Source organism: Streptomyces sp. 12E (genome assembly GCF_055633275.1).
Genome location: NZ_JBVNCJ010000001.1, coordinates 1630001 through 2084127, shown reverse-complemented (window position 1 = coordinate 2084127; position 454127 = coordinate 1630001). Strand labels below are relative to the sequence as shown.

Here is a 454127-nt window from a genome sequence, read left to right as displayed (position 1 = left end):
CCCGCCCCGTCCCCTTCCTGCCGTATTCCTGCCGTATTCCTGCCGTATTCCTTCCGTACGCGGCCACCCGTCGTCGCCCCCGCCCTCCGCGAACAGCCGCGGGCAAGTCGTGCCTCCCCCAGTGCCTCAAGGCCCTGGGAGGCACCCCCAGGGCGATTGGGGGTCCCCCGCCCATGGGGGAGCCGAGAGCGGGGGAGGGGGCGCGGCGGCGCCCCGCAGGCGCCGGGATGCGCGAACACCCCCCGGCCCGCACCGACGGCGGGGAACGCCGGGCCGCGCGACAGCGTCCACGTGGGGCGCCCCGTGAAGCACCGGGCGCGCCCCACCCCGGCTCACGCGGCCCGGGCCGTCGCCAGCGGATCCGCCGTGTGCATGGACCGGTTCGCCCCCAGGTCCGTCAGGATCGCCGCCGCCGCCCGGTGCGCCGAGTGCAACGCCCCCTGCACCGTCCCGGTGTCCCGGTGGTCACCGCACACGTACAGCCCCGCCAGCAGCCGCACCGGCCGCCGCAGATCGTGCGGCGGCCGCATCGCCGGCACCGCCTCCGCGGTGTGGTGCACCCCCAGCGTCTCCCAGCGCGCCGTCGACACGCCGTACAACCGGGCCAGATGCATGCGCACGGCCGTGTCGATCCCCGGCGCGGGCGGACCCAGGACCGTCGAGCTGACCAGCGTGCGTCCGGCCGGGGCCCGGGACGGGTCGACCCGGCTGACGACCGCCGTGTGCGCGACCGGCCCGCCCCGCTCGGCGTCGAGCAGCAGCGAGGCACCGGTCCCCGGGGCCTCGTCGGTGCTGTGGTGCACCACCGTCACGGGGTGGAAGCCGGGCACCCGCAGTCCGGGCAGCAGCTCGGCGGCGGCCCGCGCCCCGGTCGCGACCAGCACCGCGCCGCACCGGAACTCCCCGTGTTCCGCGGTGGTCACCGAGGTCGTCGACACGGAGGTCACCCGGACCCCCGTGTGCACCGTGCCCGGCGGCAGCGTCCGCGCCAGCTGCTGCGGCAGCGCCTCGGCGCCGCCCTCCGGCACGCACAGCCGCCCGCTCGCGAACGCCCGCAGCGCCAGATCCGCGCACCGGCTGGAGGTGGTGAGATCCGGATCGCACAGCAGGGCGGCGAGCAGGGGACGCAGAAAGCCGTCGATGGTCCGGGCGGGCAGACCCCGGGCCGGCAGCGCCTCGGCCGCCGTCGTCTCGGGCCGGGCCAGCAGCCGTTCCACCGGCGTGCCCGCGAGCTTGCTGAACGCGGCGCCCAGACGGGCCTGGTCGACCGCCGTGCCCAGCGGGGCGCCGGTGCGGCTGCGGGGCACGGACACCTGCCGTCCGGGCACGGCCACCGGCCTCCTGGGCCCGCTCCCGGGCCTCGGGGCACTCGCCAGGGCGCGCACGGCGTGGAGTGCGCCCCTCGCGCCCGGCCGTACGCCCGCACGGTGGTGCCGCCCGTCGCTGTGCAGCAGGACGCCGGGCGCGAAGGGCCGCAGCACCAGCCCGTCGAGGCCCGAGGTCGGCCGCAGTTCGGAATACGCCGTGGACAGCAGCCGTCCGATCCGGTCGAGGCGGAAGCCGTCGACCTTCTCGGTCGCCATCCGGCCGCCCACCTCGTGGGCGGCCTCCAGGACCACGGTGGTGACTCCTGCGCTGGTCAGTCGTCGTGCCGCGGAGAGTCCGGCGACCCCGGCCCCCACGACGACGACGTCCGCCTGGTACGTGGGCTCAAGCACGTGCCCCTCCTCGAGGTTGCGCGGGCGCTGGAGACGTCATGCCCTCAACAGGCCCCAGGGATACCCGAGTTCGGATCGAGGTTAGGGCCGCGGTCGAGCACCCGGTCAGTCGCGCATGGACAGAGCACGGGCGCACGACGGTCGCATACGCACCTCGGATGGGTGTCATGTGGTCGCAGAGGGCTCAGAGTCGGGCCGGCTCCGGTCGGACCGTGGTCACCCGGGCGTGTTCACAACGCCGCCCGGACCGCCCCCTCGATCCGGGGGAACGCGAACCGGAAGCCGGACTCCAGCAGCCGTGCCGGCAGCACCCGGGCGCTGCCGAGGACGTCCCCGGCCATCTCCCCGAGCACCGTCCGCAGCACCGGGGCCGGCACCGCGAACACCGCCGGCCGGCGCAGCACGCGCGCCATCGCCCCGGTGATCTCACGGTTGGTCGCCGGATGCGGCGCGGTCAGGTTGAACGGCCCGGACAGCCCGTCGGTGTCCAGGAGATGGCGCAGCGCGGCCACCTCGTCGTGCAGCGCGACGAACGACCAGTACTGGCGCCCGTCGCCCAGCCGGCCGCCGAGACCGGCCCGGAACAGCGGGAAGAGCCTGCCCCACGCCCCGCCCCCGCGCGCCACCACCAGACCGGTGCGGGCGAACACCGTCCGCACACCCGCCTCCCGCGCCGGCGCCGCGGCGGCCTCCCACTCGACGCACAGCTCCGGCAGGAAACCCTCGCCCGGTGACGCGCTCTCGTCCACCGCCCGGTCGCCGGTCTCGCCGTAATAGCCGATCGCGCTGCCGTTGAGGAACACCCGGGGCCGTACGTCCTCGGGCAGCCCGGCGACGGCCTCGGCGAGCGCGGTCGTGCCCCCGACCCGACTGGCCCTGATCCGCGCCTTGTAGGCCGCCGTCCAGCGCCGGTCGCCGACCCCGGCGCCCGCCAGATTGACCACCGCGTCGCACCCGGCGAGGCCGGCCGCGTCCACCGACCCGCGCTCCGGGTCCCAGCGGACCTCGCCCGCCGCCCGGGGCGCTCCCCGCACCAGCCGGACCACCTCGTGCCCGTCCGCCGTCAGGGACCGCGCCAGTGCGCCACCGATGAGCCCGGACGCACCGGCCACCGCGATTCGGGAACGTTCCATGGCGTCCATCCTGCCCCTCCCGACACGGAAATCACGGCCGGGGCGTCAGGACGCGGCCGTACAGTTGCGCTCATGTCCGAGCTGTCCATACGCATCGCCCGCCCCGGCGACGAGGGGGAGCTGGCCCGCCTCGACCGGGAGACCTGGTCCACGGTGCACGCCGTGGTCCCGCGGCCGGCGCACGACTCCTTCTTCGGCGAGCGGTCCGGGCCCCGGGAGCATCTCGTCGCCGAGCAGGGGGGCCGGATCGTGGGGTACGTCCGCCTCGGCTTCGCCACCGAACTCGCCACCAACGCCCACGTACGGCAGATCCGCGGTCTCGCCGTCGCCGAGGAGGCGCGCGGTCTGGGCGTGGGCCGGGCCCTGGTGCGGGCCGCCGTCGCGGAGGCCCGAAAGCGCGGCGCCCGCCGGATCACCCTGCGCGTGCTCGGCCACAACACCGCCGCCCGCACGCTCTACGAGTCCGAGGGCTTCGCCGTGGAGGGCGTGCAGCCGGGGGAGTTCTTCGTCGGGGGCGAGTACGTGGACGACGTCATGATGGGACGGCCGCTGGTCTGACGGGGTGTACGGGGCGTACGGGGCCAGGAGAACTACGACGTCACCGGCTCCCCGGTGTCCACCGGCGCCGTCGCCTCCGCCGCGCGCCCGGCGTCGTCGGCCACCTCGTCCGCCGTCAGCACGTAGCCGGTCTCCGCGTCCGAGGTGGAGCGCGCGAACACCACGCCGTACACCCGGCCGTCCGTGGTCAGCAGCGGGCCGCCGGAGTTGCCGGGGCGGACGGTCGAACGGATCGAGTAGATCTCCCGGGTGACCGCCGCGTCGTTGTAGATGTTCTGCCCCCGGGCCTGGAGCCGGCCGGCGACCGTCGCCGCCTGCAGGTTGAGGTCGCCGTCCTGCGGGTAGCCCGCGACCACCGCCGAGTCGCCCCGCCCGGCGTCGTCGTCGAACGCCAGGACGGGCGCCCGCAGATCCGGCACGTACAGCACGGCCACGTCCTTCTGCGGGTCGAAGAGCACCACCCGCGCCTCGTACGTCCGTCCCGTACCGCCCACGCGCACCGTCGGCTCGTCGATGCCGGCCACCACGTGGGCGTTGGTCATCACGCGCTCCGTCGCGTACACGAAGCCGCTGCCCTCACGGCCCTGGGCGCCCGTGACGCCCTCGACCTTCACCGTGCTGCGCTGCGCGGCCCGGGTGGCGGCCGCGGTGACGCTGTCGCCGGTGGGCGCGGCGACCTCGGCGGTCGACTCGTTCTCGAACGGGTTGAAGACCTGCGGGAAACCCGCCTCGGTCAGCGCCGACGTGGCCCGGGAGAACCAGCCCGGGGTGGTGTCCGGCATCACGTCCTGCACCGCGCCCAGCAGCCGCGAGTCCCGGATCGCCGACGTCACCAGCGACGAGGAGGACGCGCCCAGCACGCTCGCCGCCACCCACGCCACGATCAGCACGGCCACCGAGTTGGCCACCGCCCCGCCGACCCCGTCCGCCACCCGCAGCGGGCCCCGGTCCAGCTCCCGCCGCAGCCGGAGCGCCAGCCGCCCCGCCAGCTCGTGGCCCAGCACGGCCGGCAGCAGCACCGTGAGCACCGCCGTCACCGTCGCCCGGGTGGTCCCCGGCGCCACCAGGTCCATCATCCACGGCAGGATCCACACGCCCACGACCGCGCCGCCCACGAAACCGGCCAGCGAGACACAGCCGGCCAGCAGCCCGCGCCGGTAACCGGACGCCGCGTAGGCCAGGACGACCAGCAACAGCAGGATGTCGAGCAGGTCCACGCACGCCGCCTTTCTCTCGGGACCACCGGCCCGTCGGTACGTGGGGGGAGGGGCCGGGTGATCAGCCACGCGCGCGCGGCCGCCGGGAAGCGGCCGCACGCGCGTGTACCCGGAAGAACGCCGAGGACCCGGACGATGGTTCCGCCGCGGACCGGACGGCGGGTCCACCGGTTGGCACGGCCACGTCGCGGGCCCGCCCGGCCGGACCCACAGTGAAGACATGCGTGTCCTCACGAGACCAAGGGGAGCGCGGCTGCGCCATGCTTCCCGAATACCCCGCATGAACGGCCGCGCGGGCCTGCCCAGGACCGCCAAGGTGCTCCTGGGGTGCGTCCCGGGCATCGCCGCGGCGGTCGCCCTGGTGCTGTGCGCGTACGGCGTCGAGCGGGCCGCGGAGACACCGGCCGCCGCCCCCGCACGCAAGACGGCCGCCCACACGGCGCCCCGGCCGCCCATCGTGCCGAGAGCGGTCTGGGTGGGCGACTCCAGCCGCGCGCAGCCGCCCCCGCGCTACGACGACAAGGTCGTCGCCGTCTTCGTCCACCACACCGACTCGCCCAACGACTACGACTGCGCCGAGGCCCCCGCCCACATACGCAACCTCTACGAGGGCCAGACCAGCGCCCGGGACTGGGACGACATCGGCTACAACTTCCTCGTCGACCGCTGCGGCACCATCTACGAAGGCCGCGCGGGCGGCCCGGGACGCCCCGTCACCGGCGCCCACACCCTGGGCTTCAACCACCGCAGCACCGGCGTGGCCGCGCTCGGCACCTTCAGCGCCGGGGTGCCCGTGCCGCCCGCGATGGAACGCGCGATCGCCGCGCTGGCTGCCTGGAAGCTCGGTCTGTCCGGCACCGACCCGCGATCCGCCGTGCAGCTGGTCTCCAGCAACGGCGGCAGCCGGTACGCGAGCGGCACCACCGCGACGCTGCCCGCCCTCGCGGGCCACAGCGACGGCTTCATGACCAGCTGTCCGGGCGCCGCCCTGCAGGCCCGACTGCCGAGGATCAGGGAGATGGCGGCGGAGCTGCAGGGCCGGACGCCGGACGCCGGACACCGGCGGGAGCGGCAGGAGAAGGCGCAGCAGGAGGACAGCCGGATCGCGGGGGCCCCGAGGTGAGCGGCCCTCCGGCTCAGGACCGGAACCGGTCCCAGAGCCGGGGCAGGCCTTCGGCGAGCAGGGCCTCGTTCTCGAAGTCGAACGGCGTGCCCTCCGGCTCCGCGGGGGCCGGGGGCAGGTCCAGGTCGGGCGCCACCGTACCGGTGAGCTGCTCGTACGCCTCGTCCGCCGCGTAACCGAGCTCCTCGCCGTCGCCGTCGGTCTCCTCGTCGAAGTCGTCCAGCAGGTCGGCCAGCGCGTCCGGGTCGTGCAGCGCGTCCTCGAACACCTCCCGGCCCTGGCCGATCAGCCAGCACCGGAAGTAGTCGAAGGCGTCGTCGCTCGCGCCGCCCAGCAGCAGCCACGCGGCGCCCCACAGGTCCCAGCGGTAGGCGCGGTGGTAGCGGGACTCGAAGTGACGGGCGAAGTCCAGGACCGCCTCCGGGTCCAGCCGTGCGAGCCGCTCCACCAGCAGGTCGGCCTGCTCCTCGGGATCGCCTCCGGCGTCCTCGCGGGCGGTGTCCACCAGCTCCCAGAACTCCGTCTCGTCCATCACGAGGTCCAGCATCGACCCTGCGGCGCCAGGACGCACCCCAGGGCGCGGGAACGGCACACGGGGGCGCGGGGCCGTGTCGACACGCGGCTCCGCCGCGCGGGCGCGGAGGGGGGTCCGGGGGCGAAGCCCCCCGGGGACGGGAGGGGAGGGGGCGCGGGGGCGAAGAACCCGGGGGCCGGAGGGGGCACCCCCCTTTCACCGCCCGTACAGCTCCGCCAGCCGCGCCGCCTCCGCCGCGAACCGCTCCCGCAGGGACGCCGGCGCCAGCACCTCCGCCTCCGCCCCCAACGCGGTCAGCTGGGCGTGGGCGACCTCCTCCGACTCCACCGGCAGGGTCACCGTCACCCACCCGTCGCCTTCCGGCTCGCCCGCCCGCGCCAGCGCCTCCCGCGCGGACAGCGGGTCCACGGCGTGCGGCAGCCGGCGCACCCCCTCCGCCGACAGCCGCACCACGACCTCCGCCCGCAGGAGCGAGCGCGCGAACTGCTCCGCCCGCTCCTCCCAGAACGCCGGCAGATCGAAGTCCGGCTCCCGCTCGAAACGCTCCTCACCCGCCTCCACGGCCGTGAACCGGTCGATCCGGTACACCCGGAAGGACCCGTGCCCGGAGACCCGCGCGCACAGGTACCAGACGCCCGCCTTGAGCACGAGCCCGTACGGCTCCAGCTCCCGCTCCGCGTCGTGCGCGCCGCGCCGGTAGCGGGCGGTGATCCGCCGGTCGTCCCACACCGCGTCCGCGACCGCCGGCAGCAGCGCGGGCGTCCTCGGCTCGCGGAACCAGTTCGGCGCGTCCAGGTGGAACCGCTGCGCCGCCGTCCGCGACGCGTCCCGCAGGGAGGGCAGCAGCGCCGCCGACACCTTCAGCCGGGCCGCCGAGGCCGCGTCCTCCAGACCCATCTCGCGCAGCGCCCCCGGCACCCCGGACAGGAACAGCGCCTCCGCCTCACCGCGCGCCAGCCCGGTCAGCCGCGTCCGGTACCCGCCGATCAGCCGGTACCCGCCGATCCGCCCCCGGTCCGCGTACACCGGCACCCCGGCCTCCGACAGCGCCTGCGCGTCCCGGGTGACCGTGCGCTCCGACACCTCCAGCTCCCGCGCCAGTTCGGCGGCGGTCATGGAGGGCCGGGACTGGAGCAGCAGCACCATCTTGATCAGCCGGGCAGCGCGCATGGGACCCATCATGCAGGAGGCCCCCGCCGTGACGGCGGGGGCCTCCTGCACGACCGGGCCTTACAGGCCGTACTTCTCGCGCGCTTCCTTCACGGCCGCGGCCTGGACCTCACCGCGCCGGGCGAGCTGGGCCAGGGCCGCGACGACGATGGACTCGGCGTCCACGCCGAAGTGGCGGCGGGCCGCGTCACGGGTGTCCGACAGACCGAAGCCGTCGGCGCCCAGCGACGAGTAGTCCTGCTCCACCCACTGCGCGATCTGGTCCGGGACCTGGCGCATGTAGTCGGAGACCGCGAGCACCGGACCCTCGGCGCCCTGGAGCGCCTGCCGGACGAACGGCACCCGCTCCTCGCCCCGCAGCAGCGCCTCGTCCGCCTCCATGGCGTCCCGGCGCAGCTCGGTCCACGAGGTGGCCGACCACACGTCGGCGGCCACGCCCCACTCCTCGGCGAGCATCCGCTGGGCCTTCAGCGCCCAGTGGATCGCCGTGCCGGAGCCGAGCAGCTGGATGCGCGGCGCGTTCGCGGCCGGGGACAGACCCGCGGACTCCGCCGTGTTGAAGCGGTACAGGCCCTTGACGATGCCCTCGTCGACACCGGCCGCCTGCGGCTTGGCGGGCTGCGGCAGCGGCTCGTTGTAGACCGTCAGGTAGTAGAAGACGTTCTGGTCCTCGTCCGGCCCGGCCTCGCCGAACATCCGGCGCAGACCCTCCTTGACGATGACGCCGATCTCGTACGCGAACGCCGGGTCGTACGTCAGGGCCGCCGGGTTGGTCGCCGCGATGACCGGGGAGTGGCCGTCGGCGTGCTGGAGGCCCTCGCCCGTGAGCGTGGTGCGGCCCGCCGTGGCGCCGACCAGGAAGCCGCGGCCGAGCTGGTCGCCGAGCTGCCACATCTGGTCGCCGGTGCGCTGCCAGCCGAACATCGAGTAGTAGATGTAGAACGGGATCATCGTCTCGCCGTGCGTCGCGTACGACGTCGAGGCGGCGACGAACTCGGCCATGGCGCCGGCCTCGGTGATCCCCTCGTTGAAGATCTGGCCGTTCTTGGCTTCCTTGTAGTACATCAGCTGGTCGCGGTCGACCGGCTCGTACGTCTGGCCCATCGGCGAGTAGATGCCGAGGGACGGGAAGAGGCTCTCCATGCCGAAGGTGCGCGCCTCGTCGGGGACGATCGGCACCCAGCGCCTGCCGGTCTCCTTGTCGCGGACCAGGTCCTTGACCAGGCGGACGAAGGCCATGGTGGTGGCCACGTTCTGCGAGCCGGAGCCCTTGTCGAAGGCGGTGAACGCCTTGTCGGCGGGGAGCGGCAGCGGCGCGACCGGGTGGACGCGGCGGGCCGGGGCCGGACCGCCGAGGGCGGCGCGGCGCTCCTGGAGGTAGCGGACCTCGGGGGAGTCGGCGCCCGGGTGGACGTAGGGGACCTGGCCGTCGACGAACAGGGAGTCCGGGATCGGCAGCTCCAGCCGGTCGCGCATCGCCTTGAACTCGTCCACCGTCAGCTTCTTCATCTGGTGGTTGGCGTTCTTGGAGGCGAAGCCCTCACCGAGGGTGTGGCCCTTGACCGTCTGCGCCAGGATCACGGTCGGCGCGCCCTTGTGGGCGAGCGCGGCCTTGTACGCGGCGTACACCTTGCGGGACTCGTGGCCGCCGCGGGAGAGGTGGAAGCACTCGAGGATCTTGTCGTCGCTCAGCAGCTTCGCCATCTCGACGAGCGCCGGGTCCTTGCCGAAGAAGTCCTCGCGGATGTAGGCGGCGTCGCGCGTCTGGTACGTCTGCACCTGCGCGTCCGGCACCTCACGGAGGCGGCGGACGAGGGCGCCGGTGGTGTCGAGCCGGAACAGCTCGTCCCAGGCCGTGCCCCACAGGGTCTTGATGACGTTCCAGCCGGCGCCGCGGAACTGCGCCTCCAGCTCCTGCACGATCTTGAAGTTGGCGCGGACCGGACCGTCGAGGCGCTGCAGGTTGCAGTTGACGACGAAGGTCAGGTTGTCCAGCTGCTCGCGGGAGGCGAGGGTGAGCGCGGTCGTCGACTCGGGCTCGTCCATCTCGCCGTCGCCGAGGAAGGCCCAGACGTGGGAGTCGGAGACGTCCTTGATGCCGCGGCTGGTCAGATAGCGGTTGAACCGCGCCTGGTAGATCGCGGAGATCGGGCCGAGGCCCATGGAGACGGTGGGGAACTCCCACAGCCAGGGCAGCCGGCGCGGGTGCGGGTACGAGGGCAGGCCGTTGCCGCCCGCCTCACGGCGGAAGTTGTCGAGCTGCTGCTCGCTGATCCGGCCGTCGAGGAAGGCACGGGCGTAGATGCCGGGGGAGGCGTGGCCCTGGATGTAGAGCTGGTCGCCGGAGCCGTCACCCTCCTTGCCGCGGAAGAAGTGGTTGAAGCCGGTCTCGTAGAGCCAGGCCGCGGAGGCGAAGGTGGCGATGTGGCCGCCGACGCCGTACTTGCTGCCGCGGGTCACCATGGCCGCCGCGTTCCAGCGGTTCCAGGCGGTGATCCGCTGCTCCAGCGCCTCGTCGCCGTCCACGGCGGGCTCGGCGGAGGTGGGGATGGTGTTGACGTAGTCCGTCTCGAGGAGCTTCGGCAGCGCGAGGCCGGCTCCCTCGGCACGCTCCAGCGTGCGGCGCATCAGGTACGCGGCACGGTGCGGCCCGGCCGCCTTGGTGACGGCGTCCAGGGAGGCCTGCCACTCGGCGGTCTCCTCGGGGTCGCGGTCCGGGAGCTGGTCGAGCTCGCTCGGCTGGATGGCGTTGGGGTCGGTCATGTCGCCGCCTTCCTCAGTCGAAGGGGGGTGCCCTTGTGTCTTTGGCAGGACAGGGCGGAGGGCTCGGGTGAAGCCCATCGGCGACAATAACCCGCTGATCGATGATCGATCAAAGGGTTGAGGGGTAAAACCTCTCGATCCCGAGAAAGTCGGCACGGGGTGCCTCCGGCGGTGGCACCGGGTGACCGCCCCTCCAGGGGTTTGCGCAGGTGAGACGGGGTGGGCGCGAATGAGCCCGGGCGGGTCGGCCGTGCGGCGGCCGGGGGCACGCCGTGGTCGCTCGCGCCCGCGCGGCGGAGCCGCATGCCGACACGGCCCCGCGCCCTTGTGGGGCGTGGGGAACCGCGCACGGGGGTCTGGGGGGGCGAAGCCCCCGGGGACGGGACGGGAAGGGACGGGAAGGGACGGCGGGGGTGGAAAACTCCCGGCACTACGCCCGGGGCGCGCACCCCAGCACATGCGCCTTGACCAGATCCGCGATCGACGGATCCCGCCGCCGGAACGCGGCCACCAGCTCCTCGTGCTCCTCCGCGTACGACTGCTGCACCGTCCCCAGCCACCGTATCGACAACGCCGTGAACACCTCGATCCCCAGCCCCTCCCAGGTGTGCAGCAGCACCGAGTTGCCGGCGGCCCGCACCAGCTCCCGGTGGAACGCCACGGTGTGCCGCACCTGCCCCGTCCCGTCCGCCCGCCGGTCGGCTTCGTACAGCGCGGCGACGTGCGGCTCCAGCGCCGAGCAGTCCTCCGCCAGCCGCGCCGCCGCAAGCTCCGCCGCGATCGCCTCCAGACCGGCCCGGACGGGGTAGCTCTCCTCCAGGTCGGCGGCCGTCAGATTCCGCACCCGCACGCCCTTGTTCGGCGCCGACTCGATCAGCCGCAGCGACTCCAGCTCGCGCAGCGCCTCCCGTACGGGGGTCTGGCTGACCTCCAGCTCGGTGGCGATCCGCCGCTCCACGATCCGCTCGCCCGGCTGCCAGCGTCCGCTGATGATCCCTTCCAGGATGTGCTCGCGGATCTGTTCGCGCAGCGAGTGGACGACGGGCGCGGTCATGAGGGGCTCCTTAGCGGGGCCCACGGGCCCCCGGGGGGCTTTGACGCTTAGACAATACGGCGGTGAGCCCGCCCGGGAGGGGCGCACGGAGGCGCTTTCGCCCAGGTGAGACGAGACTTACACGCTCCATACGCCGGTGCCCCCGCCCGGGAAGCCTCGAGGGCTTCCCCGACGGGGGCACCGTAGGACCGTGTCAGCGACCGCGGACCACGCCGGTCACAGACCGAGCTCGACCTCGAACTCGCCCGCCTCCAGGATCGCCTTGACCGCCGTCAGGTAACGGGCCGCGTCGGCGCCGTCCACCAGGCGGTGGTCGTAGGAGAGGGTCAGGTAGGTCATGTCGCGGACGCCGATGACCGTGCCCTCCTCGGTCTCGATGACGGCCGGACGCTTGACCGTGGCACCGATGCCGAGGATCGCGACCTGGCCCGGGGGCACGATGATCGTGTCGAACAGCGCGCCGCGCGAACCGGTGTTGGAGATGGTGAAGGTCGCGCCGGCCAGCTCGTCCGGGCTGATCTTGCCGGCCCGCACCTTGCCCGCCAGGTCGGCGGTCGCCTTGGCGATGCCGGCCAGGTTGAGGTCGCCGGCGTTCTTGATGACCGGGGTCATCAGGCCCTTCTCGGAGTCCACCGCGATACCGATGTTCTCGGTGTCGAAGTAGGTGATGGTCCCCTCGGCCTCGTTGATCTTGGCGTTGATCGGCGCGTGGGCCTTCAGCGCCTGGGCCGCGGCCTTGACGAAGAACGGCATCGGGGAGAGCTTGACGCCCTCACGTGCCGCGAACGCGTCCTTGGCGCGGGCGCGCAGCTTCATCAGACGGGTGACGTCGACCTCGACCACCGAGGACAGCTGGGCCTGCTCGTGCAGGGCCTTGACCATGTTGTCGCCGATGACCTTGCGGATCCGCGGCATCTTCACGGTCTGGCCGCGCAGCGGGGAGGCCTCGAGGGACGGGGCCTTCTTCGCGGCGGGCGCCGCCGCGGCGGCCGGGGCCGGGGCGGGGGCCTTCGCGGCCTCGGCGGCGGCGATGACGTCCTGCTTGCGGATGCGGCCGCCGACGCCGGTGCCCTTGACGGTGGACAGGTCGACGCCGTTCTCGGCGGCGAGCTTGCGCACCAGCGGGGTCACGTAGGCGCCCTCGTCCGTGGCCTGGGCGGCGGCGGGAGCGGCGGCCGGGGCCGCGGGCGCCTGCGGGGCCGGGGCGGCAGGGGCCGGAGCCGGAGCGGGCGCCGGGGCGGCAGGCGCCGGAGCGGCCTGCTGCGGAGCCGGTGCCGGCGCCGGGGCGGCCTGCTGCGGAGCCGGTGCCGGGGCGGCCGGCGCCGGAGCCGGGGCTGCGGCCGGGGCCGGGGCGGGCTGCGCCGGGGCCTCGGGGGCGGCCGGGGCGGGGGCGGCCGCCGGAGCGGCGCCCGCCTCACCGATGACGGCGAGCTTGGCGCCGACCTCGGCGGTCTCGTCCTCGCCGACCACGATCTCCAGCAGCGTGCCGGAGGCGGGGGCGGGGATCTCGGTGTCGACCTTGTCCGTCGACACCTCCAGCAGCGGCTCGTCGGCCTCGACGGTGTCACCGACCGACTTCAGCCAGCGGGTGACGGTGCCCTCGGTGACGGACTCGCCGAGCGCGGGCAGGACCACGTCCGTGCCCTGCGCGGATCCGCCGCCGGCCGCGGCCTCGGCGGTGGGCGCCGGGGCCGGGGCGGGCTGCTCGGTGGAGGGCTGGGCCTGCGGCTGAGGGGCGGGGGCCGGCGGGGCGGCCTGCTCGGCGGCCGGGGCCTGCTCGGCCGCGGGGGCCTGCTCGGCCGCGGGGGCGCCGGAGCCGTCGTCGATCAGCGCCAGCTCGGCGCCGACCTCGACGGTCTCGTCCTCGGCGACCTTGATGGAGGACAGCACGCCGGAGGCGGGAGCGGGGATCTCGGTGTCGACCTTGTCGGTGGAGACCTCGAGCAGCGGCTCGTCGGCCTCGACGCGCTCGCCCTCGGCCTTCAGCCAGCGGGTGACAGTGCCCTCGGTGACGCTCTCGCCGAGCGCCGGAAGGGTTACGGAAACCGCCATGGTTTCGGTTGCTCCTTTAAAAGTGCGGAAGTCTGTGTCGTCGCGCCCGGTGACGGAAGGCGTCAGTCGTGCATGTGGAGGGGCTTGCCGGCCAGGGCCAGGTGGGCCTCGCCGAGCGCCTCGTTCTGCGTCGGGTGGGCGTGGATGAGCTGGGCCACCTCGGCCGGCAGCGCCTCCCAGTTGTAGATCAGCTGGGCCTCGCCGACCTGCTCGCCCATACGGTCGCCGACCATGTGGACGCCGACCACCGCACCGTCCTTGACCTGGACGAGCTTGATCTCGCCCGCGGTCTTCAGGATCCGGCTCTTGCCGTTGCCCCCGAGGGGGAACTTGATGGAGACGACCTTGTCCGCGCCGTAGATCTCCTTGGCCTTGGCCTCGGTGACGCCGACGGAGGCGACCTCCGGGTGGCAGTACGTCACCCGCGGGACACCGTCGTAGTCGATCGGGACGGTCTTCAGACCGGCCAGGCGCTCCGCCACCAGGATGCCCTCGGCGAAGCCGACGTGCGCGAGCTGGAGCGTCGGGACCAGGTCACCGACGGCGGAGACGGTCGGGACGTTGGTGCGCATGTACTCGTCGACCAGGACGTAGCCGCGGTCCATGGCGACGCCCTGCTCCTCGTAGCCCAGGCCCTGCGAGACCGGGCCGCGGCCGATGGCGACGAGCAGGATCTCGGCCTCGAACTCCTTGCCGTCGGCGAGGGTGACCTTGACGCCGTCCTGGGTGTACTCGGCCTTCTGGAAGAAGGTGCCCAGGTTGAACTTGATCCCGCGCTTGCGGAAGGCGCGCTCCAGCAGCTTGGAGGAGTTCTCGTCCTCGACCGGCACGAGGTGCTTGAGGCCCTCGACGATGGTGACGTCGGCGCCGAAGGACTTCCACGCGGAGGCGAACTCGACGCCGATGACGCCGCCGCCCAGGATGATCGCGGACTTCGGCACGCGGTCCAGGACGAGGGCGTGGTCGGAGGAGATGATCCGGTCGCCGTCGATCTCCAGACCCGGCAGCGACTTCGGCACGGAGCCGGTCGCCAGCAGGATGTGGCGGCCCTGGACGCGCTGGCCGCCCACGTCGACGGAGGTGGGGGAGGACAGCCGGCCCTCACCCTCGATGTAGGTGATCTTGCGGGAGGCGACCAGGCCCTGCAGGCCCTTGTACAGGCCGGCGATCACGTCGTCCTTGTACTTGTGCACGCCCGCCATGTCGACGCCCTCGAGGGACGCCTTGATGCCGAACTGCTCGCTCTCGCGGGCCTGGTCGGCGATCTCGCCCGCGTGCAGCAGGGCCTTGGTGGGGATGCAGCCGTTGTGCAGGCAGGTGCCGCCGAGCTTGTTCTTCTCGATCAGGGCGACGTCCAGGCCCAGCTGTGCCCCGCGCAGGGCCGCGGCGTAGCCACCGCTGCCACCGCCGAGGATCACTAGGTCGAAAACGGTGCTGGCGTCGTTCGCCACGTCACGTCCTCCATGCATGTGCGCCACGCCGGTCTCCAGTGACCGGTCGGCGGCTGGTGTCCGGCCGCTCAATGTTCTCGGCCCTTAGGTGGGGCCCTGTCCTGCCGAGCCCATCTTCGCACTTGCGGGAGCCGAACGAGACGCCGGGCCGTGGTGTGAGACACCCCACTTCCCCGTACGACGGCCACCGGGACGGCCCTCCGGGACGCGGAGCACCGTCTGATCTGCTGCCGGGCGCCCGCACCGGAGGACGACGCCCCGCACGTGATCCACGCCCCCGCCGCGCGGGCGCGACCGCAGCCGGCCCGAGAGGGGTGCGGGGGCGGTGTCCGGTCCGGAGGGGCGCGGGGAACCGCGCGACCGGCCACGGGACACCCGCAGTCGTACGACTCCCCGCACCCCCGGGCCTCTGGGCGCCCCTAGCCGAGATCCCCGGAAGCCGCCAGCTCGGCGACCCGCACCAGGGTGCGGACGGCCGATCCCGTCCCGCCCTTCGGCGTGTACCCGAACGGCCCGCCCTCGTTGAACGCCGGCCCGGCGATGTCCAGGTGCGCCCAGGTGATCCCCTCGCCCACGAACTCGCGCAGGAACAGCCCGGCGACCAGCCCGCCGCCCATCCGCTCGCCCATGTTGGCGATGTCGGCGGTCGCCGAGTCCATCCCCTTGCGCAGGTGCTCCGGCAGCGGCATCGGCCAGGCCGGCTCGCCGACCTCCTCCGCCGCCTCGTGCACCGCGGAGCGGAACGCGTCGTCGTTCGCCATGATCCCGAACGTGCGGCTGCCCAGCGCCAGCATCATCGCGCCGGTCAGCGTGGCGACGTCCACGATCGCGTCCGGCTTCTCCTGCGAGGCCGCCCACAGCGCGTCGGCGAGGACCAGGCGGCCCTCGGCGTCGGTGTTGAGCACCTCCACGGTCTTGCCGCTGTACATGCGCAGCACGTCGCCCGGGCGCGTCGCCGAGCCGGACGGCATGTTCTCGGCCAGCGCCAGCCAGCCGGTGATGTTGACCTCCAGGCCGAGGCGCGCGGCGGCGACGACCGCGGCGAACACGGCGGCGGCGCCGCTCATGTCGCACTTCATCGTCTCGTTGTGACCGGCGGGCTTCAGCGAGATGCCGCCCGAGTCGTAGGTGATGCCCTTGCCGACCAGCGCGAGGTGCTTCTTCGCCTTGGACGAGGTGTACGACAGCTTCACCAGCCGCGGACCCGACGCCGAACCGGCGCCCACGCCCAGGATGCCGCCGTAACCGCCCTTGGCCAGCGCCTTCTCGTCGAGCACCTGCACCTTGACGCCGTGCTCCTTGGCCGCGGTCTGGGCGACGGCCGCGAACGCCTCGGGGTTGAGGTCGTTCGGCGGGGTGTTGATCAGGTCGCGGGCGCGGTTGAGCTCCTCGGAGACGGCGACGGCGCGCTCGACCGCGGCCTTGTACGCCTTGTCGCGGGGCTTGCCGCCGAGCAGCGCGGCCTCGGCGAGCGGGGCCTTGCCGTTCTTCTCGTCCCTGCCGTTGTCCTTGTAGGCGTCGAAGGAGTACGCGCCGAGCAGCACGCCCTCGGCGACCGCGCCGGCGGCGGCGGCGTCCGTCAGCGGCAGGGCGAACGCGGCCTTCTTGACGCCGGCGAGGGCGCGGGCGGCCACACCGGCCGCCTTGCGCAGCGCCTCGGTGTCGTAACCGGCGTCCTTCTCGGGCCGGGCGCCGAGGCCCACCGCCACCACGAGCGGCGCCTTGAAGCCGGCCGGCGCGGGGAGCTTCGTCACCTCGCCCTCGGCGCCGGACGCGCCGAGGGTTTCCAGGACACCGGCGAGCCTGCCGTCGTACGCCTGGTCCACGGCCTCGGCGCCCGGTGCGACGACGGGCCCCCCGGACTTTGACGCGGAGCCCTTGGCGACACCGATCACGATCGCGTCGGCCCGCAGGCCGGGGACCGCGGCGGTGCTGAGAGTGAGAGCAGTCACGGTGGTGAAATCTCGCTTCCGATGTGAAGTTGCTGTGGCCGAAGGGTGTGGGTCGACCGGGCCCGGCAGCCGACCCTAGTTGCGACGAGCGGGTGCGGTCCCGTCGGGGTCGTCCCCGGTGCGGCGAACACTCGGGACGAGACTACGCGCGTGTGTGCGTTCGCTCATTCCCGCGGTGTTCACCCTCTGGTGACGCCGCGGCCGTGCTCCGGGCCCCGCCGCCGCATCCGGCTTCGACCGCGCGGTCGACGAGCGGTGCGCCCGGTACGACCAGTGCGCGGAGCCGGCTCCGCTCGTCGCGGCGGACGAGGCCGTCCTCCACGTCGAGCACGGGCCGGCCGCCGACCGCTTCCGCGCCGACTCCCGGCGGCTGGAGCCGAGTTCCCCGCTCAAGGGGTACGAACCGGACGCACGGGGCCGGGCCGGCCGAGGCCCGGTCCCGTCACCGGCGTGCCCGCCGCCCGGTCGGCGAGGGAGCGGCGGCCGGGGCCCGGCACGGGCAGCGCGTTGCACAGGAACAGGGCCACCGCGACCGCCCGCACCAGCACGGACGGCGCGAACCGCCCCTCGACCAGCAGGACGCAGGCCACGGCGTACACGGCGTACACGGCGACGTCCGCGGCCGTGGTCACCGCCGCCCGGCGCGCCGCCGCGCCGGGCCCGCGCGGGGTGATCCGCAGCCCGGCCGGCCCCTTGCCGACGGTGCGCCCGAGCAGGGCCGGGCCCACCCACCGGTAGCGGAACGTGGCGACGACCAGCGGTCCGAAGGCCTGCTCGACGTACGGCACGGACCCGTCCCACGGCGACGGGCCGAGACCCTCGGAGGCGTCGACCACGTCACCGCGCGCGGTCAGCAGGTCGAAGCCGCCGCGGGCGGCGAGTTCGGGCACGTCGGTGACGAGGGCGGACACGCGGTCGAAGGCGAGCACCGTGAGCACCGACGCCGGCGCCGCCACCAGCGCGAAGTCGATGCACCAGGCCACGGCGCGACGGAATGCCGGCATCGACGTCCCCCCGTTGTTCCGTCGGTCCGGCGGCTCAGGCCGGCGGTGCGGCCCGCGGGGCCACAGGGGGACGGGGGTCGGTCCGGTCCGGTGACACGGCGGCGGGAGAACCGGCGTCACCCGATTGCCGAGTGGAAAGCGCGCCACGACGTCCCGTTTCGGGCGAAGCCGGGAATCCTCCCGGCATGCTGCCTTCGGAACTCTCCCCGGGCCCATAGGAGGACTTGGACAGTGGCGGACAAGAGCACGGTGGGCTCGCTCCACGAGGAGTCCTACGAGGACGAGCTGCCGGTCAGGCGGCAGAGACGCGGCAACGTCGTGGTGAAGTGGCTGACGAGCACGGACCACAAGACGATCGGCACGCTGTACCTGACGACGTCGTTCGGGTTCTTCGTGCTGGGCGGGATCCTGGCGCTGGCGATCCGCGCCGAGCTGGCCCGGCCGGGTCTGCAGGTCCTCTCCAACGAGCAGTACAACCAGTCGTTCACGATGCACGGCGCGATCATGCTGCTGATGTTCGCGACGCCGCTGTTCGCCGGTTTCGCCAACTGGATCATGCCGCTGCAGATCGGCGCGCCCGACGTGGCGTTCCCGCGGCTGAACATGTTCGCCTACTGGCTGTACCTGTTCGGCTCGCTGATCGCGGTCTCCGGCTTCGGCACCCCCAACGGAGCGGCCGACTTCGGCTGGTTCGCCTACACCCCGCTGTCGACCTCGCACTACTCGTCGAACATCGGCGACGACCTGTGGATCATGGGTCTGGCGTTCTCCGGCTTCGGCACCATCCTGGGCGCGGTCAACTTCATCACCACGATCATCTGCATGCGCGCCCCCGGCATGACCATGTTCCGCATGCCGATCTTCACCTGGAACGTGCTGCTGACCAGTGTGCTGGTCCTGCTCGCCTTCCCCGTCCTCGCCGCCGCGCTGTTCGCGCTGGAGGCGGACCGCAAGTTCGGCGCGCACATCTTCGACGCGGCCAACGGCGGGCCGATCCTGTGGCAGCACCTGTTCTGGTTCTTCGGGCACCCCGAGGTGTACATCATCGCGCTGCCGTTCTTCGGCATCATCACCGAGATCATCCCGGTCTTCTCCCGCACACCGATCTTCGGCTACATGGGCCTGGTCGGCGCGACCATCGCGATCGCGGGCCTGTCGGCGACGGTGTGGGCGCACCACATGTTCCCCACCGGTGCGGTGCTGCTGCCGTTCTTCTCCTTCATGACGTTCCTGATCGCGGTGCCGACCGGGGTGAAGTTCTTCAACTGGATCGGCACCATGTGGAAGGGCAGTCTCTCCTTCGAGACGCCGATGCTGTGGGCGCTGGGTTTCCTGGTCACCTTCCTCTTCGGTGGTCTGACCGGCGTCCTGCTGGCCTCGCCGCCGCTGGACTTCCACGTCACGGACTCGTACTTCGTCGTCGCGCACTTCCACTACGTGGTGTTCGGCACCGTGGTGTTCGCGATGTTCGCCGGCTTCCACTTCTGGTGGCCGAAGTTCACCGGCAAGCTGCTCGACGAGCGCCTCGGCAAGATCACCTTCTGGACGCTGTTCGTCGGCTTCCACGGCACCTTCCTGGTCCAGCACTGGCTGGGCGCCGAGGGCATGCCGCGCCGCTACGTCGACTACCTCGCGGCCGACGGCTTCACCGGGCTGCACGGGGTCTCCACGATCGCCTCGTTCCTGCTCGGCGCGTCGATGCTGCCGTTCTTCTACAACGTCTGGAGGACGGCCAAGTACGGCGAGCCGGTCGGCGTGGACGACCCGTGGGGCTACGGCCGCTCGCTGGAGTGGGCGACCTCCTGCCCGCCGCCGCGGCACAACTTCCTCACCCTGCCGAAGGTCCGCAGCGAGTCCCCGGCGTTCGACCTGCACCACCCGGACATCGCCGCACTGGACGACAGCGAGAACCATCCCGGGGCCTCCGCGACCATCGCCCCCGGCGACAAGCAGCGATGAGAGCGCGGCCCGGGACGTGGAGGAGCGTGTGAACCCCTGTCAGGACAGCGCCCTCGGCTGGAACAGGCTCGAGGGCCACCTCCTGTGGGCCGCCGAGGTCGAGGAGGCCCGGCGGCAGGCCGCCCGGTTCGCCGGGGAGCTGCCGTGGCTGACGACCGCGCAGCGCGAAGAGGTGGAACGCGTGTACCGGGCCGACCGGATCGCCGTCTCCCGGGCCACACTGGAGCGGATCTGCGACCGGGCGGCCGAGCTGCGCACCGAGTACGAGGCCCGCTACCGGGGGCTGAGGGCGCGCTGCATCGCCCTGGCGGTCGCGGGGGTGGCGAGCGGCGCGGGCACGGCGATCGCCGCGCTGCTCACCCGGGGGTGACGTCCCGGCTCCGGGGTGCTCCCTCAGCCCAGCGCGGACACGACGAGCGCGGTCGTCGCCGCCGTCTCCGCCAGCCCGCCGAACACGTCGCCCGTGACCCCGCCGAAACGGCGGACACAGTGCCGCAGCAGCAGCTCGGCCACGGCGACGGACAGCACCACCGCGAGCACGGCGCGCAGGACGTCGTACGCCCCCAGGAACGCGGCCCCGGCCGCCGCGAGCCCGGCGACCGCGAGCGCGGCGCCCACCGCGCCCGGCACCGGGACCACCCCCGCGACCGCCGCGCCCAGCCCTTCCGGCCGGGCCGGCGGCACACCGGTGCGGGCGGCCAGGGTGAGCGCCAGCCGCGCCACGACCGCCGAGACGACGGCGGCGGACGCGCCCCGCGCCCAGCCGTGGCCGTAGGCCTGTGCCAGCGCGGCCACCTGGGCCAGCAGGACCAGGACGAGCGTGAGCACACCGAACGGGCCGATGTCCGACTGCTTCATGATCCGCAGCGCGTCCTCGGCGGGCTTGGCGCTGCCGAGCCCGTCCGCGGTGTCGGCGAGCCCGTCGAGGTGCAGACCCCGGGTCAGGGCGGCCGGTACGGCGACGGTGGCGACGGCGGCGAGCGGCGCGCCCGCGCCGAGCAGCAGCAGGAGGAGCCCCGCGGCGGCGGCGAGGGCGCCGACCGCCAGCCCGGCCGCCGGGGCGCACAGCATGCCCGCGCGCGCGGCCGGCCGGTCCCAGCGGGCGACCCGGACCGGGAGCGCGGTGAGGGTGCCGAAGGCGAAGCGGAGGCCGTCGGCGGGGGAGGCGGAGGACTCGGAGGAGGGCGCGGGCACCGGCGCAGATTACCCGGCGGTCACCGGGGCGCCCACGGCCACCGTGGATAAAGTGCCCATATGGGACATTGGCTGGACCGGAACATCATCGAGCCGGGCAAGCTTCCGCTGCTCCTCGCACTCGCCGCCTTCGTCCTCACCTTCGCGATCACCCGGACCATCACCCGTCTGATCCGGGCCGGGAAGGGGCCCTTCGGCAACGTCACGGCGGGCGAACTGCACATCCACCACGTCGTGCCCGGCGTCGTCCTCACGGTCGTCGGCGGCTTCGGCTCGGTGGCGAGCGGCGGGGAGGGGCTGGGCCCGGCCTTCGCCGCGGTGCTCTTCGGCACCGGCGCGGGGCTGGTCCTGGACGAGTTCGCGCTCATCCTGCACCTCGACGACGTGTACTGGACCGAGGCCGGCCGCAAGAGCGTCGAGGCGGTCGTGCTCACCGCCGCGCTGGTCGGCCTGCTGCTGGCGGGGTTCGCGCCGTTCGGCGTCAACGACCTGACCCAGGAGGAACTCCAGAACCGCGCGGGCGCCGCCGCGAGCGTGGGGGCGAACTTCCTGTTCGCGCTGATCGCCCTGAGCAAGGGCAAGGTGCGGGTCGCCGTCTTCGGCGTGATCATTCCGGTCGTCGCCGTGATCGGCTCGCTGCGGCTGGCCCGGCCGGGGTCGCTGTGGGACCGGCGCTTCTACCGTCGCCGTCCCCGCGCCCGGGCCCGCGCGATCCTGCGCGCCTACCACCACGACCGCCGCTGGTCCGGCCCCCGCCGGGCCCTCGAGAACTGGCTCGGCGGCACACCGGACCCGCCCCGCGCCCCTTGAGAGGGATGCGGGGAACCGCGCGAGCGACCACCCGCCCGTACGCCCGGGCCGAAGGGGCAGCGCCCCCGAGGGCGGACGGGACGGGGAGGGAAGGAGCGGCGGGGCGAGGGACCCGTCCCCGCCGCCGGGGCTCACGCCTCTTCCGCGTCCGCTTCCGTGTCCGTGTCCGCTTCCGTGTCCGCTTCCGCGTGGAGGCTCATCGGGCCGTAGATCTCCGTGGTGTCCTCCAGCAGCCGCACCTGGTCGGCGCCGCCCTCCGCGAGGGCCTTCCAGTGCTCCCCGATCCAGGACTCGGCGTCCCCCTGCGTGGAGAACTCCTCCGGCGGCACCGCGGGTTCGACCTGCGTCCCGTCGGCCTTCTCGAACCGCCACGTCCATGCCGCCATGTACGCCTCCCAAGAGTGTGATCACACCGGACTCAAAGCCTAGTCGGACGGGCAGTCACCGTGGGGGCGGGTGAGAATCGGGGCGTGGAACTGACTCTGCTCGGCACCGGCGCCCCGGCGGGCCTGCCCCGCCCCGACTGTCCCTGCGCCGCGTGCGCGTCCGCGCTCGGCGCGGACGCGCGGGCGGCCACCTCGCTGCTCGTGGACGGGGCGCTGCTGCTGGACCTCACGCCGGGCACCGTGTTCGCGGCCGCCCGCGCGGGCCGTTCGCTGGGCGATGTGCGCCAGGTGCTGCTGTCGCACCCGCACGACGGCCCCCCGGTCGAGGTGCCGGCCGGGCTGCCGCAGCCGGGACGGGTGCCGGACGGGCGGGAGTTGGCGCTGCTGACGGGGCATCGGGTGCGGGCGGTGGCGCTGGACGCGCCCGGCACCGGGTACGCGGTGACCGGACCGGACGGGCAGCGGCTGCTGTACCTGCCGCCGGGCGGGGCGCCGGCCGGTCTCGAGGGGCGGGCCGATCCGTACGCCCTGGTGCTGCTGGACGTCGTGGGGCGGCCGGACGCGCTGGCGCGGCTGCGGGAGGCGGGGGCGGTGGGCCCGGCCACGGACGTCGTCGCCGTCCACCTGGACCACGACGTGCCGCCGGGCGCGGAGGCGCGACGCCGGCTCGCGGCGGCCGGGGCCCGCGCCGTGCCGGACGGGACCACGCTGGAGGTGGGCGCCCGTGAGGACGCGCCCGACGTGCCGCGCCGGACGCTGGTGCTGGGCGGGGCGCGCTCGGGCAAGTCGGTGGAGGCCGAGCGGCGGCTGGAGTCGTTCCCGGAGGTGCTGTACGTGGCGACCGGCGGGACGCGGGGCGGGGACACCGAGTGGGCGGCGCGGGTGTCGGCGCACCAGGAGCGGCGGCCGGGGTCGTGGCGGACCGTCGAGACGTGCGATCTGGTGCCGCTGCTGAGGGACGACGGGCCGCCGCTGCTGGTCGACTGCCTGTCGCTGTGGCTGACGGACGCGATGGACGCCGTGGGGGCGTGGGACGACGCGGAGTGGGCGGACGGCGGGGAACGGGCGCTGCGCGACCGGATGCGGGAGCTGACGGACGCGGTGCGCGGGACACGGCGGACGGTGGTCGCCGTGTCCAACGAGGTCGGCTCGGGCATCGTGCCCGCGACCGCGTCCGGCCGCCGGTACCGGGACGAACTCGGGCGGCTGAACGCGGCGTTCGCGCGGGAGTGCGAGCAGGTGCTGCTGGTGGTGGCGGGGCAGGCGGTCGTGCTGCGGGGGTGACCCGGGGCCGGGTCAGCGTTCCGGCTTGCGCGCGATGATCCGGTAGGCGTTGGCGAACGGGGTGCGGCGCACCACGGGGGCGAGGGCCAGGTCCGTGACCGCCGCGGCGACCACCAGCGGAGTGCCCGCGCGGAGCAGCGCCGTGCGCAGGTGCTGCTGGAACGGGGTCGGCGGGACGGCGCGCCAGGGGGCGTCCGGGGCGGGCAGCGCGTGGGAGAGGGCGAGGGCGGTCAGGCCGGCCAGGTCGTGCGGTACGTGCGCGGCGCGGTGCCCGGCGGTGACGAGGGCGCAGCCGCGCTCCTCCAGCTCCGCGCGGAGATTGCGCGGGGGCAGCAGGTGCAGTCGGCGGGGCTGGTCGTAGGGCAGCCACCAGCGGCCGAACAGGGCGGCGAAGGCGCAGCGCGGGTCCAGGCTCTCGATGAGCAGGTGGCCGCCGGGGCGCAGGGCGTCGAGGGCCGCGTGGAGTTCGGCGCGGGGGTCGGTGGTGTGTTCCAGGTGGTGCAGCAGGCTGACGACGTCGTAGCGGCCGGCCAGCCGGGCCATGACCCGCGGATCGGTCAGCGGCCCGACGTGGGCCTCCTCGACACGACCGAGGTCGCGGGCCCGCTCGACGCGCGCGGTGAGGTCGGTGCCGTCGAAGGCGGTGTACGGGAAGAACTCCCGCGCGGTCAGCGGGAAGCGGCCGAGTCCGGTGCCGACGTCCAGCCAGCTCTCCGGTTCGCCGAAGGGCAGCATCGCGCGGGCCGCGCCCCGGCGGCGGTGCCGGACGGCGTGCAGGGCGAGGACGCGTTCGGTGGCGGGATCGCGGGGGGCGCCGCGCACGGTCCGCCGGTAGAAGGCGAGGCCCTCGGCGGTGAGGCGGGGGTTCTGGAAGGTGTGGCCGCAGTCCCGGCACTCGTCGACGGTGAACAGGCCCGGTCGGTGCCGGCGCAGGTCGCCCGTTCTCAGCCGGTTGCGCAGCCGCGCGGAGCCGCACCAGGGGCAGTCCGCGCGACGCGGCTCGTGCGCCCGGGCGGAGCCGTGGGGGGCGGGGATCGCACGGGCTGGGTCGGTTGCGGACATGGGCGGCTCCCGGCGTGAGGGCGTACGGCACTCGGGCGGCGCGACGTACGGGACGAGTGGTGGCGAACGGACGGATGTCCGGCGATCCACGCAAAACGTTACGGACGGAAGGGCGTCACGGGGTGGAGCGGCACCGGGGTGGCGTGGTGGGAGTGAGGCCCCGTACGCCTGGCTGACCGGTGCGCCGTCGTGTTCCACCGGGGCCGGTACTGTTCGGCGAATGAGCTCGCTTAATCTCGACGACTTCACCGATCTGATCGAGCGTCCGGACGGCGGGGTGCGCCGCGACGCGGAGGCGCACCGGGAGCGCCGGATCGTGCCGCCCGGATCGCTGGGCCGCCTGGACGACCTGGGTGAGTGGCTGGCGGCGGCGCAGTCCGCGGTGCCGGTGCGGCCGGTCGAACGGCCGCGGGTCGTGCTGTTCGCCGGCGATCACGGGATCGCCGGACTGGGCGTCTCCGCGCGGGCCGCGGGCAGCGCCGCGGAGCTGGTGCGGGACGTCCTGGAGGGCGGCCGTCCGGTGTCCGTGCTCGCCCGGCGGCAGGGGGTGCCGGTGCGGGTGGTCGACATGTCCCTGGACTGCGATCCCGGGACGCTGCCCGAGGACGTCGTGCGGCACCGGGTGCGGCGGGGCAGCGGGCGCATCGACATCGAGGACGCGCTGACCGCTCAGGAGGCGGAGGCGGCGTTCCGCGCGGGGATGGCCGTGGCCGACGAGGAGGCCGACTCCGGTACGGATCTGGTGGTGCTCGGCGATGTGAGCGTGGGCGGGACCACGGTGGCGGGCGTGCTGGTGGCCGCGCTGTGCGGGACGGACGCGTCGGTGGTGACCGGGCGCGGAGGGCTGGCGATCGACGACCTGGCGTGGATGCGCAAGTGCGCGGCGATCCGTGACGCGCTGCGGCGGGCGCGGCCGGTGCTGGGCGACCAGCTGCGGTTGCTGGGGACGGTCGGCGGGGCCGACCTCACCGCGATGACGGGTTTCCTGCTGCAGGCTGCGGTGCGGAAGATGCCGGTCGTGCTGGACGGGGTGGTGACGGCGGCGTGTGCGCTGGTGGCGCAGCGGGTGGCGTTCCGGGCGCCGGACTGGTGGGTGGCGGCGCACGACAGCGGGGAGCCGGGACAGGCGAAGGCGCTGGACCGGATGGCGCTGGATCCCGTGCTGTCGCACGGTGTCACGGTCGGGGAGGGGGTGGGCGGTCTGCTGGCGCTGCCCCTGGTCCAGGCGGCGGCTGCCCTGGCGGCGGAGCTCCCGGAGGCCCCGGCGAAGCCGGAGTGACGCAGACGCGTCTCGCCGCGGTCCCGCGCTCCGCTCAGGGGGCGCGGGCCGTGCCGGCGTGCGGCTCCGCAGCGTGGGCGCGGACGGGGGGCCGGGAGCGGGAAGGGACGGCGGGGCCGAGCCCTCAGCCCCGGACCCCGCACAGGTGCAGCAGCGCCGCCACTCCCCGGTAGGGGTCCGTACGGCCGGCCCGGTCCTCGACCGCGAGCAGGGCGTCCAGGTCGTCCGGAAGCACCGCGTCCTGCGCCGCCGTGTCCGTGAAGACCCGCACCCCGTACCAGGTGTGCAGCGGCGCCCCGATCCCCGCGAGCGTCGACGTCAGCCTCTTCAGTCCGTACGCCGTCGTGCAGAAGCCCGCCAGCGCACCGGCCCAGTCGCCGGACAGACCGGCCCGCATCGCCGGCGCGTCCCCGTTGCGCACCAGCAGGGACAGCAGGCCCCCGGGCGCGAGCATCCGTGCCATCCCCGCCAGCAGCGCGTCCGGCTCCTCGACGTCCATGAGCACGCCATGACACAGCACGACGTCGAAGCTGCCCGGCAGGAAGTGCACACCGGTGTCCCCGGCATGGCCCTCGATGATCCGCATCCGCTCCCGGATGCCCTCCGGCTCCCCGGCGAACGCCTCCCGCGCGGCGGAGATCATCGCCGCGTCCTGCTCGAGGCCGGTCACCTGGTGACCGGCCCGGGCCAGCCGCAGCGCCTGCGTCCCTCGGCCCATGCCCACGTCGAGCACCCGCAGGCGCCGCCCGACCGGGAAGCGCCCGACTATCTGCTCCTCCAGCTGGCGGGCCACCAGCTCCTCCCGGACGACGTCGCGCAGACCGCCGGGCCCGCTCGGCAGGCCCGGGGCCGCGGCGTCCGTGAACGGCGTGGCGCTCAGGGCCGCTCCCCGCGCTTGACCTGGGGCTTGGGCAGCCGCAGCCGGCGCATCTGGAGCGAGCGCATCAGCGCGTAGGCCACCGCGCCGCGCCGGTTGTCGTCGGGGAAGCGCTCCGCCAGCCGCTTCTTCAGCCGGAAGCCGGTCACGATCGAGTCGAGGACGATCATCACGATCACCACGAGCCACAGCAGCAGCGCGGCGTTCTGCAGCTGAGGCACCTGGATCATGCTCAGCACCAGGATGATCACGGCCATCGGCAGGAAGTACTCGGCGATGTTGAACCGCGAGTCCACGAAGTCACGCGCGAACCGGCGCACCGGACCCTTGTCCCGGACGGGCAGATAGCGCTCGTCGCCGCTGGCCAGCGCCTGGCGCTGACGCTCCAGCGCGGCACGACGCTCCTCACGCTGCCGCTTGGCGGCCTCCTTGCGCGTCATCGTCGTGTTGGCGACGCTGCGGCGCTGCGACTGGGCCACGCTCCGCTTGGGCGTGGGGCGGCCCTTGGGGGCCTCCGGATGACGGGTCTGCTTGGAGTCGGTCACCGTCGCCTTGTCGGCGACCGGTGCCTTCTCTTCCTTGGCGCGGCTACGGAACACAAAACCCAAGGGTACGGGGTCCCCGGGGTTGGACCCCAGCCCCCCGGGGAACGATCCGGCAACACCGGACGTCTTCAGAAGGACGGAGGGGACGTCGTACGGGTCTCCGGGTGGTCCGGCCTCGGGGATCACTCTCCTCCCTACGCCGGATCGGGAGGACGCCCAGTCGTCCTTGGGGATGAGCGCATCCGTCCCCGGACAGTGCGGTAATGGATGCGGGGCCCGTACTGTGGGTTCTGTCGCAGGTGCTGGAGCTGGAGTCGGTCAGAAGGGGGCGCGCGAAGCCCATGAGCGGTGTCATGAAGCGTATGGGGATGATCTTCCGCGCGAAGGCGAACAAGGCCCTGGACAGGGCCGAGGACCCGCGCGAGACCCTCGATTACTCGTACCAGAAGCAGCTGGAGCTGCTCCAGAAGGTCCGCCGCGGCGTCGCCGACGTGGCCACCTCGCGCAAGCGTCTGGAGCTCCAGCTGAACCAGCTGCAGTCCCAGTCGGGCAAGCTGGAGGACCAGGGCCGCAAGGCGCTCGCGCTGGGCCGTGAGGACCTGGCGCGCGAGGCCCTCTCCCGCCGCGCCGCGCTCCAGCAGCAGGTGACGGACCTGGAGACGCAGCACGCCACGCTGCAGGGCGAGGAGGAGAAGCTTACCCTCGCGGCCCAGCGCCTCCAGGCCAAGGTGGACGCCTTCCGCACCAAGAAGGAGACCATCAAGGCCACCTACACCGCGGCCCAGGCGCAGACCCGGATCGGCGAGGCGTTCTCCGGCATCTCCGAGGAGATGGGCGACGTCGGACTGGCCATCCAGCGGGCCGAGGACAAGACGGCCCAGCTCCAGGCGCGGGCCGGCGCGATCGACGAACTGCTCGCCTCCGGCGCCCTGGACGACCCCTCCGGCATGCACAAGGACGACATCCAGGCCGAGCTGGACCGGCTCTCCGGTGGTACGGATGTGGAGCTGGAACTGCAGCGCATGAAGGCCGAGCTGGCCGGAGGCCCGTCCGGCGGGCAGCAGCAGGCCATCGAAGGCGGCGGCGGTCAGCAGCAGGACCGGCAGCAGCCGCAGGACACCCCGCGCTTCGACAAGCAGTAGCCCACGCCGAGGAGGGCGACATGATCGTACGGATCATGGGGGAGGGGCAGGTGAGGCTGGCCGAGAGCCGGCTCGCCGAGCTGGACGAGCTGGACGAGGAACTGCTCGCCGAGATGGAGAACGGCGACGGGCCGGGCTTCCGCGCCACCCTGAAGGCGCTGCTGGCCAAGGTCCACGAACTCGGCGAGCCCCTGCCGGACGACTCCCTGGAGCCCTCCGACCTGATCCTCCCGTCCCCCGACGCGTCGCTCGAGGAGGTCCAGGACCTCCTGAGCGACGACGGCCTGATCCCAGGAACGACATAACCGCCGGGCAGCCGCGGGCAATCGTGCCGCAGGGCGGCACGGGCGGGCGCGGCGGCACCCCGCGAACGCCGGGCTGCGCAACCCCTTCCGGGCCGCAGCACCTCCGGTCACCACCCGTCCGGACGCCCGACCCCGGCTACCGTGAACAGCCGTGAGCACCCTGACCCGCGCCCGGTGCCGAGCACGGGCACACCCCTTCGCGCTGGACGCCGCCCTGGCCGCGGGCGTCCTGGTGTGCATGGTGGCCGGCTCCCTCGTCGAGCCGCACGGCCCCGAGGGCGTCAGCTGGGGGCTGCGCACGCCCGACCCGCTCAGCCTCGTCCTCATGACCCTGGGCGCCACCGCGCTGGTCCTCCGCCGTCGCGCCCCCCGCACCGTGCTCGCCCTCGCCGGCGGCGCCTCCATCGCGGAGTCCGTCACCGGGGACCCCCGCGCCCCCGTCGCCATGTGCGCCGTGGTCGCGCTCTACACGGTCGCCTCCACCACCGACCGCCCCACCACCTGGCGGATCGGCCTGCTCACCATGACCGTCCTCACCGGCGCCGCGATGGCGGTCGGACCGCTGCCCTGGTACGCCCAGGAGAACCTGGCGATCTTCGCCTGGACCGGCATCGGCGCCACCGCGGGGGACGCCGTCCGCAGCCGCCGGGCCTTCGTCCGGGCCATCCGGGAGCGCGCCGAACGGGCCGAGCGCACCCGCGAGGAGGAGGCCCGCCGCCGCGTCGCCGAGGAGCGCCTGCGCATCGCCCGGGATCTGCACGACGTGGTCGCCCACCACATCGCCCTGGTCAACGTCCAGGCCGGAGTCGCAGCCCACGTCATGGACAAGCGGCCCGACCAGGCCAAGGAGGCCCTCGCCCACGTCCGCGAGGCCAGCCGCTCCGCGCTGGGCGAGCTGCGGGCCACCGTCGGCCTGCTGCGCCAGTCCGGCGACCCGGAGGCCCCCACCGAACCCGCGCCCGGCCTCGACCGCCTCGACGAACTCGCCGGCACCTTCCGCAGCGCCGGACTGCGCGTCGAGGTCGCCCGCGGCGACGAGGGCGCCGACCTCCCCGCCGCCGTCGACCTGGCCGCGTACCGGATCATCCAGGAGGCCCTGACCAACGTGCGGAAGCACGCCGGAGCCGACGCGCGGGCCGAGGTCAGCGTCGTACGCGTCGGACCCCACATCGAGATCACCGTCCTCGACGACGGCGCCGGCGAGGACCTCGACCACACCCCCGGCGGCGGGCACGGACTGCTCGGCATGCGCGAGCGCGTCACCGCGCTGCGCGGCACCCTCACCACCGGCCCCCGCTACGGCGGCGGTTTCCGCGTCCATGCGATCCTGCCCGTCAAGCCCCGCACGTCCGCAGTTCAGGACAACAGCCCGTGACCGCCGCCCCGTTGGAGTCCGTATGACGATCCGTGTCCTGCTCGCCGACGACCAGGCGCTGCTGCGCAGCGCCTTCCGGGTGCTCGTCGACTCCGAGCCGGACATGGAGGTGGTGGGCGAGGCGTCGGACGGCGCGGAGGCGGTCCGGCTGGCCCGGGAGGAGCGCGCCGACGTCGTCCTCATGGACATCCGGATGCCCGGCACCGACGGACTCGCCGCCACCCGCATGATCAGCGCGGACCCGCAGCTCGCGGGGGTCCGGGTGGTGATACTGACGACCTTCGAGGTCGACGACTACGTGGTGCAGTCGCTGCGGGCCGGCGCCTCCGGCTTCCTCGGCAAGGGCTCCGAGCCGGACGAGATGCTGAACGCCGTCCGGATCGCCGCCGGGGGGGAGGCGCTGCTGTCCCCGGCGGCCACCAAGGGCCTGATCGCCCGTTTCCTCGCCCAGGAGGGCCCGTCCGGAGGGGACCAGGACCCGGCCCGCGCCGAGCGACTGGACTCGCTGACCGTGCGCGAGCGCGAGGTGCTGGTCCAGGTGGCCGGCGGGCACTCCAACGACGAGATCGCCGAACGTCTGGAGGTCAGCCCGCTGACCGTGAAGACCCACGTCAACCGGGCCATGGCCAAGCTGGGCGCCCGCGACCGGGCCCAGCTGGTGGTCATCGCCTACGAGTCGGGGCTGGTCCGTCCAAGGGTGGAGTGAGCCCCCGCGGGGTGTACTGCGGTGGGAGTAGGCGCCGCACGAGGGATGCGACCTCGGGGCTACGGATCGGCCCCCACCGATGCCCCAGGGTGTAGAGCGGGCGCCCACTTGCGCGCGCCCGTTCTCCGGACTTCCGCCGATCCACGGAAAAGAGACCCTGACCATGTCCTGGCTGTCCAGATTCAGCCTCGCGCAACGGGCGCTGATCGGACTGATGTCGATCATCGCGCTCGTCTTCGGGGCGATCGCGATACCCCAGCTCAAGCAGCAGCTGCTGCCGACCATCGAACTGCCCATGGTGTCCGTGATCGCCCCCTACCAGGGCGCCTCCCCGGACGTGGTGGAGAAGCAGGTCGTCGAACCCGTCGAGGACGCTCTGGAGGCCGTCGACGGCATCTCCGGCGTCACCTCGACGGCGAGCGAGGGCAACGCCGTGATCATGGCGTCCTTCGACTACGGCAACAACACCCAGCAGCTCGTCGCCGACGTCCAGCAGGCCGTCAACCGGGCCGGCGCCTTCCTCCCGGACGACGTCGACCCGCAGGTCGTCGCCGGCTCCACGGACGACATCCCGGCCGTGGTGCTCGCCGTCACCTCCGGCAAGGACCAGCAGGCGCTCGCCGACCAGCTCGACCGGACCGTGGTGCCCGCGCTGGAGGGCATCGACGGCGTCGGCCAGGTCACCGTGGACGGCGTGCGCGACGTCCAGGTCACCGTCATCCCCGACTCCGCGAAGCTGACGAAGGCCGGTCTCACCGCCCAGTCGCTCTCCGAGGCTCTCCAGGCCGGCGGGGCGACCGTCCCGGCGGGCTCCTTCGACGAGGACGGCGCCAACCGCACCGTCCAGGTCGGCGACGGCTTCACCTCGATCGAGCAGATCGAGGACCTGAGGGTCACCGGCGAGCCCGGCAAGGGGAAGCCGGTCCGCCTCGGGGACGTCGCCACGGTGAAGGAGGAGGAGGCCAGGGCCGACTCCCTCACCCGCACCAACGGCCAGCCCAGCCTCGCCGTGATGGCGACCATGGACCACGACGGCAGCGCGGTCGCCATCTCGGAGGCGGTCCAGGAGAAGCTGCCGGAGCTGCGCGAGGACCTCGGTGAGGGCGCCACCCTCACCGTCGTCAGCGACCAGGGCCCGGCGGTCTCCAAGGCCATCGAGGGCCTGACCACCGAGGGCGCGCTCGGACTGATCTTCGCCGTCCTGGTGATCCTGGTCTTCCTGGCGTCGGTCCGCTCCACCCTCGTCACGGCGGTCTCCATCCCGCTGTCCGTGGTGCTCGCCCTGATCGTGCTGTGGACGCGCGACCTGTCGCTGAACATGCTGACGCTGGGCGCGCTGACCATCGCCATCGGCCGGGTCGTGGACGACTCGATCGTGGTCCTGGAGAACATCAAGCGGCACCTCGGCTACGGCGAGGAGCGCCAGTCGGCGATCATGAACGCGGTGCGCGAGGTGGCGGGCGCGGTGACGTCCTCGACGCTCACCACGGTCGCCGTGTTCCTGCCGATCGGCCTGGTCGGCGGCATGGTGGGCGAGCTGTTCGGCTCCTTCAGCCTCACCGTCACGGCGGCGCTGCTGGCGTCCCTGCTGGTGTCGCTGACGGTCGTGCCCGTCCTGTCGTACTGGTTCCTGCGAGCCCCGAAGGGCACCCCGGAGGACGCCGAGGAGGCGCGCAGGATCGCCGAGGAGAAGGAGGCCAGGAGCCGCCTCCAGCGCCTCTACGTCCCCGTGCTGCGCTTCGCCACCCGACGCAGGCTGACCAGCGTGGCCATCGCGGCCGTCGTGCTGATCGCCACCCTCGCCATGGCGCCGCTGCTGAAGACCAACTTCTTCGACGCGGGCGAACAGCAGGTCCTCACCGTCCGGCAGGAGCTGAAGCCCGGCACCAGCCTGGCCGCGACCGACGCGCAGGCGCAGAAGGTCGAGAAGCTGCTCGACGGCACCGAGGGCGTCAAGGACTACCAGGTGACCGTCGGCTCGTCCGGCTGGATGGCGGCCTTCGGCGGCGGTACGGACACCAACCAGGCGACGTACCAGGTGATGCTGGAGGACGACGCGTCCTCCGAGGACGTGACGGACAGCCTGGAGAAGGGCCTCGGCGGGCTCGACGGCATCGGCACCACCACCATCGCGGCCGGTGACGGCTTCGGCAGCCAGGACCTGAGCGTCGTCGTCAAGGCGGCCGACGCGCAGGCGCTGCGCAAGGCGGCGGACCAGGTCCGGGACGCGGTGGCCTCCCTGGACGACGTCACGGACGTCACCAGCGACCTGGCGCAGAGCGTGCCCCGTATCTCGGTGAAGGCCAACGACAAGGCCGCCGAGGCCGGTTTCAACGACCAGACCCTCGGCGGGGCCGTCGCCCAGGCGGTGCGGGGCACCCCGGCCGCCAAGGCGGTCCTCGACGACACCGAGCGCGACGTCGTCATCCGCTCGGCCGAGCCGGCCACCACCGTGGACGAGCTGAGGAACCTGCGCCTGGGCCCGGTGAAGCTGGGCGACGTCGCCACCGTCGAGGTGGTGGACGGACCCGTCTCCATGACCCGGATCGACGGCCAGCGCTCGGCGACCGTCACCGCGAAGCCGACCGGTGACAACACGGGCGCCGTGGGCACGGACCTCCAGAAGAAGATCGACGGACTGACGCTGCCCGCGGGCGCGACGGCGGAGATCGGCGGCGTGACCGAGGACCAGGACGAGGCGTTCGTCAACCTGGCCCTGGCGATGCTGGCCGCGATCGCGATCGTCTTCATGCTGCTGGTCGGCACCTTCCGGTCGCTCGCCCAGCCGCTGATCCTGCTGGTCTCCGTCCCGTTCGCGGCGACCGGCGCCATCGGCCTGCTGCTGGTCACGGGCACCCCGATGGGTGTCCCGGCGATGATCGGCATGCTGATGCTGATCGGCATCGTGGTCACCAACGCGATCGTGCTGATCGACCTGATCAACCAGTACCGCGAACGGGGCTACGGCGTGGTCGAGGCCGTGCTGGAGGGTGGCCGCCACCGTCTGCGGCCGATCCTGATGACGGCCCTGGCGACCATCTTCGCCCTGCTCCCGATGGCGCTGGGCGTCACCGGCGAGGGCGGCTTCATCGCCCAGCCGCTGGCCGTGGTGGTGATCGGCGGTCTGATCACGTCGACCCTGCTCACCCTGCTGCTGGTCCCGACGCTCTACGCGATGCTGGAGCTCGGCAAGGAGCGCCGCGCGAAGAAGCGGGCGGCGAAGAAGGGCGCGGCGGCGCAGGCGGAGGCTTCGAAGGAGGCCGCCCCGGCGCAGGCCTGACGCCCCGGGACGACGGAGGCCCCCGCCCGGCACCGGAAGGTGACCGGGCGGGGGCCTCCGCCATGCCGTGCCCCCGCGGGGACGGCCCGTCTACGGAAGGGCCAGCATCCGCTCCAGCGCCAGCTTCGCGAACGCCTCCGTCTCCTTGTCCACCTCGATGCGGTTGACCAGGTTGCCCTCGGCGAGCGACTCCAGGGCCCAGACCAGGTGGGGGAGGTCGATGCGGTTCATCGTCGAGCAGAAGCAGACCGTCTTGTCGAGGAAGACGATCTCCTTGCCCTCGGGCGCGAAACGGTTCGCCAGACGCCGTACGAGGTTGAGCTCGGTGCCGATGGCCCACTTGGAGCCGGCCGGGGCCGCCTCCAGCGTCTTGATGATGTACTCCGTCGAGCCGACGTGGTCCGCGGCGGCCACGACCTCGTGCCGGCACTCGGGGTGCACCAGCACGTTCACCCCGGGTATGCGCTCGCGCACGTCATCGACCGAGTCCAGGCTGAACCGGCCGTGCACCGAGCAGTGGCCGCGCCACAGGATCATCTTCGCGGCGCGCAGCTCGTCCGCCGTCAGCCCGCCGTTCGGCTTGTGCGGGTTGTAGACGACGCAGTCCTCCAGGGACATCCCCATGTCCCGCACCGCCGTGTTGCGGCCCAGGTGCTGGTCGGGGAGGAAGAGCACCTTTGTCGCCGAGGGCTCCCCCTGCTCGAAGGCCCAGTCCAGGGCCCGCCTGGCGTTGGAGGAGGTGCAGATGGTGCCGCCGTGCTTGCCCGTGAAGGCCTTGATGTCGGCGGAGGAGTTCATGTACGCGACGGGGACGACCTGCTCGGCCACCCCGGCCTCGGTCAGCACGTCCCAGCACTCGGCCACCTGCTCGGCGGTGGCCATGTCGGCCATGGAGCAGCCGGCCGCGAGGTCGGGCAGGACCACCTTCTGGTCGTCGCCGGTGAGGATGTCCGCGGACTCGGCCATGAAGTGCACACCGCAGAAGACGATGTACTCGGCCTGCGGGCGCGCGGCGGCGTCGCGGGCCAGCTTGAAGGAGTCGCCCGTGACGTCGGCGAACTGGATGACCTCGTCGCGCTGGTAGTGGTGGCCGAGCACGAAGACCTTGTCCCCGAGCTTCTCCTTGGCGGCGCGGGCGCGCTCCACCAGGTCCGGGTCGGACGGCGACGGGAGGTCACCGGGACACTCCACACCGCGCTCGCTCCTCGGGTCGGCCCCACGGCCGAGCAGCAGCAGGGCGAGGGGCGTCGGCTGGACGTCGAGCTCCTGGGTCTGGGCGGTGGTCACGACACGCACCCTTTCTGTTCTGGCGACTTCTCGTCGAAATGACGCTATCTATCATAACCGGTTCACGTCACTTTGACGACGGCCATAGCGTCCGTGTGACGTGAATCCCGACGGACGCCGATCCATTCCCGGCAAGGCCCCGCAGGAGCCGGTTCCCGCTCCGCACGGCGTGTGCGAGCATGAGGAGGGAGGCGAGGAAGACACGCGCCCGGCCCGGAATGAATCCGCGGTCCCGCCGGTTGCAACCGTCGGCAAGCAGTCTCCGTACAACCCGGGAGAGATGTAGATGTCCGTATCGGACGAGACCACCACCGTCACCGACGGCATCGTCCTGACCGACGCCGCCGCGTCCAAGGTCAAGGCCCTGCTCGACCAGGAAGGCCGTGACGACCTCGCCCTGCGTGTCGCCGTCCAGCCCGGCGGCTGCTCCGGCCTGCGCTACCAGCTCTTCTTCGACGAGCGCTCGCTCGACGGCGACGTGGAGAAGGACTTCGACGGTGTGAAGGTCGTCACCGACCGCATGAGCGCCCCGTACCTGGGCGGCGCCACCATCGACTTCGTCGACACCATCGAGAAGCAGGGCTTCACCATCGACAACCCCAACGCCACCGGCTCCTGCGCCTGCGGCGACTCCTTCAGCTGAGCCGGGGTCCGTCCCGGGCGGCACATGACGAAGGCGGCGGTCCCCTCCGAGGGGGCCGCCGCCTTCGGGCTTCTCCGCGCCCGGACTACCGGGTGGGCGGCGCCGGCAGCCGGGCCCCGTCCTTGTGCAGCGGGACCGGCTCGCCGTCCGTGCCCACGACCTCGCGGTCGCCGAGCGGCGCGTCCAGCCGCACCGTCCGCTGGTACCGCTTGGCGATCAGGATGCACACCTCGTCCGGCCGGGACGTCTCGGTCACCCGCACCGTCACCCGGCCGCCGTCCGCGCGCGCCGTCGCCTCGTAGTCGGCGCACACGCCGCCCGTGAAGGTCACGGTCAGCTCGGCGCCCTCGGCGGTGTAGCCCTCGACGTCGACCTCGCGGACGGACGGCGCCGCGGTCGGTTCGCCGCCGGGCTTCGTGGGCCGCGGGCTCGCCTCCCCGGCCCCCGTCCGCGGAGCGAGGAACTCCGGGGCGACCGCCGGGTACGCCACCGTGAAGGTCTCCTCCGCTCCCCGGGGGCGTACCTCGAACAGCCAGGACGGTACGAGGGCCGGCCGCCCGTCCACGGAGTGCGAGGCCAGCCCGAACACCGCCTCGCCGACCGTGACGGTGTCGCCCTTCGGCCCCGTCGCCGCGGCGCACGACTCCCGCTGCCCGCCCTCTCGCGGCACGGGGCCGGCGCAGTCGCCGGTTCCCGCGCCCGGGCCGGCGTCCGGCGCCGCGTTCATCAGCTCCAGCGCGTCGGCCGCGCTCACCACGGGGTAGGCGTCCCCCTTCACGGGCTCCGCGAGCCGGCCGTTGCCGCCGACCACCTCGCCCCCGGCGCCGACGACCACACCGGTCGTCCAGCCGTACGTCGGCAGCCCGCCGACCTCGGGGTCGGCGTTCACCACGCGCCTGCCGCCCATGACCTGGCTCGCGTCGAGCTTCGCGTCGTCCTGGCCCACCGCCTTCAGCACGGGCGCGGCGGCCTTCCGCGCGGCGGACTCGTCCACGACCGGACCGCCCGCGGCCGGAGCCGAACACGTCGCGCCCTTGCAGTTGTCGGTGCCCGGGGTGTTCCGGCTGAACGTCCAGGCGCCGGGGGCCTCCCGGTCCACCCGCAGCGTGGGCCCGGAACCGTCCTTGCCGCCGATCCGCCAGGACCCGCCCTCCGCGACCGGTTCGCCCTCCAGCCCCAGGGCCTTCGCCAGCGTGACCACCCGGCCCTCGGCGACCTGCCCCCGCACGCGGTACACCGGCGCCGAACCGGGGCCGTCCGGAAGCGGGCCGTCGGCGCGGTAGACGGTGCCGTAGGGGTTGGGCTCGCCGGGGGCGATCCCGTTCACGGCGCCCTCGGAGCGACCGTCCAGGGCGAGCGGCGGGGGAGAGGCGTCACCGTTCGCCCCCGGAGCCGCACCGTCCCCGGAGCCTCCGGAGGCGCCGGCGGCGAGGTAGGCCCCGCCGCCCCCGACCAGCAGCACGGCGGCGGCGACGGAGGCGATCAGCAGGGGCGGACGCCGCCGCCCCGCAGCCGGCCCGTCGGCGCGCTCCTCCCCGACGGCCGTCTCACCCGCGCCGGACCCCGGCCCGTCCTGCGGGGCCCGCTCGGCTCCGGTCCCCCCGGTGCGGGGACCGGCGTCCGCCTCCCCGGCACCGTCGTCGGACGCGCCGGCGACCGGCCGTGCCGTCCCCGGCGCGGCGGGCTCCCGCCGCTCCGGGGCGCCCGTCGCCCCGTCGTGGTCCGAAGCGCCCCCGGTGTCGGGCGTGCCGCCGGGAGCGGGGCGCGCCTCGGCGTCGTCGTTGTCGGGTCGCTCGGTGTTCACCGCATCGCTCCTTCGGCTGCGCAGCTGTCCCGGAAAGACCCTTCCCGGCCGCACCGGGACTGCTCGTGGGTCGTATCCCGCGTCCCCTTTACGGGGGACAGCGATGGGACGCACCGGGGGAGCGCGCGGTTCCCGCGAGCGCCGGACCGGCCGGCGCCGGCTCAGTCGCCGTACTCCGACATCGCGTCCAGCAGCCGCGCCGACCCGGGCGGCACGGTCACGCCGTGGATCGAGGACGGGGGGACCGGCCGGGCGGCCACCCGGTCGGGGGCCGCCCAGTGGGGGGCCATCCGGGCGCAGTCGCCGCGCAGCGACGCCAGGCCGCCTTCGAGGTCTGCCGGGGCGGGAGCGTGGACCCTGAGGTTCGTCATACCGGCACCGTACGCACGTCGAAGGCCACGAAGAAAGATCTGCTATCGGGTATTTTCGCCTGCTTCTGCGTGCTCTCCCCAACGGGTAGCGTGAAGTGTCAATCCGCCTCCCTCAGGAGAATCCACGCCGTGCGCATCGCAGTCACCGGCTCCATCGCCACCGACCACCTCATGACCTTCCCCGGGCGCTTCGCCGACCAGTTCGTCGCGGACCAGCTGCACACGGTCTCGTTGTCCTTCCTGGTCGACAACCTCGACGTGCGCAGGGGCGGCGTGGGCGCGAACATCGCCTTCGGGATGGGCCAGCTCGGCACCCGCCCGATCCTCGTCGGAGCCGCCGGCTTCGACTTCGACGAGTACCGGGCCTGGCTGGACCGGCACGGCGTCGACACCGAGTCCGTCCGCATCTCCGACACCCTGCACACCGCCCGCTTCGTGTGCACCACGGACGCCGACCACAACCAGATCGGCTCCTTCTACACGGGTGCGATGAGCGAGGCCCGCCTCATCGAGCTGAAGACCGTCGCCGACCGCGTGGGCGGCCTCGACCTGGTCTCCATCGGCGCCGACGACCCGGAGGGCATGCTCCGGCACACCGAGGAGTGCCGCTCCCGGGGCATCCCGTTCGCCGCCGACTTCTCCCAGCAGATCGCCCGGATGAACGGCGAGGAGATCCGGATACTGCTGGACGGGGCGACCTACCTCTTCTCCAACGAGTACGAGAAGGGGCTCATCGAGACGAAGACCGGCTGGAGCGACGCGGAGATCCTCGGCCGGGTCGGCCACCGCGTCACCACCCTCGGCGCGCGCGGCGTCCGCATCGAACGGGCCGGCGGGGAGACGATCGAGGTCGGGTGCCCCGACGAGGAGCTCAAGGCCGATCCGACGGGCGTCGGCGACGCCTTCCGCGCGGGGTTCCTGTCGGGGCTGGTGTGGGGGGTCTCGCTGGAGCGGGCGGCGCAGGTGGGCTGCATGCTGGCGACGCTCGTCATCGAGACGGTCGGCACCCAGGAGTACCAGCTGCGCCGGGGGCACTTCATGGAGCGCTTCACGAAGGCGTACGGGGACGAGGCGGCGGAGGAGGTCCGGGAGCACCTGGGCTGAGCCCGCCGGACGCGCGGGCGGGGAGCCGGCCGCGCCCGTGCGGCGGAGCCGCACAGGTGCACGGCCCCGCCCCCGGGGCGGGTCAGCCGGCCCGGCGGACCACGTAGGCCGTTCCCCGGTCCGCCGGTTCCTCCCCCACGTACTCCTGGCCGCGCATCTCGCACCAGGCCGGGATGTCCAGGCGGGCGGCCTCGTCGTCGGCCAGGACGCGCACCGTGCCGCCCACCGGGACGTCCCCGATGACCTTGGCCAGCTCGATGACCGGGATCGGGCAGCGGCGGCCCAGGGCGTCCACCACCAGGGCCTCGTCCCTCTCCTCCGCCGGGCCGGGGCCGGCGGCCACCGGCGCGCCCAGCCTCTCCCGCACCCCCGACACCACCTCCGGCAGGACGGACAGGAAGCGCTCGACCTCCTCCTCGCGCGTCCCGGACGGCAGCGAGAGCCGGATGTTGCCCTCGCTGAGCACGCCCATCGCCCTCAGCACGTGACTCGGCGTCAGCGTGCTGCTCGTGCAGGAGGACCCGGACGACACGGAGAAACCGGCCCGGTCCAGCTCGTGCAGCAGCGTCTCCCCGTCGACGTAGAGACAGGAGAAGGTGACGATCCCGGGCAGCCGCCGCTCCGGGTCCCCGACCACCTCCACGTCCGGCACCAGCCGTGGCACCCGCGCCCGGATCCGCTCCGTCAGTTCCCGCAGCCGTACCGCCTCCTCGGCGGCCTCCGCCCGCACCGCCCGCAGCGAAGCCGCCGCCGCCACGATCGCCGGCAGGTTCTCGAACCCGGCCGCCCGCCCCGACTCCCGTTCGTCCCGCGGCCCCCGGGGCGCGAACCGCACCCCTTTGCGTACGACGAGCAGCCCGGTCCCCGGCGGACCGCCCCACTTGTGGGCGCTCGCCGCGAGCAGCGACCAGTCGCCCTCCACCGGCCCCCACCCCAGCGACTGGGCCGCGTCCACCAGCAGCGGCACCCCCGCCGCCCGGCACGCCTCGGCGACCCCGGCCACCGGCTGCACGGTCCCCACCTCGTGGTTGGCCGACTGCAGACAGGCCAGCGCGGTGTCCGGCCGCAGGGCGTCCGCGTACCCGGACGGACTCACCGCACCCGTACGGTCCACCGCGACCTCGGTGACCGTCCCTCCGCCGGCCCGGTGAACTTCCGCCGCATGGAGTACAGAAGAGTGTTCGACGGCTGACACGATCAGGTGACGGCCCGCGCGTCGCCGCCCGGCCAGCGCCCCCGCGATCCCCGAGTGCACCGCCGAGGTCCCGGACGAGGTGAACACCAGCTCGTCCGTCCGGCACCCCACCGCCTCCGCGGCCGCCTCCCGCGCCGCGTCCAGCAGCAGCCGCGCCCGCCGGCCCTCCCGGTGCAACCGCGCCGGATCCGCCCACCCCTCGTCGAGGGAGGCCGTCAGGGCCTGCCGGGCAACGGGGTGGAGGGGGGCGGCGGAAGCGGCATCGAAGTAGGACACACAGCCACGCTAAACCCCGGCCGGGGCGGCGCGCCCAGGGGCGCGGGGAACCGCGCGACAAGCCGCACGCGGCCCGCGGCCGCCAAATCGGCGAACCACCCCGCCCACTAGGCACCCCTCCTCGCGACCCCCTGGAGAGGGTCGGCTAGGGTTTGGTCCGCATAAACATCCAAACCCCTGCCCGACGCAGGGCGGCGACCGACCAGCGAGAAGGCAGGCCGCAGCCAATCCGCGCGGGCGAGACTCTCGGGAAGGCGCTACGTGAGTCCCAACGGCTCCGACCGCTCGCCGCGGCGCCCGATGCGGCGGAAGCTGCTGCAGGCACTGACCGCGGGCCTGGTCCTGGCGACCGCCACCGGTTGCACATGGGAGGACTTCCCCCGCCTTGGCATGCCCACCCCCACCACGGAAGAGGCTCCGCGGATCCTCTCGCTGTGGCAGGGGTCCTGGGCTGCCGCGCTCGCTATCGGCGTGCTGGTGTGGGGCCTGATCCTGTGGAGTGCTTTCTTCCACCGGCGCAGCCGCACCAAGGTGGAGGTTCCTCCGCAGACCCGGTACAACATGCCCATCGAGGCGCTGTACACGGTGGTTCCGCTCATCATCGTCTCGGTGTTCTTCTACTTCACCGCGCGCGACGAATCCGAACTGCTGAAGCTCGAGAAGAAGCCCGACGTCACCGTCAACGTGGTCGGCTTCCAGTGGAGCTGGTGCTTCAACTACGTCGAGAACGTCGAGGGTTCCACGGGCGACGCCAAGACGTCCAAGGAACTCGAGTCGGTCCCGGAACGCTACAAGAACGCCTTCCCGGCCGACGCCGGCGGTGTCTACGACTGCGGTGTCCCCGGCACCCGGAACCCGCAGACCAACAACCCGGGCCCCACCCTGTGGCTGCCCGAGGGCAAGCGGGTCCGCTTCGTGCTGACCTCGCGCGACGTCATCCACTCCTTCTGGGTGGTGCCGTTCCTGATGAAGCAGGACGTCATCCCGGGCCACCCCAACGCCTTCGAGGTGACCCCCAACCGTGAGGGCACCTTCCTGGGCAAGTGCGCCGAGCTCTGCGGCGTCGACCACTCCCGGATGCTGTTCAACGTGAAGGTCGTCTCCCCCGAGCGTTACGAGCAGCACCTGAAGGACCTCGTGAAGAAGGGGCAGACCGGTTACGTGCCCGCTGGCATCGACCAGACGAAGCACGAGAAGAACCGGGAGGCGAACATCCTGTGAGCATCCTCAACGAATCCCAGGGTGCCGCGGCCGCAGGCTCCCACTACGAGGACGAGCTGCCGGCCAGGCGCCAGAGCCGCGGCAGCCTCGTCGTCAAGTGGCTGACGACCACGGACCACAAGACGATCGGCACGCTGTACCTGGCGACGTCGTTCGTGTTCTTCATCATCGGTGGCGTGATGGCCCTGGTGATGCGCGCGGAGCTGGCCCGGCCGGGTCTGCAGCTCGTGTCGAACGAGCAGTTCAACCAGGCGTTCACGATGCACGGCACGGTCATGCTGCTGATGTTCGCGACGCCGCTGTTCGCCGGTTTCGCCAACTGGATCATGCCGCTGCAGATCGGCGCGCCCGACGTGGCGTTCCCGCGGCTGAACATGTTCGCCTACTGGCTGTTCCTGTTCGGCTCGCTGATCGCGCTGGGTGGTTTCCTCACCCCGGACGGCGCGGCCGACTTCGGCTGGTTCGCCTACTCGCCGCTGTCGGACGCGGTCCGCTCGCCGGGCATCGGCGCCGACATGTGGATCATGGGTCTGGCCTTCTCCGGCTTCGGCACCATCCTCGGCTCGGTCAACTTCATCACCACGATCATCTGCATGCGCGCGCCCGGCATGACGATGTTCCGGATGCCGATCTTCACCTGGAACGTGCTGCTGACCGGTGTGCTGGTCCTGCTCGCCTTCCCGGTGCTGGCGGCGGCGCTGTTCGCCCTGGAGACGGACCGCAAGTTCGGCAGTCACATCTTCGACTCGGCCAACGGCGGGGCGCTGCTGTGGCAGCACCTGTTCTGGTTCTTCGGCCACCCCGAGGTGTACATCATCGCGCTGCCGTTCTTCGGCATCGTCTCCGAGATCATCCCGGTCTTCTCCCGCAAGCCGATGTTCGGCTACATGGGCCTGATCGGCGCGACGATCGCGATCGCGGGTCTGTCGGTGACGGTGTGGGCGCACCACATGTACGTCACCGGCGGTGTCCTGCTGCCGTTCTTCTCCTTCATGACGTTCCTGATCGCGGTCCCGACCGGTGTGAAGTTCTTCAACTGGATCGGCACCATGTGGAAGGGCTCGCTCAGCTTCGAGACCCCGATGCTGTGGACGCTGGGCTTCCTGATCACCTTCACCTTCGGTGGTCTGACCGGTGTCATCCTGGCCTCGCCGCCGCTGGACTTCCACGTCTCCGACAGCTACTTCGTGGTGGCCCACTTCCACTACGTGGTCTTCGGCACGGTCGTCTTCGCGATGTTCGCCGGCTTCCACTTCTGGTGGCCGAAGTTCACCGGCAAGATGCTCGACGAGCGCCTCGGCAAGATCACCTTCTGGACGCTGTTCGTCGGCTTCCACGGCACCTTCCTCGTCCAGCACTGGCTGGGTGTCGAGGGCATGCCGCGCCGGTACGCGGACTACCTCGCGGCCGACGGCTTCACCGCGCTGAACACGGTCTCCACGATCGCCTCGTTCCTGCTCGGCATGTCGATGCTGCCGTTCTTCTACAACATCTGGAAGACGGCCAAGTACGGCAAGCCGGTCGGCGTCGACGACCCGTGGGGCTACGGCCGCTCGCTGGAGTGGGCGACCTCCTGCCCGCCGCCGCGGCACAACTTCCTCACCCTGCCGAAGATCCGCAGCGAATCCCCGGCGTTCGACCTGCACCACCCGGAGATCGCCGCGCTCGACGAGCTCGAGAACGCCGGTCACGGTGAGAAGGCCCTCTCCGGCAGCAAGGAGGCCGGCAAGTGAAGATCCAGGGCAAGATGTTCATCTGGCTGAGCTTCTTCTTCCTCATCATCGCCGTGGTCTACGGCGTGTGGTCGAGGGAGCCGGTCGGCACCACCGCCCTCTTCCTGGCCTTCGGCCTGAGCATCATGATCGGCTTCTACCTGGGCTTCACGGCCCGGCGGGTCGACGTGGGCGCGCAGGACAACAAGGAGGCGGACGTCGCCGACGACGCCGGCGAGGTCGGGTTCTTCAGCCCGCACAGCTGGCAGCCGCTCGCCCTGGCCGCGGGCGGTGCCCTGGCCTTCATGGGCGTCGCGATCGGCTGGTGGCTGATGTACTTCTCGGCGCCGCTGCTCCTGCTCGGCATCTGGGGCTGGGTCTTCGAGTACTACCGCGGTGAGAACCGCACCCAGTAACGAGGGCGTGCTTCCCGAGGGGCCCGGACACTCCACCAGGAGGGTCCGGGCCCCTCGGCGTCGTCTCACCCGTTCGGGCCGTCCAGTGAGCCGGGAAGGGCGCGGGTTCCTAGCGTGAGGCCATGAGACGCATCGAGCCCCCTCGTGGCGCGGGCGCCGGGCGGAGCCGCGTCGCAGGCCGCGCGCTGCTGGTGGTCGCCCTCGTCGCGGGCGTCGCGGGCTGTTCCTCCGACGGCGACCCGCTGTCCGCGGAGCCCTACGACGCGGCGGACCGGGTCTCCTTCGGCGGCTCCGTGGAGGAGGGCGGGAAGGCCGACCCCGACAAGCCCCTGGAGGTCGTCGCCGAGGACCCCGACGGGCGCATCACGGACGTCACCGCCGTGGACGCCTCGGGCCGCCACGTGGCGGGCGAACTGGCCGCCGACGGAAGCCGCTGGCACAGCACCTCCCCGCTGGACGCCCATACCCGGTACACGGTCCGGGTGAGCACCGAGGACGAGGACGGGGCGCCCGGCCGCAGGGTCCTCGCCTTCACCACCGGCAGCCCCACCACCACCAAGCGCCTGGCCGTCGCCTTCGGCCCCGGGGCGGGCACGTACGGCGTCGGCCAGCCCCTCACCGCCGAGCTGAGCGCGCCCGTCAAGGACCGCGCCCAGCGGGCCGTCGTGGAGCGCGCCCTGACGGTCGAGTCCACCCCCGCCGTGTCCGGCAGCTGGCACTGGGTGGACGACAAGAAGCTGCACTACCGCCCCCGGGACTACTGGCCCGCCCACGCCACCGTCAGCGTGCGCAGCGCCCTGGAGGGCGTCAAGGTCAACGACCGGCTGCGGGGCGGCAGGTCCGAGCCCCTGACGATCCGCACCGGCGACCGGGTGATAGCCGTCGCCGACGCGGCCGAGCACCGGCTGACGGTCTACAAGAACGACGAGGAGATCAAGCGGATCCCCGTCACCACCGGCAAGCCCGGCTTCGAGACCCGCAACGGCGTCAAGGTCGTGCTCGCCAAGGAACGCCTCGTACGTATGCGCAGCACCACCGTCGGCATCGCCGAGGGTTCGACGGAGTCGTACGACCTGGACGTCGAGTTCGCCACCCGGGTGACCTGGAGCGGCGAGTACGTGCACGCCGCCCCCTGGTCCGTCGACTTCCAGGGCTACGACAACGTCAGCCACGGCTGCGTCGGCATGAGCACCGAGGACGCGGAGTGGTTCTTCGACACCGTCCGCCAGGGCGACGTCGTCGAGGTCGAGAACTCGGCCGGCGACACGATGGAACCCTTCGGCAACGGCTACGGCGACTGGAACCTCGACTGGGCCGAGTGGCGGGCGGGCAGCGCCCTGGCCTCCGGCACGGCCCAGAACCGCGACGAGGCCGCACGCCTCCGGCCGACGGCCGTGTAGTGCCCCGAAAGGGGTGCGGGGCCGTCGCATGCGCGGCCCCGCCGCGTGGGCGCGACCGGCCGCGACGGCCCCGCAGCCGCCGTGTCACGGGAGGGAGCGGGCCCCTAGGCGCTCTGCAGGTGCTTCCGCCGCAGCAGCGAGGCCAGCGCCGAGGCGAACTCCACCGGTTCCACCGGCAGGGCGACCGCCGCCTCCGCCCGGCTCCAGGTGGCGAGCCACGCGTCCTGCGGCCGCCCGATCAGCAGCAGCACCGGCGGGCAGTCGAACACCTCGTCCTTGATCTGCCGGCACATCCCCATGCCCCCCATCGGCACGGCCTCGCCGTCCAGCACGCACACGTCGATGCCGCCCCGGTCGAGCTCCGCCAGCACGGCCGCCGGGGTGGCGCACTCCACGAACTCCACGACGGGCGCGTCCGGCGCAGGCCGCCGCCCGGTGGCGAGTCGCACCTGCTCCCGGGTGTTGGCGTCGTCGCTGTAGACCAGCACCGTGGCGGTCGCCTGCATTGTTCCTCCACGCGTAAGAGAGAGGGCACGGCTCTGTCGGGCACTTCGGGTACCGATGGCGCGGATGCTACCCCCTCCGACCGCTTGTCAACACTGGTTCGGACACGCCTTCGAGACGGCCCCGGCGCGGTCCACGGATGGGCCATCCGGGCAGTCCAGGACGGTTGAACACACCGAACGGCACCCCCGGGAGTGAGGGCGGGATAAGCGACCGACATAATGTCGGCGTGGCGACAGCAACGACAGTAGATACCGGGCACGCGCACCCGTCGGTCAACCGACCGAACCTCACCAGCGTCGGAACCATCATCTGGCTGAGTTCCGAGCTGATGTTCTTCGCGGCCCTCTTCGCGATGTACTTCACCCTGCGATCGGTGACCGGACCCGACTTCTGGTCGGAGAAGGCCGACTACCTGAACTTCCCGTTCTCGGCGGCGAACACCACGATCCTGGTGCTTTCCTCCCTCACCTGCCAGCTCGGCGTCTTCGCCGCCGAGCGCGGTGACGTGAAGAAGCTCCGGATGTGGTTCATCGTCACCTTCATCATGGGCGCGATCTTCATCGGCGGTCAGGTCCTCGAGTACACCGAGCTGGTCAAGCACTACGGCCTGTCCCTCTCCTCGGACGCGTACGGCTCGGCCTTCTACCTGACCACCGGCTTCCACGGCCTGCACGTGACGGGCGGTCTCATCGCCTTCCTGCTGGTCCTGGGCCGGACCTACGCGGCCAAGAGGTTCACTCATGAGCAGGCGACCGCGGCCATCGTCGTGTCCTACTACTGGCACTTCGTCGATGTCGTCTGGATCGGCCTCTTCGCCACGATCTACATGATCAAGTAGCCGGACCCGCATCCCCGCGCTCTTCGGGAGCGCACCAACCAGAAGCATCGACGCAGAAGATCCTGACACCGGGGTAATCCGTGAAAAAGCTCTCCGCACGACGACGCCATCCGCTGGCGGCGCTCGTCGTCCTACTCCTCGCGCTGGCATGCACCGGGGGGCTCTACGCCGTGTTCGCACCCGCGGACAAGGCGCAGGCCGACGAAACCGCCCAGTCCCTCACCATCGAGGAGGGCAAGAAGCTCTACGCGGTCGGCTGCGCCAGCTGCCACGGCACCGGCGGTCAGGGCACCTCAGATGGTCCGACCCTGGTGGGCGTGGGCGCCGCCGCCGTCGACTTCCAGGTGAGCACCGGCCGTATGCCGGCCGCCACCTCGCAGGCCGCGCAGATCCCGGACAAGCCGGCCGTCTACACGCAGGCCGAGATCGACCAGCTGGCGGCGTACATCGCCTCCCTGGGCGCCGGCCCGGCCGTGCCCACCGAGGAGCAGTACGGCCCCGAGGGCGCCGACATCGCCAAGGGCGGCGAACTGTTCCGCAACAACTGCGCGCAGTGCCACAACTTCACCGGCAAGGGCGGTGCGCTCACGCACGGCAAGTACGCCCCCAGCCTGGAGGACGTCGCCCCCAAGCACATCTACGAGGCCATGCTCACCGGCCCGCAGAACATGCCCTCCTTCCCCGACAGCACGCTGTCGGAGCAGAACAAGAAGGACATCATCGCGTACCTGGGCGAGGTCAACACCGATCAGTCCGAGAGCCCGGGCGGCATGCAGCTGGGCGGGCTGGGCCCGGTCAGTGAGGGCCTGTTCGGCTGGATCTTCGGTCTCGGCGGACTGATCGCCGTCGCCGTGTGGGTCGCCGCTCGGACCGCAAAGGCCAAGAAGTCATGAGTAGCCAAGACATTCCCGAAGAGAACCTGCCCGCAGGGCAGGACACCGCCCACGGCGCCGTGAAGGTCGCGGACGAGAAGAACCCGTTCGCCGACCCGGGCATGCCGCCCCACGAGCACCGGATCCAGGACATCGACGAGCGGGCCGCCAAGCGGTCCGAGCGCACGGTCGCCCTGCTGTTCACGCTGTCGATGCTGGCCACCATCGGCTTCATCGCCTCGTTCGTGGCGATCCCGGTCGAGAAGATCGTCTACATCTTCCCGCTGGGTCACATCAGTGCCCTGAACTTCGCGCTCGGTGTGACGCTCGGCGTCGCGCTGTTCGCCATCGGCGCGGGCGCGGTCCACTGGGCCCGCACCCTGATGTCCGACGAGGAGCTGACCGACGAGCGGCACCCGATCGAGGCGCCGCGGGACCTCCGGGCCAAGGTCATGGACGACTTCCGGCAGGGTGCCAAGGAGTCGCAGCTGGGTCGCCGCAAGCTGATCCGCAACACCATGTTCGGCGCGCTCACCCTGGTGCCGCTGTCCGGCGTCGTGCTGCTGCGCGAGCTCGGCCCGCTGCCCGAGGAGAAGCTGCGCCACACCCTGTGGGCCAAGGGCAAGCTGCTCGTCAACATGAACACCAACGAGCCGCTGCGGCCGTCCGACCTGATCACCGGTTCGCTGACCTTCGCCAAGCCCGAGGGCCTGGACGAGCACGACCACGGTTTCCAGAACGAGATCGCCAAGGCCGCTCTGATGCTGGTCCGCATCAAGCCGGACGACATCAAGGACAAGCAGTCGCTCGAGTGGTCGCACGAGGGCATCCTCGCGTACTCGAAGATCTGCACCCACGTCGGTTGTCCGATCTCCCTGTACGAGCAGCAGACGCACCACGTGCTGTGCCCCTGCCACCAGTCCACCTTCGACCTCTCCGACGGCGCCAAGGTGATCTTCGGTCCCGCCGGTCACCCGCTGCCGCAGCTGCGCATCGGCGTGAACGACGAGGGTTACCTCGAAGCGCTCGGCGACTTCGAAGAGCCCGTCGGTCCTGCCTTCTGGGAGCGCGGATGAGTACCAACACCAGCACAGAGTCCCGCTCTCGTGGGAAGGCTCCGGCCGGCGAACGCGTCGCCGACTGGGCCGACGGCCGGCTGGGGATCTACTCCCTGGCCAAGGCCAACATGCGCAAGATCTTCCCGGACCACTGGTCCTTCATGCTGGGCGAGATCTGCCTCTACAGCTTCCTCATCATCATCCTCACGGGTGTGTACCTGACGCTGTTCTTCCACCCGTCGATGAACGAGGTGGAGTACCACGGCTCGTACGTCCCGCTGCAGGGCCAGCTGATGAGCGAGGCCTACAAGTCGACGCTGGACATCAGCTTCGACGTCCGCGGCGGTCTGCTGATCCGGCAGATCCACCACTGGGCCGCGGTCATCTTCCTGGCCGGCATGTTCGTGCACATGATGCGCGTCTTCTTCACCGGCGCGTTCCGCAAGCCGCGTGAGATCAACTGGCTGTTCGGCTTCCTGCTGTTCGTCCTCGGCATGTTCACCGGTTTCACCGGTTACTCGCTGCCGGACGACCTGCTCTCCGGAACCGGTGTCCGCTTCACCCAGGGCGCGATCCTGTCCGTGCCGATCGTCGGCACGTACATCTCGATGTTCCTGTTCGGCGGGGAGTTCCCCGGCACCGACTTCGTCGCGCGGTTCTACTCGATCCACATCCTGCTGCTGCCGGGCATCATGCTCGGCCTGGTGGTCGCCCACCTGATCCTGGTCTTCTACCACAAGCACACGCAGTTCGCCGGGCCCGGCCGCACCAACAAGAACGTCGTCGGCATGCCGCTGCTGCCGGTCTACATGGCCAAGGCGGGAGGCTTCTTCTTCCTGGTCTTCGGCTTCACCGCCCTGATCGCCGGCATCGCGACCATCAACCCGATCTGGAACATCGGCCCGTACCGTCCGGACATGGTCTCCACGGGCGCCCAGCCCGACTGGTACATGGGCTTCGCCGAGGGCCTGATCCGCGCCATGCCCGGCTGGGAGATCAACTTCTGGGGCCACACCCTGGTCCTGGGCGTCTTCATCCCGCTGACGATCTTCGGTCTCTTCCTGGCGGTCATCGCGCTCTACCCGTTCATCGAGTCCTGGATCACCGGGGACAAGCGCGAGCACCACATCCTGGACCGGCCGCGCAACGCCCCGACCCGTACGGCCTTCGGCGTCGCCTGGGTCACGGCGTACATGATCATGCTGATCGGTGGTGGCAACGACATCTTCGCCACCCACTTCAACCTCTCGATCAACGCGGTCACCTGGTTCGTCCGCATCGGCTTCTTCGTGGGCCCGGTCATCGCGTTCGTCGTCACCAAGCGGATCTGCCTCGGCCTCCAGCGCCGGGACAAGGACAAGGTGCTGCACGGCCGCGAGTCGGGCATCATCAAGCGCCTGCCGCACGGTGAGTTCATCGAGGTGCACGAGCCGCTCAGCCAGGAGCAGATGTACACCCTCACGGCGCACGAGCAGTACAAGCCGTTCGAGATCGGCCCGACGGTCGACGAGAACGGCGTCCGGCGCAAGGTGAAGGCGACCGAGAAGCTGCGCGCCAAGCTGAGCAAGGGCTACTACGGCGAGGAGTCCCAGATTCCGAAGCCGACCGTCGAGGAGTACAAGGAGATCACGAGCGGCCACGGCCACCACTGATCACCTTCCGCGCCTCACCCCAGTCGCCACACGACGGCGAAGGGCCCCCGTCCGTTCTGCGGACGGGGGCCCTTCGCCGTCCCCGGAGCTGGATAGGGTGGGGTCCGGGACCCCGCCGGGTTCCCGGACCCTTCTTCCACGACCATCAGGAGCGGCCATGAGCGCTGTGACCCCCGCTGGAGGCGACACCGCGGCGGGCCGCTCCTGGCCCGCCCTGCTGAACGGCCTGCTGGACGGCCGGGACCTGTCCGCCGACGACACCGCCTGGGCGATGGACCTGATCATGCGCGGCGAGGCGACCGACGCGCAGATCGCCGGGTTCGCGGTGTCCCTGCGGGCCAAGGGCGAGACCGTCGAGGAGATCACCGGCTGCGTGCGGGCGATGTACGACCACGCCAACGTGATCGAGGTGCCGGGCGCCACCGTCGACATCGTCGGCACCGGCGGGGACGGCGCCAGGACGGTGAACATCTCCACGATGTCCTCGATCGTCGTGGCCGGCACCGGCGCGAAGGTCGTCAAGCACGGCAACCGGGCCGCCTCCTCCGCGTCCGGCGCCTCCGACGTCCTGGAGAAGCTCGGCGTCAACCTGGAGCTGACCCCGCGACGGGTCGCCGAGGTCGCCGAGGAGGCCGGGATCACCTTCTGCTTCGCGGTGAAGTTCCACCCGGCGCTGCGCCACGTCGCGGCGGCGCGCGGCCAGCTCGGGGTGCGGACCGTCTTCAACTTCCTCGGCCCGCTGACCAACCCGGCCAGGGTGCGGTCGCAGGCCATCGGTGTGGCCGACGCCCGGATGGCCCCGATCATCGCCGGCGTCTTCGCCGGGCGCGGCCATTCCTCCCTGGTGTTCCGCGGCGACGACGGCCTGGACGAGCTGACGACCACCGCCACCTCCCGGGTGTGGGTGGTCCGCGACGGCAAGGTCGAGGAGGAGACCTTCGACCCGCGTGACGTCGGCATCGAACTGGTGCCCGTGGAGGCGCTGCGCGGCGCCGACGCCTCCTACAACGCCGAGGTCGCCCGCCGGCTCCTCGACGGCGAAGGCGGCCCCGTGCGGGACGCGGTGCTGCTGAACTCGGCGGCGGCGCTGGTGGCCCTGGAGCCGGGCGACGGCACCCTGACGGAGCGGATCCGCGCCGGGATGGCGAAGGCGGCCGAGTCGATCGACTCGGGGGCCGCCAAGCGGGTCCTGGAGCGCTGGGTGGCCGTCAGCAACGCGTAGCCGCAGGGCTGGTACGACGTCCCGCGATCCGGACACGGGTTGCGGGACGTCGATCGTTTCCCGTACTTTCCTGTCCAGGTCATGAGTGACAGCCATCAGGCCCCGGCCGGCTGTCCGGCAACCCTCCGTCCGTGGCGGGGTGCCCCGGGTGAAGACCAGGCCGTGAGCAGCAGGGCGCACGGCAAGCGCGGACCCCTCGCACACCAGGGGTCCTGGTCGTCGAGGAGTCTTCCGTGAGCAAGCGAATGCGCTAGGGCTGCCGAGCCCCGCCTCCGCACACCCCTTCCCCTTTCCCTCCGTTTTCCCTCCGTTTTCCCTCCGTGCTCGAGCGACGCGTGCTCGCGCGGGGGTTCCGCCCGCCTCACCGGGAGCTCCGTCATGTCCGTCTCCACCGCTGCCGCCCCGTCCGTCCGCGCCCCGCTGCCCGTCCTCGGCCAGGACGTCACCGTCCCCCTCGTCACCGGCGGCGAGGTCGTCTACGCCGCCCTCGACTACGCCGCCAGCGCCCCCGCCCTCCAGCGGGTGTGGGACGACGTGGCCGCCTACGCGCCGTACTACGGCAGCGTCCACCGGGGCGCCGGGTACCTCTCCCAGCTCTCCACCGACCTGTTCGAGAACGCCCGCCGGACCGTCGCCGAGTTCCTCGACTGCCGTACCGGGGACCAGGTGGTGTTCACCCGGTCCACCACCGACTCCCTCAACCTGCTCGCCGGCGCGCTCCCCGACGGCTGCGAGGTCTTCGTCTTCGAGACCGAGCACCACGCCTCCCTGCTGCCCTGGAGGGACGCGCGGGTCACTTGCCTGGACGCCCCGCGCAGCCCCCGCCAGGCCGTGGAGAACCTGGAGCGCGCCCTCGCCGACCGCGCCCCCCACGGCCCCGCCCTGGTCTGCGTCACCGGCGCCTCCAACGTCACCGGCGAGCTGTGGCCGGTACGGGAACTGGCCGCCGCCGCGCACGCGCACGGCGCCCGGATCGTGCTGGACGCCGCCCAGCTCGCCCCGCACCATCCGGTGAGCGTGCGGGACCTGGACGTCGACTGGGTCGCCTTCTCCGGGCACAAGCTGTACGCGCCCTTCGGCTCCGGGGTGCTGGCCGGCCGCGCCGACTGGCTCCGGGAGGCCGATCCCTACCTCGCGGGCGGCGGCGCCAGCCGCACGGTCACCCGGCGCGCGGACGGGGGAGTGGACGTGGAGTGGCACGAGGGCGCAGCCCGCCACGAGGCCGGCTCGCCCAACGTCATCGGCGCCCACGCCGTCGCCTCCGCCTGCAAGGCGCTCACCGAGGCCGGGTTCGACACCCTGGTCGCCCGCGAGGAGGAGCTGATCCGCGCGGTGCGCGAAGGGCTCGCGGACGTGCCCGAGGTGCGGTTCCTGTCCCTGTTCGGGGACGACGCCCCGCGCGTGGGCGTGCTCTCCTTCGTCGTGGAGGGCTGGAACAGTTCCCACTTCGCCGCCGCGCTCTCCGCCGAGTACGGCATCGGCGTGCGCGACGGACTGTTCTGCGCGCACCCGCTGGTGCGCACGCTGCTCGGCGGCGACCCGGGGGCCCAGGGCGAGTGCGGCGCCCCCGGGGCGGCGCCCGGCGAGAAGTCCTTCAACGCCGTCCGGGTGAGCTTCGGCGCGGGGACGCCGGACGAGCACGTGGAGCGCTTCGTGCGCGCGGTGCGCGAACTCGTGCGGGACGGCGCCCGCTGGACCTACCGCACGGTGGACGGCCGCTGCGTCCCGGACACGTCCGCCTGATTCCTCCTCGAACGCCGAAGGGGCTGGAAACCAGCCCCTTCGGCGTTCGAGGAGCGGGGGTCCGGGGGCGGCGCCCCCGGGGGACGGGAACGGGAAGGGGGCGGGGCGGAACCTAGTGGTGGGCGGGCACGGGCAGCCGCGCGCCCAGCACGATCATGCGCAGCGCGCGCTCCGTCGCGTCGGTGAGGAGCTCCGCACCGCGCACCAGCGCCTCCGCCAGGGCCATCGGCGCGGGCAGGATGCCGTGGCAGGCGTCCACGCCCGGCACCTCCCCCGCCCCCTCCCCGAGCGTGCCCGCCAGCGCCAGCACCGGCCGTCCGGACAGCTTGGCGCGGCGGGCCACCTCCGCCGGTACCTTGCCGCGCGGTGTCTGGTGGTCCAGGGCGCCCTCGGCGGTGACGACCAGATCGGCGCGGGCCAGCCGGGCGTCCAGGTCGAGGTGGTCCAGCAGGACGTGGAAGCGGGGCAGCAGGGACCCGCCCAGGGCGGCGAGCCCGGCGCCGAGCCCGCCGGAGGCGCCCGTACCGCGGCCGAGGCGCAGGTCCGTGCCGGTGACGGCGAGATCACGGGTCAGGACCCGCGCCCAGTTCTCCAGCGCCGCCGACAGCTCCTCGACCTGCTCCGGGGTCGCCCCCTTCTGCGGTCCGAACACCCGGGCCACGCCCCGCTCCCCGCACAGCACGTTGAAGGGGTTGCAGGCGACGAGGAGCTCCACGTCGGCGAGACGGGGGTCGAGGCCGGCCGGGTCGATGCGGGCCAGACGCGTCAACGCGCTCCCGCCGGGCGGCAGTTCGAGACCGTCCGCGTCCAGCAGCCGGGCGCCCAGCGCCTGGAGCGCGCCCGCGCCGCCGTCGGAGGTGCCCGAGTCGCCGCAGCCCACCAGGACGCGCCGTACGCCCCGGTCGAGGGCGGCGCGGATCAGTTCCCCGACGCCGTACGTGGTGGTGGCGCCCGGGTCGCGCCGGGTGCGGGGGACGAGGGAGAGGCCGGCGACCGCCGCCATCTCCACCACCGCCGTGTCCCGGGAGCCGAGCAGCGCGAAGTGGGTGCCGACCGGTTCCCCGACCGGACCGGTGGCGGTCAGGGCGATCAGCCGGCCGCCGGTCGCCGAGGCCAGCGCCGAGGCCGTGCCCTCACCGCCGTCCACCAGCGGGATACGGTCGATCTCGGCGTCCGGCAGCACCCGGCGGACGCCCGCCGCGATGGCGTCGGCGGCGGCCTGGGCGGACAGCGACTCCTTGAAGCCGCTGGGGGCTACGACGACACGGTTCAGCATGAGGGGAACTCCTTAACGGGTCACGGGGACGCCGAGCAGCGGCCACACCGCGACGGCGAACAGCAGGACCAGGGCGGCGGTGAGCGGGGCCAGCACGGCGGACAGCCGCAGCAGGTCGCGCGGGGTGTAGGTGGGGGTGCCGGGAATCTCCGCGAAGAGCGTGACCGGTTTCGCGGAGGCCGGGAGCGTGTGGCAGAAGCCCGCGGCGGCGGTGGAGGCGAGTGCCGCCGCGACCGGGTTCACCCCGGCGCCCACGGCCGCCGCGACCACCAGCGGGACCAGTACGGAGGAACGGGCGGAACGGGACTGCAGGATCAGGTGGGCGGCCGTGCTGACCGCGACGACGACCGCCAGGAACATCACCGGCGTGATCCCCGCGGGCAACCCGCCGACCAGCCACTTCGCCGCGCCCGACTCGGCGAGCGCCACGCCCATCGCCATCGTCGCCGCCATGAACAGCAGCAGCGACCAGGGCACCGTCTTCAGCGCGTCCTTCAGCCGTACGGTGCCGAGGGCCGGCGAGGCGGCGACGACCGCGCCGATCAGCGCGACCACCGCGGGGGACACCCGGTGCAGCGGCTCGCTGCACCACAGGGCGACGACCGTGGCCAGCAGCAGGGCGCAGCGCTTCTCGGCCTGGCTCCAGGGGCCGGTGACCGGGCGGTCGCTGTGCCGCTGGATCTCCTCGGCGGTGATGTGCACCGGGCCCGCGCGGTCCGCGCGCCGGGTGGTGGTGAGCAGGACGGCCTCGGCGGCGAGGTGGGAGGAGGCCACGGCCAGCGGCAGCCCGAGCAGCAGCCACTCGGTGAAGCCGACCCGCTCCCCGGCGGTCTCCCACAGCACCGACACGGTGATCAGATGTGCTCCCGCGCCGATCAGGGTCGCCACCGCCGACAGGAGGATCACGGTCGGGAACAGCAGCGCCAGCATCACGACCAGTCGCTTCCGGTCGGCGAGTGCCTTGGCGAGGGCGAGGAACACCGGCAGGGCGAGCGCCGCCCGGCCGGAGGTGGCCGGTACCGCGAACGCCGTGACGACCAGCGCGGCCGTCGTCAGGTGCGTCAGCTGCCGTACCGTACGCGCCCCGCCGACCAGGAAGGCCGCCGCCCGCCCCGCGAGCCCGGTCCGCGTCACCGCGGCCGCCAGGACGAACGCGCAGATCAGCAGCCACACGGTCGAGTCGCCCAGGGTGCCGAACAGGGTGTCGCTGCTGATCACCCCGGTCACCGTCAGGGCGAGTCCGGCGCCCAGCGCGATGTACGTGTCGTCGATCGGGGTGCCGACCCACGCGCAGGTGGCCAGCGCGAACACGGCGAGGGTGAGGCGCGCGTCCGGGCCGAGGCCGGGGAAGGCGCCGGGGACCGCGAGCAGCGCGCACAGCGACAGCGCCGCGCACAGGGCCGCGGTCGAGCGGGGAGTCAGTGTCACGCCATCGACGATCCGCCCGGGCGGTGAGCCGTCGATGAGCCGAAGATGAAGGGAACTTCACCCGGCCCCGTCACGCGGGGAGCCGGTAGCCCATCCCGCGGACCGTCTCCACCTTCTCCGCGCCGAGCTTCTTGCGCAGCGCGCGGACGTACACGTCCACGATGTTGGAGCCCGGGTCGAAGTCGTAGCCCCACACGTGGGAGAGGATCTGCTCGCGGGAGAGTACCTGCCCCGGGTGCCTCAGGAACAGTTCGAGGAGCACGAACTCACGGGCCGTCAGGTCGACGGTGCGGTCCCCCGCCCGGGCGCGGCGGGTGCGCAGGTCGAGGCTCAGCGAACCCGCCCTCAGCACCGTCACCTCCGGCGCCCGGGCCGCCGTGCGCAGCCGCAGCCGTACCCGGGCGAGCAGTTCCTCGAAGCGGAACGGCTTGGTCATCCAGTCGTCGGCGCCGCCCTCCAGACCGGCCACCGTGTCCCGGACCGAGTCCCGCGCGGTCAGCACGATCACCGGGGTCGTCACCCGGGACTCGCGCAGTTCGCGCAGCACGGTGAAGCCGTCCCGGCCGGGCAGCCCGATGTCGAGGACGACCAGGTCGAAACCGCCGGTCAGGGCGTACTCGTAGCCGGCCTCGCCGTCGGGGACGACGGTGGTGGTGAAGCCGTTGGCGCGCAGGCCCTTCTGCACGAAGGAGGCGATGCGCTCCTCGTCCTCGACGATCAGGATCCGGTTCACTGACGTGCCTCTTCCAGGGTGAGTACGAAGGTGGCGCCGCCGCCCTCGGTGTCGTCCAGACGGACCCGGCCGCCGTGGCCCTCGGCGATCGCCTTGACGATCGACAGGCCGAGTCCGGCGCCCGAACCGCGCGCCCCGCGCCGGGAGGTGCCGCGCCGGAAGCGCTCGAAGATCAGCTCCCGGTCCTGCGGCCGGACGCCGGGGCCGGAGTCGGCGACGTACAGCTCGATCCGGGAACCCTGCGTGCGGGAGCCGATGCGGATGGTCTGGCCGGTGGTGGTGTGCTGCACCGCGTTCTGCGCGAGCTGCACCATGGCCTGGGTGATCCGCTGGGGGTCCAGCCGTGCCTCCCGGTCGGCTATGTCCGTGAGCTGCCAGTCGCGTTCGCCGAGGGTGCGGGCCTTGACGTAGACGTCGGCGGTGAGTTCGGCGAGCTGGACCGGCTCCGGGGTGACGAAGTCGGGGCGTTCGGCCTTGGCGAGCAGCAGCAGGTCCTCCACGATGCGGCTCATCCGGTCGAGTTCGTCGGTGACGAGGCGGACGGTCTCCTCGCGTTCGGCCGGGTCGTCGCCCATCAGCTCCAGGTGGCCGCGCACGATGGTGATCGGGGTGCGCAGTTCGTGGCCGGCGTCGTCGACGAACTGGCGCTGGGCGGCGAAGGCCCGCTCCAGCCGGTCGAGCATCGCGTTGAACGTCTCGGCGAGGGCCGCGATGTCGTCGTGGCCGCGCACCGCGATACGACGGGTGAGGTCCTGCTCGGTGAGCTGCGCGGCGGCGGTGCGCACCAGCCGTACGGGCTGCAGGATCCGCCCGGCGACCGCCCAGCCGATACCGGTGGTCAGCAGCAGGGCGACCCCGGAGATGGCGAGCAGCACCCGGAACACCTCGTCCACCCGGGCCACTTCGCGCTCGGGGTGGAAGGCGACGACGAACGCCGCCTCCGGGGCGCCGCCGCCGTGCCGGGCCACGGCCACCTTGGCCCAGCGGATCTCGCCCTCGGGTCGGTGCAGCACACCGGAGGCGTCGGGCGAGTCGAAGATGCGGCGCCGGGCGTCGCCGTCCCGGTGCAGGGGCAGGGCGACGGGCAGCTCGCGCGGCTGGGTGAGCTTCGCGGGACCGCCGCTGCCGCGGGCCACCAGGCCGATCAGTTCCTCGTCCGGGTCGGCGTACTGCCGTTCCAGGAAGACCCGCAGCAGCCGGTCCGGGTCGGTGAAGGGCCGGCCCGTCTCCGGGTCGAAGCCGCGCTCCTCGAAGTTGGCGAACTCACCGGCCTCCTGGGCGAGCAGCCCGCTGATCCGGTGGTCGACGTCCCGCAGCAGGAAGGAGCGGGTGGTCATGGCGACCGAGGCGAGCGCGACCGCCATGACGAACAGCAGCCACAGCAGGATGCGGACCCGGGCGGAGATCCGGCGGCGGACCCGGTCAGCCGTCGTCGTCCGGTCCGTCGTCCCCGCCGGGGGCGTCGTCCGGGGAGTCCTGGCCTCGGTCGTCGTCATCGTCGTCATCCGCTGGGCTGTCGGTCACCGGGGGCCGGGAGACGACCTCGTCGCTCGGTGTGGGCTCGGGCCGCGCGGACGGGGCCGTGGGCGCCGGAGTGGGGGGGCCGCTGTCCAGTTCGACCTGGGGCGGCACCTTGGGCGGTGCGGGGCTGTCGGCGAGCGCGAAGCTGGTCGCCGCGACGCCCAGCGGGATCAGGACGACGGCGGCCAGGGCCGCCATCCGGCGAGTGAAGACCATGCCCCGATCCTGCGCGCCGCACCGCGGCCCCCGGATGAGCGCCGGATGAAGAACTCTTCATCCACCCGCCGGATGTCGGCCCCTCCGGCGTCGAGTCGGCCCCTCCGGCGTCGAGTCGGCCCCTCCGGCGTCCGAGGAGCGGGGTCTGGGGCGGAGGGGGCGAAAGGACGGCCGAGGGGTCCGGCACCGGCACCGGCCGGGCATCCCGCCCCCCGGCGGACCGCTAGCTGTCCAGGCCGATGGCGAACGCCGCCTCCAGGTCGTGCTGCGAGTACGTGCGGAACGCCACGTGCGTGTCGGTGCCCTCGACGCCCGGGATCTTGCTGATCCGGCCGGGGATGACCTCCGCCAGGTCCTCGTGCTCGCGGACCCGCACCATGGCGATCAGGTCGTAGGTGCCGGTGACGGAGAAGACCTCGCTGACGCTGTCCAGCGCGGCGATCCGCTCCGCGATCTCGGGGATCCGGTCCACGCTGGTCTTGATGAGGACGATCGCGGTGATCACGGCTGGTTCTCTCCCTCGGGGGCCGGAGCAGGGGCGGTGCTCACTGTAGTCGCCCCGCGGAAACGCCCCCACGCGTAGCCGAAGCCCAGCCCGAACCCGATCAGGTGCGCCAGGTACGCCACCCCCGGCCCCTCGCCGGCCCGTCCCGCCGCCGCCCACTGCAGCGCCGCCCAGAACGGCAGCACCACCCACGCCGGCAGGCGCACCGGCAGGAAGAACAGGAACGGCAGGAGACTGGTCACCCGGGCCCGGGGGAACAGGAAGAGGAACGCGCCGAGCACCGCCGAGATCGCTCCGGAGGCGCCGACCAGGGACCGCTCGGAGTCCGCGTTGGCGGCGGCGTACCCCAGCAGCGCGAGGTAGCCGCAGCCGGCGTAGCACAGGATGAACCGCACCCGGCCCATCCGTGCCTCCGCCATCGCTCCGAAGACGTGGAGGAACAGCATGTTGCCGAGCAGGTGCACCCAGCTGCCGTGCACGAACAGCGCCGTGGCGGGGGTGAGGACGGTGCCGGGGGGTCCCTCGAACAGGTCTGCGGGGATGACGCCCCAGCGCCGGAAGTAGGCCCGCTGCGCGTCCAGCAGCTCCTCCCCGGTGCCGTGGGCCGGATGCAGGCCGGAGGCCGGCCCGATCAGGAAGACCAGGCAGCACAGCACGATGAGGGTGTGGGTCACCGGCGCGGAGGTGCCCCGGATCGCCCCGGCGGCCGACGTGCTCCAGTTGCGGATCATGAATACAGAGCATGACGTAACCGGACGCAACCGCACAGACCGCCTCGCCGCCGTGGGCGGGCGGGCGGCGGGCGCCCGCCAGGCCGTAGGGTTACGAGCCAGGCGCACCGGGGAGCCGGTGCGTCACGGACACTGGAAGGAAGGCGAACAGCCACGATGACGGTTCCTCTGCCGACCGCCTCGACGCGGTGGCGCTGCACCCTCTGCGGCAACCTCACCCGCTTCGACGTGACCCGCTCGTCGAAGGTCGTCGAGTACGTGCACCTCGATCTGGCCGGAGAGCCCAGGGTCGAGGAGCGCGAGGTGCTCGATGAGACCATCGAGTCGGTGCGGTGCCGCTGGTGCAACGCCGTGGATCAGGTGGAACTCGTGGACAGGCCGGGCGCCGGCTCCTGAACGAAGGGGGTCCCTCCCGCTCGAGCGAAGTCGAGAGTGGGGGAGGGTCCCGCTGACGGCGACCCCGCACGGGGTCGCACACAGGCATTGGGGTGTGACGGATGGTGGAGACCACGGACGGGGGGCCGCAGGACGGCGCCGCCGAGGTGCTCGACCGTCCGCTGCCCGACGGGGTGCGCCGCAAGGTCGTCCAGATCGTCGCCGACGGCTTCGGCGGACTCACGGTCGCCGAGCTGCCCGCCCAGCTGCGGCAGTACGCCCGCTTCGCCCCGAACCGCCGCGCCAAGTTCGCCGGCAACGCCATGGCCGCGGCCCTGGAGACCGATCCGCTGTTCCGGCAGCGCATCGGGGAGAAACTCAGAGAGGCCCAGCCGGAACTGACCGGCGCCCTCGACTCCGGCTCCCCGCCCCCGGCCGCGGAACCGCTCGACGTGGCGGCCGCGGCCTATGTGCTCCGCCCGCCCGGCTGGGTCAAGCTGGTGACCGCCGCCGGCGAGGAGGTCCAGCGCGCCGACGCCGAGCGCGCCGACGAGGAGACGCGGACCGAGCTGGAGCGGCTGCGCGCCGAACTCGACCGGGCCCGTGAGCACACCAGGTCCGAGACCGAGCGGCTGCGCGCCGAGCTTGAGGCGGCGAAGAGGGAAGCCGATTCGCTGCACCGCAAACTGCGCTCCGCCCTCAGCGACGTCAAGCGCGGCGAGGCCGCCGTGCGCAAGCTGCGGGGCGAGATGGAGACCGTGCGCGCCGAGGGCCAGGCCCAGGTGTCGGCCGCCGAGAGCGAGAGCCGGCGCCTCAAGGCCCGGCTGGGGGAGACCGAGGCCGCGCTCGAGGCCGCCCGCCGGGCCGCCCGGGAGGGCCGCAGTGTGGAGGACATGCGGGTCCGGCTGCTGCTCGACACCGTGCTGGACGCCGCCCAGGGGCTCCGCCGGGAGCTGGCGCTGCCCCCCGTGTCGGTCCGGCCCGCCGAGACCGTGGACGCCGTCGAGCCCGGCCGCATGACTCCGAAGGACATCGCCGCCCGCGCGCTGTCCGAGCACGACCCGGCCATCCTCGACCAGCTGCTGGCGCTGCCGCAGGCGCATCTGGTCGTCGACGGCTACAACGTGACCAAGACCGGCTACCCCCAGATGCCCCTGGAGAAGCAGCGCCTGCGCCTGCTGGGCCAGCTCGCCCAGCTCGCCGCCCAGACCGGCGCCGAGGTGACCTGCGTCTTCGACGGCGCCGAACTGGCCGCGCCGGTGCTGCTCGCGCCGCCGCGCGGCGTGCGGGTGCTGTTCTCCAAGCCGGGTGTCACCGCCGACGAGCTGATCCGCCAGCTGGTGCGCGCCGAGCCGCCGGGGCGGCCCGTCATCGTCGCCTCCACCGACCGTGAGGTCGCCGACGGAGTGGCCCGCGCGGGCGCCCGTCCGGTCGCCTCGGCGGTGCTCCTCAAGCGGCTCGTGTAGCACTTCCGGAGCGGCGCGCGCACGACCTCCCACAAAAGGCTTACCTCACACCTCATTCACATCTGTACCCCGTGCAACGTAAGCGATCCATGCCCGAATTGACGGAACCGTCACGCAACGTAGCGTCAAGGGTGCGTCACCGCAGGTGAGTTCGGAGCGGATAAACCCGCTGTGACGGAGATTTCCCGTCCAGGGATTTGAACTGATCACAAGAGAATCACTAGGGTCTCCCTTCGAACCCTCGCTCGCGCGATCACTCTCGAGAAGGAGCTCGTCTCCGTGGCGTCCCACCGTCGTCCCAAGCAGCCGAGCCGCGCACGCGTCACCGTGCTCACCACCGCTGCCGCAGCTGCCGTCGTCATGAGCTCGCAGGCCGCCAACGCCGCCCCGAGCGAGAAGCCGAGCAAGGACGAGGTCAAGGCCAAGGTCGACAAGCTCTACGAGCAGGCGGAGCAGGCCACCGAGAAGTACAACGGGGCCAAGGAGAAGCAGGAGAAGCTCCAGAAGGAGATCTCCACCATCCAGGACAACGTCGCCAAGGGCCAGCAGGAGCTCAACGAGCTGCGCGACGGCCTCGGTTCAATGGCCAGCGCCCAGTACCGCAGCGGCGGCATCGACCCCTCCGTCCAGCTCTTCCTCTCCGCCGACCCGGACGACTACCTCGACAAGGCGTCCACCCTCGACCAGTTGAGCACCCAGCAGGTCGACGCGCTGAAGGAGATCCAGGAGAAGCAGCGCGAACTCGCCCAGCAGCGCTCCGAGGCGTCGGAGAAGCTCAAGGACCTCTCCGCCACCCGCACCGAACTGGGCAAGAAGAAGAAGGAAGTCCAGGGCAAGCTCTCCTCCGCGCAGAAGCTGCTCAACAGCCTCACGGCCGCGGAGAAGGCCCAGCTCGCCCAGGAGGAGACCCGCGCCACCCGCGCCAGCGAGCGTGAGGCGCTCTCCGTCAACGTCCCGGCCGGCTCCGGCCGCGCCGCCGCCGCCTTCGCCGCCGCCCAGAGCAAGCTCGGCACCCCCTACGTCTACGGCGCCACCGGCCCGTCCTCCTTCGACTGCTCCGGCCTGACCTCCTGGGCCTACGCGCAGGCCGGCGTCGGCATCCCGCGCACCTCCGAGGCGCAGACCGGCGCGGGCACCAAGATCTACTCGATGAGCCAGCTCAAGGTCGGCGACCTCGTCTTCTTCTTCAACGACCTGCACCACGTGGGTCTCTACGCGGGCAACGGCCAGGTGCTGCACGCCCCGCGCACCGGCACCGTCGTGCGCTACGAGTCGATGAACACCATCGGCGGCCCGTTCATGTTCGGCGTCCGCGTCTAGCCGCCTCCGTTCGGGGGATTCGCACTCCCGTCGGTCTTCCCCACGCCCCGCCTCTGACGCAGGTCACAGGCGGGGCGTCACTGTGTGCGGTCGCCTCGGCCATGGGTCCGTCCGCGCCGTGACGGCTACTGTCTGCCGCGTTTCCCGTCCGCCAGTGGAAGGAGCGCGGCTTCCCGTGGGGTCCCACCGCCGTACCGCACCCTCGTCCGGATCCGACCGGAGCGCCGCCGTCGCCCTCGGTCTGCTCTCCGCGGCGGCCACCGCCCTCGCCGCCGTACCGGCCGCGGCCACACCGCACGACGTCACCCGGGCCGAGGTGGACCGCCTGTACCGGGAGGCCGAGAAGGCGACCGAGGCGTACAACGAGGCCGACGAGCGCGCCGGCGGACTGCGCCGGCAGATCGCCGCCGCACAGGACGGCATCGCCCGGCAACAGCAGCGCGTCAACACCATGCGGGAGTCGCTGGGTTCGCTCGCCGGCGCCCAGTACCGCTCCGGCGGCCTCGACCCCGCCCTCGTCCTGCTGCTCTCCGACGACCCGGAGGACTACCTCGAGAAGGCCTCCGTACTGGACCGGATCACCGTCCACCAGGCCGGTGAGCTGAGGAGACTGAGGAGCGCCCTGCGCTCCCTCGCCCAGGACCGGGCGGAGGCGGCCGGGAAACTCGGCGCGCTGGAGAAGAGCCGCAAGGCCGTCGCCGCGCACAAGCGGACCGTCGAACGCAAGCTCACCGAGGCCCGACGGCTGCTCGACTCCCTCCCGGCCGGCGAACGCGCCGCCTGGGACCGCGCCACCCGTTCCGCACGCCCGGACCCGCTCGGTCCGGGACCGGCGCCCGCATCGGGCCGCGCGGCGGCCGCCGTCGCGGCGGCCCGCTCCGCCCTCGGCAAGCCCTACGTCTGGGGCGCCGACGGCCCGTCCTCCTTCGACTGCTCGGGACTGACCCAGTGGTCGTACGCCCAGGCCGGGGTCGCGCTGCCGCGCACCTCGCAGGCCCAGCGGTACGCCGGCCGTCGGGTCCCGCTGTCCGAGGCGCGCCCCGGCGACCTGGTCGTCTACCGCTCCGACGCCTCCCACGTCGGGATGTACATGGGCAACGGCCAGGTGATCCACGCGCCCCACCCCGGCGCCCCGGTGCGCTACGACCCGGTCGGGATGATGCCGGTCTCGTCGGTCACCAGGGTCTGACCGCACCGGCCCGGCACCCGTACCCTCGGAAAGATGGCCGGTCGAAGGCGGGTGTCGGGTGCGTCGGCGACGGCGCTGTGTCTGCTGCTCGTCTCCCTGGTGGGGTGCGGCGGGGGACCGGCCGGCGACGCCGCACGCGCGCAGGTGCAGTCCCTCCTCGACCGCCGTGCGGAGGCCGTCCTCGCCCACGACGCCGCCGCGTACGCCCGTACCGGCACCCGGGAGGGGTTCGACAACCTGCGCGCGGTGCCGCTCGCGGACTGGTCCTACCGCGTCACCGCCCTCGACCGCACCGGTGACACCGCCACCGCCTCCGCCGACCTGAGCTACCGCGTCGAGGGCCACGACAGGGCCCCGGTCACCACCGCCCGCTCCCTGAGCCTGAGCAGGGACCGCGACGGCCGCTGGTCCGTCGACTCCGACCGGCCCGCGCGGAAGTCCGGCCAGCAGCTGTGGGACCAGGGCCCCGCACGCGCCGTCCGGGGCGAGCGGAGCCTCGTCCTCGGCGTCGGGCACTCCCGGGAGAAGCTGCGGGACTACGCCGAACTGGCCGACCGCGCGGTGCCCGCGGTGTCCGACGCGTGGGGCCCGGAGTGGAGCCGGCGCGTGGTCGTCCTGGTTCCGGGGAGCCTGGAGGGCATGGCGGGCCTGCTGGGCTCGCCCGCCTCCTCCTACCGGGGGATCGCGGCGGTCACCACCGGCGTCACCGGCGGGGAGGGGCGGGCGCCGGCGGACCGGGTCATCGTCAACCCGGACGCCTTCGGACTGCTCGGCGACTCGGGCCGGCAGGTCGTCCTCACCCACGAGACCACCCATGTCGCCACCCGCGCCCACACCTCCGCCGCGACCCCGCTGTGGCTGTCCGAGGGGTTCGCCGACTGGGTCGGCTACCGCGGCGGCGACCACGTGCCCGCGGAGGTCGCACCGGAGCTCGCCCACGCGGTGGGCCGGGGCGAGGTGCCCGAGGGACTGCCGGACGACGAGGACTTCGGCTTCTCCGGCGACGCGGACCACCTCGCCCGCGCCTACGAGAGCGGCTGGCTGGCCTGCCGTCTCATCGCCGAGCACTGGGGCGAGGAACGCCTCGGCGAGTTCTACCGCGCCGTGGGCGCCCACGAGCGCCGCGACGGCGCGGTGGAGGACGCGATGCACCGGGTCCTCGGCACCACCCGAGAGGACTTCACCGCCCGGTGGCAGGACTACGTGAGGGACGCACTGACCTGAGCAACCGCGGCCTGCCGCCTGCCGCCTGCCGCCGCTGTCGCGGGCAGTCGTGCCTCCCCCGGTGCCTCAAGGGCCTGGGAGGCACCCCGGGTGGAGGGCGGGCGCGACGGCACCCCGCCGGCGCCGGGCTGCGCGATTCCCCGGACCGCACCGACGCGGCGCACCCGCGAGCACCGGGCCGCGCGTATCCGCGCATCGCCCGGATCAGGAAGAGACCGGCGCCCCGGCGACCCGGGCCGGCTCGGACGCCTCGGGCGCCTCGGGAACAGGACGCCTTCGGGGAACCGTCGTACACCACAGCACACGCGCCGCCAGCAGCGTCGCCGCCACCAGCAGCCCGTTGCGCAGCACCAGCAGCGCGATCCCGAGCGCGTCACTGGCCACGACATGGGCGAACCACACCGGGAACTCCAGCACCGTCACCGACGAAGCGGCCAGCACCAACCCCACCGGCACCCCCATCCGGCTCCCGCGGAAGCACAGGCACACCGCCCCGAGCCCGACCAGCCACACCATGTACTGCGGACTGATCACCCGACTCGTCGCGGTGAACATCAGCACCGCCACGAACGCCGCGTCGGCCACGGTCCGCGCCTCGAAGCGGACGGCCCTCATCCGCCACAGCACCAGCCAGGCCAGCGCAACTCCGCTGAGGAACAGCGCCCCCGTGCTCACCCAGCTCACGTACGGGCCGAGGAACTCGACCGAGCCGTAGTTGAGCAGCACCTCGCCGTCCCAGCCGTGGTGCCGGGCCACATGGAAGACGAGCGCCCCCAGCGACTCCACCTCCGTCCCCCGGTCCCGCTGGAAGGTCAGGAACGCGAACGCGCCCGGCATCAGCACGGCGAACAGGACGGCCACACCGACACCGGTCCCCACGGCCCACACCCACGCACCACGCCGCCGCACCGCGAGCAGCAGCAGCGCCGGCCACACCTTCACCAGCGCCCCGAAACCGGCGAGCGCCCCCGCCAGCCGGGGGTGCCGGCCGGCCGCCAGCAGCGCGGCCACGGCGACCGCGGTCACCATCACGTCGTAGCGCGCGTACACCGTCGGCCCGAGCAGCGGCACCCCCGCCACCCACACCCAGGCGCCGCGCGTCGACCGCCCGGGACGGCGGCCGGCGTACCGCAGCAGACCCAGTGTGGCCAGGTCGGCGAGACAGGCCAGGACGAAGAACGCCGTCGCGTACTCCAGGAACGGCAGCAGGCCGGGGGAGAGGATCGCCAGGGCCGCGGCGGGCGGATACTGCCAGGTGACGTCGTCCAGCGGGAACGTCCCCGTGCGCAGGACGTCGTACCAGCCCCGGTAGATGACCGACACGTCGCTGGTGACGTCCGGCCCGGGGAAGACGATCACCTTCAGGACGCACAGCAGCAGCGCGGCCCGCGTCAGTGTCCACAGGAGCAGCAGTCCGGCGAGGGACCCCCGTGCGGCCGTCGTCTTCATCTGCTCCCTGCCCGTCCGGTGTGCGGTCGTGAGGGGCCATGATGTCCCGGACACCTGTGCACGTGCCACAGAGCACCGCCGCGGCGGACGGCGCACCCTCCGTTCGGTAGGGTCTGCGGCGATGCACAAGACCTTGATCGTGACCAACGACTTCCCGCCCCGCCCCGGCGGCATCCAGGCGTTCCTGCACAACATGGCGCTGCGGCTCGACCCGGAGCGGCTCGTCGTCTACGCCTCGACCTGGAAGCGCTCCCGGGAGGGCGTCGAGGCGACCGCCGCCTTCGACGCCGAGCAGCCCTTCACCGTCGTACGCGACCGTACGACCATGCTGCTGCCCACCCCGGCCGCCACCCGGCGGGCCGTCGGGCTGCTGCGCGAGCACGGGTGCACCTCGGTGTGGTTCGGGGCGGCGGCGCCGCTCGGCCTGATGGCGCCGGCGCTGCGCCGGGCGGGCGCCGAGCGGATCGTGGCCACCACCCACGGCCACGAGGCCGGCTGGGCCCAGTTGCCCGCCGCGCGGCAACTCCTGCGCCGCATCGGGGACTCCACGGACACGATCACCTACCTCGGCGAGTACACGCGCTCCCGGATCGCCTCGGCGCTCACCCCCGAGGCCGCCTCGCGGATGGTGCAACTGCCGCCCGGGGTCGACGAGAAGACCTTCCACCCCGGTTCGGGCGGTGACGAGGTCCGTGCCCGGCTCGGGCTGACCGGCCGGCCGGTGGTCGTGTGCGTCTCCCGGCTGGTGCCGCGCAAGGGGCAGGACACGCTGATCCGGGCGATGCCCGCGATCCTGGCCGCCGAACCGGACGCCGTCCTGCTGATCGTCGGCGGCGGCCCCTACGAGAACGACCTGCGCCGGCTCGCCCGGGACACGGGCGTCGCCGCCTCCGTCCGCTTCACCGGCTCCGTCCCCTGGTCCGAACTGCCCGCCCACTACGGCGCCGGGGACGTCTTCGCGATGCCGTGCCGCACCCGGCGCGGGGGCCTGGACGTCGAGGGCCTCGGCATCGTCTACCTGGAGGCCTCCGCGACCGGCCTCCCGGTGGTCGCCGGCGACTCCGGCGGCGCCCCCGACGCGGTCCTCGACGGCGAGACCGGCTGGGTCGTCCCGGGCGATGCGGCCGACCAGACCGCGGACCGCGTCGTCACCCTCCTGGGAGACGAGGAACTGCGCCGCAGGATGGGCGAGCGAGGCCGGGAATGGGTCGAACAGAAGTGGCGCTGGGACCTCCTGGCGGAGGAACTGAAAACCCTGCTGTAGAGCGATGCCGGAAAGGGGCGCGGGGCCGTGCCACGGTGCGGCTTCGCCGCGTGGGCGCGACCGGCCACGGAAGAACCGCACCCGCCGACGGCGCTCGAGCGGTACCCCGAACCGCGCTCACCCGCGCCCTACTTGGCGTAAATCGCCTCGATCTCGTGGGCGTAATCCTTCGCCACGACATTCCGCTTCAGCTTCAGCGAAGGCGTCAGGTGCCCCGACTCCTCGGTGAACTGCGCGGGCAGGACCCGGAACTTCCGCACCGACTCCGCCTTGGACACCGCCGAGTTGCCGTCGTCGACGGCCCTCTGGATCGCCGCGAGCAGATCGGGATCCTCGCTCAGCGACTTCGCGGTCGACCCCGCCGGCTTCCCGTGCTCGGCGCACCACCGGCCGAGGAACTCCTCGTCGAGGGTGACCAGCGCACCCACGAACGGCCGGCCGTCGCCCACGACCATGCACTCCGCGACCAGCGCGTGCGCCCTGATCCGGTCCTCGATGACCGCCGGGGCGACGTTCTTGCCGCCCGCCGTGACCAGTATCTCCTTCTTGCGGCCGGTGATCCGCAGATAGCCGTCCTCGTCCAGGGTGCCGATGTCCCCGGTGTGGAACCACCCGTCGGCGAGCGCCTCGGCGGTCGCCGACGGGTTGTTCCAGTACTCCTTGAACAGGTGCTCGCCGTGCAGCAGCACCTCGCCGTCGTCCGCTATCCGGACCACCGAGCCGGGCAGCGGCTGGCCGACCGTGCCGATCTTCTGCCGGTCCCACGGGTTGAACGCGGTGGCCGCGCAGGACTCGGTCAGCCCGTAGCCCTCCAGCACGCTGAAGCCGATGCCGCGGAAGAAGTGACCCAGGCGCTCGCCCAGCGGGGCGCCGCCCGAGATGGCGTGCTCGCCGCGCCCGCCCAGCACCGCGCGCAGCTTGCCGTAGACGAGCTTGTCGAACACCTTGTGCTTGATCCTCAGGCCGAGCGACGGCCCGGACGGCGTGTCCAGCGCCCGGCTGTAGGCGATCGCCGTGTCCGTCGCCCTGTCGAAGATCTTGCCCTTGCCGTCGGCCTGCGCCTTGGCCCGCGCCGAGTTGTAGACCTTCTCGAAGACCCGCGGCACCCCGAGGATCAGCGTCGGCCGGAACGAGGCGAGCTCGTCGGTGAGATTCTTGATGTCGGGCACACAGCCCAGCTTGATCGGGGCCACCATCGGCGCGATCTGCACCATCCGCCCGAAGACGTGCGCGAGCGGGAGGAACAGCAGCACCGAGCACTCCCCGGTGCGGAACAGCGGGCGCAGCCGCTCCACGACGTTGCCGCACTCGGCGAAGAAGCTGCGGTGGGTCAGCACACAGCCCTTGGGCCGGCCGGTGGTGCCGGAGGTGTAGACGATGGTCGCCGGGTCGTCCGCCTTCGCGACCGAGCTGCGCTCCTCGACCGTCTCGTCGGTGACGTCCTGCCCGAGCCGGCCCAGCTCCTCGAGGCCGCCGGCCTCGATCTGCCACAGGTTCTCCAGCGCGGGCAGCCGGTCGCGCACCGACTCCACGGTCGCCGCGTGGTCGTCGAGCTCCACGAAGCAGGCGGTGGCGCCGGAGTCACTGAGGATCCACGCCACCTGCTCGGGCGAGCTGGTCTCGTACACCGGCACGGTGACCCCGCCGGCGCTCCAGATCGCGAAGTCCAGCAGCGTCCACTCGTAGCGGGTACGGGACATCAGGCCGACCCGGTCGCCGGGCCGCACACCGGCGGCGATCATGCCCTTGGCGGCCGCCCGCACCTCCGCGAGGAAAGTGGTCGCCGTCACGTCCTGCCACGTCCCGCCCACCTTGCGGGCGATGACGGCGACGTCGGGGTGCTGCGCGGCGTTTCTGCGGACGATGTCGGTGAGATTTCCGTCCGCGGGGACCTCGTACAAAGCCGGAAGGCTGAACTCGCGCAAGACTGCTGCTCCTCTTAGGGCGCCGGCGCCACGACGTTGTGCGATGCGACGGTGCGGTCCAAGGCTCGGGCGGGTGCTCGCGAATTCGCATGTCGAAATCCCGAGCACGACTGGACTGCCCGGACGTTACCCGCCGGTATGGCATTGACGACAGGGGGTCCCGGCGAGTTGTTCGCTGCGTCACACAGGTTGGTGTTTCATCGCGCACAGTAGTCCACCCCGGAGCCGACGAGCCAGTAACCGCAGGTAGGCCCGACATTGTCCCCGTGTGCCCCACACGCTTACCCTTGATCGCCATGGCATCGACACCCGGCGGCACCCCGCGCACACGCGTCCACGTGGTCAGCGACGTGCACGGCAACGCCCGCGACCTGGCCCGGGCCGGCGAGGGCGCCGACGCCCTGATCTGCCTGGGCGACCTGGTGCTCTTCCTCGACTACGCCGACCATTCGCGCGGCATCTTCCCCGATCTGTTCGGCGAGGAGAACGCCGACCGCATCGTGGAGCTGCGCACCGCTCGCCGCTTCGAGGAGGCGCGCGAGTTCCAGCGCCGGCTGTGGGCGGGCATCGGCGCGGACAAGGCCGCCGCGATCGAGAAGGGGGTGCGCAAGCAGTACGCCGAACTGTTCGCCGCGTTCCCCACGCCGACGTACGCGACGTACGGCAACGTCGACATGCCGCCCCTGTGGCCGGAGTACGCGGGCCCCGGCACGACCGTGCTGGACGGGCAGCGGGTGGAGATCGGCGGCTGGACCTTCGGCTTCGTCGGCGGCGGCCTGCGCACGCCGATGCGCACGCCGTACGAGATCGACGACGAGGAGTACGCGGCGAAGATCGAGGCCGTGGGCGAGGTCGACGTGCTGTGCACGCACATCCCGCCGGAGGTGCCCGAGCTGGTCTACGACACCGTCGCGCGCCGCTTCGAACGCGGCAGCCGGGCCCTGCTGGACGCCATCCGCCGCACCCGGCCCCGCTACTCCCTGTTCGGACACGTCCACCAGCCGCTGGTGCGGCGGATGCGGATCGGCGCCACCGAGTGCGTGAACGTGGGGCACTTCGCGAGCAGCGGGCGGCCCTGGCGGCTGGAATGGTGACGATGTCCCAGGTCGGGTGAGTTGTACGGGCCGGACGCGCGGTAGCCTTCCGCTGCACGCGCGTGCGCTGTGCGCACGGCGACGACGACTACCGGCCCGCATCTGGAGGAGCCACGGCGATGGCGGAACACACCAGCTCGAGCATCACGATCGAGGCGGCTGCGGCCGACGTCATGGGGGTGATCGCCGACTTCGCCCGCTACCCGGACTGGACCGGTGAGGTGAAGGAGGCGGAGGTCCTCGCGACCGACGGTCAGGGCCGCGCCGAGCAGGTGCGCCTGGTCATGGACGCTGGCGCGATCAAGGACGACCAGACCCTGGCGTACACCTGGACCGGGCAGCACGAGGTCTCGTGGACCCTGGTGAAGTCCCAGATGCTCCGCTCCCTGGACGGCTCCTACATCCTCACCCCGGCCGGCCCCGGCACCACCGAGGTCACCTACCGCCTGACCGTCGACGTCAAGATCCCCATGCTCGGCATGATCAAGCGCAAGGCCGAGAAGGTCATCATCGACCGCGCCCTGGCCGGCCTGAAGAAGCGAGTGGAGTCGGCCCCGAAGTAGCCGTCCCGCGGCTGCGGTCGGTCGTACGCGGCGGCACCCCGCGGACGCCGGGCCGCGCAGCGCACCCCCGCCCGGCGTCCGTTACGGTTCACACCCATGCGCACCCTCCTGATCACGGGCCCCGGCGGCGGCGGCCGCACCACCACCGCCGCCGCCACCGCGCTCACGGCAGCCCGCGGGGGTGCCCGCACCCTGCTCCTCGGCACCGACCGCACGGACACCCCGGGCCCCGTGCTGGGCGCCGGGGCCGCCCCACGCCTCACCGTGAAGCGCGTCGACCCCGACGCCGGTTTCCGCGCCGACCTCGCCGCCCTCCAGAACCGGGCCGCCCCCGCCCTGGACCTCCTCGGCGCCTCCCGCCTCGAACCCGAGGAGATCGTCCCGCTCCCCGGCGCCGAGGAACTCGCCACCCTGCGCGCCCTGCGCGACGCCGCGCTGGCGGAGGACGCGTACGACCTCGTCGTCGTGGACCTCCCGCCCACCCCGCGCGCGCTCTCCCTCCTCGCCCTGCCCGAGGAACTCCGCCGCTACCTGCGCCGCCTGCTGCCGCCCGAACGGCAGGCCGCCCGTGCCCTGCGCCCCCTGCTCGGCCGCCTCGCCGGCGTCCCCATGCCCGCGGAGTGGCTGTACGAGACGGCGGCCCGCCTGGACCTCCAGCTGGCCGCCGTGGAGGCCGTGCTCGCCGACCGCGCCACCGTCGTACGCCTGGTCGCCGAACCGGGACCCGCCGGCGCCGACGCCGTAAGGACCGCGGCCCTCGGACTCGCCCTGCGCGGACTGCGCGCCGAATCGCTGATCGCGACCCGTGTCCTGCCGGAGAGCGAGGCGGGCGGCTGGCTGGCCGGGCCCGTGGCTCAGCAGCGCAAGACCCTGGACGAGTGGCGGGAGTCGTACGCCGTCCACCCGGTCGCCCACCTGGGCCGCGACCCGCGCGGCGCCGACGACCTCACCGCGCTCGCCGTACCCGGTGCCGGGACGGAACCGGGCGGCGCCACCCGGTGGCCGGTGGAGGACCGGCTCGCCGACGACGGCGTCCTCGTCTGGCACATCCCCCTGCCGGGCGCCCGCCGCGACGAACTCGACCTGATCCGGCGCGGCGACGAGATCGTCGTCACCGCCGGACCGTTCCGCCGCATCGTCCCGCTGCCCTCCGCGCTGCGCCGCTGCACCGTCGCCGGCGCCGCCCTGCGCGAGGGCGAGCTGCGCATCCGCTTCCGGCCGGATCCGGGGCTGTGGCCGCGCACCCGCTGAAGCGCCGGCGGCCGTTCGGGTAACGTCGAAGGTGCCATCCGCAGTCAGGAGCCCGTCATGAGCGAACAGCTCCCCCCGTCCGACGACACCGGGGACGAGACCGTCGGCAAGCCGGTGGACGACGTACGGGCGGCCGAGACCCACACCGACGCCTGGGCGACCGCCGCCGCCGAGGACCTCGAGGCGGAGCAGGCCCGCCGCCGCGCCCGGTACGGACCGCCCCCCGGTTCCGCCGCCGAGGAGCTGAAGAAGCTCGTCGACGCGGTCGCCGACAAGCTCTCCGGTCTGCGGTCCCCGCTGTTCGGCGCGGTCGCCGGACCGGCCGCGCAGCAGGTGGTGCGGCAGGTCGTCCAGCAGGCCAAGGCAGCCGTCGAGCCCGTCATCGAACGCAACCCCGACGTCTTCGACCACCTCGCCGCCGCCGGCAACGAACTCCTCGCCGCCTACCGCTCCGCCGTGCAGGACCAGGAGCGCCGCTGGACGGCCCGCGAGTCCGACCCCCGCGACCTCGACGAGCGCCGGGGCCGGGGCGACGACCCCGGCACCGGTCCCGGCGAGCACATCGACCTGGACTGACGCGGGAGCCCGGCGGGGCGCCCATGATCCACGCCGGACCGCTCACGGTGCGGACGCCGGGCCCTCGGGGGCAGCGCCTCGGGTACCGTTGGCGGTAGCGGGGCTCGACCGGAACTGAGGGATTCATGGGACTCACCATCGGCGTCGACATCGGCGGCACGAAGATCGCGGCCGGCGTGGTCGACGAGGAAGGCAACATCCTCTCGACCCACAAGGTGCCGACCCCGGGCACGCCCGAGGAGATCGTGGACGCCATCGCCTCCGCGGTGGAGGGAGCGCGCACCGGACACGACATCGTCGGCGTGGGCATCGGTGCGGCCGGATACGTCAACCGCCAGCGCTCGACGGTGTACTTCGCGCCCAACATCGACTGGCGCAACGAGCCGCTCAAGGAGAAGGTCGAGGCCCGCACGGGTCTCCCGGTCGTCGTGGAGAACGACGCCAACGCCGCCGCCTGGGGCGAGTACAAGTTCGGCGCGGGCGCCGGCCACCGCAACGTCATCTGCATCACGCTCGGCACCGGCCTCGGCGGCGGTGTGATCATCGGCAACAAGCTGCGCCGCGGCCACTTCGGCGTGGCCGCCGAGTTCGGCCACATCCGCATGGTGCCGGACGGCCTGCTGTGCGGCTGCGGCTCCCAGGGCTGCTGGGAGCAGTACGCCTCCGGCCGCGCGCTGGTCCGCTACGCCAAGCAGCGCGCCAACGCCACCCCGGAGAACGCCGAGACCCTGCTCTCCCTCGGCGACGGCACCCCCGAGGGCATCGAGGGAAAGCACGTCTCCATGGCCGCCCGCCAGGGCGACCGGGTGGCCGTCGACTCCTACCGCGAGCTGGCCCGCTGGGTCGGCGCCGGCCTCGCCGACCTGGCCTCCCTCTTCGACCCCTCCGCGTTCATCGTCGGCGGCGGCCTCTCCGACGAGGGCGAACTGGTCCTCGGCCCGATCCGCAAGTCCTACAAGCGCTGGCTGGTCGGCGGCAACTGGCGCCCGGTCGCCGAGGTCCTCGGCGCCCAGCTCGGGAACAAGGCGGGCCTGGTCGGCGCGGCCGACCTGGCCCGGGAGCCCGACCCGGTCATGTGACACCCCTGCCCACACGCACGGCCGCGCCCGCCGGACCCCTTCCGGGGACGGCGGGCGCGGCCGTGTCCGGCGCAGGGCGTGCCCGCCACGGAGCCGAGAACCGAAGGGCATCCTCCGTGAGCAGCATCGTCCGTCTCCTCGTGGCGGCGCCGTCGCAGGCGGCCGGTTCGCCGGAGCGGGGGCCGAGCTCGTCGCTCCGGTCGGTCGCGTCCGGGAACTTCGACGCCGGGGAAGGGCCCACCGTGTTCCGGCTGCCGGACGCGCTGCCGGGGGAACGCGCCTCCCTGTCGAGCGTTCGGCTCGGTGACATGGCGGCCTGGTGGACGGAGAAGAAGGCACGGGACGGGTTCCCGACCGACCTGCCCCTCGCTCCGCTGGTCTCCGGGACGTCGTCCGGCCGATCCGCGAGGAGAGGCCGGCCGGGGAGGACGTCCGCTGCCGGACGGGCTGACGGCAGGCGCGGCGGAAGCCGCGGTTCCTCGGGTCCGTGCGGCGCCGAGCCGCACCGCGTCGTGCCGGTCGGCGTATCTTGATCCGCATGGCGACGACTCCGCTGCTGCCCGACTCCCGGACCGAGTCCGACGGTTCGGCCGTCATCCGGGTGCTCAGCTACAACATCCGTTCGATGCAGGACGACACCGGCGCCCTCGCGCGGGTGATCACCGCCTGCGCCCCCGACCTCGTCCTGCTCCAGGAGGCGCCGCGGTTCTTCCGCTGGCGCAAGAAGCTGGCCCGGCTCGCCTCGGAGACGGGCCTCGTCATCCTCTCCGGGGGCGCCACCGCCGCCGGGCCCGCGATGCTGTGCTCCCTGCGGGCGACCGTGGAGCGCACCGAGGACGTGCTGCTGCCGCTCACGCCCGGGCAGCACCGGCGCGGGTTCGCCACCGCCGTCGTACGGTTCGGCGGCGCCCGGATCGGGGTGCTGAGCTGTCACCTGTCGCTGGAGGAGAACGAGCGGTACGAGCAGGGCGGCATGCTCCTCGACCGGCTCGCCGGGATGGGTGTCGAGCATGTCGTCGCGGGTGGCGATCTGAACGAGCGGCCGGGCGGGCGCACCTTCCGGCGGCTGGCCGAGTCACTGACCGACTGCTGGGCCGCGGCCCCGTGGGGCGGTGAGCACACCTGGACCCGGAACGAACCGCACCGGCGGATCGACGCCCTCTTCGTCACCAAGGGTGTCGAGGTGCTGGGCTGCGGGGTGCCGCTCGAGCAGCCCGGGGTGAGCGGGCGTGACCTGGCGGCGGCCACGGACCACCTTCCGGTCCTGGCCGCCCTCCGGATCCCGGCCGCGTAGCGGCGGGGTCAGACCACCGCGCCCCGCCCCGGGTCGTCGTCGTCCTCGTCGTCCGTGCGCATGCGCATCACCAGCGTGGCGAAACCGCCCAGGAAGCCGCCGATGCACAGGGTGGTCAGCCACCAGGTCATCTCCCAGCCGAGCATGATCGCCAGCAGGAGGAGGACCGGTCCGCCCAGCACGCCGAGCCAGGCGAACTTCGACGTGACGTCGGCGTCCGGCAGCGGGGGCGGCTCCGGGGGGACGAAGTGGCCCTCGTCGGTCTCGTCGAGGTCCTCCTGCGACGGCTCGGCCACGCTGTAGTCGCGCGGACCGCCGACGCCGGGGGCGAAGGAGACGGAGCCGCCCAGCGGCTTGGCCGGCTTGTCCTCAGCCCTCCGGGGAGCCTCCGCCTCCACCTCGCCCTCGTTCGTCTCGGCCTCCAGCAGCGCCAGGTCCTCGACCGACTTGAACGGCTTGGCGCCCGGCGGGTCCGGCGGCTCCTCGCCGTACCCGGCGACGATCGCCTCCCACGCGGCGGCCTCGTCGAAGGGGGCCCCCTTCTCCTCCGGCTCGTGGTCCTCGCGGTCCTCGCGGTCCGAGTCGTGCTCAGCCACCTGCGGTCGTCCCTTCCTTGCCGAGACCGGGCTCCTTGACGGCGCCGGGCGCGAGCCGGCCGATGAACGCGGTGCTCTCCTGGAGGATCCGCTCCGCGTCATGGTCCAACGTCGCCACGTGGTAGCTCTGTTCCAGCAGGATCTCCGTGACGTCCCTCGACGACACCCGGCCGAGGATCCGCGCCGAGTCCGCGGGCGGCACCACGTGGTCCTGCGGGCTGCGCATCAGCAGCAGGGGCTGGGTGACCTGGGGCAGCTCGCCGTCCACGAGCCGGAAGAAGTCCCGCAGCGAGTGCGCCGCGTGCAGCGGCACCCGGTCGTAGCCGAGCTCCCTGCTCAGCGGCTTCGCGATGTCGCTCGCGATGCCCTTCGTCGCGGGGACGAGGTGGCGGAGCACCGGAAGGGCGTGCGCGGCCACCCCGTGCACCTTGTTCGCGGGGTTGACGACCATCACCCCGCTCACCGCATCCCCGTGCCGCGCGGCCAGCCGCAGCGCCAGGGCGCCGCCCATCGACAGCCCGGCGACGAAGACCCGCTCGCGGCGGTCCAGCAGCAGCCGCAGCTCGCGCTCGACCTCCGCGTACCAGTCCTGCCAGCCGGTGACCGAGAGGTCCTGCCAGCGGGTGCCGTGCCCGGGCAGCAGCGGCAGTGAGACGGTCAGGTCGCGTGCGGCGAGGTGCTCCGCCCAGGGGCGCAGCGACTGCGGTGAACCGGTGAAGCCGTGGCAGAGAAGGACGGCGGTCTCCCCGCCCTCGTGGCGGAACGGCTCGGCTCCGGTCAGGAGCGGCACCTTCGGCCTCCTGTTCGTAGGAAGGTCACGATGATCGCGGCAGGCGCCGCACACGGGTTGCAGGACCTTCACCGTACGCGACCGCACTGACACCGACCAGGGCCGTCGGGTCCATCGACGGTGCTCCGGGATATGGTCTGACCAACACGCACAGGAGGCACTCGGTTGTTGTACGGCACGATGAAGGTCGCCATCGGAGGGCCGCTGAAGCTCGCCTTCAGGCCCTGGGTGGAAGGCCTGGAGAACATCCCCGCCGAGGGCCCGGCCGTCCTGGCCAGCAACCACCTGTCGTTCTCCGACTCCTTCTTCCTGCCGGCCGTGCTGGACCGCAAGGTCACCTTCATCGCCAAGGCCGAGTACTTCACCACTCCGGGCGTGAAGGGCCGGCTGACGGCGGCCTTCTTCAAGGGCGTGGGCCAGCTCCCGGTGGACCGCTCCGGCGCGCGCGGCGCGGGCGAGGCGGCGATCAGGAGCGGCATCGAGGTGCTGGAGCGCGGCGAGCTGTTCGGCATCTACCCGGAAGGCACCCGCTCGCCCGACGGCCGCCTCTACCGGGGCAAGCCCGGCGGCCTCGCGCGCGTGGCGCTGGCCACCGGGGCGCCCGTCATCCCGGTCGCCATGATCGACACGGAGAAGATCCAGCCGCCCGGACAGGTGATGCCGAAGCTGATGCGGCCCGGCATCCGGATAGGCAGGCCGCTGGACTTCAGCCGCTACCAGGGCATGGAGCACGACCGCTTCGTGCTCCGCGCGGTGACCGACGAGGTCATGTACGAGATCATGAAGCTGTCCGGCCAGGAGTACGTCGACATGTACGCCACCGCCATGAAGCGGCAGCTCTCGGATGCGGCCAAGGCCGAGAAGGAGGCGGAGAGGGCGGCGAAGGCCGCGCTCGCCCGCGCGGAGAAGGAACAGGCCGAGAAGCTGAAGGCCGCGATGGAGCAGGCCGACCGGCGGCAGCGGAACGGACGGCGGTCCGCCCTCTAGACGGGGGCCCGGGGGGAGTGGGGGACATGGCCAGGCGCGAGCGAGTCATGCGCATGTCGGTCGAACAGCCGCTGTGGCGCGCGCTCACCGGCTACCGGGTCCTCGCCCTGGTGTACGCCGTCGGTCTGTTCGCGACCGCCCACGAGGAGTTCCCCCGCCCCTGGCTCGCCGTCGGCTACTTCGCCGTCCTCGCGGTGTGGACCCTGGCCACCCTGCCCAGGACCGCGGGCGAGGCCGCCTGCACCAGGCGCTTCCTCACCGCCGACCTGACCGTCGCGATCGCCGGCATCCTGCTCACGCCCCTCGCCGACGCGCCCGAGCGCATCCACGAGGGCGGCCCGACCCTGCCGTCCATCTGGACCGCCGGATCGGTGCTCGCGTTCGCCGTCAAGGGCGGCTGGCGCTGGGCGGCCCTCGCCTCCACCCTCGTCGCCGTCGCCAACCTGATCGAACGCGGCGCCCCCGCCCGCGACACCGTGCACAACGTGATCCTCGTGTGGGTCGCCTCCATCGCCATCGGCTACGTCGTCGAGGTCGCCCGCGCCTCCGAGCGCACCCTCGCCCGCGCCCTGGAGATCGAGGCCGCGACCAGGGAGCGGGAGCGGCTCGCGCGGGACATCCACGACAGCGTGCTCCAGGTGCTGGCCATGGTGCAGCGCCGGGGCGCGGTGATCGGCGGCGAGGCCGCCGAACTGGGCCGGCTGGCCGGGGAGCAGGAGATCGCCCTGCGCACCCTGGTCTCCGGCGGACTCGTCCCCGTCTCCCGGGTTTCAAAGGACGCCGCCGAGGGTGCGGTCGTACGGACCGTGGACGAGGACGACACCGAGGACGACGACCCGGTCGACCTGCGCACCCTGCTCGCCCCCTACGCCGGATCCCTGGTCAGCCTCGCCGAGCCGGGAGCGCCGGTGCGGCTGGCTCCGGCCGCCGCGCGGGAGGTGGCCGCCGCCGTCGGGGCCGCCCTGGACAATGTCCGCAGGCACGCCGGACCGGAGGCGCGCGCCTGGATCCTGGTCGAGGACGAACCGGACGAGGTGATCGTCACCGTCCGCGACGACGGCCCCGGCATCCCCGAGGGCCGGCTCGCCCAGGCCGAGGGCGAGGGCCGGCTCGGCGTGGCCCTGTCCATCCGGGGCCGGCTGCGCGACCTCGGCGGCAGCGCGGAACTGATCTCGGTGCCGGGGCAGGGCACGGAGGTCGAACTGAAGGTGCCCAAGGGCGCGAAGCAAGCGGATCACCCGCGGGGGAAGGCGGAACGGCGATGACGGACAGCACCGGCGACCACGAGGACCCGATCAAGGTCATGGTGGTCGACGACCACCCCATGTGGCGCGACGCCGTCGCCCGCGACCTCTCCGAGTCCGGCTTCGAGGTCGTCGCCACCGCCGGCGACGGCGACCAGGCGGTACGCCGCGCCAAGGCCGTCGCACCCGACGTCCTCGTCCTCGACCTGAACCTGCCCGGCAAGCCGGGCGTCCAGGTCTGCAAGGAGGCCGTCGCCGCGAACCCCGCGGTCCGGGTGCTCGTGCTCTCGGCGAGCGGCGAGCACGCCGACGTCCTGGAGGCGGTGAAGTCCGGCGCCACCGGCTACCTGCTGAAGTCCGCCTCCACCGAGGAGCTGCGGGACGCGGTGCGCCGTACGGCCGTCGGCGACCCGGTGTTCACCCCCGGCCTGGCCGGACTGGTCCTCGGCGAGTACCGCCGCCTCGCCTCCGAGCCGGCGGGGCCCGCCCCCGCCGGCGGCGAACCGGGGACGCCCCGGCTGACCGACCGCGAGACCGAGGTGCTGCGCCTGGTCGCCAAGGGCCTCAGCTACAAGCAGATCGCCGAGCGGCTCGTCATCTCCCACCGCACGGTGCAGAACCACGTGCAGAACACCCTCGGCAAGCTCCAGTTGCACAACCGCGTCGAACTCGTCCGCTACGCCATAGAGCGCGGCCTCGACGACGTGTAGGGCGCCCCCGTGCCTGCCCCGAGCGGCTCAGGGGCACCCGTACATTCGCGCATACGGCGACACAACCCCGGAGGGAACCGTGGAGATCCTGGCGTTCGGAGTGCAGGCCGACGAGAAGCCCCTGGTCGAGCGGGCCTTCGCGGGCCACCACGAGGTGCGCGGCCTCGACGTCTTCCTCAACGCGGACACCGCCCCCATCGCCGCGGGCCACGAGATCATCTCCACCAGCGTCAACTGCGACCTCGGCGCCGAGGTGCTCTCCGGCCTCGCGGCCGGCGGCACCCGGATGGTCGCCCAGCGCTCCACCGGCTTCAACAACATCGACCTGGAGGTCGCCGAACGGCTCGGCATGACGATCGCCCGGGTGTCGTACTACTCGCCCCACTCGGTCGCCGAGTTCGCCTGGACGCTCGCCATGGCCGTCAACCGCCGGGTCGTCCGCGCCTCCACCCGCACCCGCGACTTCGACTTCCGGCTCGACGGGCTGATGGGCCGCGACCTGCACGGCCGCACCGCCGGGATCCTCGGCACCGGGAAGATCGGCGAGGCGTTCGCCCGGATCGCCCACGGCTTCGGCATGCGGCTGCTCGGCTGGGACGTCGCCGAGAACCCCGCCTGCCTGGACCTCGGCATGACCTACGTCCCCAAGGAGCAGCTCCTCGCCGAGTCCGACCTGATCAGCCTGCACGTCCCGCTGCTGCCCGCGACCCGGCACCTCATCGACGCCGACGCCCTGAAGGCGATGCGGGACGACGCGATCCTGGTGAACTCCAGCAGGGGCGGCCTCATCGACACCGCGGCCCTCGTCGCCGAGCTGCGCGAGGGCCGCTTCACGGGCGTCGGCCTGGACGTGTACGAGGCGGAGGCGGGACTGTTCTTCCTCGACAAGTCCCTGCAGGCCGTCGACGACGACACCCTGGCCCGCCTCGTCACGTTCCCGAACGTCCTCGTCACGTCCCACCAGGCGTACTACACCGTGGACGCCGTCGGGCAGATCGTCGAGACCACGGTGAACAACGTCCTCGACTACACCGCCGGCCGCCGCTCGGAGAACGTCCTGGTGCCCCGCAGCTGACCCACCAGCTCCCGGACGACCGCCGCGCCGTTCAGGGTCAGCACCGACTCGGGGTGGAACTGCACCCCGGCGAAGCCCTCCCCGCGCAGCGCGTGCACCTCGCCGTCCGCGGCGCGGCTCACCTCGACGCCGCGCGCGGCCAGCTCCCGCGCGGCGTCCTCGTCGCAGCGCGCCGTGAAGCTGTTGTAGAAGCCGACGGTCTCCGGCCGCCCGAACAGGTCGATCTCCGTCTGCGCCCCCTGGCAGGGCACCTCCTTGCGGACGATCTCCAGGCCCAGCTCGGCCGCGATCAGCTCGTGGCCGAGACAGACCCCGAGGACGCCGTGCCGGTCGACGGTGGTCCCCCCGCGCGAGCGGAGCCGAGCGCGGGGGAGGATCACCTCGGCGGTCAGCGCGCGCAGGAACCGCATCTTCGGGTCGGCCGTGTCGGACGGGTCGCCCGGACCGGGGCCCAGCACCAGCGGCCCCTCGTGCCCGAGCACCGCCTCCCGCAGTCCGGGCTCGTCGTACCGCCGGACGGTCACGTCCAGCCCGGCTGCGCGCAGCACATGGGCGAGCATCGCGGTGAAGGTGTCCTCCCCGTCGACGACCAGGGCGTGCCCGGTCAGCGCGTCCGACCGCTCCTGCATCCGCAGCCAGAACGGCGCCAGACAGGCCCGCCGCCCGTCCAGCGCCGCCCGCACCCGGGGGTCGTCGGCCAGCTTCGGCCCTGCGGACTCCTCGCGCGGGCGCCCGGGACGCACCCCCAGCGCGGCCAGCACCCCGGCCGCCTTGGCGTGGGTCTCCGCGACCTCGCCCGCCGGGTCCGAGCCGCGCACCAGCGTGGCCCCGACCGGCACCCGCAGCCCTCCGGCCGCGTCGATGTCGGCGGTGCGGATGAGGATGGGGGAGTCCAGCGTCTGGGCCCCGCCCTCGTCGCGGCCGACGAGGGCCAGCGCGCCCGCGTAGTAGCGGCGCCCGCCCACCTCGTGCCGTTCGATCACCCGGCAGGCGTTCTGCACCGGCGATCCGGTGACGGTCGCCGCGAACATGGTCTCCTTCAGCACCTCGCGCACGTCCAGCGAGGACCGGCCGCGCAGCTCGTACTCGGTGTGCGCGAGGTGCGCCATCTCCTTGAGCCGGGGTCCGACCACGACCCCGCCCATGTCGCCGACGGTGCACATCATCTTGAGCTCCTCGTCGACGACCATCGACAGCTCCTCGATCTCCTTGCCGTCGGCGAGGAACTCCAACAGGTGCTCCGGGGTCGGCCCCCCGTCCGGATAGCGGTAGGTGCCGCTGATGGGGTTCATCACGACCGTCCCGCCGGACGCCCGGACGTGCACCTCGGGGCTGGCTCCGACCAGCGTCCGGTCCCCGGTGTGGACGACGAACGTCCAGTACGCGCCCCGCTCGCCCTCGAGCAGTCGCCGGAACAGCGCGAGCGCGTCGGCCCGCCCGAACCCGGGGATCTCGCCCTCGTACGTCCTGCGGATCACGAAGTTGGCGCCCTCGCCCCGCCCGATCTCCTCGTCGAGGACCCGCCCGACGATCCGCGCGTACTCCTCGTCGCCGACGTCGAAGCCGCCGCCCTCCACCCGGACGTCGTGCGCGGGGAGCCGGTCGAGGGCCTCGGCGAGCGGGATCTCGTACCGCTCCTCGGGCGTCAGCACCAGCAGCGGGGTGCCGTCGTCGCGGACGTCGAAGCCGCGCTCGCGGATCTGCCGGAAGGGGACCACCGCCAGGCACTCGTCGGGCAGGTCGGCCAGGCGGTCACGGGTGCCGACCGGGCCGACCAGCAGTTCGACCACGTCGTGGGCGTGGCCCGGCGTGCGGCGGCGCAGCAGGGCGAAGGGGCGGTCGTCGTGCGGAAGCTGTGCCAGGTCCATGGTGGGTGTCCCTCGTCTCGTCGCTGTCGTGAGCGTGAGGAACGACCCCGGGAAACACCGAAGGCCGCCCCTCGGGCGGCCTTCGCGAAGTCTGTGCGTACGCGCAGTCAGTGGGCCGCCGGAGAAGCGGGCCACCACCGGTTCTGGGTCGAGTGCGCGAACATGCGACGCACCCTACCCCATGTCCACGGAACGTATTACGTGTCTCACTTTCTGGGCACGGCCCGGGGGCCGCGGAAGCACCCCGTAGGGTTGAGGGCGTGACCGTGAACGCTAAGTCCAGCGCGAACGCTGGCAACACCTGGCGAGACCTTCCCGCGGCGCAGCAGCCCGAGTACCCCGATGCCGAGGCTCTGCGCGATGTGATCGCGGACCTCGAGTCGTATCCGCCGCTCGTCTTCGCGGGCGAGTGCGACCAGCTGCGCGCCCGGATGGCGTCCGTCGCCAAGGGAGAGGCGTTCCTCCTCCAGGGCGGCGACTGCGCCGAGGCCTTCGACGCCGTGTCCGCCGACCACATCCGCAACAAGCTGAAGACGCTGCTCCAGATGGGCGCCGTGCTGACGTACGCCGCGTCCGTGCCGGTGGTGAAGGTCGGGCGGATCGCCGGCCAGTACTCCAAGCCGCGCTCCAAGCCCACCGAGACCCGCGACGGCGTGACGCTGCCCACCTACCGGGGCGACTCCGTCAACGGGTTCGACTTCACCGAAGAGGCCCGGATCCCGGATCCCGAGCGGCTGAAGCGCATGTACCACGCGTCGGCGTCCACGCTGAACCTGGTGCGCGCCTTCACCACCGGCGGTTACGCCGACCTGCGCCAGGTGCACGCCTGGAACCAGGACTTCGTGAAGTCGTCGCCGTCCGGCCAGCGCTACGAGCAGCTCGCCCGGGAGATCGACAACGCGCTGAACTTCATGCGGGCCTGCGGCACCGACCCGGAGGAGTTCAAGACCGTCGAGTTCTTCTCCTCGCACGAGGCGCTGCTGCTCGACTACGAGTCCGCGCTCACCCGCGTCGACTCGCGCACCGGACAGCTCTACGACGTCTCCGCGCACATGGTGTGGATCGGCGAGCGCACCCGGCAGCTGGACCACGCGCACATCGAGTTCGCCTCGAGGATCCGCAACCCGATCGGCATCAAGCTCGGCCCCGCCACCACGGCCGAGGAGGCGCTGCAGTACATCGAGCGCCTCGACCCCGAGCGCGAGCCCGGCCGGCTGACCTTCATCGTCCGGATGGGCGCGGACAAGATCCGCGACAAGCTGCCCGAGCTGGTCGAGAAGGTCACCGCGTCCGGCGCCACCGTGGCCTGGGTGACCGACCCGATGCACGGCAACACCTTCGAGGCGGCCTCCGGCCACAAGACCCGCCGCTTCGACGACGTGCTCGACGAGGTCAAGGGATTCTTCGAGGTCCACAAGGGTCTCGGCACGCACCCGGGCGGCATCCACGTGGAGCTCACCGGCGACGACGTCACCGAGTGCGTGGGCGGCGGCGACGAGATCTTCGTCGACGATCTGCACCAGCGCTACGAGACGGCCTGCGACCCGCGGCTCAACCGCAGCCAGTCGCTCGACCTGGCGTTCCTCGTCGCGGAGATGTACCGCGACCAGTAGCAGGTGGGACCGGACGAGGGGTGGGGCGTGCATCACAGGGGATCGCGCCCCGCCCCTCTTCTGTGCGTTTCGGGCGGCAGGTAAGGTTAGGTTAGCCTCACCGATCAGGGGTCGGGACGGCTCGGCCCAGTACCTTCCCGGGAGGTGAACCGCGTGTTCGTCTGCAGTTGCTTCGGTGTGACCGAGGAACAGGTGAGGAGTCACGCGGACGCCGGAGCGTGCACGCCCCGGCAGATCGCCTCCGCCTGCAAGGCCGGCACCGACTGCGGCGGCTGCGTACGGCGCATCCAGGCGCTGCTCGGCCGCGGTTCCCGTCCGCGCCGGCAGCTCGTCGACCAGGGTGAGCCGCCGTTCACGGCGCAGGTCCCGGAAGCCGCCTAGTCCCGTCCTGCGGGGTCGTCCTAGTGCGTTGAGAAACCGCTCGTCCCCGGACCCGACGAGTCGGGCTGGGACTGCTCGATGACCGTCGACAGGTACAGCGACTCGCCCAGCTTCTCGATCAGGTCCAGCTGGGTGTCCAGGTAGTCGACGTGGTGCTCCTCGTCGGCGAGGATCGCCTCGAAGACGTTGGCCGACGTGATGTCGCCCTTGGTGCGCATGACCTCCACCCCGCGGCGCAGCCGGTCGATCGCCTCGAGCTCGATCTCCCGGTCGGCCTGGAACATCTCGGTCACGGTCTGCCCGACCCGGACGTGGAACAGCCGCTGGTAGTTCGGCAGGCCGTCGAGCAGCAGGATGCGGTCGGTGAGCACCTCGGCGTGCCGCATCTCGTCGAAGGACTCGGCACGCGTGTACGCGGCGAGTCTCGTCCAGCCCTTGTGGTCCTGCAGCTTCGAGTGCAGGAAGTACTGGTTGATCGCCGTGAGCTCGGCGGTCAGCTGTTCGTTCAGGAATTCGATGACCTCGGGGTCGCCCTGCATCGCGTGGGCTCCTTCCGCGCGGGGGGAACTGGCGGGTTGGAGCGCATGATTCCACCGGCCGGGAGGATCGTCCAGTAAGTCTTCACTTAGTAAGTAAGTGAGTATTTATTAGCGTATGTACTTCTTTGACCGAATCTGACGGGCCCGGTTCAGGGGCATCGCCACCGGTCTGTCAGGATGGAGACATGGGTCAGCCGGCGGAACGCGAATCGGGGGAGCGCGCATCAGCAGGAGCGGCGCGGTTCGAGCTCCCGCCGGGGCAGCGACTGCAGAAGGGGTGGCCGGTCACGCACTACGGACCGGTCCCCAAGTTCCGGCCCGAGCGCTGGGAGTTCCGGGTCTTCGGCGCCACCGCCGACGGTGAGAAGCACCGCTGGAACCACGAGGAGTTCACGGCCCTGCCGTACACCACCGTCGAGGCCGACCTGCACTGCGTCACCAAGTTCAGCATGGTCGGCGCCGAGTGGGGCGGGATCCCGGCACGCACCGTCGTGGACCTCGCCCCGCCCGCGCCGGACGTCACCCATGTGATGGTCTGGGCGGAGTACGGATTCAGTTCCAACCTTCGGCTGGCCGACTTCACCTCCGAGCGCGCCCTCTTCGCCACCCACAAGGACGGCGAGCTGCTCACCGCCGAGCACGGCTTCCCGCTGCGGCTGATCGTCCCCCACCTCTACGCCTGGAAGGGCCCCAAATGGGTGCGCGGCGTGGAGTACATGACCGCCGACCGCCGGGGCTTCTGGGAGGAGCGCGGCTACCACAACGTCGGCGACCCCTGGAAGGAGCAGCGCTACTCCTACCAGGAGGAGCCCGGGGAGGGCCCCGAGCTCTGACCGCCCCGCGGTGTCACGAGCCCCGCAGCTTCTTCAGCCGCTCCACGTCCGCGGCGTGCCCCTCCCTGCCGCCGGGCGTCTCGAGGACCAGCGGTACGCCCTCGGTCGCCGGGTGCGTCATCAGCGCCCGGAACGGCTCCTCGCCGATGTGCCCCGCGCCGATGTTCGCGTGCCGGTCCTTGTGGGCGCCTACCACGTCCATGGAGTCATTGGCGTGGATCAGCTTCAGCCGGCCCTCGCCCACCGTGTCCACCAGCAGGTCCAGCGTCTGGTGCATACCGTCGGGCCCGGTCAGGTCGTGGCCGGCCGCGAAGATGTGGCAGGTGTCCAGGCAGACGCCCAGCTTCGGATGGGCGTCCAGCGCCTCGAAGTACGGCCCGAAGTCCCAGGTCCGTGAGCACAGCGAGGAACCCTGTCCCGCCGTCGACTCCAGCAGCAGGAACGGGTCGTCGTCACGGGTGAGCTCGTCGAGCAGCGGCAGCATGTGCTCCCGCACCTGCTTCAGCGCCACCGGCCGCTCCCGCCCGCCGGTCGCGCTGCCCGTGTGCACCACCACGCCCAGCGCGCCGATCTCCCGGCCGCGCCGCAGCGAGTGCCGCAGCGACTCCACGGACCGTTCGACGGTCGCCTCGGTGTGGGAGCCGAAGTTGATCAGGTACGGGGCGTGTACGTACGCCGGGATCGACCGGTCCGCGCAGGCCGCGCGGAACGCCTCGTCCTGCTTCGGATTGCCGGCCGGAGTGGCCCAGCCGCGCGGATTGGCGACGAAGACCTGCACGGTCTCGGCGCCCAGCTCACGGGCGTAGGACAGACCGACGGAGTGCAGGCCGCCGGCCACGGGCACATGGCCGCCGACCGGGTTGCGGGCGGGGCCGGACAGGTGACTCTTCACCCGTCAAGGGTGCCACGCGCGCCGGCCCCGTCCGTCAGCGGATCTCAAGGGTGATCGTCGAGCCCTTGGGCGCGGTGTCCCCGCCCTCCACGGACTGGCCCCTGACGGTGTCGCCGAACAGTCCGAGCAGTCCGCGGTCCTCGTCCACGTCGAACCCGGCGTCCTTCAGCTTCTCCTCGGCCTCGTCCACGCTGTCACCGGTCACGTCCGGCACCTCGACCATCTCCGGGCCCTTGGACAGGGTCAGCGTCACGGTGTCGCCCTCGGTGGCCTGCCGTCCCGCGCCCGGGGTCTGCCGGGCCACCCGGCCGGCGTCGTGCCCGGAGTTGACCCGCCCGGCGGCGATCCTCACCTTGAGACCGGCCTCCTCCAGCTCCGCGCGGGCGTCCTCCGCGTCGTCACCGGTCACGTCCGGCACGTCCACCGGGCTGCCCTTGCTCACGGTCAGCGCCACGGCGGAGCCCGCGCGGACCTCGGTGCCCTTGCCCGGCTTCGTGGAGATCACCGAGCCCCGGGCCACGGTCCCGCTGAACTCCCGGGTCACCATGCCCGGCTCCAGGCCGTCGTCCTCGAGCAGGTCCCGCGCCTTGTCCAGCGGGTAGCCGTCGAGGTCGGGCACCCGCACGGTCTGCGGGCCCTTGGAGAGGGTCAGCGACACCGAGTCGTCGCCGCGGATGCGGGTGCCCGTCCGCGGGTCGGTGCTGATCACCGTGCCCCGCTCCACGGTGTCGCTGTACGCCTCCTCCACCCGGCCGGTGTCCAGCCCGGCGTCCGCCAGCCGCTCCCGGGCCTCCTGCTCGGTCTTCCCCAGCAGCGGAGGGACCTTGGTGAACTGGCCGGAGTTGATGTACCAGACGCCCGCGCCGGTCCCGAGGACCAGCAGCACGGCCACGACGATCGCCATCGGCCCGCGCCGCAGCGTCGTCCGGCGCCGGGGCGGCGGCGGGGACCGGAACCGGCTGGTGCGGTGCACGGGGTCCGCGGCCCGGTCCTCGTCGACGGGCAGCGGGCGGGGGACGGCCAGGGAGCGCGGGATGACGCTCGTACGGTCCTCGGCGTTGTCGTGCTCCGACGCCAGCGCCTGCGGCGGCACCGCGTCGAACTGCTCGTCGGTGAGCCGGCCGCGCCCCGCGCGGACCTGCGCGAGCAGCGCCACCGCGTCGTGCGGACGGACCTCGGGGTTGCGCGCGGTCGCCGACGCGACCAGCTCGTCCAGCTCGTACGCCAGGCCGGGCACGGCGGCCGACGGGGCCGGCACGTCGTCGTGCAGGTGCTTGTAGAGCACGATCGCGGGGGAGTCGCCGTCGTACGGCTTCTCGCCGGTCAACATCTCGTACAGCAGGATGCCGCAGGCGTAGACGTCCACACGGGGGTCGGCGGTGCCGTTCTCGATCTGCTCCGGGGCCAGGTACGAGACCGTGCCCAGGACGGTGCCCGTGGTGTTCGTCACCGAGTCCACGGCGCGGACCAGCCCGAAGTCGGCGACCTTGACCCGGCCGTCGTCCCCTATCAGCACGTTCTCGGGCTTCATGTCACGGTGCACGAACCCGGCCCGGTGCGCGGCGCCGAGCGCGGCCAGCACCGGCTCCAGGATGTCCAGCGCGGCGCGCGGCTGGAGCGCCCCGCGTTCGCGCAGCACGTCGCGCAGGGTGCAGCCGGCGATGTACTCCATCGCCAGATAGACGTACGCCCCGTCGGTGCCCTGGTCGAAGACCTGCACCACGTTCGGGTGGGCCAGCCGGGCGACCGACTTCGCCTCGCGGATGAACCGCTCGACGAACGAGCCGTCGGCCGCGAGGGAGGGGTGCATCACCTTGAGCGCGAGGACGCGGTCCAGGCGGGTGTCCACGGCCCGGTAGACCGTGGCCATCCCGCCGACCGCGATCCGCGCCTCGACGCGATACCGGCCGTCGAGCACCTGCCCGACCAGAGGGTCCTGAAGGGTCGTGTCCACGCCCCGAGTCTACGAGTCCCCACCGACACCCCCGCCCCGATCACCGTCCGTTGCAGCGGACCTGTGACGTGCGCACCGCGTGACCGCGCACAGTCATGCCTCCCCCGGCGCCCCGCGGGCGCCGGGCGGCGTGACCCGCCCGGTCCGGCCCACGCCTCCTCACCGTCAGAACGCGGGCCGCTCGGGATCCAGCACGGCCATGCCCTCCGTGGGGGACGACGCCTCGGCGAACCACCGCCGGGGAATCCGCCCCGCCAGCCGCGCCAGCCGCCCCGCCTCCACCGCGCGCCGCATCGCGGAAGCCATGAGCACCGGCTCCTGCGCCCGGGTGACCGCCGACGCCAGCATCACCCCCGCGCACCCCAGCTCCATCGCCAGCGCCGCGTCCGACGCGGTACCCGCCCCGGCGTCCAGGATCACCGGCACACCGGCCCGCTCCACGATCAACTCGAAGTTGTGCGGATTGCGGATCCCCAGCCCCGACCCGATCGGCGACCCCAGCGGCATGATCGCCGCACACCCGGCCTCCTCCAGTTTCCGCGCCAGCACCGGGTCGTCGTTCGTGTACGGAAGCACCGTGAACCCGTCGTCGACCAGCGTCTCCGCCGCGTCCAGCAGCTCGACCGGGTCCGGCAGCAGCGTCCGCTCGTCGGCGATGACCTCCAGCTTGACCAGGTCCGTGCCGAGCGCCTCCCGCGCGAGACGTGCGGTGAGCACGGCCTCCCCGGCGGTGAAGCACCCCGCCGTGTTCGGCAGCACCCGGATGCCCAGCTTCTCCAGCACCGACAGCACGGACCCGTGCACCGAGGGGTCCACCCGCCGCATCGCGACGGTCGTCAGCTCCGTCCCGGACGCCACCAGCGCCCGCTCCAGCACATCGAGGCTCGGCGCCCCGCCGGTGCCCATGATCAGGCGGGACGTGAAGGACGTACCGCCGAGGAGGAACGGATCGTCGGCCATGGGTCAGCCTCCCTGGACGGCGGTCAGGACTTCCACGCGGTCCCCCTCGCTGAGGGGCGTGGCGGGCCACTGCGCGCGCGGGACGACGGTTTCGTTGAGGGCGGCGGCCACCCCCGAGGGCGCCTCGGTGAGCGACTTCACGACGAGGTCGAGAGCCGTGCCGGGCGCGAACTCCCGGCGCTCCCCGTTGACCGAGATGTTCATGCGGGCTGCTCCGTGCGGACGGCGGCGCCGAAGCGCCGCGGGGTGAAGGGGCGGGCCACCTCCGGCAGGGCGCCGGTGGTCAGGACCTCCGCCATGGCGTCGCCGGTGACCGGCGTCAGCAGGACACCGTTGCGGTAGTGGCCGGTGGCGAGCAGCAGCCCTTCGAGCTCCGTCGGGCCGAGCAGCGGCGCGTTGTCGGGGGAGCCGGGGCGCAGTCCCGCCAGGGTCTCGGTCAGCGGCAGCTCGGTGATGCCGGGGACCAGCTCATGGGCGTCGCGCAGCAGCTCGTACACGCCGCCCGCGGTCACGGTGGTGTCCCAGCCCATCTCCTCGCTGGTCGCCCCGATCACCAGCTCGCCGTTCTCGCGCGGCACCAGGTAGACGTGGCTGCCGCGCACCACGGCCCGCACGGTCCGGCTCAGGAAGGGACCGTGGCGCGCGGGCATGGTCAGCCGCACCACCTGCCCCTTCACGGGACGCACGGGCGGCAGCACGTCCGCCGGGACGCCCGCGAGCCGCCCGCTGAGGCTGCCCGCGGCGAGCACCACCTGCCCGGCGCCGAGTCCGTCGCCGTCGGCCGTGACGACGCCCGTCGCGCGGCCTCCCGCGACGACGAGCCGCTCGGCCCGCGCGCGGTGGACGGTCACGCCCGCGCGCTCACAGGCGGTGACCAGCGCGGCCGCCAGCCGCCGCGGGTCGATCTGGTGGTCGCCGTCCACCCGCAGGCCGCCGCGCACGCCCGGCGCGAGCATCGGCTCCAGGCGCCGGCAGTCCCGCCCGGACAGCCACTGCGAGTCCAGCCCCGACCGCTGCTGCAGGGCGTGCAGCTCCCGCAGGTGGGCGCGGTCGTCGGCGTCCAGCGCCACGGCGAGCGTGCCGCACGCGCGGTAGCCGAGGTCGTGGCCGGTCAGCTCGGTCAGCTCGGCCGCGAAGTCGGGGTAGCGCCGCGCGGAGGCGAGGTTCAGACCGAGCAGGGTCTCCTCGCCGTAGTGCAGTTCCGTGACGGCGGCCAGCATCCCGGCGGCCACCCGCGCGGCGCCGCCGCCCGGCTCGGGGTCCACCACGGCCGTGCCGAGACCGCGCTGCGCGGCCCGCCAGGCCGTCACCAGTCCGATGAGCCCGCCCCCGACGACGAGGACGTCCGAGGTGCGCGTGGGTGACATGGGCGTCCTGCCCCTCCCTTCGCCGGCATGACCCGGATCAGGTTCGTACGGTCGGAGGCCGCCAGCCTCCCTCTCAGCCCGGTGCGTCCGGGCTCCCGCGAGTGCTTGTACGTTGGCCACCCTAGCCCCCGGCGCATCGCACTCGTAAGGGAGCCCCACCGTGGCCCGCTCGCTCGACGGACTCGTCCTCGCCCCCGTGGCCGACCAGGCCCCCGGCCAGGTCGGCACCCGCACCCGCTTCGTCTACCACGAGCGGGCCGGCGAGATCTGGGCCGAGTACGAGGGCGGCGACGTGGTGCGCGGGCACCTGGTGGGCACCCGCGCGGGGGACCGGCTGGACTTCCGGTACGTGCAGCTGAAGCGGGACGGCACCACCTCCTCGGGGCACTGCGTGTCGACGGTCGTGGAGCTGCCCGACGGACGGGTGCGGCTGGAGGAGAGCTGGGAGTGGGAGTCGCAGCCGGGCGGCGGGACGAGCGTGGTGGAGCAGCTGGACCGGTGATGCCGGGCCAGGTGTCTAAGGTGATCGGGTGAGCGAGCAGACGCAGGGACCGGGACGGTCCGAGCCGCGGCGGGTGGTGGTGGCGGGCGCGGGCATGGCCGGCGTGCAGACCGCCCTCGCCCTGCGGGAGCAGGGTTTCACCGGCACCGTGATCCTGATCGGTGCGGAACCCCACCAGCCGTACGACAGGCCGCCGTTGTCCAAGGCGGTGCTGCTCGGCAAGGCCGAGGGCTCCGCCTTCGACGTCGACTTCGAGGACGCCGGCGTCGAGCTGCGGCTCGGCTGCGAGGTGCTCGGCCTGCGCCCCGCCGACCACGAACTGGACACGGAGGCCGGGCCCGTCCCGTACGACGTCCTGGTGGTCGCCACCGGTGCGGAACCGGTCCGGCTGCCGGGCGCGGAGGGCGTCCCGGGCGTCCACCTGCTGCGCACCCTGGACGACGCCGCGCGACTGCGGCCGGTGCTCGCGCGGCGGCACGACGTCGTGGTGGTCGGCGCCGGCTGGATCGGCGCGGAGTTCGCCACGGCGGCCCGCGAGGCGGGCTGCGCGGTCACCGTGGTGGAGGCCGAGGAGCGGCCGCTCGTCGGGGTGCTGCCGGCCGAGGTGGCCGCCCCGATGGCGGCCTGGTACGCCGAGGCGGGCGTCACGCTGCGCACGCGTACGCGCGTGGAGCGCGTCGAACCCGGCGCCGTGGTCCTGGACGACGGCGCGCGGCTGCCCGCGGGCGCCGTGGTCGTCGGCATCGGGGCCCGGCCCGCCACCGCCTGGCTGGCGGGCTCCGGGATCGAGCTCGGGGCGCACGGGGAGGTCGTCGCCGACCGCCGTCTGGCGACCTCCCTGCCGGACGTGTACGCGGTCGGCGACTGCGCGTCCTTCCCGTCCGGGCGCTACGGCGAGCGTCTGCTGGTCCACCACTGGGACAACGCCCTCCAGGGGCCGCGCACGGTCGCCGAGAACATCCTCGGCGCGTCCACCGGCCGGAAACCGGCGGTCTACGACCCGGTGCCGTACTTCTGGTCCGAGCAGTTCGGGCGCTTCGTGCAGTACGCGGGGCATCACGCGGACGCCGACCGGATGGTGTGGCGCGGGGACCCCGCCGAGGCGGCGTGGAGCGTCTGCTGGCTGCGGGGGTCCCGCCCGGTCGCGCTGCTCGCGGTGGGGCGGCCCCGGGACCTGGCGCAGGGGCGCAGGCTGATCGAGGCGGGCACGGCGATGGACGCGGAGCTGCTGGCGGACCCGGCGCGGCCCCTGAAGTCGGCGACGGCGTGACGTTCCCGGTCCGGCGCGTCCGCCCGGGCGGGCGGGGCTGACTTCCGACTGTCAGTGGCAGATGGCACGCTTGTCCCGTGACCGAGATTGACGCAAAGATCGATGCTCTCGTCCCCGCCTGGCTCACCCTCCCCGACATCGCCGAGATGCTCGGTGTCGAGGTGACGCGCGTCCGGCAGCTGGTCAAGGAGGGCCAGCTCATCGCCGTACGCCGGGGGGAGAACCGCGCGCTGCACGTGCCCGCCGCCTTCATCGACGGGGACAAGGTCGTCAAGGGGCTGACCGGGACCCTGACGCTCCTGCGGGACGACGGCTTCACGGTCGAGGAGATGCTGGAATGGCTCTTCACCCCTGACCCCACCCTGCCGGGCACGCCCGCGCAGGCGCTCAGCGAGAACCGCGGCACGGAGGTGAAGCGCCGGGCCCAGGCACTCGCGGTCTGACCGGACCCGACCGTCCACCCACCCGAACACCACCGGCCGGGGCACGGGCCCCGGCCCGGGGGCACCCGAGCCGGCGGCATAGGGTCCCCTGCGGCGGGCCCGCCGGGCCCGTACGCCGCCGACACCCCGGGGGGACCCTCGCATGACCGTCACCGCTCGCGCCCGGCTCGCCGACGCCCTGCTCTACCTGTGCACCGACGCCCGCACGCGGCAGGGCGATCTCCCGGAGTTCCTGGACGCGGTCCTGGCCGGCGGGGTCGACGTCGTGCAGCTGCGGGACAAGGGCATGGAGGCCGGCGAGGAGCTGGAGCACCTGGCGGTCCTCGCCGACGCCTGCGCCCGGCACGGCAAGCTGCTCGCGGTCAACGACCGCGCGGACGTCGCCCACGCCGCCGGCGCCGACGTCCTCCACCTCGGCCAGGGCGACCTCCCCGTCCCCGCCGCCCGCGCCATCCTCGGCGACGACATCCTGATCGGCCGCTCCACCCACGCCGGGTCCGAGGCCGCCGCGGCGGCCGTCCAGCCCGGCGTGGACTACTTCTGCACCGGCCCCTGCTGGCCCACCCCCACCAAGCCCGGCCGCCCCGCGCCCGGCCTCGACCTGGTCCGTCACACGGCCGCCCTCGGCACCGACCGACCCTGGTTCGCCATCGGCGGCATCGACCTCGGCAACCTCGACGAGGTGCTGGACGCCGGCGCCCGCCGGGTCGTCGTCGTACGGGCCCTCACCGAGGCGGACGACCCGGGCGCGGCGGCGGCCGAGTTCGCGAAGCGGCTGCGGCAGGCGGCGCTCGCGGACGCCGGATGACCCCCGCCCGTCTCAGGTTTGTCCAAGGGGTGGACAACAAGTCGGCATTCCAGACAAATATCCCCCATCCGGTTGGGGGAGCGCCTCCCCCTGGCTAACCTGCCGGTATGGCCCTCGGAACCGCATCCACCAGGACTGATCGCGCGCGCACCGTGCGTGACATGCTCGCCACCGGCAAGACGACGTTCTCGTTCGAGTTCTCGGCGCCGAAGACCCCCAAGGGCGAGCGGAACCTGTGGAGCGCGCTGCGCAGGGTCGAGGCGGTCGCGCCGGACTTCGTCTCCGTGACCTACGGCGCGGGCGGCTCCACGCGCGCCGGCACGGTCAAGGAGACCCAGCAGATCGTCGCCGACACCACCCTCACCCCGGTCGCCCACCTCACCGCGGTCGACCACTCCGTCGCCGAGCTGCGCAACATCATCGGCCAGTACGCCGACGCCGGGATCCGCAACATGCTCGCCGTGCGCGGCGACCCGCCCGGCGACCCGATGGGCGACTGGGTGCCGCACCCGCAAGGGCTGACCTACGCCGCCGAACTCGTCCGGCTCATCAAGGAGTCGGGCGACTTCTGCGTCGGCGTCGCCGCCTTCCCGGAGATGCACCCGCGGTCAGCCGACTGGGACACCGACGTCGCCCGCTTCGTCGACAAGTGCCGGGCCGGCGCGGACTACGCGATCACCCAGATGTTCTTCCGGCCCGAGTCCTATCTGCGGCTGCGTGACCGAGTCCACGCGGCGGGCTGCGCGACCCCGGTGATCCCCGAGGTCATGCCGGTGACCAGCGTGAAGATGCTGGAGAGGTTGCCGAGGCTCAGTAACGCCGTGTTCCCGGAGGCCCTCAAAGAGCGGATCCTCGCAGCGAAGGACGATCCGGCGGCGGTACGCTCCATCGGTATCGAGTTCGCCACGGAGTTCTGTGCCCGGCTGCTGGCCGAGGGAGTGCCCGGACTGCACTTCATCACGCTCAACAACTCCACGGCGACTCTGGAAATCTACGAGAACCTGGGCCTGCACCACCCGCCGCGGGCCTAGACCGGTCGCACTGATATACGACACACTGAGTAGCGACCACTGGGAGAGGGGCGTACATGGGCTGGACGGTCCTCTACATCGCGTTCGGCGGCGTCGCGCTGTGGTTGCTCGGTGAGGTGCTGCTGCAGTACAAGGCGCGCCTGCGCTGGCGGCTGCTCGCCTTCACCGGCTTCCTCGGGGTCGTGCTCGGTGTGCTGATCCCGTCGGTGATCGTCATCGGGCTGGGCGCCGCCGCCTTCGCGGTCGGCCAGACCTACGTGACGCTGTCCTTCCGCCGCGGCTTCGCGGCCGGCTGGGCGGTCAACGCGCCGGTGCTGGCAGCCGCCAAGGGCCGCCGCGGCGACCGCGAACGCCGGGAGCCGACCCCGGAGGTCCCCGACCCGGAGGCGTCCGGCGCCGGTCACGGCGACGAGGGCGACGACCACCGCGACCACCGCGACCACCGCGACCGGACCGACCGGACCGACCGGACCGACCGGACCGACCAGCACACGGACGACGACTACGACCGCGACGACGTGTTCACCCCCGCCGCCCGTTCCGGCCAGCCGGCGGCAGCCGAGACCACCGCCGTCTACGAGCCGCAGCCCATGCCCGACGACACCGGCTCCTACGGGGTCTACGGCGACACCGGGTACGCGGCCCCGTCCCAGGACCAGTACGCGGCGGCCGCCCAGAGCGCCGACCCGAACCACGCCTACGACTACTCCGGTTACGGCCAGCAGCAGGGCTACGACACCACGGGCCAGCAGTACGCGGCCTATTCCGACCCGTACATCGGCAACTCGGCCTACGGGAACACCTCGTACGACACCGGTTACGCCGACCCCCAGCAGTACCCCCAGCAGGGTTACGGCCAGGAGCCGTACGCCCAGCAGGGCTACGGCGGCGAGACCCCGGCCGGCGGCCTGTGGGTCCCGCAGCAGCGCAGCACCGACGACGCGTACGGCGGTGAACTCCCGCCCGAGCAGCCGCAGTACCCGTACCAGGGCGACGGACAGACGCACGGCGGCGGCACCGGCTACGACGAGCAGTACCGCTACTGAGCGCGCTCACTGCGACCCGCGGAACTCCGGCCCCTCCACGATCAGTCCGGCCGCCAGCGCCCCCGACATCCCGGCGTGCGGGAGTCCGCCGCCGGGATGGGACCAGCCCCCGGCCGTGAACAGCCCCGTCAGGCCGGTGGTGTTGGCCGGGTGCAGCAGCCGCCCGCCCGCCGCGGCCAGCGCCGGCGCCGGCACCGCGCCGCCCTCCGCGCCGGTCTCCGCGGCGACGTCGGCCGGGGTGCGCACCTCGTGCCACAGCAACCGGTCGCGCAGGCCGGGTACCGCGCGCTCGGCGACGGCGATCAGATTCCCGGCGTGCGCCTCCCGCGCCCCCTCGGCCCCGGCGGGCACCACCGACGTCACCGTGACCGCCTCGTGGCCGGCGTCCGGCACCAGCGCCGGGTCGTCCGGCCGCAGCACCGTGACCGTGGGCCGCGCGGGCAGGCCCCCGGGCGCACCGGACAGCGACTCCAGTTCGGCCTCCCGGTCCTCCGCGTGCACGACCGTACGGTGCGCGGTCCCCTCCGGACGCCCGCCCCGCAGCGCCAGCGCCACCGTCACCCGGCTCGCCGTCCCCCGCCGGCCCGGGACCTCGTCGTCACCGCGCACCCGCGTCCCCCGGCTCAGCCGCTCCAGCACCCCGGGGGCCACCCCGGCGACCACGAGGTCCGCCTCCACCACCGAGCCGCCGGCGAGTTCCAGCCCCGCCGCCCGGCCGCCCTCCTGCCTCACCCCGGCCACCTCCGCGCCGAAGTGGAACTCCACCCGGCGGGCCACGCACCGCTCGTACACCGCCCGCGCCAGCTCCCGCAGACCGCCCCGCACGTACCACATGCCGAAGGCGTGCTCCATGTACGGCAGCACCGCCGCGCTCGCGGGGGTGGCGCGGGGATCGAGGCCGTACGCCAGCGCATGGCCCTCCAGCAGTGCGATCAGCCGGGGGTCGCGCAGCTCCCACGCGCCGACCTCCGCGAGCGTGCCCGCCGTACGCGTGCGCAGGAACTTCCTGTGGGGGACCGCCGGATACGGCTCGCGTTCGGCCAGGACCTGCCAGTTGGGCCACAGCGGCTCCTCCAGCAGCGGCCGGCGCGACCGGTCCCAGGCCTCCCGCGCCCGCACCAGGAAGTCCCCCCAGCGCCTGGCCGCGTCCGCTCCGAGGCTCTCCTCCAGTGCGGAGACGACGCCCGCGCGGGAGGCGTTCGGCAGCGACACGCGCGTGCCGTCCGCGAACACGTGGTGCGAGGACGGGTCGACCTGGACCAGCTCGACACACGCCTCCAGCGGCTCCTTGCCGGTCTTCACGAACAGATCCCGGTAGACCGCCGGCAACGGGAGCAGCCCGGGGCCGGTGTCGAAGGCGAACCCGTCCCGCTCGAGACGGCGCAGCGCACCGCCGTACGTCTCCGTCCGCTCGTACACCGCCACCCGGTGGCCCGCGACGGCCAGCCGGGCGGCGGCCGCCATCGCGCCCATCCCGGCGCCGATCACCGCAATCCGTGCCATGCCAGGGACTTTATCCGCCGCCGGCGGCCCGTCCCCGGGCACCCGCGCCCCGGCCGGCGGTACCGGGCCGCGGGGGCGCGTGCGCGGCCCTGAGTACCCGTACCTAGCCGCCGAGTTGAGTACGCGCGCGGATGGGGGCCGGCCCGCGGGAACGAGAGAGTGGAGACCACGGAGAGGGGCCCGGTCCCGGAACCGGCGGCACGGGGCGCCGGAACGGTGCCGGCCCGCGATCCGCTCCTTCCGCCGGCGCCGCCGGTGGGAGCGAGGCACGGGGGAACCCGGGGGACGACCGCACGGGGGTTCCACGGGGGGACGTACGGGGGAGCGAGGAAGGCGCCGGTCCGACGGTGGCCCGCGGGGGACGCGGCCACCCCGGGCCGGCGCCTTCGTCCGTCGGGGACTCAGCGGCGGCCGCTGACCCGCCCCTGCAGCAGCCGCGACAGGGCGGAGTGCACGTCGTCCAGGGAGCGCTCCGGCTGAAAGGACTTCCAGTCCAGCGCGGCCACCAGCACCATGCCGACCAGCGCCGCCGCCGTCAGCGGGACGTCGATCTCCTCGCTGAACTCGCCGTTCGCCACGCCCTCGCGCAGCACGCCCTCGACCACCGCCACCGCCTGCTGCCGTACCACCATCAGCGTGGACTGCCAGGCCCGGTTGGTGCGCCACAGTTCGGCCACGTACAGCTGGGTGAAGGCCGGGTAGCGGTCGATGAAGACGAGCCCCGCGCGGACCATCGCGTCCAGGGCGTCGACCTTGCCGCCGCCCTCCCCGGCCGTCCGCTCGGCCGCCTCCCGCAGCGAGGCGGTCAGCAGACCGACCCCGTGCCGCAGCAACTCCTCGAAGAGGACCGACTTGCTCGCGAAGTTGTAGTAGACCGTGCCCTTCGCGACTCCCGCCCGCTCGGCGATCTCGTCCACGGTGGTGGCGGAGAAGCCTTGTTCGGCGATGAGGGTGACGGCCGCCTCGTAGAGCTTCTGCCGGGTGGCCTCGCGGCGGGCACTGCCGCCCGGCGTGGTGCTGCGTTCCATGGCCCTGATTGTCACAGGAACGCCGGTCCGTCCGTTCACGGGTCGGCTCACGGACTCGGCTCGGGGCGCAGCCGGCCCGGGGCCGCCCGTGACGAGCCGCCGCAGCGCCTCGACGGGAGCCCTCCCGGACGGTGACGGCGAGTCCGGGCGGGCCGTCCGCCACGTCCTCCTGCTGTGAACCGACCGGTCGGCACAGAAACTGGCGCGAACGGCCGAGCGCAGCAAAAACCCAGGTCAGAACGGATTGTCAGTGCCATACCTCACGATGTGCACATACGGCACCTCTCCGTAGGGGTGGCGTCACCAAGACGACAGGAGGTTCGTCATGGCCCACTCGTCCGCAGCCGCCGCCCGTCGGCGCCGCGCCACCGGCCCTGCCCCCTCACTGAACGGCCCGGCGGGCGACATCCACCCCGTGCTGCGCCGCGCCACGGCCCCGCCCGCCGCCCTCGACCTGCTCGCCCAGGCCCGCGCCGGTCTCGACGAGGCCACCGTCCTCGACACCCCCAACGAGCGCTACGCGACGGCTCACCTCGCCGCCCTGCGCACCGCCGCCGCCGTGCTCGCCGCCCGCGGTCGACCCGAGGCCTCGCCCCGGGCCCGGGCCCGGATACGGAGCGCCTGGGACGTGCTCCCCGAGGTCGCGCCCGAGCTCACCGAGTGGAGCGCTCTGTTCGCCTCCGGGGCCCGGCGCCGCGCACGGGCCGAAGCCGGCATCCGGGGCGCGGCGAGCGACCGGGACGCCGACGACCTGATACGCGACGTGGCGATGTTCCTCCGTCTGGTCGAACGCATGCTGGCCCTCCAGCCGGTCCTGCCCCACCAGGGCCGCGGGGAACCGCGCGGACGGGGGCCCGGGGGCGAAACCCCCGGGGACGACGGGACGAGAAGGGGCGACGGGGGCGGAACACCTCGCCCGGCACCGTGAGAGCGCGGACAGGTGCCCGGCCACCACGGCACAGGCCATAGGGTGGACAGCGCCTGAAGCCCTGCCCGCCAGGGGAGGGAGCCCGATTGCTCCGCCGAGGAAGAGGCGGTGCCGCGCCGAGGAGTCAACTACCGTGTCGGACCCGATGCGGCCCCGTGCCGCCCTCCGTACCGCCGTGGTCTGGGAGGTCCTCCAGGACGCCCTGGAACGCAGGGTCAAGGCGACCGGGCGGCAGGCGCTGGACATCCTCGACACCGGCGGCGGCAGCGGCAACTTCGCGGTGCCCCTGGCCCGGCTCGGTCACCGGGTGACCGTCGTCGACCCCAGCCCCAACGCGCTCTTCGCCCTGGAGCGCCGCGCCGCCGAGGCCGACGTCGCCGACCGGGTCCGGGGCGTCCAGGGCGACGCCCTGGGCCTCTTCGACGTGGCCGAGCGCGGCGGCTACGACGTCGTGCTGTGCCACGGCGTCCTGGAGTACGTCGACGACCCCGCCGAGGGCGTCCGCAACGCGGTGGCTGCCCTGCGCCCCGACGGCGTCCTCAGCCTGCTCGCCGCGGGCCTCGGCGGCGCCGTGCTCGCCCGCGCCCTCGCCGGTCACTTCACGGAGGCCAGGCAGGCGCTCGACGACCCGGACGGCCGATGGGGCGCCGGCGACCCCGTGCCGCGCCGTTTCACCGCCGACCGGCTCACCGCGCTCGTGGAGGACGCGGGCCTGACGGTCGGCGCCGTGCACGGTGTGCGGGTCTTCGCCGACCTCGTCCCCGGTGTGCTCGTCGACACCGAGTCCGGGGCCCTGGACGCGCTGCTGAGGCTGGAGGCCGCGGCGGCCGAACTCGCCGCCTTCCACTCCGTGGCCACGCAACTCCATGTGCTCGGTGAGACGCGGGGGGCCCCGGGGGCCTGAGCGGCTGCGGGGGCGCGTCGCTGATCAGCGACGCGCCCGGTGGCCCCGCTCCGCATGGAGTGCGCCACAGGCCCCCCGAATGGCGGCTTGGCACCGTATGATCGAGGGAGACCGCTCGGCATGACGGGCCGGACGCCGGGGAATGAGAAGCCTCAGCGGGCCGGGACGTGATGGCGGGCACCGGTTGGCCAATTGGCGCAGAGGGGCGGGTTTCACGGGGGCGATTCCCTGCCTATCCTGAAGGGACCCCCCCGGGTCGCCCCGGCGACTGCACGATGAGGAGGACTCCGTGCCGCTCTCGGAGCACGAGCAGCGCATGCTCGAGCAAATGGAGCGAGCGCTGTACGCCGAAGATCCCAAGTTCGCGACGGCGCTCGAGGGAAGCGGGCTGCGTACGTACACCCGGCGACGGGTCTACCAGGCGGTCGCGGGCTTCCTCGTGGGTATTGCGCTCCTCATGGCCGGTATGGTCGCCCAGCAGGTCTGGCTCAGTGTCGTCGGGTTCCTCGTGATGCTGGGCTGCGCGGTCCTCGCGGTGACCGGCTGGCGCAAGGCGCCCAAGCCGGGGGAGCAGGCCGCCGGTGCGACGGGCATGCCGCAGGCGGGACGCCAGGGCAGACAGCGCCGCTCCGTGATGGACCGCATCGAGGAACGCTGGCAGCGCCGCCGCGACGAGCAGGGCGGACACTAGCCTTCCCCGAAGACAAGCCCAGGGGGCGGCCACCGACACGGTGGCCGCCCCCTCATGCATTCCCGCGGACAGCCGCGTCCCCCTCTTCCCGCGGACAGCCGCGCGCCGTCGTTCCGGCGGGCGGCCGCATGCCTCCACTCGCGCGGAGACCCGATGCCCCCGTTCTCACGGAGACCGGCTGCCCTCGTTCCGGCGGTCAGCCGCGCCCCCGTCCCTGCGGACGGCCGCACGCTTTCGTTCCCGCGGGCAAGTCATGCCTCCCCCGTGCCTGAAGGGCCTGGGAGGTACCCCAGGGCGGCACGGGCGGGCGAGGGGGGCCCCGCTCGAGCGAAGCCGAGAACGGGGGAAGGCACCCCACGAGCGCAGGGCCGCACGAGCCCGCTCCCGGCCGACCCCCCCGGCGGGCCGGCCCCGTCCCGCAAGGCCGGCCCTCACCCCGCGCAACCGGTGAGGCTCAGCCCCGCTGCCGTGACGGCCGACGCCAGTCCGGCCGCAGCGCGGACAGACGCCCGCGCACCCCGGCCCACCACGCCGACACCGCCCACACCACCCGCACGCTCGACCGCGGCGCGAACACCGCCCGCACCCGCGCCCGCCGGTTGACCGAGGACCGCAGCCCCGCCGCGACGCCCCGCACCTCGTCCGTCAGACCCGCCGTCGCCCGCGGCCGAGGCGCGTACAGGGCCTGCTCCACCGCATCGGCCACCCGGTGCACCGACGCCGCCGCACCCGGGCCGAGCCGGCCCAGTCGCACGATCCGGTCCGCCGCCCCGCGCGGGGTCAGCGACTCGTCCGGCGCGATGCCGTAGTCCCACGCCGTGTCGGTCAGCTCGTCCCAGACGGCCAGGACGTACGGCACCGTCTCCGCCTCCGAGCGGCCGTGCCCGCCCAGCCGCACCGCCCGGGTCCTCGCCCGCCACAGCATCGGCGCCAGCGGCAGCACCAGCACCACGAGACCGGCCAGCACCCATCCCAGCAGCGCGTACCACTTCGGTCCGTCGTCGCCGGTGGGCAGGGCCGCCTGCGGCGACTCGCTCTCGCACGCCCCCAGCTTCCTCCGCTCCGCCGTGCAGCTCTCGCTCGCCGAGGGCTCCGCCGACGGTTCCGTGGGCGCGGCCTGTGAGGGCCGTGCGGGATCGGGCACCGTGTTCTCCGCGGTGTCCTGCACGGTGTACGACGGCGTCGAACCGCGGGTCGGGGTCGGCTCGAACCGGGTCCAGCCCACACCCTCGAAGTACAGCTCCGGCCAGGCGTGCGCGTCCCGCAGCCCGACCGCGACCGTGCCGTCCGCCTGCGGGGTGCCGGGCGCGAAGCCCACCGCGACCCGCGCCGGTATGCCCAGCGAACGGGCCATCGACGCCATCGCGAACGAGAAGTGCACGCAGAAGCCCTGCCTGTCCCGCAGGAAACGGGCGATCGCCTGCGAGTCGCTGCCGACGTCGACCTCGGTGTCGTACTCGAAGCCGCCGGTCAGCGTGAAGTACTCCTGGAGCTTGACCGCCCGGTCGTAGGCGTTGGCCGCGCCCTCGGTGACCTCGCGGGCGGTGCGGGACACCACGGTCGGCAGCGAGTCCGGCAGCTCGGTGTACTCGCGCCGCAGCGAGGGCGCCGGCTCCGGCGCGTCGGCCAGCTGCTCCGCCGTGGGCCGCACGTGGAGGCTGCGTACCTCGTAGGTCAGACCGCGTGTGTTCTGCCCGTGGTCGCCGACCAGCGTCATGCCGACGGGTTCGTAGCGCCAGTTGCCCCGGATGCTCACCCCGCTCGGCGGGTACGGCATGGGCAGCCAGTCCTGGGCGTACCAGTCGGCGGTCGAGACCGTCGTGCCGATCTCCGTGCGCTCGGTGTCGGCGCCGAGGCCCGGCGGCGTCGGGAACGCGCCGTCGGGGACGGTGGTGATGGACCGCTTCGACGGCTTCCACGTGGTGCCGTCGAAGTCGTCCAGGGACACGATCCTCAGATACAGGTCCGACACGTCCGTCAGCTCGGAACGCACCGACATGACCTGGCGGTCCTCGTCCCTGTTCAGCGAGTCGCGCAGCGACACCAGCGGGTTCACCGCCGAGATGGTGCCGCCCCCGCCGGCGCCCGCTCCGGCCCCCGCACCGGCGGGGTCCAGCAGGCCGCCGTTCATCGCGGGCAGGCCGAGCGGCGCCACCAGGGCGATGCCCAGCGCGACCGCGCCGATCCGCCGCCCGGTGCGCACCGGTGCGACGGCGCCGGGCGAGTCCCCGCCCGGGCCCGGCGCCCCGCCGAACACACGCCCCCACTGGGAGAGCCGGTCCCGGCCCTCGGCGAGCAGCAGCATCAGGTAGCCGGCCGCCGCCAGCAGGAACCACAGCCAGTCGATGCCGTTGTCGGACAGCCCCGCGGCCACCGAATAGAGGGCGAGCAACGGCAGCCCGGCCGGGGCCGCGCTGCGGAAGGTCACCGCGAGGATGTCCACCAGCAGCCCGATCACCAGGACGCCGCCGACCAGCATCAGCCGGATGCCGTCGGACAGCGGCGCCGGGATCGCGTACCGGCCGACGTCGTCCCCGCCCTGCTCCAGCAGCCCGGCGAAGAAACGCAGGGCGTCCGGCCCGGGTATCAGCCCGGCGAGGGCGTGCTCACGCGCGAACACCAGGGTCAGCAGCGCCAGCGTCACCAGGACCTGCGCCGCCACCGTCAGCGGACGCGCCAGCGGCACCCGCCGGGCCGCAGCGCCCACGCCCGACTGCACCGCCAGCAGGAACGCCGCCTGGAGGATCCAGGTCGCCGGGTCGACCAACGGCAACAGGGCGCACGCCGTCATCAGTGTGGCCGCCCACGCGCACAGTGCCAGCCTCGCCCGCCCGCTGATCACGGTCCCTCCCCACCGCTCGCCGCGGCCAGGCCCGAACGCTCCCGGTCCGCCTGCCGCCACAGCTCGTCCAGCGAGGCGCCCCGCGGCACGCCCAGCGCCGTCCAGCCCGCCTCGCGCAGCATCCTCAGCCACTCCCCGCGCCGGTCCGACGCACCGGGTACGTCGGACGGTTCCCGCAGCCAGGCCCCACTGTCCAGCAGGAAGGCGAGTGCGCCTCCGCTGCGCTGCCGCATCCGGGCGAGCACCGCGGCCTGCTCCTCGTCCAGATCGCCGAGGAAGGCGACCAGCAGCCCCTCGCTCCCGCCGCGCAGCACGTCGTAGGCGCGGGACAGGCCCTCCTCGTCGGAGTGGTCCACCACGGCGAGGGCGTCCATCATCAGCCCGGCCGCGTCCGCCGACTCCTGGTTCACCCCCGCGAACCCGTCGGAACCCTCGCCCGGCACCGAGGTGCCGGTGTCGGTCAGCAGCCGCACCGAGAAACCGCGCTCCAGCATGTGCACCAGCACGGACGCAGCGCCCGACACCGCCCACTCGAACGCCGAGTCCGGCCCGGCGCCCGCGTAGGCGACGGTCCGGGTGTCCAGCAGGACCGTGCACCGGGCGCGCTGCGGCTGTTCCTCGCGGCGCACCATCAGCTCGCCGTAGCGGGCGGTGGAGCGCCAGTGCACCCGGCGCAGGTCGTCGCCGTAGCGGTAGCCGCGCGGGATCACGTCGTCCTCGCCGGCCAGCGCCAGCGCGCGCTGCCGCCCGTCGCCGTGGCCCTTCGCCTCGCCGCTCAGCCGCACCGGCGGCAGCGGCTCCACGCGCGGGATCACCGTCAGCGTGTCGTACGTGGAGAAGGACCGGGCCAGCTCGCACATCCCGAACGGGTCGGACAGCCGCAGCTGCAGCGGCCCCAGCGGATAACGGCCGCGCAGGTCGGAGCGGACCCGGTAGGACACCTCCCGGCGCCCGCCCGCCTCCACCCGGTCCAGGACGAACCGCGGGCGCGGGCCGAGCACGTAGGGCACTCGGTCCTGGAGCATCAGCAGGCCCGTGGGCAGCCGCGAGACGTTCTCCATCCGCAGGTGCACCCGCGCCTCGGAGCCGGCGGGCACCCGCCCGGGGGAGAGCCGGCGGCTGCCGGCGACCCGGTAGCGGGTGCGGTAGAGCACGGCCGCGCACACCAGCGGAAGCACCGCCAGCAGCAGCCCGACCCGCAGCAGGTCGCTCTGTCCGAGCACGTACGCGCAGATCGCGGCGGCCACGCCGGCGGCCAGGAAGGAACGCCCCCGGGTGGTGAGCCCCGCCAGGGCCGTCCTGACCCCGCTCCGGCCGCCCCTGTCGCCGTCCGCGTGGACGGCGCCGGCGGTGGTCATCACAGCCTCCGGGGCGGCTGCTGGCCGAACTCCGGACGGCCGGGACCGCTCCGCCGCGCGGCGTCCGCGGGCGTTCGGGGGCGGTCCGCGGGCACCGGGGTGCGCTGGAGGATGTCCTGCACCACCTGCTCGGCGGTGCGGCGGTTGAGCTGGGCCTGGGCGGTGGGCAGCAGCCGGTGGGCGAGGACGGCCACGGCGAGTGCCTGCACGTCGTCCGGCAGCGCGTAGTCCCGGCCGCCGAGGGCCGCCGCCGCCTTCGCCGCGCGCAGCAGGTGCAGCGTCGCGCGCGGCGAGGCGCCGAGTCTGAGGTCGGGGTGCGTGCGGGTGGCGGCGACCAGGTCCACCGCGTACCGGCGGATCGGCTCGGCCACGTACACGTCGCGCACCGCCTCGATGAGCTTGAGGATCTCGTGCGCGTGCGCCACCGGCTGGAGGTCCTCCAGCGGGGAGACGCCGCCGTGCACGTCCAGCATCTGCAGCTCGGCCTCCGCACTCGGGTAGCCGACCGAGACGCGCGCCATGAAACGGTCGCGCTGGGCCTCCGGCAGCGGGTAGGTGCCCTCCATCTCGACCGGGTTCTGCGTCGCCACGACCATGAACGGGCTGGGCAGTTCGTAGGTCTTGCCGTCGATGGTGACCTGGCGCTCCTCCATCGACTCCAGCAGCGCGGACTGCGTCTTCGGCGACGCGCGGTTGATCTCGTCGCCGATCACCACCTGCGCGAAGATGGCGCCCGGCTTGAACTCGAAGTCGCGGCGCTGCTGGTCCCAGATGGACACACCGGTGATGTCCGAGGGCAGCAGGTCCGGCGTGAACTGGATCCGCCGCACCGAGCAGTCGATGGACCGCGCCAGCGCCTTGGCCAGCATCGTCTTGCCGACTCCCGGGACATCCTCGATGAGCAGATGTCCCTCGGCGAGCAGCACGGTCAGCGAGAGCCGTACGACCTCGGGCTTTCCCTCGATCACGCCTTCCACCGAACTCCGCACGCGCTCCACCACGGCGGTCAGATCAGTGAGGCTCGCTCGATCGTCATAGGTCGTCACCCGGCCCTCCTCGGCCCTTCCCCGCGCTCCACAAGGAGCGGGGGACCCCAAATGTCCCGGGCCGACGCCTTACTGTGCGGCCCGGCCCACCCCGAATCACGGACACCACGCGGGAAAAGTTCCGCGTGACACCACTCCCGCATTCTTGCCGCCGTTACCGATTCGTGTCACTCGCCTGTGGACAACTGACAGCGGGACGTCAGGTCCCACGACGTCGAACGGCGTCCGGAGTCCGGGCTCCCTCCGGGGTGGGCGGCCAGGTCAGGCGGGGTCGATCTCGCGCAGCAGACCCGTCCTCACGTCGAAGACGAAGCCGCGCACGTCGTCGGTGTGCAGCAGGAACGGCGAGGTGCGCACGCGCTGCATCGACTGCCGTACGTCCTGGTCCACGTCGCGGAAGGCCTCCACGGCCCAGCCGGGCCGCTGGCCCACCTCCATCTCCAGGTCGTGCCGGAACTCCTCGGTGATGGACTCCAGACCGCAGCCGGTGTGGTGGATGAGGACCACGCTGCGGGTGCCCAGCGCCCGCTGGCTGATGGTCAGCGAGCGGATCACGTCGTCGGTGACGACACCGCCCGCGTTGCGGATGGTGTGGCAGTCGCCGAGCGACAGGCCCAGCGCGTCGTGCAGGTCGAGGCGGGCGTCCATGCAGGCCACCACGGCGACCTGGAGCACCGGGCGGGCGTCCATCCCGGGGTCGGTGAAGGCGGCCGCGTACTGCTGGTTGGCCTCGACCAGACGGTCGGTGACCGTGCCGTGGCCGGTGGTGGCGTCCTGAGGGCCGGTGGGAACCGATGCGGAAGTCGTCATACCCATGACGGTACTGGTCACGAGGGCGTCAGGCCCGTTGTGAGAGGCGACAAAGAACGTCAGTGAGTCTTGGTGTGAGGTAACCCACAGGGGTGGTGTGAGCCCCTCCCTACGGGTGATGCGACCGATCCGCCCCTTGACCCGCCCCGCGGACCGCGACGCGCAGGCCGGTTGATTGACCGGGCGGGACCGTGGACTAAAGTGGCGCGAAGCGGGAGGCGAGAGCGCCCGCTGCACTGATTTCCCCGGATCCCCCGGCGACGACCGGGGGATCTCCCCGCGTGCGCGGCGCGCACGTACGGCTCGGCCTCCTCCCGCCGCCGCCCGTCCGACGCCCGAGGGCGCCGGCCGCCCCTCACCGGGGGAGGGCGGGGACCCGGCGGTGCGTGAGCGCCGTGCCGGATTTGAGAGGGCCACTTGAGCCAGAGTCGACACGTCCCGGTGATGCTCCAGCGGTGCCTTGACCTGTTGGCGCCCGCCCTGGAGCGGCCCGGAGCGGTGGTGGTCGACTGCACGCTCGGGCTCGGCGGCCACAGCGAAGCCCTGCTCCGGCGGTTCCCCGAGGCCCGGCTCGTCGCCCTGGACCGCGACAAGGAGGCCCTGCGCCTGTCCGGCGAGCGGCTCGCGCCCTACGGCGAGCGGGCCACCCTGGTGCACGCCGTCTACGACGAGCTCCCCGACGTCCTCGACCGGCTCGGCGTCCCCCGCGTGCGGGGCGTCCTGTTCGACCTCGGGGTGTCCTCCATGCAGCTCGACGAGGCCGGCCGCGGCTTCGCCTACGCCCAGGACGCCCCCCTCGACATGCGCATGGACCAGACGACCGGCGTCAGCGCCGCCGAGGTCCTCAACACCTACCCGCCCGGCGAACTCGTCCGGATCCTGCGCGCCTACGGCGAGGAGAAGCAGGCCAAGCGGATCGTGGCCGCCGTCGTGCGCGAGCGCGAGAAGGAGCCGTTCACGAACAGCGCGCGCCTGGTCGAGCTGATCCGCGACGCGCTGCCGCAGGCCGCCAAGCGCACCGGCGGCAACCCGGCCAAGCGCACCTTCCAGGCCCTGCGGATCGAGGTCAACGGCGAGCTGTCGGTGCTGGAGCGGGCGATCCCGGCGGCCGTGAAGGCCCTCGACGTCGGCGGACGGATCGCCGTGCTCTCGTACCACTCCCTGGAGGACCGGCTCGTCAAGCAGGTGTTCGCGGCGGGCGCCGCCACCACGGCTCCGCCCGGACTCCCGGTCGTCCCCGAGCGGTACCAGCCCCGGCTCAAGCTGCTCACGCGCGGTGCCGAACTTCCCACCGAGGAGGAGATCGCCGAGAACCGGCGCGCGGCCCCCGCGCGGCTGCGCGGCGCCGAGCGGATCCGGGAGGACGTCGATTGAGGAACGGACGGCGTGCGAGGCGGGTGACGGACGGCCGGGCGCACGGGTGGGAAGAGCGAACCCAGGGGAGCGTGAGTGAGTAGGAAACCCGAACCGAAGGGGCGGCCCGAGCTGAAGGGGAGGGCGGCCCGGCTCGCCCGGCTCCTGCCCACCGGGCGTGCCCAGGCGGCGCGCACCCCCTTCGTCCTCCTCGTCGTCGTCCTCCTCGGCGGCGGTCTGATCGGCCTCCTGGTGCTGAACTCCGCCCTCAGCGAGGGCGCCTTCCGGGTCGACGACATCCAGCGGGAGACCAAGAACCTCACCGACGAGGAACAGGCCCTGCAGCGGGACATCGACGCCTACTCCGCCCCCGACGCCCTCCAGGACCGCGCCCGGGAGCTCGGCATGGTGCCCGGCGGCGGCCCCGCCTTCCTCGCCCCCGACGGCACGGTCAAGGGCGTGCCCGGCGCCGCCTCCGCCGTCCGCGCGCCCCTGGTCCTCGCGCCCGGGGCGCCGGCCACCGCCACGCCCTCCTCCGCATCGAACTCGACCCCCGGCAGGTGACGGAAGTGTCCGACAGGGAACCGCCCCGCCGCCGGGTGCCCGGCCCCGCCCGCCCGGCCGCCGGACAGCGCCCCGGCCCCGGCGCCCGCCCGGCCCGCCGGCCCGCGGGGCCCCGCCCCGCGCCCCCGAAGGCCATCCGGCTGGGCAGCCCGCGCCCCCGGCTGCGTCTGGTCGGCGTGACCCTGACCCTGGTCCTGCTCGCCTTCGTCGTACGCCTGTTCCAGGTCCAGGCCGTCGACGCGAGCACCTACGCCGCCAAGGCCGACCGGAACCGCTACGTCGGCCAGGTGCTGGAGGCCGAGCGCGGCGGGATCACCGACCGCCACGGCGTGGCCCTGGCCACCACCGAGGACGCCTACGACATCACGGCCGACCCCACGATGTTCGCCCCGGACGAGCTGGAGATCGCCGACGGGCCCGAGCAGGCCGCCGCCCTCCTCGCCCCGATCCTCGGCCAGGACCAGGACGAGCTGGTCGGGAAGCTGCGCCCGGAGAACAAGGCCCTGCGCTACGTCAAACTGGCCGCCCGCCAGACCCCGCAGACCTGGAAGCAGATCAGGGACCTGAAGGCCGCGCTCGCCAAGAAGGCCGGCACCGACGACTCCACCGCCAACGTCCTGGCCGGTGTCTTCTCCGTGCCCACCAGCAAGCGGGTGTACCCCAACAAGGAGCTCGCCGCCGGGATACTGGGCTGGGTCAACGCCGAGGGCAAGGGCGGCGGCGGCGTCGAGCTCCAGTTCGACAAGCGGCTCGCCGGCCAGGACGGCAAGATCCGCTACGCCCAGTCCGGCGGCCGTCTCGTCCCGACCGCGGGCTCCACCGAGACCCCGGCCGTGCCCGGCAGCGACGTCGAGCTCACCATCGACCGCGACATCCAGTGGGCCGCGCAGAACGCCATCGCCGAGCAGGTGAAGGAGTCCGCGGCAGACCGCGGCTACGTCATCGTCCAGGACACCCGTACCGGGGAGGTCCTCGCGATGGCCAACGCGCCCGGCTTTGACCCCAACGACCTTTCCGAGGCCGATCCGGACGCGCTCGGCAACGCGGCCGTCCAGGACGCCTTCGAACCCGGCTCCACCGCCAAGGTGCTCTCCATGGCGGCGGTCCTCGAGGAGAACGCCGCCACCCCCGGAACGCACGTCGTCGTGCCCAACCGGCTGCACCGCGGCGACCGGCTCTTCAAGGACGACATCGACCACCCGACCTGGTACCTGACGCTCAACGGCGTGCTCGCCAAGTCCAGCAACATCGGCACCATCCTCGCCACCGGCCAGCTCGGCAGGACCCAGGCCCAGGCCAACAAGGTCCTCTACCGGTACCTGCGCAAGTTCGGCCTCGGCGGCGAGAGCGGACTCGACTTCCCCGGCGAGACCAAGGGCATCCTCGCCCCGCCGGACGAGTGGTCCACTTCGCAGCAGTACACGATCCCCTTCGGCCAGGGCGTCTCCGTCAACGCCATGCAGGCCGCCTCCGTCTACTCGACCATCGCCAACGGCGGCGTCCGCGTCGAGCCCACCCTGGTGCGCGGCTCCAAGGGCCCCGACGGGCGCTTCACGCCCGCCCCGGAGCCCGAGAGGACCAGAGTCGTCAGCGAGGAGACGGCGAAGACGCTCGCCCGGATGCTGGAGTCGGTCGTCGACGACGAGGAGGGCACCGGAACCAAGGCGCGCATCCCGGGCTACCGGGTCGCGGGGAAGACGGGTACGGCGAACCGCGTGGATCCGGCCACCGGCAAATACCGCGGCTACACCTCCTCCTTCGCCGGCTTCGCCCCCGCCGACAAGCCCAGGATCACCGTCTACTGCGCCATCCAGAACGCCACCGAGGGCAGCTACTTCGGCGGCCAGATCTGCGGACCCGTGTACAAGCAGGTCATGGAGTTCGCCCTGAAGACCCTTCAGGTGCCGCCGACCGGCGCCGACCCCGCAGACCTACCGGTCACCTTCAAGCCCTGACCCGTACCGAGCACCGAGCCACCAGGAACCACCTCGTGACGACGATCACCCCCGACCCCGGGAACCAGAACGCCTCCGGCCCCTCACTTGGCCCCCCGACCGGTGCGCCGGGTACGCTCACCGCCGTGCCACACGCTGATCAGTCCCAAACCGCCCGGAAGGGCCACCCCGTGACATATCCGGGACCGCCCCGTCCGGTTCAGGTCTCCGCCGCATCCCTCGCGGAACTCGCCGGTCAGCTGGGTGTCCCCACGCCGGAGCGGGCCGTCGAGATCACGGGCATCACCCATGACTCGCGCGCCGTCCGCCCCGGCGACCTGTACGCCGCCCTCCCGGGCGCCCGCGCCCACGGCGCCGACTTCGTCACCCAGGCCGCCGGCCTCGGCGCGGTCGCCGTGCTGACCGACCCGTCCGGCGCCGAGCGCGTCGCCGCGGCCGGGCTGCCGGCGCTGGTGGTCGACGACCCGCGTGCGCGGATGGGCGAGCTGGCGGCCACCATCTACGGCCACCCGGGCCGCGACCTGCTCCAGATCGGCATCACCGGCACCTCGGGCAAGACCACCACCGCCTACCTCGTCGAGGGCGGGCTGAAGACGGTCCACAGCACGGGACTGATCGGCACGGTCGAGATGCGCATCGGCGACGAGCGCATCAAGTCCGAGCGCACCACGCCCGAGGCCACCGACCTCCAGGCCCTGTTCGCCGTCGCGCGCGAGCGCGGCACCGAAGCGGTCGCCATGGAGGTCTCCAGCCACGCTCTGGTCCTCGGCCGGGTCGACGGCTGCGTCTTCGACATCGCCGTCTTCACCAACCTCAGCCCGGAGCACATGGAGTTCCACTCCGGCATGGAGGACTACTTCCGGGCCAAGGCGCAGCTGTTCACGCCGGAGCGCAGCAGGCTCGGCGTGGTCAACGTGGACGACGAGTACGGCCGCCGGCTCGCCAAGGAGGCCGGGGTCCCCGTCGTCACCTACTCCGCCGAGGGGCACCCCGACGCCGACTGGCGTGCCGAGGGCGTCGAGGTCGGCCCGATGGACTCGACGTTCACCGTGATCGGCCCCGAGGGCGAGCGGATCGGCGCGAAGTCGCCGCTGCCGGGACCGTTCAACGTGGCCAACACCCTCGCCGCGATCGTCGCCCTCGCCGCCGCCGGGCTCGACCCGCAGGCCGCCGCCGACGGCGTCGCCGCCGTGCCGGGCGTGCCGGGCCGGCTGGAGCGCGTGGACGCAGGACAGCCGTATCTCGCGGTGGTGGACTACGCCCACAAGACCGACGCCGTGGAGTCGGTGCTGCGCGCCCTGCGCAAGGTCACCGAGGGCCGGGTGCACGTCGTGCTCGGCTGCGGCGGCGACCGCGACGTGACCAAGCGGATGCCCATGGGCGCCGCCGCCGCGCGGCTCGCCGACACCGCCGTACTGACCTCCGACAACCCCCGCTCCGAGGACCCCCTCTCGATCCTCGCCGCCATGCTCCACGGCGCCGCCTCCGTGCCCGCCCACGAGCGTGGCGAGGTGCAGGTCTTCGAGGACCGGGCCGCCGCGATCGCCGCCGCCGTCGCCCGGGCGCGGCCCGGCGACACCGTGCTGGTCGCCGGCAAGGGCCACGAGCAGGGGCAGGACATCGCCGGGGTGGTGCGTCCCTTCGACGACCGCCAGGTGCTTCGGGAAGCCATCGAGAAAACCCAGGGATGAACTTGTGATCGCCCTCTCCCTCGCCGAGATCGCAGAAGTCGTCGGCGGGCAGACGCACGACATACCGGACCCGTCCGTCCAGGTCACCGGACCGGTCGTCCGGGACTCGCGGGAGGCGGGGCCGGGCAGCCTGTTCGTCGCCTTCGCCGGCGAGCGCGTGGACGGCCACGACTTCGCGGCGCAGGTCGTCGACGCGGGCGCGGCCGCCGTGCTCGCCACCCGGCCCGTCGGGGTCCCCGCGATCGTCGTGGCGGACGTCCAGGCGGCCCTCGGCGCCCTCGCCCGGCACGTCGTCGGCCGGCTCGGCACCACCCTCGTCGCGCTCACCGGCTCGGCCGGCAAGACCAGCACCAAGGACCTCATCGCGCAGGTCCTGCGGCGCAAGGCGCCGACCGTCTTCACCCCCGGCTCGCTCAACAACGAGATCGGGCTGCCGCTCACCGCGCTCACCGCCACCGAGGAGACGAAGTTCCTCGTGCTGGAGATGGGAGCGCGCGGAATCGGCCACATCCGGTACCTCACCGGTCTGACGCCCCCGAAGGTCGGACTGGTCCTGAACGTCGGCTCCGCCCACATCGGCGAGTTCGGCGGCCGGGAGCAGATCGCCCAGGCCAAGGGCGAACTGGTGGAGGCCCTGCCCCCGGCCGAGCAGGGCGGCGTCGCGATCCTCAACGCCGACGACCCCCTCGTACGGGCCATGGCGTCCCGCACGAAGGCGAAGGTGGTCCTTTTCGGAGAGTCCGACGAAGCGGACGTCTCCGCCGAGAACGTGCGACTCACGGACAACGGACAGCCTTCCTTCAGGCTTCACACACCCTCCGGTGCATCCGATGTGACCATGCGCCTGTACGGTGAGCATCACGTGTCGAACGCGCTCGCCGCGGCCGCCGTCGCCCACGAGTTGGGCATGTCCGCAGACGAGATCGCCACCGCGCTCTCCGAAGCGGGCTCCCTCTCCCGCTGGCGGATGGAGGTCACCGAGCGCCCGGACGGCGTGACGGTCGTCAACGACGCCTACAACGCGAACCCCGAGTCCATGAAGGCCGCGCTGCGCGCGCTGGCCGCCATGGGCGAAGCCTCACGGGCGAAGGGGGGTCGTACGTGGGCGGTGCTCGGCAAGATGGCCGAGCTCGGGGACGAGGCGCTCGCCGAGCACGACGCGGTCGGACGGCTCGCCGTCCGGCTCAACGTCAGCAAGCTCGTCGCGGTCGGGGGCAGGGAAGCCGCCTGGCTGCAACTGGGCGCATATAACGAGGGTTCGTGGGGTGAGGAGTCGGTGCACGTGTCCGACGCACAGGCGGCGGTCGACCTGTTGCGCAGCCAATTGCGCCCGGGAGACGTCGTTCTCGTGAAGGCGTCCCGTTCGGTCGGGCTCGAGAGCGTGGCGCAGGCGCTGCTCGAGACCGGTGCCGAGGGTGAGGTCGCAGCCCGATGATGAATCAGATCCTGTTCGCAGGAGTCATTGGCCTCTTCCTGACGCTGATCGGCACCCCGCTGCTGATCAAACTGCTCGCACGCAAGGGGTACGGGCAGTACATCCGTGACGACGGCCCGCGCGAGCACGCCAGCAAGCGCGGTACGCCGACCATGGGCGGTATCGCCTTCATCCTGGCGACGGTCGCCGCGTACTTCCTCAGCAAGGTGATCAGCGGCGAGTCGCCGAGGTACTCGGGCGTGCTGGTGCTGGGCCTGATGGTCGGCATGGGCCTGGTCGGCTTCCTGGACGACTACATCAAGATCGTCAAGCGGCGTTCGCTGGGTCTGCGGGCCAAGGCGAAGATGGCCGGCCAGCTGATCGTCGGCATCGCCTTCGCGGTGCTCTCCCTGCAGTTCGCGGACTCCCGCGGCAACACCCCGGCCTCCACGAAGCTGTCGTTCATCACGGACTTCGGCTGGACCATCGGCCCGGTGCTGTTCGTCGTCTGGGCGCTGTTCATGATCCTCGCGATGTCGAACGGCGTGAACCTGACCGACGGTCTGGACGGTCTCGCCACCGGCGCCTCCGTGCTCGTCTTCGGCGCCTACACGTTCATCGGCGTCTGGCAGTTCCAGGAGTCGTGCGCCAACGCCCTGGAACTGACCAACCCGGGCGCCTGCTACGAGGTGCGCGACCCGCTCGACCTCGCCGTCGTCTCCGCCGCGCTGATGGGGTCCTGCCTGGGCTTCCTGTGGTGGAACACCTCCCCGGCCAAGATCTTCATGGGCGACACCGGTTCGCTGGCGCTCGGCGGCGTGCTCGCGGGACTCGCGATCTGCTCCCGCACCGAGCTGCTGCTGGCCATCCTGGGCGGTCTGTTCGTCCTCATCACCATGTCGGTGGTCATCCAGGTCGGCTCGTTCAAGCTCACCGGGAAGCGGGTCTTCCGGATGGCGCCACTCCAGCACCACTTCGAACTCAAGGGCTGGTCCGAAGTCCTTGTGGTGGTCCGCTTCTGGATCATCCAGGGCATCTGCGTGATCGTCGGACTGGGCCTCTTCTACGCGGGATGGGCAGCGGACAAGTGACCGACTGGCAGGGAAAGCACGTCACCGTCGCCGGACTCGGAGTCTCCGGCGTCCCGGCGGCCAAGGTGTTGCACGGACTCGGCGCGCGGGTCACCGTCGTCAACGACGGGGACGACGCACGGGCGCGTGAGCAGGCCGCCGGACTGGAGGCGCTGGGCGTCACCGTGCGTCTGGGCGACGGCGACACCCTGCCCGAAGGCACCGAGCTGATCGTCACGGCCCCCGGCTGGAAGCCCGACAAGCCACTGTTCGCGGCGGCGGGCGCGGCCGGGGTGCCGGTGTGGGGCGACGTCGAACTCGCCTGGCGGCTCAGGAAGCCCGGCGCGGCCCCCTGGCTCGCGGTCACCGGCACCAACGGCAAGACCACGACCGTCCAGATGCTCGCCTCCATCCTGAAGGCGGCGGGTCTGCGCACCGCCGCCGTCGGCAACATCGGCGTCTCCCTCCTCGACGCGGTGCTCGGCGAGGAGGAGTACGACGTGCTCGCCGTGGAGCTGTCCAGCTACCAGCTCCACTGGGCGCCCTCCCTGCGCGCCCACTCGGCGGCCGTCCTCAACCTGGCCCCGGACCACCTCGACTGGCACGGCTCCATGGAGGCGTACGCCGCCGACAAGGGCCGGATCTACGAGGGCAACCGCGTCGCCTGCGTCTACAACGCGGACGCCACCGGCAAACCGTCGACCGAGGACCTGGTCCGCGAGGCCGACGTCGAGGAGGGCTGCCGCGCGATCGGCTTCACCCTGGGCACGCCGGGGCCCTCCCAACTCGGCGTCGTGGAGGGCATCCTGGTCGACCGGGCCTTCGTCGAGAACCGGCACAGGAACGCCCAGGAACTCGCCGAGGTGTCCGACGTGACGCCCCCGGCCCCGCACAACGTCGCCAACGCCCTCGCCGCCGCGGCCCTCGCGCGGGCCTACGGGGTGCCCGCGAGCGCCGTACGGGACGGTCTGCGGGCCTTCACCCCGGACGCCCACCGCATCGCGCACGTCGCCGACGTGGACGGGGTCGCGTACGTCGACGACTCCAAGGCGACCAACACGCATGCGGCACAAGCCTCGTTGGCGGCCTACGAGTCGATCGTGTGGATCGCCGGCGGGCTCGCCAAGGGAGCCACCTTCGACGAACTGGTCGCCGGCGCGGCCGAGCGGCTGCGCGGCGCCGTGCTGATCGGCCGGGACCGCGCCCTGATCCGCGAAGCCCTCGCGCGACACGCCCCGGAAGTACCCGTCGTCGACCTCGACCGGACCGACACTGGGGCGATGCTCCAGGCCGTCCAGGAGGCGCGGCGGCTCGCCCGGCACGGCGACACGGTGCTGCTGGCCCCGGCCTGCGCCTCGATGGACATGTTCGCCAACTACAACAAGCGCGGTGACGCGTTCGCACAGGCGGTGCGCGAGCTCGGCGCCTGACCCCGGCCCGCCTGGCGCCGGGCGACCTTGGGAGGGACGCGTGGGACCGTCGACGGCGTACAGCGGAGGCCCGGATGACCGGTAGCCGTACCGGGCGCCCGCCCGTGCAGCGGGCGGCACGCCGGCCCGTCGTACCCGGGCCCCCGCGCGAGAACCCCCTGCGCGCCCTGATCGTCCGGGCGCGCAAGGCCTGGGACCGGCCGCTGACCGCGTACTACCTGATCCTCGGCGGCAGTGCGCTGATCACCGTGCTGGGCCTGGTGATGGTCTACTCGGCCTCCCAGATCACGGCGCTGCAGATGTCGTTGCCGGGCTCCTACTTCTTCCGCAAGCAGCTGCTGGCCGCCGTGATCGGCGGCGTGCTGCTGCTGGTGGCCTCCAGGATGCCGGTGAGGCTGCACCGGGCCCTGGCCTACCCGATCCTCGCGGGCGCCGTCGTCCTGATGGCCCTGGTACAGGTGCCGGGGGTGGGGGTCTCGGTCAACGGCAACCAGAACTGGATCGCCGTCGGCGGCTCCTTCCAGATCCAGCCCAGCGAGTTCGGCAAGCTCGCGCTGGTGCTGTGGGGCGCCGACCTGCTCGCCCGCAAGCAGGAGAGGCGGCTGCTGTCCCAGTGGAAGCACATGCTGGTGCCGCTCGTCCCGGCCGCCTTCATGCTGCTCGGACTGATCATGCTCGGCGGCGACATGGGCACGGCGATCATCCTGACGGCGATCCTCTTCGGCCTGCTGTGGCTGGCGGGGGCGCCGACCCGGCTGTTCGTCGGCGTGCTGTCGATCGCCGCGCTGCTCGGCGCGATCCTCATCCGCACCAGCCCCAACCGCATGGCCCGGCTCGCCTGCCTCGGCGCCACCGAACCCCGGACGGGGCCGGTCGACTGCTGGCAGGCCGTGCACGGGATCTACGCCCTCGCCTCCGGCGGAATCTTCGGTTCCGGACTCGGTGCGAGTGTGGAGAAATGGGGTCAACTCCCCGAAGCGCACACGGACTTCATCTTCGCCGTCACCGGTGAGGAACTGGGCCTGGCGGGGACGCTGTCGGTACTGGCCCTGTTCGCGGCTCTAGGCTATGCGGGTATCCGCGTGGCCGGACGCACGGAGGACCCCTTCGTCAGGTATGCCGCGGGAGGCGTGACCACCTGGATCACGGCCCAGGCCGTGATCAACATCGGTGCGGTGCTCGGTCTGCTGCCGATCGCCGGAGTCCCGCTCCCGCTGTTCTCCTACGGAGGATCCGCCCTGCTGCCGACCATGTTCGCCATCGGGCTGCTGATCGCCTTCGCGCGTGAGGACCCCGCTGCACGGATGGCGCTTGCCATGCGGCAACCCCGCTTTGGTAGAAAGCGGAACGGGGGTTCACAGCGGCCCCGCAGATGGAACACGATGCGACGGCGTGCCCCGGTGGCGCGTTCGTCCGGAGAGCGGTGAATTTCGGTGCATGTCGTACTCGCCGGCGGAGGAACCGCGGGCCACATCGAGCCCGCGCTCGCCCTCGCGGACGCCCTGCGCAGGCAGGACCCGGCCGTGGGCATCACGGCCCTGGGCACGGAGCGAGGCCTGGAGACCCGTCTCGTACCCGAGCGCGGGTACGAGCTGGCGCTGATCCCCGCCGTGCCGCTGCCGCGCAAGCCCACCCCCGAGCTGATCACCGTTCCGGGCCGGCTGCGCGGCACCATCAAGGCGGCCGAGCAGGTCCTGGAACGCACCAAGGCGGACGCCGTGGTCGGCTTCGGCGGCTACGTCGCCCTGCCCGGCTACCTCGCGGCCAAACGGCTCGGCGTGCCGATCGTGATCCACGAGGCCAACGCCCGGCCCGGACTGGCCAACAAGATCGGCTCCCGGTACGCCGCCCAGATCGCCGTCTCCACGCCCGACAGCAAGCTGCGGGGCGCCCGTTACATCGGCATCCCGCTGCGCCGCTCCATCTCCACCCTCGACCGGGCGGCCGTGCGCCCCGAGGCCCGCGCCGCGTTCGGCCTCGACCCCAATCTGCCCACGCTGCTGGTCTCCGGCGGCTCGCAGGGCGCCCGCCGGCTCAACGAGGTCGTCCAGCAGGTCGCTCCGTGGCTCCAGCAGGCCGGCATCCAGATCCTGCACGCGGTCGGCCCGAAGAACGAACTGCCGCAGGTGCACCAGATGCCGGGCATGCCCCCCTACATCCCGGTAAGTTACCTGGACCGGATGGACCTCGCGTACGCCGCGGCCGACATGATGCTCTGCCGCGCGGGCGCGATGACCGTCGCCGAACTCTCCGCCGTCGGGCTCCCGGCCGCCTACGTCCCACTGCCCATCGGCAACGGCGAACAGCGGCTCAACGCCCAGCCGGTGGTCAAGGCCGGCGGCGGGCTGCTGGTCGACGACGCGGAGCTGACGCCCGAGTGGGTGCAGCAGAACGTCCTGCCCGTGCTCGCCGACCCGCACCGGCTGTACGAGATGTCCCGCGCCGCCGCCGAGTTCGGCCGCCGGGACGCCGACGACCTGCTCGTCGGCATGGTGTACGAGGCGATCGCCGCCCGTGCGCACCGCTAGAGGCGTATGACGAAGGGCAGGCAGCATGGCCGGATCGACCACCGCCGAGCGTGGTGAACGCAAGCGGGGGGCGTCCGGCCCGCCGCCGCGCGTCCGGCGGTTCGGACGGCGGCAGGCTCGTCGGATCATCGCATCGGCCGTCGCCCTGGTCTTCCTCGGCAGCGGGACGTTCTGGCTGCTGTACGGGTCGGACCTGGTGCGAGTGGAGCGCGTGTCGGTGTCGGGGACACGGGTCCTGACGCCCGCGGAGGTGCGCGAGGCCGCCGACGTACCCCTCGGGGAACAACTGGTCTCCGTCGACACCGACGCGATCGAGGCGCGGCTTTCCTCCGCGTTGCCCCGGATCGACACCGTTGACGTGGTCCGTTCCTGGCCGCGCGAAATCACCCTGGAAGTAACGGAACGTACCGCTGTTCTCCTCGTTCACAAGGGCGGGAAGTTCGTCGAAGTGGACGAGAAAGGTGTCCGGTTCGCCACGGTTTCCAAGGCGCCCGAAGGCGTGCCCGCGCTGAAGTTGGCCGTCTCCGGGACCGGTTCCGCGGCGGCGAGCCTGCGCCGCTTCGGAGAGGACCGGCTGACCCGGGAGGCGGTGCGGGTGGCCGGCGCGCTCCCGGCCTCCGTGGCGCACGCCACCCGCAGTGTCAAGGTCCGTTCCTACGACGACATCTCGCTGGAGCTGGCGGACGGCCGTACGGTCGACTGGGGAAGCAGTGAGAAGGGCGCCGAGAAGGGCCGTACTCTCACCGCGCTGATGAAAGCGGAGCCCGGTGCGCGGCACTTCGACGTCAGTGTGCCCACGGCTCCGGCGTCAGCGGGGAGTTGACGCACATCGGTGCAGGCCAGCACCCTGATTGGGCAGCGCTACGGCTGATCACATAGGGTGAAAAGAAAAACGGGAGGTTCGGCGTGTTCGTTGAACGGGCGCCGCTTGTCGACTTAGTGTCCTGTTCAGAAGACTCCAGGGAACGGACACACTGGTAACCCTAAACTTCAACGTTAGGGTTCGGGTCGGCGCTACGGACCGTCCCATTCGGCATCAGTCGTCGGGTCGCGGGGGCATCAGTGCTTCAGCGGTCGGGCGACACGTAACTCGAGGCGAGAGGCCTTCGACGTGGCAGCACCGCAGAACTACCTCGCAGTCATCAAAGTCATCGGTGTCGGCGGCGGTGGTGTCAATGCCATCAACCGGATGATCGAGGTCGGTCTCAAGGGCGTCGAGTTCATCGCCATCAACACCGACGCGCAAGCCCTGTTGATGAGCGACGCCGACGTCAAGCTCGACGTCGGCCGTGAACTCACCCGCGGACTCGGCGCCGGAGCCAACCCGGCCGTCGGCCGCAAGGCCGCGGAGGACCACCGCGAGGAGATCGAGGAGGTCCTCAAGGGGGCCGACATGGTCTTCGTGACGGCCGGCGAGGGCGGCGGCACCGGCACCGGCGGCGCGCCCGTCGTGGCCAACATCGCCCGCTCGCTCGGCGCCCTCACCATCGGCGTGGTCACGCGCCCGTTCACCTTCGAGGGGCGGCGTCGCGCGAACCAGGCCGAGGACGGCATCGCCGAACTCCGCGAAGAGGTCGACACCCTCATCGTGATCCCGAACGACCGCCTGCTGTCCATCTCGGACCGCCAGGTGTCGGTCCTCGACGCCTTCAAGTCGGCGGACCAGGTGCTGCTCTCCGGTGTGCAGGGCATCACCGACCTCATCACCACGCCCGGTCTGATCAACCTGGACTTCGCGGACGTCAAGTCGGTCATGTCCGAGGCCGGTTCGGCCCTCATGGGCATCGGCTCGGCCCGCGGCGACGACCGCGCGGTGGCCGCCGCCGAGATGGCCATCTCCTCGCCGCTCCTCGAAGCCTCCATCGACGGCGCCCGCGGCGTGCTGCTCTCCATCTCCGGCGGCAGCGACCTCGGTCTGTTCGAGATCAACGAGGCCGCCCAGCTGGTCAGCGAGGCCGCCCACCCCGAGGCCAACATCATCTTCGGCGCGGTGATCGACGACGCCCTCGGCGACGAGGTCCGGGTCACCGTGATCGCGGCCGGCTTCGACGGCGGCCAGCCGCCGGCCAAGCGGGACAACGTCCTCGGCTCGTCCTCGGCCAAGCGCGAGGAGCCCGCCCCGGCGCGGCAGCCCGAGAGCCGTCCGTCCTTCGGTTCGCTCGGCAGCGTCACGCCGAAGGAGGACCCGGAGCCGGTGGCGCCGGAGCCGGTGGACATCCCGGTCGTCCAGCCCCCGGTCCCGCCGTCGCGGACCTACGACAGCGCGGCCGAGGAACTGGACGTACCGGACTTCCTGAAGTGACAGGGCGGCGCGAGAGCGTGAGCGGCGCGCACTTCGCCTTCACCGACCGGTGGGGCGGGGTGAGCGCCGCTCCGTATGAGGAGCTCAACCTCGGCGGAGCCGTCGGCGACGACCCCGGCGCCGTACGCGCCAACCGCGAACTGGCCGCCAAGTCCCTCGGTGTGGACCCGGCCCGGGTGGTCTGGATGAACCAGGTGCACGGGGCCGACGCGGCCGTGGTCGACGAACCCTGGGGCGAGAGTCCGGTCCCCGAGGTCGACGCGATCGTCACCGCGCGGCGCGGGCTCGCCCTCGCGGTGCTCACCGCCGACTGCGTGCCGGTGCTGCTCGCCGACCCGGTCGCGGGCGTCGTCGCCGCGGCCCACGCGGGCCGGCCCGGCATGATCGCCGGGATCGTCCCCGCCGCCGTACGGGCCATGACCGGACTCGGCGCCGACCCCGCGCGGATCGTCGCCCGCACCGGGCCCGCCGTCTGCGGCCGGTGCTACGAGGTGCCGGAGGCGATGCGCGACGAGGTGGCCGCCGTCGAGCCGGCGGCGCACGCCGGGACGAGCTGGGGCACGCCGGCGGTCGACGTGGGCGCGGGCGTGCACGCGCAGCTCGAACGGCTCGGGGTGCGCGACCGGGAGCAGTCGCCGGTGTGCACGCTGGAGTCGGCTGATCACTTCTCGTACCGCCGCGACCGCACCACCGGGCGGCTCGCGGGCTACGTGTGGCTGGACTGATGGGACATGACGGACCGTAAGGAAGAACTCGCCGCGAACCTGGCGAGAGTGGAGAACCGGATCGCCGCCGCGTGCGCCGCCGCCGGACGCGGGCGCGACGAGGTGACCCTGGTCGTGGTCACCAAGACCTACCCCGCGGACGATGTGCGGATCCTGTCCGAACTCGGGGTGCGCCATGTCGCCGAGAACCGGGACCAGGATGCCGCCCCCAAGGCGGCGGAATGTGAGGATCTGCCCCTTACCTGGCACTTCGTCGGTCAACTCCAGACCAACAAGGTGCGCTCTGTGGTGGGTTATGCCGATTTCGTGCAATCCGTCGACCGTTCCCGATTGGTGACGTCCCTCTCCAGGGAGGCCGTGCGGGCCGGGCGCGAGATCGGGTGCCTGATCCAGGTGGCGTTCGACGCCGGTGACAGCGGCCGGGGTGAGCGCGGAGGCGTGGCGCCCGGCGGCGTCGCGGAGTTGGCCGAGCTGATCGCGCGCTCCGAGGGGTTGCGGCTCGGCGGACTGATGACCGTAGCCCCGCTCACCGGGGAGTACGCGGGACGCGAACGGGTGGCCTTCGAGCGGCTGATGGATTTGTCGACCGACCTGCGCCGGACCCATCCGACTGCGAACATGGTCTCGGCGGGGATGAGTGCGGACCTCGAACAGGCCGTGGCCGCCGGAGCGACACATGTGCGCGTCGGCAGTGCGGTACTCGGAGTCCGCCCCAGCCTCGGGTAACGTCGCCAAGAAGTCGGACCACAGCAGAAAATATGGTCAGTTCCGCCGAACAGCGGACGTAAAGACCTAGTGGATCGCGGGCACATGGCGGTCGTCAGCGGATCCACCACAGAGCGGAGGACTCGGAGCATGGCCGGCGCGATGCGCAAGATGGCGGTCTACCTCGGCCTCGTGGAGGACGATGGGTACGACGGCCGCGGATTCGACCCAGACGACGACTTTGAACCCGAACTCGACCCGGAACCCGAGCGGGACCACCGGCGGCACGAGCCGTCGCACCAGCCGCACGTGTCACACCAGCCCCAAAGGGACGAAGAGGTGCGAGTCGTCCATCCTCCCGCGCCGCGCGAACCGATCGCCCGATCCGCTTCGCTCCCCGCGGAATCGCCACGTCCGGCGCGCATCGCGCCCGTGGCATCCATCACACAAGAACGCGCAAGCCTGGAGAAGAACGCACCGGTGATCATGCCCAAGGTCGTATCGGAACGAGAGCCTTACCGGATCACCACGCTTCACCCCCGGACCTACAACGAGGCCCGTACCATCGGGGAACACTTCCGTGAAGGCACGCCTGTGATCATGAATCTGACCGAGATGGACGACACGGATGCGAAGCGACTTGTCGACTTTGCGGCCGGTCTGGTGTTTGGTCTTCACGGCAGTATCGAGCGGGTGACGCAGAAGGTGTTCCTGCTGTCTCCTGCTAACGTCGATGTCACGGCGGAGGACAAGGCCCGCATCGCAGAGGGCGGGTTCTTCAACCAGAGCTGAGACGCAGGACCGGATCAAGAGCGGTACAGGGGAGAGGGAAAAGCAGGCCATGAGCGTGTTCGCGCAGGTGATCTACATCGCGCTGATGGTGTTCCTCATCGTGCTGATCTTCCGTTTGGTCATGGATTACGTGTTCCAGTTCGCCCGCTCGTGGCAACCCGGCAAGGCGATGGTGGTCGTCCTGGAGGCCACCTACACTGTCACCGATCCACCGCTGAAGCTCCTGCGGCGGGTCATCCCGCCGCTGCGTCTCGGGGGCGTGGCGCTCGACCTGTCCTTCTTCGTCCTGATGATCATCGTCTACATCCTGATCTCGATCGTGGGCAATCTCGCGAGGTGACTGTGGACGATACGGTCTTGCCGACTGCCGATGACTACGTTGAGGTGAAGAGATGCCGTTGACCCCCGAGGACGTGCGGAACAAGCAGTTCACGACCGTCCGCCTCCGAGAAGGCTATGACGAGGACGAGGTCGATGCCTTCCTCGACGAGGTCGAAGCCGAACTGACGCGCCTGCTCCGTGAGAACGAGGACCTGCGCGCCAAGCTGGCCGCGGCCACGCGCGCCGCTGCCCAGAACCAGCAGAACATGCGCAAGCCTCCCGAGCAGCAGGACCAGCAGCAACAGCAGGGGCCGCCCCAGGGCATGCCCCAGCAGGGCATGCGAGGTCCCGGCGCTCCGGTGCCCGCCGGCATATCGGGCCCGCCGCAGCAGCAGATGGGTGGCCCCATGGGTGGTCCGCCCCAGCTGCCGAGCGGTGCTCCCCAGCTGCCCGCCGGCCCCGGCGGACAGGGCGGCCCGCAGGGTCCCGGCCCCATGGGTCAGGGTCCCGGGCCGATGGGTCAGGGCGGCCCCATGGGTCAGGGCGGCCCGATGGGTCAGGGCGGCCCGATGGGTCAGGGCGGCCCGATGGGCCAGGGTGGCCCGATGCAGGGGCAGATGGGCCCTGGCGGTCCGATGGGCGGTCCCATGGGCGGTCCCGGCATGCCCGGCCAGGGAGGACCCGGTATGCCCGGTCAGGGCGGTCCCGGCGGCGACAGCGCCGCGCGCGTCCTGTCGCTGGCCCAGCAGACCGCGGACCAGGCGATCGCGGAGGCCCGTTCCGAGGCCAACAAGATCGTGGGCGAGGCGCGTTCGCGCGCCGAGGGCCTCGAGCGGGACGCCCGTGCCAAGGCGGACGCCCTGGAGCGGGACGCGCAGGAGAAGCACCGCGTCGCGATGGGCTCCCTGGAGTCCGCCCGCGCCACGCTGGAGCGCAAGGTCGAGGACCTGCGCGGCTTCGAGCGCGAGTACCGCACGCGGCTGAAGTCCTACCTGGAGTCGCAGCTGCGCCAGCTGGAGACCCAGGCGGACGACTCGCTCGCCCCGCCGCGCCAGCCCGCGAGCGCCGCACCGTCGCTGCCGCCGTCCCCGGCGCCCTCGATGGCCCCGGCGGGTGCCGGTGCGCCGTCCTACGGCGGCAACCAGGCGATGGGCGGCGGCCCCGGTGGTCAGAGCGGCCCGTCCTACGGCGGCGGCCAGCAGCAGATGCAGCCGGCGATGACCCAGCCGATGGCGCCGGTGCGTCCGCAGGGCCCCTCGCCGATGGGGCAGGCCCCCTCGCCGATGCGCGGCTTCCTGATCGACGAGGACGACAACTGACGGCCCCGTGGCCATGAGTACGGCGTAGCAGTCGGCAGCGTTCAGGGCGGGCCCCGGGTTCACGAACCCGGGGCCCGCCCTTTCGCTACGCGTGTTCACGGGGCGTGCGGCGTTTGTTCGGAACCAGGTGTTCGGAACCAGGTGTGATGTCCGACATGCGCAACGCCGAAGGCCGGCCTCCACCGAGTTCTCCGGTGGAGGCCGGCCTTCGGCGTGCGCGCCGCTACGCCTTGCGCAGGCGGAAGGCCAGGGACAGGCCCTCGTCCGTGAACGCGTCCCCGTAGGTGTCGTCCGCCTCGCCCTGGGCGAAGTCCGTGGCGAGGACCTCGTCGGCGATCAGTTCCGCGTGCTCCGCCAGCGCGGCGACCGTCGCGGGCTCCGTCGCCGTCCAGCGCAGGGCGATCCGGTCGGCCACGTCGAGGCCGCTGTTCTTGCGGGCCTCCTGGATCAGCCGGATCGCGTCACGGGCCAGGCCCGCGCGGCGCAGCTCCTCGGTGATCTCCAGGTCGAGGGCGACCGTGGCACCGGCGTCGGACGCCACCGACCAGCCCTCGCGCGGGGTCTCCGTGATGATCACCTCGTCGGGGGCGAGGGTGATCGTCTCACCGTCGACCTCCACCGAGGCCGTGCCCTCGCGCAGCGCCAGGGACAGCGCGGCGGCGTCCGCGTTCGCGACCGCCTTGGCGACGTCCTGGACGCGCTTGCCGAACCGCTTGCCCAGCGCACGGAAGTTGGCCTTCGCCGTGGTGTCCACCAGCGAGCCGCCCACCTCGGACAGCGACGCCAGCGACTCGACGTTCAGCTCCTCCGTGATCTGCGTGTGCAGTTCGGGGTCGAGGCCGGCGAAGCCGCCCGCCGCGATCAGCGCGCGCTTCAGCGGCTGACGGGTCTTCACGCCCGACTCCGCGCGCGTGGCCCGGCCCAGCTCCACGAGCCGGCGCACCAGCACCATCTGCTTCGACAGCTCCGGGTCGATCGCGGCCAGGTCCGCCTGGGGCCAGGAGGACAGGTGCACCGACTCCGGGGCGCCCGGGGTGACCGGAACGATCAGGTCCTGCCAGACCCGCTCGGTGATGAACGGGGTCAGCGGGGCCATCAGCTTGGTGACCGTCTCCACGACCTCGTGCAGCGTGCGCAGCGCGGCCTTGTCGCCCTGCCAGAAGCGGCGCCGGGAGCGGCGGACGTACCAGTTGGACAGGTCGTCGACGAACGCGGACAGCAGCTTGCCGGCGCGCTGGGTGTCGTACCCCTCCAGCGCCTGGGTCACCTGGTCGGTGAGCGCGTGCAGCTCGGAAAGGAGCCAGCGGTCGAGAACGGGCCTGTCGGCCGGGGCCGGATCGGCCGCCGACGGCGCCCAGTTCGACGTACGGGCGTACAGGGCCTGGAAGGCGACCGTGTTCCAGTACGTCAGCAGCGTCTTGCGGACGACCTCCTGGATGGTGCCGTGGCCCACCCGGCGGGCCGCCCACGGGGAACCGCCGGCCGCCATGAACCAGCGGACCGCGTCGGCGCCGTGCTGGTCCATGAGCGGGATCGGCTGCAGGATGTTGCCCAGGTGCTTGGACATCTTGCGGCCGTCCTCGGCGAGGATGTGACCGAGGCAGACGACGTTCTCGTACGACGACTTGTCGAAGACCAGGGTGCCGATCGCCATCAGCGTGTAGAACCAGCCGCGGGTCTGGTCGATGGCCTCGCTGATGAACTGCGCCGGGTAGCGGGCCTCGAACAGTTCCTTGTTCTTGTACGGGTAGCCCCACTGCGCGAACGGCATCGAGCCCGAGTCGTACCAGGCGTCGATGACCTCCGGCACGCGCGTGGCCGTCTTCGCGCACGTCGGGCAGGCGAAGGTGACCTCGTCGATGTACGGGCGGTGCGGGTCGAGCTCCGACTGGTCGGCGCCGGTGAGCTCGGTGAGCTCGGCGCGGGAGCCGACGACCGTGAGGTGGTCGTCCTCGCAGCGCCAGATCGGCAGCGGGGTGCCCCAGTAGCGATTGCGGGACAGCGCCCAGTCGATGTTGTTGTTCAGCCAGTCGCCGTAGCGGCCGTGCTTGACCGTGTCCGGGAACCAGTTGGTGTTCTCGTTCTCCTGGAGCAGACGGTCCCTGACGGCGGTGGTGCGGATGTACCAGGACGGCTGCGCGTAGTAGAGCAGCGCGGTGTGGCAGCGCCAGCAGTGCGGGTAGCTGTGCTCGTACGGGACGTGCTTGAAGAGCAGGCCGCGCTCGTCGAGGTCCGCGGTGAGCTTCTCGTCGGCCTTCTTGAAGAAGACGCCGCCGACCAGGGGGACGTCCTCCTCGAAGGTGCCGTCGGGACGGACCGGGTTGACGACGGGCAGGCCGTAGGAGCGGCAGACCTTGAGGTCGTCCTCACCGAAGGCGGGGGACTGGTGGACCAGGCCCGTGCCGTCCTCGGTGGTGACGTACTCGGCGTTCACCACGTAGTGCGCCTCGGCCGGGAACTCCACCAGCTCGAACGGGCGCCGGTACGTCCAGCGCTCCATCTCGGCGCCGGTGAAGGACTCCCCGGTGGCCTCCCAGCCCTCGCCGAGGGCCTTGGCGAGCAGCGGCTCGGCGACGACCAGCTTCTCCGTGCCTTCGGGGCCCTTCGTCGCGACGACGTAGGTGACCTCGGGGTGCGCGGCGACGGCCGTGTTGGAGACCAGGGTCCACGGCGTGGTCGTCCACACCACGAGGGCGGCCTCGCCGGCCAGCGGGCCGGAGGTGAGCGGGAAGCGGACGTAGACGGACGGGTCGACGACCGTCTCGTACCCCTGCGCCAGCTCGTGGTCGGACAGGCCGGTGCCGCAGCGGGGGCACCAGGGGGCGACGCGGTGGTCCTGGACCAGCAGGCCCTTGCCGAAGATCTCCTTCAGCGACCACCAGACGGACTCGACGTACTCCGGGTCCATGGTGCGGTAGGCGTCGTCGAGGTCGACCCAGTAGCCCATGCGGGTCGTCAGCTCGGTGAAGGCGTCGGTGTGCCGGGTCACCGACTCGCGGCACCTGGCGTTGAACTCGGCGATGCCGTACGCCTCGATGTCCTGCTTGCCGGAGAAGCCGAGCTCCTTCTCGACGGCCAGCTCCACCGGGAGGCCGTGGCAGTCCCAGCCGGCCTTGCGGGCCACGTGGTAGCCGCGCATGGTGCGGAAGCGGGGGAAGACGTCCTTGAAGACGCGGGCCTCGATGTGGTGGGCGCCGGGCATGCCGTTGGCGGTGGGCGGACCCTCGTAGAACACCCACTCGGGGCGTCCCTCGGACTGCTCCAGGCTCTTGGCGAAGATCTTCTGCTCGCGCCAGAAGTCGAGCACCGCGTGCTCGAGGGCGGGCAGGTCGACCTGGGCGGGTACCTGGCGGTACGTCGGCGTTGTCATCAGCTGGCTTCCTCCGGCGGACTTGCTGCCTTCCGTCCGGAGGGACGAGAGCTGTGTCGATCCCTGCGCCGCCGTCGGCGCGCTCCCGCGGTACCACCCTCCTTGGCCCTCCGGTGCCACGCGTGCTCCGGTGAGCCCCCTCATTGGGGTCGCGATGCCGGTTCTACCGCCCCGTACGGGGTTTCTTCCGGCGGCTCCGGGGTGATCTTCACGTCGCGCTCGCCCCCGGGCTCACACCGTCCCCGGGTCGCTCTGGGCTGCGTACGCCGCTACTCGTCCCCATCCACGCTTTTCGCTCCGCCCAGTGTACGGCGCGGCGAGGAGGGCGGCCGACCGGATTCCCGCTCGCCGTGCGACCCGGCCTCCCCCGAATGGCGAAGTGCGCCCGTCCGGATCCAGGGACGTCCGTGTCGGTGGCATACCCGGCGGGGAGCTGGGCACAACGCATGCAGGTTCGTCGCGGGGCGAGGGAATCGGGCGGTGCGCCCCGTTGCCGCGGGACTCGAGTCGATTTATCGTCCCAGCACGCTCTGCGTGCAAGATCACAATGTATGAAGGGGCCGCGGCCATGGTGGCGAAGAAGACCGCCGTACAGCAGCCGGCGCCGTCCGGCAGGCGCGGGCCCGCCCATGGCGGCGGGACCGAGGGGCCCGCCGGGGCCGCGGCGCCACGGACGACGGCGGCGCAGCCGCTCCCCGGGGCGTCCGGGAAGAAGGCACCCGCGAAGAAGGCGCCGGCCAGGAGGGCCGCGACCGGGAAGGCCCCTGCGCGGAAGGCGTCCGCCGGGAAGGCCCCTGCCGGGGAGGCGGCGGCCGAAAAGGCGGCCGGGCCTGGTGGGGGCGGGGCGGGGAAAAAGGTTTCGGGACGGGGGGCCGGCCCGGGGAAGGTTTCCGCGGGGGGCCGGGAGGCCGGATTCCCGGGCTCGGGCGGCGGTGCCGCCGGGAGCGGTGGGCCCGTACAGGATGTGGCCGGGCACAGCACGGCCGATGACGCGGGCGCGGTGGATGCCGCGGCGCAGACGGGAGTGACGACGGTGGGTGCGAAGAAGACTCCTGGCACGGCCACGGCGGCGAAGAGCCCCGTACCCAAGGCCCGGATCGGCGCGGCGGAGCCGGGCGACCTCGCGGTACGCCCGGGCGAGGATCCCTGGACTCCGGAAGAGGCCGAGGAGGCGCGGGCCGAGCTGACGTCCGAGGTGCTGAGGCTGCGCGAGGAGATCACCTCCTCCGAGCAGTCGCTGGCCGGCCTGATGCGGGACTCCGGCGACGGCGCGGGCGACGACGACGCCGACACCGGCACCAAGAACATCACGCGCGAACACGAACTCGCGCTCGCCGCGAACGCGCGCGAGATGCTCAGCCAGTTCGAGCGTGCCCTGCAGCGCCTCGACGCCGGTACCTACGGCCTGTGCGAGAACTGCGGAAATCCCATCGGAAAGGCCCGTATGCAGGCCTTTCCCCGGGCCACCCTGTGCGTCGAGTGCAAGCAGAAGCAGGAGCGGCGGTACTGATCGGCGGGTGCGCGGGGCGTGCCGTACCCTCGTCCTTTAGTCAGGTACCTAGGCTGAGGGACTCACGTGGCAGAGGCGGAGCGCATCATCGGTACGCCGGACACCCCGGACGCGGACCGGGAGGAGCGGGAACGGGCCGGCGCCGAGGGGACGGCGGCGGAGGCCGAGCGGCCCCGGGGCAAGCGGCGGATCGCCGTGCTGCTCACCGTCGCCGTGTTCGCGTACGCCCTCGACCTGATCAGCAAGATGATCGTGGTCGCCAAGCTGGAGCACCACGAGCCCGTCGAGATCGTCGGGGAGTGGCTGAGGTTCGAGGCGATCCGCAACGCGGGCGCGGCCTTCGGCTTCGGCGAGGCCTTCACCGTGATCTTCACGGTGATCGCCGCGTCCGTGATCGTGGTGATCATCCGCCTCGCCCGCAAGCTCTACAGCCTGCCGTGGGCGATCGCGCTGGGCCTGCTGCTCGGCGGCGCCCTCGGCAACCTCACCGACCGGATCTTCCGGTCGCCGGGCGTCTTCGAGGGCGCGGTGGTCGACTTCATCGCGCCCAAGGGGTTCGCCGTGTTCAACCTGGCGGACTCGGCGATCGTGTGCGGCGGCATCCTGATCGTGCTGCTGTCGTTCCGGGGCCTCGACCCGGACGGCACCGTCCACAAGGACTGAGCGCGCGTACGGGGTCGCCGGACCCGTCCGGCATACTCGACGGGTGAGCACGATTCCCGAGATCCGTACCCTGCCCGTGCCCGACGGCCTGGAGGGCGAGCGCGTCGACGCCGCCATCTCCCGCATGTTCGGCTTCTCCCGCACCAAGGCGGCCGAGCTCGCCGCCGCGGGGAAGGTCACGGTCGACGGATCGGTGGTCGGCAAGTCCGAGCGGGTCAGCGGCGGCGCCTGGCTCGAGGTGGAGATGCCGCAGGCGCCCGCGCCGGTCCAGGTCGTCGCCGAGCCGGTCGAGGGCATGGAGATCGTGCACGACGACGACGACGTGGTCGTGATCGTCAAGCCCGTCGGCGTCGCCGCCCACCCCTCGCCGGGCTGGACCGGCCCGACGGTGATCGGCGGTCTGGCCGCCGCCGGGTACCGCATCTCGACCTCCGGCGCGGCCGAGCGCCAGGGCATCGTGCACCGCCTCGACGTCGGCACCTCCGGCCTGATGGTGGTCGCCAAGTCGGAGCGCGCGTACACGTCGCTGAAGCGCCAGTTCAAGGAGCGCACGGTCGACAAGCGCTACCACACGCTCGTCCAGGGCCACCCCGATCCCACCAGCGGCACCATCGACGCCCCCATCGGCCGCCATCCGCAGCACGACTACAAGTGGGCGGTCACCGCCGACGGCAAGCCGTCCGTCACGCACTACGACCTCATCGAGGCCTTCCGCGCCGCCTCCCTCCTCGACGTCAAGCTGGAGACCGGCCGCACCCACCAGATCCGCGTCCACATGGCCGCCCACCGGCACCCCTGCGTCGGCGACCTCACCTACGGCGCCGACCCCACGCTCGCCAAGCGGCTCCGGCTGACCCGCCAGTGGCTGCACGCCGTACGTCTGGGCTTCGAGCACCCCGGTGACGGGCAGTGGGCGGAGTTCTCCTGCGACTACCCCGACGACCTCCAGCAGGCGCTGGACCAGGTCCGTGAGGAGACCTACGCGTGAGCGCCGCCTTCACGGTCCGCGTGGCGGAGGGGTCCGCCGACCGCGAGGCGTGCCTCGCGGTCCGCAAGGAGGTCTTCGTCGCCGAGCAGGGCGTCCCCGAGGACATCGAGTACGACGCCTACGACGCCGGCGCCGTCCATGTGCTGGCGGTCGGGCAGGACGGCACACCGCTCGGCACCGGACGGCTGCTGCACGGAGAGGCCGCCGCGGCGAAGAACGGCGGCGACCCGGCGGTCGGCTCGCTCGGCCGGCTCGCGGTGACGCGCCGGGCCCGGGGCCTCGGGGTCGGGGCGGCGCTGGTGCGGGCCATCGAGGAGGCGGCCCGCGCGCGGGGCCTCACCGCCGTCGACCTGCACGCGCAGACGCACGCCCTCGGTTTCTACGAGCGGCTGGGCTACGAGGCCTACGGCCCCGAGTTCCCGGACGCCGGGATACCGCACCGGGCCATGCGGCGCGCTCTGCACCCGGAGCCGCGAACGGCCGGATGAGGGTCCCGGCGTGGCAGGGTGGAGATCCGCCCGCCGATCGTCGATCCGCCCGGAGCCGTGACCGTGGACCAGTTGACCCTGCTGTTCGCCCTGCTGCTCGGGGCCGTGGTGAGCGTCCCGGTCGGGGAGCGGCTGGGACTGCCGGCGCCGGTGCTGATGACGGTCCTCGGGGCCGTACTGGCTCTGCTGGAGTTCGTGCCGAACGTCGACGTCCCGCCCGACCTGATCCTCCCGCTGCTGCTTCCGCCCCTGCTCCACGCCGCCGTGCGGCGGACCTCCTGGCGGCAGTTCGCGGCGAACGTCAGACCGATCCTGCTGCTCGCGGTGGCGCTGGTCTTCGTCACCACGCTGTGCGTGGCCGTCGTCGCCCACGCGGTCGTGCCCGGGCTGCCGCTGGCCGCCGCCGTGGCCCTCGGCGCGCTGGTCGCGCCGCCCGACCCGGTCGCGGCGACCGCCGTCGCCGGGAAGCTGGGGCTGCCGCGCCGGCTGGTGTCGATCCTGGAGGGCGAGGGGCTCTTCAACGACGTCACGGCGATCGTCCTCTACAACGTGGCGATCGCCGCCGCCGTGAGCGGCAGCTTCTCGGCCTGGGAGGCCGGACTCGACCTGGTGCTGTCGGCCGTGGTGGCGGTGGCGGTCGGGCTCGCGCTGGGCTGGGGCGCCAACAAGCTGATGGGCCTCCTCGGGGACGCGACCCTGCAGATCGGGCTGAGCCTGCTCGTGCCGTACGCCTCCTACGTCACGGCCGAGGAACTGCACGGCTCGGGCGTGCTCGCCGTGCTCACCACCGCGCTGTTCCTCGTGGAGTACGCCACCGACGCCGACGACGTCATGACCCGGCTGGCCGGGCACACCTTCTGGGACATCGTCGACACCCTCGTCACCGGGGTCGCGTTCGGGCTGGTCGGGCTCGAACTGCACAACGCGGTGCGGACCGCGGCCGGTCACTGGGGCGAACTGATCACCTGGGCGGCGGTGATCGTGGGCGTGGTCGTCCTGGTCCGGCTGCTGTGGCTGCTGCCGGCGACCTGGCTGACGAAACGGCTGCACGCCGCGCGGGACACCGCCGAGGAGATCCCGGTCAGCTGGCGCGAGACCGTGGTGATGTGGTGGGCCGGGATGCGCGGGGTGGCCTCCGCCGCGCTGGCGCTGGCGATTCCGCTGGATACCGACGCCGGAGGCGACTTCCCCGGCCGGGGTGAGATCATCTTCATCGCGTTCGGCGTGATCATGGCGACCCTGCTGGTGCAGGGACTGAGCCTGCCGTGGCTGGTGGGGCGGCTGGGGGTGCGGGCCGACACCGGGCGGGAGAAGCGGTTCGAGCACGACCTGGCGGTCCGTGCGGCCAGGGCGGCGAAGCACAGGCTGCGCGAGATCGAGGAGACCGAGGACCTCCCGGAGGAACTGTCCGAGCAGATGCAGCGCAGCGCCTTCGACATCGGGGTGCGGATCAGCCCCGACCTCGCGGACGACGAACGGCGGGAGGCGCACCGGCAGCGGGCGCGGCGGCTGAAGCGGGTGCGGGAGATCCAGCGGGAGATGCTGAGCGCGGCGCGGCACGAGGTGCTGGCCGCGCGGAGCGAGGCGGGGGCGGATCCGGAGGTGGTGGACCGGGTGCTGCGGCAGCTGGACGTGCGCAGCCTGCGGTGAGCTGCGCGGCGCCGGGGGCCGGGGCTTCCTAGGATCGCCTCATGACTCGGAACGTTGTGATCAGCGGAGGCGGCACCGGGATCGGGCTGGCCGCCGCGCAGGTGTTCGCCGCCGACGGGGACCAGGTGTTGCTGCTCGGACGGCGCGGGGACGTACTGGAGCGGGCGGAGGTGCCGGGCGCCCTGACGTACGCCGCCGATCTGGCCGACCCGGAGGCCGTGCGCGGCGTGGCCGGGTTCGTGGGCCGGGAGTTCGGCGCCGTGGACGTGCTGATCCACTGTGCCGGCGGCAACGGACTCCTCGAGCCCCCCGTCGGCGGCGGCGACCCCCTCGACGCGGTCGCCCGTGACTGGACGGTCAACTTCCGCCTCAATGTGCTGACCGCCGTGCTGCTCACCGAGGCCCTGAGGGAACGGCTCGCCGAACCGGGCGGGAGGGTGCTGTTCCTCGGCTCCATCGCCGCCTACCGGGGGTCCGGACGGGGGTCGTACGCGGCGGCCAAGGCGTCGCTGCATCCGTACGCCCACGCCCTGGCCCGGGAACTGGGGCCGCGCGGCATCACGGTGAACGTGGTCGCACCGGGCTACGTCGAGGACACCGGGTTCTTCGGCGACGGCATGGACGAGGAGCGGCGGGCCCGGCTGATCGCCGAGACGTCCGACGGACGCGCCGGAACGCCCGGGGACGTCGCCGCGACCCTGCACTGGCTGGCCTCCCCGGGCGCCGCGCACATCACCTCGCAGATCATCCAGGTCAACGGCGGTGCCGAACGGGGCCACTGAGGGCCGGTCAGCGCTCCCGGGGACGGCGGTGCGCACGGCGGGCCGCCGGCACGCCGTCGGGGACGTGGAGGCCGTCGGGGACGCGGTACCCGTCGAAGCGGGGCGCGGGCACCGCGCCCGCCGTGTTGACCCGGGGGAGGGCGTAGGGGTGCTCGTCCGTCAGCCAGCGGATCATCTGCTCGCGGACCGTGACCCGCACCGTCCATATGTCGTCGGCGTCCCTGGCCGTCACCAGGGCGCGCACCTCCATGGTGCTGGGGGTGCTGTCCGTCACGGTCAGGTTGAAGGCGCGGCCGTCCCAGGCCGGGCACTCCCGGAGGATGTCACGGAGCTTGTCGCGCATCGCCTCCAGCGGCGCCGAGTGGTCGAGGTGCCAGAAGACGGTGCCGGTCATCTGCGGCGTACCGCGGGACCAGTTCTCGAACGGCCTGGACGTGAAGTACGACACCGGCATGGTGATCCGGCGCTCGTCCCAGGTGCGCACGGTCAGGAAGGTCAGCGTGATCTCCTCGACCGTGCCCCACTCGCCGTCCACGACGACCGTGTCACCGATGCGCACCATGTCGCCGAAGGCGATCTGCAGCCCGGCGAACATGTTGCCCAGCGTGGACTGGGCGGCCACACCGGCGACGATGCCGAGGATGCCGGCCGAGGCCAGCAGCGAGGCCCCGGCCGCCCGCATCGCGGGGAAGGTCAGCAGCATCGCGGCCACCGCCATCACACCGACGATCGCCGAGACCACCCGCCGGATCAGCGTCACCTGGGTGCGCACCCGGCGGACCCGGGCGGGGTTCCGCTCGCGGTGGGTGCTGGCGTACCGGGTGTACGTGGTCTCGACGACCGCGGCCGCGATCCGGATCGCCAGCCAGGCGGCCGACCCGATCAGCACGAGGGTCAGGATCCGGCCGAGGGCGACCTCGCGGTCCGGCAACAGCCGCGCCTCGTCGTACGACCCTCTGAGCAGCGCCGCGCAGAGCACCAGGTGATAAGGGATCCGGGCGCGGCGCAGCAGGCCCCACAGCGGAGTCTCGTGGTGGCGTTCGTCGGCCTTGCGCAGCAGCAGGTCGGTGGCCCAGCCGAGCAGCAGGGTGAGCGCGACCGAGCCGCCGACCACGATCAATGGGCGGAGCACGTCATCCATGTCCCCGAACCTAACCGGCCCGGGCGGGCATGAACATGTGACTTCCGCGCGATCGCGGGTAGTGCCTCGATCCGGCGCCGTCACACCGGACTGGCACCATGGACCGCATGAACATCATGCTCTTTCACTCGACCTACGGTCTGCGGCCCGCGGTGCACCGGGCGGCGGACCGGCTGCGCGCGGCCGGACACGAGGTGTGGACGCCCGACCTCTTCGAGGGCCGCACGTTCGACACGGTCGAGGAGGGCATGGCGTACAAGGACGCGACCGGCAAGGAGGAGCTGCTGAAGCGGGCCGTGCTGGCCGCCGCGCCCTACTCCGAGCGGGGGCTGGTGTACGCGGGGTTCTCCTTCGGCGCCTCGGTCGCCCAGACGCTGGCCCTCGGCGACGAAAAGGCGCGCGGACTGCTGCTCCTGCACGGCACGTCGGACATCGCGGAGAGCGCCTCGGCGGACGAACTGCCGGTGCAGCTGCACGTCGCCGAACCCGACCCGTTCGAGACCGACGACTGGCTCACCGCCTGGTACCTGAGGATGGGCCGGACCGGGGCCGACGTCGAGGTGTACCGGTACGCGGGGGCCGGTCACCTCTACACCGACCCCGACCTGCCGGACTACGACGAGGAGGCCGCCGAGGCCACCTGGCGGGTGGCGCTCGGCTTCCTCGACTCCCTGGAGGACTGAACCGGGCGCGGATCAGACCGGGTCGTGGACGCGCTCGATCTTCTGCGTGCCGCTGCGGGTGCGGTAGGAGCGGACCCACTCCGCCGCGGCGTCCGCCGCCGTACGGTCCGACAGCACGTAGTAGTCCATCTGCGCCCGCTCGGCGGTGATGTCCAGCACGCCGTAGCCGTGCCGGTCGGTGTCGACCCAGTGGACGTGCCGGTTGGCGGCCCGGATCAGCGGTGCGGCGAGCCCGCAGACGGTGCCCTCGGGGACCTTCACGATGTCGTCGAGGTTGTCGGAGGTGACCGAGGTGACCACGAACTCCGTGGCGGCCGACGCCGACAGCGGATAGGTACCGGCGTTCACCGGCACGTCGTTGGCCCACGCCATGTGGATGTCGCCGGTGAGGAAGACCGTGTTGCGGACGGCGTTCGCACGCAGGTGCGCGAGGAGTTCGCGGCGGTCGTCGGTGTAGCCGTCCCACTGGTCGGTGTTGAGGGCGAGGCCCTCCTGCGGCAGGCCCAGCAGCTTCGCGAGCGGCTTGAGGAGGCTCGCGGGAAGGGAGCCGAGGGCGAACGGTGAGATCATCACCGAGGTGCCGACCAGCCGCCAGGTGGTGTCGGACGCCGTCAGTCCCGCCTTCAGCCAGTCCAGTTGGGCGCGCCCGGTGAGCGTGCGGTCCGGGTCGTCGACCCCGCCGTCGCCCAGGGAGACCTGCGGGGAGCGGAAGGAGCGCAGGTCGAGCAGCGAGAGGTCGGCCAGCTTGCCGAAGCGGAGTCGGCGGTAGGTGGTGCCGGTGATCGCGGGCCGTACCGGCATCCACTCGAAGTAGGCCTGCTTGGCGGCGTCCCGGCGGGCCGCCCAGGCGCCTTCCGCGCCCTCGGTGTGGTTCTCGGCGCCGCCCGACCAGGCGTCGTTGGCGAATTCGTGGTCGTCCCAGATGGCGACGACCGGCGCCTTGGCGTGCAGCGCCTGGAGATCGGGGTCGGTCTTGTACGTCGCGTGCCGGAGCCGGTAGTCGGCGAGGGTGACGATCTCGTGGGCGGGCGTGTGCGGCCGGACGACCTCGCCGCGGGCGCTGTACTCGCCGATGCCGTACTCGTAGATGTAGTCGCCCAGGTGCAGCCAGGCGTCCAGGTCGCCGCGGGCCGCGAGGTGGCGGTACGCCGAGAAGTGGCCGGCCTCCCAGTTGGCGCAGGAGACCACGCCGAAGCGCAGCCCGGTCACGGCGGCGTCGGCGGCCGGGGCGGTGCGAGTGCGGGCGACGGGGGAGTCGGTGCCGCCGGCGGAGAAGCGGAACCAGTAGTCGGTGGCCGGCCGCAGGCCGCGGACGTCCGCCTTGACGGTGTGGTCGGAGGCGGCGGTGGCGAGGGCCGAGCCCTTCGCGACGACGTCGGTGAACGCCTTGTCCCGGGCGACGGTCCAGCTCACCTCGGTGTCCGGGCCGAGCCCGGAGCCGGGTATCGCCTCCGGCACCGGCGTCACCCGGGTCCACAGCAGGACGCCGTCCGGCAGCGGGTCGCCGGAGGCCACGCCGTGCAGGAAGGCGGGCGCCTGCGCGGTCGCGGCGCGCGCGGGGAGGGCGGCGGCGAGCGGTCCGGCCAGCACCGCGGTGGCGGCGGCCGCCTTGACGACCGAACGGCGGCGCGGGGAAGGGGAGTCGGTGTCCGCGGTGGCGGAGACGGCGCTCTCGGATGATCTGTGTCGACTGGTCACAGCCGATCAGGTTACTGACAGGTACACGCGAGAGCGGGCGAACCGGTGAAAGTTCGCCCGCTCTTCGGCGTGCCGTCAGCCGGCCGGGGCTCAGGCCTTGAGGGCCGCGTCGACCGCCGTGTTGAACTCGTCCACCGTCATGGGCGCGTTCTGCCCGTCGGAGCCGGTGAGCTTCTTGCCGTCCATCATCAGCGTCGGGGTGCCCCGGACGTCCTCGCTGTTGTCGAACACCTCGGACATCTCCAGCGCCCACCTGTCATAGGTGCCGTCCTTGACGGCCGACTGGAACTCCTTGTTGTTCTTCAGGGCGTCGACCGAGTCGCCGATCTTGATCAGGTACGCGTCGTCCTTGAACTTGTCGTCCGTCTCCTCGGGGTGGTACTCGGCCGAGTAGAGGGCGCTCTTGTAGGCGAGGAACGCCTCGGGGCTGACGTTCAGCGCGGCGCCCAGGGCGCTCAGGGCGTTCTTGGACCCCTCGCCGTTCATGCTGCGGTCGAGGAACGAGGCGCCTATGAAGCGGATCTTGTACTTGCCGTCCTCGACGTCCTTCTCGATGGTCTCGCCGACCGTCTGCTCGAAGGAGGCGCAGACCGGGCAGCGCGGGTCCTCGTACAGTTCGAGGGTCTTCTTCGCGCTGGACTCGCCGATGACGACGGTCGTGCCGTTCTCGCCGCTGGTGTTGGCCGGCTTGACGAGCTTGGCGTCCTTCGCGGCCTCCCAGGCGTCGGGCTTGTTGGCCTGGACGACCGCGTAGCCGATGCCGCCGGCCGCGGCCAGCACGCCGACGACCGACAGGGCGACGACGAGCTGCCGCTTGGCCTTCGCCTTCTTCGCCTGGCGCTCGCGCTCCACGCGCAGCCGCTCCCGGGCCGCCGTCTTCGCCGCCTGGCTGTTCCGCTTGCTCATGGTGATGTCTCCACGGGGGGACGCACACGGGTCGTGTGCGGGATGCGTATGTATGGGGGACCGCTGGTGCTGAGGGGCTCGCCGGGGGCGGGAACGCCTCAGGCGAAGGTGACGGAGCACGGTGGTCCGCGCCGCCCCAGGGAGTGCGCGAGCAGCAGGGTCCGGGCGGCGGCGGCGCGGCGGACCGGGCGCACCGGACGGACGGCCTCCGGGGCCCGGCGCACGGTCACCGCGGCGACCGCGAGCAGCAGCGGCCGGAACGTCGTGGCCGCCACCGCGCTCAGCAGCTGGGCCAGCGCCCGCTCGCCGCGGCGCAGCCAGGCGGCGGCGAACAGACCGACCCCGATGTGCGCGCCGAGCAGCGCCCAGGCGGTCGCCGGATCGGCCTGGGCCAGCAGCGTCGCCAGCCGGTCGCCGCCCTCGGCGGCGTGCCCGGTGGCCCGGGCGAGCGGGGCGCCCACGCTGGTGCCGTCCCCGCACAGCACGTCGAAGCCGACGGAGCGCAGCGGGCCCGCCACTGGCCCGCCCATCCGGCCGTAGCAGACGTGCTGGCCGGTGGTGAAGACGGTGTCGGCGGCCAGCTCCAGCGGGATCAGCAGGGCGGCGATCCGCCCGAAGGAACGCTCCCGCCCCGCCAGGGCGTACGCGAGGACGAACACGGCGGCGGCGATCGCGGCCACCGTGTTCAGCGGCAGCGGGACCCCGGACAGCAGCACGTGCGACGCGGTGCTGAGCGTCACGACGACGGCCGTGAACAGCGCCGCGCGCACGGCTCTGAGCTGGGTTCCGGATATGTCCATGGCGCTGAAGAGTGTGTCACGTGCTCCGGTAAGGGATCCCTAAAGGGTTCCTGTGGACGTCCCGATGGTTACAGTCCCGGAATCCTGCCGTTGCGGAACAGGTCCAGGAAGATCTGGTGGTCGCGGCGCGCCCTGGCCCCGTAGTCGTGCGCGAACTCGACCAGGAGGGGGACCAGGGAGTCCTCGTCGGCGGCGATCGCGGCGTCGATGGCGCGCTCGGTGGAGAACGGCACCAGGGACTCGCCGGAGGTGTCGTCCGCCGCTGCGTGCATCGTGGCGGTGGCCCGGCCGAGGTCGGCGGCGACCAGGGCGATCTCCTCCGGGTCGTCGATGTCGCCCCAGTCCAGGTCCACGGCGTACGGCGAGACCTCGGCGACCAGCTGGCCCGCGCCGTCCAGCTCGGTCCAGCCCAGCCACGGGTCGGCGTGCGCCTGGAGGGCGCGCTGGGAGATCACCGTGCGGTGGCCCTCGTGCTGGAAGTAGTCCCGGATCGCCCGGTCGGTGACGTGCCGGGAGACGGCCGGGGTCTGGGCCTGCTTGATGTAGATCACCACGTCGTTCTCCAGGGCGTCGCTGTGCCCCTCCAGGAGGATGTTGTACGACGGCAGCCCGGCCGAGCCGATGCCGATGCCGCGGCGGCCCACGACGTCCTTCACGCGGTAGGAGTCCGGGCGGGCCAGGGAGGCGTCCGGCAGCGTCTCCAGATAGCCGTCGAAGGCGGCGAGCACCTTGTAGCGGGTGGCGGCGTCCAGCTCGACCGCGCCGCCGCCGGAGGCGAAGCGGCGCTCGAAGTCGCGGATCTCCGTCATCGAGTCCAGCAGCCCGAACCGGGTCAGCGAGCGGGCGTCGCGCAGTGCGTCGAGCAGCGGCCCCTGGGCGGTGTCCAGGGTGAACGGCGGCACCTCGTCGCTCTTCGCGCCGGTGGCCAGCGCGTGGATGCGCTCCCGGTAGGCGGCCGCGTAGATCGTGACCAGCTCGGTGATCTGCTCGTCGCTGAGCGCCTTCGCGTAGCCGATCAGCGCCATGGAGGCCGCGAAGCGCTTGAGGTCCCAGGTGAAGGGGCCGACGTAGGCCTCGTCGAAGTCGTTGACGTTGAAGACCAGGCGGCCGTTGGAGTCCATGTACGTGCCGAAGTTCTCCGCGTGGAGATCGCCGTGGATCCACACGCGCGAGGTGCGCTCGTCCAGGTACGGAGTGCTGTGTGTCCTCCCGCCGTCCCGCCCGGCGCCCTCCGCGTCCAGGTCGTGGTAGAAGAGGCACGCCGTCCCGCGGTAGAAGGCGAACGCCGAGGCCGCCATCTTCCGGAACTTCACCCGGAACGCGGCCGGGTCGGCGGCCAGGAGCTCGCCGAAGGCGGTGTCGAGGACGGCGAGGATCTCCTCACCGCGGTGCTCGTCGTTGAGCTGCGGGACCGACATCGCTGTGTGCCTCCAGGTGCGGGATGTCTCGGGACGGCTGGTCCGTCCCCTGCCTAACGCGCGACGGGTCACGGGAGTGCCCGCGCCACCGCCCGAAGGTACGTCGGGACGCGCGTCCCGTGTCAGTGCCGGGGCATAGACTTCGACGCTGTCCCCCGGACTGTCCGCCCGTCGCCGAGAGCCCTCCCGTCACCCGACCACCGCCCCTCATCGGGGCGCTCCGCGCCACAACGTTCACCTTTGGAGGCCGAACCGTGTCGAAGCCGCCGTTCACGCACCTGCACGTCCACACCCAGTACTCGCTGCTGGACGGTGCCGCGCGGCTCAAGGACATGTTCAACGCCTGCAATGAGATGGGCATGACGCACATCGCCATGTCCGACCACGGCAACCTGCACGGGGCGTACGACTTCTTCCACTCCGCGCAGAAGGCCGGGGTCACCCCGATCATCGGGATCGAGGCGTACGTCGCACCCGAGTCCCGGCGCAACAAGCGCAAGATCCAGTGGGGCCAGCCGCACCAGAAGCGGGACGACGTCTCCGGTTCCGGCGGTTACACCCACAAGACGATGTGGGCGGTGAACAACACCGGTCTGCACAACCTCTTCCGGCTCTCCTCCGACGCGTACGCCGAGGGCTGGCTGCAGAAGTGGCCCCGGATGGACAAGGAGACCATCGCGCAGTGGTCGGAGGGCATCGTCGCCTCCACCGGCTGCCCCTCCGGCGAGGTGCAGACCCGGCTGCGCCTCGGCCACTTCGACGAGGCCCTCAAGGCCGCCGCCGACTACCAGGACATCTTCGGCAAGGACCGCTACTTCCTGGAGCTGATGGACCACGGCATCGAGATCGAGCACCGGGTCCGCGACGGCCTGCTGGAGATCGGCCGGAAGCTCGGCATCCCGCCCCTGGTCACCAACGACTCGCACTACACGTACGCGCACGAGGCGACCGCCCACGACGCGCTGCTGTGCATCCAGACCGGCAAGAACCTCTCCGACCCCGACCGCTTCAAGTTCGACGGCACCGGCTACTACCTCAAGTCCACCGACGAGATGTACGCCATCGACTCCTCGGACGCCTGGCAGCAGGGCTGCGCCAACACCCGGCTGATCGCCGAGATGGTCGACACCACGGGCATGTTCGAAAAGCGCGACCTGATGCCCAAGTTCGACATCCCGGAGGGGTACACCGAGGTCAGCTGGTTCAAGGAGGAGGTCCGCCGCGGCATGGAGCGCCGCTTCCCCGGCGGCATCCCCGAGGACCGCCAGAAGCAGGCCGACTACGAGATGGACGTCATCATCCAGATGGGGTTCCCGGGGTACTTCCTCGTCGTCGCCGACTTCATCATGTGGGCCAAGAACAACGGCATCGCGGTCGGCCCCGGCCGTGGCTCCGCGGCCGGCTCGATCGTCGCCTACGCCATGGGCATCACCGACCTCGACCCGATCCCGCACGGACTGATCTTCGAGCGGTTCCTCAACCCCGAGCGCGTCTCCATGCCCGACGTCGACATCGACTTCGACGAGCGCCGGCGCGTCGAGGTGATCCGGTACGTGACGGAGAAGTACGGCGCCGACAAGGTCGCCATGATCGGCACCTACGGCAAGATCAAGGCGAAGAACGCCATCAAGGACTCCGCGCGCGTGCTGGGCTACCCGTACGCGATGGGCGACCGCCTCACCAAGGCGATGCCCGCCGACGTCCTCGGCAAGGGCATCGACCTGAACGGCATCACCGACCCCTCGCACCCCCGCTACAGCGAGGCCGGCGAGATCCGCGCGATGTACGAGAACGAGCCGGACGTGAAGAAGGTCATCGACACCGCCAAGGGCGTCGAGGGCCTGGTCCGGCAGATGGGCGTGCACGCCGCCGGCGTGATCATGTCCAGCGAGCCCATCGTCGACCACGCCCCCATCTGGGTGCGGCACACCGACGGCGTGACCATCACGCAGTGGGACTACCCCCAGTGCGAGTCGCTGGGCCTGCTGAAGATGGACTTCCTCGGCCTGCGCAACCTGACCATCATGGACGACGCCGTCAAGATGGTGAAGGCCAACAAGGGCGTCGACCTGGACCTGCTGAGCCTGCCGCTCGACGACCCGAAGACCTTCGAACTCCTCCAGCGCGGCGACACCCTCGGCGTCTTCCAGTTCGACGGCGGACCGATGCGCTCGCTGCTGCGGCTGATGAAACCGGACAACTTCGAGGACATCTCCGCCGTCTCCGCGCTCTACCGTCCCGGCCCGATGGGCATGGACTCGCACACCAACTACGCGCTGCGCAAGAACAAGCTCCAGGAGATCACCCCGATCCACAAGGAGCTGGAGGAGCCGCTCAAGGAGGTCCTGGACGTCACCTACGGCCTGATCGTCTACCAGGAGCAGGTGCAGAAGGCCGCCCAGATCATCGCCGGCTACTCGCTCGGCGAGGCCGACATCCTCCGCCGCGTCATGGGCAAGAAGAAGCCCGAGGAACTGGCGAAGAACTTCACCATCTTCCAGGCCGGCGCACGCAAGAACGGCTACAGCGACGAGGCCATCCAGGCCCTGTGGGACGTGCTGGTGCCCTTCGCCGGCTACGCCTTCAACAAGGCGCACTCCGCCGCGTACGGACTGGTGTCCTACTGGACCGCCTACCTCAAGGCGAACCACCCCGCCGAGTACATGGCCGCGCTGCTCACCTCGGTGAAGGACGACAAGGACAAGTCGGCGATCTACCTCAACGAATGCCGCCGCATGGGCATCAAGGTCCTCCCGCCGAACGTCAACGAGTCGGTGCACAACTTCGCCGCCCAGGGCGACGACGTGATCCTCTTCGGCCTGGAGGCCGTGCGCAACGTCGGCACCAACGTGGTCGAGTCGATCATCAAGTGCCGCAAGGCCAAGGGGAAGTACACCTCCTTCCCGGACTACCTCGACAAGGTCGACGCGGTCGTCTGCAACAAGCGGACCACGGAGTCGCTGATCAAGGCCGGCGCCTTCGACGAACTGGGGCACACCCGCAAGGGCCTCACCGCCCACTACGAGTCGATGATCGACAACGTGGTCGCGGTCAAGCGCAAGGAGGCCGAGGGACAGTTCGACCTCTTCGGCGGCATGGGCGAGGAGGAGACCAGCGAGCCCGGCTTCGGCCTCGACGTCACCTTCACCGACGACGAGTGGGACAAGACGTACCTGCTCGCCCAGGAGCGCGAGATGCTCGGGCTCTACGTCTCCGACCACCCGCTGTTCGGCCTGGAGCACGTGCTGTCCGACAAGGCCGACGCCGGCATCTCCCAGCTCACCGGCGGCGACTTCGGCGACGGCGCGGTGGTCACCATCGGCGGCATCATCTCGGGCCTGCAGCGCAAGATGACCAAGCAGGGCAACGCCTGGGCGATCGCCACCGTGGAGGACCTCGCGGGCTCCATCGAGTGCATGTTCTTCCCGGCGACGTACCAGCTCGTCTCGACGCAACTCGTCGAGGACGCCGTGGTGTTCGTCAAGGGCCGGCTCGACAAGCGGGAGGACGTGCCGCGACTGGTCGCGATGGAGCTGATGATCCCCGACCTGTCCAACGCGGGCGCCAACGCGCCCGTGGTGCTCACCATCCCGGCCACCCGCGTGACCCCGCCGATGGTCAGCCGGCTCGGCGAGATCCTCACCCACCACAAGGGCGACAGCGAGGTCCGCATCAAGCTCCAGGGACCGACGAAGACGACGGTGCTGCGCCTGGACCGGCACCGGGTGAAGCCGGACCCGGCCCTGTTCGGCGACCTGAAGGTCCTCCTCGGACCGTCCTGCCTGGCGGGCTGACGCCGTCCGTCGGACACGTGTGAGGGGCGCACCCTGCGGTGGGTGCGCCCCTCTTCCTGCGCGTGGAGCTTCCTGCGCCCGGGCCGCGACGGCCCGTCACACGGATGTCAGTTGTGGCCGAAGCGCTTCTGCCGGCCCTTGCCCGGACCGACCTCGCCGGGTACGACCTGAGTGGCGCGCTGCTCGTCCGGGGGCTCCATCGTGGACGACTGTGCCGCCCGCCGGGTGCGTTCGGCCTGCGGCTGCTTACGGTCACGGTTCTTGTTCTTGGCCATGGTGGTGCCTCCTGTGGGGGACTAGGGGCCAGGGCCGGAACCAGATTCACACAGCCCGGTGACGGACGCATGTCGGACAATTACCGTGTGTCACGGGGGTGATCGGGGGAGGAAGCGTGGAAACGCCACGCCGAAGATCGAGTTCGGGCCGTTAACCCCGGCGTGGTCGGGCAGACTCGAAGCAAGCCCGAAGCAAACCTCCCGGAAAGAGGGTGGACCGCGTGGACCGCTGCATCGTCCTGGTGGACGCCGGGTATCTGCTGGGGGCCGCCGCCAGTCTCCTGGCCGGGGAGTCGTCGCGGTCCCGCATCACCGTCGACCACGCCGCCCTCGTCCAGGGGCTGCGGGAGCGCGCCGAGTCCGACACGCGTCAGCCGCTGCTGCGCATCTACTGGTTCGACGGCGCCCCCGACCGCGTCCCGCAGCCCGAGCACCGCAGGCTGCGCGTGATGCCCCGGGTCACCGTCCGGCTCGGCGCGCTGACCCGCAGCGACGGCCGCTGGGCGCAGAAGGGCGTCGACGCCGCGATGCACGCCGAGTTGACCGAGCTGGCCCGCAACCGCGCCTGTTCCGACATCGTCCTGGTCACCGGGGACGGCGACCTGCTGCCGGGCATGATGGCCGCCAAGGAACACGGCGTCGCCGTGCACCTGTGGGCCGTGCAGGCCGCCGACGGCGACTACAACCAGTCCGAGGACCTGGTCGCCGAGGCCGACGAGCGCCGGGTGCTGGACCGGGCGTGGATCACCCAGGTCGTACGCGCCAAGGAGTACACGGGGGTGTGCGCCCCGCCGCCCGTGCCGCGGCCCGAGATCGCCGCGATCCTCTCCGCCCCGCTGCCGGAGTCCGCGCCCGGCGCGACGGCCGGGCGGACCGTCCAGGAGCCGCAGCACCCGGCCGGCGCCGAGCACAACGGCACCGCCGAGCGGGCGTCCACGGCCAAGGTCGTACCCACCCCCAAGGACCTGGCCGCGCTGCGCGGCCCCGGCCCGCACCCGCCCCAGCAGCCCGCCTCCGCCACCCTGCGCTGGTCCTCCGACAAGGGCTGGGTCGACCGTCCGGCCGCCGAGCCGCCGGACGTGGCCTCCATGCCGACGCTCGCCCAGCTGACGACGGCGGAGCAGCGGTGGGCCGACCGGGAGGAGGACATCACCACCGTCGGCGGGGACCCCTTCGAGGTGGGGCAGGTCTTCGCCCGGCGCTGGGTGGAGCGGCTCGGGGACCAGAGCCACATCCAGAAGCTGTCCGCCATGTACCCCCGCATTCCGCACCGGGTCGACGGCGAGCTGCTGCGCTACGCGGCCCGCTTCGGTCTGCTCGCCCACAAGGACGACCAGATCGACGAGCGTGACCGTTACGCCATCCGGGCGGGGTTCTGGCGCGAACTGGATCTCCGCACCGGTACGGAGAGGGCTCCCGCCGGGGAATGAGCGGGCGGTGCGTCGCCCCGACACCCCCGGTTCCGGGGGCTCCGTCGGGGGGATCCCGTCCCCCGACCCCCGGCCTGCGCCCGTCCACCGCCCGGCTCGGTGGACCGACGGGCGGCCGGGGCGGGTGTGCGGGTGGTGGGGTGACCCGAGGGCGGGGCGGGGGCCTCGACCCCGTAGGCTCGTCCCTTGTGAATACGCGCGCGGCACAGGGATTCCGGCACGGTGGTGACGTCGTGTGTGCGGTGCGCGGGTTGACCAAGACCTATCCGGCGGTGCGCGGCCGGCGCGGGGTCCCCGCGACGTCCGAGGTCCGGGCCACCGACGACGTGGGGCTCGACATCCGGCGCGGTGAGATCTTCGGGCTGCTCGGGCCGAACGGCGCCGGCAAGTCCACCCTCGTGCGCCAGCTGACCGGACTGATGCGGCCCGACCGTGGCAGCGTCGAGATCCTCGGCCACGACATCGTGCGCCACCCCGAGCGCGCCGCCCGCATCCTCGCCTACCTCGGCCAGGAGTCCAGCGCCCTCGACGAGCTGACCGTGTCCCTCGCCGCCGAGACCACCGGGCGGCTGCGCGGACTCGACGCGCGGCGGGCGCGGGCCGAGCGGGACGACGTCCTGGACGAACTGGGGCTCACCCCGATCGCCGGACGCCCGCTGAAGAAGCTGTCCGGCGGCCAGCGCCGGCTGGCCTGCTTCGCCGCCGCGCTGGTGGGGGAGCGGCCCCTGCTCGTCCTGGACGAGCCCACCACCGGCATGGACCCGGTGGCCCGGCGCGCCGTGTGGTCCGCCGTCGACCGGCGCCGCGCCGAGCACGGCACCACCGTCCTGCTGGTCACCCACAACGTCATCGAGGCCGAGACCGTGCTCGACCGGGTCGCCGTGCTCGACCGGGGCAGGGTCATCGCCTGCGACAGCCCGGCCGGGCTCAAGGAACGGGTCGCCGGCGAGGTCCGGGTCGATCTGGTGTGGCGCGAGGCGGCACCCCTGCACGTGCCCGAGGTCGCCGCGCTGCGGGACCGGGTCGTCGAGTCGGGCCGCCGCTGGACCCTGCGGCTCGCGCCCGAGGAGGCGCGTACGGTCGTCGCCACCGTCACCGGCGGGGCCGCCTTCGCCGCGCTGGACGACTTCACGCTGGCCACGCCCAGCCTGGAGGACGTCTACCTGGCGCTGGGCGGCGCCGTACGACAGGGACTGGTGAAGGCGTGAGCGCACGGGCCGCGACATCCGTACGGAACGAGGCCGCAGTGGTTTCGAGCGAACCTCCGAGCGAAGGGGAGCAGCACGACGTGAGTGTCGTACCCGCCGATGTCGTGCCGGGCGGCGTCCTGGCCGTGGAGGAGACCGTGCCGGAAGCGGCCGAACTCGGTCCCCGGGCACGGCTGTGGCCGTCGCTGGCGGCCGTGTACCGGGCCCAGCTGTCCCGGGCCCGGGTCGCGCGGATACCGCTGCTGTTCGTGGCGACCTTCCAGTCGGTCGGGATCATGGTCCTGATGCGCGGGGTCGTGGACGGCGGCGGCGAGGCGCGGGCCGTGGTCGCCGGCTCGGCGGTCCTGGTCGTGGCCTTCGTCGCGCTGAACCTGCTCGCCCAGTACTTCGGGCAGCTGCGGGCCAGCGGCGGGCTCGACCACTACGCGACGCTGCCGGTGCCGCCGGCGGCGGTGGTGCTGGGCGCGGCGGGCGCGTACGCCTCGTTCACCGTGCCGGGGACCGTGGTGACCGCCGTCTTCGGGTGCGTGCTGTTCGGACTGCCGCTGGCGAACCTGTGGGTGCTGGTCGCGGTGATCCCGCTCGCCGGGGCCGCGCTCGCCGGACTCGGCGCGGCGCTCGGCCTGCTCGCGCCCCGCGCGGAGGTGGCCACGCTGCTGGGCCAGCTCGGCATGTCGGCCGCGCTGCTGCTCGGTGTGCTGCCGGCGGAGCGGATGCCGGAGGCGGTGCGCCTCGCCCGGGACCTGCTGCCGTCGACGTACGGCGTCGAGGCCTTCGCGCGGACCTTCGGACCGCATCCCGACTGGGCGCGGGTGCTCGGTGACCTCGCCGTGTGCGGGGGCGTCGGCGTGCTCTCGCTGGCCGTCGCGACCTGGGCGTACCGCAGGGCGGCCGTCCGGTGACGCGCCGCACAGCCGGGCCTGGCACGATGGCAGGGTGAGCGCACCTCTGACACCACCGCCGCCTCCGCACGAGCGTTCCTCGGGGGACGTGTGGCAGCCGCCGGCCGACGGGCAGGCGACCGCCTTGTCCCCGTACGGGGACAAGGACGGGCCCGCCGCCGGGCGGCCGCGGCACGGCTGGTGGTACGAACAGGACGGCCCCGGGATGAAGGCGGAGATGCGGGAGGCCGCCGTGACCGCGGTGGCGGTGGCGCTCGGCGGGGCGCTGCTCGGGGTGCTGTGGTGGTGGCTGGCGCCGCGCGTGCCCTACGTGGGCGACGTGGCCGGTGACGGCTGGGTCGTGTACCTCAAGGACTCCGAGGGCGAGCAGAGCATCGGGGTGGACGGGACGTTCGTGCTGCTCGCGCTGGGGTTCGGCGCGGTGAGCGCGCTTGCCGTGTTCCTGGTGCGGCGGCGCGGGGGCGTGCCGTTGGTGGTGGCGCTGGCGGTCGGCGGACTGCTGGGGTCGGTGCTGGCGTGGCGGCTGGGGGTGTGGCTGGGGCCGTCGTCGGACCTGATGGCCCGGGCGAGGAACGCGGGCGACGGGGTCACGTTCGACGCGCCGTTGAAGCTGAGCGCGAAGGGGGCGCTGCTGGCGTGGCCGTTCGCGGCGCTGGTGCTGCATCTGGGGCTGACGGCGTTGTTCGGGCCGCGGGATCCGGAGCAGCTGCCGGCGGCGGAGCCGTACGCGTCGCAGCCGGGGACGTAGGTCTCAGGGCCCGGCGTCGTCGCCGGGCCGCGCCGCCCCGAGGGGCGCCTCCCAGGCCTTCGGGGCACTGGGGAGGCACGGCTGCCCGCGGGTACGGCGGGGCGTCACGGGCGGCCGATGGGGGCCAGGGTGGCCGATGTCAGGGTGGTCAGGTCGGCCGGGGAGAGTTCCACCTCCAGGCCGCGGCGGCCCGCCGAGACGCAGATCGTCTCGTGGAGGGTGGCCGACTCGTCCACCACAGTGGGGAGTCTCCTGCGCTGGCCCAGGGGGGAGATGCCACCCCGGACGTAGCCCGTGGTGCGTTCCGCCAGGGCCGGGTCGGCCATCGCGGCCCGCTTGCCGCCGGCCGCCGCCGCGAGGGCCTTCAGGTCCAGCTGTCCCGCCACCGGCACCACCGCCACCGTCAGCGCGCCGTCGACGTCCGCCACCAGCGTCTTGAAGACCCGGTCCGGCGAGACCCCCATCGCCTCGGCCGCCTCCTCGCCGTAGGACGGGTGGGAGGGATCGTGGTCGTAGGAGTGCACCGTGAACGGCACCCCGGCCGCGGTGAGCGCCACCGTCGCGGGCGTTCCTCCCGACTGCTGCTTCCTGGACTTCTTCGCCATTGCCGCCTGTACCCCCGGTCGAGTTCGTACGTCAGTTGAGACTGGTCGGACCGCGCGTCAGCTCCACGGCCGGCAACGACGGCAGATGACGGATGACGGCCGTCTCCGCACGCAGCAGCCTCAGCTCGTCACGGAGCCGGGACGCGGTGTCCGGCGCCTGGAGCAGCCGCTGCTTCGTCGGCGTGTCCAGCATCATCGCGGCGGCGACCAGATAGGAGACGACACCCGGCTCGTCCGGCAGGTCCGCGCCGGTCGTCAGCGACCGCTCCCGCGCCCCCGCCAGCCGCTTCTGGTACTGGCGGAAGGACCGCAGCACCCCCTCGGCCAACGTCCCCGCCTCGTCGCCCGGTTCCTCGGCCAGCGGCTCAGCCTCGGCCGTCAGGTACGGCCCCGAGGAGTCGACGGACAGCAGCCGCACCCGGGTCGTACCGGTCGCCAGCACCTCGAAGGTGCCGTCGGCCCGCTCCCGGATCGTCGCCGCGTCGGCGACACAGGCCACCTTGTGGAAGGCGTGCAGCGGATCGGCGCCGAAGCCCGCCGCCGGGCCGCGCGCGGGCACGGCCGTCGGATCGGGCAGGCCGGGCGCGCTCGGCGCCACCTCGTGCCCGTCGCGGATCGCCACGACGGCGAACCGGCGCGGCTCGTCCTCCGGGGTCTTCAGCAACTCGCGCATCATGGCGCGATAGCGCTCCTCGAAGACGTTGAGCGGAAGCACGAGCCCCGGGAACAGCACCGTGTTCAGGGGGAAGAGCGGAAGCCGGACGGTCGTCACGAACCAAGAGCCTAATGGTCGCCGGAGCGGAGTCGACCGCCCTGCTCACTCCTCGGTCGGCCGGAGGCCGGTGCGGGGAGCCGGATCCCGGCTAGGGACACCCGGACGCGACCGCCGCGCGCACGCTCTGACGGACCTCCAGGAACCGGCCGAGCGGATCGTCCGCGTCCCGGTCCCAGGGGAAGGACGTGGCGTACGGGCCGGTCAGCCGCAGCTGCTCCAGGGCGTCTTGCCGGCGTTCCAGCCGGACCAGGACGTACGTCAGCAGGTTGCGCAGCTCGGCCGGCCAGGGCTGGCCCGCCGGCAGCCGGGCGGACAGGGCCACGGCGCGGTCGGCCGCCGCCCCCAGCCGTTCGCGGGGCACCTCGGAACCGCAACGGTCGGTCAGGTAGCCGAACGCCGCCCGCAGCGGCAGCGACTGGGTGAGCGAGTCCTCCGGCGCGTCCTGCGCGGCCAGGTCCGCGAAGGTGAAGCACTCGCGGTGCGAACCGTGCCACGAGGACGCCAGATAGCGCAGGGCCGCCACATGGCAGCCGTGGTGGTGCGGGGACCGGCGGACCGCCGCCTCCCACAGCTCCTCGAAGTACGTGTGCCCGGCGCGCGCGCCGCGGGCGTGGTCCAGGGCGAGCCGCCAGGGCACCGGGTCGCGGCTGTCCGCCCGGGCGGCGGCCGTGATCAGCGGGCTCACCTCGCGCAGCAGCTCGGTCCGGGCCGGCGAGTCCCACGCGCGGTCCACCGCCCGCTGGGCGTCGACCAGCAGCCCGTCGGGGTCGCGCGGATCACGGGCGCGCCAGACGTCCAGCCACTCGGGGCGCGAACGTGCGAAGGCGGCCAGCCGCCGCACGTACCGGTCGCGGTGCTCCCAGGCGCCGGTACGCCGGGTGACGGCGAGCAGTTCGGCGACGGGCGTGTGGTCACCGCCCGCGGCCCCGACCAGCGCCGGGCCCAGCAGATCGTCGGGTGCGTCGAGCAGCACCTCGTCGTCGGCGGGCAGCACGACGGGGACGGGGGACGTGACGCCCGTCGTCTTTCCTCGCACCCGGGATGTACGGGTGAACGCGTGCAGCAGAGCCATGGTGTCGACCATTGAAAGACCGCAGGTCACAGCGGCGCCAGAGGCGACACGGAAGTCATGGAAGGTTGTACGGGGTTCGGTCAAGGACCGGCAAAAAGCGGAGCGTTTCTCATCTTCCGCGGGACCTTCGCGCCCCCGGCCCCCGGTGGTCGCGCAGGCCGTCACGTGCGCCGCAGCGTCCGCGTCGCCCCCGCCGCCACCGTCGTCGCCAGGATCCAGCCCAGCAGGATGAACGCGGTCGACAGCCACTGCCAGCCGCCGCGCAGCTGCCAGAAGCCGACCTGGCCGAGGTCGATCACCGGCAGCAGCAGGTCCAGGGCGAACAGGGGCGGGTTCCACGCGGGATGCTCACCGCTCTTGAGGGGCGGATGGTCGGAGCGGGCGAAGGCCAGCGAACCGCACGCCCACAGGACCGCCATCCACACCGCGGCCCGGCCCGGCCGGTATCCGTAGGCGACCGTCCAGTCCTGTGCGTAACCCCACAGCTTGGCCGCCGGCGGCAGACTCTCACGGCGCCGGCGCTGCTTGGCGAGCAGCACCTCGCGGGCGTCCTCGTCCTCCCCGCCCTCCCGCAGCACGGCGGCCAGCCGCTCGTACGGCTCCGGGTTGTACTCGGCGCTCGCCGCGTCCACCCAGCGCAGCCGCATCGCCAGCGGGAACGGCCCGCGCGGCACCAGGTTCTCGTAGGCGAAGCCGCCCATGTGCAGCCGGCCGGGACCGGGCCAGCTGTCCGCCCGGTCCATCAGGTTGACCACCTTCGCCCCCGACAGCACGACCTTGCCGCGCACCGGCCGCTCCCCGAGGAAGCGCAGCTCCGGTGTCTGCACCCGGCGCAGCGACAGCTCCTGCTCGTCGGTGAGGACGAACCGGGCCCCCTCGAAGTCGACCGCGTCCCCGAACCGCCCGTCGTCCAGCCGCACCCCGCCCTGGCACTCGAAGCGCTGGATCCGTGTCCCGCGCGCCGGTGTCATCCCGCTGCGCGCCTGGGCGCCCACCCCCGCCGGGGTGAGATACAGCGAGCGCTCCACGGTCAGCTGCGGCGCGTTCAGCGCGAGCCGGGTGTACGGGTTGACCAGCCGGGCTCCGCGCAGGCTCAGCGACACGCCGATCGTCGCGCTGCGCAGGCTCAGCTCGCCGTGCGACTCCAGCATCTCCGCCTGCAGGTCCTGGCCCACGTTCATGCCGTCGGCCGCTATCGAGCGGCCACTGCGGTCCCGGTGCACGATCGCCTGGTTGAGCAGCAGATCCGTGCCGATCCGGGCGTCGGTGAGCCGTATGCCGCTCAGGAAGCGGCAGCGCGGCAGGTGCAGATCGCCCTCGGTGTGCAGCCGGGCCGCCTCCAGACGCGGTATCGAGCAGTCCACCATCCGCACGGTCGTGAAGCGGGCCTCCGGCAGCAGCACGTCCCGCTCGAAACGGCAGGCCCGCATCTCCAGGTAGGGCACCACCGTGCCGCCCGCGAGGTCCAGCGCTCCGCTGATCTGCACCCCGACCAGCTTCAGCGACGAGACCCGGCCGGCCAGGGCGGGCGGCCCGTCCAGCAGCAGCCAGCACACGACGCGTGCCCGGACCGTCCGCTCGGGGCCCCACGGATGCCCTCCGTGCGGATCGTCGACGACCGTGTCCCCGCTGCTCAGGTCGTACACGCTGCCGTTGCGGAAGGCCTGCCACATGCCGGCCTCCGTGGCGGTCAGATCCTCCGGCGGCTCCCCGCCGCCCGGTCCCACCCCGTCGGTCACGGCACTCCCCTCCTCCCCGCCTACTCGCCGGTTCGTCCCTTCGTACAACCGTTCATGCCCGGTGCGGTGACCCGTCGAACACGGAAAGTGAAGAGGATCTCCGAGATGTGCGCGGACCGTCACCGCGAGGGTGACGTATCAGCCACTGGAACGGGCGGACGGCCCACCGTGCGGGTCTGAGAGAATTGAGCACGTGATCTCGCGAATCGATCTGCGCGGCGACGCCCTCCCCGAGGGCCCCGCTCTGCGCGACCTGCTGCCCCGAGCCGACTTCGACGTCGCGGCCGCCCTGGAGAAGGTGCGGCCCATCTGCGAGGACGTGCATCATCGGGGTGACGCGGCGCTGATCGACTTCGCCGAGCGCTTCGACGGCGTGAAGCTGGAGCGGGTGCGGGTCCCGGCCGCCGCCCTGGAGCGCGCGCTCCAGGAGCTGGACCCGGCCGTGCGCGCGGCCCTGGAGGAGTCCATCCGGCGCGCCCGGCTCGTCCACCGCGAGCAGCGCCGCACCACCCACACCACCCAGGTCGTGCCCGGCGGCACGGTCACCGAGAAGTGGGTGCCGGTCGACCGCGTGGGGCTGTACGCGCCGGGCGGCCGGTCCGTCTACCCCTCCTCCGTGATCATGAACGCCGTGCCCGCCCAGGAGGCCGGCGTCCCGTCGATCGCGCTCGCCTCCCCGGCCCAGGCCGAGTTCGGCGGGCTGCCGCACCCCACCATCCTCGCCGCCTGCGCCCTGCTCGGCGTCGACGAGGTCTACGCGGCCGGCGGCGCCACCGCCGTCGCGATGTTCGCGTACGGCACCGAGTCCTGCCCGCCCGCGAACATGGTCACCGGCCCCGGCAACATCTGGGTCGCCGCCGCCAAGCGCTACTTCACCGGGAAGATCGGCATCGACGCCGAGGCCGGACCGACCGAGATCGCGATCCTCGCGGACTCCACCGCCGACCCGGTGCACGTCGCCTCCGACCTGATCAGCCAGGCCGAGCACGATCCGCTGGCCGCCGCCGTCCTCGTCACCGACTCCGCGGAGCTCGCGGACGCGGTGGAGGAGGAACTGGAGCCGCAGGTCAAGGCCAGCAAGCACATCGACGACCGGATCGTCCCCGCCCTGTCCGGCCGTCAGTCCGCCATCGTCCTGGTCGACGGCCTCGACGAGGGCCTGCGGGTCGTCGACGCCTACGGCGCCGAGCACCTGGAGATCCAGACCGCCGACGCCGCCGCGCTCGCCGACCGGGTGCGCAACGCGGGCGCGGTCTTCGTCGGCCCCTGGTCCCCGGTCTCCCTCGGCGACTACGCGGCCGGCTCCAACCACGTGCTGCCCACCGGCGGCTGCGCCTGCCACTCCTCGGGTCTGTCGGTCCAGTCCTTCCTGCGCGGCATCCACATCGTCGACTACACCGAGGACGCGCTGGCCGAGGTCGCGCACCACGTGGTCACGCTGGCGGAGGCCGAGGACCTGCCCGCGCACGGCGCGGCGATCAAGGCGAGGTTCGGGTGGAAGGTGCCTGAGAACAAGTGAGCTTCGGAATCGACGATCTTCCCGTACGGGACGAGCTGCGCGGCAAGTCCCCCTACGGCGCGCCCCAACTGGACGTCCCCGTACGGCTGAACACCAACGAGAACCCCTACCCGCTGCCCGAACCGCTGGTCGAGCGGATCACCGAGCGGGTCCGCGAGGCCGCCCGGCACCTCAACCGCTACCCCGACCGGGACGCGGTCGAGCTGCGCACCAGGCTGGCCGAATACCTGACGAAGACGGCCGGACACCCGGTCGCCCTCGAGAACGTGTGGGCCGCCAACGGCTCCAACGAGGTCATCCAGCAGCTGCTGCAGACCTTCGGCGGACCGGGCCGCACCGCGATCGGCTTCGAACCGTCGTACTCGATGCACGGCCTCATCGCGCGCGGCACCGGCACCGGCTGGATCTCCGGGCCGCGCCACGAGGACTTCACCGTCGACCTCGCCGCCGCCGAGAAGGCGATCGCCGAGCACCGGCCCGACGTCGTCTTCGTCACCACCCCCAACAACCCCACCGGCAACGCGGTCCCCCCGGAGACGGTCCTCGCGCTGTACGGGGCCGCCCAGGCGGCCAAGCCGTCGATGGTGGTCGTCGACGAGGCGTACATCGAGTTCAGTCACGGCGACTCGCTGCTGCGGCTGCTCGACGGACGCCCCAACCTGGTGATCTCCCGCACCATGTCGAAGGCGTTCGGCGCGGCGGGCCTGCGCCTCGGCTACCTCGCCGCGCACCCGGCGGTCGTCGACGCCGTCCAGCTGGTCCGGCTGCCGTACCACCTGTCGGCGGTCACCCAGGCGACCGCGCTGGCCGCCCTGGAGCACACCGACACGCTGCTCGGTTACGTCGAGCAGCTCAAGACCGAGCGCGACCGGCTGGTCGCCGAACTGCGCTCCCTCGGCTACGAGGTGACCGAGTCCGACGCGAACTTCGTCCAGTTCGGACGGTTCGAGGACTCCCACGCCACCTGGCGGAAGATCCTCGACCGGGGCGTCCTGGTCCGGGACAACGGCGTGCCCGGATGGCTGCGGGTGACCGCCGGGACCCCCGAAGAGAACGACGCGTTCCTCGACGCGGTACGTGAGATCAAGAAGGAGCAGAGCGCATGAGCCGCACAGGACGCGTGGAACGCACCACCAAGGAAACCTCCGTCCTCGTCGAGATCGACCTCGACGGCACCGGGAGGACCGAGATCTCCACCGGGGTCGGCTTCTACGACCACATGCTCGACCAGCTCGGCCGGCACGGCCTGTTCGACCTGACCGTGAAGACCGAGGGCGACCTGCACATCGACTCCCACCACACCATCGAGGACACCGCCCTCGCGCTCGGCGCCGCCTTCAGGCAGGCGCTCGGCGACAAGGTGGGCATCTACCGCTTCGGCAACTGCACGGTCCCGCTGGACGAGTCCCTCGCCCAGGTCACCGTCGACCTGTCCGGCCGCCCCTACCTCGTGCACACCGAGCCCGAGAACATGGCGCCGATGATCGGCGAGTACGACGTGACGATGACCCGCCACATCCTGGAGTCCTTCGTCGCCCAGGCGCAGATCGCGCTGCACGTGCACGTGCCCTACGGCCGCAACGCGCACCACATCGTGGAGTGCCAGTTCAAGGCCCTCGCCCGGGCCCTGCGCTACGCCTCCGAGCGCGACCCCCGCGCGGCCGGCATCCTGCCCTCGACGAAGGGCGCGCTGTAAGCCATGAACGGCCTGTCCACCGTCCTGATCGTCGTCGGCCTGTTCTTCGTCGGCGGGATCATCTCCTTCGTCAAGCAGAAGATGCCCACGAGCCTCATCGTGCTGCTCTCCATCGGCGCCGCGATGTGCCTCGTCACGGGTCTTCTACGACTGGAGGTGTGAACCCTTGAGTACCACCAAGAAGGTCGTGGTCTTCGACTACGGCTTCGGCAACGTCCGTTCCGCCGAGCGTGCCCTCGCCCGCGCGGGAGCCGACGTCGAGATCACCCGTGACTTCGACAAGGCCATGGAGGCCGACGGACTGCTGGTGCCCGGCGTCGGCGCCTTCGCCTCCTGCATGCAGGGCCTGAAGGAGGCGCGCGGCGACTGGATCGTCGACCGCCGGCTGTCCGGCGGACGCCCGGTGATGGGCATCTGCGTCGGCATGCAGATCCTGTTCGCGCGGGGCATCGAGCACGGCGTGGAGAGCGAGGGCCTCGACGAGTGGCCCGGCTCGGTCGAGCCGCTCCAGGCCGAGATCGTGCCCCACATGGGCTGGAACACCGTGGACGCCCCGGCCGGTTCCGAGTTGTTCGCCGGCCTGGACGCGGACGCCCGCTTCTACTTCGTGCACTCCTACGCCGTCCACGACTGGACGCTCGAGACGACGAACCCGGCGATGCGCGCCCCGCTGGTCACCTGGTCCACCCACGGCAAGCCCTTCGTGGCGGCCGTGGAGAACGGCGCCCTGTGGGCCACCCAGTTCCACCCCGAGAAGTCCGGCGACGCCGGTGCCCAGCTCCTCACCAACTGGATCGGAACCCTGTAGAGACATGGCCAAGCTCGAACTCCTCCCCGCCGTCGACGTCCGCGACGGCCAGGCGGTCCGCCTGGTGCACGGCGAGTCCGGGACGGAAACGTCGTACGGCTCCCCCCTGGAGGCCGCCCTCGCCTGGCAGCGTTCGGGCGCCGAGTGGCTGCACCTGGTCGACCTGGACGCCGCGTTCGGCACCGGCGACAACCGCGCGCTGATCGCCGAGGTCGCCGGGGCGATGGACATCAAGGTGGAGCTGTCCGGCGGCATCCGCGACGACGACACCCTCGCCGCCGCCCTCGCCACCGGCTGCACCCGCGTCAACCTCGGCACCGCCGCCCTGGAGACCCCCGAGTGGGTCGCCCGGATCATCGCCGAGCACGGCGACAAGATCGCCGTGGGCCTCGACGTGCGCGGCACCACGCTGCGCGGCCGCGGCTGGACCCGCGACGGCGGCGACCTCTACGAGACGCTGGAGCGCCTCGACAAGGAGGGCTGTGCCCGCTACGTCGTCACCGACATCGCCAAGGACGGCACCCTCCAGGGCCCCAACCTGGAGCTGCTGAAGAACGTCTGCGCGGCCACCGACCGCCCGGTGGTCGCCTCCGGCGGCGTCTCCTCCCTCGACGACCTGCGCGCCATCGCCGAGCTCGTCCCGCTCGGTGTCGAGGGCGCCATCGTCGGGAAGGCCCTGTACGCCAAGGCGTTCACCCTGGAAGAGGCCCTGGAGGCTGTGTCCTCATGACGATCGATGCCGTACGGCGCGTGCAGAGCGGAAACCCCTGGGAGGAGTCCTTCGGCTTCGCACGTGCCGTGGCGGCGGGCGACCGCGTCCTGGTGGCGGGCACGACCGCGTTCCGGGGCGAGGTGCTGTACGGCGAGGGCGACCCGTACGAGCAGGCCAAGGCGGCCTTCGCCGGCGCGCTGGAGGCGATCGCCGGGTTCGGGCTCGGCATCGAGTCCGTGATCCGCACGCGCGTCCACCTCGCCCACGCGCGGGACGTCGACGCGGTCGGACGCGCCCACAAGGAGCTGTTCGACTCGGTGCGCCCGGTCACCACCCTGCTGGTGGTCGAGGGCTTCGTCGACTCGCGCGTACTGGTCTCAGTGGAACTCGAAGCATTCAGAGGAGCCGTGACTTCATGACCCTGGCGGTCCGAGTCATCCCCTGCCTGGACGTGGACAACGGCCGGGTCGTCAAGGGCGTCAACTTCCAGAACCTGCGCGACGCGGGCGACCCCGTCGAGATGGCCAAGGTGTACGACGCCGAGGGCGCCGACGAGCTGACGTTCCTGGACATCACCGCCTCGTCCGGCAACCGCGAGACGACGTACGACGTGGTGCGCCGCACCGCCGAGCAGGTGTTCATCCCGCTGACGGTGGGCGGCGGCGTCCGCACCACCGAGGACGTGGACAAGCTGCTCCGCGCGGGCGCCGACAAGGTGGGCGTCAACACGGCGGCCATCGCCCGGCCCGAGCTCATCCGCGAGATCGCGGAACGCTTCGGGCGGCAGGTCCTGGTGCTGTCGGTGGACGCCCGCCGTACCGCGTCCGGATCCTTCGAGGTCACCACGCACGGCGGCCGGCGCGGCACCGGCATCGACGCCGTGGAGTGGGCGCACCGCGCCGCCGAGCTGGGCGCGGGCGAGATCCTGCTCAACTCCATGGACGCCGACGGCACCAAGGACGGCTACGACCTGGAGATGATCGCCGCCGTCCGGGAGCACGTCACCGTCCCGGTGATCGCCTCCGGCGGCGCCGGCAAGCTGGCCGACTTCCCGCCCGCCGTCGCCGCCGGCGCGGACGCTGTCCTGGCCGCCTCCGTCTTCCACTTCGGCGACCTGCGCATCGGCCAGGTCAAGGAGACGCTGCGGGGAGCCGGCCACCCGGTGCGGTGAGGCTCAGCCGGCCGGCTGGACCAGCTGGATCAGATTGCCGACCGTGTCGTCCAGCAGGGCGGTGAGCACCGGACCCTGTTCCCGCGGGTCCTGGACGAAGTGGACGCCCTCACCGCGGAGCCGCTCGAACTCCGCGCGGAGGTCGTCCACGGAGAACACGATGGCGGGCAGGCCCGCCTCGCGCACCGTCCTGCGGTACGGCTCGGCGATGGGGCCCCGCCCCGGCTCCAGCAGCAGCTCCAGGTCCCGCTGGGCGCCCTCCCTCGCGCCCACGGTGACGAACGGCGTGCCCCCGCCCGGATCCACGTGGGTACGGGTCTCGAAGCCGAGGACATCGGTGTAGAAGGCGTGCGCCTTCGCCACGTCGTCGACGTACACACTGGTCATGGCCACTTTGATCACGAGCTGCGCCTTCCGGGTGCGGATCAGATGCCGAGCCGTCTGCTCTCGCGCAGCTTCGCGATCGCGTTCTCGTCGCCCTCCAGCCCGACCGTGGCGGCGCTCTGCCGGCCGTAGGCGAACAGCACCAGCTCGGACGGTTCCCCGGTCACCGTGACCACCGGGACGCCGCGGTGCGCCACCACCGTCCGGCCGTCCGGACGGCGCAGCACCAGGCCCGTCGGCGCTCTGCGGCCCATCAGCCGAGCCGAGCGCTCCAGCCGCGACCACAGGACGTCCTGGAACACCGGGTCGAGCGCGCGCGGCGTCCAGTCGGGCTGGGCGCGGCGCACGTCCTCCGCGTGGACGTAGAACTCGACGATGTTCGACAGCTCGTCGACCTGCTTGAGCGAGAAGGGCGAGAAGCGCGGCGGGCCGCTCCGGACGAGCTGGATCAGCTCCTCGTACGGCTTGGCGGCGAACTCCGCCATCACCCGCTCCAGACGTCCCGCGAGCTGCTTGACCAGCATGCCGCCGGCCGCGTCGGGGCGGCGCTCGCGCACCACCACGTGGGCGGCGAGGTCCCGGGTCGTCCAGCCCTCGCACAGGGTGGGGGCCTGGGGGCCCGCGGTCTCCAGGAGATCGGCCAGGAGAAGTCGTTCACGCTTGGCATGGGTCGACATGCGAGCCAGCCTACGGCCGGACGCGGCGTCCGCCCAGTGGACATCGTCCGGGACCGGGGACCGGGGCGCGGCACAATGGTCGGCATGACCAGCACGCCCGCCCGCCGCCCGGCCACCGCCCCTCAGGGAGGCGCTTCGCGCCCCAGCGCTCCGATCAGCCGCCTCGACCCGGAGATCGCCGCGCGGCTCAAGCGCAGCCCCGACGGCCTCCTGCCCGCCATCGCCCAGCAGTACGACACCGGAGAGGTGCTGATGCTGGGCTGGATGGACGACGAGGCGCTGCATCGCACGCTGACCACCGGCCGCTGCACCTACTGGTCGCGCAGCCGCCGGGAGTACTGGGTCAAGGGCGACACCTCCGGCCACTTCCAGTGGGTCAAGTCGGTCGCCCTCGACTGCGACGCCGACACCGTGCTGGTCAAGGTCGACCAGGTGGGCGCCGCCTGCCACACCGGCGCCCGCACCTGCTTCGACACCGACGTCCTGGTGGCGGACGCCCCCGCCGCGGATCAGTAAGGTCTGCCGCCATGGACCTCGAGACGTTCCGCAAGCTCGCCACCGACCGCCGGGTCATCCCGGTCACCCGCAAGCTCCTCGCCGACGGCGACACCCCGGTCGCGCTCTACCGCAAGCTCGCCGCCGAACGCCCCGGCACCTTTCTGCTGGAGTCGGCGGAGAACGGCCGCGCCTGGTCCCGCTACTCCTTCGTCGGGGTCCGCAGCGCCGCCACGCTCACCGAGCGCGCCGGACAGGCGTACTGGGAGGGGACCCCGCCCGTCGGCGTGCCCGTGGACGGCGACCCGCTCGCCGCGCTGCGCACGACCCTCCAGGCCCTGCACACCCCGCGCGACCTCGCCCACGACCTGGGCCTGCCGCCCTTCACCGGCGGCATGGTCGGCTACCTCGGCTACGACATCGTGCGCCGCCTGGAGAAGGTCGGCCCCGGCGGACGGGACGATCTGAAGCTGCCCGAGCTGACCATGCTGCTCACCAGCGACCTCGCCGTCATGGACCACTGGGAGGGCGCGGTCTGGCTGATCGCCAACGCGATCAACCACAACGACCTGGAGACCGGCGTCGACGAGGCGTACGCCGACGCCGTGGCCCGGCTCGACGCCATGGAGGCCGACCTCACCCGCGCGGTGGCCCAGCCGCCCGCCGTGCTGCCGCCCTCCGAGCTGCCCGAGTACACCGAGCCGTGGGGCGGCCCCGACTTCCAGCGGGCCGTGGAGGACGTCAAGGAGCGCATCCGCGCGGGGGAGGCCTTCCAGGTCGTCCCCTCCCAGCGGTTCGAGACGCCGTGCACGGCGAGCGCCCTCGACGTCTACCGGGTGCTGCGGGCCACCAACCCGTCCCCGTACATGTACCTGTTCCGCTTCGACGGCTTCGACGTCGTCGGCTCGTCCCCCGAGGCGCTGGTGAAGGTCGAGGACGGACGGGCCATGGTCCACCCCATCGCCGGCACCCGGCACCGCGGCGCCACCCCGCAGGAGGACCAGGCCCTCGGCGACGAACTGCTCGCCGACCCCAAGGAGCGCGCGGAGCACCTGATGCTCGTCGACCTCGGACGCAACGACCTCGGACGGGTCTGCGAGCCCGGCTCCGTCGAGGTCGTCGACTTCATGTCCGTCGAGCGGTACTCGCACGTCATGCACATCGTCTCGACGGTCACCGGCCGGGTCAGCGCCGGCCGCACCGCGTTCGACGTGCTCACCGCCTGCTTCCCGGCCGGCACGCTCTCCGGCGCGCCCAAGCCGCGCGCGCTGCGGATCATCGACGAACTCGAACCGTCCCGGCGCGGACTGTACGGCGGCTGCGTCGGCTACCTCGACTTCGCGGGCGACTCCGACACCGCGATCGCGATCCGTACCGCACTGCTGCGGGACGGCACCGCGTACGTGCAGGCCGGGGCGGGGATCGTGGCCGACTCCGACCCGGTCGCGGAGGACACCGAGTGCCGCAACAAGGCGGCGGCGGTGCTGCGTGCGGTGCACACCGCGAACCGGCTGGGAACGGCCTGAAACGAACCCCGGGTGTCGGTTCGCCCGGGGTTCGGGCGATAGTGGAGGGCGTGACTGCCGTACCCACCCCCCGTTCCGAGGCCGCCGGCTCCGCCCGCAGCGGCCGCCTCAGCCTCGCCGTCGCCCTGCTGAGCGGCGCCCTGGGCGCGGCCGTGGCCCTGCTCGCCACCCGGCAGCAGTGGTCGGAGGGCACCGCCACGGTGGCCGGCGGCGCGTTCCCGCTGACCGCGAAGGGCAGCGACGTCACGGGCGTGCCCGCCGCCCTGGCCGTCGTGGGGCTGGCGGCGCTGGTCGCGGTGTTCGCCGTGCGCCGGGCCGGTCGCCTGGCCGTCGCGGCGCTGCTGGCGCTGTCGGGGGCGGGCACGGTGGTGGCGGCGCTGCTCGGGGCGTCGGACAGCGGGGCGCTCGACGAGAAGGCGGCCCAGGCGTCGGGGGACACGTCCGCGACCGTGGACGCCCTCAGCCACACCGCGTGGCCGTACGCGGCCGCCGCGGGCGGTGTCCTGCTGCTGCTGGCCGGCCTGCTCGCCCTGCGCTACGGCCGTCTCTGGCCGGCCATGTCCGGCCGCTACGAGCGCGACGGCGCCCCGCGCGCACGTCGCAGGCCCGCCTCCGTCGACCCCGACCGCCCCGAGGACCTCTGGAAGGCCCTGGACCGGGGCGAGGACCCGACGGGCGCGTAGCCGCGCCGCCGGGCCGGCGCCCCCGCGATGGGCGGGGGAGGCACGGCCGCCGGTGACCGCGGTCCCGCGCACACCCCCGCTCACCCCCGGCGGGCGCGTGCGGGACAATGGCAGCGAGCGTCCGCTCAGACACGTACACAGCAACGAGGAGCAAGCAATGGCGGGCAGCAGCCACGGTCACACCCCGGCCGCCTGGACCGGTGTCATCATCGCCTTCATCGGCTTCTGCGCCGGTGGCGCGTTCATGGTGATGGACCAGCCCGTGGGCTTCTGGGCGAGCATGGGCGTCGTACTCCTCGGCGGTGTCGTCGGCGCCGTCATGCGCTCGATGGGCATGGGCCAGCCGAAGAGCAACCACCCCGTGCACCAGGTCACCGGCGACCGCGCGCCGGCCCGCGCCCAGGGCTGAGCACGGCGGAGCACTCCGCACGGGGGCGGGCCCGGCACGGTGCCGGAACCGCCCCCGCGCCGCGTCCGGGGCACAATGCACAGCGTGAACGCTCCCACCCCCGGCACGCCCCCCGGCAGGGCGGCCCGGCTGGCCGTCCCCGCGGGGCTGCTCGCCGCCGTCGCCGGGGCCTTCGCCTACGTCGGGGCCGTGGACCCCAACGAGCCCGGTCACTACCCCGCCTGCCCGCTGCTGCGCCTCACCGGCCTGTACTGCCCCGGCTGCGGCGGACTGCGCAGCGCGCACGCCGTCGTCCACGGCGACCTCCCGGCGGCCCTCCAGGCCAACGCGCCCGCCGTCCTCGGCTACGCCGTCTGCGCCGTGCTGTGGACCGTCTGGGTGGTCCGCGCGGCGCGCGGCGGGCCGCCGCTGAGGATCGATCCGCCGCCGGTGCTGCTGTGGTCCCTCGGAGCGCTGCTGCTGGCTTTCACGGTTGTCCGGAACCTGCCGTTCGGCGGCTGGCTGCATCCTTGATCGACCGACGGAATTCCAGGTGGGGGGAGTGGCGTCCACCTGGATGCGAGGCATGCGCCCTGCTGCGGATACCATCGCAGTGACCAGTGAAGACCGACCGTCAGGAAGGGGGCCGCTCGCGTGAGTGTGCTCGACGAGATCATCGACGGAGTCCGTGCCGACCTCGCGGAGCGGCAGGCGCGCGTCAGCCTCGACGAGCTCAAGGAGCGTGCGGCCAAGGCTCCCGCGGCCAAGGACGGCGTGGCCGCCCTGCGCGGCGACGGCGTCAAGGTGATCTGCGAGGTGAAGCGCTCCAGCCCGTCCAAGGGCGCGCTCGCCGCGATCGCCGACCCGGCGGGACTCGCCGCCGACTACGAGGCGGGCGGCGCCGCCGTCATCTCGGTCCTCACCGAACAGCGCCGCTTCGGCGGCTCCCTGGCGGACCTGGAGGCCGTCCGCGCGCGCGTGGACATCCCCGTGCTGCGCAAGGACTTCATCGTCACCTCGTACCAGCTCTGGGAGGCCCGCGCGTACGGCGCCGACCTCGCCCTGCTGATCGTCGCGGCCCTCGACCAGCCGGCCCTGGAGTCGCTGATCGAGCGTGCGGTGTCCATCGGACTCACCCCGCTCGTCGAGGTGCACGACGAGGACGAGGTCGAGCGCGCGGTCGACGCGGGCGCCAAGGTCATCGGTGTCAACGCCCGCAACCTCAAGACCCTCGAGGTCGACCGGGGCACCTTCGAGCGGGTCGCCCCCGAGATCCCCGACACCCTGGTCAAGGTCGCCGAGTCCGGCGTCCGCGGCCCGCACGACCTCATCGCCTACGCCAACGCCGGCGCCGACGCCGTCCTGGTGGGCGAGTCCCTGGTCACCGGCAAGGACCCCAGGACGGCCGTCTCCGACCTGGTGGCGGCGGGCGAGCACCCGGCACTGCGCCACGGCCGCGGCTGACATCCCGGAGACCGGCCCCGATGACCCTCTCCCGCCTCGCACGTGGCTGCCGGCCCCGAGGCTGCCGTGCCCCCGCCCGCAGGGTGCACGGTCGCAGGGTCCGCTACGTGATCGGCGACGAACCCGGGCAGGTCAACGGGCGGCGATGGCGACGCGCCCCACAGGGGCGCGGGGCTGCACCGGACATGCGACTCCGTCGCGTGAGCGCGACCGGCCGGTGACCGGCCGACCACCCCGCCCCCACGGCGATCAGTGCCCGACACACACTCACCGTGAGGTACACGCATGCCCAGCACCTTCTTCATCCCCGATCCGGAGGGGCGGATCCCGAGCCCCGAGGGGTACTTCGGGGCCTTCGGCGGCAAGTTCATCCCGGAAGCCCTCGTCGCGGCGGTCGACGAGGTCGCCGTCGAGTACGACAAGGCCAAGCAGGACCCCGGGTTCGCCCGGGAACTCGACGACCTCCTGGTCAACTACACCGGCCGCCCGAGCGCGCTCACCGAGGTCCCCCGTTTCGCGGAGCACGCCGGCGGAGCAAGGATCTTCCTCAAGCGCGAGGACCTGAACCACACCGGCTCGCACAAGATCAACAACGTGCTCGGCCAGGCCCTGCTCACCAAGCGGATGGGCAAGACCCGCGTCATCGCCGAGACCGGCGCCGGCCAGCACGGCGTGGCCACCGCCACCGCCTGCGCCCTCTTCGGGCTCGACTGCACGATCTACATGGGCGAGATCGACACAGAGCGCCAGGCCCTCAACGTGGCGCGGATGCGGATGCTCGGCGCCGAGGTCATCGCCGTGAAGTCCGGCAGCCGCACCCTGAAGGACGCCATCAACGAGGCGTTCCGCGACTGGGTCGCCAACGTCGACCGCACGCACTACCTCTTCGGCACCGTCGCCGGACCGCACCCCTTCCCGGCCATGGTCCGCGACTTCCACCGCGTCATCGGCGTCGAGGCCCGCCGCCAGCTCCTGGAGCGCGCCGGGCGCCTGCCCGACGCCGCGATCGCCTGTGTCGGCGGCGGCTCCAACGCCATCGGCCTCTTCCACGCCTTCATCCCGGACGCCGGCGTACGCCTCATCGGCTGCGAGCCCGCCGGACACGGCATCGAGAGCGGCGAGCACGCGGCCACCCTCACCGCGGGCGAGCCCGGCATCCTGCACGGCTCCCGGTCGTACGTCCTGCAGGACGACGAGGGCCAGATCACCGAGCCGTACTCGATCTCGGCCGGTCTGGACTACCCGGGCATCGGACCCGAGCACTCCTACCTCAAGGACAGCGGCCGCGGAGAGTACCGCGCGGTGACCGACGACGCCGCCATGCGGGCCCTGCGCCTGCTGTCGCGCACCGAGGGCATCATCCCGGCCATCGAGAGCGCGCACGCCCTCGCCGGCGCCCTGGAGGTCGGCGAGGAGCTGGGCGAGGACGGGCTGATCGTCGTCAACCTGTCCGGGCGCGGCGACAAGGACATGGACACCGCCGCCCGCTACTTCGGGCTGTACGACACCGACGCCGAGGTCGCCGCCGACGAGGCCGGCACCGCCGAGATCGAGGGGGACGCCAAGTGAGCGGGAACATGCGGCTGCTGGACGACACCCTCGCCGCGGCGAAGGCCGAGGGCCGCTCCGCCCTCATCGCCTACCTCCCGGCCGGGTTCCCGACCGTGGACGGCGGCATCGAGGCGGTCAAGGCAGCCCTGGACGGCGGCGCCGACGTCGTGGAGGTGGGCCTGCCGCACAGCGACCCCGTCCTCGACGGCCCGGTCATCCAGACCGCCGACGACATCGCCCTGCGCGGCGGCGTGAAGATCGCCGACGTGATGCGCACGGTCCGCGAGGCCCACGCGGCCACCGGCAAGCCGATCCTCGTCATGACCTACTGGAACCCCATCGACCGCTACGGCGTCGAGCGGTTCACCGCCGAGCTGGCCGAGGCGGGCGGCGCCGGGTGCATCCTGCCCGACCTGCCCGTCCAGGAGTCGGCGCTCTGGCGGGAGCACGCGGAGAAGCACGGGCTCGCCACGGTCTTCGTGGTCGCGCCCAGCAGCAAGGACGAGCGGCTCGCCGAGATCACCGCGGCGGGCAGCGGCTTCGTCTACGCCGCCTCCCTGATGGGCGTCACCGGCACCCGTGAGTCGGTCGGCGCCCAGGCCGAGGACCTGGTGCGGCGCACCCGCGCCACCACCGGCATCCCGGTCTGCGTCGGCCTCGGCGTCTCCAACGCCGCCCAGGCCGCCGAGGTCGCCGGCTTCGCCGACGGCGTGATCGTCGGTTCCGCCTTCGTCAAGCGGATGCTGGACGCCCCCGACGACGCGGCCGGCGTCGAGGCCGTCCGCGCGCTCGCCGGCGACCTGGCCAAGGGCGTACGCCGACAGGTGTGACCGGCCGGGGTGTCCGCAGGCAGTCATACGGATCCCTCGTAAGGGTGGTCCTGGGACCGGGGAGGCGCTGTGCGCCTCCCCGGTTCGTTCTGCGGGGTGTGAGCGAGAAGAACCCTGAGGGAAAGCGCACCGCCCGGGAGCGGCTGGCGGTCGAGCGTGAGAAGCGGAAGACGGCGGAGAAGCGACGCCGTGCCCTGATCGTGGGCGCGAGCGTGCTCTGCGTCCTGGGGCTCGCGGCGGTGATCGGTGTCATCGCCGCCAACTCCGGCGGGGACGAGGAGAGCGAGGCGGCCGGTCCCGTCGTGGCGCCCTCCGGGGCCCTGGGCAAGGACGGCCTCGTCATCCCGGTCGGCAAGGAGGACGCCAAGGCCACCCTCACCGTGTGGGAGGACTTCCGCTGCCCGGCCTGCAAGGTCTTCGAGCAGAACTACAGCCCCACCATCCACGAGCTGACCGACTCCGGCCGGCTGAAGGTGGAGTACCACCTGGTCACGCTGATCGACAACGGCATGGGCGGCACCGGTTCCCGCGACGCGGCCAACGCCGCCGCCTGCGCCCAGGACGCCGGGAAGTTCGCCGCGTACCACGACGTGCTGTTCGAGAACCAGCCGATGGAGAGCGACGACGCCTTCGCCGACGACGACAAGCTGATCGAGCTGGCCGGCAAGGTCGACGGACTCGACACCCCCGCCTTCCGCGCCTGCGTGGAGGACGGCACGCACAACAGCTGGGTCGCCAAGTCCCACGAGGCGTTCCAGAAGAGCGGCTTCAGCGGCACGCCGACGGTGATGTTCGACGGCAAGGACATCAACCAGGACCGCTCGATGACCCCCGAGAAGTTCAAGCAGATGGTCGAGGAGGCCGACAAGGGACGGTGACGCCCCGTACCGACCGTCCGACGGTCCTGTTATGGAGCCGTAGCCGGGCTGCCCGCCGTGCGGCCGGTCCGGCACGGTAGCGTCGACCCTGCCATGGAACTTGCCTACATTCCCAGCCCGTCGAGCGGGGTGCTGTACCTCGGCCCCGTCCCGCTGCGCGGCTACGCGTTCTGCATCATCATCGGCGTCTTCGTTGCCGTCTGGCTCGGCAACAAGCGCTGGATCGCCCGGGGCGGGCGGGCCGGCACGGTGGCCGACATCGCTGTCTGGGCCGTGCCCTTCGGTCTGATCGGAGGCCGGCTCTACCACGTGATCACGGACTACCAGCTGTACTTCAGCGAGGGCCGTGACTGGGTGGACGCCTTCAAGATCTGGGAGGGCGGTCTCGGCATCTGGGGCGCGATCGCGCTCGGCGCGCTCGGCGCGTGGATCGGCTGCCGCCGCCGTGGCGTTCCGCTGCCCGCCTACGCCGACGCCATCGCGCCGGGCATCGCCCTCGCCCAGGCGATCGGCCGCTGGGGCAACTGGTTCAACCAGGAGCTGTACGGGCGGTCCACCGATCTGCCCTGGGCGCTGGAGATCACCTCCTCCACCGACGGGCGGGTACCGGGCACGTACCACCCGACGTTCCTGTACGAGTCGCTGTGGTGCGTCGGCGTGGCGCTGCTGGTGATCTGGGCCGACCGGCGGTTCGAGCTCGGGCACGGGCGGGCGTTCGCGCTGTACGTCGCCGGGTACTGCACGGGGCGGTTCTGGATCGAGTACATGCGCGTCGACGAGGCGCACCACATCCTCGGGCTGCGGCTGAACAACTGGACGGCGGTCCTGGTCTTCCTGCTCGCGGTGCTGTACATCGTGCTGTCGGCGCGGAAGCGGCCGGGGCGGGAGGACGTGGTGGAGCCGGGGGCCTTCGGCGGTGAGGACGGGTCCGGCGCCGGGGCCGGCTCCGACGGGGCCGAGGCCGGGGAGAAGGACGAGAAGGATGCTCCTTCGCTGAAGAAGGACTCCTCGGACTCCTCGGACTCCTCGGACTCCTCGGACTCCGGGGGTTCCGGAGGCTCCGGGGGTTCCAAGGACAAGGACGGGGCCGGGTCGGCGAAGAAGGGCTGACCGCCGCCTGCTGTACCGCGCCGAGGGCGTCCGGGGTTCTCCGGGCGCCCTCGGTCCGTGTGGAGCGGGGGAGCGAGGAGCCGGGGGACCTGTCAGGTCCTGGTGGTCAGGGACAGGGTTCTCCGGGCCGCCCGCACTGCTGCCGTGTCGATGAAGGTGCCGTCGGGGAGGGCCTGGGCGCCCGGGGTCATGGCCGCTGCCTTGACGACGGTCTCCGCCTGTTCGACCTCCTCCTCCGTGGGGAGGTAGGCGCGCTCGATGACCGGCAGCTGGCGGGGGTGGATCGCGGCGCGGCCCAGGAAGCCCAGGGCGCGGCCGTGGGCGCAGGAGGCGCGCAGGCCGTCCAGGTCGCGGATGTCCGGGTGGACGGACTGGGCGGGCGGGGCGAGGCCCGCCGCCCGCGCGGCGACGACCACCCGGGAGCGGGACCAGTCGAGTCCCGCGTCGTCGCGCACGCCCAGGTCGGCCCGTAGGTCCGCCTCCCCGATGGCGATACCGCGCAGGGACGGGTGGGCGGTGGCGACGGCGTGGGCGCGCTCGATGCCGAGGGCCGACTCCAGGAGGGCGTACAGGGGCAGTGGACCGCCGCGGGCGGACACGGCGCGCCGGGCGACGCGTACGACCTCGGACGGGGACGACACCTTGGGGAGGCGCAGGCCGGACAGGCCGGGGGCGGGCGCGACGGCCGCGAGGTCGGCGCGGGCCCAGGGGCCGGACAGGGCGTTGACGCGGACGTGGACCGCAACCGGCTGCGGGTCGCGCAGCAGCTCGGCGGTGGCGGAGCGGGCGTAGGCCTTGCGGTCGGGGGCGACCGCGTCCTCCAGGTCGATCACCACCACGTCGGCGCCGGAGGCGAGCGCCTTCGCCACCACGGGAGGACGGTCGCCGGGGGCGTACAGCCAGGTCAGGGGGAAGCCCGTCACAGGGCGCCCTCCGCGCGGAGCTCCGCGAGGTCGTCGGACGCGAGGCCCAGCTCGGTGAGGACCTCCTCGGTGTCCGCGCCGTGCGGGCGGCCCGCCCAGCGGATCGCGCCCGGGGTGCCGGAGAGCCGGAAGAGCACGTTCTGCATGCGCAGCGGGCCCAGCTCCGGATCGTCGACCGTGGTGATCGTGTCCAGCGCCTGGTACTGCGGGTCCGTCATGACGTCCCGTACGTCCTGGACGGGGGCGACGGCCGCCTCCGCCTTCTCGAAGGCCGCCAGGACGTCGGTGCGGGTGCGCCGGGAGATCCAGCCGCCGACCGCCTCGTCCAGGACGTCCGCGTGCCGGGCCCGTTCCTCGCCGGTGGCGAACCAGGGCTCGTCGATCAGGTCCGGCCGGCCCACCAGCACCATCACGCGCTCGGCGACCGACTGGGCCGAGGTGGAGACGGCGACCCAGGTGCCGTCGGCGGTGAGGTAGGTGCCGCGCGGCGCGTTGTTCTGGGAGCGGTTGCCGGTGCGGGGCTGGACGTGGCCCAGCTGGTCGTACCAGGTCGGCTGGGGTCCGAGTGCGGTGAGGATCGGCTCGATCAGCGCCATGTCGACGACCTGACCCTCTCCCGTGCGGTCCCGTCCGGCCAGCGCGGTCATGACGGCGTACGCCGTGGTCAGGCCCGCGATGGAGTCCGCCAGGCCGAACGGCGGCAGGGTCGGCGGGGCGTCCGGCTCCCCGGTGATCGCGGCGAAGCCGCTCATCGCCTCGGCGAGGGTGCCGAAGCCCGGACGGTGCGCGTACGGGCCGAACTGGCCGAAGCCGGTGACCCGGACCAGGATCAGCCGGGGGTTGGCGGCGGACAGCTCGGGCCAGCCCAGGTCCCACTTCTCCAGGGTGCCGGGGCGGAAGTTCTCGATGACGACGTCGGCGGTCCCGGCGAGGCGCAGGAGGGTGGCCCGGCCGCCGGGCTTGGACAGGTCGAGGGTGATGGTGCGCTTGTTGCGGCCGAGCATCTTCCACCACAGGCCGATGCCGTCCTTCGACGGGCCGTGGCCGCGGGAGGGGTCCGGTCTCCTCGGATGCTCGACCTTGACCACCTCCGCGCCGAAGTCGCCGAGCAGGGTAGCGGCGAGGGGGCCGGCGAAGAGGGTGGCGAGGTCCAGGACGCGCAGGCCGGTCAGCGGGGGACCGGAGGGGGCGGGGTGATACGGCGTCATGGGCGGGTGGCCTCCAGGTGGGTCAGTCGGGCCAGGGTGTCGAAGCCGGTGCCGTGGAAGCCGCCGACCGAGGTGGCCAGGCGGTTCTTCAGCGGGGCCGTCCAGCGTTCGGGGAGCGCGCGGGGCGAACCGGCGAGAAGGGCGGCGACGCTGCCGGCCGTCGCGCCGTTGGAGTCGGTGTCCCAGCCGCCGGACACCGCACGGCAGACGGAGCCGGTGAAGTCGCCGTCGGCATGGGTGAGGGCGGCGGCGATCAGGGCGGTGTTGGGGACGGCGTGCACCCAGTGGTGGGTGGCGGCGTAGGTGGCGTGCAGGACGTCGACGACGGTGTCGAAGTCGGTGTGCTCGTGGGCCAGCCGAACGGCCCGGCGGACGGCCAGGGCGAGCCGGGAGCGGGGCGGCACGACGGTGAGGCCGGTGCGCAGACAGGCGTGGACGTCGTGGTCGCCGGTGGCGGCGGTGGCGATGACGGCCGCGGTGAACATCGCCGCGTAGACGCCGTTGGCGGTGTGGGTGAGGGTGGCGTCGCGGTGCGCCTGCTCGGCGGCGGCGGCCGGGTCGCCGGGGTTGGTCCAGCCGTGCACGTCCGCGCGGATCAGGGCGCCGATCCACTCGCGGAAGGGGTTGTGGTGGCGGGCGGTCAGCGGGGGTTCGATTCCGCTGAGGAGGTTGCGGTAGGCGACGCGTTCGGCGGTGAAGACGCGGCCGGCGGGGAGCTCGTCGAGCCAGACGCGGGCCACGTCGGTGGGGGTGAAGGCGCGGCCGTGGCGCTGGAGGACGAGGAGGGCGAGGAGGGGGTGGTCGAGGTCGTCGTCCTCGGGCATGCCGTCGATGTTCTCGGCGAGGGAGGTGGCCGCGGAGCGGCGGTTCCAGGGGTACCTGGCCAAGAGGTCCTCGGGGACGCCGCGGGCGGTGAAGTAGGTGGTCAGGGGCCAGTTCCCGGTGGCCCGGGCGAGCCGACGGATGCCGGTGAGGGGGAGCTTCTCCACCGGTTTGCCGAGGAGGCAGCCGGCTGCTCTGCCGAGCCAGGCGGCTTCCAGGCTCGCGGGGTGGGGTGCTCGGGGGGTGGTTGCGCGGACCGGCGCCCCCGGGGCGCCTTCCCCGGCGCCCGTCCTCCCCCGCTCTCGGCTCCGCTCGCGCGGGGGGACCTCCATCGCCCCCAAGGGCGCCTCCCGGGCCTTTCGGGCTCCGGGGGAGGCACGACCGTCCGCAGGAACGGGCCAGTGGGGGCACAGGGATCTGATCCGGGGCAGGTCGGTCGGTTCGTCGTCCGCCAGCTTGCTGGGGAGGTCGGCCAGTTCGTCGAGGAGGTCGGTGGCCAGGAGGCGGAGGTAGGGGGAGGCGGGACGGGGGGAGGCGCCCGCGGTGAGAGGGGCCTCGGGGCCGCCCGCCGCGCGCCAGCGGGCGGCGACGGCCGAGGGCTCGCGGCCGTCCTGGGCCGCCTGGCGCAGTTCGTGGCCGATCAGGTCCTCCGGCTGGACCCAGGTCAGTCGGAGCATCCGGGGCCTCCCAGCTTCGCGAAGGCCCGCTCGTGGGCGCGGCGGCGGTCCACGTCGCGCGCGAAGACCTCGCGGGTCACGGCGGTGAGGACGGCCGCCGGTTCCCACAGGTCGAGGCGGCTGGCCTCCGCCACCGTCTTGGCCCAGTCCTCGGGGACCGGTGAGCCGAGCGCGCCGGCCACCGCGCCGGCCATCGTGGCGATGGAGTCGCAGTCGCGGCCGTAGTTCACCGCGCCGAGGACCGCGTGCCGGAAGTCGCCCCCCGCCACCACCAGCATGCCCAGCGCGACCGGGAGTTCCTCGACGGCGTGCAGCCGGGACGGGCGGCGGGCGCCCAGGGACGGGGAGCGGTAGTCGGGGCCCACGGTGTCGTACGGCGTCACCGCCTCCCGCAGCGGACCCAGCGCCGACTCGAAGTCCGTGTGCCGCGACGCCGCTTCGCAGACCTTCTCGATCGCCTCCCGTGTGCCGTCCTTCGCCGAGGACAGGCACGCGGCGACGACCGAGTCCGCCGTCGCACCCGGCGCGCACGCCGCCGCCACGGCCGCCGCGAAGACACCGGCCGCCTCCCTGCCGTACGACGACTGGTGCGCGCCCGCGACGTCCAGCGCCTCGGCGTACGCGGCGGCCGGGTGGGCGGCGTTGACCAGGCCGACCGGGGCCATGTACATCGCGGCGCCACAGTTGACGATGTTGCCGGCGCCGGCCTCGCGCGGGTCGGCGTGGCCGTAGTGCAGGCGGGCCACGAGCCACTTCTCGGCGAGGAAGATCCGCTGCAGCGGGAGCGCCTCCGCCTCCAGTTCCGGGATCCAGCGCGGGTTCGTCATCAGGTCCGGGACCAGGTGGTCGGCGACGGCGTAGGCGTCCAGGTGGTCGCGGACCGTCGCGTACACCCGGATCAGCGCGTGGGTCATCAGGGTGTCGTCGGTGACGTGGCCGTCGCCCTTGTGGTACGGCGCGATGGGGCGGGCGGTGCGCCACGCGGCGCCGTTCCACGGGCCGACGACACCGTGTACGCGTCCGCCGTGGCGCTCGACGATCTGCTCGGGGGAGTAGCCCTCGACCGGCCCGCCGAGGGCGTCGCCGACGGCCGCTCCGACGAGGGCGCCGGTGATCCGCTCGTCCAGGGGCAGGCCCCGGCCGCCGTTTTCTTCCTCTTCACGCGTCATGCCCGAATCATCCCTCCAGCGGGGCCGGCTGTGCGGCTTCCAGGAGTCCGGCGAGTTCCACCAGGTCCGTGCCGGTGAGCCGGGGGAGTACGCAGCCGGAGAGGGTGCGGCAGCTCTCCCGCCACGTCCCCGGGATCGCGGCCCCGCCGCCCAGCGCGCCGGTGAGCGCGCCGACGAGCGCCGGGGCGGAGTCCGCGACCCGGGACAGACAGGCCGCCGCGGGGACCGCCTCCGCGATCCGGCCGCGGGCGGCGGTGGTGAGGGCGAGGGCGACGGGGACGGTCTCGGCGGCGGCGACGCCGTAGCTGTAGACGTGGTCGACGATCTGGTGCTCCAGCGGCGGTACGAGGGCGAAGGCGCTGTCGGCGTCCGCCGCGAGCTTCAGGGCGTGCCGGGCGTTGCGGCCGATCTCGGTGTCCTCGGGCAGTTGGGCGCAGGCCACCGCCACGCAGGTGTGCGGGTCCGCGCCGGCCAGCGCGAGGGAGACGGCGGCGGCCATGGCGCGGGCGCCGTGCACGCCGTCGCCGTCCTGGGTGTAGCGGGCGTCGAACTCGGCGAGGTCGGCGGCGGCACGTGGGTCGCCGGGGTGGGCCACGGCCAGGACGCAGGCGCGTACGCAGGCGGCGTCGTCGAAGTAGTGCGGGTTGTCGTGGCCGGTGGCGGGCGGGCGCAGACCGGTGGCGAGGTTGCCCAGGCCGGCCCGGACGGAGATGCGGGCGCGCAGGGGGAGGACGGCGGACTCGGTCTCGGGGGCCCGTTCGGTGGCGGCGGCGATCTCGGCGGCCACGGAGCTCCAGGTCAGGTCGATGGCGGCACGGGTGCGGCGTTCCCGGCTCAGGTCGCCGAGGGCGGTGTCGTCGCCGGCGCGCAGGACCGCTTCGGCGGCGAAGGCGGCCCACTCGGCGTCGTCGGAGGGGCCGAGGCGGAGGGGCTCGGAGGGCTGGTTGAGGGCGATCGGGACGGGGAGGGTGGTGGTGGCGTTCCGTTCCGCGAAGGTGTCGAGTTCCCGGGTCAGGCGTCGTGTCCACTCGGGCATGCGGGCGGCTCGGTGGCGAGCGGCCGGCCAGCCGGCGGCGTCGCCCGCGGCGAGGCCGAGGAGGAGGCCCTCGATCCCCGCCCGCGGCGGGGCGGGGCGTTCGGCCCCGGCTTCGCCTTCGGCCCGGATGTTCCCGCCTGCGCCGCCCGTGCGGCTCTCGTGGCCGGGTGCGGGCGGCCCCTGTGGGGCGGACCCGCCGTCGGCGGCCGCGGGCGGGGTGGGGTTTCCGGCGGGGGGTGTCGTGGTGGTCATGTGGGGATCTCCGGAGTCAGCAGGTCCGCGATGTCCAGGACGTGGTGGCCCGCCATGGCCGGGAGGCAGGTGCCGCGGGCCGGGGCGATGGCGGACGACCAGGCCGGCGGGATGGCCGCGGCGCCCCGGGTCGCGCCCGCCAGGGCGCCGGCCACCGCCGCCGTGGTGTCGGCGTCGCGGCCCATGTTGACGGCGGTCAGGACCGCCTGCTCGAAGTCGCCGTCGGCCGCCGCGTAGGCGCCGAAGGCGAGGGCGACCGCCTCGGGGGCCAGGTCGGTCCACGGGTAGCCGCCGATCACCACCGCCGCGCGGACCGCGCGTTCGCCCAGGTGGGCCGCGGTGACGGCGCGGCGCAGCGAGCGGGCGGTCCAGGAGTCCTCCGGCACCACCGCCAGGGCCGAGGTCACCACCGCGACCACCGGGGCCCCGGCCATCGCCGCCGCCACGCCCGCCGCGACCGCCTGGCCGCCGTAGATGCCCTCGCCGTCGTGGCTGACCGAGCCGTCGACCGCCGCCAGTCGGGCCGCCTCGTCGGGACGGCCGGCCGCGAACACCCCGTGGGGCGCCGCCCGCATCGCCAGCCCGTCGCTCCAGGCGTGCCGGTGCTGGGCGGAGATCGGCGCGGCCAGTCCCCGGCGCAGGTTCTCCAGCGTGCCGCGCTCGCTGAAGCCGGCGCCCCGGAAAGGCCCCTCCGCGCGGTCCGCGATCCACTCGTGCCAGGCCGCCTCGACGTGCGCCGGGGTGAGCGCGGAGCCGTGCCGGGCCAGCAGCAGGCCCGAGAAGATCGCGTACTCGGTGTCGTCCGTGCCCGCCGGGTGCTCCGCCACGTATCCCGTGATGCGGCCCCACCGCGCGCGGATCTCGGAGGGCTTCATGTTCTCGGCCGGCGCGCCCAGCGCGTCACCGACGGCCAGGCCGAGCAGCGCGCCGCGCGCCCGCTCCCGGCGCCCGAGGGTGTCCCCGGGCGCCGGGACGGAGGGGATGCGGGCGGTCGGTGCCATACGCGGCTCTCCTCTCAGGGGCGCCCCGAGAGGCGCGGAGCCCTTTGCGGATCTGTCCCCGGCGCGGTGTCCGGTGCAGCCTCACGGGTCTCAGCGTCACCCGGTCGACATCTGCGCGCCCATCCACACATACGAGCGAGATCTGCAAAACCGCAGGTTAGCCCAGCCTTTCCTTGCTGGCGGGAGGGGATCAGGAGGCATACATTGGGTGTTGTCGAAGAATAGAATCTGTCCAAAGAAGAGTGTGGGGGACACAGGCATGGCCATCATCGAGACCGGGGCGACGCTGCACGAGGCGCACCGCGACAACCACACGCACCGGGACGTGAACGGCGGCTGGCTGCGCCCCGCCGTGTTCGGCGCGATGGACGGACTGGTCTCCAACCTCGCCCTGATGACCGGTGTCGCCGGCGGGGCGGTCGGCCAGCAGACCATCGTGCTCACCGGCCTCGCCGGTCTGGCCGCCGGCGCCTTCTCCATGGCGGCCGGCGAGTACACCTCCGTCGCCTCCCAGCGCGAGCTGGTCGAGGCCGAACTCGACGTCGAGCGACGGGAGTTGTACAAGCACCCCAAGGACGAGGAGGCCGAGCTCGCCGCGCTCTACGAGGTCCGCGGCGTCGAGCCCGAGCTGGCCCGCGAGGTCGCCCGGCAGCTGTCCAGGGACCCCGAGCAGGCGCTGGAGATCCACGCCCGTGAGGAACTCGGCATCGACCCCTCCGACCTGCCCTCGCCCGCCGTCGCCGCCGTGTCCAGCTTCGGCTCCTTCGCGCTGGGCGCCCTGCTGCCCGTACTGCCGTATCTGCTCGGTGCGAGCAGCCTGTGGCCCGCCGTGCTGCTGGCGCTGCTCGGCCTCTTCCTGTGCGGCGCGGTGGTCGCCAAGGTGACGGCGCGGAGCTGGTGGTACAGCGGTCTGCGGCAGCTCCTCCTCGGCGGCGCCGCGGCCGGTGTGACGTACGCCCTGGGCGCGCTGTTCGGAACGGCCGTAGGATGATGCGACTCACGTGTATGCATGAGGCCGCATAAGTAACCGTTACCGACTGGTTTCGAGTGCATGGCCACTGGGCATGAGCCGTAAGCGCTGTGGGCGAGGAGGCCGACGGCGTGCCCCGCGGGGCGGGCGAAGGCGCCCTTTCCCGTCGTCGGACCGGCGGACACCGATCTGTCCGCCCCGGTCCCCACAGCTCCCACCTCCAGGCGCGGAATCCCGCCGCGACCCATAGGGTGTCCGCATGCTGGAACGTGAAATCCCGGTTTCCGAGAACCGCTCCATCGTGTAACCTGCACCAGCTTTTGCTTCTCACGCAGAGGGCCAACGTCGTCCCTCGGCACTTGCCACATGCCACATGACGACGACGGGAGAGCCGATGCGTACGCCGCGCCAGCCGTCCCAGCACTCCACGAACGACCGCCCGAACTGGTCGTTCATGGATGCTCGCCCTGCTGCGCAGGGTATGTACGACCCCCGCAACGAACACGACGCCTGCGGCGTCGGTTTCGTCGCCACCCTCACCGGCGAGGCGTCCCACACCCTGGTGGAGCAGGCCCTCACGGTTCTGCGCAACCTCGAACACCGTGGTGCCACCGGCTCCGAGCCGGACTCCGGTGACGGTGCCGGAATCCTCTCCCAGGTTCCCGACACCTTCTTCCGGGAGGTGGCCGGATTCGAACTGCCCGAGGCCGGCGGCTACGCCGTCGGCATCGCCTTCCTGCCGGAGGACGGCGCCGACGCCGCCGTCGCCCGCATCGAGGAGATCGCCGCAGCCGAGGACCTGACCGTCCTCGGCTGGCGCGAGGTGCCGGTCGCCCCCGACCTGCTCGGCGCCACCGCCCGCTCGACGATGCCGGTCTTCCGGCAGGTCTTCGTCACCGCCGGCGAGAGCCGGGGCATCGACCTCGACCGCAAGGCGTTCGTGCTGCGCAAGCGCGCCGAGCGCGAGGCGGGCGTCTACTTCCCGTCGCTGTCCGCGCGGACCATCGTCTACAAGGGCATGCTGACCACCGGCCAGCTCGAGCCCTTCTTCCCGGACCTGTCCGACCGCCGCTTCGGCTCCGCGATCGCGCTGGTGCACTCCCGGTTCTCCACGAACACCTTCCCGTCGTGGCCGCTCGCGCACCCGTACCGCTTCGTCGCGCACAACGGTGAGATCAACACCGTCAAGGGCAACCGCAACTGGATGCGCGCCCGCGAGTCCCAGCTGGTCTCCGGCCTCTTCGGGAGCGGGGAGAAGAACCTCGAGCGGATCTTCCCGGTCTGCACGCCCGACGCCTCGGACTCCGCATCCTTCGACGAGGTCCTCGAACTGCTGCACCTGGGCGGGCGTTCGCTGCCGCACTCCGTGCTGATGATGATCCCGGAGGCGTGGGAGAACCACGACTCCATGGACCCGGCCCGGCGCGCCTTCTACCAGTACCACTCCACGATGATGGAGCCCTGGGACGGCCCCGCCTGCGTCACCTTCACCGACGGCACCCAGGTCGGCGCCGTGCTCGACCGCAACGGCCTGCGCCCCGGCCGCTACTGGGTCACCGACGACGGTCTGGTCGTCCTCGGCTCCGAGGTCGGCGTCCTCGACATCGACCCGGCGAAGGTCGTCCGCAAGGGCCGCCTCCAGCCCGGCCGCATGTTCCTGGTGGACACCGCCGAGCACCGCATCATCGAGGACGACGAGATCAAGGACCGGCTCGCGGCCGAACACCCCTACGCGGAGTGGCTCGAGGCCGGCGAGATCGAGCTGTCCGACCTGCCCGAGCGCGAGCACATCGTGCACACCCACGCCTCGGTCACCCGCCGCCAGCAGACCTTCGGCTACACCGAGGAGGAGCTGCGCGTCCTGATCGCGCCGATGGCCAAGGCCGGCGCCGAGCCGATCGGCTCGATGGGCACCGACTCGCCGATCGCCGCGCTGAGCGAGCGTCCGCGCCTGCTCTTCGACTACTTCACCCAGCTGTTCGCGCAGGTCACCAACCCGCCGCTGGACGCGATCCGCGAGGAACTGGTCACCTCCCTGCGCTCCTCGCTCGGCCCGCAGGGCAACCTGCTGGAGCCGACCGCCGCGACGTGCCGCAGCGTCACCCTGCCCTTCCCGGTGATCGACAACGACGAGCTGGCCAAGCTCATCCACATCAACGCCGACGGCGACATGCCCGGCTTCAAGGCCGCGACCCTGTCCGGTCTGTACCGGGTGTCCGGCGGCGGCGACGCGCTCGCCGCCCGCATCGAGGACATCTGCGCCGAGGCCGACGCCGCCATCGGGAACGGCGCCCGTCTGATCGTCCTGTCGGACCGGCACTCCGACGCCGAGCACGCGCCCATCCCGTCGCTGCTGCTCACCGCGGCCGTCCACCACCACCTCATCCGCACCAAGCAGCGCACCCAGGTGGGCCTGCTGGTCGAGGCCGGTGACGTCCGCGAGGTTCACCACGTCGCCCTGCTCATCGGCTACGGCGCCGCCGCCGTCAACCCGTACCTGGCCATGGAGTCCGTCGAGGACCTGGTCCGCGCGGGCACCTTCCTTCCGGGCGCCGAGCCCGAGAAGGCCATCCGCAACCTCATCCACGCCCTCGGCAAGGGCGTCCTGAAGGTCATGTCCAAGATGGGCATCTCCACGGTCGCCTCCTACCGCGGCGCCCAGGTCTTCGAGGCCGTCGGCCTCGAGGACGCCTTCGTGGAGAAGTACTTCAACGGCACCGCCACCAAGATCGGCGGCGTCGGCATCGACGTCGTCGCCCAGGAGGTCGCCGCCCGCCACGCCAAGGCGTACCCCGCCTCGGGCATCGCTCCCGCGCACCGCGCGCTGGAGATCGGCGGCGAGTACCAGTGGCGCCGCGAGGGCGAGCCGCACCTGTTCGACCCGGAGACGGTCTTCCGCCTCCAGCACTCCACGCGCTCCGGCCGCTACGACATCTTCAAGAAGTACACCGAGCGGGTGAACGAGCAGTCCGAGCGGCTCATGACGCTCCGCGGGCTCTTCGGCTTCACGTCCGACCGGCAGCCGATCCCCCTCGACGAGGTCGAGCCGGTCTCCGAGATCGTCAAGCGGTTCTCCACCGGCGCCATGTCGTACGGCTCCATCTCCCGCGAGGCGCACGAGACGCTCGCCATCGCCATGAACCAGCTGGGCGGCAAGTCCAACACCGGCGAGGGCGGCGAGGACCCGGAGCGCCTGTACGACCCGGCCCGCCGCTCCTCCATCAAGCAGGTCGCCTCCGGCCGCTTCGGCGTGACCTCCGAGTACCTGGTCAACGCCGACGACATCCAGATCAAGATGGCCCAGGGCGCCAAGCCCGGCGAGGGCGGCCAGCTGCCCGGCCACAAGGTCTACCCGTGGGTGGCGAAGACCCGGCACTCGACGCCGGGCGTGGGCCTCATCTCCCCGCCGCCGCACCACGACATCTACTCCATCGAGGACCTCGCCCAGCTGATCCACGACCTGAAGAACGCCAACCCCCAGGCGCGCATCCACGTCAAGCTGGTCTCCGAGGTCGGCGTCGGCACCGTCGCCGCGGGCGTCTCCAAGGCCCACGCGGACGTCGTGCTGATCTCCGGTCACGACGGCGGCACCGGCGCCTCCCCGCTGACGTCGCTCAAGCACGCCGGCGGCCCCTGGGAGCTCGGCCTCGCCGAGACCCAGCAGACCCTGCTGCTCAACGGTCTGCGCGACCGGATCGTCGTGCAGACCGACGGCCAGCTCAAGACCGGCCGTGACGTGGTCATCGCCGCGCTGCTGGGCGCCGAGGAGTTCGGCTTCGCCACCGCGCCGCTGGTCGTCTCCGGCTGCGTCATGATGCGCGTCTGCCACCTGGACACCTGCCCGGTCGGCATCGCCACCCAGAACCCCGTCCTGCGGGACCGGTTCTCCGGCAAGGCCGAGTACGTCGTGAACTTCTTCCGGTTCATCGCCGAGGAGGTCCGCGAACTCCTCGCCGAGCTGGGCTTCCGCTCCATCGAGGAGGCCGTCGGCCACGCCGAGGTGCTCGACGTGACCCGCGCGGTGAACCACTGGAAGGCGCAGGGCCTGGAGCTGGCCCCGCTGTTCCACGTCCCCGAGCTGCCCGAGGGCGCCGTCCGCCACCAGGTCGTCGCCCAGGACCACGGTCTGGAGAAGGCGCTCGACAACGAGCTGATCAAGCTCGCCGCCGACGCGCTCGCCGCGTCCGGCGCCGAGGACGCCCAGCCGGTGCGCGCCCGGGTCGCCATCCGCAACATCAACCGCACGGTCGGCACCATGCTCGGCCACGAGGTGACGAAGAAGTTCGGCGGTGCGGGCCTGCCCGACGACACCATCGACATCACCTTCACCGGTTCCGCCGGCCAGTCCTTCGGCGCCTTCGTCCCGCGCGGTGTCACGCTGCGCCTGGAGGGCGACGCCAACGACTACGTCGGCAAGGGCCTGTCCGGCGGCCGGATCGTGGTCCGCCCGGACCGCGGCGCCGACCACCTCGCCGAGTACTCGACCATCGCGGGCAACACGATCGCGTACGGCGCGACCGGCGGCGAGCTGTTCCTGCGCGGTCGCACGGGCGAGCGGTTCTGCGTCCGCAACTCCGGCGCGCTGGTCGTCTCCGAGGGCGTGGGCGACCACGGCTGCGAGTACATGACCGGCGGTCACGCGGTCGTCCTCGGCGAGACGGGGCGCAACTTCGCGGCCGGCATGTCCGGCGGCATCGCCTACGTCATCGACCTGGACCGGGACAACGTCAACGCCGGCAACCTGGACGCCGTCCAGGCGCTGGACGACGCCGACAGGCAGTGGCTGCACGACGTGGTCCGCCGCCACCAGGAGGAGACGGGCTCCACCGTCGCCGGGAAGCTGCTCGCCGAGTGGGACACCGCCGTGCGGCGCTTCAGCAAGATCATTCCCAGCACGTACAAGGCAGTGCTCGCCGCCAAGGACGCCGCCGAGCGAGCCGGTCTGTCCGAGACCGAGATCACCGAGAAGATGATGGAGGCGGCGATCAATGGCTGATCCGAAGGGCTTTCTGAACCACGGCCGCGAGGTCGCCAGGTCCCGTCCGGTCGAGGAGCGCACGAAGGACTGGAACGAGGTCTACGTCCCCGGCTCCCTGCTGCCGATCATCAGCAAGCAGGCCAGCCGGTGCATGGACTGCGGCATCCCGTTCTGCCACAACGGCTGTCCGCTGGGCAACCTCATCCCCGAGTGGAACGACTACGCCTACCGCGGGGACTGGGGCGCCGCCTCCGAGCGGCTGCACGCCACCAACAACTTCCCGGAGTTCACCGGCCGCCTGTGCCCCGCTCCGTGCGAGTCGGCGTGCGTGCTCGGCATCAACCAGCCGCCGGTCACCATCAAGAACGTCGAGGTCTCGATCATCGACAAGGCGTGGGAGGCCGGCGACGTCGCCCCGCGGATCCCCGAGCGCCTGTCCGGCAAGACCGTCGCGGTCGTCGGCTCGGGCCCCGCGGGCCTGGCCGCCGCCCAGCAGCTCACCCGGGCCGGCCACACGGTCGCGGTGTACGAGCGCGCGGACCGCATCGGCGGCCTGCTGCGCTACGGCATCCCCGAGTTCAAGATGGAGAAGCGGCACATCAACCGCCGCATCGAGCAGATGCGCGCGGAGGGCACCAAGTTCCGCACCGGTGTCGAGATCGGCCGCGACATGCCGGCCACCGCGCTGCGCAAGCGGTACGACGCGGTGGTCCTCGCCGTCGGCGCGACGACCGCGCGCGACCTGCCGGTGCCGGGCCGGGACCTCAAGGGCATCCACCAGGCCATGGAGTACCTGCCGCTGGCCAACAAGGTGCAGGAGGGCGACTACGTCTCCCCGCCGATCTCGGCCGAGGGCAAGCACGTCGTGGTGATCGGCGGCGGTGACACCGGCGCCGACTGCGTGGGCACCGCCCACCGCCAGGGCGCGGCCTCCGTCACCCAGCTGGAGATCATGCCCCGTCCGAACGAGGAGCGGGACCCGGTCTCCCAGCCGTGGCCGACGTTCCCGATGCTCTACAAGGTCACCTCCGCCCACGAGGAGGGCGGTGAGCGGGTCTACTCCGTCTCCACCACCCACTTCGAGGGCGACGAGGACGGCAACGTCCAGTGGCTGCACCTGACCGAGGTCGAGTTCGTCGACGGCAGGCTGACCCCGAAGCCGGGCACCGAGCGCAGGATCCCGGCCCAGCTGGTCACCCTCGCCATGGGCTTCACCGGCACCGACCGGGACAACGGCCTGGTCGAGCAGTTCGGCCTGGAGCTCGACGAACGCGGTAACATCGCCCGTGACGCCGACTTCCAGACCAACGTGCCCGGTGTGTTCGTCGCCGGTGACGCCGGCCGCGGCCAGTCGCTCATCGTGTGGGCGATCGCGGAGGGCCGCTCGGCCGCCCGCGGCTGCGACCGCTTCCTCACCGGGGCGAGCGAGCTGCCGGCCCCGATCCGCCCGACGGACCGCTCGCTGATGGTCTGACGAGCGGTGCACAAGGTGACCTGACGGTCCCTCGCACACGTCCCGTACAACGGCGTACGGAACACAGGATGGCGCCTGCCCGCCAGTCCCCGACCGGACGACTGGGCAGGCGCCTCCGCATGTTCAGGGAAGCCTGTAGTGGTTCCCGTACATCTCCCACGCCAGCGGGGTGTCCAGGTCCAGGTTCCCGGCCTTCAGGAACCGGCGCTGGGCGGTGTCGACGCGGGCGGTGTCGCGGTCCGGGTACCGGGCCAGCATGGCCTCGCGGCGGATGTCGAGGAAGGCGTCCAGGTACGCCTCCTCGGAACCGCCCGCGGCGGGCGTCTTCGCCTGTTCCAGCGTGCGCTCGCGCAGGGCGTAGAAGCCGTCCGCGTCGGTGTCGGGGCCGTGGAAGACCATCGCGTCGAAGTAGACGAACTGGCCCAGCGTGCCGAGGCCGTCCAGCTTGGCGAGCCGGACCGCCGGGTCGAAGTAGATGCGGTCGCGCTCCGCCTCCTGCGCCTCGCGGAAGGCGGGCACCTCGGCCTCCGCCTCCCAGGCGGCCGGGAAGCCGGGGTCCAGGCCCTCGTGGGAGTCCGAACCGTCGACCTCGCGCAGGGCGGGCAGATAGGACGCCAGCCCGTTGTCCGGGTGGTCCTCGGTGTAGCGCTCGACCAGCATGAGCAGGTCGTGGGTGCCGGTGCAGAAGCCGATGATGCCCGCCGTGTACCCGCAGCCGTCGCCCTCGTCCTCGACGGTCCCGTAGGTGGTGCGCCAGTCGGTGGTCGAGTGCTCGGCGCTCGCCACCAGCTGCTGGGCCAGCTCCTTCTTCGCGGGGTCGGCCAGTCCCGCCGGCAGGCCGGCGACGACCGCGTCGTCCTTCTCCCGCTCCCGCTCGTGCTCCTGCTCGGCCCGGTCCTTGGCGTCCTCGCGAGCCGACTGGGCGGTGGCCGCGGGCGGCGCCGGCGGGGCGTCGGCCGCGTCCGTCGGCATGACGAAGTACACCCCCGTGGCGATCACGGGAACGGCCGCGAGGAACAGCACACCGGCACGTTTCACTGGGGAATACCTCCACCTGTCAGTTCGGACACCTTGACCACCGCCGCCGCCCCCAGCACCACCACCAGCGCCACGCACGCACCCGCCTGCACCGCCGTCCGCCGCCCGTCCCTGGGGGCGTGGGCGAACGCCAGCGCCACCGCGCCGCCCGCCAGCAGCCCGCCGAGGTGCCCCTCCCAGGACGTGACGAGCGCGGAGACCACCAGCCACAGCAGCAGCCCCGCCATGAACCGGTTGACCTGGCCCGTGTCGGCGCCGACGCGCCGGGCCAGCACGTAGTACGCGGCCCCCACCCCGAAGACCGCGCCGGACGCGCCGACCACGGCGTCCCCGGGCGCGACCAGCAGCACCAGCACCGAACCGCCCAGCGCCGACAGCAGGTACAGGGCGAGGTAGTGCACCCGGCCCAGCATCGGCTCGACGACCCGGCCCAGATTCCACAGCGCCACCATGTTCATCACGATGTGCAGGATCCCGAACGTGCCCTCGGTGGGCGGCAGGTGCAGGAACGCGCCGGTCAGCAGCCGGTACCACTCCCCGCCCGCCAGGCCCTCCGGAGTGAAGCCCGCGGGGTACGGGTCGATCCACAGGTAGTGCTCGCCGTCCGGCCCGAGCAGCCCCGCGCCCACCATCGCGAACCGGTCCACGATCTCCGGCCGCGCCAGCTCCGCCAGGTACACCAGCACGTTGAGGACGATCAGCACGTACGTCACGACGGGCACCGCCGAGACCCGGCCGCCCACCAGGGTGCGCGCCTGCCGTACCGAGCGCGCGCCCTCCCTGACGCACTCGGGGCACTGGTGGCCCACGGCCGCCTCGCGCATGCAGTCCGGGCAGATGTACCGCTCGCAGCGGGTGCAGCGGACGTGGCACTCCACCCTGGGGTGGCGATAACAGGTGGTGACGGCGGACTCGGGATCCACGGGCCGGCTCCTCGGGAGGGACGGGACGGAAATGAGCCGGTGGGGACGGCGGCGAACAAAATAACGAACGCCGGTGACGCGGGCGGAGGCCGGGGTGACGTGCCGTACGCTCGGGACCCGTTCCGTGATCGAGGAGGAGTCGTATGGCCGCGATCGGTCTGCGCAGGATCGAGGAGACGGCGCCCGCGCTGGTCAACCTCTACAAGAGCGCCGGGGTCTCACTCGCCGAGCACGGTCTGGACGGGCTGCGCGCCGCGGTCTATCTGGTGATCGACTACTCCGGCTCGATGAAACCGTACTACAAGGACGGCAGTGTGCAGGCGCTCGCCGACCGGGTGCTGGGCCTGTCGGCCCACCTCGACGACGACGGCACCGTGCCGGTCGTCTTCTTCTCCACCGACGTCGACGCCGTCACCGACATCGCCCTCGCCGATCACCGGGGCCGCGTCGAACGGATCGTCTCGGGCCTCGGCCACATGGGCAGGACCAGTTACCACCTGGCGATGGACGCGGTCATCGACCACTACCTGGACAGCGGCTCCACGGCCCCCGCCCTGGTGGTCTTCCAGACCGACGGCGGCCCCGTCAACAGGCTCGCCGCCGAGAAGTACCTCTGCAAGGCCGCCCGCCTCCCGTTGTTCTGGCAGTTCATCGGCTTCGGCGACCCGGACGGCAGACACTTCGACTACCTGCGCGGACTCGACGAGCTGGCGGTCCCGGCGAAGCGCGTGGTCGACAACGCGGGCTTCTTCCCCGCGGGCGAGGACCCGCGCGGGGTCCCGGACGCCGTCCTGTACGACCGCCTGGTGGGCGAATTCCCCAAGTGGCTGGCGGCGGCGCGGGCGCAGGGCATCGTGCCCGACATGTAGCGTCCCGGCGGGGGCGCGGGGCCGTAGCGGCACGCGGCTCCGCCGCGCGGGAGCGACCGGCCCCCACGCTCCCGCACCCGCAGGGCACCGCCGGCGCCGCTAGGTGTCACACTCCAGCACCGTTCGGCACAACCCGCACCGTGCCCTCACCCGCCCCCTGACGGGCACGCGAATCCGCTGATGGCACGTAGGACAGGGGAAGGAGACCCGCAGCGGCTCCTGGCCGCCCGCGGTGAAGCGGTAAGGCACGTCCGGCCGCGTCCCCGCCGGAGCGGGGTGGTCCTCCGCACGGCGACGATCCCGCGCGTACCGCCGCCGGCCGGCCCACCCGGCGGCGGTGAGCGGCGGCTGCTGCTCGTCCCGGCGTGCCAGCGCCGCCCCCTTCGTGTACGCCGTGTACGCCTGCGCGCTGGTGAACCACACCGACGGATCCTCTCCGAACGCCAGCGACCGCTTCGCCAGCACGTAGCCGAACTCCTCCGGCGTGAGGTACCCCAGCTTCTGCGACGACGCCCCGTCCTCCCGGAACGCGTCCAGCAGCAGCCACCCCGCACCCAGGTACGTCGCCGTCGTGTCCGTCAGGATCTCGTTCTCCCGCGTCCCCGGGAACGACAGGTCCAGCCGGTGCAGGTACACGTGCGCCACCTCGTGGGCCAGGGCCGCCCCGATGTCCCGCCGATGCGTCCGGAACCGGTCGTTCAGCTCGACGAAGTACTCCGGCCCGGCCGCCAGTTCCACGTTCGCCGCGTGCGTCATCTCCCGGAACCCGACGATCAGCCGCGCGTCCGGCAGCCGGTAGTGCCGCACCAGCTCGCGGGCCACCCGCTGCGCCCCCAGATGGAGGTCGTCCGTGTCGCAGAACGCCACGTCGGCGGGTGCCACGCTCACCGAGAACGTGCGGACCGTGTCGTACGACAGACGCCGGTACAGCGCGGTGACGGCCGCCCGCACCGTCTCCAGATGCGGGTAACCGTGCTCGACCGGTCCGCCGTTCGCCACGCCTCACCCCCGGACGCCCTGAACCCGGTTCCACTGTACGGGCCCGCCCCGGCCCACGCCCGCCCCGTAAGGTGACCCACCATGACCACCAGCAACACCACCACCGGTGATGTCGACCCCGCCGTCCGCGAGGAGCTCGCCCGGCTGCGCGACAGCATCGACAACATCGACGCGGCCGTCGTCCACATGCTCGCCGAACGCTTCAAGTGCACCCAGCAGGTCGGCCGGCTCAAGGCCGCGCACCAGCTGCCGCCCGCCGACCCGGGCCGGGAGGCCCGCCAGATCGCCAGGCTGCGCGTCCTCGCCGAGAACGCCAAGCTCGACCCGGCCTTCGCGGAGAAGTTCCTGAACTTCATCATCGCGGAGGTGATCCGTCACCACGAGCGCATCGCCGAGGACGCCCTGGGCGGCGCCACGCCCTCGGCGAACCGCACCACGACGTCCTCCCCCGGGGAGTGACAGAGCCGCCCGCGCGGGGCATGCTGCGCTGTGCACTCCTTGTCGGCCGGCGGGCACCACCCGCCGGCCCCGGACAGCCATCCGGTCCCTTGCGAGGAGGGACGCGCGCATGCCGCCGAACGCCCGGATACTCATCGTCGACGACCACGAGGACACCCTCTACGCCCTGGAGAGCGCCCTGGCCCCGCTGGGCCACCTGCTGGGCCGGGCCACCAGCGGGGACGAGGCCCTCAAACAGCTGCTGCGCGGAAACGTCGGCCTGCTGCTCCTCGACGTCCAGCCGCCCGGCACCGGCCGGCTCGACGTCGTCCGCTACATGCGACGCCTGGAACAGACCCAGTTCATCCCCGTCGTCCTGCTCACCGGCTTCGCCCGCGACCCGCAGCTCGGTGCCGCCGCGTACGCCCTCGGCGTAGCCGACCTCGTCACCAAACCGGTCGACCCGTGGGCGCTGCGCACCAAGATCCGTCATCTCTACGACGCGCACCAGCGCCACCTCGCCCTGCAGCGCGAGATCCGCGCCCTGCGCGCCCGGCTCGAGGAACGCACCGGCACCCCCGGACATCCCGCCCTGCCCCACCCGCACGCGCACGTGCCGCCCGGACAGCCCGCCGGGGCGCACACCGGGGAGCTCGAGCGAGACCGGACATAGGGTGCGTACCCGATCCGCCCCTGTGGTTCGGCGACCGCATCAGGCAGCATGGCCCGCATGTCCGTACTGACGCGCGACGAAGCGCAGAACCGAGCACGACTCCTCGACGTCCACCGCTACACGATCGAACTCGACCTGAGCGGTGGCGACGAGACGTTCGACTCCCACACCCTGATCAGGTTCGGCGCCCGCACGGACGCGGACACCTTCGTCGAGCTCAAGCCCGCCGAGCTGCGCTCCGTCACCCTCGACGGACACCCCCTGGACACCGGCGCCCTCGACGGCAACCGGCTGCCGCTGAAGAACCTCACCGCCGGCGAGCACGAACTGCGCGTCGACGCGAGCATGCGCTACTCCCGCACCGGCGAGGGCATGCACCGCTTCACCGATCCCACCGACGGCGAGACGTACGTCTACACCCAGCTGTTCCTCGACGACGTGCAGCGCGTCTTCGCCGCCTTCGACCAGCCCGACCTCAAGGCCGTCTTCGAGCTGAGCGTCACCGCTCCCGAGGGCTGGACCGTCCTCGCCAACGGCCTCACCGAGCACACCGGCAAGGGTGTGTGGCGGGCCGCCCCCACCCCGCCGATCTCCACCTACCTCGTCGCCGTCGCGGCCGGCCCCTGGCACTCCGTGCGCACCGAGCACCGCGGACTGCCCTTCGGCATCCACTGCCGCCGCTCCCTGGCGCCCCACCTGGAGGAGGACGCCGGGGAACTCCTCGACATCACCCGCGCCTGCTTCGACCGCTACCACGAGAAGTTCGAGGAGCCCTACCCCTTCGACTCCTACGACCAGGCGTTCGTCCCCGAGTTCAACGAGGGCGCCATGGAGAACCCCGGACTGGTCACCATCCGCGACGAGTTCGTCTACCGCTCCGCCGTCACCGACACCGAACGCCAGACCCGGGCCATGGTCGTCGCCCACGAGATGGCCCACATGTGGTTCGGCGACCTCGTCACCCTGAAGTGGTGGGACGACATCTGGCTGAACGAGTCCTTCGCCGAGTACATGGGCTACCAGACCCTCACCGAGGCGACCCGCTTCACGGACACGTGGACCGAGTTCGGCGTCACCCGCAAACCCTGGGGCTACGACGCCGACCAGCGCCTCTCCACCCACCCCGTCGCCCCCGACGACGTGGAGGACACCGCCTCCGCCCTGCTCAACTTCGACGGCATCTCCTACGCCAAGGGCGCCTCCGCCCTGCGTCAGCTCGTCGCCTGGCTCGGCGAGAAGGACTTCCTCGCCGGCATCAACACCCACTTCCAGCGGCACCGGTTCGGCAACGCCGGCCTCGCCGACTTCCTCGACTCCCTCGCCTCCGCCACCGAACGCGACGTCCACGCCTGGGCCGACGCCTGGCTGCGCACCACCGGCGCCGACACCCTCACCCCCGAACCGAGGAACGGCGACAACGCCTACTGGCACCTGGGCATCGGGCACCGGGGCAGCCCCGGAGCCTGGTCCAGGCCCGACCCCGGCAAGGACTTCCACGGCCTGAAGCACGCCGGCACGCTCCTCTCGGACGGCGGCTCGCGCCCCCACCGCATCACCATCGGCATCTACGACCACGACCTCCACGACGCCGGCCGGCTCACCCTGCGCGACCGCGTCGAGGCGGACATCCCCGCGGGTGAGGACATCGGCATCGCCACCGGCGGCGCCCGCCCCGCCCTCGTCGTCCTCAACGACGGCGACCTCACCTACGCCAAGATCCGCTTCGACGCCGAGTCCCTGGACACCCTGCGCGCCCGGCTGTCCGGCCTGCCCGACCCCCTCACCCGCGCGGTGGTGTGGAACGCGCTCAGGGACGCCGTCCGCGACGGCGACCTGCCCGCCGGCGACTTCCTGGACATCGCCCGCGCCCACCTCCCGCACGAGACCGACCTCGCCCTCGTCCAGGGCGTCCTCGCCTTCGCCTCCGGCCACATCGCCGACCGCTACCTCACCCCCGACCGGCGGCCGGCCGCGCTGGCCACCCTCACCGAACTCTGCCGCGACCTCATCCGGCGCACCGAGGACGGCGACCACCCCGGTCTGCGCCTCATCGCCGTGCGCCACCGCATCGACACCGCCGCCCACCCCGACACCATCGCCGCCTGGCTCGCCGACGGCACCGTCCCAGGCGGTCCCGAACTCGATCCCGAGCTGCGCTGGCGGATCCTCGCCCGGCTCGCCGTGCTCGGCGCCGCCGACGAGGCCGCCATCACCGCCGAACTCGCACGCGACCCCAGCGCCACCGGCCAGGAGGGCGCCGCCCGCTGCCGCGCCGCCCTGCCCGACGAGGACGCCAAGGCCCGCGCCTGGGACGCCATGTTCGGCTCCGACGACCTGTCCAACTACCTGTTCACCGCCACCGCCCAGGGCTTCTGGCAGCCCGAACAGGCCGACCTCGTACGGCCCTACGTGTCCCGCTACTTCCAGGACGCCGTCGCCGTCGCCGCCCGCCGCGGCCCCGCCATGGCCGAGGCCGCCGGACGCTGGGCCTTCCCCGCCCACGCGGTCGACGCCGAGACCCTGGAGCTCGGCGACAGGTGCCTGCGCGAGGCCGACCCGATCCCCGCCCTGCGCCGCAAGCTCGCCGACCAGCTCGACGACCTGGCCCGCGCCCTGCACGTCCAGCAGAAGTAACCCGGAGCCCAAGAACACCCCTCGAAGGCGGACTTACCCCCTTCGAGGGGTGTTCACCGGGCTTTTCGGGCGTCACCGCCCACTCCCGTCCAAGCTGGACCCTCCCGCGCACCGCGCCCCGGAGGACAGTCCATGAACACCCCGCCCCACGACCTCGTCGGCGTCGGCATCGGCCCCTTCAACCTCTCCCTCGCCGCCCTCGCCCACCCCCTCCCCGGACTGAGCACCGCCTTCTACGACCAAAACCCCCACTTCACCTGGCACCCCGGCCTGCTCCTCGACGACGCCACCGTCCAGGTGCCCTTCCTCGCCGACCTCGTCACCCTCGCCGACCCCACCAGCCCCTGGACCTTCCTCAACCACCTCAGAGCCCGCGAACGCCTCTACCCCTTCTACTTCGCCGAGCACTTCCACATCCGCCGCACCGAGTACGACGCCTACTGCCGCTGGGTCGCCGAGCACCTCCCCGCACTCCACTTCGGCCACCACGTCGACACCGTCCGCTGGAACCCCGAACGCACCCTGTTCGAGGTCGACCTCACCCGGCTCGATCCGGACGGGCGGGCCGGCCCCGCGGGCCGCGTCCACGCACGCCACCTCGTCCTCGGCGTCGGCACCGAGCCCTGGGTGCCCGAGCCGCTGCGGCCCCTCGCCGACGCCCCCGACGTCCCCGTCGTCCACTCCGACGACTACCTCACCCACCGCGACACCCTCCTCGCCGCGGGCCACGTCACCGTCGTCGGCACCGGACAGTCCGGCGCGGAGGTCTTCCTCGACCTGCTGCGCCACCGGCCCGTCGGCCGGGAACGCCTCCACTGGATCGGCCGCACCGAGGCCTTCGCCCCCATGGAGTACTCGAAACTCGGCCTGGAACACTTCACCCCCGACCACACCCGCTACTTCCACGCCCTGCCCGAACCCGTGCGCGACCGGCTCGTCCCCGCCCAGTGGCAGCTCCACAAGGCCATCGACGCCGGCACCCTCGCCGCCCTCCACGACGAGCTCTACCGGCGCACCCTCCACGGCGGCTGGCCCGACACCGTCCTCACCCCCGCCGTCCACGTCCGCGCCGCCGGCCGCGCCGGCCCCGCCCGCGTCGAACTCCACCTCGAGCACACCGTGCAGCGCACCCGCGCCCGCCTCACCACCGACGCCGTCGTCCTCGCCACCGGCCACCGCGGACGCCCCCTCGACGACCTCCTCGCGCCCCTCGCCCCCCGAATGCGCCGCGACCACGCCGGCCGGCCCCGCGTCGACGCGCACTTCCGCCTCGACCTGGACCCCTCGATCACCGGCAACGTCTACGTCCAGAACGCCGAACTCCACACCCACGGCGTCGGCGCCCCCGACCTCGGCCTCGCCGCCTGGCGCAGCGCCACGATCCTCAACCACCTCACCGGCCGCCGGGCCTACCCCCAGCCCGCCCGCACCGCCTTCACCACCTTCGGCCTCCACCCCCGGACGCCGCAGGCCCCGCCCGCCCGGCGAGCCGCACGGCTCACCCCACTGGCGGACGGGACCTGACACATCACCCGAACGGAAGAACGACGATCAGAACACCGGCGTGCCGTCCCGCGTCAGCCTCCAGTCCACCGACGCGAAGTCCGCCGGATCCAGCACGCCCTTGGCCGTCACCCACTCCGCGATCCGCGTCCGGATCTCCGTCGACTCCGACCACAGCTCCTTCGCCGCCGCCACATGCGGGAAAGCGCCACCGCCGTTCGCCCGGTAGTTGTTCACCGCGAACACGAACCGCGCCGTGTCGTCCAGCGGGGCGCCGCCGTGGGCCAGGTTCCTGATGCGCGAACCCGCCGGCTGCGCGATGTCGATGTCGTAGGTGAGCCCCGACACGTAGTCGTAGTTGTAGTCCGGACGGCCGCCCGCGTTCGTCAGCTTCTCCACGTCCACCGCCGCCCCGGCCGCCGTCCGCACGAAGTACTCCGCCGAGTACTCCAGGTACGCCCGGACCTGCGCGCCCGTCATCAGCTTCGCCACCAGCGTGTTGTCGTACACGTACAGGCTCGACAGGTCCCGGATCGTCACCTCGCCCGCCGGGATCTCGGAGGTCCGCGAGAACGGCGACGCCTGCGACAGCACCGGCAGCGACGCGTACTCCGTGTCCGCGAGGGCCGCCCTGACCACGTCCTCCTGCACCTTGCCGATCAGGTCGATGATCGGCGCGTCCTTGTAGCGCGCCTCCGCCGTCGTCAGCGTCTCCGTCGCCGACCCCACCACCTGATTGACGTACTCCACCACCCGCGCGTGCTCGTCGCGCAGCAGCCGGGTGATCCTCGGGTCGTCCTGGACCGTCGCCGCGTCCCGCAGCGACGCCCTCACCGACTCCACCCGCCACCGGCCCCGCTCGAGGACCAGTTCGAAGTCGAACAGCGTCAGCCGCTCCGCGTAGCACAGCGGCTCCGACAGCACGACCTCCCTGCCGGTCTCCTCGTTGACGACCCGCAGCTCCGCGATCTCCTGGTGCGCGTGCCCGACCAGGATCGCGTCGATCCCCGGCACCTGCCGCGCCACGTTCGCCGCCGCGTTCTCCACGTACGGCAGCTGGTCACCGTACGAGGACGTGCCCGACGATCCCGAGTGCGCCGACACCACCACCACGTCCGCGCCCATCGACCGCAGCTTCGGCACCCACTTCGCCGCCTGCTCCTCCAGACCCGGGAACGTCAGCTTCCCCTGTACGTACGCCTTGTCCCAGATCGCGATACCGGGATTCGTCAGCCCCAGCACCGCCACCTTCACCGGGGGAGCGCCCTTCACCCGGAACGTCTTCATGAAGTACGGCGGGAAGGCCGGCTTCAGCGTCTTCGCGTCCAGCGCGTTCGCACCCAGCAGCGGGAAGTCGCACTGCTCCTCGAACTTCCGCAGCGTCTCGATGCCGTAGTTGAACTCGTGGTTGCCGAGCGCCACCGCGTCGTACCCGATGGCGTTCATCGCCCGCGCCATCGGGTGCACCGGACCGCCTGCGGCGGTGATCGGGTCCACCTTCGCGAAGTAGTACGTCAGCGGGGTGCCCTGAAGGGTGTCGCCCGCGTCCAGCAGCAGCGTGTTGCCCCGGCCCCTCTCCTCGCGCACCCGGTCCACCAGCGTCGACACCCGCGCCAGACCCTGCGCGTTGCCGGCCGCGTCCGCGTACTCCGCGTCCTTGAAGTAGTCCCAGTTGAAGACGTGACCGTGCAGATCGGTCGTGCCCATCACCGTCAGCGCGTACCGCTTCACCGGCTTCCTTCCCCGCCCTGCCCCGGCCGCCTCGGCCGCGGGGGCCGCCGCCGTACCCGTCAGCGCCACCCCCGCCCCCGTCACGGCGGACCTCTTCAGAAACTTCCGGCGGTTCAACGGCATGTCGGGCTCTCCTCGGACGACGGCGGAACAACGCGCGTAGATTCGCCCGATGATTCTGACCTGAACACGCTCATCCGGAACAGCCCCCACAGGTTGCGATCCGATGTCCGCAAGGCGCCCCGCTCCCGCCCGGCCGGTGACACAGTGGGGCGTATGGCCACCCCTCACCCGTACGGCACCCCCGGCGCACCCCACCTCGCCGTCCGCGGCGAGGCCCACCTCGAAACCGCCCCCGACCTCGCCCGCGTCACCGTCACCCTCACCGCCCGCGGCCGCGACCGGCGCACCACCCTGGAGGACCTCGCCCGCCGCAACGCGCACGTCCTCGACCTGCTCAAGTCCTACGGCGACGCCGTCGAGCACCTGGAAACCGGCACCCTCACCGTCACCCCGGAACTCGGTCCCCACGGCCGCGGCGAGCGGATCCGCGCCCACCACGGCACCGTCCACCTCACCGCGGAGCTGGGCGACTTCACCGCCCTCGGCGCACTCGTCACCCGCCTGGCCGATCTCGACCTCTCCCGTGTCGACGGCCCCTGGTGGTCCCTCCGCCCGGATTCCCCCGTCCATCGCGAGGCACGACGACAGGCGGTCCACGACGCCGTCCGCCGCGCCCGCGAATACGCCGAGGCGCTCGGCACCACCCTCGCCGCCCTCGTCGAACTCACCGACACCGGCGCGGGAACCGGGCGCCCCGACCCCTTCGCCCGCACCCGCTCCAGGGCGTTCGCCGAGGACGCCCCGCCCCCACCCCTCGACCTCGAACCCGGGCGGCAGCACGTCCACGCCGAGGTCGACGCCCGCTTCACCCTCCAGCCGCCCCACCTGTAGGAACGGCGTTCGAACGCCCGTCGCAGCGGCGTGGTCCACCCTTCAACACTTGTCAACAACCCTTCACCCGGAGGCCGTTGGGTCGTCACGCGCCGCCGGATCGCTACTGGCGGGTAAGCCCTAGGCTCGACCCATGCGCCGAGCGAAAATCGTCTGCACACTGGGCCCCGCCACCGACTCGTACGACCGGATCAAAGCCCTGGTCGACGCCGGAATGGACGTCGCCCGACTCAACCTCAGCCACGGCGAACACGCCGAGCACGAGGAGCGCTACCGATGGGTGCGCAAGGCCGCCGACGAAACCGGCCGCAGCGTCGGCCTCCTCGCCGATCTCCAGGGACCGAAGATCCGCCTCGGCCGCTTCGCCGAGGGCCCCGTACTCCTCGAACGCGGGGACGCCTTCACCATCACCGTCGAAGAGGGCGCCGAAGGCGACCGCGGCCTCTGCGGCACCACCTACGCCGGCCTCGCCGACGACGTCACCGCCGGCGAGCGCATCCTCGTCGACGACGGCAAGGTCACCCTCGAAGTCACCGCCGTCGACGGCCCCCGCGTCCGCACCACCGTCCTCGAAGGCGGCATGGTCTCCGACCACAAGGGCCTCAACCTCCCCGGTGTCTCCGTCTCCGTCCCCGCCCTCTCGAAGAAGGACGAGGACGACCTGCGCTGGGCGCTGCGCACCGGCTTCGACGTCGTCGCCCTGTCCTTCGTCCGCAGCGGACGCGACATCAAGGACGTCCACCGCGTCATGGACGAGGAGGGCCGCCGCCTCCCCGTCATCGCCAAGGTCGAAAAACCCCAGGCCGTCGAGAACATCGACGACATCGTCGCCGCCTTCGACGGCATCATGGTCGCCCGCGGCGACCTCGGCGTCGAGATGCCCCTCGAACAAGTGCCCATCGTCCAGAAGCGTGCGATCAAACTCGCCAAGCGCAACGCCAAACCGGTCATCGTCGCCACCCAGATGCTCGACTCGATGATCGACAACGCCCGCCCCACCCGCGCGGAGGCCTCCGACGTCGCCAACGCCGTCATCGACGGCACCGACGCCGTCATGCTCTCCGGCGAGACCAGCGTCGGCAAGCACGCCGTCGAGACGGTGCGCACCATGGCCCGCATCGTGGAGGCCGCCGAGGAGGACATCCTCGCCAAGGGCCTCCCGCCCCTCACCGAACGCAACAAGCCCCGCACCCAGGGCGGCGCGGTCGCCCGCGCGGCGGCGGAGATGGGCGACTTCCTCGGCGCCCGCTTCCTGGTCGCCTTCACCCGGTCCGGCGACACCGCCCGCCGTCTCTCCCGCTACCGCAGCCCCATCCCCCTGCTCGCCTTCACCACCGACCCGGCCACCCGCTCCCGGCTCAGCCTCACCTGGGGCGTGGAGACCTTCCTGGGCCCCCACGTGGACACCACGGACGCGATGGTCGACCAGGTGGACGAACTGCTCCTGCGGTACGCCCGCTGCGAGAAGGGCGACACGGTCGTCATCACGGCGGGCTCCCCGCCGGGCGTCCCCGGCTCGACCAACCTGGTCCGCGTCCACCGCATCGGCGAGGACGACGGCCCGAAGTGACCGGGCACCGGGCGCACGGGCAGGACGCGCGGAAAGAAGCGGATGTTCACTGAGAAGGTGGACATCCGCTTTCAAATGGTGACCTTGGATATCAAGGAAAAGTACCCCGGGTCGGATTCGAACCGACGCTGGATGGTGTTTGAGACCATTGCCTCTACCGCTGGGCTACCGGGGCGCCCTGTGAAACGAAGGTCGACGGTCACCCGTCGTGCCCCCACCTTATCGCAGCTGGGTACGCTCTTGTCAGCAGTACCGGCCTGCCCCGCACCAAGGAGCCCACGTGAGCGCCCCCGAGTCGCCCCAGCCCGCAGACGTGCCCGATGACGACAAGTCGCACGTTCCTCCGATGACGACCCGTGTCGTGATCGCCGAGGACGAGGCGCTGATCCGGCTCGATCTCAAAGAGATGCTGGAGGAGGAGGGGTACTCCGTCGTCGGTGAGGCCGGCGACGGTGAGCAGGCCGTGGAGCTGGCGCGCGAGCACCGGCCCGACCTGGTGATCCTCGATGTGAAGATGCCGAAGCTGGACGGCATCTCGGCGGCGGAGAAGATCGCGGAGGAGAGCATCGCCCCGGTGCTGATGCTGACCGCGTTCTCGCAGCGTGACCTGGTGGAGCGGGCGCGGGACGCGGGTGCGATGGCGTACCTGGTGAAGCCGTTCAGCAAGAGTGACGTGGTGCCCGCGATCGAGATGGCGGTGTCGCGGTTCACGGAGCTGAAGGAACTGGAGCGCGAGGTCGCGGACCTGAGTCTGCGGTTGGAGACGCGGAAGCTGGTGGACCGGGCGAAGTCGGTGCTGCAGACGCAGTACGGGCTGACGGAGCCGGCGGCGTTCCGGTGGATCCAGAAGACGTCGATGGACCGGCGGATGTCGATGCAGCAGGTGGCGCAGGCGGTCATCGACGACGCGGAGGAGAAGAAGGCGTCGAAGGGTTAGCCGCCGCCCGGCGGACGGCGGCGAGGCCCGCGCCCCCTGTACGGCAGGGGGGCGCGGGCCTCGTCGTGTGCCTCAGTCCTCGCCGAGGTAGGCCTTGCGGACGGACTCGTCGTGGAGGAGGTCCCGTCCGGTGCCGGAGAGGACGATCTTGCCGACCTCCATGACATGGGCGTGGTCCGCGAGGGAGAGCGCGGCCTGGGCGTTCTGCTCGATGAGCAGGATGGTGGTGCCCTGGGACTTGAGTTCGGCGATGGTCGCCATGATCTTCTGCATCATGATCGGCGAGAGGCCCATGGAGGGTTCGTCGAGCATGAGCAGTTTGGGCTGGGACATCAGGGCCCTTCCCATGGCGAGCATCTGCTGTTCGCCGCCGGAGAGGGTGCCCGCGGCCTGCTTGCTGCGCTCCCCGAGGATGGGGAAGAGGTCGTAGGCGCGTTTGATGTCCTTCTCGATGCCTTCCTTGTCGCTGCGGAGGTAGGCGCCGAGGCGGAGGTTGTCCTCGATGGTCATGCGGGGGAAGATGTGCCGGCCCTCGGGGGAGTGGGCGAGCCCGAGGGACACGATCTTGTGTGCCGGGATCTTCCTCAGCGACCGGCCGTCGAAGGTGATCTGGCCGGAGAGCGGCTGGAGCAGTCCGGACAGGGTGCGGAGCGTGGTGGTCTTGCCGGCGCCGTTGGTGCCGATGAGGGTGACGACCTCGCCCGCGTCGACCTTGAACGAGATGCCTTTGACGGCCTCGATCTTGCCGTAGGCGACCCTGAGGTCCTCGACCTCCAGCAGTGCGGTCACTTGTCGTCCCCTTCTGTGGTGCTGTGCGCCTCGGCGGCCTCGACCTCGGCGGCTTCCTCCTGGCCGGGGGCGCCTTCGAAGGGGGTGCCGAGGTAGGCGGCGATGACGCGTTCGTCGGCCTGGACCACTTCGGCGGGTCCTTCGACGATCTTCTCGCCCTGGACGAGGACGGCGACCCGGTCGCAGAGGTTCATGATGAACCGGATGTCGTGCTCGATGACGAGTACGGCGATGCCCTGGTCGCGGATGGCGAAGATAAGATCTTCGGCCGCGCGGGTCTCCTGCGGGTTCATGCCCGCGGTGGGTTCGTCCAGGAGCAGCAGGCCGGGTTCGCTGGCGAGGGCCCGGGCGATCTCGAGCTTGCGCTGTTCGCCGTAGGGCAGGTTGCGGGCGAGGTGGTCGGCCTTGGCGGCGAGGCCGGTGAACTCCAGGAGTTCCATGGCCCGTCGGCGGGATGCTTCTTCGGCCTTCCTGAAGCCGGGCAGGCGCAGCAGGGCGGACCAGAGGCCTTCCTTGGTGCGGGTGTGCCGGCCGACGAGCACGTTCTCCAGGACGGTCATGTTGGCGAAGAGCCGGATGTTCTGGAAGGTGCGTGCGATGCCGGCCTGGGTGACCAGGTGCGGCTTGGGCGGCAGGACGGTGCCCTTGTAGGAGACCTTGCCCTCGGTGGGGACGTACAGGCCGGTGAGGCAGTTGAAGAAGGTGGTCTTGCCGGCGCCGTTGGGTCCGATGAGGCCGACGATCTCGCCGCTGTTGACGGTGAGGTCGACGGAGCGCACTGCGGTGAGGCCGCCGAAGCGCATGGTGACGTCGGTGGCGTCGAGGACGGTCGTGGTGGTGGGTGCGGTGGTGGTCATGGCGGTCACGCCCCTGCCTTCGCGACGCCGGTCGCGCCGTCGGGGAGCGGCTTGTCGTCCGGTACGTCGAGTTGTCCGGTGTCGTGGAACTCGAGCTGCTTCCTGCGGTCGGCGACCAGTCCTTCGGGCCGGAAGCGCATGAGGAGCATGAGCGCGATGCCGAAGAGGAGCAGCTGGTACTCCGCCATGAACTGGAGCTTGGCCGGGATCAGGTAGAGCAGTGCGGCGCCGATGAGGGGGCCGCTGATGGTGCCCATGCCGCCGAGGATGACGGCGGCGAGCAGGAAGGCCGAGTTCGGCGGCACGGAGCCGGCGAACTGGTACTGCTCGGGGGTGACGCTGTAGGACACGTGGGCCTGCACGGTGCCGGCGAGTCCGGCGAGGCAGGCGCCGAGGGCGAAGGCGAGGAGTTTGAGGCGGAAGCCGTTGATGCCCATGGCGGTGGCGGCGGTCTCGTCCTCGCGGATGGCGACCCAGGCGCGGCCGATGCGGGATTCCGCGGAGCGGCGGAAGACCAGGACGACGACGGCCGTGAACAGCAGCATCAGCAGGTAGTAGTTGCCGGAGCGGGTGAGTTCGTGGCCGAGGACGTCGTGCGGCAGCCCCAGGTTGAACCCGAGGATCTCCAGGTCGGGGATGTTCGGGATGCCGTTGGAGCCGTTGGTGACGTCGGGACCGCTGTTGCCGTTGAGGTTGTTCATGGTGATGCGGAAGATCTCGCCGAAGCCGAGCGTCACGATGGCGAGGTAGTCGCCGCGCAGACGCAGGGTCGGTGCGCCGATCACCACGCCGAAGATCAACGAGGCGATGGCGCCGGTGAGGACGGCCGCCCAGAACGGGAAGTGCACGCCGATGCTCGACTGCGGGGAGCCGGAGACCAGGGCGGCGGCGTAGGCGCCGACGCCGAGGAAGGCGACGTATCCGAGGTCGAGGAGGCCGGCGAGGCCGACGACGACGTTGAGGCCCAGGGCGACCGTGGCGAAGATCAGGATGTTCGCGCCGATGAGGGCGAACTGGTCGTTGCTCTGGGTGAAGGGGAAGCAGATCGCGGCGGCGAAGGCGGCCGCGAGGGTGACGTTGCGGTGCTTGGCGGTGAGCGCCGAGAGCCGCTTGAGGAGTCCCGCGCGGATGACGGCCGTGAAGCCGAACGCGGCGATGATCAGGAAGCCGATGAACAGTTCGGAGTACTCGGTGCCGATGCCGTACGCGAAGACGTACAGACCGGCGCCGAAACCGGCGGCGATGACGAGGATCTCGGCCCAGGAGGGCAGGTCCTTGGCGCGGCCGGGCTCGGGGGCGGTGAGGGAGTGGCGGATCCGGCCCCACAGGCCCGGGTGCGGTTCGTCGGCGTCGTACGGCTGGTCGGCGGGGAGGCCGAGGGCGCCGGTGACGGCGACGAGGGCGCCGACGCCGGAGACCCAGGCGCCGGGTTCGAGGTTGACGAGGCCGCCGAGCTCCTGGCTGATGGCGCCCATGGCGTAGCCGGTGGTGCCGAGGACGCCGAGGGCGCTCAGCAGGACGGGGCTGTTGGTGCCGCCGGGGGTGAGCCAGCCCAGTCCGCGGATGCCGTAGCCGGACAGGGCGAACAGGAGGGTGAGGAGGGAGCCGACGAGGGTGAGGACCTGGAGGCCGCCGGGGTAGCCGGTGACGGTGAGGTCGCCGGGGAACTCGTCGGTCCAGGTCCAGGCGAGGAAGGTGCCGGCGAAGGCGACGGCGGAGCCGGCGACGGTGATCGCGCGTGCCGCGGCGGGCGGCAGCGGGACGACCGGGGCGGCCGGTGCCGTGGTGGTGGGAGTCTTCGTGGTCATGGGTATCACGCCCGATCCGCGACGCGTTCGCCGAGCAGGCCTTGTGGCCGGAAGAGCAGGACGAGGATGAGCAGGGCGAAGGCCCAGACGTCCTTCCAGGCGCCGCCGCCGAAGAGGTCCATGCCGGGGACGTTGGCGATGTAGCCGGTGGCGAGGGCTTCGGCGACGCCGAGGACGATGCCGCCGAGCATGGCGCCGTAGATGTTGCCGATGCCGCCGAGGACGGCGGCGGTGAAGGCCTTGAGGCCCATCAGGAAGCCCATGCGGAAGCCGACCTGGCCGTTCTTGAGGCCGTAGGCGACGGCGGCGACCGCGGCGAACGCGGCGCCGATGGCGAACGCCATCACGATGATGCGGTCGGTGTTGACGCCCATCAGCTTGGCGGTGTCGGGGTCCTGGGCGGTGGCCTGCATGCCGCGGCCGGAGCGGGTCTTCGACACGAAGAGGCCGAGGGTGATCATGCACAGCGGGGCGGCGATGATGACGAAGAGGTCACCGCGCTGGATGGTGGCGCCGAGCACGTCGAAGGGGGCGCCGTCGAACTGCGGGAAGGACCGGTCCTTCTTCGCCTCCGGGTACCACATCCACACGATCTGCTGGAGGACGATGGACAGGCCGATGGCGGTGATCAGCGGGGCCAGTCGTGGTGCGCCGCGCAGGGGCCGGTAGGCGAAGCGTTCCGCCGCGGTGGCGAAGGCGACCGAGACGATGACGCCGCCGAGGATCATGAGCGGGATGGCCGCGCCGAGGGCGAAGCCGTCGGGGAGTACGAGGAACACGGTGAGGGCCCCGAAGCCCCCGACCATGAAGATCTCGCCGTGGGCGAAGTTGATGAGCTGGACGATGCCGTAGACCATCGTGTAGCCGATCGCGATGAGTCCGTACATCGCGCCGAGGATGAGTCCATTGGCCAGCTGTTGCGGCAGTTCGTTCACCGCAGGGCCTCCGTGGAGTGGTTCGGATACGGCGCCGCGCGGGAGCGCTGGTGGGCGCTCCCGCGCGGCCTGGGGTCAATGTGTGAGGGAGTGTCCCCCGGTGTGGGTCTCCTGGCTCAGTCCACCTTGGGCGAGGCGCTGTACTCGGGCGCCCACGCGTTGCCCTTGACCTTGTAGGCGGTCATCAGCGTGTTGGTGGTGTCACCGAACTCGTCGAAGGAGATGGTGCCGGTGACGCCGTCGAACTTGACCTTGCTCATGGAGTCCAGGACGGCCTTGCGGGCGTCGGTCGGGACCTCGCCGTCGTTGCCGTCGACGGCCAGCTTGATGGCCTCGATGATCGACCAGGTGGCGTCGTAGGTGAGGCCGCCGTAGGCCTCGTACGCGTCCTCGAAGCCCTCGGCCTCGTAGTTCGCGATGAACTCCTTGGCGGAGGGGAGCTGTTCGACCGGCTTGCCCACGGAGGTGGCGAGGTCGCCCTCGGCCTTCTTGTTGAGCTTCGGGAACTCGCCGGAGTAGATGCCGTCGCCGCCCATCAGCGGGATGTTCTGGCCGCTGTCCTTGAGCTGCTGGCTCAGGGGGGCCGCGGCGGGGTACTCGCCGCCGTAGTAGAGGGCCTCGGCGCCGGTCTTCCTGATCTTGGCGACGACGGCGTTGAAGTCGCGGTCCTCGGGGTTGATGTGGTCGGTGCCGACGATCTTGCCGCCGAGCTTGGTGAAGTTCGTCTTGAAGGAGGCGGCCAGGCCCGCGCCGTAGGTCTTCTGGTCGTCGATCAGGTAGACCTTCTTCTTGCCGGCCTTGGTGTAGAGGTACTCGGCGGCGAAGGCGCCCTGGATCTCGTCCGTGGTGGCGGTGCGGAAGAAGGTCTTGAACTGGCGGACCGAGTCGCCGGTCTTCCAGCCGTCGCCCTGGGTCAGCTCGGTACCGGTGTTGGCCGGGGAGACCTGGACCAGGCCCGCGTCGTTGAACGGCTTCTGCATCTGCTGGGAGACGCTGGAGTTCAGCGGGCCGACGACGCCGAGGACGTCCTTGTTGCTGATGAACTTCTGGGCGTTCTGCTGGCCGACGGAGGGCTGCGCCTGGTCGTCGAGGGGCTCGAGCTCGAACTCGACTCCCTTGACGTACTCCTCCTTGTTGGCCGTCTTCACGGCGAGCTCGGCGGAGTTGCGCATGCCGAGGCCGAGGGCCGACAGGTCGCCGGTCAGCGGGGCGTCGATGCCGATCACGACAGTGGTCTTGTCGCCGCCGCCACTGCCGTTGCTGCTGTCGTCGTCGCGCGACCCGCATGCGGTGAGGGTGAGCGATCCCGCCGCGAGTGCGGCGGTGAGGGCGATGAGCGAACGTTGACGCACGATCCAGTCCTTTCCCCTGACGGCCGTTCCCTGATGGAAATGGCCGAGTCGAGCGCTGGGCCGACGTGACAATCGGGCTGGCGCGGTGACTGGCGGTGACTCTAAGCGGGTGGGGGGAACGTGGAGGAGGGTCTGGCCAAGGCTGTGACTCTCTTGTTATGACACGACGTATTGCAGAGCGGTACTTCCTGGGGGGAACGGCGGAATTCTCGCCGTTTTGCCCTGTCCGGATGGTGAGAAACCGCAGGACCCGGCGCGGTGTGTTCAGGTGTATCGAGGATTTTGGTAATGACCCGAAGCCGTTGCTGGAGACGACCTGCGGGGCCCGTGGGAAGGGGCTTCGAGCCCTGTGGTCCGCGGGGGCGGGGCGGGTGGCCGTATTGCGCGCGTATTACACAGAGTTACGCCGGGGAAAGGGGGTCCGGCGTTTCCGGTGCTTTCCCTCATTCCGCCGCGGAAGGGGTGACGGAAAGGTCCGCGTGGGGTATGGGGGCGGAGGGGGAATTCCGTGTAGTGGCCACCTAAAGAGGGGAATCCATGTCGGGCCGGATGCTGAATCCAAAGTTCCGTATTGCCTGTTCATGGGTGCTGGCCTGCGCTTTTCATCAACCGCCAGGGGGACCGCGGTTATTGTCACGGCCCGTCGGCCGGTCCGCCGCCCCGGCGCCGGCCGACGCGTCCCCGGTGCATTCGACGGCCCGTTGACTTGCCTGCGCCTCGGGCGACTTGGTGCTCCCTGACGGGGCGCACGGTGTGCGGGACGCCGTACTGTCCGTCGGCCGGCCCGTGAACCGGTGACCGCCGTCGAGGGTCCTGGGAGGCCGTGCCCGACGGGCCGCGCACGGCTCCTCGCCGGAAGGGGCGCGCGGGGACGGCGACGCGGTGCCGGTCCGCCTGTCGGACACGGCGGCCGTCCGCCCGCCGGACGCGTGGCCGGAACCGGACGTGCCGCGGCCGGCCGTCACGAGACCCGTCACCAGCGCCGCAGGGGGGGCGCGCGCCCGAAGGGTCCCTGCCGCCCCGTGCCCGCACGGCGGGGCGGCCGGCGCCGCTGCGGCGACGGGGGTGCGGGGCGGACGTCTCCGCACCCCCCGACGGCCGTCAGCCCGCCGCCCGCTCCCCGTCGCCGGGCCGGACGTCCCGCAGCAGGCAGGTCAGCCGCGCGGTGCACACCCGCTTGTCCGCCTCGTCGGTGATGACGATCTCGTACGTCGCCGTGGACCGCCCCCGGTGCACCGGGGTGGCGACCCCGGTGACCAGGCCGGAGCGGACACCGCGGTGATGCGTGCAGTTGAGGTCGACACCGACGGCGATCCTGGAGCTGCCGCCGTGCAGCATCGACCCCACCGACCCCAGCGTCTCGGCCAGTACGGCGGAGGCGCCGCCGTGCAGCAGCCCGTACGGCTGGGTGTTGCCCTCCACCGGCATCGTCCCGACGACCCGCTCCGCCGACGCCTCCAGGATCTGCACGCCCATCCGCGTGCCCAGGTGACCCGCCGAGAACAGCGCCGGCAGGTCCACACCGAGCGCGGCGTACTCCTCGACGACCTCCTGCGGGAACGTCACCTGCTGCTGCTCTCCCATGGGCCCGGCTCCTTCGTCGTGCGTCGGTACGGCTGTCTGCTGAGCGAACGCTCAGTCGGCCGCCGATTGTTCCAGGCGCACCACGACGGACTTGCCGGCCGGGGTGTTGCTGGTGTCCGCGGTGGCGTCCAGCGGCACCAGGACGTTCGTCTCCGGGTAGTACGCCGCCGCACAGCCCCGCGCCGTCGGATAGTGCACGACGCGGAATCCGGGCGCCCTGCGCTCCACACCGTCCTTCCACTCGCCGACCAGATCGACGTGACTGCCGTCCGCGAGCCGCAGCTCCCGGGCGTCCTCGGGGTTGACCAGCACCACGCGGCGGCCGTTCCTGATGCCCCGGTAGCGGTCGTCGAGACCGTAGATCGTGGTGTTGTACTGGTCGTGCGAGCGCAGCGTCTGCAGCAGCAGCCGCCCCTCCGGCAGTTCGGGGTACTCCACCGGCGCGGCGGTGAAGTTGGCCTTGCCGGTGGCGGTGGGGAAGCGGCGTTCGTCGCGCGGGGCGTGGGGGAGTGCGAAGCCCCCGGGGCGGGCCACGCGCGCGTTGAAGTCCTCGAAACCGGGGACCACCCGCGCGATGCGGTCGCGGATCGTCGCGTAGTCCTTCTCGAACTCCTCCCACGGCACCGTGTCGTCCTCGCCGAGGACGCGGCGGGCCAGCCGGCACACGATGGCCGGCTCCGACAGCAGCTGCCCGCTCGCCGGTTCGAGGCGTCCGCGCGAGGCGTGCACCATGCCCATGGAGTCCTCGACCGTCACGAACTGCTCGCCGCCGGCCTGTAGATCGCGCTCCGTGCGGCCGAGCGTCGGCAGGATCAGGGCGCGCGCGCCCGTGACGGTGTGCGAGCGGTTCAGCTTGGTCGACACGTGCACCGTCAGCCGGGCCCGGCGCATCGCGGCCTCGGTGACCTCCGTGTCGGGGGAGGCGGAGACGAAGTTGCCGCCCATGGCGAAGAAGACCTTCGCCTTCCCGTCGCGCAGGGCGCGGATGGCCCGTACGACGTCGAAGCCGTGCTCGCGCGGGGGCGCGAAGCCGAACTCCTTCTCCAGGGCGTCCAGGAACGCGGGCGCGGGCCGCTCGAAGATGCCCATGGTGCGGTCGCCCTGCACGTTGGAGTGACCGCGCACCGGGCACACGCCCGCACCGGGACGGCCGATGTTGCCGCGCAGCAGGAGGAAGTTGACGACCTCGCGGATCGTGGGCACGGAGTGCTTGTGCTGGGTGAGCCCCATCGCCCAGCACACGATGGTGCGCTTCGAGGCGAGGACCATCCGCAGGCACCGCTCGATGTCCTCGCGGGTGAGACCGGTCGCGGTGAGCGTCTCGTCCCAGTCGGCGGCGCGCGCGGCCTCGGCGAACTCCTCGTAACCGTGCGTGTGGTCGCGCACGAACTCCTCGTCGACCGCGCCGGGCGTGTCGAGGATCAGCTTGTTGAGGAGGCGGAACAGGGCCTGGTCGCCGCCGAGGCGGATCTGCAGGAACAGGTCGGTCAGGGCGGCGCCGGTGGTGAGCCCCTTGGCGGTCTGCGGGTTCTTGAAGCGCTCCAGGCCCGCCTCCGGCAGCGGGTTGACGCTGATGATCCGCGCGCCGTTCGCCTTGGCCTTCTCCAGGGCGGACAGCATGCGCGGATGGTTGGTGCCGGGGTTCTGGCCGGCGACGATGATCAGGTCGGCCTCGTACAGGTCCTCCAGCAGGACGCTGCCCTTGCCGACGCCGATCGTCTCCGAGAGGGCCGAGCCGGACGACTCGTGGCACATGTTGGAGCAGTCGGGCAGGTTGTTGGTGCCCAGCCTGCGGGCGAACAGCTGGTAGAGGAAGGCGGCCTCGTTGCTGGTGCGCCCGGAGGTGTAGAAGACGGCCTCGTCCGGGGAGCCGAGGGCGGCGATCTCCTCGGCGACGATGTCGAAGGCCCGCTCCCAGGTGACCGGCTCGTAGTGCTCGCCGCCCTCGGGCAGGTACACGGGGTGCGTCAGCCGCCCCTGCTGTCCCAGCCAGTAGCCGCTGCGGCCGGACAGGTCGGCGACGGAGTGCGCGGCGAAGAACTCCGGGGTGACCCGGCGCAGGGTGGCCTCCTCGGCCACGGCCTTCGCCCCGTTCTCGCAGAACTCCGCGCGGTGCCGGTGCTCCGGCTCCGGCCAGGCGCACCCCGGACAGTCGAAGCCCTTCTTCTGGTTCACGCTGAGCAGCGTCAGGGCCGTCCGCCTCACGCCCATCTGCCGCCGGGCCATGCGCAGGGTGTGCCCGACGGCCGACAGCCCCGCGGCCGCGTGCTGCGGCTCGGCGACCTGCGGCGCGTCCTGGACCGGATCGCCCTCGGGCGGCTTCGTTGCCATCGCGCACTCCTGTTCCACGTACACGTACGAGGTGGACCTCCGATCCTGCCACGTCCCCCCGGCCCGTCCCGAGCGCGAGGACGAGGCGCCCGTCCAGGGCCGGACGAGGGCCGGGGCACCGTCTCCGGGGACGGGAAAGGGAGGGGCGGAGAGGGTGGACCGACCCCACGGCACACGTCCGCCCCCCACTGTCGGTGCCACGTGGCAGGATCGGACACGTGGCAGACACAGCATCGAAGAAGACCGACCAGCCCCCCACCGGCCCCCGCCCCCGCCTGATGCTCATGGACGGGCACTCCCTCGCGTACCGCGCGTTCTTCGCGCTGCCCGCGGAGAACTTCACCACCGCGACGGGCCAGCCGACGAACGCGATCTACGGCTTCGCGTCGATGCTGGCCAACACCCTCCGTGACGAGGCCCCCACCCACTTCGCCGTCGCCTTCGACGTCTCCCGCAAGACGTGGCGCTCGGAGGAGTTCACCGAGTACAAGGCGAACCGCTCCAAGACCCCGGACGAGTTCAAGGGCCAGGTGGAGCTGATCGGCGAGCTGCTCGACGCGATGCACGCCGACCGCTTCGCCGTCGAGGGCTTCGAGGCGGACGACGTCATCGCCACCCTCGCCACCCAGGCCGAGGCCGAGGGCTTCGAGGTGCTGATCGTCACCGGCGACCGGGACTCCTTCCAGCTGGTCTCCGAGCACACCACGGTGCTGTACCCGACGAAGGGCGTCTCCGAGCTGACCCGGTTCACCCCGGAGAAGGTCGTCGAGAAGTACGGTCTCACCCCCGCGCAGTACCCCGACTTCGCGGCGCTGCGCGGCGACCCGTCGGACAACCTGCCCGGCATCCCCGGCGTCGGCGAGAAGACGGCCGCGAAGTGGATCAACCAGTTCGGTTCCTTCGCCGAGCTGGTCGAGCGCGTCGACGAGGTCAAGGGCAAGGCCGGGCAGAACCTGCGCGACCACCTGGAGGCGGTCAAGCTCAACCGTCGCCTCACCGAGCTGGAGCGCGCGGTCGAGCTGCCCAAGGGCGTCCTCGACCTGGAGCGGACGGCTTACGACCGCACGGCCGTGACGATGATCCTGGACACCCTGGAGATCAGGAACCCCTCGCTGCGCGAGCGGCTGTTCGCCGTCGACCCGGGCGCGGAGGAGGCCGAGGCCGCTCCGGTCGTCGCGGCCGGCGTGGAGCTGGACGGCACGGTGCTGGGCACCGGCGAGCTGACCGGCTGGCTCACCGAGCACGGCGCCGGCCCGCTCGGCGTCGCCACGGTCGACACCTGGGCGCTGGGCGCCGGCTCGGTCGCCGAGGTAGCGCTGGCCACGTCCGCGGGACCGGCCGCCTGGTTCGACCCGTCCGAGCTGGACGAGGCCGACGAGCGGGCGTTCTCGGCCTGGCTCGCCGACGCGGACCGGCCCAAGGTGTTCCACAACGCCAAGGGCGCGATGCGGGTCTTCGCCGAGCACGGCTGGACCATCGAGGGCGTCACCATGGACACCGCGCTCGCCGCGTACCTGGTGAAGCCGGGCCGCCGCTCCTTCGACCTGGACGCGCTGTCCCTGGAGTACCTGCACCGCGAGCTGGCGCCCGCCGCCACGCCCGACGGCCAGCTGGCCTTCGGCGCGGACGACGGCGCCCAGGCCGAGGCGCTGATGGTGCAGGCCCGTGCCGTCCTCGACCTGGGCGAGGCCTTCGAGGACCGCCTGGCTGAGGTGGGCGCGGCGGACCTGCTCCGCGACATGGAGCTGCCCACGTCCGCGCTGCTCGCCCGCATGGAGCGGCACGGCATCGCGGCCGACCGGGAGCACCTCCAGGAGATGGAGCAGATGTTCGCGGGCGCCGTGCAGCAGGCGGTGAAGGAGGCGCACGCGGCGGCGGGGCACGAGTTCAACCTGGGCTCGCCCAAGCAGCTCCAGGAGGTCCTCTTCGGGGAGCTGGCCCTGCCGAAGACGAAGCGCACGAAGACCGGCTACACGACGGACGCCGACGCCCTGGCCTGGCTCGCCACGCAGACCGACAACGAACTGCCGGTGATCATGCTCCGCCACCGTGAGCAGGCGAAGCTGCGCGTCACCGTCGAGGGCCTGATCAAGACGATCGCCGCGGACGGCCGCATCCACACCACGTTCAACCAGACCGTCGCCGCGACGGGCCGGCTGTCCTCGACCGACCCCAACCTGCAGAACATCCCGGTCCGCACGGACGAGGGCCGCGCGATCCGCCGCGGCTTCGTGGTCGGCGAGGGCTTCGAATCGCTCCTCACCGCCGACTACAGCCAGATCGAACTGCGCGTGATGGCCCACCTCTCCGAGGACGCCGGCCTGATCGAGGCGTTCACCTCGGGCGAGGACCTGCACACCACGGCGGCGGCACAGGTGTTCTCGGTCGAGCGGTCCGCGGTGGACGCGGAGATGCGCCGCAAGATCAAGGCGATGTCGTACGGGCTGGCGTACGGGCTGTCGGCCTTCGGCCTCTCCCAGCAGCTGAACATCGAGGCGGCGGAGGCACGCGCCCTGATGGACGCGTACTTCGAGCGCTTCGGCGGCGTACGGGACTATCTGCGCCGGGTCGTCGACGAGGCCCGGGCGACCGGTTACACGGCGACGCTCTTCGGCCGCCGCCGCTACCTGCCCGACCTCAACAGCGACAACCGCCAGCGCCGCGAGGCGGCGGAGCGCATGGCGCTGAACGCGCCGATCCAGGGCACGGCGGCGGACATCGTCAAGATCGCCATGCTGAACGTGGACCGGGCGCTGCGCGAGGCGGACCTGCGCTCCCGCATGCTCCTCCAGGTCCACGACGAGATCGTCCTGGAACTGGCCCCCGGCGAACGCGTCGCGGTGGAGGAGCTGGTCCGCCGGGAAATGTCCACGGCGGTCCAGCTCCGGGTCCCCCTGGGCGTCTCGGTGGGCGCGGGCCCCGACTGGGAATCAGCGGCCCACTGACCCGCCGGAGGCGAGGAGCGGGGCCGGGACCCGTCCCCCGCTCCCGCCACGGCGGCGAACACCACGACGGCGCGGTCCGGCGTTGCCGGGCCGGCCGAGTTCCCGGTGGGGCGCCTCGACGGCGCCCGACGGTGCCGGGCGGGCCCGTCCCCCGCGGGGCGCCGCGCACGCCCGCCGCGCCCCCGGAGGGAACCTTCACCCGCGTGGCCCCCGCGGGAAAGCCGCCGCCGGGGCGGGCGGACACCATGCCATGCATGGGTATACGCGTGCTTCACCGCAGAGCGGCACCCCCGCGTCCCGGCGGACCCACGGCGTTCCCGCCGGTTCCGGTCTTCGCGGCCGCCGCAAGTACCGCCCGCATCCCCGCCACCCTCGCGACCGCGCTGCAAAACGCCACGGCGGACCTCGGCCGCCGTATCGCCGACGGCCGCCGGAGAACCACCCGAACCCCCACCGCCACAGGCCTCACGGGCGGGCAGCCGCCGTGGCGGCTGTGGGCCGAGCTGGCCCGCGCCCACCTCACCCTCGCGCTCACCCTGCTGTCCCGCCCCCGCCCGGTCCGCACCGTCACCGTGTTCGTCGCGGCGAGCGACCCCCTCGGCGTGCGCCCGTACGGCTCGGCCGCCGCGCACCGCCGTCCGCCGGGACCTCCGTGGCCGGACGCCGCACCCTGACGGCGGCCGCGTACAGCGGCAGCGCGAGGAGCAGCCCCGCCCCCGCACCGAAGCACACCGTCGGAACCGGTTCCCGGGGCCGCGCGGCCGCGTCCCCGTGGGCCCACCATCGCGCGGACCGCTGCACCGCCCCCGCCACCGCGCCCCCGCCGAGCAGCGCGACGGCCCACCACCGGTCCCCGGCGGACAGCGGGGGGACTCCCGAGAGCCCGGCGCCGCCCGGAGCCCGCCGCACGAACAGCGCGATGCCGGACGCGGCCACCGCCGAACCGCCGTACTGCAGGTACCAGTGGAGCGGCGCCCCCGCCGCCTCCTCGCCCAGCACGGGGAACACCCGCTATCCCCCACCGGTCGGGACGGGTGAACGCGTCCCGGACCACATGCGTCGACGCCCCCGCCACGGCGGAGACGTACCAGCGCGCCAGCAGCCACAGCCCCACCAGCGCCCAGGCGATGAGCACGTCGACCGTGAACACGCCCCGGAACGCGTGGGTGACGTCGCCGCACTCCGTCGCCCCGACAGGACACTCGCCGCGTAGCGGGTCAGATCGGGAGCGAAGCCGCCCGCGACCGGGACGGCGGGAACCAGGGGACCCGCCCGCTCCCGTCCGTGCGCACGGCGGGCGGCACCGCCGCCACATGGCTCGGCGTGAACGGCAACACGGCTCCACGTGACAGTGGTTGTCCGGCCCGCGGGCCCGCCCGGCCGGCAGGCCCCGGTGTGCGGGAGGCCCCGCGCCGGCCCCCCCAGCATGCGAGAAGGTGGCCAACCGGTGAATACCGGGCATGAACGGGTGTCCGGGCAGGGGAAGTTGTCATAGGGTCGCGAGGGCCGTCGTGCCGGTCGCCCCCAGGAGGGCGACCAGCGGGGCGGACGGATCGTCACACCAGGGCGAACACGACACAGGCTGACGGACGTCACGGCGTTCACGGGAGGGGTTCACTCTATGGCGGCGCAATTCGGCAGGAGGCTGTGCAAGGGAGTGACGACCACCGCCGTCGCCGCGGCGGCTGTCGCGGCCCTGGCCGCCTCCCAGGCCCCGGGCGTGACCACCGACGACCAGGGCGGACAGACCACCTCGGACACCACGCCCTCGCCCGAGGAGACCGCCGACGCCGCCGGCGCGACCGGCAACTCGCCGTACTACACGGACCTGCCGCCGCTCAACAGCCCCAACCCCGCCCCGTCCGCGAGCACCGGAACGGACGTGTCCGGCGTGACCGAGGCCGGCATACCCGCGACCGTCCTCGACGCCTACAAGAAGGCCGAGGCCGTGCTGCGGGAGAAGAAGCCCGGCTGCAACCTGCCCTGGCAACTGCTCGCCGCCATCGGCAAGGTGGAGTCCGGCCAGGCCCGCGGCGGACGCGTCGACGCCGACGGCACCACCCTCTCGCCCATCCTCGGCCCCCAGCTCGACGGCAACGGCTTCGCCCTCATCAGGGACACCGACAACGGCGCCTACGACGGCAACAGCACCTACGACCAGGCCGTCGGGCCCATGCAGTTCATCCCCTCCACCTGGGACTGGGCCGGCCGCGACGGCAACGCCGACGGCCGCGAGGACCCCAACAACATCTACGACGCCGCCCTCGCCGCCGGCCACTACCTGTGCCGCTTCGACTGGGACCTGTCCGACCAGCGCGACCTCGACAAGGCGATCCTCAGCTACAACCACTCGACGGAGTACCTGAACACCGTCATGTCGTGGCTGGAGTACTACCGCAGGGGCACCCACGAGATCCCGGACGGCACCGGCACGCTGCCCACGGACCGCAGCGACAGTGGCGGCGTCACGGTGCGGCCCTCCCCGGCGGCGCCGAGCACGTCGCCCCCGCCGTCGCCGAAGCCCGGCAAGAAGCCGGCCAAGCCGTCCGGCTCCACCCCGGGCTCCAAGCCGCCGGCCGGCCCCGGCAGCCCGGCCCCCAAGCCGGCCCCCGAGCCGTCCCCCAAGCCGCCCACCGCTCCGTCCACCCCCACCGACACGGTGGACCACCTGGAGGACGCGGGCACCGAGACGCTCACCGCGATGGCGGGCGACACGTTCACCGAGCGGATGAGCGTGCGCGCGGAGACGGAGACCGGCAAGGCCGTGGCCAAGGTGCGGATCCGGTTCACCGTCCTCGGCGACACCGACACCACCTTCACCGGCGGCGAGAGCGTGGCCACCGTCCTCACCAACGGCTCGGGCGTCGCCGTGGCCCCCGCGCTCCGGGCGGGCGAGAAGACCGGCCCCGTCGTCGTCCGGGCCACGGTGGCCGGCCGTACGGTCAAGGGCGTCGCCTACAGGGCGACGGTCACCGAGCGCGCCGCCGACACCCTCGTCCGCACCGACGCCACGGCGCTCACCTGCACGGCGGGCGGCGAGTTCGCGGACGCGGTCGAGCTGAAGGCCACGTACGGGGGCGAGGCCGCCGGCAAGGTGGCCGCCACCGCGACCCTGATCAAGTCGGCCGAGGACGGGACCGAGAACGACAAGGGCCCCTACTTCGAGGACGCCGACGGCAAGGCCGTCCGCACCCTGAAGGGTCTGACGACGGACGCGGACGGCCTGCTGAAGCTGCCTCAGCTGTACGCGGACGGCGCCACCGGCACGTTCCTGCTCCGCGTCACCACCGCGGGCGGAGCGACCGTCACGGTCGAGCTGACCGTGACGGCGGCACCGGAGGAGACGGCGCCCCCGGCCCCGTCCACCAGCCCGTCGGCGAGCCCCGCCACCTGACGGAACCGGAACGAACGGATCACCGCCGGAGCCGGGCGCTGGTGTGCCGGGTCGGCTCGGCGGTGGCCGGATCCTCGGGCCACGGGTGCTTGGGGTAGCGCCCGCGCAGTTCGGCCCGTACGCCCCGGTAGCCGTCCCGCCAGAACGAGGCGAGGTCGGCGGTCACGGCGGCGGGCCGCCCGGCCGGGGACAGCAGGTGCACCAGCAGCGGCGCCCCGGCCACCCGCGGCGACTCCTGGAGCCCGAACATCTCCTGCAGCTTCACGGCGAGCACCGGCCGCTCCGGGTCGGAGTAGTCGATCCGGACCGCGGACCCACTGGGTACGGTGATCCGCTCGGGGGCGAGCTCGTCGAGCCGCACGGCCTCGCCGGAGGCCCACGGCAGCAGCCGCGCGAGCGCCTGCCCGGCGTCGATCCGCGCGAGATCGGCCCGCCGCCGGGCACGGCTCAGCTCCGGCTCCAGCCACTCCTCCACGCGCGCGTGCAGCGCCTCGTCGGAGACGTCGGGCCACGGCTCACCGAGCCGGCCGCGCAGGAAGGCCAGCCGCTGCCGCAGCACGGCCGCACCGGCCGGCCACCGCAGCAGCCCGAACCCCTCCCGCCGCAACCCGTCCAGCAGCGCGGCCCGTACGAGCGAGGGGTCGGCGCCGGGGTGCGGCCGTACGGCCACCTCCACCGCCCCGAGCCGCTCGACCCGCCGCGCGACGACGTCCCCGTCGCTCCAGCCCACTTCCTCCCGGTCCTCCAGCAACGCCCCCGCCGCGACCCGCGCGACCCCCTCGTCGACCACGCCCCCGAGCCGCACGCGCGCGTGCCCCCGCCCCACGGGCCGGTCGGCCACGGCGACGGCGATCCACTCGGCCCCCCGCAGCGGGGACGCCGCCCCCACCTCGGCCCGCGTCCCACCCGCCATCAGGTGCGAACTGCCCTCCGTGCGGGCCACCCGCTCGGGAAAGGCCAGCGCGACGACGAACCCGGCCCGCCGCTCCTCCCCGCCCCCGACCACGGGCCGGGAGCCCGGCAGGGGCGTACGGGCTCCGGCTCCCTCCGCCCGCGGGGGCTCGCCCGGAAGCTCGCCCGCGAGCCCGCGGAGGCGGCCGACCTCCTTGCGCCAGCGGGCGGCGTACGCGTCGCCGCCGTGCCGGGCGGTCCGCAGCGCGGCGGCGAGGTCGTCGCCGTACTCGCGCGGCGGCTCCTCGCCGATCAGGGCGACCACCTCGGCCGCGAGCTCCGGGCCCACCACCGGCGCCGCGTCCAGCAGGGCGCGGCCCAGCCGCGGGTGCAGACCCAGGCGGGCCAGCCGCGCCCCGCGCTCACCGGCCCGCCCGTCGGGGCCCACCGCCCCGATCGCCGTCAGGACGGAGCGGGCCGCCGCCATCGCCCCGGCCGGCGGGGGATCCAGCAGCGCCAGCCCCGAGGCGTCCGGATCGCCCCAGCAGGCCGCCTGGAGCGCGAACGCCGTCAGGTCGGCCACCTTGATCTCGGGGGAGGGGAACCGCGGCAGCCGTGCGTCCTCGGCCTCCGCCCAGCACCGGTACACCGTCCCCGGCGCCTCGCGCCCGGCCCGTCCCGCCCGCTGCCGTGCCGCCGCGCGGGAGGCCCGTACCGTCGTCAGCGTGCTGAGCCCCCGCGCGTGGTCCACTCGCGGCTCCCGCGCCAGTCCGCAGTCCACGACCACCCGCACCCCCGGAACCGTCAGCGACGACTCCGCGACCGAGGTCGCCAGCACCACCCGGCGCCGCTCCCCGGCGGACAGCACCGCGTCCTGCACGGCGGCCGGCGCCCGCCCGTGCACCTGGAGCACGTCGACACCGCCGAGGTCCCCGAGCTGTCCAGCCACACGGGCGATCTCGCCGACCCCCGGCAGGAACGCCAGCACGTCCCCGTCCCGCTCCGCCAGCGCCCGCCGCACCACCGACGCCACGTGTGCCAGCAGCGCCGGATCGACCCGCGTGCCGTGCGGCGGACGCACCGCGCGCGGGGGAGGCGCCCACACCACGTCCACCGGGAACGCGGCGCCGCGCGCCTCCACCACCGGCGCGTCCCCCAGCAGCCGGGCCCAGCCCTGCGCGTCCGTCGTCGCCGACGCGGCCACCAGCCGCAGCTCCGGGCGCAGCGCCTCGCGCACGTCCCACAGGAACGCCGCCGCCGTGTCCGCGTCCAGGTGCCGCTCGTGGCACTCGTCGAGCACCACCACGTCCACACCGGAGAGCTCCTGGTCGCGCTGGAGGCGCTGGAGGAGCACACCGGTCGTGACGACCTCCACGCGTGTGCGCCGCCCCACCGCCCGCTCCCCGCGCACGGTGAAACCGACCGTCCCGCCGACCCGCTCGCCCAGCAGCCACGCCATCCGCCGTGCCGCCGCGCGGGCCGCGATCCGCCGCGGCTCGGCGACCACCACCCGCCGCGCGGGCCCGTCCCCGAGCAGCCCCGCCAGTGCCAGGGGCACCAGGGTCGTCTTGCCGGTGCCGGGCGGCGCCACCAGCACGGCGGTGCCGTGCCGGTCGAGCGCGTCGGTCAGCCCCGGCAGGGCCTCGCGTACGGGAAGGACGTCCAGGGCGTCGTCACGGATCACGCACTCAGTCCCGTACGCACACGAAGATCGCCGTCCCCGGGATCAGGTTCCCGCGCAGCGGCGACCAGCCGCCCCACTCGGAGGTGTTCCAGGCCGGCCACTCCGGCTCCACCAGGTCCACCAGCCGGAACCCCGAGGCGACGACGTCACGGACGCGGTCCCCGAGCGTCCTGTGGTGCTCCACGTACACCGCGCGGCCCTCGTCGTCCTGCTCGACGTAGGGAGTGCGGTCGAAGTACGACGCGGACACGCTCAGCCCCTCCGGTCCCGGCTCGTCCGGGAACGCCCAGCGGATGGGGTGCGTGACCGAGAAGACCAGCCGGCCGCCGGGCCGCAGCACCCGCCGCGCCTCGCGCAGCACCAGCCGCGGGTCGGCGACGAAGGGCAGCGCCCCGTACGCCGAGCAGACCAGGTCGAAGGAGCCGTCCGCGAACGGCAGCGCGCCCGCGTCGGCGCACACCAGCGGGACCGGCCCGCCGATCCGCAGCGCGTGCTGCAGCTGCCGGTGCGAGATGTCCAGTGCCACCGGCCGCGCCCCCTGCGCGGCCAGCCAGCGCGAGCACTGCGCCGCGCCGGCGCCCAGCTCCAGGACGTCCCGCCCCTTCAGCTCCTCCGGCGGGCCGAGCAGCTCGGCCTCCACCTCGTCCAGGCCCTCGGGCCCCCACACGAAGCGGTCGTCGCCGAGGAACGTGCCGTGCTCGATCTGGTACTCGTCCGCGTTGCGGTCCCACCAGCCCCGGTTGGCTCGGGAGCTCTCCGCGACACCGGCCTGCCGCCGGGTCGCCTCCGGTTCGGGCGCTTCGGGCTCTTGGATGATGGGCTCCCTCGTCGTACTCTTCCGTCCAGCCGGACCCCGGCGTGTCGCCGAAGGGTGTTCCTGGCCCCTGCGCGGGCCCGGACGACGGGACTTGTGCCGGTTATGCGGCGATCCGCCCCGGGTGGGCGGCTTCGCGCATTGACCCTGCCCGGCCACCCCCGTATGCTACAAGTTGCGCTGCGAGCTTGCGCACCTCAGACGTAGCAGGCTGCGCTCGCATCTGTTGTATGTCCCCTCGGTTCTCGAGGCGCCGCCGCCGGCGAACGGCGGGGCGCTTCCTTGGCTGTCCGGCTTCTGCAGAGCGAAACGGGCTCCGGCGTAGCAGTACCTACGACTTCAATGTCCGTACCGGAGCCCTTTCCCACATGACGAGCAGCACCGAGACCACCGCCACCACCCCGCAGGTAGCGGTCAACGACATCGGTAACGAGGAAGCCTTCCTCGCCGCGATCGACGAGACGATCAAGTACTTCAACGACGGCGACATCGTCGACGGCGTCATCGTGAAGGTCGACCGGGACGAGGTCCTGCTCGACATCGGTTACAAGACCGAAGGCGTCATCCCGAGCCGTGAGCTCTCGATCAAGCACGACGTCGACCCCAACGAGGTCGTCGCCGTCGGTGACGAGATCGAAGCCCTTGTTCTCCAGAAGGAGGACAAGGAAGGCCGCCTGATCCTCTCGAAGAAGCGCGCCCAGTACGAGCGTGCCTGGGGCACCATCGAGAAGATCAAGGAAGAGGACGGGATCGTCACCGGTACCGTCATCGAGGTCGTCAAGGGTGGTCTCATCCTCGACATCGGCCTCCGCGGCTTCCTCCCGGCCTCCCTGGTCGAGATGCGCCGCGTCCGCGACCTCCAGCCCTACGTGGGCAAGGAGCTCGAGGCCAAGATCATCGAGCTGGACAAGAACCGCAACAACGTGGTCCTGTCCCGCCGTGCCTGGCTGGAGCAGACCCAGTCCGAGGTCCGCCAGACGTTCCTCACCACCCTTCAGAAGGGTCAGGTCCGTTCCGGCGTCGTCTCCTCGATCGTCAACTTCGGCGCCTTCGTGGACCTGGGTGGCGTCGACGGTCTGGTCCACGTCTCCGAGCTGTCCTGGAAGCACATCGACCACCCCTCCGAGGTCGTCGAGGTCGGCCAGGAGGTCACCGTCGAGGTCCTCGACGTCGACATGGACCGCGAGCGCGTCTCCCTGTCGCTGAAGGCGACCCAGGAAGACCCGTGGCAGCAGTTCGCCCGCACCCACCAGATCGGCCAGGTCGTGCCCGGCAAGGTCACGAAGCTGGTTCCGTTCGGTGCGTTCGTCCGCGTGGACGAGGGCATCGAGGGTCTGGTCCACATCTCCGAGCTGGCCGAGCGCCACGTGGAGATCCCGGAGCAGGTCGTCCAGGTCAACGACGAGATCTTCGTCAAGGTCATCGACATCGACCTCGAGCGCCGTCGCATCAGCCTCTCGCTGAAGCAGGCCAACGAGGCCTTCGGCGCCGACCCGTCGGCGGTCGAGTTCGACCCGACCCTGTACGGCATGGCCGCGTCCTACGACGACCAGGGCAACTACATCTACCCCGAGGGCTTCGACCCCGAGACCAACGACTGGCTCGAGGGCTACGAGGCCCAGCGCGAGGCGTGGGAGACCCAGTACGCCGAGGCGCAGCAGCGCTTCGAGCAGCACCAGGCGCAGGTCATCAAGTCCCGCGAGGCGGACGAGAAGGCCGCTGCCGAGGGTGGCGAGGACGTCGCCCCGGCCGCGTCCGGCGGCGGTTCGTACTCCTCCGAGGGCGGCGACCAGTCCGGTGCGCTGGCTTCGGACGAGGCGCTGGCCGCGCTGCGGGAGAAGCTGGCGGGTGGGCAGAGCTGAACGCTCTCCGCTGACGCCTAGCCGTTGACCGAGGGGCCGTACCTTTCGAGGTGCGGCCCCTCGGTGCTGCCTTGCGGGGCGCGGGCCGGCGGGGGTTCCGCGCCCACGCGGTGCGGTCGCGCGTGGACAGAGCCCTGTGCCCCGGGAGCCGTCCTCACCGGGGAATGTCAGTGGCGCGTGCCACGTTGTGCAGTACGAACACGAGGAGGAGCGGTCACTGTGCTTGATCCGCAGGGTTTGTACGCATGGGAGCCGAAGGGACTCGGCGTCGTCGACATGGCGCTGGCCCAGGAGTCGGCCGGACTTGTCATGCTCTACCACTTCGACGGATACATCGACGCGGGGGAGACCGGGGACCAGATCGTCGACCGGCTGCTCGACTCGCTGCCCCACCAGGTCGTCGCCCGGTTCGACCACGACCGGCTCGTCGACTACCGTGCCCGGCGCCCGTTGCTGACCTTCACCCGCGACCGGTGGAGCGACTACGAGGTGCCCTCCCTCGAGGTGCGCCTCGTCCAGGACGCCACGGGAGCACCCTTCCTGCTGCTCTCGGGGCCCGAACCGGACGTGGAGTGGGAGCGCTTCGCCGCCGCCGTCCAGCAGATCGTGGAGCGGCTCGGCGTGCGCCTGTCGGTGAACTTCCACGGCATCCCCATGGGCGTCCCGCACACCCGGCCCGTCGGCATCACCCCGCACGGCAACCGCGTCGACCTCGTCCCCGTGGCCGGCAGCGCCTTCGACGAGGCGCAGGTGCCCGGCAGCGCCGAGGCGCTGGTCGAGTACCGGCTCATGCGGGCCGGGCACGACGTCCTGGGTGTCGCCGCGCACGTGCCGCACTACATCGCCCGCTCCCCGTACCCGGACGCGGCACTGACCGCCCTGGAGGCCATCACGGCCGCGACGGGACTGGTCCTGCCCGGCGTCGCGCACGCGCTGCGCACCGACGCCCACCGCACCCAGACCGAGATCGACCGTCAGATCCGGGAGGGCGACGAGGAGTTGACCGCCCTCGTCCAGGGCCTGGAGCACCAGTACGACGCCGCCGCCGGCGCGGAGACCCGGGGCAACATGCTCGCCGAGCCGGTGGAGATCCCGTCGGCGGACGAGATCGGCCGCGAGTTCGAACGCTTCCTGGCGGAGCGGGAGGGCGACAACTGACGCCCTCCTGGCACCCCCTAGGCTGCCTCTCATGCTGAAAGTGGGCCTGACCGGTGGGATCGGTGCCGGCAAGAGCGAGGTGTCGCGGCTGCTCGTCGAGTGCGGGGCCGTGCTGATCGACGCGGACCGCATCGCGCGCGAGGTCGTGGAACCGGGCACGCCCGGCCTGGCGGCGGTCGTGGACGCGTTCGGCGCGGAGGTCCTCACCGCGGACGGCAGGCTCGACCGGCCCAAGCTGGGGTCCGTCGTCTTCGCCGACCCGGAGAGACTGGCCGTCCTCAACTCGATCGTCCACCCCTTGGTGGGCGACCGCTCCCGCGAGCTGGAGGAGGCCGCGGCCGAGGACGCCGTCGTGGTCCACGACGTCCCCCTCCTCACGGAGAACGGCCTGGCCCCCCTCTACGACCTCGTGATCGTCGTCGACGCGAGTCCCGAGACCCAGCTCGACCGACTCGTGGACCGGCGCGGCATGACGGCGGAGGACGCACGCGCGCGGATGGCCGCCCAGGCGACCCGCGAGCAGCGCCGGGAGATCGCCGACATCGTCATCGACAACGACGTCCCCCTGGACGAGCTGGAGCGGCGCGTCCAGGAGGTGTGGACCGAGCTTCTCCGCCGGGCGCGGACCACCCCCGCGGAATAGCGGGTGCCGGACGGGGCGTTGAACCCGTGGAGCGAGGGAAGGATTCCGCCGTGCCCGAGACCAGCGGTTCGACCGGACGTACGCCGGAAACGCATGTCATCGACTTTCGTGCCGCCGAGCACCTGCTCGCCTCCCGGGACCCGAAGGGCGCGGTGAAGCTGCTCGACGGCGTCATAGACGTCCACCCGGAGAACACCGCCGCGCGGCTGCTGCGCGCCCGCGCCTTTTTCGCGGCGGCCCAGCTGCGCCCCGCCGAGCTGGAGTTCTCCCTCGTCCTGGAGCGCGAGCCGGACAACGCCTTCGCCCACTTCGCCCTCGCCCGCACCTATCAGCGGCAGGGCCGCCCGCACCCGGCCAAGCGCCACTTCCGGCTGGCGGCCGCGCTGGACCCGAACCCGGAGTACCTGAAGGCGGCCCGCTTCGACACGTGACGGTTTGCGCTACGGGCGGCTCCCCGGCGGCCGGTACGGGGGCACGTCGCGCCCCGGCTGGTAGTGCGGCCCCTGGCGAATGTGCCGCAGGACGACCACCAGGTCGACCGTGACGAGCAGCCACAGCAGCCCGCGGACGAGGGCCCGGCCGGGGTGCCCCGCGAGCGCGAACGCCACCGTGCCGGACACCGTCCAGACCACGCCCCACACGCTCAGCCAGAACCGCATCCGCAGAGCGCTGCGCGCGGTGACCGGTTCACTGCCCGTACGCAACGCGATCACCACCCCGTCCGCGTCGTTCTCCCGGTTCCGGGTTCCCGGAATCGCCTCCAGGGCCACGTGTCACTCGGTCGGGTGAACCCGCGAGGAGGGGGAACGGGCGTGCGGACGCGAACCGTTTGACAGGCATGGAACTGAGAATGCGTGAGGGCTACGAGGGGACGGGCCCCGGGGCGATCACCCCGGACGGCTGCGCGGTGGAGCTGTACGCGCGGCTGCCCGTCGGGGACGAGCCGGACGTCATCGCCGCCGCGGTGCCGGCGCGGGCGCGGATCCTGGAGCTGGGCAGCGGCGTCGGGCGGATGACCCACGCGCTGCTGGAGCGCGGCTTCGAGGTGACGGCGGTGGACGAGTCCGCCGAGATGCTGGAGCGGGTGCGCGGGGCTCGGACGATATGCAGCCCCGCGGAGCGGCTCGACCTCGGCGAGACGTTCGACGTGGTGCTGCTCGCGTCGTTCCTGGTGCACGCGGGGGACGTCGAGGTGCGGCGGGGCATGCTGCGCACCTGCGTGCGGCACCTGGCGAAGGGCGGGTGCGTGCTGATCCAGCGGGAGGGCGAGGAGTACCACACCGATGTGCCGCGCGAGCGGGTGGACCCGGCCGGCTTCACCGTGCGGATCGTGTCGGCGGAGCCGGTGGGCGACGGCGTCGACTCGGTGCACGCGGAGTACGTGTTCCCGGACGCGATCTGGACCCAGACGTTCCGCGCCCGCCCGCTGACGAGGGAGCAGTTCGAGGAGGCGCTGGCGGAGGCGGGCCTGAAGGTGGACCGGTACCTGACGGAGGACAGGATGTGGGTGAGGGCGGTGCCGATGTCCGACACCTGAGCGCGCGGCCCGCGTTCACGGCCGGGCCGCACCACCGGCCCCCTTGCCCCGGGCCCTGCGCCCACCGCCGGTTGTCCCGCGTCCGGCGGACCCACCCCGTCCGCCGGTCCCGCCGGACGCGGCGTCCGGGTCGCCACCGCCGCCCGGTCCGCCCGGCCCCGCGTGCCCACCGAACGGGCCGGGCCCGCCCAGCCCGCGCAGCCGTTCCATCTCCCGCCGGTCGCGCTTGGTCGGGCGGCCCGCGCCGCGGTCGCGGATTCCGACCGGGGCGACGGCCTCGCGGGGCGGGGGCGGCGGGGAGTTGTCGATGTAGCACTGGACGGCCACCGGGGCGCCGACCCGCTTGCGGATCAGCCGCTTGACGACGACGATCCGCTCCCGGGTCTCGGCCCGCAGCCGCACCTCGTCACCGATACGGAGGGAGTGCGAGGGCTTCACGCGCTCGCCGTTCACCCGGACGTGCCCGCCCTTGCAGGCGGCGGCGCCGAGCGACCGCGTCTTGACCAGCCGCACCGACCAGATCCAGCTGTCGATCCGTACGGACTCACCGCTGCCCGGACCGGCCGCCTCCGCAGCGGCCACGGCGGCGGCGACCTTGGGGTCCTCGGCACTCTCAGAAGCCATGCTCCCGACCCTAACGCCCGGACCCGGCCGGCGGTGCGGGGTTTTCGCCCGCCCCGAACACCTACGGTGGAGCCATGGACCCCCATGGCCTCGACCGGCTCGACCGGCGCATCGCCGGCTGCCGCGCCTGCCCCCGGCTGGTCGACTGGCGTGAGGAGGTCGCCCGTACCAAAAGGGCCGCGTTCGCGGACTGGACGTACTGGGGGAGGCCGGTGCCCGGGTTCGGGCCGGCGGACGCCCGGCTGCTGATCGTCGGCCTGGCACCCGCCGCCCACGGAGGCAACCGCACCGGCCGGATGTTCACCGGGGACCGTTCCGGGGACGTGCTGTACCAGGCGCTGTACGACGTGGGGCTCGCCTCCCAGCCCGGCTCCACCCACGCCGGGGACGGTCTGGAGCTGTACGGCGTGCGCGTCACCTCGCCCGTGCACTGCGCCCCGCCCGCCAACAGGCCCACTCCCGAGGAGCGGGACACCTGCCGGCCCTGGCTGGTGCGGGAGCTGCGTCTGCTGCGGCCGACGGTACGGGCCGCGCTCGTCCTCGGGGCCTTCGGCTGGCAGGCCGCGCTGCCCGCGTTCGCCGAGGCCGGCTGGACCGTGCCCCGGCCCCGGCCCGCCTTCGCGCACGGCGCCCACGTCGTTCTGGACGCTCCGGAGGGGCCCGCCCTCCACCTCCTCGGCTGCTTCCACGTCAGCCAGCGCAACACCTTCACCGGCCGGCTCACCCCCGAGATGCTCCGCGACGTGCTGCGCGCGGCCGCCGGGGCGGCGGGCCTGCCCGTGCGGAAATGAGACGAGCCGCCCCGTCGGCGGCACCACGGTGTCCCGATGGCCGGGTCCGGCGCCTCCACCACGCCTGGCCGGGCAGCGAGTTGACGATCGTGGACGAGCCCGGCCACGACGCGGGCGACATCGGCGACGACGCACTGGTGGCGGCGACGGACCGGTACGCGCGCCGCGGCGTCCGAACGCCGCCCCCTTTGCTCCAGGAGAGGGAAAGCCGGTTCTCCGCAGGCATGATCCGCACGGTGGACATACGCTTCCGACGAGGGGAGGGGGAACGCGGAATTCCAGCCGAGGAGGTCCGGTGGCCGAACGCATCGTGAAAAGACGAGGCTATCGAGAAGGCGTTCCCGGTGAGATGCTCGCCGAATTCCTGGGTACGTTCGTCCTACTCCTGCTGGGTATCGGGTCCGTGGCCGTGGCCGTCGTGGGGCTGCCCGGTTCGGGTCGGCAGGCGGTGGATTTCGGGCCCGCCAACTGGCTCATCATCTCGTGGGCCTGGGGCCTTGCCGTCGTGTTCGGCGTCTACGTGGCCGGCGGTGTCAGCGGCGCCCACCTCAATCCCGCGGTGACCCTGGCCTTCGCCGTCCGGCGGGACTTCCCCTGGCGGAAGGTACTGCCCTACTGGCTCGCACAGGTCCTGGGCGCCTTCGTCGCCGCCGCGCTCGTCTACGCCTGCTACCACTGGGCCATCGACGCGGCCAACGCCAAGGACGGCATCCCGCGCGACGAGTCGCTGGGCACCTATTCCATCTTCGCCACGTTCCCCGCCGAATACTTCGGGAATTCGTGGTGGGGTCCCCTGCTCGACCAGATCGTCGGCACCGGAATCCTCCTCCTGCTGATCTGCGCGCTCATCGACACCCGCAACACGGCTCCGGCGGCGAATCTCCACCCGTTCCTCATCGGTCTGGTGGTCGTCGCCATCGGTCTGACGTTCGGCACCAACGCCGGATACGCGATCAATCCCGCGCGCGATTTCGGCCCCCGGCTGTTCACCTTCTTCGAAGGCTGGGGACGGATCGCGCTGCCCGGGTCGTTCGAATGGTTCAGCGGCTACTGGTGGATTCCCATCGTCGGCCCGCTCATCGGCGGTGTCCTCGGGGTGCTCGTGTACGACCTGTTCATCGGCCCGGTGCTCAGGGCGAGGGCGGAGAAGGCCGAAGAGGGCCCGGCCACCGAAGAACCCTAGGCAGACCAGGAGGTGGCAGCGATGCCCGAATTCGTCGGCGCCGTGGACCAGGGGACCACCAGCACCCGTTTCATGATCTTCGACCACTCCGGCAACGAGGTGGCCAAGCACCAGCTCGAACACCAGCAGATCCTCCCGCGGTCGGGGTGGGTCGAGCACGATCCGGTCGAGATCTGGGAGCGCACCAACACGGTGATCCAGAACGGTCTCCGCGAGGGAGGGCTGTCGGCCGGCGACCTGGCGGCCGTCGGCATCACCAACCAGCGGGAGACGACCGTCGTCTGGGACCCGCGCACCGGCCGCCCCTACTACAACGCCATCGTCTGGCAGGACACCCGCACCGACAGCATCGCCGCCGCCCTCGAACGCGACGGCCACGGTGACGTCATCCGCCACAAGGCCGGTCTGCCGCCGGCCACCTACTTCTCCGGCGGCAAGATCAAGTGGCTGCTGGAGAACGTGGACGGACTGCGCGAGGCCGCCGAGGCGGGCCACGCCCTGTTCGGCAACACCGACGCCTGGGTGCTGTGGAACCTCACCGGCGGCCCGAACGGCGGGGTGCACGCCACCGACGTGACCAACGCCAGCCGCACCATGCTGATGAACCTCGAGACCCTCGACTGGGACGACGAGCTCCTGGACGTCTTCGGCATCCCCCGCGCGATGTTGCCGGCCGTCCACCCCTCCTCCGACCGCGAGGCGTACGGCACGGCCCGCACCTCCCGGCCGCTGGGCGCCGCCGTCCCGATCACCGGCGTACTGGGCGACCAGCACGCGGCGACCGTCGGCCAGGTCTGCTTCTCACCCGGCGAGGCCAAGAACACCTACGGCACCGGCAACTTCCTGGTCCTCAACACCGGCACCGAACCGGTGCGCTCGGAGCACGGACTGCTCACGACGGTGGCGTACCAGTTCGCGGGCAGCCCCGCGGTGTACGCGCTGGAGGGTTCCATCGCCGTCACCGGCGCCGCCGTGCAGTGGCTGCGCGACCAACTGAAGATCATCAGGAGCGCCCCGGAGAGCGAGCAGCTGGCCCGCCAGGTGGAGGACAACGGCGGGATGTTCTTCGTCCCGGCCTTCTCCGGCCTCTTCGCCCCGTACTGGCGCTCCGACGCCCGGGGCGCCATGGTCGGCTTGGCCCGCTACAACACCGGCGCGCACATCGCGCGGGCCACGCTGGAGGCCATCTGTTACCAGAGCCGTGACGTGGTCGAGGCCATGGAGCAGGACTCGGGCGTCCACCTGGACGTGCTCAAGGTCGACGGCGGCGTCACCGCGAACGACCTGTGCATGCAGATCCAGGCCGACGTCCTGGGCGTCCCGGTGAGCCGTCCCGTGGTCGCCGAGACCACCGCGCTGGGCGCCGCCTACGCCGCCGGGCTCGCCGTCGGCTTCTGGCGCGACACCGACGAGCTGCGCTCCCACTGGCAGGAGTCGAAACGCTGGGACCCGCAGTGGGGCGAGGAGCGGCGCCAAGGCGGCTACCAGGACTGGAAGCGCGCCGTGGAACGCACCCTGGACTGGGTCAGGATCACCTGAGCCGCCCTCCGCGCCCGTACGTCAGCGGTCGGCGAGGTCCTCGCGGAGGCCGTCGGAGAACTCCCACCACGACAACGCGAGCCAGTCACCGTTGACGAAGGCGTCGACGGACGAGCCACGGCCACGGACCGTCACGGTCGTCCCCGGTGGATACACGGTGCCGGAGAGCCCCGGCACCGGGACGAGCAGGGTTCCCAGCCTCTGTGCTGCCATTTCCCGCCTCTTTCTGCGCTCGGTGCGGCATCGGACCCGTATGACCCCTGTCGCCGGACATTACCGGTTTGCCCGAGCGTGCAGGCGGCGGAACCATGAGAGATGAGTCACGCGCGGAACGGAGGGCGCAGTCATGAAGGCCGTCGTGTACAAGGGACCGTTCAGTGTCGCGGTCGAGGACGTCGACAAGCCGAGCATCCAGCACCCCAACGATGTGATCGTGAAGGTCAGCTCCACCGCGATATGCGGGTCCGACCTGCACATGTACGAGGGCCGCACCTCGGCCGAGCCCGGCATCGTCTTCGGCCACGAGAACATGGGGATCATCGAGGAGGTCGGCCAGGGCGTCACCTCGCTGAAGGAGGGCGACCGCGTGGTCATGCCCTTCAACGTCGCCTGCGGATTCTGCCGCAACTGCGCCGAGGGGTTCACCGGATACTGCACGACCGTCAACCCCGGTTTCCCGGGCGGCGCCTACGGCTACGTCTCCATGGGCCCCTGGAAGGGCGGCCAGGCCGAATACCTGCGCGTGCCCTACGCCGACTTCAACTGCCTGAGGCTGCCGCCGGGACAGGAGCACGAGACCGACTTCGTCCTGCTCGCCGACATCTTCCCCACCGGCTACCACGGCTGCGAACTCGCCCAGGTCCGCCCCGGTGAGAGCGTCGCGGTGTACGGCGCGGGACCGGTCGGGCTCATGGCCGCCTACTCGGCCCTGCTGCGCGGCGCGAAGAAGGTGTTCGTCGTGGACCGGGTCGCCGAGCGGCTGCGGAAGGCCGAGGAGATCGGCGCGGTCCCGGTCAACTTCGCCGAGGGCGATCCGGCCGAGCAGATCAAGGACCGGACCGAAGGCATCGGCACGGACAAGGGCGTCGACGCCGTCGGCTACCAGGCGACGAAGGGCGGCACGGACCGCGAGGAGCCGGCGACGGTCCTGAACTCCCTCGTCAACACGGTCCGCGCCACCGGAGCACTCGGCGTGCCCGGCCTCTACGTCCCCTCCGACCCCGGAGCCCCGGACGAGCAGGCCAAGCAGGGCATGCTCCTCGTCGCGATCGGCAAGCTCTTCGAGAAGGGCCTGCGGGTGGGGACGGGGCAGTGCAACGTGAAGCGCTACAACCGGCAGCTGCGTGACATGATCATCGAGGGCAGGGCGAAGCCCAGCTTCGTGGTGTCCCACGAACTCCCCCTGGGCGAGGCGGCGTCGGCCTACGACAAGTTCGACAAGCGGATCGAGGGCTACACCAAGGTCGTACTGCACCCGTGACCCGGCCGCTCACGGCCGCCACACGTACCGGACGTCCGGCTCCCGCTCCTCGTTGCCGGAACCGTCCGTCCGCTCCACGGCCGTGAAGCCGTGCCGCTCGTAGAAGCGGTGCGCGGGCGCGTTGACCTGGAAGGTCCACAGGGAGAGCCCCTCGGGACTGCGCTCCTTGGCCAGCGCGACGAACCGGTCGCCGATCCCGCGCCCGCGCCACTCGGGGGCGAGGTACAGCTGGTCCAGCTCCTCGCCCTCCAGCACCATCACGCCGACCACGTCCCCGTCCGCCGCCTGGGCGACCCACGTCTCCCGCGCCGGCACGAGCACCTGACGGAAGTGCTCCCGCACCTCGTCGTCGGAGTGCGGCCGGACCACGCCGGGCAGCGCGGCGGCGAAGGACCGCAGCCAGACACCGGCCGCGGCCCCGGCGTCGGGGAGCAGCGCCCGGCGCAGGCGCACCGTCCGCTCACCGGCCGTCACGAGTCGGCGCCGTCCGGCACGACCGCCGTCGCGGTGATCTCCACGAGCTGCCCGGGGTACCCGAGGCAGGCCACGCCGACGAGGGTCGACGAGTGCGGGCCCGCGCTCAGCCCGGACGCCTCGACCACCTCCCACACGGCGGAGAGCACCGCGGGCTCACCGCTCACGACGTACACGTCCGTCGCGACGACGTGGCCCAGGTCGGAGCCCACCGCCCGCAACTGCTCCTCCAGGTTGGCGAGCACCTGCCGGGCCTGACGCACCGGATCCCCTTCGCCCACGAGCCTTCCGTCGGCGTCCAGCGGAACCGACCCGGCGAGGAAGGCCAGCCGGGTTCCCGCCTCGACGACGGAGGCGTGCGCGTAGGCGGGCGGCGGGAAGAGCGTGGGGACGGTGACGCGGCGGATCACGCGGGCTCCGATCTGAGGGGGCGGACGACTCCCCGATCCTGCGTGAGGCGGCGGTCCACCGCATCCGTATTTCGTTCGGCCCTTCCTCGGCCCTCGATGCGGCGTCAGTGCCGGGCGAACTGGACGCGGGTCGGCTGGACGGCGTCCGGGCGTACGGGGATGCCGTCGACGGTCAGTCGCTGGCCGTAGATGTCGGTGAGCCTCAGGGCGCCGCCACAGCCGGTGCCGTCGGGGGAGAGGAAGTAGTTGTACTCGGTGCGGCTCAGCCGCTGCCAGCCGGAGCCGGTGGCGACCTCGAGCCGGGCGAGCGGGTTGCGGTGGCCGATCGCCTGGATGCCGCACCAGTGGCTGCTGGAGCCGGTCTTGTAGCGGATCGAGAGGGTGTCGGACGTGCCGGGGCTGAGCAGGCTCCACGTGACCGGGATCCTCCCGGCGGAGAGGCCGGCGAGCTTCGCGAAGGCCTCCCTGCTCAGGTCGAGCTGCCCGGGGGCGCAGGGCGCGGGGCACTCGTTGGTGATCCGGACCGTCACGGAGGCGCCGCCGGCCGCGCGGACCAGCACGTACGCCCCGCACGCCCTGGACGTCTCGTAATCGGTGGTGTTCATCGCCGCGGTCATGCGGTCGGCGCTCGGACCGTACAGGCAGGCACCGTCACCGTCCCCGGCGTCGTAGTGGGTCGCGACCCCGCTGTAGGTGGTCCCGGGTGCGATCCGCCCCGCCAGGGGCGCCCCGCCGGAGGCCGGGCGCGGGGCGGCCGTGCCCGCGGGGGCGCCGCCGCGCGAGGGACTGGCCGACGCCGTCGTCGCGGAGGGCTCCGGGGCGGTGGGGGACGCGGCGGACGGCTTCGCCTCCGGTGTCCGCCCGGTCGCCGTGGGTGAGGCGCTCGGCCGGGCGGCGGCGTCGGCACCGGCACTGGCGGCGGGCGTGGCCGTGGCCCGTACGGCGTCGGATCCGCCGTCACGGGTGAGCGCGACGACCAGCGACATGAGGAGCCCGACGGCGGCCACGGCGACGGTCGGGCCCAGGAGGCCGCGCCGCTTGCCGCGCGGACGGCGGTGGGAGGGGGATGCCACGGATGAGTCCTTACGTGGTGCGGGAGGGAACACACGCTTCCGACCCGGTGGTCGCCACCGCCGCCGGAAAGGTTGCCGGGCTCCCCGGACGCGGCCCGTCACGACGTGCCCGGCGCCCGCCCACGTCCGGGTATCAGGTGGCCCAGTTCACGGCCCAGGGGCCGGGACCTTTTCGGGGGCTCGTCCGGATACGGCAGCGGAGGGTCCGGGTGATGGAGAGCGGCGTGGTCGGGCTCGTCGATGACCGCCGTGAGCAGGGGCCCGCGGAGGATGTCCGTGGTGAGCTCGTGACCGGTGTGTTGAGCCATGACCTCCAGACACACCGCCGTCCGGCTCGTGCCGGTGGAGATGAGCGTCTCCGTCCTGCGGACGAACTCGTGCGAACTCCGGCCGCGGGCGCTGGGCGGGCAGCCGGGCTCGAACTGCTCGACGACGCGCCCGTCGACCGCGTGACGGAACACCTCCAGTGCCTTCGCCGTGCGGTACAGGAGCAGCGCCTCGGTTCCCGCCGACAGGTCGCGCATGACCGTGTCCGTGCAGCCGATGTAGTTCTCGAACTCGACGCAGAAGGACCATTCGCCCAACGATCCCGCGCGCAGTGTCGTGCCCCGAGGGGGAGCGACGGGTGCGCTCTCCGCGGGCACCCGGCGGGCACTGCCCGGGTCGGCTCCGTAGAGGGCGATCACCTCCTCCGGGCTTCTGTTCCGGGAAAGGGTCAGACAGAAGTGCTGGGAGTCGGCCAGGCACCAGGAACCGGGCATCGTTCCCCCCTTTGCCGTGATGGCGATCGTGGACGCCAACAACGTTAAGCGAGAAGGGCGTTGGGTTACCGAGAGACATCGCTGCGGAAGGTTCGCGGCTTCGACGGGCCCTGTCCGCTCACACTGGTGGATACCGCGGTACGACCCCGGTGGGGCCGTTCGTCGCCGAGGGGTGACCTCGCGCGTGCAGGCGGTGCGGGACCGGCCGGCGGGCGAGACGCGCGCCGCGCGGTGTCGAGGTGAACCGCATCGCGAACGTGCGGGTCGGTCGGGACGTACGCCTTCGCGGGGAAGCCGGCGGCTCCATGGCGTCAACGGTCGCGATGCGTGCGTAGTCGCCGCCGGAAGCGGTGGCGTGTACGCACGCGACTCGAAGGACGAGACGGGACCGGTGGTCGGCCTTGCGCCGGGGGCGTGGGCGGAGTTCGTCGGGTTCGCCGCCCGGCACGCTCCGTAGAGCGAAGAGCGCCCCAGTGCCCCGTGAGCGCTGATGTGATCACGGGGCACTGGCGTGTTCGGGTGGCCGGTCCCCGGACGGACGCCGGGTGACAGTAGCCATGTACATAGTATCCATGTAATGTATTCGGCATGAGCAAGGGTTCACCGGGCCCCACGCCCGGCTTCCTGGTGTGGCGGCTCGCCAACAAGTGGCGCGTCGCGGTCGACCGCGCTGTCGCTCCGCTGGGCCTCACCCACGCGCAGTACTCGCTGGTCGCGTCGCTGTACGGCATGCAGCGCACCGGCGAGCGGCCCAGCCAGCGCCGGCTCGCCGACCACACCGGCCTGGAGGCGCTGTACGTCTCGAAGCTGGCGCGCGCCCTGGAGGCGGCCGGCCTGATCGAGCGCACCCGCGACCCCCGCGACCCGCGCGCCGTGCAGCTCGCCCTCACCGAGCGGGGGCGGACCGTCACACGGCAGGCCATCGAGGTGGTCCAGGACCTGCTCCAGCAGTTGCTGGAGCCGCTCGGCGGCCTCGACGCCCCGCGGACCCGCGCGTTCACCGACGAGCTGACGACCCTGCTCGACGCACCTCTCGCTCCCTCCGTACCCAACGACGAGAGAACCAAGGGGACACCACCATGACCACCACCGCACCCGCCGCCGACAGCAGCGTCCTCGGCCTGGCCCACTACGCCGCCCGTGGCGTCCTGGAGCACTTCCTCACCCGGCACGGCCTCACCTTCCAGCAGCAGATCACCCTGCGCGCCGCCGTCACCGCCGACGCCCCGTGGACACCGGACGGCCTGGTCGCCCGGGTCCGCGACGACCTCAAGGCCGACCCGGCCGACGTCCGCGCCGCCCTCGGCGCACTGCTGGAGCGGCGGCTGCTCGTCGCGGACGGCGCGCACCTGCGCCCCACGGAGGCGGGGCGCGGGCTGATCGACGCCGTCCGCGCGGAGAGCGCCCCCGTCACCGCCCGCATCTGGGGCGGGATACCCGCCGAGGACCTGGCCGCCGCGGGCCGCGTCCTCGCCCTGGTCACCGAGCGCGCCGACGCGGAACTGGCGGCGCTGACCGCCTGACCGCCCGAGCACGGCATACGCCTCCCGCCCGCATCGTCACCTCCCGGAAACACGACCGTTCACCTCTCTCCGAGAACGCCGACTACCGTGGAGGGCACGCTTCCTCCCGCCCGGTCACCGTCGCCCGTGGGCCCGTTCCTTTTCCGACGCGACCGACTGGAGCCCCGTGACCCGTGCCGTACCCCTCTGGCTGGCCCACGCCCTGCGCGCCCAGCGCGGACCGGTGCCGTGGAGCGCCGTCGCGCGCGGCGCGCTGGGCGGCGGGCCGCTGCTGCTCGCGGCCGTCCTCGCCGGGCGGCCCACGCTCGGGGTCGTCGCCGCCATCGGCGCGATGTTCGCCGGGATCAACGACCGGCCGGGCAGCCGTCGCGCCTCCGTCGGGCGCATCGGCGGGCCCGCGCTCGCCGGGGCGGCCGGGCTGGCCGTGGGGACGTACGCCGGGGACCACGTCTCCGCCGTCCTGCTCGCCCTGCTGCTGACCGGGCTCGGCCTGGCCGCCGGCGCGGTCAGCGCGATCGGGCCCGTGGGGTCATCCGTCGGGACGCAACTGCTGGTCGGCGCCGCCGTCGGCGCCGGGATGCCGTTGCCCGAACCGGGCTGGCAGCGGGCGCTCGCCTTCCTCGCCGGCGCGGGCTGGCTGCTCCTGCTGCGGCTCGCGCTGCCCACGCCCGGCGCGCTCGCCGGGGGTTTCCGGTTCGACGGGGAGCGGAACGCCGTGGCCGGGGTGTACGACGCCGTCGCCGGCCTGCTCGACGCCACCGGGTCGGACACCGCCACCGCACGGCGGGCCGCGCTCACCGCCGCCCTCGACCACGCGCAGGACGCCCTCGCCGGTCCCCGGCTGCGGCGGTACGCCTCCTCGGCCGCCGAACGCCGGCTGCACGCCCGGTACGCCGCCGCCCTCCCGCTCGCCGAGGCCGCCACCGCGCTCGCCTGGGCCGGGGAGCCCGTCCCCGCCCGCGCCGCCGAAGGGCCCCGGCGACTCGCCGCCGCCGTGCGCGGCGGCACCCCCACCGGCCCGCTGCCCGCCCCCTCCCGGGCCGTCCCCGCGCTGCGCGCCCTCGACGACGCCCTCCTGCGCGCCGCCGAGGCCTTCGACCGGGGCGACGGCGGTGACCTGCACAGCCGCAGGCGCTCCCGGGCCGCGGGGATGCGGACCGTCCTCGGCGCCCGGGGCCGGGAGTACGGGCTGCGGGTCGCCCTCTGCTTCGGAGCGAGCGTCGCCCTCGCCCAGGCCCTGCACCACGCCCGCTGGTACGGGCAGCACGACCACTGGTACTGGCTGCCCGCCACCGCCGTCTTCCTCGTCAAACCCGACCTCGGGCCGCTCGCCTCCCGCGTCCTGTCCCGGGCCGCCGGAACCGTCCTCGGGGCGCTCCTGTTCGCCGGGTTCGCCGCCGTGCTGCCCCGCCCGGAAGGGCTCGTCGCGCTGGTCGCGGTCAGCGGCGCGCTGATCCCCGTCGCCGCCCGGCACTTCGCCGCGCAGACCGCCGTCGTCACCGTGCTCGTCCTCGCCCTGGTGATGGCCGGCGGCGAACCCCAGGCCTCCCTCGGCCGCATCGGCGAGACCTTGCTGGCCTGCGTCGTCGTCCTCGTCGTGGGACACCTCCCGATGCCGGGACAGCGCGGCGGCGACGCCATCCGCGCCCGGCTCACCGAAGCGGCGGGCGCCGCCCAGGCGTACCTCGACCACGTGCTCGGCGGGTCCGACGACCGCGCCGGCCGCTGGGTGCTGCGCCGCGAGGCCTACCGCACCCTCGCCGAGGCCCGCGCCGCCCTCGCCCTCGCCTCCGCCGAGCTCCCCCCGCTCGCCCGGCACGCCGACGGCGCCGACGAGGCCGCCGCCACCCTCGAACTCCTCGTCGACACCGTCACCGCCTGCGCCGTCCACCTCGACGACACCGGCCGCCTCGACCCCCGGCACGTCCGGCGGCTGACTGAGCTCGCGGACCGCGTACGGGCGTGGGGGGACGTCGCGGTTCGGCTCACCCCGGACCGGGATCACGTCGTACGTTGACGGGATGACACCCGTTGCCACGGAGAGCCCGGCCGACATCGTCATCACCGGCTGCACCGTCCTCACGCACGACGAACGGGAGCGCATCGGATTCGCCCGGGACGCGGCCGTCGTCGTGCGCGACGGAACCGTGGAGGAGGTGACGAGCGCGGAGGCGGCCGAGGGCCGGGCGGCCCGCGAGCGGATCGACGCGCGGGGACAGGCCGTCCTGCCCGGACTGATCAATTGCCACACCCACGCCCCGATGGCCGCCCTGCGCGGCCTCGCCGAGGACCTGCCGACCGAGGAGTGGTTCAACGACGTCATCTGGCCGGTCGAGTCCAACCTCACCGGGCGGGACGTCGAGCTGGGCGCGCTGCTCGCCTGCGCCGAGATGATCCGGGGCGGCGTCACCTGCTTCGCCGACCACTACTTCGCCATGGACGCGGTCGCCGCCGTGGTCGCCGCGTGCGGGATGCGGGCGCTGCTGGGGCAGGCGTACTTCTCCTCCCAGGGGCCAGAGGGGCGGGAACGGTCGCTGGAGTTCGCGCTGCGGCACCGGGGGACCGCCGACGGCCGCATCAGCACCGCCCTGGCCCCGCACGCCCCCTACACCGTCGACGACACCGACCTCGCCGCCACCGCACGGCTGGCCCGCGACCACGGCCTGCCCGTGCACCTGCACGCCGCCGAGAACCGCGACCAGACCGAGGCCAGTCTCGCCCGGCACGGAGTCACCCCCGTCGAGGTGCTGCACCGCACCGGCATCCTCGACACCGACGTGCTCATCGCCCACGGCACCGGCATCGTCGAAAGCGACCTGCCGCTGTTGGAGCGGGCGGGCGGTCGTACGGCCGTGGCCACCGCGCCCCGCGGCTACCTCAAGTTCGCCTGGCCCCACACCACCCCCGTACGCGCCCTGCGTGACATCGGTGTCCCGGTCGGGCTCGCCACCGACGGGGCCGCCTCCAACAACTCCCTCGACGTGTGGGAGTCGATGGCGCTCACCTCCCTGGTCCAGAAGTCCACCGAGGGAGACCCCCGGTGGCTGACCTCCCGGCAGGCCCTGCACCACGCCACCCTGCAGAGTGCCCGCGCGACCGGCCTCGGCGAGAGCGTGGGCAGCATCGCGCCGGGCCGCCGCGCCGACCTCGTCCTCGTCGACCTCACCGGCCCGCACACCCAGCCCGTGCACGACCTCGCCGCGACCCTGGTGCACAGCGCCCGGGCCGCCGACGTCCGCACGACGATCGTCGACGGCCGGATCCTCATGCGCGACCGGGAGCTGCTCACGATCGACGTGCCCGAGGTGGTGCGGGAGCTGGGGGAGCGGCTGCCCGCGCTGGTCGACCGGAGCCACGGGCGGCGGATCCAGGAGTACGACACCTGACGGCACGATCGGTGCGGCGGTCGGCACGGAGGGTGACCGGTTGGTGTGATCGGCCGAGAGTCCGCTCACACTTGGCGGTGAACGGGTGTCGACTACGTCTCAGTACCGTCACCGGGCGAGGTGTTCGCCCCATGGTTGGCGTTTAACTCTTACGAGTACAACGCAGCATGGAGGTGGCAGGGTGAACGGGCGAACGGTGCTCGAACGCTTTCCCGCAGGTGGACCGCGCGGTTCCTGGCCGGCGGAGGAGTTCGCCCACGCACGCCGCCTGGAGGGCCTGCCCGCCGAGGTTGTCATGGACCTCGCGACCGACATGTTCCTGGTGATCGTCCGGGGGGACGGCGGCGGGGGTGACGTCACGGCGTGAGCGGGTGCCGCCCGGCGGTTCAGCCCGCCCTCGGGGAGGGGGTCCTTCCGGCCGGGGGCGGCGGGAGCGGCGCGGTGAACTGCTGCGCCTGGAGCGCGTACAGCTCCGCGTAGAGGCCGCCCGCGGCCAGCAGCTCGTCCGGTGATCCGGTCTCCACCAGCTTGCCCTGGTCGAGCACGTGCACCAGATCCGCGTGGCGCACGGACGCCAGTCGGTGCGTGATCAGCACCACCGTCTGGCCGCTGTCCGCCAGGGACCGGATCCGGTCGAAGACCTCCAGCTCGGCCCGGGCGTCCAGGGCGGCCGTCGGCTCGTCCACGATCAGGATGCGCCCGCGCCGGTAGGCGGCCCGTGCGATCCCCAGCCGCTGCCACTGGCCCCCGGACAGCTCGTGGCCTCCGCTGAAGTGCCGGGCCAGCAGGGTGTCCAGGCCGCGCGGTAGATCCGCGATCACCGCCTCGGCCCCGGCCTCGGCGATCGACGCGGCCAGCCGCTCGTCGCTCACCGGCGCCGACGGCCGCCCCATGAGGACGTTCACGCGGGCCGTGAACGGCCACCGCTTGAAGTCCTGCGCCACCATCGCGACGCGCTCGGCCAGCAGGCGCCGGTCCGCGGCCGCCGCGTCCACGCCGTCCCACAGGATCCGCCCCCGCTCGGGCGTGTACAGCCCGGCGAGCAGCTTGACCAGCGTCGTCTTGCCGGATCCGTTCTCGCCGACCAGCGCCACGATCCCGCCCAGCGGGAGGGTGAGCGAGACGTCGTCCAGGGCGGGACGGGCGGCGTCACCCGGGTAGCGGAAGGTGACGTTCTCGAAGCGGATCTCCCGGGGGTCGTCCGGCAGCGGGAGACCGCCCACGGGGATCGCGCGCTCGGCTGCCTCGACGTACAGCCGTTCCAGGTCGCCCACGAACAGGGCCTCCTCGTGCAGCCGGTTCACCTCCAGGACGAGGGTGTCCAGGCTCGCGGAACCGGTGCCGATCGCGATCACCGCCGTGCCGGCCACCGACAGCGCCATCGCCCCGGCCAGCAGCAGCCCGCCGAGAGTGGCGTACGTCGTCACCGTCGCCAGGCCCGTCCACGCCGCGGCGACCAGCCCCGTACCCGCCGCCAGCCGGGCCAGCCGGGCCTGCTCCGCCTCCGCGGTCTCCGACATGGCCCTGAAGTGACGCAGGAGGAAGGGGCCGACACCGTGCACCCGGATCTCCGGCGCGGCCCCCGGCTCGGTGAGCAGGTCGCTGATCAGGTGACCGGCGCGCGCGTGCTGCACCCAGGTGTGGAACGAGGCGTAGCGGCGGCGGGCGTTCGTCAGAGCGCTCCAGGCGCTCGGCAGCGTCATCGTCACCAGCAGCGGAAGCAGCACCGGATGCAGCACGGCGAGCACACCGGCCGCCGCCGCCAGGGAGATCAGCGCGTTCACCGCCTGCGTGCCGTACGCGATCATGCGGCGGGCCGATGCGGCGCCGTAGCGGGCGGTGTCCAGCAGTTTGTGGAAGGCGTGGTCCTCGATCGCGGCCAGTTCCACGGCTGCCGCGCGCTCCAGGTACAGCTCGGTCGCCACCCGTTCCACCTTGGGTTCCAGGCGTCCGGTGGCGTAGGTGCTCGCCGCCCGCAGCAGCGCCGCGACCAGGGCGACGGCGGCCACCGTGACGAGGGCGGGAGCGGCGCCGCGCAGCCGCTCCTCCATCGGACCGCCGCCCAGCAGCCGGCCCAGGACACTGTTGACCGCGAGCAGGCTCACCGCCTGGGCCAGACCCCGCGCCACCTCGGCGGCCAGCACGGTCCCCGCGGCCCGACGGTCCGCCCGGACGGCGAGCCGGAGACTGGAGGCGAGCAGAGCGGGCAGACGGGTGATCATGGAGCGGAAGTTCAGCTCCAGGAAGGCCTCGCTGTGCCGGTTCCAGCCCGTGTCGTAGCGCAGCGGTCCGCCGAAGAGCAGTCGCTCGGACTCGGAGAGGGGCGGGGAGCCGGGGCCGGGGCGCTTCCCGCGGCGGAGGGAGCGCCGGGATCTCCTGCGGGCGTCGAGGCGGTCCGTGGCCGGTGTGTCCACGGACGGCCCGTCCGTGTCCGGTCCGTCCGCGTCCGATGACAGTGGCTTCGCATCACCGGACCGCTGTGCGCTCTCCGCCATGCCGACCTCCCCGACCGCCGAATCCGACGAACGGTCACTATGGCGGGAGGCGGTCCGCCGGGGCAGGGCGCGGGACGGGGCGGAGGGTGCGTGCGGGCGCACGGCCCGGGGAATCGGCCGCAGCGGGGCGCTGGGGGCCGAGAGCGGGAGCGCGGAGGGGGCGGAGCGCGCCGGCCGGGCGGCCAGGTGCGGTGCGTGCTACGCGGTGACCGGCCGGGACCAGGTGGGAGGTGTGTCCGTCAGGCGGCACAGGGCGAGGTAGAGCGGTATCGGCGGCGTGTAGGGGAGCGTGCCGTCGGGGCGGTGGATCAGACCGGGGAGGTCCGGGGTGCCGGGGGCGTCCGAGGGGCCGGGGAGGACCGCGCCGGTGACGTAGTGGGCGGGGGCCGGCCACTCCAGGGCGTAGTCGGACTCGGACGGGACCAGCCACCACCAGTGCGCGTCGTCGGCGTACACGCAGCCCACGCGGGGCAGCCGGGGCAGCACCAGGGGGCCGAAGCGCGCCGGTACCGCCACGGCGTCGCAGCCCATGGGCGCGGTCATGCCGTCGGGGACGGGCAGCCGCCAGGAGGCGGCCGGGGTGCGCCGTCCGCGCTGGACCCGTACCAGCGAGTCCAGGCTCAGCACGCGGGCGCCGGGTGTGCCCGTCACGCCCGACCCCGGGGGCGGGGGGTGCGCTGGTGCGGGGTGTGGGCCGCCGGAGGGTGCGGCCGGTTCTCCGCCGGGACGTGGGACTGGTCCGGTTCGTCGCCCTCGCCGGCGCCGTCGTCCGGGGTGCCGGGCGGGCCCGGCTTCGGGCGGGTGCCCCAGCCCAGGTCGTCGGTGGGCTCCGCGGGACCCTCGTGTCCGGTGCCCGCCGTGCGGGGGAGGTCGGCCCAGACCAGCAGTCCGGGGCCGTTCTCCTGCGCGCCCCACGAGTGACACAGGGCGTCGACGAGAAGCAGTCCCCTCCCGTGCTCGTCGTCCGGCTGCTGCCGGGTGTTCGCCCGCGGCCGGCCCGGTGCGCACCCCTCGTCGCGCACGGCTATGCGCACCAGCTCGCCACCGTCGTGCAGCTCGCAGACCACATGGCTGCTCGCCGTGTGCACGATGGCGTTGGTGACCAGTTCGGAGACGACCAGGGCCGCCGTGTCGCAGGTGTCCTCGCACACCGACCAGCCGGTCAGCCGTGCCCTCGTCAGGCGTCTGGCCTGAGCCGGGGAGCCCGGATGAGCGGCCAGTTCGAAGCGGAACCGGCGTTCGGCAGCAGGCCCCGGGGGGACGGCTCCCGAGGCGGCGCCGAGGCCGATGGACCCTGCGGCGGCATCTGTTCCTAAGGGCGCGGGCGGAATCACGCTTGCCACTATCGCCCCGCCGTGAACACTTGGCAAGTGCCACTCTGAAAAATGCAGAGTGCAGTGTGACGGTCTGGATGGGCGTGGCACACTGCTCGCAACAGCACCCCGCGCGACGCCAGTTGGGATCGACGAAGATTCGTTCGAATGCGAGTTCGGGCGAGACGGGTCTTCGGTCGGATCATCGAGTGGCGCCGCCGGGCTGTCGGCTTTTGTTCGAGGGAGGTGGAGTGTGAGCGAACCCAGGTCCGCGCCGACGGTGGGACAGGTCGTCCTCGGCCGGCGCCTGCTGGACCTTCGGGAACGCGCGGGACTCAAGCGTGAGGAAGCGGCCCGCATCCTCCGCGTCGCGCCCGCCACCGTCCGCCGCATGGAGATGGCCGAGGTCGCGCTCAAGATCCCGTACCTCCAGCTCCTGCTGAAGGCCTACGGCGTCTCCGACGAGGAGGCCGAAGCCTTCGTGCGGCTGGCGGAGGACGCCAACCGGCCCGGCTGGTGGCAGCGCTTCCACGACATCCTGCCCGGCTGGTTCTCGATGTACGTCAGCCTGGAGGGCGCGGCCTCCCTCATCCGCAGCTACGAACCCCACTTCGTCCCCGGACTGCTCCAGACCGAGGACTACGCGCGCGGCGTGCTGCGCTCCGGGGCCGTCGGGCAGACCCGGCCCGAGGACATAGAGCGCCACGTCGACCTGCGCATGCGGCGGCAGGAGCTGCTCACCCGTGAGGACGCGCCCCGGATGTGGGTCGTGATGGACGAGACCGTGCTCCGCCGCCCGGTCGGCGGCCCGGAGGTGATGCGTGCGCAGATCGACAAGTTGCTCGAGGCCACGAAGCTGCCCAACGTGACGCTCCAGATCGCGCCGTTCGCCGGTGGGCCCCATCCCGGCACGTACGGGCCGTTCGTGCTGTTCCGATTCGCCATGCCCGAACTGCCGGACATGGTTTACAGCGAGTACCTGACCGGCGCCGTCTACCTGGACGCGCGCACCGAGGTGGCGACCCACCTCGAGGTCATGGACCGCATGGCGGCGCAGGCCGCTACGGCACATCGCACGAAGGAGATCCTCCGGGATCTCCGCAAGGAGCTGTGAATGGAACTCGTGAAGCCCCTGAAGTCCCTGCCCCGCCCGAGGGTGCACACCGGAAGGATCTACAACGGCATGCCCGCGCGGGAACTGGGCAGCGAGGGCTGGCACAAGCCGTGGAGCGGCGGCAACGGAGGCAACTGCCTGGAGGCGATGAAGCTCGAGGACGGCCGGATCGCCGTGCGCCAGTCCACCGACCCGGACGGACCGGCGCTCATCTACACCTCCGCCGAGATGACGGCCTTCATCGAGGGAGCGAAGGCGGGAGAGGCGGATTTCCTGCTGTCCTGAGCCCTGTTGCCCGTTCTACCTTTTGTTTTTCCTGCTGAACTTGGCACCGACTTGATCACTAACAGTTGCAGAGACTTATGGAGTCCGTCATGACCGGGCAGCACCCCGTGGAGATCGACACGAGCAGGCCGCACCCCGCGCGGATGTACGACTGGTACCTCGGAGGCAAGGACAACTACCCGGTCGACGAGGCCATGGGGCGGCAGATGCTGGCCCTCGACCCCCGGGTTCCGGTGATGGCGCGGGTGAACCGCGCGTTCATGCAGCGGGCCACGCGCTGGCTGGCCGGACAGGGGACACGGCAGTTCCTCGACATCGGCACCGGCATCCCGACCGAGCCCAACCTGCACCAGGTGGCACAGGAGGTCACGCCCGGCGCCCGCGTCGTGTACTGCGACAACGACCCCATCGTGCTGGCCCACGCGGCGGCCCTGCTGCGCGGTACGGACGAGGGGGTGACCGAGTACCTCCAGGCCGATGTGCGGGAGCCGGACGCCATCCTGGAGGGCGCGCGGAAGATCCTCGACTTCGACGAGCCGATCGCGCTGTCGCTCATCGCGCTGCTGCACTTCGTCTCCGACGAGGACGGGGCGCACGAACTGGTCGGGCGACTGCTGGACGCGCTGCCGTCGGGCAGCCACCTGGTCGTCACCCACGCGACCTCCGACTTCACCCCGGAGGAGTCGAAGGCGGCCACGGAGAAGCTCAAGGCGGCGGGCGTCACCCTGGCGCTCCGCTCCCGCGAGGAGTTCACCCGCTTCTTCGACGGCCTGGACCTCGTCGAACCGGGCGTCCAGGTCCCCCACCACTGGCACCCGGAACTGGGCGACCCGGTCCCGGGCCAGGACGACGACGTCATCCCGGGCTACGGCGCGGTGGCCCGCAAGCCGTGACCCGGCCGGGACGGTGGGGCCCGCCGGGGTCCCGCGTCCCGACGCCGCTCCGTCGCTCCCGCGAGCGGTCGTGCCTCCCAGTGCCTCGAGGGCCTGGGAGGCATCCCGCAACACGCCGGGCCGCGCGAACACCCCGGCCCGCACCCCCGCGGGGCGCCCCGCAACACGCCGGGCCGCGCGACCCCCGCCCGCGCCACCACCGCGTCACACCGTCATCGGCCGGTCGTACGGAGTGACCGGTGCCGGCAGACGGCCGGTCACGCCCGTCAGGTACCGGTCGACCGCCGCCGCCACCGCCCGTCCCTCGGCGATGGCCCACACGATCAGCGACTGGCCCCGAGCGGCGTCCCCGGCGGCGAACACACCCGGCACGTTCGTCGCGAAGCCCGCATCCCGTGCGAGCGTCCCACGAGGCGACAGCTCCACCCCCAGCCGGGCGACGAGCCCGTCGCCCCGGTCCGGCCCGGAGAACCCGAGCGCCAGCAGAACGAGATCCGCAGGCAGCGCCCGCTCGGTCCCCGGTACGGCCCGGCGCCCGGCGTCCACCTCGACCAGGTGCAGCGCACCCACCCGCCCGCTTCCGTCACCGCTGAAGCGCAGCGTCGACGCCGCGAACAGCCGCGCGTCCGCGTCCGCCGCCGTCCGCGACTCACCGGCCTCCTCGTGCGCCGCGGACATCCGGTACACCTTCGGATACGTCGGCCACGGCTCGGCGTCCTCGTCACGCTCGGAGCCCGGCTGGGCATGGATGTCGAGCTGGGTGACCGACGCGGCCCCCTCCCGCACCGCCGTCCCCAGACAGTCCGCCCCCGTGTCGCCGCCCCCGACGATGACGGCGTGCCGGCCCGCGGCCGACAGCGGCGACGACTCCAGATCCCCCTCGCACACCCGGTTCGCGAGCGGCAGGTACTCCATCGCCTGGTGGATCCCCGCCAGTTCACGTCCCGGAACGGCAAGCTCCCGCCACGCCGTCGCCCCCGTCGCGAGCACCACCGCGTCATACCGTGCCCGCAGTTCCGCCGCGTCCACGTCCCGCCCGACCGCCGTGGACGTACGGAACTTCGTCCCCTCGGCCCGCATCTGCTCCACCCGCCGCTCCAGATGCCGCTTCTCCATCTTGAACTCGGGGATGCCGTACCGCATCAGCCCGCCGATCCGGTCGTCCCGCTCGTACACGGCGACCGTGTGCCCCGCACGGGTCAGCTGCTGGGCCGCGGCCAGCCCGGCCGGGCCCGAGCCGATGACCGCGACCGTCCGCCCGGAGAGCCGCTCCGGCGGCGCCGGCGGGGCGAACCCCTCCTCCCAGGCCCGGTCGGCGATGGCGCACTCGACGTTCTTGATGGTGACCGCCGGCTGGTTGATGGCGAGCACGCAGCCGGCCTCGCAGGGCGCCGGACACAACCGGCCGGTGAATTCAGGGAAGTTGTTGGTGGCGTGCAACCGCTCCGCCGCGGCCCGCCAGTCCTCCCGCGAGACCAGGTCGTTCCACTCGGGGACGAGATTGCCCAAGGGACAGGCCTGGTGGCAGAACGGCACACCGCAGTCCATGCAGCGGTCGGCCTGCGGACCGACGATGGGCAGCAGCGCCCCCGGGACGTACACCTCGTTCCAGTCGCGGACCCGTTCCCCGACGGGCCGGCGCGGCCACTCCTCGCGGGGCGTGGTCAGGAAACCCTTGGGATCGGCCATGGCCGTGTTCCTCGCGTGCGCGGATGACGAGCCGTGCCTCGTCGGGCGGCACTCCTTCGGCCACGATACGTCCGCTCACCCTCCCCCGCAGAGGGCCGGGACAGCGCTTCCTCGGAGCCGGCCGGCCGAGCCGCTCAGACGAGGGCCAGGAGGTACGCCACCGTCGCCCCGGCCGAGGCGAGCGCGCGGACGTGGTTCCACATCGTCCACTCGCGCACATAGACCGGCCAGTACGCGGCCGCCTCGGGGCCGCCCGGTTCGAGCCGGGCCAGCGCCTCGTTGCGCGGCACGTTCGCGGCCACGGTCAGCCCGAACGAGCCGACCAGGTACAGGACACCGCCCACCAGCAGCTCGACCGTCCCCTCGTCCGGCCACAGCACGAACGTCACCACCGTGACCACCGCGCACAGCATCGCCGTACCGAGGAACAGCAGCATGAAGGCCGGGCCCACCGCGGCCACGTTGACCGCCCGCATCGCGGCCGCTCCCTGCGCCGGCGGCAGCGCCGCGAGCCCTCTCATCACGAACGTCGAGAAGGCGCAGAAGACCCCGGCCGTCAGCCCGGTCCCGAGCACCCCCAGCACCGTCAGCACGAAGTACGGTCCGTCGATCATGTCGTCACCCCCGTTCCCGGCCGGGGTCCTCCCCGGCCGCCTCCATCACCGCCACCGTCAGTGCACACGACCCCCGGTGTCCCCGCCCATGGCCCAGGAGCGCGGGCGCATGCGCGAACGTCCAGGGACGTCGAACGCCCCGGCCGTCACCCGGATCCGCCGGACGCCGGACCCGTACCGCCGGGAGGGCCGCGCGGCCGGACCCGCTGTCGGCGCATCATGGCCATGTGCGACTCGAAGCGATCACCTGGGACCGGCTCGGCGACCTCCTCGCCGAGCGCCTGCTGGAGCTGAAGACGACCGACGGCGGTCCCTGGCCGCGGGTCGCCCTCGACGGAGCCCCTGCCGCGCGTCCGGGAGACCTCGCCGAGCGGGTCGCCGAGGCGCTGCGGATACGCGGCCGGCCCTCCCTGGTCGTCGGTGCCGAGGGCTTCCTGCGGCCCGCCTCCGTCCGGCTCGAGTACGGCCACCAGGACCTGGAGTCCTACTACGGCGGCTGGTACGACACCGGCGCCCTCTGGCGCGAGGTCTTCGGCCCCCTCGAACCCGGCGGGAGCGGACGCGTCCTGCCCGACCTGTGGGACCCCGTCACCGACCGCGCCACCCGCAGCCCCTATGTCCGACTCCCTCCCGGCGGCGTATTGTTGCTGCACGGCCCTCTTCTCCTGCGTCACTGGTTCCCCCTCGACCTGAGCGTCCACGTCCTCCTCTCCCCGGGCGCCCTGCGCCGCCGCACCGCCGAGGCCGAGCACTGGACCCTCCCCGCCTTCGAGCGCTACGCGCAGGAGACCGACCCCGCCGGCACGGCCGACGTACTGGTACGGGCCGACGACCCACGCCATCCGGCCTGGAGCGGCTGACCCCGCCTCGCCCCCCCGGGCCGGGAACGTCCGCGCCGGGTGTCCGGTACAGCAGTCTGCCCGACCTGGACGAGTTGCGTGCGGGCCTGTGGGCAGGGGGCATTCCGTTCTGTTCCCGCCTGTGGACGAAGGGAGTTCGCCCGTCGTGACGCCCGTTCGTCAGGCGGGTGCCGGTGGGCGCCCCCCTGTGTGCTCCACCGCCTGCGCACCCGCCCGGCAGCCCTCCGCCGCCGCCTGCTCCGGGCCGGCGCCCGCGAGCAGGGCCGCGAGGAACGCGCCCGTGAACGCGTCACCGGCACCCGTGGTGTCCCGGGGCACCGCCGGTACGGCCGGGACACGGGCGTACACCTCCCCGGACCGGGCGAGCAACGCACCCTCGGCACCCTGCTTGGCCACCACCAGCGGAACGTGCCGGCTCAGCCGTGCCGCGGCGTCCGCGGCATCGGACGCTCCCGTGAGCAGGCACGCCTCGTCACGGCTGGGGAGCAGGACGTCCACGTCCTCGACCAGCGACAGGAACCGGTCGGCGCCCAGCCGCACGAGGAACCCCGCCGACGCCGGATCCAGGCTCACCGGCACCCCACGGGCCCGCGCCGCCTTCGAGGCCACCGCGACCAAGGCCCTGCTCGGCTCGGAGAACAGCAGATAACCCGACAGGTGCAGCCGCGCCACTCCGTCCAGCAGCGCGTCCGACCAGTCACCGGGGCCCAGCCGCAGCGACGCGCCGCTGTCGGTGAGGAACGTCCGCTCGGCCGCCGCACCCCCGTCGACCAGGCAGATCACCGTCCCCGTCGGCGCCTGTCCGTCCACGACCAGCAGCGGGCGGACCCCGCAGGCGGCCAGCTCCCGCTCGTGCCAGGCCGCCGCGTCCTCGCCCACCCGGCCCAGGAGCCGCACCTCCGCGCCGTCCCGGCGCGCCGCCCAGCAGGCCACATTGGCGCCCGCGCCGCCCGGCACCGTCCGGATCGCCGCCGCCGTGTCCGTCCCCGGCGCGAGCGGCTCCCGGTGCCGGGCGACCACATCCGTGATCACATCGCCGACGACCAGCAGTGCCCCGCCCCGCACGGCGTCCGTCACTCCCCGACGGCCCAGGCCGCCGCGATCCGCGCGGCCAGACGCACGTTGCCCCGGACCGCCGCCAGGTTCGCGGCGAGGGAGGCGCCGTCGGTGCGGCGGACCAGATGGCCGAGCAGGAACGGCGTGACCGCCTGGCCGGTGACACCCCCCGCCTCGCACGCGCGCAGCGCCTCGTCCAGTACGCGCGCGTGCAGCCCGGGGTCCAGCTGTTCCGCCTCGGGGACGGGATTGGCCACGATCAGCGCCGACTCGGCCCCGCCCAGCGCGTCCTGCGCCCGCATGACCTCCGCGACCTGCGCCGGAGTGTCCAGCCGCCAGTCCACGGGGTGCCCGGAGTCGGACAGGTAGAAGCCGGGGAAGCGGTCCGTGCCGTACCCGGCGACCGCCACCCCCAGTGTCTCCAGCCGCTGCAGGGTCGCGGGCACGTCCAGGATCGACTTCACGCCCGCGCACACCACGGTGATCCGCGTCCGCGCCAGCAGGCCGAGATCGGCCGACTCGTCCTGGGTCACCGTCCATTCCCGGTGCACGCCACCGAGCCCTCCGGTGGCGAACACCCGTATGCCCGCGCGTGCCGCCAGCAGGGCGGTGGCCGACACCGTGGTCGCCCCGCTCGCCCCGGCGGCCACCGCGAGCGGCAGATCACGATGGCCCAGCTTGCGGATGCCGTCCTCGCCCGCGATCCGTTCCACCTGCTCCCTGCCCAGGCCGATCCGGGGCCGCCCGTCCAGCACGGCGACCGTCGCCGGTACCGCGCCCTCCTGTCGTACGGCCGCCTCCAGCTCCAGCGCCACCCGGAGATTGCGCGGCCGGGGCAGACCGTGGGCGATGATCGTGGACTCCAGGGCCACCACCGGGCGGCCCTCGGCGATCGCCTCCCGTACCTCTTCGGACACCATGAGCACCACGCGTCTGCCTCCTGTCCGCCGGTTCTTCCTCATCCCTGGCGGGCCGGGCACCGGGCCAAACCCCCTTGCGCGCCGTCACGGACGTCGCGGAGGCTGGGAGTTATGACGGACAACACGATTCGCCTCGACCACATCGTCCTGTGGGTGAACGATCCCCTCGCCGCAGCCGGTTTCTACGAGAAGGCCGTGGGCCTGGAGCCCGTCAGGCTCACCGAATACTCCGCCGGCGAGGCGCCGTTTCCCTCGGTGCGGGTGAACGAGGAGACGATCCTCGACCTCATGCCGCGGGCGAAGGCGGAACGCATGGGCATGGTTCCCGGTGCCGCGGAGAGCTCGGGGCATCCCGTGAACCATGTCTGTCTGTCGCTGACGGCCCCGGACTTCGACGCTCTGCGCAGCCGGCTGGAGGAGGGCTCCGTCCCCGTGTCGGACGTCTCGCGCGATTCCTTCGGGGCGCGGGGGCCGGCCCGGCGCAGCTTCTACTTCCGGGATCCGGACGGCAACGTGTTCGAGGCGCGGCACTACGACTGACCGGAGCGGCCGCGCTCATCGCTGCCGCGGGCAGGGGCGAGCAGGGGTGTTCGCGCGGCCCGGCGCTCATGGGGCGCCTCCCCCGGGCCCTTCGGGACCGGGGGAGGCGCGACCGCCCGGTCAGAACAAGAGCTCGGGGAGGACGCCCTCCAGGGCGAGGAGGCGGCGCTTGGTCTCCAGGCCGCCGCCGAAGCCGCCGATGCCCCCGCCGCTCTCCACCACCCGGTGGCACGGCACGACCACCGGCAACGGATTCGCGCCCATCGCCACGCCCACGGCCTGGGCCGCGCCGGGCCGGCCGACCCGCCGGGCCAGATCGCCGTACCCGACGACCGAGCCGAACGGCACCCCGGCGGCCAGCTCCCGCAGCACCTCGCGGTTGAAGCCCGAGATCAGCGACCAGTCCAGCGGCAGCTCGAAGTCCCGCCGCTCACCCGCGAAGTACGCCTCGACCTGGCGTACCGCCTCGACCAGCAGAGGGGAGCCGGGCTCCTCGACGGGCTCGGCGCCGAGCCGTGACGCCAGCCGCTCCAGCGCACCGCCGCGCACCTCGCCGGTGGCGTGGAACACGACGTTGACCAGACCCTCACGGGTCGCGGCCAGCAGCAGCGGGCCGATGCCGGTGCCGACGACGGCCCACACCACCCGCCGGCCGTACTGCCCATGGCTGTCCATGCGCACCACCGTACGGCCCGCCACCGACAACGCCCCGAAGCGCGGGCGGACGCCTCAGCCGCGTACCGCGTCCCGCACCACGTCGGGGACGTCGGTGGCGATCCCGTCGACTCCGGACCCGGCGACCCGCCGGGCGGCGGCCGCGTCGTTCACGGTCCAGGCGCACACCTCCAGCGGCTTGCCGTGCGCCCCTGCCCGGGTACAGCTGAGGGTTCTTGACCTCCAGCAGCAGCTTCTGGTGGTGCCGCTCGACGCGGTGCACGAACCGCTCCGGCGTCGGCAGGCGCGCGCCCGCGTACGCGGAGCCGAACCAGCTGCCCGCGTCCAGCCGGGCGGTCTCCGCGGCGGTGAAGTCCCTCACCCTCCACGGAGCACGGTCGGGGAAGCCCTCCTCGACGTCGGTGGTGCGCCGGAGGCTGTCGTCGTGCAGGACGACGAGTTCCCCGTCCCCGGTGCGCCGGACGTCGTTCTCCACCCAGTCGACGCCGAGCGCGGCGGCCCGGTCGACGGCCGCCAGGGTGTGCTCGGGCGTGCACGCGGACGCGCCACGGCGGGCTGTCACCCAGGGCCGCGCGGAGTCCTCCGCGGCCCGCGCGGGGGAGAGCGGCAGCAGAAGGGCGGCGGTGCCCGGGAGCACGGCGGCCGAGGCGGTGACAGAGCGCGTGCGCATGCGTACCCGTCGCGTCGGGCGGTCACGGTCGGCTCAACTGTGACAGCAGAGGGTCGATGTGAGGCGGGTGCGGGATGTCCGCCGATTGAACGGCGTCGCCCGGACTGAGCACACTGGTGCCACACACCTGGGGCGAGGACGTGTTCCTTTGCCGGAAAGTCGTTCGGCCATTCCGGTGAGGGTCATACTCTCTGCGTCGTTCCCGGCCGCCTCCACGGCGCCGGGAGGGGGATGTCGGGGCGTTGCGGAACACACGGGTCGGAAAGGGCAGCCGCGCATGCACAGCACGGTCGACGGATTCAGCTACGGCCTGGTCACGCCGCTGGTGGCCTTCCTCATGGCCTGCCTCGGCGGCGCCCTGGGCCTGCGCTGCACCGCCAGGGCGATCAGGGTGTCCCGTTCCTGGCGTCCGGGCTGGCTCGCCCTGGGGTCCGCGGCCATCGGCTCCGGCATATGGACGATGCACTTCGTCGCGATGACGGGCTTCACCGTCGAGGGCACGCCGATCCACTACGACCGGCTGATCACGTTCGCGAGTCTGGCCGTCGCCGTCGTCATGGTGGGCATCGGGATCTTCATCGTCGGCTACAAGGGCGCCTCCGGAACGGCCCTGTTCACCGGGGGCACCATCACCGGCCTCGGCATCGCCTCGATGCACTACCTCGGCATGGCGGGGATGAGCCTCGACGGACATCTGGCGTACGACGTCCCCACGGTCGCCGTGTCCGTGGTCATCGCCATGGCCGCCGCCAGCGCCGCCCTGTGGGCGGCAGGGCAGGTGCGTGGCTTCCTGTGGAGCGTGGGCGCCAGCGTCGTCATGGGGCTCGCGGTCACCGGGATGCACTACACCGGCATGGCCGCGCTCGAGGTGCACGTCCACGGAACGGCCGAGCCCGTCGTGGGGGAGCCGGCGGCCACCCTGCTCGGGCCGATGATGGTCGGACCGCTCGCCTTCCTCGTCCTCGCGGGCGTCGTGGTGCTCTTCGATCCGCTGATGGTCGCCGGCGGCTCCGCCACGCCCCCCGCCGAGCACAAGCCCGGCGTCCCCGCCCACTCCCCGGCCCACCACGCCCCGGCGCGCTCGCGGCTGCGGGCCCGCGGCCCCGTGGAGCACCGCTCCCGGACCCCGCAGCGCCGCTGATTCCGGACCCGTTGTCAGTGGGGGGCCGTACGGTGGATGACATGCGGCCCGTTTCCCAGATCGAACGCACGGTGGCGCCCTTCGAGGTCGTCAGCCCCTACCAGCCGAGCGGCGACCAGCCGACGGCCATCGCCGACCTCGCCCGGCGCATCGAAGCAGGTGAGAAGGATGTCGTCCTGCTCGGCGCGACCGGCACCGGCAAGTCCGCCACCACCGCGTGGATGATCGAGAAGCTCCAGCGCCCCACCCTGGTCATGGCGCCGAACAAGACCCTGGCGGCCCAGCTGGCCAACGAGTTCCGCGAGCTGCTGCCGAACAACGCGGTCGAGTACTTCGTCTCGTACTACGACTACTACCAGCCCGAGGCGTACGTCCCGCAGTCGGACACCTACATCGAGAAGGACTCCTCGATCAACGAGGAGGTCGAGCGGCTGCGTCACTCCGCGACCAACTCGCTGCTCACCCGCCGCGACGTCGTCGTGGTCGCCTCCGTCTCCTGCATCTACGGCCTGGGCACCCCGCAGGAGTACGTGGACCGCATGGTCCCCCTGCGCGTCGGCGACGAGCACGACCGCGACGAGCTGCTGCGCCGCTTCGTGGACATCCAGTACACGCGCAACGACATGGCCTTCACCCGCGGCACCTTCCGCGTCCGCGGCGACACCATCGAGATCTTCCCGGTCTACGAGGAGCTCGCCGTCCGCATCGAGATGTTCGGCGACGAGATCGAGGCGCTGTCCACGCTCCACCCGCTCACCGGCGAGATCATCAGCGACGACCAGCAGCTGTACGTCTTCCCGGCCTCCCACTACGTCGCGGGCCCCGAGCGGCTGGAGCGCGCGGTGGGCGACATCGAGAAGGAGCTCGGCGAGCGCCTGACCGAGCTGGAGGGGCAGGGCAAGCTCCTGGAGGCCCAGCGCCTGCGCATGCGCACCACGTACGACATCGAGATGCTCCGCCAGATCGGCTCCTGCTCCGGCGTGGAGAACTACTCGATGCACTTCGACGGCCGCTCTCCCGGCTCCCCGCCGAACACCCTGCTGGACTACTTCCCGGACGACTTCCTCCTCGTCATCGACGAGTCGCACGTCACCGTCCCGCAGATCGGCGCCATGTACGAGGGCGACGCCTCCCGCAAGCGCACCCTCGTCGACCACGGCTTCCGGCTCCCCTCCGCCCTGGACAACCGGCCGCTGAAGTGGGAGGAGTTCCAGGAGCGCGTCGGCCAGACCGTCTACCTGTCGGCCACCCCCGGACAGTACGAGCTCTCCCGCTCGGACGGCTTCGTCGAGCAGATCATCCGTCCCACCGGCCTCGTCGACCCCGAGGTCGTGGTCAAGCCCACCGAGGGCCAGATCGACGACCTGGTGCACGAGATCCGCACCCGAGTGGAGAAGGACGAACGCGTCCTGGTCACCACGCTCACCAAGAAGATGGCCGAGGACCTCACCGACTACTTCCTGGAACTCGGCATCCAGGTGCGCTATCTGCACAGCGACGTCGACACCCTGCGCCGGGTCGAGCTGCTGCGGGAGCTGCGCAGCGGCGAGTACGACGTCCTCGTCGGCATCAACCTGCTGCGCGAGGGTCTCGACCTGCCCGAGGTGTCCCTGGTGGCCATCCTCGACGCCGACAAGGAGGGCTTCCTGCGCTCGGGCACCTCCCTGATCCAGACCATCGGCCGTGCGGCGCGCAACGTCTCCGGCCAGGTCCACATGTACGCGGACAAGATCACCCCGGCGATGGAGAAGGCCATCGACGAGACCAACCGCCGCCGGGAGAAGCAGATCGCGTACAACCGGGCGAACGGCATCGACCCGCAGCCCCTGCGCAAGAAGATCAATGACATCGTCGCCCAGATCGCCCGTGAGGACGTCGACACCGAGCAGCTGCTCGGCTCGGGCTACCGCCAGGGCAAGAAGGACGGCGCCAAGGCGCCCGTGCCCTCCCTGGGCGCCAAGGCGGCCAAGGGTGCGAAGAGCGCCAAGGGCGCCCGGGGCAAGGCCGCCGAGACCGTGCCGACCGACCGTCCCGCCGCCGAGCTCGCCGAGCAGATCGAGGAGCTCACCACGCGGATGCGGGCCGCCGCGGCGGACCTGCAGTTCGAGATCGCGGCCCGACTGCGCGACGAGGTGTCCGAGATGAAGAAGGAGCTGCGGCAGATGCAGGAGGCCGGCCTGTCCTGACGGCCGGGTACGCGATGTGTTGCAAGAACGACACAAAGTGCGGACCGGCGTACGTCGCTGTCAGTGCCCCTGCGTAGGGTTCTGAGCAACCGCGATCGCGCGGTAACAGGGGAAGTCCGAGAGGGGAATCAGCGCGTGACCGTCAACATGACCAAGGGTCAGGCCATCAGTCTGCAGAAGAACGACGGCGGCAGCCTGACCGCGGTGCGCATGGGTCTCGGCTGGCAGGCGGCTCCCCGTCGCGGCCTGTTCGGCTCGCGCACCCGGGAGGTCGACCTGGACGCCTCGGCCGTCCTGTTCGCGGACAAGCAGCCGGTCGACGTCGTCTTCTTCCGCCACCTGGTGAGCGACGACGGCTCGGTGCGCCACACCGGTGACAACCTCGTCGGCGGTGTCGGCCAGGGCGGCGACGACGAGGCCATCCTCGTCGACCTCTCGCGCGTCCCGGTCCACATCGACCAGATCGTCTTCACCGTGAACTCCTTCACGGGCCAGACCTTCCAGGAGGTGCAGAACGCGTTCTGCCGCCTCGTCGACGAGACCAACGGCCAGGAGCTCGCCCGCTACACGCTGGCCGGCGGCGGCGCCTACACGGCCCAGATCATGGCGAAGGTGCACCGCTCCGGTACCGGCTGGACGATGACGGCCCTGGGCAACCCGGCCAACGGCCGCACCTTCCAGGACCTGATGCCGGCGATCCTGCCGGTCCTCTAGGCGCCGCACCCGAGGCCGGGCCGGGCGCGGCGGACCACACACCACACGCGACACAGGGGGACGAAGGCGATGACGGCCGAGCTGGTGCGGGGACAGAACCACCCGCTCTCCCAGTCCCGTCTGGAGATCCGGGTCTCGGCCGGCACGCCGGTCGTGGCCGCGGCAGCGCTCGGCGACGAGAGCGGCCGGATCCACGGAGTGGAGTGGGTGGCCCATCCGGGCGCACCCACCCAGCCCGGTCTGGAGGTGTCGCGTCAGGCGGCCGCCGACCACCGTCTCGCGGTGGACCTGGACGCCATGACGGACGCGGTCCACCGCGTCAGTGTGCTGCTCGCCCTGCCCGCTCCGGACGGCGGCCCGGGCCCCGCCCGGTTCGGTGCCGTGGCGGCCCCCTTCGTCGCCGTCACCGGCCTGGACGGCAGCGGGATCGCCAGCTACACCATCACGGGCCTGGAGACCGAGACGGCCGTCGTCGCGCTGGAGCTCTACCGGCGGCAGGGCGTCTGGAAGGTGCGTGCCGTCGGCCAGGGCTACGCGGGCGGCCTGGCCGACCTCCTCATCGACCAGGGCCTGCCCGAGGCCGCACAGCTCGCGGGCGCCGTCAACGAGGCGGTCGCGCGGGGCCTCGCCCGCTCCGTGCAGGCGCCCCCGCCCCGCCCGGCCGACGGCGACCGTCCCCGTCAGCCGGCCACCCCCGCGGTCGGTCCCGACCAGGGCGGCGCCGCACCGCAGGGCACCCCCGGCCCCGTACCGCCGCCGTACGGCGGACCGGGGCGGACCGGACCGCAGCCGGGATACGGCGGAACCGGTGCCGCGGACCCCTCCGCCGCCACCGGCGGCCCGATCGACTACAGCCACCCCGGCCGGCGGAACTCCGCGCCGCCCCCGCCCCCGCCCACCGCGCCGCCTGCGCCGCCCGGACAGCCCGCACAGCCCGTGGCGGGGGACGCGACCGGCTGGTCCATGGAGGAGCGGCTCTACAACCAGGTCTGGGGCATGTTCGAGGACCTGGCCCGCACCGTCGCCGCCTACCGCAGCGCCGTCGACTTCGCCGAGTCCCGTATGGACAAGGAGCTGGAGCAGTCCCTGTCCGACCCGCGCAGCCGGATCGGCGGTCCGGGCGATGCCGTGCGCGAGGCCGCCCGGGACCGGCACGCACGGCTCGTCGGCCAGGCGCGAGAAGTTCTCGACCGGGACCTCGCCCAGCTCGTCGCCGAGGCCGATGTCGTCGAACCCGCACTGCCCCCGGCCTTCGCCCGCTGGGACAATCCCGCCTGGCACGCCTACCGGGTGCCGATGGAGATACCCATGGCGCTGCGCCTGGGCGATCTGCGGCTGCCGGAGACCGACCGGATCCGCGTCCCGATGCTGCTCCGGCTGCCGCTGGAGCGCGGCCTGTGGATCGACAGCGGACGGGCCGACTCGGCCGACGGGTCGTTCACCGACTCCCACGACATGCGGCGCCTCGCCATGGAGACGGCGGTGACGCATGCGGCGCGGCTGCTCGCCGTCCACCCGGCGGGCGAGTTCACCGTGCACGTCATCGATCCGGCCGGATCGGGTGAGCAGCCGCTGGCGCCGCTGACGCGGACCGGTGTGCTGGCGGCTCCGCCCGCCCGGGGCGCCGCGGGCGTGGCTGAGGTGCTGGGTCGGCTCACACAGCGGGTCGACCTGGTGCAGATGGCGCTGCGCGGAGGCGCCCCGGACGCGCTGCCGCCCGGCTTCGACACCTCCCAGCACCTGCTGATCGTCAATGACTTCCCGCACGGCTTCGACGACCGGGCCGTGAACCAGTTGCGCTACCTCGCCGACGAGGGTCCGTCGGTCGGGGTCCATCTGATGATGGTCGCCGACCGTGAGGAGTCCGGGGGCTACGGCCCGCTCCTCGACCCGCTGTGGCGTTCGCTGCTGCGACTGACCCCCGTGCCCGACGACCACCTGGCCGACCCGTGGGTCGGACACGCCTGGACCTACGAGCCGCCGCTCGTGCCGCCGGGCAGCCAGGTCCTCCACCAGGTGCTCACCCAGGTCGCGGCGGCCCGCCGCTCATGGGACAAGTGACGCTCCCGCACCCTTGATCAAGATGGAGTAAAACCCCTCCATCTGGGGCTTTGTATCTTTCTTTACCTTTCCCTTTACCAATCCTTGGTGATTGGGTACTGTTGGCCGCACGGAGGGGAGTACTCCCTGTCTGTGCGGCGACCCCGTCAATACGGATCAGGCCAGATCCCGGGGCGTCGGCCCGAAGGACCGTCCGGACGCAGTCGAGCGCCGGAGGCCCGGGTGGAAGAGACCTCCGGCAGCGACGACGCTGACATTTGCCGTGTGACGTACCTGCCGGAGGCGCAGTGGATGTTTCCCCGACCCTATGGGGTCTGACGATCGTGGGCCTGTGTGCCCTTATCGCGGTCGACTTCTTCATCGGTCGCAAACCGCATGACGTGTCCGTCAAGGAAGCCGGGATCTGGACCGTCGTCTGGATCGTCCTGGCCGCGCTCTTCGGGGCGGGCCTGCTGATCTGGGGCGGAGGACAGGCCGGAGGCGAGTTCTTCGCCGGCTACATCACCGAGAAGTCGCTGAGCGTCGACAACCTCTTCGTCTTCGTCCTGATCATGGCGAAGTTCGCGGTGCCGTCGCAGTACCAGCAGCGGGTGCTCCTCATCGGCGTCCTCATCGCCCTGGTGCTGCGCGCGATATTCATCGCCGCCGGCGCGGCGATCCTCGCCAGCTTCTCCTGGGTGTTCTACATCTTCGGCGCCTTCCTGATCTGGACCGCCTGGAAGCTCATCCAGGAGGCCCGGGCCGACGAGGAGGACGAGGAGTTCGAGGAGAACAAGCTGCTCAAGGCTGCCGAGCGCCGCTTCGGCGTGGCCGACCGGTACCACGGCACCAAGCTGTGGATCGAGCAGAACGGCAAGCGGGTCATGACCCCGATGCTCGTCGTCATGCTCGCCATCGGCACCACGGACGTCCTGTTCGCGCTCGACTCGATCCCCGCGATCTTCGGCCTGACGCAGGACCCGTACATCGTGTTCACGGCGAACGCGTTCGCGCTGATGGGCCTCAGGCAGCTGTACTTCCTCATCGGCGGCCTGCTGAAGAAGCTGGTCCACCTGTCCTACGGCCTGTCGATCATCCTCGGCTTCATCGGCGTGAAGCTGGTGCTGCACGCACTGCACGAGTCCGGGGTACACGTGCCCGAGATCAGCATCCCGGTCTCGCTGGGAGTGATCTGCGCGGTCCTGGTCGTCACCACGATCACCAGCCTGCGGGCCTCCCGCAAGCAGGCGGAGGCCGAGGCGACCGCGGACCGTGGTGAGAGTCCCGTGAAGAACGACATCGACGTCTGACCCTGTCGGACGCCGGAACGCCGGTACCGGGAGCGGGGTCAGCACATCGCCGACCACCGCTCCCGGTCCTGTCTGTTCCCGCCCCGCGCCGCCCGCCGGCGCCGACCGAACACGACTCGTACGAGGAGGCCATGCGTGACCATGATGACCCCGAGACGATCAGGATCGCGGAGCGGAGGGGCATGCCGTGCGGCGGTGACGCCCCCCGTCCCCCCTGCGCTCGGCCGGTGGTCGGAGAACCGCAGTGAGATGCGCCGCCCGTTCGCGTCTGCGACGATCGCCCCATGACCGCTCGGTTCAGGTCACTCACGGCACAGTGGACGACCCTGGTGCCGGCGCTCGCCGTGGTTCTGCTGATCCTGACCTGGGGACGGGAACTATCCGGCTGGGTCGTCGTACTGGTGACCGCGATCCTCGCGGGGGCCGTGCTGGCGGCCGTGCACCATGCCGAGGTGGTCGCGCACCGGGTCGGTGAGCCCTTCGGGTCCCTGGTCCTCGCGGTCGCCGTCACCGTCATCGAGGTGGCGCTGATCGTCACGCTGATGCTCGACGGCGGGGACAAGAGCGCGACGCTCGCCAGGGACACCGTGTTCGCGGCCGTGATGATCACCGTCAACGGAATCCTCGGACTGAGTCTGCTGGCGGGCTCACTACGCCACGGCACGGCGGTGTTCAATTCGGAAGGCACCGGCGCGGCCCTCGCCACGGTGGCGACGCTGGCGACCCTCAGCCTCGTGCTGCCGACGTTCACCACGAGCAAGCCGGGCCCGGAGTTCTCCACCGTGCAGCTCACGTTCGCGGCGGTCTCCTCGCTGATCCTCTACGCCTTGTTCGTGGCGACCCAGACCGTCAGACACCGCGACTACTTCCTGCCGATAGTCAAGCAGAACGAGGCGCCCTCCACCGAGCAGGAGCACGCCGAGGCGCCCTCCACGCGCACCGCCCTGATCAGTCTCGGGCTGCTGGGCCTGGCCCTGGTCGGAGTGGTCGGGCTGGCCAAAGGGGTTTCGCCCACGATCGAGTCCGGGGTGGACGCCGCCGGGCTGCCCCACTCCGTCGTCGGTGTGATCATCGCCCTGCTGGTCCTGCTCCCGGAGACCATCGCCGCGGTGCGGGCCTCGCGCCGCAACCAGGTGCAGACGAGCATGAACCTGGCGCTCGGCTCGGCGATGGCCAGCATCGGTCTGACCATCCCCGCCGTCGCGCTGGCCTCCCTGTGGCTCCCCGGTCCGCTCGTCCTCGGCCTCGGCAACACCCATATGGTGCTGCTCGCCCTGACCATGGTGGTGGGCGCGCTGACCGTGGTCCCCGGGCGGGCCACACCGCTCCAGGGAGGCGTGCACCTGGTGCTGCTCGCGGCCTATCTGGAGCTGGCGATCAACCCCTAGCGGGAAAGGGCCAGCGGTACACGGCCGCACGCTGCTCGACGGCGTGGGCCGGGCCCCACCCGTGGTTCGTGGGCCGCCCGGGGACCCAGGTCCTCGGGCGGCCCACGAGCAGTGCCGGGCAGTGCCGGGATCACGGCCGCGCGGTCACCCGGCACGGGCTCGGGCAGGGCTCATCGGCCGTGCGCCACGCCGTGATAAACCGGGTCCGAGCAGCGGTTCCGACGAGGACCGCGCCACCCCGACGGACCGGAGGAACCGTGCCCCGCAACCTGGCCAACGCCCCCATCATGATCCTCAACGGCCCCAACCTGAACCTGCTGGGACAGCGCCAGCCGGAGATCTACGGCTCCGACACGCTCGCCGACGTGGAGGCGATGTGCGCCAAGGCGGCGGCGGCACGGGGCGGCACGGTGGACCTGCGCCAGTCCAACCACGAGGGCCAGCTGGTGGACTGGATCCACGAGGCGCGGCTGAACCACTGCGGGATCGTCATCAACCCCGGCGCCTACTCGCACACCTCCGTCGCCGTCCTGGACGCCCTCAACGCCTGTGACGGCCTGCCCGTGATGGAGGTCCACATCTCCAACATCCACCGGCGCGAGTCCTTCCGCCACCACTCCTACGTCTCCCTGCGCGCCGACGGTGTCATCGCGGGATGCGGGGTGCAGGGGTACGTGTTCGCGGTGGAGCGGATCGCGGCGCTGGCGGGCCCGGGAGTCGCCGAGGCGTAGACCCGCTCGCCGGAAGCCGAGCGCGGCGGGCGGGGCTCACAGGGGTTGCGCTCACCAGCCCCGCGCGCGCCACTCCGGCAGATGCGGGCGTTCCGCGCCCAGGGTGGTGTCGTCGCCGTGCCCGGGATAGACCCAGGTCTCGTCCGGAAGGACATCGAAGATCTTGGTCTCGACGTCATGGATCAGACGGGCGAACGCCTTCGGGTCCTTGTGGGTGTTGCCCACACCGCCCGGGAACAGGCAGTCCCCGGTGAACACATGCGGATGTCCGTGGGGGTCGTCGTAGACGAGGGCGATCGAGCCGGGCGTGTGCCCGACCAGACGGCGGGCGGTGAGCTCCACCCGGCCCACGCGGATGACGTCGCCGTCGTCGACCGGCACGTCGGTCGGCACGGGGATGCCCTCGGCGTCCTCCCGGCCCGCGTGGGTGCGGGCGCCGGTGGCCGCGACGACCTCGGCCAGCGCCTGCCAGTGGTCGCCGTGCCGGTGGGTGGTGACGACGGACGCGATGCCGTCGTCACCGATCGTCCCCAGCAGGGTCTTCGCGTCGTTGGCCGCGTCGATCAGCAACTGCTCGTCGGTGGCCCGGCAACGCAGCAGATAGGCGTTGTTGTCCATGGGGCCGACCGCGACCTTGGTGATCATCAGGTCCTTGAGTTCGTGCACGTCGGCTGGGCCGCCGACCGTCACCCGACCGCTGTACGTCATGACCGTCAGCCTATAGCGGGAACCCGTGCGGGACAGGTGCTACAGCGGGGGGAGCGACGGGAGGTCGCCGCCCTTGACCGTCAGGGCGGCGCCGTCCCGGCGGCCGGCCAGCCAGCCGAGCAGGTCGGCGGCCGTCCCCTCGACCGCGACCGGGCCGCCGTCCGCCCCGCCGCCGGTCGTCCAGGCCTTGCCGTCCACGGTGGCCAGGGCGGTCGACGGCACGCCCCGGTGACCGGCGAACCGCGCCGCGAGGAAGTCGATCTCCCGCTCCGTGAACTCCGCCGGCAGGTCCTCCAGCTCGTAACCGATCCCGAGGTCCACATGGTGCAGCTCCACCTCGGCCCACCGGCGGAACGGCAACCGCTCCGCCCGGTCCGTGACCCCGTTGCGCAGCTCCACCGTGCGCGACCAGTCCGCCGGTGCCGCGCCGGCCGCGCGGAAGCGCTCCGCGCTCTCGCGCACGTCGGTGAGGTGCGCGTCGAGGGAGCGCGGCGCGCCCCGCTCGATGTCGGCGTCCCGGGCCTCGCCGGACGCGTACATGGGGCGGCCCTCGAGGACGTTCACCAGGGCGTCGGCGTTGCGGGCCAGATGGGCCAGGACGTGGCCCCGGGTCCAGCCGGGCAGCCGTGACGACTGGGTCACAGCCGCGTTGTCCAGTGCGGCGACAGCGGTGAGCAGCCGCTCGGTCGCCGCGTGTACAGACGCCAGGTCATCAGCGTGATCAATCATGGGGTCGACCCTAGTCCCGTCACACCATCGGGTGAAGGCGGCGAAGCAGCCCCTTGAATCGAATGTACGTGCTATATGGTCGTGTTCGGCGTCGGGCATGCTGGAGAGCCGGGGTTTGTTGACAACCCGTGAAACCGAACCGGCGTTGTCAGTGGCTCCCCCTAGTCTGAGGAGGACGGGGGCTTCGCCCCTGTCATCTCTCTCAAGAAAGGTGCGGACCGGCGTGGCCGACCGTCTCATCGTTCGTGGAGCGCGCGAGCACAACCTCAAGAACGTCTCGCTCGATCTCCCGCGCGACTCGCTCATCGTCTTCACGGGCCTGTCGGGGTCGGGCAAGTCCTCGCTGGCCTTCGACACGATCTTCGCCGAGGGGCAGCGGCGCTACGTGGAGTCGCTCTCCTCGTACGCCCGGCAGTTCCTCGGTCAGATGGACAAACCGGACGTCGACTTCATCGAAGGCCTGTCCCCGGCGGTCTCCATCGACCAGAAGTCGACCTCCCGCAACCCGCGCTCCACGGTCGGCACCATCACCGAGGTCTACGACTACCTGCGCCTGCTCTTCGCGCGCATCGGCAAGCCGCACTGCCCCGAGTGCTCCCGGCCGATCTCCCGCCAGTCGCCGCAGGCCATCGTCGACAAGGTCCTGGAGCTGCCCGAGGGCAGCCGCTTCCAGGTGCTCTCCCCGCTGGTGCGCGAGCGCAAGGGCGAGTTCGTCGACCTCTTCTCCGACCTCCAGACCAAGGGCTACTCCCGCGCGCGGGTGGACGGCGAGACGATCCAGCTCTCCAACCCGCCCACGCTGAAGAAGCAGGAGAAGCACACCGTCGAGGTGGTCGTCGACCGCCTCACGGTCAAGGAGGGCGCCAAGCGCCGCCTCACCGACTCCGTCGAGACCGCCCTCGGCCTGTCCGGCGGCATGGTCGTGCTCGACTTCGTCGACCTCCCCGAGGACGACCCCGAGCGCGAGCGCATGTACTCCGAGCACCTGTACTGCCCGTACGACGACCTTTCCTTCGAGGAGCTCGAGCCGCGCTCCTTCTCCTTCAACTCGCCCTTCGGCGCCTGCCCCGAGTGCACCGGCATCGGCACGCGCATGGAGGTCGACCCCGAGCTGATCGTCCCCGACCCGGACAAGAGCCTCGACGAGGGCGCCATCCACCCCTGGTCGCACGGCCAGACCAAGGACTACTTCGCCCGTCTGATCGGCGCCCTCGCGGACGCGCTGGGCTTCCGCACCGACATCCCGTTCGCGGGCCTGCCGCAGCGCGCCAGGAAGGCCCTGCTGCACGGTCACAAGACCCAGGTCGAGGTCCGCTACCGCAACCGCTACGGCCGCGAGCGCCGGTACACCACGGCCTTCGAGGGCGCCGTCCCCTTCGTCAAGCGCCGGCACAGCGAAGCCGAGAGCGACGCCAGCCGCGAGCGCTTCGAGGGCTACATGCGCGAGGTGCCCTGCCCCGCCTGCGAGGGCACCCGGCTCAAGCCGGTCGTCCTCGCCGTCACGGTCATGGGCAAGTCCATCGCCGAGGTCTCCGGGATGTCCATCAGCGACTGCGCGGAGTTCCTGGGCGAGCTCGAGCTCACCGCCCGCGACAAGAAGATCGCCGAGCGCGTGCTCAAGGAGGTCAACGAGCGGCTGCGGTTCCTGGTCGACGTCGGCCTGGACTACCTCTCGCTCAACCGCGCGGCGGGCACGCTCTCCGGCGGCGAGGCCCAGCGCATCCGCCTGGCCACCCAGATCGGCTCCGGGCTCGTCGGCGTGCTCTACGTCCTCGACGAGCCCTCCATCGGCCTGCACCAGCGCGACAACCACCGGCTGATCGAGACCCTGGTCCGGCTGCGCGACATGGGCAACACGCTCATCGTGGTGGAACACGACGAGGACACCATCAAGGTCGCCGACTGGATCGTCGACATCGGTCCCGGCGCCGGCGAGCACGGCGGCAAGGTCGTGCACAGCGGCTCCCTGAAGGAGCTGCTCGCCAACGCCGAGTCGCAGACCGGCCAGTACCTGTCCGGCAAGAAGGCCATCCCGCTGCCCGACGTCCGCCGCCCGCACGACCCCTCGCGCCGGCTCACGGTGCACGGCGCCCGCGAGAACAACCTCCAGGACATCGACGTGTCCTTCCCGCTGGGTGTCTTCACCGCGGTCACCGGTGTGTCCGGCTCCGGCAAGTCCACGCTGGTCAACGACATCCTGTACACCCACCTCGCCCGCGAGCTGAACGGCGCCCGCAGCGTCCCCGGCCGGCACACGCGCGTGGACGGCGACGACCTCGTCGACAAGGTCGTCCACGTCGACCAGTCGCCCATCGGCCGCACCCCGCGCTCCAACCCGGCGACGTACACGGGGGTCTTCGACCACGTCCGCAAGCTGTTCGCCGAGACCACCGAGGCGAAGGTCCGCGGCTACCTGCCCGGCCGCTTCTCCTTCAACGTCAAGGGCGGCCGCTGCGAGAACTGCGCGGGCGACGGCACCATCAAGATCGAGATGAACTTCCTCCCGGACGTGTACGTCCCGTGCGAGGTCTGCCACGGCGCCCGGTACAACCGGGAGACCCTGGAGGTCCACTACAAGGGCAAGTCCATCGCCGACGTCCTGAACATGCCGATCGAAGAGGCCATGCACTTCTTCGAGGCCGTTCCGGCCATCGCCCGTCACCTGAGGACCCTCAACGACGTCGGTCTCGGCTACGTCCGGCTCGGCCAGTCCGCGACCACCCTGTCCGGCGGCGAGGCACAGCGCGTGAAGCTCGCCAGCGAGCTGCAGAAGCGCTCCACCGGCCGCACGGTCTACGTGCTGGACGAGCCGACCACCGGTCTGCACTTCGAGGACATCAGCAAGCTGCTGAAGGTCCTGTCCGGCCTGGTCGACAAGGGCAACACGGTCATCGTCATCGAGCACAACCTCGACGTGATCAAGACCGCCGACTGGGTCGTCGACATGGGCCCCGAGGGCGGTTCCGGCGGCGGCCTGGTCGTCGCGGAGGGCACCCCGGAGCAGGTCGCCGGCGTTCCGGCCAGCCACACCGGCAAGTTCCTGCGGGACATCCTGGGAGCGGAGCGGATCAGCGACGCCGCGCAGGTGCGGGCCCCGCGCAAGGCGGCGGCGAAGAAGACCGTCGCCGCCGGGTCCACCACCAGGAAGACGGCCACCAGGACGGTGGACGGTACGACCACCAGGAAGACGGCCACCAGGGCCGCCGCGAAGAAGACGACGCGGGCGGCCAAGGACTGACCGACCCACACCGGCACGCGCCGTGCCGCACGGGAACCCCGTGCGGCACGGCGCGTGCGTGCGTCAGGCGTTCCCCGGCTCCAGCTCACGGGCGTACGGCGGCTCCGCGCCCGCGCGTGAGCAGGTGACCGCCGCGGCCCGCGCCGCGAAGCCGAGCAGTCCCGTCCAGCCCTCACCGTCCAGCGCGGCCACGCCCGCGTCACTGAGCGCGTCCCGCGCGGCGAGGCCGTGCAGCAGTGCCGCGTTCACCGTGTCACCGGCACCGATCGTGTCCACCACCTCGACCCGCTCACCCGGCACGGCGTACTCGCCGCCCTCGCGGGTGAACACGGTCAGTCCGTCGCCGCCCCGGGTGACCACGACCGCCGCCGGACCGGCCGCCAGCCACTCCTTCGGGGACCCGCCGAGCCATTCGGCGTCCTCCGCGGACAGCTTCAGCAGCGACACCGACGGCAGCCAGCTCCGGAACCGGGCCCGGTAGGCGTCCGGGTCGGGGATGAGACCCGGACGGATGTTGGGATCCAGCGCGGTGAAGACGCCCCGAGCGGAGGCGGTGCGCATCAGCTCCTCGTACGCGCTCGCGCCCGGTTCCAGCACCAGCGAGCAGGTCCCGAAGGACACCGCGCGGGTCCCGGCCGGCAACGCGTCGGGGGCCGTGAACAGCCGGTCCGCGGTTCCCTCCACGTAGAAGGAGTAGGCCGCCGAGCCGTCCGCGCCGACCGTGGCGACGGCCAGCGTCGTCGGCTCGTCGCCGCGCTGCACCGACGACACGTCCACACCGCTCTCCCGCAGCCGGTCCAGCAGCGCCGCACCGAAGGCGTCCCGTGACACCCGCGAGCAGAACGCGGCGGGGGAGCCGAGGCGGCCCAGCGCCACCGCGGTGTTGAACGGGCCGCCGCCGAGCGCCGGCGTCAGCGCCGCGAGCGCACCCGCACCGCGCGGTACCAGGTCGATCAGTGCCTCACCGGCTACGACGATCACGAGGGGGTTCCTTCCGTCGGGAGATCGGGACTCTCGGACTGCCCGGTCCGCTCCGTTCCGTCCGGGCAGCCGCAGGAGGTGCGGTGCACGAAGGCGCACGGGAGCCGTTCGGTCCGCGCGGGACGGTCCGGATCGGCGAGGCGGTCCAGGAGGACGCGTACGGCCCGGGCGCCGATGTCCCTGCCGGGCTGCGCGATCGCCGTGAGGCGGGGCGTGAACAGATCCGCCCACGCGAAGTCGTCGAAACAGCACAACGCGATGTCCCCGGGCACGGACAGACCGTGTGCCCGCAGGGCACGAAGCGCCCCGATGGTCATGGCGTCGTTGGCGGTGACCAGCGCGGTGGGACGCGCACCGAGGGACAGCAGAGCGGCGGTGGCCCGCTCCGCACCCGCCGACTCCGAGTGGCCGTGCACCAGCAGCCGTTCGTCGTACGGCAGCCCGGAGGCGGCGAGCCCGTGCCGGTACCCGGTGATCCGCTCGGCGGTCGTGCTGAGCCCCGGCCGCCCCGCGATCAGGGCGATACGGCGGTGGCCCAGGCCGGAGAGATGCGTGACCAGCCGGGCCGTCGGTTCCGTGCTCTCGGCGCACACCTGGTCGAAGCGGGGTCCCTCGCCGTCCTCGGGCACGCCGACCAGCCGGTCCAGGAAGACGGCCGGCACCCGGTGACGCCCGAGATAGGCGAGCAACTCGCGCGGCTGCGCGGAGGGCGCGACGATCATGCCGTCCACGCGGCGCTCGTGCAGCAGCCGGACGACCTTGCGCTCATGCGCCGGGTCGTCGTGCGGATCGGCGATGAGGAGGCCGTAGCCGTGCTCCAGGGCGGCGCCCTCGACGCCCTGGAGGATCTCCGTGAAGTACGGGTTGCTGATCGCGGACACCGCCAGGCCGATCGTGCGGGTGCGGGACGTCACCAGGGAGCGGGCCAGGGTGTTGGGGGTGTAGCCGAGTTCCTCGACGGCGTCGAGGACGGCCTGACGGGTGTGGGGGAGTACCGGACGGGTGTCGTTCAGGACGTGGGAGACGGTCGCCACGGAGACGCCCGCGCTGAGTGCCACGTCCGCCATGGTCGCCATGGGGGCTCTCCTTCGACGCCGGCGCGCATCACGTGCTGGGGTGGGACCGTATCCCATGCGGCAGGTGGGCGTAAACGCTTGCGCAAGCGTTTACGCCGTCGTGTCGGTGCGGTCCGGGGGAGACCGCGCGGTCCGGCGCCTGCGGGGTGCCTCCCAGGCCCTCGAGGTACTGGGGGAGCACGACCGTCCGCGGGAGCGGGAGCGGCGGTGCGGTCGTCCCACCCGCCCGCGATCGGCGTGGTCGGCCCCGGTATCGTCCCCGGTGTCCAGCCCTGCACCCCCGTCCCACCCGTGGAGCCCTCATGCCCGCCCGACCCGCCGCGAGCCGCCGTACCGTCCTGCGGGGCGCGGCCCTCACCTCCGTCGCCGGACTGGGCCTCACCGCGTGCGGAAGGACCGAGGAGGGCCCCGCGCGGCTGACCGGCCCCACCGAGCTGGGGCCCGAGAGCGAGGTCGCCGAGAACGGGGCGAAGCTGTACCGGGACCACAACGTCGTGGTCAGCCGGAGCGCGGACGGCACCCTCAAGGCGTACGACACCGTCTGCACCCACGCGGGATGCCCCATCAACAAGCTCGAGGGCACGAAGCTGATCTGCCCCTGCCACGGCAGCGAGTTCGACGCCACCACCGGAAAGGCGCTGCGCGAGCCGGCGGTGGCCCCCCTGAAGGCGATGGCCGTCGAGGTGAAGAACGGCACGGTGATCGCCGAGCCGCAGGCCTGACCGGTCCGACCGGCCGGACCGCGGTCAGTCCCAGTCCCAGGCGATCCCCACGTAACCCGACCGCACGCGCGGTTCCACCAGGTGCACCGAGCGGTGCCGTCCGCTGAGCGCCAGTTCCTGGTGGCCGCCGCGCGGTGCCGCCGCCGAATGCTGGGCGAACCGGTGGCAGCGCACCGGGAGCGCCCCGGAGTCGAAGCACACCTGGAGCGCGTACTGGCCGCCGGGGGACTCCGCCCCGCGCACGTACTCGCGCGAGACGCCCGCCGTGCCGTCCTCGACGGCGTAGCGGAAGAGGAAGGTGTCACCGCTCCGCAGCCGGGTGTCGAAGAGCAGCTCGGCCGCGAGCACCCCGGTGTCGTGGTGCCGGCGGACGCGTCCGGCACGGCAGTTCTCCAGGGCGTGCACGGTCATCCGTTCCGGCGCGGCCCCGGGGTCGCCGTAGTGGACGGCCACGTAGCGGTCGACGCCGTCCCGGTACGCGCGCACGATGTGGTGCGACTCGCGCTCCGCCAGTTCGCGGCCCGCTCCGATCCGTATCCGCTCGTGGTGCCCCAGGGTGTGCAGCCCGCCGTCGCGCGGGACGCCGAGCTGGGCCAGCAGCCGTTCCCGTACGCCCGAGGCCTCGACGAGGCAGCGGTGGGACCGCCCGCCGGAGTGCCGGGCCGGCGCGTGCTCGTCCGGCTCGGCGAGCAGCCGGATCAGCGATTCCTCCGGCAGCCGCAGGATCTCCTCCAGCGCCCGCACGGCGCGCAGCGACTCCGGACGTTGCGGGCGGCGGGCCCCCTGCTGCCAGTAACTCAGGCTGGTGACGCCGACCTTCACGCCGTGGCGCGACAGATGGTGCTGCACCCGCTGCAACGGCAGTCCCCGTGCGGCGATCGCCGCACGCAGGGCGACGTGGAAGGGGCCGCCGCGCAGGGCCGAGTCCAGTTCCGCGGTGACGACGTCCGCGTGCGGTGTGGCGTGCGGCATGCAGGGGCCTTTCTGTGAAGTCCGCGACGGCTGGTCGGACCGTCGCGCGGGCACCCCGGAACCGCCCCCGCCGGCGCGGCGGAGCCTCCACATCCGTACGCCGTCGTATCAGGGCCCGGAGTTCCCCCGCATTGAAGCGTGTTGACCAAGTCCCGACAACACCTGACGCCCGGCGGCGGGCCCCCGGAAGCGGCGCGGGGCGCCTCTCGTGGCGGGGACGCCCTACCAGTGACGCCAGACCCCCGCGGGGGCGATGTCCCAGGAAGTGCCCGCGATGTCTCCCGTGCGGAAGAACAGGGCCCAGGTCACGACGGCGTCGCCGGCGCGCCGTGCGCCCAGCTCGGTCTCGAAGCCGTCGACGAACAGGTCGCCCCCCGGGCTGCACCGCGGCCCCGTGCCGTGCTCGACCGCGTACGCCTCCGTCTCCCGGGCGAGCTCCGAGGGCACCCGGCCGATCAGACGGATTCCCTCATGGGTGACCCGCGGCCCGAGCAGCCCGTCGACCAGTACGCAGGTCAGGCCGGCGCCTTCGGCGAAGTAGCGCTTCAGCGCCGGCCGGGACCACCACGGGCCCGGCCGGCGGAACGCGACCCGCCGCTGGACGCGGCCGGTCGCGTGCGGAGCCCCCATGTGGTGGTGCTCCGCGGTGAAGCCGTGTCCCGCCATGACGGTGACGGCCCGGTCCCGGTCCGTTCCGAAAGCCGGCGGTCCGATCGTCCGACGGGGGCGTACCCCCACCGCTCCCGCGCGCAGTCCGCGAGCGCCGCCCAGCGGCCCGTGTTCACGACCCGGTGATCGTCCACACGGTCCGTCCGCTGCCATCCGGCCGGAAGGACCGGAAGGACCGGAAGGGCCGGAAAGGGCCCCGGCCCTACGACGCGCCGCCCCCGCCCCGGCCCTCCCACCGCGCCCGCAGGCGCTTCGCGCGCACGATCTCGGGATCGCGCGGGTCGTGGGAGTCGGCGGGGCCGGACGCCTCGTCCGCGTACCGGCGGGTCCGGGCCGGCCGTCGTGGTTTCTCGATCCGCGTCTGTCGCATCCGACCAGCCCTCCGATTCGTGGCCGTCCGCCGATCACCCGGGGGACGGACCCCCCACCTTCCCGCTTCCCGCACGCCGTAACCCACCCGGAGCCGTCCCGGCCCCCGCGTCCACAGGCCCGTCGCGGTGTCGGTCCCCGCCAGTAGGGTGTGAGACATGGCCGACCCCTCCAGCTACCGCCCCAGACCGGGTGAGATCCCCGACTCGCCGGGGGTCTACCGGTTCCGCGACGAACACCGCCGGGTGATCTACGTCGGGAAGGCGAAGAGCCTGCGCCAGCGCCTGGCGAACTACTTCCAGGACCTGGCCGGGCTGCACCCGCGCACCCGCTCCATGGTCACCACGGCCGCGTCCGTGGAGTGGACGGTGGTGTCCACGGAGGTCGAGGCGCTCCAGCTGGAGTACTCCTGGATCAAGGAGTACGACCCCCGGTTCAACGTCAAGTACCGCGACGACAAGAGCTACCCGTACCTCGCGGTGACGATGAACGAGGAGTTCCCGCGCGTGCAGGTGATGCGCGGTCACAAGAAGAAGGGCGTCCGGTACTTCGGCCCGTACACGCACGCCTGGGCGATCCGGGACACCGTGGACCTGCTGCTGCGGGTCTTCCCGGTGCGCACCTGCTCGGCCGGGGTCTTCAGGAACGCCGCCCGCACCGGCCGCCCCTGTCTGCTCGGCTACATCGACAAGTGCTCGGCGCCGTGCGTGGGGCGCATCTCCGCCGAGGACCACCGCGGACTGGCCGAGGAGTTCTCCGACTTCATGACCGGCCGCACGGGCGCCTACCTGCGCCGTCTGGAGCGGCGGATGACGGAGGCGGCCGAGGAGATGGAGTACGAGCGGGCCGCCCGCCTGCGCGACGACATCGCGGCCCTGAAGAAGGCCATGGAGAAGAGCGCGGTCGTGCTCGCCGACGCGACCGACGCCGATCTGATCGCGGTCGCCGAGGACGAGCTGGAGGCGGCCGTCCAGATCTTCCACGTGCGCGGCGGACGCGTGCGCGGCCAGCGCGGCTGGGTCACCGACAAGGTCGAGGAGATCACCACCGGCGCCCTCGTCGAGCACGCGCTGCAGCAGCTCTACGGCGAGGAGACCGGCGACGCGGTCCCCCGGGAAGTCCTGGTCCCCGCCCTGCCCGACCCGGTGGAGCCGGTCCAGCAGTGGCTGACCGAGCGGCGCGGCTCCGGCGTCTCCCTGCGGATCCCGCAGCGCGGGGACAAGAGGGCCCTGATGGAGACGGTGGAGCGCAACGCCCAGCAGGCGCTCGTGCTGCACAAGACCAAGCGCGCCTCCGACCTGACCACGCGCTCGCGCGCGCTGGAGGAGATCACCGACGCCCTGGAGCTGGACAGCGCCCCGCTGAGGATCGAGTGCTACGACATCTCGCACCTCCAGGGCGACGACGTGGTGGCCTCCATGGTCGTCTTCGAGGACGGGCTGGCCCGCAAGAGCGAGTACCGCCGCTTCCAGATCAAAGGCTTCGCGGGCCAGGACGACGTCCGCTCCATGCACGAGGTGATCACCCGCCGCTTCCGGCGCTACCTCGCGGAGAAGGAGCGGACGGGGGAGTGGACCGACGGCGGGGAGCCCGGCGCGCAGGACTCCTCCGCGGGCCTCGCCGAGCCGCCCGCGAGCACCCTCACGGAGGACGACGGCCGCCCCAGGCGCTTCGCCTATCCGCCGCAGCTCGTCGTCGTCGACGGCGGCGCGCCACAGGTCGCGGCGGCCCAGCGGGCGCTGGACGAGCTGGGCATCGACGACATCGCGGTGTGCGGCCTCGCCAAGCGGCTGGAGGAGGTCTGGCTGCCGGGCGAGACCGACCCGGTGGTGCTGCCGCGCACCAGCGAGGGCCTCTACCTGCTCCAGCGGGTCCGCGACGAGGCCCACCGGTTCGCGATCACCTACCAGCGCACCAAGCGCGCCAAACGCTTCCGGGCCGGCCCGCTGGACGAGGTGCCCGGCCTCGGCGAGACCCGCAAGCAGGCACTGATCAAGCACTTCGGTTCGGTGAAGAGGCTGCGATCGGCGACAATCGACCAGATCTGCGAGGTTCCGGGCATAGGCCGCAAGACGGCCGAGACGATCGTCGCGGCCCTCGACCGGGCGGCGCCCGCCGCCCCCGCCGTGAACACGGCGACGGGCGAGATCATGGATGACACGGAGGAACCCGGGCAGACGACGGGTTCTCCCGGGGAACCCGTCCCCACGGGCGCCCCGGACGGACGACGGGGGCAGGATCGATGACCGAGCACGAGACGGGACCCGCGCCGGAGCGGAACCGGACCCAGCAGGAGACAGGCGGGACCGCCGCCCGCCAGGACGACGGAGCACAGGTGAGTACGGGCAAGGAAAAGGCCGGGGTGCCGGAGGCGGCCATCCCCGAGCTGGTGATCATCTCCGGCATGTCCGGGGCCGGCCGTTCGACGGCCGCGAAGTGTCTGGAGGACCTCGGCTGGTTCGTCGTGGACAACCTGCCGCCCGCGCTGATCCCCACCATGGTGGAGCTCGGCGCGCGCTCCCAGGGCAACGTGGCGCGGATCGCGGTCGTCGTCGACGTCCGCGGGCGGCGCTTCTTCGACAACCTCCGCGAGTCCCTCGCCGACCTCGACGCGCGGGGCGTCACCCGGCGGACCGTCTTCCTGGAGTCCTCCGACGACGCCCTGGTGCGCCGCTTCGAGTCGGTGCGCCGCCCGCACCCCCTGCAGGGCGACGGCCGGATCGTCGACGGCATCGCCGCCGAGCGGGAGCTGCTGCGCGAACTGCGCGGCGACGCCGACCTGGTGATCGACACCTCCAGCCTCAACGTGCACGAGCTGCGCGCCAAGATGGACGCCCAGTTCGCCGGCGAGGAGGAGCCCGAGCTGCGGGCCACCGTCATGTCCTTCGGCTTCAAGTACGGCCTCCCGGTCGACGCCGACCTGGTCGTGGACATGCGGTTCCTGCCCAACCCGCACTGGGTCCCCGAGCTGCGCCCGTACACCGGCCTCAACGAGGAGGTGGCGTCGTACGTCTTCAACCAGCCCGGCGCCAAGGAGTTCCTCGACCGGTACGCGGAGATGCTGCGGCTGGTCGCCGCGGGCTACCGTCGTGAGGGCAAGCGCTATGTGACCATCGCCGTCGGCTGCACCGGGGGCAAGCACCGGTCGGTCGCCATGTCGGAGAAGCTCGCCGCCCGGCTCGCCGCCGAGGGCGTGGAGACGGTGGTGGTCCACCGGGACATGGGACGGGAATGACAGCACGTACTCCGCGGCTGAGCCGGCTGCGCAGAGCGGTCCCCGAGGGGCGCGCGAGCCGGCCGGCCGAGGCCCGCGGCGCGAGGCCGCGCCGCCGGGGCGCCCAGCCCAAGGTCGTCGCCCTCGGCGGCGGCATGGGCCTGTCCGCCTCGCTCGCCGCACTGCGCCGGATCACCGGCGACCTCACCGCCGTCGTCACCGTGGCGGACGACGGCGGCTCCAGCGGGCGCCTGCGCGACGAGCTGGGCGTGCTGCCGCCCGGCGACCTGCGCAAGGCCCTGGCCGCGCTGTGCGGCGACGACGACTGGGGCCAGACGTGGGCCCGCGTCATCCAGCACCGCTTCCAGTCCCGGGGCGATCTGCACGAGCACGCGGTCGGCAATCTGCTGATCGTCGCCCTGTGGGAGCAGCTCGGCGACCACGTCCAGGCGCTGGACCTGGTGGGCCGGCTGCTCGGCGCGCACGGGCGCGTGCTGCCCATGTCCGCCGTGCCGCTGGAGCTCCAGGCCCTGGTCAAGGGGCACGACCCCGAGCGGCCCGACGAGATCGGCACCGTCCGCGGCCAGGCCACCGTCGCCCTCACCCCGGGCGAGGTGCAGTCCGTGCACCTCGTGCCGAACGACCCGCCCGCCGTCCCCGAGGCGGTCGCGGCGGTCCTCGACGCCGACTGGGTGGTGCTCGGGCCCGGCTCCTGGTTCTCCTCGGTCATCCCGCACCTGCTCGTGCCGGAACTGCTGGACGCCCTCATCGAGACCAAGGCGCGCCGGGTACTCTCCCTTAACCTCGCCCCGCAGCCAGGAGAAACCGAGGGCTTCTCCCCGCAGCGTCATGTGGAGGTTTTGGGACGACACGCCCCTAAACTCGCCTTGGACGTGGTGCTGGCCGACGAGGCCGCCGTGCCCGACCGTGATTCGCTGACCGCCGCCGCCGAGCGGTTCGGCGCCACGGTCGAGCTGGCTCCGGTGGCCAGGCCCGACGGAAGCCCCCGGCACGACCCGGAGCTGTTGGCCGCCGCGTACGACCGTATTTTTCGGATGCATGGAAGGATCGGCCCATGGCGATGACGGCAGCGGTGAAGGACGAGATCTCCCGGCTCCCCGTCACCCGGACCTGCTGCAGGAAGGCGGAGGTCTCCGCCGTTCTGCGGTTCGCCGGCGGCCTCCACCTGGTGAGCGGGCGCATCGTGATCGAGGCGGAGCTGGACACCGCGATGGCGGCCCGCCGTCTCAAGCGGGACATCCTGGAGATCTTCGGCCACAGCTCCGAACTGATCGTGATGGCGCCGGGCGGGCTGCGCCGCGGATCGCGCTACGTCGTCCGGGTGGTCGCGGGCGGCGACCAGCTGGCCCGCCAGACGGGTCTGGTGGACGGCCGCGGCCGTCCGATCCGCGGCCTTCCCCCGCAGGTGGTCTCCGGGGCCACCTGTGACGCCGAGGCGGCCTGGCGCGGCGCCTTCCTGGCCCACGGCTCCCTCACCGAGCCCGGCCGCTCCTCCTCCCTCGAGGTGACCTGCCCCGGCCCCGAGGCAGCGCTCGCCCTGGTCGGCGCCGCCCGCAGGCTGTCGATCGCCGCCAAGGCGCGTGAGGTGCGCGGCGTGGACCGGGTCGTGGTCCGCGACGGCGACGCGATCGGCGCGCTGCTCACCCGGCTCGGCGCGCACGAGTCGGTGCTGGCCTGGGAGGAGCGCCGGATGCGCCGTGAGGTGCGCGCCACGGCGAACCGGCTGGCCAACTTCGACGACGCCAACCTCCGCCGCTCCGCCCGCGCGGCCGTCGCCGCCGGTGCCCGCGTCCAGCGCGCCCTGGAGATCCTCGCCGACGACGTCCCCGAGCACCTCGCCGCGGCCGGCCGGCTGCGCATGGAGCACAAGCAGGCCTCCCTGGAGGAGCTGGGCGCGCTCGCCGATCCGCCGCTCACCAAGGACGCCGTGGCCGGCCGGATCCGCCGGCTGCTGGCGATGGCCGACAAGCGCGCCGCCGACCTGGGCATCCCGGGCACGGAGGCCAACATCGGCGAGGAACTGGACGACAAGCTGATGGTCTGACGCGTGATCAGGAGGCCGGCGTCAGCGCCCACCCGGGTGACCGGCGCCGGTTTTCCCGTGTCGCGACGGCGCCCTTGACTCGATCATGTTGTGTCATGAGCCTGGCATCTGTTCGCCGCTGTGGCGGACCACTCCCAGGGGGGCACATGAGACACAGAGCGAGATCGATCCTCGCTGTCGGCACGCTCCTGATCGGCGGAGCGGGCTTCGCACCCATCGCCCAGGCACAGCCCGCGGACCCCGCGGCCTCGGACACCGACGAGGTCAAGGTCTTCCGCGCCGACGTCACCAAGGAGCAGGTGTCCCTGCTCCTCGCGGCGGGGCAGGACGGCCACGAACTCGGTGAGCGGGTGCCCGACCGGGGCACGGCCACCGTGGAGGTCTACCTCACCGAGGGACAGGCCGAGAAGCTGGAGGAGCAGGGCGTCGACCTCACCGAGCACGCGCTCTCCGCCCGGGCGGAGACCCGCGTCGAGGACGCCGCCGAAGGCGTGTTCCGCCCGTACAGCGGCAAGGGCGGTCTGCGGGAGGAGATCCTGCGCACCGCGCGGGAGAACCCCGACCTCACCAAGGTCGTCTCCATCGGCAAGACGGTCAGGGGCCAGGACATCCTCGCCCTGAAGCTCACCAAGGAGGCCAGGAAGACGAAGGACGGTGCGAAACCGGCCGTCCTCTACCTGTCCAACCAGCACGCGCGCGAGTGGATCACGCCGGAGATGACCCGGCGGCTGATGCACCACTACCTGGACGCGTACCGGACGGACAAGCGGATCAAGAAGATCGTCGACACCACGGAACTGTGGTTCGTCCTCTCCGCCAACCCCGACGGCTACGACCACACCTTCGCCGACGAGGACAACCGCCTCTGGCGCAAGAACCTGCGGGACGTCAACGGCGACGGCGCCATCGGCACCGGCGACGGCGTCGACCTCAACCGCAACTTCCCCTACAAGTGGGGGTACGACGACGAGGGCTCGTCCCCCAACCCCACCAGCCAGACCTACCGCGGCGCCGCCCCGGGCTCCGAGCCCGAGACCAAGGCCATCGACGCCTTCCAGAAGCGCATCGGCTTCACCTACGGCATCAACTACCACTCCGCGGCCGAACTCCTCCTCTACGGGGTCGGCTGGCAGGTGGCCACGCCGACCCCCGACGACGTCCTCTACGAGGCCCTCGCCGGCACGCCCGACAACTCGGCGATCCCCGGTTACCACCCGCAGCTCTCCTCCGAGCTGTACACCACCAACGGCGAGGCCGACGGCCACGCGGCCAACGTCAACGGCATGGCGATGTTCACCCCCGAGATGTCGACCTGCCAGACCGTCTCCGAGGCCGACCCCGACGACGAGTGGAACGCGAGCGACTGCCGCTCGGGCTTCAACTTCCCCGACGACGAGAAGCTGATCCAGGAGGAGTTCGCGAAGAACATCCCGTTCGCGCTCTCCGTCGCCGAGACCGCCTCCCACCCCGACCGGCCGTCCTCGGCCGTCGGCCTGGAGGCCGCGGACTTCACCCCGTCGGCCTTCGGCACGTCGTACGGGCGCGGCGCCGACCAGGAGGTCTCCGTCGTCGTCCGCAAGGCCGTGCGCGACAAGGAGCTGAAGTACCGCGTCAACGGCGGCCGTACGCACGACGTGGACCTCAGGCCCTGGAAGGGCGGCGAGCGGTACGGCGGTGAGGACAACCTCTACTTCGACGAGTACCGGGCGAAGGTGAGGCACGGCGAGCCCGGCGACAAGGTCGAGGTCTGGTTCACCGGCGAGGCCCGCCGCGGCAAGAAGGTCTCCAGCGAGCACTTCACCTACACCGTGGCCGAACGCCCCCGCGCGGACGTCCTGGTCGTCTCCGAGGAGGGCGCGAAGGCCGCGCAGACGCAGAAGTACGTCGACGCGCTGAAGGCCAACGGCCGCCGCGCGGCGGTCTGGGACGTCGCCGAGCGGGGGGCCCCGGACGCGCTCGGCGTGCTGAGCCACTTCGACACGGTCGTGCACCACACCGGCGCCGGCGCCCCGGGCATCGCCACCCAGCTCCAGCTGCGGGCCTTCCTCAACGAGGGCGGCCGGCTGGTCGAGGCGGGCGAACAGGCCGGCGGCAGCGTCGACCTCGGCGGCGGCACCCTGTCCGACGACTTCGGCCAGTACTACCTGGGCGCCTACTCCCGCACCTCCACCTCCGGGGTCACGGCGTTCACCGGTTCCGGAGGCCTGGGCGGCTTCACCGGCCCGCTCGGCGACGCGCCCGGCAACCCGCTGGACGGGGCCGGCACCTACGGCGTCACCTCCGACGAACTGCCCGTCGAGCGGTACCCGCAGTTCGCGAGCGCCGGCGCCGGACAGTTCCCCGGCACGGTCAACCCGTACGGGCCCCACGCCGGCTCCTTCATGGCCGCCGCCGTGCACACCGACGACGGCTACAAGCGCCTCACCCGCACCATCGACCTCACCGGCACCACCGCGGCCGACAAGCCCGCCCTGCGCACCCAGCTGCTGTGGGACACCGAGCCGGGCTACGACCACGTCGTCGTCGAGGCGCACACCACCGGCGCCGACGACTGGACGACCCTGCCCGAGGCGGGCGGCGCGACCCGCACCACCGTGCCGGCCGAGTGCGCGGCCGGGTTCTACATCGGCGAGCACCCCTGGCTGGAGCGCTACCTGACCCTGGGCGACGACGGCTGCGCCGCGACCGGCACCACCGGCGCCTGGCACAGCCTCACCGGGTCCTCCGGCGGCTGGCGGCAGGTGGAGTTCGACCTGAGCGCCTACGCCGGGAAGACGGTCGAGGTCTCCCTCGCCTACGTCACCGATCCGGGCAGCGGCGGCCACGGCGTCCTCGCCGACGAGACCTCGCTCGTGACCGGCGGCACCGCGGCCGACACCGAGGGCTTCGAGAGTTCGCTCGGCGCCTGGACGGTCCCCGGACCGCCCGCGGGCAGCCCGGCCGTCCTGAAGGACTGGACGCGCACCGGAGCGCTGTTCCGGACCTACGGAGCGGTCACCACCGGCGACACCGTGCTGCTGGGCTTCGGCCTGGAGCACCTCACCTCCGCGGCCGACCGGGCCGCGCTGCTGAGGAAGGCGCTGGCCGCCCTGGACGGGTGACGCCCCTCGTCAAGGTGGGCTGACGGCCCGTGACCAGATCGAGTGAAGACGGGCCGTCGGCCCGGGCGGTCCGCACCCTACTGACGGGTACGGGCCGCCTCGCCGGGTATGGGCTACTCGATGTCACGACCGGGGCCCCGGAGAGGTAGGGTCGACAGTGGTCGGGGACATCCCAAATACAGCTCGCCGGCGACTAGAGCCGGCGCACCAACGAGGAGATCGGTTCGTGACGATCCGCGTAGGCATCAACGGGTTTGGCCGCATCGGTCGCAACTACTTCCGCGCTTTGCTGGAGCAGGGCGCCGACATCGAGATCGTGGCCGTCAACGACCTGGGGGACACGGCGACCACTGCGCACCTGCTGAAGTACGACACCATCCTGGGCCGCCTCAAGCAGGAGGTCTCGCACACCGCCGACACGATCACCGTCGACGGCAGGACGATCAAGGTGCTCTCCGAGCGCAACCCCGCCGACATCCCGTGGGGCGAGCTGGGCGTCGACATCGTCATCGAGTCGACCGGCATCTTCACCAAGAAGGAAGACGCCGAGAAGCACATCGCCGGCGGCGCCAAGAAGGTCATCATCTCCGCCCCGGCGAAGAACGAGGACATCACCCTCGTCATGGGCGTCAACCACGATCAGTACGACGCGGCCAACCACCACGTCATCTCCAACGCCTCCTGCACCACCAACTGCGTGGCGCCGATGGCGAAGGTCCTCGACGAGAACTTCGGCATCGTCAAGGGTCTGATGACCACGGTGCACGCGTACACGAACGACCAGCGCATCCTGGACTTCCCGCACAAGGACCTGCGCCGCGCGCGTGCCGCCGCCGAGAACATCATCCCGACCACCACCGGTGCCGCCAAGGCCACCGCCCTGGTGCTCCCGCAGCTCAAGGGCAAGCTGGACGGCATGGCCATGCGCGTCCCGGTGCCCACCGGCTCGGTCACCGACCTGGTCGTGGAGCTCTCCCGCGAGGTCACCAAGGAAGAGGTCAACGCCGCCTTCCAGAAGGCCGCCGAGGGCGAGCTCAAGGGTTACCTCGAGTACACCGAGGACGCGATCGTCTCCTCCGACATCGTCAACGCCCCGGCGTCCTGCACCTTCGACTCGTCCCTGACCATGGTCCAGGACGGCAAGAGCGTGAAGGTCATCGGCTGGTACGACAACGAGTGGGGCTACAGCAACCGCCTCGTCGACCTGACGGTCTTCGTGGGCAACCAGCTCTGATCGCGGAGCGGGCAGCCTGATATGAGTGCAGGGCTCGGCCGGTGCGGCAACGCGCCGGCCGAGCCCTGACGCACGTATCGGAACAGCCGCCCTCTTTCGATCACGAGCGATCACGAGCGAACACGTTGCTCTAGCCAGGGAGTCCCCATGAAGACGATCGACGAACTCCTCTCCGAAGGCGTCGCGGGCAAGCGGGTCTTCGTCCGCGCCGACCTCAACGTGCCGCTGGACGGCACCACCATCACCGACGACGGCCGCATCCGCGCCGTGCTGCCCACCGTCAAGGCCCTCGCCGAGGCGGGCGCCCGCGTGGTCGTCGCCTCCCACCTGGGCCGCCCCAAGGGAGCTCCGGACCCCGCCTTCTCGCTCGCCCCGGCCGCCACGCGCCTCGGTGAACTCCTCGGTGCCGACGTCGCGTTCGCGACCGACACCGTCGGCGAGTCCGCCGGCGCCACCGTCGCCGGCCTGGCCGACGGACATGTCGCGGTCATCGAGAACCTGCGCTTCAACGCTGGCGAGACCAGCAAGGACGACGCCGAGCGCGGCGAGTTCGCCGACCGGCTCGCCGCCCTCGCCGACGTGTACGTGGGCGACGGCTTCGGCGCGGTGCACCGCAAGCACGCCTCGGTCTACGACCTCCCGGCGCGGCTGCCGCACTACGCCGGTCACCTCATCGCCACCGAGGTCGGCGTCCTGAGGAAGCTCACCGACGAGGTCCAGCGGCCCTACGTCGTCGCCCTCGGCGGCGCCAAGGTCTCCGACAAGCTCGCCGTCATCGACGAGCTGCTCGGCAAGGCCGACCGCATCCTCATCGGCGGCGGCATGGCGTACACCTTCCTCAAGGCCCAGGGCCACGAGGTCGGCACGTCCCTCCTGCAGGAGGACCAGATCCCGGCCGTCCGGGAGTACCTGGAGCGCGCCGAGAAGAACGGCGTCGAGCTGGTGGTGCCCGTCGACACGCTGGTCGCCGCGGAGTTCCCCGACATGAAGACCAAGGCGCCGGCCAACCCCGCCAACGTCGCCGCGGACGCCGTCCCGGCCGGCCACATGGGTCTGGACATCGGGCCTCAGACCCGCAAGCTGTACGCCTCGAAGCTCGCCGACGCCGCCACCGTCTTCTGGAACGGCCCCATGGGCGTCTTCGAGCACCCCGATTACGCCGAGGGCACCAAGGCGGTCGCCCAGGCCCTCATCGACTCCCCGGGCTTCACCGTGGTCGGCGGCGGCGACTCCGCCGCGGCCGTCCGCATCCTGGGCTTCGACGAGCAGGCATTCGGCCACATCTCGACCGGCGGCGGCGCCTCCCTCGAATACCTCGAGGGCAAGACGCTCCCCGGCCTCGCCGCACTGGAGGACTGACCTCAATGACCACCCGCACGCCGCTGATGGCGGGCAACTGGAAGATGAACCTCAACCACCTCGAGGCCATCGCCCACGTCCAGAAGCTCGCCTTCGCCCTCGCCGACAAGGACTACGAGGCCGTCGACGTCGCCGTCCTGCCGCCCTTCACCGACCTGCGCTCCGTGCAGACCCTGGTCGACGGCGACAAGCTGAAGATCACGTACGGCGCCCAGGACATCTCCGCGCACGACGGCGGCGCCTACACCGGCGAGATCTCCGGTCCGATGCTGGCCAAGCTGAAGTGCACCTACGTCGCCGTCGGGCACTCGGAGCGGCGCCAGTACCACGCCGAGACCGACGAGATCGTGAACGCCAAGGTGAAGGCCGCCTACAAGCACGGCATCACCCCCATCCTCTGCGTCGGCGAGGAGCTGGAGGTCCGCGAGGCGGGCAACCACGTCGCCCACACCCTCGCCCAGGTCGAGGGCGGTCTGAAGGACCTCCCGGCCGAGCACGCCGAGACGGTCGTGATCGCCTACGAGCCGGTGTGGGCCATCGGCACCGGCAAGGTCTGCGGCGCCGAGGACGCGCAGGAGGTCTGCGCGGCCATCCGCGGCAAGCTCGCCGAGCTGTACGGCCAGGAGCTCGCCGACAAGGTCCGCATCCAGTACGGCGGCTCGGTCAAGTCCGGCAACGTCGCCGAGATCATGGCGCAGGCCGACATCGACGGTGCCCTGGTCGGCGGAGCCTCGCTGGACGCCGACGAGTTCGTCAAGATCGTTCGCTTCCGCGACCAGTGAGCCGCACGGCCGGCGGCCCGGCACCGGCCGGGAGCGCCCCGGAGGCGAACCGACGGGCCGGGAGTAGGCCGTAGCGGCGATCCGTCGTACTCTTGCGGGGTCCAGCAGTGTGCTGGGCCCCGCGTCGTCCATCCGCATCCGAGGAAGTTGGTCCAGCCGTGGTTCTGGGGTTCTCCATCGCCCTGATCGTCTTCAGCCTGCTGCTGATGCTGCTGGTGCTGATGCACAAGGGGAAGGGCGGCGGCCTCTCCGACATGTTCGGTGGTGGCATGCAGTCCTCCGTCGGCGGCTCCTCGGTCGCCGAGCGCAACCTCGACCGGATCACCCTTGTGGTCGGTCTGCTCTGGTTCGCGTGCATCGTCGTGCTCGGCATCACCATGAAGATGAACAACTGATCCGAGGGCGCGCCACGCACCCATTTCCCAAGCATTCCGCACGTAAGGCCCCATGTTCGGTACGCGCAGCTGAGCGCGGCCTATCATGGGGCCTGCGTCTGGTTACGGGGGCGGTAACTCCCCACACTGGACGTGCGTTGGGCCTTACGTAGACTGAGGCGCTCGCAGCGAAGCGGAACGCCGACTCGCTTTGCGGCACATCACGCAGGGAGTTACGACCGTGGCAAGTGGCAACGCGATCCGGGGAAGCCGGGTCGGGGCGGGCCCGATGGGTGAGGCCGAGCGCGGCGAGTCCGCGCCCCGGTTGCGCATCTCCTTCTGGTGCTCCAACGGGCACGAGACACAGCCGAGCTTCGCGAGCGACGCGCAGGTGCCCGATACCTGGGACTGCCCCCGCTGCGGATTCCCGGCCGGGCAGGACCGCGACAACCCGCCGGACCCGCCGCGCACCGAGCCCTACAAGACGCACCTCGCCTATGTGCGGGAGCGGCGCAGCGACGCGGACGGCGAGGCGATCCTCGCCGAGGCGCTCGCCAAACTGCGGGGCGAGATCTAGACCGGTTCGCTTCGGATTCCCTCAGTCTTCTTCTTCCGTCCTGTTCACCGCTGATCAATTAGGTTGGGAGCAGCGGGGCCACCCAAGGAAGAAGGCTGAAGTCCGAGATGAACGCAGACGGTCGTACCAGGCTCAATCAGACGCCCGAGTGGACCGCACTGGCCAAGCACCGCGAGGAGCTCGGCGAGGTGCGGTTGCGCGAGCTGTTCGCCGCCGACCCCGGCCGCGGCACCGGGTACACCCTCCGGGTCGGTGACCTGTACGTCGACTACTCCAAGCACCTGATCACCGACGAGACGCTGCGGCTGCTGCGGGAGTTGGCCGCCGCCACCGACGTGTCCGGGCTGCGCGACGCCATGTTCCGCGGGGAGCGGATCAACACCACCGAGGACCGGGCCGTGCTGCACACCGCGCTCCGGGCGCCGCGGGACGCGGTGGTCGAGGTCGACGGGGAGAACGTCGTCCCGGCCGTGCACGCCGTCCTCGACAGGATGGCCGACTTCGCCGGCCGGATCCGCTCCGGCGAGTGGACCGGCCACACCGGCAAGCGCATCCGCAACGTCGTCAACATCGGCATCGGCGGCTCCGACCTCGGCCCCGCCATGGCGTACGAGGCGCTGCGCGCCTTCACCGACCGCGGCCTCACCGTCCGGTTCGTGTCGAACGTGGACGGCGCCGACCTGCACGAGGCCACCCGGGACCTGGACCCGGCCGAGACGCTGTTCATCGTCGCGTCCAAGACCTTCACCACCGTCGAGACGGTCACCAACGCCACCTCGGCGCGCACCTGGCTGCTCGACGCCCTCGGTGACGAGAAGGCGGTCGCCAAGCACTTCGTCGCCCTGTCGACCAACGCCGGGAAGGTCGCCGAGTTCGGCATCGACACGGCGAACATGTTCGAGTTCTGGGACTGGGTCGGCGGCCGCTACTCCTACGACTCCGCGATCGGCCTGTCACTGATGATCGCCATCGGCCCGGACCGCTTCCGGGAGATGCTCGACGGGTTCCGGATCGTCGACGAGCACTTCCGCACCGCCCCCGCCGAGTCCAACGTGCCGCTGCTGCTGGGCCTGCTGGGAGTCTGGTACGGCAACTTCCACGACGCGCAGTCGCACGCGGTACTGCCGTACTCGCACTACCTGTCGAAGTTCACCGCCTACCTCCAGCAGCTGGACATGGAGTCCAACGGCAAGTACGTCGGCCGGGACGGGCGCGAGGTCGAGTGGCAGACGGGACCCGTGGTGTGGGGCACGCCGGGCACCAACGGGCAGCACGCCTACTACCAGTTGATCCACCAGGGGACGAAGCTCATCCCGGCGGACTTCATCGGCTTCGCCGAGCCCGTCGCCGAGCTGCGCGACGAACTCAAGGACCAGCACGACCTGTTGATGGCCAACTTCTTCGCCCAGACCCAGGCCCTCGCCTTCGGCAAGACCCCGGACGAGGTGCGCGGCGAAGGGGTGCCGGAGGAACTGGTCCCGCACAGGACGTTCAAGGGCGACCACCCCACGACCACCATCCTCGCGCGCGAGCTCACGCCGTCCGTGCTCGGTCAGCTCGTCGCGCTCTACGAGCACAAGGTGTTCGTGCAGGGTGCGATCTGGAACATCGACTCCTTCGACCAGTGGGGCGTCGAACTCGGCAAGGTCCTCGCCAAGCGCGTCGAACCCGCCCTCACCGAAGGGGCCGACGTGCCGGGCCTGGACGCCTCCACCCGGGCCCTCGTCGCCACCTACCGGGAGCTGCGCGGCCGGCGGTGAGCACGGTGCGGGAAGCGGACGGCCCGGCGCCGTCCGCTTCCCGTAGAATCCCCCGCGATCACCAAGGCGAGATCGCGGGGGAGCACGAGGTGGCACGTACGTCCGGAGGCTGGACCGGGGGCACGCTGAGGGCGCGGACCTTCCTGAAACCCCATCACGTCGCGAGGGCGGTGTTCCATCCCGCGTGGATCCCGCAGCCGCTCGACCCGGCCGTCGAGCGGCTCAAGCGCTTCCGGGTCATCGCCGGAGCGGTCGCCTCCGTCGGCGTCTACACCGTCCTGGAGGGTGGCTTCGACGTCACGGAGCTGCTGGAGAACGCGCTGACCGCCTCGGCGGTGCTGCTGTTCCTCACCCCGCTGACGGTCGGCGTGATGCTCTTCGTCTGGCGGCGCACCGGCACCGTGCGGCAGTTGCGGGGGCAGCTCCTCAACTGCCTGAAGCTGCTGCTGCTGTTCATCGGCTCGGTCGTCGCCATGGTCACGCTGCTCCAGTTCTCGACCTCCCTGGGCGGGCTGATGTTCCTGCTCCTGGCGCTCGTGGCGCTGTGGTTGTTCGTCTTCGTGGTCGTCGGGGCGATCCGGGTCTCCGGCAACTTCTTCGGCACGGCCGTCGTGCATCGCTCGCTGCCGGCCCTGCTCGCCACGGTGACGACCTGGCTGATGGCCGTTCCCGACCTCGTCACCGGCGATCTGCACGGACTCAGCCTCACCATGGGCATCGTTTTCATCCTGGGCGCGCCCGTCACGGTCACGGCGATCGCGCTGCTGGAGACGGGCCGGCTGAAGCGGCGCTACGGCATCCGGCTGAGCGCCCACCCGGCGAGCCTCCCGCCGGCACCGGGCCCCGTCCCGCCGGTCCCGCCGACCGCGCCACCGACGGGACTGCCCTACGTGCCGCCGCAGGGCAACCCGTACGCTCCGCACCCGCAGCCCCCGTACGCCCCGGGCGCGGGCGGCAGTCCCTACGCGCCCGGCACGGGCGGGAACCCGTACGCCGGGCATCCGCAGCCGCCCCACCACCCGCACGGCTCCTACGGCGGCTGACGGGCCCCCGGCGCAGGGCGCTCAGGCCACCGCGCTCAGTGTGTCGGCGAGACGGCGGCGGGCCGCTCGCGCCGCCGGCAGGGCGGCGAGGGCCGCGGCCCCCAGCACCGCCGCCGCGCCGAGCAGGACGAGCAGTGCGGGGGAGGGAAGCTGGGCGATCCCGGCGCCGATGCCGCTCGATCTCCCCTGGGCGTCGATCAGCCAGTGCGCCAACGGCAGTCCCAGGGCCGTGGCGAGGAGCACGGCCGCCAGGGCCGTACCGGCGGTGGCGGTGACCGTGACGGCGGTGATCTGCCGGGGGGACAGGCCGATGGCCTTGAGCGCCAGCAGATCGCGTTCGCCCTCGCGGACCGTGCCGCCGATCGTCGTCAACAGCTCGATCAGCCCGATCAGCGCGAGGACCACGATCAGCCCGAGGACCACCGCGCGCAGCGGGGACAGCCCGTCGGCCGGGTTGGTCACGGCGTGCACGTCCAGGTGGCCGCGGCCCGCCGCCGTCAGCCGCTCGGCCACCGCGGCCGGGTCCGCGCCGGGGTCCAGACGGAGGTGGTAGAGGGCCGGCCGCAGGCCCGGGTCGTTGGCGCGGAGGGCGTCCAGCGAGGTGGAGATGGTCCGGCCGGCGTTCTCCGGCTCGATGCTGCGGCCGACGATGTGCAGGATCTGCGGCCGGTCGCCGACGGTCATCCGCACCCAGTCGCCCACCCGGACGTGCAGCAGGTCGAGCAGCCCCTGCCCGGCCACCGCCTCGTCCGGCCCGCGCGCGGCACGCCCCTCGGCCAGCGTGAACGGGTACGGCTCGGCACGGGTGCCGAGGCCGCGCAGGGCGATGGTGGCGGTCTGGCCGGGGACCAGCGCGGCCACCTCCACCCCCGGGTAGGCGGCGGCGACCTGGGGGTCGCGCTCCAGCAGCGCGCGGGTCTCCCGGTCGCCCAGCGCGGCGTCCGCGCGGACGCTGAGCGCCGTGGGCAGCCCCACCCGCTCCGGGCTGCTGTGGAAGCGGTCGATGGTGGTCCACGCGCTCAGCGCCACCACGATCAGCAGCAGCGGCAGCGCCAGTCTGCCCATCGCGCCCAGCGAACGCGGGCGGCGCCGGTACGCCTTGTGCCAGCCCAGGACCAGTGCCGGCGGCACCCGCGCGCCCAGCGCCCGCCGCGCCACGCCGGTCAGCCGCCCGGCCGGGGGCGACACCGGGCGCGGCACCGGCACCGGCGGCACCCATCCCGCCCGCCAGGCGGCCAGCCCGGTGGTCGCGCCGATGAACAGCACCGCCCCGACCGGTACGGCGAACAGCGCGGCGGGGTGTCCGGGCAGCCCCTGCCACACGCCGACCGCGTCCCCGAGCCGGCCCGGCACCGCGCTGCCCAGCGCCTCGGTGAGCACCGCCGCGGCCACGGCGCCGAGCAGGGCGTAGAGGAGGTGCTGGATCAGGAAGACGCGGACGACCTGGCCGGGCGTGAAGCCGATCGCCTTGAGGACCGAGATGTCCCGCAGGTGGCCCCGGATGCGGGTGGCGATCGCCCCGTGCACGGCGAACCCGGCGGCGACCAGCGCGCCCAGACCGAACAGGCCGAGCACCTGCCCGAGCAGCCGGTTGTCGCCCTGCGCCTCGGCGCGCGCCTGCTGCCAGGTGGCCACCTCGCCGATCGCGCCGGCGCCCAGCTCGGTCACCGCCCGCTGCACGGCGTACCCGGTGTCGCCCGGGTCGGTCAGCCGCAGCCCGACCACCTGGCCGCCCGGGTCCGCCACCGCCGACGGCAGGGCCCACACCAGGCCGGACCGCTCACCCGGCCGGTAGCGGGGCTCGGCGCTGTCGGCGATGCCCACCACGGTCAGCCGCCGCGCGGTACCGGGCACGGTGAGCGTGTCACCGGGAGCGGTCAGCAGCGCACGCGCGAGCCGGCTCTCCAGGACCACGCCGTCGGGGGCCGCCGGGTCCAGCCAGTGCCCCGAGATGATCAGCGGGCGGCCCACCTCGGGCTTCCCGGAGGTGCCGCGCAGCTCCACGGAGGCCCGGCCCCCCTGCGAGGCGAGGGTGACCGAAGCCGTCGGGAAGGGGCCGGAGACGGACTCCACGCCGTCCAGCCCGGCCAGCTTCCCGGCGTCGGCGGAGGCCGTGGTGTGCAGCGTGACGTGCGCGCCGCGCGCCTGGGTGAAGACGCGCTGCCAGGGGTTGGTGGCGTACCCGAACAGGGCCGTCGCCAGCAGCAGGGACGCGACGATGCCCGCGGTGGCGAGCACCAGGAACAGCGCCTCGCCGCGGTGCGTGCGCAGATCGGAGTGCGCCCAGCGCAGAGTGGCTCGCACCGGCCTCAGCTCCTCGCGGAGCGGTCGTGGACGCGCATGTCAGTCCTTGAGTTCCAGCACACCGGACGCCCCGGCCCGGCGCGGCGGGGGGCCGCCGTCGAGCGCGGCGTCGTCGGCGATCCGGCCGTCGAAGAAACTGATCACCCGGTCCGCCGCGCTCGCCAGCCTCGCGTCGTGCGTGACCAGCAGGATCGTCTGCCCGCGTGCGTGGAAGCGGGACAGCAGCCGCATCACCTCGCGGGTGCCCTTGCTGTCCAGGCTGCCCGCGGGCTCGTCGGCCAGCAGCAGCGGCGGGTGGTTGACCAGCGCCCGGGCGAGGGCGACCCGCTGCTGCTCACCGCCGGACAGCTCGCCCGGCATGCTGCGTTCCTTGCCCTCGAGCCCCAGCTCGGCCAGCAGTTCCTCCCGCCCGGCCCGCGCCTTCTTCGGCGGGACCCCGGCGAGCAGGGCGGGCAGCTCCACGTTGTCGGCGACCGACAGGTCGGAGACCAGGTTGAAGAACTGGAAGACGATCCCGATCCGCTTCCTGCGCTCCACCGCCCAGCGGGCCTCGCCGTAGCCGTCCGTGCACGCGCCGTCCAGCCAGATGCTGCCCGCGTCCGGCCGCTGGAGCCCGCCGAGCAGATGCAGCAGCGTCGACTTGCCCGCACCGGACGGTCCGGTGATCGCCACGAACTCGCCGCGCGCCACCCGCAGGTCGACCCCGCGCACGGCGTGCGCCGGGGCGCCCTCGCCGTGGTGCGTCTTGACCAGGCCCTCGGCGCGCAGCACGGGAGCGTCGCTCTCGCTCACGGAAGCTCCTCCAGCTCCTCCTGGCACCGCTCCAGCCAGTCGAGGTCGGCCTGCAGGTGCAGCATGGCGCCCTCGATCAGCAGGTGGGAGATGCGGTTGTCCCGGTCCTCGGCGGCGGCCAGCTTCGACAACTGCCGCATGGTGTTCAGGTACTGGCGCCGCTGTCGGTTGATCAGCGCGATCTGGTCGGCGAGACCGGTCTGCGGGGCCAGGGCCAGTTTCATGAAGAACTCGTCCCGCACCCGCGGCTCGTCCGCCGTCTCCTCGTACCAGGCGCGCAGCGCCTCCCGCCCGGCGTCGGTGAGGTGGTAGACCTTCTTGTTGGGCCGGCTCGACTGCTCGACGTCCTCGCCCTCGATCAGTCCCGATTTCTCGAGGCGGCCGAGGGTGACGTAGACCTGGCCGACGTTCGGCTGAGGGTACGCGGAGCCCAGCAGTTGCTCAAGGTCCTGCTTGAGCTCGTAGCCGTGGGCCGGGCCACGGGCGAGCAGCGCCAGGAGGGGCAGCCGCACTCGCGCTCTCCTCCTCGCGTCCTGGGGGCAATGTGCCGCAGGCCCTAGTATCGCGCATACCTAACGGGTATACATGGCCTCTGACCCCCGGACGATGATGCCCGGGCGCCGGTGTACAAGGAGGAACCTATGCGGTGGATCCATGCCGCGGGTAGGGGCCTCCTCGTCCTGATCGTCGTCCTGACCGGTCACGTCGCCTCCGGTGCGCGGGCCGGGGAGGCCGGCGGGGAGGGGCGCGGGCCGCTCACCCTGGCCACCGCCGGTGACCTCACCGGCTATCTCGGCTCGGTGCTGGAGGGCTGGAACCGCACCCACCCCGGCGAGGAGGTCACCCTCGTCGAACTGCCCGACTCCGCCGACGAGACCCGCGCGCAGATGATCACCGACCTGCGCGGCGCCGGGCGCGGCCGGTTCGACGTGCTCAACATCGACGTCAGCTGGACCTCGGAGTTCGCCGCCGCCGGCTGGATCCGCCCGCTGCCCCGCGACCGCTTCCCGCTCGGCACGTTCCTGCCCCGGGTCGTGGACACGGCGACGTACGACGGACGCCTGTACGCCGTTCCGTACGTCACCAACGCCGGGCTGCTCCTCTACCGCGAGGACGTCCTCGAGGCCGAAGGCGTCCCGCCGCCGCGCACCTGGGCCGAGCTGGAACGGGCCGCGAGGACCCTCGCCCCGGAGCACGGTCTCGACGGCTACGCCGGCCAGTTCCTGCCGTACGAGGGCCTCACCGTCAACGCGGCCGAGGCCGTCTACTCGGCGGGCGGCGCGATCCTCGGCGACGAGGGCGAACGCGTCACCGTCGACTCACGGGCGGCCAGGGACGGCATCGGCTTCCTCGCGCGCGGAGTCCGCGAGGGCTGGATACCCGGCGAGGCGCTGGCGTACAAGGAGGAGGAGTCCAAGCAGGCCTTCCAGGACGGCCGGCTGCTCTTCCTGCGCAACTGGCCCTACGCCTACGTCGCCGCCTCCGCCCCCGGCTCGAAGGTCGCCGGCAAGGTCGGCGCCGTACCGCTGCCGGGACCGGACGGACCGGGCACGAGCGTCCTCGGCGGCTCCAACCTGGCCGTCGCCGGCCACGCCCGGCACCCCGACTCCGCCGCGCGCCTCATCGCGTACCTCACCAGCGAGCGCGTGCAGCGCCAGGTCCTCACGCGCGGCGCGCTGCCACCGGTACGGGCCGACCTGTACGACGATCCGGAACTGGTCCGGCGGTTCCCGTACCTGCCGACCCTGCGCGCGAGCGTGCTCACCGCCGCCCCGCGCCCCAAGAGCCCGCACTACGACCAGGTGAGCCTGGTGGTGCAGGCGGTGGTGCACGACGCGATGACCGGGCGGCAGACGCCCGGGGCCGCGGTGCGCCGGCTGGCGGACGAACTCGCCGCCGTCTCCTCACGATGACGACCCTCTCCTGGTTACCTGTTAAGTAACGCAGACGTCTCAAGTGTGCCCGCTGTGCACCGTTAAGCCGCCTTATGGGATGGCCAAACCCGCAGTAGCTTGCGCACGTTCATTGACACCCTCGCGACACCGCTACCTAACATGCATGCATAACAAGCGCTTCTCACAGACAGGTCAACGGGGTGAACAGGCACCACTGGTGGCGTGACGCGGTGATCTACCAGGTCTACGTCCGCAGCTTTCTGGACAGCACCGGCGACGGCATCGGCGATCTCGCCGGGGTCAGGGCCGGGCTGCCGTACCTGAAGAAGCTCGGTGTGGACGGGATCTGGCTGAGCCCCTTCTACCCCTCGCCGCAGCACGACCACGGCTACGACGTGGCCGACTACACCGACGTCGACCCGGTCTTCGGCGACCTCGCCGAGTTCGACCTGCTGGTCGACGCCGCCCGGCGGCTCGGCGTCAGGGTGCTGCTGGACATCGTCCCCAACCACTGCTCCAGCGAGCACCCCTGGTTCCGGGCCGCCCTCGGCGCGGCCCCCGGCAGCCCCGAGCGCGCCCGCTTCCACTTCGCCGACGGCCGCGGCCCGGGCGGCGCCGAGCCGCCCAACAACTGGCACGCCATGTTCGGCGGCCCCGCCTGGACCCGGGTCACCGAACCCGACGGCCGGCCCGGACAGTGGTACCTGCACATGTTCACGCCGGAACAGCCGGACTGGAACTGGCGCGAGCCCGAGGTGGCCGCCGAGTTCGACCGGATACTCCGCTTCTGGCTGGACCGGGGCGTCGACGGCTTCCGCATCGACGTCGCCGCCGGCCTCTTCAAGCACCCCGAACTGCCCGACTCCCCGGACCCCCAGGCCGACGCCCGCACCCGCGACTCGGTCAACCCGCTCGCCTGGAACCAGCCCGAGGTGCACGAGGTGTGGCGGCACTGGCGCGCGGTGTGCGAGGAGTACACCGCCCGCGACGGCCGCGAACGCCTCCTGGTCGGCGAGGTCTCCGTGCCCACCGCCCGCGAACACGCCGAGTACGTGCGCCCGGACGAGCTCCACCAGGCCTTCTTCTTCGACCTGCTCGGCGCGCCCTGGGACGCCGACGCCTTCCGCAAGGTCATCTCCGAGGCCATGCAGGACATCGCCGGCACCGGCTCCACCGTCACCTGGGTCCTCAACAACCACGACCAGGTCCGCACCGTCACCCGCTACGGCGAACCCGCCCCGGAAGGCAGCGGCCTCGGTCCGGCCCGCGCCCGCGCCGCCGCGCTGCTGATGCTGGCGCTGCCCGGCGCCGCGTACATCTACCAGGGCGAGGAACTGGGCCTGCCCGAGGTCGTCGACCTGCCCGACGACGTGCTCACCGACCCGATCTTCCGCCGCACCGGCAGCCGCGCCCGGATCCGGGACGGCTGCCGGGTGCCGCTGCCCTGGTCCGGACAGGCCTCGCCGTTCGGCTTCACCTCCGGCGCCGAGGGCGTGCGGCCCTGGCTGCCGCAGCCCGAGTGGTTCGCCGAGCACGCCACCGACCGGGCGCTGGCCGACACCCGCTCCTTCTGGCACCTCTACCGCGACGGCCTGCAGCTGCGCGCCGCGCTCAGCCAGTTGGGCGAGGGCACGCTCCGCTGGCTGGACACCCAGCCCGGCGTGCTCGCCTTCACCCGCGGCGACGACCTGGTCTGCGCGGTCAACTTCGGCACCGCCCCCGTACCCGCCCCGGTCGCCGGCGCCCCGCTGCTCGCCAGCGGCCCCTGCCCGCCCGGGACGCTCCCCGGCTCCACCGCCGCCTGGTGGATCGACGGCTCCTGAAACCCCGTACCGACGAAGGGACATCGACGATGATGCGACGACGTACCACCCTGCTCACCGGATGCACCGCCCTGGTCCTCGCGCTCGGCGCGACCGCCTGCGGCGGCGGCGAACCCGTCGCGGCCGGCGGCGGCGACCGGGCGCTCAGCGGCCAGACCGTCACCGTGGCCGGCGTCTGGTCCGGCAGCGAGCAGAAGAACTTCCAGAAGGTGCTCGACGCCTTCACCGAGAAGACCGGCGCCCGGACCGCCTTCGTCTCCACCGGCGACAACGTCTCCACCGTCGTCGGCAGCAAGATCGAGGGCGGCAACGCCCCCGACGTCGTCATGGTCCCGCAGGTCGGCGTGCTCAAGCAGTTCGCCGGGAAGGGCTGGCTCAAGCCGCTGGACGAGAAGGTGCGGGCCACCGTGGGCGCCAACTTCGCGAAGGTGTGGCGGGACTACGGCAGCGTCGACGGCACCCTCTACGGCCTGTACTTCAAGGCCGCCCACAAGTCGACCGTCTGGTACAGCCCCGAGGCCCTGGAACAGGCCGGCGTCACCCCGCCGAAGACGTACGACGCCATGCTGGAGAACGGCCGGACCGTCTCCGACTCCGGTCTCGCCGCCTTCTCGGTGGCCGGCCAGGACGGCTGGACGCTCACCGACTGGTTCGAGAACGTCTACCTCTCCCAGGCCGGACCCGAGAAGTACGACGCCCTCGCCGCGCACGAGATCAAGTGGACCGACCCGACGGTGGTCGAGGCGCTCACCACCCTCGGCGAGCTCTTCGAGGACGAGCGGCTCGTCGCGGGCGGCCGGAAGCAGGCCCTCAACACCGACTTCCCCGGTTCCGTGGAGAAGGTCTTCGGACCGAAGGCGGAGGCCGCCATGGTCTACGAGGGCGACTTCGTCGCCGGCGTCGCCAAGGACCAGTTCGGCAAGACCATCGGCACCGACGCGGACTTCTTCCCCTTCCCGCCGGTCGGCGACGGCGAGGCGCCCGTGGTCAGCGGCGGCGACGCGGCCGTCGTCCTCGAGGAGGGCAAGAACAGCGAGGCCGGCATGGCGCTCCTGGAGTACCTCGCCACCCCGGAGGCCGCCGCCGTGTGGGCCGAGGCGGGCGGCTTCCTCTCCCCGAACAGGAAGCTCGACCTCTCCTCCTACGGCGACGACGTCACCCGCGCCACCGCGAAGTCCCTGATCGGCGCCGGGGATTCGGTCCGCTTCGACATGTCCGACCAGGCCCCCGCGGCCTTCGGCGGCACCAAGGGCACCGGCGAGTGGAAGATCCTCCAGGACTTCCTGCGCGACCCGTCCGACCCGGCGAAGACCGCCGCCGAGCTCGAGAAGGCCGCGGCCAAGGCGTACGGGAACTGACGGCCATGACCGCCACACTGGTGAAAGAGGCGAGCCCTCCGGCGCCCGCGCACCCCGACGGCGCACGCGGCCGGCGCCTGCGCCGGCGGGGACGGGTCATCGCCCTGCTGTTCGTGTTCCCCGCGCTGCTCCTGCTGGGCGCGCTGGTCGTGTACCCGGTGCTGTTCTCCGTCGGCCGCAGCTTCTTCGACGCCTCCGGCACCGCGTTCGTGGGCGGCGACAACTACGCCGAGATGTTCCGCGACCCGACCACCCTCAAGGCCATCCGGAACACCGCGATCTGGGTGGTCGTGGCGCCGACGCTGCTGACCGGGCTCGGGCTGATCCTGGCCGTCCTGGTGGAGAAGGTCCGCTGGGCCACCGCCTTCAAGCTGCTGCTGTTCATGCCGATGGCCGTCTCCTTCCTCGCCGCCGGCATCGTCTTCCGGCTCGCCTACGACGACGACCCGGACAAGGGCGTCCTCAACGCGGCCGTCGTCTCCGTGCACGACGCCTTCGAGGGGAGCTCCTCCTACCCGACCGCCCGGGCACGGGACGGCGAAGGACTGACCGAGCAGGCGGACGGGTCCTACGTCACCGGCGCGGAGGTGTCGCCCGGGGGGACGACCGCGGCGCTGGGACTGGTCGGGGTCGCTCCCAAGGACCTGCCGGGGGACGCCGAACCCGCCTTTGCCGCGGCGGCGGGGAAGGCCGGCGCCGAGGAGGTGCGCGGTGTGGTGTACCTCGACTTCACGCCCGGCGGGGGAGGGGAGCCGGGAGTGGTCGACCGGGAGGAGAGCGGACTGCCCGGAGTCACGGTCGAGGCGGTGCGCGGCGGGGAGACGGCCGCCCGTACGACCACGGCCGCCGACGGCTCGTTCCGTCTCACCGGGCTGGAGGGCGGCTCGTACGCCTTGAAGCTGCCCTCCTCCAACTTCGCCGCGTCCTACGACGGCGTCTCCTGGCTCGGCCCGGCGCTCGTCACGCCCGCGATCATCGGGGCGTACCTGTGGATCTGGACCGGGTTCGCGATGGTGCTGATCGGGGCGGGGCTGTCCACCCTGCCCCGGGACGCGCTGGAGGCGGCGCGGATGGACGGCGCGAACGAGTGGCAGATCTTCCGGCGCATCACGGTGCCGCTGCTGGCGCCCGTGCTCACCGTCGTCTTCGTGACCCTGGTGATCAACGTGATGAAGGTCTTCGACCTCGTGTACATCATCGCGCCCGGGCCCGTGCAGGAGGACGCGACCGTACTCGCGACGCAGATGTGGCTGGTGTCGTTCGGCGGCGGCAACAACCAGGGACTGGGCAGCGCGCTGGGCGTGCTGCTGCTGCTCCTGGTCGTCCCGGCCATGGTGTTCAACGTCCGCCGTTTCCGAAGGAGTGAGCGATGAGCGCGGTGCGGCGTGTGCTGGGCAACGCGGTGGCGCAGGCCTTTCTGGTGGTCGTCGGACTGGTGTGGATGACCCCGCTGGCCGGTCTGTTCCTGTCCTCGCTGCGGTCCGCCGAGGACACGGCGGAGGGCGGCTGGTGGACCGTGTTCACCAGCCCGGGACAACTGTCCTTCGACAACTACTCGGCGCTGCTGGAGAACTCGGGCATCACCCAGGCGTTCTGGAACACCGTGCTGATCTCGGTGCCGACGACCGTGCTGGTGGTGGTGGTCGCCGCGCTCGCCGGATACGCCTTCGCCTGGCTGGACTTCCCGGGGCGGGAGCCCGTGTTCCTGGTCGTGGTGGCGCTGTTGGTGGTGCCCGTGCAGATCGGGCTGCTGCCGGTCGCCAAACTCTTCGGCGAGCTGGGACTGTTCGGGACCATTCCGGGCGTCGTGCTGTTCCACGTGGCGTACGGGCTGCCGTTCGCGGTGTTCCTGCTGCGGAACTACTTCGCCGAGATGCCGAAGGAGATGCTGGAGGCCGCGCGGATGGACGGGGGGAGCGAGTGGCGGATCTTCACCCGGCTGGTGCTGCCGGTGGGGCGGCCGGCGATCGCGAGTCTCGCGATCTTCCAGTTCCTGTGGGTGTGGAACGACATGCTGGTGGCGTTGTTGTTCGCGGACAGCTCGTCGCAGCCGTTGACCGTGCAACTGCAGTCGCAGATCCGGCAGTTCGGGAGCAACATCGATGTGCTGGCGCCGGGGGCGTTCCTGTCGCTGGTGGTGCCGGTGGTCGTGTTCTTCGCGTTCCAGCGGCACTTCGTGCAGGGGGTCATGGCGGGGTCGGTGAAGTAGGGGGCGGGGCGGAGGGTTCTCGCCCCTCCGCCCCTTCCCTTCCCGTCCCCGGGCCCCATGGACCTCGTCCTCGAACGCCGGACGGGCTGATTCAGGCCGATGCCGCTGGATACAGCTCTCGTGGCAGCCGTGAAGCCGCCGCCTTGTCCAGGAGCCACAGCGTGCGGGTGCGGCCGCGGGCGCCCGCTGCCGGGGCCTGGATCTCGCCCGCGCCCGAGAGCGCGATCTCCGCCGCTTCCGCCTTGTCCTCGCCCGCCGCCAGGAGCCAGACCTCCCGGGCCGCGCGGATCGCGGGGAGGGTCAGGGTGACGCGGGTCGGCGGGGGCTTCGGGGCGCCGTGGACGCCCACCACCGTGCGTTCCGTCTCGCGGACCGCCGGGAGTTCCGGGAAGAGGGACGCCACGTGCGTGTCCGGGCCGACGCCCAGCATCAGGACGTCGAAGGCCGGGACCGGGCCGTGGTCCGAGGGGTCCGCCGCGGCGGCCAGTTCCTCGGCGTAGGCCGCCGCCGCCGCGTCCACGTCCGTGCCGTGCGGGCCGTCCGACGCGGGCATGGCGTGCACGCGCTTCGGGTCCAGCGGCACCGAGTCGAGCAGTGCCTCACGGGCCTGGGTGACATTGCGCTCCGGATCGCCCTCCGGCAGGAACCGCTCGTCGCCCCACCACAGGTCGAGGCGGGCCCAGTCGATCGCGTCCCGAGCCGGGGCCGCGGCCAGCGCGGCCAGCAGGCCGTTGCCGTTGCGTCCGCCGGTCAGGACCACGGACGCCGAGCCCCGCGAGGCCTGCGCGTCCACGATCCTCGTGATCAGCCGGGCCGCCGCGGCCTGCGCCATCAGCTCCTTGTCCCGGTGCACGACCAGCTGCGGCGTCGTACTCACTTCGCCGCCGCCTTCTTCACCGGGGCCTGCGCCGTCGCCCGGGACGCGGGAGCTTTCGCAGCCGACTCGACGGGAGCGGGGACCGCTTCCCGTCCTCCTTTGGCCGGAGCGTCGGTCCTTCCCGACGACTTCAGGCGTGCCACGCCGTAGCGCAGCGCCGACGCGTAGGTGTCGTCCGGATCGAGGCGGCGCAGCTCCTCCGCGATCAGCTCCGCCGTGTCGCGGCGCTTCAGCGCCACCGCACGCTTCGGCTGCCCCTGGATGGACAGCGTCGCCAGCGAACCGTCGGCGCGGTCCAGCACGATCGGCCCGCAGTCGGTGTCCATGCGGACCGCCGTGAGCCCCGGACCGCTGGAGTGCGAGCGCTTGACGGGGACGTCCAGCCGGTCCGCGAGCCACATCGCCAGCAGCTCGCAGCTCGGGTTGAACTCCTCGCCCTCCACCTCGACGCCCTGCACCTCGCAGGCGATCTGGTCCAGCGCCGCGGCCAGCATCGAACGCCAGGGCGTGATGCGGGTCCACGACAGGTCCGTGTCGCCGGGGGTGTAGGCGTCGGCGCGGGCGGCGAGCTCCTCCACCGGCTTCTCGCAGGCGTAGGTGTCGGTCACCCTGCGCTGGGCCAGCGCCCCCAGCGGGTCCTTCGCCGGGTCCAGCGGGGCGTTCACCGGCCACCACACCACCACCGGGGCGTCCGGCAGCAGCAGCGGCAGCACCACCGACTGGGCGTGGTCGACGACCTCGCCGTACAGGCGGAGGATGACGGTCTCGCCGGTGCCGGCGTCCGCGCCGACCCGCACCTCGGCGTCGAGGCGGGACTGGGTGCGGTCCCGGGGCGAACGGGAGACGCGCTTGATGACGACCAGGGTGCGCGAGGGATGCTCGCGCGAGGCGTCGCCGGCCGCCTTCAGCGCGTCGTAGGCGTTCTCCTCGTCCGTGACGATGACCAGGGTGAGCACCATGCCGACGGCCGGTGTGCCGATGGCCCGGCGGGCCTGCACCAGCGCCTTGTTGATCTTACTGGCCGTGGTGTCCGTGAGGTCTGTCTTCATGGCCGGCGCCAGCTCCGTCCGTCTCGCTCGAGCATTTCGTCCGCCTCGACGGGTCCCCACGTCCCGGCCGGGTACTGGGCCGGCCTGCCGTTCTCGTCCCAGTACTCCTCGATCGGGTCGAGGATCTTCCAGGACAGCTCGACCTCCTCCGTGCGCGGGAAGAGGTTGGAGTCGCCCAGCAGGACGTCCAGGATCAGGCGCTCGTACGCCTCCGGGCTGGACTCGGTGAACGACTCGCCGTAGGCGAAGTCCATCGACACGTCCCGGATCTCCATCGACGTGCCCGGCACCTTGGAACCGAACCGGACCGTGACGCCCTCGTCCGGCTGGACGCGGATGACGATCGCGTTGGAGCCGAGCTCCTCGGTGGCCGTCGTGTCGAAGGGGGAGTGCGGAGCCCGCTGGAAGACCACCGCGATCTCGGTGACCCGGCGGCCGAGCCGCTTGCCGGTGCGCAGGTAGAAGGGGACGCCCGCCCAGCGGCGGTTGTCGATGCCCAGCTTGATCGCGGCGTAGGTGTCGGTCTTCGAGGAGGCGTCGATGCCGTCCTCCTCCAGGTACCCGACCGCCTTCGCGCCGCCCTGCCAGCCGGCCGCGTACTGCCCGCGCACGGTGTCCCGGCCCAGGTCCTTCGGCAGCCGCACCGCGCCGAGCACCTTGGTCTTCTCCGCGGCCAGCGCGTCCGCGTCGAAGGAGGCCGGCTCCTCCATCGCGGTCAGCGCGAGCAGCTGCAGGAGGTGGTTCTGGATGACGTCACGGGCGGCGCCGATGCCGTCGTAGTAGCCGGCCCGGCCGCCGATGCCGATGTCCTCGGCCATGGTGATCTGGACGTGGTCGACGAACGACCGGTTCCATATCGGCTCGAACATCGTGTTGGCGAAACGCAGCGCCAGGATGTTCTGGACCGTCTCCTTGCCCAGGTAGTGGTCGATGCGGAAGACCTGGTCCGGGGCGAAGACCTCGTGGACGATCGCGTTCAGTTCCTCGGCCGACCTCAGGTCGTGCCCGAACGGCTTCTCGATCACCGCGCGCCGCCAGGAGCCGTTCCGCTGGTCGGCCAGCCCGTGCTTCTTCAGCTGCTGGATGACCACCGGGAAGGAACGCGGCGGCACCGACAGGTAGAAGGCGAAGTTGCCGCCCGTGCCCTGCGCCTTGTCCAGCTCCTCGATCGTGTCGCGCAGCCGCTCGAAGGACTCGTCGTCGTCGAAGGTGCCCTGCACGAAGCGCATGCCCTGGACGAGCTGCTGCCAGACCTCCTCGCGGAAGGGGGTGCGGGCGTGCTCCTTGACCGCGTCGTGGACCTCCTGGGCGAAATCCTCGTCCGCCCATTCGCGGCGGGCGAACCCCACCAGCGAGAAGCCCGGCGGCAGCAGACCCCGGTTGGCGAGGTCGTACACGGCCGGCATCAGCTTCTTGCGCGACAGGTCGCCCGTGACGCCGAAGATGACCAGGCCCGACGGCCCCGCGATGCGCGGGAGCCGTCGGTCCGCAGGGTCACGCAGCGGGTTGCTGCTCGACAAGGTCTCAGCCCTCCGAGGGGGCGAGGCGCTGCAGTTCCGCCTCGGTCGACTTCAGCAGGTCGTTCCAGGAGCCTTCGAACTTGTCGACGCCCTCGTCCTCCAGGAGCCGCACCACCTCGTCGTACGAGATGCCGAGCGCCTCGACCGCGTCCAGGTCGGCGCGGGCCTGCTCGTAGGTGCCGCTGACGGCGTCGCCCCGGATCTCGCCCTGCTCCTCGGTGGCGAACAGGGTCGCCTCCGGCATGGTGTTCACCGTGTTCGGCGCCACCAGCTCGTCGACGTACATCGTGGCCTTGTACGCCTTGTCCTTCACACCGGTCGACGCCCACAGCGGACGCTGCTTGTTGGCGCCCTCGCGCTCCAGGGCGTTCCAGCGGTCGGACGAGAAGACCTCCTCGTACGCCTGGTAGGCCAGCCGTGCGTTGGCGATGGCGGCCTTGCCGCGCAGCGCCCTGGCCTCGTCGGTGCCGAGCGCGTCGATCCGCTTGTCGATCTCGGTGTCCACGCGGGACACGAAGAAGGACGCCACGGAGTGGATCTCCGACAGGTCCAGGCCGCGCTCCTTGGCCTTCTCCAGACCGGTCAGGAACGCGTCCATGACCTTGCGGTAGCGCTCCAGGGAGAAGATCAGCGTGACGTTGACGCTGATCCCCAGGCCGATGACCTCGGCGATCGCCGGGATGCCGGCCTCGGTCGCCGGGATCTTGATCAGCGTGTTGGGCCGGTCCACCAGCCACGCCAGCTGCTTGGCCTCGGCGACCGTCGCGCGGGTGTCGTGCGCCAGCCGCGGGTCGACCTCGATCGAGACCCGGCCGTCACGGCCGTCGGTGGCGTCGAAGACCGGGCGCAGGATGTCGGCGGCGTCGCGGACGTCCGCCGTGGTGATCATGCGGATGGCCTCCTCGACGGTGACCTTGCGGGCGGCCAGGTCGGCCAGCTGCGTGTCGTAGCCGTCGCCCTCGGAGATCGCCTTCTGGAAGATCGTCGGGTTGGTGGTGACGCCCACGACGTGCTGCTGATCCATCAGTTCGGCGAGGTTGCCGGACGTGATCCGCTTGCGCGACAGGTCGTCCAGCCAGATCGCGACGCCTTCCTCGGAAAGGCGCTTCAGTGCGTCTGTCATGGAAATTCCATCTCCTAGGTGTCGTATGTGGGCGTCAGCGCCGGGCTGCGGCGAGAGATTCCCGGGCGACGGCGGCGACGTTCTCGGCGGTGAAGCCGAACTCCTCGAACAGCACCTTGCCGTCGGCGGAGGCACCGAAGTGCTCCAGGGAGACGATGCGGCCGGCGTCCCCGACGTACTTGTGCCAGGTGAGGCCGATGCCCGCCTCGACGGCCACGCGTGCCTTGACGGACGGCGGCAGGACGCTGTCCCGGTACCCCTGGTCCTGCTCCTCGAACCACTCCACCGACGGCATGGACACCACGCGCGTCGGCACGCCGTCGGCCTGCAGCCGCTCGCGCGCCCCGACGGCGACGTGCACCTCGGAGCCGGTCGCGATGAGGACGACCTGGGCGTCGCCGCCCTCCGCGTCGAACAGGACGTAGCCGCCCTTCGCCGCGTCCTCGTTGGGCTCGTACGTCGGCACGCCCTGGCGGGTCAGCGCCAGACCGTGCGGGGCGCCCTTGCCGAACTCCTTCGTCCAGCGGGTGAGGATCTCCCGCCAGGCGATCGCGGTCTCGTTCGCGTCCGCCGGGCGGACCACGTTGAGGCCGGGGATGGCGCGCAGCGAGGCCAGGTGCTCGACCGGCTGGTGCGTGGGGCCGTCCTCGCCCAGACCGATGGAGTCGTGCGTCCACACGTACGTCACCGGCAGGTGCATCAGCGCCGACAGCCGCACCGCGTTGCGCATGTAGTCGGAGAACACCAGGAAGGTGCCGCCGTAGACGCGGGTGTTGCCGTGCAGCGCGATGCCGTTCATCTCGGCGGCCATGGCGTGCTCACGGATGCCGAAGTGGATCGTGCGCCCGTACGGGTCCGCCTCGGGCAGCGGGTTGCCGACCGGGAGGAACGAGGACGTCTTGTCGATCGTGGTGTTGTTGGAGCCCGCCAGGTCGGCCGAGCCGCCCCACAGCTCCGGGATCACCGCGCCGAGCGCCTGCAGCACCTTGCCGGACGCGGCACGGGTGGCCACGCCCTTGCCCGGCTCGAAGACCGGGATGACGTCCTGCCAGCCCTCGGGCAGCTCACCGGCGGCGATCCGGTCGTAGTCGGCGGCGCGGCCGGGGTTGTTGTCCCGCCACTGCTGGAAGGACTTCTCCCACACCGCACGGGCCGCCTGGCCCCGCTCCAGCGCCTTGCGGGTGTGGCCGATGACCTCGTCGGAGACCTCGAAGCTCTGCTCCGGGTCGAAGCCGAGGACGCGCTTGGTGGCGGCGACCTCGTCCTCGCCGAGCGCCGAGCCGTGCGCGGCCTCGGTGTTCTGCGCGTTGGGGGCGGGCCAGGCGATGATCGACCGCATGGCGATGAAGGACGGCCTGTCCGTGACCTTCTTCGCCTCCTGGATCGCGTCGTAGATCGCGTGCGGGTCCAGGTCGCCGTCCGGCTTCGGGGCCACGCGCTGCACGTGCCAGCCGTAGGCCTCGTACCGCTTGACGACGTCCTCGGAGACGGCCGTCTCGGTGTCGCCCTCGATGGAGATGTGGTTGTCGTCCCACAGCAGCACCAGGTTGCCCAGCTTCTGGTGGCCCGCGAGGGAGGACGCCTCGGCGGAGATGCCCTCCTGGAGGCAGCCGTCGCCGGCGATGCAGTAGACGAAGTGGTCGAAGGGCGACTCGCCCGCGGCGGCCTCCGGGTCGAACAGACCGCGCTCGTAGCGCGCGGCCATCGCCATGCCCACGGCGTTGGCGACGCCCTGGCCCAGCGGGCCGGTCGTGGTCTCCACGCCCGTGGTGTGCCCGTACTCCGGGTGGCCCGGCGTCTTCGAGCCCCAGGTGCGGAACGCCTTCAGGTCGTCCAGCTCCAGGCCGAAGCCGGCCAGGTACAGCTGGGTGTAGAGGGTCAGGGACGAATGACCGGCGGACAGGACGAAACGGTCCCGTCCGACCCAGTCGGCGTCCGCCGGGTCGTGCCGCATCACCTTCTGGAAGAGGGTGTAGGCGGCGGGCGCCAAACTCATCGCCGTACCCGGATGGCCGTTACCGACCTTCTGTACGGCATCGGCGGCCAGGACGCGGGCGGTGTCGACGGCCCGCTGGTCCAACTCGGTCCACTCGAGGTCTGTGGTGGTCGGCTTGATGCTCACCCTGAGTCAGGGCTCCTCTCCACATGTCGGATGCCGGTGACGACCCACCGGCGAGGTCGAGCCTACCCCCGTAGGACGTGCCTCCTTCCGGGTCGTTCCAGAGTGCGGGCACTCCCTTGGATCCGCCTCCTGACCGGTCCGTTCCCCCCGTTCGGCAGATGAATGCGGAGCCGCTCATCCGGGTGCTCAATCGAGCTCCGGGGCGCACCTGGGAGAGCGCCGCCCAACACGACCCGACCCCCGCGAATGTCCGGGTCTGGGCAACGTCTACAGTGGCGTGGTACGCGCGAGCCTTTACCGCCACTTCATCCAGGGAGGCTTGCTGGGATGTCTCTGTAGGGGTGTGCGTGACGGCCGTTGAATCCCGTCCAGCGGGGATGCTGGGGACCAGTCGGAGCCCTGCCCATCGGCCGTTCGGGGCCCGTGTGATGGCATTCGTGGCTCTCACCAAGCCGCGGATCATCGAGCTGCTGCTCATCACCACCGTCCCGGTGATGTTCCTGGCGCAGCAGGGCGTGCCCGATCTGACGCTGGTGCTGCTGACCTGCGTCGGCGGCTACCTGTCCGCGGGCGGCGCGAACGCGCTCAACATGTACATCGACCGCGACATCGACGCGCTGATGGACCGCACCTCGCAGCGTCCGCTGGTGACCGGCATGGTCAGCCCGCGCGAGTGCCTGGCCTTCGGCGTCACCCTGGCGGTCGTCTCGACCCTGCTCTTCGGGCTGACCGTCAACTGGCTGTCCGCGTGGCTCTCCCTCGGCGCGCTCCTCTTCTACGTCGTCGTCTACACGATGATCCTCAAGCGGCGCACGGCGCAGAACATCGTGTGGGGCGGCATCGCCGGCTGCATGCCGGTGCTGATCGGCTGGTCCGCGGTCACCAACTCGATGTCGTGGGCGCCGGTCGTCCTCTTCCTCGTCATCTTCTTCTGGACGCCGCCGCACTACTGGCCGCTCTCCATGAAGGTCAAGGACGACTACGCGCGCGTCGGCGTGCCGATGCTGCCGGTCATCGCCGGCAACAAGGCGGTCGCCAAGCAGATCGTGCTCTACAGCTGGGTCATGGTCGCGGTGTCGCTGCTGCTCACCCCGCTCGGCTACACCGGCTGGTTCTACACGGCGGTCGCCCTGGCGGCGGGCGGCTGGTGGCTGTGGGAGGCACACGCGCTGCTGAACCGCGCGAAGGCCGAGGTGACGGGCGGCAAGCTGAAGGAGATGCGCCTGTTCCACTGGTCCATCACCTATGTGTCGCTGCTCTTCGTGGCCGTCGCGGTGGACCCGTTCCTGCGGTAACCGCTCCTCACGCGCCGATCGGGCGGGGTACGTGGTCAAGGCCACGGACCCCGCCCGTCGCCGTTCGACCTACCCGTCGGTAGCATCCTGGTCATGGCAGACACGCAGCAGGTGGACCCGAAGGCAGAGCGGAAGGCGGCCCGGCTCGCCAAGCAGATCAGCGGCTTCGCCACGGCACACGGCGGCGCCGAGGGCCAGGTCGCGTACCTCGGACAGCGCGGCGCCCGCATCGTCCTCGTCGGCGGGGACGGCGACTGGGGCGACGTCTTCGCCCCGACCGTGGAGATCGCCGAGAAGGCCGTCGAGAAGGCGGGCATCACCGTCCACGAGAACTTCGACGGCGAGTTCGCGGCGAAGGTGCGGACGGGCCCGTACGAGTGGAGCCGCATGGCGGGGATCCAGGTCGGCGGCCCGTCCAACGGCTGAGCGGCAGCAGGACCGGGGGCGGCCGGCCCGGGGGCGAGCGGCCGCGGACGGCCCGCGCCCGGCGAACGCGCCACCTCTTCGGGGGTTCACCCGTTAGGACCTGTGAAGCATCGACACGGTCCCGTCCCGGGGAGCTCCGGATGATCGACACACCCTCACTCGTGGACCAGTACTGCCACGGGGTGCTCCGCACGGAGCTGGGCCTCGGCACCTTCGAGGCCCAGCTCGCCCGCACCGAGGGACCGCCCGCCCCCGGCACCACCCTCTTCGACACCCAGACCGGCTTCGCCGTACGCCGCTGGTGCCCGCCCCTGCTCGGTCTGGAACCGCACTGCCCGCCCGCCCGCTACCTGGCCCGGCGCCGGGAACTCGGCGTGCTCGAGGCCGGGCGGCGACTGCTGCGGGGCAGCGGCATCACCGCCTACCTCGTCGACACCGGGCTGCCCGGCGACCTCACAGGACCCACCGAGCTGGGCATGGCAGGTGACGCCGAGGCCCATGAGATCGTCCGCCTCGAACAGCTCGCCGAACAGGTCGCCGACACCTCCGGCACCGTCGAGTCCTTCCTCGCCAACCTCGCCGAGTCGGTGCACACGGCCGCCGCGCACGCCGTCGCCTTCACCTCCGTCGCCGACGTGCGGCACAGCCCGGCGCTCGCCCCCGAGCCGCCCGGACCGGGCGAGGTGCGCGGCGCGGCGGGGCGCTGGCTGGCCGCACGCCGGGTCGGGGACGGACCGAGCGACCCCGTGCTCCTGCGGCACCTGCTGTGGACCGCCGTCGCCTCGGGCCGGCCCCTCCAGCTGCACGCCGGTCTCGCCGCCCCGGGCACCCGCGCCGATCCCGCCCTGCTGACCGACTTCGTCCGGGCCACCGCCGGCCTCGGCACCGACCTCGTGCTGCTGCACGGCTACCCGTACCACCGCCACGCCGCCCACCTCGCCGGTGTCTTCCCGCACGTCTACGCCGACTGCGGCGCCGCCCTGGTCCGCACCGGCGCCCGCGCCGCGACCGTCCTCGCGGAGGTCCTGGAGCTCGCCCCCTTCGGCAAGGTCCTCTTCTCCAGCGGCGCCCGCGGCCTGCCCGAGCTGCACGTCGTCGGCGCCCACCTGTTCCGTGAGGCCCTCGCCCGGGTGCTCGGCGCCTGGGTGGCCGAGGGCGCGTGGTCACCGGACGACGCCCAGCGGGTGGCCGGCCTGATCGCCTCGGGGAACGCGGGCCGGGTGTACGGACTCGCCTGAGGCGGGAAGACCGGTTCGTATGCAGACCGACGCACTGCTCGACCGCTTCCTCGCCGGCCTGGCGCCGCTCGCCCCCGTCGCCGTGTGGGCGCACGGCTCACTGGCCGGCGGGGACTACCGGGAGGGCCGCAGCGACCTGGACCTGATCACCGTCCTGGACCACCCGGTCACGGCCCGGACGGTGTGGCGCGTCGCGCTGCTGCACGCACGGCTGCGGGACGCGCCGCTCGCCGACCGGCTGCACTGCACCTACCTGACGCCACGGACCGCGGCGGACGCCGGGCGGCGCCACCTCACCTGGGCGCACGAGGAGCTCTTCAGGCGCCCGGTCACCCCGGTCACCCGCACCGAGCTGCACGCCTTCGGCCGGGTCCTGCACGGGGCGTCGCCCGCGGACGTACTGCCACCGGTGCCGGACGGCGAGCTCGCCGACTTCGTGGTGCGCGACCAGCGCGACTTCTGGCGGCCGGCGGTGGACCGGGCCGCCGTCTGGCGGCAGGACGTGTGGGTCGACCTGGGCCTGCTGACCTTCGCCCGCGCCACCGTCACCCTGCGCGAGGGCCGCCTGATCACCAAGCGGGAGGCCCTGGACGCCCTGCCCGGCCTCGGCGCCCCCGGCGAGGTCGTCGAGGACGTCCGAAGGCGGCGCTACGACGATCCCGCGCCGCCCGCCGAGGAGTGGACCGTACGCCGCGCCCGGCTGACCCGGGACTACCTGGGGCCGGCGATCGACGCGCTGGTGGCGGGCTCCTGAGCGGCGGGCACGGCCGCGGCCGGAGCCGTCGCCTCCGGCCGCTCGCGCAGCGACAGCAGGACGCGGATCACCCAGATCCACATCACGCAGGAGCCGAACATGTGCAGGCCGACCAGGACCTCGGGGAGGTCGGTGAAGTACTGGACGTAGCCGATGGCGCCCTGGGCGAGCAGGATCAGGAACAGCTCGCGGGTGCGTGCCAGCGGGCCCCGGGGGGCGTCGACCGCCTTCAGGACGAACCACAGGGCGAACGTCAGCGTCACCACGATCCACGCCAGTACGGCGTGCAGCTTGCTGACCGCCTCCCAGTCGAGCGGCATCCGCGGGACGTCGCTGGAGTCACCCGCGTGCGGGCCCGCGCCGGTCACCACCGTGCCGACCGCGATCAGCAGCACGGAGGCGGCCACCATGGACCACACCAACTGCCGCACGGCCTTGCCGACCAGCGGCCGGGGCTCCGCGTCGCCCTCCCGGGCGCGCTGCCACATCACCGTGGCGATGGCGATCAGCGCGGTGGAGAGCAGGAAGTGCGCCGCGACCGTGTACGGGTTCAGGCCGACGAGGACCACGATGCCGCCGAGGATCGCGTTGCCCATGACGACCCAGAACTGCGCCCACCCCAGCAGGGTGAGGCTGCGCCGGTACGGCTTCTCGGAGCGCGCGGCGATGATCGCCCAGCCGACCGCGGCGCACAGCACGTAGGTCAGCAGGCGGTTGCCGAACTCGATGGCGCCGTGCAGGCCCATCTCGCTGGTCGAGGTGAGCGAGTCCTCGGTGCACTTGGGCCAGGTCGGGCAGCCCAGGCCGGAGCCGGTCAGCCGCACCGCACCACCGGTGACCACGATGACCACCGCCATGACGAGCGCGGCGAGGGCCGCCCGCCGGACGGTCCGGGGATCCGGGGTCCAGCGTGCGGCGATGAAGGCGAGCGGGTTGCGCAGGGCCGCCTGGGCGTCGGCGCGGGTCACGTTTGGCACGCGTCCCATCGTAGGACGCCGCTTGTGCACGCTTTCACGAGGGTCCCTCCCGGACATGCCGCCTACTCCCAGCGGAAGAGCTTCCCGGCCGCCGCGAGACCCGCGGCCGCCCACACGGCGAGGATCGCGAGGTTCCCCCACGGCATCCCGGCCCCGTGCTGGAGCACGTCCCGCAGCCCCTCCGACAGCGCGGAGATCGGCAGCAGGCCCAGGACGTCCTGCGCCGCGTCGGGGAACTCGTCCAGCGGTACGACCACCCCGCCGCCGACGAGCAGCAGCAGGAACACCAGGTTGGCGGCGGCGAGCGTCGCCTCGGCCCTGAGGGTGCCCGCCATCAGCAGGCCGAGCCCGGAGAAGGCGGCCGTGCCCAGCGCCAGCAGCAGGAGCACGGAGACGGGGTCGCCCTGCGGCGACCAGCCGAGCGCGAGGGCGATCACCGTCACCAGGGTCACCTGGAGGACCTCGGTGACCAGCACCGACAGCGTCTTCGCGGCCATCAGTCCCCAGCGCGGCAGCGGTGACGAGGCCAGCCGTTTCAGCACGCCGTAGCGGCGCTCGAAGCCGGTGGCGATGGCCTGCCCGGTGAACGCCGTCGACATCACCGCGAGCGCGAGGACGCCGGGGGCGAGGAAGTCCACCGCCTCGCCCTCACCGGTGTCCACGACGTCCACGGTGCTGAAGAGCACCAGCAGCAGCGTGGGGATGATCACCGTCAGCAGCAACTGCTCGCCGTTGCGCAGCAGCATCTTCGTCTCGAGCGCCGCCTGCGCGGCGATCATGCGCGTCAGGGGAGCGGCCCCGGGCTTCGGGGTGTGGGCGCCGGTGGCCGTCATGAGCGCAACTCCTTGCCGGTGAGCTCGAGGCTGTGTCTTCCCGGGGGGCGACCCCCGGGCCCCTGGCCGGTCCTGGTCCGGGCCGCGGTCATGAGCGCAACTCCTTGCCGGTGAGCTCGAGGCTGTGTCTTCCCGGGGGGCGACCCCCGGGCCCCTGGCCGGTCCTGGTCCGGGCCGCGGTCATGAGCGCAACTCCTTGCCGGTGAGCTCGAGGAAGACGTCTTCGAGGGTGTGCCGTTCCACCGAGATCCGGTCCGGCATCACCCCGTGCTGCGCGCACCAGGACGTCACCGTGGCGAGCAGCTGCGGGTCGACCTCGCCGACGATCCGGTAGGAACCCGGGGCCACCTCGGCGCCCGAGGAGCCGGCGGGCAGCGCCTTCAGCAGGGACGCCACGTCCAGCCCCGGCCGCCCGGAGAAGCGGAGCGTGTTCTCGGCGCCGCCCCGGCACAGCTCCTCGGGGGAGCCCTGGGCGATCACCCGGCCGGCGTCGATGATCGCCACGTCGTCGGCGAGCTGTTCGGCCTCGTCCATGTAGTGGGTGGTGAGGATGACGGAGACGCCGTCCGCGCGCAGGTCCCGGACCAGGTCCCAGGTGGCGCGGCGGGCCTGCGGGTCGAGACCGGCGGTCGGTTCGTCCAGGAACACCAGCTCCGGGCGCCCCACCACGGCCATCGCGAGCGCGAGCCGCTGCTGCTGGCCGCCGGAGAGCCGCCGGTACGAGGTGCGGCCGCAGGAGCCGAGCCCCAGCCGCTCGATCAGGGCGTCCACGTCCAGCGGATGCGCGTGCAGCCTGGCCATGTGCCGCAGCATCTCGTCGGCCCGTGCGCCCGAGTAGACGCCGCCGGACTGGAGCATCACGCCGACGCGGGGCCGCAGCTCCGCCGACTGCCTCACCGGGTCGAGGCCCAGGACGCGCACCGTGCCGGAGTCCGGCCGCCGGTACCCCTCGCAGGTCTCGACCGTGGTCGTCTTGCCCGCCCCGTTGGGGCCGAGCACGGCGGTCACGCCCTGCCGGGCCACCAGGTGGAGGCCGTCCACCGCGGTCTTCGTGCCGTACCGCTTCACCAGGGCCTGCACCTGGACCACGGGCTCACTTCGCATGGGTCACGAGTCTAGGGAGACGGCCGGGGGCTCAGACCACGGGGTGCGGGAACTCCTCGCAGGGCCGGTGCACCGGCAGCCAGCGCTCGGCGTAGGCCACCGCGGCCGCCAGCGGGAACAGCCGCGCCCCGGCCGCCCCGACCCGGCCGCGCACGACGGGACGGTCCCGTTCGAAGTCGTGCCCCAGCTCGTCGAAGCGCTCGGAGGTGATCACCACCTCGGTCACCGTCTCCCAGCCGTCCGGACCGGGGCGGCCCACCGCCACGCGCTGGGACGGGACGCGGTACTCGGCGAGGTGGAAGGCTGTGCAGGTGTCGTATCCGGCGCCGAGCAGCAGCACCCGCGCGCCGAGCCGCTCCAGCACGGCCAGCGGGCTCCTCTCGCCCAGGCGGCAGTCGGGCGCGTGCCCCGCCGTGATCTCCGCCGCGCGGGCGCCGACGGCCGCGAACGACGTCTGGGGGTGGGCGCTGCGCCGGGCTCCCGGCCAGGTCCGCACGGTCTCCGGTATCACCCCCACCCCGCGCGAGGGCGTGGTGAGCGGGTCGTAGGCGGGCATCGTGGCCCGGATGGTCCCCCACCACTCCTCGGGCACCGGCGGCGCCTGCCACAGCGCCGGGTCGGAGAGGTCCGCGGACTGGGTGGGGACCACCAGCGTGCCGTCCGGACCCAGCGCGTCCAGCAGCGCCCGGACGACCGTGACCGGGCCGCCGTTGACCCAGCCCAGGGAGCTGAGCGAGGTGTGCGCGAGGAGGGTCTCGCCGGGCCGCACACCGAGCGCGCGCAGCTGCGCGGTGAGGGTGCCGTGCGTGACGAGAGGGCCGGTCGGAAGGGGTGCGGGCATGGTCCCGGAGTGTTCCGGAAGACGCCGCCGAACGCCACCGTTTTGATCGATCAAAGATCGTTTCCGCAGGTCACGTTAGGTATACCTAAGTGATACAGGGCACCTTCGGGCCGTCCTGGCGCGGCTTGCCCGGCCCGGACGAATTACGCAACAATGGCGTTGTGAAAAACGTTGGCGAGGCTCCCCACGAGGAACTGGCAACCGGTGAGCGGTCCACCCGCAACCGCGTCGCCCGCTCCATCCTGGACCACGGCCCGTCGACCGTCGCCGAACTGGCCGAGCGGCTCGGGCTCACCCAGGCGGCCGTACGCCGGCACCTGGACGCGCTGGCCGCCGACAACGTCGTGGAGGCCCGCGAGCGGCGCGTCTACGGCGCGCGCACGCGCGGGCGCCCGGCCAAGGTGTTCGCCCTCACCGACTGCGGGCGGGACGCCTTCGACCAGTCGTACGACAAACTGGCCGTGGACGCCCTGCGCTGGATCGGCGAGCGGGAGGGCGGCAGCGAGGCGATCGTCGCCTTCGCCCGCGCCCGGATCGCCGCCCAGGCGGACGCCTACCGCGAGGCGGTCGAGGCCGCGGCCCCCGAGGAGCGGACGGAGGCACTGGCCAAAGCCCTCAGCGCGGACGGGTACGCTGCGACGGCGCGCAGCGCACCGGTCGGTGAGCAGCTCTGCCAGCACCACTGCCCGGTCGCCCACGCCGCCGAAAAGTTTCCACAGCTCTGCGAGGCCGAGACGGAATTTTTCGCCGAGCTCCTCGGTACGCATGTGCAGCGACTGGCCACCATCGCGCACGGCGACGGCGTCTGCACGACGTTCATCCCCAAGATTTCCCACCACGCATCTGAAAGCACGTCCGGGAGGAACCCCGCATGACTCTCCCCACGGAGACTGCCCACCCCGAGCTGGAGGGTCTGGGCACCTACGAATACGGCTGGGCCGACCGTGACGAGGCCGGTGCGTCGGCGCGCCGCGGCCTGAGCGAGGAAGTCGTCCGGGACATCTCCGCGAAGAAGGACGAGCCGGAGTGGATGACCAAGCTCCGTCTCAAGGGCCTGCGCCTGTTCGAGAAGAAGCCCATGCCGAACTGGGGCTCCGACCTCTCCGGCATCGACTTCGACAACATCAAGTACTTCGTGCGCTCCACGGAGAAGCAGGCGGAGTCCTGGGAGGACCTGCCCGAGGACATCAAGAACACCTACGACAAGCTGGGCATCCCGGAGGCCGAGAAGAAGCGCCTCGTCGCCGGTGTCGCCGCCCAGTACGAGTCGGAGGTCGTCTACCACCAGATCCGCGAGGACCTGGAGGAGCAGGGCGTCATCTTCCTGGACACCGACACCGCCCTGAAGGAGCACCCGGAGCTCTTCAAGGAGTACTTCGGCACGGTCATCCCGGTCGGCGACAACAAGTTCGCGTCGCTGAACTCCGCCGTCTGGTCCGGCGGCTCCTTCATCTACGTCCCGCCGGGCGTGCACGTCGAGATCCCGCTCCAGGCCTACTTCCGGATCAACACCGAGAACATGGGCCAGTTCGAGCGGACCCTGATCATCGTCGACGAGGGCGCCTACGTGCACTACGTCGAGGGCTGCACCGCCCCGATCTACAAGTCGGACTCGCTGCACTCCGCGGTCGTCGAGATCATCGTCAAGAAGAACGCCCGCTGCCGCTACACGACCATCCAGAACTGGTCGAACAACGTCTACAACCTGGTCACCAAGCGCGCCGTGGCCTACGAGGGCGCGACCATGGAGTGGGTCGACGGCAACATCGGCTCCAAGGTGACGATGAAGTACCCGGCCGTCTACCTGATGGGCGAGCACGCCAAGGGCGAGACGCTGTCCATCGCCTTCGCCGGCGAGGGCCAGCACCAGGACGCGGGCGCCAAGATGGTCCACATGGCCCCCAACACCTCGTCCAACATCGTCTCCAAGTCGGTGGCGCGCGGCGGCGGCCGTACGTCCTACCGCGGTCTGATCGAGATCGGCGAGGGGGCCCCGGGCTCCAAGTCCAACGTGCTCTGTGACGCGCTGCTCGTCGACACCATCTCCCGTTCGGACACCTACCCCTACGTGGACGTCCGCGAGGACGACGTGTCCATGGGCCACGAGGCGACCGTCTCCAAGGTCTCCGAGGACCAGCTCTTCTACCTGATGAGCCGCGGTCTGAGCGAGTTCGAGGCGATGGCGATGATCGTGCGAGGCTTCGTCGAGCCGATCGCCAAGGAACTGCCGATGGAGTACGCGCTCGAGCTCAACCGGCTGATCGAGCTGCAGATGGAAGGCGCGGTCGGCTAGAGCACCACGCCGTTCCGTCAAGCCCCTTACGCACAGGAAAGCGAGCACTACGACAGCCATGGCTGAGGCTCAGAACATCCCCGTGGGTTCCACCACCGCGGGCTCGATCGCGGTCGCCGCCGAGTCGACCGTCGCCACCCGCATGAGCGCGCCCCCCTCCTTCGACGTGGCGGACTTCCCCGTCCCCCACGGCCGCGAGGAGGAGTGGCGGTTCACCCCGCTGGAGCGGCTGCGCGGTCTGCACGACGGCACCGCCACCGCCACCGGCGGCATCAAGGCCGCCGTCGAGGCCCCCGAGGGCGTCACCGTCGAGACCGTCGGCCGTGACGACGCACGGCTCGGCCGCGCCGGCGCCCCCGTGGACCGCGTCGCCGCCCAGGCGTACTCCGCCTTCGAGCGGGCCTCGGTCGTGACCGTGCCCAAGGAGACCGTCCTCACCGAGCCGATCCGCATCACGGTGCACGGCGAGGGCGGCACCGCCTACGCCCACCAGGTGATCGAGCTCGGCGCCTTCGCCGAGGCGCTCGTGGTCATCGACCACACCGGTGACGCGGTGCTCGCCGCCAACGTCGAGTACGTGCTCGGCGACGGCGCCAAGCTGACCGTCGTCTCGGTCCAGGACTGGGACGACAAGGCGGTGCACGTCGCCCAGCACAACGCCCTCGTCGGCCGCGACGCCTCCTTCAAGTCGGTGGTCGTCACCTTCGGCGGCGACGTCGTGCGCCTCCACCCGCGCGTCGTCTACGCCGGCCCCGGCGGTGAGGCCGAGCTGTTCGGCCTGTACTTCACCGACGCCGGCCAGCACCAGGAGCACCGCCTCCTGGTCGACCACAACGTGCCGCACTGCAAGTCCAACGTCGTCTACAAGGGCGCGCTCCAGGGCGACGACGCGCACGCCGTGTGGATCGGCGACGTGCTCATCGAGGCCAAGGCCGAGGGCACCGACACCTACGAGATGAACCGCAACCTGGTCCTCACCGACGGCGCCCGCGTCGACTCCGTGCCCAACCTGGAGATCGAGACCGGCGAGATCGTCGGCGCCGGCCACGCCTCCGCGACCGGCCGCTTCGACGACGAGCAGCTCTTCTACCTGATGGCCCGCGGCATCCCCGAGCAGGACGCCCGCCGCCTGGTGGTCCGCGGCTTCTTCGCCGAACTCGTCCAGCAGATCGGCGTCCCGGACATCGAGGAGCGTCTGATCGCCAAGATCGAGGAGGAGCTGGAGGCGGCGGTCGCATGACCTTCGTACGCGCCTGCGGGCTGAGCGAGCTGGAGGAGGACACCCCGAAACGGGTGGAACTCGACGGCACGCCGGTCTCCCTCGTGCAGACCGGGGGGGAGGTGTTCGCGATCCACGACATCTGCTCGCACGCGAACGTCTCCCTCGCCGAGGGCGAGGTGGACGACTGCCACATCGAGTGCTGGCTGCACGGCTCGCGTTTCGACCTCCGTTCCGGCAAGCCCGACGCCCTTCCGGCGACGCGCCCCGTCCCCGTATACCCCGTAAAGATCGAAGGGGACGACGTGCTCGTCTCCCTCACCCAGGAGTCCTGAGGCACCCATGGCAACGCTTGAAATCCGAGACCTGCACGTCACCGTCGAGGCCGACAACGCCACGAAGGAGATCCTCAAGGGCGTCGACCTCACCGTGAAGCAGGGCGAGACGCACGCCATCATGGGCCCCAACGGCTCTGGCAAGTCGACCCTCGCCTACGCGCTCGCCGGCCACCCCAAGTACACCGTCTCCGGTGGCACCGTCACCCTCGACGGCGAGGACGTCCTGGAGATGTCCGTCGACGAGCGCGCCCGCGCCGGCCTCTTCCTCGCCATGCAGTACCCGGTCGAGGTCCCCGGCGTCTCCGTCTCCAACTTCCTGCGCACCTCCGCCACCGCCGTCCGCGGCGAGGCCCCCAAGCTGCGCACCTGGGTAAAGGAGGTCAAGGAGGCCATGGAGCGCCTCAACATGGACCCCGCCTTCGCCGAGCGCAACGTCAACGAGGGCTTCTCCGGCGGTGAGAAGAAGCGCCACGAGATCCTCCAGCTCGAGCTGCTCAAGCCGAAGGTCGCGATCCTCGACGAGACCGACTCCGGCCTGGACGTCGACGCCCTGCGCATCGTCTCCGAGGGCGTCAACCGCGTCCGCGAGTCCGGTGAGGTCGGCACCCTGCTGATCACGCACTACACGCGCATCCTGCGCTACATCAAGCCCGACCACGTCCACGTGTTCGCCGGCGGCCGCATCGTCGAGTCCGGCGGCGCCGAGCTCGCGGACAAGCTGGAGAACGAGGGCTACGAGGCATACGTGAAGGGTGGCGCATCCGAGTGACACAGCTGCCGGGCCTCCTCGACACCGAGGCGATCCGCAAGGACTTCCCCATCCTGGACCGCCAGGTCCACGACGGGCGGAAGCTCGTGTACCTGGACAACGCGGCGACCTCGCAGAAGCCGCGGCAGGTGCTGGACGCCCTGAGCGAGTACTACGAGCGCTACAACGCCAACGTCCACCGCGGTGTGCATGTGCTCGCCGAGGAGGCCACGGCGCTGTACGAGGGCGCGCGCGACAAGGTCGCGGAGTTCGTCAACGCCCCCTCGCGCGACGAGGTGATCTTCACCAAGAACGCCTCCGAGTCGCTCAACCTCGTGGCGAACATGCTCGGCTGGGCCGACGAGCCCTACCGGGTGGACCACGAGACCGAGATCGTCATCACGGAGATGGAGCACCACTCCAACATCGTGCCGTGGCAGCTGCTCGCGCAGCGCACGGGCGCGAAGCTGAAGTGGTTCGGGCTGACCGACGACGGCCGGCTCGACCTCTCCCGCATCGACGAGGTCATCACCGAGAAGACGAAGATCGTCTCCTTCGTGCTGGTCTCCAACATCCTGGGCACGGTCAACCCGGTCGAGGCGATCGTGCGCCGCGCCCAGGAGGTCGGCGCCCTGGTGTGCATCGACGCCTCCCAGGCCGCGCCCCACATGCCGCTGGACGTCCAGGCCCTCCAGGCCGACTTCGTGGCCTTCACCGGCCACAAGATGTGCGGCCCGACCGGCATAGGCGTGCTCTGGGGCCGCCAGGAACTGCTGGAGGACCTGCCTCCGTTCCTCGGCGGCGGCGAGATGATCGAGACCGTCTCGATGAGCTCGTCGACCTACGCGCCGGCCCCGCACAAGTTCGAGGCGGGCACCCCGCCGATCGCCCAGGCGGTCGGTCTCGGCGCGGCGATCGACTACCTGTCGGCCATCGGCATGGACCGGGTCCTCGCCCACGAGCACGCCATCACCGAGTACGCGGTCAAGCGCCTGACCGAGGTCCCGGACCTGCGCATCATCGGCCCCACCACGGCCGAGGACCGGGGAGCGGCGATCTCGTTCACGCTCGGCGACATCCACCCGCACGACGTGGGCCAGGTCCTCGACGAACAGGGCATCGCGGTACGCGTGGGGCATCACTGCGCCCGCCCCGTCTGCCTGCGGTACGGAATTCCTGCGACCACGCGGGCGTCGTTCTATCTGTACTCCACGCCGGCCGAGATCGACGCACTGGTCGACGGCCTGGAGCACGTACGGAACTTCTTCGGATGAAGGGCTGAGGCGTGAAGCTGGACTCCATGTACCAGGACGTCATCCTGGACCACTACAAGAACCCGCACGGGCGGGGCTTGCGGGACGGGGACGCCGAGGTGCACCACGTCAACCCGACGTGCGGCGACGAGATCACGCTCCGCGTGAAGTACGACGGCACGAGGATCAGCGACGTCAGCTACGAGGGGCAGGGCTGTTCCATCAGCCAGGCCTCCGCCTCCGTGCTGAACGACCTGCTGGTCGGCAAGGACCTCGCCGAGGCGCAGCGGATCCAGGGGACCTTCCTGGAGCTGATGCAGTCCAAGGGGAAGATCGAACCGGACGACGCGATGGAGGAGATCCTGGAGGACGCGGTCGCGTTCGCCGGGGTGTCCAAGTACCCGGCCCGGGTGAAGTGCGCCCTCCTCAGCTGGATGGCGTGGAAGGACGCGACGGCCCAGGCGCTGGGCGCCGACGCCGAAAGGACAACGGCATGAGCGAGACCCTGGAGATGAAGCCGGCCTCGGAGGAGGAGCTCCGCGAGGCCCTGATGGACGTCGTCGACCCCGAGCTGGGCATCGACGTCGTCAACCTGGGCCTGATCTACGGCATCCACGTCGACGACTCCAATGTGGCGACCGTCGACATGACCCTGACCTCCGCGGCCTGCCCGCTGACGGACGTCATCGAGGACCAGGCCAAGTCCGCCACGGACGGCCTGGTCAGCGAGTTGCGCATCAACTGGGTCTGGATGCCGCCGTGGGGCCCCGACAAGATCACGGACGACGGCCGCGAGCAGCTGCGGGCGCTGGGCTTCAACGTCTGAGCGAACAGCCGGCCGAGCGGCCCCCCGCGTACCGCGGGGGGCCGCTTCGCGTGCGGTCGTCCCTGGCTACGATCGCCGTCATGGGGTACGCACTGCTCGCCGGAGCCATCGCAGCGGAAGTGGTCGGGACGACCGCCATGAAGTACAGCGAGGGGTTCACCCGGCTGTGGCCCTCGGTCGTCACCGTCGCCGGATACCTGGTGGCGTTCGCGCTGCTCGCGCAGACCCTGAAGACCCTGTCGGTCGGAACGGCGTACGCCATCTGGTCAGGGGTCGGTACGGCCGCCATCGCGGTGATCGGCACGATGTTCCTGGGCGAGGGGCTCACCGCCGCCAAGGCCGGCGGCATCGCGCTGATCATCGCCGGAGTGGTGGTGCTCAACCTGGGCGGGGCGCACTGACCGGCGCCGGCCCGCGGGGCGTGCCGCCCGCGCGGACCGCACGCTGAGACGTGGTCCGCACCGGTTCGCGTCCGCGGCCACCGGTTGGTTAGGTTGCCCTCATGACCGACACGACTGCTCACAGCACCTCCGGCGCGGTGGCCGCCGGCCTCGCCACCATCGCCGCCGACGGCACCGTTCTCGACACCTGGTTCCCCGCCCCCGTACTGGCCGACGAGCCCGGCCCGTCCGGCACCGAGCGGCTCTCCGCCGAGCAGGCCGCGGAACTCCTGGGCGGCGGCGCCACCGCGGCGGTCGGTCCGGACGCCCGGCGGGGCGTCGAGGTGGTCGCGGTCCGCACGGTCATCTCGTCGCTGGCCGAGAAGCCGGTCGACGCGCACGACGTCTACCTGCGCCTCCACCTGCTCTCGCACCGCCTGGTCCAGCCGCACGGCCAGAACCTGGACGGCGTCTTCGGCCACCTCGCCAACGTCGCCTGGACCTCGCTGGGCCCGGTCGCCGTGGACGACCTCGAGAAGGTGCGGCTCAACGCCCGTGCCGAGGGCCTGCACCTGGCCGTGACGTCCGTCGACAAGTTCCCCCGCATGACGGACTACGTCGCCCCCAAGGGCGTCCGCATCGCCGACGCCGACCGCGTACGGCTCGGCGCGCACCTCGCCGAGGGCACCACCGTCATGCACGAGGGCTTCGTCAACTTCAACGCCGGCACGCTCGGCACGTCGATGGTCGAGGGCCGCATCTCGGCCGGTGTCGTCATCGGCGACGGCTCGGACATCGGCGGCGGCGCCTCCACCATGGGCACCCTCTCCGGCGGCGGCAACGTGCGCATCACCATCGGCGAGCGCTGCCTGATCGGCGCCGAGGCGGGCGTCGGCATCGCCCTCGGCGACGAGTGCGTGGTCGAGGCCGGCCTCTACGTCACCGCGGGCACCCGCGTCACCATGCCCGACGGCGAGGTCGTCAAGGCCCGTGCGCTGTCCGGCGCCTCCCACATCCTGTTCCGCCGCAACTCCATCACCGGAACGGTCGAGGCCCGCCCGAACAACGCGGTCTGGGGCGGCCTGAACGAGATCCTGCACAGCCACAACTGAACCGGCCGTCACGCCCCTCCGTTCCCGTACGGGTTACTCCCCGTGACCTCAGGGTCGTTTTGGCAGATGAACGGGTGGACACAGGGTCCGATCAGAAGCCGGGACGACCGGCACACGGAAATGGGGACGAACGGGCGATGACGAACGAGTGGGTGTGGGGCGTGGTCCGCTGCGCGGTCGGAGTGATGGGGGTGGTGGCCGTGCTGATGCTGTGCGGCACACTGGCCGGTTCCGCACACGCGGACGAGACCAGTACGGCCTCCCACAACGGTCACCGCGTCGGACTGATCAACGCCAATGTCGGTCAGGTCGACGACCCCGCGGAGGACGTACTGGAGCACTTCCTGCTGTTCGGGGACGGATACGCCTGGAACTGAGGGGCCGTTCCGGCGGGCCGGGCCGCGACGCGTGAGAACGCGCCGCGGCCCGGCCCGCCTGTTTTCCGTGTTTCCGCTGTGCGGTGGCATAGCGGGGGGCGCCCGCGCGCGTCCACAGGGGTGCGGGGAGCGGACACAGGGCCCGTTCCCGGGGGAAGAGAAGGTGACGATGGATGCCGAGGCGCAGGAGAGTTTCCGGGAGTTCGTGGCGAACCGGTCGTCCGCGCTGTTGAAGACCGCGGTCCTGCTGAGCGGCGGCGACCGGCACGCGGGCGAGGACCTGCTGCAGAACGCGCTGATCAAGGCGGCGGGCCGCTGGCACCGCATCGACGAACCCGAGGCGTACGTACGGCAGATCCTCTACCGGCAGCAGATCAGCCGCTGGCGGCTGAAACGGCGCGGGCGTGAACTCAGCGTGGCCGAACCGCCGGAACCCGGCGCCGGCGGGGACGCGGCCTCGGCCGACACGGAGCTGCGCCTGTTGATGCGGGGCGCGCTGGCCCGGCTGACCGCGCGCCAGCGGAGCATGCTGGTGCTGCGCTACTTCGAGGACCTCCCCGAGGCCGAGGTGGCCCGCATCCTCGGCTGCTCGGTGGGCACCGTGCGGTCCACCACCCACCGCTCCCTGGCCCGGCTGCGCTCCCTCGCGCCCGAACTGCGCTCCCTCGGCCCGTCCGAGGACGGACGACGGCCGTCCGGTGACTACCCGCCCGTGGAGGTGCGGTCGTGAACGTCGACGAACTCGTGCGTGACGTGTTGCGTGAACAGGCGGAGGAACAGACGGCGCCCGGACCGGGGTTCGCCGACCGGGTGCTGGCGGTGCGGCGGCGGCGCCGTGTCCGGGGGCTGGTCGCCGCGGCCGCCGCGGCGACGGCCGTGATCGCGGTCTCGGTGGGGCTGCCCGCGCTGGACTCCGGCGGGGAGGGCGTGCGGCCCTCGGTCGGCGGAGTGGAGCGGAACGGGATCACCGCCCGGGCCGATCAGTCGCCGCCGCGGGATCTGCTGGCCGCCGGGGACGTGGCGATGGCCGCGTACTACACCACCGAGAAGGTGCGGCTGGCCGAGGACCGCAGGGTTTCCGAGCGCACCTACTGGCTGCTTGACCCGGGGACGGGGAAGTACGAGAAGGACGACCGGTGGTCGTTGGTCGCCGTGGCTCCGGGGCTGAGGACCGCGGCCGTGCTGGAGCGGGAGCTGCCCGCCGCGCGCATCGGGCTGCTCGATCTCGCCAGGGGCGAGGTCGAGCGGTGGATCCCGGTCGACCACAAGGTCGCGGGTCTGGCGTTCTCGCCGGACGGCCGCAAGCTCGTGGCGACGACGTACGGCGAGAATCCCGATGTGCTGCACAGGACCGAGGACCCGGACGGGTCGGTCGGATGGCAGCCGAGGGAGATCTCGCCCCGGAACGGCTTCCAGGTCGTCGACGTGGCCTCGGGGACGGGGGCCTGGGTCGGGATCGAGACCAGCGACGACCTGTTCGGCCCGGCGGGCACCATCAACGCGCGCCAGGACTTCGACTTCAGCGCCGACGGCCGCTTCGTCTGGGCGGGGCGGATCTCCGTGGAGATCCCCCTGGACTACTTCGACCTCGCCGGCAACGCCGTCGCGCCACCGCCCGGTGAGAAGCACCGGGTCTGGCACGTCGACGCCGGCCTGTCCCCGGACGGGCGGAGGCTCGCCGGTGAGTTCGCGGGGAAGACGCGCAAGACGTCCTCCTGGATCCTCGATCCCCGCACCGGCGAGCAGACCGCCGAGATCCGCGGGCAGCAGCTGCTGGCCTGGGCCGACGACGACTCGCTCGTCGCCTGGGACACCGGTCCCGACGGCAACGAGTTCCGACAGCGGCTGGTACTGGTCACCGTGGGCAGCGACAAGGTCGTTCCGCTGAGCGGGTTCCGGTCGCCCGAGGACGACACGAAGGGGCGGTGGGAGCCGGTGTTCGCACGGCGGTGAGGCGGGTCAGACGGTGGTCAGTCCGTCGTACGCCGCCCTGAGCCCGTCGGCCGCCGTACGGCCGGCGGGCCTCAGCGGTGGGCGGAGCGGGCCCGCGGGGAGGTCCAGGATGGCAAGGAGGGCCTTCGCGGTGACCGCGCCGGGGAGGCCGTCCGCCGTCATCGCCTCGATGAGGGGGGCCGCCCGCCGCTGGAGGTGCGCCGCCCGGCCGGTGTCGCCCGCGTCGAAGGCGTCCAAGACGGCGCGGACGCGGTCCGGGACCACGTTGGCGACCGTGCTGACGCAGCCGGCGGCGCCCACCGCGTAGAGGGCCAGGTTGTGTTCGTCGCAGCCCGCGTAGTACGCGAGGCCGGTGCGGGCCATGACCTTCTGGGCGGCCAGGAAGTCGTACGAGCAGTCCTTGACCGCCCGGACGCGGGGGTGCTCCGCCAGGCGCAGGAGGGTGTCCGGTTCGACGCGGACTCCGGTGCGGGACGGGATGTCGTACAGGACGAGGGGCAGGGCCGTGGCCTCCGCGACGTCGAGGAAGTGGGCCTCGACCGCGTCCTGTGGAGGTCTGCTGTAGTACGGGGCCGTCACGAGGAGGGCGTCCGCGCCGGCCCTCTCCGCCTCGCGGGCCAGTTCCTTGGTGTGGGCGGTGTCGGGAGTGCCGACGCCGGCGACGATCGTCGCCCGGGTGCCGACGGCTTCGCGTACCGCCTCGATGAGGGACGACTTCTCCGCGTCGGTGGTGGTGGGGGCCTCGCCCGTCGTCCCCGAGAGGACCAGGCCGTCGCAGCCGTGGGTGACCAGGTGGTCGGCCAGGCGCTGGGCGCCGTCCGGGTCGAGGGCGCCGGTGGGGGTGAACGGGGTGATCATCGCGCACAGGGCGCGGCCGAGGGATGGGGTCATGCGGGTAGTGTCCGCCGACGGGTTGTGAAGCACCACTTAAATGCCGTGCCCGGTACCGGTAAGCGCTGCTTTATGGATAGCGCCGGGGCGGTGGGGGTACTCGGGTCCTCCGACCGAGAGGAGACGCATCGTGACCGGAACCATCGAGCGACGGCCGGTTCGCGACGAGCACAGCGTGGGCGAGCTCGTCGGGCAGGCCACCGAACAGATCTCCCGGCTCGCACGCCAGGAAGTGGCGCTCGCCAAGGAGGAACTGGCGGAGAAGGGGCGCCGCGCGGGGCGCGGCGGCGGGATGCTGGGCGCGGCGGGGGCGTTCGGCTATGCGGGACTGCTCGCGCTGGCCGGTACGGTCGTCGCCGCGCTGGACCTGGCGCTGCCGCTGTGGGCGGCGGCGCTCATCGTCACGGGGCTGCTGTTCGCCGTCGCCGGTGTGCTCGCTCTCGCCGGTCGTGGACAGTTGCGCCGGGCCACGCCGCCCAAGCCCGAACGGACCATGGGCAGCGTGAAGGCCGATGTCGAGGAGATCAAGGAAAGGGCGCACCGATGACGCACGACGTGAGGCGCGCGGGGGCCCCGGCGGGGGCCCATGTGGACGCGGGCGCGGAGGCCGCGGCGACGGGTCGGGGGGCCAAGGGACCGGACGAGCTGCGGCGGCAGATCGAGCAGACGCGCCACGAACTCGGCGACACCGTCGAGGAGCTGGCCGGGAAGATGGACGTCAAGGGGAGGGCGCGGGCGCGGGCCGAGGACCTTCGGGACCGGGCCGGGGCGATGGCCGTGCAGATGCGGAGCACTGCGGCGCACGCCGGGGAGGTCGGGGCGCGGTACCGCAAGCCGGCGGTGGCCGCCGGCGCGGTGATCGCGGTCGTCGCGGGTGCGGTGATGGTGCGGCGCCACCGTTGTTGAGGCGGCGGGCCCGCGGCGCGGAAGTCCCCGGGGGACGGAGCGGGTGCTCCCGCTCCGTCCCCCGTCGCCGTGGGCGGCCGTTCGTCACGGCCGGAAGCGGAGCACCTGCGGGTCGTGGTCGCTGATCTGGTCGTGGAACTCCGCGTTGATGTGCACGCTGTCGTACGCGAAGGCACCGCGACGGATGGACGGGCTGATCAGGATCTGGTCCAGGGCCTGGCTGTTGCCCTGGTAGACGTACGAGTAACGCTCCGAACGGGGAAGGGACTTGATCGCCGACCAGAGGGCGCCCCGGCCCTCGAGGAGTTCGGTCGTCCTGGAGAACTCGAAGTCGTTGATGTCGCCCAGGGCCACCACGTCGGCGTTCTTCTGGGTCTTGAGGATCTTCGCCGTGAAGTCGTGGACCGCCTCGGCCTGGAGGTGGCGCTGGGTCTCCGAGCCGCGGGACGGGGGCTGGTACTGGGCGGTCAGGCCCTGGTCGCCGCCCTTCGACGCGAAGTGGTTGGCGATGACGATGACCGTGCGGCCACGGAAGGCGAACTCGCCGGCGAGCGGCTTGCGGCTGTTGTCGAAGGCCGCGGACGCCGGGTCGACGCGACCGGGGGAGAGGGTCAGGGCCGCCTTGCCGCGGACCTTCGTGACGTCGGTGGCCGTCGTGGCGTCGCCGCCCGGACGGTCGGTGAACGAGACGCGTGCGGGGTTGAAGAGGAAGGCCTGGCGGATGTTGCCGCCCGGCTCGCCGCCGTCCTGCTTGTCGGCGGGGTCGACGGAGCGCCAGTCGTAGCGGGGGCCGCCCGCCGCTTCGATGGCGTCGATCAGCTTGCCCATCGTCAGGCCGGCGGTGACCGTGCCGTCGTCGACGGCGCCGTTGTCGTCCTGGATCTCCTCCAGGGACACGATGTCGGGGGACCTGAGGTTGTCCACGATCGCGGCGGCGTGGGCGCCGAAGGTGTCGTCCGAGGGGTCGAGGTTCTCGACGTTGTAGGTCGCGATCGCCAGTTCGGCGGAGCGCTGGGCGCGGGTGGTCTCGCGCTCGAGGCCCCCGGGGGCGAGGGCGCCCAGCTCGTTGGCCACGAGGGTGTAGCCGCCGTACTGGTTGTAGTCCAGGGGACCCGTCGTCCTTCCGGTGAGGGTGTCGCCGACGTTCGCGTCGGGGAAGTCGGACGCCTTGCCCAGGGACTGGATCTGGAGGCGGCCGGTGTTCTGGGCGTCGTAGGAGCCGTAGACCGTGCCGCCCCGGTGGTTGCGGCGCTCGTGGGGCTTCACCGTGACCCAGAGTTCGGTGTACGGGTCGGTGGCGCCCACCACACGGGTGTCGGAGACCTGGACGTTCATGCCCTCCAGGGACTCGTACAGGTCCAGGGCGTACTTCGCGGGGCGCAGGGGCAGCGCGTTGATCGAGCCGTTCGCCGCCGGGTCGCCCGTGGGAGCGTACGCGGCGGGGACGGAGCGCGCGGTGACGGCCGTGGGGGCGGGCAGCGGGTTGCCGCTCGAGGTGACCGTGAAGGTGGGGCGGGTTATCTGCGTCAGGGACTGGTTGCCCGAGGAGGTGCCTCCCGGGACGTACTCCGAGACCGTGCCCGAGACCGTGACGGCGTCGCCCACGGCGACACCCTTGGGGGTGGAGCTCGTGAAGACGAAGACGCCCTCGCTGGTGGCCGGGTCGGCGTCCGGAGCGGGGTCCTGGATCCAGAAGCCGCGGGACGAGCCGTAGGTGCGGACGCCGGTGACGATGCCGGTCACGCCGGTGACCGGCTCGCCGGCCAGCGGCGAGGTGCGGGCGTCGCCCTGGATGTCGTGGATGCGCACCGTGTCGGCGTGCGCGGGCGACGCGAGGACGACGGCGGACGCCGCGGAGCATGCGGCGGCGACGGTGAGCGCGGCGAGACGCGCGGACTTTCTCGGCAACGGATTTCCTCCGGAACGTGTGACCCACCCTCTTCTACGCGCGTCAATCTCCTGTCGGACCGGGCCACTTGTCAAGGTTTCGGCCATGTACGGACGCTGAAGGGGAGATGAAGCGGGCGGCATGGGTGGAAATCCGTCTAGGCTGAGCGGCCGAGTGGTTAACGGCCCTAGGAGAAACAGCCGATGTCAGACAGCTCCATCCTGCCGCCTGCGCGGCTGCGTCCCGAAGCGGAGCTGGCGCGCGACGCCCTGTCCACCCCCGTGCTCTCCCGGGCCGCCGGGCTCGCCCGCTGGGCCGGACCGGACACCAGGGTCGACGCCGGTGCCGGGCTCGTCGACGAACAGCTGCCGGCGGCCGCCGCGGAGCTGGGCCTGACCGGGGAGGACGCCGCGGCCGACGCCAGTGAGGCCTGGCGCGTCGCCGTGGACGCCGGGCTCGTCGAGGTGGTCGACGAGGAGGAGGGGACCGTCGCCGCGGGGGACGGTCTGGCGCTGCTCACCGGCGGTTCGCCGCAGGACGTGCTCGGGGTGTGGCTCGCGGCCCTGGAGACGGTGCTCGGCGACGCGAGCGTTCCCGACCTGGGCGGGCTGGTCGACGCCATCGCCGCGGGGGAGGGGTCCGGACAGATCGATCTCGACGCGCTGGACTGGGATCCTCAGGCCGAGGCGGAGTTCCTGGACGGGGTGCTCGGCAACCTCTACCTGCTGACCGTGGGAGGCGAGGGCGTCGACGGCGCGATGGTGCCGCTGCCCGCGCTGGCCGCGTCGGTGATCGTGCCCGATGACATGGCCGAGCCCACCAACGACGTCCTGGAGCGGGTGTCCGACGCCATGATGCGGCTGGACGACCGGTTCCGCATGCTGGAGCCGGTCGGACTCGTGGAGTACCGGCCGGTGGACGAGGCGCTGATGACCGACACCGAGGAGGAGCCCGCCGCGCCGGTCGACGACACCGACGTCTCCCGTTACGGCATGGTGCGGCTGACCCCGCTCGGACTGTACGGACTGCGCGCCCGGCTGCTGGAGGCCGGGTTCGAGGCGCCGGCCGTGGGCGACCTCGTGGACAAGGGCGCGGACGCGCTGCTCGACGGCACGGCCGTCTTCCCGCCGGCCGCCGCCCACGCGGAGACCGAGCAGTGGCTGGACCGGCGTGATCCGCTCCAGGCCGCGCGCGAGCTGCTGGCGGCGGCACGCGGGGCGGACCGGGGTGCGCCGCTGCGGCGGCTGCGGTGCCAGCAGGCGCTGTCGCTGGTCGGCGCGGCGGCGGAGCCCGCGCTGCGGGAGGTGCTGGACGATCCCGAACTCGGCGGGCTGGCCCGGGTGTGGCTGGCCGAGCACGGCGCGAGTGACGTGCCGCCGCCGTCCGAGGCCCTGATCTTCTGGCTGACCGTCGACACGGTCGCCGCCCAGCTCGCCGCCGAGGGCAACTCCGAGGAACTGCGCTCCCTGGTGGAGGGACTCGCACGGCAGCACAGCGGCTTCTTCGACACGGCCTGGCGGGTGGAGCACCCGGCCACCGCGGACGTACTGGAGGCCATGGGACGGCTGCACCCCGACAAGCGGATCGCCAAGGAAGCGCGGAAGGCGGCGTTCAAGGCGCGGTCGCAGCACGGGGGCTGAGCTCCGCGGCGGGACCCGTGCGGTTCACGGAAGGGTGAAATCCCGTGACCCTCGGTGTTCAACCGGCGTTCAGGCACGGGCGGGAGGGTGGCGGACGCACGGGGTTCGCCACCCTCCACGGCCCAGCCACGTCACAGGAGACAGCATGTCGCTCACCCGCAGGGACTTCGCCAGAACGTCCGCGATCGCCGGCGCCGGTGTCGCGCTGGCGGGCAGCGTGGCCGCCCTCGCCTCCGCACCCAACGCCCTCGCGACCGCCGACACCGGGAGCGTGGACGAAGGGGACGGGGAAGCGGCCGGGCGGCACGGCGGGGTCGGGTACGGACCGCTCGTCGCGGATCCGGACGGAATCCTCGCCCTGCCCGCCGGGTTCACCTACCGCGTGCTCACCCACAGCGGCAGGACCCGGCTGGAGTCCGGTGAGTTCACGCCCGCCGGCCACGACGGGACGGCCGCCTTCCCCGGACCGCGCGGCAGCACCCTCCTGGTCAACAACCACGAGATGGACGGTCCGCGCGAGGAACAGGAGTTCCCCGTCCCGCTCGCCGAGGGCCTGGTCTACGACCCGGCCGCGCCCGGCGGCTGCACGATCGTCGAGGTGCGCCCCGACGGCGGCGTCGCCGAGTGGGTCGGCATCGCCGGCACCGCCCAGAACTGCGCGGGCGGCACCACCCCGTGGGGCACCTGGCTCACCTGCGAGGAGAACTCCGACCGGGCCGGCGAGAACGGCATGACCAAGGACCACGGCTACGTCTTCGAGGTCGACCCCGCCGACCGACGCGCCAACCGCGACCCCAAACCGCTGAAGTTCTTCGGGCGTTACGACCACGAGGCCGTCGTCATCGACTCCAGGCGCGGCCACGCCTACCTCACCGAGGACGCCGACGAGCCCAACGGCCTGTTCTACCGCTGGACCCCGCCGGAGGGCTTCCGCTACGGCCCCGGGACGCTCCGCACCCTCGCCGACGACGCCGGCGTCCTCCAGGCGCCCAAGTGCTACGACTCCGGCGGCCGGTACGTCGACGATCTCTCCCGCGCCACGAGGACCGGCACGGTGTACGGCGTCGACTGGGTGGAGGTGCCCGACCGCGACGCGCGGACCGTCGACGTGCGCGAGCAGTTCGGGCCCGGCGAGGTCACCCGCGCCCGCAAGCTGGAGGGCATGTGGTGGGGCGACGGAGGGGCGTACATCGTCTCCTCGTACGCCCGCGAGGAGAGCCCCGGCCGGCACGACGGCCAGGTGTGGTTCTACGACCCCAGGCGCCGCACGCTGACCCTGAAGGTCCTGCTCGGCGTCGGCCGGGACCCGTCGGGGGACGGCGCCTTCGACGGTCCGGACAACATCACCGTCTCGCCGTACGGCGGCCTGATCATCGCCGAGGACGGCGAGGGCGCGCAGCACCTGTTCGGGGCCACCGACAGCGGTCGCACCTACCCCGTCGCCCGCAACGAACTCAACATCGGCACCGAGGAGGAGCCGGAGTTCAGCGAATTCACCGGCGTGACCTTCTCGCCCGACGGCAAGATCCTCTACGCCAACATCCAGGAGCCGGGGGTCATGCTGGCCATCACCGGGCCGTGGAAGCGGCAGAAGCGCCGGTGATCGATCCGCTCGCCCGGAGCCCGGCCCGGTGAGGGGCCGCTCCGTTCCGGGGCCCTCCCCGTTCCCCGCTCGGTAGGGTACGGGGAGGGTTCCCGGGGGTGAGGAGTGGGTGGTGGCCCAGGTCAGGTCCATGCGCGCGGACGCCCGCCGCAATCGCGAGTTGTTGCTCGAGGCCGCGGTGGAGGCGTTCGCCGCGCACGGTGAGGGCGCCTCGCTCGACGACATCGCCAAGCGTGCGGGCGTCGGGTCCGGCACGCTCTACCGGCACTTCCCGACCCGTCGGGCGCTGCTGGAGGCCGCGTACGTCGACCGCATCGAGTCGCTCGCGGCACGGGCCGCCGAACTGGCCGAGCGGCTCCCGCCGGGCGAGGCACTGGTGGAGTGGCTGAACGAACTCGGCGCCGGGATGCTCCGGATCCGGGGGCTGCGGGCGCTGCTGGGCGCCGCCGTCGGTGACGGCGGCACGCGGTGCTGCGATCCGCTGAAGAGCGCGGTGGACCGGCTGGTCGGGGCGGCGCGGGAAGCCGGCGTGCTGCGGCGCGACGTCGAGTCCGTCGACGTGCTGCGGCTGGCCCACGGCGTCGCGACGGCCTCGGAGCTGGCGGGCGGGGAGGGGACGCAGATCCGCCGGTACCTGGGGTTGCTGATGGAGGGGCTGCGGGCGGCGTAGCCGTCGCCGGGCGCCCTCCGGAGGGGGCGCCCGGCGGTCCGTCCGAGCGGCTACAGCGCCTGGCCGGCCGGCTTCACCATTCCCCGCACCGTGCGCGACTTCACGAAGTCGCCCATCGCGGTCATCTCCCACTCGCCGGAGTACTGGCGGATCAGCTTCGCCATCATCACGCCCGTCTGCGGTTCGGCGCTCGTGAGGTCGAAGCGGACCAGCTCCTCGCCCGTGGTGGCGTCCAGCAGGCGGCAGTACGCCTTGGCGACCTCGGTGAACTTCTGGCCGGAGAAGGAGTTGACCGTGAAGACCAGGCCGGAGACCTCCTGGGGCAGGCGTCCGAGGTCCACGGTGATCACCTCGTCGTCCCCGCCGCCCTCACCGGTGAGGTTGTCGCCGGAGTGCCGGATCGCGCCGTTCACGATCTGCAGCTTGCCGAAGTAGCAGCTGTCGATGTGGTTGCGCCGCGGGCCGTAGGCGATGACCGAGGCGTCCAGGTCGATGTCCTTGCCGCGGTAGGCCGGCTCCCAGCCGAGGCCCATCTTGACCTGGGAGAGCAGCGGCCGGCCGCCCTTCACCAGGGAGACGGTCTGGTTCTTCTGCAGGTTGACCCGGCCCTTGTCGAGGTTGATCTTCCCGGTGCCGGGGGCGGCGGCGGGCGGTGCCGGGGGCGCGGCGGGGGCGGCGGCGGGCACGGGGGGCGCCTGCGGGGCGGACATCGGCGGGGCGGGGGCGGGCGGCGGAGTGACCGGCTGGGCGGCGGGGGCGGCGGGTTCCTCGACCGTGACGCCGAAGTCGGTGGCGATGCCGGCCAGGCCGTTGGCGTAGCCCTGGCCGACGGCGCGGACCTTCCAGGCGCCGTTGCGCAGGTAGATCTCGACGATCACGAGCGCGGTCTCGGCGCCGAGCCGCGGGGGAGTGAACGTGGCCAGGACCGCGTCGTCGTCCGCGCTGCGCACGGTGGCGGTCGGTTCGATGCCCTGGAAGGTCTGGCCGGCGGCGTCGGGGCTGGCGGTGACGACGATCTTCTCGATGCCGGGGGGCACGGCCGCGGTGTCGACCGTGATGGCGTCGGGGGTGGTGCCGCCGCCGGAGCGGTAGGTCACGCCGGGGCCGGCGGGCTGGTTGTAGAAGATGAAGTCGTCGTCGGAGCGCACCTTGCCGTCGGCGGTGAGCAGCAGGCCCGAAACGTCGAGCCGCACGGGCGCGGAGACGTCCACCGTCACTCGGGCGGTGGGAAGAGGGATGTTCGAGCCAGGGGTCATAGCGGTCATGCGGGGAGAACGAGCGGGGGCGTTTTGCCGTTCCCTTACCTGTGCTCCGGTCGGGCCGGGGGGTTCCCGCCTTCGCCCCCTCGCCCGCGGACCGTCCGGCGCGGTCGGTCCCCGGCCGGGCTCAGCGCCGGTTGCGGGGGCGGTCGCGGTGGGTGATGCGGACGGTTCCGGCGGCGTGGGACCCGTAGGCGAATCCGCTGGGTCCGGGCATGCCGGGGACGGTACGGGGGCGGCCAGGGGTTCTCGCCCCGCCGCCCCTGCCCGAGGCCGGGGACCCCTACGGCACCACCACGATCTTCCGCCCCACGCCCGCCGCGAACTGGTCCAGGGCCTGGGGGTACCGGTCCAGGGGGAGGCGGTCGCTGATGAAGACGTCCGGGTCCAGGACGCCCCCGGCGAACAGCTCCGCCGCCCGCTCGTAACTGTGCAGCACGGCCATCGACCCGGTGATGGTGATCTCCTGGTTGTAGATCCGGTACGGATCGATCGTCACCCGCGTCGCGTAGTCGGCGACCCCGAACTGGAGGAACGTACCGGCCTTGGCCACCCGGTCCAGGCCGTCCTGGATCGCCGCCGCGTTCCCCGTCGCGTCGATGACGAGGTCCCAGCCCTGGGGCCGGTCCAGCTCGTCCGGCGACGCCGCCGACGCCGAGACGCCCAGCGCCCGCGCCGTCTCCAGCCGTGCCGGATTCAGATCCACCACGTCCACACTCGCCGCACCGGTCCGCTTCGCCAGCTCCAGCATCATCAGGCCCATGGTCCCGGACCCGTAGATCAGCACGTGCGCGCCGAGCCGCGTCCGCAGCACGTCGTAGCCGCGCACCGCGCACGACAGCGGCTCGATCAGCGCGGCGTCCTGCGTGCGGACGTGCTCGGGCAGCCTGACGCAGTTCGCCACCGGCGCCACCGCGTACTGGGCCGCGCCGCCCGCCGTGGTGACGCCGATCGCCGCCCAGCGTTCGCAGAGGTTGTTGTGACCGTCGCGGCAGTAGCGGCACTCGTGGCAGTACAGGGAGGGGTCGACCGCGACCCGGTCGCCGAGCGACACCTCCGTGACCCGGGAGCCGACCGCGACCACCTCGCCGGCGAACTCGTGCCCCGGCACGATCGGCAGCTTCGGCGCGAACTCGCCCTGGAGGATGTGCAGGTCCGTGCCGCACAGCCCGCACGCGGCGACCTCGACGACGACGTCGCGCGGTCCTGGCGTCGGGTCCGGGACCTCGGCGACGACGGCCTTGCCCACGGACTCGATGACGGCGGCCTTCATTTCACGGCTCCCAACGACAGGCCCTGGACGAGTTTGTCCTGGGCGGCGAACCCCGCGGCGAGCACCGGCAGGGAGATGACGAGCGACGCGGCGCACACCTTGGCCAGGAACAGGCCCTGGCTGGTGATGAAACCGGTCAGGAAGACGGGGGCGGTCTCGGCGACCACGCCCGTCAGGACCCGGGCGAAGAGCAGTTCGTTCCAGCTGAAGATGAAGCAGATGAGGGAGGTCGCGGCGATGCCGGGGAGGGCGATCGGGGCGACCACCCGGACCAGGACCGTGGGCAGCCTCGCGCCGTCCACCCGGGCCGCCTCGATGATCGCGACCGGGACCTCGGCCAGGAAGGACTGCATCATCCAGACCGCGATCGGCAGGTTCATGGAGGTGTAGAGGATGACGAGCAGCCAGATGTTGTCGAGCATCCCGGCGTTCTTGGCGAACAGGTAGATCGGCAGCAGGCCGGCCACCACCGGCAGCATCTTGGTGGACAGGAAGAAGAACAGGACGTCCGTCCACTTCCTCACCGGGCGGATGGAGAGGGCGTACGCGGCGGGCAGCGCCAGGACCAGGACGAACAGGGTCGACACGATCGACGCCACCGCCGAGTTGATCAGCGCCGGCCAGGGGCTGGCGCCGCCGCCCGCGCCGAAGAACTCGCGGTAGCCGTCCAGGGTGAGGGCGGCGGTGAAGGACGGCGGGTTGGTGGCCGCGTCCGCCTCGGAGTGGAAGGACGTCAGCGCCATCCAGGCGATGGGCAGGAAGAACACGATGCCGGCCAGCCAGGCGACCAGGCCGAGACCCGCTCCGCCGCGGAACCGGCCGCGGGTGCGTACGGCGATGCTGCTCATGCGCGGGACACCTCCTCGCGGAACAGGGACGACACCACGCGCAGGGCGAGGGTCGCGATGACGATCGAGCCGATGACGACCAGGACGCCGGCGGCCGAGGCGAGGCCGTTCTCGTGGGCCTGGTAGAAGGTCTGGTAGACGGTGTAGGGCAGGTTGGCGGTGCCCAGGCCGCCGGAGGTGATGGTGAAGACCGCGTCGAAGTTCTGCACGATGTAGATCGAGCCGAGCAGGGCGCCCAGTTCGAGGTAGCGGCGCAGGTGGGGCAGGGTGAGGTGGACGAAGATCTGCCAGTCGCCCGCTCCGTCGACGCGGGCGGCCTCGATCTGCTGCTGGTCCCGGCTCTGCAGTCCGGCGAGCAGGATCAGCATCATGAACGGGGTCCACTGCCACACCAGTGACGCCTGGACGGCGAGCAGCGGGGTGCCGGATATCCAGTCGGGCTGGGGGCCGCCCACGTAGTGCAGCAGGCCGTTGAGGAGTCCGTACTCGGGGTTGTAGAGGACGTGCTTCCACAGCAGGGCCGCCGCCACCGGGACCACCAGGAACGGGGCGATGAGCAGGGTGCGCACGACGCCCCGGCCGCGGAACCTGCGGTCCAGCAGGAGGGCGAGGAGCAGTCCGAGGACCAGGCTGGCCAGGACGACCGCCACGGTGAGCAGGACCGTCGTCCAGACGGACTTGCGCAGGGCGGCGTCGGTGAGCACCTCCCGGTAGTTCTCGAAGCCGGCGAAGTGGCGGGCGTCGGGGTAGAGGGAGTTCCAGTCGAAGAAGGAGATCACCAGGGTCGCCACGAAGGGCAGCTGGGTGACCACGATCATGAAGATCAGGGCGGGCAGCAGCGGGGCCCGGGTGGCCCAGGCGCGCAGCCGGGCGGAGGGCCGGCGAGGCGCGGAGCGTGTCTCGGGTGCGGCCGCGGGGGCCGTCGTCGTGGCGGTCATCGTCCCTCGTACTCCTCGGCGATCTCTTCTGCGAGCTGCTGGGACTTCCTCAGGGCCGATTCGACGGACTGGCGCCCGGCGATGGCCGCGCTGATCTCCTGGGAGACCTTGGTGCCGAGATCGGTGAACTCGGGGATGCCGACGAACTGGATGCCGGGCGCCGGACGGGGCTGGACGCCGGGGTCGTCGGGCCGGGCCTGTTCGATGGCCTTCTTGGTCATCTCCTGGAAGGCGGCGGCCTCCGCGCGGTAGGCGGGGTTGGCGTAGGTGGAGGCGCGCTTGCCGGCGGGCACGTTCGACCAGCCGATCTCGTCGCCGACCAGCTGTTCGTACTTCTTGCCGGAGGCCCAGGAGACGAACTTCCAGGCGTTGTCGGGGTTGCGGGAGGCGTGCTGGATGCCCCAGGCCCAGGTGTAGAGCCAGCCGGCGGACTCCGTCTTCTCGACGGGCGCGGGGGCGTAGCCGACCTTGCCCTTGACGGGGGACCCGTCGGCCTCCAGGGAGCCGGCCGCGGAGGTGGCGTCGTACCACATGGCGACCTTGCCCTGGGTCATGTTGTTGAGGCACTCGGCGAAGCCGGCCTGGGCGGCGCCGGACTCGCCGTGCTCGCGGACCAGGTCGACGTAGAACTTCGTCGCCTTCTCCCACTCCGGGGAGTCGAGCCTCGCGTTCCAGTCCTCGTCGAACCAGGTGCCGCCGAAGGTGTTGACCACCGTGGTCAGCGGGGCCATGACCTCGCCCCAGCCGGGCAGTCCGCGCAGGCAGATGCCCTTCATGCCGGGTTCGGCCCCGTCCACCCGCGCGGCGAGGTCGGCGACCTGCCGCCAGGTGGGATCGGCGGGCATCTCCAGGCCCTCCTTCGCGAAGACGTCCTTGCGGTACATCAGGAAGGACGACTCGCCGTAGAAGGGCTGGCCGTAGAGCTTGCCGTCGTCGCCGGTGAGGGACTGGCGCATCGGTCCCAGGACGTCCTGCTCGTCGTAGGCGCCGTCCTTCGCGACGTACGGGTCCATCTCGCGCAGCCAGCCGTTGCGGGCGTAGATGGGGATCTCGTAGTTGGACAGGGTGGCCACGTCGTACTGGCCGGCCTGGTTGGCGAAGTCCTGGCTGATCTTGTCGCGGACGTCGTTCTCCGGCAGCACGGTGAAGTTGACCTTGATGCCGGTGTCCTCGGTGAAGTGCTCGGCGGTGAGCTTCTGCAGTTCGACCATCTGCGGGTTGTTGACCATCAGGATGTTGAGGGAGTCACCGCCGGATCCGGCCCCGCCCGCTCCGACCCAGCAGCCGGAGAGCAGCGGGGCGAGCAGCGTCCCTGCGGCGACCGCGGCGAGTGCGGCTCGCGGCGGCCTCCGTCGGCTCTGGGTGTGCATGGATCACTCCTCGACAAGGCGGTCGTATAGGGGGATGGCGGGCGTCGCCCGGCACGGCTCGGCCCGAGGGGAGGGGGGAACGGTGTGCTGATCCGATCTTCTTCAGGCCTTCAGGCCTTCAGACCCGGATGACCTGCGGTCCCAGCAGGGAGTAGCGATGGGCCTCGGACGCCGGGAGCAGGGTGCTCGTGACGATCGCCTCCAGCGTGCCGACCTCGGCGAACCGGCAGAAGCTGACCGCCCCGAACTTGGTGTGGACGCCGGCGAACACCACCCGGCGGGAGGCCCGCACCGCCTGTGCCTTGACCTCGCTGACCGCAGGGTCGGGTGTGGTCAGACCGTGTTCGCGGGAGATCCCGTTGGCGCCGATGAACGCCAGGTCGATGACGAAGCCGGAGAGCATCCTCGTCGTCCAGTGGTCGACGGTGGCGAGGGTCCCGGAGCGGACCCGGCCGCCGAGCAGCAGGACGGACGCGGTGCCGGTCTCCGCGAGCGCGCCCGCGACCGGCAGGGAGGCGGTGACCACGGTGAGCGGCCGGTCGGCGGGCAGGGCCTCGGCGATGAGCCGCGGGGTGAAGCCCTCGTCGACGAAGACCGTCTCGGCGTCCCCGAGCAGCCCGGCCGCGGCGGCCGCGACCCTGCGCTTCTCGGGGACGTGGCTGGTGGAGCGGAAGGCGAGCGTCGTCTCGAAGCCGGCGCTCTCCACGGGGTAGGCGCCGCCGTGGGTGCGGCGCACCAGACCGTGGTCCTCCAGGGAGCGCAGGTCCCGCCGTACGGTCTCCTTGGCCACGCCCAGGTCGGCGGCGAGCGTGCTGACGTCGACCGAACCGGTGGTGCGCGCCACCCGCACGATCTCCCGCTGGCGCTCTTCGGCCGTCCTGTTGCTCATGACCGGACACCCGCTTCCTGATCTCGCTGCCCGTTCGGGCCCGGCGGGGCCCACGCAGGAAGTTCTACAGCGGGCTTTCGCTGCTGACCAGGTCTGTTGCGGGCCCGTTCCTGCCCGGTTGTGCCCGTTCGGTTCGCCTCGCGCCCGGCTCGGACCTGGGAGGGCGCGGGGGAACGGGTGGGAGCGGGCAGCGCGGATGCCCGCATGCGGCGGCGGGCGGGCCCGTTCGGTGCCCGCCCGCCGTGGGATGCGTCGATTTCCCGCCGGATTCCCGCCGTCAGTACGGCCAGACGGGCGGGTCGGTGACGAAGTGGCCGCCCAGGCAGGCGTGCGCCGGATCGTCCGGGTCCAGCTCGCCCTGCTCGGCGATCAGCTTCTCGGCGTACGGCTCGGAGTCGTCCTGCGGGTCGTAGCCGAGAGCCCGCGCGGAGGTGAGGTCCCACCACAACCGGGTGTTGGCGGAGGAGCCGTGGACGACGGTGTGGCCGACGTTCTCGGCGGTCAGGGCGGCGTGGAAGAGGCGGGCGCCGTCGGCGGGGCTCATCCACACCGAGAGCATGCGCACACTGGTCGGCTCGGGGAAGCAGGAGCCGATGCGTACGGAGACGGTCTCCAGGCCGTGCTTGTCCCAGTAGAGCTGGGCGAGGTCCTCGCCGAAGCACTTGGACAGGCCGTAGAAGGTGTCGGGGCGGCGCGGGGTGTCGGTCGGGATGAGGGGGTCGTCGCCCCGCGGGCGCGGGGTGTAGCCGACGGCGTGGTTGGAGGAGGCGAAGACGATGCGGCCGACGCCCTCCTCGCGGGCGGCCTCGTACAGGTGGTACGTGCCCTCGATGTTGGCGCTGAGGATCTTCTCGAACGAGGCCTCCAGGGAGATGCCCGCGAGGTGGATGACCGCGTCGACGCCGCGGACCGCCTCGCGCACGGCGTCCTTGTCGGCGAGGTCCGCGACGATCGCGTCCGGTTCGCCGTCGACGGGGCGCAGGTCGAGCAGGCGCAGGTCGTAGCCGTAGTCCGGGAGCAGGCCCCGCATCAGCGTGCCGAGGCCGCCGGCGGCGCCGGTGAGCAGAACGGTGCGGGGAGCGGGCATCCTCGGGTCTCCTTGCAGCGCCGGCCGTGGCGCCCGGACAGGGGAATCCATACATGTGGGCGCACGGCATTCATATGCGTGGACACGCTAAGGAGATGGGGCGCGGCGCGTCAAGTATTCCGCGACTTCCTGTGGAACGGAAGAATCCGCTGGTGTGTGGCGGGGTGCGGTGCTTGACCGGGGTCCACGGGGCGTCTTAGCGTGAACATGTTCAGAGATATGGACGTCAATCAGGAATATGGACCTGGGAGAGCTTGTGACGCCAGCCCCTCTCGCCGACCGACTCGGTGCCCCCAGCGGGCCGTTGTTCTTCCCGGTCACCGCCTACGGCCCCGACGGCGCCGTCGATCTCGACACCTACCGGCTCCACGTGCGGCGCGGGGTGGAGGCCGGTGCCGCCGCCGTGTTCGCCTGCTGCGGCACCGGGGAGTTCCACGCGCTGACGCCGGAGGAGTTCGAGCTGTGCGTGTCGGCCGCGGTGGAGGCCGTCGACGGGCGCGTCCCGGTCGTCGCGGGCGCCGGCTACGGCACCGCGCTCGCGGTCCGCTACGCCCGCATCGCCGAGCGCGCCGGGGCCGACGGGCTGCTCGCGATGCCGCCGTACCTGGTCAAGGCCGCGCAGGAGGGACTGCTGCGGCACTACCGGCAGGTGGCCGCCGCGACCTCCCTGCCGGTCATCGTCTACCAGCGCGACAACGCCGTCTTCACCCCCGGGAGCGTCGTCGAACTGGCCCGCACCGAGGGCGTCGTCGGCCTCAAGGACGGCCTCGGCGACCTCGACCTGATGCAGCGGACCGTCAGCGCCGTACGCGCCGAGGGCCCCGGCGACTTCCTGTACTTCAACGGGCTGCCGACCGCCGAACTGACCCAGCCCGCCTACAACGGCATCGGCGTCACGCTCTACTCGTCCGCGGTGTTCTGCTTCGCGCCCGAGATCGCCCTCGCCTGCCACACCGCCTTCCGCACCGGCGACACGGCCACCGCGCACCGCCTGATCGACGGCTTCTACCGGCCGTTCGTCGAACTGCGCGCCAAGGGCAGCGGCTACGCCGTCTCCCTCGTCAAGGCCGGCGTACGCCTGCGCGGCCTCGACGTGGGGGAGGTGCGGCCACCGCTGCACGAACCGGCCGGGGATCATGTCAAGCAGCTCGCTCAGCTGATCGAGCGGGGACACGCACTGCTCGAGGAGGGCCGGTGAAGGCGTCGGCGTTCGTCTACCCCTGGGACGTCAACGGGGACCCGGAGGCGCCCGCGCGGATCGCCGCGCTCGGCACGGCGCAGGCGACGCTCGCCTCCGCCTACCACTCCACCCGCGCGCTGACCCCGCGCCACCCGCGCCACCGCGTCGTCACCGCCGAACACGCGGCCGTGCTCTATCCGCCGGGGGAGCACTGGGCGGATCGCACCCCGCGCCCGTACCCGGCGGGGGACTGGGCGCCCGGCGACGCCTTCGGCGAGGCCGCCGCCGCGCTCGCGGACGCGGGCCTGGAGGTGCACACCTGGGTGGTGCTCGCGCACAACTCCCGTCTCGGCGCGGAGCATCCGGAGACCTCGGTGGTCAACGCCTACGGCGACCGCTACCCCTGGGCGCCGTGCGTCGCCCAGCCCGCCACACGCGCGTACCTGACCGGCCTCGCCGCGGAGGCGGCGGTGCGGCCCGGGGCGCGCGGCACCGAGCTGGAGTCCCTCGGCTGGTACGGGCTGGCCCACCTGCACGCCCACGACAAGACCGCCGGGGTCGGCCTCGGGGATGCCGGGCAGTACCTGATGTCCCTGTGCTTCTGCCCGTCCTGCCACGAGGGCTACGGGGCCCGCGGCCTGGACGCCGACGCGCTCGCCGCCGCCGTACGCGCCGCGCTGGAACCGGTGTGGCGGGGGGCGCCCTCCGACGGGGGCTGGGCGGGCGTCGAGAAGCTCCTCGACGAGGAGACGGCGAACGCCACGCGCGCCTGGCGCGACGAAACGGCCCGCACGCTCCAGGAGGCCGCGGTCGCCGCCGTACGGCGGGCCGCTCCCGAGGGCTTCCAGGTCCTCCTGCACGCGGACCCGGTCTCGTACCACTGCGGCGCCAACGCCGGCGTGGACCCGGCCCACATCCTCTCCGTCGCCGACGGAGTGGTCGTGCCCTGCACGGGAGGCGCCGGGCCGCTGACGCCGTTCGCGCGGGAAGGCCGCGAGGGCGCCGTCCTCGCGGCCAACTTCACGGTGGTCTCCGGTATGGGCGGCAGCCCCGCCACCCTCGCGGCCGACGCGGCGGAGGCCCGCCGCCTGGGCGCCACGGAACTGCGCCTGTACCACGCGGGGCTGGCGTCGGACGGGGACCTGGACGCGGTGCGGTCGGCGTTGACGGCGCTCTGACGGGGCGCGGCCCGCCGACCCGGGCCGGTCCAGCGGCAGGGGCACGCCGACGGCGGCCCGGCCGGCACGGGCACGGGCGGCCGCGTCACGTGCGGTCGGTGGCGGACGGTGCTCCGGTGGTGAGGTGGCCGGGGCCCGCCGGGGTCCGCAGCAGCGTCGCCGCCGTTACCGCCAGGGCGGCCCCGAGCACGGCCAGCGGCAGCCGGTGGCCGACGTGTTCGACCAGGGCCGCGCCCGCCGCCAGGCCGAGGACGTTCGGCGTGTACACCAGGGTGTTGGAGGTGGCGGTGACCCGCCCCAGCAGCGGACCCGGGGTCTCCTGCTGCACGGCGGTCAGCGTGGCGATCAGTACGGCGGGCAGGCCCGCGCCGATCGCCGCGCTGCACGCCCACGCCAGCTGGTCGTCCGGCACCGCGCGCAGCGCCACCGCGACGGCCAGTAGGGCGATGCCGTACGCCGCGAAGCGCCGTGCGCCGAGCCGGCGCAGGGCCGGACCGGAGAGCAGGCCGACCAGGACCGACCCCGCGCCCTGCACCGCGTACAGCACCCCGGCGTAGGCGGGGGAGTGGCTGAGGGCGTCGACCACGGCGTACACCATGGCCCCGCTCACCCCCGCGCACAGCATGGTGGCGCCGCCCGCCAGCACCAGAGGGCGCAGTACGGGATGCGCCCACAGATGACGGACGCCCTCGGCGGTCCGCCCCCGCGCGCCGCCCCTCGAGGGCTCGGGCCGATCCTCGCGCACCCGCAGAAACGCGTACACGACCGTGGCGAGCAGAAAGGTGACCGAGTCCAGCACGGCGACGCCCGCCCCGCCGTACGCCGCGTAGAGGCCCGCCCCCGCCGGCGGGGCCAGCAGTTTCATGCCCTCGTCGGCGGTCATCCGCAGCCCGTTGAAGTCACCGAGCAGGGACCGGTCCACGGCCGTGGCGATCAGCGCCGACTCGGCAGCGTCATGGACGACACCGACCGCGCCGTACACGAACAGCACCGCGTACAGCAGCCACAGCCCGCGAGGCGAGTCCACGGTGCAGAGGCCGAGCAGCAGCACCGCCATGAGCAGGCTCGTACCGATCAGCAACGGCCGGTGGCGCACCCGGTCGGCCAGGGTGCCCAGCAGCGGCCCGGCCAGGGTCGGCGCCCACATCGCCAGCAGGCACAGGGCCGCGAGACCGTCCGAGCCGGTGAGGTCCTTCACCCACATACCCGAGGCCAGCCACAGCGCGGAGGTGCCGAAGCCGGAGACCACCACTCCGGTGAGGCAGAGGCCCGCATTGCGGTCCCGTACCACGCGGGCCAGCGTCCATGTCGTCGCCATGCCTGCTCATCGTGGGCCTAAGGACCCTCCGTGGGGATCGGGCAGGTGCCTTAGAAGGAGGGCCGCCGAGCGATGAGTTCCGCGGGGCCGGCCGTTCCGTCTCCCAGGACCACCGTCAGAAGGAGCAGCCCGATGACCGACACCCCTCTCGACCTCGGACCGCAGGCCCGGATCGTGGCGCGCCTCGCCGAGGGCGTCACCGACGAACAGCCGGCGGACGGGACCCCCTGTCCGCAGTACGCGGTACGGAACATGCTGGGCCACCTCCTCGGGCTGGCCGTCGCCTTCCGGGACGCGGGCCGCAAGGACCTGGGCGTCACCACGGACACCAGCCCGGACGCCGCCGTGCCCGACATCGGGCCGGGCCGGCGCGAGGAGTTGCCCAAGGTGCTCGACGAGCTCGTCGAGGCCTGGCGGGGCCCGGCGGCCTGGACCGGCACGACCCGCGCGGGCGGCGTGGACCTGCCGGGCGAGGTCGCCGGCGCCGTCGTCACCTACGAACCGGTGATCCACGGCTGGGACCTGGCCCGCGCGACCGGACAGGCCTACGCGCCCGACCTCGTCGCGCTGGAGGCCACGCACGCCTTCCTCCCGGCCGCCGCCGAGGACCCCGACCGGGCCGGCGTCTTCGGCCCCGTCCCGCCCGACGCCCCGCTCCTGGACCGGACGGTCGGGCTGAGTGGCCGGGACCCGGGCTGGACGCGATTCGCGTGAAGGACGAGGCCCGCGTAATGCAGGCGCGCGGGCCGGGTAGCGCTCCATAGCCTCCCCGCATGCCTTCCGATCTCACCCTCACCGTCCTCGGCACCGCCTCCCCGCACCCCGGCCCCGACCGCCCCGGCTCCGGGTACCTCCTGTGGGGTGATGGCGCCGAGGTGTGGGTCGACGCGGGGTTCGGGACGTTCACCGAGTTGCGGCTGCACACGGATCCGGCGCGTGTCGACGCCGTATGGATCTCCCATCTGCACGCCGACCACAGCGCCGATCCGCTCGCCGCCGTGTACGGCCTCGCGTACGGCGGGCTCACTCCGCCCGCGCCGCTCCTCGTCCATGCGCCGGCTGACCGCGCGCAGCGCCTGGCCGGGTTCCTCGGGCGCCCCGACGCCGGTTTCCTCAGCGGCACATTCGACTTCCGGCCGCTGTACGAAGGGCAGACCGTCCGGCGCGGCGGCCTGGCCCTCACCTCCCCCGCGGTCGTCCACGACATCGAGGCCCACGGGCTGCGCGCCGAGTGCGCGGGGCGCGTCCTCGCCTGCTCCGGGGACAGCGGACCGTGCGCCGCCCGCACCGGACCCGCCCGCGACGCCGACCTGTTCCGCCGCGAGGCGGACATCACCGGGCATCGCGACAGCGAACGGGTCCACCTGGCGTCCGAGGACACCGGTGACACCGCCCGGCGGGCGGGCGCGCGTGGACTCCCGGTCACCCGCGCCGACCCCACGCTCACCCCCTGAGGAGGAGGCCGCCCGGGCCGCCCCCGTCTCCGGCGGACCCGCCGCCGCCGCCCGGGAGGGCCGCACGCACGCCGTGTGAGGCGACAGAAACTTTCTGTGTCAGAAGCATTGACGAAACCTTGGGGCGCTCCTACGGTCATCGCGTCGTACTTCGTACGTCATATATGAGACGCGATACGCGAGATCCGATACACGAGATCCGACGCGAGATCCGAGAGGCGCGCATGACCTCTGTGCCCACGCCGATCCCCTCCCGCACGCAGTACGTGCTGGAGGAGATCAAACGCCGCATACTGACCGGTCGGTTCACGCCGGGCCAGGCCCTGGTCGAGACCGACCTCGCCGCGCAGTTCGGGGTGTCCAAGACCCCGGTGCGCGAGGCGCTCAAGACCCTGGCCGGCACCGGTCTGGTCGTGATGAGCCAGTACAAGGGCGTCACGGTGCGCATGGTCGACGCGGACATGGCACGCGCGGTCTACGACGTGCGGCTGCTCCTGGAACCGGAGGCGCTCAAGCGCGCCGTGCGCCGCGGCGCCTCCCTGGACGCCGCACGCGACGCGCTGGCCCGGGCCGACGAGGCCGGTGACACGGCCGACCGGTCCCTGGCCAACCGCGCGTTCCACCGCGCCCTCTACGTGCCCTGCGGCAACCCGCTGCTGGGCCGGATGCTCGACGAGGTCCGCGACCAGGCCGCCCTCGTCTCGGCCGTCGCCTGGGCCGCCGACCCCTCCTGGGAACGGGAGGCGAGCGAGCACCGCGAGATCCTGCGGCTCGCGCTCGACGGGGACGCGGACGGCGCGGCCCGCGCCCTGTACTCGCACATCGCGTCGTTCGTGCGACGGGCCTTCCCCGAAGTCGAAGCGGACTTCGAGGCGGCCCCGGAAGCCAAGAAAGAGGACGGTCAGGCATGACAACGACGTTCGAGACCCAGCGGGCGGCCCTGGCCGACGTGGTGGCGATCCCGGTGACCCCGTTCGCCGAGGACGGCTCCGTCGACCCAGGCACCTACCGGGCCCTGCTGCGTCGTCTCCTCGACGGTGGCATCACGACCCTCACCCCCAACGGCAACACCGGGGAGTTCTACGCCCTGACCCCCGACGAGCGCCGGCTGGTCACCGAGCTGACCGTCGAGGAGGCCGGCGGCCGCTCGGTGATCCTGGTCGGCGTGGGCCACGACGTGCCCACCGCCGTCGCCTCCGCACGGCACGCCCGTGACCTCGGCGCGCAGATGGTGATGGTGCACCAGCCCGTCCACCCCTACGTCTCCCAGAGCGGCTGGGTCGACTACCACCGCGCGATCGCCGAGGCCGTGCCCGAGCTGGGTGTCGTCCCCTACATCCGCAACGCCCAGCTCACCGGCGCCCGGCTCGCCGAACTCGCCGACGCCTGCCCCAACGTGATCGGCGTGAAGTACGCCGTGCCGGACGCGGCGAAGTTCGCCGCCTTCGCCCGGGACGCGGGACTCGAACGGTTCGTGTGGGTCGCGGGGCTCGCCGAGCCGTACGCCCCCTCCTACTTCTCGGCCGGCGCCACCGGTTTCACGTCCGGTCTGGTCAACGTCGCCCCGTCCGTCTCGCTGAACATGATCGAGGCGCTGCGCTCCGGTGACTACCCGACCGCCATGAAGGTGTGGGAGCAGATCCGCCGCTTCGAGGAACTGCGCGCCGCCAACGGCTCCGCCAACAACGTCACCGTCGTCAAGGAGGCCCTCGCCTCCCTCGGCCTGTGCCGCCGCGAGGTCCGCCCGCCGAGCAGGCCGCTGCCCGAGAGCGAGCGCGCCGAGGTCGCCGCCATCGCCGCGGGGTGGTCGATATGAAGTCCCCCGAGCAGCTCCGCAGCCACCAGTGGTACGGCACCGACGGCCTGCGCTCCTTCAGCCACCGCGCCCGCACCCGCCAGCTCGGCTACCTGCCCGAGGAGCACCTGGGCAAGCCCGTCATCGCGATCCTCAACACCTGGTCCGACATCAACCCCTGCCACGTCCACCTGCGCGACCGCGCGCAGGCCGTCAAGCGGGGCGTCTGGCAGGCGGGCGGTTTCCCGCTGGAGTTCCCGGTCTCCACCCTCAGCGAGACCTTCCAGAAGCCGACCCCCATGCTCTACCGCAACCTCCTCGCCATGGAGACCGAGGAGCTGCTGCGCTCCTACCCGGTCGACGGCGCCGTGCTGATGGGAGGCTGCGACAAGTCCACGCCCGCCCTGCTGATGGGCGCCGCCAGCGCCGACCTGCCCACCGTGTTCGTGCCCGCAGGGCCCATGCTGCCCGGGCACTGGCGCAACGAGGTCCTCGGTTCCGGCACCGACATGTGGAAGTACTGGGACGACAAGCGGGCCGGCGTCATCGGCGACTGCGAGATGCAGGAGCTGGAGAGCGGCCTGGCCCGCTCGCCCGGCCACTGCATGACCATGGGCACGGCGTCCACGCTGACCGCCGCCGCCGAGGCCCTCGGCGTCACGGTCCCGGGCGCGTCCAGCATCCCGGCCGTCGACTCCGGACACGACCGGATGGCCGCCAAGGCGGGGATGACGATCGTCGGCCTGGTCCACAAGGACCGCAGGCTGAGCGACATCCTCACCGCGGACGCCTTCGAGGACGCGGTCACGACCGTCCTCGGACTCGGCGGCTCCACCAACGCCGTCATCCACCTGATCGCCATGGCCGGACGCGCGGGCGTCAAGCTCACCCTCGACGACTTCGACCGCATCGCCCGCACCGTCCCGGTGCTGGCCAACGTGCGGCCCGGCGGCCGGAAGTACCTGATGGAGGACTTCCACTTCGCGGGCGGACTGCCCGGGTTCCTCTCCCGGATCCCGGACCTGCTCCACCTGGAGCGTCCCACCGTCTGCCACGACACGATGCGCGAGCAGATCGCCGGCGCGCAGGTGCACGACGACGACGTCATCCGCCCCCGGGACAACCCGGTCGCGGCCGAGGGCGGGGTCGCCGTACTGCGCGGCAACCTCTGCCCGGACGGCGCCGTCATCAAGCACATCGCCGCCGAACCGCACCTGCTGAAGCACACCGGCCGCGCCGTCGTCTTCGACGACTACAAGCAGATGCAGCGGACCATCAACGACCCGGCGCTGGACATCACCGCCGACAGCGTGCTGGTCCTGCGAGGCGCCGGTCCCAAGGGCGGCCCGGGCATGCCCGAGTACGGGATGCTGCCGCTGCCCGACCACCTGCTCAAGCAGGGGGTGCGGGACATGGTGCGGATCTCCGACGCCCGGATGAGCGGGACGAGTTACGGCGCGTGCGTCCTGCACGTCGCCCCCGAGTCGTACGTCGGCGGACCGCTCGCCCTGGTGCGCACCGGTGACTCGATCACCCTCGACGTCGAGAACCGCATCCTCCGGCTCGACGTCGACGACGAGGAGCTTCAGCGCCGCCGGGCGCAGTGGACACCGCCGCCCGTGCGCTACGAGCGCGGCTACGGCGCGCTCTACAACGAGCAGATCACGCAGGCCGACACCGGCTGCGACTTCGAGTTCCTCGCCCGCCCGGGCACGGTCCAGGACCCGTACGCCGGCTGACCGGCCGCACGTCCGGACCTCGCACACATACGAAGAAAGCGCTTCACCCGCTCACGCACCACACAGCAAGACGTACCGAGAAACGGAGAACAGTCATGGCCCATGCCGCAGCCGTGGCGAAACCGCCCAGGCCACCCCGGCGGCGCCGTGCCTCCGCCACGCCCCGCAAGCTCCCGTACCTGCTGATCGGGCCGGCCGCCCTGCTGATGCTGGGCTTCATCGCCTACCCGGTCATCAGCGTCTTCTACTACAGCCTGCAGAACTACAACCCCACCAAGCCCTGGCGGAACGGCTACGCGGGCTTCGACAACTTCACCCACATCTTCACCGAGGACCCGCTGTTCTGGGACACCCTCGTCTTCAGCGCCAAGTGGGTCTTCGTCGAGGTCGGACTGCAGCTGCTGTTCGGCCTGGCCCTCGCCCTCATCGTCAACCAGACCTTCGTCGGCCGCGCCCTGGGCCGCGCCATGGTCTTCTCGCCGTGGGCCGTCTCCGGCGTGCTGACCTCCGCGATCTGGGTGCTGCTCTACAACTCGCAGACCGGTATCACCCGTTACCTCGCGGACATGGGCATCGGCGACTACGGCGTCAGCTGGCTGTCGGACACCTCCACCGTCTTCCCCGCCGTGGTCGTCGCCGACCTGTGGCGCGGTGTCCCCTTCTTCGCGATCCTCATCCTCGCCGACCTCCAGTCCGTCTCGAAGGACCTCTACGAGGCCGCCGAGGTCGACGGGGCCAGCCGCATCAAGCAGTTCTGGCACATCACGCTGCCGCACCTGAAGGACGCCATCATCCTGTCCACGCTGCTGCGCGCGGTGTGGGAGTTCAACAACGTCGACCTGCTCTACACGCTGACCGGCGGCGGACCCGCGGGCGAGACCACGACACTGCCGCTGTACATCGCCAACACCTCGGTGGACGCGCACAACTTCGGCTACGCGTCGGCCCTGACCACGGTCGCGTTCCTCATCCTGCTCTTCTGCTCGATGGTCTACCTGCGGCTGAGCAAGTTCGGAGGCGAGAAGTGATCACCAAAGAGGCCCCCCTGGCCGCCCCCGCCCCCGCGCGCACCACCCCCGAGCCGCCCCGGCCGGCCAAGAAGCGCCGGGCCTGGGACGAGGCGCCGCGCTGGCAGATCTACCTGCCGCTGGGCATCTACCTCGTCTTCACCCTCATCCCCTTCTACTGGATCCTGCTCTTCGCGCTCCGCCCGGCCGGCTCGACCTCGCTCGTGCCCTGGCCGATGACCTTCGTCCACTTCGAGAAGGTCTGGACGGACCGAAGCTTCGGCACCTTCTTCTACAACAGCGTGCTGGTCGGCGTCGCCACCCTGATCATGACGACGCTGGTCGCCCTGGCCGGCGGCTACGCCCTCGCCCGGTTCGACTTCAAGATCAAGCGGGCCTTCATGCTCGCCCTGCTCTGCTCCCAGTTCGTGCCCGGCGCGCTGCTCCTGGTCCCGCTGTTCGAGATCTTCGCCGAACTGCAGATGATCAACTCCCTCGGCAGCGTCATCATCGCCGAGACGGTCTTCCAGCTGCCGCTGTCGATCATCCTGATCAGCAACTTCATCAAGAACGTGCCGTACTCCCTGGAGGAGGCCGCCTGGGTCGACGGCTGCAACCGTTTCAAGGCCTTCCGGGTGGTCGTCCTGCCGCTGCTGCGGCCCGGTCTGATCGCCGTCGGCTCCTTCGCCTTCGTCCACTCCTGGAACCACTTCCTGTTCGCCCTGATGTTCCTCAACAACCAGGAGAAGCAGACCATCCCGGTCGGCCTCAACACCCTGATGAGCGCGGACAGCGTCGACCTCGGCGCGCTCGCCGCGGGCGGCATCATCGCGGCCGTCCCCGTCGTGATCGTGTTCGCCTTCATCCAGAAGTGGCTGATCACCGGGTTCAGCGCGGGGGCGGTGAAGGGATGACCCCACCTCGGACCGTGCCCGACGCCCCGCTGCCCGTCGTCCTCGCCGGCGCCCGCGGCCACGGCCGCTGGCACGTGGCGAACATCCGCCGCCTCGAAGCGGAAGGACTCGTGAGGCTTGCCGGGATCTGCGAGCTCACCCCGCTCACCGAGGACGAGTTCGGCGGTGAACTCCCCGAGCAGTCCGCCGACTTCGGCGCACTGCTGGAGTCCACCGGCGCCCGGATCGCGGTGATCTGCACCCCGATCCCGACCCACACCGACCTCGCCCTCGCGGCGGCCGAGCGGGGCGTGCACATCCTGCTGGAGAAGCCGCCGGCGCCGTCGTACGCCGAGTACCGGCGGATGGCCGACGGGGTCGCCGCGGCCCAGGTGGCCTGCCAGATCGGCTTCCAGTCGCTGGGCTCGCACGCCGTGCCCGCGATCCGCGAGCTGGTCGCCGAGGGCGCCGTCGGCCGGGTGACGGGGATCGGCGGAGCCGGCGCCTGGGTGCGGCCCGAGGAGTACTTCCGGCGGGCGCCCTGGGCGGGCCGGCGCCGGCTGAACGGCGTCGACGTGGTCGACGGGGCGCTCACCAACCCGCTCGCCCACGCCGTCGCCACCGCCCTCGCGCTCGCCGGGAGCACCCGCGCCGAGGACGTCGCCGGCATCGAGACCGAGCTGCTGCGCGCCAACGACATCGAGTCCGACGACACCTCCTGCGTGCGGATCACCACCGCGCGGGGCGGTTCGGTCACCGTCGCCGCGACCCTGTGCGCGGAGCGGGCGGACGAGCCGTACGTCATGGTGCACGGCAGCAGCGGCCGGATCACCTTCTGGTACAAGCAGGACCGCGTCCTGCTCCAGCGCGCGGGCCGCGGCCCGGAGGAGACGCTGTTCGGCCGCACCGACCTGCTGGAGAACCTCGTCGCCCACCTCACCGACGGCACCCCCCTGCTGGTCACCCCGGACGAGACGGGCGCCTTCATGCAGGTCGTCGAGGCGATCCGCGAGGCCCCCGACCCGGTCCCGCTGCCCGACGGCGTCTGGCGGCACGTGCCCGGTGAGAACCGCCGGGTGGTGCCCGGTGTCGACGGTCTCGTCGCGGCCGCCGCCGACACCCTGTCCCTCTACTCCGAGCTGGGCGCCTCCTGGGCCCTGCCCGCCCACCACCTGCCGAAAGAGGTGAGCATCCGATGACCGGCGACGACTCCGTGGTGCTGCGCGTCGCGGGCCGGCCCGTCGGCCGGTACGTCACCCGGCCCGAACTGCCGGCCCGGCTCTCCCCGCGGCCGTACCTGCACCCCGTCACCACCCTGGCCGGCACGGCGGTCACCGAGCTGAGCCCCGCCGACCACGCACACCACCTCGGCGTCGGTGTCGCCGTTCCCGATGTCGAGGGGTTCAACTTCTGGGGCGGACGCACCTACGTCCGCGATCAGGGACCCACCGAGCTCGACAACCACGGCTCCCAGCGGCACACCGCCTACCAGCTGCGCGACCCCGACGGGTTCGTCGAGGAGCTGCGCTGGACGGCCGCGCCGGGCGAGCTGCTGCGCGAGCGCCGCACGGTCGCCGTCACCGAGCTCACGGGGGCCGCCTGGGCGCTGGACTTCACCTTCTCCCTCACCAACGTCACGGGCGCGCCGCTCTCCATCGGCAGCCCCGCCACCAACGGCCGCCCCGGGGCCGCGTACGGCGGCTTCTTCTGGCGGGCCCGCAAGGAGGAGACGGCCCCGGACGTCTTCACCGACCGCGCCGAGGGCGAGGGCGAGGCGCACGGCCGGCCGGCCGACTGGATCGCGCTCGCCGGGTCCACCTGGACGCTCGTCTTCGCGGGGGCCACCGAACAGACCCGGCAGGACCCCTGGTTCGTCCGCACCGCCGAGTACCCGGGCGTCGGCTCCTCCCTCGCCCACGCCGCACGGCTGCCCCTCCCGGCCGGCGGGACGGTGGTCCGCCGGATCGTCACCGTCGTCGCCGACGGCCGCCTCGACCGGAGCGCCGCCGCCGCCCTGGTCCGCAAGGCGGTGAGCCCATGACCGCCGGGCGGACCGAGACCACCTACCGCAACCCGGTCCTGAACGCCGACTGGTCCGACCCGGACGTGATCCGCGTCGGCGACGACTTCTACCTGACCGCCTCCAGCTTCGGCCGCGCCCCCGGACTGCCCCTGCTGCACTCCCGCGACCTGGTCAACTGGACCCTCGTCGGCCACGCCCTCGAACGGCTGGAGCCGGAGAGCGAGTTCACCACGCCCCGGCACGACTGCGGGGTCTGGGCCCCGTCCCTGCGCCACCACGACGACCGGTTCTGGATCTTCTGGGGCGACCCCGACCAGGGTATCTTCCAGGTCAACGCCCCCGAGATCCGCGGCCCCTGGACCCGGCCGCACCTGGTGAAGGCCGGCAAGGGGCTGATCGACCCGTGCCCCCTGTGGGACGACGAGACCGGCGAGGCCTACCTCGTGCACGCCTGGGCCAAGTCCCGCAGCGGCGTCAAGAACCGCCTCACCGGCCACCGGATGCACCCCCACGGCACCGAACTCCTCGACGAGGGCAAGGTGATCGTCGACGGCGACCGCATCCCCGGCTGGTTCACCCTGGAAGGGCCCAAGCTCTACAAGCACGACGGCTGGTTCTGGATCCTCGCCCCCGCCGGGGGAGTGGAGACCGGCTGGCAGGGCGCCTTCCGCTCCCGCGCGTTCTTCGGACCGTACGAGGAGAAGGTCGTCCTGGAGCAGAAGGACACCGACGTCAACGGCCCCCACCAGGGCGGCTGGGTGCGCACCCCGTCCGGCGAGGACTGGTTCCTGCACTTCCAGCAGCGCGGACCGTACGGCCGTGTCGTGCACCTCCAGCCGATGGGCTGGGGCAGTGGGGGAGGCTGGCCGGTGATCGGGCACCACGGCGCCCCCGTCGCCGAGCACCGCCGCCCGGACCTGCCGCCGCAGCCGCCCGCCGCGCCGGCCACCGACGACGACTTCCCCGGCGGACGCCACGGCCGTCAGTGGCAGTGGACCGCCAACCCGAAGGAGGGCTGGACCACCCAGCACTCCGCCGACGGGTTGCGGCTGACCTGCGTCCGCTCCGCCGACGCGCACGACCTGCGCACCCTGCCCCACGTTCTCACCCAGCGGCTGCCCGGCACCCCGTGCACCGTCGAGGTGGAGCTGCGGCTCGACAGCGAGGAACCCGGGGCGCGCGCCGGACTCGCCGTCCTCGGGGACGCCTACTGCTGGATCGGGCTCCAGCGCGGCGCGGACGGCACGGTGCACCTGGTGCACCGGTTCGCCGAGACGGTCGCGGACAGGGAACGCGACGCCGACCACCCGAGGCCCGCTCCCGGCGGCCGGGCCCTGCTGCGCGTCGACATCGGCGCCGGGGCACGCTGCCGCTTCTCCTGCGACACCGGGGACGGCTTCCGCCCCTCCGGCCAGGTCTTCGCCGCCACCCCCTGGCGCTGGGTCGGAGCCCTGCTCGGCCTGGTCGCCGTGGCCCCCACCGGTCAGGGACACGCCGGCGCCGCCACCTTCACGCGGTTCCGGATCAGCCCCTCGGCGTACGGCTGAACACCGCCGTACGCCCTCGACCGACCCCCCACAACTTCATAGTCCGTTGGATCCAGAAGAAGAGAGCCGACCAATGAAGATCAGCATTCTCAGAAACAGCAAGGGCGGACGCCGGGCGTCGGCCGCCGTCGCCCTGGGGGCGGTGCTCGCCCTGACCACCACCGCCTGCGGTGACGACGGCAGCGGCGCGGGCGACGCCGGCGCCGAGGGCAGCGGCAAGGGCAAGATCGTCTTCTGGGACAACAACGGCGGTGTCCGCACCGAGATCTGGAAGGAGATCATCGCCGACTTCGAGAAGGCGAACCCGGACATCGACGTCCAGTACGTGGGCATCGCCTCCACCGAGTACCAGTCCAAGGTCGACACCGCCATCCAGGGCGGCGGCCTGCCGGACGTCGGCGGCATCAGCGCCTCGATGCTCGCGGGCTTCGCCGCCCAGGGCGCGCTCGACACGCTGGACTTCCGGCTGGCCAAGTCGCCGCTGAACGGCAAGCTCAACAAGGACATGATCGAGTCGCTGCGCGCCGCCGGCGGCGGGGACGACAAGCTGTACTCGATCCCGACCTCGGCGAACAACGGCGTCCTGTACTACCGCACCGACCTGTTCGAGAAGGCGGGCCTGGAGGAGCCGACCACCTGGGACCGGTTCTACGAGGCCGCCGAGAAGCTGACGAACAAGGGCAAGAACGAGTTCGGCTACACCATCCGCGGCGGCGCCGGCTCCATCGCCCAGGCCCTGGACGCCATGTACGGGCAGTCCGGCATCACCTCGTTCTGGGACTCCTCCGGCAAGAAGACCACGGTCAACGACCCGAAGAACGTCGAGGCCCTGGAGAAGTACGCGGGCCTGTTCAAGAAGGCCACCCCCGCGGCCGACCTGAACAACGACTTCACCAAGATGGTCGCGCAGTGGGACTCCGGCACGATCGGCATGCTGAACCACAACCTCGGTTCGTACCAGGACCACGTCAAGGCGCTCACCACCGACAAGTTCCGGGGCATCCCGCAGCCGACCGGCCCCGGCGGCAAGCGGGTCCAGGTCTCCAACCCGGTCGACGGCGTCGGCCTGTTCAAGAGCTCCAAGAACAAGGAGGCCGCCTGGAAGTTCATCGAGTTCGCCACGTCGGCGGAGTCGAGCTCGAAGTTCAACGAGTCGGCCGGTCAGGTGCCCGCGCACGCGGACGCCGCGAAGGACGAGTGGATCAGCAAGGCGGAGCCCACGAAGCTGGCCGCGGAGGCGCTGAGCGACGGTTCCACGACCATCGTCCAGCTGCCGTACTACCTGCCGGACTGGAACACGATCTCCAAGGCGGACAACGAGCCGAACTTCCAGAAGGTCCTGCTCGGGGACATGAGCGCGAAGGAATTCCTGAACACGATGGCCGAGCAGCTGAACGAGGCGCAGGCCGAGTGGCAGGAGCAGATGGGCTGATCGGCGGTTTCGCCGGGGGCGGCCCGTCCGGTTCCGCCGCGGGCCGTCCCCGACTGATCGCACCCACGCGGCGAAGCCGCGGATCGATACACTCCCGCCCCCTTTGGGGCGCTCCCGCCGCCCCTCCCGTGGAAAGGCACAGCTCGTGTCACTCACGCGCAGACAGGTCGGTGTCGCCGGGCTCGGCGTGCCCCTCGCACTCGCCATGACCGGGACCGCGCAGGCCGGCCCGAGGCGCCGCCGCACCCTCCACATCGCCGGTGATTCCACCGCCGCCCAGAAGTACGCCGACGCCGCGCCCGAGACCGGGTGGGGGACGGCGTTGCCCTTCCTGCTGCACCGGCACCTCGCCGTCGCCAATCACGCCGTGAACGGGCGGAGTTCCAAGAGCTTCGTCGACGAGGGGCGGCTCGAGGCGATCCTCTCCTCGATCCGGCCCGGCGACTTCCTCCTCGTCCAGTTCGCGCACAACGACGAGAAGTCCGCCGACCCCACCCGCCACACCGAGCCCTGGTCGACGTACCAGGAGTACCTGCGGATGTACGTCGACGGGGCCCGGGCCCGCGGGGCGCGGCCCGTGCTGGCCACCGCCGTGGAGCGGCGGCGGTTCGACGCGGACGGGCGTGCCGTGCCGAGCCACGGGGAGTACCCGGCGGCGATGCGGGCGCTGGCCGCCGAGGAGCGGGTCGCGCTGCTCGACGTCCAGGCGCTGTCGCTGGCGTTGTGGCAGGAGCTCGGGGCCGAGGAGACCAAGAAGTACTTCAACTGGACGGCGACCGAGCAGGACAACACGCACTTCGATCCGCCGGGCGCGATCGCCGTGGCGCGGCTGGTCGCCCGGGAGCTGCTGCGCACCCGGGTGCTCGCACCGCGCGACGTGCGCCGGCTCGACGCGGAGATACCCCGGTCGTGGATCACCTGGCCGGAGGCCGTCGCGTAACACCCCTGGACCATGGAAAAGGAGAGCCGCACCATGAGCACATTTGGATGGCATGGGCATGCCATGGTGAGAGCCGCCTCGCTGGCCGGCTGCACCGCCCTCGTACTGGCCCTGACCGGCACCGGCGCCCAGGCGCACTCCCCGTCGCACCACCACCGTGACCCCGCCCGGCAGACGCTGGGCGCGGGCGACGGCTGGGCCTCCTACGGCGCCGGCACCACCGGAGGCGCCGCCGCCGACCGCGAGCACGTCCACACCGTGCGCACCTGGGCCGAGTTCAAGGCGGCCCTGGCGGCCGGCGGAGACGCACCGAAGATCATCAAGGTGAAGGGGACCATCGACGCGGTCTCCGAGGGCTGCGAGGCGTTCGCCGCGCCCGGCTACGACTTCGACGCCTACCTGGAGGCGTACGCGCCGGAGACCTGGGGTCTGGAACAGGACCTGAGCGCCGAGCCGGACGACAGCCCGGAGGGGCTGCGCAGGGCCTCCGCCGCCGCCCAGGACGCCGCCATCAAGGCGAACGTCCCCTCCAACACCACGATCATCGGGGTCGGCCGGAACGCCGGCATCAAGGGCGCCAGCCTGCAGATCAAGGGCGTGGACAACGTCATCGTCCGCAACCTCACCCTCGAGAGCCCGATCGACTGCTTCCCGCAGTGGGACCCGACCGACGGCAGCCGGGGCAACTGGAACTCCGAGTACGACACCGCCGTCGTCCACGGCTCCACCCACGTCTGGCTGGACCACAACACGTTCACCGACGGCGAGCACCCCGACAGCGAGGCGCCCACCTACTTCGGCATGCTGTACCAACAGCACGACGGAGAGCTGGACATCGTCCGGGGCGCCGACTACGTCACCGCCTCCTGGAACGTCTTCACCGAGCACGACAAGACGATCCTCATCGGCAACAGCGACGGCGAGTCCACCGCCGTCGGCGACCGGGGCAGGCTGAAGGCCACCTTCCACCACAACCTGTTCTCGGACCTGGTCGAACGCGCGCCCCGCGTCCGCTTCGGGCAGGTCGACGTGTACAACAACCACTTCGTGGCGAAGGACGGCTACGCCTACAGCTTCGGCGTCGGCAAGGAGTCCCAGCTCGTCGCCGAACACAACGCGTTCACCCTGGCGAAGGGCATCAGCCCGGCGAAGATCCTCAAGCGGTGGAACGACTCGCCGGTCACCGCCGCGCACAACCTGGTCAACGGCAAGCGGGTCGACCTGATCGCCGTGCACAACGCGGAGATCCCGGCCGAGACCCTGCGGTCCGGCGCCGGGTGGACGCCCACCCTGCGTGCCGCCGTCCACCCGGCCCGGGCCGTCCCGGCCCTGGTGAAGCACGGCGCGGGCGCCGGCCGCATCCGCTGACGCCTCCCCCTCCCCGACAGCCGGGCCGGTGCGGCCCGCACCGGCCCGGCCCCGTCACCCATGGAGCACCCGTATGTCCTCGCCCCTGTCCCGAAGGAACTTCCTGTTCGCCGGCGCCACGGCCTCCGCCGCGCTCGCCCTGTCCGCCGCCCCGGCACGGGCGGGCCACCGGCCCCGCCGCCCGTTCGGCCGGTACGGCTCACCGTCCGCCCGGCTCACCCCGGGGACCCTGTACGTCCACCCGCGCGGCGCCGGCGACTTCACGAGCGTCCAGGCCGCCGTCACCGCCGCGACCGGCACCGGACGCATCCTCGTCATCGCCCCGGGCGCCTACCGCGAGACGGTCTCCGTCGACGCCGACCGCACCGACATGACCTGGCTCGGCGCCTCCGAGGACCCCCGTGACGTGGTGATCGTCTACGACAACGCGGCCGGCACCCCCAAGCCGGACGGCTCCGGCACCCACGGCACCTCCGGCTCGGCCACCACCACCGTGCGCCCCGACGGCTTCACCGCCCGCTGGATCACCTTCGCCAACGACTGGCTGCGTACCGACCTCCCCGGCACCAGCGGCACCCAGGCCGTCGCCCTCAAGGTGCAGGGGGACCGCAGCGCCTTCACCCACTGCCGGTTCCTCGGCCACCAGGACACCCTGTACGCCGACTCCCCGTCCCTGGACACCTTCGCCCGCCAGTACTTCGCCCACTGCTACGCCGAGGGCGACGTCGACTTCGTCTTCGGCCGGGCCACCGCCGTCTTCGAACACTGTCACTTCCGCACCCTGGTCCGCCCCGACCTCACGGCCGCGCCGTACGGTTTCGTCTTCGCGCCCTCCACCGCCGGCGCCAACCCCCGCGGCTACCTGGTCACCCGCAGCAGGATCAGCAGCGAGGCCCCCGACGGCTACTACAAGCTGGCCCGGCCCTGGGTGCCCAGCTCCGACCGCACCGCCCGCCCGATGCTCACCGTCCGGGAGACCCGGCTCGGCGCCGGCATCGACGCGGTCGCGCCGTACACCGACATGGCGAGCGGTCACCCCTGGCAGGACCAGCGCTTCGCCGAGTACCGCAACACCGGCCCGGGAGCCGTGATCACCGTGCCCGGGAACCGTCCCCAGCTCACCCGCGCGGAGGCCGCCTCGCACACCCGGGAGACGTACCTCGGCGATTGGCGACCGTATGCTCACCGCCGGTGACCTGCCCGGATTCCACACGGCGCTCAAGGACGAGCTGACCTTCCCGCTCGCCTGGGGCACCTCGCCGGTCCGGGACTTCGACGCGTGGCGGCGCACGGCCCGCGCGGTGGTCGAGGAGCACCTCCTCGTCGACCGGCAGGACGGGACGCCGTACGCCCCGGAGTCCGCCGCCCGTTCGGACGGCGACGGGTACACGCGGGAGCTGGTCACCCTCTCCCTCACCCGCTACGGACGGGTCCGCGGCGCCCTGCTCACCCCGCGGGGCGCCGGCCCGTTCCCGGCGGTCCTGCTGCTGCACGACCACGGGTCCCGGTTCGACATCGGCAAGGAGAAGGGAGTCCGGCCCTGGTACGACGACACCCGCCTCGCCTCCGCCGAGGAGTGGGCCGGCCGGTACTTCGACGGGCGCTTCGTCGGCGACGAACTGGCCCGGCGGGGACATGTGGTGTTCTGCCCGGACGCGCTCGGCTGGGGTGAACGCGGTCCTCTGGTCTACGAGCGGCAGCAGGCGCTGGCGAGCAACCTCTACCACCTCGGCTCCTCGCTCGCCGGACTGCACGCCCGCGAGGACCAGCGGGCCGCGGCCTTCCTGGCCGGCCTGGACCGGGTGGACGCCGGCCGGGTCGCGGCCGTCGGCTTCTCCATGGGCGGCTACCGTGCCTGGCAGGTCGCCGCGCTCAGCGACCACGTCGCCGCCGCGGTCAGCGTGTGCTGGATGACGGGGCTCAAGGAGATGATGGTGCCCGGCAACAACACCCTGCGCGGGCAGTCGGCGTTCCACATGCTCCACCCCGGGCTCGCCCGGCACCTCGACGTCCCCGACGTGGCGAGCATCGCAGCGCCGAAGCCGATGCTGTTCTTCCACGGCGGGCGCGACGCCCTGTTCCCCGCCGACGGGGTGCGGGCCGCGTACGACAGGCTGCGGGCCGTCTGGCGCTCGTGCGGCGCCGAGGAGCGGCTGCGGCTGAAGACGTGGCCGGAGCGCGGCCACGTCTTCGACGCCGTGATGCAGGACGAGGCCTACGCCTGGCTGGAGTCGGTCACCGCCGCGCCGGCCTGACCGACTCCAGGGTCGGCACCACCGGCTCGATGCCGCCGTCGGCCGTGAACTCCAGCCGGTCGACGGTGGTTTCGCGATGCGTGCCGTCCCCGCCGGGCTTGCCGGGGCCGTTCAGCGCGAACCGGTGGTAGACGATGTACCAGTCGTCGGTGCCGGGGGTGTTGACCACGGAGTGGTGACCGGTGCCGAGGATGCCGTACTCGGGGCGCTTGGACAGGATCGTGCCCCGCTCGGTCCACGGGCCCAGCGGGGACGGACCGGTCGCGTAGGCCACGTGGTAGTCCTCGCTGCGGGTGTCGTCCTCGGACCACATGAAGTAGTAGGTCCCGTTCCTCTTCACTGTGAAGGAGCCCTCGCGGAAGTCACCCGGGGTGATGTCCTTCACCTGCGCGGCGTCGAAGGACACCATGTCGTCGTTGAGCGGGACCACGTAGCCGCGCCCGTTGCCCCAGTACAGGTACGACCGCCCGTCGTCGTCCGTGAACACGGCCGGGTCGATCATCTGACCGCTGAACTGTGTCTTCCCGATCAGCGGCTCGCCGAGCGCGTCCGTGAAGGGGCCGGCCGGGGAGTCGGCCACCGCGACGCCGATCTGCTGCTCGGCGCAGAAGTAGAAGTAGTACTTCCCGTCGCGTTCCGCGATCGCGGGCGCCCAGGCGTTCCTGTCGGCCCAGGACACGTCGGGCCCGAGGTCGAGGATCACCCCGTGGTCCTCCCAGTGGACCAGGTCCCTCGACGAGAACGCCTTGAACCGCGTACCGCCCCAGCCGGGGAAGCCGTCCGTGGTCGGGTAGATCCAGTACCGGCCGTCCATGTACCGCACGTCCGGGTCCGCGTACAGGCCCGGCAGCACGGGGCTGCGGGTGGGCACCGCCTCGACGGTCCAGGTGCGCCTGGTGCCGTCGGCGGCCGTCACCGTGTACGCCTGCGGCCTGCGGAAGTCGCGGCGCGCACCGGGCCGCGGGCTGACCGTCGCGCCCCCGGCCGGCCACAGCTTCGGCGCGAGGCGCCGCAGGTCCGCGTCCGGCTCCATCGGCAGCACGACCTTGCTCGTCCCCTCGCTAACGACGGCGTACCCCTTCTGGCCCGGGGCCGTGGCGTCCACGATCGACGTGGGGCTCTCCGGGTACGCGGCCAGCAGCCGGTCGTACTCCGCCTGTGTCACCGGTATCACCGTGCCGTGCCGCGGGCTCGTGGGCAGCTGGTAGTCCGTCGACGGGGTCCACTCGCCCGAGTCGAGGTCGGTGGTCTCGAACGGGAGGTAGCCCCGGCCGCCGTACTCGTCGATGAACAGGTACCACTTCTCCTCGGTGTTCGACTTGAACACCGTCGGCCCCTCGCCCCGGCTCATCGCGCCGCTGCCGATGCAGTCGGAGACGAAGTCGTAGGAGGTGTCGGTCAGCGAGGCCGACTTCTCGCCGGTGACGAACTTCGAGCAGGGCGAGCCGGAGGCCGGGTCGCGCTCGTCCTTGGTGTAGCGGTAGTACGTGCCCTCGTGCTCGACGACGGTCGAGTCGATGACCGAGTAGCCCGGGTCGTTCCAGACCTTCGGCTCGCTGAAGGTGCGGAAGTCCTCCGTGGTCGCGTACAGCATCCTGTTGTACGTCGAGCCGGTGTGCTCCGGGTCGTCGTCGGCGTACAGCTTGGACGCCCAGAAGACGACGTACGCGCCGAGCCCGTCGTCCCAGTAGGCCTCCGGGGCCCAGGTGTTGCCCGCGTTGTCCGGAGACACCTTCACCAGGCGCTGGTCGGTCCAGTGGACCAGGTCGGTGGACTCCCACACCATGATCGACCTGCTGCCGTGCCGCTGGACCTCGTCCCAGCTGCCGCTGCTGCCGCGGTACATCCGCAGGTCGGTGGCGATCATGTAGAACCGGTCGCCCTCGGGGGAGCGGATCACGAACGGGTCGCGCAGCCCCTTCTCGCCGGTGGTGGAGGTCAGCACCGGCTTCCCCGCGTTGAGTTCGCGCCAGTGCAGGGCGTCGTTGCCGCGGCTGAGGGCGTAGCGGATCTGCTCGCCGTCGGCGGTGCCCTCGCCGGTGAAGTAGGCGAAGAGGTAACCGGCGTACGGGGGCTTCTTCCCGGGTGGTGCTCCCGGGTGTGCGGTGCCCGGCGGGGCGGCGAGCAGGGCGAGGAGGAGGGCGAGGAGGAGGGCGAGGAACGGGACGAGAAGCGTGCGACGGGCGGTGTGGCGGCGCATGACACTTCCTGTCGGAGTCTGGGTGATTCTGTTGTTTCCCGGAGTGTCACCAGGGGGGTGCGGGGCGTCAACCGATGCGGGTGGGGTGCGGAGCGCCGAAAGTTTTCGGGTGTTTTCGCTGTTCGCAGGCTCGGACACAAGGCGGACGCCCCGCCGGGTGAACCGGCGGGGCGTCCTGGGCGGCGGCCCGGATGGGGGTCCGGACCGCCTGGGGGAACCGGCCGTCCGAGGGGGGCTCGGACGGTACCGGTCACCGGGCCGCCGGACGTCGAGACGGCGGCCCGGGGTCATGGGCCCGGAGGGATCACTTGTAGGTGATGTCCGAGGAGGAGAACTTGCAGTACTTCCCGTCGGCGCCGGAGCCGAGGTCCTTCGGCTCCTTGCCCGTGTTGTTGCCCTGGAAGCGGGTGCAGGTTTTGATCTTCTTCTTGCTGTCGCCCTGGATGCGGATCTGCGACAGCGTGGCGGTGTCGCCGTAGTTGGTGTTGATGCCGACGAGCGACTTGCCGGGCGCGACGACGTCGATGTCCTTCAGCACGATCGTGCGCTTGTACTGCGTCTTGCAGTTGCCGCAGGAGCGCACCAGCTTGCCGAAGTCCTCGACCCGGAAGCCGCTCACGGTCAGCGTGCCGGCGCCGTTGAACTGCAGCACCTTGTCGTCGGCCTTCTTCGCGCCGCCGCCGATCACCTTGTACTGGGCCGACGACGACTTGCCCTTGAAGCTGGCGGCGTCCTCGCCGACGTCCAGCCACCACACGTTCTGCAGGGTGCAGCTGCCCTTGCAGTGCACGCCGTCGGCGGCCGGGGTGCCGATGATCACGTTCTTCAGCGTGGCGCCGTCGGCCAGCTCGAAGATCGGGTCCTGGCCCTCGTCCTGGCCGTCGCCGCCGAGGGAGCCGGTGCCGTAGAACTTCTTCATGCCGCCGTCGTACGTCCCGGAGACCGGGACGGTCTTGGACACCGGCTTGCTGCCGGTGTCGGAGGGCCAGGCCGAGGCGGCGCCCGCGGTGGACAGCATCGTCGTGGTGACGATCGCCGCCCCCGTGATGCCGAGCGCGGAGACTCCGGCGATCACGGCCCGCCGCTTGGTGGTCCGGCGGCGGTGGGAGGCAGGCTGTTCGGGTCGTGCAGTCATGCGCAATGTCCTTGCGTGGAGAGGGTCTTTGCGCCTACAGGTCGCCGCCGCCGGGGAAAGGGTTGCCGCCCCGGACGATCTTTTTTCAGGAATCCTCGTCGTCCGCCTCGTCCCCGTCGTCCTTGTCGTCCTTGTCGTCCTTGTCGTCCTGCGCCGCGAAGTCGCCGCCGACCGCGAGCTGTCCGGAGCCGGTGCCGGCCCGCGCCGTGTAGGTGTCGTCCCCGGCGTCCCGGCCGCCGCGCTCGTGGTCGTACTGCCCCGCGAAGACCCACTCGCCGGGCTTGACCGCACGGCCCTCCTTGAGCGTCCAGACGTAGACGAGGAAACCGTCCCGCTCCTCCACCGAGAGCTCGAAGTCGTCCTCGGGCAGCGAGCGCCAGGCACCCGTGGAGGTCACCCCGCCGGTCTGCGCGATCCGCAGCTCCACGGTGAGCGAGGTCAGCCGCTCGGCGGTCTTCAGGGTGACGTTGCTCTGCGCCCAGAACTCGTTGCTGTGCGGGTCCACCGAGCCGTCCGACCACAGCGGCCCGTCCTCGACCCCGGCCGGCGGCCGGGCGGGACCGCCGGACGGACTCGACGTCCCCGCGGGCTCGGTGGCCGTGTTCCGGGGCTGCTCGGAGGTGTCCGGCGCGGGGGTCCTCGACGGCTCGGGCGGCCGGCTCGTCGCCTCCGGGGACGGTGTGGGCGTCGGTGAGACGGCCACCTGCCGCTGCGGCGGCTTCTCGTCCTGCACCGAGGACGCGACCGCGTAGCCGCCCACCGCCAGCACCCCCGCCACCGCGGCCGTCGCACCCGCCACCCGGAACCAGCCGAACACCGGCGGGCGCGCGGCCCGGTGCTCGGGGCGGGCCGGTCCGGTCATGCCGCGCTCCACCCGGGCCAGCATGCGCTCCCGGTCGGGCTCGTGCGCTCCGGCCGCCTCCTGCAGCCGGGCGCGCAGCTCCTCGTGCACGTCCCGCCGCATCGTCATCGCTTCCTTCCCCTGGCCCCGTGGGGGCGCTTCCGCGCGTTCCCGACCGTTTCCCCGCCCGCGGTGGCCGCCACCGCCGCGTGCACCTGACGCGGTACCTCCCGCGTGCCCAGCAGCCGCTGCAGTTCGGCCATCCCCTTCGAGGTCTGGCTCTTCACCGTACCCACCGAGACGCCCAGAGCCAGCGCGGTGTCCTTCTCCGACAGGTCGAAGGCGTGTCGCAGCACCACACACGCCCGCTTGCGGAACGGCAGTCGGCGCAACGCCTCCTGCACGTCCACCACCCCCGGCACGTCGGGATTCTCGATCCGTTCCTCGCGCGGCGACCAGAACAGCGCGATCCGCCGCCGTTCGCGCACCGCGCTGCGGATCCGGGTGCGGGCCAGATTGGCCACCACGCCCCGGGCGTACGCCGCCGGATGGTCGGCGGCGCGCACCCGGTCCCAGCGGTGCCACAGCGCCAGCAGCGCGTCCGCCGCCAGATCGTCGGCGGCGTCCGCCTCACCCGTCAGCAGATGGGCCAGCCGGGACAGTTCGGCGTAGTGGCGTTCGAAGAACGCGTGGAACTCCACGGAGGCGGTGTCGTCGACGACGGTGCCCACGGGCGACCTCCCCTCGCAGCGGCGTCGGGCGCCCGGCGGGCACCGGTGACGGTGTGTGTCATGTAGATGACATGTGAATATCCGGAGTGACCGGCGTGAGTTCCGGAGCGTAGCAGTGATCATTCAAGGGCTCGTGCGGAGGGTCGAACGGTGTCTGGCCGGTCGGTGTGCGTACCGGTACCACGGACCGCGGCGGAGCGAGGTTCGACGGGGCCCGGCCGAGCGGACGCCCGACGTGGAACAGCCGTCCCCGCAACGGTAGACGGCCATCCGCGCGAGGTGACGGGCCGCCCCCCGGGAGGAAGGGGCGGCCCGTCCGCACGGACGACCCGTCGGCCGGGGGGCTCAGTCCTCCAACGCCGCTTCGATCGCCGCCTCGGCCGCCGGACCGTTGCCGCTGACCTCCGGGCGGGCCGCGTCGGATCGCCCCCCTCCGCCCGGTTCGTCATCGGGGGTTCGTGAAGCCGGCCCGCGTCCGGCGATCACGTGCCGGACCGGTCACGTGTCACGCAGGAAGCCCGCATCGTAGGCCGCGATCACGGCCTGGGTGCGGTCCCGGGCGCCCGTCTTGGCCAGCACCGCCGCCACGTGCGTCTTCACCGTCGCGGTGCCGACCCCCATCCGCCGGGCGATCTCCGCGTTGGTCGATCCGCCCGCCATGTGCCGCAGGACCTCGCTCTCGCGCCCGGTCAGTCGCGCCACCCACGCCGGAGGCGCGGGGTGCGCGCGCGCGTGTTCGGTGGCGAGGGTGCGGACGGCCGCAGGGAACAGCAGGGTGTCGCTGCGGGACACCAGGCGCACGGCCCCGACGAGCGCGTCGGCGTCCGCCCGCTTGAGGAGGAAACCGGCGGCTCCTACGCGCAGGGCGTCGTAGACGTAGGAATCGTTCTCGAAGGTGGTGACGACGACGATCCGGGGCGGCTCGTCGAGACCGGCGAGGATCTGCTCGGTGGCGCGGATGCCGTCGATCTCCGGCATCCGCACGTCCATCAGCACGACATCGGGCCGCCGCTCCCGCACGACGGCCACCGCTTCGGCCCCCGTGGCCGCCTCACCGACCACCTCCAGGTCCGGCTCGGCGGACAGGATGGCCCGCAACGCGGTACGCACCATGCGTTCGTCGTCGGCGAGAACGACGCGGATCGGGGCGGGACTGTTCATCGGGGTCCTCTCGGCGCGCGTCCGGTACGGGGTCGTCGGTGCGGGGCGTGCGGGGCGTGCGGGTGCGGCCCCGGCGGCGGGCCCGCGCGGCTGCCGGAGCGGGCCTTTTTGGGCGGGGCGCCCGGTTCCCGGTCCTCCGTGGGAGGGCCGGGTCACGGTGCCGCCCGGATCGGGAGACGTACGTGCAGGCGCCAGATGTCCCCCGTCGGGCCCACGCGGGCCGTACCGCCCAGGAGACGGGTGCGGGAATCGATGCCGGGCAGGCCGTGGCCGCCGCCGGGGCGGGTGGTGGGCGGGGCCGTGAGGGGGTTCTCCATGGTGATCTCCAGGTGGCCGTCCCGTACCTCGACGCGCAGGGTCACGGTGATCCTCCCGCCGGCGTGCTTGAGGGCGTTGGCCAGGCCTTCCTGGACGATGCGGTAGGCCTCGCGGGAGAGCACCGGCGGAAGGGTCTCCAGCGGTGTCCCGATCGCGGCCGTCACCGTCGTCCCGGCGGCCCGGGTGCGGCGCAGCAGGCCGTCCAGATCGGCGGCGAGCGTGGGCGCCGGGGCCGTACCGGGGGCGTCGCCGTCCCGCAGCACACCGAGCACCGCGTCGAGTTCGCCCACCGTGCGCCGGGTGGTGTCCTCGATCGCGGCGAGGGCCTCGCGGACGAACTCCGGGTCGCCGTCGAGGACCCGGCGGGCCGCGCTCGCCTGCAGGGTCACCGCGCTCAGCGCGTGCCCCACGGAGTCGTGCAGCTCGCGCGCCAGCCGGTTACGTACGGCGAGGTCGGCGGCGCGTGCCTCGGCGGCGGCGAGCCGGTCCTCGAGGGCGGGGCCGAGCAGTGTGGGCGCCCAGCGGGCCAGCAGCGCGCCCGCCCCCGCCGCGCAGCCCGCCAGCGCGACGAGGGACGCCACGCCCGCGACCGGCGCGAGTGCCGGCGCCCAGGGGTGGTCGAAGACGTCCGGCAGCCCCGGTCGGGTGTCCCGCAGTCCCGGCGCGAGCGGCAGCACGATCAGCACGGCCGCGAACGGCGGCAGCGCCAGCGACATCCCGGCGACGACCCCGCCGACCCCCAGGTGCAGCGTGAACCAGAGCGCCGTGCGGCCCCTGGCGGCCCGGCCGCGGGCGGGCCGGTCGGCGAGCCGGTCCGCGTCCACCCCGCACAGCCAGCGCACCGCGGCGCTCTCCAGCGGCCGGGTCAGCGGGAACAGGGACGTGACGGCGGCCAGCGGCAGACCGACGCCGAACGAGGCGAGCAGGAGCCCGGTCGACGTGAAGACGGCGGTGCCGTCGGACAGCGGCCCGACGAGGACCGCACCGACGAAGACGTAGGGCATGGCGAGCGCCCCGCCCAGGATCAGGTGGATCCAGCGCAGCCGCGCCCGCCGGCCGAACAGCGGCCGCGCGAACGCCCTCACGTCACCGGGTGCTTGACGGTCCTCGCGGACCGCGCCGCGAGGAAACGGGCGCCGACGGTGGTGACGAGGAGACCGACGATCATCTGGCCAGCGTAGGTCAGCAGCATCAGCCCCGTCGGGCGGTCGGCGAGATCCCCGCCGGAGGCCAGGGCCGCCATCGCCGTCCAGCCGCCCCAGCAGGCCACGACGGCGGAGCAGACCCCGGCGAGGGCGAGCGGCACCCGCACCGGCAGCGCCGGAGCGCGCCGGAAGGCCAGGAGCACTCCGCCGGTGACCGCGGCGAGGAGGCAGACGACGTACAGCGACTCCAGGACGTGGAAGTCGCTGCCCCGGTCCGCGACGACGCCCGCGCTCAGCCCGGCCGTGCCCCCGCAGGCCCACACGGTGCGCATCGTCAGCGGGAACAGCGCGAGCACGGCCGCCGCCACCGCGGTCACCCGCTGCGCCGCCCCCGCCGGTGCGGCCGGCAGGTCCCGCATCCGGCCGTGCCACAGATGACCCCAGCGGTCCCGGGCATACAGCGCGAACAGCGTGCCCAGCGCGAGGCCCTGGACGATGAACCCGGTGTAGACGACGGCGGGAACCCACTCGTGCAGGAAGGGTTCGTCCTCGCCGCCGGAGGTGCTCGAAGGGCTCCCGCCGAGCGTGCGCACCAGCATCTGGAGCGGATAGCCGGCCATGATCGGCGCCAGCAGCCCCGAAGCGACCCACATCGGCGCCGCGAGCAGCCACGCGGGCACCCTGCGGCCCCACGGCCGGGTCAGCAGGAGCGCGAGCACGATCACCGCGCCGTCCATCAGGATCGTCAGGACGTTGGCGGCGATCACCTCGGCGCGGTGGTCCAGCAGCGGGCTGCCCGCCGGCACACCGACGTGACTGCCCGCCACCCAGGCCGTCTTGAGGGCGAGGTACGGCAGGCAGGCCACGACGGTGACGGTGCGCAACAGCCTGTGGGAGCGGGGGAGCACGGGGCCGCCGGCGGTCCGCGGATCCGCGGCGGGAGCGGGTGACTGCGACATGTCCTCAGACTGTCGTCCGGATGCCCGCCCGTACGTCCTGCACGACGACGATCCGCCTCCGCCGCGCGGCGGAGCTCCGGGTCATCCGTCCAGCGCGAGCACCAGCTCGTCGATCTCCGCACCCCGCGCGGGCGCGTACGCCGTGGCCCGCCCGGAGACCTCGAAGCCGCACCGCTCCAGCACCCGCCGCGATCCCGCGTTGTCCGCGGCCGTGCGCGCGTACAGCGGGCGTTCGCCCACCTCCGCGAGGAGGGCGCGCAGCGCGGCCGTGGCGATCCCCTTGCCCCAGTGGGCGCGGTCGACCCAGTACGTCACCTCGCGCTCGCCCGGCTCCCCGTACACCGACGCGTGCCCCACCACGTCGCCGTCGCTCAGCACCGTGCGCACCACGGTCCCCGGCGAGCTGCGGATGTGCGCCCAGTGGGCGTCGAAGCGGCCCCGGTCGGCCGGGTCCTCGGGGGTGAAGGCCGCCATGCGCAGCGCCTCCGGGTCGTTCAGCTGCCGGTAGAAGACCGGCAGGTCGCTGTCGTGCACCGGCCGCAGGGCGATGTCCACGGGTCAGAGCCTCCGGGTGGCCAGGGTCAGCCGGTCGCGGGCGTCGAACAGGGCGTCCTTGACCATCTGCTCGTGCGCGGGCGTGAGCCGTGCCACCGGCACCGAGCAGCTGATCGCGTCCCGCGCGGGGGTGCGGTACGGGATCGCCACACCGAAGCAGCGCAGCCCCAGCGTGTTCTCCTCGCGGTCCACGGCGAAGCCCTGCTCCCGCACCACGTGCAGCTCCTCGATGAGCTTCTCCCGGTCCGTGATGGTGTTCTCGGTCAGCGCGGGCAGCGTCTCCGGAAGCATCTTGCGCACCTGCTCGTCCGGGTACGTGCTCAGCAGCGCCTTGCCCAGCGACGTCGAGTGCGCGGGCAGCCGGCGGCCGACCCGGGTGAACGGGCGCAGGTAGTGCTGCGACTGGCGGGTGGCGAGGTAGACCACGTTGGTGCCGTCGAGCCGGGCGAGGTGGATGGTCTCGGTGGTGTCGTCGGAGAGCCGGTCCAGCGTGGGGCGGGCCGCCGCGACGACCTCGTCGCCGTCGATGTACGACGTGCCCACCAGCAGCGCCCGCACGCCGATGCCGTACCGCGTGCCCGTCGCGTCCGTCTCCACCCAGCCGAGGTCCACGAGGGTGCGCAGCAGCATGTAGAGGCTCGACTTGGGGTACCCGACGGCCTCCTGGACCGCCGCCAGGGAGTGCATGCCGGGGCGCCCGGCGAAGTACTCGAGCAGTTCAACGGTCCGCACCGCGGACTTGACCTGTGCCCCGCCGCCCGTCTCGCCAGCCGACATCGCCCTTGACCCCTTCGTTCACCGGGAAATAGTCTCCGAAGCACATTCACCCACAGAGACGCTGTTCAGCATATCGAACACCCCTGTGGGGCGACGTACATACTGCGGCATTGCATGCGGCAATCAAGTGGAGGGACCCGCGGTGGCAGCAGCACCAGTCTGGAGTGTCGACCCCCGAACCGGGAAGCAGCGTGAGCAGGTTGCGGTGGAGGCCACGGCCCAGGAGGTCGACGCCGCCGTCCGCGCCGCGCACGGCGCGCGCGGCGCGCTGACGGACCGCACCGTCCGCGCGGCCTTCCTGCGCACGGCCGCCGAGGAGCTCGAGGCAGCCAGGGACCAGCTCGTCGAGGTCGCCGACGCGGAGACCGCGCTCGGCCCGGTCCGGCTCACCGGCGAACTCGCCCGCACCTGCTACCAGCTGCGGGCCTTCGCCGGCATCGTCGAGGAGGGCGCCTTCCTCGACGTCGTCATCAACCACCCCGACGACACCGCGACCCCGCCCGTCCCGGACCTGCGCCGCTACAAGATCCCGCTGGGCGTCGTCGCCGTCTACTCGGCCTCCAACTTCCCCTTCGCCTTCTCCGTGGCCGGCGGCGACACCGCCAGCGCGCTCGCGGCCGGCTGTCCGGTCGTCGTCAAGGCCCACCCCGACCACCCCGGACTGTCCGAACTGGTCGCCAAGGTGCTGCGCCGGGCCGCCGCCCGCCACGACCTCCCCGAGGGCGTGCTCGGCCTGGTGCACGGCTTCGAGGCCGGCATCGAGCTGATCAAGCACCCGCTGGTCTCGGCCGCCGGGTTCACCGGTTCCGTCCGAGGGGGCCGCGCCCTCTTCGACGCGGCCGCCGCCCGGCCCGTCCCCATCCCGTTCCACGGCGAGCTGGGCTCGCTGAACCCGGTCGTCGTCACCGAGGCCGCCGCCGCCGAGCGCGGCGAGGCGATCGGCGCCGGACTCGCCGGTTCGATGACGCTGGGCGTCGGCCAGTTCTGCGTGAAGCCGGGCCTCGTCCTCGCGCCGGCCGGCGCGGCCGGCGACGCGCTGGTCAAGTCCCTGACGGACGCCGTCAGCGACACCGACGCCGGCGTCCTGCTCGACCACCGCATGCGCGACAACTTCGTCGCCGGGGTCGCCGAGCGCGCTCAGCTGCCCGACGTGGAGTCCCCGGTGACGCCGGGCGCGGGCGGCGAGCACACCGTCAGCGCGGGCTTCCTCACCGTCCCCGCGAGCCGGCTGGCCCAGGAGGGCGAGCACGACCTGCTGCTCGAGGAGTGCTTCGGACCGGTCACCGTCGTGGCCCGCTACGAGGACGACGCCGAGGTGCGGGGCGTGCTGTCGCGGCTGCCGGGCAACCTCACGGCGACCGTGCAGCTGTCCGCCGAGGAGGCGGCGGGGGAGGGCCGCGGGGCGGAGCTGGTGCAGGAGCTGACGCCGCTGGCCGGGCGGGTCCTGGTCAACGGCTGGCCGACGGGCGTCGCGGTCGCCCCGGCCCAGCACCACGGCGGCCCGTACCCGGCGACCACCTCCACCTCCACGTCGGTGGGCGGCACGGCCATCGAGCGGTGGCTGCGGCCGGTCGTCTACCAGGGGACGCCCGAGGCCCTGCTGCCCGCGGAGCTCAAGGACGACAACCCGCTGGGGCTGCCCCGTCGGTTCAACGGGGTCCTCGAGCGATAGCGCCGTGGGGCGCGGGATCGTGTTCCGGCCGCGACGCCGTCGTGGCCGGAACACGATCCCGCGGCGAAGCCACCGACCGATGCGGTCCCGTGTCCCTGCCCTGGAGGTCGTCCGCCGATGGACGTCGAAGTTCCCGAACTGCCTTTCACCCTGCGTACGTACGGTCCTGACGGCCACTGGTCCTACGAGGACGGCGTCCTCACCGGACGGGCCGGACCCCGGCAGGACCGTTTCGTGCCGCCCACCGACGAGGCCCTGGAGCCCGCCTGTGACGCGCCGCGCCTGCTGGGCGCGCCCGAGGGGGACTTCCAGCTGATCGCCCGGGTCACGGTCGGCTTCGCCGCCGCCTTCGACGCCGGCGTCCTCTACGTCCACGTGGGCGAGCGGGCGTGGGCCAAGCTCTGCCTGGAGTACTCGCCGGACGTGCCCACCGTCTGCACGGTGGTCACCCGGGGCCACTCCGACGACGTCAACTCCTTCACCGTCGACGGCGCTTCCGTCTGGCTCCGGGTGAGCCGCACCGGGCGCGCCTTCGCCTTCCACGCCTCCCTGGACGGCGAGCGCTGGACCTTCGTCCGCCTCTTCACCCTCGGCGACGAGAAGGAGACCGGAGCCGCCCTGGTCGGCTTCATGACCCAGTCGCCGACGGGGGAGGGGTGTGCGGTGACGTACGACCACATCGCGTACCGGCCCCACTGGCCGAGCGATCTGCGGAACGGCGACTGAGGGAATGAACGCGGCTGGTTGAGTGTTCACGCAGCCGCCGGAGGGAGTCTCCGTCCCCGTACGACCTGGAGTGCCGATCACGATGCGCGTCGAAATCTGGTCCGACATCACCTGCCCCTGGTGCTATGTCGGAAAGGCCCGCTTCGAGAAGGCGCTGGCCGCCTTCCCGCACCGGGAGCAGGTCGAGGTCGTGCACCGTTCCTTCGAGCTGGACCCGGGCCGTGCCAAGGACGACGTCCAGTCGGTGATCTCGATGCTCACCGGGAAGTACGGCATGAGCGAGGCGCAGGCCGAGGCCGGTGAGGACAACCTGGGCGCCCAGGCCGCCGCCGAGGGCCTGCCCTACCGCACCCGGGGCCGCGACCACGGCAGCACCTTCGACATGCACCGGCTGCTGCACTTCGCCCGCGAGCAGGGCCGCCAGGCGGAGCTGCTCGACCTGCTGTACAGGGCGAACTTCGTCGAGGAGCGGTCCGTCTTCGACGACGACGAACGGCTCGTCGAGCTCGCCGGCGCCGCCGGTCTCGACGCCGGCGCGGTGCGCGAGGTCCTCGCCGACCCGCGGGCGTACGCCGACGAGGTGCGTGCCGACGAGCGCGAGGCCGCCCAGCTCGGCGCGAACGGCGTGCCGTTCTTCGTGCTGGACCGCAAGTACGGCGTCTCCGGCGCCCAGCCCGTCGAGGTGTTCACCCGGGCGCTGGCGCAGGCCTGGGGCGAGCGCCCGCCGCTGGCGATGGTCGACGGCGGCGCGGAGGCCTGTGGCCCGGACGGATGCGCGGTGCCGCAGAAGTAGAACGCGCAGGTCGGCGCGTACGCATAAGCCTTCCTTCGCGGTACCGCGCAGAACCCGGCAATGGACGGGGAGGTCCCGGGACCGCAGAGTGGTCCCATGGAGACCTACGAGAACCTCGTCCGTGCGGAGTTCGCCCCGGAGAACACCTACCTGAACACCGCGAGCAACGCTCTGCTGCCGGCCCGTACCGTGGCCGCGCTCCAAGGTGCCGCGCGGCTGCGCGCGCGGGGCCGTGCGCTGGATCCGCTGTTCGCCGACGTCGAGGCCTGCCGTGCCGCGTACGCCCGGCTGGTCGGTGTCCCGGCCGAGCGGGTGGCGGCCGGCGCCACGGTCGCCCTGTACACCTCGCTGATCGCGGCCTCGCTGCCGTCGGGCGCCGAAGTCCTCACCGCGGAGGGTGATTTCACCTCCGTGCTGAACCCCTTCCACGCGCGCGGCGACCTCAAGGTGCGGACCGTGCCGCTGGAGCGGCTCGCCGACTCCGTGCGGCCCGGCACCGCGCTGGTCGCGGTCAGCGCCGTACAGTCCGCCGACGGCCGGATCGCCGACCTGCCCGCGCTGAGCGAGGCGGCCCGCGGCCACGGGGCACGCACCTACGTCGACTTCTCCCAGGCGGCCGGCTGGCTCCCGGTCACGGCGGACGCGTACGACTACAGCGTCTCCATCACCTACAAGTGGCTGCTCGGCCCGCACGGCGCGGCCTTCCTCGTCGTCCCCGAGGACTTCGGCGGCCTGACGCCGGTGCAGGCGGGCTGGGTCGCGGGGGAGGATCCCTGGGCCAGCTGCTACGGTCCCGTCGCCCAACTCGCCCACTCGGCCCGGCGGTTCGACTCCAGCCCCGCCCTGTTCGACTACGCGGGACTGCGGGCCTCCCTCGAACTCGTCGAGGAACTCGGTGTGGACGCCGTCCGCGCCCACGACCTGGCCCTCGCCGACCGCTTCCGCGCGGGGCTCGCCACACTGGGCCACACGCCCGTGCCCGCGCCCGGTTCGCCGATCGTGTCCGTGCCCGGCCTCGGCCGGCTCCAGCCGGAGCTGGCCGAGGCGGGCATCCAGGTGTCGAACCGCGCGGGCAACCTGCGGGCGTCCTTCCACCTCTACAACACGGCCGCCGACGTGGACCGGCTGCTGGACGTGCTGTCCGGCTGACCACGGGCGGGCACGGCAGCGGGCCGGCGCCTCCCTGTCCCACACGAGGAGGCCCGGCCCGCAGTCTGTGTCATGCGGCTGCTTCACCGTCGTAGCGCCTACTTCACCGGCGTGAAGTCCCGCGCTCCGATGAACTCCGGTCGCCGGACCGGCGCCGCGAAGGGCTCGACGGCCGTGTTCTCGACGCTGTTGAAGACGATGAAGACGTTGCTGCGGGGGAAGGGGGTGATGTTGTCGCCGGAGCCGTGCATGGCGTTGCAGTCGAACCAGGTGGCCGAGCCGGCCTTGCCGGTGAACAGCCTGATGCCGTACTCCGACGCCATCTTCGTCAGCGCCTCGTCGGAGGGGGTGCCGGCGTCCTGCATCTGCAGGGACTTCTTGTAGTTGTCCTTCGGCGTGGCCCCCGCGCAGCCGAGGAACGTCTTGTGCGATCCCGGCATGATCATGAGGCCGCCGTTGGTGTCATGGTTCTCGGTGAGCGCGATCGAGACCGAGACGGTGCGCATGCGCGGCAGGCCGTCCTCGGCGTGCCAGGTCTCGAAGTCGGAGTGCCAGTAGAAGCCGCTGGCGCCGAAGCCGGGCTTGACGTTGATCCGGGACTGGTGGACGTAGACGTCGGAGCCGAGGATCTGCCGGGCGCGGCCGACGACCCGCTCGTCGCGCACCAGCTTCGCGAAGACCTCGCTGATCTTGTGCACTTCGAAGACGGAGCGGATCTCCTTGGACTTCGGCTCGACGATGGAGCGCTCGTCGGCGCGGATCTTCGGGTCGCCGGTCAGCCGCTCCAGCTCGCGCCGGTACTCGTCGACCTCGTCCGGTGCGATGAGCTGGTCGACGGCGAGGAAGCCGTCGCGCTCCAGGGCCCGCAGGTCGGCGGCCGGGACGGGGCCGGGGGTGTCGGGGGAGGCCCAGACGACCGGGTCCTTGCGGGGGGTGGCCACCTCGGTGGCGCCGCGGGTGGGGTAGAGGTCGGTGACGTGCGGGGCGGTGGTCGTGGTCACGGTGACTCACACCTCCTCGGTGAGCAGGGGGTAGACGCCGTTCTCGTCGTGGTCCTCGCGTCCGGTGACGGGCGGGTTGAAGACGCAGATGCAGTGGAAGTCCTCCTTGACCTTGAGCGTGTGCCGCTCGTGGCCGTCGAGGAGGTACATGGTCCCGGGGGTGATGGTGTGGGTCTTGCCGGTCTCGTGGTCGGTCAGTTCGGCCTCGCCCCGGGTGCAGACGACGGCCTCGATGTGGTTGGCGTACCACATCGACGTCTCCGTGCCCGCGTACAGGATCGTCTCGTGCAGGGAGAAGCCGACCTTCTCCTTGGCGAGGACGATGCGCTTGCTCTCCCAGGTGCCGGACGCCGATTTCACGTGCCGGTCGGTGCCTTCGATCTCCTTGAACGAACGGACGATCACGGTGGTGCGATGCCTCCTCGGCTCGGATGCGTGTTTCAGGCGGTTTCACGGACGGCGCGGGCCAGGGTCCGCAGGCCCTCGTCCAGCTCGTCCGGGGTGATGGTCAGCGCGGGCAGCAACTTGACGACCTCGCTCTCGGGGCCGGACGTCTCGATGAGCAGCCCGAGTTCGAAGGCGCGCTTGGCGATGCGGCCCGCGCGCTCCTTGTCGTGGAACTCCACGCCCCACACCAGGCCCCGGCCGCGGTATTCCTTGACGTCGGCGAGGTTCTCCTCGGTGATGGCGATCAGCGCCTGCTCGACCTGCTCGCCGCGCGTACGGGTCTGCTTCTCCATCGCGGACCCGTCGGCCCAGTAGGCCTCCAGTGCCGCGGTGGCCGTGACGAAGGCGGGGTTGTTGCCGCGGAAGGTGCCGTTGTGCTCGCCCGGCTCCCAGACGTCCAGTTCGGGCTTGAACAGGGTCAGCGCCATCGGCAGCCCGTAGCCGCTGATCGACTTGGAGACGGTGACGATGTCGGGCGTGATGCCGGCCTCCTCGAAGGAGAAGAAGGCGCCGGTGCGGCCGCAGCCCATCTGGATGTCGTCGACGATCAGCAGCATGTCCTGGCGCTCGCACAGCTCGGCCAGGGCGCGCAGCCACTCGGGCCGGGCGACGTTGATGCCGCCCTCGCCCTGCACCGTCTCGACGATCACGGCGGCGGGCTTGTTGAGGCCGGAGCCCTGGTCCTCCAGGAGCCGCTCGAACCACAGGAAGTCCGGGACCCGGCCGTCGAAGTAGTTGTCGAACGGCATCGGCGTGCCGTGCACCAGCGGGATGCCGGCCCCGGCCCGCTTGAAGGCGTTGCCGGTCACGGCCAGCGAGCCCAGCGACATGCCGTGGAAGGCGTTGGTGAACGACACGATGGCCTCGCGCCCCTTCACCTTCCGGGCCAGCTTCAGCGCGGATTCCACGGCGTTGGTGCCCGTCGGGCCCGGGAACATGACCTTGTACGGCAGGTCGCGCGGGCGAAGGACGTAGTTCTGGAAGGTCTCCAGGAACGCGCGTTTGGCCGTCGTCGACATGTCGAGGCCGTGGGTGACGCCGTCGCGCTCCAGGTAGTCGATCAGGGCCCGTTTCAGCACGGGGTTGTTGTGCCCGTAGTTGAGTGAGCCGGCTCCGGCGAAGAAGTCGAGGTACTCGTGGCCGTCCTCGTCGTACATACGGCTGCCGTGCGCACGGTCGAAGACGGCGGGCCAGCCGCGGCAGTAGCTGCGCACCTCGGACTCGAGGGTCTCGAAGACGCTGAGGTCGGGCTGGGTGATGGTCACGACAAATCGCTCCTCGGTGGCGTGGGAAGTCAGAGGGAGTCGGAAGTTCGGGGGCGGGGCGGGCCGGGTCAGCGCGTGAGCGGCCCGATGCGGTACAGCACCTCGGGGTCGTGCGGTCCGTCGGGGAACTGGCCGGCGTCGAACAGCACATCGCGCTCCAGCAGGGCGCCGTGACGCTCCGCGAACGCGGTGAACAGGCGCTCGGACGCGGTGTTGCCCGGCGTGATGGTGGTCTCCACGGTGTCCACCCCGTGCTCCTCGGCGGTCCGGGCGGCCAGTCCGTCGAGCAGGGCGGCGGCGAGGCCGCGGCCGCGGTACGACGCGTCGACCGCGACCTGCCAGACGAGCAGGGTGCGCGGGCTGTCCGGGCGCAGGTATCCGCTGACGAAGCCGATCGGCTCTCCGCGCTCGTCGCGAGCGACGGCCGAGGTGGCGGCGAAGTCACGGCACCACAGCAGATAGCTGTACGACGAGTTCAGGTCGAGGACCTTCGAGTCCCTGGCTATCCGCCACAGCACGGCTCCGTCCGCCACGGTGGGGCGGTCGATTTGCAGGTCTGCTTGTGCGGCAGTCATGTGAATTGAACTTACCCAGGTAAATTCAAAATTGCATCGCCTGTCGGGGTTACGCGCGGACTCGATCTGTGTTATCGCGCGGGCGGGTGGGGCCGCGCGAGGGTCTGGCGATATGCCCCATTTCTACCGGCACATAAGCCGTGGAACGGGCATGATGTGGAACCGATCACAAGTGTGTAACTCCCGCGACGTCCGGCTTCCCGGTCTTGAAATCGTGGTGTTTAAGGTCAGGGGAAGCGGGCAGAAGAAGACGGGAAGCCTCTCCGCGAGGTAATCGGGGAATAAGCGCAAAGAATGTCGTTGGAGAATCTGTGCGAGGGATTCCGATAATCCCGCGGAATTCAGGTCCCGGTCACTCCGTCGATACGCTCCCGCAACAGGTCCGCGTGGCCGTTGTGCCGTGCGTACTCCTCGACGAGGTGGATGAGCACCCAGCGCAGACTGACCTCGGCCCCGGCGGCCGGCCCCTCGGCGATCCGCCCGGTGTCCTCCAGCGTCAGCCCCGCGCACAGCTCCCGCCCGCGCGCCACCTCCCGGCGCCAGACGCCGAGCGCCTCGTCGAGCCCCCGTGCGGGATCGAGGACGAACCCGCCCCGGTCCTCGAACAGCGGCGGCGCGTCGAGGCCGGCGATCACCCGCTGGAACCAGTTCCGCTCGACCTCGGCGAGGTGCTGCACCAGCCCCAGCAGGGTCAGGGCCGACGGCTCGGCGGACGCGAGCCGCACCTGCGCGTCGTCCAGCCCGGCGCACTTCAGCGCCAGTGTTCCGCGGTGATACTCCAGCCAGTCCTCCAGCATCGACCGCTCGTCACCGGTGAACCGGGGGACGAGACGTCCGTCGGGCAGCGTGATCGGCGTCGGTGCCGACCGGTCGGCAGTCATGGGGGCAGCATGGCACAGCCCCGGCGGCCGGACGCGGCCCTGACGGGGGGATGGCCGGAAGCCTGCGGTCCGGGCGTGCCGTTCACGCTTCTCGGCCCGTCCGGCGCTCGAGGACGAGGCGCGTTCAGGGGTGAAGAGAGGGCTGGGGGCGCGGCCCCGGGGACGATGGGGGACCCCCGCTCGAGTGAAGCCGAGAGCGGGGGGAGCGGGGGGAGGGAGGGGTGCCGAGGGCGGGGAGCGGACGGCCCCGGCCCGCGACATCAGCCCCAGGCGGCTTCCGCGGCCCGCAGGGCCCCCGCCGTGTCCACGTCCAGCCCCTTCTCGCCGAGCGCCGCCCCCAGCGCCGCCAGACTCGCCCGTACCGCGCCCGGCGTCGCCTCGGGGCCGTAGTGGTTGACGCGGATCATCTCCCCGGCGAGCGCGCCGCCGCCCGCGGCCAGCGGGAGGGCCGGGTCGGCGGACAGCGCGCGGGCCACCAGGTCCGCGGCCACCGTGCCGGACGGCGCCCGCAGGGTCGTGGCGACGGGCGCCGCCTCCGCCGCGTCGCGCACGTACGGCTCAAGACCTCCGCCCAGCGCGAGGGCGCCCGCCCGCGTCGCCGCCGCGGCCGACGCGTGCCGCGCCATCACCGCGTCGAGCCCCGCCGCCTCGATCCGTTCCACGCACGCCTCGAGCGCCAGCATCTCCAGCTGCGCCGGAGCGTGCAGCAGCGCCTTGCGGCCACCGTCGATCCAGCGCTCCTTCCAGTCCAGCAGCGACAGGTAGGAGCGGCGCGGAGCCCGCGGGTTCGCCGCCATCCGCGCCCACGCCCGCTCGCTCACCGACACCGCCGACACCCCGGCCGGACCGCCCATCGCCTTCTGCGCCCCGATCACGCACAGGTCCACGCCCCACGCGTCCGGCAGCACCGGCTCCGCACCGATCGACGCCACCGCGTCCAGGTAGAACAGCGCCCCGTGCGCCCGCACCACCTCGCCGATCTCCGCGACCGGGTTGGTGTTCCCGGTCGCCGCCTCCGCGTGCACCAGGGACACGAAGTCGATCTCCGGGTGCTCGGCGAACGCGGCCCGGACCTGCTCGGCCGTCACCGCCGTGTGGAACGGCACCGCCAGGTCGATCACGGTGGCGCCGCAGTCCCGCAGCCAGTCGCCGAAGGTCTGCCCGTAGGGGCCGGTGATGACGTTCAGCGCGGTCGTGCCGGGACCGGCCGTCGCGCGGATCGCGCCCTCCAGCGGCAGCAGCGCCTCGCCCTGCGTGATCACGACGTCCTGCCCGGTGCTCAGCAGCCGTGCCACCCGGTCCTCGATCGAGGCGAAGCGCGCGGCGCTCAGCGGGGGCAGGTCGAGGAGGAGGTGGGTCACGGCGGTGCTCTCTTCACTTCGCGGCGGCGCGGTACGTACGACGAGGTCGAGGGTAAACCTTCGCCCGGGACGCGGCCCGACCGCAGGGTTCTCAGGCCGGACGGCCCCATGGCCATCGGTTTGGTTTGAGGGCCTCAAACCTTTCCTTATAATCTGAACTCACAGTTCCTTGACAGGAGGCTCCCGTGAAGACGCTCCCCGGCCGCCGGGCCCGTGCGCTGGCCGCCACCACCGCGACGGCCGGGCTGGTCCTCCTGGCCGCCTGCACCTCCAGCGACGACGGAGGCAGCGGCTCGAAGACCGCCGCCGGCGGGGTCGAGGTCGTCAAGGCGGGACAGCTCACCACCTGCACCCACCTCCCGTACCCGCCCTTCCAGTCGGAGATCGACGGCAAGGTGCAGGGCTTCGACGTCGCGCTGATCGACCTGGTCGCCGAGGACCTGGAGGTGAAGCAGGAGATCCTCGACACGCCCTTCGAGAACTTCAAGACCGGCGCCTTCCTCAACTCCGGCGAGTGCGACCTGGCCGCGGCCGGCATGACCATCACCGAGGAGCGGAAGAAGAACGTCGACTTCTCCGACCCGTACTTCAACGCCACCCAGGCCGTCCTCGTCGACAAGGGCAGCGGCGTCGCCTCCCTCGCCGACGTGAAGTCGAAGAACGTCAAGCTCGGCGCCCAGGCGCAGACCACCGGCGAGGACTACGTCAAGGGGCAGGGCTTCGACCCGGTCTCCTTCGAGTCCTCCGACGCCGTCCTCAACGGACTGCGCACCGGCCAGGTCAAGGCCGTCGTCATCGACTACCCGGTGGTCCAGGGCTGGCTGAAGGACAAGGCCAACGCCGACGCCTTCGAGGTCGCCGATCAGATCGACACCGGCGAGGAGTACGGCTTCACGGTGAAGAAGGGCAACACGGCGCTGCGCGAGGCCATCAACAAGGCGCTCGCGGACGCCAAGGCCGACGGCACGTACAAGAAGCTGTACGAGCAGTGGATCGGTCCCTACACCGATCCTTCGGCGGCAGGAGCGTCCGCCGCCTCGCCGACCGCGTCCTGATCCCGTGACCGACACGGAGGAGGCGGAGCTCCAGCCGAAGAAGAAGGGCCTGACCAGGCGCCAGAAGCGCGGCCTGTCGCGCGGCGTCCAGTACGCCGTCTTCGTCGCGGCCGTGATCGCCTTCGCGGTCTCGGCCGACTGGGACAGGCTGCAGAACCAGTTCGCGCAGGCCGAGATCGCCGAGCGGATGTTCCCCGAGGTCATCACGCTGGCGTTGAAGAACACCGTGCTCTACACGGTCACCGGCTTCGCCGTCGGACTCGCCCTCGGCATGCTGATCGCGCTGATGCGGCTGTCGTCCGTCGGCCCGTACCGCTGGCTGGCCGGCCTCTACATCGAGATCTTCCGCGGCCTGCCCGCCCTGCTGATCTTCATCTTCATCGGCGTCGCCGTGCCGCTCGCCTTCCCCGGCACGGAGATCGTCGGCGGCACCTACGGCAAGGTGGCGCTCGCGCTCGGCCTGGTGGCCGCCGCGTACATGGCGGAGACGATCCGGGCCGGCATCCAGGCGGTCCCCAAGGGGCAGATGGAGGCGGCCCGCTCGCTGGGTTTCTCGCCCGCCAGGGCCATGGTCTCCATCATCATCCCGCAGGCCTTCCGGATCATCCTGCCGCCGCTCACCAACGAACTCGTCCTGCTCTTCAAGGACTCCTCGCTGGTGCTGTTCCTCGGCGTCACCCTGGAGGAGCGCGAGCTGTCCAAGTACGGCCGCGACCTGGCCAGCCAGACCGCCAACTCCACCCCGATCCTGGTGGCCGGCCTGTGCTACCTGCTGATCACCGTCCCGCTCGGCTTCGTCGTGCGCCGTATGGAGGCCAAGGCCCAGGAGGCCGTGAAATGACCCCGAGCCGACCGGAGATCCGCGTCAGCGGACTGCACAAGTCCTTCGGCGACAACCAGGTGCTGCGCGGCATCGACCTGGAGATCGGCCAGGGCGAGGTCGTCTGCGTGATCGGCCCGTCCGGGTCGGGCAAGTCGACCCTGCTGCGGTGCGTGAACCTCCTGGAGGAACCCACCGCGGGCCAGGTCTTCGTCGGCGGCACGGAACTCACCGACCCGGACGTCGACATCGACGCCGTACGCCGCCGCATCGGCATGGTCTTCCAGCAGTTCAACCTCTTCCCGCACCTCACGGTGGTCGAGAACCTCACGCTGCCGCAGCGCAGGGTGCTGCGCAGGGGCAAGGCGGAGGCCGCGCGCGTGGCCGCCGAGAACCTCCGGCGGGTGGGTCTCGCCGAGAAGGCGGACGCCTACCCGTCGTCCCTCTCCGGCGGCCAGCAGCAGCGCGTCGCCATCGCCCGGGCGCTGGCCATGGGCCCCGAGGTGATGCTGTTCGACGAGCCGACCTCGGCGCTCGACCCCGAGCTGGTCGGCGACGTCCTGGCCGTCATGCGGATGCTCGCGGACGAGGGCATGACGATGATGGTCGTCACCCACGAGATGACCTTCGCCCGCGAGGTCGCCGACCGGGTCGTCTTCATGGACGGCGGAGTGATCGTCGAGGACGGCGCCCCCGAGCAGGTCATCGGCCGGCCCCGGCACGAACGCACCCGCCACTTCCTCTCCCGCCTCCTCGACCCCGCCATGGCGGACGTGGAGGAGGAGATTTCGGACCAGGTGGGCGGGTCCGGGTAGCGCCTCACTAGGGTGCCGGGTATGAGCGAACGCGCGGTGCTGCACGTGAAGGGGCGGATCCTCGTCGGCCCGGACGAGGTCCGCGACGAGCTGTGGGTCGTCGACGGCCGGATCTCCTACGACCGTCCCGTCGGCGCCCGCGACGTCCGCGCCGCCGACGGCTGGGTGCTGCCCGGCCTGGTCGACGCCCACTGCCACGTGGGCCTCGACCGGCACGGCGCGGTCCCCGAGCACGTCGCCGAGAAGCAGGCGCTCACCGACCGCGACGCCGGCGCCCTGCTGCTGCGCGACGCAGGCTCGCCCTCCGACACCCGCTGGATCGACGACCGCGACGACCTGCCGAAGATCGTCCGGGCCGGCCGGCACATCGCCCGCACCCGCCGCTACATCCGCGGCTACGCCTGGGAGGTCGAGCCCGAGGACCTCGTCGCACACGTCGCGCAGGAGGCCCGGCGCGGCGACGGCTGGGTGAAGCTGGTGGGCGACTGGATCGACCGCGACCTGGGCGACCTGTCGGCCTGCTGGCCGCGCGGCGCGGTCGAGGCGGCGATCGCCGAGGCGCACCGGCTGGGCGCCCGCGTCACCGCGCACTGCTTCGCCGAGGACTCCCTGCGGGACCTGGTCGAGGCCGGCATCGACTGCGTCGAGCACGCGACGGGCCTGACCGACGACACCATCCCGCTCTTCGCCGAGCGGGGCGTCGCGATCGTCCCCACCCTCGTCAACATCGCCACCTTCCCCGCGCTCGCCGACGGCGGCGAGTCCAAGTTCCCCCGCTGGTCGGCCCATATGCGCCGGCTCCACGAACGCCGCTACGACACCGTGCGCTCCGCCCACGACGCCGGCATCCCCGTGTTCGTCGGCACGGACGCCGGCGGCGCCCTCCCGCACGGCCTCGCCGCCGACGAGGTCGCGGAGCTGACCAAGGCCGGCATTCCGCCGGTCGAGGCGCTCGCGGCCGGGACCTGGGCGGCCCGGAAGTGGCTGGGACGGCCGGGCCTGGAGGAGGGCGCCCCGGCGGACCTGGTGGTCTACGACACCGACCCGCGCGCGGACGTCCGCGTACTGACGGATCCGCGCCGGGTGGTGCTGAACGGGCGCGTGGTCGGATGAGGCGGGCGCCGTGCGGGGCGCACGAGGGTGACGGCGGGGGACAGGCGCACCCCGGTCATCGGAAGACCCCGCTCCTCAAACGCCGGAAAGGCTGCAATGAGCCTTTCCGGCGTTTGAGGAGCGGGGTCCGGGGCGGAAGCCCCGGGTCGGGACGGGAAGGGGCGGCGGGAGCGGATCACACCATTCTCAGCGCTCGGTCCAGCGCGTCCAGGAACCCGTCCGCCGTCCCCCGGTCCCGTACCGCCAGGCGCAGCCACTCCTGGTCCAGGCCCGGGAACGTGTCACCACGCCGCACCGCGTAGCCGAGGTCGCGCAGACGGTGCCGCACCGTCGCCGCGTGCGGCAGCCGGACCAGGACGAAGGGGCCCTCGGCGGGTTCCACGACCCGCAGCCCGTGACCGGCGAACCCCCGCAGCCCCGCGACCAGATGAGCCCGGTCCGCCGCGACGCGGCGGGCCGCGTCGGCCGCCTCCGCGAGGGCCCGGGGCCCCACGCACGCCTCCGCCGCCGTCAGCGCCGGTGTGGACACCGGCCACAGCGGCTGCGCGCGCTCCAGCTCCACGACGGTCTCCGGGGACGCCAGGACGTAGCCGATCCGCAGCCCCGCCAGCCCCCACGTCTTGGTGAGGCTGCGCAGGACGACGAGACCGGGGACGTCCAGGCGCCCGGCCAGCGCCTCGCGCTCGCCCGGCACCGCGTCCATGAACGCCTCGTCCACCACCAGCGTCCGCCCGGGCCGGGCGAGCCGGGCGAGCGCCGCGGCCGGGTGCAGCACCGACGTCGGGTTCGTCGGGTTGCCGATCACCACCAGGTCCGCCTCCTCCGGCACCGCCGCCGGGTCCAGCCGGAAGCCGTCCGCCTCCCGCAGCAGCACCCGGTCCACCGTGTGCCCGGCGTCCCGCAGCGCCGCCTCCGGCTCCGTGAACTGCGGATGCACCACCACCGGCCGGCGCACCTTCAGCGCCCGCGCCAGCAGCACGAACGCCTCCGCCGTCCCGGCCGTCAGCAGCACCCGCTCCACCGGCAGCCCGTGCCGCGCCGCCACCGCCGCCCGCGCCGCCCGCCCGTCCGGGTAGGCGGCGAGCCCGGACAGCGACCCGGCGACGTGCTCCCGCAGCCACCCCGGGGGCGTGTCCGCGCGGACGTTCACCGCCAGGTCGACCAGCGCGGAGCCGTCGTCGCGGACCTCGGCGTCCCCGTGGTGCCGCAGGTCGTGCCCGCCGGCCGCCGGCTCAGTGAGCATGGGAGTGCGCGTGGCCGTGCCCGTGGTGGTGGTGGCCGTCGTCGTCCGGGTGGAAGTGCGGCTGCTGCGCCAGCCCCACCTTGTCCTCGAAGCCCGGCAGCGCGATCCGGTACACGCACGAGTCGCAGTTCATCCGCAGGTCGCCCTTGACGGCCTCCTCGTACCGCTCCCACACCAGATCCAGCAGCTCCGGCTCCGGACCGATGACGTCCGCCGACCGCACCCCGGTCTCCGGGTGCGCCGCCGCCCACTCCTCGGTCTGCCGCCGCACCCGGTCCGGCAGGATCCCGGTGAACAGGAAGTACGGCAGGACGACGATCCTGCGCGCCCCCAGCCGCGCGCACCTGTCGAGCCCGTCCGGCACGTCCGGCGCCGCCAGCGACACGAACGCCGTCTCCACGCCCGCGTACCCGCGGCCCTCCCACAGCAGCCGCGCCGCCTTGAACACCTCGGCGTTGGCGTCCGGGTCCGTCGATCCGCGCCCCACCAGGAGCACGGTCACCCCGGCCGGGTCCCAGGAGGGGTCGATCGCCTCCGCCAGCCGCCGCTCCAGCACGCTCAGCAGCGCGGGGTGCGGGCCCAGCGGACGGCCGTAGGTGTACGAGATGCCCGGGTGCCGTTCCTTCTCGCGGGCCAGCGCGGCCGGGATGTCCCCCTTGGCGTGCCCGGCGGACACCAGCATCAGCGGCACGGCGGCGAACCGCCGCGCCCCCCGCTCCACCAGCTCGGCGACGGCCTCGCCCAGCGGCGGCGGGGACAGCTCGATGAACCCGCCGGCGACGGGCAGTCCGGGGTGGCGGCGCCCTAGCTCCCGCACGAAGTCGCGGAACGCCTCCGCTCCGGCGTCGTCCCGGGTGCCGTGGCCGGCGATGAGCAGGGCGGGCGGCGGGGTGGTCACAGGTTCTCCTCGGATTTCTCGGGTGAAGCGGGGTGGTACAGCAGGGCGTTGAGCGCGGCGGCGGCCACCGCCGACCCGCCCTTCTCGGACACGTTGCTCACGGCGGGCAGTCCGCTCTCCCGCAACGCGGCCTTGGACTCGGCCGCCCCGACGAAACCGACGGGCAGTCCGATGACGAGCGCGGGGGAGGCGTCCAGGGTCAGCAGCTCCTCCAGGGCGGTCGGCGCACAGCCGATCACCCACAGGGCGCCGGGTCCGACCTCCTCGTACGCCAGCCGCACGGCGTGCGCGGAACGCGTCAGCCCCGGCCCGGACCTCGCGTCCCTCAGCCGGCACACGGTCTCCCTGCGGGTGATCCCGGCCGCGACCATCTCCACGTCCGCCACGACCGGCGCCCCGGCGTGCAGCGCGGCGTGGGCCTTCACCAGCTCGCCCTCGTCCATGACGAGGTCGGACGCGTACTCCAGGTCGGCCGCGGAGTGGATGACCCGCTCCACCACCGCCCGGGTCAGCGGCGGGAAGCCCGAGGTGTCGAGGCGGGCGCGCAGCCGCCGGAAGGACTCCTGCTCGATGGGGTGCACCACGCGGTTCACCGCGCCTCCTCCTGCCAGCGGTAGCCACGCGGGGTGACCATGCGCCCCGCGATCTCACGGGTCGCCGTGTTGCCCACGGTCACGACCGTCATCATGTCGACCGTCGCCGGGTCCAGCGCGGCCAGCGTGGTCAGCCGGCTCGACTCGTCCGCGCGGGACGCGTTGCGCACCACCCCGACCGGCGTCGCCGGCTCCCGGTGCTCCGCGAGGATCGCGAGGGCCTTCGGCAGCTGCCAGTCGCGGCCCCGGCTGCGCGGGTTGTAGAACGTCACCACGAGGTCCGCCTCGGCCGCCGCCCGCACCCGCCGCTCGATGACCCCCCACGGCGTATGCAGGTCGGACAGGCTGATCGACACATGGTCGTGGCCCAGCGGAGCCCCCAGGATCGCCCCGGCCGCCAGCGCCGCCGTCACGCCCGGCACCCCGACCACGTCGATGTCGTCGGACGCCTCCGCGAGCGCCGGGGAGGCCATGGCGTACACGCCGGCGTCCCCGCTGCCGATCAGCGCGACCGCCTGCCCGCGCCGGGCCTCGGCGACGGCCGTGCGGGCCCGCTCCTCCTCCGCCCCGAGACCGGACTCCAGCACCCGCGTGCCGGGCCGCAGCAGATCGCGGATCTGGTCGACGTACTGGTCGAGCCCCACCAGCACGGAGGCGCGCCGCAGTTCGTCCTTCGCCCGCGGGGTGAGCAGGTCCCGGGCGCCGGGCCCCAGTCCGACCACCGCGAGCCGCCCGCGCCCCGGCCGCCGCACGACGGCACAGGTCGCCATCGCGGGCCGTGCCGCCGACTTCCTCTTGGGCACGAGGAGTTCGCCCCCGCCCACCAGCGCGGCGGCCTCCGCGACCGACGGGGTGCCGACGGCGGCCAGCGGCGCGTCCGACGGGTTGGGCACCTCGACGCGCGCCAACTCTTCTGCGGCGTACGTCACCAGGGGCACCCCGAGCCGCCGGGCCGCCGCCACGACGCCGGGCTCGTCGGCCTTGGCGTCCACGGTGGCCAGCTCGGCGAGCGACGCCGCCGACAGCCCGGCCCCGCGCAGGGCGCCCTCGACCAGACCGAGCACCTCGTCCGCGGGGGCGCCCTTCGAGGCGCCGACGCCGACGACGAGGGTGGGCGGCCGGAGCACCGCCTCCCGCTCGCCCGGCTCGACCAGCCGGTCCGTGACCCGGAGGGTGTACGCCCCCTCGTCCGCGACCGGGAGCGGCGGCAGCGGCCAGGCCACCTCGGTCCGCAACGCCACCGCCTCCCCGTCCAGCAGGGCCCGCGACACGGCGGCGACATCGCCCTCCACCGGCAGACCGAGGGTGTCCAGGCCCGGCAGCCCGGCCGCGTCGGTCGCCGTCGTCACCACCGGCTCGGCGCCCAGCACCTCGCCGACCGCGCGGGCCAGCTCGTTCGCCCCGCCGCCGTGCCCGCCGACCAGCGACACCGCGAACCGTCCGGCCTCGTCGACGCAGACCACACCCGGGTCGCTCGCCTTGTCGTCCAGCAGCGGCGCGACCAGCCGCACCACGGCCCCCGTGGCGAGGAAGCACACGAGCTGCTCGCACTCGGCGAACGCGGCCCGCACGGCGTCCGGCACGGGACCCTCGTACACGCGCGTGCGGTCCGGCCACACGGCGGCCAGCCGGTCCCGCGCGGCCGCTCCGGCCGCCGTGGCGGAGATGAGGCCGATCACTCGCAGACTCCTTCGGTGTGCGCCGGAGGCCTGACGCCCCACAGCAGGAAAACGGGATTGGTCGCCGCCAGCCGGGTCACGTCCCCGGGCAACGGCGCCAGCCGCGACGACTGCAGCAGCACGCCGTCGCAGGAGAGACCGGCCTCCGTCAGCGCCTCGCGGGCCGCCGGAACCCGGTCCAGCGCGGCCACGGCGACGACGACCGTCCGCCGCGCCCGGCGCGCGCACGCGGTGACGACCGCCGGCAGTTCGCGTCCTCCGCCGCCGACGAACACGGCGTCGGGGTCCTCGTCGAGGCCGGCCAGCACATCCGGCGCCGCCCCGTGCACCACGCGCACGTCGACCCCGTGCGCGGCGGCGTTGGCGCGGATCCGCTCCACCCCGTCCGGCGCCTTCTCGACGGCGGTGACGGCGGCCCCGAGCCGCGCGCACTCCACGGCCACGGACCCCGACCCCGCGCCGATGTCCCACACCAGCTCACCGGGGCGCGGACCGAGCCGGGCCAGGGCCAGGGCCCGCACCTCGAACTTGGTGATCATGGAGTCGCGGTGGTCGAACCCGGCCTCGTCCAGCGCCCAGCCGGCGGGCCGGCCGGCCCCGGCCCCGCCCGCGACGGTCCGTACCGGCCCGAGGGCCCGCGCCTCGTCCAGGCACAGCACCACGCTCACCGCCGTGTCCCAGTCCCGCACGGCGGCCTCGGCGGGCGTCACCCGCTCCACCCGCTCCCCGGCGGAACCCAGCGCGGAGGCGACGACCAGCACCCGCGCGGTGTCCCGCAGCGCGGCCCCCAGCTCGGCCGGACCGGCTCCGGGGCCGGTCAGCACGGCGACCTTCGGACGGGCCCGGCACAGATTCACCGCCGTACGCGGATCCCGCCCGTGCGCGCTCACCACCACGGCGTCGTCCCACGGCAGCCCGACCCGCGCGAACGCGGCGGCCACGGAGGAGACACCGGGCCGCACGTCGAGCCGCTCCGGCCCGAACCGCTCGGCCAGCGCCCGCACGATCCCGAAGAACCCGGGGTCCCCGGAGGCCAGCACCACGACCGGCCGCTCCTCGGCGACGTACTTCCCGACGGTGTCGAGCGCGGGCGCCAGCGGCCCGAGCACGATCCGCTCGGCCCCCTTGGGCAGCCGTACGGCGTCCAGGTGCCGCTGCCCGCCGACGACCAGCTCCGCCCCGGCCGCACACCGTTCGTCGACCGGCGCCCCCGCCCCCATCCCGACGACGGTGATCACGTGCTCGCCCCCCGCGAACGCAACGCCCGGCGGGCCTCCGGGTCGGCCTTGCGGAAGCCGTGGAAGTGACCGGGGTGGTACAGGTGCGAGCGGGTGCCGCGCGCGTCGAGCGCCGGGCCGACCAGGAACAGCGTGTGCTTCCAGAGCCTGTGCTCCTTGACCGTCTCCTCCAGCGTGCCGATCGTGCACTTCACGACCAGCTCCTCCGGCCAGGTCGCCTGGTACGCGACGACGACCGGCGTGGACGTCGGATAGCCGCCCTCCAGCAGCTCCCGCACCAGCTGCCCGCTGCGGGCGGCCGACAGGAAGATCGCCATGGTGGTGCCGTGCCGCGCGAACTCGCGGACCTCCTCACCGGGCGGCATCGGCGTCTTGCCGCCGCCGAGCCGGGTCAGCACCACGGACTGCGCCACCTCGGGAATGGTCAGCTCCCGCCCCGCGAGCGCCGCGACGGCGGAGAACGACGACACACCCGGCACGATCTCGGTCGCGACACCGAGCTCCGCGCACCGGTCGACCTGCTCCTGGGTGCCGCCCCACAGCGCGGGATCGCCCGAGTGGATCCGCGCGACCTTCAGCCCTTCCGCGTGGGCCCGCTCGTAGACGGCCACCACGTCCTCCAGGGACATCGTCGCCGAGTCGAGGACCTCGGCGTCCTCACGCGCGTGCCGGAGGACCTCCTCCTGCACCAGGCTGGCGGCCCAGATCACGACGTCGGCCTCGGCGATGGCGCGCGCGGCACGGAACGTCAGCAGATCGGCGGCGCCGGGGCCGGCTCCGACGAAGGTCACCTTGCCGCCTGCGGCATCGGCCATGGAAATCGGTCCTCTCTGGCGAACGGTCAAAGACAGTGGGCGGTGAACGGCTGTCACGCGTGCGCGAACGGGCGCCGATCGGATACGAAGAGCACATGGCGGTCCTCGTCGCGCTCGGCGCGTTCCTGATGACGCTGGCCGGCGGCTGGGCGGCACACCGTGTGACCGACCGCCGCCACCTGGTGCTGGGCCTGGCCGGCGGGCTGATGCTCGGCGTCGTCGGCCTCGAACTCCTCCCGGAGTCCCTGGAGGCGGCCGGCACCGAGGTGTACGGCGTCCCCGCCGCCCTGCTGCTCTTCGTCGCCGGCTTCCTGCTGGCCCATCTGGTGGAACGCCTGCTGGCCCACCGCCAGGCGGCCCACGGCGCCGAGGAGAGCAACGGCCGCACGCCCGAGGTGGGCCTCACGGCCGCCGCCGCGATGGTCGGCCACAGCGCCATGGACGGCGTGGCGATCGGCGCCGCCTTCCAGGTCGGCGGCGGCATGGGCGCCACCGTCGCGGTGGCCGTGATCGCCCACGACTTCGCGGACGGCTTCAACACGTACACCCTCACGCGCGTCTACGGCAACGCCCGCCGCCGCGCGCTGGCGATGCTGTCCGCGGACGCGGCGGCACCGGTGGCGGGCGCCGCCTCGACCCTGTTCCTCACCGTCCCAAAACCGCTGCTCGGCGGCTACCTCGGCCTGTTCGGCGGCGTCCTGCTCTACCTCGCGGCGGCCGAGATCCTGCCCGAGGCCCACCATGAGCACCCGGCCCGCTCCACCCTGCTGTGCACGGTCGCGGGCGCGCTGTTCATCTGGCTGGTGGTGGGCGCCGCGCACTGAGCGCGACCCGGCCCGGCTCACAGTTTCCCGCCCCGCCCGCCGTCGCGCCGCGGCGGCGCGATGAGCGTCGAGAGGTACGGCAACGGCGCCCCGTCCAGCTCGGCGGCCGGCCGCACCGACTCCTCCGGCAGCCCCAGCGCCGACCCCCACACCGCGTCCCCGATCCGCCCGGTCTCCCGCAGCGCCTCGGCGACCTCACCGGCCTGCCGCCCGAACTTGTACGCGACGACGGTCCCGGGCCCGGCCAGGGCGTCCTTGAGCACGGCGGCCCCGGCGGTCACCGGCACCAGCGTGAGCGGCTCGGTCCCCTCGGTCAGCACCGCACCCGACCGTGCCGCCAGATCCTGCATGGCGGTGATCCCCGGAACGGTCTCCACGACGGTGTCCGGCACCAGTTCCACGATGGTCTGGGCCAGATACGTGAACGTCGAGTACACGTTGGGGTCCCCGATGGTCGCGAAGGCGACGGCCCCGTGCTCCCGCAGCAGCCCGGCGACCCGCTCGCCGGCGGCGTCCCAGGCCGCCTCGCGCCGCGCCCGGTCGGTCCGCTCGTTCAGCGCGAACACCACCCGGACGACCTTCCCGGCGGGCACGTAGTGCAGCACGGTCGCCTCGGCCCGCCCGCGCTCACCGGAGTCGAGGACCGGCACCACGACGACGTCGGCGGCCCGCAGCGCGTTGACCCCCTTGACGGTCACCAGCTCCGGATCCCCGGGGCCGACCCCGACCCCGACCAGCCTGCTGCTCATGACGTCCGGCACCTCTCCACGAACCGACGGGCGACACCGGGCTCGGACGCCCAGTGCGTGTGCAGATAGCTCGCGTGCACACCGCGCAGTACGAATCCCTCGACACGCCGCTCGGGCGCCCGCATCCCCCAGGCGGGTTCCTCCCCGGCCCCCGGCTCGACGACGGTCCGGTGGAACTCGTGCCCCCGCATCCGGGTACCGGCGCCGGCCAGCGCACTGTCGCTCACGGCCACGGCGTCCCGGTACCCCAGGGTCAGCCGCTCCGACATCCGCGCGGAGGCGTCCAGCACCCCGCACATGGGCAGTCCGTCCAGCTCCCGGCACAGGTACAGCAGCCCGGCGCACTCGGCCGCGACGGGGGCACCACCGAGCGCCAGCTCCGCGACGGCCTTGCGCAACGCCTCGTTGGCGGACAGCTCGGAGGCGTACACCTCGGGGAACCCGCCCCCGATGACCAGACCGGCGGTCCCCTCGGGCAGCTCCTCGTCCCGCAACGGATCAAAGGTGACGACCTCGGCCCCGGCGGCGGTCAGCAGCTCGGCGTGCTCGGCGTAGGAGAACGTGAACGCGGCCCCACCGGCCACAGCCACAACCGGCCCGTCCGGCGCTTGAGGACGAGGCCCGTCCGGGGCCGACAGCAGGTCCGGGGGCGAAGCCCCCGGGGACGACGGGGGTCCCCCCGCCCGAGCGAAGCCGAGAGCGGGGGAGGGAAGGGGCGGCGGGGGCGAGGAAACCGAAGCCTCACCCGCGTCCCACACCGCACCCGTCAACGGCCCCGCACTCCGCGCCAGCGCGACCAACGCCGGCAGATCACACCCGGCAGCCACCTGCGCGGCCATCGCGTCAACAGCCTCGACAGCCAGGGAGCCCCGCTCGGCCACGGGCACCAGCCCCAGGTGCCGAGCCGGCGTCTCCACCCGAGCGGCCCGCCGCAGGACCCCCAGCACGGGAACCCCGACGGAGTCCAGCGCCTCCCGCAGCAACCCCTCGTGCCGGTCCGAGGCGACCTTGTTCAGGATCACGCCCCCGACCCGCACCTCCGGATCCCAGCTCACGAACCCGTGCACCAGCGCCGCCACCGACCGCGACTGCGACGACGCGTCGACGACCAGCACGACCGGCGCCCGGAGCAGCTTCGCCACCTGCGCGGTGGACGCCAGCTCGCCCTCGCCGGCCGCCCCGTCGTACAGCCCCATCACACCCTCGACGACGGCGACGTCGCACCCCCGCGCACCGTGTGCGAACAGCGGGGCGACCAGCTCGGGGCCGCACAGGTACGCGTCGAGGTTGCGCCCCGTCCGCCCGGTGGCCAGCGCGTGGTAGCCGGGATCGATGTAGTCGGGCCCCACCTTGTGCGGGGACACGGCGAACCCCCGCGCGGACAGCGCGGCCATCAACCCCGTGGCGACGGTGGTCTTGCCGCTCCCCGACGAGGGGGCGGAGATCACCAGCCGCGGGACGGAGCTCACCACTCGATGCCCCTCTGCCCCTTCTGCCCGACGTCCATGGGGTGCTTGACCTTGGACATGTCGGTCACGAGGTCGGCGAGTTCGACCAGCTTCTCCGGCGCGTTCCGCCCCGTGATCACCACGTGCTGCGTCCCCGGCCGCTCCCGCAGCACGGACACCACCTCGTCGGTGTCCACCCACCCCCAGTGCATGGGATAGGCGAACTCGTCGAGCACGTACAGCCTGTACGTCTCGGCGGCGAGATCCCGCTTGACCTGCTCCCAGCCCTCGCGGGCCTTCTCCTCGTTGTCCATCTGCCGGTCGCGCTGCACCCACGACCAGCCCTCGCCCATCTTGTGCCAGTCGACGGTCCCGCCCTCACCGGAGGCGCCGAGCACCCGCAGCGCGTTCTCCTCGCCGACCTTCCACTTCGCCGACTTGACGAACTGGAACACCCCGATCGGCCACCCCTGGTTCCAGGCCCGCAGGGCGAGCCCGAACGCGGCGGTCGACTTCCCCTTCCCGATGCCCGTGTGGACGACGACCAGCGGCCGGTTGCGCCGCTGCCGCGTCGTCAGCCCGTCGTCCGGTACGACACTCGGCTGTCCCTTCGGCATTACGCGGCCCTCCTCGAAGTCCCCTGTACGTCCCTGACCAGCCCGGCGATCGAGTCGGCCCGCAGCTCCTCCAGCGTCACGGCACTGCCGCCCAGCTCACCGGCCAACCGCCTGGCGAGCCCCAGCCGCACCGGCCCCGACTCGCAGTCCACGACTACGGAGGCGACCCCCTCGGCGGCGAACAACCGCGCCGCACGCGAGGCCAGCGCGACCGGCTCCGGCCCACCGGTGGCCCGCCCGTCGGTCACCACCACGACCAGCGCCCGCCGCGCCGGGTCCCGCAGCCGCTCCACCCGCAGCACGTCGTGCGCCTTGAGCAGCCCCGCCGCCAGCGGGGTCCGCCCACCGGTCGGCAGCGACTCCAGCCGCGCCGCCGCGGCGTCCACCGACGACGTGGGCGGCAGGGCGACATCGGCCGCCGCCCCCCGGAAGGTCACCAGACCCACCTTGTCCCGCCGCTGGTAGGCGTCGAGCAGCAGCGACACCACGGCACCCTTCACGGCACTCATCCGCTGCCGCGCGGCCATGGACCCGGAGGCGTCCACCACGAACAGCACGAGGTTCGACTCACGCCCCTCGCGGGTGGCCTGCCGCAGATCGTCCCGCCGCACCACCAGCCCCGGCCCGGACCGCCCCCGCGCCCGCTGGTGCGGAGCCGCCGCCCGCACGGTGGCGGCCAGGTGCAGTTTGGTCAGCGCGCCGCTCGGGCGTCGCGCCCCCGTGGTCCGCCCGTGCTCGGTGCGCGCCCGCGACCGCCGCCCGGCGGCGCCCTCACCGATCCCGGGCACGCTCAGCACCTTCGTGCGGAACGGTTCGGCGGCGCCCACGGGCGACCGCTCACCGGAACCGGCGCCCGCAGGCTGCGACCGCCCGGACTCCTCGACCTCACCGGCCTCGGGTGACGTCCCCGCGTCACCGCCCTCGGGACCGTCGGCGGGCGGCTGCCCACCACCCCCGTCGGGCCCGTCCGGCCCGTCCGGCCCGTCCGGGTCGGTGTCGGGCTCGTCGTCGCCCCCGAACTCCTCCAGCGTCTCGTCGAGCTTGTCCTCGTCGAGGCCCGGCGCGTCGAACGGGTTCCGCCTCCGCCGGTGGGGGAGGGCCAGCAGCGCGGCCTGCCGAACGTCCTCGGCCAGTACGTCCGTCCGCCCGGCCCAGGCGGCCAGCGCGGTCGCCGTGCGCGCCATCACGATGTCGGCCCGCATGCCGTCCACCTCGAAGGCCGCGCAGGTCGCCGCGATCTGCCGCAGCGCCCCGTCCCCGAGCCGCACCGACGGCAACAGCTCCCGCGCCGCCACGATCCGCGCCCGTACGGCGGCCTCCTCCTCGGCCCACCGCGCGGCGAAGGCGGCGGGGTCGTCGTCGTACGCGAGCCGACGCCGGACGACCTCCACCCGCTGGTCGGGTTCGCGCGAGGCGGCCACCTCGACGGTCAGCCCGAACCGGTCGAGGAGCTGCGGCCGCAGCTCACCCTCCTCCGGATTCATGGTCCCGACGAGCAGGAAGCGTGCCGCGTGCCGTACGGAGACACCCTCGCGCTCGACGTACGAGGCGCCCATGGCGGCAGCGTCGAGCAACAGGTCGACCAAGTGGTCGTGCAACAGGTTGACTTCGTCGACGTAGAGGATCCCGCGGTGCGCCTGCGCCAGCAGACCCGGCTCGAACGCCTTCACGCCCTCGGCCAGCGCCCGCTCGATGTCGAGCGCCCCGACGAGCCGGTCCTCGGAGGCGCCGACGGGCAGTTCGACCATGCGGGCGGGCCGTGCGGCACCGCCGCCGCTCTCGTGCGGACCGTCAGGGCAGCCGGGGTCCGGGGCCGCGGGGTCGCAGGAGAACCGGCAGCCGGGCACCACGGCCACCTCCGGCAGCAGCGCCGACAGGGCGCGCACCGCCGTCGACTTCGCCGTGCCCTTCTCACCGCGCACCAGCACCCCGCCGACGGCGGGTGACACCGCGTTCAGCAGCAGCGCGAGCCGCAGGTCGTCCTGGCCGACGACGGCCGTGAACGGAAAGGGGGTGGTCACTGGTCGTCGCCCTCCAGATCGCCTTCGAGTTCCAGGTAGGTGGCGCGCAGCCGCTCCAGCGTGTCCGCGTCCGGCTCCGCCCACAGCCCGCGGTCGGCGGCCTCCAGCAGCCGCTCGGTGATGCCGCGCAGTGCCCAGGGGTTGGACTTCTTCATGAAGTCCCGGTTCTCCGCGTCGAAGACGTACTCCGCGCTGAGCTTCTCGTACATCCAGTCGTCCACGACCCCGGCCGTGGCGTCGTAGCCGAAGAGGTAGTCCACGGTCGCGGCCATCTCGAAGGCGCCCTTGTAGCCGTGCCTTCTCATCGCGCTCATCCAGCGCGGGTTGACCACACGGGCGCGGAAGACCCGGTGCGTCTCCTCGCCCAGCGTGCGGGTCTTCACCTGGTCCGGGGTGGCCGAGTCACCGACGTACGCCTCGGGGCTGGCCCCCGTCAGATGACGCACCATCGCGACCATGCCGCCGTGGTATTGGAAGTAGTCGTCGGCGTCGACGAGGTCGTGCTCACGTGTGTCGACATTCTTCGCCGCCACGGCGATCCGCTTGAACGCCGTCTCCATGTCCCCGCGCGCCGCCCGCCCGTCGAGCCCGCGGCCGTAGGCGTAGCCGCCCCAGACCGCGTACACCTCGGCGAGGTCCGCGTCCGACCGCCAGTTCCGCGCGTCGATCAGCGGCAGCAGTCCCGCCCCGTACGCCCCCGGCTTCGAGCCGAAGACGCGGGCCGTCGCCCGCCGCCGGTCGCCGTGCTCGGCGGTGTCCTCGTCCACGTGGGCGCGTACGTAGTTCCGGTCGGCCGGCTCGTCCAGCTCCGCCACCGCCCGCACCGCGTCGTCGATCAGCCCCACGACGTGCGGGAACGCGTCCCGGAAGAACCCGGAGATGCGGACGGTGACGTCGATGCGCGGCCGGCCCAGCTCCTCGAGGCCGACCACCTCGAACCCGGTCACCCGCCGCGACGCGTCGTCCCACACCGGACGGCACCCCAGCAGCGCCAGGATCTCGGCGATGTCGTCGCCCTGGGTGCGCATCGCGGAGGTGCCCCACACCGTGAGACCGACGGACTTCGGATACGCGCCCGTGTCCTGCAGGTACCGCTGCACCAGTGAGTCGGCGAGCGACTGCCCGACCTCCCAGCTCAGCCGCGAGGGAATCGCCTTGGGGTCGACGGAGTAGAAGTTGCGCCCGGTCGGAAGCACGTTGACCAGCCCGCGCGTGGGAGAGCCCGACGGCCCCGCCGGGACGTAACCGCCGTCCAGCGCACGCAGGATGTGTCCGATCTCGTCCGTCGTACGGGCCAGCCGGGGCACGACCTCCTCGCAGGCGAACCGCAGCACGGCCACCGCGTCGGGCAGTTCCGTGCCCAGTACCTCCCGTACCAGCGAGGGGACCGAGCCGGCCGCCCAGCCGCGCTCCTCCATCCCCTCCGCGAACCGTCGGCACAGCTGCTCCAGCAGGTCGATCGCGTCGGCACCCGTACGCGCGGGCCCGTCCACCAGCTCCGTCAGCTCCACCGGCACCTTCACCGGCGCGCCCGGCTCGGCCAGCAGCTCCTTCTCCACCAGCCCGAAGTGCGCGGCCAGCGCGGCCCGCAGACCCGGCAGCGCGTTCGCCCGCCCGCCCCACACCTGTGAGGCGCGCAGCACCGCCAGGACGAGGTTCACGCGCGGCTCGCCGACCGGGCCGCCGCCGAGGACGTGCAGGCCGTCCCTGATCTGCACGTCCTTGATCTCGCACAGATAGCCGTCGATGTGCATGACGAACTCGTCGAAGTCGTCGTCGTCCGGCTGGTCGTCCACGTGCAGGTCGTGGTGGAGTTCGGCGGCCTTCACCAGCGTCCAGATCTGCGCCCGTACCGCCGGCGCCTTCGCCGGGTCCAGGTCGGAGACCAGCGCGTACTCGTCGAGCAGCTGCTCCAGCTTCGCGAGATCACCGTAGGTGTCGGCCCGCGCCATCGGCGGCACCAGGTGGTCGACGACCGTGGCGTGCCCGCGCCGCTTGGCCTGCGTGCCCTCGCCGGGGTCGTTGACGATGAACGGGTAGATCAGCGGCAGGTCCCCGAGCACCGCGTCCGGCGCGCACCCCGCGCTCAGGCCCAGCCCCTTGCCCGGCAGCCACTCCATCGTGCCGTGCTTGCCCATGTGCACGATCGCGTCGGCGCCGAAACTGTTCTCCAGCCAGCGGTAGGACGCCATGTAGTGGTGCGAGGGCGGCATGTCGGGGTCGTGGTAGATCGCGATCGGGTTCTCCCCGAAGCCGCGCGGCGGCTGGATCATGACGACGACGTTCCCGAACCGCAGCGACGCGAGCACGATGTCCTCGCCGTCGACGTACAGCGAGCCCGGAGGCTCGCCCCACGCCTGACGCATCCCGTCCCGCAGCTCCGGGTCCAGCTTCTCGAACCAGGCCCGGTAGTCCGCCAGCGGCACCCGCGCGGGCGCGGCGGCCAGCTGCTCCTCGGTCAGCCACTCGACGTCGTGGCCGCCGGCCTCGATCAGCCGGTGGATCAACTCGTCCCCGTTGTCCGGATATTCGGTCAGGGAATAGCCCGCCTCCCGCAGCGCGTCCAGCACCCGCACCGCCGAGGCGGGGGTGTCGAGCCCCACCGCGTTGCCGACGCGCGAGTGCTTCGTCGGGTACGCGGTGAAGACGAGCGCGAGCTTCTTCTCGGCGTTCGGCTTGTGCCCCAGCCGGGCGTGCCGCACGGCGATCCCGGCCACCCGCGCGGCCCGCTCCGGGTCGGCGACGTACACCGGGACGTCGTCGGGGCCCTGCTCCTTGAAGGAGAACGGGACGGTGATCAGCCGGCCGTCGAACTCGGGGATGGCGACCTGCATCGCCGCGTCCATGGGGGACAGGGCGGCGTCGGACTCCTCCCACGCGGCGCGCGAGGAGGTGAGGCAGAGCCCCTGCAGCACCGGCACGTCCAGGTCGGCGAGCGCCCCGACGTCCCAGGCCTCCTCGTCACCGCCCGCCGACGCCTGCGAGGCGTGCGTGCCGCCGGCCGCGAGCACGGTGGCGACCAGGGTGTCGGCCTTCGCCAGCAGCCCGTACAGCTCCGGGTCGGCGCCGCGCAGCGAACCGCAGTACACGGGCAGGGCGTTGGCGCCCCGCGCCTCGATCGCGTCGCACAGCGTGTCCACGAAGGCGGTGTTGCCGCTCAGTTCGTGGGCGCGGTAGAAGAGCACGCCGACCGTCGGGCGGCCCTGTTCCAGGGCGCGCTCGCCGTGGACGCCGTACTCCGGCATCTTCCGCGGCTCCTCGAAGCCCTCGCCGGTCAGCAGCACGGTGTCCGACAGGAACCGGGCCAGCTCGGTCAGGTTCTCCGGGCCGCCCTCGACGAGGTACCGCAGCGCCTGCGCCACCACACCGGCCGGCACCGTCGACTCGGCCATGAGCTCCGCGTCCGGCACGGTCTCCCCGCCGAGCAGCACCGCCGGGATCCCGGACGCTCTCAGCGCGGCGAGCCCGTCCTCCCAGGCGCGCTTGCCGCCCAGCAGCCGTACGACGGCGAGGTCCGCCCCGTCCAGCAGCGCGGGCAGCTCGTCCGCCACGTCCACGCGGGTCGGGTTGCCGATCCGGTAGGAGGCGCCGGAGGCACGGGCCGCCAACAGGTCCGTGTCGGCGGTCGACAACAACAACACAGTGCTCATGCGGGCGCTCCCGGTGGAATGAAGGGCAGTCCTTGTGGCGCGCCGGACTCGATGAGCCGCCACAGCGCGTCCGTGTCCGCGTGCTGTTCGATCAGGTCGCCGAGCCGGTCGAGCTGCTCCTCGCGCAGCGCGGCGAACGAGGTGTCGGGGGCCGGTACGAAGCGGCGGCCCGCGGCGGCGGCCACCTCGCGCAGGAAGGCCCGCCGGAAACCGTCCGACTCCAGCGAGCCGTGCCAGTGCGTTCCCCAGGTCTGCCCGACCCGGCAGCCGTCCAGGAAGGCTTCGCCTCCGAGGACTTCGGCGACCCCGTGATGGATCTCGTACCCCTCGACGGGTTCCCCGAGGGCCCGGCCGGCGGGCCGGGTGAGCGTCTTCTCGCGGGCGAACCGCACCCGCACGGGCAGGACGCCGAGCCCGTCGACGTGCCCCGCGCGGCTCTCGACCTCGTCCTCGATGTGTTCGCCGAGGATCTGGAAGCCCCCGCAGATCCCCAGCACGGGCCGTCCCTCGGCCGCCCGCCGCCTCAGCGCGTCCGCCAGCCCGCGCTCCCGCAGCCACCGCAGCGCCCGCACGGTCCCGCGGGTGCCCGGTACGACCACGAGGTCGGCGTCGGCGAGCTCCTCGGGCCGGTCCACGAACCGCACCACGACACCCGGTTCGGCGGCGAGCGCGTCCACGTCCGTGAAGTTGGACATCAGCGGCACCGCGCACACGGCGACCCGCAGCACGTCCTCACCGACCGGCGCGGCCACCGCGGACTCCCGCACGGCGCCGCGCAGCGACACCCTCAGTCCGTCCTCCTCGTCGATGCCGAGCCCGTGCCGGAACGGCAGCACGCCGTACGTCCGCCGCCCGGTCAGACCGTGCAGCATGTCGAGACCGGGTTCCAGGAGCGACACATCACCCCGGAACTTGTTCACCAGGAACCCGGCGACCAGCTCCTGGTCCTCGGGGGAGAGCAGTGCGACGGTGCCGAAGAAGGAGGCGAAGACGCCGCCCCGGTCGATGTCGCCGACCACGAGGACCGGCAGCCCGGCGTTCCGGGCGATCCCCATGTTCACGATGTCGGTGCGCCGCAGATTGATCTCGGCCGGGCTGCCGGCCCCCTCACAGATCACCGCGTCATACGTGCCCCGCAACCGCTCCAGACAGTCCAGCACCGTGCCGAGGAGCCGTTGCTGCCGCCCGCCGTGGTAGCCGCGCGCGCTCATCTCGCCGACCGGCCTGCCCAGCAGCACCACCTGGCTGGACCGCTCGCCGCCCGGCTTGAGCAGCACCGGGTTCATCAGCGCGGTCGGCTCGATCCGGCAGGCCTGGGCCTGCATGGCCTGTGCCCGCCCGATCTCGGCGCCCTCCCGCGTCACGAACGAGTTCAGCGACATGTTCTGCGCCTTGAACGGCGCGACCTTCACGCCGCGTCGCACCAGCCACCGGCAGATCCCGGCGGTCACCACGCTCTTGCCGGCGTCCGAGGTGGTCCCGGCGACCAGCAGCCCTCCACCGCTCATGACGCACGTCCCTTCATGACGCTCCGTACGGCGACGCCGGCCCCGAGCGCGAGCCAGCCGACCCGTCGTGAGAGCCGTACCGCCCGGTCGATGTCGGACACGGCCACGGCACGCCCGCCGCCGCCCAGGACGGGCCGGTGTTCGACCCGCCCGCCGTAGGAGAGGGTCCCGCCGAGCCGTACGCCGAGCGCGCCCGCGAAGGACGCCTCGACGGGCCCGGCGTTGGGGCTCGGGTGCTTCGCCGCGTCCGCGCGCCACGCCCGCACGGCCCCGCGCGGATCCGGCCCCGCGAGCGCGGCGAGCACGGCGGTCAGCCGCGCCCCCGGCCACCCGGCGACGTCGTCGAGGCGGGCGGAGGCCCAGCCGTAGCGGCGGTAACGGGGGGACTTGTGGCCGACCATCGCGTCCAGCGTGTTGACGGCCCGGAACCCGAGCAGTCCCGGCACCCCGGCGACGGCGCCCCACACCAGCGCGCCCACCACGGCGTCGGAGGTGTTCTCGGCGACGGACTCGACCACCGCGCGGGCGATCCCGTCGGCGTCCAGGGCCTGCGGGTCCCGGCCGCACAGGTGCGGCAGCCGTGCCCGGGCCGCCTCGACGTCCCCGGCCTCCAGCGCCCGTCCGATGGTGCGGGCCTCCCGGGCCAGCGAGGTCCCGCCGACGACGGCCCAGGTGGCGACACCGGTCAGGGCGACGGAGGCGGCGGGGGAGGAGCGCACGAGGCGTGCGGCCAGGCTCCCCAGCGCGACGGCCCCGCCGACGCACACGGCGGTGTGCACCGCGCCCCGGCCCCGGTCGTCCCGCCACAGCACCCGTTCCACGGCAGCCGCGGCCCGCCCGAAAGCGGCGACCGGATGTCCCCGGCGGGGATCGCCGAGCAGCAGGTCGCCGAGGAGGCCGGCGGCGGCGCCGTACGCGAACACGCGATCGGCACCCATGGGTCAGCCGGTGACGGAACCGGAGGGAGCGGCCCCGAAGCGGGGCGGGGTGTCGCTGATCGACCTCGGCAGGCAGCCGCGCATGGCGTTATGTCCTCACTCAGGGTGTCCGCGCCCTGGTTCGACGAGACCGGCGGTGAGAGTTCCTGGCTCCCGGGGTGTTCACCCCGGTGACAGTGGCGGGACCGCGCCGGAATCGCACCGGCTTCCTCTCCTGCCGCCGTAGTGGCTGAGGCAGTCCACCACGGTCCCGGAAGAGCCGTCAACTTGCCGTTGACCTGCGAGGCTGAAGTGTGCTGAGGCCCACAGAGGGGCTCCGGCGGGTGAACCCCGGGCGGGGACGCGTACACGCGGGCGGGCGGTGCGGGAGCCGGGGCTCCCGCACCGCCCGCCCGGACGGGTGCGGCCTGTGATCAGGCCATGATCAGGTAGATGCCGTATCCCACCGCCGCCGCGCACGCCGCGAAGCAGGCGTAGGCGCCGCTGACCGCCAGGGCCGCGGACCGGCCCTGGGCGGCGGACCGCTCGCGGCGGGACAGGCCGTTGATGCCGAGGGTGAACAGGCCCACCAGGGCCACGGTGACCACGAGGCTGACGCCGAAGACGGAGCCGAGGGCCGCCCAGTCGATCTTCACGGTGCTCTTCTTCCTTCGTACCGGATCTGCCGGGCCGCGGTCAGACGGTGGTCGTGGCCGACGGGGCCGCCGGATCGGCGGGCGCCGGCGCCGGGATGGTGGCCGAGAGGTCGTCGGGCACGGTGCCCGCCGGGGGCGGGGTCACCGCGGCCATCGCCTGCGTCACCACGCCGGACGGCTCCGCCTCCGGTGCCTCGTGGTCGTTGACGTTGGTGTGGTCGACGACCTCGCGCCGGGAGATCTTCCAGATCGCCGCGCTGGAGGCGACCAGGAAGACGGCCACGAGGGCGGTGCCCCAGCTGCCGAAGCCGCAGATCCACTCGGCGAGCGCCGCGACCAGGGCCGCCGCGGGCAGCGTCAGGCCCCAGGCGACGAACATCCGGGTGGCCGTCGACCAGCGGACGACACCGCCCTTGCGGCCCAGGCCCGCGCCCATCACGGAACCGGAAACGGAATGCGTGGTGGAGAGGGAGAAGCCGAGGTGCGAGGAGGCCAGGATGACCGTCGCGGCGCTGGTCTGGGCGGCGAAGCCCTGCTGCGGCTGGAGGTCGGTCAGGCCCTTGCCCATGGTGCGGATGATGCGCCAGCCGCCGAGGTAGGTGCCGAGCGCGATGGCGATGCCCGCGGAGAGGATGACCCACAGCGGCGGGTCGGAGTCGGGGGCGACGGCGCCGCCGGCGACCAGGGCGAGGGTGATGATGCCCATCGTCTTCTGGGCGTCGTTGGTGCCGTGGGCCAGGGAGACCAGGCCCGCGGAGGCGATCTGCCCGGCGCGGTAGCCCTTCTCGGAGGCCTTGCTGTCGGCCCCCCGTCCCAGGCGGTAGGTCAGCCGGGTCGCGAACATCGCGGCGAGTCCGGCCACCAGCGGGGCGGCGATCGCGGGGATCAGGACCTTGGTGACCAGCACGTCGCCGTGCACCGCGCCGAGGCCGGCGGAGGCGACGGTGGCGCCGATCAGACCGCCCATGAGGGCGTGCGAGGAGCTGGACGGCAGACCGACCAGCCAGGTCAGGAGGTTCCAGAGGATCGCGCCGACCAAGGCGGCGAAGATGACCTCGGGACGGATGCCGGACTCGTCGACGAGTCCTTTGGAGATCGTGTTGGCGACCTCCACCGAGAGAAAAGCACCGACGAGGTTCAGGACGGCGGACATGGCCACCGCAGCCTTGGGCCTCATCGCACCGGTCGAAATGGTCGTTGCCATCGCGTTCGCGGTGTCGTGGAAACCGTTCGTGAAATCGAACGCGAGTGCGGTTACCACCACAATCGCGAGGATCAGCGAGAAGCTTTCCATTTACCCAGGCAATCGTTCGAGGTCATTGGCTGGTCGAATGTAGGTAACCAGGGTGAACGGAAGATGAACTGGAACGGGCATCGTGGTGACCGTAAGAGGGGGTGGGCGCTCCGCCGGATGGCGGTGCCGCGGTGACGGGGGGCCGCCTGGCAGGATCACGGCATGGCTGAACGGCGAGGGGACGTGCGGGAGGCGGGGGACGCCCGGGACATGAGCGAGGAGGAGGCGCGCGCCTGGACGGAACTCGTCGGGACCGCGCGCCGGACCGTCGCCGACGGACTCGTCGTCGGCACCTCCGGCAACGTCTCGGTGCGGATCGGCGGGACCGTCCTGGTCACGCCGTCGGGGGTGCCGTACGACCGGCTGACGCCGGACGACGTGACGGGCGTCGACCTCGCCGGCCGGCAGGTCCTCGGCTCGCTCGTCCCCACCAGCGAGCTGCCCGTGCATCTCGCGGTGTACCGCACGACCGGCGCGCGCGCCGTCGTGCACACGCACGCCGTGCACGCGACGGCGGTCTCCACGCTCGTCGACGAGCTGCCGCTGATCCACTACATGGCGGCGGCACTCGGCGGGCCCGTCCGGGTCGCCCGCTACGCGACGTACGGCACGGACGAACTGGCCGAGAACATGCTCCGCGCCCTCGACGGCCGCACCGGTTGCCTCCTGCGGAACCACGGCACCGTCGCCCACGGCGCGACCCTCGCCCAGGCCTACGACCGCACGGCCCAGCTGGAATGGATGTGCCGCCTCTGGCTGACCGCCTCCTCCGTCCCGGGCCTGTCCCCGCACCTGCTGACCCCGGCGCAGGTGGCGGAGGCGGGGGAGCGGCTGCGGGGGTACGGGCAGCGGTCCGGCCCGTCCGGCGCCTGAGGGCGCGGCCCGCAGGGCCGAAGGGGTCCGGGGGCACGGCCCCCAGGGGCGGGAAGGGGCGGCGGGGCGGGACGACCCGCCCCGAACCCTCCGCCGGTGACCGCCCCCACTGGCCGGGTACACGTTCCGACATGACACTGGAGAACGTGCGCACTGTCAGAGCGACGGCCGCTGCCGTCACCGCCGTGATAGGCGCCGGCGCCGCCGCGGTGGCCGTCGGCCGGTACGCCAGCGACGCCGCGCTCAGGACGTCCCCGGGCGGCCCCCTGCCCACCGACCCCGGACTCACCGTCCACTCCACCGCCGCCGGCCAGGTGGCCCTCACCAGGGATCTCGCCACACTGCGGCCCGGACGCCACGGTCTCACCGGTGACGGCTTCCACGCGGTCGTCGGCCCCGTCCTGCCCGGCGCCCCGGACTCCGCCGACACCGTCGTGCGCCGCCTCGAACGCGTCACGTACGGCGCCCCGGAACCCGGCGACCGCGCCCGGCTCACCCCGAACGTGTACGTCGGCGACCCGGGAAGCGCCCTCGGCCTGGACCACACCGACCTCGACCTCCCCGGCGAACTCGGCCCCCTGCCCGCATGGTTCGTCCCGGGCGCCCGGGACACCTGGGTGATCGCCGTCCACGGCCTCGGCGCCACCCGGGAACACACCATGAACCTCATGGAGTTCCTGCACCGCCACCGCTTCCCGGTGCTCGCCCCCGCCTACCGGGGCGACCCCGGCGCGCCGCGCTCCCCGGACGGCCTCAACCACCTCGGCGAGACCGAGTGGCGCGACCTCGACGCGGCGCTCCACCACGCCGTGGACTCCGGCGCCCGGCAGGTCGTCCTGTACGGCTGGTCCACCGGCGCGACCATGGCGCTGCGCGCCGCCGCCCGCTCCGAGGTGCGCGCCCGCGTCGCCGGCCTCGTCCTCGACTCCCCGGTGCTCAGCTGGGAGGCGACCCTGCGCGCCCTCGCCACGGCCCGGCACACCCCGGGCGCGCTGCTGCCGCTCGCGGTCCGCGCCGCCCAGGGACGCACGGGCCTGTACGGCGACCGCAGGCCCGGCGCCGTCCACCTGGACCGGATCGCGGTCCCCACGCAGATCTTCCACGGCCCCGACGACACGGTGGCGCCCTGGCGGTTCTCCCGCCGCCTCGCCGCCGACCACCCGAACACCATCACCCTGCACACCGTCAGGGGCGCCTCCCACGGCGCGATGTGGAACGCCGACCCGCAGGCCTACGAAGAGGCGCTGCGGCGCTTCCTCACCCCCCTGATGTGACCGTGCGGAGAGGGCTCAGGACAGCCGGTGCCGAGGATTCCGTTTACGGCCGTACCAGTGGCCTGAACCCCTCCCTCCGACCGCGTCCGGAGCCGAGGCACGAGCCGTCCCGGCGTCCCCGTCGGCATTCCGTTTGGGTTTTCGGACCGTCACCAGGAAGACTGCACCCGTGACGTCCCGTATCCCGCGCGACTCCAGGCTCCGACTCGTCCGCCCGCGACCCCTGGCCGCCGCCCCCACGGCGGTGAACCGGCGCCGCTCGCGCCGCCCCGCGCCACGCCCCCCGGAGGGCACACCGGCCCCGGCGGAGCTGGCCAGAATGGCGCGTTCCGTTCTGGCCGCCGCGGCCCGCGTCGCCCGCTGGGCCGACGCCGCCCTCGGCCCCGGCGGGGACAGCGCCACCGCCGACGGCAAGGCCACCCTCTCCGACGCGACCGCCGAACGGGCGGCCCGCTCCCTGGGCCTGACCCCCGCTCAGGTCCGTGCCGACTGGGACACCGCCCGCCTGGCCGGCCTCATCGAGGTGCACGGCGACAGCGCCCGCCCGGGCTGGCGGCTGCGCGCCTGGGACCGCGACGACAGCGCCGTGCTGCGCGGCTGGGTCGCCCTCTGCGACGCCTGGTCGCTGGCCCACCCGGAACCCGAGGAGTACGAGGCCGCCGCCGTCGCCGAGGTCGTCACGGCCATGCCGCAGGTCCTCTCCTTCCTCCAGCTCTCCGCCGGCCCGGTCCCCGTGCCCCAGCTCCTCGACCTCCTCCAGCAGCGGGTGACCGAACTCCGCACGGAGCGCTGCGAGGTCGACTACGTCCAGCAGTCCGACCTCGCCCAGCCGGGGTCCGGGCTCCCCCGGGAACTCAGACCCAAGGTGCCGCTCCAGCGGCCCCGGCCCGCGAGCGCCGCGCCCGCCGCCGACGCCCCGCTCGAGCCGTTGCTCGACTGGGCGCTGCGCGCCCTCGCCTCCGTCGGCGCCCTCACCTACGGCGACGGGCAGGCCACGCTCACCCCGCTCGGCAGCTGGGCGGTGTGGGTCAAGCTGGAGCAGATCTGCGTCGCCGCGCAGAGCCCCGCCGGGAACATCGAGCAGGGCGCCGAGGACATGCTGCGCGGCTGCGCCCGGCTGCGCCCCAACGCGGCCCGCGCCGAGTACCGCGCCTGGCTCGCCGCCCGGCCGGTCGGCAGCGCCGTCACGGAGCTGATCGACGCCGCCCGGGGCGAGGACGCCCTGCTGCGCGGCCTCGCCTTCGAGGCGCTGCGCGTGGTCGGCGCCCCCGCCGAGCCCGAGGTCCGCACCGTGCTCGACGAGCCGACGCTGCGGCCGTACGCCCTGCTGTGGCTCGCCGAGCACGACGGCGCCGACCCCGAGGAGGCCCACGAGGTCCTCACCCGTGAGGAGGCCACCTGGCTGTGGGTGGACACCGCGGCCGCCGTCGCCGACCACGGCGAGGCCCCGCTGCTGGTCCGCCACCTGGAGTCCGCGGTCCAGCCGACCGTCCCCGCACTGCTCGACGAGGTACGCGCCGTCGGCCACCCGCGCACCGTCCAGGTCCTGGTCGCCCTGGCCGCCGCCCACCCCGACCCGGCTCTGGCCAAGGCGGTCCGCCGGGCCGCCTTCCAGGTGCACACCGGCGGCTGACCGGGGTCCGGCCCGGAGCGGGGCGCGGGTTCCGTCCCGGGCGGGCACGCGCCGGAGCCCGGATGCCGCCGGGGCCACGGTCCGTGCGGTCGCGGGAGCCGTGGTCCCGGTCCGCCTCTCCCCGGTGGTGTCCGCCGGCGCCGCCCACGAGGGCGGGTGCCCCGGCCGGACCCGCGCCCTTCGTCCCGTCGCCGCTCGGGCGCCCCGCCGCGTCCGGCGGCACCACGCCGTCGCCCCGCGCCGGCCGGGCGGCGCCCGCGCCCAGGAAAAGCGGTTGCACGGCCCCGTTAGAATGGCTCGCATGGCCATTCTCCTCGCGCATTAGACGGCGGGAACGTCCTCAGCCGCCCACCGCCACCCCACACCCGCCCAGGAGTCTGTCCGTGATCTCCGCCTCCGGCATCGAGCTGCGCGCCGGTGCCCGCGTCCTCATCGAAAGCGCCACCTTCCGCATCGCCAAGGGCGACCGCATCGGCCTCGTCGGCCGCAACGGCGCCGGCAAGACCACCCTCACCAAGGTCCTCGCCGGCCAGGGCATCCCCGCCGGCGGCACCGTCACCCGCTCCGGCGAGGTCGGCTACCTGCCCCAGGACCCCCGTACCGGCGACCTCGACGTCCTCGCCCGCGACCGCATCCTCTCCGCCCGCGGCCTCGACGTGCTGATCCGCAAGATGCGCGAGAACGAGCAGCGCATCGCAGGCGGCCAGGGCGCCACCCGCGAGAAGGCGCTCAAGCAGTACGAGCGCCAGGAGACCGAGTTCCTCACCAAGGGCGGCTACGCCGCCGAGGCCGAGGCCGCCACCATCGCCGCCGCGCTGAACCTGCCCGACCGCGTGCTCGGCCAGCCCCTGCACACCCTCTCCGGCGGCCAGCGCCGCCGTGTCGAGCTCGCCAGGATCCTGTTCTCCGACGCGGACACCCTGCTGCTCGACGAGCCGACCAACCACCTCGACGCCGACTCGATCGCCTGGCTGCGCGACTACCTCAAGACCTACCGCGGCGGCTTCATCGTGATCTCCCACGACGTCGACCTGGTCGAGACGGTCGTCAACAAGGTCTTCTACCTGGACGCCAACCGCGCCACCATCGACGTCTACAACATGGGCTGGAAGCTCTACCAGCAGCAGCGCGAGGCGGACGAGAAGCGCCGCAGGCGCGAGCGGCAGAACGCCGAGAAGAAGGCGTCCGCACTGCACGCGCAGGCCGACAAGATGCGCGCCAAGGCCACCAAGACCGTCGCCGCGCAGAACATGGCCCGCCGGGCGGACAAGCTGCTGGCCGGCCTGGAGGCCGAGCGGAAGTCCGACAAGGTCGCCAAGCTGCGCTTCCCGGAGCCGTCCCCGTGCGGCAAGACCCCGCTCATGGCCGAGGGACTGTCGAAGTCCTACGGCTCGCTGGAGATCTTCACCGACGTCGACCTGGCCATCGACAAGGGCTCCCGCGTGGTCATCCTCGGCCTCAACGGCGCGGGCAAGACCACCCTGCTCCGCCTCCTCGGCGGCGTCGAGAAGCCCGACACCGGCCGGGTCGTCGAGGGCCACGGCCTCAAGCTCGGCTACTACGCGCAGGAGCACGAGACCCTCGACCCGGAGCGCACGGTCCTGGAGAACATGCGCTCCGCTGCGCCCGACCTCGACCTCGTCGAGATCCGCAAGACGCTCGGCTCCTTCCTGTTCTCCGGCGACGACGTCGACAAGCCGGCCGGTGTCCTCTCCGGCGGCGAGAAGACCCGTCTCGCGCTCGCGACCCTCGTGGTCTCCTCGGCCAACGTGCTGCTCCTCGACGAGCCGACCAACAACCTCGACCCGGCCAGCCGTGAGGAGATCCTCGGGGCGCTGCGCACGTACAAGGGCGCGGTCGTCCTCGTCACGCACGACGAGGGCGCCGTCGAGGCGCTCCAGCCGGAGCGGATCATCCTGCTGCCGGACGGCGTCGAGGACCTGTGGGGCGCCGACTACGCGGACCTGGTCGCCCTCGCCTGAGAGACGTCAACCGGGGTTGATCGAAAGCGTGATCCACTGCGTATGGATCATTCGGCCCATCGGTGATCCGTCATTCGTGTGAGATCTCCTCATCCCGAGGTGTGTCCTACACGGATTTCGCGGCCGAGCCCTCGGTGAACCGGGGCTCGGCCGTCGTGCCTTTCTGACCTGGTACTTCACGGAAGAACCGGTGTGGAGGCGCTGCCCGCACCCTGCGGAATATTCAATTCCGAATGTGGGGACGCGCTCCCGTCGTCACAACCTTGTCTCATCGACCTTGCCGAATGGGTGGCCATGAGGGCCGGGAGGGGTGATCATGAGGAGACCAGAGCGCACTTCCCATGAGGAGGCACGGGTGGCCGAGACTCTGAAGAAGGGCAGCCGGGTGACCGGCGCCGCGCGCGACAAGCTCGCGGCAGACCTGAAGAAGAAGTACGACGCCGGTGCGAGCATCCGGGCATTGGCCGAGGAGACCGGCCGCTCGTATGGCTTCGTGCACCGCATGCTCAGCGAATCGGGCGTCACGCTGCGAGGGCGTGGCGGGGCGACACGGGGAAAGAAAGCCCCTTCGGCCTGATCCCGGGCGCCCCCGAGATCCCGATGGTGGCCACCCGGTCGGCCGACTGACCGGCCGGGTGGTTACTGTGCAGTCACTTGGATGACCGCACCCCTCGGAGGCACCCCATGGCTTCGTCCGCCCAGGACCTCGGTCCCGTGCTCGACAAGGACGGCGTACGGCTCACCGTCGACGACGCGATCGCCACGGTGACGCTGACCAACCCGGCCAAGCGCAACGCGCAGAGCCCCGCTCTGTGGCGGGCGCTGACCGAGGCGGGCCGGCTGCTGCCCGGCTCCGTCCGGGTCGTGGTGCTGCGCGGGGAGGGCAAGTCCTTCTCCGCCGGGCTCGACCGGCAGATGTTCACGCCCGAGGGAATCGAGGGCGAGCCGTCGTTCATCGACCTGGCGCGTCGCGACGACGCCACGCTGGACGCGACCATCGCCGAGTACCAGGAGGCGTTCACCTGGTGGCGGCGCAGCGACATCGTGTCCATCGCGGCTGTCCAGGGACACGCCATCGGGGCCGGGTTCCAACTGGCCCTCGCCTGTGACCTGCGTGTCGTCGCGGACGACGTGCAGTTCGCCATGCGCGAGACCAGCCTCGGCCTCGTCCCCGACCTGACCGGCACGCACCCGCTGGTCGGCCTCGTCGGATACGCCCGCGCGCTGGAGATCTGCGCGACCGGGCGCTTCGTCACGGCCGAGGAGTCCGTGAACACCGGCCTGGCCAACCTCGCCGTGCCCGCGGCCGACCTGGACGCGGCGGTCCAGGACCTCGCCGCGGCCCTGCTGGCCGCCCCCCGCGACGCCGTCATCGAGACCAAGTCCCTGCTCCGCGGCGCCCGGAACCGCACCTACGACGAACAGCGCACCGCCGAACGAGCCGCCCAGTCCCGCCGCCTGCGCGACCTGGCCGGCCTGGGCGAATGACCCCCGCATCCGCGGCGGCCTCCCCGTTCCCGCGGGCAGTCGTGCCTCCCCCAGTGCCCTGAAGGCCTGGGAGGCGCCCCCAGGGCGCCGGGGGTCCCCCGCTCGAGCGAAACCGGGAGCGGGGGAGGGCGGGCGCTGGGGTACCCCCTCTGGGGAGGCGCCCCGTAAGCGCCGGGCCGCGCGTCCTCCCCACCCCGGCGGACCACCCCGGCCACGGCCCGGTCAGTCGACCGCTGTGATCAGCACGGCCACCGTGGCCTCACCCACCAGAGCGGACGCCACCCCTGGACGAACCCCCCGGGCCACGTCCAGCGCACAGGCGTCCGCCACCACCGCGAGCTCCACGCGCACGTGCCGACGGGGCAGGGCGTCCCCACCCGGCTGCTCGGTCAGACTCACGGACCGCCCCAGCGTGCCCGTCAGCCGGCTCACCCCCGCCACCGCGAGCACCGCCGCAGCGACACGACCCACCTCGGAGCCACCGTCGTCCGACGACGGCTCGGACACCGGCTCCGGCTCCACGACGGGCGCAGGCACAGGCGCAGCCTCCGCGTCCAGCAACTCCGTCACCCGCAGATCCACCGACGTGACGGACAACCCGATCCGCTCCACCGCCGCTTCCGCCAGCACCGCGCGCAGACGCGCCGCCGTCACCGGCACCGGCCGCGCCGCCGTGGCCGCGAACTCGGCGGTCAGCCGCAACGGCCCCGGCGGCAGCGCGCTCGGCGGCGGCGGTACGACCGGCCCGTCCGTCGCCGCCTCCGGATCGGCGAGCCCGATCCGTACACCGTTCAGGCGTACGCCCGGCGCGTCCCGTACCGCCGCGCGCCGCAGGACCGTCTCCACCGCCCGCTCCGCGATCCACGCCCCGTCGCGCGCTCCTCCCAGGGGCAGGATCCTCCCCAGCCCCACCTGTTGCCGCACCGCCCGAGTCCACCGGTCCGCCGTCATTCCTCCAGCCTGACGCATCTTCGGCGCGATACCGGGCAACCGCGCATACCGTGGTCGAAGGAGGACGATCGAAGGGATATGCGGAGATGACCGACATGACCGAAGGGAGCCCGGTACGGGCCCCCGGCCCGGAGAGGAACCTCTTGGAGACCACCCCCCGCAAGGGTCCGGGAACGCGGCGCGGCGGCGGTGACCCCGCGACCCGTGGGCGCACCACCATCGCCGACGGTGTCGTGGAGAAGATCGCGGGGCTGGCCGCGCGGGACGTGCTCGGCGTGCACGCCATGGGCAGCGGTCTGTCACGGACCTTCGGCGCCGTGCGCGACCGGGTGCCCGGCGGCTCGAAGTCGGCGACGCGCGGTGTGAAGGTCGAGGTCGGCGAGTTGCAGACCGCGCTCGACCTGGAGATCGTCGTCGACTACGGCGTGTCCATCGCCGACGTCGCCAGGGCCGTGCGGGAGAACGTCGTCGCGGCGGTCGAGCGGATGACCGGTCTGGAGGTCGTCGAGGTCAACATCGCGGTGAGCGACGTGAAGCTGCCCGAGGAGGAGGACGAGGAGCCGGAGACCCGCCTCCAGTGAGGCTCGGCGAGCGGAGGAGCACACCATGAGCACGGCCGTGGTCGGCATGATCGTCGGCATGGCATTGGGCTTCGCCGGACACTTCGGCGGATTCGGGGCGTTCTTGCTGGTGGCGGCCCTGGGCGCGATCGGCTTCGGCGTCGGGCGGTTCCTCGAGGGGGACCTGGAACTCGGCGACTTCCTCCGTCCCCGTGACGAGCGGCGGCGGTGACGGCCGTGAGCACGATCGCCGAGCCCGGCCGGGGCCCGGCCGCCGTCGCGCCGGGTGAGCGCGGGGCGACCAGGATCGCCGACCGGGTGGTCGCGAAGATCGCCTCGCAGGCGGCCCGTGAGGCGGTCGGCCCCCTGCCGCCGGGCGCCGCTCCGCCGCACGCCACGGTGGTGGTACGCGATGAGGCCGCCCGGGTCCGGGTGCACGTCGAACTCGACTACCCCGGCGACATCGGCGGCCGGTGCGCACGGGTGCGGCGCCGGGTGGTCGACCGGGTGCGCACCCTGGCGGGGATGCGCGTGCCGGAGGTCGCCGTCCTGGTCGAACGGCTGCACCTGACCGCCGCGCCGGAAGCGGCCCGGGGGAGGACGTGATGAGCGGCCCCGAGGGAACGGCCCCGGAGGAGGACCCGCCGCCCGCGGAGGGGCCCGGCCGCTCCGGCGGGCACCGGCGCCTGTGGTCGGCGCGCCGGATCCCCGCGGGCCTGGTCGCGCTGCTGACCCTGGTGATCGCGGGCGCGTTCCTGTACGACGTCGCCGCCGTACGGGCCCACCGATCCGCGCTGGGCTGGCGCCGGGAGCTGGCCCGGCAACTCGCCGAACGGCCCCTGGACGACATCTGGGTGCTGACCGGCGCCGGTGTCGCCACCGCCCTCGGGCTCTGGCTGCTGCTGCTCGCCCTGACACCCGGCCTGCGCGCCCTGCTCCCGATGCGCCCCGCGGATCCCCACGTCCGCGCGGGACTGCACCGGGACGCCGCCGCCACGGTGCTGAGGGACCGGGCCCTGGAGGTGGCCGGCGTGCGGTCGGCGCGGGTCAGGGTGAAACGCGCCCGCGCGGACGTCCGCGCGGTGTCGCACTTCCGCGAACCGGAGGACGTACGGGCCGACTTGACCGCGGTGCTCGACGACGCCGTGGAGAGGCTGGGCCTGGCCCGGCCGCCCTCGCTGTCGCTGCGCGTACGACGGCCCGGCCGTAAGGGGAGGTAGAGGTGCTCAAAGGCGTCAACCGGGTGCTGCTCGGGACCGTGGGGCTGGTGCTGGCCGTCCTCGGCGGGTCCGTGCTGGCGATCGGGCTGGGGGCGCCCGCACCCTCCTGGTGGCCGCACGACGGGCGGCACGACGTGCTGCTGGACGAGACCGAGCGGACCCGTTGGCGGGACGAGGGCTGGTGGTGGCCGGCCGTCATCACCGCTCTCGCCGTCCTGGTCCTGCTCTCCCTGGGGTGGCTGCTCGCGGTGCTGACCCGGCGGCGACCGGCCGAGGTCCTGCTCGACACCGGCGACGACGAGGGCGCGTCGCTGCGGGGCCGGGCACTGGAGCAGGCCCTCGCCGAGGAGGCGAGCCGGCTGGACGGCGTGGCCCGGGCCCATGTCCTGCTCACCGGCGGCCGAAGCGGCCTTGGAACCCGGATCCTCCTCCGCCTGCGGCCCCACGCCGACCCGGCAGCCACCCTGCGAGCCCTCGCCAGGGGCCCTCTCGCCCACGCCCGAGACTCAGCCGGCCTCCCCGCCCTCCCCGCGGAAACCCGCCTGCGAGCCGTGAAACACCGCCCCGAACGAGTGACCTGACCCCTGCCCGTCGTTCCCCCGCGGGCAGTCGTGCCGCTGGGGGCACCCCCTCCGGGGGAGGCGCCCCGCAAGCGCCGGGGGCGCGACCTCCCCCGCCCCGCACCGGCGCAGTGCGCCCACCGGCCGGCCCCGCATCAGAACCCGTGCCGCAGACCCCCGTCCACCGGCAGCATCACGCCCGACAGATAAGAAGCCGCAGGCGACAGCAGGAACGCCGCCGTACGGCCGAACTCCGCGGGACTCCCGTACCGCCGCAACGGAATCCGGGACTCCGCCGCCTGCCGCGTAGCCTCCGGATCCGCCGACAACGAGTCCAGCTCCCGCACCCGGTCCGTGTCGATGCGCCCGGGCAGCAACCCCACCACCCGGACCCCCCGCGGCCCCAGCTCGTCCGCCAGCGACTTCGCGAACCCGGCCAGCCCCGGCCGCAACCCGTTGGAAATGGTCAGCCCGGGGATCGGCTCGTGCACCGACCCCGACAGCACGAACCCGATCACACCCCCCTCGCCCAGCTCCGCCGCGGCCGCCCGCGCCATCCGCACCGCGCCCAGGAACACCGACTCGAACGCCGCCCGCCACTGCTCGTCGGTGGTGTCGGCGACGAACCCCGGCGGCGGCCCGCCCACGCTGACGAGGATGCCGTCGAAGCGCCCGAACCGTTCCCGCGCGGTGGCGATCAGCCGCGCCGGAGCCTCGGGGTCGGCGTTGTCGACGGCCACCCCGACCGCGTCCGCCCCCAGCGCGGACGCCGCCTGAGCGACGGACCTCTCCTCCCGCCCCGAGACGACCACCCTCGCGCCGTCGGCGACGAGCTCCCGCGCGGAGGCGTGGCCCAGCCCGCGGGTCGCCCCGGTGACGACGTACACCCGGTCCTTCAGTCCAAGATCCATGTCCCCTATCCTGCCCCCTCGTCCCCGAACAGGGCGAGAGCGGTGTTCACCAGGCCGATGTGGCTGAACGCCTGGGGGAAGTTGCCCAGCAGCCGCCCGTCCACCGGTTCGTACTCCTCCGCCAGCAGACCCACGTCGTTGGCGAGCCCCACCAGCCGCTCGAACAGCGCGCGCGCCTCCTTCGTCCTGCCGGTCATGTGCAGGGCGTCCGCGAGCCAGAACGAACAGACCAGGAACGTGCCCTCCTGCCCGGGCAGCCCGTCGACGGCCGCGGCGTCCGGGGTGTAGCGGTGCAGGAACCCGTCCTGCCCCAGCTCCGCGCGGACCGCGTCGATGGTGCCGAGCACCCGGGGATCGTCGGGCGGCAGAAAACCCACCCGGGGGATCAGCAGCAGCGCGGCGTCGAGCTCCCGCGAGCCGTACGACTGCGTGAACGTGTTCCGTGCGGGGTCGTAGCCCTTCTCGCACACCTCCCGGTGCACCTCGTCGCGCAGCTCCCGCCAGCCGTCCAGGTCCCCGCCCAGGTCCGGGTCGTCCTCCAGCGCGCGCACCGCGCGGTCGGCGGCCACCCACACCATCACCTTGGAGTGCACGAAGTGGCGCCGGCCGCCGCGCACCTCCCACAGCCCCTCGTCCGGCTGCCGCCACGCCGTGCGCAGGAAGTCCATCAACGCCGACTGCAACGCCCACACGTCCGGCTGCACGGACAGCCCCGAACCCCGCGCCAGCGCCAGGGAGTCCATGACCTCGCCGTACACGTCCAGCTGGAGCTGGTTCACGGCGTCGTTGCCGATCCGCACGGGCGCGGCGCCGCCGAAACCGGACAGCCACGACAACTCGAACTCCGGCAGCCTTCGCTCGCCCGCGAGCCCGTACATGATCTGCAGGTCCGCCGGATCGCCCGCGACCGCACGGAGCAGCCAGTTGCGCCAGGCCTCCGCCTCCTCCTGGTACCCGGCGGCCAGCAGCGTGTTCAGGGTCAGCGTGGAGTCGCGCAGCCAGCAGAAGCGGTAGTCCCAGTTGCGCACCCCGCCCGGCTCCTCCGGCAGCGAGGTGGTGGGCGCGGCGACGATGCCGCCGGTGGGGCGGTAGGTGAGCGCCTTGAGGGTGATCAGCGACCGGACGACCTCGTCCCGGTACGGGCCGTCGTAACGGCACTGGGCCGCCCAGGCGCGCCAGTCCGTGACGCTGTGCCGCAGCGAGGAGTACGGGTCGACCAGCGGGGGCCGCGGCTCGTGGGAGGGGTGCCAGGTGAGCACGAACGCGACCCGCTCGCCCTCCCGCACCGTGAACTCCGAGACCGTGCGCCGGTCCTCGTCCCAGGTCTCCACGTCCGGCACGCTGCGCAGCCACGCCGAGTCCGGACCGGCCACCGCCACCCGGTGGCCGTCCGTCTTGCGCACCCACGGCACGACCGAGCCGTAGTCGAAGCGCAGCCGCAGCGTGCTGCGCACGGTCACCTCACCCCGTACCCCCTGCACGATCCGCACCAGGTCCGGCGCGCGGTGGCGCTGCGGCATCAGGTCGGTGACCAGCACCGCGCCTTCGGGGGTCTCCCACTCGGTGTCCAGGACCAGGGTGTCCTTGCGGTAGGAGCGGCGGGCGCACCGGTCCGCACCGGCCGGGGCGATGCGCCAGTGCCCGTTGTCCTCGTCGCCGAGCAGCCGTGCGAAGCAGGCCGCCGAGTCGAAGCGGGGCAGGCAGAGCCAGTCGACCGAGCCGTCCGTGCCCACCAGGGCAGCGGTCTGTTCGTCGCCGATGAGCGCGTAGTCCTCGATACGGTGCACGGGGTGCGGGTTCCCGGCGGCCGGGGGTGGCAATCAGGGGCGCAGCCGGGGAGTGACGGACCGTCGGCCGCCGCCGCGCCGTCGCCGGAGACGACGGCACCGGGCCCGGGGAGGACCCGCTACACCGCCGCCGGTTCCGTCTCCTCGGCGTCCGTCTCCCCGGCCGAGGCCCGGCCCCGGTCCCGGGCCTCGCGGCGGACCAGCACGAACCAGCCGACCGGCACGGCCGCCGCGAACAGCCACCACTGCACGGCGTACGCGTAGTTCAGCGCGGAATTCTCCTGGCCGGGGTTCCCGAGCTGCTCCGGGACGCCGTCCTCCGGTTCGGGCGCCGTCTGCGCCACGTAGCCGCCGAGCACCCGGGCGCCGAGGCGCTCCGCCTCCTGCTCGCTGTTGATCAGCATGATCTGCCGGTCCGGCAGGCCCTCGAGGTCCTTGATGCCGCTCGCCTCGGTCGTCTCGTCGGGCATCAGCCGGCCCTTGATCGTGGTCTCGCCGCGCGGCGGCGCGGGAATCTCGGGGAACGAGGTCCGGCCCGGCTCCGCGGGGATCCAGCCCCGGTTGACGAGCAGGACCCGGCCGTCGTCGAGGACGAAGGGGGTGAGGACGTGGAAGCCGACCCGGTCGTCGGCGTTGGTGCGGCGGCGGACGACGACCTCGTCATCCGTGTCGAAGCGGCCCTTGGCGGTCACGGTGCGGTACCGCTCGGCGCGGGTCACGGCGTGTCCCGGGGCGGCCAGCTGCTCCACGGGGACCGGATCGGCGGCCAGCGCGTCGGCGACCAGCCGGTTCCGGGCGTCGCGCTCCTCGTAGCGGTCCATCTGCCAGAAGCCCAGCCAGATCATCGTGGGGATGAGGAGCAGGGCGACCAGGGTGATGGTCACCCATTGGCGGGACAACAGAAAGCGGTACACCCCACGACCGTACAACTCGGTCGCGGGGTGCTTTGCGGCGGGTACGTCCATCCGGACCCGGCCGACGCGGTGCTGTCGGCTTGCGAGAGCCCTCCCGGCGGCCGACCATGCTGCTCATGACACGTTGCGAAGTGTGCGGGAACGACTACGCGCTGGCGTTCACCGTGGAGACCCGGGACGGTGCTCGCCACGTCTTCGATTCGTTCGCCTGCGCGATCCACCGCATGGCCCCGATCTGCGAGCACTGCCGGGTGCAGATCATCGGTCAGGGCGTCGAGGCCGACGGTCACTGGTACTGCGGCGCCCACTGCGCCCGCGCCGAGGGCAAGGTGGGCATCGTCGGCAAGGTCGGATCACCGGCGTAGAGAAGGGCCCCCTTCCGCGCCCAGGTCAGTCCTCCGGCGCGGGTTCGACGTCCCCGAGCAGCTGACCGAACGCGGCCTCGTCGACGACCGGGGTGCCGTACTGCCGGGCCTTGACCACCTTGGACGTGCCCGAGTCCGGATCGTTGGTGACGAGGAGGCTGGTGAGCCGGGAGAGGCTGCCGGCGACGTGCAGGCCCGCCTCCGTCGCGCGGTCCTCCAGCAGGTCCCGCTCGACGGAGGTGTCCCCGGAGAACGCCACCCGCATGCCCTGCTTGAGCCGCTTGCCCGGCTCGTACCGCCCAGGGTTGGGGTACGGGCAGGCGGGCCGCTTGCGGGAGGGGCGCCAGCCGGCCGGTCGGTGGCCGCCGGGACCCGCCTGCCGCACGGTACGGGGACGGTCCGTCCACTCGGTCAGCGGCAGGCACTCGTGCAGCGGCAGCCGTACGCCGCCCGCCGCCGCGGCCCGCAGACTGGGCCGGAACGCCTCCGCCAGCACGCGCGCGTCGTCCAGCGCGTGGTGCGCCCGCCGCTGTACGACACCGAAGTGCGCGGCGAGCGACTCCAGCTTGTGGTTGGGCAGCGGAAGCTTCAGCTCCTTGGAGAGGGCGATGGTGCACAGCCGCTGTTTCACCGGCGCCTCGCTCCGGGCGCGGGCGTACTCCCGGGCGATCATCTGCCAGTCGAAGACCGCGTTGTGCGCGACCAGCACCCGACCCTCCAGCCGGGTCGCGAACTCCGCGGCGATGTCCTGGAAGAGGGGCGCCCCCTCCAGCACGTCGCTCGTCAGGCCGTGTATCCACACCGGGCCCGGGTCCCGCTCCGGATTGACCACCGTGTACCAGTGGTCCTCGACCTCGCCGCGCGCGTCCAGCCGGTAGACGGCCGCGGAGATGATGCGGTCGTCCCGGGCCAGCCCCGTGGTCTCCACGTCGACGACCGCGTACCCCTGCGGATACGCGGCCGGCCACGGGGCGGGGGAGGACGCTGCGGTCGTGAGGTCGTCGAGCATGGTTCACGAGGATACGGGCCGGGACCGACACCGCCGACCCACAGGTCCCCCCGCGCGGTCCGCACACCCGGACACCGGGAATGTCCGTACGAGTCGTGAAACCCCGTTCACCAGCGGATCGGTACCGGGAGCGCCGTCAGCAGCCCCGACACCGCGACCACCACGCCGAGCGCGTACACCTCCCACCGCGCGGGGGAACAGGCGGTCAGCGGGTCCTTCGCGCGGGCCAGCCGGATCCGGGCCCACAGGGCGAGGACGGCGACCCCGGCCATCAGGACCACCTTGGCGAGCAGGACCCGCCCGTACGCCGTGTCCGTCAGCTGCCACAGGATCGTCTCCGGCGGCATCCGGCGCAGCGAACTGCACACGCCCGTCGCGGTGACGGCGGCGAGCAGGACGGCCGCCACGCGCGCGTAGCGCCCCAGCAGCGCGGCGCCCGCCTCCGCTCGCGGCCACAGCCGCAGGGTGCGCAGCACGTACAGCAGACCGCCCGCCCAGAGCGACGCGCAGACCAGGTGCACCAGGGTCAGCCCGGAGCCGACGAGCGGGCTGTACTCGGTCGTCGGGTGCGCGCGCAGCGCCTCCGCGACGACCACCGCGGCCAGCGGCCACACCTGGGTGCCGGGACGGCCGGACGCCGCGCACAGGGCCGCCGCGAGGAAGGCGTTGACCTCCAGGAGGGCGAGTCTGCCGTCCCTGGAGCCGTAGAGGCCGCCGACGTCGATGTCGGCGAGGCCGCCGGGCACCAGGTTGCCGGTGGCCACGACGGAGGCGAGTCCGAGGGCGGCCACGAAACCGACGCAGTTCGCCGCGGTGGACCAACCGCGGGGCACGGCGGCCGGAGCGCCGGGCACGGAGCGCACCAGCCGCCGCACGAACAACTCGCCGACGGGTACGGACAGCGCCGCGAACAGCACCGCCCGCAGCAGGGCTATGCCCCCGGTGCCGGGCGCGTCGGCCTCCCCGGTGCCGTGCAACGCGGGCGACGCCCCGAGCAGCGGCACCGCCGCCCCGACCGCCACCAGCACGAGCACGGCGACGGCCCGCCCCGGCCCGCTTCCGGCCGTCCCGACCCTGGATTCCATGAGACTCACCCCGGGATCTTCACAAGCCCGCGCAGAACCGGGCAAGTACGGGGCCTGCCCTCACCGCGGACGGTCGTGCCTCCCCGGTGCCTCGAAGACCTGGGAGGGCGGGCGCCGGGGCCCCTCCGGGGAGGCATCCCGCGGACGCCGGCGGGCGGCACCCCGCGCGGCCCGTCAGACCCACCGGGCCGGATCGGTTCCCCAACGCCCGGGCGGTCGCGCCCAGTCACGCGGCCCACCGTCGAACACCACCGGTGACAAGGCGTACCGCAGCCTCCCCAGCGCACTGTCCCGCTCGGCGAGCCACCGCCCGGCGGCCACCTCCCCGGAAGGCCCGGCGGGCCCGGGCGCCGTGCCTTCCAGCAGCCACCCGGCCGTCCGCGCCAGTGCCACCCGCACCACCCTGCTCCCGCCCTCCTCCACCTGCTCGCCGAGTGCCCGCAGCACCCCCGCCGCCAGCAGGTACCCCGTGCCGTGGTCGAGCGCCTGTGCGGGCAGCGCCCCCGGCCGCCCCGTCGGATCGCCGCCCTCGGCCGCCGCGATCCCCGTGGCCACCTGCACCAGACTGTCGAAGCCGCGCCGGCCGCCCCACGGTCCGTACGCGCCCCACGCCGACAGCTGGGCCACCACCACCCCCGGCCGCCGCTCGGCCAGCATCGCGGGGGCCAGTCCGAAGCGGTCCAGGGCGCCCGGCCGGTACCCCGTCACCACCACGTCCGCCGTCGCGAGCAGCTCCTCGAACACCTCCCGGCCGGCCGGGAGGTCCAGCAGCGCCGACCGCTTCCCGAAACCCGTGTCGGCGTGCTGGCCGGCGAGTTCGGGCAACCCCGGCGCGTCCACGCGCAACACGTCCGCGCCGAGCAGGGCGAGCGTGCGGGTGGCGACCGGACCCGCGATCACCCGGGTGAGGTCCAGCACCCGCAGTCCCGCTGCGGGCAGCAGCGGCTCCCGGTCCACCGGAGCGAGCACCCGCGCGGGGGCCGGATCCAGCCGCTCGCGTTCCACGAGGGGCCGTTTCCCCACCTCCACGCCCTGCTCGTGCGCCGCCCACTCCTCGGGCGTCCGCAGGGCGATGGCCAGCCCACCGGCCGCGTACACCGCCTCCTCGACCTCCCGCGCGGAGCGTTCCGCGAGCGCCGCCGCCACCGCTCCCGGGTCCTCCGGCACGTCCAGCGCGGCGAGCAGCCGGGCCCGGTGGTGCGGGTAGTTGGCGTGCGTGCGCACCCACCCGTCGGCCGTGTGCCAGAACCGCGACAACGGCGCGAAGGTCTCCGGGGCCCGTCCGCCCACCAGCAGGTGCCGCTCGCTGACGAACGCCGTGGCCACCGCCCCGTCGTCCACCCGCACCGCCGGCACCACGCCGCCCGTCCGCCGTGCCCCCAGTTCGGCGGCGGCCAGCGCGCACGCGCCCACACAGGCGCGCGCCGATTCCCGTACCGGCAGCCGGGAGGGGAGCACGCCGGGCCGTTCGACGGCCGACACGCGCGCGAGGAGGGCGGGGTCGCCGCCCAGGGCGGACCAGACGGAGGCGAGATCGTTCATGCCCGCACTATGCCGCGAAAGGGGCCGGGCGCGACCGCCCGGCCCCTGTGCTCACCGCTCCCGTGCGGCCACCGCGACTACCGCGTCACCGCGTCCAGCGCGTCGGCCGTGCCCCAGCCGTAGAAGCCGTTGCGGTTCTTCGGTCCCTCGCACACCGCGTCGGCCTTGCCGTCGCCGTCGATGTCGTACGGGTCCGTGCACGCGGTGGCGTCGGCCTGCGCGTACAGCAGGGCCTTGACCAGCGCCGGCGAGGCCTTCGGGTGCGTCGATTTGATCAGCGCGGCGACGCCCGCGACGTGCGGGGACGCCATCGACGTGCCCGCCATGTAGCCCCACGACCCGCCGGGCAGCGTGCCCAGGATCAGGCCGCTGGTGGCGGGCGGCTCCGGCTTCTGGTACGCCGTCGAGTCGCCGCCGGGCGCGGCGATGTCGACCACACCCCGGCCGTAGTTGGAGAACGACGACTTCAGCCCCTTCGCGCCGGTCGCCGCGACCGTCACCACGCCCGGCAGCTGGGTCGGTATGTCGAGGCACTCGGACGGGTCGACCACCCGGTCCGAGGGGGTGCCGTCGTTCGGGGAGGACGGGTCGGTGATCTCGTCGGCCGCGAGGTCGTAGTTCTCGTTGCCGGCCGCGGCCACGTTCACCGCGCCCTTGCGCTCCGCGTACCGCGACGCCCGGGTGACGGCCTCGACGAGCGCCTTCTGGTCCGGGTCGTCCGTGCAGTTGAAGTACCAGGGATCGGTGTAATAGCTGTTGTTGGTGACGTCGACCCCGTGCTCGGCCGCCCACACGAAGCCGCACACCACGGCCTCGGTGTAGAAGTAGCCGTCCGGGTTGGACACCTTGATGCCCGACACCTTCACGCCCGGCGCGACACCGGTCATGCCGACGCCGTTCTTCGCGGCGGCGATCTCACCGGCGACGTGCGTGCCGTGCGGGCTCTCCCCGGCGCCCGGCCGCCAGGCGCCGTCGCTGGTGTCCGGCTTGCCCGACACGCAGTTGACCGACGCGGCCCGGTCGAAGTTGGGCGCGATGTCCGGGTGGGTGTCGTCCACGCCGGTGTCGATGACGGCGACGGTCACCCTGGAGCTGCCCAGCGACTTCTCGTGCGCCTTGTCCGCCTTGATGGCGGGCAGGTCCCACTGCAGGCCCTGGAGCGGGTCCTGGCCCTCGGCCGCCGCCGACTCGGCCCGGGCCAGCTCGGAGTCGCTGAGCGCCTTCGGGGTGACCGTGTCCGCGGTGGCCGCCGACGGCAGCGGCGCGTTGCGGGTGGCGCCGGCCGACTGCACCCCGCGCACCGTGCGGATGCGCTTCGCGAAGTCGGCGTTCGACGAGTGGACGACGATGACGCCGATCTTGTCGTACGACGTCACGATCGTCCCGCCGGCCTTGCCGATCGCCTTCTTCACGTGCGCCGAGGCGCCGTGTCCGCCCTTGACGTTGACCACGTAGCTGAGCGGGGTCGCGTCGACGGGGGCCGCGGCCGGCCGCTCGGGGACCGGGGCGGCCGTGGCCGCGGTGTTCGGCAGGAGGGCGAGTGCCGTCGCCATGGCCATCCCGGCCGGGATGACGAGCGCGCGGCGGTGGCGCGGGTGAGGCGCTGTCATGGGGTCTCCAGTGGTTCGTTCACGAGTGCGGTCGGACGGGAGGGAAGCGCGGAGCCGCGGGTCACTTGACGGCGCGCAGCGCGTCGACGATGCCGAAGCCGTAGAAGCCGTTGACCCGGCGGCCGCCCTCGCAGGCGGCGTCCTGCGCGCCGTCGCCGTCCTGGTCGTACGACTCGGGGCAGCCCGGGTTGTTCGCCTGGGCCTTCAGCAGCGCCTGCAGCTGGGCGGGCGTGGCCCACGGGTGCTCGGACTTCAGCAGCGCGGCGACGCCGGCGGCGTGCGGCGAGGCCATCGAGGTGCCCTGCAGGAAGGCGTACTCGCCGTTCGGCATGGTGGACAGGATGCGGCCGTCCTTCGACGGCGTGTCCGGCAGCTGGTAGCGGCGGTCGCCGCCCGGCGCCGCGACGTCGACGACGCCCTTGCCGTACGTGGAGTAGTACGACTTGAGGTTCTGCACGCCCGTCGCGCTGACGGTGACGACGCCCGGCAGCTGGGTCGGGACGTCGTAGCACTCGCTCGGGTCGATGGTGCGCGTCACCGGAGTGGTGTCGTTGGGGCTGGAGTCGTCGACGATCGCGTCGGAGGCCAGGTCGTGGTTGGAGTTGCCGGCCGAGGCGAGGTGCAGCGTGCCCTTCCTCTGGGCGTACAGCTGGGCGCGGTTGACCGCGTCGACGATCGCCTTCTGGTCCGGGTCGTCCATGCAGTTGTACAGCCAGGGGTCGACGTAGTAGCTGTTGTTCGTGATCTCCACGCCGTGGTCGGCGGCGAAGACGAACGCGCAGACGACGTTCTCCGGGTAGAAGAGGCCGTTGTCCGGGTCGCTGACCTTGATGCCGGCCACCTTCACGCCGGGCGCGACACCGGCGACGCCGACGCCGTTGCGGGCCGCGGCGATCTCACCGGCCACGTGCGTGCCGTGGTAGTCCTCGTCCGTGTACGGGCGCCAGGCGCCCTCGCCGGTGTCCGCCTTGCCGCCGACGCAGTTGGCCGACTGGGAGGCGGAGAAGTTCGGGGCGAGGTCCGGGTGGGTGTCGTCGACGCCGGTGTCGATGACGGCGACGGTCACCTTGCGGCTGCCCGGGTTGATCTTCGCGGCCTTGTCGGCGCCGATCGCCCGCAGGTCCCACTGGTCGGCCTCGAGCGGCTCGCTGCCGGGCGTCCGCGCGGAGACGGCCTCCGTCCGCGCGGCCTCGGCGGCGCTCACGTAGTCGGCGGCTCCCTCGTCCGTCGTCCCGGCCGCGGTCAGCGGCGCGGTGCGGGTGGCGCCGGCGGACTGGACCCCGCGCACCGTGCGGATGTGCTTCGCGAAGTCGGCGTTCGACGAGTGGACGACGATCACGCCGATCCTGTCGTACGTGACGACGACCTTCCCGCCGGCCGCGGCGATCGCCCGCTCCACCGAGGCGATCGTGCGGCGGTCCGCCTTGGTGTTGACGACGTACGCCAGGGCGGGCGCGTCCGTCGCCTGTTCGGCCGGCACCGTCCGCGGGGCCGCCGAGGCCGCCGCGGGCAGGAAGCCGAGGGATGCGGTCAGGGACAGCACGACGGGCACGGCGAGGGCGAGACGGCGTCTGGAACGCAGATGAGCCATGGGGTCTCCACATCATCCGGAAACGAAACCGGCCCGAGGCACGGGTGGTGCTCGGGCAGGTACATGACGGGGTGGTGCAGGGTGAAGCTATCCCGCCCGCGCGCTGGCCAGCAATGTTTCGCCGGAAACGTCTTCGGAAAACGCCAGGGGAAAAGAACGGCGGAGAGTTGAACCGGTCCTCGCGTGGCGCCGTGCCCTTGGGCAGGAAGCACGAGGACACTCGCCTTCCGTCCCCATCCGAACCGACCCGCAACGCGAGGAGACTCCGTGGCCGCCGAAGCACCGCCCCCCTCGACGGAACAACACAAACTCCCCACGCCGGAGGAGTTCACCGAGGTGCAGGAGAGCGCTGAGTTCGGTGAACTGCGCCGCTCCTACCGCTCCTTCGCCTTCCCGCTGACCATCGCCTTCATCATCTGGTACCTGCTGTACGTCCTGCTCTCCAACTACGCGGGCGGCTTCATGGGCGCCAAGCTGGTGGGCAACATCAACGTCGCCCTCGTCTTCGGCATCCTGCAGTTCGTCACCACGTTCCTCATCGCGTGGTGGTACTCCCGGCACGCCGCCGCCAAGCTCGACCCCAAGGCCGAGGCCATCAAGAAGCGTATGGAGGGCGGCGCATGAGCCCCGCGATCACCCACGTCACCCTTGCCGCGAACGAGGCCAGCGAACACCGCGGACTCATCATCACCCTGTTCGCGCTGTTCGTCGTCGCCACCCTCGGCATCACCGTCTGGGCCGGCCGGCAGACCAAGGACGCCGCCGACTTCTACGCCGGCGGGCGCCAGTTCAGCGCCTTCCAGAACGGGCTCGCGGTCTCCGGCGACTACATGTCGGCCGCGTCCTTCCTCGGCATCGCGGGCGCCATCGCCCTCTTCGGCTACGACGGCTTCCTGTACTCCATCGGCTTCCTGGTCGCCTGGCTGGTCGCCCTCCTCCTGGTCGCCGAGCCGCTGCGGAACTCCGGCCGCTACACCATGGGCGACGTCCTCGCCTACCGCATGCGCCAGCGCCCCGTGCGCACCGCGGCCGGCACCTCCACCATCGTCGTGTCGATCTTCTACCTGCTGGCCCAGATGGCGGGCGCGGGCGTCCTCGTCTCGCTGCTGCTCGGCATCACCTCCGACGCCGGCAAGATCCTCATCGTCGCCCTCGTCGGCGTCCTGATGATCGTGTACGTCTCCATCGGCGGCATGAAGGGCACCACCTGGGTCCAGATGGTCAAGGCCGTGCTGCTCATCGGCGGCACGCTCCTCATCACCTTCCTGGTGCTGCTGAAGTTCGACTTCAACATCTCCGACCTGCTGGGCAGCGCCGCCGAGAACAGCGGCAAGGGCGACGCCTTCCTCGAGCCCGGCCTCCAGTACGGCGCCGACGGCACCACCAAGCTGGACTTCATCTCCCTCGGCATCGCCCTGGTGCTGGGCACCGCCGGTCTGCCGCACATCCTGATCCGCTTCTACACGGTGCCCAACGCCAAGGCCGCCCGCAAGTCCGTGAACTGGGCCATCGGCATCATCGGCGGCTTCTACCTGATGACCATCGCCCTCGGTTTCGGCGCCGCGGCACTGATCTCCCAGGACGAGATCATCGCGTCCAACCCGTCCGGCAACACCGCGGCCCCGCTGCTCGCGCTGCACCTGGGCGGCACCGACTCGGCCTGGGGCGCGATCCTGCTCGCCACCATCTCGGCGGTCGCCTTCGCGACGATCCTCGCCGTGGTCGCCGGCCTCACCCTGGCCTCGTCGTCCTCCTTCGCGCACGACATCTACGCCAACGTCATCCGCAGGGGCCAGGCCACGGAGAAGGAGGAGATGCGGGCGGCCCGCTGGGCGACCGTCCTCATCGGCATCGTCTCCATCGCGCTCGGCGCCCTCGCCCGCGACCTGAACGTGGCCGGCCTGGTCGCGCTGGCCTTCGCGGTCGCCGCGTCCGCCAACCTGCCGACCATCCTCTACAGCCTGTTCTGGAAGCGGTTCACCACCCAGGGCGCCCTGTGGTCGATCTACGGCGGTCTCATCGTCGCCGTCGGCCTGGTGCTGTTCTCGCCCGTGGTCTCCGGCGACCCCAAGGCGATGTTCCCGGACGTCGACTTCGCCTGGTTCCCGTTGAAGAACCCGGGCATCATCTCCATCCCGTTCGGCTTCCTGATGGGCTGGCTCGGCACCGTCCTGTCGAAGGAGGAGCCCGACACCAAGAAGTACGCGGAGCTGGAGGTCCGGTCCCTGACCGGCACCGGCGCCCACTGATCCCCACCCCGCGCGGCCGCGTCGCAGGGACCCCCCGCGGGCTCCCGCGACGCGGCCGTTCGCCGTCCCGGCGCATCGGGGCACCGGAGGTTGTCGGCGGCGTCACGTAGGCTCGCAGTAGCCGGGCACGAGTGATCCGCGTCGAGGGAGGAGCCGCGTGCTCATCGACACCTACGGCCGAGTGGCCACCGATCTGAGGGTCTCGCTGACCGATCGGTGCAATCTGCGCTGCACCTACTGCATGCCCGAGGAAGGGCTGCGGTGGCTGGCCAAGCCCGACCTGCTCACCGACGACGAGATCGTCCGCCTCGTCGGCATCGCCGTCACCTCCCTCGGCGTCGAGGAGGTCCGCTTCACCGGCGGCGAGCCGCTGCTCCGTCCCGGCCTGGCCGGCATCGTCGAGCGCGTCGCCGCCCTGGAGCCCCGCCCGCAGACGTCCCTCACCACCAACGGCATCGGGCTGCGGCGCACCGCGGCCGCCCTGAAGGAGGCGGGCCTGGACCGGGTCAACGTCTCCCTGGACACGCTCCGTCCGGAGGTCTTCAAGACCCTCACCCGCCGCGACCGCCACCAGGACGTCCTCGACGGCCTCCACGCGGCCCGCGAGGCCGGCCTGACCCCGGTGAAGGTCAACTCGGTCCTGATGCCGGGGCTCAACGACGACGAGGCCCCCGACCTCCTCGCCTGGGCCGTGGAGCACGACTACGAGCTGCGCTTCATCGAGCAGATGCCCCTGGACGCCCAGCACGGCTGGAAGCGCGACGGCATGGTCACCGCCGGGGACATCCTCGCCTCCCTGCGCACGCGCTTCGAGCTGACCCCCGAGGGCGACGAGGCGCGCGGCTCCGCACCGGCCGAGCGCTGGCTGGTCGACGGCGGCCCGCACCGCGTCGGCGTCATCGCCTCCGTCACCCGCCCGTTCTGCGCCGCCTGCGACCGCACCCGGCTCACCGCCGACGGACAGATCCGCACGTGCCTGTTCGCCACCGAGGAGACCGACCTGCGCGCGGCCCTGCGCTCCGGCGCCCCCGACGAGGAGATCGCCCGCATCTGGAAACTCGCGATGTGGGGCAAGAAGGCGGGAGCGGGCCTGGACGACCCGGCCTTCGTCCAGCCGGACAGGCCGATGTCCGCCATCGGGGGCTGAGAGGACTAGGCTCCCTCCGGAGCCTTCCACTCCTCGAACCGGACGACGTCCTTCAGGAATCCCCGGACCCCGAGGAACTGCGAGAGGTGCTCGCGGTGCTCCTCGCAGGCGAGCCAGGTCTTACGGCGCTCCGGCGTGTGCAGCTTGGGGTTGTTCCATGCCAGCACCCACACGGCGGCGGCACGACACCCCTTGGCGGAACAGATCGGCGTCTCGGGATCAGGGACCATCACACCGCCGACCCTAACCCGGCCGACGGGGCGCGAAATCCACGGGAAAAGGCGACGCCGAGCAGCCACGGGGGGAGCTGCCCGGCGTCGGTCCGTCGCTCCGACGGGGGATGCGGAGCGCGTACGAAGTATGTCACGGGCCACCCCGCCCCCGGCACCGGAACAACATGATTGATCTGAGCTTTTCTTGAGGATGGCGGGTAAACGCCTTCCGCTTGACAGGGTTTCCCCGCACGCCCCCGATCCTCACGACCGCTCGGGCCGCTCCGTTCGTGCGTTCGGCGCCGCCTGTGACGCCATATCTTCCGCATCGGATTCCGCGGAACCGTCATTCGTCCGCGGCGACGCGATCATCGGCCTCATCGGCGTCGTCACGAAGGTCGACGGCAGGGACGGCGCATTCTCGCGCCCGGCGTTGGCGATCACCACCGCGACGTACGGCAGGACCGCCCCGAGCACCAGCGCCACGATCGCGACGTGCCGCTCCACGTTCCACAGCGTCGCCGCGAGGATGACCGAGACCGTACGGACGGCCATCGAGATCACGTACCGGCGCTGCCGCCCCCGTACGTCCTCCTGGAGGCCCGTCCGGGCACCGGTGATCCGGAACACCTGGACGCCGCCGCCATGCTGCTTCCGCATCACATTCCACCATCCGCCCGTATCGGACCTTCTCCGCGCCTGGCCGGCCGGTGCCCCGTCCCGTTGACACCGGTTCCGGACATGTCCACGTTACGCCCCGCCCGGACGGGTCACGAGAGCGGGTCTCCCCGCCCCGCGGCGCACCGCCTGCGCCGTATTGCGTACGGCACGCCCGACATGCGGCGCACGGCCTCTGGGCCGACACTGGCCGTAATGCTCGCGTCAAGCCGTACGAGGAGGCAGTCATGGGCTGGTTGTGGGCGATCATCGTGGGACTCGTGCTCGGTCTGATCGCCAAGGCGGTGATCCCCGGCAAACAGCACATCCCGCTCTGGCTGGCCACCATCTGCGGCATGATCGGCGCCGTCGCGGGCAACGCCCTCGCGCGGGGCTTCGGGATCGAGGAGACGCGGGGCGTCGACTGGGGCCGGCACATCTTCCAGCTGGGCGCGGCGATCGTCATCGTCCTGCTCGCGGAGATGCTGTACACCGCGATGCAGCGCAGGAAGCACCAACGACAGCGGGTCTGACCCGTCGCCGTACGGGTGACGAAGGGGCGGTCTCCGGCATCCGCCGGAAACCGCCCCGGAGCAAGCGCGGGCCGCCTGCTCAGCCGGCCGTGACCTCCACCGCCGCCAGGTTCTTCTTGCCCCGGCGCAGCACCAGCCAGCGTCCGTGCAGCAGGTCCTCCTCGGCGGGGACGGCGTCCTCGGCGGTGACCTTGACGTTGTTCACGTAGGCGCCGCCCTCCTTCACCGTGCGCCGCGCGGCGGACTTGCTCGGCACCAGGCCGACCTCGGCGAACAGGTCGACCACCGGACCCAGCTCGGTCACCTCGACGTGCGGCACCTCGGAGAGCGCGGCGGCCAGCGTGCGGTCGTCCAGCTCACCCAGCTCGCCCTGGCCGAAGAGGGCCTTGGACGCGGCGATCACGGCGGCCGTCTGGCCGGCGCCGTGCACCAGCGTCGTCAGCTCCTCCGCCAGCGCGCGCTGTGCGGCCCGGGCCTGCGGACGCTCCTCCGTCTGCCTCTCCAGCTCCTCCAGCTCCTCGCGGGACTTGAAGGACAGGATCCGCATGTAGCGCGAGATGTCCCGGTCGTCCGTGTTCAGCCAGAACTGGTAGAAAGCGTACGGCGTCGTCATCTCCGGGTCGAGCCAGACGGCCCCGCCCTCGGTCTTGCCGAACTTGGTGCCGTCCGCCTTCGTCATCAGCGGCGTGGCGTAGGCGTGGGCCGTGGCGTCCGGCTCCAGCCGGTGCAGCAGGTCCAGGCCCGCCGTGAGGTTGCCCCACTGGTCGCTGCCGCCCTGCTGCATCGTGCAGCCGTAGCGCCGGTACAGCTGGAGGAAGTCCATCGCCTGCAGCAGCTGGTAGCTGAACTCCGTGTAGCTGATGCCCTCGGAGGACTCCAGACGCCGGGCGACGGAGTCCTTGGTCAGCATCTTGTTGACGCGGAAGTGCTTGCCGATGTCCCGCAGGAACTCGATCGCGGAGAGGTTCTGCGTCCAGTCGAGGTTGTTGACCATCGTGGCCGCGTTCTCGCCCTCGAAGGACAGGAACGGCTCGATCTGGCCGCGCAGCCGCTCGACCCACCCCGCGACGGTCTCCGGCGGGTTCAGCGTGCGCTCGGCGGTCGGGCGCGGGTCGCCGATCTGGCCCGTGGCGCCGCCGACCAGCGCCAGCGGCCGGTGACCGGCCTGCTGGAGCCGGCGCAGGGTGAGCACCTGCACCAGGTGCCCTACGTGCAGGGAGGGCGCGGTGGGGTCGAAGCCGCAATAGAACGTGACGGGACCGTCCGCGAGCGCCTTGCGCAAAGCGTCCTCGTCAGTGGACTGGGCGAACAGCCCGCGCCACTTCAGCTCGTCGACGATGTCCGTCACGGTTCTCGTGTCTCCTCGATGATCTTCGGCCGGTCGGGTGACGGCCGCTTGCGAACGCCTACGAGGTTATACGCCCTGGCTGACGGAGCTCATATTGAAATCGGGGACGCGCAGCGCCGGCATCGCCGCCCGGGTGAACCAGTCGCTCCACTCCCGGGGCAGCGTCTTCTCCGTACGGCCCGCCTCCGTTGCCCGGCCGAGCAGGTCCACCGGCGACTCGTTGAACCGGAAGTTGTTCACCTCGCCGGTGACCTCGCCGTTCTCGACGAGGTAGACGCCGTCCCGGGTCAGGCCCGTGAGCAGCAGCGTCGCCGGATCGACCTCGCGGATGTACCACAGGCAGGTCAGCAGCAGCCCGCGCTCGGTGGAGGCGACCATCTCCTCCAGGGAGCGTTCCCCGCCCCCGTCCAGGATCAGGTTGTCGATGCCGGGCGCCGTCGGCAGCCCGGTCAGTCCCGCGCTGTGCCTGCTGGTCGTCAGCCGGTTCAGCTCACCCTCGCGCACCCAGTCCGTGGCCGTCAGCGGCAGCCCGTTGTCGAACACCGACTGGTCGCCGCCGGAGGAGTGCGCGATCACGAACGGCGCCGACTCCAGGCCCGGCTCGTCCGGGTCGCTGCGCAGGGTCAGCGGCAGCTCGGTCAGCCGCTCGCCGACCCGGGTGCCGCCGCCCGGCTTGGAGAACACCGTGCGCCCCTCGACCGCGTCCCGTCCCGAGGCCGACCACAGCTGGTAGATCAGCAGGTCCGCCACCGCGGTCGGCGGCAGCAGCGTCTCGTACCGGCCCGCGGGCAGTTCCAGCCGCCGCTCGGCCCAGCCCAGCCGTACGGCCAGCTCCGCGTCGAGCACCGCCGGGTCGACGTCCTTGAAGTCCCGCGTGGAGCGCCCCGCCCACGCCGACCGCGTGCGGTCCGGCGACTTGGCGTTCAGCTCCAGCGTGCCGTTCGGCTGGTCGTGCCGCAGCCGCAGCCCCGCCGAGGTGCCGAGGTAGCTGGAGACCAGCTCGTGGTTGGCGAAGCCGTACAGCTCCCGGCCGCCCTCGCGCGCACGTGCGAACGCCTCGCCCAGTGCCGGGGCGAAGTCGGCGAACACCGCGGAGGAGGTCTCGGCGGGCGCCTCGGTGAACTCGGGGGAGGGGGCCACCCCGGTGACCAGCGGCTGCGCGTCCTCGGCCGGGCCCGCGCCGCGCGCGGCGGCCTCGGCGGCCCGCACCAGCGGCTCCAGCTCGTCCACGGTCACCGCGGACCGGGAGACCACCCCGGAGGCCGTGCCCTGCGCGCCGTCCACCGTGGCGATCACGGTGAGCGTGCGCCCGCGCGTGACACCGTTCGTGGTGAGCGCGTTGCCCGCCCAGCGCAGATTGGCGGTCGAGTGCTCGTCGGCGATCACGACACAGCCGTCGGCCCGGGACAGCTCGAGAGCGCGCTCGACGATCTCGTGCGGCTTGTTGGTGCGTGCGCTCATCGCCCGGCCTCCTGCGTCGTGTTGAGACTGTGCTTTCCCGGGGGATAACCCCCGGCCCCCCAGCCGGTGTCCGTGCGTGCGCTCATCGCCCGGCCTCCTGCGTCGTGTTCAGAATGTTGACTCCCTTGAACAGGGCGGACGGGCAGCCGTGCGAGACCGCCGCGACCTGCCCCGGCTGGGCCTTGCCGCAGTTGAAGGCGCCGCCCAGGACGTACGTCTGCGGACCCCCGACCGCCGCCATGGAACCCCAGAAGTCGGTGGTCGTGGCCTGGTAGGCGACATCCCGCAGCTGCCCCGCCAGCCGTCCGTTCTCGATCCGGTAGAAGCGCTGCCCGGTGAACTGGAAGTTGTACCGCTGCATGTCGATCGACCACGACCGGTCGCCCACGACGTAGATGCCCCGGTCCACGCCCCCGATCAGGTCCTCCGTCGACATCCCGGCCGGATCGGGCCGCAGCGACACATTGGCCATCCGCTGCACCGGCACATGGCCGGGGGAGTCCGCGAACGCGCACCCGTTGGACCGCTCGAACCCGGTCAGCCTCGCGATCCGCCGGTCCAGCTGGTAGCCGACCAGCGTGCCGTCCTTCACCAGGTCCCAGGACTGCGCCTCGACGCCCTCGTCGTCGTAGCCCACCGTGGCGAGCCCGTGCTCGGCGGTGCGGTCACCGGTGACGTTCATCAGCTCGGAGCCGTACTTCAGCTTGCCCAACTGGTCGAAGGTGGCGAACGAGGTCCCGGCGTAGGCCGCCTCGTAGCCGAGCGCGCGGTCCAGCTCGGTGGCGTGCCCGATGGACTCGTGGATGGTCAGCCACAGGTTGGACGGGTCCACCACCAGGTCGTACAGCCCCGGCTCGACGCTCGGCGCGCGCATCTTCTCGGCGAGCAGCCCGGGAATCCGCTCCAGCTCGTCGTCCCAGTCCCAGCCGGTGCCCGTCAGGTACTCCCAGCCGCGGCCGACGGGCGGCGCGATCGTGCGCATGGAGTCGAACTCACCGCTGGAGTCGTCGACGGAGACGGCCGTGAACACCGGGTGCAGCCGCACCCGCTGCTGCGTGGTCACGGTCCCGGCGGTGTCGGCGTAGAACTTGTTCTCGTGCACGGTGAGCAGCGAGGCGTCGACGTGGTCCACCCCGTTCGCCGCCAGCAGCCGCGCGCTCCACTCGGCCAGCAGCCCGGCCTTCTCCGCGTCGGGCACGGCGAACGGATCGATCTCGTACGACGACACCCAGGTCTTCTCCGCGTGCACCGGCTCGTCGGCCAGCTCCACCCTCTCGTCGGACCCGGCCGCCCGGATCACCTGGGCGGACAGCTTCGCCATCGCCACGGCCTGCGAGGCGACCTTGGCGGCGGCGTCCGGGGTCAGATCCACCCCGGACGCGAACCCCCAGGTCCCGCCGTGCACCACGCGCACCGCGTAACCGAGGTCGGTGGTGTCCGACGACCCGGCCGGCTTGGCGTCCCGCAGCCGCCAGGACGCGCTGCGCACCCGCTCCAGGCGGAAGTCCGCGTGCTCCGCCCCCAGCGCACGCGCGCGTGCCAGCGCGGCATCGGCGAGCGCGCGCGACGGCAGCGCCAGGAATGACTGATCGACCTCATGGGCCACGAGCGGCCTCCCCTTTTTCCTCACCATCCGAGATGTGTCCATCCGTCAGCAGTGAATCATGCGGTGCCCCGGGAGCGTGGCGGACGACGGACCGTCCGGTGTCGTCGCCCCGGCGCCGGCGAGCGGCTCGGCTCCCGGGCCCGCGGGTGGCCGCCGTGGCGCGTCACACGCGCCCATGGATCCCCGACTCCCCCTGGGGCAAGGGTTGTTCACCGGCTGGTACACGGGCCGTCATGGTCCGTGCGCGGAGTCACCGTACGTTCGGGAGCGCCGGTCCGGACGATCACCGGACGGCCCGACACAAGGAGTGCGTATGCGTATGCGTCGTGTGGCCGCCCTGGCGGCCGCGACCGCCGGTCTTCTCACGGCCCTGTCCGCCCCCGCGGCGGTCGCCGACGAGCCCCTGAGCAGGACGGGCAGGCTGACGGCCTGCAACCACCGCGCGCAGGCCATCAACGTGGAGTTCCCGCTGCGGGGCGGCTTCAGCACCTACATGATCAACCCCGGCACCTGCCTGGACACGAGCCTGAGCAACGGTGGGCCCGGTGAGCAGGCCGTGGCGTACGCCCACTACAGCGGCGGGCACAGGCTCGCCGTGGACCACTTCTTCTTCGACAGCGGGACGTGGTACACCCGCCACGTGCGCTGAGCCGCAGGAGACGGGAAGCGCTCCCGACGGGCCGGCCGGCCCGACGGGAGCGCTTCCGCGCGTTCGGCCCCCGTGTCATCACCCGGGTGCGGGAAGTGCCGGGGGCCCTTCCGTGACCGGGACCGGACGACGCGGCTTTCTGTAGGGACCCGACAGAGGCGGTGCGAAGGTGCTGTGGGTGGCCGATCGCTCGGATCGGCCCCGGTACCGATAGGTTTTCGTTGTACCAGACCGCTATCGAAAGGGTGATCCGTTGAGCCGATCGGTTCTCGTCACCGGTGGAAACCGGGGTATCGGCCTCGCCATCGCCAGTGTCTTCGTGGAGGCGGGCGACAAGGTCGCGATCACATATCGTTCCGGTGAGCCGCCCCGGGTACTCACGGAGCAGGGTGTCCTGGCGGTCCGGTGCGACATCACCGACCCCGAGCAGGTGGAGCAGGCCTACAAGGAGATCGAGGAGAAGCACGGTCCCGTCGAGGTGCTCGTGGCCAACGCCGGCGTCACCAAGGACCAGCTCCTGATGCGCATGTCCGAGGAGGACTTCACCTCGGTCGTCGACACCAACCTCACCGGCACCTTCCGGGTCGTCAAGCGCGCCAACCGCGGCATGCTGCGCGCCAAGAAGGGCCGTGTCGTGCTGATCTCCTCGGTGGTCGGGCTGCTCGGCTCCGCGGGGCAGGCGAACTACGCCGCCTCCAAGGCCGGCCTGGTCGGCTTCGCGCGCTCCCTCGCCCGTGAGCTGGGCTCGCGCAACATCACCTTCAACGTCGTCGCGCCCGGCTTCGTCGACACCGACATGACCAAGGTGCTCACCGACGAGCAGCGGGCGAACATCGTCTCGCAGGTGCCGCTCGGCCGGTACGCGAAGCCGGAGGAGATCGCCGCGACGGTGCGGTTCCTCGCCTCGGACGAGGCCTCGTACATCACTGGAGCCGTCATCCCCGTTGACGGCGGACTGGGAATGGGTCACTGAAACACATGAGCGGAATTCTCGAGGGCAAGCGCGTCCTGATCACCGGTGTGCTGATGGAGTCCTCCATCGCCTTCCACACCGCCAAGCTGGCCCAGGAGCAGGGCGCCGAGATCATCCTGACCGCGTTCCCGCGGCCGACCCTGACCGAGCGCATCGCCAAGAAGCTGCCCAAGCCCACCAAGGTCATCGAGCTCGACGTCACCAACGACGAGCACCTGGGCCGTCTGGCCGACGTCGTCGGCGAGGAGCTGGGCGGCCTCGACGGCGTCGTGCACTCCATCGGCTTCGCCCCGCAGGACGCGCTCGGCGGCAACTTCCTGAACACGCCGTTCGAGTCGGTCGCCACGGCCATGCACGTCTCGGCGTTCTCCCTGAAGTCGCTGACCACGGCCTGCCTGCCGCTGATGCAGAACGGCGGTTCGGTCGTCGGCCTCACCTTCGACGCGCAGTTCGCCTGGCCGCAGTACGACTGGATGGGCCCGGCCAAGGCCGCCCTGGAGGCCACCAGCCGTTACATGGCCCGGGACCTGGGCAAGCAGAACATCCGCTGCAACCTGATCTCGGCGGGCCCGATCGGCTCCATGGCCGCCAAGTCCATCCCGGGCTTCGGCGAGCTGGCCTCCGTGTGGGACAGCCGCTCCCCGCTGGAGTGGGACCTGAAGGACCCCGAGCCGGCCGGCCGCGGTGTCGTCGCCCTGCTGAGCGACTGGTTCCCGAAGACCACGGGCGAGATCATCCACGTCGACGGCGGTCTGCACGCCATCGGCGCCTGACCCGGCGCCCTGCCGAAGGGCCCGCGTCCCGTACGGGGCGCGGGCCCTTCGCGTCGGCCCGGATCAGTCGGCGGAGGGCGGACCGAGCGGCCCCGGACGGCACATGAACGGATAGGCGGCGGCCTCCTCGGCCGCCGTCGCCGCGTCACCCGCGCGGATCGCGTCCACCAGTCGGCCGTGGTCCATGTGCGCCCCGGGGGACATGTCCTCGCCCACGTCGCCGCGCAGCCAGTCCCGCAGCACCTCGCTCAGGTCCGCGTACATCGCGGTCATCACGTCGTTGTGCGAGGCGGCCACGACCGCCAGGTGGAACGTGGCGTCCGCCGCCACGAACGCCTCCGCCTCGCCCGTCTCCCAGGCCTCCTCCCGGCGCAGCAGCAGGGCGTCGATCTGCTTGAGGTCCTTCTCCGTGCGCCGCTCGGCGGCCAGCCGCGCCGCCGCCGATTCCAGGGTCGAACGCAGCTCGGCGACGTGCCGGGGATCGGCGTCGGCGAAGCGGCGGTGCATCACGCCCGCCAGCTCGCTCGTGGCCACCACGTACGTGCCCGAGCCCTGGCGGATGTCCAGCAGCCCGTTGTGCGCCAGCGCGCGGACGGCCTCGCGGACCGTGTTGCGGGCCACCCCCAGCTGCTCCACCAGCTCCGGCTCGGTGGGGATGCGCGCGCCGACCGGCCACTCGCCCGAGGTGATCTGGGCCCGCAGAGCGGCGATGACCTGCTCGGACAGGGCCGAGCGACGGGGATGGCTCAGCGGCATGGCACACCTTCGCACGACAGCGGCGCCCCACGGCGACCTCGACATGGACAACCAATCATCCCATGATTCTATGATGGGCGTCATGACTGGCGAGGAACCCCGGACGCTCACGTCCACGACCGTACGCACACCGGCCGCGTCCGAGGTCCGGACCGTCCGCCGGCCCGGCACCGCGCGCGCGTGGCGGACACGACTGCTCGTCGCCGGCATCGTGCTGGCCGCGCTCAACCTCCGCCCCGCCATCACCAGCCTGGGCGCACTGCTCGAGGAGGTCCGCGACGGGCTCGGCATGAGCGGGAGCGTCGCCGGGCTGCTCACCTCCGTGCCCCCGCTGTGCTTCGCCGTCTTCGGCGTCACCGCACCGCGGCTGGCCCGCCGGTTCGGTGCGGGCGCGGTGGTCTGCGCCGGCATGGTCGCCATCGGCGCCGGCCTGCTGATACGCCCGTACGTGGGCGGCACGGGGGCGTTCCTGGCCACCAGCGCGCTGGCGCTGATGGGCATCGCCGTCAGCAACGTCCTGATGCCGGTCATCGTCAAGCGCTGGTTCCCCGACCGGGTCGGCTCCATGACCGGCCTGTACTCCATGGCCCTCGCCCTGGGCACCGCCACGGCGGCGGCCGTGACCGTGCCGCTGACCGACGCGCTGGGCGGGAACTGGCGGACGGGCCTCGCCGTGTGGGCGGCCCTGGCGGCGGCCGCCGTACTGCCGTGGCTCCTCTTCGCGCGGGAGCAGGACGGGACACGGGGCGCCCGGAGGGAGCGGGCCGCTTCCACCGAGACGCCGGCGCTGCGCATCACCCGCAGCCGTACCGCCTGGGCGCTGGCCGTCTTCTTCGGGCTCCAGGCCACCGCCGCCTACATCACCATGGGCTGGATGGCGCAGATCTTCCGGGACGCGGGCGTCCCCGCCGGCACGGCGGGACTGCTCCTCGCGGTCACCATGGTGATGGGCGTACCGCTGGCCTTCGTCATCCCGCGCCTCGCCACCCGGTTGCCCCACCAGGGCCCGATCGTGCTCGTGCTGGGCGTCAGCGGCCTCGTCGGATACGCGGGGCTGTACCTCGCGCCGGCCGCCGGCGCCTGGGCCTGGGCGGTGCTGCTGGGCGTCGCGAACTGCGCCTTCCCGCTGGCGCTCACCATGGTCGGGATGCGGGCCAGGACCGGCGCGGGCGTGGCCCAGCTGTCGGCCTTCGCGCAGAGCACCGGCTACCTGATCTCCATTCCCGGGCCGCTCCTGGTGGGCGTGCTCTACCAGCACAGCGGAGGCTGGGGGCTGCCGCTCGCGCTGATGGCCGGCCTGATGATCCCGCAGATGGTCGTGGGCGTCCTGGCAGGCCGCGACCGCACGGTGGAGGACGAGGCGACGGCCTCCTAGCGATCCCGGCCGGCCCCTGCTCCCGGGCGCGGGCCGTGCCGACGTGCGGCTCCGCCGCGTGGGCGCGCCAGGGCACCCAGGGGCGCGGGGAACTGCGCGAAGGGGGTCCGGGGGCAGAGCCCCCGGGACGGGACGGGAAGGGGCGGCGGGGGGAAACAAACGAGTCCTCACGACCAGGAGCCGCCCCCGCCCCGACCGGCCCAGGCCGGTGAACACGCCGCCCCGCCGCACCGCGCGGCCCGGTCGGCGGAGCCGTGTCGCTCCGGAGGGCGCGGCCGTCGGGCTCCGCGTGCCCGGCCGGCACCCGCCTGCCCGGCGGGCGGACGTCCCTCCCGGCCGTCGGGCCACCCGCGCCACGCGCCCCCCGAAGCCCGCCGCGGGCGAACGAGGTGCGAGACTTGCCGTATGCCAGTCCTCGACCCGAATCCGCAGAACGGCCAGAAGAAGATGCTGCTCGTCTTCGGCGCGTTCTTCGCCATCTTCATCGTCATCGGTGTGATCGCGACCCTCCTCGCTCCGTGACGGCCCAGGGTGGTGCTGGCCCCCCTGTCCCCTAGGGGGCCAGGCTCAGGGTCAAGTGGGTGGGTCACCGGATGGGTTGGGCCTTCGGGAGTCCGTACCTTCGAGATGCGGCCGCGAACGGCGGATCACGCACCCTACGAAGAGCGGAGGCTCCCATGTCGGCGCGCACGCACACCCGGCCCCACCCGGCCTCCCGGGGCGGCGTCGACACCCGGCTGCCGTGGTGGGCCCTGGCCCTGCCCACCCTCGCCTTCGTCGCCCTGCTCAGCTTGGTCCTCAACCCCTCCGACGCCCACACGGCCGCCGGTGAGCCCGCGCTCACCCACCTCGTCGAGCGCGCGCAGCAGCTGATAGCCCGCTGAACATCTCCGGGAAGCGCCGGTCAACTCCCTGCGCCCCATGGCCTGTTTCATGCGAAGCTGGATCACATGAGCGTCGCAGAACCTCGCAGGATCGTCCTTTTCCGGCATGCGAAAGCCGACTGGCCTCCGGTCCCCGACCACGAGCGCCCACTCGCCGAGCGGGGCCGCATGGATGCCGCCGTCGCCGGACGCAAGCTCGCCGACACCGGCATCGCCTTCGATCTGGCCCTGTGCTCCACAGCGGTCCGGACCCGCGAGACCTGGAAGCTCGCGGTCCACGAGTTCCCGGAGCGACCGAAGACCGTCTACGAGGAGCGGATCTACGACGCCTCCCCCGGCGAGCTGATCGCCCTGCTCAACGAAACCCCCGACGACGCGCAGAACGTCCTCCTGGTCGGTCACAACCCGGGCGTCCAGGCGCTCGCCGACATCCTGGCCGGCGCGGCGGAGGGCGACGCCCGCGAGCGCATGAGCCGGCGCGGCTACCCGGCCGCCGCCTTCGCCGTCCTGTCCTTCACCGGCTCCTGGAAGTCCCTCGAGCCCGGCGTCGGCACGCTGGTCGACTACTGGGCGCCCACCGAGTGACACCCGGCACGGCAGGGGCCCGGCGCCGACCTCCGCCGGTACCGGGCCCGCCCCTTCCCGCGCCCCGGTCCGGGCGGCTCAGCCCACGTCGAGCGTGTCCGCCGCCTCGACCTCTTCACGGGTGACGCCGAGCAGGTACAGGACCGTGTCCAGGAAGGGGAAGTTCACCGCCGTGTGCGCGGCCTCGCGCACCACCGGCTTGGCGTTGAAGGCGACACCGAGCCCCGCCGCGTTCAGCATGTCGAGATCGTTCGCACCGTCACCGATCGCCACCGTCTGCGACAGCGGCACCCCCGCCTCGGCGGCGAACCGGCGCAGCAGCCGAGCCTTGCCCGCCCGGTCCACGATCTCGCCGGTGACCTTGCCCGTCAGCTTCCCGTCGACGATCTCCAGGGTGTTGGCCTGGGCGAAGTCCAGCCCCAGCCGCTCCCTCAGATCATCCGTGACCTGGGTGAACCCACCCGACACCACACCCACTTGGTAGCCGAGGCGCTTCAGCGTGCGGATCAGCGTGCGGGCGCCGGGCGTCAGCCGCACCTCGCTGCGGACCTTGTCCACCACGGAGGCGTCCAGCCCCTCCAGCAGCGCCACGCGCGCGTGCAGCGACTGCTCGAAGTCCAGCTCCCCGCGCATCGCGGCCGCCGTCACCTCGGCGACCTCGTCCTCGCAGTCGGCGTGCGCGGCGAAGAGCTCGATCACCTCGTCCTGGATGAGCGTGGAGTCCACGTCCATGACGACCAGGCGCTGCGCCCGCCGGTACAGTCCCGCCCCGACCACGGCCACGTCCACCCCGAGCCGTGCCGCGTCGGTCACCAGCGCGGTGCGCAGCGGTTCCGTCTCCACGCCGGACACCGCGAACTCCACGGCCGTCACCGGATACTTGGCGAGCCGGAAGATGCGGTCGATGTTGCCGCCGGCCCGGGTGATCCGCGAGGTGATCGCCGCCGTCGCCTCCGCCGTGAGGGGGTGGCCCAGCACGGTGACCAGGGAGCGGCCGAGTCCGCGCGGACGGTTGTCGCCCATGCCGGAGATGATCTCCGCCTGCATCTTCACCGACTCCGCCCAGCTGTGGACGGTCGCCCGCAGATCCCCTTCCAGCCCCTCGGGCGGCTCGGTCACGAGCGCGCAGAGCACGATGCGGCCGCGGGTGACGACCTGCTCGATGTCGACCACGTCGACCGAGTAGGCGGCGAGGGTGTCGAAGAGGCCGGCCGTGATGCCCGGCCGGTCCCTGCCGAAGATCTTGACAAGGAGGGTGGGAACGTCGGTGGTCTGCGATGCGCTCATGGTGTTCCCACCGTATCCGGCGCCCGGCGCCCAGCGCCTCCGAGGTCCGCCAGCCGGACAACGAACACCGCCCGTCACCGGGGTGTACCGGAGCTTACGCGCCGTCCGGCCTCCGTGGCGGCGGAGGGGGCGGGGGCGGTGGTGGCGGCGGCTCGTCCGGCCACAACGGCGACCGGTCCCGGCCCCGCGGTCCGGGCCCCCGTCGGGGCGGCTTCACCGGCCCGGTCACCGTGGGCGCCCCGTGGACGTCGCCGTGCCCCTCGCGGACTTTGGACGCGGGCGGGTCGCCGGCACCCCGTGCACCGCCCGGCGACGGTGCCGCGTCCTCCGGCTGCCGGGATCCCCGGGAAGCCCACGTCTCCCGTTCCACCCGCAGGTACGGATTGGTGTCCGGGTCCGGGGGCCGGTAAGGGGTCCCCGGCGCATACGGCCCGGCGGTCGTCACCCCGCCCGGGCCCTCGGCGGCCGGCGCCGGCCGCCACCCCTCGGCCACCCTCGTGCCACCCCGTGCCGGCGTCGCCGCCCGCACCCCCGCACCCCCGCCGCCCCGCTCGCCCGGGCCAGCAGCGCGCCCACCAGACTCACGCCCAGCGGCGTGACCTCCAGGGCCGTGTCCGCCACCGCGCCCGACAGCCCGAAGGCGGACACGTCACCGGAGGGGGTGACCGAACCGCCCGCCCCAGGGCCACCACCGCGGCGGTCATCGGGCCCAGCGGCCCGGCCGCGTCGGCGTCCAGCAGACGCAGCCCGAGCGCCGCCGTCCCCGCCATCCCGATCAGCGCCCAGCTCACCGCGGCGACCGCGGACATCACCACGTCGGCCCAGGGCACGCGTCCGTCCCGTTCCGCGGTGCGGACGTTCGTGGCAGTGCTCACGGCAGATCCCCGACCCGCGACGCGGCGTGACGGCCGCACTTGTCCCCCTCGCGTGGTTTACCACTCTCCGGGCCGATTTCAACCCGGCCGACGAAAGCCCGTGAACATCTTGGTGCGCGCTCGTGACAAGGTCGACTTTCGGTCAGCGGGCCGAGCCTGAAATAGTTCCCCCGATGTTCGACATCCCTAGACTCCCTGCGATGGGGGAAATTCGGGGGACAACTCAGTGGGGCATGGAGTGCCGGAACTCGTACTGGAATCAAACGGACGGACCTGGACGCTCGATCCGTCCAGGTCTTACACCCTCGGACGTGATCCGCAGGGTGACGTCGTGCTGGACGACGCCAGGGTCTCCTGGCGTCACGCCACGATCAGCTTCAACGGGCGCGGTTGGGTCATCGAGGACCACGGCAGCACCAACGGCACGTTCGCGCAGGGGCAGCGGATCCACCATCTGGAGCTCGGCTCCGGCACGGTGCTGAACCTGGGCAACGCCACCGACGGCCCGCGCGTGACGCTGTCCGGTGCGGGAGCGGGCGCCGCGGCCCCGGCCGCCGCGCCGCAGGCCCAGCCGCAGCAGCCGTACGCGGCCCAGGGCGCGAACGCCGGCTGGGCCCAGCAGGCGCCGCCGCAGCAGCAGCCGCCCGCCCAGCAGCCCGGTTGGCAGCAGCCGCCCGCGCAGCAGCCCGCGCCGCACATCCCGCAGCAGCAGGGCGCCCCCGGCGGCGGTGCGGGGGCGCCGCCGGTCCACGGCGACCGCAGCCCCACCACGTTCCACCAGTTCTCCCTCGGCCGCGTGATGCGCATCGGCCGTGCCCTGGAGAACGACCTGGTCGTCTCCGACCTCCAGGTCTCCCGCAACCACGCCGAGTTCCACTCGACGCCCGACGGCCGCATGGAGATCCGCGACCTCGGCTCGCACAACGGCACGTACGTCAACGGTCAGCCGATCGCCAAGGGCGGCTCGCAACTGCTCGGCCCCACCGACGTCGTGGGCGTCGGTCACTCGACGTTCCGGATCGTCGGCGACCGGCTCGAGGAGTTCGTCGACACCGGTGAGGTGTCCTTCTCCGCCCGCCACCTGACGGTCACCGTCGACGGCGGCAAGCAGATCCTCAAGGACGTCTCCTTCGGCGTCCCGGAGAAGTCGCTGATCGCGGTCATCGGCCCGTCCGGCTCCGGCAAGTCCACGCTTCTCAAGGCCCTCACCGGCTACCGCCCCGCCAACCAGGGCGAGGTTCTCTACGACAACCGGAACCTCTACAAGCAGTTCGCCGAACTGCGCCAGCGCATCGGTCTGGTCCCGCAGGACGACATCCTGCACAAGGAGCTGACCGTCAAGAAGGCCCTCAAGTACGCGGCCAAGCTCCGCTTCCCCGCCGACACCACGGCCGCCGAGCGCCAGTCCCGCATCGACGAGGTGCTGCGCGAGCTCAAGCTGGACATCCACAAGGACAAGAAGGTCACGTCCCTGTCCGGCGGCCAGCGCAAGCGCGTCTCCGTCGCCCTGGAGCTGCTCACCAAGCCATCGCTGATCTTCCTGGACGAGCCCACCTCCGGCCTCGACCCGGGCATGGACCGCGACGTCATGCAGCTGCTGCGCGGCCTCGCCGACGACGGCCGCACGGTCCTCGTCGTCACGCACTCGGTGGCCGAGCTGGCGATCTGCGACAAGCTCCTGGTGATGGCGCCCGGCGGCTCCGTCGCCTACTTCGGCCCGCCCGAGGAGGCGCTGAACTTCTTCGGCTACGACACCTGGGCCGACGTCTTCTCCGCCTTCGAGAGCTACCGCGACTACGACTGGGCGGGCCGCTGGAAGGGCTCGCAGCACTACCAGATGTACGCCGCGGACATCGACGCCGTCGCGCCGCAGTCCGTGCAGGTGCCGCCGATGCAGGCGATGCGGCCGCCGAAGCCGCAGGGCTGGATGTCGCAGTTCGTGACCCTGGTGCGCCGCTACGTCTCGGTGATCGTCTCCGACAAGGGCTTCCTCGCCCTGATGGTGGTCCTGCCGGCCGTCCTCGGCGCGGTCAGCCTGCTCATCGACGCGGACAAGGGCCTGCTGCCCAACCCGCCCAACGCGGCGGGCCGGGTCATCCCGAACGGCACGGCGACCACGGTCCTGCTGATACTCGCGGTGGGCGCCTGTTTCGCGGGCGCGGCGAACTCCGTGCGTGAGCTGATCAAGGAACGGGTCATCTACGAGCGGGAGCGCGCCACCGGCCTGTCCCGCTCGGCGTACCTGATGTCCAAGGTGTTCGTGCTCGGCATGATCACCGTGCTGCAGGGCCTGCTGGTCGGTGTGATCGGCTTCTCCAGCCGGGAGATCCCGGAGGAGGGCCTGGTCTTCGGCGGCTTCACGCTGCTGGAGCTCTCCGTGCCGATCATGGCGCTCGGCTTCACCTCGATGATGTTCGGCCTGATCATCTCCTCGTTGGTGAAGACCGCGGAGAAGACCATGCCGCTGCTGGTGATGTTCGCGATCATCCAGGTCGTCTTCACCGGCTGTCTGTTCACCCTGCACGGCTCGATCGGCGTCAACCAGTTCTCGTTCCTGATGCCGTCGCGCTGGGCGGTCGCCGCCTCGGGCGCCACGCTGGACTTCAACAGGATCAGCCCGCCGGAGACGGCCGGCGACACCGACCCGCTGTGGGAGCACATGGTCGGGGCCTGGGTGATGGACATGTCCGCGCTGATCGTCCTCGGCGTGATCTGCGGCTTCTTCGTGGCCCGCTTCCTGCGCCGTCACGAGCCCGAGGTCATGCGCAAGTAATCCGCGCCGTACGGCCCCGAAGGGCGGCACCCCGTCAGGAGGGTGCCGCCCTTCGGCGTCTGTGTCCGCGAGAAGAGGTCCGCGCCGACCTCAGTACGCGCTGTCGACGTTGTCCATGGTGCCGTACTTGTCGGCCGCGTAGTTGCAGGCGGCGGTGATGTTGGCGACCGGGTCGTAGATGTTCTTCGGGGTGCCCGGGACGTGGTAGGCCTCGAACGTCGGCGGGATCACCTGCAGCAGACCCTTGGAAGGGATGCCGTTCCGGGCGTTGACGTCCCAGAGGTTGATCGCCTTCGGATTGCCCGAGGACTCCCGCATGACGTTGCGGTGGATGCCCTCGTAGGAGCCCGGGATGCCGTGCTTCTTCATGATGGCCAGGGACTCACGGATCCAGCCGTCCAGGGTGTTGCCGTAGCTCTTGCGCGGGGCGTCCTTCTTCACCTCGACGCGGTCGGCGGCCTCCTCGGCCTTGCGCGCCTCCTCGGCCTTGGCCTTCGCGACGGCGGCGGCCTCCTTCTCGGCGGCCTCCTTCTCGGCGGCGGCCTCGGCGGCGGCCTCCTTCTTCGCCGCGATCCGCTCGACCTTGAGGCTGGAGACGGCGAGCTGGTCGGTGACGTCGGCCTTAACGCCCTCGATCGGCGCGGTGCTGTACACCACCTTCGCGGTCGGGGCGGCGACCTCGGTCGTCGTGGTCGTGGACGCGTTGCTCGGGACGGCCGAGAAACCGATCGCGGCGGCGCCGAGGGCCGCGACGCCGGCGGCGGCGATCTTGTGGTGACGGGTCAGCGCACGACTATGACCACGGGTGAGGATGTTCTTGGACATGCGGGACGGACCTCTTCGAATAGCGCGGAGGTCGCTCAACGTCCGGTGCTTCCAGCACGAACGCCGCGGGGAGATACCCACGGCGCTGAGCGACGCAGCCATTCTTAGCGGCCGCAAAATAACTGGGCAAAGGTGTGACGTACGAAGACGGATAGTGGCCAGGGAGGGGTTAAATGGGGCAGAGGGGACTATTTATGCCGCTCAGATGGGCGTTATGCCCCTCCTATACCTCTTCGTACGTGACGTGCGCCCTATGTCCGGCCTCACACCGGCTACCTTCACCCCTCACCGAAAGTTGCTGAAGCGACTCTCTGTGTGAGGTGGTTCGGTCACTCCGGCAGGAGCAGGTGCACATCGCCGAACTCGTGCCACAGGTAGCGCTCGCGCAGCGCCTCCTCGTACCCCCGGTCGATCGCCGCCCGCCCCGCGACCGCCTCCAGCATCAGCAGGTGCGAGGCCTCCGGCTCGTGCAGCCCGGTCAGCAGCCCGTCCACCACCCGCACCCCGCGCTCGGGGGTCACCACCAGGTCGGTCCACCCCGCGCGGGCCCGCACCACACCGTCCGCACCGGCCGCCGACTCCACCGCCCGTACGGCCGTCGTCCCCACCGCGATCACCCGGCCGCCCCCCGCCCGCACCGCCCCGATCACCCGCGCCGACGCCTCCGGCACCACGAACCGCTCCGGATACGGCGGCTCGTGCGCCTCAGCCGACGCCACCCCGGTGTGCAGCGTGATCGGGGCGAACTGCACCCCCCGGCTCACCAGCTCGACCACCGTCCGCGCGGTGAACGGACGCCCCGCGCTCGGCATCTCCGCACTCCCCGCACCGTCCGGCGTCGGCAGCGCGAACACCGTCTGGTACGCCGACAACGGCTGGTCCCGCTCCGTGTACGCGTACCGGATGGCCCGTCCGTGCTCCCGCAGCATCCCGAGCACGTCCCCCGTCACACGCGCCCACCACAGCCGCTCACCCCGCGCACCCAGCGGCTCCTCCAGCACCAGCCGCGCACCCCCGGTCAGCCGTACCTCCGTACCCGCGGGCGCGCCCGCCCGTCTCCCGCCACCACCCTTCCGAGGAGCGCTCCGCGCCCTGTCCCCGTGGCGCGCACGCGTGGTGCCGCGCCCGTCGGGATCCCGCAGCTCGACCGCCCAGCGGCCGTCGTCACCGCGCGTGGAGAAGTGCACCACCACGCGCGTGTGCCCGATCCACCCCCCGACGGCCGCCGCCAGCGTCGGTGACGTGTTCACCACCAGCAGATCCCCGGCCCGCAGCAGCCGCGGCAGCTCCGCGAAGGCGTGGTGCGACACCGCCGTGCCCCGCGAGACCAGCAGCCGCACCGAGTCCCGGTCCAGCCCCGGCCCCCGCTGCTCCACCGGCACCCGCGCGGACAACTCCTCCGGCACCTCCACGACCACGGTCATCGCCTCTCCTCCAGCAGCGCCGGAGCGCCGTGGCGACCGCTCGCCGGCCGCTCGTCCAGCAGCCGCAGGAAGGCGGGCGTCACACCGGCCGGCTCCGGCCGCGGACCGTCGTCGTCCGGTACGGCCGCCGCGTACAGGTCCGTCGCCATGTCGCCGGGATCGACCGCCCACACCCGCAGCCCCGGCTCCTCCACCGCCAGCACCGCCGCCAGCTGGTCCAGGGCCGCCTTGGACGCCCCGTACCCGCCCCACGTCGGATACGCCTCCACCGCGGCGTCCGAACTGACCACCAGCACCGTCCCGGCCGTCGCGGCCCGCAGCAGCGGCAGCGCCTCCTGCACCAGGCCCAGCGCCGCCACCAGGTTCACCTCCAGCGCCCGCCGCAGCCCCTCCAGTGGCAGCTCCTCCAGCCGGACGAGCGGCTCGGCGCCCAGCGCGCTCGCGTTGTGCACCAGCAGATCCACCCCGCCCAGCCGCCCGGCCGCCGCCACCAGTTCCGCGCGGTGCGCGGCGTCCGTGACGTCCCCGGGCAGCGCCGTCACGCGCGTGCCGTGCGCCGCCACCGGCCCGGCGGCCTCCGCCAGGCGCACCGGATCCCGCGCGTCGAGCACCAGATCCCAGCCGCGCGCCGCCAGCGCCCGGGCGAGCGCCTCCCCGAGCCCTTTCGAAGCCCCCGTGATGACCGCAACCGGCATGGCAGCCTTCCCCTCGTCGTCCGACGCCGCTCGATCGGCGTGCCCTCAACGTAGGGACCGGCCCGCCGCCACCGCCTCGGGCCCGGGACGCAGCGCCCCGGGTCCCTTCGCCCTACGCCACCGACCTCGGTCCTGCGGTCCTGCTCCCCGACCGGGGCGGCGGGACCTGCGGCCTAGGTCCTGCGACCCGCCCGAAGGGCGACACACGTCCGATCCCGCTGTCACGGCCCGCCGGTACCGTGAGGGCATGAGCCACGGCCCCCGGTCCGGCCTCGCCGCGGTGAGTTCCGCGTTGCTGGCCATGAGCAGGCACCTCGAGGTGCGCGACGTCCTCAAGACGATCGTCGCCTCGGCCCGCGAACTCCTCGACGCGCAGTACGCCGCGCTCGGCGTGCCCGACGACCACGGCGGCTTCGCCCAGTTCGTGGTCGACGGCGTCAGCGACGACCAGTGGAAGGCCATCGGCCCCCTCCCGCGCCGGCACGGCGTCCTCGCCGCGATGCTCGACGAGGCCGCCCCGCAGCGCCTCGCCGACGTGCGCCGCGACCCCCGGTTCGAGGGCTGGCCCAGCGCCCACCCCGACCTGGTCGACTTCCTGGGCCTGCCCATCCGCGACGGGGACGAGGTCATCGGCGCCCTCTTCCTCGCCAACAAGAACTGCCCCAAACCCGAGGGCGCCTGCGGCTTCACCGCCGACGACGAGGAACTGCTCGGCATCCTCGCCCAGCACGCCGCGATCGCCCTCACCAACGCCCGGCTCTACGAACGCAGCCGTGAACTGACCATCGCCGAGGAACGCTCCCGCCTCGCCCACGAACTCCACGACGCCGTCAGCCAGAAACTCTTCTCCCTGCGGCTCACCGCCCAGGCCGCCGCCCGCCTCGTGGACCGCGACCCCGCCCGCGCCAAGGGAGAGCTCCAGCAGGTCGCCGCCCTGGCCGCCGAGGCCGCCGACGAACTGCGCGCGGCGGTCGTCGAACTGCGCCCCGCGGCGCTCGACGAGGACGGCCTCGTCGCCACGCTGCGCACGCAGATCCAGGTCCTCGACCGCGCCCACACCGCGCGCGTGACCTTCACCGGACACGGCGTACGCGCCCTCCCGGCCGCCCAGGAGGAGGCGGTGCTGCGCGTCGCCCAGGAGGCGCTGCACAACGCCCTGCGGCACTCCGGCGGCGACCACGTCGACGTCACCCTGGACCGCAGGGGCGCCGGGGCGGTCCTGCGGGTCAGCGACGACGGCGGTGGCTTCGACCCGCGGACCGTCCGCCGCGAGGGCCGCCATCTGGGCCTGGTCTCCATGCGGGACCGGGCGAGCGGGGTCGGCGGCAGGCTGACCGTGGAATCGGCGCCCGGCAAGGGCACCACGATCGAGATGGAGGTCCCCGGTGGCTGACGCAATCAAGGTGCTGCTGGTCGACGATCACCAGGTGGTACGCCGGGGCCTGCGTACCTTCCTCGAGGTGCAGGACGACATCGAGGTCGTCGGCGAGGCCGCGGACGGCGCCGGGGGAGTCGCCCTGGCGGAGGAGCTGGGGCCCGACGTCATCCTCATGGACGTCAAGATGCCCGGCATGGACGGCGTGGACGCGCTGCGCCGGCTCCGTGAACTGGACCACCCCGCGCGCGTGCTGATCGTCACCAGCTTCACCGAGCAGCGCACGGTCGTCCCCGCCCTCCGCGCGGGCGCCGCCGGTTATGTGTACAAGGACATCGACCCCGACGCGCTCGCCGGAGCCATCCGCTCCGTGCACGCCGGGCACGTCCTGCTCCAGGCGGAGGTGGCCGGAGCGCTGCTGTCCCAGGAGGAGACCGGCTCGGGGCCGGGACGCGCCGGCTCCCTCACCGAACGGGAGCGCGAAGTGCTCGGGCTCATAGCGGACGGCCGCGCCAACCGGGAGATCGCCCGCGCCCTGGTGCTCTCCGAGAAGACCGTGAAGACCCACGTCTCGAACATCCTGATGAAACTCGACCTGGCGGACCGCACCCAGGCCGCTCTGTGGGCCGTACGTCACGGCCTGAGCGGCTGACCCGGGACGCCGCACGCCCTGCGGAAGGTTCCCGTCCGATCCGAGATTCATACCGTAGTGGGAATGTCCCTCGGATGGCCGTATCCCTCGTCGGTGTCCGCCGTTCTCCAGTGCGTACCGCGGCGCCTGCCGCGGTCACCGCAAGGAGGGCTCGGAAAGTGAAGAACCTGAAGAAGGCAGCGGCCGTGACGATGGTGGCCGGCGGTCTGCTCGCGGCCGGCACGGGAATGGCCTCCGCCACCGACGGCAGCCACGCCGACGGCAAGGCCGTGGGCTCCCCGGGCGTCGTCTCCGGCAACGTCGTCCAGGTACCGGTCGACGTCCCGGTCAACGTGTCCGGCAACAGCGTCAACGTGATCGGCCTCCTGAACCCGGCCTTCGGCAACACCGCCGTCAACCACTGACGCCACCCGCCGAGCCCCGGCCGCCCGGCCCCCACTCGGGCGCCCGGGGCTCAGCACTGCCGGCAGTACCTCCGCCCCCGCGGGCAGTCGTGCCTCCCCCAGCGCCTTGAAGGCCTGGGAGGCACCCCCAGGGCGGTGGGGGTACCTCCCGCTCGAGCGCAGCCGAGAGTGGGAGAGGCACCCCGCAGGCGCCGGGCTGTGCGATCCACCCCCGGCCGGCACCGACGCCGGCCGCTCCGCACACGCCGACACCGGGCGAACAGACCTCACCCCATCCCCCGCTCCTCCACAACGGAGTTGTACGCAGCCACCTGCGCTCGCCGAGCCGTTCGCTCCACGGGCCGCAACGCAGCAGCCCGCCCCGCCATCTCCGACGCACTCACCGCACCCCCGTGCCCCCCGCCCTCCGCCAGCGACACCAACGCCCCCACCCGCTGAGCCAGCTCCAGCACCCGCACCGCCCGAGGCGGATACCCCGGCGCCAAGACCTCCCGCCCCCGCGAAGCCAGGGCCCGCGCCCGGTACGCGTCGATCGCCGCCTCCGCCACCGGCCCCGACCCGGCCACGTCCAGCCGCGTCAGCACCTCGGTGGCCTCCCGCAGCGCCTCCGCCAGCTCCCGTTCCGCCTCACCGAGGGACGGCACGTCCGCCGGCGGCGCCTCCCGCACCGGCAGGCAGTGCCACACCACCTCCACGTGCACATCACCCGAGGGCCCGGCCTCGTGCACCTCCGGCACCAGCCCCAGCGCGGCCCCGTGGCACACCACCGCCTCCTCCGCCTCCAGCGCCCGCGCATTGAACTCCGGCGGCCCGCTCAGCCCCAGCGGATGCCCCGGCGCCGGCAGCGCCACCCGCAGCCCGAACGCCCCGAGCGCCCGCAGCCGCCCCAGCGCCAGCGTGAGCCCCACGGGAGCCGACTCGCCCGGCACCCCCTCCACCCGGTGCACCGCGTCCTCCCCGACGATCGCGAGCACGGCGTCGTCCGGTGGGACAAGTCCGGCGAGGAGGGCGTTTCCCCAAGCGGCGAGGCGTCCAGAGCGAGGTTCCGAGAGCATGCGTACACCCTAGACAGAGCCCGAGAACCGGACCGGAGGAATGTCCGGGTCGGCCAGTGGCGTAGATTTCATGAAGGGCTGTGCCCACGGGCGCGGCGGACCGACCACAGGCGTACGCGACAGCCGAGACCGGCCACACTGCAAGGGGAGACAACGCGCTCATGAGCGATGTTCTGGAGCTTCAGGACGTATCCGTGGTCCGTGAGGACCGGGCTCTGGTGGACCAGGTCTCCTGGTCGGTCAAGGAGGGCGAGCGCTGGGTCATCCTCGGCCCCAACGGCGCCGGCAAGACCACCCTCCTCAACATCGCGTCCAGCTACCTCTACCCCAGCACGGGCACCGTCAGCATCCTCGGCGAGACCCTCGGCACCCCCGGCACCGACGTCTTCGAACTGCGCCCCCGCATCGGCATGGCCGGCATCGCCATGGCCGACAAGCTTCCCAAGCGCCAGACGGTCCTGCAGACCGTGCTCACCGCCGCCTACGGCATGACCGCCGGCTGGCAGGAGCAGTACGAGGACATCGACGAGCAGCGCGCCCGCGCCTTCCTCGACCGCCTCGGCATGTCCGAGTACCTGGACCGCAGGTTCGGCACACTCTCCGAGGGCGAGCGCAAGCGCACCCTCATCGCCCGCGCCCTGATGACCGACCCCGAACTGCTGCTCCTCGACGAGCCCGCAGCCGGACTCGACCTCGGCGGCCGCGAGGACCTCGTACGCCGCCTCGGCCGGCTCGCCCGCGACCCGATCGCCCCCTCCATGATCATGGTCACGCACCATGTCGAGGAGATCGCACCGGGCTTCACCCACGTCCTGATGATCCGTCAGGGCAAGATCCTCGCCGCCGGACCGCTGGAGCTCGAACTCACCTCCCGCAACCTCTCCCTCTGCTTCGGCCTCCCCCTCGTCGTGGAACAGGTCGGCGACCGCTTCACCGCCCAGGGCCTCCCGATGTCCTGACCCCTCCCGCAGCCCAAGACCCGGAGCCGCACGGCGCGTTCAAACCGATCGGCGCCCTGTCGGCGACCGGGTGCGCGGTCCTACCATGACCACGTGGAAATCGACGCATGGCTGTGGTGGCTGATCGGCGCGGCGGCACTCGGCATCGGGCTCGTGATCACCGCGATGCCCGAACTCGGCATGCTCGCGGTGGGCGCCGTCGCCGCGGCAGTGGTATCCGGCATCTTCGGCGGCGGCGCCGTCGCCCAGGTCGCGGTCTTCGCCGTCGTCTCGACCGCCCTCATCGCCGTCGTACGCCCCATCGCGAACAGACACCGGGCCCAGCGGCCCCAACTCGCCACCGGTGTGGACGCCCTGAAAGGGAGACAGGCCGTCGTGCTGGAACGCGTCGACGGCTCCGGCGGCCGGATCAAGCTGGCCGGCGAGGTCTGGTCGGCACGTGCACTCGACACCGGCCACACCTATGAGGTGGGCCAGGAGGTGGACGTGGTGGACATCGAGGGGGCCACAGCCGTCATCATGTGAACCCCCGCGACACAACTAGGGCGAACAACACCCCAGTTGCACCGATGGTCTGTCAGACTCGACCAGCAAGATCTTCAACCGCAGGATCTTCCACAGGCACAATGTCTGCCGTAGGCGCCGAGGCGAAGAAGGGTTCGGGGAACCGACGATGCAACCGATCATCATCGTCCTGATCATCCTGGTGGTGTTGGTCTTCATCGCCCTGATCAAGACGATCCAAGTCATCCCACAAGCCAGCGCCGCCATCGTCGAGCGCTTCGGCCGTTACACGCGGACGCTCAACGCGGGCCTCAACATCGTCGTCCCGTTCATCGACACCATCCGCAACCGCATCGACCTGCGCGAGCAGGTCGTGCCGTTCCCCCCGCAGCCGGTCATCACCCAGGACAACCTGGTCGTCAACATCGACACCGTCATCTACTACCAGGTGACCGACGCCCGCGCCGCCACCTACGAGGTCGCCAGTTACATCCAGGCCATCGAGCAGCTCACCGTCACCACACTGCGCAACATCATCGGCGGTATGGACCTCGAGCGCACCCTGACCTCCCGCGAGGAGATCAACGCGGCCCTGCGCGGCGTCCTCGACGAGGCCACCGGCAAGTGGGGCATCCGCGTCAACCGCGTCGAGCTCAAGGCCATCGAACCCCCCACCTCCATCCAGGACTCGATGGAGAAGCAGATGCGCGCCGACCGCGACAAGCGCGCCGCGATCCTCCAGGCCGAGGGTGTCCGCCAGTCCGAGATCCTGCGCGCCGAGGGCGAGAAGCAGTCCCAGATCCTGCGCGCCGAGGGCGAGGCCAAGGCAGCGGCCCTGCGCGCCGAGGGCGAGGCCCAGGCCGTCCGTACGGTCTTCGAGGCCATCCACGCCGGCGACCCCGACCAGAAGCTCCTCTCCTACCAGTACCTCCAGATGCTCCCCAAGATCGCCGAGGGCGACGCCAACAAGCTCTGGATCGTCCCCAGCGAAATCGGCGACGCCCTCAAGGGCCTCTCCGGCGCGATGGGCAACTTCGGCGCGATGGGCGGCGGCAACGGCGCCCCGGCACCCAACGTCCCCGCCCAGGAACGCCGCGAGAAGCCGTCGATCGACTGAAACCCCCTGGGGGCGCGGGGAACCGCGCGGCAAACCACACCACATCCGCAGCCGGGCAGCGGGCCCACGCCCCTACGGCGAAACCCTCACGCCGCATCCAGCGTCAACCACTCGGGCAACGCCTCGAAGTCCTCGGCGCCCAGCGCCAGCAGCATCGCATCGGCCGGCGTCGGCTCGAAGGGCCGCCGCAACAGCGGCATCCCCGCCTGCTCGGGCGTCCGGTTCGCCTTCCGGTGATTGTCCTCCGCACAGGACGCCACCGTGTTCAGCCACGTGTCCTGTCCACCGTGCGACCGCGGCACCACGTGGTCCACGGTCGTCGCCCGCCGCCCGCAGTACGCGCACCGGTGCCGGTCCCGCACCAGGACGCCCCGCCTCGACCACGGCGCTCGTCTTCGGAACGGCACCCTCACGTACTGGCAGAGCCTGATCACCCGGGGCGCCGGTATGTCGACCGCGGCTCCACGCATCCGGAGCTCGGGGTGGGCCTGCTCGACGACGGCCTTGTCCTGAAGCACCAGAACGACGGCTCGGTTCAGCGTCACCGTCGACAACGGCTCGAAGCTCGCGTTCAGCACCAGCGTGTCCCGCATACCAGCCCACCTCCCGTGTGCACCGGCCCACCCCTCGGCGGGCTGGGATCAACTCTGGCCGGGCACGCCGGGATGGACAACGCAATATCCGCTGCTCCTGCGGGAGGCGACTCCCGCGTCCCCCGGCGACAAAAATGCCCGCCCCTGATCAATTCCATGACCAGGGGCGGGCAAACGTTCCATGAACGCTCGGGACCGCTCGGACCGCCTCAGGACTGCGCGGGCACCTCGTACTCACCGATCAGCTGCGCGCGCGCCAGCGTGTGGAACCGCAGATTGAAGCCCACCGCGGCGGGAGACGCGTCCGAGTCCGGACCGAGCTTCTCCTGATCCACGGCGTACACCGTGAACACGTACCGGTGCGGTCCGTCCCCGGGCGGCGGCGCGGCGCCGCCGAAGTCCTTGCTGCCGTAGTCGTTGCGCGCGTGGACCGCGCCCTCGGGCAGCCCTTCGAACGTGCTGCTCCCCGCACCGGCCGGCAGCTCGGTCACCGTGGCAGGGATGTCGAACAGCACCCAGTGCCAGAACCCGCTGCCCGTCGGGGCATCGGGGTCGTAGCAGGTCACGGCGAAACTCCTGGTCTCCGGCGGGAACCCCTCCCACCGCAGATGCGGCGAGGTGTTGCCGGCCGCGTGGACCTGAGCCTCCCTGAGCGTCGCCCCCTCCTGCACGTCCTCGCTCGACACCATGAACGACGGCACGGGCGGATGGAAGTCGTGGGGGAGCGGCCGCCGCTTGAGCTCGGTCACCTCGGTACCTCCTGATCGGTTGCGTTCAGTCGCGGACCGAGCCTAGAACCAGTTGCGCTTGCTGCCGACCTCCGACAGCCACTGGTTGAGGTACGCCGCCCAATCGGTGCCCTGGTAGTCGTTCAGTCCCACCTTGAAGGAGCGGAAGGTGTCGCTGCCCTCGCTGAACAGACCCGGCTTCTTGTCCATCTCCAGCACGACGTCCATGGCCTGCTCGTCGGCCACGAAGCTCAGCTCGACCTGGTGCAGCCCCCGGTACTGCTGCGGCGGGAGGAACTCGATCTCCTGGTAGAACGGCAGCTTCTGCCGGGTGCCCCGGATGTGGCCGCGCTCCATGTCCGCGCTCTTGAAGCGGAAGCCCAGCTGGATGAACGCGTCCAGGATCGCCTTCTGCGCCGGCAGCGGGTGCACGTTGACCGGGTCCAGATCACTGGAGTCCACGGCCCGCGCGATCGCCAACTCGGTGCTCACCCCGATGTTCATCCCGCGCAGCGGCTGCCCGTCGATCATCGTGATCGGCGTCTCCCACGGGATCTCCAGACCGAACTGGACAGCGTGCACGGCACCCGCCTGGAGCTCGAAGGCACCGCCCAGCGACGACTTCGTGAACTCGATGTCCTGCTTGTACTCCTGGTCGCCGCTCTCCACCTCGACCTTGGCCTGCAGCCCGACCGACAGACCCTCGATCTGCTGGTTCACGGACCCGCCCTGGATCCGCACCTCGCCCTGGACGACCCCGCCCGGAACCACGTTGACCTCGTGCAGCACCGTCTCCACCGAGGCCCCGCCGGCACCCAGACTCGCCAGCAGCTTCTTGAACGCCATGTCTCTCCCTCTCCAGGCGACCCCCGTGGGCCACACCTGATCCGTCGTCCTGCGTCGAGCCGTACGTATGGACCCTTGATCTCTAACAACGCGATCCGGCCGTGACCGGTTCCGCGTCCCCACCCTGGCGACCGCGGAGCCCGCCGACCACCCCGTGACACCGTCCGTATCCAGTACCCTCGGACGGCATGATCGCGACCCCCGACCGTACGCCCCTGCCCAGAGAGTTCTTCGACCGCCCCGTCTCCGAGGTCGCCCCCGACCTCCTCGGCCGGATCCTGGTCCGCAGTACCCCGGACGGTCCGATCGCCCTCCGCCTCACCGAGGCCGAGGCCTACGACGGCCCGAACGACCCCGGTTCCCACGCCTGCCGCGGTCGCACCGCCCGCAATGACGTGATGTCCGGCGAGCCCGGCCACGTACGCATGTCAAGGCAGTCAGCATGAACGCTGATCTCCTCGCCCATCCTGCCGAAGAGGTCGCCCCCAAGCTGCTCGGGAGCGTCCTCACCTGCAAGACCCCCGAGGGAACCGTGAGCATCGCCATCACGGAGACCGAGGCGTACTCCGGTGCGGCTGACCCGGCTTCCCATGCCTACCGAGGCCAGACACCCCGTAACGCCGTCATGTTCGGACCCGCAGGACACCTTTATGTCTACCGGTCCCACGGTCTCCACTGGTGCGCCAACGTCGTCACCGGGACGGACGGCATCGCCTCGGCTGTCCTCCTCCGGGCAGGCAGGGTCATCGAGGGGGAAGACCTGGCACGCAAGCGGCGAGGTGAGAAGGTCGAGAGTCCACGCCTTGCCCGAGGTCCCGGGAACTTCTGCCAGGCACTCGGCATCACGGCGGAGCACAACGGCGCAGACCTCCTGACAGGTACCTCGGTCGTGCTGTCCGAGGGGGAGCCTGCACCTGCCGCGCTCATCCGGGTCGGTCCTCGGGTGGGCGTGAGCAAGGCCCACGACTGGCAACACCGGTTCTACCTCGCCGGTGATCCGACGGTCTCGGCGTACCGGCTGAGCCCCAGAGCCAAACCGTCCGCCGGAGCCTGAGCCGCTGTGCGCCTTGTCCACGGCTCGCCGGTGAGTCGGCGCGGAAAGTTGGGCCAGGCGGCGGGTGATCGCCCGCGAGCATGGCGTGTGACGCGTTCCTCGCCGTTCCGGTGACCGCTGACGTGCGCCGAACCGGGCCGGATGGGTGATGACGCGTCTCGCTGAAGGTGACCCGGTCTCGGTCCCCCGAACCACCGCTGCCTCCGGTTGCTCAACCTGGTCAGCGTCGAACCCGGATGACGATCAAGGCAGCACTGACCTAGCGTTCCGCGCATGACATCCCCAGACGGCCACCACGACGACAAGCCCGGCGTGACCATCCGCTGCCAGGACACCTCCTCTGTGGGCGTGACGTTCCGCGACCGGTTCAGCTCCGACGCGGACTCCGTGCGTTATGCCGTCGAGCTACGGGCCCCGGGCCTTACTGCTCGCGTCAACGAGGTCGTCGCCTGGATCCGGGACAGCGATCTCACCACGTTTCTGGAAGACCTCGCTGCCGACTACCGGGGATGGGACGGCGAACGGAGCTGGCAGACCAACGACCGAGACCTGACGGTGTCGGCCGTCTTCCGATCCGGCGGCCACGTCGGGCTGACCTGGGCCGTGCGGCCGTGGCCACAGGCCGCCGGCGTCTGGGACGCCTCGGTGACCACCTGGCTGGAGGCCGGCGAGCAGATGGCTACCCTGGCGGCCGACGTCCGGAACTTCCTCACCGGGAAGCAGCCGTGACATCCGCATGTGGTTCTGCATGAACCTCGTATGCGGCCCCGAGGGCCGCACGAGTGCGGTGCTCCTCCGCGCCGGCGAAATCATCGAGGGCTCCGAGCCGGCCCGCACCCGTCGGCTCTCGGCCCGCGACGACAAGGAACTCGCCAAAGGCCCGGCCCGCCTGGCCACCGTCCTCGGCGACGACCGCGCACTCAACGACACGGACGCCTGCGCCGCCGACGGCACCCCGCTACGGATCCTCGCCGGGACCCCGTGCCCTCCGCGCAGGTCAGCAACGGCCCGCGTACCGGAGTCTCCGGCGAGGGAGCCGTCCACCCCTGGCACTACCGGGTCACCGACGACCCGACGGCGAGTCCCTACCGGGCTCACGTGCCGCGGCGCCGCCGAAGTTGACTCGACCCTGGAGTGTGCGTAATGTAGTCCGAGCCGCTTGAACCGGGTACGGCGATCGCCTGCAGCCGGAAGCGGACAACCCACTACCTACGATCATCCCCCAGCGGGGTTGAATTCGTCATGTTCGCGTGTCTGAATTCCATGCCGCGGAGCCCGATTATGAATCGAGCGGGGGAATCGGCTAACGTAGTGAATGTCGAAAGGCCGACAGGTGAAAGCCGAAGGCTCGACGACAAAACCCGCCGACCGGGAATCAGGCCGAAAGGATCTGATAGAGTCGGAACCGCCGGAAAGGGAAACGCGGAAGCGGGACCCCGGAAAGCACCGAGGAAATCGGGTCGGAAAGATCTGATAGAGTCGGAAACGCAAGACCGAAGGGAAGCGCCCGGAGGAAAGCCCGAGAGGGTGAGTACGAAGGAAGCGTCCGTTCCTTGAGAACTCAACAGCGTGCCAAAAGTCAACGCCAGATATGTTGATACCCCGACCCGGTCGGTTCGATCGGGTTGAGGTTCCTTTGAAGAAACACAC

The 454127-nt window shown here is 72.5% G+C and carries 412 protein-coding genes, 1 tRNA gene, 9 pseudogenes and 3 riboswitches; of the genes and pseudogenes, 242 read left to right on the top strand and 180 right to left on the bottom strand.

Going from position 1 to position 454127, the window contains the following annotated elements; genetic code table 11:
* Window positions 1-332: 332 nt before the first annotated feature.
* Together ACZ8ZB_RS09775 and ACZ8ZB_RS09770 are read right to left on the bottom strand one after the other, a co-directional pair.
* Window positions 333-1718 (bottom strand): NAD(P)/FAD-dependent oxidoreductase, encoded by a 1386-nt coding sequence (locus ACZ8ZB_RS09775; RefSeq protein ID WP_470737308.1) that lies wholly within the window; start codon window positions 1716-1718, stop codon window positions 333-335.
* A 230-nt stretch (window positions 1719-1948) separates the two neighbouring features.
* The gene (locus ACZ8ZB_RS09770) at window positions 1949-2851 is read right to left on the bottom strand and encodes a TIGR01777 family oxidoreductase (RefSeq protein WP_470737307.1); all 903 of its coding nucleotides are present in this window, start codon (window positions 2849-2851) and stop codon (window positions 1949-1951) included.
* A 72-nt stretch (window positions 2852-2923) separates the two neighbouring features.
* Between ACZ8ZB_RS09770 and ACZ8ZB_RS09765 the strand changes: the two genes are divergently transcribed.
* Window positions 2924-3409: a GNAT family N-acetyltransferase gene (locus ACZ8ZB_RS09765; protein WP_470737306.1), complete on the top strand. Its 486-nt coding sequence runs from the start codon at window positions 2924-2926 to the stop codon at window positions 3407-3409.
* Between the two features lie 32 nt (window positions 3410-3441).
* Here the strand turns inward: ACZ8ZB_RS09765 and ACZ8ZB_RS09760 are convergent, their stop codons facing one another.
* Window positions 3442-4626, bottom strand: a complete 1185-nt coding sequence (locus ACZ8ZB_RS09760) for a MarP family serine protease (RefSeq protein WP_470737305.1) — start codon at window positions 4624-4626, stop codon at window positions 3442-3444.
* A 280-nt stretch (window positions 4627-4906) separates the two neighbouring features.
* Here ACZ8ZB_RS09760 and ACZ8ZB_RS09755 point away from each other — a divergent pair, with 280 nt between their 5' ends.
* Entirely contained in the window at window positions 4907-5749 is an 843-nt protein-coding gene (locus ACZ8ZB_RS09755; RefSeq protein WP_470737304.1) for a peptidoglycan recognition protein family protein, read from the top strand.
* Window positions 5750-5762: 13 nt separating this feature from the next.
* On the opposite strand, the gene ACZ8ZB_RS09750 is transcribed toward ACZ8ZB_RS09755, so the two are convergent.
* The 8 genes from ACZ8ZB_RS09750 to ACZ8ZB_RS09715 all read right to left on the bottom strand — a co-directional run bounded on the left by ACZ8ZB_RS09750 (window position 5763) and on the right by ACZ8ZB_RS09715 (window position 17730).
* A complete protein-coding gene (locus tag ACZ8ZB_RS09750; protein ID WP_470741453.1) occupies window positions 5763-6281 on the bottom strand; it encodes a DUF4240 domain-containing protein in 519 nt (172 codons plus the stop codon).
* Window positions 6282-6479: 198 nt separating this feature from the next.
* Window positions 6480-7454 carry a helix-turn-helix transcriptional regulator gene (locus ACZ8ZB_RS09745; RefSeq protein WP_470737303.1) on the bottom strand — a complete coding sequence of 325 codons (975 nt, stop codon included), beginning with the start codon at window positions 7452-7454 and terminating at the stop codon, window positions 6480-6482.
* Between the two features lie 60 nt (window positions 7455-7514).
* Window positions 7515-10217 (bottom strand): pyruvate dehydrogenase (acetyl-transferring), homodimeric type, encoded by a 2703-nt coding sequence (gene aceE, locus ACZ8ZB_RS09740; RefSeq protein ID WP_470737302.1) that lies wholly within the window; start codon window positions 10215-10217, stop codon window positions 7515-7517.
* A 430-nt stretch (window positions 10218-10647) separates the two neighbouring features.
* The gene (locus ACZ8ZB_RS09735) at window positions 10648-11271 is read right to left on the bottom strand and encodes a GntR family transcriptional regulator (protein WP_470737301.1); all 624 of its coding nucleotides are present in this window, start codon (window positions 11269-11271) and stop codon (window positions 10648-10650) included.
* Between the two features lie 216 nt (window positions 11272-11487).
* Entirely contained in the window at window positions 11488-13323 is a 1836-nt protein-coding gene (gene sucB, locus ACZ8ZB_RS09730; RefSeq protein ID WP_470737300.1) for a 2-oxoglutarate dehydrogenase, E2 component, dihydrolipoamide succinyltransferase, read from the bottom strand.
* A 62-nt stretch (window positions 13324-13385) separates the two neighbouring features.
* The gene (lpdA, locus tag ACZ8ZB_RS09725; RefSeq protein ID WP_470737299.1) at window positions 13386-14774 is read right to left on the bottom strand and encodes a dihydrolipoyl dehydrogenase; all 1389 of its coding nucleotides are present in this window, start codon (window positions 14772-14774) and stop codon (window positions 13386-13388) included.
* A 419-nt stretch (window positions 14775-15193) separates the two neighbouring features.
* Window positions 15194-16726: a leucyl aminopeptidase gene (locus tag ACZ8ZB_RS09720; RefSeq protein WP_470737298.1), complete on the bottom strand. Its 1533-nt coding sequence runs from the start codon at window positions 16724-16726 to the stop codon at window positions 15194-15196.
* A gap of 389 nt (window positions 16727-17115) precedes the next feature.
* On the bottom strand, window positions 17116-17730 hold the full coding sequence (locus tag ACZ8ZB_RS09715; RefSeq protein WP_470737297.1) for an RDD family protein: 615 nt from the start codon (window positions 17728-17730) through the stop codon (window positions 17116-17118).
* Window positions 17731-17961: 231 nt separating this feature from the next.
* Here ACZ8ZB_RS09715 and ctaD (ACZ8ZB_RS09710) point away from each other — a divergent pair, with 231 nt between their 5' ends.
* Both ctaD (ACZ8ZB_RS09710) and ACZ8ZB_RS09705 read left to right on the top strand, forming a co-directional pair.
* Window positions 17962-19689: an aa3-type cytochrome oxidase subunit I gene (gene ctaD, locus ACZ8ZB_RS09710; RefSeq protein ID WP_470737296.1), complete on the top strand. Its 1728-nt coding sequence runs from the start codon at window positions 17962-17964 to the stop codon at window positions 19687-19689.
* Window positions 19690-19717: 28 nt separating this feature from the next.
* The gene (locus tag ACZ8ZB_RS09705) at window positions 19718-20059 is read left to right on the top strand and encodes a hypothetical protein (RefSeq protein ID WP_470737295.1); all 342 of its coding nucleotides are present in this window, start codon (window positions 19718-19720) and stop codon (window positions 20057-20059) included.
* A gap of 23 nt (window positions 20060-20082) precedes the next feature.
* On the opposite strand, the gene ACZ8ZB_RS09700 is transcribed toward ACZ8ZB_RS09705, so the two are convergent.
* Window positions 20083-20883 carry an adenosylcobinamide-GDP ribazoletransferase gene (locus ACZ8ZB_RS09700; protein WP_470737294.1) on the bottom strand — a complete coding sequence of 267 codons (801 nt, stop codon included), beginning with the start codon at window positions 20881-20883 and terminating at the stop codon, window positions 20083-20085.
* Window positions 20884-20943: 60 nt separating this feature from the next.
* Here ACZ8ZB_RS09700 and ACZ8ZB_RS09695 point away from each other — a divergent pair, with 60 nt between their 5' ends.
* Window positions 20944-21693 carry a hypothetical protein gene (locus tag ACZ8ZB_RS09695; protein ID WP_470737293.1) on the top strand — a complete coding sequence of 250 codons (750 nt, stop codon included), beginning with the start codon at window positions 20944-20946 and terminating at the stop codon, window positions 21691-21693.
* 131 nt (window positions 21694-21824) lie between these two features.
* On the opposite strand, the gene ACZ8ZB_RS09690 is transcribed toward ACZ8ZB_RS09695, so the two are convergent.
* A complete protein-coding gene (locus ACZ8ZB_RS09690) occupies window positions 21825-22079 on the bottom strand; it encodes a hypothetical protein (RefSeq protein WP_470737292.1) in 255 nt (84 codons plus the stop codon).
* An 84-nt stretch (window positions 22080-22163) separates the two neighbouring features.
* On the opposite strand from ACZ8ZB_RS09690, the gene ACZ8ZB_RS09685 reads away from it, so the two are divergent.
* Complete coding sequence (locus tag ACZ8ZB_RS09685) at window positions 22164-23363, top strand: bifunctional adenosylcobinamide kinase/adenosylcobinamide-phosphate guanylyltransferase (protein WP_470737291.1); 1200 nt, start codon at window positions 22164-22166, stop codon at window positions 23361-23363.
* Between the two features lie 12 nt (window positions 23364-23375).
* Here the strand turns inward: ACZ8ZB_RS09685 and ACZ8ZB_RS09680 are convergent, their stop codons facing one another.
* Entirely contained in the window at window positions 23376-24425 is a 1050-nt protein-coding gene (locus ACZ8ZB_RS09680) for a class I SAM-dependent methyltransferase (protein ID WP_470737290.1), read from the bottom strand.
* 220 nt (window positions 24426-24645) lie between these two features.
* On the opposite strand from ACZ8ZB_RS09680, the gene cobT reads away from it, so the two are divergent.
* Window positions 24646-25704: a nicotinate-nucleotide--dimethylbenzimidazole phosphoribosyltransferase gene (gene cobT, locus ACZ8ZB_RS09675; RefSeq protein ID WP_470737289.1), complete on the top strand. Its 1059-nt coding sequence runs from the start codon at window positions 24646-24648 to the stop codon at window positions 25702-25704.
* 124 nt (window positions 25705-25828) lie between these two features.
* Here cobT and ACZ8ZB_RS09670 read toward each other — a convergent pair whose 3' ends face one another.
* Together ACZ8ZB_RS09670 and ACZ8ZB_RS09665 are read right to left on the bottom strand one after the other, a co-directional pair.
* Window positions 25829-26497, bottom strand: a complete 669-nt coding sequence (locus ACZ8ZB_RS09670) for a methyltransferase domain-containing protein (protein WP_470737288.1) — start codon at window positions 26495-26497, stop codon at window positions 25829-25831.
* Between the two features lie 83 nt (window positions 26498-26580).
* The gene (locus ACZ8ZB_RS09665; RefSeq protein ID WP_470741452.1) at window positions 26581-27258 is read right to left on the bottom strand and encodes a DUF3043 domain-containing protein; all 678 of its coding nucleotides are present in this window, start codon (window positions 27256-27258) and stop codon (window positions 26581-26583) included.
* A 221-nt stretch (window positions 27259-27479) separates the two neighbouring features.
* On the opposite strand from ACZ8ZB_RS09665, the gene ACZ8ZB_RS09660 reads away from it, so the two are divergent.
* The 5 genes from ACZ8ZB_RS09660 (at window position 27480) to ACZ8ZB_RS09640 (ending at window position 33934) form a co-directional block, all read left to right on the top strand.
* Window positions 27480-28268 (top strand): PspA/IM30 family protein, encoded by a 789-nt coding sequence (locus tag ACZ8ZB_RS09660; RefSeq protein ID WP_470737287.1) that lies wholly within the window; start codon window positions 27480-27482, stop codon window positions 28266-28268.
* Window positions 28269-28288: 20 nt separating this feature from the next.
* Window positions 28289-28573, top strand: a complete 285-nt coding sequence (pspAA, locus tag ACZ8ZB_RS09655; protein WP_470737286.1) for a PspA-associated protein PspAA — start codon at window positions 28289-28291, stop codon at window positions 28571-28573.
* 151 nt (window positions 28574-28724) lie between these two features.
* Window positions 28725-29948, top strand: coding sequence for a sensor histidine kinase (locus ACZ8ZB_RS09650; RefSeq protein ID WP_470737285.1), 1224 nt, complete (start codon window positions 28725-28727; stop codon window positions 29946-29948).
* Between the two features lie 22 nt (window positions 29949-29970).
* On the top strand, window positions 29971-30654 hold the full coding sequence (locus ACZ8ZB_RS09645) for a response regulator (protein WP_470737284.1): 684 nt from the start codon (window positions 29971-29973) through the stop codon (window positions 30652-30654).
* A 163-nt stretch (window positions 30655-30817) separates the two neighbouring features.
* A complete protein-coding gene (locus ACZ8ZB_RS09640) occupies window positions 30818-33934 on the top strand; it encodes an efflux RND transporter permease subunit (protein ID WP_470737283.1) in 3117 nt (1038 codons plus the stop codon).
* A gap of 90 nt (window positions 33935-34024) precedes the next feature.
* On the opposite strand, the gene nadA is transcribed toward ACZ8ZB_RS09640, so the two are convergent.
* Window positions 34025-35221, bottom strand: coding sequence for a quinolinate synthase NadA (gene nadA / locus ACZ8ZB_RS09635; protein WP_470737282.1), 1197 nt, complete (start codon window positions 35219-35221; stop codon window positions 34025-34027).
* Window positions 35222-35507: 286 nt separating this feature from the next.
* Between nadA and erpA the strand changes: the two genes are divergently transcribed.
* Window positions 35508-35864 (top strand): iron-sulfur cluster insertion protein ErpA, encoded by a 357-nt coding sequence (gene erpA / locus ACZ8ZB_RS09630; protein WP_073946606.1) that lies wholly within the window; start codon window positions 35508-35510, stop codon window positions 35862-35864.
* Window positions 35865-35949: 85 nt separating this feature from the next.
* Here erpA and ACZ8ZB_RS09625 read toward each other — a convergent pair whose 3' ends face one another.
* Together ACZ8ZB_RS09625 and ACZ8ZB_RS09620 are read right to left on the bottom strand one after the other, a co-directional pair.
* Complete coding sequence (locus ACZ8ZB_RS09625; protein WP_470737281.1) at window positions 35950-37668, bottom strand: hypothetical protein; 1719 nt, start codon at window positions 37666-37668, stop codon at window positions 35950-35952.
* 161 nt (window positions 37669-37829) lie between these two features.
* Window positions 37830-38039 (bottom strand): hypothetical protein, encoded by a 210-nt coding sequence (locus ACZ8ZB_RS09620; RefSeq protein WP_470737280.1) that lies wholly within the window; start codon window positions 38037-38039, stop codon window positions 37830-37832.
* A 129-nt stretch (window positions 38040-38168) separates the two neighbouring features.
* Here ACZ8ZB_RS09620 and ACZ8ZB_RS09615 point away from each other — a divergent pair, with 129 nt between their 5' ends.
* A complete protein-coding gene (locus ACZ8ZB_RS09615; protein ID WP_470737279.1) occupies window positions 38169-39143 on the top strand; it encodes a carbohydrate kinase family protein in 975 nt (324 codons plus the stop codon).
* An 82-nt stretch (window positions 39144-39225) separates the two neighbouring features.
* Here the strand turns inward: ACZ8ZB_RS09615 and ACZ8ZB_RS09610 are convergent, their stop codons facing one another.
* Window positions 39226-40614 carry an aminotransferase class V-fold PLP-dependent enzyme gene (locus ACZ8ZB_RS09610; RefSeq protein ID WP_470737278.1) on the bottom strand — a complete coding sequence of 463 codons (1389 nt, stop codon included), beginning with the start codon at window positions 40612-40614 and terminating at the stop codon, window positions 39226-39228.
* Window positions 40615-40875: 261 nt separating this feature from the next.
* On the opposite strand from ACZ8ZB_RS09610, the gene ctaC reads away from it, so the two are divergent.
* The 4 genes from ctaC to ACZ8ZB_RS09590 all read left to right on the top strand — a co-directional run bounded on the left by ctaC (window position 40876) and on the right by ACZ8ZB_RS09590 (window position 45363).
* Window positions 40876-41835 carry an aa3-type cytochrome oxidase subunit II gene (gene ctaC, locus ACZ8ZB_RS09605; protein WP_470737277.1) on the top strand — a complete coding sequence of 320 codons (960 nt, stop codon included), beginning with the start codon at window positions 40876-40878 and terminating at the stop codon, window positions 41833-41835.
* A complete protein-coding gene (gene ctaD / locus ACZ8ZB_RS09600; RefSeq protein WP_470737276.1) occupies window positions 41832-43568 on the top strand; it encodes an aa3-type cytochrome oxidase subunit I in 1737 nt (578 codons plus the stop codon). The genes ctaC and ctaD (ACZ8ZB_RS09600) overlap by 4 nt, the downstream gene beginning before the upstream one ends.
* Window positions 43565-43963 (top strand): cytochrome c oxidase subunit 4, encoded by a 399-nt coding sequence (locus ACZ8ZB_RS09595; protein ID WP_470737275.1) that lies wholly within the window; start codon window positions 43565-43567, stop codon window positions 43961-43963. Before ctaD (ACZ8ZB_RS09600) ends, ACZ8ZB_RS09595 begins: the two co-directional genes overlap by 4 nt.
* A 122-nt stretch (window positions 43964-44085) precedes the next feature.
* Window positions 44086-45363, top strand: a complete 1278-nt coding sequence (locus ACZ8ZB_RS09590; RefSeq protein WP_470737274.1) for a L,D-transpeptidase — start codon at window positions 44086-44088, stop codon at window positions 45361-45363.
* Between the two features lie 104 nt (window positions 45364-45467).
* On the opposite strand, the gene ACZ8ZB_RS09585 is transcribed toward ACZ8ZB_RS09590, so the two are convergent.
* Complete coding sequence (locus ACZ8ZB_RS09585) at window positions 45468-45869, bottom strand: response regulator (RefSeq protein WP_470737273.1); 402 nt, start codon at window positions 45867-45869, stop codon at window positions 45468-45470.
* 227 nt (window positions 45870-46096) lie between these two features.
* On the opposite strand from ACZ8ZB_RS09585, the gene ctaE reads away from it, so the two are divergent.
* The 6 genes from ctaE to ACZ8ZB_RS09555 all read left to right on the top strand — a co-directional run bounded on the left by ctaE (window position 46097) and on the right by ACZ8ZB_RS09555 (window position 53255).
* Entirely contained in the window at window positions 46097-46708 is a 612-nt protein-coding gene (ctaE, locus tag ACZ8ZB_RS09580; protein ID WP_470737272.1) for an aa3-type cytochrome oxidase subunit III, read from the top strand.
* Between the two features lie 80 nt (window positions 46709-46788).
* Window positions 46789-47601, top strand: coding sequence for a cytochrome bc1 complex diheme cytochrome c subunit (gene qcrC, locus ACZ8ZB_RS09575; RefSeq protein ID WP_470737271.1), 813 nt, complete (start codon window positions 46789-46791; stop codon window positions 47599-47601).
* Window positions 47598-48656, top strand: a complete 1059-nt coding sequence (gene qcrA, locus ACZ8ZB_RS09570; protein WP_470737270.1) for a cytochrome bc1 complex Rieske iron-sulfur subunit — start codon at window positions 47598-47600, stop codon at window positions 48654-48656. Before qcrC ends, qcrA begins: the two co-directional genes overlap by 4 nt.
* Window positions 48653-50290 (top strand): cytochrome bc1 complex cytochrome b subunit, encoded by a 1638-nt coding sequence (qcrB, locus tag ACZ8ZB_RS09565; RefSeq protein WP_470737269.1) that lies wholly within the window; start codon window positions 48653-48655, stop codon window positions 50288-50290. Before qcrA ends, qcrB begins: the two co-directional genes overlap by 4 nt.
* 157 nt (window positions 50291-50447) lie before the next feature.
* A complete protein-coding gene (trpD, locus tag ACZ8ZB_RS09560; RefSeq protein WP_470737268.1) occupies window positions 50448-51512 on the top strand; it encodes an anthranilate phosphoribosyltransferase in 1065 nt (354 codons plus the stop codon).
* 77 nt (window positions 51513-51589) lie between these two features.
* Window positions 51590-51706: riboswitch (SAM riboswitch) on the top strand.
* A 184-nt stretch (window positions 51707-51890) separates the two neighbouring features.
* The gene (locus ACZ8ZB_RS09555; RefSeq protein WP_470737267.1) at window positions 51891-53255 is read left to right on the top strand and encodes an aminotransferase class V-fold PLP-dependent enzyme; all 1365 of its coding nucleotides are present in this window, start codon (window positions 51891-51893) and stop codon (window positions 53253-53255) included.
* Window positions 53256-53367: 112 nt separating this feature from the next.
* On the opposite strand, the gene ACZ8ZB_RS09550 is transcribed toward ACZ8ZB_RS09555, so the two are convergent.
* From ACZ8ZB_RS09550 to ACZ8ZB_RS09520, 7 genes are all read right to left on the bottom strand, one after another.
* Window positions 53368-54531 (bottom strand): glycerate kinase family protein, encoded by a 1164-nt coding sequence (locus tag ACZ8ZB_RS09550; RefSeq protein WP_470737266.1) that lies wholly within the window; start codon window positions 54529-54531, stop codon window positions 53368-53370.
* A 12-nt stretch (window positions 54532-54543) separates the two neighbouring features.
* A complete protein-coding gene (locus tag ACZ8ZB_RS09545; protein ID WP_470737265.1) occupies window positions 54544-55959 on the bottom strand; it encodes an SLC13 family permease in 1416 nt (471 codons plus the stop codon).
* 70 nt (window positions 55960-56029) lie between these two features.
* A complete protein-coding gene (locus ACZ8ZB_RS09540; protein ID WP_470737264.1) occupies window positions 56030-56692 on the bottom strand; it encodes a response regulator transcription factor in 663 nt (220 codons plus the stop codon).
* Entirely contained in the window at window positions 56689-58188 is a 1500-nt protein-coding gene (locus ACZ8ZB_RS09535) for a sensor histidine kinase (protein ID WP_470737263.1), read from the bottom strand. The genes ACZ8ZB_RS09540 and ACZ8ZB_RS09535 overlap by 4 nt, the downstream gene beginning before the upstream one ends.
* Window positions 58115-58429 carry a small secreted hydrophilic protein gene (locus ACZ8ZB_RS09530; protein ID WP_470737262.1) on the bottom strand — a complete coding sequence of 105 codons (315 nt, stop codon included), beginning with the start codon at window positions 58427-58429 and terminating at the stop codon, window positions 58115-58117. The genes ACZ8ZB_RS09535 and ACZ8ZB_RS09530 overlap by 74 nt, the downstream gene beginning before the upstream one ends.
* A gap of 223 nt (window positions 58430-58652) precedes the next feature.
* Window positions 58653-58934, bottom strand: coding sequence for an Lrp/AsnC family transcriptional regulator (locus ACZ8ZB_RS09525; RefSeq protein ID WP_030820493.1), 282 nt, complete (start codon window positions 58932-58934; stop codon window positions 58653-58655).
* Window positions 58931-59665, bottom strand: a complete 735-nt coding sequence (locus ACZ8ZB_RS09520) for a rhomboid family intramembrane serine protease (RefSeq protein WP_470737261.1) — start codon at window positions 59663-59665, stop codon at window positions 58931-58933. Before ACZ8ZB_RS09520 ends, ACZ8ZB_RS09525 begins: the two co-directional genes overlap by 4 nt.
* A gap of 156 nt (window positions 59666-59821) precedes the next feature.
* On the opposite strand from ACZ8ZB_RS09520, the gene ACZ8ZB_RS09515 reads away from it, so the two are divergent.
* The 5 genes from ACZ8ZB_RS09515 (at window position 59822) to ACZ8ZB_RS09495 (ending at window position 65239) form a co-directional block, all read left to right on the top strand.
* The gene (locus tag ACZ8ZB_RS09515; protein WP_004989130.1) at window positions 59822-60061 is read left to right on the top strand and encodes a hypothetical protein; all 240 of its coding nucleotides are present in this window, start codon (window positions 59822-59824) and stop codon (window positions 60059-60061) included.
* Window positions 60062-60162: 101 nt separating this feature from the next.
* Window positions 60163-61506 (top strand): NYN domain-containing protein, encoded by a 1344-nt coding sequence (locus tag ACZ8ZB_RS09510; protein WP_470737260.1) that lies wholly within the window; start codon window positions 60163-60165, stop codon window positions 61504-61506.
* A gap of 279 nt (window positions 61507-61785) precedes the next feature.
* Entirely contained in the window at window positions 61786-62826 is a 1041-nt protein-coding gene (locus tag ACZ8ZB_RS09505) for a C40 family peptidase (protein ID WP_470737259.1), read from the top strand.
* Between the two features lie 175 nt (window positions 62827-63001).
* Entirely contained in the window at window positions 63002-64015 is a 1014-nt protein-coding gene (locus ACZ8ZB_RS09500) for a C40 family peptidase (protein WP_470737258.1), read from the top strand.
* Between the two features lie 33 nt (window positions 64016-64048).
* Window positions 64049-65239 carry a hypothetical protein gene (locus ACZ8ZB_RS09495; protein WP_470737257.1) on the top strand — a complete coding sequence of 397 codons (1191 nt, stop codon included), beginning with the start codon at window positions 64049-64051 and terminating at the stop codon, window positions 65237-65239.
* A 204-nt stretch (window positions 65240-65443) separates the two neighbouring features.
* Here ACZ8ZB_RS09495 and ACZ8ZB_RS09490 read toward each other — a convergent pair whose 3' ends face one another.
* Window positions 65444-66688, bottom strand: a complete 1245-nt coding sequence (locus tag ACZ8ZB_RS09490) for a glycosyltransferase 87 family protein (RefSeq protein WP_470737256.1) — start codon at window positions 66686-66688, stop codon at window positions 65444-65446.
* 121 nt (window positions 66689-66809) lie between these two features.
* Here ACZ8ZB_RS09490 and ACZ8ZB_RS09485 point away from each other — a divergent pair, with 121 nt between their 5' ends.
* The gene (locus ACZ8ZB_RS09485) at window positions 66810-67952 is read left to right on the top strand and encodes a glycosyltransferase family 4 protein (protein WP_470737255.1); all 1143 of its coding nucleotides are present in this window, start codon (window positions 66810-66812) and stop codon (window positions 67950-67952) included.
* Between the two features lie 128 nt (window positions 67953-68080).
* Here ACZ8ZB_RS09485 and ACZ8ZB_RS09480 read toward each other — a convergent pair whose 3' ends face one another.
* Window positions 68081-69877, bottom strand: coding sequence for an AMP-dependent synthetase/ligase (locus ACZ8ZB_RS09480; RefSeq protein WP_470737254.1), 1797 nt, complete (start codon window positions 69875-69877; stop codon window positions 68081-68083).
* A gap of 296 nt (window positions 69878-70173) precedes the next feature.
* Between ACZ8ZB_RS09480 and ACZ8ZB_RS09475 the strand changes: the two genes are divergently transcribed.
* The 6 genes from ACZ8ZB_RS09475 (at window position 70174) to ACZ8ZB_RS09450 (ending at window position 75734) form a co-directional block, all read left to right on the top strand.
* Window positions 70174-70971 carry a metallophosphoesterase family protein gene (locus ACZ8ZB_RS09475; RefSeq protein ID WP_470737253.1) on the top strand — a complete coding sequence of 266 codons (798 nt, stop codon included), beginning with the start codon at window positions 70174-70176 and terminating at the stop codon, window positions 70969-70971.
* A gap of 119 nt (window positions 70972-71090) precedes the next feature.
* Window positions 71091-71534, top strand: coding sequence for an SRPBCC family protein (locus ACZ8ZB_RS09470; protein ID WP_470737252.1), 444 nt, complete (start codon window positions 71091-71093; stop codon window positions 71532-71534).
* Window positions 71535-71630: 96 nt separating this feature from the next.
* Window positions 71631-72785 carry an ArsA family ATPase gene (locus ACZ8ZB_RS09465; protein WP_470737251.1) on the top strand — a complete coding sequence of 385 codons (1155 nt, stop codon included), beginning with the start codon at window positions 71631-71633 and terminating at the stop codon, window positions 72783-72785.
* Between the two features lie 57 nt (window positions 72786-72842).
* Entirely contained in the window at window positions 72843-73361 is a 519-nt protein-coding gene (locus tag ACZ8ZB_RS09460; RefSeq protein WP_470737250.1) for a DUF5304 domain-containing protein, read from the top strand.
* Window positions 73362-73486: 125 nt separating this feature from the next.
* Window positions 73487-74440, top strand: coding sequence for an ROK family glucokinase (locus ACZ8ZB_RS09455; protein ID WP_381229775.1), 954 nt, complete (start codon window positions 73487-73489; stop codon window positions 74438-74440).
* 538 nt (window positions 74441-74978) lie between these two features.
* Window positions 74979-75734 carry an endonuclease/exonuclease/phosphatase family protein gene (locus ACZ8ZB_RS09450; protein WP_470737249.1) on the top strand — a complete coding sequence of 252 codons (756 nt, stop codon included), beginning with the start codon at window positions 74979-74981 and terminating at the stop codon, window positions 75732-75734.
* Window positions 75735-75742: 8 nt separating this feature from the next.
* On the opposite strand, the gene ACZ8ZB_RS09445 is transcribed toward ACZ8ZB_RS09450, so the two are convergent.
* Window positions 75743-76330 carry a hypothetical protein gene (locus ACZ8ZB_RS09445; protein ID WP_470737248.1) on the bottom strand — a complete coding sequence of 196 codons (588 nt, stop codon included), beginning with the start codon at window positions 76328-76330 and terminating at the stop codon, window positions 75743-75745.
* Window positions 76323-77120 (bottom strand): alpha/beta hydrolase, encoded by a 798-nt coding sequence (locus ACZ8ZB_RS09440; protein ID WP_470737247.1) that lies wholly within the window; start codon window positions 77118-77120, stop codon window positions 76323-76325. Before ACZ8ZB_RS09440 ends, ACZ8ZB_RS09445 begins: the two co-directional genes overlap by 8 nt.
* Before the next feature lie 180 nt (window positions 77121-77300).
* Between ACZ8ZB_RS09440 and ACZ8ZB_RS09435 the strand changes: the two genes are divergently transcribed.
* The 4 genes from ACZ8ZB_RS09435 to ACZ8ZB_RS09420 all read left to right on the top strand — a co-directional run bounded on the left by ACZ8ZB_RS09435 (window position 77301) and on the right by ACZ8ZB_RS09420 (window position 81136).
* Entirely contained in the window at window positions 77301-78107 is an 807-nt protein-coding gene (locus ACZ8ZB_RS09435) for a lysophospholipid acyltransferase family protein (protein ID WP_470741451.1), read from the top strand.
* Between the two features lie 26 nt (window positions 78108-78133).
* Window positions 78134-79372, top strand: a complete 1239-nt coding sequence (gene macS, locus ACZ8ZB_RS09430) for a MacS family sensor histidine kinase (RefSeq protein WP_470737246.1) — start codon at window positions 78134-78136, stop codon at window positions 79370-79372.
* The gene (locus tag ACZ8ZB_RS09425; RefSeq protein WP_470737245.1) at window positions 79369-80061 is read left to right on the top strand and encodes a response regulator; all 693 of its coding nucleotides are present in this window, start codon (window positions 79369-79371) and stop codon (window positions 80059-80061) included. Before macS ends, ACZ8ZB_RS09425 begins: the two co-directional genes overlap by 4 nt.
* Before the next feature lie 79 nt (window positions 80062-80140).
* Window positions 80141-81136: a 2-hydroxyacid dehydrogenase gene (locus ACZ8ZB_RS09420; protein WP_470737244.1), complete on the top strand. Its 996-nt coding sequence runs from the start codon at window positions 80141-80143 to the stop codon at window positions 81134-81136.
* Here the strand turns inward: ACZ8ZB_RS09420 and ACZ8ZB_RS09415 are convergent.
* The gene (locus ACZ8ZB_RS09415) at window positions 81088-83004 is read right to left on the bottom strand and encodes an anthranilate synthase family protein (RefSeq protein WP_470737243.1); all 1917 of its coding nucleotides are present in this window, start codon (window positions 83002-83004) and stop codon (window positions 81088-81090) included. The genes ACZ8ZB_RS09420 and ACZ8ZB_RS09415 overlap by 49 nt on opposite strands.
* A 107-nt stretch (window positions 83005-83111) precedes the next feature.
* On the bottom strand, window positions 83112-83168 hold the full coding sequence (locus ACZ8ZB_RS09410) for a trp operon leader peptide (protein WP_470741450.1): 57 nt from the start codon (window positions 83166-83168) through the stop codon (window positions 83112-83114).
* 96 nt (window positions 83169-83264) lie between these two features.
* Here ACZ8ZB_RS09410 and ACZ8ZB_RS09405 point away from each other — a divergent pair, with 96 nt between their 5' ends.
* Entirely contained in the window at window positions 83265-84617 is a 1353-nt protein-coding gene (locus tag ACZ8ZB_RS09405) for a class II 3-deoxy-7-phosphoheptulonate synthase (RefSeq protein WP_470737242.1), read from the top strand.
* A gap of 144 nt (window positions 84618-84761) precedes the next feature.
* The gene (locus ACZ8ZB_RS09400) at window positions 84762-84998 is read left to right on the top strand and encodes a (2Fe-2S)-binding protein (RefSeq protein ID WP_470737241.1); all 237 of its coding nucleotides are present in this window, start codon (window positions 84762-84764) and stop codon (window positions 84996-84998) included.
* 20 nt (window positions 84999-85018) lie between these two features.
* Here the strand turns inward: ACZ8ZB_RS09400 and bfr are convergent, their stop codons facing one another.
* Entirely contained in the window at window positions 85019-85537 is a 519-nt protein-coding gene (bfr, locus tag ACZ8ZB_RS09395; RefSeq protein ID WP_470737240.1) for a bacterioferritin, read from the bottom strand.
* A gap of 185 nt (window positions 85538-85722) precedes the next feature.
* Between bfr and ACZ8ZB_RS09390 the strand changes: the two genes are divergently transcribed.
* Entirely contained in the window at window positions 85723-86370 is a 648-nt protein-coding gene (locus tag ACZ8ZB_RS09390; RefSeq protein WP_470737239.1) for a sulfite oxidase-like oxidoreductase, read from the top strand.
* A gap of 13 nt (window positions 86371-86383) precedes the next feature.
* On the opposite strand, the gene ACZ8ZB_RS09385 is transcribed toward ACZ8ZB_RS09390, so the two are convergent.
* From ACZ8ZB_RS09385 to thiO, 5 genes are all read right to left on the bottom strand, one after another.
* Window positions 86384-87262 carry a deoxyribonuclease IV gene (locus ACZ8ZB_RS09385; protein WP_470737238.1) on the bottom strand — a complete coding sequence of 293 codons (879 nt, stop codon included), beginning with the start codon at window positions 87260-87262 and terminating at the stop codon, window positions 86384-86386.
* A gap of 34 nt (window positions 87263-87296) precedes the next feature.
* On the bottom strand, window positions 87297-89216 hold the full coding sequence (pknB, locus tag ACZ8ZB_RS09380; protein WP_470737237.1) for a Stk1 family PASTA domain-containing Ser/Thr kinase: 1920 nt from the start codon (window positions 89214-89216) through the stop codon (window positions 87297-87299).
* Window positions 89217-89381: 165 nt separating this feature from the next.
* Window positions 89382-90176 carry a thiazole synthase gene (locus tag ACZ8ZB_RS09375; protein ID WP_470737236.1) on the bottom strand — a complete coding sequence of 265 codons (795 nt, stop codon included), beginning with the start codon at window positions 90174-90176 and terminating at the stop codon, window positions 89382-89384.
* Between the two features lie 3 nt (window positions 90177-90179).
* Window positions 90180-90380: a sulfur carrier protein ThiS gene (gene thiS, locus ACZ8ZB_RS09370; protein ID WP_381220224.1), complete on the bottom strand. Its 201-nt coding sequence runs from the start codon at window positions 90378-90380 to the stop codon at window positions 90180-90182.
* A complete protein-coding gene (gene thiO / locus ACZ8ZB_RS09365; RefSeq protein WP_470737235.1) occupies window positions 90377-91543 on the bottom strand; it encodes a glycine oxidase ThiO in 1167 nt (388 codons plus the stop codon). The genes thiS and thiO overlap by 4 nt, the downstream gene beginning before the upstream one ends.
* A riboswitch (TPP riboswitch) is annotated at window positions 91541-91652 on the bottom strand. It overlaps the preceding gene by 3 nt.
* A gap of 51 nt (window positions 91653-91703) precedes the next feature.
* Between thiO and ACZ8ZB_RS09360 the strand changes: the two genes are divergently transcribed.
* The 6 genes from ACZ8ZB_RS09360 (at window position 91704) to ACZ8ZB_RS09335 (ending at window position 96643) form a co-directional block, all read left to right on the top strand.
* Complete coding sequence (locus ACZ8ZB_RS09360) at window positions 91704-92045, top strand: avidin-fold protein (protein ID WP_470737234.1); 342 nt, start codon at window positions 91704-91706, stop codon at window positions 92043-92045.
* A 28-nt stretch (window positions 92046-92073) separates the two neighbouring features.
* Window positions 92074-93315: an NAD(P)/FAD-dependent oxidoreductase gene (locus tag ACZ8ZB_RS09355; protein ID WP_470737233.1), complete on the top strand. Its 1242-nt coding sequence runs from the start codon at window positions 92074-92076 to the stop codon at window positions 93313-93315.
* Window positions 93316-93392: 77 nt separating this feature from the next.
* Window positions 93393-93758, top strand: a complete 366-nt coding sequence (locus ACZ8ZB_RS09350) for an Rv2175c family DNA-binding protein (protein WP_470737232.1) — start codon at window positions 93393-93395, stop codon at window positions 93756-93758.
* Window positions 93759-93900: 142 nt separating this feature from the next.
* Window positions 93901-94566 carry a thiamine phosphate synthase gene (gene thiE / locus ACZ8ZB_RS09345; RefSeq protein WP_470737231.1) on the top strand — a complete coding sequence of 222 codons (666 nt, stop codon included), beginning with the start codon at window positions 93901-93903 and terminating at the stop codon, window positions 94564-94566.
* A 107-nt stretch (window positions 94567-94673) separates the two neighbouring features.
* Complete coding sequence (metF, locus tag ACZ8ZB_RS09340) at window positions 94674-95597, top strand: methylenetetrahydrofolate reductase [NAD(P)H] (RefSeq protein WP_470737230.1); 924 nt, start codon at window positions 94674-94676, stop codon at window positions 95595-95597.
* Window positions 95598-95653: 56 nt separating this feature from the next.
* On the top strand, window positions 95654-96643 hold the full coding sequence (locus tag ACZ8ZB_RS09335; RefSeq protein ID WP_470737229.1) for an SCO2102 family sporulation regulator: 990 nt from the start codon (window positions 95654-95656) through the stop codon (window positions 96641-96643).
* 6 nt (window positions 96644-96649) lie between these two features.
* Here ACZ8ZB_RS09335 and ACZ8ZB_RS09330 read toward each other — a convergent pair whose 3' ends face one another.
* Together ACZ8ZB_RS09330 and ACZ8ZB_RS09325 are read right to left on the bottom strand one after the other, a co-directional pair.
* On the bottom strand, window positions 96650-98146 hold the full coding sequence (locus tag ACZ8ZB_RS09330) for a phytoene desaturase family protein (protein ID WP_470737228.1): 1497 nt from the start codon (window positions 98144-98146) through the stop codon (window positions 96650-96652).
* 401 nt (window positions 98147-98547) lie between these two features.
* Window positions 98548-99174, bottom strand: a complete 627-nt coding sequence (locus tag ACZ8ZB_RS09325; protein ID WP_470737227.1) for a TetR/AcrR family transcriptional regulator — start codon at window positions 99172-99174, stop codon at window positions 98548-98550.
* 325 nt (window positions 99175-99499) lie between these two features.
* Between ACZ8ZB_RS09325 and ACZ8ZB_RS09320 the strand changes: the two genes are divergently transcribed.
* The 3 genes from ACZ8ZB_RS09320 to ACZ8ZB_RS09310 all read left to right on the top strand — a co-directional run bounded on the left by ACZ8ZB_RS09320 (window position 99500) and on the right by ACZ8ZB_RS09310 (window position 101697).
* Window positions 99500-100102 (top strand): SAV_6107 family HEPN domain-containing protein, encoded by a 603-nt coding sequence (locus ACZ8ZB_RS09320; protein WP_470737226.1) that lies wholly within the window; start codon window positions 99500-99502, stop codon window positions 100100-100102.
* A gap of 133 nt (window positions 100103-100235) precedes the next feature.
* Window positions 100236-101006, top strand: a complete 771-nt coding sequence (locus ACZ8ZB_RS09315) for a methyltransferase (protein ID WP_470737225.1) — start codon at window positions 100236-100238, stop codon at window positions 101004-101006.
* 289 nt (window positions 101007-101295) lie between these two features.
* Window positions 101296-101697, top strand: a complete 402-nt coding sequence (locus ACZ8ZB_RS09310) for a DUF3040 domain-containing protein (protein ID WP_470737224.1) — start codon at window positions 101296-101298, stop codon at window positions 101695-101697.
* A gap of 454 nt (window positions 101698-102151) precedes the next feature.
* On the opposite strand, the gene ACZ8ZB_RS09305 is transcribed toward ACZ8ZB_RS09310, so the two are convergent.
* The 4 genes from ACZ8ZB_RS09305 to ACZ8ZB_RS09290 form a co-directional block, all read right to left on the bottom strand.
* Entirely contained in the window at window positions 102152-104488 is a 2337-nt protein-coding gene (locus tag ACZ8ZB_RS09305; protein ID WP_470741449.1) for a transglutaminase TgpA family protein, read from the bottom strand.
* A gap of 47 nt (window positions 104489-104535) precedes the next feature.
* A complete protein-coding gene (locus ACZ8ZB_RS09300; protein ID WP_470737223.1) occupies window positions 104536-105897 on the bottom strand; it encodes a DUF58 domain-containing protein in 1362 nt (453 codons plus the stop codon).
* Window positions 105897-106943 carry an AAA family ATPase gene (locus tag ACZ8ZB_RS09295; RefSeq protein WP_470737222.1) on the bottom strand — a complete coding sequence of 349 codons (1047 nt, stop codon included), beginning with the start codon at window positions 106941-106943 and terminating at the stop codon, window positions 105897-105899. Before ACZ8ZB_RS09295 ends, ACZ8ZB_RS09300 begins: the two co-directional genes overlap by 1 nt.
* 261 nt (window positions 106944-107204) lie before the next feature.
* Window positions 107205-107753: a beta-class carbonic anhydrase gene (locus ACZ8ZB_RS09290; protein ID WP_470737221.1), complete on the bottom strand. Its 549-nt coding sequence runs from the start codon at window positions 107751-107753 to the stop codon at window positions 107205-107207.
* Between the two features lie 417 nt (window positions 107754-108170).
* Here ACZ8ZB_RS09290 and rsmH point away from each other — a divergent pair, with 417 nt between their 5' ends.
* The 16 genes from rsmH (at window position 108171) to ACZ8ZB_RS09210 (ending at window position 125922) form a co-directional block, all read left to right on the top strand.
* A complete protein-coding gene (rsmH, locus tag ACZ8ZB_RS09285; RefSeq protein ID WP_470737220.1) occupies window positions 108171-109127 on the top strand; it encodes a 16S rRNA (cytosine(1402)-N(4))-methyltransferase RsmH in 957 nt (318 codons plus the stop codon).
* Between the two features lie 75 nt (window positions 109128-109202).
* Window positions 109203-109670 (top strand): cell division protein FtsL, encoded by a 468-nt coding sequence (ftsL, locus tag ACZ8ZB_RS09280; protein WP_470737219.1) that lies wholly within the window; start codon window positions 109203-109205, stop codon window positions 109668-109670.
* Window positions 109671-109675: 5 nt separating this feature from the next.
* Window positions 109676-111625: a peptidoglycan D,D-transpeptidase FtsI family protein gene (locus ACZ8ZB_RS09275; protein ID WP_470737218.1), complete on the top strand. Its 1950-nt coding sequence runs from the start codon at window positions 109676-109678 to the stop codon at window positions 111623-111625.
* Window positions 111626-111795: 170 nt separating this feature from the next.
* Complete coding sequence (locus ACZ8ZB_RS09270; protein ID WP_470737217.1) at window positions 111796-113316, top strand: UDP-N-acetylmuramoyl-L-alanyl-D-glutamate--2,6-diaminopimelate ligase; 1521 nt, start codon at window positions 111796-111798, stop codon at window positions 113314-113316.
* A 4-nt stretch (window positions 113317-113320) separates the two neighbouring features.
* Window positions 113321-114751 (top strand): UDP-N-acetylmuramoyl-tripeptide--D-alanyl-D-alanine ligase, encoded by a 1431-nt coding sequence (locus ACZ8ZB_RS09265; RefSeq protein WP_470737216.1) that lies wholly within the window; start codon window positions 113321-113323, stop codon window positions 114749-114751.
* Window positions 114751-115821, top strand: a complete 1071-nt coding sequence (mraY, locus tag ACZ8ZB_RS09260; RefSeq protein ID WP_470741448.1) for a phospho-N-acetylmuramoyl-pentapeptide-transferase — start codon at window positions 114751-114753, stop codon at window positions 115819-115821. The genes ACZ8ZB_RS09265 and mraY overlap by 1 nt, the downstream gene beginning before the upstream one ends.
* Window positions 115803-117230, top strand: a complete 1428-nt coding sequence (murD, locus tag ACZ8ZB_RS09255) for a UDP-N-acetylmuramoyl-L-alanine--D-glutamate ligase (RefSeq protein WP_470737215.1) — start codon at window positions 115803-115805, stop codon at window positions 117228-117230. Before mraY ends, murD begins: the two co-directional genes overlap by 19 nt.
* A gap of 74 nt (window positions 117231-117304) precedes the next feature.
* Entirely contained in the window at window positions 117305-118657 is a 1353-nt protein-coding gene (gene ftsW / locus ACZ8ZB_RS09250) for a putative lipid II flippase FtsW (RefSeq protein WP_470737214.1), read from the top strand.
* A 6-nt stretch (window positions 118658-118663) separates the two neighbouring features.
* Window positions 118664-119758, top strand: a complete 1095-nt coding sequence (murG, locus tag ACZ8ZB_RS09245; protein ID WP_470737213.1) for an undecaprenyldiphospho-muramoylpentapeptide beta-N-acetylglucosaminyltransferase — start codon at window positions 118664-118666, stop codon at window positions 119756-119758.
* A 25-nt stretch (window positions 119759-119783) separates the two neighbouring features.
* Window positions 119784-120581: a cell division protein FtsQ/DivIB gene (locus tag ACZ8ZB_RS09240; protein ID WP_470737212.1), complete on the top strand. Its 798-nt coding sequence runs from the start codon at window positions 119784-119786 to the stop codon at window positions 120579-120581.
* A gap of 288 nt (window positions 120582-120869) precedes the next feature.
* Window positions 120870-122060: a cell division protein FtsZ gene (ftsZ, locus tag ACZ8ZB_RS09235; protein WP_030820607.1), complete on the top strand. Its 1191-nt coding sequence runs from the start codon at window positions 120870-120872 to the stop codon at window positions 122058-122060.
* 17 nt (window positions 122061-122077) lie between these two features.
* On the top strand, window positions 122078-122785 hold the full coding sequence (pgeF, locus tag ACZ8ZB_RS09230) for a peptidoglycan editing factor PgeF (RefSeq protein ID WP_470737211.1): 708 nt from the start codon (window positions 122078-122080) through the stop codon (window positions 122783-122785).
* A gap of 6 nt (window positions 122786-122791) precedes the next feature.
* On the top strand, window positions 122792-123511 hold the full coding sequence (locus ACZ8ZB_RS09225; protein WP_470737210.1) for a YggS family pyridoxal phosphate-dependent enzyme: 720 nt from the start codon (window positions 122792-122794) through the stop codon (window positions 123509-123511).
* A gap of 129 nt (window positions 123512-123640) precedes the next feature.
* Window positions 123641-124282: a cell division protein SepF gene (locus ACZ8ZB_RS09220; RefSeq protein WP_073936563.1), complete on the top strand. Its 642-nt coding sequence runs from the start codon at window positions 123641-123643 to the stop codon at window positions 124280-124282.
* 49 nt (window positions 124283-124331) lie between these two features.
* The gene (locus ACZ8ZB_RS09215) at window positions 124332-124622 is read left to right on the top strand and encodes a YggT family protein (protein ID WP_217136548.1); all 291 of its coding nucleotides are present in this window, start codon (window positions 124332-124334) and stop codon (window positions 124620-124622) included.
* A 52-nt stretch (window positions 124623-124674) separates the two neighbouring features.
* Window positions 124675-125922 (top strand): DivIVA domain-containing protein, encoded by a 1248-nt coding sequence (locus ACZ8ZB_RS09210; protein ID WP_470737209.1) that lies wholly within the window; start codon window positions 124675-124677, stop codon window positions 125920-125922.
* Window positions 125923-126145: 223 nt separating this feature from the next.
* On the opposite strand, the gene ileS is transcribed toward ACZ8ZB_RS09210, so the two are convergent.
* On the bottom strand, window positions 126146-129292 hold the full coding sequence (ileS, locus tag ACZ8ZB_RS09205; RefSeq protein WP_470737208.1) for an isoleucine--tRNA ligase: 3147 nt from the start codon (window positions 129290-129292) through the stop codon (window positions 126146-126148).
* A gap of 568 nt (window positions 129293-129860) precedes the next feature.
* Here ileS and ACZ8ZB_RS09200 point away from each other — a divergent pair.
* From ACZ8ZB_RS09200 to ACZ8ZB_RS09175, 6 genes are all read left to right on the top strand, one after another.
* On the top strand, window positions 129861-130802 hold the full coding sequence (locus tag ACZ8ZB_RS09200; protein ID WP_470737207.1) for a TraR/DksA family transcriptional regulator: 942 nt from the start codon (window positions 129861-129863) through the stop codon (window positions 130800-130802).
* A 66-nt stretch (window positions 130803-130868) separates the two neighbouring features.
* The gene (lspA, locus tag ACZ8ZB_RS09195) at window positions 130869-131465 is read left to right on the top strand and encodes a signal peptidase II (RefSeq protein WP_470737206.1); all 597 of its coding nucleotides are present in this window, start codon (window positions 130869-130871) and stop codon (window positions 131463-131465) included.
* A gap of 43 nt (window positions 131466-131508) precedes the next feature.
* Complete coding sequence (locus ACZ8ZB_RS09190) at window positions 131509-132453, top strand: RluA family pseudouridine synthase (protein WP_470737205.1); 945 nt, start codon at window positions 131509-131511, stop codon at window positions 132451-132453.
* Window positions 132450-132941 carry a GNAT family N-acetyltransferase gene (locus ACZ8ZB_RS09185; protein WP_470737204.1) on the top strand — a complete coding sequence of 164 codons (492 nt, stop codon included), beginning with the start codon at window positions 132450-132452 and terminating at the stop codon, window positions 132939-132941. The genes ACZ8ZB_RS09190 and ACZ8ZB_RS09185 overlap by 4 nt, the downstream gene beginning before the upstream one ends.
* 63 nt (window positions 132942-133004) lie before the next feature.
* Window positions 133005-134591, top strand: coding sequence for a Na+/H+ antiporter (locus ACZ8ZB_RS09180; RefSeq protein ID WP_470737203.1), 1587 nt, complete (start codon window positions 133005-133007; stop codon window positions 134589-134591).
* 41 nt (window positions 134592-134632) lie between these two features.
* Window positions 134633-135373, top strand: a complete 741-nt coding sequence (locus ACZ8ZB_RS09175) for an SDR family NAD(P)-dependent oxidoreductase (RefSeq protein ID WP_470737202.1) — start codon at window positions 134633-134635, stop codon at window positions 135371-135373.
* Window positions 135374-135380: 7 nt separating this feature from the next.
* Here the strand turns inward: ACZ8ZB_RS09175 and ACZ8ZB_RS09170 are convergent, their stop codons facing one another.
* Entirely contained in the window at window positions 135381-136514 is a 1134-nt protein-coding gene (locus ACZ8ZB_RS09170; RefSeq protein WP_470737201.1) for a mechanosensitive ion channel family protein, read from the bottom strand.
* 107 nt (window positions 136515-136621) lie between these two features.
* Here ACZ8ZB_RS09170 and ACZ8ZB_RS09165 point away from each other — a divergent pair, with 107 nt between their 5' ends.
* Entirely contained in the window at window positions 136622-137197 is a 576-nt protein-coding gene (locus ACZ8ZB_RS09165) for a dienelactone hydrolase family protein (protein ID WP_470737200.1), read from the top strand.
* Between the two features lie 12 nt (window positions 137198-137209).
* Here ACZ8ZB_RS09165 and ACZ8ZB_RS09160 read toward each other — a convergent pair whose 3' ends face one another.
* From ACZ8ZB_RS09160 to ACZ8ZB_RS09145, 4 genes are all read right to left on the bottom strand, one after another.
* Window positions 137210-138895, bottom strand: coding sequence for an alkaline phosphatase D family protein (locus ACZ8ZB_RS09160; RefSeq protein ID WP_470737199.1), 1686 nt, complete (start codon window positions 138893-138895; stop codon window positions 137210-137212).
* Window positions 138896-138985: 90 nt separating this feature from the next.
* Complete coding sequence (locus ACZ8ZB_RS09155) at window positions 138986-139801, bottom strand: DsbA family protein (RefSeq protein ID WP_470737198.1); 816 nt, start codon at window positions 139799-139801, stop codon at window positions 138986-138988.
* A gap of 98 nt (window positions 139802-139899) precedes the next feature.
* On the bottom strand, window positions 139900-140601 hold the full coding sequence (locus ACZ8ZB_RS09150; RefSeq protein ID WP_470737197.1) for a hypothetical protein: 702 nt from the start codon (window positions 140599-140601) through the stop codon (window positions 139900-139902).
* 68 nt (window positions 140602-140669) lie between these two features.
* Window positions 140670-142019, bottom strand: coding sequence for a DUF2252 domain-containing protein (locus ACZ8ZB_RS09145; RefSeq protein WP_470737196.1), 1350 nt, complete (start codon window positions 142017-142019; stop codon window positions 140670-140672).
* 254 nt (window positions 142020-142273) lie between these two features.
* On the opposite strand from ACZ8ZB_RS09145, the gene dnaE reads away from it, so the two are divergent.
* Window positions 142274-145813, top strand: coding sequence for a DNA polymerase III subunit alpha (gene dnaE, locus ACZ8ZB_RS09140; RefSeq protein ID WP_470737195.1), 3540 nt, complete (start codon window positions 142274-142276; stop codon window positions 145811-145813).
* A gap of 107 nt (window positions 145814-145920) precedes the next feature.
* Here dnaE and ACZ8ZB_RS09135 read toward each other — a convergent pair whose 3' ends face one another.
* On the bottom strand, window positions 145921-146088 hold the full coding sequence (locus ACZ8ZB_RS09135; protein ID WP_470737194.1) for a hypothetical protein: 168 nt from the start codon (window positions 146086-146088) through the stop codon (window positions 145921-145923).
* Between the two features lie 221 nt (window positions 146089-146309).
* Between ACZ8ZB_RS09135 and ACZ8ZB_RS09130 the strand changes: the two genes are divergently transcribed.
* The 4 genes from ACZ8ZB_RS09130 to ACZ8ZB_RS09115 all read left to right on the top strand — a co-directional run bounded on the left by ACZ8ZB_RS09130 (window position 146310) and on the right by ACZ8ZB_RS09115 (window position 150376).
* Window positions 146310-147518: an NYN domain-containing protein gene (locus ACZ8ZB_RS09130; RefSeq protein WP_470737193.1), complete on the top strand. Its 1209-nt coding sequence runs from the start codon at window positions 146310-146312 to the stop codon at window positions 147516-147518.
* A 233-nt stretch (window positions 147519-147751) separates the two neighbouring features.
* Complete coding sequence (locus tag ACZ8ZB_RS09125; RefSeq protein WP_470737192.1) at window positions 147752-148726, top strand: ABC transporter ATP-binding protein; 975 nt, start codon at window positions 147752-147754, stop codon at window positions 148724-148726.
* 80 nt (window positions 148727-148806) lie between these two features.
* Window positions 148807-149628: an ABC transporter permease gene (locus tag ACZ8ZB_RS09120; RefSeq protein ID WP_470737191.1), complete on the top strand. Its 822-nt coding sequence runs from the start codon at window positions 148807-148809 to the stop codon at window positions 149626-149628.
* 34 nt (window positions 149629-149662) lie between these two features.
* Window positions 149663-150376 carry an AAA family ATPase gene (locus ACZ8ZB_RS09115; protein WP_470737190.1) on the top strand — a complete coding sequence of 238 codons (714 nt, stop codon included), beginning with the start codon at window positions 149663-149665 and terminating at the stop codon, window positions 150374-150376.
* Window positions 150377-150480: 104 nt separating this feature from the next.
* On the opposite strand, the gene ybaK is transcribed toward ACZ8ZB_RS09115, so the two are convergent.
* From ybaK to ACZ8ZB_RS09095, 4 genes are all read right to left on the bottom strand, one after another.
* A complete protein-coding gene (gene ybaK, locus ACZ8ZB_RS09110) occupies window positions 150481-150981 on the bottom strand; it encodes a Cys-tRNA(Pro) deacylase (protein WP_470737189.1) in 501 nt (166 codons plus the stop codon).
* A gap of 31 nt (window positions 150982-151012) precedes the next feature.
* Complete coding sequence (locus tag ACZ8ZB_RS09105; RefSeq protein WP_470737188.1) at window positions 151013-151753, bottom strand: LON peptidase substrate-binding domain-containing protein; 741 nt, start codon at window positions 151751-151753, stop codon at window positions 151013-151015.
* A gap of 91 nt (window positions 151754-151844) precedes the next feature.
* A complete protein-coding gene (locus ACZ8ZB_RS09100; protein WP_470737187.1) occupies window positions 151845-152828 on the bottom strand; it encodes a hypothetical protein in 984 nt (327 codons plus the stop codon).
* A 161-nt stretch (window positions 152829-152989) separates the two neighbouring features.
* Window positions 152990-154567 (bottom strand): oxidoreductase, encoded by a 1578-nt coding sequence (locus ACZ8ZB_RS09095; RefSeq protein WP_470737186.1) that lies wholly within the window; start codon window positions 154565-154567, stop codon window positions 152990-152992.
* Window positions 154568-154760: 193 nt separating this feature from the next.
* On the opposite strand from ACZ8ZB_RS09095, the gene hisD reads away from it, so the two are divergent.
* The 8 genes from hisD to hisF are packed head-to-tail and all read left to right on the top strand — an operon-like array spanning window position 154761 to window position 160473.
* Window positions 154761-156086, top strand: a complete 1326-nt coding sequence (gene hisD / locus ACZ8ZB_RS09090) for a histidinol dehydrogenase (protein ID WP_470737185.1) — start codon at window positions 154761-154763, stop codon at window positions 156084-156086.
* On the top strand, window positions 156083-157192 hold the full coding sequence (locus ACZ8ZB_RS09085) for a histidinol-phosphate transaminase (protein ID WP_470737184.1): 1110 nt from the start codon (window positions 156083-156085) through the stop codon (window positions 157190-157192). The genes hisD and ACZ8ZB_RS09085 overlap by 4 nt, the downstream gene beginning before the upstream one ends.
* Window positions 157189-157782, top strand: coding sequence for an imidazoleglycerol-phosphate dehydratase HisB (gene hisB / locus ACZ8ZB_RS09080; RefSeq protein ID WP_386015197.1), 594 nt, complete (start codon window positions 157189-157191; stop codon window positions 157780-157782). Before ACZ8ZB_RS09085 ends, hisB begins: the two co-directional genes overlap by 4 nt.
* A 3-nt stretch (window positions 157783-157785) precedes the next feature.
* Complete coding sequence (locus tag ACZ8ZB_RS09075) at window positions 157786-157944, top strand: hypothetical protein (RefSeq protein WP_164555741.1); 159 nt, start codon at window positions 157786-157788, stop codon at window positions 157942-157944.
* Window positions 157945-157948: 4 nt separating this feature from the next.
* Window positions 157949-158590: an imidazole glycerol phosphate synthase subunit HisH gene (gene hisH, locus ACZ8ZB_RS09070; protein ID WP_470737183.1), complete on the top strand. Its 642-nt coding sequence runs from the start codon at window positions 157949-157951 to the stop codon at window positions 158588-158590.
* 4 nt (window positions 158591-158594) lie between these two features.
* Window positions 158595-159320 (top strand): bifunctional 1-(5-phosphoribosyl)-5-((5-phosphoribosylamino)methylideneamino)imidazole-4-carboxamide isomerase/phosphoribosylanthranilate isomerase PriA, encoded by a 726-nt coding sequence (gene priA, locus ACZ8ZB_RS09065; RefSeq protein ID WP_470737182.1) that lies wholly within the window; start codon window positions 158595-158597, stop codon window positions 159318-159320.
* Window positions 159317-159721: a Rid family hydrolase gene (locus ACZ8ZB_RS09060; RefSeq protein WP_470737181.1), complete on the top strand. Its 405-nt coding sequence runs from the start codon at window positions 159317-159319 to the stop codon at window positions 159719-159721. The genes priA and ACZ8ZB_RS09060 overlap by 4 nt, the downstream gene beginning before the upstream one ends.
* Complete coding sequence (hisF, locus tag ACZ8ZB_RS09055; protein WP_470737180.1) at window positions 159718-160473, top strand: imidazole glycerol phosphate synthase subunit HisF; 756 nt, start codon at window positions 159718-159720, stop codon at window positions 160471-160473. The genes ACZ8ZB_RS09060 and hisF overlap by 4 nt, the downstream gene beginning before the upstream one ends.
* Before the next feature lie 3 nt (window positions 160474-160476).
* On the opposite strand, the gene ACZ8ZB_RS09050 is transcribed toward hisF, so the two are convergent.
* Window positions 160477-160875: a VOC family protein gene (locus ACZ8ZB_RS09050; protein ID WP_470737179.1), complete on the bottom strand. Its 399-nt coding sequence runs from the start codon at window positions 160873-160875 to the stop codon at window positions 160477-160479.
* Between the two features lie 23 nt (window positions 160876-160898).
* Window positions 160899-161534: a TIGR03085 family metal-binding protein gene (locus tag ACZ8ZB_RS09045; protein WP_470737178.1), complete on the bottom strand. Its 636-nt coding sequence runs from the start codon at window positions 161532-161534 to the stop codon at window positions 160899-160901.
* 84 nt (window positions 161535-161618) lie between these two features.
* Here ACZ8ZB_RS09045 and hisI point away from each other — a divergent pair, with 84 nt between their 5' ends.
* The 11 genes from hisI (at window position 161619) to lgt (ending at window position 170459) form a co-directional block, all read left to right on the top strand.
* Window positions 161619-162050 carry a phosphoribosyl-AMP cyclohydrolase gene (hisI, locus tag ACZ8ZB_RS09040; protein WP_470737177.1) on the top strand — a complete coding sequence of 144 codons (432 nt, stop codon included), beginning with the start codon at window positions 161619-161621 and terminating at the stop codon, window positions 162048-162050.
* 11 nt (window positions 162051-162061) lie between these two features.
* Entirely contained in the window at window positions 162062-163555 is a 1494-nt protein-coding gene (locus ACZ8ZB_RS09035) for an anthranilate synthase component I (protein ID WP_470737176.1), read from the top strand.
* A gap of 41 nt (window positions 163556-163596) precedes the next feature.
* Window positions 163597-164238 carry a TIGR02234 family membrane protein gene (locus ACZ8ZB_RS09030; RefSeq protein ID WP_470737175.1) on the top strand — a complete coding sequence of 214 codons (642 nt, stop codon included), beginning with the start codon at window positions 163597-163599 and terminating at the stop codon, window positions 164236-164238.
* Between the two features lie 157 nt (window positions 164239-164395).
* A complete protein-coding gene (locus tag ACZ8ZB_RS09025) occupies window positions 164396-164647 on the top strand; it encodes an HGxxPAAW family protein (RefSeq protein ID WP_085573147.1) in 252 nt (83 codons plus the stop codon).
* A 75-nt stretch (window positions 164648-164722) separates the two neighbouring features.
* Window positions 164723-165160: a DUF2752 domain-containing protein gene (locus ACZ8ZB_RS09020; RefSeq protein WP_470737174.1), complete on the top strand. Its 438-nt coding sequence runs from the start codon at window positions 164723-164725 to the stop codon at window positions 165158-165160.
* 120 nt (window positions 165161-165280) lie between these two features.
* The gene (gene trpC / locus ACZ8ZB_RS09015; RefSeq protein ID WP_030820704.1) at window positions 165281-166090 is read left to right on the top strand and encodes an indole-3-glycerol phosphate synthase TrpC; all 810 of its coding nucleotides are present in this window, start codon (window positions 165281-165283) and stop codon (window positions 166088-166090) included.
* Window positions 166091-166110: 20 nt separating this feature from the next.
* Window positions 166111-166311, top strand: coding sequence for a tryptophan biosynthesis modulator TrpM (gene trpM, locus ACZ8ZB_RS09010; RefSeq protein WP_470737173.1), 201 nt, complete (start codon window positions 166111-166113; stop codon window positions 166309-166311).
* Window positions 166312-166375: 64 nt separating this feature from the next.
* Entirely contained in the window at window positions 166376-167659 is a 1284-nt protein-coding gene (gene trpB / locus ACZ8ZB_RS09005) for a tryptophan synthase subunit beta (RefSeq protein ID WP_470737172.1), read from the top strand.
* A complete protein-coding gene (gene trpA, locus ACZ8ZB_RS09000) occupies window positions 167656-168471 on the top strand; it encodes a tryptophan synthase subunit alpha (RefSeq protein WP_470737171.1) in 816 nt (271 codons plus the stop codon). Before trpB ends, trpA begins: the two co-directional genes overlap by 4 nt.
* A 98-nt stretch (window positions 168472-168569) precedes the next feature.
* Window positions 168570-169349 (top strand): DsbA family protein, encoded by a 780-nt coding sequence (locus ACZ8ZB_RS08995; RefSeq protein ID WP_470737170.1) that lies wholly within the window; start codon window positions 168570-168572, stop codon window positions 169347-169349.
* Between the two features lie 93 nt (window positions 169350-169442).
* Entirely contained in the window at window positions 169443-170459 is a 1017-nt protein-coding gene (lgt, locus tag ACZ8ZB_RS08990) for a prolipoprotein diacylglyceryl transferase (RefSeq protein WP_470737169.1), read from the top strand.
* A 92-nt stretch (window positions 170460-170551) separates the two neighbouring features.
* Here the strand turns inward: lgt and ACZ8ZB_RS08985 are convergent, their stop codons facing one another.
* The 6 genes from ACZ8ZB_RS08985 to ACZ8ZB_RS08960 are packed head-to-tail and all read right to left on the bottom strand — an operon-like array spanning window position 170552 to window position 177547.
* A complete protein-coding gene (locus tag ACZ8ZB_RS08985) occupies window positions 170552-171382 on the bottom strand; it encodes an HpcH/HpaI aldolase/citrate lyase family protein (protein ID WP_470737168.1) in 831 nt (276 codons plus the stop codon).
* A complete protein-coding gene (locus ACZ8ZB_RS08980; protein ID WP_470737167.1) occupies window positions 171379-172590 on the bottom strand; it encodes a CaiB/BaiF CoA transferase family protein in 1212 nt (403 codons plus the stop codon). Before ACZ8ZB_RS08980 ends, ACZ8ZB_RS08985 begins: the two co-directional genes overlap by 4 nt.
* Window positions 172587-174089: an ADP-ribosylglycohydrolase family protein gene (locus ACZ8ZB_RS08975; RefSeq protein WP_470737166.1), complete on the bottom strand. Its 1503-nt coding sequence runs from the start codon at window positions 174087-174089 to the stop codon at window positions 172587-172589. Before ACZ8ZB_RS08975 ends, ACZ8ZB_RS08980 begins: the two co-directional genes overlap by 4 nt.
* Window positions 174077-175258, bottom strand: coding sequence for an ADP-ribosylglycohydrolase family protein (locus ACZ8ZB_RS08970; RefSeq protein ID WP_470737165.1), 1182 nt, complete (start codon window positions 175256-175258; stop codon window positions 174077-174079). Before ACZ8ZB_RS08970 ends, ACZ8ZB_RS08975 begins: the two co-directional genes overlap by 13 nt.
* A gap of 7 nt (window positions 175259-175265) precedes the next feature.
* On the bottom strand, window positions 175266-176546 hold the full coding sequence (locus ACZ8ZB_RS08965) for an ADP-ribosylglycohydrolase family protein (protein ID WP_470737164.1): 1281 nt from the start codon (window positions 176544-176546) through the stop codon (window positions 175266-175268).
* A complete protein-coding gene (locus tag ACZ8ZB_RS08960; protein ID WP_470737163.1) occupies window positions 176543-177547 on the bottom strand; it encodes an ADP-ribosylglycohydrolase family protein in 1005 nt (334 codons plus the stop codon). Before ACZ8ZB_RS08960 ends, ACZ8ZB_RS08965 begins: the two co-directional genes overlap by 4 nt.
* Before the next feature lie 259 nt (window positions 177548-177806).
* On the opposite strand from ACZ8ZB_RS08960, the gene ACZ8ZB_RS08955 reads away from it, so the two are divergent.
* The 3 genes from ACZ8ZB_RS08955 to ACZ8ZB_RS08945 all read left to right on the top strand — a co-directional run bounded on the left by ACZ8ZB_RS08955 (window position 177807) and on the right by ACZ8ZB_RS08945 (window position 184969).
* A complete protein-coding gene (locus ACZ8ZB_RS08955) occupies window positions 177807-178538 on the top strand; it encodes a VIT1/CCC1 transporter family protein (protein WP_470737162.1) in 732 nt (243 codons plus the stop codon).
* A 373-nt stretch (window positions 178539-178911) separates the two neighbouring features.
* Window positions 178912-183513 carry a glutamate synthase large subunit gene (gene gltB, locus ACZ8ZB_RS08950; RefSeq protein WP_470741447.1) on the top strand — a complete coding sequence of 1534 codons (4602 nt, stop codon included), beginning with the start codon at window positions 178912-178914 and terminating at the stop codon, window positions 183511-183513.
* On the top strand, window positions 183506-184969 hold the full coding sequence (locus tag ACZ8ZB_RS08945; protein WP_470737161.1) for a glutamate synthase subunit beta: 1464 nt from the start codon (window positions 183506-183508) through the stop codon (window positions 184967-184969). The genes gltB and ACZ8ZB_RS08945 overlap by 8 nt, the downstream gene beginning before the upstream one ends.
* Window positions 184970-185092: 123 nt before the next feature.
* Here the strand turns inward: ACZ8ZB_RS08945 and ACZ8ZB_RS08940 are convergent, their stop codons facing one another.
* Both ACZ8ZB_RS08940 and ACZ8ZB_RS08935 read right to left on the bottom strand, forming a co-directional pair.
* Window positions 185093-186007: a chitosanase gene (locus ACZ8ZB_RS08940; protein WP_470737160.1), complete on the bottom strand. Its 915-nt coding sequence runs from the start codon at window positions 186005-186007 to the stop codon at window positions 185093-185095.
* Window positions 186004-186930, bottom strand: coding sequence for a rhomboid family intramembrane serine protease (locus ACZ8ZB_RS08935; protein ID WP_470737159.1), 927 nt, complete (start codon window positions 186928-186930; stop codon window positions 186004-186006). The genes ACZ8ZB_RS08940 and ACZ8ZB_RS08935 overlap by 4 nt, the downstream gene beginning before the upstream one ends.
* A 143-nt stretch (window positions 186931-187073) precedes the next feature.
* Here ACZ8ZB_RS08935 and ACZ8ZB_RS08930 point away from each other — a divergent pair, with 143 nt between their 5' ends.
* Window positions 187074-187799, top strand: a complete 726-nt coding sequence (locus ACZ8ZB_RS08930) for a vWA domain-containing protein (RefSeq protein WP_470737158.1) — start codon at window positions 187074-187076, stop codon at window positions 187797-187799.
* Window positions 187800-187898: 99 nt separating this feature from the next.
* On the opposite strand, the gene ACZ8ZB_RS08925 is transcribed toward ACZ8ZB_RS08930, so the two are convergent.
* Window positions 187899-188798 (bottom strand): hypothetical protein, encoded by a 900-nt coding sequence (locus ACZ8ZB_RS08925; RefSeq protein ID WP_470737157.1) that lies wholly within the window; start codon window positions 188796-188798, stop codon window positions 187899-187901.
* 81 nt (window positions 188799-188879) lie between these two features.
* Between ACZ8ZB_RS08925 and ACZ8ZB_RS08920 the strand changes: the two genes are divergently transcribed.
* The 4 genes from ACZ8ZB_RS08920 to ACZ8ZB_RS08905 all read left to right on the top strand — a co-directional run bounded on the left by ACZ8ZB_RS08920 (window position 188880) and on the right by ACZ8ZB_RS08905 (window position 194067).
* Window positions 188880-189257, top strand: coding sequence for a chorismate mutase (locus ACZ8ZB_RS08920; protein WP_470737156.1), 378 nt, complete (start codon window positions 188880-188882; stop codon window positions 189255-189257).
* 109 nt (window positions 189258-189366) lie between these two features.
* Complete coding sequence (locus tag ACZ8ZB_RS08915) at window positions 189367-189909, top strand: response regulator (RefSeq protein ID WP_470737155.1); 543 nt, start codon at window positions 189367-189369, stop codon at window positions 189907-189909.
* Window positions 189910-189957: 48 nt separating this feature from the next.
* Complete coding sequence (gene pepN / locus ACZ8ZB_RS08910) at window positions 189958-192543, top strand: aminopeptidase N (protein WP_470737154.1); 2586 nt, start codon at window positions 189958-189960, stop codon at window positions 192541-192543.
* Window positions 192544-192675: 132 nt separating this feature from the next.
* Window positions 192676-194067: a lysine N(6)-hydroxylase/L-ornithine N(5)-oxygenase family protein gene (locus tag ACZ8ZB_RS08905; protein ID WP_470737153.1), complete on the top strand. Its 1392-nt coding sequence runs from the start codon at window positions 192676-192678 to the stop codon at window positions 194065-194067.
* Window positions 194068-194094: 27 nt separating this feature from the next.
* Here ACZ8ZB_RS08905 and ACZ8ZB_RS08900 read toward each other — a convergent pair whose 3' ends face one another.
* Window positions 194095-195900, bottom strand: coding sequence for a bifunctional metallophosphatase/5'-nucleotidase (locus tag ACZ8ZB_RS08900; RefSeq protein ID WP_470737152.1), 1806 nt, complete (start codon window positions 195898-195900; stop codon window positions 194095-194097).
* A gap of 153 nt (window positions 195901-196053) precedes the next feature.
* Between ACZ8ZB_RS08900 and ACZ8ZB_RS08895 the strand changes: the two genes are divergently transcribed.
* On the top strand, window positions 196054-196731 hold the full coding sequence (locus ACZ8ZB_RS08895) for an SIMPL domain-containing protein (RefSeq protein ID WP_470737151.1): 678 nt from the start codon (window positions 196054-196056) through the stop codon (window positions 196729-196731).
* 133 nt (window positions 196732-196864) lie between these two features.
* Window positions 196865-198301, top strand: a complete 1437-nt coding sequence (gene pyk, locus ACZ8ZB_RS08890; RefSeq protein ID WP_470737150.1) for a pyruvate kinase — start codon at window positions 196865-196867, stop codon at window positions 198299-198301.
* Between the two features lie 102 nt (window positions 198302-198403).
* Here the strand turns inward: pyk and ACZ8ZB_RS08885 are convergent.
* A tRNA-Leu gene (locus tag ACZ8ZB_RS08885) sits at window positions 198404-198476 on the bottom strand.
* Window positions 198477-198581: 105 nt separating this feature from the next.
* On the opposite strand from ACZ8ZB_RS08885, the gene ACZ8ZB_RS08880 reads away from it, so the two are divergent.
* On the top strand, window positions 198582-199238 hold the full coding sequence (locus tag ACZ8ZB_RS08880; RefSeq protein WP_030858815.1) for an ANTAR domain-containing response regulator: 657 nt from the start codon (window positions 198582-198584) through the stop codon (window positions 199236-199238).
* 72 nt (window positions 199239-199310) lie between these two features.
* Here the strand turns inward: ACZ8ZB_RS08880 and ACZ8ZB_RS08875 are convergent, their stop codons facing one another.
* From ACZ8ZB_RS08875 to ACZ8ZB_RS08845, 7 genes are all read right to left on the bottom strand, one after another.
* Complete coding sequence (locus ACZ8ZB_RS08875) at window positions 199311-200027, bottom strand: ABC transporter ATP-binding protein (RefSeq protein WP_470737149.1); 717 nt, start codon at window positions 200025-200027, stop codon at window positions 199311-199313.
* Complete coding sequence (locus tag ACZ8ZB_RS08870; protein WP_470737148.1) at window positions 200024-200884, bottom strand: ABC transporter ATP-binding protein; 861 nt, start codon at window positions 200882-200884, stop codon at window positions 200024-200026. The genes ACZ8ZB_RS08875 and ACZ8ZB_RS08870 overlap by 4 nt, the downstream gene beginning before the upstream one ends.
* 5 nt (window positions 200885-200889) lie before the next feature.
* Window positions 200890-202692, bottom strand: a complete 1803-nt coding sequence (locus ACZ8ZB_RS08865) for a branched-chain amino acid ABC transporter permease (protein WP_470737147.1) — start codon at window positions 202690-202692, stop codon at window positions 200890-200892.
* A gap of 5 nt (window positions 202693-202697) precedes the next feature.
* Window positions 202698-203627 carry a branched-chain amino acid ABC transporter permease gene (locus ACZ8ZB_RS08860; protein WP_470737146.1) on the bottom strand — a complete coding sequence of 310 codons (930 nt, stop codon included), beginning with the start codon at window positions 203625-203627 and terminating at the stop codon, window positions 202698-202700.
* Between the two features lie 116 nt (window positions 203628-203743).
* Window positions 203744-204979, bottom strand: a complete 1236-nt coding sequence (locus ACZ8ZB_RS08855; protein ID WP_470737145.1) for a branched-chain amino acid ABC transporter substrate-binding protein — start codon at window positions 204977-204979, stop codon at window positions 203744-203746.
* A 1101-nt stretch (window positions 204980-206080) separates the two neighbouring features.
* Entirely contained in the window at window positions 206081-206563 is a 483-nt protein-coding gene (locus ACZ8ZB_RS08850) for a PaaI family thioesterase (RefSeq protein ID WP_470737144.1), read from the bottom strand.
* Window positions 206564-206614: 51 nt separating this feature from the next.
* Entirely contained in the window at window positions 206615-208894 is a 2280-nt protein-coding gene (locus ACZ8ZB_RS08845) for an FdhF/YdeP family oxidoreductase (RefSeq protein WP_470737143.1), read from the bottom strand.
* A gap of 218 nt (window positions 208895-209112) precedes the next feature.
* Here ACZ8ZB_RS08845 and polA point away from each other — a divergent pair, with 218 nt between their 5' ends.
* Both polA and ACZ8ZB_RS08835 read left to right on the top strand, forming a co-directional pair.
* Window positions 209113-211839: a DNA polymerase I gene (polA, locus tag ACZ8ZB_RS08840; RefSeq protein ID WP_470737142.1), complete on the top strand. Its 2727-nt coding sequence runs from the start codon at window positions 209113-209115 to the stop codon at window positions 211837-211839.
* 254 nt (window positions 211840-212093) lie between these two features.
* A complete protein-coding gene (locus tag ACZ8ZB_RS08835; protein WP_470737141.1) occupies window positions 212094-212513 on the top strand; it encodes a hypothetical protein in 420 nt (139 codons plus the stop codon).
* On the opposite strand, the pseudogene ACZ8ZB_RS08830 reads toward ACZ8ZB_RS08835, so the two are convergent.
* Window positions 212407-213173, bottom strand: a pseudogene (locus ACZ8ZB_RS08830) (DUF4184 family protein). The gene ACZ8ZB_RS08835 and the pseudogene ACZ8ZB_RS08830 overlap by 107 nt on opposite strands.
* Window positions 213174-213460: 287 nt before the next feature.
* Here ACZ8ZB_RS08830 and ACZ8ZB_RS08825 point away from each other — a divergent pair.
* Window positions 213461-215233, top strand: a complete 1773-nt coding sequence (locus ACZ8ZB_RS08825) for a lytic transglycosylase domain-containing protein (RefSeq protein ID WP_470737140.1) — start codon at window positions 213461-213463, stop codon at window positions 215231-215233.
* 19 nt (window positions 215234-215252) lie between these two features.
* Here ACZ8ZB_RS08825 and hrpB read toward each other — a convergent pair whose 3' ends face one another.
* Both hrpB and ACZ8ZB_RS08815 read right to left on the bottom strand, forming a co-directional pair.
* The gene (gene hrpB, locus ACZ8ZB_RS08820; protein WP_470737139.1) at window positions 215253-217808 is read right to left on the bottom strand and encodes an ATP-dependent helicase HrpB; all 2556 of its coding nucleotides are present in this window, start codon (window positions 217806-217808) and stop codon (window positions 215253-215255) included.
* A gap of 4 nt (window positions 217809-217812) precedes the next feature.
* Window positions 217813-218625: a class I SAM-dependent methyltransferase gene (locus ACZ8ZB_RS08815; RefSeq protein ID WP_470741446.1), complete on the bottom strand. Its 813-nt coding sequence runs from the start codon at window positions 218623-218625 to the stop codon at window positions 217813-217815.
* A gap of 365 nt (window positions 218626-218990) precedes the next feature.
* Between ACZ8ZB_RS08815 and rpsA the strand changes: the two genes are divergently transcribed.
* The 4 genes from rpsA (at window position 218991) to ACZ8ZB_RS08795 (ending at window position 222716) form a co-directional block, all read left to right on the top strand.
* The gene (gene rpsA / locus ACZ8ZB_RS08810; protein ID WP_030820778.1) at window positions 218991-220484 is read left to right on the top strand and encodes a 30S ribosomal protein S1; all 1494 of its coding nucleotides are present in this window, start codon (window positions 218991-218993) and stop codon (window positions 220482-220484) included.
* Window positions 220485-220703: 219 nt separating this feature from the next.
* Window positions 220704-221642 carry a PAC2 family protein gene (locus ACZ8ZB_RS08805; protein WP_470737138.1) on the top strand — a complete coding sequence of 313 codons (939 nt, stop codon included), beginning with the start codon at window positions 220704-220706 and terminating at the stop codon, window positions 221640-221642.
* A gap of 31 nt (window positions 221643-221673) precedes the next feature.
* Window positions 221674-222285: a dephospho-CoA kinase gene (coaE, locus tag ACZ8ZB_RS08800; RefSeq protein ID WP_470737137.1), complete on the top strand. Its 612-nt coding sequence runs from the start codon at window positions 221674-221676 to the stop codon at window positions 222283-222285.
* Between the two features lie 50 nt (window positions 222286-222335).
* Entirely contained in the window at window positions 222336-222716 is a 381-nt protein-coding gene (locus tag ACZ8ZB_RS08795) for a tetratricopeptide repeat protein (protein WP_470737136.1), read from the top strand.
* A 9-nt stretch (window positions 222717-222725) separates the two neighbouring features.
* Here the strand turns inward: ACZ8ZB_RS08795 and ACZ8ZB_RS08790 are convergent, their stop codons facing one another.
* A complete protein-coding gene (locus tag ACZ8ZB_RS08790) occupies window positions 222726-222989 on the bottom strand; it encodes a DUF6343 family protein (RefSeq protein WP_470741445.1) in 264 nt (87 codons plus the stop codon).
* Between the two features lie 146 nt (window positions 222990-223135).
* Here ACZ8ZB_RS08790 and ACZ8ZB_RS08785 point away from each other — a divergent pair, with 146 nt between their 5' ends.
* The gene (locus ACZ8ZB_RS08785; protein ID WP_470737135.1) at window positions 223136-223822 is read left to right on the top strand and encodes a class I SAM-dependent methyltransferase; all 687 of its coding nucleotides are present in this window, start codon (window positions 223136-223138) and stop codon (window positions 223820-223822) included.
* Window positions 223823-223837: 15 nt separating this feature from the next.
* Here the strand turns inward: ACZ8ZB_RS08785 and ACZ8ZB_RS08780 are convergent, their stop codons facing one another.
* On the bottom strand, window positions 223838-224446 hold the full coding sequence (locus ACZ8ZB_RS08780; protein WP_470737134.1) for an RNA-binding S4 domain-containing protein: 609 nt from the start codon (window positions 224444-224446) through the stop codon (window positions 223838-223840).
* Between the two features lie 74 nt (window positions 224447-224520).
* On the opposite strand from ACZ8ZB_RS08780, the gene ACZ8ZB_RS08775 reads away from it, so the two are divergent.
* The 4 genes and pseudogenes from ACZ8ZB_RS08775 to glpK all read left to right on the top strand — a co-directional run bounded on the left by ACZ8ZB_RS08775 (window position 224521) and on the right by glpK (window position 227959).
* Window positions 224521-225237 carry a uracil-DNA glycosylase gene (locus tag ACZ8ZB_RS08775; protein WP_470737133.1) on the top strand — a complete coding sequence of 239 codons (717 nt, stop codon included), beginning with the start codon at window positions 224521-224523 and terminating at the stop codon, window positions 225235-225237.
* 38 nt (window positions 225238-225275) lie between these two features.
* Window positions 225276-225407, top strand: a pseudogene (locus ACZ8ZB_RS08770) (prolyl aminopeptidase); the annotation flags it as partial.
* 179 nt (window positions 225408-225586) lie between these two features.
* Window positions 225587-226420: an MIP/aquaporin family protein gene (locus ACZ8ZB_RS08765; RefSeq protein WP_470741444.1), complete on the top strand. Its 834-nt coding sequence runs from the start codon at window positions 225587-225589 to the stop codon at window positions 226418-226420.
* 21 nt (window positions 226421-226441) lie between these two features.
* Window positions 226442-227959, top strand: coding sequence for a glycerol kinase GlpK (gene glpK / locus ACZ8ZB_RS08760; protein ID WP_470737132.1), 1518 nt, complete (start codon window positions 226442-226444; stop codon window positions 227957-227959).
* Between the two features lie 21 nt (window positions 227960-227980).
* Here the strand turns inward: glpK and ACZ8ZB_RS08755 are convergent, their stop codons facing one another.
* On the bottom strand, window positions 227981-228172 hold the full coding sequence (locus ACZ8ZB_RS08755; RefSeq protein WP_351994952.1) for a hypothetical protein: 192 nt from the start codon (window positions 228170-228172) through the stop codon (window positions 227981-227983).
* A 133-nt stretch (window positions 228173-228305) separates the two neighbouring features.
* On the opposite strand from ACZ8ZB_RS08755, the gene ACZ8ZB_RS08750 reads away from it, so the two are divergent.
* Window positions 228306-229439, top strand: a complete 1134-nt coding sequence (locus ACZ8ZB_RS08750) for a glutathione-independent formaldehyde dehydrogenase (protein ID WP_470737131.1) — start codon at window positions 228306-228308, stop codon at window positions 229437-229439.
* A gap of 9 nt (window positions 229440-229448) precedes the next feature.
* Here the strand turns inward: ACZ8ZB_RS08750 and ACZ8ZB_RS08745 are convergent, their stop codons facing one another.
* From ACZ8ZB_RS08745 to ACZ8ZB_RS08725, 5 genes and pseudogenes are all read right to left on the bottom strand, one after another.
* On the bottom strand, window positions 229449-229913 hold the full coding sequence (locus ACZ8ZB_RS08745; protein ID WP_470737130.1) for a GNAT family N-acetyltransferase: 465 nt from the start codon (window positions 229911-229913) through the stop codon (window positions 229449-229451).
* Window positions 229910-230323, bottom strand: a complete 414-nt coding sequence (locus ACZ8ZB_RS08740; protein ID WP_470737129.1) for a RidA family protein — start codon at window positions 230321-230323, stop codon at window positions 229910-229912. Before ACZ8ZB_RS08740 ends, ACZ8ZB_RS08745 begins: the two co-directional genes overlap by 4 nt.
* A 104-nt stretch (window positions 230324-230427) precedes the next feature.
* The gene (locus tag ACZ8ZB_RS08735; protein WP_470737128.1) at window positions 230428-231396 is read right to left on the bottom strand and encodes an expansin EXLX1 family cellulose-binding protein; all 969 of its coding nucleotides are present in this window, start codon (window positions 231394-231396) and stop codon (window positions 230428-230430) included.
* A gap of 98 nt (window positions 231397-231494) precedes the next feature.
* Complete coding sequence (locus tag ACZ8ZB_RS08730; RefSeq protein WP_470737127.1) at window positions 231495-232157, bottom strand: DUF6461 domain-containing protein; 663 nt, start codon at window positions 232155-232157, stop codon at window positions 231495-231497.
* 160 nt (window positions 232158-232317) lie between these two features.
* Window positions 232318-232407 (bottom strand): annotated as a pseudogene (locus ACZ8ZB_RS08725) (ATP-binding protein); the annotation flags it as partial.
* Window positions 232408-232482: 75 nt separating this feature from the next.
* On the opposite strand from ACZ8ZB_RS08725, the pseudogene ACZ8ZB_RS08720 reads away from it, so the two are divergent.
* The 6 genes and pseudogenes from ACZ8ZB_RS08720 to ACZ8ZB_RS08695 all read left to right on the top strand — a co-directional run.
* Window positions 232483-232614 (top strand): annotated as a pseudogene (locus tag ACZ8ZB_RS08720) (DUF397 domain-containing protein); the annotation flags it as partial.
* A 131-nt stretch (window positions 232615-232745) separates the two neighbouring features.
* Window positions 232746-233240 (top strand): MarR family winged helix-turn-helix transcriptional regulator, encoded by a 495-nt coding sequence (locus ACZ8ZB_RS08715; RefSeq protein WP_470737126.1) that lies wholly within the window; start codon window positions 232746-232748, stop codon window positions 233238-233240.
* Window positions 233237-233680: a MarR family transcriptional regulator gene (locus tag ACZ8ZB_RS08710; protein WP_470737125.1), complete on the top strand. Its 444-nt coding sequence runs from the start codon at window positions 233237-233239 to the stop codon at window positions 233678-233680. The genes ACZ8ZB_RS08715 and ACZ8ZB_RS08710 overlap by 4 nt, the downstream gene beginning before the upstream one ends.
* Window positions 233681-233846: 166 nt before the next feature.
* On the top strand, window positions 233847-235697 hold the full coding sequence (locus ACZ8ZB_RS08705) for an FUSC family protein (RefSeq protein WP_470737124.1): 1851 nt from the start codon (window positions 233847-233849) through the stop codon (window positions 235695-235697).
* A gap of 4 nt (window positions 235698-235701) precedes the next feature.
* Entirely contained in the window at window positions 235702-237066 is a 1365-nt protein-coding gene (locus tag ACZ8ZB_RS08700; protein ID WP_470737123.1) for an amidohydrolase, read from the top strand.
* Window positions 237067-237247: 181 nt separating this feature from the next.
* A complete protein-coding gene (locus ACZ8ZB_RS08695; protein ID WP_359351159.1) occupies window positions 237248-237433 on the top strand; it encodes a hypothetical protein in 186 nt (61 codons plus the stop codon).
* A 19-nt stretch (window positions 237434-237452) separates the two neighbouring features.
* Here the strand turns inward: ACZ8ZB_RS08695 and ACZ8ZB_RS08690 are convergent, their stop codons facing one another.
* The 3 genes from ACZ8ZB_RS08690 to ACZ8ZB_RS08680 form a co-directional block, all read right to left on the bottom strand.
* Complete coding sequence (locus ACZ8ZB_RS08690; RefSeq protein ID WP_470737122.1) at window positions 237453-239561, bottom strand: ABC transporter ATP-binding protein; 2109 nt, start codon at window positions 239559-239561, stop codon at window positions 237453-237455.
* A 198-nt stretch (window positions 239562-239759) separates the two neighbouring features.
* The gene (locus ACZ8ZB_RS08685) at window positions 239760-240212 is read right to left on the bottom strand and encodes a hypothetical protein (RefSeq protein WP_470737121.1); all 453 of its coding nucleotides are present in this window, start codon (window positions 240210-240212) and stop codon (window positions 239760-239762) included.
* On the bottom strand, window positions 240209-240931 hold the full coding sequence (locus tag ACZ8ZB_RS08680) for an ATP-binding protein (protein WP_470737120.1): 723 nt from the start codon (window positions 240929-240931) through the stop codon (window positions 240209-240211). The genes ACZ8ZB_RS08685 and ACZ8ZB_RS08680 overlap by 4 nt, the downstream gene beginning before the upstream one ends.
* Window positions 240932-241127: 196 nt before the next feature.
* Between ACZ8ZB_RS08680 and ACZ8ZB_RS08675 the strand changes: the two genes are divergently transcribed.
* From ACZ8ZB_RS08675 to ACZ8ZB_RS08665, 3 genes are all read left to right on the top strand, one after another.
* Window positions 241128-241988 carry a helix-turn-helix domain-containing protein gene (locus ACZ8ZB_RS08675; RefSeq protein WP_470737119.1) on the top strand — a complete coding sequence of 287 codons (861 nt, stop codon included), beginning with the start codon at window positions 241128-241130 and terminating at the stop codon, window positions 241986-241988.
* Window positions 241989-242273: a DUF397 domain-containing protein gene (locus ACZ8ZB_RS08670; RefSeq protein ID WP_470737118.1), complete on the top strand. Its 285-nt coding sequence runs from the start codon at window positions 241989-241991 to the stop codon at window positions 242271-242273.
* An 89-nt stretch (window positions 242274-242362) separates the two neighbouring features.
* Complete coding sequence (locus ACZ8ZB_RS08665) at window positions 242363-243166, top strand: SAM-dependent methyltransferase (RefSeq protein ID WP_470737117.1); 804 nt, start codon at window positions 242363-242365, stop codon at window positions 243164-243166.
* A gap of 204 nt (window positions 243167-243370) precedes the next feature.
* Here ACZ8ZB_RS08665 and ACZ8ZB_RS08660 read toward each other — a convergent pair whose 3' ends face one another.
* Window positions 243371-244855, bottom strand: coding sequence for a glutamate synthase subunit beta (locus tag ACZ8ZB_RS08660; protein ID WP_470737116.1), 1485 nt, complete (start codon window positions 244853-244855; stop codon window positions 243371-243373).
* 134 nt (window positions 244856-244989) lie between these two features.
* Window positions 244990-245469: an anthrone oxygenase family protein gene (locus ACZ8ZB_RS08655; RefSeq protein WP_470737115.1), complete on the bottom strand. Its 480-nt coding sequence runs from the start codon at window positions 245467-245469 to the stop codon at window positions 244990-244992.
* Between the two features lie 227 nt (window positions 245470-245696).
* On the opposite strand from ACZ8ZB_RS08655, the gene ACZ8ZB_RS08650 reads away from it, so the two are divergent.
* Window positions 245697-246329 (top strand): nucleoside/nucleotide kinase family protein, encoded by a 633-nt coding sequence (locus ACZ8ZB_RS08650; RefSeq protein ID WP_470737114.1) that lies wholly within the window; start codon window positions 245697-245699, stop codon window positions 246327-246329.
* Window positions 246330-246488: 159 nt separating this feature from the next.
* Here the strand turns inward: ACZ8ZB_RS08650 and ACZ8ZB_RS08645 are convergent, their stop codons facing one another.
* A complete protein-coding gene (locus tag ACZ8ZB_RS08645) occupies window positions 246489-247421 on the bottom strand; it encodes a carbohydrate kinase family protein (RefSeq protein WP_470741443.1) in 933 nt (310 codons plus the stop codon).
* The gene (locus ACZ8ZB_RS08640; RefSeq protein ID WP_470737113.1) at window positions 247403-248314 is read right to left on the bottom strand and encodes a pseudouridine-5'-phosphate glycosidase; all 912 of its coding nucleotides are present in this window, start codon (window positions 248312-248314) and stop codon (window positions 247403-247405) included. The genes ACZ8ZB_RS08645 and ACZ8ZB_RS08640 overlap by 19 nt, the downstream gene beginning before the upstream one ends.
* Window positions 248315-248416: 102 nt before the next feature.
* Here ACZ8ZB_RS08640 and ACZ8ZB_RS08635 point away from each other — a divergent pair, with 102 nt between their 5' ends.
* Entirely contained in the window at window positions 248417-248845 is a 429-nt protein-coding gene (locus ACZ8ZB_RS08635) for a VOC family protein (RefSeq protein ID WP_470737112.1), read from the top strand.
* A gap of 120 nt (window positions 248846-248965) precedes the next feature.
* Here the strand turns inward: ACZ8ZB_RS08635 and ACZ8ZB_RS08630 are convergent, their stop codons facing one another.
* Together ACZ8ZB_RS08630 and ACZ8ZB_RS08625 are read right to left on the bottom strand one after the other, a co-directional pair.
* On the bottom strand, window positions 248966-249520 hold the full coding sequence (locus ACZ8ZB_RS08630; RefSeq protein WP_470737111.1) for a methylated-DNA--[protein]-cysteine S-methyltransferase: 555 nt from the start codon (window positions 249518-249520) through the stop codon (window positions 248966-248968).
* Window positions 249521-249574: 54 nt separating this feature from the next.
* Window positions 249575-250190, bottom strand: a pseudogene (locus ACZ8ZB_RS08625) (glycerophosphodiester phosphodiesterase).
* Between the two features lie 277 nt (window positions 250191-250467).
* Here ACZ8ZB_RS08625 and ACZ8ZB_RS08620 point away from each other — a divergent pair.
* From ACZ8ZB_RS08620 to aroQ, 7 genes are all read left to right on the top strand, one after another.
* Entirely contained in the window at window positions 250468-251331 is an 864-nt protein-coding gene (locus tag ACZ8ZB_RS08620) for an MHYT domain-containing protein (RefSeq protein WP_470737110.1), read from the top strand.
* A gap of 41 nt (window positions 251332-251372) precedes the next feature.
* Window positions 251373-253517: an excinuclease ABC subunit UvrB gene (gene uvrB, locus ACZ8ZB_RS08615; protein ID WP_470737109.1), complete on the top strand. Its 2145-nt coding sequence runs from the start codon at window positions 251373-251375 to the stop codon at window positions 253515-253517.
* A gap of 135 nt (window positions 253518-253652) precedes the next feature.
* Window positions 253653-254231 carry a TerD family protein gene (locus ACZ8ZB_RS08610; RefSeq protein WP_470737108.1) on the top strand — a complete coding sequence of 193 codons (579 nt, stop codon included), beginning with the start codon at window positions 253653-253655 and terminating at the stop codon, window positions 254229-254231.
* Between the two features lie 69 nt (window positions 254232-254300).
* The gene (locus ACZ8ZB_RS08605; RefSeq protein ID WP_470737107.1) at window positions 254301-256292 is read left to right on the top strand and encodes a TerD family protein; all 1992 of its coding nucleotides are present in this window, start codon (window positions 254301-254303) and stop codon (window positions 256290-256292) included.
* A 287-nt stretch (window positions 256293-256579) separates the two neighbouring features.
* Complete coding sequence (locus ACZ8ZB_RS08600) at window positions 256580-257581, top strand: TerC family protein (protein ID WP_470737106.1); 1002 nt, start codon at window positions 256580-256582, stop codon at window positions 257579-257581.
* A 284-nt stretch (window positions 257582-257865) separates the two neighbouring features.
* Entirely contained in the window at window positions 257866-258969 is a 1104-nt protein-coding gene (locus tag ACZ8ZB_RS08595; protein ID WP_470737105.1) for a calcium:cation antiporter, read from the top strand.
* 257 nt (window positions 258970-259226) lie between these two features.
* Window positions 259227-259700, top strand: coding sequence for a type II 3-dehydroquinate dehydratase (gene aroQ / locus ACZ8ZB_RS08590; protein ID WP_470737104.1), 474 nt, complete (start codon window positions 259227-259229; stop codon window positions 259698-259700).
* A 51-nt stretch (window positions 259701-259751) separates the two neighbouring features.
* On the opposite strand, the gene ACZ8ZB_RS08585 is transcribed toward aroQ, so the two are convergent.
* Both ACZ8ZB_RS08585 and ACZ8ZB_RS08580 read right to left on the bottom strand, forming a co-directional pair.
* Window positions 259752-260408 (bottom strand): MBL fold metallo-hydrolase, encoded by a 657-nt coding sequence (locus ACZ8ZB_RS08585; protein ID WP_470737103.1) that lies wholly within the window; start codon window positions 260406-260408, stop codon window positions 259752-259754.
* A gap of 39 nt (window positions 260409-260447) precedes the next feature.
* Entirely contained in the window at window positions 260448-261137 is a 690-nt protein-coding gene (locus ACZ8ZB_RS08580; protein ID WP_470737102.1) for a maleylpyruvate isomerase family mycothiol-dependent enzyme, read from the bottom strand.
* A gap of 223 nt (window positions 261138-261360) precedes the next feature.
* Between ACZ8ZB_RS08580 and uvrA the strand changes: the two genes are divergently transcribed.
* The gene (gene uvrA, locus ACZ8ZB_RS08575; RefSeq protein WP_470737101.1) at window positions 261361-264375 is read left to right on the top strand and encodes an excinuclease ABC subunit UvrA; all 3015 of its coding nucleotides are present in this window, start codon (window positions 261361-261363) and stop codon (window positions 264373-264375) included.
* Window positions 264376-264438: 63 nt separating this feature from the next.
* Here the strand turns inward: uvrA and ACZ8ZB_RS08570 are convergent, their stop codons facing one another.
* Both ACZ8ZB_RS08570 and ACZ8ZB_RS08565 read right to left on the bottom strand, forming a co-directional pair.
* Window positions 264439-265356, bottom strand: a complete 918-nt coding sequence (locus ACZ8ZB_RS08570; protein WP_470737100.1) for a carbohydrate kinase family protein — start codon at window positions 265354-265356, stop codon at window positions 264439-264441.
* Entirely contained in the window at window positions 265353-266432 is a 1080-nt protein-coding gene (locus ACZ8ZB_RS08565) for a LacI family DNA-binding transcriptional regulator (RefSeq protein ID WP_470737099.1), read from the bottom strand. The genes ACZ8ZB_RS08570 and ACZ8ZB_RS08565 overlap by 4 nt, the downstream gene beginning before the upstream one ends.
* A gap of 302 nt (window positions 266433-266734) precedes the next feature.
* Between ACZ8ZB_RS08565 and ACZ8ZB_RS08560 the strand changes: the two genes are divergently transcribed.
* Complete coding sequence (locus tag ACZ8ZB_RS08560) at window positions 266735-267154, top strand: Rieske (2Fe-2S) protein (protein ID WP_470737098.1); 420 nt, start codon at window positions 266735-266737, stop codon at window positions 267152-267154.
* A gap of 24 nt (window positions 267155-267178) precedes the next feature.
* Here ACZ8ZB_RS08560 and ACZ8ZB_RS08555 read toward each other — a convergent pair whose 3' ends face one another.
* The 3 genes from ACZ8ZB_RS08555 to ACZ8ZB_RS08545 all read right to left on the bottom strand — a co-directional run bounded on the left by ACZ8ZB_RS08555 (window position 267179) and on the right by ACZ8ZB_RS08545 (window position 269165).
* Window positions 267179-268126 (bottom strand): hypothetical protein, encoded by a 948-nt coding sequence (locus ACZ8ZB_RS08555; RefSeq protein ID WP_470737097.1) that lies wholly within the window; start codon window positions 268124-268126, stop codon window positions 267179-267181.
* Between the two features lie 222 nt (window positions 268127-268348).
* Window positions 268349-268792 carry a hypothetical protein gene (locus ACZ8ZB_RS08550; RefSeq protein ID WP_470737096.1) on the bottom strand — a complete coding sequence of 148 codons (444 nt, stop codon included), beginning with the start codon at window positions 268790-268792 and terminating at the stop codon, window positions 268349-268351.
* Window positions 268793-268997: 205 nt separating this feature from the next.
* Window positions 268998-269165 (bottom strand): hypothetical protein, encoded by a 168-nt coding sequence (locus tag ACZ8ZB_RS08545; protein ID WP_470737095.1) that lies wholly within the window; start codon window positions 269163-269165, stop codon window positions 268998-269000.
* A gap of 157 nt (window positions 269166-269322) precedes the next feature.
* On the opposite strand from ACZ8ZB_RS08545, the gene uvrC reads away from it, so the two are divergent.
* From uvrC to ACZ8ZB_RS08485, 12 genes are all read left to right on the top strand, one after another.
* Entirely contained in the window at window positions 269323-271410 is a 2088-nt protein-coding gene (gene uvrC / locus ACZ8ZB_RS08540) for an excinuclease ABC subunit UvrC (protein ID WP_470737094.1), read from the top strand.
* On the top strand, window positions 271407-272399 hold the full coding sequence (gene rapZ, locus ACZ8ZB_RS08535; RefSeq protein WP_470737093.1) for an RNase adapter RapZ: 993 nt from the start codon (window positions 271407-271409) through the stop codon (window positions 272397-272399). Before uvrC ends, rapZ begins: the two co-directional genes overlap by 4 nt.
* Window positions 272396-273463 (top strand): gluconeogenesis factor YvcK family protein, encoded by a 1068-nt coding sequence (locus tag ACZ8ZB_RS08530; RefSeq protein WP_470737092.1) that lies wholly within the window; start codon window positions 272396-272398, stop codon window positions 273461-273463. The genes rapZ and ACZ8ZB_RS08530 overlap by 4 nt, the downstream gene beginning before the upstream one ends.
* Entirely contained in the window at window positions 273454-274443 is a 990-nt protein-coding gene (gene whiA, locus ACZ8ZB_RS08525; RefSeq protein ID WP_381219773.1) for a DNA-binding protein WhiA, read from the top strand. Before ACZ8ZB_RS08530 ends, whiA begins: the two co-directional genes overlap by 10 nt.
* A 146-nt stretch (window positions 274444-274589) precedes the next feature.
* Entirely contained in the window at window positions 274590-277544 is a 2955-nt protein-coding gene (locus ACZ8ZB_RS08520; protein ID WP_470737091.1) for a M14 family metallopeptidase, read from the top strand.
* Between the two features lie 226 nt (window positions 277545-277770).
* Window positions 277771-278778, top strand: a complete 1008-nt coding sequence (gene gap / locus ACZ8ZB_RS08515; RefSeq protein WP_470737090.1) for a type I glyceraldehyde-3-phosphate dehydrogenase — start codon at window positions 277771-277773, stop codon at window positions 278776-278778.
* 147 nt (window positions 278779-278925) lie between these two features.
* Complete coding sequence (locus ACZ8ZB_RS08510) at window positions 278926-280137, top strand: phosphoglycerate kinase (protein WP_470737089.1); 1212 nt, start codon at window positions 278926-278928, stop codon at window positions 280135-280137.
* 5 nt (window positions 280138-280142) lie between these two features.
* A complete protein-coding gene (gene tpiA / locus ACZ8ZB_RS08505) occupies window positions 280143-280919 on the top strand; it encodes a triose-phosphate isomerase (protein WP_470737088.1) in 777 nt (258 codons plus the stop codon).
* A gap of 164 nt (window positions 280920-281083) precedes the next feature.
* Complete coding sequence (gene secG, locus ACZ8ZB_RS08500) at window positions 281084-281314, top strand: preprotein translocase subunit SecG (RefSeq protein ID WP_030224637.1); 231 nt, start codon at window positions 281084-281086, stop codon at window positions 281312-281314.
* Window positions 281315-281534: 220 nt separating this feature from the next.
* Entirely contained in the window at window positions 281535-281870 is a 336-nt protein-coding gene (locus ACZ8ZB_RS08495; protein WP_003957010.1) for an RNA polymerase-binding protein RbpA, read from the top strand.
* Window positions 281871-281977: 107 nt separating this feature from the next.
* Complete coding sequence (gene pgi / locus ACZ8ZB_RS08490; RefSeq protein WP_470737087.1) at window positions 281978-283630, top strand: glucose-6-phosphate isomerase; 1653 nt, start codon at window positions 281978-281980, stop codon at window positions 283628-283630.
* 89 nt (window positions 283631-283719) lie between these two features.
* Window positions 283720-284673 (top strand): hypothetical protein, encoded by a 954-nt coding sequence (locus ACZ8ZB_RS08485; RefSeq protein ID WP_470737086.1) that lies wholly within the window; start codon window positions 283720-283722, stop codon window positions 284671-284673.
* Between the two features lie 21 nt (window positions 284674-284694).
* On the opposite strand, the gene ACZ8ZB_RS08480 is transcribed toward ACZ8ZB_RS08485, so the two are convergent.
* Genes ACZ8ZB_RS08480 through ACZ8ZB_RS08470 form a run of 3 tightly spaced genes read right to left on the bottom strand, consistent with a single transcriptional unit; the run spans window position 284695 to window position 288281 of the window.
* Window positions 284695-286977: an ABC transporter permease gene (locus tag ACZ8ZB_RS08480; protein WP_470737085.1), complete on the bottom strand. Its 2283-nt coding sequence runs from the start codon at window positions 286975-286977 to the stop codon at window positions 284695-284697.
* Window positions 286978-287016: 39 nt separating this feature from the next.
* The gene (locus tag ACZ8ZB_RS08475; RefSeq protein ID WP_470737084.1) at window positions 287017-287769 is read right to left on the bottom strand and encodes an ABC transporter ATP-binding protein; all 753 of its coding nucleotides are present in this window, start codon (window positions 287767-287769) and stop codon (window positions 287017-287019) included.
* Window positions 287766-288281, bottom strand: a complete 516-nt coding sequence (locus ACZ8ZB_RS08470) for a PadR family transcriptional regulator (RefSeq protein ID WP_470737083.1) — start codon at window positions 288279-288281, stop codon at window positions 287766-287768. Before ACZ8ZB_RS08470 ends, ACZ8ZB_RS08475 begins: the two co-directional genes overlap by 4 nt.
* 129 nt (window positions 288282-288410) lie before the next feature.
* On the opposite strand from ACZ8ZB_RS08470, the gene ACZ8ZB_RS08465 reads away from it, so the two are divergent.
* The 5 genes from ACZ8ZB_RS08465 (at window position 288411) to ACZ8ZB_RS08445 (ending at window position 295054) form a co-directional block, all read left to right on the top strand.
* A complete protein-coding gene (locus ACZ8ZB_RS08465) occupies window positions 288411-289682 on the top strand; it encodes an ABC transporter substrate-binding protein (protein WP_470737082.1) in 1272 nt (423 codons plus the stop codon).
* Between the two features lie 182 nt (window positions 289683-289864).
* Window positions 289865-291487: a glycoside hydrolase family 13 protein gene (locus ACZ8ZB_RS08460; RefSeq protein ID WP_470737081.1), complete on the top strand. Its 1623-nt coding sequence runs from the start codon at window positions 289865-289867 to the stop codon at window positions 291485-291487.
* 29 nt (window positions 291488-291516) lie between these two features.
* Window positions 291517-292845 (top strand): ABC transporter substrate-binding protein, encoded by a 1329-nt coding sequence (locus ACZ8ZB_RS08455; protein ID WP_470737080.1) that lies wholly within the window; start codon window positions 291517-291519, stop codon window positions 292843-292845.
* 5 nt (window positions 292846-292850) lie between these two features.
* Window positions 292851-294218, top strand: coding sequence for a carbohydrate ABC transporter permease (locus ACZ8ZB_RS08450; protein WP_470737079.1), 1368 nt, complete (start codon window positions 292851-292853; stop codon window positions 294216-294218).
* Entirely contained in the window at window positions 294215-295054 is an 840-nt protein-coding gene (locus ACZ8ZB_RS08445; protein ID WP_470737078.1) for a carbohydrate ABC transporter permease, read from the top strand. Before ACZ8ZB_RS08450 ends, ACZ8ZB_RS08445 begins: the two co-directional genes overlap by 4 nt.
* Window positions 295055-295145: 91 nt before the next feature.
* Here the strand turns inward: ACZ8ZB_RS08445 and pgl are convergent, their stop codons facing one another.
* The 5 genes from pgl to tkt are packed head-to-tail and all read right to left on the bottom strand — an operon-like array spanning window position 295146 to window position 301745.
* Window positions 295146-295931, bottom strand: coding sequence for a 6-phosphogluconolactonase (pgl, locus tag ACZ8ZB_RS08440; RefSeq protein ID WP_470737077.1), 786 nt, complete (start codon window positions 295929-295931; stop codon window positions 295146-295148).
* Window positions 295928-296980, bottom strand: coding sequence for a glucose-6-phosphate dehydrogenase assembly protein OpcA (gene opcA / locus ACZ8ZB_RS08435; RefSeq protein ID WP_470737076.1), 1053 nt, complete (start codon window positions 296978-296980; stop codon window positions 295928-295930). Before opcA ends, pgl begins: the two co-directional genes overlap by 4 nt.
* Window positions 296977-298500: a glucose-6-phosphate dehydrogenase gene (gene zwf / locus ACZ8ZB_RS08430; protein WP_470737075.1), complete on the bottom strand. Its 1524-nt coding sequence runs from the start codon at window positions 298498-298500 to the stop codon at window positions 296977-296979. Before zwf ends, opcA begins: the two co-directional genes overlap by 4 nt.
* 4 nt (window positions 298501-298504) lie before the next feature.
* Window positions 298505-299623, bottom strand: coding sequence for a transaldolase (gene tal, locus ACZ8ZB_RS08425; RefSeq protein WP_470737074.1), 1119 nt, complete (start codon window positions 299621-299623; stop codon window positions 298505-298507).
* Window positions 299624-299657: 34 nt separating this feature from the next.
* The gene (tkt, locus tag ACZ8ZB_RS08420; protein WP_470737073.1) at window positions 299658-301745 is read right to left on the bottom strand and encodes a transketolase; all 2088 of its coding nucleotides are present in this window, start codon (window positions 301743-301745) and stop codon (window positions 299658-299660) included.
* A 341-nt stretch (window positions 301746-302086) separates the two neighbouring features.
* On the opposite strand from tkt, the gene ACZ8ZB_RS08415 reads away from it, so the two are divergent.
* From ACZ8ZB_RS08415 to ACZ8ZB_RS08400, 4 genes are all read left to right on the top strand, one after another.
* Window positions 302087-303040 (top strand): heme o synthase, encoded by a 954-nt coding sequence (locus tag ACZ8ZB_RS08415; RefSeq protein ID WP_470737072.1) that lies wholly within the window; start codon window positions 302087-302089, stop codon window positions 303038-303040.
* A 93-nt stretch (window positions 303041-303133) separates the two neighbouring features.
* Window positions 303134-303466 (top strand): hypothetical protein, encoded by a 333-nt coding sequence (locus ACZ8ZB_RS08410; RefSeq protein WP_470737071.1) that lies wholly within the window; start codon window positions 303134-303136, stop codon window positions 303464-303466.
* Window positions 303467-303606: 140 nt separating this feature from the next.
* Complete coding sequence (locus tag ACZ8ZB_RS08405; RefSeq protein ID WP_470737070.1) at window positions 303607-304704, top strand: amidohydrolase family protein; 1098 nt, start codon at window positions 303607-303609, stop codon at window positions 304702-304704.
* 19 nt (window positions 304705-304723) lie between these two features.
* On the top strand, window positions 304724-305458 hold the full coding sequence (locus ACZ8ZB_RS08400; RefSeq protein WP_470737069.1) for a nucleotidyltransferase domain-containing protein: 735 nt from the start codon (window positions 304724-304726) through the stop codon (window positions 305456-305458).
* Here the strand turns inward: ACZ8ZB_RS08400 and ACZ8ZB_RS08395 are convergent.
* From ACZ8ZB_RS08395 to ACZ8ZB_RS08380, 4 genes are all read right to left on the bottom strand, one after another.
* Entirely contained in the window at window positions 305416-306444 is a 1029-nt protein-coding gene (locus tag ACZ8ZB_RS08395) for a COX15/CtaA family protein (protein ID WP_470737068.1), read from the bottom strand. The two genes, ACZ8ZB_RS08400 and ACZ8ZB_RS08395, sit on opposite strands and share 43 nt — an antisense overlap.
* A gap of 53 nt (window positions 306445-306497) precedes the next feature.
* On the bottom strand, window positions 306498-307268 hold the full coding sequence (locus ACZ8ZB_RS08390) for an ABC transporter permease (protein WP_470737067.1): 771 nt from the start codon (window positions 307266-307268) through the stop codon (window positions 306498-306500).
* A gap of 180 nt (window positions 307269-307448) precedes the next feature.
* Window positions 307449-308372 (bottom strand): ABC transporter ATP-binding protein, encoded by a 924-nt coding sequence (locus tag ACZ8ZB_RS08385; protein ID WP_470737066.1) that lies wholly within the window; start codon window positions 308370-308372, stop codon window positions 307449-307451.
* A 31-nt stretch (window positions 308373-308403) separates the two neighbouring features.
* A complete protein-coding gene (locus tag ACZ8ZB_RS08380) occupies window positions 308404-309213 on the bottom strand; it encodes an AAC(3) family N-acetyltransferase (protein ID WP_470737065.1) in 810 nt (269 codons plus the stop codon).
* Window positions 309214-309374: 161 nt separating this feature from the next.
* On the opposite strand from ACZ8ZB_RS08380, the gene ACZ8ZB_RS08375 reads away from it, so the two are divergent.
* The 13 genes from ACZ8ZB_RS08375 to ACZ8ZB_RS08315 all read left to right on the top strand — a co-directional run bounded on the left by ACZ8ZB_RS08375 (window position 309375) and on the right by ACZ8ZB_RS08315 (window position 319712).
* Complete coding sequence (locus ACZ8ZB_RS08375; RefSeq protein ID WP_470737064.1) at window positions 309375-310088, top strand: helix-turn-helix transcriptional regulator; 714 nt, start codon at window positions 309375-309377, stop codon at window positions 310086-310088.
* Window positions 310085-311506, top strand: a complete 1422-nt coding sequence (gene sufB / locus ACZ8ZB_RS08370) for a Fe-S cluster assembly protein SufB (RefSeq protein WP_470737063.1) — start codon at window positions 310085-310087, stop codon at window positions 311504-311506. The genes ACZ8ZB_RS08375 and sufB overlap by 4 nt, the downstream gene beginning before the upstream one ends.
* 58 nt (window positions 311507-311564) lie before the next feature.
* Window positions 311565-312746: a Fe-S cluster assembly protein SufD gene (gene sufD / locus ACZ8ZB_RS08365; protein ID WP_470737062.1), complete on the top strand. Its 1182-nt coding sequence runs from the start codon at window positions 311565-311567 to the stop codon at window positions 312744-312746.
* Window positions 312743-313060: a non-heme iron oxygenase ferredoxin subunit gene (locus ACZ8ZB_RS08360; protein ID WP_030820944.1), complete on the top strand. Its 318-nt coding sequence runs from the start codon at window positions 312743-312745 to the stop codon at window positions 313058-313060. The genes sufD and ACZ8ZB_RS08360 overlap by 4 nt, the downstream gene beginning before the upstream one ends.
* A gap of 7 nt (window positions 313061-313067) precedes the next feature.
* Window positions 313068-313832 carry a Fe-S cluster assembly ATPase SufC gene (gene sufC, locus ACZ8ZB_RS08355; RefSeq protein ID WP_030820947.1) on the top strand — a complete coding sequence of 255 codons (765 nt, stop codon included), beginning with the start codon at window positions 313068-313070 and terminating at the stop codon, window positions 313830-313832.
* The gene (locus ACZ8ZB_RS08350; protein WP_470737061.1) at window positions 313829-315085 is read left to right on the top strand and encodes a cysteine desulfurase; all 1257 of its coding nucleotides are present in this window, start codon (window positions 313829-313831) and stop codon (window positions 315083-315085) included. The genes sufC and ACZ8ZB_RS08350 overlap by 4 nt, the downstream gene beginning before the upstream one ends.
* Window positions 315086-315096: 11 nt before the next feature.
* The gene (gene sufU / locus ACZ8ZB_RS08345) at window positions 315097-315561 is read left to right on the top strand and encodes a Fe-S cluster assembly sulfur transfer protein SufU (RefSeq protein ID WP_352000285.1); all 465 of its coding nucleotides are present in this window, start codon (window positions 315097-315099) and stop codon (window positions 315559-315561) included.
* A complete protein-coding gene (locus ACZ8ZB_RS08340) occupies window positions 315558-315890 on the top strand; it encodes a metal-sulfur cluster assembly factor (protein ID WP_030224563.1) in 333 nt (110 codons plus the stop codon). Before sufU ends, ACZ8ZB_RS08340 begins: the two co-directional genes overlap by 4 nt.
* A gap of 80 nt (window positions 315891-315970) precedes the next feature.
* The gene (locus ACZ8ZB_RS08335) at window positions 315971-316291 is read left to right on the top strand and encodes a DMT family transporter (RefSeq protein ID WP_470737060.1); all 321 of its coding nucleotides are present in this window, start codon (window positions 315971-315973) and stop codon (window positions 316289-316291) included.
* A 101-nt stretch (window positions 316292-316392) separates the two neighbouring features.
* Window positions 316393-317382: a 2,3,4,5-tetrahydropyridine-2,6-dicarboxylate N-succinyltransferase gene (gene dapD, locus ACZ8ZB_RS08330; protein WP_470737059.1), complete on the top strand. Its 990-nt coding sequence runs from the start codon at window positions 316393-316395 to the stop codon at window positions 317380-317382.
* A 137-nt stretch (window positions 317383-317519) separates the two neighbouring features.
* A complete protein-coding gene (locus tag ACZ8ZB_RS08325) occupies window positions 317520-317759 on the top strand; it encodes a hypothetical protein (RefSeq protein ID WP_470737058.1) in 240 nt (79 codons plus the stop codon).
* Between the two features lie 169 nt (window positions 317760-317928).
* Window positions 317929-318489 carry a SigE family RNA polymerase sigma factor gene (locus ACZ8ZB_RS08320; RefSeq protein ID WP_470741442.1) on the top strand — a complete coding sequence of 187 codons (561 nt, stop codon included), beginning with the start codon at window positions 317929-317931 and terminating at the stop codon, window positions 318487-318489.
* Entirely contained in the window at window positions 318486-319712 is a 1227-nt protein-coding gene (locus ACZ8ZB_RS08315) for a WD40 repeat domain-containing protein (RefSeq protein ID WP_470737057.1), read from the top strand. Before ACZ8ZB_RS08320 ends, ACZ8ZB_RS08315 begins: the two co-directional genes overlap by 4 nt.
* A 6-nt stretch (window positions 319713-319718) precedes the next feature.
* Here the strand turns inward: ACZ8ZB_RS08315 and dapA are convergent, their stop codons facing one another.
* Window positions 319719-320603: a 4-hydroxy-tetrahydrodipicolinate synthase gene (dapA, locus tag ACZ8ZB_RS08310; RefSeq protein ID WP_470737056.1), complete on the bottom strand. Its 885-nt coding sequence runs from the start codon at window positions 320601-320603 to the stop codon at window positions 319719-319721.
* 130 nt (window positions 320604-320733) lie between these two features.
* Here dapA and ACZ8ZB_RS08305 point away from each other — a divergent pair, with 130 nt between their 5' ends.
* Together ACZ8ZB_RS08305 and ACZ8ZB_RS08300 are read left to right on the top strand one after the other, a co-directional pair.
* On the top strand, window positions 320734-321150 hold the full coding sequence (locus tag ACZ8ZB_RS08305; RefSeq protein WP_470737055.1) for a phage holin family protein: 417 nt from the start codon (window positions 320734-320736) through the stop codon (window positions 321148-321150).
* The gene (locus tag ACZ8ZB_RS08300) at window positions 321147-321509 is read left to right on the top strand and encodes a DUF3618 domain-containing protein (RefSeq protein WP_470737054.1); all 363 of its coding nucleotides are present in this window, start codon (window positions 321147-321149) and stop codon (window positions 321507-321509) included. The genes ACZ8ZB_RS08305 and ACZ8ZB_RS08300 overlap by 4 nt, the downstream gene beginning before the upstream one ends.
* 84 nt (window positions 321510-321593) lie before the next feature.
* Here the strand turns inward: ACZ8ZB_RS08300 and ACZ8ZB_RS08295 are convergent, their stop codons facing one another.
* Window positions 321594-323417, bottom strand: a complete 1824-nt coding sequence (locus tag ACZ8ZB_RS08295) for an endonuclease/exonuclease/phosphatase family protein (RefSeq protein ID WP_470737053.1) — start codon at window positions 323415-323417, stop codon at window positions 321594-321596.
* A gap of 183 nt (window positions 323418-323600) precedes the next feature.
* Between ACZ8ZB_RS08295 and ACZ8ZB_RS08290 the strand changes: the two genes are divergently transcribed.
* The 3 genes from ACZ8ZB_RS08290 (at window position 323601) to ACZ8ZB_RS08280 (ending at window position 327310) form a co-directional block, all read left to right on the top strand.
* The gene (locus tag ACZ8ZB_RS08290; RefSeq protein ID WP_470737052.1) at window positions 323601-325037 is read left to right on the top strand and encodes a hypothetical protein; all 1437 of its coding nucleotides are present in this window, start codon (window positions 323601-323603) and stop codon (window positions 325035-325037) included.
* Between the two features lie 145 nt (window positions 325038-325182).
* The gene (locus tag ACZ8ZB_RS08285) at window positions 325183-326640 is read left to right on the top strand and encodes an alkaline phosphatase PhoX (RefSeq protein WP_470737051.1); all 1458 of its coding nucleotides are present in this window, start codon (window positions 325183-325185) and stop codon (window positions 326638-326640) included.
* Between the two features lie 112 nt (window positions 326641-326752).
* Window positions 326753-327310, top strand: coding sequence for a TetR/AcrR family transcriptional regulator (locus ACZ8ZB_RS08280; protein ID WP_470737050.1), 558 nt, complete (start codon window positions 326753-326755; stop codon window positions 327308-327310).
* Window positions 327311-327360: 50 nt separating this feature from the next.
* Here the strand turns inward: ACZ8ZB_RS08280 and ACZ8ZB_RS08275 are convergent, their stop codons facing one another.
* The 7 genes from ACZ8ZB_RS08275 to ACZ8ZB_RS08245 all read right to left on the bottom strand — a co-directional run bounded on the left by ACZ8ZB_RS08275 (window position 327361) and on the right by ACZ8ZB_RS08245 (window position 334974).
* Window positions 327361-328566 (bottom strand): TerD family protein, encoded by a 1206-nt coding sequence (locus ACZ8ZB_RS08275; protein WP_470737049.1) that lies wholly within the window; start codon window positions 328564-328566, stop codon window positions 327361-327363.
* Window positions 328567-328852: 286 nt separating this feature from the next.
* Window positions 328853-329842: a zinc-dependent alcohol dehydrogenase family protein gene (locus ACZ8ZB_RS08270; protein WP_470737048.1), complete on the bottom strand. Its 990-nt coding sequence runs from the start codon at window positions 329840-329842 to the stop codon at window positions 328853-328855.
* A complete protein-coding gene (locus ACZ8ZB_RS08265; RefSeq protein ID WP_470737047.1) occupies window positions 329839-330690 on the bottom strand; it encodes a carbohydrate ABC transporter permease in 852 nt (283 codons plus the stop codon). The genes ACZ8ZB_RS08270 and ACZ8ZB_RS08265 overlap by 4 nt, the downstream gene beginning before the upstream one ends.
* The gene (locus ACZ8ZB_RS08260; RefSeq protein WP_470737046.1) at window positions 330687-331628 is read right to left on the bottom strand and encodes a carbohydrate ABC transporter permease; all 942 of its coding nucleotides are present in this window, start codon (window positions 331626-331628) and stop codon (window positions 330687-330689) included. Before ACZ8ZB_RS08260 ends, ACZ8ZB_RS08265 begins: the two co-directional genes overlap by 4 nt.
* Window positions 331625-332998, bottom strand: a complete 1374-nt coding sequence (locus ACZ8ZB_RS08255; RefSeq protein ID WP_470737045.1) for an ABC transporter substrate-binding protein — start codon at window positions 332996-332998, stop codon at window positions 331625-331627. The genes ACZ8ZB_RS08260 and ACZ8ZB_RS08255 overlap by 4 nt, the downstream gene beginning before the upstream one ends.
* A 118-nt stretch (window positions 332999-333116) precedes the next feature.
* Complete coding sequence (locus tag ACZ8ZB_RS08250) at window positions 333117-333887, bottom strand: DeoR/GlpR family DNA-binding transcription regulator (RefSeq protein WP_470737044.1); 771 nt, start codon at window positions 333885-333887, stop codon at window positions 333117-333119.
* Window positions 333888-334164: 277 nt separating this feature from the next.
* Window positions 334165-334974, bottom strand: coding sequence for an NAD-dependent epimerase/dehydratase family protein (locus tag ACZ8ZB_RS08245; protein WP_470737043.1), 810 nt, complete (start codon window positions 334972-334974; stop codon window positions 334165-334167).
* A 256-nt stretch (window positions 334975-335230) separates the two neighbouring features.
* Here ACZ8ZB_RS08245 and ACZ8ZB_RS08240 point away from each other — a divergent pair, with 256 nt between their 5' ends.
* Window positions 335231-336172, top strand: coding sequence for a 5-dehydro-4-deoxyglucarate dehydratase (locus ACZ8ZB_RS08240; RefSeq protein WP_470737042.1), 942 nt, complete (start codon window positions 335231-335233; stop codon window positions 336170-336172).
* Window positions 336169-337332 (top strand): hypothetical protein, encoded by a 1164-nt coding sequence (locus tag ACZ8ZB_RS08235; RefSeq protein WP_470737041.1) that lies wholly within the window; start codon window positions 336169-336171, stop codon window positions 337330-337332. Before ACZ8ZB_RS08240 ends, ACZ8ZB_RS08235 begins: the two co-directional genes overlap by 4 nt.
* An 85-nt stretch (window positions 337333-337417) precedes the next feature.
* Here the strand turns inward: ACZ8ZB_RS08235 and ACZ8ZB_RS08230 are convergent, their stop codons facing one another.
* The gene (locus tag ACZ8ZB_RS08230; RefSeq protein ID WP_470737040.1) at window positions 337418-338650 is read right to left on the bottom strand and encodes an MFS transporter; all 1233 of its coding nucleotides are present in this window, start codon (window positions 338648-338650) and stop codon (window positions 337418-337420) included.
* Window positions 338651-338782: 132 nt separating this feature from the next.
* Here ACZ8ZB_RS08230 and ACZ8ZB_RS08225 point away from each other — a divergent pair, with 132 nt between their 5' ends.
* The 15 genes and pseudogenes from ACZ8ZB_RS08225 (at window position 338783) to ACZ8ZB_RS08155 (ending at window position 355103) form a co-directional block, all read left to right on the top strand.
* Complete coding sequence (locus tag ACZ8ZB_RS08225; RefSeq protein ID WP_470737039.1) at window positions 338783-339364, top strand: TIGR03086 family metal-binding protein; 582 nt, start codon at window positions 338783-338785, stop codon at window positions 339362-339364.
* Window positions 339365-339423: 59 nt separating this feature from the next.
* Window positions 339424-340183, top strand: a pseudogene (locus ACZ8ZB_RS08220) (MBL fold metallo-hydrolase).
* Between the two features lie 145 nt (window positions 340184-340328).
* Window positions 340329-341015, top strand: a complete 687-nt coding sequence (locus ACZ8ZB_RS08215) for a GntR family transcriptional regulator (RefSeq protein WP_470737038.1) — start codon at window positions 340329-340331, stop codon at window positions 341013-341015.
* Window positions 341012-341920, top strand: coding sequence for a dihydrodipicolinate synthase family protein (locus tag ACZ8ZB_RS08210; RefSeq protein WP_470737037.1), 909 nt, complete (start codon window positions 341012-341014; stop codon window positions 341918-341920). Before ACZ8ZB_RS08215 ends, ACZ8ZB_RS08210 begins: the two co-directional genes overlap by 4 nt.
* Window positions 341917-343638 (top strand): L-arabinonate dehydratase, encoded by a 1722-nt coding sequence (araD, locus tag ACZ8ZB_RS08205; RefSeq protein ID WP_470737036.1) that lies wholly within the window; start codon window positions 341917-341919, stop codon window positions 343636-343638. Before ACZ8ZB_RS08210 ends, araD begins: the two co-directional genes overlap by 4 nt.
* 95 nt (window positions 343639-343733) lie before the next feature.
* On the top strand, window positions 343734-344666 hold the full coding sequence (locus ACZ8ZB_RS08200; RefSeq protein WP_470737035.1) for a carbohydrate ABC transporter permease: 933 nt from the start codon (window positions 343734-343736) through the stop codon (window positions 344664-344666).
* Complete coding sequence (locus ACZ8ZB_RS08195; protein WP_470737034.1) at window positions 344663-345559, top strand: carbohydrate ABC transporter permease; 897 nt, start codon at window positions 344663-344665, stop codon at window positions 345557-345559. The genes ACZ8ZB_RS08200 and ACZ8ZB_RS08195 overlap by 4 nt, the downstream gene beginning before the upstream one ends.
* Window positions 345556-346737, top strand: coding sequence for a Gfo/Idh/MocA family protein (locus ACZ8ZB_RS08190; protein WP_470737033.1), 1182 nt, complete (start codon window positions 345556-345558; stop codon window positions 346735-346737). The genes ACZ8ZB_RS08195 and ACZ8ZB_RS08190 overlap by 4 nt, the downstream gene beginning before the upstream one ends.
* A complete protein-coding gene (locus ACZ8ZB_RS08185) occupies window positions 346734-347579 on the top strand; it encodes a DUF6807 domain-containing protein (RefSeq protein ID WP_470737032.1) in 846 nt (281 codons plus the stop codon). Before ACZ8ZB_RS08190 ends, ACZ8ZB_RS08185 begins: the two co-directional genes overlap by 4 nt.
* Window positions 347576-349108: a glycoside hydrolase family 43 protein gene (locus ACZ8ZB_RS08180; RefSeq protein ID WP_470737031.1), complete on the top strand. Its 1533-nt coding sequence runs from the start codon at window positions 347576-347578 to the stop codon at window positions 349106-349108. Before ACZ8ZB_RS08185 ends, ACZ8ZB_RS08180 begins: the two co-directional genes overlap by 4 nt.
* 73 nt (window positions 349109-349181) lie before the next feature.
* On the top strand, window positions 349182-350540 hold the full coding sequence (locus ACZ8ZB_RS08175) for an ABC transporter substrate-binding protein (RefSeq protein WP_470737030.1): 1359 nt from the start codon (window positions 349182-349184) through the stop codon (window positions 350538-350540).
* Window positions 350541-350685: 145 nt separating this feature from the next.
* Window positions 350686-351480 (top strand): rhamnogalacturonan acetylesterase, encoded by a 795-nt coding sequence (locus ACZ8ZB_RS08170; protein WP_470737029.1) that lies wholly within the window; start codon window positions 350686-350688, stop codon window positions 351478-351480.
* Between the two features lie 33 nt (window positions 351481-351513).
* Window positions 351514-352848, top strand: coding sequence for a pectate lyase family protein (locus ACZ8ZB_RS08165; RefSeq protein ID WP_470737028.1), 1335 nt, complete (start codon window positions 351514-351516; stop codon window positions 352846-352848).
* Between the two features lie 73 nt (window positions 352849-352921).
* On the top strand, window positions 352922-354043 hold the full coding sequence (locus tag ACZ8ZB_RS08160; RefSeq protein WP_470737027.1) for a pectinesterase family protein: 1122 nt from the start codon (window positions 352922-352924) through the stop codon (window positions 354041-354043).
* On the top strand, window positions 354027-355103 hold the full coding sequence (locus ACZ8ZB_RS08155; protein WP_470737026.1) for a dienelactone hydrolase family protein: 1077 nt from the start codon (window positions 354027-354029) through the stop codon (window positions 355101-355103). Before ACZ8ZB_RS08160 ends, ACZ8ZB_RS08155 begins: the two co-directional genes overlap by 17 nt.
* On the opposite strand, the gene ACZ8ZB_RS08150 is transcribed toward ACZ8ZB_RS08155, so the two are convergent.
* The 9 genes from ACZ8ZB_RS08150 to ACZ8ZB_RS08110 all read right to left on the bottom strand — a co-directional run bounded on the left by ACZ8ZB_RS08150 (window position 355084) and on the right by ACZ8ZB_RS08110 (window position 364925).
* A complete protein-coding gene (locus ACZ8ZB_RS08150; protein ID WP_470737025.1) occupies window positions 355084-357303 on the bottom strand; it encodes a glycoside hydrolase family 43 protein in 2220 nt (739 codons plus the stop codon). The two genes, ACZ8ZB_RS08155 and ACZ8ZB_RS08150, sit on opposite strands and share 20 nt — an antisense overlap.
* 304 nt (window positions 357304-357607) lie before the next feature.
* Window positions 357608-358438: a pectate lyase gene (locus ACZ8ZB_RS08145; protein ID WP_470737024.1), complete on the bottom strand. Its 831-nt coding sequence runs from the start codon at window positions 358436-358438 to the stop codon at window positions 357608-357610.
* An 85-nt stretch (window positions 358439-358523) separates the two neighbouring features.
* Window positions 358524-359408: a hypothetical protein gene (locus ACZ8ZB_RS08140; RefSeq protein WP_470737023.1), complete on the bottom strand. Its 885-nt coding sequence runs from the start codon at window positions 359406-359408 to the stop codon at window positions 358524-358526.
* On the bottom strand, window positions 359405-360010 hold the full coding sequence (locus ACZ8ZB_RS08135; protein ID WP_470737022.1) for a SigE family RNA polymerase sigma factor: 606 nt from the start codon (window positions 360008-360010) through the stop codon (window positions 359405-359407). The genes ACZ8ZB_RS08140 and ACZ8ZB_RS08135 overlap by 4 nt, the downstream gene beginning before the upstream one ends.
* 498 nt (window positions 360011-360508) lie before the next feature.
* The gene (locus ACZ8ZB_RS08130) at window positions 360509-361171 is read right to left on the bottom strand and encodes a response regulator transcription factor (protein WP_470737021.1); all 663 of its coding nucleotides are present in this window, start codon (window positions 361169-361171) and stop codon (window positions 360509-360511) included.
* Window positions 361172-361323: 152 nt separating this feature from the next.
* Window positions 361324-362574, bottom strand: coding sequence for a sensor histidine kinase (locus ACZ8ZB_RS08125; RefSeq protein WP_470737020.1), 1251 nt, complete (start codon window positions 362572-362574; stop codon window positions 361324-361326).
* Window positions 362571-363593, bottom strand: a complete 1023-nt coding sequence (locus ACZ8ZB_RS08120) for a hypothetical protein (RefSeq protein ID WP_470737019.1) — start codon at window positions 363591-363593, stop codon at window positions 362571-362573. Before ACZ8ZB_RS08120 ends, ACZ8ZB_RS08125 begins: the two co-directional genes overlap by 4 nt.
* Before the next feature lie 81 nt (window positions 363594-363674).
* A complete protein-coding gene (locus tag ACZ8ZB_RS08115) occupies window positions 363675-364148 on the bottom strand; it encodes a GNAT family N-acetyltransferase (protein WP_470737018.1) in 474 nt (157 codons plus the stop codon).
* A gap of 3 nt (window positions 364149-364151) precedes the next feature.
* On the bottom strand, window positions 364152-364925 hold the full coding sequence (locus ACZ8ZB_RS08110) for an IclR family transcriptional regulator (RefSeq protein ID WP_470737017.1): 774 nt from the start codon (window positions 364923-364925) through the stop codon (window positions 364152-364154).
* 142 nt (window positions 364926-365067) lie between these two features.
* On the opposite strand from ACZ8ZB_RS08110, the gene ACZ8ZB_RS08105 reads away from it, so the two are divergent.
* From ACZ8ZB_RS08105 to ACZ8ZB_RS08090, 4 genes are all read left to right on the top strand, one after another.
* Window positions 365068-366597: an aldehyde dehydrogenase (NADP(+)) gene (locus ACZ8ZB_RS08105; protein WP_470737016.1), complete on the top strand. Its 1530-nt coding sequence runs from the start codon at window positions 365068-365070 to the stop codon at window positions 366595-366597.
* A gap of 117 nt (window positions 366598-366714) precedes the next feature.
* Window positions 366715-367323: a DUF1349 domain-containing protein gene (locus tag ACZ8ZB_RS08100; RefSeq protein ID WP_470737015.1), complete on the top strand. Its 609-nt coding sequence runs from the start codon at window positions 366715-366717 to the stop codon at window positions 367321-367323.
* Between the two features lie 82 nt (window positions 367324-367405).
* Window positions 367406-368116 carry a DsbA family oxidoreductase gene (locus tag ACZ8ZB_RS08095; RefSeq protein WP_470737014.1) on the top strand — a complete coding sequence of 237 codons (711 nt, stop codon included), beginning with the start codon at window positions 367406-367408 and terminating at the stop codon, window positions 368114-368116.
* 96 nt (window positions 368117-368212) lie between these two features.
* Window positions 368213-369265, top strand: coding sequence for an aminotransferase class V-fold PLP-dependent enzyme (locus ACZ8ZB_RS08090; RefSeq protein ID WP_470737013.1), 1053 nt, complete (start codon window positions 368213-368215; stop codon window positions 369263-369265).
* 98 nt (window positions 369266-369363) lie between these two features.
* Here the strand turns inward: ACZ8ZB_RS08090 and thpD are convergent, their stop codons facing one another.
* The 6 genes from thpD to ACZ8ZB_RS08060 all read right to left on the bottom strand — a co-directional run bounded on the left by thpD (window position 369364) and on the right by ACZ8ZB_RS08060 (window position 374795).
* Window positions 369364-370266: an ectoine hydroxylase gene (gene thpD / locus ACZ8ZB_RS08085; protein ID WP_470737012.1), complete on the bottom strand. Its 903-nt coding sequence runs from the start codon at window positions 370264-370266 to the stop codon at window positions 369364-369366.
* Window positions 370267-370272: 6 nt separating this feature from the next.
* A complete protein-coding gene (locus ACZ8ZB_RS08080; protein ID WP_470737011.1) occupies window positions 370273-370671 on the bottom strand; it encodes an ectoine synthase in 399 nt (132 codons plus the stop codon).
* A 35-nt stretch (window positions 370672-370706) separates the two neighbouring features.
* Complete coding sequence (gene ectB / locus ACZ8ZB_RS08075) at window positions 370707-371978, bottom strand: diaminobutyrate--2-oxoglutarate transaminase (protein ID WP_470737010.1); 1272 nt, start codon at window positions 371976-371978, stop codon at window positions 370707-370709.
* Window positions 371979-372046: 68 nt separating this feature from the next.
* Window positions 372047-372553 (bottom strand): diaminobutyrate acetyltransferase, encoded by a 507-nt coding sequence (gene ectA, locus ACZ8ZB_RS08070; protein WP_470737009.1) that lies wholly within the window; start codon window positions 372551-372553, stop codon window positions 372047-372049.
* 341 nt (window positions 372554-372894) lie between these two features.
* Window positions 372895-373434: a DinB family protein gene (locus ACZ8ZB_RS08065; RefSeq protein WP_470737008.1), complete on the bottom strand. Its 540-nt coding sequence runs from the start codon at window positions 373432-373434 to the stop codon at window positions 372895-372897.
* A gap of 260 nt (window positions 373435-373694) precedes the next feature.
* On the bottom strand, window positions 373695-374795 hold the full coding sequence (locus ACZ8ZB_RS08060; RefSeq protein WP_470737007.1) for a pyridoxal-phosphate-dependent aminotransferase family protein: 1101 nt from the start codon (window positions 374793-374795) through the stop codon (window positions 373695-373697).
* A 185-nt stretch (window positions 374796-374980) separates the two neighbouring features.
* On the opposite strand from ACZ8ZB_RS08060, the gene ACZ8ZB_RS08055 reads away from it, so the two are divergent.
* From ACZ8ZB_RS08055 to ACZ8ZB_RS08040, 4 genes are read left to right on the top strand one after another with little or no spacing between them, the layout of a single operon-like run.
* A complete protein-coding gene (locus tag ACZ8ZB_RS08055; protein ID WP_470737006.1) occupies window positions 374981-375850 on the top strand; it encodes an ABC transporter substrate-binding protein in 870 nt (289 codons plus the stop codon).
* Between the two features lie 4 nt (window positions 375851-375854).
* Window positions 375855-376691 carry an amino acid ABC transporter permease gene (locus ACZ8ZB_RS08050; RefSeq protein WP_470737005.1) on the top strand — a complete coding sequence of 279 codons (837 nt, stop codon included), beginning with the start codon at window positions 375855-375857 and terminating at the stop codon, window positions 376689-376691.
* The gene (locus ACZ8ZB_RS08045) at window positions 376688-377485 is read left to right on the top strand and encodes an amino acid ABC transporter ATP-binding protein (RefSeq protein ID WP_470737004.1); all 798 of its coding nucleotides are present in this window, start codon (window positions 376688-376690) and stop codon (window positions 377483-377485) included. Before ACZ8ZB_RS08050 ends, ACZ8ZB_RS08045 begins: the two co-directional genes overlap by 4 nt.
* 21 nt (window positions 377486-377506) lie before the next feature.
* Window positions 377507-378598, top strand: coding sequence for an amidohydrolase family protein (locus ACZ8ZB_RS08040; protein WP_470737003.1), 1092 nt, complete (start codon window positions 377507-377509; stop codon window positions 378596-378598).
* 175 nt (window positions 378599-378773) lie between these two features.
* Here the strand turns inward: ACZ8ZB_RS08040 and cobC are convergent, their stop codons facing one another.
* The 6 genes from cobC to cobM are packed head-to-tail and all read right to left on the bottom strand — an operon-like array spanning window position 378774 to window position 385064.
* On the bottom strand, window positions 378774-379841 hold the full coding sequence (cobC, locus tag ACZ8ZB_RS08035; protein WP_470737002.1) for an Rv2231c family pyridoxal phosphate-dependent protein CobC: 1068 nt from the start codon (window positions 379839-379841) through the stop codon (window positions 378774-378776).
* On the bottom strand, window positions 379831-380739 hold the full coding sequence (locus ACZ8ZB_RS08030; RefSeq protein ID WP_470737001.1) for a sirohydrochlorin chelatase: 909 nt from the start codon (window positions 380737-380739) through the stop codon (window positions 379831-379833). The genes cobC and ACZ8ZB_RS08030 overlap by 11 nt, the downstream gene beginning before the upstream one ends.
* Window positions 380736-381332, bottom strand: coding sequence for a precorrin-8X methylmutase (locus tag ACZ8ZB_RS08025; protein ID WP_470737000.1), 597 nt, complete (start codon window positions 381330-381332; stop codon window positions 380736-380738). Before ACZ8ZB_RS08025 ends, ACZ8ZB_RS08030 begins: the two co-directional genes overlap by 4 nt.
* The gene (cobJ, locus tag ACZ8ZB_RS08020) at window positions 381329-383011 is read right to left on the bottom strand and encodes a precorrin-3B C(17)-methyltransferase (protein ID WP_470736999.1); all 1683 of its coding nucleotides are present in this window, start codon (window positions 383009-383011) and stop codon (window positions 381329-381331) included. The genes ACZ8ZB_RS08025 and cobJ overlap by 4 nt, the downstream gene beginning before the upstream one ends.
* Window positions 383008-384249, bottom strand: a complete 1242-nt coding sequence (gene cbiE, locus ACZ8ZB_RS08015) for a precorrin-6y C5,15-methyltransferase (decarboxylating) subunit CbiE (RefSeq protein ID WP_470736998.1) — start codon at window positions 384247-384249, stop codon at window positions 383008-383010. Before cbiE ends, cobJ begins: the two co-directional genes overlap by 4 nt.
* Entirely contained in the window at window positions 384246-385064 is an 819-nt protein-coding gene (cobM, locus tag ACZ8ZB_RS08010; protein WP_470736997.1) for a precorrin-4 C(11)-methyltransferase, read from the bottom strand. The genes cbiE and cobM overlap by 4 nt, the downstream gene beginning before the upstream one ends.
* Before the next feature lie 95 nt (window positions 385065-385159).
* Between cobM and ACZ8ZB_RS08005 the strand changes: the two genes are divergently transcribed.
* The gene (locus ACZ8ZB_RS08005; RefSeq protein WP_470736996.1) at window positions 385160-385888 is read left to right on the top strand and encodes a ZIP family metal transporter; all 729 of its coding nucleotides are present in this window, start codon (window positions 385160-385162) and stop codon (window positions 385886-385888) included.
* Window positions 385889-385905: 17 nt separating this feature from the next.
* Here the strand turns inward: ACZ8ZB_RS08005 and cobI are convergent, their stop codons facing one another.
* The 9 genes from cobI to ACZ8ZB_RS07960 form a co-directional block, all read right to left on the bottom strand.
* A complete protein-coding gene (gene cobI, locus ACZ8ZB_RS08000) occupies window positions 385906-386637 on the bottom strand; it encodes a precorrin-2 C(20)-methyltransferase (RefSeq protein ID WP_470736995.1) in 732 nt (243 codons plus the stop codon).
* On the bottom strand, window positions 386634-388109 hold the full coding sequence (locus ACZ8ZB_RS07995; RefSeq protein WP_470736994.1) for a cobyrinate a,c-diamide synthase: 1476 nt from the start codon (window positions 388107-388109) through the stop codon (window positions 386634-386636). The genes cobI and ACZ8ZB_RS07995 overlap by 4 nt, the downstream gene beginning before the upstream one ends.
* Window positions 388103-388702, bottom strand: a complete 600-nt coding sequence (gene cobO / locus ACZ8ZB_RS07990) for a cob(I)yrinic acid a,c-diamide adenosyltransferase (protein ID WP_470736993.1) — start codon at window positions 388700-388702, stop codon at window positions 388103-388105. The genes ACZ8ZB_RS07995 and cobO overlap by 7 nt, the downstream gene beginning before the upstream one ends.
* Window positions 388702-390723, bottom strand: a complete 2022-nt coding sequence (locus tag ACZ8ZB_RS07985) for a putative cobaltochelatase (protein ID WP_470736992.1) — start codon at window positions 390721-390723, stop codon at window positions 388702-388704. Before ACZ8ZB_RS07985 ends, cobO begins: the two co-directional genes overlap by 1 nt.
* Window positions 390720-394373: a cobaltochelatase subunit CobN gene (cobN, locus tag ACZ8ZB_RS07980; RefSeq protein WP_470736991.1), complete on the bottom strand. Its 3654-nt coding sequence runs from the start codon at window positions 394371-394373 to the stop codon at window positions 390720-390722. The genes ACZ8ZB_RS07985 and cobN overlap by 4 nt, the downstream gene beginning before the upstream one ends.
* On the bottom strand, window positions 394370-395881 hold the full coding sequence (locus ACZ8ZB_RS07975; protein WP_470736990.1) for a cobyric acid synthase: 1512 nt from the start codon (window positions 395879-395881) through the stop codon (window positions 394370-394372). Before ACZ8ZB_RS07975 ends, cobN begins: the two co-directional genes overlap by 4 nt.
* Entirely contained in the window at window positions 395878-396819 is a 942-nt protein-coding gene (locus ACZ8ZB_RS07970; RefSeq protein ID WP_470736989.1) for a cobalamin biosynthesis protein, read from the bottom strand. The genes ACZ8ZB_RS07975 and ACZ8ZB_RS07970 overlap by 4 nt, the downstream gene beginning before the upstream one ends.
* A gap of 121 nt (window positions 396820-396940) precedes the next feature.
* A riboswitch (cobalamin riboswitch) is annotated at window positions 396941-397078 on the bottom strand.
* A gap of 154 nt (window positions 397079-397232) precedes the next feature.
* On the bottom strand, window positions 397233-397454 hold the full coding sequence (locus tag ACZ8ZB_RS07965; RefSeq protein ID WP_470736988.1) for a hypothetical protein: 222 nt from the start codon (window positions 397452-397454) through the stop codon (window positions 397233-397235).
* Window positions 397455-397494: 40 nt separating this feature from the next.
* Window positions 397495-398748: an inorganic phosphate transporter gene (locus ACZ8ZB_RS07960; RefSeq protein ID WP_470736987.1), complete on the bottom strand. Its 1254-nt coding sequence runs from the start codon at window positions 398746-398748 to the stop codon at window positions 397495-397497.
* 162 nt (window positions 398749-398910) lie between these two features.
* Between ACZ8ZB_RS07960 and ACZ8ZB_RS07955 the strand changes: the two genes are divergently transcribed.
* The 6 genes from ACZ8ZB_RS07955 to ACZ8ZB_RS07930 all read left to right on the top strand — a co-directional run bounded on the left by ACZ8ZB_RS07955 (window position 398911) and on the right by ACZ8ZB_RS07930 (window position 405998).
* Window positions 398911-399621 (top strand): class II aldolase/adducin family protein, encoded by a 711-nt coding sequence (locus tag ACZ8ZB_RS07955; RefSeq protein WP_470736986.1) that lies wholly within the window; start codon window positions 398911-398913, stop codon window positions 399619-399621.
* Window positions 399622-399767: 146 nt separating this feature from the next.
* A complete protein-coding gene (locus ACZ8ZB_RS07950; protein ID WP_470736985.1) occupies window positions 399768-400895 on the top strand; it encodes an alpha/beta hydrolase in 1128 nt (375 codons plus the stop codon).
* Window positions 400896-401064: 169 nt separating this feature from the next.
* On the top strand, window positions 401065-402528 hold the full coding sequence (locus ACZ8ZB_RS07945; protein WP_470736984.1) for a hypothetical protein: 1464 nt from the start codon (window positions 401065-401067) through the stop codon (window positions 402526-402528).
* Window positions 402529-402911: 383 nt separating this feature from the next.
* Entirely contained in the window at window positions 402912-404510 is a 1599-nt protein-coding gene (locus ACZ8ZB_RS07940) for an ABC-F family ATP-binding cassette domain-containing protein (protein ID WP_470736983.1), read from the top strand.
* A gap of 355 nt (window positions 404511-404865) precedes the next feature.
* Complete coding sequence (locus ACZ8ZB_RS07935) at window positions 404866-405087, top strand: helix-turn-helix domain-containing protein (RefSeq protein ID WP_029385158.1); 222 nt, start codon at window positions 404866-404868, stop codon at window positions 405085-405087.
* Between the two features lie 107 nt (window positions 405088-405194).
* Entirely contained in the window at window positions 405195-405998 is an 804-nt protein-coding gene (locus ACZ8ZB_RS07930; RefSeq protein ID WP_470736982.1) for an enoyl-CoA hydratase/isomerase family protein, read from the top strand.
* 222 nt (window positions 405999-406220) lie between these two features.
* Here ACZ8ZB_RS07930 and ACZ8ZB_RS07925 read toward each other — a convergent pair whose 3' ends face one another.
* Window positions 406221-406949 carry a nucleopolyhedrovirus P10 family protein gene (locus ACZ8ZB_RS07925; protein WP_470736981.1) on the bottom strand — a complete coding sequence of 243 codons (729 nt, stop codon included), beginning with the start codon at window positions 406947-406949 and terminating at the stop codon, window positions 406221-406223.
* 86 nt (window positions 406950-407035) lie between these two features.
* On the opposite strand from ACZ8ZB_RS07925, the gene ACZ8ZB_RS07920 reads away from it, so the two are divergent.
* Genes ACZ8ZB_RS07920 through amaP form a run of 5 tightly spaced genes read left to right on the top strand, consistent with a single transcriptional unit; the run spans window position 407036 to window position 409310 of the window.
* Window positions 407036-407530, top strand: a complete 495-nt coding sequence (locus ACZ8ZB_RS07920) for an Asp23/Gls24 family envelope stress response protein (RefSeq protein WP_470736980.1) — start codon at window positions 407036-407038, stop codon at window positions 407528-407530.
* A 25-nt stretch (window positions 407531-407555) separates the two neighbouring features.
* Entirely contained in the window at window positions 407556-407741 is a 186-nt protein-coding gene (locus ACZ8ZB_RS07915) for a hypothetical protein (protein WP_470736979.1), read from the top strand.
* The gene (locus tag ACZ8ZB_RS07910) at window positions 407738-408115 is read left to right on the top strand and encodes a hypothetical protein (protein WP_470736978.1); all 378 of its coding nucleotides are present in this window, start codon (window positions 407738-407740) and stop codon (window positions 408113-408115) included. Before ACZ8ZB_RS07915 ends, ACZ8ZB_RS07910 begins: the two co-directional genes overlap by 4 nt.
* Window positions 408115-408729: a DUF6286 domain-containing protein gene (locus ACZ8ZB_RS07905; protein ID WP_470736977.1), complete on the top strand. Its 615-nt coding sequence runs from the start codon at window positions 408115-408117 to the stop codon at window positions 408727-408729. The genes ACZ8ZB_RS07910 and ACZ8ZB_RS07905 overlap by 1 nt, the downstream gene beginning before the upstream one ends.
* A 2-nt stretch (window positions 408730-408731) precedes the next feature.
* The gene (gene amaP / locus ACZ8ZB_RS07900) at window positions 408732-409310 is read left to right on the top strand and encodes an alkaline shock response membrane anchor protein AmaP (RefSeq protein ID WP_470736976.1); all 579 of its coding nucleotides are present in this window, start codon (window positions 408732-408734) and stop codon (window positions 409308-409310) included.
* A gap of 134 nt (window positions 409311-409444) precedes the next feature.
* Here the strand turns inward: amaP and ACZ8ZB_RS07895 are convergent, their stop codons facing one another.
* The 3 genes from ACZ8ZB_RS07895 to ACZ8ZB_RS07885 all read right to left on the bottom strand — a co-directional run bounded on the left by ACZ8ZB_RS07895 (window position 409445) and on the right by ACZ8ZB_RS07885 (window position 412901).
* Window positions 409445-410200 carry an SDR family oxidoreductase gene (locus ACZ8ZB_RS07895; RefSeq protein ID WP_470736975.1) on the bottom strand — a complete coding sequence of 252 codons (756 nt, stop codon included), beginning with the start codon at window positions 410198-410200 and terminating at the stop codon, window positions 409445-409447.
* Between the two features lie 5 nt (window positions 410201-410205).
* Window positions 410206-411987 carry a glycoside hydrolase family 15 protein gene (locus ACZ8ZB_RS07890; protein ID WP_470736974.1) on the bottom strand — a complete coding sequence of 594 codons (1782 nt, stop codon included), beginning with the start codon at window positions 411985-411987 and terminating at the stop codon, window positions 410206-410208.
* A gap of 119 nt (window positions 411988-412106) precedes the next feature.
* A complete protein-coding gene (locus ACZ8ZB_RS07885; RefSeq protein WP_470736973.1) occupies window positions 412107-412901 on the bottom strand; it encodes an SURF1 family cytochrome oxidase biogenesis protein in 795 nt (264 codons plus the stop codon).
* A 116-nt stretch (window positions 412902-413017) separates the two neighbouring features.
* On the opposite strand from ACZ8ZB_RS07885, the gene ACZ8ZB_RS07880 reads away from it, so the two are divergent.
* Window positions 413018-413266, top strand: coding sequence for a hypothetical protein (locus ACZ8ZB_RS07880; RefSeq protein ID WP_470736972.1), 249 nt, complete (start codon window positions 413018-413020; stop codon window positions 413264-413266).
* 25 nt (window positions 413267-413291) lie between these two features.
* Here ACZ8ZB_RS07880 and ACZ8ZB_RS07875 read toward each other — a convergent pair whose 3' ends face one another.
* The 5 genes from ACZ8ZB_RS07875 to ACZ8ZB_RS07855 form a co-directional block, all read right to left on the bottom strand.
* On the bottom strand, window positions 413292-414275 hold the full coding sequence (locus tag ACZ8ZB_RS07875; protein WP_470736971.1) for a DEDDh family exonuclease: 984 nt from the start codon (window positions 414273-414275) through the stop codon (window positions 413292-413294).
* A gap of 107 nt (window positions 414276-414382) precedes the next feature.
* Complete coding sequence (locus ACZ8ZB_RS07870; RefSeq protein WP_470736970.1) at window positions 414383-415360, bottom strand: CopD family protein; 978 nt, start codon at window positions 415358-415360, stop codon at window positions 414383-414385.
* Between the two features lie 174 nt (window positions 415361-415534).
* Complete coding sequence (locus ACZ8ZB_RS07865) at window positions 415535-416902, bottom strand: CoA transferase (RefSeq protein WP_470736969.1); 1368 nt, start codon at window positions 416900-416902, stop codon at window positions 415535-415537.
* A gap of 77 nt (window positions 416903-416979) precedes the next feature.
* Window positions 416980-418512 carry a S8 family peptidase gene (locus ACZ8ZB_RS07860; protein WP_470736968.1) on the bottom strand — a complete coding sequence of 511 codons (1533 nt, stop codon included), beginning with the start codon at window positions 418510-418512 and terminating at the stop codon, window positions 416980-416982.
* Between the two features lie 61 nt (window positions 418513-418573).
* Window positions 418574-420103, bottom strand: a complete 1530-nt coding sequence (locus ACZ8ZB_RS07855; RefSeq protein WP_470736967.1) for a S8 family peptidase — start codon at window positions 420101-420103, stop codon at window positions 418574-418576.
* 267 nt (window positions 420104-420370) lie between these two features.
* On the opposite strand from ACZ8ZB_RS07855, the gene ACZ8ZB_RS07850 reads away from it, so the two are divergent.
* The 3 genes from ACZ8ZB_RS07850 to moaA all read left to right on the top strand — a co-directional run bounded on the left by ACZ8ZB_RS07850 (window position 420371) and on the right by moaA (window position 423499).
* Window positions 420371-420727, top strand: coding sequence for a DUF485 domain-containing protein (locus ACZ8ZB_RS07850; RefSeq protein ID WP_470736966.1), 357 nt, complete (start codon window positions 420371-420373; stop codon window positions 420725-420727).
* The gene (locus ACZ8ZB_RS07845) at window positions 420724-422352 is read left to right on the top strand and encodes a solute symporter family protein (RefSeq protein WP_470736965.1); all 1629 of its coding nucleotides are present in this window, start codon (window positions 420724-420726) and stop codon (window positions 422350-422352) included. The genes ACZ8ZB_RS07850 and ACZ8ZB_RS07845 overlap by 4 nt, the downstream gene beginning before the upstream one ends.
* A gap of 157 nt (window positions 422353-422509) precedes the next feature.
* The gene (moaA, locus tag ACZ8ZB_RS07840) at window positions 422510-423499 is read left to right on the top strand and encodes a GTP 3',8-cyclase MoaA (protein WP_470736964.1); all 990 of its coding nucleotides are present in this window, start codon (window positions 422510-422512) and stop codon (window positions 423497-423499) included.
* 5 nt (window positions 423500-423504) lie between these two features.
* Here moaA and ACZ8ZB_RS07835 read toward each other — a convergent pair whose 3' ends face one another.
* Window positions 423505-423729 carry a hypothetical protein gene (locus ACZ8ZB_RS07835; protein ID WP_361750890.1) on the bottom strand — a complete coding sequence of 75 codons (225 nt, stop codon included), beginning with the start codon at window positions 423727-423729 and terminating at the stop codon, window positions 423505-423507.
* 246 nt (window positions 423730-423975) lie between these two features.
* Window positions 423976-424371 (bottom strand): DUF3099 domain-containing protein, encoded by a 396-nt coding sequence (locus ACZ8ZB_RS07830; RefSeq protein ID WP_470736963.1) that lies wholly within the window; start codon window positions 424369-424371, stop codon window positions 423976-423978.
* A 245-nt stretch (window positions 424372-424616) separates the two neighbouring features.
* Here ACZ8ZB_RS07830 and ACZ8ZB_RS07825 point away from each other — a divergent pair, with 245 nt between their 5' ends.
* A complete protein-coding gene (locus tag ACZ8ZB_RS07825) occupies window positions 424617-424901 on the top strand; it encodes a GlsB/YeaQ/YmgE family stress response membrane protein (protein WP_470736962.1) in 285 nt (94 codons plus the stop codon).
* A 79-nt stretch (window positions 424902-424980) separates the two neighbouring features.
* Here the strand turns inward: ACZ8ZB_RS07825 and tyrS are convergent, their stop codons facing one another.
* From tyrS to ACZ8ZB_RS07810, 3 genes are all read right to left on the bottom strand, one after another.
* Window positions 424981-426249, bottom strand: coding sequence for a tyrosine--tRNA ligase (gene tyrS, locus ACZ8ZB_RS07820; RefSeq protein WP_470736961.1), 1269 nt, complete (start codon window positions 426247-426249; stop codon window positions 424981-424983).
* A gap of 66 nt (window positions 426250-426315) precedes the next feature.
* Complete coding sequence (locus ACZ8ZB_RS07815; protein WP_470736960.1) at window positions 426316-427710, bottom strand: metallopeptidase TldD-related protein; 1395 nt, start codon at window positions 427708-427710, stop codon at window positions 426316-426318.
* Between the two features lie 82 nt (window positions 427711-427792).
* A complete protein-coding gene (locus ACZ8ZB_RS07810; protein WP_470736959.1) occupies window positions 427793-429316 on the bottom strand; it encodes a TldD/PmbA family protein in 1524 nt (507 codons plus the stop codon).
* Window positions 429317-429629: 313 nt separating this feature from the next.
* On the opposite strand from ACZ8ZB_RS07810, the gene ACZ8ZB_RS07805 reads away from it, so the two are divergent.
* From ACZ8ZB_RS07805 to fabI, 3 genes are all read left to right on the top strand, one after another.
* On the top strand, window positions 429630-429965 hold the full coding sequence (locus tag ACZ8ZB_RS07805) for a hypothetical protein (protein WP_470736958.1): 336 nt from the start codon (window positions 429630-429632) through the stop codon (window positions 429963-429965).
* A gap of 253 nt (window positions 429966-430218) precedes the next feature.
* Complete coding sequence (gene fabG, locus ACZ8ZB_RS07800; protein WP_470736957.1) at window positions 430219-430938, top strand: 3-oxoacyl-[acyl-carrier-protein] reductase; 720 nt, start codon at window positions 430219-430221, stop codon at window positions 430936-430938.
* A 5-nt stretch (window positions 430939-430943) separates the two neighbouring features.
* Window positions 430944-431711 carry an enoyl-ACP reductase FabI gene (fabI, locus tag ACZ8ZB_RS07795; protein ID WP_470736956.1) on the top strand — a complete coding sequence of 256 codons (768 nt, stop codon included), beginning with the start codon at window positions 430944-430946 and terminating at the stop codon, window positions 431709-431711.
* A 63-nt stretch (window positions 431712-431774) separates the two neighbouring features.
* Here the strand turns inward: fabI and ACZ8ZB_RS07790 are convergent, their stop codons facing one another.
* Window positions 431775-432467 carry a FadR/GntR family transcriptional regulator gene (locus ACZ8ZB_RS07790; RefSeq protein WP_470736955.1) on the bottom strand — a complete coding sequence of 231 codons (693 nt, stop codon included), beginning with the start codon at window positions 432465-432467 and terminating at the stop codon, window positions 431775-431777.
* 82 nt (window positions 432468-432549) lie between these two features.
* Between ACZ8ZB_RS07790 and ACZ8ZB_RS07785 the strand changes: the two genes are divergently transcribed.
* From ACZ8ZB_RS07785 to ACZ8ZB_RS07770, 4 genes are all read left to right on the top strand, one after another.
* On the top strand, window positions 432550-433842 hold the full coding sequence (locus ACZ8ZB_RS07785; protein WP_470736954.1) for a CynX/NimT family MFS transporter: 1293 nt from the start codon (window positions 432550-432552) through the stop codon (window positions 433840-433842).
* 405 nt (window positions 433843-434247) lie between these two features.
* Window positions 434248-434364: an SGM_5486 family transporter-associated protein gene (locus ACZ8ZB_RS07780; protein WP_470190857.1), complete on the top strand. Its 117-nt coding sequence runs from the start codon at window positions 434248-434250 to the stop codon at window positions 434362-434364.
* 155 nt (window positions 434365-434519) lie between these two features.
* Complete coding sequence (locus ACZ8ZB_RS07775; protein WP_470736953.1) at window positions 434520-434726, top strand: hypothetical protein; 207 nt, start codon at window positions 434520-434522, stop codon at window positions 434724-434726.
* A gap of 66 nt (window positions 434727-434792) precedes the next feature.
* Complete coding sequence (locus tag ACZ8ZB_RS07770) at window positions 434793-435311, top strand: SixA phosphatase family protein (RefSeq protein ID WP_470736952.1); 519 nt, start codon at window positions 434793-434795, stop codon at window positions 435309-435311.
* 78 nt (window positions 435312-435389) lie between these two features.
* On the opposite strand, the gene serB is transcribed toward ACZ8ZB_RS07770, so the two are convergent.
* The gene (gene serB / locus ACZ8ZB_RS07765) at window positions 435390-436598 is read right to left on the bottom strand and encodes a phosphoserine phosphatase SerB (protein WP_470736951.1); all 1209 of its coding nucleotides are present in this window, start codon (window positions 436596-436598) and stop codon (window positions 435390-435392) included.
* Between the two features lie 534 nt (window positions 436599-437132).
* Window positions 437133-437407 (bottom strand): annotated as a pseudogene (locus ACZ8ZB_RS07760) (streptophobe family protein); the annotation flags it as partial.
* Between the two features lie 304 nt (window positions 437408-437711).
* Between ACZ8ZB_RS07760 and ACZ8ZB_RS07755 the strand changes: the two are divergent.
* Complete coding sequence (locus ACZ8ZB_RS07755; protein WP_470736950.1) at window positions 437712-440246, top strand: ABC transporter ATP-binding protein/permease; 2535 nt, start codon at window positions 437712-437714, stop codon at window positions 440244-440246.
* A 90-nt stretch (window positions 440247-440336) separates the two neighbouring features.
* Here the strand turns inward: ACZ8ZB_RS07755 and ACZ8ZB_RS07750 are convergent, their stop codons facing one another.
* The 3 genes from ACZ8ZB_RS07750 to ACZ8ZB_RS07740 all read right to left on the bottom strand — a co-directional run bounded on the left by ACZ8ZB_RS07750 (window position 440337) and on the right by ACZ8ZB_RS07740 (window position 443190).
* Window positions 440337-441071: a transglycosylase SLT domain-containing protein gene (locus ACZ8ZB_RS07750; RefSeq protein ID WP_470736949.1), complete on the bottom strand. Its 735-nt coding sequence runs from the start codon at window positions 441069-441071 to the stop codon at window positions 440337-440339.
* 329 nt (window positions 441072-441400) lie between these two features.
* Window positions 441401-442495 carry an S-adenosylmethionine:tRNA ribosyltransferase-isomerase gene (locus ACZ8ZB_RS07745; RefSeq protein ID WP_470736948.1) on the bottom strand — a complete coding sequence of 365 codons (1095 nt, stop codon included), beginning with the start codon at window positions 442493-442495 and terminating at the stop codon, window positions 441401-441403.
* Window positions 442492-443190 (bottom strand): SDR family NAD(P)-dependent oxidoreductase, encoded by a 699-nt coding sequence (locus ACZ8ZB_RS07740; protein ID WP_470736947.1) that lies wholly within the window; start codon window positions 443188-443190, stop codon window positions 442492-442494. The genes ACZ8ZB_RS07745 and ACZ8ZB_RS07740 overlap by 4 nt, the downstream gene beginning before the upstream one ends.
* Before the next feature lie 247 nt (window positions 443191-443437).
* Between ACZ8ZB_RS07740 and ACZ8ZB_RS07735 the strand changes: the two genes are divergently transcribed.
* From ACZ8ZB_RS07735 to ACZ8ZB_RS07725, 3 genes are all read left to right on the top strand, one after another.
* Window positions 443438-444583: a GAF domain-containing sensor histidine kinase gene (locus ACZ8ZB_RS07735; RefSeq protein ID WP_470736946.1), complete on the top strand. Its 1146-nt coding sequence runs from the start codon at window positions 443438-443440 to the stop codon at window positions 444581-444583.
* Window positions 444576-445217 carry a response regulator gene (locus ACZ8ZB_RS07730; protein ID WP_470736945.1) on the top strand — a complete coding sequence of 214 codons (642 nt, stop codon included), beginning with the start codon at window positions 444576-444578 and terminating at the stop codon, window positions 445215-445217. Before ACZ8ZB_RS07735 ends, ACZ8ZB_RS07730 begins: the two co-directional genes overlap by 8 nt.
* Before the next feature lie 158 nt (window positions 445218-445375).
* The gene (locus tag ACZ8ZB_RS07725; protein ID WP_470736944.1) at window positions 445376-445621 is read left to right on the top strand and encodes a chaplin; all 246 of its coding nucleotides are present in this window, start codon (window positions 445376-445378) and stop codon (window positions 445619-445621) included.
* Window positions 445622-445887: 266 nt separating this feature from the next.
* Here the strand turns inward: ACZ8ZB_RS07725 and ACZ8ZB_RS07720 are convergent, their stop codons facing one another.
* Window positions 445888-446676: a hypothetical protein gene (locus ACZ8ZB_RS07720; protein WP_470736943.1), complete on the bottom strand. Its 789-nt coding sequence runs from the start codon at window positions 446674-446676 to the stop codon at window positions 445888-445890.
* 161 nt (window positions 446677-446837) lie between these two features.
* On the opposite strand from ACZ8ZB_RS07720, the gene ACZ8ZB_RS07715 reads away from it, so the two are divergent.
* The 3 genes from ACZ8ZB_RS07715 (at window position 446838) to ACZ8ZB_RS07705 (ending at window position 449256) form a co-directional block, all read left to right on the top strand.
* Entirely contained in the window at window positions 446838-447635 is a 798-nt protein-coding gene (locus tag ACZ8ZB_RS07715) for an ABC transporter ATP-binding protein (RefSeq protein ID WP_470736942.1), read from the top strand.
* A gap of 93 nt (window positions 447636-447728) precedes the next feature.
* Window positions 447729-448160 carry an NfeD family protein gene (locus ACZ8ZB_RS07710; protein ID WP_470736941.1) on the top strand — a complete coding sequence of 144 codons (432 nt, stop codon included), beginning with the start codon at window positions 447729-447731 and terminating at the stop codon, window positions 448158-448160.
* A gap of 148 nt (window positions 448161-448308) precedes the next feature.
* Window positions 448309-449256, top strand: a complete 948-nt coding sequence (locus ACZ8ZB_RS07705; RefSeq protein ID WP_030834003.1) for an SPFH domain-containing protein — start codon at window positions 448309-448311, stop codon at window positions 449254-449256.
* 86 nt (window positions 449257-449342) lie between these two features.
* Here ACZ8ZB_RS07705 and ACZ8ZB_RS07700 read toward each other — a convergent pair whose 3' ends face one another.
* From ACZ8ZB_RS07700 to ACZ8ZB_RS07690, 3 genes are all read right to left on the bottom strand, one after another.
* Window positions 449343-449849 (bottom strand): HNH endonuclease, encoded by a 507-nt coding sequence (locus ACZ8ZB_RS07700; RefSeq protein WP_031019974.1) that lies wholly within the window; start codon window positions 449847-449849, stop codon window positions 449343-449345.
* A 209-nt stretch (window positions 449850-450058) separates the two neighbouring features.
* A complete protein-coding gene (locus tag ACZ8ZB_RS07695; protein WP_470736940.1) occupies window positions 450059-450598 on the bottom strand; it encodes a YbhB/YbcL family Raf kinase inhibitor-like protein in 540 nt (179 codons plus the stop codon).
* Between the two features lie 42 nt (window positions 450599-450640).
* Window positions 450641-451423: a sporulation protein gene (locus tag ACZ8ZB_RS07690; protein WP_470736939.1), complete on the bottom strand. Its 783-nt coding sequence runs from the start codon at window positions 451421-451423 to the stop codon at window positions 450641-450643.
* Between the two features lie 188 nt (window positions 451424-451611).
* On the opposite strand from ACZ8ZB_RS07690, the pseudogene ACZ8ZB_RS07685 reads away from it, so the two are divergent.
* The 4 genes and pseudogenes from ACZ8ZB_RS07685 to ACZ8ZB_RS07670 all read left to right on the top strand — a co-directional run.
* A pseudogene (locus ACZ8ZB_RS07685) lies at window positions 451612-451845 on the top strand (DNA-3-methyladenine glycosylase); the annotation flags it as partial.
* A gap of 20 nt (window positions 451846-451865) precedes the next feature.
* Window positions 451866-452477 carry a DNA-3-methyladenine glycosylase gene (locus tag ACZ8ZB_RS07680; RefSeq protein WP_470736938.1) on the top strand — a complete coding sequence of 204 codons (612 nt, stop codon included), beginning with the start codon at window positions 451866-451868 and terminating at the stop codon, window positions 452475-452477.
* A 273-nt stretch (window positions 452478-452750) separates the two neighbouring features.
* Entirely contained in the window at window positions 452751-453206 is a 456-nt protein-coding gene (locus ACZ8ZB_RS07675) for a DUF6228 family protein (protein ID WP_470736937.1), read from the top strand.
* Between the two features lie 7 nt (window positions 453207-453213).
* Window positions 453214-453599 (top strand): annotated as a pseudogene (locus tag ACZ8ZB_RS07670) (DNA-3-methyladenine glycosylase); the annotation flags it as partial.
* Window positions 453600-454127: the final 528 nt, after the last annotated feature.

Bases quoted from the DNA above. Each gene is read 5' to 3' on its own strand.
- ACZ8ZB_RS08225 (WP_470737039.1), top strand. From the start codon at position 338,783: ATGACCGACACCCCTCTCGACCTCGGACCGCAGGCCCGGATCGTGGCG.
- ACZ8ZB_RS07700 (WP_031019974.1), bottom strand. From the start codon at position 449,849: ATGCGGGACACGCTGGTGCTGAACGCGAGCTTCGAGCCGTTGTCGACG.
- ACZ8ZB_RS08255 (WP_470737045.1), bottom strand. From the start codon at position 332,998: ATGCACACCCAGAGCCGACGGAGGCCGCCGCGAGCCGCACTCGCCGCG.
- ACZ8ZB_RS08845 (WP_470737143.1), bottom strand. From the start codon at position 208,894: ATGGCAACGAAGCCGCCCGAGGGCGATCCGGTCCAGGACGCGCCGCAG.
- ACZ8ZB_RS09515 (WP_004989130.1), top strand. From the start codon at position 59,822: ATGACGGTTCCTCTGCCGACCGCCTCGACGCGGTGGCGCTGCACCCTC.
- ACZ8ZB_RS08450 (WP_470737079.1), top strand. From the start codon at position 292,851: ATGACCGCCACACTGGTGAAAGAGGCGAGCCCTCCGGCGCCCGCGCAC.
- ACZ8ZB_RS08555 (WP_470737097.1), bottom strand. From the start codon at position 268,126: ATGCCGCACGCCACACCGCACGCGGACGTCGTCACCGCGGAACTGGAC.
- opcA (WP_470737076.1), bottom strand. From the start codon at position 296,980: ATGAAGACAGACCTCACGGACACCACGGCCAGTAAGATCAACAAGGCG.
- pyk (WP_470737150.1), top strand. From the start codon at position 196,865: ATGCGCCGAGCGAAAATCGTCTGCACACTGGGCCCCGCCACCGACTCG.
- hisB (WP_386015197.1), top strand. From the start codon at position 157,189: ATGAGCCGCACAGGACGCGTGGAACGCACCACCAAGGAAACCTCCGTC.
- ACZ8ZB_RS09325 (WP_470737227.1), bottom strand. From the start codon at position 99,174: ATGGAACGCAGCACCACGCCGGGCGGCAGTGCCCGCCGCGAGGCCACC.
- ACZ8ZB_RS09510 (WP_470737260.1), top strand. From the start codon at position 60,163: ATGGTGGAGACCACGGACGGGGGGCCGCAGGACGGCGCCGCCGAGGTG.
- gltB (WP_470741447.1), top strand. From the start codon at position 178,912: ATGCGTACGCCGCGCCAGCCGTCCCAGCACTCCACGAACGACCGCCCG.
- cobI (WP_470736995.1), bottom strand. From the start codon at position 386,637: ATGAGCAGCAGGCTGGTCGGGGTCGGGGTCGGCCCCGGGGATCCGGAG.
- thiS (WP_381220224.1), bottom strand. From the start codon at position 90,380: ATGAACATCTCGGTCAACGGGGAGCGCCGGGAGTTCGCGCCCGGCACG.
- ACZ8ZB_RS09735 (WP_470737301.1), bottom strand. From the start codon at position 11,271: ATGACCGCGCCCGTCGTCCACTCGCTGCGCGAACAGATCCGCGAGCAC.
- ACZ8ZB_RS08530 (WP_470737092.1), top strand. From the start codon at position 272,396: ATGACAGCACGTACTCCGCGGCTGAGCCGGCTGCGCAGAGCGGTCCCC.
- ACZ8ZB_RS08040 (WP_470737003.1), top strand. From the start codon at position 377,507: ATGAGCGAACGCGCGGTGCTGCACGTGAAGGGGCGGATCCTCGTCGGC.
- ACZ8ZB_RS07680 (WP_470736938.1), top strand. From the start codon at position 451,866: ATGAACGCTGATCTCCTCGCCCATCCTGCCGAAGAGGTCGCCCCCAAG.
- ACZ8ZB_RS08090 (WP_470737013.1), top strand. From the start codon at position 368,213: ATGGAGACCTACGAGAACCTCGTCCGTGCGGAGTTCGCCCCGGAGAAC.
- ACZ8ZB_RS07775 (WP_470736953.1), top strand. From the start codon at position 434,520: ATGTCGGCGCGCACGCACACCCGGCCCCACCCGGCCTCCCGGGGCGGC.
- ACZ8ZB_RS08750 (WP_470737131.1), top strand. From the start codon at position 228,306: ATGAAGGCCGTCGTGTACAAGGGACCGTTCAGTGTCGCGGTCGAGGAC.
- ACZ8ZB_RS09495 (WP_470737257.1), top strand. From the start codon at position 64,049: ATGGCCGGTCGAAGGCGGGTGTCGGGTGCGTCGGCGACGGCGCTGTGT.
- pspAA (WP_470737286.1), top strand. From the start codon at position 28,289: ATGATCGTACGGATCATGGGGGAGGGGCAGGTGAGGCTGGCCGAGAGC.
- ACZ8ZB_RS08260 (WP_470737046.1), bottom strand. From the start codon at position 331,628: ATGACCGCCACGACGACGGCCCCCGCGGCCGCACCCGAGACACGCTCC.
- ACZ8ZB_RS09220 (WP_073936563.1), top strand. From the start codon at position 123,641: ATGGCCGGCGCGATGCGCAAGATGGCGGTCTACCTCGGCCTCGTGGAG.
- ACZ8ZB_RS09155 (WP_470737198.1), bottom strand. From the start codon at position 139,801: ATGAGCAAGCGGAACAGCCAGGCGGCGAAGACGGCGGCCCGGGAGCGG.
- ACZ8ZB_RS08595 (WP_470737105.1), top strand. From the start codon at position 257,866: ATGACCGCTCGGTTCAGGTCACTCACGGCACAGTGGACGACCCTGGTG.
- ACZ8ZB_RS08835 (WP_470737141.1), top strand. From the start codon at position 212,094: ATGGGTATACGCGTGCTTCACCGCAGAGCGGCACCCCCGCGTCCCGGC.
- ACZ8ZB_RS09550 (WP_470737266.1), bottom strand. From the start codon at position 54,531: ATGCTGAACCGTGTCGTCGTAGCCCCCAGCGGCTTCAAGGAGTCGCTG.
- ACZ8ZB_RS07875 (WP_470736971.1), bottom strand. From the start codon at position 414,275: ATGCTCGACGACCTCACGACCGCAGCGTCCTCCCCCGCCCCGTGGCCG.
- ACZ8ZB_RS07720 (WP_470736943.1), bottom strand. From the start codon at position 446,676: ATGCTCTCGGAACCTCGCTCTGGACGCCTCGCCGCTTGGGGAAACGCC.
- ACZ8ZB_RS08265 (WP_470737047.1), bottom strand. From the start codon at position 330,690: ATGAGCAGCATCGCCGTACGCACCCGCGGCCGGTTCCGCGGCGGAGCG.
- coaE (WP_470737137.1), top strand. From the start codon at position 221,674: ATGCTGAAAGTGGGCCTGACCGGTGGGATCGGTGCCGGCAAGAGCGAG.
- ACZ8ZB_RS09035 (WP_470737176.1), top strand. From the start codon at position 162,062: ATGGACCTCGAGACGTTCCGCAAGCTCGCCACCGACCGCCGGGTCATC.
- ACZ8ZB_RS09745 (WP_470737303.1), bottom strand. From the start codon at position 7,454: ATGCGCGCTGCCCGGCTGATCAAGATGGTGCTGCTGCTCCAGTCCCGG.
- ACZ8ZB_RS07930 (WP_470736982.1), top strand. From the start codon at position 405,195: ATGGCTTCGTCCGCCCAGGACCTCGGTCCCGTGCTCGACAAGGACGGC.
- ACZ8ZB_RS07785 (WP_470736954.1), top strand. From the start codon at position 432,550: ATGACTGGCGAGGAACCCCGGACGCTCACGTCCACGACCGTACGCACA.
- ACZ8ZB_RS07880 (WP_470736972.1), top strand. From the start codon at position 413,018: ATGACACGTTGCGAAGTGTGCGGGAACGACTACGCGCTGGCGTTCACC.
- macS (WP_470737246.1), top strand. From the start codon at position 78,134: ATGGCCAGGCGCGAGCGAGTCATGCGCATGTCGGTCGAACAGCCGCTG.
- ACZ8ZB_RS08660 (WP_470737116.1), bottom strand. From the start codon at position 244,855: ATGGCCGATCCCAAGGGTTTCCTGACCACGCCCCGCGAGGAGTGGCCG.
- ACZ8ZB_RS08155 (WP_470737026.1), top strand. From the start codon at position 354,027: ATGCTCACCGCCGGTGACCTGCCCGGATTCCACACGGCGCTCAAGGAC.
- ACZ8ZB_RS09145 (WP_470737196.1), bottom strand. From the start codon at position 142,019: ATGTCGGTCCCGCAGCTCAACGACGAGCACCGCGGTGAGGAGATCCTC.
- ACZ8ZB_RS08930 (WP_470737158.1), top strand. From the start codon at position 187,074: ATGGCCGCGATCGGTCTGCGCAGGATCGAGGAGACGGCGCCCGCGCTG.
- pgi (WP_470737087.1), top strand. From the start codon at position 281,978: ATGAACGCAGACGGTCGTACCAGGCTCAATCAGACGCCCGAGTGGACC.
- ACZ8ZB_RS08465 (WP_470737082.1), top strand. From the start codon at position 288,411: ATGCGGTGGATCCATGCCGCGGGTAGGGGCCTCCTCGTCCTGATCGTC.
- ACZ8ZB_RS07915 (WP_470736979.1), top strand. From the start codon at position 407,556: ATGAGCACGGCCGTGGTCGGCATGATCGTCGGCATGGCATTGGGCTTC.
- ACZ8ZB_RS08785 (WP_470737135.1), top strand. From the start codon at position 223,136: ATGCGTGAGGGCTACGAGGGGACGGGCCCCGGGGCGATCACCCCGGAC.
- ACZ8ZB_RS08380 (WP_470737065.1), bottom strand. From the start codon at position 309,213: ATGCCCGCACCCCTTCCGACCGGCCCTCTCGTCACGCACGGCACCCTC.
- erpA (WP_073946606.1), top strand. From the start codon at position 35,508: ATGTCCGTATCGGACGAGACCACCACCGTCACCGACGGCATCGTCCTG.
- ACZ8ZB_RS09645 (WP_470737284.1), top strand. From the start codon at position 29,971: ATGACGATCCGTGTCCTGCTCGCCGACGACCAGGCGCTGCTGCGCAGC.
- ACZ8ZB_RS08005 (WP_470736996.1), top strand. From the start codon at position 385,160: ATGGCGGTCCTCGTCGCGCTCGGCGCGTTCCTGATGACGCTGGCCGGC.
- ACZ8ZB_RS08585 (WP_470737103.1), bottom strand. From the start codon at position 260,408: ATGACGTACAGCGGTCGGGTGACGGTCGGCGGCCCAGCCGACGTGCAC.
- ACZ8ZB_RS09150 (WP_470737197.1), bottom strand. From the start codon at position 140,601: ATGGACATATCCGGAACCCAGCTCAGAGCCGTGCGCGCGGCGCTGTTC.
- ACZ8ZB_RS08145 (WP_470737024.1), bottom strand. From the start codon at position 358,438: ATGACTGCACGACCCGAACAGCCTGCCTCCCACCGCCGCCGGACCACC.
- ACZ8ZB_RS08360 (WP_030820944.1), top strand. From the start codon at position 312,743: ATGACCTTCGTACGCGCCTGCGGGCTGAGCGAGCTGGAGGAGGACACC.
- ACZ8ZB_RS08635 (WP_470737112.1), top strand. From the start codon at position 248,417: ATGACGGACAACACGATTCGCCTCGACCACATCGTCCTGTGGGTGAAC.
- ACZ8ZB_RS08150 (WP_470737025.1), bottom strand. From the start codon at position 357,303: ATGCGCCGCCACACCGCCCGTCGCACGCTTCTCGTCCCGTTCCTCGCC.
- ileS (WP_470737208.1), bottom strand. From the start codon at position 129,292: ATGACAACGCCGACGTACCGCCAGGTACCCGCCCAGGTCGACCTGCCC.
- ACZ8ZB_RS09490 (WP_470737256.1), bottom strand. From the start codon at position 66,688: ATGAAGACGACGGCCGCACGGGGGTCCCTCGCCGGACTGCTGCTCCTG.
- ACZ8ZB_RS08970 (WP_470737165.1), bottom strand. From the start codon at position 175,258: ATGACGCGTGAAGAGGAAGAAAACGGCGGCCGGGGCCTGCCCCTGGAC.
- ACZ8ZB_RS08410 (WP_470737071.1), top strand. From the start codon at position 303,134: ATGGCAGACACGCAGCAGGTGGACCCGAAGGCAGAGCGGAAGGCGGCC.
- ACZ8ZB_RS08390 (WP_470737067.1), bottom strand. From the start codon at position 307,268: ATGACGGCCACCGGCGCCCACACCCCGAAGCCCGGGGCCGCTCCCCTG.
- ACZ8ZB_RS08755 (WP_351994952.1), bottom strand. From the start codon at position 228,172: ATGGCAGCACAGAGGCTGGGAACCCTGCTCGTCCCGGTGCCGGGGCTC.
- ACZ8ZB_RS09475 (WP_470737253.1), top strand. From the start codon at position 70,174: ATGGCATCGACACCCGGCGGCACCCCGCGCACACGCGTCCACGTGGTC.
- ACZ8ZB_RS08175 (WP_470737030.1), top strand. From the start codon at position 349,182: ATGAAGATCAGCATTCTCAGAAACAGCAAGGGCGGACGCCGGGCGTCG.
- ACZ8ZB_RS07705 (WP_030834003.1), top strand. From the start codon at position 448,309: ATGCAACCGATCATCATCGTCCTGATCATCCTGGTGGTGTTGGTCTTC.
- ACZ8ZB_RS09165 (WP_470737200.1), top strand. From the start codon at position 136,622: ATGAACATCATGCTCTTTCACTCGACCTACGGTCTGCGGCCCGCGGTG.
- ACZ8ZB_RS08210 (WP_470737037.1), top strand. From the start codon at position 341,012: ATGACAACGACGTTCGAGACCCAGCGGGCGGCCCTGGCCGACGTGGTG.
- ACZ8ZB_RS09690 (WP_470737292.1), bottom strand. From the start codon at position 22,079: ATGGCGGCATGGACGTGGCGGTTCGAGAAGGCCGACGGGACGCAGGTC.
- ACZ8ZB_RS08180 (WP_470737031.1), top strand. From the start codon at position 347,576: ATGACCGCCGGGCGGACCGAGACCACCTACCGCAACCCGGTCCTGAAC.
- ACZ8ZB_RS09590 (WP_470737274.1), top strand. From the start codon at position 44,086: ATGAGACGCATCGAGCCCCCTCGTGGCGCGGGCGCCGGGCGGAGCCGC.
- ACZ8ZB_RS08250 (WP_470737044.1), bottom strand. From the start codon at position 333,887: ATGAGCAACAGGACGGCCGAAGAGCGCCAGCGGGAGATCGTGCGGGTG.
- ACZ8ZB_RS09045 (WP_470737178.1), bottom strand. From the start codon at position 161,534: ATGTCGACCCATGCCAAGCGTGAACGACTTCTCCTGGCCGATCTCCTG.
- ACZ8ZB_RS08865 (WP_470737147.1), bottom strand. From the start codon at position 202,692: ATGACCACGAAGACTCCCACCACCACGGCACCGGCCGCCCCGGTCGTC.
- ACZ8ZB_RS08850 (WP_470737144.1), bottom strand. From the start codon at position 206,563: ATGGGAGAGCAGCAGCAGGTGACGTTCCCGCAGGAGGTCGTCGAGGAG.
- mraY (WP_470741448.1), top strand. From the start codon at position 114,751: ATGAATCAGATCCTGTTCGCAGGAGTCATTGGCCTCTTCCTGACGCTG.
- hisI (WP_470737177.1), top strand. From the start codon at position 161,619: ATGACCAGCACGCCCGCCCGCCGCCCGGCCACCGCCCCTCAGGGAGGC.
- ACZ8ZB_RS09640 (WP_470737283.1), top strand. From the start codon at position 30,818: ATGTCCTGGCTGTCCAGATTCAGCCTCGCGCAACGGGCGCTGATCGGA.
- ACZ8ZB_RS08285 (WP_470737051.1), top strand. From the start codon at position 325,183: ATGTCGCTCACCCGCAGGGACTTCGCCAGAACGTCCGCGATCGCCGGC.
- sufC (WP_030820947.1), top strand. From the start codon at position 313,068: ATGGCAACGCTTGAAATCCGAGACCTGCACGTCACCGTCGAGGCCGAC.
- ACZ8ZB_RS08690 (WP_470737122.1), bottom strand. From the start codon at position 239,561: ATGGCGGAGAGCGCACAGCGGTCCGGTGATGCGAAGCCACTGTCATCG.
- ACZ8ZB_RS08190 (WP_470737033.1), top strand. From the start codon at position 345,556: ATGACCCCACCTCGGACCGTGCCCGACGCCCCGCTGCCCGTCGTCCTC.
- ACZ8ZB_RS08270 (WP_470737048.1), bottom strand. From the start codon at position 329,842: ATGAAGGCCGCCGTCATCGAGTCCGTGGGCAAGGCCGTCGTCGCCGAG.
- thiO (WP_470737235.1), bottom strand. From the start codon at position 91,543: ATGTCACCCACGCGCACCTCGGACGTCCTCGTCGTCGGGGGCGGGCTC.
- ACZ8ZB_RS09075 (WP_164555741.1), top strand. From the start codon at position 157,786: ATGAACGGCCTGTCCACCGTCCTGATCGTCGTCGGCCTGTTCTTCGTC.
- metF (WP_470737230.1), top strand. From the start codon at position 94,674: ATGGCCCTCGGAACCGCATCCACCAGGACTGATCGCGCGCGCACCGTG.
- glpK (WP_470737132.1), top strand. From the start codon at position 226,442: ATGCCCGAATTCGTCGGCGCCGTGGACCAGGGGACCACCAGCACCCGT.
- ACZ8ZB_RS09485 (WP_470737255.1), top strand. From the start codon at position 66,810: ATGCACAAGACCTTGATCGTGACCAACGACTTCCCGCCCCGCCCCGGC.
- ACZ8ZB_RS08325 (WP_470737058.1), top strand. From the start codon at position 317,520: ATGACGAACGAGTGGGTGTGGGGCGTGGTCCGCTGCGCGGTCGGAGTG.
- ACZ8ZB_RS08275 (WP_470737049.1), bottom strand. From the start codon at position 328,566: ATGACCCCTGGCTCGAACATCCCTCTTCCCACCGCCCGAGTGACGGTG.
- ACZ8ZB_RS09225 (WP_470737210.1), top strand. From the start codon at position 122,792: ATGACGGACCGTAAGGAAGAACTCGCCGCGAACCTGGCGAGAGTGGAG.
- rapZ (WP_470737093.1), top strand. From the start codon at position 271,407: ATGACCGAGCACGAGACGGGACCCGCGCCGGAGCGGAACCGGACCCAG.
- ACZ8ZB_RS08715 (WP_470737126.1), top strand. From the start codon at position 232,746: ATGAGCAAGGGTTCACCGGGCCCCACGCCCGGCTTCCTGGTGTGGCGG.
- ACZ8ZB_RS09240 (WP_470737212.1), top strand. From the start codon at position 119,784: ATGGCCGGATCGACCACCGCCGAGCGTGGTGAACGCAAGCGGGGGGCG.
- ACZ8ZB_RS08960 (WP_470737163.1), bottom strand. From the start codon at position 177,547: ATGGCACCGACCGCCCGCATCCCCTCCGTCCCGGCGCCCGGGGACACC.
- ACZ8ZB_RS08920 (WP_470737156.1), top strand. From the start codon at position 188,880: ATGACCACCAGCAACACCACCACCGGTGATGTCGACCCCGCCGTCCGC.
- ACZ8ZB_RS07835 (WP_361750890.1), bottom strand. From the start codon at position 423,729: ATGGTCCCTGATCCCGAGACGCCGATCTGTTCCGCCAAGGGGTGTCGT.
- ACZ8ZB_RS09530 (WP_470737262.1), bottom strand. From the start codon at position 58,429: ATGGTCTTCACTCGCCGGATGGCGGCCCTGGCCGCCGTCGTCCTGATC.
- fabI (WP_470736956.1), top strand. From the start codon at position 430,944: ATGAGCGGAATTCTCGAGGGCAAGCGCGTCCTGATCACCGGTGTGCTG.
- ACZ8ZB_RS08605 (WP_470737107.1), top strand. From the start codon at position 254,301: ATGACGGCCGAGCTGGTGCGGGGACAGAACCACCCGCTCTCCCAGTCC.
- ACZ8ZB_RS08980 (WP_470737167.1), bottom strand. From the start codon at position 172,590: ATGACGCCGTATCACCCCGCCCCCTCCGGTCCCCCGCTGACCGGCCTG.
- ACZ8ZB_RS09520 (WP_470737261.1), bottom strand. From the start codon at position 59,665: ATGATCCGCAACTGGAGCACGTCGGCCGCCGGGGCGATCCGGGGCACC.
- ACZ8ZB_RS07870 (WP_470736970.1), bottom strand. From the start codon at position 415,360: ATGGAATCCAGGGTCGGGACGGCCGGAAGCGGGCCGGGGCGGGCCGTC.
- ACZ8ZB_RS08560 (WP_470737098.1), top strand. From the start codon at position 266,735: ATGCCCGCCCGACCCGCCGCGAGCCGCCGTACCGTCCTGCGGGGCGCG.
- ACZ8ZB_RS08510 (WP_470737089.1), top strand. From the start codon at position 278,926: ATGAAGACGATCGACGAACTCCTCTCCGAAGGCGTCGCGGGCAAGCGG.
- qcrA (WP_470737270.1), top strand. From the start codon at position 47,598: ATGAGTAGCCAAGACATTCCCGAAGAGAACCTGCCCGCAGGGCAGGAC.
- ACZ8ZB_RS09170 (WP_470737201.1), bottom strand. From the start codon at position 136,514: ATGGATGACGTGCTCCGCCCATTGATCGTGGTCGGCGGCTCGGTCGCG.
- uvrB (WP_470737109.1), top strand. From the start codon at position 251,373: ATGCGGCCCGTTTCCCAGATCGAACGCACGGTGGCGCCCTTCGAGGTC.
- ACZ8ZB_RS08545 (WP_470737095.1), bottom strand. From the start codon at position 269,165: ATGCGACAGACGCGGATCGAGAAACCACGACGGCCGGCCCGGACCCGC.
- ACZ8ZB_RS09450 (WP_470737249.1), top strand. From the start codon at position 74,979: ATGGCGACGACTCCGCTGCTGCCCGACTCCCGGACCGAGTCCGACGGT.
- ACZ8ZB_RS08620 (WP_470737110.1), top strand. From the start codon at position 250,468: ATGCACAGCACGGTCGACGGATTCAGCTACGGCCTGGTCACGCCGCTG.
- ACZ8ZB_RS09425 (WP_470737245.1), top strand. From the start codon at position 79,369: ATGACGGACAGCACCGGCGACCACGAGGACCCGATCAAGGTCATGGTG.
- trpD (WP_470737268.1), top strand. From the start codon at position 50,448: ATGAGCGCTGTGACCCCCGCTGGAGGCGACACCGCGGCGGGCCGCTCC.
- ACZ8ZB_RS07925 (WP_470736981.1), bottom strand. From the start codon at position 406,949: ATGACGGCGGACCGGTGGACTCGGGCGGTGCGGCAACAGGTGGGGCTG.
- ACZ8ZB_RS08215 (WP_470737038.1), top strand. From the start codon at position 340,329: ATGACCTCTGTGCCCACGCCGATCCCCTCCCGCACGCAGTACGTGCTG.
- cobC (WP_470737002.1), bottom strand. From the start codon at position 379,841: ATGCTCACTGAGCCGGCGGCCGGCGGGCACGACCTGCGGCACCACGGG.
- ACZ8ZB_RS09335 (WP_470737229.1), top strand. From the start codon at position 95,654: ATGGGCTGGACGGTCCTCTACATCGCGTTCGGCGGCGTCGCGCTGTGG.
- pepN (WP_470737154.1), top strand. From the start codon at position 189,958: ATGGCCCGCATGTCCGTACTGACGCGCGACGAAGCGCAGAACCGAGCA.
- ACZ8ZB_RS09680 (WP_470737290.1), bottom strand. From the start codon at position 24,425: ATGTCCGCAACCGACCCAGCCCGTGCGATCCCCGCCCCCCACGGCTCC.
- ACZ8ZB_RS09200 (WP_470737207.1), top strand. From the start codon at position 129,861: ATGGTGGCGAAGAAGACCGCCGTACAGCAGCCGGCGCCGTCCGGCAGG.
- ACZ8ZB_RS07825 (WP_470736962.1), top strand. From the start codon at position 424,617: ATGGGCTGGTTGTGGGCGATCATCGTGGGACTCGTGCTCGGTCTGATC.
- cobN (WP_470736991.1), bottom strand. From the start codon at position 394,373: ATGAGCACTGTGTTGTTGTTGTCGACCGCCGACACGGACCTGTTGGCG.
- ACZ8ZB_RS09415 (WP_470737243.1), bottom strand. From the start codon at position 83,004: ATGGACCTGGCACAGCTTCCGCACGACGACCGCCCCTTCGCCCTGCTG.
- ACZ8ZB_RS08400 (WP_470737069.1), top strand. From the start codon at position 304,724: ATGCAGACCGACGCACTGCTCGACCGCTTCCTCGCCGGCCTGGCGCCG.
- ACZ8ZB_RS08290 (WP_470737052.1), top strand. From the start codon at position 323,601: ATGTCAGACAGCTCCATCCTGCCGCCTGCGCGGCTGCGTCCCGAAGCG.
- ACZ8ZB_RS09465 (WP_470737251.1), top strand. From the start codon at position 71,631: ATGCGCACCCTCCTGATCACGGGCCCCGGCGGCGGCGGCCGCACCACC.
- ACZ8ZB_RS09135 (WP_470737194.1), bottom strand. From the start codon at position 146,088: ATGGCCAAGAACAAGAACCGTGACCGTAAGCAGCCGCAGGCCGAACGC.
- ACZ8ZB_RS07715 (WP_470736942.1), top strand. From the start codon at position 446,838: ATGAGCGATGTTCTGGAGCTTCAGGACGTATCCGTGGTCCGTGAGGAC.
- ACZ8ZB_RS07805 (WP_470736958.1), top strand. From the start codon at position 429,630: ATGCGTATGCGTCGTGTGGCCGCCCTGGCGGCCGCGACCGCCGGTCTT.
- ACZ8ZB_RS08900 (WP_470737152.1), bottom strand. From the start codon at position 195,900: ATGCCGTTGAACCGCCGGAAGTTTCTGAAGAGGTCCGCCGTGACGGGG.
- ACZ8ZB_RS08945 (WP_470737161.1), top strand. From the start codon at position 183,506: ATGGCTGATCCGAAGGGCTTTCTGAACCACGGCCGCGAGGTCGCCAGG.
- dapD (WP_470737059.1), top strand. From the start codon at position 316,393: ATGACCGACACGACTGCTCACAGCACCTCCGGCGCGGTGGCCGCCGGC.
- uvrC (WP_470737094.1), top strand. From the start codon at position 269,323: ATGGCCGACCCCTCCAGCTACCGCCCCAGACCGGGTGAGATCCCCGAC.
- ACZ8ZB_RS09330 (WP_470737228.1), bottom strand. From the start codon at position 98,146: ATGGCACGGATTGCGGTGATCGGCGCCGGGATGGGCGCGATGGCGGCC.
- ACZ8ZB_RS09455 (WP_381229775.1), top strand. From the start codon at position 73,487: ATGGGACTCACCATCGGCGTCGACATCGGCGGCACGAAGATCGCGGCC.
- sufB (WP_470737063.1), top strand. From the start codon at position 310,085: ATGACTCTCCCCACGGAGACTGCCCACCCCGAGCTGGAGGGTCTGGGC.
- sufD (WP_470737062.1), top strand. From the start codon at position 311,565: ATGGCTGAGGCTCAGAACATCCCCGTGGGTTCCACCACCGCGGGCTCG.
- ACZ8ZB_RS09695 (WP_470737293.1), top strand. From the start codon at position 20,944: ATGGGACATTGGCTGGACCGGAACATCATCGAGCCGGGCAAGCTTCCG.
- ACZ8ZB_RS08730 (WP_470737127.1), bottom strand. From the start codon at position 232,157: ATGCCCGGTTCCTGGTGCCTGGCCGACTCCCAGCACTTCTGTCTGACC.
- ACZ8ZB_RS08670 (WP_470737118.1), top strand. From the start codon at position 241,989: ATGGAACTCGTGAAGCCCCTGAAGTCCCTGCCCCGCCCGAGGGTGCAC.
- ACZ8ZB_RS08550 (WP_470737096.1), bottom strand. From the start codon at position 268,792: ATGGCGGGACACGGCTTCACCGCGGAGCACCACCACATGGGGGCTCCG.
- ACZ8ZB_RS09755 (WP_470737304.1), top strand. From the start codon at position 4,907: ATGAACGGCCGCGCGGGCCTGCCCAGGACCGCCAAGGTGCTCCTGGGG.
- ACZ8ZB_RS08455 (WP_470737080.1), top strand. From the start codon at position 291,517: ATGATGCGACGACGTACCACCCTGCTCACCGGATGCACCGCCCTGGTC.
- ACZ8ZB_RS08120 (WP_470737019.1), bottom strand. From the start codon at position 363,593: ATGTCGCAGTCACCCGCTCCCGCCGCGGATCCGCGGACCGCCGGCGGC.
- ACZ8ZB_RS08520 (WP_470737091.1), top strand. From the start codon at position 274,590: ATGAGACACAGAGCGAGATCGATCCTCGCTGTCGGCACGCTCCTGATC.
- ACZ8ZB_RS08100 (WP_470737015.1), top strand. From the start codon at position 366,715: ATGGACGTCGAAGTTCCCGAACTGCCTTTCACCCTGCGTACGTACGGT.
- dapA (WP_470737056.1), bottom strand. From the start codon at position 320,603: ATGACCCCATCCCTCGGCCGCGCCCTGTGCGCGATGATCACCCCGTTC.
- ACZ8ZB_RS08065 (WP_470737008.1), bottom strand. From the start codon at position 373,434: ATGACTGCCGACCGGTCGGCACCGACGCCGATCACGCTGCCCGACGGA.
- ACZ8ZB_RS09435 (WP_470741451.1), top strand. From the start codon at position 77,301: ATGAAGGTCGCCATCGGAGGGCCGCTGAAGCTCGCCTTCAGGCCCTGG.
- ACZ8ZB_RS07970 (WP_470736989.1), bottom strand. From the start codon at position 396,819: ATGGGTGCCGATCGCGTGTTCGCGTACGGCGCCGCCGCCGGCCTCCTC.
- ACZ8ZB_RS08165 (WP_470737028.1), top strand. From the start codon at position 351,514: ATGAGCACATTTGGATGGCATGGGCATGCCATGGTGAGAGCCGCCTCG.
- ACZ8ZB_RS09210 (WP_470737209.1), top strand. From the start codon at position 124,675: ATGCCGTTGACCCCCGAGGACGTGCGGAACAAGCAGTTCACGACCGTC.
- ACZ8ZB_RS08385 (WP_470737066.1), bottom strand. From the start codon at position 308,372: ATGCGAAGTGAGCCCGTGGTCCAGGTGCAGGCCCTGGTGAAGCGGTAC.
- ACZ8ZB_RS08825 (WP_470737140.1), top strand. From the start codon at position 213,461: ATGGCGGCGCAATTCGGCAGGAGGCTGTGCAAGGGAGTGACGACCACC.
- ACZ8ZB_RS07745 (WP_470736948.1), bottom strand. From the start codon at position 442,495: ATGACCGTGGTCGTGGAGGTGCCGGAGGAGTTGTCCGCGCGGGTGCCG.
- ACZ8ZB_RS08895 (WP_470737151.1), top strand. From the start codon at position 196,054: ATGGCCACCCCTCACCCGTACGGCACCCCCGGCGCACCCCACCTCGCC.
- ACZ8ZB_RS09660 (WP_470737287.1), top strand. From the start codon at position 27,480: ATGAAGCGTATGGGGATGATCTTCCGCGCGAAGGCGAACAAGGCCCTG.
- ACZ8ZB_RS07920 (WP_470736980.1), top strand. From the start codon at position 407,036: ATGACCGACATGACCGAAGGGAGCCCGGTACGGGCCCCCGGCCCGGAG.
- ybaK (WP_470737189.1), bottom strand. From the start codon at position 150,981: ATGGCGAAGAAGTCCAGGAAGCAGCAGTCGGGAGGAACGCCCGCGACG.
- ACZ8ZB_RS08185 (WP_470737032.1), top strand. From the start codon at position 346,734: ATGACCGGCGACGACTCCGTGGTGCTGCGCGTCGCGGGCCGGCCCGTC.
- ACZ8ZB_RS08775 (WP_470737133.1), top strand. From the start codon at position 224,521: ATGGACCCCCATGGCCTCGACCGGCTCGACCGGCGCATCGCCGGCTGC.
- ACZ8ZB_RS09770 (WP_470737307.1), bottom strand. From the start codon at position 2,851: ATGGAACGTTCCCGAATCGCGGTGGCCGGTGCGTCCGGGCTCATCGGT.
- ACZ8ZB_RS09535 (WP_470737263.1), bottom strand. From the start codon at position 58,188: ATGACGACGACCGAGGCCAGGACTCCCCGGACGACGCCCCCGGCGGGG.
- ACZ8ZB_RS08580 (WP_470737102.1), bottom strand. From the start codon at position 261,137: ATGATTGATCACGCTGATGACCTGGCGTCTGTACACGCGGCGACCGAG.
- ACZ8ZB_RS08955 (WP_470737162.1), top strand. From the start codon at position 177,807: ATGGCCATCATCGAGACCGGGGCGACGCTGCACGAGGCGCACCGCGAC.
- murD (WP_470737215.1), top strand. From the start codon at position 115,803: ATGGGCAGCGGACAAGTGACCGACTGGCAGGGAAAGCACGTCACCGTC.
- ACZ8ZB_RS08915 (WP_470737155.1), top strand. From the start codon at position 189,367: ATGCCGCCGAACGCCCGGATACTCATCGTCGACGACCACGAGGACACC.
- cobT (WP_470737289.1), top strand. From the start codon at position 24,646: ATGAGCTCGCTTAATCTCGACGACTTCACCGATCTGATCGAGCGTCCG.
- ACZ8ZB_RS09300 (WP_470737223.1), bottom strand. From the start codon at position 105,897: ATGACCACCGCCGGCGCCGTCCACGCGGACGGCGACAGGGGCGGCCGG.
- ACZ8ZB_RS08140 (WP_470737023.1), bottom strand. From the start codon at position 359,408: ATGACGATGCGGCGGGACGTGCACGAGGAGCTGCGCGCCCGGCTGCAG.
- serB (WP_470736951.1), bottom strand. From the start codon at position 436,598: ATGAGCGCATCGCAGACCACCGACGTTCCCACCCTCCTTGTCAAGATC.
- hisF (WP_470737180.1), top strand. From the start codon at position 159,718: ATGACCCTGGCGGTCCGAGTCATCCCCTGCCTGGACGTGGACAACGGC.
- ACZ8ZB_RS09715 (WP_470737297.1), bottom strand. From the start codon at position 17,730: ATGCCGGCATTCCGTCGCGCCGTGGCCTGGTGCATCGACTTCGCGCTG.
- ACZ8ZB_RS09305 (WP_470741449.1), bottom strand. From the start codon at position 104,488: ATGACGGCGTGCGCCCTGTTGCCGTTGGTCGACCCGGCGACCTGGATC.
- ACZ8ZB_RS09020 (WP_470737174.1), top strand. From the start codon at position 164,723: ATGCACAGCGTGAACGCTCCCACCCCCGGCACGCCCCCCGGCAGGGCG.
- tpiA (WP_470737088.1), top strand. From the start codon at position 280,143: ATGACCACCCGCACGCCGCTGATGGCGGGCAACTGGAAGATGAACCTC.
- araD (WP_470737036.1), top strand. From the start codon at position 341,917: ATGAAGTCCCCCGAGCAGCTCCGCAGCCACCAGTGGTACGGCACCGAC.
- ACZ8ZB_RS09060 (WP_470737181.1), top strand. From the start codon at position 159,317: ATGACGATCGATGCCGTACGGCGCGTGCAGAGCGGAAACCCCTGGGAG.
- ACZ8ZB_RS08870 (WP_470737148.1), bottom strand. From the start codon at position 200,884: ATGACCACCACCGCACCCACCACCACGACCGTCCTCGACGCCACCGAC.
- ACZ8ZB_RS07845 (WP_470736965.1), top strand. From the start codon at position 420,724: ATGAGCCCCGCGATCACCCACGTCACCCTTGCCGCGAACGAGGCCAGC.
- ACZ8ZB_RS09460 (WP_470737250.1), top strand. From the start codon at position 72,843: ATGAGCGAACAGCTCCCCCCGTCCGACGACACCGGGGACGAGACCGTC.
- ACZ8ZB_RS08340 (WP_030224563.1), top strand. From the start codon at position 315,558: ATGAGCGAGACCCTGGAGATGAAGCCGGCCTCGGAGGAGGAGCTCCGC.
- ACZ8ZB_RS08130 (WP_470737021.1), bottom strand. From the start codon at position 361,171: ATGAACAGTCCCGCCCCGATCCGCGTCGTTCTCGCCGACGACGAACGC.
- whiA (WP_381219773.1), top strand. From the start codon at position 273,454: ATGGCGATGACGGCAGCGGTGAAGGACGAGATCTCCCGGCTCCCCGTC.
- ACZ8ZB_RS08975 (WP_470737166.1), bottom strand. From the start codon at position 174,089: ATGCTCCGACTGACCTGGGTCCAGCCGGAGGACCTGATCGGCCACGAA.
- ectA (WP_470737009.1), bottom strand. From the start codon at position 372,553: ATGACTGCCGCACAAGCAGACCTGCAAATCGACCGCCCCACCGTGGCG.
- ACZ8ZB_RS09320 (WP_470737226.1), top strand. From the start codon at position 99,500: ATGGCCCACTCGTCCGCAGCCGCCGCCCGTCGGCGCCGCGCCACCGGC.
- ACZ8ZB_RS08200 (WP_470737035.1), top strand. From the start codon at position 343,734: ATGGCCCATGCCGCAGCCGTGGCGAAACCGCCCAGGCCACCCCGGCGG.
- ACZ8ZB_RS09585 (WP_470737273.1), bottom strand. From the start codon at position 45,869: ATGCAGGCGACCGCCACGGTGCTGGTCTACAGCGACGACGCCAACACC.
- ACZ8ZB_RS08965 (WP_470737164.1), bottom strand. From the start codon at position 176,546: ATGACCACCACGACACCCCCCGCCGGAAACCCCACCCCGCCCGCGGCC.
- ACZ8ZB_RS09375 (WP_470737236.1), bottom strand. From the start codon at position 90,176: ATGGCCGACGATCCGTTCCTCCTCGGCGGTACGTCCTTCACGTCCCGC.
- ACZ8ZB_RS08765 (WP_470741444.1), top strand. From the start codon at position 225,587: ATGCTCGCCGAATTCCTGGGTACGTTCGTCCTACTCCTGCTGGGTATC.
- ACZ8ZB_RS09290 (WP_470737221.1), bottom strand. From the start codon at position 107,753: ATGACGACTTCCGCATCGGTTCCCACCGGCCCTCAGGACGCCACCACC.
- thiE (WP_470737231.1), top strand. From the start codon at position 93,901: ATGACCGTCACCGCTCGCGCCCGGCTCGCCGACGCCCTGCTCTACCTG.
- ACZ8ZB_RS09100 (WP_470737187.1), bottom strand. From the start codon at position 152,828: ATGGCTCTGCTGCACGCGTTCACCCGTACATCCCGGGTGCGAGGAAAG.
- ACZ8ZB_RS07955 (WP_470736986.1), top strand. From the start codon at position 398,911: ATGGCTGAACGGCGAGGGGACGTGCGGGAGGCGGGGGACGCCCGGGAC.
- ACZ8ZB_RS08300 (WP_470737054.1), top strand. From the start codon at position 321,147: ATGACGCACGACGTGAGGCGCGCGGGGGCCCCGGCGGGGGCCCATGTG.
- ACZ8ZB_RS08905 (WP_470737153.1), top strand. From the start codon at position 192,676: ATGAACACCCCGCCCCACGACCTCGTCGGCGTCGGCATCGGCCCCTTC.
- ACZ8ZB_RS07960 (WP_470736987.1), bottom strand. From the start codon at position 398,748: ATGGAAAGCTTCTCGCTGATCCTCGCGATTGTGGTGGTAACCGCACTC.
- ACZ8ZB_RS08655 (WP_470737115.1), bottom strand. From the start codon at position 245,469: ATGATCGACGGACCGTACTTCGTGCTGACGGTGCTGGGGGTGCTCGGG.
- ACZ8ZB_RS09765 (WP_470737306.1), top strand. From the start codon at position 2,924: ATGTCCGAGCTGTCCATACGCATCGCCCGCCCCGGCGACGAGGGGGAG.
- ACZ8ZB_RS09620 (WP_470737280.1), bottom strand. From the start codon at position 38,039: ATGACGAACCTCAGGGTCCACGCTCCCGCCCCGGCAGACCTCGAAGGC.
- ACZ8ZB_RS07770 (WP_470736952.1), top strand. From the start codon at position 434,793: ATGAGCGTCGCAGAACCTCGCAGGATCGTCCTTTTCCGGCATGCGAAA.
- ACZ8ZB_RS07740 (WP_470736947.1), bottom strand. From the start codon at position 443,190: ATGCCGGTTGCGGTCATCACGGGGGCTTCGAAAGGGCTCGGGGAGGCG.
- ACZ8ZB_RS09025 (WP_085573147.1), top strand. From the start codon at position 164,396: ATGGCGGGCAGCAGCCACGGTCACACCCCGGCCGCCTGGACCGGTGTC.
- ACZ8ZB_RS08335 (WP_470737060.1), top strand. From the start codon at position 315,971: ATGGGGTACGCACTGCTCGCCGGAGCCATCGCAGCGGAAGTGGTCGGG.
- ACZ8ZB_RS09215 (WP_217136548.1), top strand. From the start codon at position 124,332: ATGAGCGTGTTCGCGCAGGTGATCTACATCGCGCTGATGGTGTTCCTC.
- ACZ8ZB_RS09390 (WP_470737239.1), top strand. From the start codon at position 85,723: ATGGGTCAGCCGGCGGAACGCGAATCGGGGGAGCGCGCATCAGCAGGA.
- trpB (WP_470737172.1), top strand. From the start codon at position 166,376: ATGCCCAGCACCTTCTTCATCCCCGATCCGGAGGGGCGGATCCCGAGC.
- aceE (WP_470737302.1), bottom strand. From the start codon at position 10,217: ATGACCGACCCCAACGCCATCCAGCCGAGCGAGCTCGACCAGCTCCCG.
- ACZ8ZB_RS07690 (WP_470736939.1), bottom strand. From the start codon at position 451,423: ATGGCGTTCAAGAAGCTGCTGGCGAGTCTGGGTGCCGGCGGGGCCTCG.
- bfr (WP_470737240.1), bottom strand. From the start codon at position 85,537: ATGCAGGGCGACCCCGAGGTCATCGAATTCCTGAACGAACAGCTGACC.
- tal (WP_470737074.1), bottom strand. From the start codon at position 299,623: ATGACAGACGCACTGAAGCGCCTTTCCGAGGAAGGCGTCGCGATCTGG.
- ACZ8ZB_RS08095 (WP_470737014.1), top strand. From the start codon at position 367,406: ATGCGCGTCGAAATCTGGTCCGACATCACCTGCCCCTGGTGCTATGTC.
- ACZ8ZB_RS07895 (WP_470736975.1), bottom strand. From the start codon at position 410,200: ATGGATCTTGGACTGAAGGACCGGGTGTACGTCGTCACCGGGGCGACC.
- ACZ8ZB_RS08045 (WP_470737004.1), top strand. From the start codon at position 376,688: ATGACCCCGAGCCGACCGGAGATCCGCGTCAGCGGACTGCACAAGTCC.
- ACZ8ZB_RS09175 (WP_470737202.1), top strand. From the start codon at position 134,633: ATGACTCGGAACGTTGTGATCAGCGGAGGCGGCACCGGGATCGGGCTG.
- ACZ8ZB_RS07790 (WP_470736955.1), bottom strand. From the start codon at position 432,467: ATGCCGCTGAGCCATCCCCGTCGCTCGGCCCTGTCCGAGCAGGTCATC.
- ACZ8ZB_RS09555 (WP_470737267.1), top strand. From the start codon at position 51,891: ATGTCCGTCTCCACCGCTGCCGCCCCGTCCGTCCGCGCCCCGCTGCCC.
- ACZ8ZB_RS07855 (WP_470736967.1), bottom strand. From the start codon at position 420,103: ATGGCTCATCTGCGTTCCAGACGCCGTCTCGCCCTCGCCGTGCCCGTC.
- ACZ8ZB_RS07860 (WP_470736968.1), bottom strand. From the start codon at position 418,512: ATGACAGCGCCTCACCCGCGCCACCGCCGCGCGCTCGTCATCCCGGCC.
- sucB (WP_470737300.1), bottom strand. From the start codon at position 13,323: ATGGCGGTTTCCGTAACCCTTCCGGCGCTCGGCGAGAGCGTCACCGAG.
- ACZ8ZB_RS08710 (WP_470737125.1), top strand. From the start codon at position 233,237: ATGACCACCACCGCACCCGCCGCCGACAGCAGCGTCCTCGGCCTGGCC.
- ACZ8ZB_RS08160 (WP_470737027.1), top strand. From the start codon at position 352,922: ATGTCCTCGCCCCTGTCCCGAAGGAACTTCCTGTTCGCCGGCGCCACG.
- ACZ8ZB_RS07975 (WP_470736990.1), bottom strand. From the start codon at position 395,881: ATGAGCGGTGGAGGGCTGCTGGTCGCCGGGACCACCTCGGACGCCGGC.
- ACZ8ZB_RS08230 (WP_470737040.1), bottom strand. From the start codon at position 338,650: ATGGCGACGACATGGACGCTGGCCCGCGTGGTACGGGACCGCAATGCG.
- ACZ8ZB_RS07675 (WP_470736937.1), top strand. From the start codon at position 452,751: ATGACATCCCCAGACGGCCACCACGACGACAAGCCCGGCGTGACCATC.
- priA (WP_470737182.1), top strand. From the start codon at position 158,595: ATGGCCAAGCTCGAACTCCTCCCCGCCGTCGACGTCCGCGACGGCCAG.
- ACZ8ZB_RS08320 (WP_470741442.1), top strand. From the start codon at position 317,929: ATGGATGCCGAGGCGCAGGAGAGTTTCCGGGAGTTCGTGGCGAACCGG.
- ACZ8ZB_RS08445 (WP_470737078.1), top strand. From the start codon at position 294,215: ATGAGCGCGGTGCGGCGTGTGCTGGGCAACGCGGTGGCGCAGGCCTTT.
- ACZ8ZB_RS08405 (WP_470737070.1), top strand. From the start codon at position 303,607: ATGATCGACACACCCTCACTCGTGGACCAGTACTGCCACGGGGTGCTC.
- qcrB (WP_470737269.1), top strand. From the start codon at position 48,653: ATGAGTACCAACACCAGCACAGAGTCCCGCTCTCGTGGGAAGGCTCCG.
- ACZ8ZB_RS07905 (WP_470736977.1), top strand. From the start codon at position 408,115: ATGAGCGGCCCCGAGGGAACGGCCCCGGAGGAGGACCCGCCGCCCGCG.
- rpsA (WP_030820778.1), top strand. From the start codon at position 218,991: ATGACGAGCAGCACCGAGACCACCGCCACCACCCCGCAGGTAGCGGTC.
- ACZ8ZB_RS08395 (WP_470737068.1), bottom strand. From the start codon at position 306,444: ATGGGACGCGTGCCAAACGTGACCCGCGCCGACGCCCAGGCGGCCCTG.
- ACZ8ZB_RS09750 (WP_470741453.1), bottom strand. From the start codon at position 6,281: ATGGACGAGACGGAGTTCTGGGAGCTGGTGGACACCGCCCGCGAGGAC.
- ACZ8ZB_RS08630 (WP_470737111.1), bottom strand. From the start codon at position 249,520: ATGGACAGCCATGGGCAGTACGGCCGGCGGGTGGTGTGGGCCGTCGTC.
- cobO (WP_470736993.1), bottom strand. From the start codon at position 388,702: ATGCCGAAGGGACAGCCGAGTGTCGTACCGGACGACGGGCTGACGACG.
- ACZ8ZB_RS08565 (WP_470737099.1), bottom strand. From the start codon at position 266,432: ATGGCGACCATGGCGGACGTGGCACTCAGCGCGGGCGTCTCCGTGGCG.
- ACZ8ZB_RS08665 (WP_470737117.1), top strand. From the start codon at position 242,363: ATGACCGGGCAGCACCCCGTGGAGATCGACACGAGCAGGCCGCACCCC.
- lgt (WP_470737169.1), top strand. From the start codon at position 169,443: ATGGAACTTGCCTACATTCCCAGCCCGTCGAGCGGGGTGCTGTACCTC.
- ACZ8ZB_RS08245 (WP_470737043.1), bottom strand. From the start codon at position 334,974: ATGCCCGCTCCCCGCACCGTTCTGCTCACCGGCGCCGCCGGCGGCCTC.
- ACZ8ZB_RS07780 (WP_470190857.1), top strand. From the start codon at position 434,248: ATGCCAGTCCTCGACCCGAATCCGCAGAACGGCCAGAAGAAGATGCTG.
- ACZ8ZB_RS08700 (WP_470737123.1), top strand. From the start codon at position 235,702: ATGACACCCGTTGCCACGGAGAGCCCGGCCGACATCGTCATCACCGGC.
- ACZ8ZB_RS08780 (WP_470737134.1), bottom strand. From the start codon at position 224,446: ATGGCTTCTGAGAGTGCCGAGGACCCCAAGGTCGCCGCCGCCGTGGCC.
- ACZ8ZB_RS09470 (WP_470737252.1), top strand. From the start codon at position 71,091: ATGGCGGAACACACCAGCTCGAGCATCACGATCGAGGCGGCTGCGGCC.
- ACZ8ZB_RS07830 (WP_470736963.1), bottom strand. From the start codon at position 424,371: ATGCGGAAGCAGCATGGCGGCGGCGTCCAGGTGTTCCGGATCACCGGT.
- ACZ8ZB_RS07750 (WP_470736949.1), bottom strand. From the start codon at position 441,071: ATGTCCAAGAACATCCTCACCCGTGGTCATAGTCGTGCGCTGACCCGT.
- trpM (WP_470737173.1), top strand. From the start codon at position 166,111: ATGACCCTCTCCCGCCTCGCACGTGGCTGCCGGCCCCGAGGCTGCCGT.
- ACZ8ZB_RS07735 (WP_470736946.1), top strand. From the start codon at position 443,438: ATGAGCCACGGCCCCCGGTCCGGCCTCGCCGCGGTGAGTTCCGCGTTG.
- ACZ8ZB_RS08110 (WP_470737017.1), bottom strand. From the start codon at position 364,925: ATGTCGGCTGGCGAGACGGGCGGCGGGGCACAGGTCAAGTCCGCGGTG.
- ACZ8ZB_RS07865 (WP_470736969.1), bottom strand. From the start codon at position 416,902: ATGAACGATCTCGCCTCCGTCTGGTCCGCCCTGGGCGGCGACCCCGCC.
- cobM (WP_470736997.1), bottom strand. From the start codon at position 385,064: ATGGCCGATGCCGCAGGCGGCAAGGTGACCTTCGTCGGAGCCGGCCCC.
- ACZ8ZB_RS07815 (WP_470736960.1), bottom strand. From the start codon at position 427,710: ATGAGCGCACGCACCAACAAGCCGCACGAGATCGTCGAGCGCGCTCTC.
- ftsW (WP_470737214.1), top strand. From the start codon at position 117,305: ATGACCGGTAGCCGTACCGGGCGCCCGCCCGTGCAGCGGGCGGCACGC.